Origin of the sequence: Gordonia insulae (genome assembly GCF_003855095.1) — a bacterium.
In the GTDB taxonomy this organism is placed as follows: Bacteria; Actinomycetota; Actinomycetes; order Mycobacteriales; family Mycobacteriaceae; genus Gordonia; species Gordonia insulae.
Window position 1 is genome coordinate 2645730 of record NZ_CP033972.1, and the last position, 455447, is coordinate 3101176.

A 455447-nucleotide genomic window follows, 5' to 3' on the forward strand; every position below is an offset into this window, starting at 1 on the left:
ATCTTGAACACTCCTGCCGAGTCATAGAACCTCGGACCTCCACCTCGGTTCCGTTGACGATAACTGTGATCGGATTTCGTGCGTCGTACACGGTGCCGGGCGAAAGGTCCGGAACCTCCTTGACTTTACGAACGAGCGACTCGACGAAGTCTGCCGGGGACTCGAACTGGTCAACCAGCGGGCCGAGCTTGTGCTCCGGTTTGTCGACCACATGTGACACGCTTCCGGGCTTCCGCGCATAGTCGATCGTGTCCTGCACCGACTTCGGAATAGGCTTGGGTAGATCGTCTGCCTTCCCACTCAGGGTCTTCGGGGATCGCCCTACGATCTCGTCGATCTTGGTATCGAGCTCAGACAGCCCGTGGCCCACCATCTTCCCTGTTTTCGATAGCTTGGCGGAGTTCTTGACGAGATCGATGAAGCCCTTGATCTTGCGTGCCGTGGACGCGATTCTCGATGCTGCAACCCCGACACCCGCCGCGGTCGCAATGCCGGCGGTCACGAAGCTGAGCGCGATCCCGACCGCGGTCGCCGCCACCTGTTCGGCGATCATCTGTTCGACGGCGTCCTTGATGTCGCTGCGGAGGTCGTCGAGCGTCTTCTTGAATTCACCGCTCGCCGCCCCGAGGTGCCGTACGCCGGCGTCTACCTCGTCGACCGCTGACTTGAGAGTGGTGAACTCCCCCTCTATCAGGTCGATTTCGGGGCTCCGATCATCCACGATGATGCGGCCCCCGCTCTCCATCGAGCGAATCGCAGAAGCGACACCGCCTCCGAGAAAGGCGTTCCACGCGTCGGCGGCACTGACGAGCTTTCCGGTGTCGCCGTTCGGTACCGGTACACCGATCTCACCGACCAGATCGATCACGCCTTGGAGCCCCGCGCCCGAGTCGCCGACAGCACTCGGCGGTGGAAGCGAATCCGCCACGATTGGCGTAACCCCACTGATGCGATGTTCACCCGGCACCGAGGTCAGACCATCCGACTCCGCCCAGTTGTAGGCTGTCTGCTTCACCCGGGACGAGAACGACACCAGTGCCGCCGACGTGCCGGTGATCCCGGAGATCATCGTCTTGGCGCCGGCGTCGTACTCGGCACCCCACTGGTTACCTGCGACATCCGAGCCCGCCATCGACCCCGTGCCGGCGAGTGACGAGATCAGAACGGCTGCACCATCGGCAAGATGCTGCGAGGCGTCATCGGCTGCACGTGCGATCTGGAAGTACCGCTCATAGACGATGTCCGTGGGCATCAGCCACCACCGAACATCGAACGGTTGATCTTGTGCGCCTTTTCGTAACCGTCACCGACGTCACCGAGCCAGTCCGACAGCGCACCCAGCGCCGCGTCGAGCTCCTTGGAGACACCGAGCCACTCCTCGGTCAGTTCACGGAATCTGTCACCCGACTCACCCCGAAAAGTGACCTCAGATCGCACCGCCTCCCCGCGCACCTGCTTCGTCGCCGATTCGAGTTCCGACCGGAATGAGTCGAATCGTCGCTTACCATCGCGGATCTGTTCGAGATCAAAGACCAACCGGCCGGCCATCACAGCACCAGTCGTTCGAGTTCGTAGGCGGAGCGGGAGTCCTACGCCTCGAAGGTCCGAGCCGCGTTGGTCAACTTCGGAGGAATCTCGTCGAGCCGCGTGGGCGCACTCTCCACACGCTTGCGCAGATCGGCCAACTCGGTCTCGAAGGTATCTCCGCGTCGACCGATCCACCCCTCGCGCAACAGGTCCGCGGTCCTGTGCAGGACCTTCCAACCATCCCGCGAGGTTTCCCCCATCGAGGCGATGACCCTGGCGATCGTCGCCACATCGTCGAGGTCGACCGAGACCTCTGAATCCGGTGAACCCATCTACTCAACGCCCCCACATCAGTTCGGCAGCATGGCTCGCAATCGCAAGTCACGAATCTGACGCAGCGCTTCACGTGCCGGTTCCACTCTCGGAGCGAGACATCGATCACACCGAGGGCACCCCGCTGCACCATCACGTCTTCGTCACAGATCACCTACATCGCTCGCGCAGCGGCCGGAGAGGCGCTGGCATGGCAGGTGACATGCACGACAGACGGTGCCGACGTCGGGGAGCTCCATGAGAAGCAGAAGTCTGATCTTCGTGATCGCGATGACCCTCGCGATGCTGTCGTGGTCGGTGGCGCCCGCCCAGGCCCGGCCGACCATCCCGGACGCCGGATACGGGTTCAGCGACGGCGGCGCGATGATCTTCACCAATTCGCGCGCCGATACGGCACGCGAACTCGACGCCATCCGGGCGGCCGGCGGGTCGTGGATGCGACTCGGCGTCGACTGGAGTCGGATCGAGCCACAGCGCGGCAAGCCGAACTGGTCCGCCCTCGACTACATCTACGACCAGGCGCAGGCCCGCGACATCAGAATCCTCGCCAACCTGACGTTCGCCCCCACATGGGCGAACGGCCGCAGCGGTGTCGTCGGCCGCACGGCGCCGCCGCGAGACCCCACTACATTCGCGACATTCGCCCGTCAGTACGCACAGCGCTACGGCTCCCGAACCGATGCCTACGAGATCTGGAACGAACCGAACCTGCCGATCTTCTTCGGCGGGCAGTGGTCGAACCGTGCGGCGAGCTACACGAAGATCCTCCGAGCGGCCTACCCTGCGCTGAAGTCGGTCGCGCCGGCGACTCCCGTCATCGCCGCCGGGCTGTCCCGCGGCGATGGCGCCGACGCCCCGCCCGCCTTCGTCACCGCGATGTACGCCGCGGGCGCGCACGGATTCTTCGACGCCCTGGCCATGCATCCCTACATCGCCGGCGGTGACGGCACCCTCGCCGGGGCGAAGTCACGAGGCTGGCTCGACGTCGCGTCGGTGCGGGCGCTCATGGTCGCGAAGGGCGACGCGTCGAAGAAGATCTGGTTCACCGAGTTCGGCGCACCGACCGGCCCGCGCTGGGGCCCGGCCTGGCTGGCCACGCTCGGCGGCGCGTTCAACGTGACCCAGGCTGAGCAGGCACGTCAGATCGAACTGGTGTTGGGCGCGATCGCCGGGCTCGACTACGCGGGGCCGGCTTTTGTGTACTCCATCCGCGACACCAATACGCGGAGCACGCAGGGTGAGGCGAACTTCGGGTCGCTGTACACCACCGACTGGAAACCCAAGACGTTCTTCGAGCACATGAGGCCCTGACCCGGCCGCGGCGGAGGCCTCACTACCAACCAAGCACTTGCTAGGTTAGGCTCGGGGTCATGAGTGAAGCCGTCATCCCGCTACCACTGGGCCCCGACGACCTCGGGCCGGAGACGTCGCCGGTCGCCTACGAGGTCGGCGGCCCCGAGAGCGCCGTCGCCTATGTGACGCTCAACCGACCCGAGTACCGCAACGCGCAGAACTCGGTGATGACCTATTCGCTCGATGCGGCCTTCCGAAAGGCCGTCGACGACCCCGCCGTCAAGGTCATCGTGCTCCGCGCGAACGGCAAGCATTTCTCGGCCGGCCATGACATCGGCACACCCGAACGCGACTTCGACTCGTACTACGACAACGTCGCCGCGCTGCACTGGGATCACACCGACAAGTCCGGCGCCGATCAGCGCCTGGCCCGCGAGACCGAGGTGTACATGGGTATGTGCCGCCGCTGGCGGGAGATCCCGAAGCCGGTCATCGCGCAGGTACACGGTGCCTGCATCGCCGGCGGGCTCATGCTCGCCTGGATCTGCGACTTCATCGTCGCGTCCGACGACGCGTTCTTCTCGGACCCCGTCGCGCGCATGGGCATCCCTGGTGTCGAGTACTTCGCGCATGCCTACGCGCTCGGCACCCGCCGCGCCAAGGAGATCCTGTTCACCGGCGAACGGTTCACCGCCGCACAGGCCGCCGAATGGGGCATGGTCAATCACGTCGTGCCCCGGGACGAGTTGGCCACCAAGGTCGACTCGATCGCGGAGAAGATGGTCGCCATGCCCTTGCAGGGTCTGTTCCTCAGCAAGAAGGCGGTCAACATCTGCGAAGACCAGATGGGGCTGCGCAATTCGATGGACTCGGTGTTCGGCTGGCATCACTTCGCGCACTCGGCCAACGCCGAATCGGGCGGCGACTCGCTCGGCGGCATGGATGCGAAGTCGATGAAGTCCTCGGCCACCGCGACGACCGGTTCGGGGAACTGACATGGATCTCTTGTTCGACGGTGACGCCGAGGAGTTCCGGGCGGAGATCCGGTCATGGCTCACCGATCATGTTCCGGCACAGCCGCTCCCGTCGATGGACACCGCGGAAGGGTTCGAAGCGCACCGCGAGTGGGAACGCACGATGGCGGCCGACCGCATGTCCGTGGTGAGCTGGCCCGAGGAATACGGTGGCCGCGACGTCCCGCTCCTGCACTGGGTGATCTTCGAGGAGGAGTACTACCGCTCCGGCGCACCCGGCCGGGTCAGCCAGAACGGCATCTTCCTGCTCGCCCCAACCCTTTTCGAACATGCACATCCGGACCAACTCGCTCGCATCATGCCGCGGATGGCACGCGCCGACGACATCTGGGGGCAGGCCTGGAGCGAACCCGAGGCCGGCAGTGACCTCGCGTCGCTCCGGTCCACGGCAACGCGCACCGAGGGCGGCTGGCTGCTCAACGGCCAGAAGACGTGGAGTTCGCGGTCGAGCTTCGCGGATTGGGCCTTCGGCTTGTTCCGCAGCGACCGGGATGCCCAGCGCCACAAGGGCTTGACCTATTTCATGTTCGACCTGCGCAGTCCCGGTGTCACCGTTCGCCCGATCGCCCAGCTCGACGGTGAGGCGGGATTCGCCGAACTCTTCCTCGAAGACGTGTTCGTGCCCGACGATCCCGCGAATCCGGGAGATTCCGGTGTGATCGGTGCCGTCGACAACGGCTGGAAGGTGGCCATGAGCACGGCCGCGAACGAGCGGGGGCTGTCCCTGCGCTCGCCCGGTCGATTCCTCGCGACCACCGACCGACTCGTGGATCTGTGGAAACGCAACCGTGACTCCGCACCCTCGACGTCGGGCGTCGACGCGCACGTCGCCGATGCCTGGATCGGCGCCCGCGCCTACGAGCTGTCGACCTACCAGACGGTCAGCCGCCTCGCGGCGGGCGGGCAACTCGGTCTGGAATCGTCGATCAACAAGGTCTTCTGGTCACAGTGGGACATCGCGGCGCATGAGACCGCGCTGGACCTGCAGGGTACGGACGCCGAGCTCGACGACGCCTGGATGGACGGATACCTCTTCTCGTTGTCCGGCCCGATCTACGCCGGTACCAACGAGATCCAGCGAAACGTGATCGCGGAGCGCCTCCTCGGCCTGCCGCGAGGAGACAGGTGAGACATGGAGTTTTTGCTCTCCGACGTACACGATGACCTCGCGTCGAGCGTCGACGCGCTGCTCACGAAAGCCGACGTACCCACGCGCGCACGCGCCTGGATCGACGGTGACCGCGGACCCGTGACGGAGGTGTTCGCCGCGCTGGCCGACACCGGTGTCAACGGGCTGCTGATCGACGAATCGTCGGGTGGCTCGTCGGCGGGTGCGACCGAGATGGTCGTCGCGATGGAACAGATCGGGCGTCACGCCCTGCCCGGACCCGTGGTCGAGAGCATCGCGGTGCTGCCCGTGCTGTTCCGGACGGCCGACATCACCGGGGAACGACTCGGCGCACTGGCCGAAGGGACCTTCGGGACCTGCGCGATTCCCCCGGTCTCCCCGCTGGCACCGGTCGCGGACGTCGCCTACCTCGTGCGTGACGGTGCGCTGAGCGTGGCCACAATCGGCGATGCACAAGCCACCGTCGACCCGACCCGGACTCTGGCCGAGCTCCTTCCCGGCGACGTCCTCGCCGACGGCGTCGCGATCGATGACGCGGTCGACATCGGCACTCTCGCGACCGCAGCCCAACTCATCGGCATGGGTGGTGCGATGCTGACCCTCGCCGCCGATTATGCGCAGGCACGCAAGCAGTTCGGTCGCGCGATCGGCTCCTTTCAGGCCGTCAAGCATCATCTCGCCGATGTCGCGATCGCGATCGAGATGGCCCGGCCGCTCGTGCACGCGGCAGCGCTCGGGATCGATGGTCTGGTTCCCGAGGACACCGACGTGCGGCGCGATGTCGCCGCCGCCAAGGTCGCCGCCGGCGATGCCGCCCACCTGGCCGCGCGACGCGCCCTACAGGTACTCGGCGCCATCGGATACACCACCGAGCACGACCTCTCGCTGTACCTGACCAAGACGCGCGCACTACTCACCTCCTGGGGTACGCCCGCGTCGCTTCGTCAACGAGTGCTGGAGTCGTTGTGACGGACACTGCCGAATCCCGGGTGGACGCCACCCCGATCTCCGCCGAAGAGCGCGAGGCCCTGGCGGAGGCCATCCGCGACCTCGTGGACCGCCGCGCGGATTCCGCGAGCGCTCGCGCCGCCATGACCGCCACGCCGCGTCTGGACCGTGGCCTGTGGACCACGCTCTGCACCGAGATCGGCGTCGCCTCGTTGCCGATTCCGGAGGAATTCGGCGGCGCCGGCGCAACATTCGCCGAGACCGCGGCCGTTCTCGAGGAACTCGGCCGCGCGTTGAGTCCGGTTCCCGTGTTCGCTTCGGCGTTGGCCACCGCGGCCGTCCTGCTCGCCGACGACGCCGACATCAGCCGGGCCCTGCTCCCCGACATCGCGTCCGGGCAGCGGATCGCCACGCTGTGCTGGGCCGGCCCCGACGGTTGGGCCCGACCCGGCGTCACCGCCGACGCCGGACTGCTCACCGGCACCGCCGACTACGTGCTCGACGGCGAGTCCGCAGACCTCTTGATCGTCCTCGCCGGAGGCGCGGACACCGCCACCCTGCACGCCGTCGACGCCACCGCAGCCGGCGTCACCGTGGTCCCGTTGCCGGTCGTCGATCCCAGCCGTCCACTCGCCCGCATCGAGTTCGATGAGGTTGCCGCGCAGACGATCTCGTCCGGCCCCGATCTCACCGGGCGTCTGCGCACGCTCGCGTGGGCACTCCTGTCCGCCGAGCAGGTCGGCGGGGCGGCCGCGGCGCTGGAACTCACCGTCGACTACACCAAGTCGCGCAAGCAGTTCGGCCGCATCATCGGGTCGTTCCAGGCGTTGAAGCACCGGATGGCGGACATGTACGCGCTGGTCGAGACCGCACGGTCGATCTCCCGTGCGGCGGTTGCGGCAGTCGCGTCGGGCGATCCGAACGCCGACGAGCTGGCGGCGGCCGCACACGTCTACTGTTCGGAGGCATTCACCACGGTCACCGGCGAGGGTATCCAGCTGCACGGCGGGATCGGCATCACCGCCGAGCACGACATCCAGCTGTATTTCAAACGCGCACATGGCAGTGCGCAATTGTTCGGTCAGCCACACGAAGTCGTGGCGGAGCTCAATCGGGTTGTTCTGCGGTGACCTCGTCCGCGTCGCCGCGGTAGGGCATCAGCTTGGAGAGCAGCCGCTCCACGGGTCCGGACAGCAGAAGGACGAACAGTGGCCAGTTGCCCGCCGCGGGGATGAGCACGGCGATCACCAGCGCCAGTATCAGCATGGCGACGGTGCCGTAGCCGTTTCGTCCCGACATCCACTGTCGGTACTCCGCTGCCGCGTCTTCCGCGAGGAGGTCGGGGTGGCCGAGGACCCATCGTTCCATGATCAGCAGTGTCGAGATCGACACCGCCAGCACTCCGATGTAGAAGACGTTGCCGTACTTCACGAGATCGTTGCTGTCGATCATCGCGGTCGCGAACGGCAGCACCACGATGGTCAGCAGCCAGACGAAGTGCAGGCGGAACAGCATCTCGTCGTAGCTGCGGAGATGCTCCATGACGCGATGATGGTGCTTCCATAGCACCCAGATCACGATGAAGCTGATCAGGAAGCTGACCACCGCCCCGGCATACTCCTCGAACACCGCCGACATCGAAGTCTTGTCCCGGATCTCGCCGGCGACGTCGGTGAGCGGAAGGATCAGGAGCGTCAGCGCGATCGCCACCACCGCATCCGAGAACGCGATCAGGCGTCGAAAGCCCTCGGTCGTGCGGCGGACTGATTCGGCCATAGGCCGACTATAGTGCGCCGAAGTGTCAGAACGCCGCCTCGACCTGCGCCTCGGTCAAGCCGTAGTCGCCCAGGCTGTACCGGTGTTGGGGCTTGCGATCCCCCGACTTGCTCTCGTCGTCGAGGGCGATCATCGCCGCACGGGCGTCCTCGGACAGGTCGGTGCCGAGTGCGGAATACACGCGCTCGACGGTCCCGAACGGATCGCTGCGGAGGTCGGTGAAGTCGACGTCGAGGAACTGCGCCGGATCATAATTGCGCCGCGACGACTCGAAGTCTCGCAGGCCGCGGGACCACAACTCGAGCTGCGCCTCGCCGATCTTGTCGCCGACGAACGTCGTCGACCAGCCCGGCGTCGCATGCTCGGCCAGACTGCACATCGACGCGATGATGGTCTCCGGCGGACGGTGTGTCTGGATCACCAGGGCGTCCGGATAGGCGGCCATGAGCGCATCGAGCGCGAACATGTGACTCGGATTCTTCAACACCCACCGCTTGCCCGGATCGTTCAGACCGATCATCTGCAGGTTGCGACGATGGCGTGCGTAGGCGGGTGTCCAGTCCTGCTGCGCCAGCCACCGTGAGTAGGTGGGCAGATACGCGAGCGACTCGTACGAGATCGACATCACGTTCTGCCGCAACAGCTGCCAGCACTCCTCGACCTCACCCGCCTCCAGGTAGTGCAAGCCCATGAACTCCGGATTCTCGACGTGATGCAGTTCGAGTCCGGCATTGATCTGCTGGTACACCGGGTTCGATGCCCAGGTCTCCCGCGGCGGCCGCGGCTGCGGGAACTCCGCGAGCCACATCTCGAGTCCCTGATGTGCCGGGTCCGCGGTGAGCAGGCGATGCAGAGCGGTGGTCCCCGTCCTCGGCAACCCGGTGACGAACACCGGCCGCGTGACCGGCACGTCGACGTATGACGGATTGGCCTTCCACGACGCTTCCGACAGCAGACGGGCGATCAGCGCGCCCTTGAGGAAGAACCGGAACATCTTGCTGCCGAGCTCGGTCAGTCCGGCGTCTCGGGAGTAGGAGTCGAGGAGGACCTCAAGGGCCTCGAGGTAGTCCTGGTCCCCGAAGTCGTCGAGACCCGTTGCCCGCGTGGCGGCCTCGTGCAGATCGGTGACGGTTCCGACGTTCGTGCGAGACCCGCCCGCTCCGCTCCCGGCACCTGGCGTACGAGCTTCCGCAGAGCTAGTCATGGTACTCCCCGCAGTTCACATCGAGGGTGTGTCCGGTGATCGCGCTCGCCATCGATGAGGCGAGGAACACCACGGCCTCGGCGATCTCGTCGGGTTCGGGCAGCCGCTTGAGGTCGGACTTGCTCGCGGTCTGCTCGTACACCTGATCCGGGGTGATGCCGTACTTCTTGGCGATCTCGCCGAAGTACCACTTGAGCTGGTCATCCCAGATGTAGCCGGGGGCGACCGTGTTGATCCGAATCCCCTTGTCGCCCAGTTCGGTCGCAAGGGTCTGCGACATGGCGAGCAGCGCCGACTTCGCGAGCTTGTAGCTCCCGTAGCGGGGTTCGGAGTGCCGGATCACCATGGAGTTGATGTTGACGAACGCCCCGCTGGTCTCCGCGAGCGGGTCGGTGAATGCCTTGATGACCCGCAACGTGCCCAGCACGGTGAGCTCGAGACTCGCCGAGATCTGGTCGAAGTCGGTGCGCGCCAACGGTTTCATCGACGGCAGAGCGAACGCGTTGTTCACCACGACATCGACGCGGCCGAACTCCTCGATGGTTGCGGCGACGAGCGCGTTCACGGCATCGTCATCGGTGATGTCGGTCGGTACCACGAACGACGTGCCCCCGGCGACCAACGCGTCGACCTCGGCGGCGACCTCTTTCAACCGCGATTCGGTTCGCGCCGCCAACACGACCCGTGCGCCGGCAGCGGCCGCACGCAGGCAGATCGACCGTCCCAGTCCCGGCCCGACCCCGGAAACCACCACCACTTTGTCCGCCAGCAATCCGCCACCGCTCATCCCAGCATCCTTTCGGCAAAGGCGCGCTGCCGCGCGGCGATTCGATCAGCCCAACCGGCCGCATCGATGGAGTTGTGTGACGCGTACGGCAGATGTGCGCCGACGTCATCGATGTCGATGACCTGGGCGGTGGGTCCGCCCTCGGGCGGGATCGGGTGGTCGGTCCGCTGCCAACGGAACTGCATGATTCCGGTGACCCGTCCGGTGGTCTCGATCCAGTTGGCCACGCCGGGGTCACGCCGCGACACCACCATCCGGATCATGCCGTCGGGGTCGACCTGCGCCTGCGCGGAGTTGAGGCTGGTCTGGTGATTGACGTAGTCCAGCGAGATGTACCACATGCTGCCCAGTTGGAAACCCTGGTACGGCGCATCCGACTTCGGCACCGTGATCACCATCGCCTCGTTGTCGGCGAGTCGGTAGTGCCCGACCGACGAGTACTGGGTGGCCAGGCCTCCGGGCGTCAGACGGGGCGGGGTGAAGGTGTTCACCGGTTCGTCGAGATAGAACCACTTGGGAAAGTTGAACCAGGTGTTGATACGCGAGGTGAGCATCTTGCCGGCGGTGGCATAGCGGCGGACCACCCGCGCGAGGTCGGGCTCGGGCGGGGCGGAGCCGACGGTGTCGACGCGTTCGATCGAGATCGTGCCCTTGCGTTGGGTCCAGTCGCCGTAGACCTCGCGGACCGCGAGCATCGATGCGCCCTCGGCCAGGACGAAGTAGTCATCGCGGGTGCCGTCGATCGGTGGACCGAAGGTGATCTCGAAGTCGCCGTCCGCGTCGATCGGGACGCGCCGGTCGTCGAAGGCGTCGTCGCCACCGGGGACCGCCGACGGCGTGTACTCGCCCGCGAGCACCTGGAAGCTCAGATCGACTGTGGTGCCACGATGCCCGCGGACGATGTAGGTTCCGTCCGGCTCGACGTCGGCGTGATAGTAGAGCGTGTCCGGGTTGTCGAGCCCCATCTTGGTGGCCGGTCCGGTCGAGGTGATGAAGTTCGGGTGACTCTTCTGCCGGGACCGGACCAGTTGCACGATCGCGGCGATGCTGCCGGCGAGGTAGTCGTACCCCTCGGCGAGATCCTGCTCGCTCTCCACGAAACCCGCCGAGGCCACCAGACTCTCGGCTTCGGCGATGGCGTCGGTGAGCGGTCGGGTGACGTCGACCGGACGGTCGAAGACTCCGTCGCCTCGCTCGCCCCGGCCACCGGCGGTGGTGGTGTCGGTTGCTTCGCTCGTCGATGAGCTCATAGCCAGGTGTCGCCTCCGGTCCAGGTGAGGAAGTTCTCCAATTCGGCCTGTGCGGGTGTGACCCGCGGATGCTCGGTTGACAGGTAGCCGCCGCGATAGAACAGCAACGGCTTGTCCTGCAACACTTCCCCGAGCGTTCGTGCGCGGCCGATGACGATGTGGTGGTCGCCACCGTCGGTGACCCGCTCCACGTCGCATTCCACCCAGGTGAGTGCGTGCCGGATCACCGGCAGGCCCGCGGGCGACGGATCCCAGGTGACGTTGCGGAACTTGTCGTCGCCCGGGGCCCCGAAGGCCGCACTCACATCCTGCTGACGATTCGACAGGATGTTGACACAGAAGTTGCCGGTCTGCTCGATGACCTTCCAGCTCCGCGAGGTCTTCATCGGACAGAAGATCACCAGCGGCGGGTCCAGCGACAGTGCGGCAAACGACTGGCACGCGAAGCCGACCGGCGCCCCGGCGCCGTCGAGGGTCGTGATGACGGTGACGCCGGTGCAGAACTGTCCCATCGCGGTGCGGAACTGCCGCGAATCGAAATCGTCGGAGCCGTACGGGGTTCGCGTCATCTCAGCTCGGGTCATCTCAGCTCGTGAACCCGACGGTGAAGTCATGGCCCCACAAGCTGACCGCGGTACTCTCCCGCGCGACCCACTCGTGATCGTCGACAGTTCGCCCCTCGCAACCGAACTCGACGTCGAACCCACCCGGTGTCTTCATGTAGAAGGAGAGCATCAGGTCGTTGACGTGTCGCCCCAGCGTCGCCGACATCTTCACCTTCTTGCGCAGTGCGCGGTCCAGACACAGACCGACGTCGTCGGAGTTCTCCACCTCGAGCATCAGGTGGACGATGCCGGTGCTGTTGGGGATCGGCAGAAACGCCAAGGAGTGATGCCGCGGATTGCAGCCGAGGAACCGGAGCCAGGGCGCCTCGTCACCTTCCTCACGCCCGACGGCCTGCGGCGGCAGTCGCATCGAGTCTCTCAGCTTGAACCCCAACACATCTCGATAGAAGGCCAGCGCCGCCTTGTCGTCGTCGCACGTCAGCACCACGTGTCCGAGCCCCTGCTCCTCGGTGACGAACCGGTGGCCGTACGGACTCACCAGTCGCCGATGCTCGAGTGCGACGCCGTGGAACGCCTCGATCGTGTTGCCCGCGGGATCCTTGAACACGATCATCTCGACGACGCGGCGATCCGCGAGCTCATCGTCCTTGCCCTCGCGGAAGATCACGCCGGCCGCCGAGAGGCGATCGCGGACATCTTGGAGGGCCTCGGCATTCGGGCATTCCCATCCGGAGCTCGCCAGCCGGTCGTGCTCACCCGGGACGATGACCAGACGCGCGGGGAACTCATCCATCCGGAGGTACAACGCCCCCTCGGTGGTCCCCTTGCCCTCGATCATCCCGAGCACCTTGAGGCCGTACTCGCGCCAGGCATCGACGTCGGTGGCCTCGATCCTCATGTAACCGAGGGACCGGATCGGACTGTCGCTCATCTGTTCTGACTCCTGTGTGTACGACGCTCCCGGGGGAGCGGGCTTGCGAGCGTCTCGACGGGCCGGTGCTCAGACCATGGTGTCGCCGATGGGAATCCCGAACTCCCCGTTCCCGAAGGCGACGTAGGCGCGTTCGGGGTCGTTGGCGGCGTGCACCCGACCCGCATGAGCGTCGCGCCAGAAGCGCTGGATCGGCGTGTCGTTGTCCAGTGCATGCGCGCCGGAGTTCTCGAAGAGCAGGTCGATCGCGGCGATCGCCCGCCCGGTGGCCCGTACCTGGTCACGACGTGCCGCCAGACGGAGCTCCATCGGCACCTCCTCGCCGGCGAGGATCAGGTCGTACTCGGCCTGCAGGTTGCCGGAGAGCTGACGCCACGCGGCGTCGATGTCGCTGGCGGCCTCGGCGATCCGGACCTTCGCGAACGGATCCTCCTTGGCCTTCTCACCGGCGTACGCGGCACGCACACGCTTGCCCTGGTGCTCGACGTGGGCGTGGTAGGCGCCGTACGCCATGCCGACGATGGGCGTCGCGATGGTGCTCGGATGGATGGTGCCCCACGGCATCTTGTAGACCGGGGCGGTGTTCTGCTCGAGTCCGGGGCTCTCGCCCATGCTCATCGTCCGCATGCTCAGCATGCGATGGCGCGGCACGAAGACGTCCTTCACCTCGATCGTGTTCGAGCCCGTTCCGCGCAGACCCACCACGTTCCACACGTCCTTGATCGTGTAGTCGCTGCGAGGGATGAGGAAGCTGACGAAGTCGACCGGCTTGCCGTTCTTGATGACCGGACCACCGACGAAGACCCAGTCGGCGGTCTCGCAGCCCGACGACCACGCCCACGACCCGTTGACCTTGTAGCCGCCGTCGACGACCTCACCCATGCCCATCGGCGCGTACGACGAGGAGATCCGAACCGACGTGTCCTTGCCCCACACGTCTTCCTGCGCCTGCTGGTCGAAGAGTGCGAGGTGCCAGTTGTGGATGCCGATGATGCCCGAGACCCACCCGGTCGACCCGCAGGCCGTCGCGATACGGCGGACCGCCTCGTAGAAGGTGACCGGATCCACCTGGTAGCCGCCCCACTGCTCGGGCTGCATCAACTTGAAGAAGCCCGCACCCTCCAGACTGGATACGGTCTCGTCGGGGATCCGGCGAAGATCCTCGGTCTGCTGTGCGCGTTGCTCGAGCTCGGGAAGGAGTGCATTGATCTTCTCCAGGACCTGCTCGGCCGCTTCGCTCCGCTTGTGGTGATTGGGTCCGCTCACTGCGTTCCCGGCGCCCGGTTGTGCTGGCATCTCGCCCGCTCCTACTCGTTGCTCGACGACCCTCCGGTCGCCCCTGGTTCTCGTTCGTCCTTGAGATTAGAACACGTTCTCATTTATGTCGAGCACTGGGCCTTTGTGCCCGTTTACTGGTCCGATCATCACCCAAGGGCGCGATCGGCTCCCCATTTTTGTAACATGTTCTAGTATTGGTACGAGGCGATTCGCACCGAATGAGCGAGTCCTGCGTCAGATGACAGGAGTAATGGATGTCAGCGACACCCGACACGAAGCCCGGCACCACAGCCCCCGCCGGTGACGATGTCGACGTCCGCGAGATCGACACGGGCGCGCCACCCACGCGTTTTGCCCGCGGCTGGCACTGCCTTGGCCTGGTCGAGGACTTCACCGACGGCGAACCCCATTCCGTGCAGATCTTCGGGACCAAGCTGGTGGTGTGGGCCGACGACGACGGCAACGTCAACGTCCTCGACGCGTTCTGCCGGCACATGGGGGGCGACCTCTCCCAGGGCAGCGTCAAGAACGGCAACGTCGCCTGCCCGTTCCACGGATGGCAGTGGAAGGGCAACGGACGCTGCGCCACAGTGCCCTACGCGAAGCGCAATCCGAAGCTCGCCAAGACACGAGCATGGCCGACCATGATCCGCAACGGTCAGGTCTTCGTCTACAACGATCCCGAGGGCAATCCCCCGCCCGAGGACTGCATCATCCCGGAACTCGAGGAGTTCGGCTCGGACGAGTGGACGCCGTGGACATGGAACCGGATCGTCATCGAGGGCTCCAACTGCCGCGAGATCATCGACAACGTCGTCGACATGGCGCACTTCTACTACGTGCATTTCGCGCTGCCGGACTATTTCAAGAACGTCTTCGAGGGAGAACTCGCGGCGCAGTACATGAACTCGCACGGTCGCCCCGACGTCACGCTCGGCACCAACTACGGCGACAGCCGACTGGAGTCCATCGCGGCGTATTACGGGCCGTCCTACATGCTGAACCCGATGGTCCAGTACTACGGCGGCTACGCGGTGGAGACAATCCTCACCAACTGCCATTACCCGATCGACGCCAATTCGTTCGTGCTGATGTACGGCGTGATGGCGAAGGTCCCCGAGGGCCTGACCTCCGAGCAGGCCGCCAAGATGGCGAAGAAGATCACCGCCGGCGTCGAGGTGGGGTTCCTCCAGGACGTCGAGATCTGGAAGAACAAGACACGTATCGACAATCCGCTCCTGGTGGAGGAGGACGGCCCGGTCTACCAGCTGCGCCGGTGGTACGACCAGTTCTACGTCGACAAGGCCGACGTCACCGACGAGATGACGCAGCGCTTCGAGTACGAGATCGACACGTCGAAGGCGCTCGAGAGTTGGGGCGAGGAAATCGAGGAGAACCTCAAGCGCCAGCAGGCGGCGACGGACGACGCGTCCTCCTCGGAGAAGTCCGAGTCGTCGGAGAAGGCGGAGGTCTGATCTCATGACGCGGGCGGTGGAGCGCGACGGGATCACCGGCGGGGAGTGGGCGAAAGCACCCGACTTCCACGGTGACCCCGATCGGCTCGCTGCGGTCAGCGCGGCGACCGAGCGCGACCGCGCCCACTACCTGCGTGGCGGGATGAGCGAGATCGAGTGCCGGTCGTGCCACGCCTGCGTACTGGTCAAGAAGACGAGTTCCTTTCACACCAGCGTCCAGTGGACCACCGCCGCGCGCGAGCGGTGCAACGAACTCGAACGCGCGCGTGACGCCGGCCGTGCGCTGCTCCCGGGGGCGATGATGCCGACCTGTCCACGCTTGTCGGCGAGTATCGACCACGGCGTCGCGGAGGGGATCATCCCGGCGCATTCACCCGACTCGGACCCCGACGGTTACTGGTGAGGTCACCGGCACCACTTCGGTAACATCTTCACCAATCTCAAGTGAAGGTTGAGACAAGCGGACGGTCGTACCGCACTCTGGTGCGATGGAAAGTCTTCGACGCCGGACGATCGGCGTGCTCTGTGCAGTGAGCGTGGCCGCAGGTGTGTCCGTCGCCTCGGTCGGAACCTCGATCGCCGACACCGGTTCGTCCGGGTCATCGGGGTCGGTCGAGATCTATCTGCCCGTACCCAGCCCGGCCGGGATGCAGGCCCTGACGGCGGCGATGACCCAGGTCGGCCGGCCCTACAAATGGGGTGGCACCGGGCCGTGGGCCTGGGATTGTTCGGGGCTCGTGCAGTGGGCCTTCTCCACGGCGGGGATCCGGCTACCGCGGACGAGTCAGCAGCAGGCCCGGGTGGGCCACGCGATCCCGCTGTCGGCGCTCGCGCCCGGCGACATCATCATCTTCTATCGCGACGCGAGCCATGTGGGCATCTACGCGGGCTTCGGCCAGGTCTTCAACGCCTACGGGCCCAACGGTGTGCCGATCGGCTTCACCCCGCTGAACCACTGGAGTCACATCAAGACGATCCGCCGATTCGGGTGATCGCAGCCGCGATCATCAACCCGACGATCCCGATGCTCACCACGACCACGCCGATCAGCCCGTAACCGGGCGAGATGAGGGGCGTATCCAGATCGAGTGCCCGATTGACCTGATCGTCCAGCAGATGCGCCGCCGGGTTCGCCACGGTGAGCACCGCGGCAACCATCGCGACGATCGACGCCAGCGCGATCACGATCAGGGCGGGCCATCGGACCCGCGGACGCCACCACGCGGCCGCGGCGGCGACAGCGATCACGATTCCGACCACCACGGTCACGAGACCGGGTCGCAGGGTGTGGTCTTCGAGGAACGCCACGTCCTCAGGGCCGGCCCCCGGCACCGACACCCGGCCGAGGCCGGTGATCGAGGGCCGCACGCCCTCATCGGAGACACCCCACGGCACGAGGCTGAACGCGACCAGCAGGAGTCCTCCACCAAGGGCGGCGGGCCAGGTGAATCGATGGACGACACCCGGCTTCGCCCGATCTGCTACCTCGGTCATTCCTCCAGACTGCCATGCGGCCAGAACGGATCCCGACCCGTCAGGCCGGCCAACCGATCGACGAGTCGTGCGTCGTCCGGAATGTCCACCACCGGACCGAACATCCCCTCCCGCTCGCTCTGCGGCTGCGGTGGGAAGTGGAAGTCGTACACGATCTGCAGGATGCCGTCGGGGAGTTCGTAGTCGACGCCGATGCTGCGCGCGACGTCCCAGCCATGCAGCACCAGTTCCGACAACGCGACGGTGCCGAGGACCTCGGCCGGCGCCTCCACTCCCCCGGCTTTCGTCATCCCCCGCCAGGCGTCCGGGTCCCGCCAACCGTCCACGAGATCGCCGAGGTTGCGGGTCAGCGCCGACCGCCACTCCGCGGGCAGTTCGGTGTGCGAGACATCAGGCGCCGTGGATGTCAACGGCCCGTTGTCCTTTCGAGCCGCCGCAGCGAAGGCCGCACTGAGTCCGACGACATGCCCGAGCATCGCCGCGAGGTCGGTGTCGGTACACGGCGTCGGCCGCCCGAGCATGTCGTCGGAGACCTTCGCCGCGAGTCCGGCCATCGCGTCGGCCGCGGCGGAGATCTGTGACGCAAAGGTGACATCGGTGTGCTGCATGGAATTCTCCTCGAGGTATGTCGGCCACGTACAGATGTCGACTCCACGGCGCGCGGGATCTCATCGCTGTCCGGCCGTTTGCGGCATGTCGGCGATGAGTTTCGACGACGCTGGAGGTCAGCAGTGGTGAATGACCCCCCAACTCGTGAGAGGACTCGACATGAGCGACTATTCGGCCCCGGTGGGTGCACCGACCTGGTTCGACCTGATGAGCAGCGATCCGGCGAAAGCGGCCGAGTTCTATGGCGCGATCTTCGGCTGGGACCTCGAGGGACCGCCCCGCGAGGAGTTCGGCGGATACCAGAACTTCACCAAGAACGGTAAGCGTGTCGCCGGCCTGAGTCCCTACATGGAGGAGGCGGGCGGACCGGCCAATGTGTGGTCGGTCTATCTGCGCACCGAGGATCCGGCCGCCACCGCGAAAGCCATCGAAGAGGCCGGGGGCACGGTGATGTTCCCACCGATGGACGTCGGCGACGAGGGCACCATGATGGTCGCCACCGACACCGCCGGCGCGGTCATCGGCTTCTGGAAGCCGAACCAGCACCACGGATTCAGTGAGTGGGGCGATCACGGCACGCCTTACTGGTTCGAGTCCCACTCGAAGGACTACGCGAAGTCGGTCGACTTCTACAAGGCGGTCCTCGGTGCCCGGATCGAGGAGGTCGGTACCGGCGGCGACCCGGACGCCATCGGGCCCGATCATTACGGCCAGATGTTCCTGGGCGAGAGTTCCTACTCCGGGGTCATGGACGCCGCCAAGATCCATCCGCCGGAGGTACCGTCCTTCTGGCAGGCCTACGTCACGGTCGACGACGTCGATGCCACCGTGGCCCAGGTGGAGCCGTTGGGCGGCAAGGTCCTGATGCCCGGTGAGGTGACGCCGTACGGCACGCTCGCCACGATCGCCGACCCCAACGGTGCCATCATCTGCCTCGGACACCCGCCGGCCGGGATGTAGGCGCACCGAGCGCACACGACAGACGCCCGGGCCGTCGTCAGGCTTCTGCAGTAGGCCGAGAAGCTGATGGCAGCCCGGGCGTTCGCGTGTGGGCCGCCCGGCGGCCGCGCTACGCTCCTGCACAGGAGGCGCCGATGACCACTTTTTCCCCGCCACCCGCCGATGCCGCTCGCGAGGTCGACGCCGTTCTCGAACAGATCAGCCGCCGCGTGCTCTGGACGTCGACGGCCATCATCCACCACGCCAACCGGGTGCGACCGAATCCGTCTGGGGTCAAGGTCGGCGGTCACCAGGCGTCCTGCGCGTCAATGGTCTCGATCATGACCGAGCTCTGGTTCTCACAACTCCGCCCCGGAGACCGGGTCTCGGTGAAACCGCATGCCGCACCGGTGCTGCACGCCATCAATTACCTACTCGGCGAACTCGACGACGACTACCTTCCGCGGCTCCGTGAGTTCGGCGGTCTGCAGAGCTACCCGAGTCGCACCAAGGACCCGGACCCGGTCGACTACTCCACGGGTTCGGTCGGGATCGGTGCGACGGCACCGATCTGGGGCGCGATCGCCCGCCGCTACGTCTCCACCGCATTCGGGGTCAGCGGCGCCGGCCGCCAGTATTCGCTGGTCGGCGATGCCGAACTCGACGAAGGCGCAGTGTGGGAGGCGATCCTGGACTCATCGGTGCCCGAGTTGGGTGAGATCGTGTGGATCGTCGACATGAACCGTCAGTCGCTGGATCGCGTGGTGCCCAACATCGCCGCCGGCCGCATCGAGTCGATGTTCGCCGCAGCTGGATGGCAGGTGATCACCGTCAAATGGGGCAGGCTGCTCGACGAACTCTTCGGCCGGCCCGGCGGCGCTGCATTACGCACCCGGATCACCGAGATGTCCAATCCCGAGTACCAGCGAATGCTGCGCTGCACGGCAGACGAAGTCCGCGAACGCCTCCCGGGCCAAGGCGCCGACGCCACGGCGATCGGCACGCTCATCGCCGACCTCGACGACGCCACCCTGATCGCCGCGATCCACAACCTCGGCGGGCACGATCTGAGTGCACTGCGTTCGGCGTTCACCCAGATCGACGACACCCGGCCGACCGTCATCATCGCCTACACCATCAAGGGCTTCGGGCTGCCCACGCAGGGCCATCCGCAGAACCATTCGTCACTCCTCACCGACGAGCAATTCGTCGATCTCGCTACAGAATTGGGCGAGGTCACCACCGATCCGTGGCGGCGGTTCGACGACGGGTCACCGGCCGGTGAACTCTGCGCGGCGACGGCGTCGCGGCTGGCCCGGGAGCCCGTACCCACCGCCGAACCGCCCTCGGTTCCCGCAGACATCGGCCGCACGCCGACATCGGTCTCGACGACACAGGCCGCACTCGGTCGCACGCTGCTCGACCTGACCCGTCAGGCGCCCGATGTCGCCCGCAGGGTGATCACGGTGAGCCCGGATGTCAGTTCCTCCACGAATCTGGCGGGCTGGCTCAACAAGATCGGCGTGTGGTCGCCGACCGAGCGTCGCGACTGGTTCGATGACGACCGTGAAACGCTCATGCACTGGCGCGAGCGCCCCACCGGTCAGCACATGGAACTCGGTATCGCCGAGACCAATCTCGTCGGGCTGATCGGCGAACTCGGCGCCACCTGGAGTCGTTGGGGCGAGCCACTTCTGCCGATCGGGGTCCTCTACGACCCGTTTGTGGAACGCGCGCTGGAGCCCTGGTCGTTCGGCATCTACGCGGGCGGCCAATCGATCCTCGTCGGCACCCCCGCGGGCGTCTCGCTCGCACCGGAAGGTGGTGCGCATCAGTCGATCACGACGCCTTCCATCGGGCTGGAACAGCCCGGCTGCGTGAGCTACGAGCCGGCGTTCGCCGTCGACGTGGAGTGGACGCTGCTCGACTGCCTCGCGCACATGGGTAAGGCGGGCGGTCGGTCGGCGTACCTGCGGCTGTCCACCCGGCCGGTCGAGCAGGCACTCGCCGCGGTGCCGACCGACCCGGCAGCACGGGAGCGTCGTCGGCGGCAGGTCGTCGCGGGCGCGTACCCACTGCGTCGCACAGCGGAACCGACGGTGACCGTCGTCGCGGTCGGCGCCATGGTCACCGATGCACTGGCGGCGTCGGACCGATTGGCGCAGATGGGTATCGACTGCGACGTCGTCGTGGTCACCAGCCCCGGAATGGTGTTCGACGCGCTCCGGGCCCGGCGTGGGCAAGGCGATGCGCCGACCTGGATTCTGGAGCAGGCCTTTCCGGCAGCCAGAGCGACGCCGATGGTCACCGTGCTCGACGGCCACCCCCACACGCTCGCGTTCCTGTCGACCATCAATCGCGTCGAGTCGATCGACCTCGGCGTCACATCGTTCGGACAGTCAGGATCGCCCGAGGACGTGTACCGACTGCACGGCATCGATGACGACGCCATCGTCCGCGCGGCGCTGGACCTGGTGGGGCTGACGTAGACCCGCGTCGAGACATGGACACCAGCGGTGGCAGATCCGCGCGCTGATCCCCATGGTCCATGCCTCGACAGGATTGCCTCCTGTACTCAGTCCCCGTCCTGGGGGAGCACGCTCACCGTGACCGGGTCGGCCAGCTGACCGTCCTTCATCGTCAGCATGATCATTTCATTGCTGCACACCGACGGTTGACCCGCGAGCGCTGTTCCATTGCAGGTGAACGTGATTCCGTCGCCAGCCGGCAGCACGACGTCCTTGGCGGATCGGATTGCGTTGGTGATCGTTTCCGAGGTGACCTCGCCGGTCAGCCCGGCAACCGCACGGTAGAGGCCCAGCGCACCCTGGTAGCCGGTGACCGCATACCCGGAGGTCGCCGTGTCCGGAGCGTACTTCGCCATGACCGCGCGATAGAGCGCGCTCTCCGGCGAGTCGGACGAGGTGTCGGCACTGCTGACCACCTTCATACCCTCAACCGCACTTTCACCGGCTCCTGAGACGACCTCGGGCGCTGCGCACGATTGCGGGGTCATGATCTCTGCCTTCGATCCGAGAGTGACCAGCGACTTGATCACGGCGGTGCAGACGGTCGACTCGCCGAACACGATGGCACCGTCGGGATTCGAGGACAGACCCGCGCTGACCTGCGGGGTCGCATCGGGGGTACCCATGGGGATCGGAACGAGCTCGAAGTCGATCCCGGCCGCCTTGAACGCGGGCTCACCGACCATCTTGAGGGCGTTGATCGAAGCCGGAACATCGATCGCGTATGCGACGACCGACTTCATTCCCCGTTCTTTGGCGTAGTTGGCGAGCGCTTGGGAGGTGTTCTGGCCTGCGGCCCAGACGAATGCCCCGTCTGTGGTGCCTTCGGTGGCCCCGCCCGTCACCGCGGTGACGTATGGGATCTTCGCGCCGGTGATGATGGGCGCCATGATGTTGCCGAAGCCCGACGAGGTCACGATCACCGCGCCAACTTTCTTCTCCACCATCTGGTTGGCACAGTCACGAGCAGAAACCGGCTCCTCAGCCGATTTGCACTCGACCAGTTCTATTGGCCGCCCGGCGATTCCCTTGAAGTTCTCGTTCACGTACTTCGTCGCCGCGGCCGCTGCTTCGCGGTTCTCGGGCTGCGAGATCGACGCGCCACCCTCGTTGTTGATCAGACCGATCTTCACGGATTCGCCAGACGCCGCCTGACCCGGAAACGCGTCCGACGGCACGGCGGCACTACTACCGGCGTCCGATGCACTGTCGTCGCTCGATCCACAACCGGTCACAATCCCCAGGACCAGACAGGACGCGCCGACCGCCGCCATCGCCGCGCGGCCGGGTCTGAATGTTGCCATGTGTTCACTCCTCATGTGATCGCCCCGGGAACCACGCAGGCCCCGGCGGGAGGACGGGATCGACGAGATCATCGTGGCCCGCTGCCGAAGCCACCCGGAGCCGCCGTTCCGAACCTGGACGTTATGTAGGTAACCTAGATAACTAGGTTTCCCGCGTCACGCTACTATAGCCAGGCAACGCATGTCAGCTTTTCGTATGCGCAAACCGACGCGCTCGCCCGTGGACACACGCCGGGGAGGGGTCAGCGCGATCTACCGCGCTCGGTCCCACATGGTGATACTTCTCAATGCGGCACCCAGCACCTGATCACGGCGCTACTGGCCGTAGGTGCGCATCCCGTCGCGGCCAAGGTGGCTCATGTAGAAATCCGATCGCAACGAGGGAGATCGACCATCAAGGATGGCCATACGGGACCTCACCCACCGAAAGAAAGAGTGGCACAAGAGATATGGTGCTCGGCTGATAAGTGACTCGCCGGCGCACCCACCCGTCGAGATGCGTCGACAAAGGCCGATCTCCGCCGAAAATGCAGCGACGCAATGGGACTCGACTAACGGCGGCGGACTGCGGCGTGCCTGTTACTCGCATTCCAGATCGCGGTCGCAGTGTGATCGACGGCTTCGGCGACCGCACCCAGACGCAGTCGCCCGAGCTGACCGCTGACCGAGACAGCCCCGATCACTTCGCCGGCACCGCGGATGGGAGCAGCCGCGCACGCCCACCCCTCGAACGATTCACCACGGTCGAACGCCACCCCGAGTCGACGGATCGTCTCGAGTTCGGCCCGCATCGCCGCCGCGCCCGAGCCGGACCGCGAAGCCTCGTGCCGTCCGTCGACCGCAAACCGGGCGACCTCGCCGTCAAATGCCGCGATCGCCTTTCCGAGTGCACTGCAGTGAACCGGGAACCGACCGCCGCGGCGAACAGGCGTGCGCACCGGCCCCGCCATGACCCGTTCGAGGTCGACGATCTCGCCGTTGTCGAAAACACCGAGGTGGACCGGCATGCCGGTGCGGGCCGACAGCGCCTGGAGATGGGGCAGCGCCAGCTCGCGCAAGCGACTGGCCTCGGTGGCCAAGCCGCCGAGCTCGAACATCCGGAGCCCGACCCGGTAGCCTCCCCGCTCGCGTTCGACCCATCCGATCTGGCACAGCTGATCCGCGAGCCTGTGCAGGGTCGACTTGGGCAGCCCGGTCCGCTCACTCAGATCGCCGAGGCCCAGGACCTGCTGACTGCAGTTGAACGCGTCCATGATTGCCGCGACGCGACCGAGGACGGTCCGGTCGGGACTCCGACGGTCCGAGCTCTCGCTCTCTTCGGTGGAGGCGAGGGCCTTGCGGACGGATACCGCCGGCTCCAGGGGTGGTGCGATCGGGGCGATCGACACGGGCTGCATCAGGCTGGATGACATGCTGCCACCTTTCATTCAGGACACTCTGTGTCTCCACATGCCCAATTGTGAGGCGTATCTGCTGGGCCAAGGAAGTGTTCCAGAGCTATTCAGTGCCCTCTTTTGAGCTGTTAGCAGCATCACACCCTGCCTTCGAGTTGTCAAGGCACACTCCGATCCGCTGGTTGCCATGGCGTCGTGGCCCAGGTCGCGATGGCCAGACCGACGCACGGACCCGTCCATTCCGCCTGGCGGAAAGTCCGATTGACTTCCGAAACGAGCTCCACGAAAGTTTGAGCCAGAGCCGAGAGAGTATCGACGGTGAGGCTCGATCCTCTCTTGAGCTGTGCGATCTCCAATTGACCAGGCCGCGGGTGCGATGCGCATCCTGCTCGTTCAGGCCATTTCCCACGTCGGCGGTAGTAACCGGATCTGTCGACCTACATACACCGATTGGGCCTGAACAATAGATAAGGAAATCCCATGAATGAAGATGTTCGAGTCTGGATCGAGCACAACCTCTGCACGGGTGACGGACTGTGTGTTCAGTTGGCACCAGACGTCTTCGAGTTCGACGATGCCGGCGTCGCACACGTCAAATCCAGTGCGGCAGGACCTCTCCTGACCGAAGAAGGCGCCTCCGCCGATGTGCCGGACAGTCTCCGCCTCGACGTGATCGACGCAGCCGACGGGTGCCCCGGAAACTGCATTCACGTCGCCCGCCGGTCCGACGGGGTGGAAATCGCCGGACCCAACGCCGACTGATTGACGACATCGGATTTTCGCGCAGGCGCGCACGATTCCACCAACACCAAGGAGTGATTCTGTGACCATCGTCGATGAGCCCACGACGAGCCGTCCGCCCATCTGGTTCGAGGGCGACGTGCCACCGGAGGAAGTCCCCGAGAAATACCGACTCGGCCGGGCATACATTCCCAAGGCTCGCTACCTCGACCCCGATTTCCTGGATCTCGAGCTCGGGAGAATGTTCCCGCGTACGTGGCAGATCGCGTGCCGCGTCGAGGAGCTGACCGACGTGGGCAGCTTCGTGGAGTACGCGGTAGGAGACTTCTCTGTTCTGGTCGTGCGCGAGTCGAGGACGTCCATCCGCGCCTACCACAATTCCTGCCGCCATCGCGGTACCCGCTTGGCCCGTGGCCGAGGACGCGTCGGATCGTTGATCTGTCCATTCCATGGGTGGCGCTGGAACCTCGACGGATCCATCAGGTTGGTGCTCGATCGCGAGGAGTTCGTCCCGCGATCGGATGACGATCTCGGCCTGTCCCAGGTCCGGGTCGATCAGTGGGCAGGGTTCGTGTTCATCAATCCGGATCCCAACGCGATCCCGCTCCTGGAGTACCTCGACCCCATTCCGCGGATCTTCGAGCCGTTCCAGCTCGAGAACTTCCGGCTTCGGTGGGGAAAGAGCGTCATCCTGGACGCCAACTGGAAGACAGGGTTGGACGCCTTTCTCGAGGCATACCACGTGGCCGGCACGCATCCTCAGCTGTTCCGACTCGACCGGACCAACGACAAGTTGGCATCGCTTCGCGAGCTGGACATCCGACCGTGGGCACCGACAACAGTCTACGAACGCCACTCCCACTATTCGGCCCTCGGCCCCAAGTCGAGCGCCGCGAAGGGCGACGGCAAGGATCCGTCGAAGCGCAGCGGTGACAACGTCTCGGACGAGCGTCTGAACGTCGCAAACGCGGTCCAGTACCTGCATGAGGACATGCGCGGCCTGGAGAACGAGCGCAGTTGGCGAGCGGCTGAAGCCCTCAAGACAGCCGAGGTTCCGGAAGGCATGACTGCGGGCAAGTACTTCCTCGAGCTGTACCGCGAGCTGTCGATCGAAGAGGGCTACGACTGGCCCGTGATCACGACGGATCAATGGACCGAGGCGGGCAGCTCGTGGGCGGTCTTCCCCAACAGCATCATCCTGCCGGGCCAGGGCTCCGCGTTCTGGTACCGGTCACGGCCCTACGAGAAGGATCCGAACAAGTCCGTATTCGAGGTCTTCAGCCTCGATCAGATCCCGATCGCCGACTACGACAAGAAGCGCTATTTCGAGCCGTCTCATTTCGACGATTACCGGGACGCCGACATGGGTCAGGTCTTCTCCCAGGACTTCATGAACATGACCGAGGTGACGACCGGCATGCACTCGCCGAGCTTCGACGGACATCGGCTCAGCGAAGAGCAGGAGATGACCATCTGGAATCACCACCGGGTATCCGACCGGTACATCTGGCGCGACTGACATCTCCGGGCGACGCCCGGACCAACCATCCACAACCACAGAAACATTCTGATTGGAGCTTGCCATGGGAGTATGTTCCCTCGGCTACATCCGGCTGAACTCGCCGAACATCGACGACTGGCGAGAGTTCGGCAATGATTTTGCCGGCCTCATGAAAGTCGACGGCCCGGACGCGGAGTCCGTCTACTTCCGCATGGACGATCACCCGCCCCGACTGGTCGTGAGCCCCGCTGACGAGGCATCCTGCACGGCAATCGGTTTCGAGGTGTTGGACCGTCGCGAGCTCGCCGACCTCGTCGACAGGATTCGCGCCGAGGGAATCGACACGGAAGCGGGTTCGAAAGACGAGTGTGCCCAACGGCGCGTCACCGGGTTCGCACGGTTCACAGATCCAGGCGGTAACCAGATCGAGCTGTACTACGGGCCGATCCTCGACCACGTGCCGGTCCACACACCGCTCGTCTCCGAGTTCGTCACCGGCGACATGGGCCTGGGACACGTCATCGTCACTGCCGAGGACGTCGAGAAGACGTTCGACTTCTACAACCGGATACTCGGCTTCGTCGAACGCAACACCGCCGGTCCGACCTACTTCATGGGCTGCAACGCTCGACACCACAGCTTCGGACTGGCGCCCCGGCCGGGGCCCGGCGGTCTGGTTCACATCATGGTCGAGGCCAAGACACTCGACGATGTCGGGCTCGCTCTCGACCGGGCGTACGAGATGAACCTGCCGATGATGCACACGTTGGGCAAACACACGAACGATCAGATGGTCTCGTTCTACGTCTACTCACCGGACACCTATGCTTTCGAGTTCGGTTTCGACGGCCTGCAGGTGCCGGATCGGGTCCCGACATACAACATCACCGAAGGCGCGCTGTGGGGCCATCGGTTCACCCCGCCGCCGAAGTAGGACTCGGAGTCATCCGGGCCCACCGAACGATCTGCTGATGTCGAGGGCGAGCGACGACATGCGGACGATCGGGTCACCGGCTGGTGCGATCACCTAGTGGTCATCGCATCAGCCGGTTTCGTCATTTCGCGATGCAATGCCGCGGGAGTATGGGGGTCGACCGGCCGTCCCTCGAGGGACACTCGTTTCCGCCGACCCACTACATCGAATACTTAGTCACACTAGTTGGCGAGACTCAACAATAAATCCGGCTCAGCAGATTGCCGCGCAGCGCAACACGGCACCCGTCCGTGGTCGCCTCGTCATCGCTACAGACCTCGACATCGGTCGATGCGACCAGCGCGACGGACGCCGGCCCGGTCCAGTCCACCGCCGCGAGCGTGGACCGCGCTCGCACTCGATCTCCCACATGCACCACGGACGGGTACACCACTCTGTCGACACCATAATTGACCCCGGATCGCATTCCCCGGATTCGGCGCATCTGCGCCACGAAACCCGGGATGAGCGAGAGCAGGAAATCGGGACTCACCAGGTCGTATTCGTGTCCGACCACACGAGTGAACCGTTGCGCGGGCGCCACCGCCGAGGCAAACCCGGCGATGGCCTGCGCATCGATGCGACGCCATGGCGTCGGCCCGAGAACCACGCCGACCGACGACACGAGATCGTCGAGATCCTCGAAGACACGTACTCCTGACACCGCCCACAACCCCTCTGCCGCACTGATCCGACCCGCGGCACGCGCGCGACCGGCAACGAGTAACGGCGGAACTAGTGACTTTTCCTGTCGAACTATGCCATAGTGGCGCACAACACATAGTTATCTAGGTGATATTAGCCAACGGCGATCACCTTGAGACCAGAGAAAGTGACCACTCTCCCAATGAAACCGTTGCGTCAGTGCTGGAGCCCGGCACGCTCGCCATTTCGGTCGTCCGTGTGGCAGAACCCTCCCTCGCGGCATTGTGCTCTGCGAGCACTACCGGCAGGAACTCATCGACCCGCAGTTGGAACAAGGCACGAATCTCGCCTTGCGCACGCCCGGAAGACAACGGTGACACCATGACCCAAGACATCCAGTTCCTGTTCCTCGGCCTGGGGAATGGTGCGGTGTATGCGGCTCTCGCGCTGGCCCTGGTGATGACGTACCGCTCGTCAGGCGTCGTCAACTTTGCCACCGGGGCGATCGCGCTCTACGTTGCCTACACGTACGCGTACCTGCGTACCGGGGAATTGCTGATCCCGATTCCCGGATTGCCGAAGACACTTCACCTGGCCGACTCTCTCGCGGTCGCGCCGGCGATGGCGCTCTCCCTGGTGATCGCCGCAGCACTCGGAGTGTTCCTGTACTTCGCGGTCTTTCGATTGCTTCGTACGGCTCCTGCCACGGCGAAAGCGGTGGCGTCGATCGCCTTGATGCTGGTCGTACAAGCCCTTCTCGCCGCTCGGGTGGGTACCACCCCGGTGTCCGTGGACGCCATCCTGCCGTCCGATGTGATGAACTTCGGCAGCATCAGGGTGCCCGCCGACCGACTCTGGTTCGCCGTCATCATCGTCGCGCTGACAATCCTGTTGATCCTGGCGTTCCGGCTGACCAGGTTCGGTCTCGCCACCCGGGCGGCCGCCGAGTCAGAGACCGGCGCGTTGGTCACCGGACTCTCCCCAGAACGGATCGCGTATGCCAACTGGGCGCTGAGCACGGCCATCGCAGGCCTGTCCGGCATCCTCATCGCGCCCATCGTGCCGTTGATCCCGATCTCGTACACCCTGTTCATCGTGCCGGCGCTGGCCGCAGCACTGGTCGGCAACTTCAGCTCGGTGGGGGTCGCGGTGGCCGCCGGCTTGGGCATCGGCGTCCTGCAGTCCGAGATGACCCATATCCAGTCGACCGTGAGTTGGATGCCCAAATCGGGTATGGCCGAACTCATCCCGCTTGTACTCCTGCTGTTGTTCCTCCTGGTGCGCGGCCGGCCACTGCCGACTCGCGGTGCGCTGATCCAGAACACCCTCGGCACCGCACCGCGGCCGAAGAACCTGCTACCGGTGACCGCGGTATGGACCGTGATCGGCGCAGCCGGGCTGATGTTCACCGCAGGCAGTTACCGGGGCGCGATCATCGCGACGTTCATCCTGGCGATAGTCGCCCTGTCGCAGGTGGTGGTCACTGGATTCGCCGGGCAGATCTCGCTCGCGCAGCTGACCCTCGGCGGCGTCGGCGCCTTCATGGTCAGCCGTCTCTCGCAGGATTGGGGAATCCCGTTCCCGATCGCGCCGATCCTCGCCGCGCTCGTCGCGACGGTCGTCGGCGTCGTCGTCGGACTGCCCGCGCTCCGCATCCGCGGACTCCCCGTCGCCGTCGTCACCTTGGGCCTGGCCGTTTTCCTCGAGGCGTTCTGGTTCCGCAACAACGCATTCAACGGCGGCGTCGATGGAGCTCACGTTGACCCACCGTCCCTCTTCGGGCTGGACCTGGGAATCGGCGCCGGTGACGACTACCCACGTATCCCGTTCGGGCTGATGTGCCTGCTCGTCCTCGTCGTGATCGCCATCGGGGTGGCCAAGCTGCGGACAAGTCGACTCGGCGCGTCCATGCTCGCGGTCCGCGCAAACGAACGATCGGCGGCCGCGGCCGGTATCAACGTGTCCCGCACCAAGCTCATCGCATTCGCGATCGGGGCGTTCATCGCGGGTATCGGCGGATCGCTGATGGCCTACCAACAGACGATGGCGGTTCCCGATTCGTTCACTGCGATGGGCGGCATCGCCATGTTCGCGATCTGCTACCTGGCGGGTGTCAGCTGCGTCTCCGGCGGCGTTCTCGCCGGTGTCATGGGCGCCGGCGGCCTGATGTTCGTCGTTCTCGACCGCGTGGCCAACATCGGCGACTACTACGCAGTCATCACCGGCATTCTGTTGGTGGTGACGGTGATCGCCAGCCCGGAGGGCATCATCTCCGACGTCTACAAGCGCCGTGATCAGCTGCGTGCACGCTTCCGCCCCACCGATGCCGACCAGCCCGATCTGGGGCTCGACATCACTCAGACGGAGGAGACGCTCCAACGCAGGACATCGAGCAGTATCGGCGACGTGATCCTGACCGCCGAGGGGATCGGAGTGACCTACGGCGGGATCACGGCGCTGGACGACGTGACCTTCGATGTCCGAGAAGGCGAGATTATCGGCCTGATCGGACCGAACGGTGCCGGCAAGACCACATTCATCGACGCGATCAGCGGTTTTGCCGAGGCACGCGGCGCAGTGGCACTCGACGGCAAGTCGCTCGACGGCCGGCGCGCATTCCGTCGCAGTCGAGCCGGATTGGGACGGACGTTCCAGGGCATCGAGCTCTACGATGATCTGTCGGTTCGCGAGAATGTCGAGGTCGGCACAACCGCAGCCCATCACCATGACTCAGGCCTCAAGCCGCTGGATGAGGACCAGATGAATCGGTTGTTCGAGGTACTTCACCTGGGCGCGGTGATCGATCGACCGGTCCGGGAGTTGTCGCAGGGGCAACGCCAGCTGGTATCGGTTGCCCGGGCACTGGCCGGCCGGCCGCGAGTCGTGCTGCTCGATGAGCCCGCTGCCGGCCTCGACAGCAGTGAAAGTCAATGGCTCGGTGAGCGATTGCGGGCCATCCGGGATGCCGGCACCACCATCGTCATGGTCGACCACGACATGGACCTCGTTCTCAACGTCTGCGACCGAATCGTCGTACTCGACCTGGGGCGCCGGATCGCGGTCGGTACACCCGACGAGATCCGGATCGACCCGGTGGTCACCCGCGCATATCTCGGCGCCACACATAGCGGACAGCACAGTTCCGCCGATGAGGTCGTCGTGACCGAAACAAGTCAGCAGGAAGTCAACGGACAGGAGGTCAACGCATGACCACGATGTTGGGCTGCCAGAAGGTCCATGCCGGATACGCGAAGGACCGACCGTGTGTGCGTGACTTCGATGTCGACCTCGCCGCCGGCGAAGTGCTGACCCTGCTGGGCCCGAACGGAGCGGGAAAAACCACCACACTACTGACGCTTTCGGGACTTCTGCCCAGTCTCGGCGGCACAGTCACCGTCGATGGAACAGTGATCAAGGCCGGGAACGCACGGGATGCCGCGCGCGCCGGACTCGTGCTCGTGCCGGACAACCGTGCCCTGTTCACCAGCCTGACCGTCGAAGAAAACCTCCGCCTCGCGGTGAAGAGCCGCCGCGCCTGGCCGGAGGAGCGAGACTCCGTCCTGGACTACTTCCCGCGCCTCGCCGAGCGCCTCAGGGTCGCGGCGGGAGCCCTGTCGGGCGGCGAGCAGCAGATGCTGGCCATCGGCCGTGCCTTGGCACAACACCCCAAGGTCCTGCTCATCGACGAGCTGAGCATGGGTCTCGCACCGGTCATCGTCGAGCGGCTGTTGCCGGTCATCCGGCGAGTCGCCGACGATACCGGCACCGCCGTGGTGCTCGTCGAGCAACACGTGCAACTGGCGCTCGAGATCGCTGACACCGCTGTGGTTCTGCGACATGGCAACATCGTTCTCGAGGGTGACGCGCGGAAACTCGCGGCACACCCCGAGATCATCGAGGATGCCTACCTGGGCACCGGGGAAGATCACCACCTGATCGCCGGTGAGTCGGAGACCGTCGACGCCGCGCCCTGAGGACCTCCCGGCACCGCACCGACGGTGCACACGAATCTCCTGTGGCCGTATCGCCTTGGCGACCAAGCCGCAGACCATTGATCGATGACGTGGCGAACAGACGTATTTCGCGAACGATGCCTATGAGACGGCGAACCAAAGTTCAGAATCAACCAAGCCTCGCCAGAGGCGAAAGGATTGTGCCATGAAGCTCTCCCGCGGGATCACCTCTCCATGGGTGATAGCAATTGCCGCCTCTGCGGCGGTGATGACCGCCGCCACTGCGTGCGGATCAGACTCCTCTGACAGCGCCAGCACGACCAGCAGCGCCGCACTCCCCTCCGACGCCTTCCCGGGCAAGGCCGCCACCGGGGCGCCTGTCCGCATAGGTCTCATCAACAACGAAGGTGGACAGGCGATCTCGCAACCCGAGAACAGGGAGGCCGCGGAGGCCGCGACGAAGTACGCCAATGAGAATCTCGGTGGGATCGCGGGACGCCCGATCGAGCTCGTGGTGTGCAAGGAGCAAGAAGACCCTGTATCCGCCCGCAACTGCGCGAATCAGATGGTCGAGCAGAAGGTTTCGGCCGTCGTCGTCACCAGCACCGGCCTCGGAAACATCATGGCTCCGATCATCACCGCTGCCGGAATTCCGTACGCAACAGCGCTCGCCGGCAGCCAGGCCGAGACCAGCAGCGACAACGCATACGTCTGGACTGCCGGAAGCAGCACCTCCCAGGTCATGGCCAATTATGCGAAGAAGGAGGGCATGAAGTCGGTTGTCGCGTACTCGATCGACAGTCCTGCGGCCACCGGATCGCTGGAAATGATCGGCGCACCCGCGTTCAAGGCCGCCGGAATCGACTTCAAGGTCATTCCGATCCCCTACGGCTCACCCGACGCCACACCGCAGGTCAGCTCGGGTCTGGATGCCAACCCGGATGGCGTCATCGTGTACGGCGAGTCGACTGTCTGCACCTCGGTCTTGAAGTCCCTCAAGACATTGGGCTCATCGGCGACGATCATGACACCTCAAGCATGCGCAGCCCAGGATGTCGTGGACGGAGTGGGTGCCGGAAACCTGGAGGGACTCAAAGTTTTCAGCAACGCCGACACCACCTCAGACGATCCGGAGAGCGCTTTGTTCCGCGCCGTCATGCAGAAGTACGCACCGAACACGTCGACCGCAGGCTATGCAGTGGCCGGTTATCAGGGCGTGCTCGGTCTGGTGCGTGCGACCAGCGGACTCACCGGCGAGGTGAACCCGGCATCGGTGGGTGGCGCGATCCAGCAAGCACAGCGTGTGGTGCTGCCGGCAGGCGACGGGATCACCTTCACCTGCGACGGAAACCAGGTCCCCGGCATGAAGTCGGTGTGCGGGAACGAATTGATCGTGCTGACGATGAAGGACGGCAAGCTGACCGATCCCAGCACGGTTGCGCTGTCCGCCTGACAGGAGGCGAACGACACAGTTCGACGATTTGCCCCGTGAAGCCCTCCGCCGACACTCTGTCGGCGGAGGGTTTCCCGTTGCGGCGCGGCCTGTTCCGAGTCGAGCACCGACGTCTCGGGTAGCATAAGGGGCGAACAATCGTCGTCGCCGGGAGTGAACCTTGACCGCCACTGCGCTCGATCCGCACACCGCACTCGTATTGATAGACCTGCAGAACGGGACCCTCGGCCGGGGGCTGGTGCATCAATCGGCCGACATCGTCGCCCGCTCCGTCGCTCTGGCGAATGCTTTCGCCGACAGGGACATGACAATCGTCATCGTGCGCGCCACTGGCACCCCAGCTGGCCGGACCGAGTATTCCGCGTCGATGCCCGACGGATTCCCGCCCGAGTTCGCGGAACTCCATCCCGACATCGACGCCATCGGTTCCGCGGTGCGGGTGGACAAGTCCAGCTGGGGCGCGTTCGTCGGCACCGATCTGCACGGCGAATTGTCAGCTCGCGGCATCACCCAGGTCGTCTTGGCCGGTGTGGCCACCAGTTTCGGCGTGGAATCCAGCGCGCGTGAAGCCTATGACCTCGGCTATAACGTGGCGATCGCGATCGATGCCATCAGTGACGCGCGGGCCGCATCGCACGACCACGTGGTGTCATCGGTGTTCCCTGCGCTCGCCGAATTGGCAACAACCGACGACATCCTCGCGCTTCTGAAGAAGTAGCGCGACCGCGCCGTCCGGCAAGCCAGCGGAATGCCGGCCGGTCGCCACAGCGACATGCCCTATCTCCCAGATTCCGTCCCACTCAACGGAATCGGGTCACGAGCATCGACGACGAGATTCCGTACGCTCGGAATCGAGCAAGACTCCGGAACCGAACTCGGGGCAGCTCTGCAGCGCACGCAGTTCGGGATCGCCGGAACGCCGGATCGAGTGGAGGCGACGGATGACGACAACGACCAGACACGAACTGCAGTTGACCGCGACTCGCCTGAGCGTGGACTACGCGTACGCGATCGATACCCGCGACTGGGACCTCTTCGCCGACCTCTTCACCGAAGACGTCGTTGTCGAGTACACCGGCATGCCCGAGATTCGGGGCATCACGCAGTGGTTGGATTACTTCATCCCGTTTCATGAGGACTGTCCGTGGACGCTGCACAAGATGACCAACCACCGCTCGGGGTACGGCCCAGATGGTGCGTGGGCCATGTGCTACGGAGACGTCACGTGGCTTCACCGACGCGACGAGAATCGGCTCAATCACGCAGTGAATGTATATCGCGATGATCTTCAGTACGACGGCACCACGTGGCGCATTGCCCGACGACGAATGAACATCGTCGGTTCGGACTCTGCCGACATCACAGCGGCAGGAATCCACCTGCCGGCATCGGTGCGCAGTATCGCAACCGACAACTGACGACTGGACACACGGGCGAACGTAGCGCCCACCTACGAAGGAGATAGACGCCATGACCGAAGCCAACGCCACTTCGATCCCGGGACCGGCCGTGATCGCAACGATCCCGGAGGCGCCGATTCCCGACGCTCCCAACGCACGTCGCTTTGTCGACAAGGTCGTGCTGGTCACCGGCGCGGCTCGGGGACAGGGCCGGGCCGAGGCAGTCCGGTTTGCCGCCGAAGGTGCGGACATCATCGCCATCGACATCTGCGCTGACCTGCCGACCACCGAGTATCCCGGTGCCACGCCCGCCGACCTCGACGAGACCGCTCAGTTGGTGAAAGGTCACGGCCGTCGAATCGTCACGTCCATCACCGACATCACCGACTTCGCCGCTCTGCAGAATGCGGTGGACAACGGCGTCGAGCAACTCGGTGGTCTCGACGTCGTCATCGCGAACGCAGGAATGACGACTGCGTCGCTGACGTGGGAGATCGACCTCGATCACTGGCATGCCACCATCGACAACAACCTCCATGGTGCGTTCTACACCGCCAAGGCGACGGTGCCGATCATGATCGAGCAGGGCCGCGGCGGCGCCATCGTGTTCACCAGCTCGGTCGCCGGACTCAAGGGACTGCCGCTGCTCGCCGACTACGCGGCCGCCAAACACGGTGTCACCGGATTGGCCAAGACACTCGCCAATGAGCTGGCCGCATATCGCATTCGGGTCAACACCGTGCACCCGCACGGGGTCGCCACCGACCTCACCGTCCCGGAATTGCACGGCAAGCTGGCCGCCCGACAGGATCTCGGTCTGCTGTACATGGGCAGCCTGCCGGACGAGACGAGCGAGTCCGAGGACATCGCCGCCGCCATTGCGTGGCTGGCCTCCAATGAAGCGCGCCACGTCACCGGCATCCAGCTTCCCGTGGACCTCGGTAGGACCAATCGGTGATGCCGGCGCCCGGAGCGCGCGCAATGCACGTCCGATGCGGCGCTGACGACGGTCGGCACACGTGAACCTGACAGCACTGGCTTGCACACTCGGCGACAAACCCGCATTGATCATGGCCGATAGTGGCGAGTCATTGTCCTACGGTGAGCTCGAGGGTCGGTCGAATCAGATCGCACACCTGTTCCGCCGGTGCGGGTTACGTCCTGGTAATCATGTCGCCGTTCTGATGGAGAACTGCCTGGACTATTTCCCCATCGTCTGGGCGGCACAACGTGCCGGCTTGTTCTACACACCGGTCAACTGGCACCTCGGCGACGACGAAGCTGCGTACATCGTGGACAACTGCACCGCGCAGTTCTTGGTGCATTCGGCATCCCTCGACGGTGCCGCGATAGCCGAGTCGGTTGGCGGAGTGAAATATCGGTACGTGGTCGGTGAGACCACCGGATCCTCAGAGCGCCTGGCCGACGCCCTGAGCGGGTTGCCGTCGACCCCCATCGATGGCGAGTCCGAGGGCTATTACATGTTCTACTCGTCCGGAACGACGGGCAGACCCAAGGGCATCCTCCCGACGCGCGATCCGCAGGCCTTCGGCACGGGCCTACCGATCGATCACCGTATGCACACGCATTTCGGATTCGGTTCTGAGACTGTGTTTCTCAGTACCGGCCCGCTGTATCACGCGGCTCCCCTGGCTTGGGCGATGGGCACGATCCGAAACGGGGGCACGGCGATCGTGACCCGCAGATTCGACGCGGAGTCGACACTGCGGGTGATCGAGACCCATCGGGTCACGCATGCGATGTTCGTGCCGACCATGTTTGTGCGAATGCTCAAACTCGATCCTGCCACCCGCCTCGGCGTGGACGTGAGCAGTCTCGAGCTGGTCATCCACTCGGCCGCCCCATGTCCCGACAGCGTCAAACGGGCGATGATCGACTGGTTCGGCCCCAAGATCACCGAGTTCTACGGCGCCAGCGAGGGCACCGGATTCTTCATGATCGACAGCCCGGAGTGGTTGGCCCACCCGGGTTCGGTTGGCCGTCCGCTGGTGGGCGCGGTGCATATCTGCGACGACGACGGGCGCGAACTGCCCACCGGTGAGACCGGCACGGTGTGGTTCGACGGTGTACGCCGTTTCGAGTACCACCGCGACGCCCAGCGCACCGCAGAAGCATTCGACCACCGTGGCTGGACCACATTGGGCGATCTCGGTCATGTCGATGATCAGGGGTATCTGTACCTGTCGTCTCGCCGGACAGACCTGATCATTTCCGGTGGCGTCAACATCTATCCGACAGAAGTCGAAGATGTGCTCCTCGAGCATCCGGCGATCGTGGACGTCGCCGTAATCGGACTGCCGGATCCCGACATGGGTCAGGTCGTCCATGCAGTCGTGACCCCGCTCGCCGCCAAGGCTGTGGACGTGGGACTCGAAACCGACATACTCGCCTTCTGCCAATCACGCCTGGCACGCTTCAAGTGCCCGCGCACACTGCGTTTCGGCGAGGTACCCCGGTTGCCGAGTGGCAAGATCGTGCGCCGCCAACTCATGGCCACGGCCACCGAGGCCTGACTCCACCGCATGTGCGGGGAGGACCGGGTCGGCGCTCAGCGCCGTCCGCTCACTGCTGTGCCCAGTTGTTGAATCCGCTGGCGGTCACGGCTGCCCTGAGTTTACTCGAGTCGTAGGTGAACACATCGACCGGTTCGAACTCGATGACGACCCGAGAGGGGGTGTCGAGGAGTTTCATCTGTTGACGGAACGATTCATCGTCGGCGGCCATCCCGACGCGCTTCAGGAAAAGCGGGAGCAGCCATCGAACACGGTCACGATCACCGTCGTGGACCACCGCCCGGGTTTTGGCCGTCACCATGGCCCCACCCGACTCGACACCGAGGCTCGTCACGACGACGCAGCTCTCGGGGCGATCTCGCAACGCCTGCACACGCTTTCGCTTCGTCGTCGTGTGCACCCAGAACCTTCCGCTGTCCCATACGAAGGAATGCGGCATGGCCACCGGCCACCCATCCCGATTCGTCCAGCAGACCGTGCACTCGTTCTGGAGCTCGAAAAGTCTCTCGCGCTCTTCGAGATTCAGCGTGAACGCGGACACATCGTCGAGATCGTTGATCTTGTCTCCCATGTAACTCGACGCTACAAGTGCCGCGCAACCCCACGCCCGCCCGAATTTCACTCAGAGAAACGGTAATCCACCTGATCACCGGTCCGGCCAAGAGTTGGCGTCATAGACGCCCCGGACGCTTGAGCGCATCCGGAACCCAATTGGGCGGTCGGCGCTCCGAGAACGCCTTCCAGCCCTCCACGAACTCAGGTCCTCTCAGGCTGTCCGCCATACCGATGCGATCGTGGAGGCCGACGTATGAGTCAATAACGCGCTTGACCTGGAGCCGCGCGTCAGGCGCGGTCGACGCCGCCGAGGTCAGTAGTTCGAGTGAGACGTCCATGACCTCCTCGTCTGGCACCACGCGATTGATGAGGCCCCACTCGACTGCTTCCGCAGCGGAGAGCACCCGACCCGTGAACATCAGGTCTTTGGCTCTGACCGGGCCAACCATTCGAGGAAGCATCTGTGCGTAGTAGAGATCGGCTATGCCCCGGAACAGTTCCGGGACTCGGAACGTGGCGCTGCGTGCTGCCACGGATATGTCGGAGCACATCGCGATCATGAGTCCGCCGCCCTGGCAGAGCCCGTTGATCGCCGACACGACCGGCTTCGCGCTCATTCGCAAGGTGTCGAAGGGAAGTACGTCGATCATCGAGAGGTCAGTCCAGCTGTCGGGCGTGTTCCTTCCCAGATCGCCTCCGGGGATGAACACATCTCCCACACCCGTGATGACAAGCCCACTCAGGTCCGGCTCGGAGTCAACACGTTTCACCGCGTACTTCACACCGAAGTACATTGCATTGGTGAGCGCATTGCGTGCTTCCGGCCGATCGACCACCAGATGAGCGAACGGCCCCTGTCGACTGAACTTCAAGTACGGGCTTCCCGGATAGTCACCCGATGGTGGAGGTGCATCATAGATGGGGTGTCGACTTTGCTCGGTCGTCATCTCCGGTGTCCTCGCTCTCGATCGACCGCAGACGCGGATGGTCTCTCATATTCGTAGTGTTGATAATTCACTCAGTCAACTATGTTTGACTCAGTCGTCATCGACATGCGTCGCCGGTGCATGGCGACCCCAGAGAATCTGCCCCGATCCACGCCGACAGAGGAGTTGTCGCATGCAAGATTCCGTCATCACCCAGAAGCGCGGTCGAAAGATCGCCATGACCACCGACGAGATCCAGACCTACCTGACCGAGGCACGCGTCTGCCGCGTCGCGTCAGTGGACAGCAACGGAACCCCCCACGTGTCGCCGTTGTGGTTCGTCTGGGACGGAACCCATCTGTGGCTGAACTCGCTCGTGCGCAGCCAGCGGTGGACCGACCTCGTCCGCGATCCGCGCATCGCGGTCGTCGTCGACGGAGGTGAGGCCTTCGCCGAACTCCACGGCGTCGAAATAGTCGGCACCACAGAGACAGTCGGCGAGATCCCTCGCGGCGCCATGCCCGTCGACGACCTGGTCGCGCCAGAACTGCTGTTCGCCAGGAAATACAGCAACTCCGAGACGTTTCGGACCGACGGCAGGCACGGTTGGCTGCGGGTCACGCCGTCCAAGATCGTCAGCTGGGACTTCCGCAAGGCCGCCGGCAGCTGAGTCCCGCTGCAATCGGACAGACCCGCATCGCACGCTTTACAGTGGCACACCTCACATTGTATAACTAGTTAACTATCTAAACTCAGAGGCTGCTCGCGAGACAGCCGTATCTCACGTTTCATCTGACGACTCTCGCCCAACCAGGAGAATGACAATGGATCCACGCGTTTCGCTGAGCGCCCTGTGCTACTACACAACACCGCTGCCGGACTTCATCGATGAGTTGAAGCGCCAGGGTGTCGGCACCACCACACTCATGGCCGGTCCGATCTCGGAGTTCGGTGTGGAACAAACCCGCGATCTCCTCGACTCCGCCGGGATCACTGTCGCCGCCCTGATCCCCGGACTACCAGTCGATCTCGCCGATCCGGCGACCTGGGACAGCAAGCGGGCGGAGCTGACCGACACGATCGACATCGCAGTCGCGCTCGGGGTTCCCGCGGTGTACACCGTGAGCGGCTCGCTCGTCGTCGACGAGGACACCTCCGTCGCGGCATTCAAGAGCTACATCGAGCCCGTCGTCGCATATGCAAACGCAGCGGGTATCAAGTTCCTCATCGAGCCCACGCTCCCCGTGTACGCGTTCGTCTCCTTCGTCTACACCCTGAAGACGTATCTCCGCTTGGCCCAGGAATGCAACGTGGGACTCTGCCTAGACGTCTACCATGTCTGGGAGGATCCCGACCTGGAGCGAGTACTGCGCGATCACATCGACCTGGTGGGCCTCGTCCAGATCGGCGACTCGCAGCGCGATTCGGATGGAAACCTGCAGAAGCAGATTCCCGGCGAGGGCAACGTGGGCATCGCCGAACTCACCGCTCGCATCGTCGATGCCGGCTACCGGGGAGCATTCGATCTGGAGATCGACGGCCCGTTCATCGAGAGTGTCGGCGTGACCGAGTCCACCGAACGCGCGGTGGCCTACATGCAGCGCGCGCTCACCGCGGCTCCGCTGGTCGCGAGCTGACCTGGTAGAACCGCACAAACGACTGCCGCCCACCGGATTCGGTGGGCGGCAGTTCCTTGTCCACTGGTCGAAGTCAGGCCGGAGCACCCGACGTCGTGTCGGCCAGCAACGCTCCGGCATCGACCTTGAGTTGCTGCCCGGTGATGTAGCGCGACGCGTCGGACGCCAGGAACAGCACGGCCTCGCTCACATCCCGCGGCGAGATGGTGTTCACCGGAAGCTTGTGTGAGAACCCGAACGCCGGCTCCGCGTCCTCACGGGTCGGATTCGTCAGATCCGGACGGAAGATCTTGTACATCGCCTCGTTCTGGAGCATCGGCGTGTCGATGTTGCCCGGATGGACGGCGTTGACACGGATCCCGAGAGGCCCGAACTGCAGTGCGGCGTCGTGGACGAATCGGGCCACGCCTCGCTTCGCATTCGCGTATCCCGCGGCCCCGGACCCGCGGCGGGATTGTCGGTGAGGCTCGACATCAACGCGGCCATCGAACCGGTGCAGATGATCGACGCTCCCGCACCGAGATGCGGGAAGACCGCGTCGACGGTGTTCACCACACCGACGAGGTCGACCGAGACGGTGTCCAGGAAGGCGGTCGGTGAAACATCCGGACCCAACGGGCAGATCCCGGCGTTCGCCACCACGATGTCGATACGACCGAACTCTGCGGAACCGGCCTGCGTCGCTTCGATGAGACTCGCACGGTCTCGAACGTCGACGACCCGGGTGAGCACCCGTCGACCGAGGTCGGTCACCAATCGCGCGGTCTCCGCCAGATCGTCGGGCCCGGCCATCGTGTGCGTCGCGGTCTTGATCTGTTCACAGATGTCGATCGCGATGATGTCCGCTCCGGCTTCCGCCAATCGGATCGCATGACTGCGACCCTGCCCTTGACCTGCGCCGGTGACGAAGGCAACTCGACCTTCCAGTGGTGTATCCATTGATTTCTCTTTCTGATCGGTACTTCTCATGTCCACAGCGCAGTGGTGCGCACTGGGTTCACATCGCTATCCGCGATGTCGGTCGGTCAGCGCCCCGCGACATCCATCGGCCCGCGCTCGGCCGCCGCGACCAGGTCGGCGATGTCGATGCCCAACTCCCCCGCAACGATCCGAACCGACGCGACATCCTTACGCAGGTATCGGAGCAAGCGATCGCTATAGATTCGGGCACCGACCCCCGAGCCACTGATATAGCCGGCAGCGGTGCTTCCACCACTACTGACGGCCAGCACGTCGAGCATTGTCTTCTGCTCGATCCCCAGCGACTCGGCCACGTCGAGCGCCGATAGCGTGGCCTGGGTGCACGCCGCGAACAACACGTTGTTCAACAGTTTCGCCGCCAGCGCGGTACCCGGCCCGCCCGTGCACTGCGGAGAATCGGCATACGCCTGCACCACTTCTGCCGCAGCTTCCACTGCCGCGTCATCGCCGGCGAGCAACACGGTCAGTCGGCCGGCACGTACCGCTTCCGGGGTGCCGCTGAACGGTGCTTCGACCACCGAGACGCCGTTCGCCGAACCGCTCTCACTCAATGTGCGGATTGCCGCCGGACCACCGGTGGTGTGCGAGATGAACACCGACCCGGGCTTCATCTGCCGCACGATCGGCGTGCACAGGTCCAGCACGTGCTCGTCACTGAACAAGCACGTGATCACAACGGGCAGCTCCGCGAGTTCGACGGGAGTCTCGACGATCGTGGCACCGCAAGCCGCCAGTCGATCGCGGACCTCTTGGCGCCTGGCGTACACGACGACGCGCCGACCGGCCGCGAGCAGTCGCTCCACCATCGGCTCCCCGATATGACCTGCGCCGATGAAACCGACCTCGTCCATTGCCACCGTTCCCTGCGACTGACACCTATCACATAGTTAACTGTTTATAACATGCAAGTGTGGAGCCCCGAAACGGTTTCATCGCACGACATTCAGCCAGGCCTGCCCGTTGCCCGACTGGACGAATTCCAGCCCACTGAGCGGAAAAACGCGGTGACGTGCGGAGCATCCACGACTAGCGTCCACCTAGATAGACAAGTGATCACCATCGCAGTCACTCCACTACACTCCAGGAGGGTCCATGCCACTGCAGAGCCATATGCACCTGATCTCCACCGACGATCACCTGATCGAACCTCCGAGCCTGTGGGTCGATCGCCTGCCGAAGAAGTTCCTCGATGCCGGCCCGCGCATCATCGAGAAGGAGATGCCTCGCTCCGTCCACGCCGGCGACGGTAACAACAACAAAACCGGCACCAAGCTCGCCGAGGTGTGGATCTATGAGGGCCGCGTCTACCCGTACATCGGCCTCAACGCCGTTGCGGGCAAGAAGCCGGAGGAGTACGGAGCCGAGCCGACTCGCTACGAGGACATGATCCCGGGGTGCTACGAGCCCAAGGCCCGCGTCCTCGACATGGACATCGACGGCGTCCAGGCCGGACTCTCGTTCCCGTCGTTCCCGCGGTTCGCGGGCACCGTCTTCCTCGACGGTGAGGACAAGGAACTGGCCCTGTGTGCTGTCCAGGCCTGGAACGACTTTCACATCGACGAGTGGTGCGCGACCGCACCCGACCGTCTCATCCCGCTGGTCATCATGCCGCTGTGGTCGGTCGATGAATGTGTCAAGGAGGTCTATCGCACGGCCGCCAAGGGCGCCAAGGCGATCTCGTTCCCGGAGAATCCGGTCCCGCTGGGGCTCCCGTCATTCCACACCGACCACTGGGATCCGTTCTTCTCGGCGGTGGAAGAAGTCGGCATCCCACTGACCGTGCACTTCGGGACCTCAGGCAAGCCGCCGATCACCGCGCCCGAGGCGCCCATGGCCGTGATGACCGCCCTGTTCGGGTGCAACTCGATGTACGCTACCGCCGACCTGCTGTTCTCGCCGGTGTTCCACCGCCACCCGAAGCTGAAGTTCATGCTCTCCGAGGGCGGCATCGGCTGGGTTCCCTACATGCTCGAGCGCATGGATCAGACCTGGTCGAAACACCGCTTCTACCAGAACATCAACCAGACCATCCGGCCCTCGGAACTGTTCGCCAAGCATCTCTACGGCTGCTTCATCGAGGACGATTTCGGCATCGCGAACCGCCACGCGGTCGGCATCGACAACATCACGTGGGAAGGCGACTACCCGCATTCGGATTCGAACTGGCCCAACAGCCGCAAGAAGGTCCACGACTCGATGATCGACGTCCCGGACGACGAGGTGGAGAAGATGGTCGAGACCAACGCGCGCGCTCTCCTCAACTTCCCCCGCAACTGAGCCGAGACAGACAGAAGGACAGCCATCTTCGTCATGGAAGAACACATCGAGCAACTACCCGAGGACGACTGGGTCGACCAGGATCTCCTGACGCGTGAACTCGCCAGCGAATTGCTGGACGAGGAGATCACGGCCGAGACCGAGCGGCTCGGTGACTCCGACGCGGACGGCGAACTGTTCAGCCGGGCCGACCGGGAGCGCCGAATCGCCGCGATGGTCGCCGTCCGAGATCGCCATCGCGACCCCGACATCGCGCGGGTCCGTGGCGTAAAGCATCCCATCTCGGATGCGGCACCGTCCGACTCGGATTCGGCCCGCTGACCACTGCCTCGAATGGAGTAAGAATTGACCACCACTCTGGCCACCGGACGCCCACTCCCGCAGCCGACGCTCGCGAGCCGTGAGTTCTGGGCATCCGGCGCCGACGACGTCCTGCGGATCGCGCAGTGCACGAACTGCGGAAAACGAAACCATCCGCAGTCCGTGCTGTGCCCGGTGTGTGGCGGGCGCGACCTCCCCCTGCAACCTGTCTCCGGCAAGGCATTCGTCGTCGGTCTGACGGTGAATGTGCAGCAGTGGCTGCCCGATTTCCCGCCGCCCTACGTGATCGCAGTGGTCGCGCTCGAAGAGGACCCGGACGTTCGACTGACAACCAACATCGTCGGTTGTGAGCCCGACGACGTCGCTGTCGGCACACGGGTCCGGGTGCTCTTCGAGCAGGTCGACGACTCGATCTGGCTCCCTCTGTTCGAGATCGATCCCGATGCGGTCGGCGAGCCCGCGCCGATGCCCGAGCCCGACGATTATCGGTCCCGCCTGCGAGCGCCGTTCAGCGCCAAGCGATTCGAGGATCGTGTCGCCATCACCGGCGTCGGACAATCAAAGGTCGGTCGCCGCCTCATGGTCGATCCGCTGTCGCTGACGGTAGACGCGTGCCTGTCCGCTGTCGCGGACGCCGGGCTCACTCTCGACGACATCGATGGTCTGTCCACCTATCCGGGCCGATACGGCGGCGGCATGTCCGAGGGCGGCATCATGCCCGTCGAGCAGGCGCTGCGAGTCCGTCCGACCTGGGTCAACGCCGGTAGCGAGCTGCACGGGCAGAACGGTGCGATCGTCGCCGCGATGCTCGCCGTCGCGTCCGGCCTGTGTCGGCACGTCCTGTGCTTTCGCACCGTGTGGGAGTCCTCCCACTCCGCGCTGGCCCGCTCGGGGCAGTGGGCGGCGAGTACGAATCGGGCGACGGACATGTTCGAGTACCTGTATCCGTTCGGTGCGATGTCCGCCTCCAACTGGATCGCCTGCCAGGCGTCGAACTACTTTCACCGCTACGGCGACGCGAAAGAGGCGCTCGGCGCGATTGCGGTGACCGCACGGGACAACGCGTCGGCCAATCCCGAAGCCGTCTACCGCGACCCGATCACCATGGACGACTACCTCAACGCGCGGCCGATCTCGACGCCGTTCGGGCTGTACGACTGCGACGTTCCGGTCGACGCGGGGATCGCGGTCATCGTCTCGGCCGTCGACACCGTCAAGGATCTCCCCGGTCAGCCCGTGTTGGTCGAAGCAGTGGGAACCCAGGTGATGGAGAACCTCTCCTGGGATCAGAGCACCCTGGCCCATCTGCCGCAGACCCTCGGTCCCGGTGCACACCTGTGGAGTCGAACCGAGCTGCGTCCGGACGACGTGGACGTCGGTTTGATCTACGACGGCTTCACCTTCGACGCTCTCAGCTGGATCGAGGCCCTCGGCTTCTGCGAGTTCGGCGGGGCCAAAGACTTCATCGACGGTGGCAAGACCATTTCGATCGACGGCAGTCTCCCGCTGAACCCGCACGGCGGCCAACTCTCGGCGGGACGCACGCATGGCTTCGGCTTCTTCCGCGAAGCCGTGCTGCAATTGCGCGGGCAGGCCCCCGGCCGTCAGGTCGACGACCCGAAGGTCGCCGTGGTCTCCTCCGGGGGCGGTGTCCCGTCCGGCGCCATTCTTCTGCGCACCAACTGATCTCGCACCCATCTCACTCACGCATTGGAGTCCCATCATGGATCGCCCTCTCGACGGTATCCACATCCTCGAGGTCGCCCAGTTCACGTTCGTCCCGTCGGCAGGAGCTGTCCTCGCCGACTGGGGCGCCGACATCGTGAAGGTCGAGCACGCCGAGAAGGGCGACGCCCAGCGCGGCATGGTCCGCGTGCTCGGTCACAGGACGGGCAAAGAGGGGTCGTCGTTCAGCCCGATCATGGACGGCCCCAACCGAAGCAAGCGCAGCATCGGTATCGACCTGGCCAATCCGGAGGCGCGACCCGTACTCGAGGAACTCATCCGTCGCAGCGACGTGTTCCTCACCAACTACCTTCCGGCACAACAGTCAAAGCTCGGCATCACCCTCGACAGGGTGCGCGCGATCAACCCGAGGATCATCTTCGTGACCGGTAGCGGGTTCGGCAATCAGGGCCGCGATATCAATTCCGGCGCATACGACTCGACCGGATTCTGGGCCCGCGGCGGGAGTGCAGACGGCGTGCTGGCACCGGACGCCGATCACATGGCGTTCATGCCGGCCGGCGCCTACGGCGACAACATCGGCGGAATGACCATCGCGGGCGGCATCGCGGCCGCCATCGCCGGGCGTGAGCGCACCGGCGAGCCGTCCGAGGTGGACGTGTCACTGCTCGGCGTGGGCGCCTGGGCCACCCAGTTCACGGTCAACATGGCCCTGGCCAACGGTGGACCGTTGGAAAAGGTCGTCAAGAAGACCCAGGCCACCGGCAATCCCCTCACCGGCTCGTACAAGACGGCCGACAATCGCTGGCTACAGTTCTCCATGCTGCAGCCCACGCGCTTCTGGAACGAGTTCGTCGGCATCCTCGGCCTCGCCCATCTCGTGGACGACCCCCGCTTCACGACGCACGAAGGCATAGCCGAGAACTGCGAGGAGATCAGCGCCTGGTTCGCAGAAGCCATCGCGGGCAAGTCCTTCGACGACTGGGTCGGCATCCTGGCCGATCTCAGCGGGCCCTGGGCCCCGGTCCAGAACAGTTGGGACGTCGGAAACGACGACGCGCTGATCGCAAACGGGCGCATCGTCGAGCTCACCGACGCCGAAGGGAATGCCCAGCGGCTGGTCGCCAATCCGGTGAAGTTCGACAAGGCGCCGGTGTCGATGACCCGAGCACCGCAGTTCGCCGAACACACCGACGAGATCCTCCGCGAGATCGGGGTCGACGACGAAACACTCATCGGCCTCAAGATCGCCGGCGCGGTCACCTAGAGTCGTCATCTGATCCCTCTGCTGCACAGGAGCACAAGAATGCACGTACGAGACGCTGTCATCGTCGAGGCCGTCCGCACACCGATCGGTAAGCGCAACGGCTCGCTGAGCGGTATCCACGCGGTCGACCTGTCCGCGCTGGTCCTGAACGAGCTCATGTCGCGTACGGGTGTCGATCCCGCGATCGTCGACGACGTCATGTGGGGATGCGTGACTCAGCTCGGCGATCAGTCGAGCAATGTCGCACGATTCGCCACGCTGGCCGCCGGATGGCCCGAGAGCGTACCTGCGGTCACGATCAACCGCGCGTGCGGCTCGGGGCAGCAGGCCATCGAATCCGCCGCCCACGCCGTCATGTCGGGAAGATACGACATCGCCGTGGCCGGCGGCGTCGAGACCATGTCGCGGGTTCCGCTGGGTGCCGGCCGCGCCACCGGCTTCCCCTACGGACAGACGGTGCTCGACAGATACGACACCGACAAACTCGATCAGGGGATGGGCGCCGAGCTCATCGCGCAGAAGTGGGGCCTGTCCCGTTATGCGCTCGACGAGTTCGCCTCGCGCTCACACCAACTCGCGGCCGATGCCATCGATCGTGGTGCGTTCGACGCTCAGCTGGTGGGTGTCCATGTGGGCGAGGCGGATCTCGACGTGGACGAAGGTCTGCGGCGGGGCACCTCGCCCGAGAAGCTGGCCAAGCTGAAGCCGTCGTTCCAGGACGACGGCGTGATCCACGCGGGCAACGCCTCACAGATCTCGGATGGCGCCTCGGCCGTGCTGATCACGACACCGGAGAAGGCCGCCGAACTCGGACTCACCCCGATCGTGCGCCTGCACTCGGGGTCTGTGGTGGGCGCCGATCCGGTCATGATGCTGACGGCGCCGATTCCGGCGACCGAAAAGGTCCTCGCGCGAGCCGGTCTGCGTATCGACGACATCGGTGCGATCGAGATCAACGAGGCGTTCGCACCGGTGCCGCTCGCCTGGCAGATCGAGATCGGCGCAGATCCGGATCGGGTGAATCCGCTCGGCGGCGCGATCGCCGTCGGCCATCCGCTCGGGGCCACGGGCGCCATCCTGACCACCAAGCTCGTCCATCACATGCGTGACCAGGGCATCAAGTACGGGCTGCAGACCATCTGTGAGGGTGGTGGCACCGCCAACGCGACGATCTACGAACTGGTCGAATGATCCGGCGGACCGTCGCCCTCGGGGGTGCCGGCGGTGGAAACGCTGACCCGACAACGACCTTCGTCCCGGCGACCGCGCACGGTCACCGGGACGGAGTCGTTCATCAGTTCTTCTGACGCTGATCGGCCTGCGCGTGCCTACGCGCCCAGCATCTGCAGGCCACCGTCGACGGCCAGGAGTTGCCCCGTGATGAACTTCGCGGCATCGCTCGACAGGAACAGCAGCACGGGCCCCAGATCTTCGACGGGATCGCCGAGTTTGCCGCCGAGCGGAATCACCGACTTCAATTGCTGTTCGAGCTGTTGCACCCCTTCGGGGTCAGGTTGTCCCGCAGTCTGTCCGCGCCTCGGGTCTGGACAGCCGGTGCGATGGCGTTGACGGTGACGCCGTCGGCACCCCAGAGCCGGGCGGCCGATCGAGTCCAGGCATGCACGGCAGCCTTCGCGGCAGAGTACGTGGCCGCGAACGGACTTCCGGTGACCCCTTCGGCCGAACCGAAGTTGACGATTTGCCCTCCCGACTCCTTCATCGACGCATAAGCGGCCTGATTCGTGAAGACCGTGGAGGTGAAATTGGCATCCAGTACCGATCGGATGTCTTTGGCATCGAACTGGCCCGGCATGCCTGGCTGCCAGTTGCCGGCCGCGTTGATCAGCACATCGAGTCCACCGAACTCTGTAACCGCTTCGGCGACAGCTTCGTCCACAGACTGCTGATCGGTGACGTCGCAGCGGACCCAGGAGGCGCCCACCCGGGACTCGGGTTCGGTGTTGTGGAAGGTGCCGACCACGCGCGCGCCGGCGGCACTGAGCACGTGCACCGCGGCGGCCCCGATGCCGGTCGCGGCACCGGTCACCAACACGCGGCGGTTCTCGACAGACGGGCTCATGCAAACCTCCTGAAGGAGTGACTCCGTGGCAGCGGTTGCCGGGAACGGTGAGGTATCTGTTACTCGGATTACCCTTGGAGCCGTGCTAAGTTTACTTGGTTATCTATGTGAGAGTAACAGAACTGGGCGCCTACCCGGCCGAGTCCTCGGATCCGACCCGGCCGGTACGGCCGAAGCCCCGGAGTCGGTACGGCCGAAGCCCCAGAGGAGTGACATGCACCCTCCGAACGGATCAGGAGTTGTGGCCACCTTGGCCATCGATCCACGAATAGAGCAGCTCGCGGGCCCCAACCGCGGCCGTGCGGTACCCGATCGGCACGCGCGGCGTCCAGCCTCCCCTGCCGTCTTCGATGAGGATTCCGCGCGCCCGGACCTGCGCGTTGTCCGGCGCCTCCGCGAGGCTCAGCACGGGGGTCAGGCAGGCGTCGGTGTGCGCGGCCACGGCCTCCCATTCGTCACGGGTGCGGCTCGACACCGCGGCGGCGATCCGCTCGCGAAGTGCGGGCCAGGACGGCGGGTCTGCACGCCCGTCCGCGAGCTCCGGTTCCAGGCCGAGAACCTCCAACAGCACATCGAAGAACGGATCCTCCAGCGCGCCGACGGCGACGAACTTGCCATCGGCGCAGGGATACACGTCGTAGTACGGCGCTCCGGTGTCGAGCCGATTCGTTCCGGCCTCATCCGACCAGCGGCCGGCCGAACGGTACTCCTGGAGCATCGAGGTCAGATACGTGGTGCCGTCGAGGATGCCCACATCGAGTACCGACCCCTCGCCCGTCCGATCGCGCTCGTACACGGCCGCCAGCACGGCGGTCACGAGATACATGGCACCGCCACCGAAGTCACCCAGAAGATTCGCCGGCGGTGTCGGCACACCCCCGCGACGGGACGCCGAATGCAAAGCGCCCGACAACGCGATGTAGTTGATGTCATGGCCGGCGGTACTCGCCAGCGGACCGGACTGACCCCATCCGGTCATGCGCGCGTACACCAGACGTTCGTTGCGGGCCATCACATCGGCCGGCCCGAGTCCGAGTCGCTCCATGACACCCGGGCGGAAGCCCTCGACCAGAACGTCGGCCGCGGCGATCGCGGTCCGGACCTCCTGCAGCGACTCCGCGTCCTTGAGGTCGACTTCCAGCGTGTTCCTGTTGCGCACCAGTGCGGGGAGTTGGGTCCCGGGCCGGCGCAGCGTCAGCACATCGGCACCGAGGTCGGCCAGCATCATGCAGCCGAACGGTGCCGGCCCCAACCCGAGGAACTCCACGACCCGAAGCCCGCTCAGCGGCGCTGGAGAATTCATACCCGTCATCCTTTGAATCGAATTGTCAGAAGGGTTTGATTCAAGCCAGAGACAATCGGAAAACACAAGCCGGAGTTCCACCCTCCGGCATTCATCGAATCAGGAGAAGCCAAGTGCCTCAACCATTCTACGAGGACGATCACGAACACTTCCGCGATGTGGTCCGAGAATTCGTGAAACGAGAAGTCGTTCCGAATCTCGACCGGTGGGAAGAGGATCGCGAAACCGGCCGCGATGTCTGGAAGGCCGCCGGAGCGCACGGCGTCCTCGGCATCAGGATTGCCGAGGAGCTCGGCGGCGGCGGTATGAAGGACTACCGGTTCCGTTGCGTCGTACAGGAAGAACTCGCCGCGGTGGGCGCCGCATCGCTCGCATCCGGATTCTCGATCAACGAGGACATCGTCGCGTCGTATCTGACCACATTCGGGACCGACGAACAGCAGCGCCAATGGCTGCCCGGCATGGCCGACGGAACCGTCGTCGCGTCGATCGCCATGTCCGAACCCGCCGCCGGTAGCGATCTGCGCGGCATGAAGACCACCGCTGTGCGCGACGGCGACGAGTGGGTCATCACCGGCGCCAAGACATTCATCACCAGTGGATTCTCCTCGGATGTGGTTCTCGCGGCCGCCCGCACCGGCGAACACGAGGGCCGCCCCCGCTTGTCCTTGATCCTCGTCCCGACCACCACACCGGGATTCAGCCGTGGACGCAAACTCCGCAAACTCGGACTGCATGCGCAGGACACCGCGGAGATCGCGTTCAACGACGTCCGTGTACCGGTCACGAATCTGGTCGGCGAGGAAGGTCGGGGCTTTCATCACCTGACCGCGCAGCTTCCGCTCGAACGGCTCTCCATCGCCTGGCGCGCACTGTGCGCCGCCGAGGCTGCCCTGGAATGGACGGTCAAGTACACCAGTGAGCGAAAAGCGTTCGGCGAGCGGATCATCGATTTCCAGAACACCCGGTTCCGCCTCGCCGAGATGACGACAGAGGTCGATATCACGCGGACGTTCCTCGAGCAGTCCATTCACGCCTACAACGACGGCACGTTCGATGTCACGCGCGGAGCGAAGGCGAAGTGGTGGACGACCGAACTGCAGAACCGAATCGTGAACGGCTGCCTTCAATTGCACGGCGGATACGGGTACATGGACGAGTACCCGATCTCCCGTGCCTATGCTGATGCGCGCGTGCAGACGATCGTCGGTGGGACGACCGAGATCATGAAGGAGATCATCGGCCGCGACATCGCCGGCCGATTCCCCGGATAGCAGCCACACCCGAGTTCCCTCCCACCTCGACAAACAGAAAGACCGACTCATGCAACTCAAAGACAACACATTCTTCGTGACCGGAGGCGCGTCCGGTCTCGGCGAGGCGACGGCTTCCGCGCTCGTCGGTGCGGGCGCGCGCGTCGTCATCGCCGACCTCGCTGCCTCCGATGGCGCGGCCACCGCCGAGCGCCTCGGCGACGCCGCCGTCTTCGCCCCGGTCGACATCACCGACGCGGACTCGCTGGGACCCGCCCTCGATGCGGCCGAGAAGTTCGGTCCGCTACGCGGGGTCGTCCATTGCGCGGGCCGCGGCGGCGATCGTCTTCGTATCCTCACCAAGGAAGGCGAACCGAACGATCTCGACAGCTTCCGCAATATCATCGAGATCAACCTCATCGGTACCTACAACGTGCTGCGCACCGCGGCGGCGCGGATGGCGCGCAACGAGGTGATCGACGGTGAACGCGGCTCCATCGTGCTGACGGCCTCGGTCGCGGCGTTCGACGGCCAGATCGGGCAAACCGCGTACACCGCGTCGAAGGCCGCCGTGCACGGCATCACCCTGGTCGCTGCGCGTGACCTCGCCAGTCAGGGGATCCGGGTCAACACGATCGCCCCCGGTACGTTCGACACCCCGATGCTTGCCCGGTTGCGCGACGACATCCGCGAAGGTCTGGCCGCCGGCGTCCCGTTCCCGAAGCGTCTCGGTCGCGCCGAGGACTACGCCGGGATGGCACTCGCGCTGCTGGAGAACGGTTACACCAACGGCGAGACCATTCGGGTGGACGGCGCGATCCGGATGCCTCCGCGATGAGCGCCTCGACCGAACCGGAGGTTCTTGTCGAGGCCGACGCCGGAATCCTCACGATCACCATCAACCGGCCGCAGCAGCGCAACGCCATGTCGCTCTCGGCAGCGACTGCCATCGCCGAGGCGCTGACCCGACTCGACGACGACCCCGAACTCTCGGTCGCGATCCTCACCGGAAGCGGCGGAACATTCTGCGCCGGTATGGATCTGAAGCGTTTCCGACTGGGCGAACGCCCCGTCGTTGCGGGTCGTGGATTCGGCGGCCTCGTCGAGGCCCCGCCCGCCAAGCCACTGATCGCCGCTGTCGAGGGCTGGGCGCTGGGTGGCGGATTCGAGATGGTTCTGGCCTGCGACCTCGTGGTGGCCGGCGCCGGCGCGAAGTTCGGACTGCCGGAGGTCAAGCGGGGTCTGGCGGCCCGTGCCGGCGGCATCTTCCGGGCGCCGCGGGTTCTTCCCCGCGCTGTCGCATTGGAGATGCTGCTCACCGGCGAACCGATCAGCGCCCGGGACGCACACACGCACGGTCTGATCAATCGCGTCGTCGACGACGGCAGTGCGATCGCGGTGGCTCGCACCTTGGCCGCATCGATCAGCTCGAACGCGCCGCTGGCGGTCCGCGCCAGCAAAGCGCTGGCCCTCGCCGCACGAACCTGGACCGACGAAGAGTCGTTCGAGCGCCAGCCTGCCTACACCGACCCCGTGTTCGCCTCGGCCGACGCTGCCGAAGGCGCAGCGGCCTTCGCGGAACGTCGCGCGCCGCGCTGGCAAGGAGCCTGACGCGACGATGGGGCGCAGACGGTGATCCGTCTGCGCCCCATCGCCTTTCGCACGCTCAGCGAGTGGTGTCGATGACCACCTTGCCCGTGGTCTGACGTTCCGCGACGCGCGCCAGCGCCTTTGGAGCCTCGTCGAGCGCATGGATTTCCGAGACGTGCGGCGTCATGCCCTGCGCGACGAGGCGTGCGATCTCCCGACGCCCTCGTTCCACCGCCTCCGGCAGGTGCTGCGCGAGCGTCCTGATCTCGAACCCTCGAAGGACCGCACCTTTGAGGAGGATCAGGTTCAGCGGGATGCGTGGAATGTCGCCCTGCGCGAATCCCAGCACCACGAACCGCCCTCCCCACCTGATCGCGCGCAGCGCCTGCTCCGAGTAGGCACCACCAACCGGATCGATCACCACATCGGCACCGCCACCGGTGATCTCCTTGATCCGTTCCTTGAGGTTCTCTTCTCCGTAGACGATGGCCTCGGCCGCGCCGAGGTCACGACACTCCTGTGCCCGATCCGGCGTGGACACCGCCGCGATCACGCGCGCGCCGAGGCGGGTGGCGACGTCGATACACGCGGTGCCCACGCCGCCGGCCGCACCCAGGACCACGACCCAGTCGCCCGCCCGTACGTCGCCGAAGGTCGTCAGCGAGTGGTAGGCGGTCCGGTAGGTGACGTTGAACGCCGCCGCATGGACCAGGTCCAGGCCCTCGGGCACCGGCGACAACGCGGTCGCCGGCACCGCGATCTTCTCGGCGAACGCACCGCCGAACGCGGTGCCCATCACCGCGTCGCCAACCACCAGACCATCGACATCGGCCCCTGCCCCCAGCACTCTGCCGGCGAATTCGCTGCCCGCCGTGAACGGTGTCGGGACGCTCACCTGATACTTGTCGGCTGCGATCAGGACGTCAGGGTAGTTCACCGAGGCCGCCTCGATCCCGACGAGGACCTCACCGGGACCGGCGACGGGATCGGGTATGTCGCGGACGACCAGCAGGTCGGGATCGCCGTGGGTCTCGCATCGTACTGCTCTCATCAGCTCAGTACAGTCCGCCGTCGACGCGGATCAGCGACGCCGTGGTGTAGCTCGACGCCGGGCTGGCCAGGTACAGCGCTGTCGAGACGATCTCCTCGGGCCGGCCCGGTCTCCCGATCGCGCTCTGCGTGGTCTCCCGCTTCTCCGGGGCCCACGCCTTGGAGATGTCGGTCAGGAACGGGCCCGCCGAGATGGTGTTCACGCGGACGGTGGGACCGTATTCACGGGAGAACGCGCCGGCCACCGCGTTGAGGGCCGCCTTGGCACCCGAGTACGGACCGAATCGGGGTTGCGGGAACAGTGCACCCGACGACGACACGTTGATGATCGAGCCGCCCTCACCGGCCGCCATGCGTTCACCGACCAACGACGTCAAGCGGAACGGCCCTTTGAAATTGACGCCGATGACCTTGTCGAACAGCTCTTCGCTGGTTTCGGCCGACGATGGCGCAACCGGCGACATACCCGCGTTGTTCACCAGGACGTCGACCTTGCCGAACACCTCGTATGCCTTCTCGACGAGCGCGTCGATCTCGTCCCACTTACCGATGTGACAGCTCACCGGGAGCGCTTTGCGGCCGAGTGCCTCGACCTCGCGAGCCACGTCCTCGCAGGCCTCGGCCTTGCGGCTGGTGATGACGACGTCGGCACCGGCCTCGGCAAACGCCAACACCATCTCGCGGCCGAGGCCACGGCTACCACCGGTGACGAGTGCAACTTTTCCGGACAGATCAAAATGATTGGTCATGCGATTCCGTACTCCTCGAGAATGGCGGCGTGCTTGGCCTTCGCCGCGATCAGTCGTGTGGGGATGTGTTCGGTCGGGAACAACGCGTCGGTCGGTTCGTAGTTCGCCAGCACGCCGCGGGCGACGGCGACCTTGTGGACCTCCGTCGGTCCGTCGGCGAGACCCATCGAGATGACGCCGTGCCAGTAGTCGTGCAGCGGTGTCTCGACAGTGGAGCCGAGCGAACCGTGCAGCTGGATCGCGCGGTGGATGATGTCGTGATAGATCTTCGCCATCGCGACCTTGCACATCGCGATGTACGTGCGGGCCGAGCCGTGCGGCTGGGTGTCGATGACCCACGCGGTCTTGAGGACCAGCAAGCGGTACTGCTCGAGTTCGATCGCCGAGTCGGCGATGAACTGCTGCACCAGTTGCTTTTTCGCGAGGACCTCGCCCTGGGTGCGACGCGACAACGCCCGCTCGCCCATCATGTCCAGTGCCCGTTGACATTTCCCGACGGTCCGCATCGCGTGGTGCACGCGGCCGCCGCCGAGGCGGGCCTGCGCGACCTCGAATCCCTGGCCGGGGCCACCCAGAATCGCATCCGACGGGACGCGGACGTCGTTGTAGCGGATGTAGGCGTGCGTACCCTCGTCGAGTTCGTCGCGGTCCCCCATCACGGAAACGTTCCGGATGATCTCCACGCCGGGGGTCTCCGCCGGCACCACGAACATCGACATGCGGCGGTACGGCGATGCGTCGGGGTCGGTGACCGCCATGACGATCAGGAACGACGCGTACCGCGCGTTGGACGAGAACCACTTCTCACCGCTGATGACCCATTCGTCGCCGTCCTTGCGCGCCGAGCAGATGAACTCCTTGGGATCGGCACCCGCCTGGGGTTCGGTCATCGAGAACGACGAGACGATGTCACCGTCGAGCAGCGGCTGGAGGTACTGCTCCTTCTGTGCGTCGGTGCCGAACATGGCGAGGATCTCGGCGTTGCCGGTGTCCGGGGCCGCGGTACCGAAGACGGTCGGCGCCCACATCGACCTGCCGAGCACCTCGTTCAACAGTGCGAGCTTGATCTGACCGTAGCCCTGTCCGCCGAGCTCCGGGCCCAGGTGGCAGGCCCACAGACCCTGTTCCTTCACTCGCTCCCGCAGTGGGGCGAGAATCGCACGGGCCGCCTTGTTCTCGGTGTTGTAGGGCTGGCCGAGGTGCGGGAACAGCAGGTCCAGCGGTTCACACTCCTCACGGACGAAAGTGGCTGCCCAGTCGAGCTTCGCCTGGAACTCGGGGTCTGTCTGGAAATCCCACATGGATGCGGTCCTTTACTCGGTCACTTGTCGGTTGACGGATCGGGGCACGCCGCTGCCGGCGCGGTCGGGGTCGGGGTCGAGCCGATGGCGCCCGACAGACAGAAAGCCAGGAGGTGTTCGTGTGCCTGGTCCGTCGGCGGTTCGCCCGATGTCATATAGGTCGTGGTGAGGCCCATCACCAGGGTGTGGATGAACAGTGCGGTCCGCTCGGGTTCGACCACGCCACCGTCGGCCAGGACCGAGCCGAGCAGACCTGCGATGCGCTCGTGTCCGACCGGCCGGATCTCGCTCTTCGTGCGGGCGATCTGCTCGACGTTCCAGATGACCGCCCGACTGAGCTCCGAGAGCTCCGGATCCCGGATCTGCGCGAGCACTCCGTCGATCCAGGCTACGAGTCGACTCTCGAGGTCGGGCGCCTTGCGCACCTGGTGCTCGAGGTATTCGTGGATCGCGAGCAACCCCTGCTCGTAGGTGGCGACGATGACATCGTCACGACTACGGAAATGTCGATAGAAGGCCTGATTCGACATACCTGCTTCCCTGACGATCTCGGCAAGCCTGGGCTGCTCGGTTCGCCCCTTACGAACCATCACCGCTTGCGCCGCACGAATCAGGAGCTTGACCTCGTCGTCGTAGGAGGCCTGCCGGCGGGGCTTCGGTATGCGGCGGAGCTGACGACCACCCGGGATCACCGGTGGGACGTCACCGGGCACGCATACCGCGTCGGTCATCGTCGTCGTCTCCTTCCGTTGGTGCTGTCCGCCTGACGGTGCGTGGATCAGTACCCGACGAGCGTCAGAGCCTCGGTCAGCAGGCCCGGCAGCGCGGGCTCCATCTTCTGGAAGGAAGCGCTCAACCCACCCCGCTTACGCGCGCGCTTGATCAGCAGCGCGGTTGCGGCGGCTTCCTTGTAGCGGGTGAGTGCGTGGAACCACTCGATGTCGTCCACCCGGCGGCCCAACGTCCCTTCGTAGGTCTCTGTGACCTCGGCGATGGTCGGTGTACCGCACGGCTCGTCGGATGCCGCTGCGGGATGGCCGGCTTCGTCGGTGAAGTAGGCGAGCCAGGTGAGGTCGATGCGCGGATCGCCGACGGACCAGATCTCCCAATCGATGATCGCCGTGACCCTATCGCCGTCGCAGAGCGTGTTCCCGAGGCGATAGTCGCCGTGGTTGACCACCGGGGGTGCGGGCGCCGGCATGGTTGCGCACAGAGCTTTCGCACAGCCTTCGTAGTCACCACGAAGGTCTTCCGGAACAGTCTCGAAAGCTCTTGTCCACCGGTCGATCTCCGCACCCAGGCCCACCACCGGCTCGTCGGCGAGGCCGATGTCGGCGGGCACGGCGGAATGGAGGTGAGCCAGCATGCGGGCCGCATCGAGGTACCGTGCGCGGGTCTGCGCCCGGGTCCCCTCGTCGGTCGAGCGTCCCTCGGCCAGAAGCGGTTCCACGCATTCCCCGGGCACCATCTGCATCGCCACGAACGGCGGGGCGCCCGCGTCGTCGAAGTAGACGGCCGGCGCTGCGACACCGGGTACACCCTGCAGCGCCTGCATGACCCTGCCCTGGCGGATCACGTCACGGTTGCGGACCGGCTCGAGGCCAGGAGGTGCGACCTTGAGGACGACCGACTCGGCGCCGGCGCCACCGGTGATGTCGGCGACGAACGTCAGGCTCGACGTCCCGCCGGTCAAGGGGCGGACGTTGTCGACCCGGAGGTCGGACTGCCAGCGCCGACCGGCTTGCGCAGCGCGAGTGCTGATGTCGGCCAGCAGTTCAGATTGCGCGGATTCCGTGGTCATGTGGATCCTTCGCTTGACGGAGAGTGGATCAGGAAACAAAAGTGAGATTGGGATTCTGGGAACATCATTTCGGGTTCGCTGCCGATGCCCAACCGCGTGTTCCACCCAACGGAACCGCTGTCAGTTCGATGAGCGTTGCGACACAGATGCACTCGGGTCGTGGGCGAAGTGTTCGGCACGCAGGTCCGACTTGCGTACCTTCCCGAGCGCGGTGCGCGGCAGCGCATCGACCACCGCGAGGCGTTCCGGGTTCTTCTGTCGGGCCATGCCCGACGAGTCGAAGTGAGCCCGGAGCTCGTCAAGCGTGAGACCCGCACCAGGTTCCAGGACGACCACGGCCCCGACCACCTCGCCGTAGCGTGGGTCCGGCGCCGCGACGACGGCGGCCTCGGCGACCGCCGGGTGGCCGGCGATGACGTCCTCGACCTGGCTCGACGAGATGGTCTCCCCCGCCCTGATCACCACGTCCTTGATCCGGTCGGTGATCGTGAGTCGACCGTCACCGTCCAGGTGGCCGAGATCGCCCGTGCGCATCCAGCCGTCGGCGGTGAACACGTCCGCATTCAGTCGCGCGTCTCGGTACCCGACGAACTGGTCGGGACCTTGGAGCACCACCTCACCGTCGACACCAACCGGCACTTCCATTCCGTCGGAATCGATGATGCGAATCCGGACGCCTGCCATCGGTGCGCCGTCGGTGCCCAGCCGTGCCGCGACCGACTCCCCGGCGTGACCGGAAGTCGCGGTGGGATGTTCGGTGGACCCGTAGCTACGGAACGTGGCTATCCCGGCTGCTTCGGCACGCCTGACCAAGGCCTCCGGGACTGCCGCCGCCCCGACGAGGAAGTTCGTGAGCGTGCGGAGGCTGGTCTCGACGCCGGCGATATCGAGCAGGCCGGCGAGGTGGAACGGTGTCCCCGACGTGGAGGTGACCCGATACCGCGAGATCATCTCCGCCGCCACCGCGGCGTCCCAGCTCTCCAGATAGACGGCGCTGCGGCCGTGCAGGAGCGGCCGCAGCACATTGCTGACGCCCGCGATGTGCCCCGGCGGGAACGAGACGAGCTGTACGGCATCCTTACGCCCGCCGGGCGCTCCGGGTTCGGATCGCACCTCCGCGAGCAGTGAATTATGGCTGTGCTGAACACCCTTCGGCGCCGACGTGGTCCCCGAGGTGTACACGAGAAGGGCGATGTCGTCGGCGTGCACGGTGGGCCGGATGTAGTCCGCCGAGGACGACAGATCACGCCACGGCACCGCCCCGGCGGGTACCTGATCGCCTACGGTCACCACATGCCGCAGGGAGGGGAGCTCCACGTAGGTCTCCACGCGGGCGGAGAAGTCTGTGGTGCGCCACCGATCCGGCTGGATCACCATGACGGCTTCGGACTGGTCGAGGATGAACCGAACCTCGTTCGGTCCGTAGATGTGCACGATGGGTACCAGTACAGCGCCGGCCATCAGGACGGCCGCGTACGCCACCGACGCCTCGATGCGGTTGGCCAGTTGCACTGCCACCGCGTCGCCCGGGCGCACCCCGTGGGCACGCAACCCCGCGGCCACTCGCTGTGCCGTGGTGCGGATCTCACCGACGGTCGTCACCGATCGGGAACCATCGGCTGCGCAGTACACGAGCGAACAGTGCGGTCCGGGAGCGAGGTCGTCGGTCAAGACGTCCACCCAGGTGTCGGTGCCGTAATGGCCCTGCCGGTACCAGTTTTCGACCAAACCCACTGTCCCATCGGCTGTTTGCGCAAGGTTCGGCGAGCGGGTCATCGCTCGTCCATCCCGCGCAGCCGGGTCTGCCAGCAACTGAGGTCACCCGGGTCCGCCCCGGTGTCCAGCAGCCACCGCGCCGCTCCGCCTCGGTGCGACATCAACCGGTCGATGACCGGTGTGATCGCGTCGACCGGCGCGTGCATGTACTTCTCCGGAAGCGGCGGTGAATCGGGTGTGCGCAGGCCCACGTCTAGCCACCGCGCGTACAGACTCGCCACGGCGGCCTCGCTGGCCACGAAGTCGGCGACCACCGCGGACGGTTCGACTCCCGCGGCGAGCAAGAGCGCTGCGACGGCCACGCCGGTTCGATCCTTCCCCGCCGTGCAGTGAACCAGCGTGGGCCCCGGAGACCGCCCGACGTACCGGATCAGGTCATGCGCCCAGAGGTCCGCAACCGCGAGCATGCGGAGGAAGACCGCAGCCAGGTCCGTGGGGGCCGCGTCGGGGGCAGCGGCGTCCAGCATCGGTACGTGGCAGACCACGGGTCCCACGGGCCACTCGTAGGCGAAGCGTGCACGTTCCCGAGCGCCACGCAGATCGACCACGCATGCCGGCGGCCACGATTCCAGTTCGGGCACACGGGTGTCACCCGGGTACGGGGCGTCTCCGCGATACAGAACCCCGCTCGCGGTGACGCCTCCGTCCTCGAACGCCAGCCCGCCGACATCGCGAAGATTGACCAGACCGGCAGCACCCGAATCCCTTTGGCGACCGTCCACCGCCGACGACATCGCCCGTTCCACCGGCATGCTCAGGCCTCTGATTCGGCGGGCACCCGAGCAGGTGTCGGCCGATAGGCGACCGCGAGCAGCACCGCCGCGGCGGCCAGGCCGCCCGCGAGCGCGATGAGACCGCCGACCCAGCCATCGAGGACGGTCTCCCCGAACAGCAGGTGATCGAGGCTTGCTGCACCGGGTCCGGTGATCGCAACTGCGACCGCGCCCGCCGCCAGGACCAGGTTGTACTCCCAGCCGTCCGACACGATGAAGAAGCCCTTTCCACGGTGCACGGTCCAGGCCGCGACGAACATCAGCGAGACGAACGCGGCCGCGGCGAACGGAGTCAAGAGCCCGAACGCCAACGAAAGGCCGGCTGCGAGTTCCGTGCCGGCCGCGAGCCAGGCGTTGGCTCCACCGGGCCGCATGCCGATGCTGTCGAACCACCTCGCCGTCCCCGGTATCCGCCCCCCGCGGAACACCTTTGCATAACCGTGCGCGGCCATCACCAGACCGAGACAGACCCGCAGAACCAGTAGGCCGGTGTCGACCTCATCCATGATCTCGATTCCTTCCACACCGCAGCCGGGACTCCCCCAGCACTTCTAGACAAATATTACCTATATAACTAGGTTATAACCTAGCGCGGGTCTCATCGTCCGCATAAGCAGCAGGGAAAGGGCACCATCCATGGATCTCACGCACGCCTCAGCCGCAGTCACCGGGGGCGCGTCCGGCCTCGGCAGAGCCACCGCGGAGGCATTCATCGCGCGCGGGGTTCCGACGGTCCTCATCGATCTGCCGTCGTCCAACGGTGCCGCAGTCGCCGCAGAGCTCGGTGAACTGGCCACCTTCGTCCCCGCCGACGTCCGCGACCCGGCCTCGGTGGATGCGGGGCTCGCTGCAGCAGAAGCGATCTCACCGTTGCGTGCGGTTGTCCACTGCGCCGGCCGCGGCGGCAAGGTACGTCTGGTGAACAAGGACGGCACGCCGGGTGACCTCGAGTTGTACAAGCAGGTCATCGACACCAACCTGGTCGGCACGTTCACGGTCGCCAGCCTGGCGGCGACGCGGATGGCCAAGAATGACGCCGTCGACGGCGAACGTGGCGTGATCATCATGACCGCCTCGGTCGCCGCGTTCGAGGGACAGATCGGCCAGGCCGCTTACTCGTCTGCGAAGGCGGGCGTCGCAGGGCTCACGATCGTGGCCGCGCGCGACCTCGCACGCAAATTGATCCGGGTCGTGACCATCGCGCCGGGCACTTTCGAGACACCGATCCTCGGGGGCCTGTCCGAGAAGGTCCGTGAGTCGCTGTCCTCCCAGGTCCCCCACCCGAGCCGACTCGGCGACCCATCCGAGTACGCAAAGCTGGCGCTGGCCATCGTGGACAACGCGATGATCAACGGCGAGACCATCCGCATCGACGGCGCCATCCGCATGGCGCCGGTGTAAAAGCCGCAGCTCGCGCACAGCACAACTGTCAATCACCCTGCCGGAGGCATCATGAGCGAGACCGCTCAACTCACACTCGCGGATCCTGTTGTCACCATTGGTGTCCGCCATACGATCGCCGCATACACGCGCGCACTCGACAGCGGTCGACTCGACGAACTGATCGGGCTGTTCGCACCCGAAGGACGCTCGGCGCTGCCGCAGATGGAGCCGGCGGTCGGACATACGGCGCTGCGGGCGCTCTACGCACCGCTGATGGCAGACCACCCGCAGCGCCACGTGGTGGTCGACACCGTCGTCACCCGCCGAGACGATGGGCGCGCACTGGCGACCAGCACGTTGTTGTGGGTCAATTCTCGCGACCATGCGTGGATCATCGAGCTCGTCGGCACGTACGAGGATGTGCTGGTGCAGACCGACAGTGAGCAATGGGTCTTCGAGGAGCGCGCGCTGTCGTTCGACACCCCTTGACGTCCGAGACACGCCCACAACACGAAGCGGCGGTCGCCAGAGCATCGCTCTGACGACCGCCGCTTGGTCGTGTTCGAAACTATGTGTCGATGCGCAGACGTTCCAACCGCAACGACCGGACGCGCCACCGGCCACCGTCGCGGACGTAGGTGTCGCGGTAGTGCCCGTACCCGTTGACGATCACGGGACCGTCGGGGGAAGTCCGTTCGAGACTGTCCGACATCGCCCACACGCCGGTCGCCGTGTCGACCCCGGTGAGCTCGATCTCCGGGGCGTGCAGATGGTGCACGCTGCGCACGCCGTTCATACCGGAACTGATTCCCTGCACGATCTGATCCCGGCCCTGCCAGCGGAGATTCACCTCCGGCGCCTCCAAGACGGCATCCTCGGTGAAGCAGTCGCCGAACTCCGACCACTGCTTCGTGTCGAGGCAGCGAGCGACCCGTGCGCGCAGGCGCTTGATGGACTCGACGTCACGCAGCTCGTCGAGTACGTCCACCGTGGTCACCGCACGGCCGACGGGGCGCCGACGCCCTGCCTCGAACCGCTCTGGGCTGCCCGCTCGATGGCGTCGAGCAATTCGTGGCGCCGGAGAGCGTGCACGAAGTCGGGCGCCTGATCTGCGCCGCCTTCGAGCTGTACGCGGATACGGTCGTACTCGTGCGCGACGGCGTGTGCCGGCGAACCCGCGAGATCCGGGTGATGGTCGTAGCCCTCCGGCAACGGGAGTTCGTGCAGTTCCTCGTCACCCTGAGCTCCGGTGATCGTCAACGGATTCGACAGCGTCCCGCCATTCCCTTCGATCCGAAGGAATCCGTCCGTGCCGACGATCTCCCACAGCAACTTGGTGGAGTGGCTGTTGGCACCGCGAAGGTGGATCGAGGCCACCGCGCCGTCGGCCAGGGTGCCCGACACCGCGATCTCGTCGGCGGCAGTCGCCGTGACGGATTCGCCGGTATCGGTGTTGAGGACCTCGGGGTGGCGGACCGCAGTGGTCGCACTGACCTCCACGAAATCGTCGAGGACGAAAGAGAATGAGTCCACGAGATGCCCGAAGACGATCGAGAGAAGCGTCGCGCCGTGCGACTTGTCCAGCAGGTACGCGGTACGATTGCCGACCGGCCCGCCCCAGGGACCCGACGTCGCGAGCAGGCTGGTCGAGACGACATCGCCCACGAAGCCATCGGCGATCAGATCGCGCAGATAGCGCACGGCGGGAGCCGCTGTCCCCTGAAAACCGACGAAGACGTCGGCGCCCTCGGCGGCACGCACCAACTCCTCCGCTTCGGCAACGCCATTGGCGAGCGGCCATTCGCACAAGACCGGCTTCCCCGATCCCAATGCCTTGAGCACGAGGTCGCGGTGCTCGGGCACCTTGACTGCGACCACCACGAGATCCACGTCGTCACATCGGGCGAGCTCTTCGATGCTCGCGAACGCCCTCGGCACCCCGTACGCTTCGGCCGCCGCTTGCGCCGTCTCGGCGGAACTGGTTGCCACGGCGGTGATCTCGAAACCCTCGGCGGCCCTCAATGCGGGCAGATGACCGTACGACGCCCAACTACCGGACGCGCTGAGACCCACCACTCCGACTCTTACTGTCACTGTCAGAACCTATTCACTCGATGATCTTGTGGGCGTCCGAGCGGTCTCGGACGTTGTCTTGCGATGACGATGCCTAGGTAAAGCACCCGATCTTGTCGGCCGACTCGCCGCCGACATGGAAACGCCCGCCGTCCACCCGCAGCATCGACCCGGTCACCCACCGAGCGGCGGGCCCCAGCAGGTAGAGAACCGCGCCGGCGATGTCGGAGGTCTCGCCGAGCCGCTGCATGGGCACCAGAGAAGTCTCGGCGACGCCACGCTCGCCTTCCCAGATCGACGCGGCGAGTTCGGTTTTGATGATGCCCGGTTCGATCGTGTTGACCGTGACCCCGCGCGGCCCCAGTTCGCGGGACAGTGTGAAGGTGAGACTCTCGAGCGTCGCCTTCCCCGCGGCGTAGACCCCCGCCGCCTCGTGGACGCGGCGCGCGCCGGCCGACGAGATGTTGACGACGGCCGATCCACTGGGGAGTCCGAACGCCGCGGCCTCCTGGATGATCGACAGCGCGGGCCAGGTGTTGGCAAGGAGGGTGGCCTGGAACGCTTCTTCCCCACATCCCAGCAACGACCCTGAATAGAAGCTGGCCGCAGCGTTGTTGACGATGAAGTCGATCCGCTCGAACTCGTCCATCGCGCTACGCACGAGTCGTGTCGCGAACGAGGGCTCGGTGAAGTCTCCCTGCACGCCGATGGCAGACGCGCCGCACTCCCTGACCTCCGCCACGGCACGGTCCAGGACATCGCCATCGCGCCCATTGACGACAACCGACGCACCTCGCTCCGCAAGTCCGGCGACGACCGCGCGGCCGATCCCCCGCGATCCGCCGGTCACGATCGCGACCTTCCCCTTGAACCATTCTTCGTCGGTCATGCTCCAACTCTCATGTCGCACTGCGTGTACCAATCCAGGACCGACAACCGGAGGGGGCACCCGGGTCTGGGTTCCCCCTCCGGACTCAGCTGTTACCGGCCCCGCCGAGCCGTGACCCGATCGGCCAGTTGTTCGTCGACGACGATCTTCTGCGCCCTTTCGATGGTCGTGGTCAGCCCCGGACCGCGCCGCTCCCCGGCGGTGAAGGTTGCCGGCAGGTTCACCAGACCGTTGATCTGACCGACCGACTCGTAGTGCACAACCGCGTTCGGATCGATCACGAAGTCCGGCATCCGATCGAGCACCGCGGTGATCATCCGTTTGAAGACGACGCGCGCGACGTTGGAACCGATACACCGGTGGATGCCGAGGCCGAACGCCGCATGCCGGTTACCCGTGCGGTCGAAGTCGACCTCATCCGGGTTCTCGAACACGTCGGGCGAACGATTGGCCATCGCCCACGAGACCCACACGCGTTCACCCTCTTTGAACTCGACGCCGTCGATCTCGACGTTGTCGCTGAAGGTACGTGCGTCGCCAACCGCCGGAGTGAAGTACCGAAGGAACTCTTCGGTGGCGGGGTCGAGCAGCGTGTCGATCTCCTCTGCGAGGCGCGCTCGCTCGTCCGGGTGCTGGGACAGCCACAGCAGCGACTGGCCGGTCAACGCGGTCGTGGTGTCGAAACCACCACCGACCAACAGCATCAACGTGCCCGTGATCTCCTGGTCGGTGAGTTCCCGACCCGCGATGGTCGCGTTGAGGAGTGCGTCGACGAAACCCGGCCGGGGGTTCGCTCGGACCTCGGGCACCGCATCTGTCAACGCGGCCCTACTGGCCATGACGATCTTCATCACCCGCTCATGATCCGGCGATCCCGGCGGGGTGTACATCAGCGCGTGCTGGGCTTCGCTGTGGACGTCCCAGTCGGCGAGCGGCAGTCCCAGCATGCCCATCGTGGTGATGGCCGGGACGACCGTGGCCAGATCGTCGATGAAATCGATGCTGCCGCTTTCGATGTGGTCATCCAGGCAGGCGTTGACGAGTTCGTCGATGATCGGGACCCATCGAGCCACCGCCGCAGGTGACATGTAGGGGTTGAGCACCTTTCGGAAATCGGTCTGTTCCGGCGGATCCAGCTCGAGGAAGGACGGGGTGTCGTACGGCCCGTAATCGTATGCCGGGATGGAGATTCCCTTGTATCCGTTCACGCTGCCGTCGGCATCGCGGAAGTTGGTCACCTCGGGCCGCCGAGCAACCGCGAAGACCTGATCCATCCCGCTCACGACCCAGTGATCTTCGTACGACCCGGTCCATGCGATGGGGCACTTCGCGTGCAACTCATGCGTCTGATCGACGAACCCCTCGCGGAAACCGGGACCGTGTCGCTCGAAGTCGATCGGGCACTTCTTGAGCTCTTCGGTCTTGGCGGCACCATCGGTTGTCACTGTGTTCACGTCATCCATGAGAATCAGTCCTCAATCATTCTGATCGCGCGCTCGGGACATGAACTGATCGCCGAGTTCGCCGCCTGTTCCAGGCCGCGGGGGACCTCGCCGCCGTTGTTCGCCTCGCTGTGACCGTCTTCGTCCCTGAGGGTGAACAGATCGGGCGCGACCATTGCGCACAACGTGTGCCCTTGGCACGCATGCTCGTCAACTTCGACCTTCATCTCGACCCCTTTCGTCGATGAACTCTTGATCGTGGACTCAGACATGGAACGGGTACCACTTCAGGTATCCGCCTGCATCGACGCGCATCTGAGTGCCCGTGACATAGCGGGACTCATCCGATGCCAGGTAGACCACAGCGTTGCTGATGTCGACGGGATCGACCCACGGAACCGGCATCGACTGCTGGACGGTGAACGCGTCGCGCGCGTCCTCCATCTTCGGGTCCTCCAGGTCCGGGCGGAAGATCTTGGCCATCGCATCGCTCTGGAGCATCGCGGTATTGACGTTGGTGGGGTGAACCACGTTGGCCCGGATCATCTGCGGTGCGACCACGCGAGCCAGCTCGTTCATGTAGTGGGTGAGCAACTGCTTGGCGACGGGGTAGCCTGCGCCGCCCGGGTCTGCACCGGGGTTCTCCACGCCGCCGGATGGCATGAGTGCTGCCGTCGATCCGGTCGCGATGATCGACGCGCCCTCCTTCAGATAGGGGAGCGCCACGTGGATGGCGTTCTGGGCGCCCATGAGATTGATGCCGATGACGTCGATCCAGCCCTGCATGCCGGCGTCGCTGAGCATCGGACAGATGCCCGCGTTGGCGACGACGATGTCAAGTCGACCGAACTCCTCGACCCCGCCGGCCACCGCATCCGCGAGCTCCTGTTCCACCCGGACGTCAGCCTCCACGGTGATGATGCGGCGCCCGTGGGCCTCCACCAGGCGGGCGGTCTCCTTGAGATCCTCAGGACGCGACATCGCGTAAGTGTTGGACGGAACGTCCTTGCAGATGTCGATCGCGATGATGTCAGCGCCCTCTTCGGCAAGACGTACCGCGTGGCTACGCCCCTGTCCGCGGGCTGCACCGGTGATGAACGCGACCTTACCTTCGACCCTACCCATGATGTTCTCCTTGCTGTACGTGTTATGTGTTGTTGTTCAACGTGTTTGACGTGTGGACCGAACCGCGGAACGGTCAGGCCGGACGTGCGATCGACTTGACCTGGAGCATGTCCTCGAGACCCTCGACGCCCCACTCACGACCGATACCGCTCTGCTTGTACCCGCCGAACGGTGCGGTCTGGTGGTTCCACATCTGATCGTTGATCTGGATGGCGCCGGCCCGCATGCCCTCTGCGACCTTTCGTGCGCGCTCCGGATCTGCGCTCCACACGCCGCCGGCCAGTCCGTAGACGGTGTCGTTGGAGATGGCGATCGCCTCGTCGTCGCTGTCGAACGGAATGATGCACAGCAGCGGCCCGAAGATCTCTTCCTGTGCCACCACGGACTTGGAGTCCGCGTCCGCGACGATCGTCGGCTCGACGTAGTAACCCTTCTCGAAGCGATCGCTGGCCTTACCGCCGGTGATCACCCGGCCGGCGTCCGCGGCTTGCGCGTAGTAGCGGAGCACGGAGTCGTACTGCTTCTTATTGGCCAATGGCCCCATGTAGTTGTTCGGCTCGGTCGGATCGCCCCAGGGAATCATCTTCATGGTCGCCTCGGCGATCGCGATGGCCTCCTCCTGGCGATCCCGCGGCACCAGCAGGCGCGAATAGATGCCGCAGCCCTGACCGGCATGACTCATGGTGGTGCCCACGATGAACGGGATGGCGGAGGCGAAGTCGGCGTCGTCGAGCACGATCGCGGCCGATTTGCCACCGAGTTCGAGTTGAAGTCGCTTGACCGTGGGCGCGGCGGCCGCCATGATCCGGCGGCCGGTGGCCGTCGAGCCGGTGAAGGTGATGGCGTCGACCTCGGGGTGGGTGGTCAGCAGCGACGCGACCTCGTTGTCGTCGGTGGTCACGATGTTGACGACGCCGGCCGGAATGTCTGTGTGCTCGTTCAGGAGTCGGCCGATCTCCAGCGTGCTCCACGGAGTGTCCGGAGCCGGTTTGAGGATCACGGTGCAGCCCGCGGCGAGCGTCGGTGCCAGCTTGCCCAGCGCGAGGAAGACCGGATAGTTCCAGGGCGTGATCGCGGCGACGACGCCGGCGGCCTCGCGGCGGATGATACGGTGCGCGCCTTCATCGCCCGCGTTGGGCGTGATGACCTCTTCGAACTCGTAGTGCTCGAGGAGGTCGATGTAGTGCCCGATCATCTCGATGCAGCCGTCCAGACCGACCTGCTTGGTCAGCTCGTAGGGCAGGCCGGCCTCGGCGATCAGAATCGGCCGCAGCTCTTCGGTGTTCTTACGCAGCACGTCCTGCAGTTGGATCAGGCACGTGCGGCGGAACTCGACGTCGGTTGACCACGTCGTGGTGTCGAATGCGCGACGGGCCGCGTGGATCGCGCGCTCCACATCGTCGACACCCGCGTTCGGGGCTGTTCCGAGGACCTCTTCGGTCGCCGGATTGATGTTGTCGTAGACGCTCCCGCCGGTCGCTTCGACCAGTTCGCCGTCGATCAACATTCGGTACTGAGAATCGCTCATCGTTTGAGTTCCTTGCTTATTTCTGGTGGGCGGCTGCGCCTTGTGCCTCGCCGTTGCCGACCAAGCGCCGGTGTGTGTTGTGTGATGGGGATGCGCACCTCGCGCGGCTGAGATCTACATCATAGCTGTCATAGTATACCTAGTCACCTACTTACTGCGATGATTCCCGGGAGTCGCCGGCACTATGCCCTGGCAGTCCCGCTCAGCCGTCGGTGGAGTGGCCGGGGAACAGCGTCAGCTCAGGGTCGAGGACGACGGCTGCGTTGTTGACCGCCGTCGCGACTTCGCCGAATCCGACCGACATCAGCCGCACCTTGCCGGTGTACGAGGTGATGTCGCCTGCCGCATACACCCGCGGAACGTTGGTCTGCATCCGGGTGTCCACGACGATCGTTCGGCGATCGAGTTCCATACCCCACTTGGTCAGTGGTCCGAGATTGCTGATGAATCCGAGTGCGGCGATCACCGAGTCGACCTCCAGAACCCGGTGATCGTCCTGACCGTCGACACGGACGTGTGCCTGGGAGATGGTGCCGTTTCCGTGCAGCGCAGCGACTTGCGCGTCGGTGATGATCTCCACGTCGCTCGTCTTCAGTTCCTGGACACTCGCCGCATGTGCACGGAAAGTGCTGCGCCGATGGACGACGGTGACCGATCGAGCGATCTTCCGCAACGCCAGAGCCCAGTCGACGGCGCTGTCACCGCCGCCGACGACCAGCACGTCTCGTCCGGTGTGCTCGTCGGGATTCGGCACGAAATAGCTCAGACCCCGGTCGAGGAACTCCTCGCCGGCCGGAAGTGTTCGCGGAGTGAATGTTCCGATGCCCGCGGTCACGATCACCGCGCCGGCGTCGACGATGGTGCCGTCCGACAGCGTGACAACCGGCCGACCTTCGGCGGAGTGCTCCATGGTCAGCGCTTCCCGTCCCAACAGATACGTCGGCTCGAAGGCATCGGCTTGGGTCTTGAGCGCCGCTACCACCTCACGGCCCCGTGCAGCGGGAACGCCGGCGATGTCGCGGATCTCCTTCTCCGGATACAGTGCGGCGATCTGACCGCCGCACTGCGGAAGCGAGTCGACGAGCACTGTGGACAGACCGCGGAAGCCCGCGGTGTACGCGCCGAACAGTCCTACGGGTCCTGCACCGACGATGAGAATGTCCGTGGTGACGGTATCGGCCATCAGCCGACCTCCAAGTCTGTAAAGGATTCGTGTGTCCACCGACGCATATGCGCCGGTGGACGCGTGACAAGTCGGCCCGGCGGCTCCGTCCGCTTCATTCCTGGCCCGGTGGAACCGAGCCTATTGCGCCTTGCCGACCGGCAGAAGCGTCGATTCCGCTCGGTGGAATCGGCCGTATCCGCAGGTGAGACAGACAGCGCGGGTGAGCACGCCCCGACCCTCCGGCCACGACGACCGGGCCGCGACCGACAGGGAACTAACCCCGGACATCGCGGAGAAGATACGGGATCACCGTCTTCTCGAACTCGTCCTTGCGCTCGATCATCGCCCAGTGCCCGCAGTTGTGGAACACGTGCAGTTCACAGTTCGGGATCAACCGCATGGGCATGAGCGAACTGTCCAGCGGCGTCACCCGGTCATCGCGTCCCCACGTGAGGAGAGTGGGTGCAGCGATCTTCGTCAGCGTCTCGATCTGATTGACCACCGCGGCGCCGTTGCGCACCCGCATGCCGGCGAGCGATCCGGCATTGAACAATCGCCGAACATCCGCCAGCGCTGCAGGATCCGAGGCGGTCTGCCACCGACTCTCCACGAACTCCCCGGTCAGGAGCGCCGGGTCGTAGACCATGGATTCCATCCATGCCATCAGGTTCTCGCGCGTCGGATCGTCGACGAATTGCACGAGGAGCTTGATGCCCTCGGGTGGCGACGCGCTGAAGACGGGAGTACCGATGCCGCCGATCGTGACCAGTCGCTTGACCCGGTCGGAATGGGTCGCGGCAAGACGCGATGCGACGTTGCCGCCCATCGAGTTTCCGACCACCGCAACCTCGCCGAGACCCATCCCGTCGAGGAAGTCCAGCACCGACGGCAGCGCGGTCAGCATCGGGTTCTCGTCGCACGAATAGCTCTTCCCGAACCCGGGGAAGTCCAGGATGAGGGTTCGGAAATGTTCGGCGAAGGCGGGGAGATTCCCCTGGTAATTGCTCCAGCCGCTGACGCCCGGCCCGGAGCCGTGCAGGAGCAGGAGAGGCGGACCGTCACCGGCCTCGTGATAGTGCAGGACGCCCTTGTCGGTATCGAGGGTGCGCCGCGTGGCGTCGTGGGTCAGCACCGCGCTCATCGCCGGACCGCCCAACCGAAGTCGTGCCAGTAGGTCTCCAACTCGGCCACCGGCCGCGGCCAGGTCTCGATATAGGTGACGCCCTCGTCACCGGCGGTCATCGTGTACGCGGTCCCGGCGCGGCTGACGAACACCTGCCCTGGACGCACCGTGACCGTCTCGGGCTCGTCGTTGTCGTAATGCTCGATGTGGTATTCGCCCTGGAGAACAAAGAGCATTTCGTCCACGTTGTGGTGATGGCGTGGAACAGTGAATCCCGGTGTCACGCGCAACGGATTGCGATTGAACCGACGCATTTCGATCGGCTTCGTGGTCACGAACATGTGATCCTCGAATGTCGCACGAAAATTGACGGGAGCGTCTTTGAGAAGTCCACCGTCATTCCAGAAGTAGCTGGGATTGTCCTGTTGATCCAATCCCATCTGAACCCAGTCCAGGCCGTCGGTGAGATTGCCGAATACCAGTGTCATCCCTGCACCGTAGGCCCCGTGACGACAGCGTGTCCCTCACTCATTCCGCACGATGGGACACGGTCAGCACGCGTGGTCCGGGGTTCCGGTGAACGGAATATTCCTGTGCGCGACAAGGCTTGCGGACGACATACTCGCCCGATGGCAACCGAATTGATCGAACTGCTGTCCACTGATGGTTGGCGAGACATGACCGTGGACCAGTCCTTCCCCGCGTACCTGTGGGCGGCGGGTGGGACCCTCCAGGACGCACCGGTCGACATGGAGAAGACGTTCGCCGGACAGATGTGGGTCGCGTCGAAGATCGACCCGGCATTCAATCTGAACGGCCTCCGGTGCGCGCCCGGGTTCGCGGTTCCGAGGCATCACCACAACGTCGACGAACTGATCATCGTGTTCGAAGGTGAGTTCCATGTCGCGTGGGGCGAGAACGGCGAGGAGGGCAGCCGAACCGTAGGCCCGGGTGAGTTCTGGATCAGCCGAGCCGGCACGCCGTACCTGATGACCGCGGGACCCGAAGGGGTCACCTACGTGGAAACCTGGCCGGAACCGATGTCGAAGCTCGAGACCTACTGGCACGACGCCGGGTGGGTTGCTCGCTGAGCGGTGTGCGATGACCGATACCGAGCGAGCCTCCGCGACCGTCGGCGCAGCGTCGCGGAGGTTCGCCTCACCGCCCTCAGCTCGAAGCGTTCGAGAGGTTTCCGCGGCCGAACACCGGCTGTCGCTTCTCCAAGAAGGCCGCCTTTGCCTCGGCCGCATCCGGACCGCCGATGTTGTTGACCTGAGCGCTGGACTCGGCGCGCAGCGCTTGCTCGAGGCTTCCTCCTTCGACAGATGCGTCCAGAAGCCGTTTCGTCAGCGAGAGGGCACGCGCGGGTCCCGCGGCCAATCGTGTGGCCATCGTCGCGACATTCTCGTCGATCTCCTCAGGAGCCACTACCTTGGTCACCAACCCGAGATCGGCGGCCTCCCGCGCCGAGTAGATGTCGCCGAAGAACGCGATCTCCTTCGCCTTCTGCAGACCTACCAACTTGGGCAGCAGCCAGGATCCGCCCGCGTCCAGCGACAATGCGCGACGCACGAAGATCTCCGAGAACCGTGCTCGATCGGTCGCCACCACGAGGTCACAGCCCAGGGCCAGGTTCCACCCCGCTCCCACCGCGACGCCGTCGACCTTGGCGATGGTCGGGATCGTCAAGGCGTGCAACGCGCGTGCCGCTTCACTGACATCGGCCATGAACGCGAGTTTGTCGTCGCCCTTCATACCGGCGAGATCAGACCCCGAGCAGAAGTCCCCGCCGTCGCCGGTGAGCACCATGACCCGGTCGGTACCCGCCCGCTCGATCGCGAGAAAGGTATCCGCCAATTCGTGCCACATCGGCACGTCGATGGCATTCTTCTTCTCCGGGCGCGACATGACCACCGTCACGACACCATCGTTTCGCTCGACTCGCAGCGAGTCCATCGGCGTTGTTCCCCAATCATTTCGAAGCTCACGATGAGCGGCACCTTCACGACCGCGCCGCGGACACCTAGACCGCAAGATAGTTGACGTGGTTAACTACGTCAATCGTTTCGATCCGCAAGGAGTGTCATGGATTTCGCCCTGAGCGAGGAGCAGACAGCTCTCGCCGACGCCGAACAAGGCTGGTTGGTCAAGAACGATCCACTGCTCTATCGCCGCCCGACGATCGATGACGGCCAGGCACGGATCTCACCGAAGGCGCTCGCTCACGTCGCCGAATCCGGACTCCTCGGTCTGCTGACCGCCGAGATGGGAGGCTGTCACGTCGACCTGCTCGTGCTCTGCGAGGAGCACGGGCGCGCGGGCAGCGCGGTACCGGTCGCCGAACTCGCCACCACCTGCGAGATCCTCGAACGCATTGACCACCACGAACTCTCCGAGGCCGCTTCTGGTGAGACGCTGACCCTACCGGTGCTCGATTCGCTCACCTCCCCGTCGCTGTCCGCGCAGATCGACGGGACCCGGCTCCGGCTGCGCGGGACGACTGCGCCCGCCACCGGATTACCGGATGCAGCTCAACTCCTCGTGGTGGCGACAACCCAGGACGACGTGGACGTCGCCGTTGTGGTCCCGGTCGAATCCACCTCGATTCGAGCTCTCGACACGCTCGACCTGACCAGGGCATGGTCGGTCGTCGACATCGACCTGGACCTCGACGCGACGGCCTGGTCACCCGCGCCGGCCGGGACCGTGGCGCGCCTGCGTGATCAACTCGCCACCTACCGTGCCGTCGATGCGCTGGGAGCAGCCGCACGGCTCCTCGACCAGACCGTCGACTACGCCGGTCAGCGAACGCAATTCGATCGCGTGATCGGGAGTTTCCAAGCGATCAAACATCATTGCGCCGACATGGCGCTCGCGGTCGAGGCGTCGCGCGCCGCCCTGTGGGCTGCCGCAGTGTCTCTCGACGGCTCTGACACGCAGGCACGCACCCGTGCCGTCGCCGCAGGCGCGGCCTTCGCCGGAGAAGCCACCCGGACGATCGCCCAAACCGCGCTTCAGGTCCACGGCGGGATCGGCTTCACCTGGGAACACGATGTCCATCTGTTCCTCCGCCGGATCAAGGTGGACGAACTCCTCGACGGGTCCGTCAGCCACCACCGCCGCCGTTTGGTCTCCGCATGAGGATCGGGTTCATCGGCGCAGGCAGAATGGGCGCACCCACTGTCGAACGGTTGATCGCGGCGGGCCATGGGGTCACGGTTCTCACTCGGCGCCCGGAAGCCTTGGCTGCCGCGCAGTCCAAGGGGTGGGTCACCGCCGACACGATCGGCGAGACCGTTCAGGATGCCGACGTCGTCATCAGCATGGTGCTGAACGACGAGCAGGTTCAGGATGCGATGCTCGGCGCCGACGGTGCGCTCGCCGCAATGAAGACCGGAGCGGCACTCGTCGCGCACACCACCTGCGACCCCGACACTGTTGTTCTGCTGGCCGACTCCGGTGCGGCGCGCGGGGTGCATGTCGTGGACGCCGCGGTCTCCGGTGGCCCCCGGGATATCGAAGAGGGGCAACTCACTCTCTGGGTCGGTGGCGACGCCGCTGTACTCGATACCGTGCGGCCGGCATTGGCGGCCTACGCGTCGCCGGTGCTCCACGTCGGGTCGGTGGGTGACGGCCAACGGGTCAAGCTGGTCAACAATGCACTCTTCGTGGCACAGGTCGGTCTGGCCGTCGACGCGGTTCGACTCGCCGATGCCGTCGGTATCAGCGAGTCCGACATCCTGTCGGCCGTCCAGCACGGCAGCGGGGACAGCCGCGCCCTCAACAGCGTCGCCTGGATCGGCGTGGAGCACATCGGTAGCCGACTGGCCGAGCTGATGAGCAAAGACGTCGCGGTGGTCCGTCAGATCGCCGAGCGCTCCGGCACAGATCTCGGCCTCCTCGGAGAGGTGCTCTCCTCAGATCTTGTCGAGGATCAGATCCTCTGTGCCGGTGGCATTCCCGACCGAGCACTTGCCGGCTCCAGCGCACGGACACCGGATTCGATGAAACGACCAGCCGCAACGGAGAGACGATGAGCGAACTCGGGATCGAATACCAGACCGTGCTGGGCCTGCCGCCCGTGGAATTCGTCCACCTCGCCGCCGACCTCGACTGCCACCACATCTCCATGAAGGTCACCGGCGGCGGCATCTACCACCACCCCGCCTTCTCCATGCTCGACGACACCGCCCTGCGGCAACAGTTCATTGCGGCGCTGCGAGACCGGGATGTCACGATCTCCCTGGGCGAGGGTTTCGTCGTCCGCCCCGCATACGAATTGCGTGACGAAGCAGCGGCACTCGACGTCATGGCGGAGTTGGGTGTGACCCGCGTGAACACCGTGACGATGGATCCGGATCTGCCACGCAGTTTTGATCAGTTCGCCATCTTTACCGAGATGGCGTCCGACCGCGGGATGACCACGACGATGGAGTTCGCGAAGTCATTGACCGTGACGGACCTGCCAACCGCTTTGCAGGCCGTCGCTCATGTCGGTCGCCCGGATTTCGCATTGCTCGTCGACACCATGCACGCTGCGCGCTCCGGCAACGGTCCCGATGATCTGTTGATGCTCGAACCCGAGTGGGTCGGGTACATCCAACTCAGCGACGACACACTTGCACAACGCAATCCGGTCTATCGGGACGACTCGAGCGACCGCCGGGTTCCCGGCGCGGGCGAAATGCCCCTGGTGGAGATGATCGCTGCGCTGCCCCCGGTCCCGGTCATCGGCGTCGAGGCACCGATGCGCTCGCTGCTCGCAGCGGATACGCCGGTGTCCGAGTGTGCCCGCCAAGCGGTCGCCGGCGCGCGGGAGGTCTTACAGGCCGCCGACGAACTCCGGGAGACCCGCGCACGCGGTTGCCACCGCTGACCATCGAACGCAGGCGAACAACACCACCAGTTCAGGAGGCCGGACATGAACAACGAAGCGCCAGTGACCCGTACCGCGGTGGACCGGCCGCATCCGCGCGTATCGGTGAGCGGACTGTGCTTCCCGACGGCGACCGCAATCGAGTCGATCGAGGCGGTCGCCCGGCTGGGTGCATCGACCACATCCCTCACGTCCGGGAAGATCCTCGACAGCGGTGCGGGCCTGGTGGCCGAGGCCGGCCGTCGACACGGTGTCCGTATCGGCACCACCACGGCCCTACTGCGATTCGACCTCACGCCGGGCGCCGACATCGACGATCAACTCGCCCGCGCACGCACCGACATCGACCAGGCCGTGACCGTCGGCGCAAGCACGGTGTACACCCTGACCGGACGACGCGTGTTGCCCGACTGGGATGCGAACGTCTCCGCATATGCCGACGCGGCCGTCGGCGTGATCGACTACGCCACCAGCAAGGGCATCCGGGTTGCCGTCGAGCCCACGAACTGGCTCTACGCCGACCTCAATTTCGTCCACAGCTTCCACGACGCGCTTCTGCTGGGCGCCCGGACCGGAATCGGGGTGTGTCTGGACCTCTTCCACGTCTGGACCGAGGCCGAGCTGCTCGAGGACATCCGCAAGAACATCGAACACATCTCGCATGTCCAAATCAGCGACATGACGCCGGGCATTCGCGCCCTGCCGTGCCGAGATGTCCCGGGTGGCGGCGATATTCCACTTCGGCACATCGTGGCCGAGATCCTCGACGCCGGATACGAGGGCGTCTTCGATCTGGAACTCAGCGGTCCGAACATCGACGTTGCCGGACATACCGAGGCGGCGACGACCGCTGTCGCCTGGCTCAGCGAGGTTCTGTCCGAACTCGGTGCCTGACCGAAATGATGCGGTCCGGGTAGCGGGATGAAACACCGCGACCCGGACCGAGATCGTCAGCCTGAGCGTCCGGCTCAGCGCGCCTGCCAGACCGGCTGACGCTTCTCCGCGAACGCGCGCGGCCCCTCCTTGGCGTCTTCGCTCGTTGCCAGCAGGTCCCATTCCGCCCGGGACAGATCCCACCGATCGGCCTCGGCGACATGCACGCCGTCCACCACGCCATAGGCGACACGCTTGCTCGCCTGTACCGACAGCGGCGCATTGACCGCCACCCGCGCAGCGAGGTCGATCGCGGCTTCGAGGACCTTGCCTTCCGGGACAACCTGGTTGATCAGACCGACATCGAGTGCCCGAGCCGCGGAGATGGGGTCGCCGGTGAAGATCATTTCCATCGCGAGACGCTGTGGCATCTGAGCCGGGAGGCGGAACACACCACCCGCCCCTGCGATCAGTCCTCGTTTGACCTCGGGCAGGCCGAACGTGGCATTCTCCGCCGCAACGATCAGATCGGCAGCCATCGCGAGCTCGGTGCCGCCGCCGAGTGCAGTACCGTTCACTGCGGCAATCGTGGGCTTGTCGGTGTACTTGTTCACGAAGCCGGCGAAACCCCAGTCCTTGTGCTCCGGAGCGTAAACCGATTCGCCGCGCGAGATCGCCTTGAGATCCGCCCCGGCGCAGAACGACTTGTCGCCGGCGCCGGTCAGGACGATCGCCCGCACTTCCGGGTCGGCGGCGGCCTCGTCGAGTGCTCCGCCGATGCCCGCACTCACCGCCGAGTTCACCGCGTTGCGCGCGGCCGGACGATTGATCGTGATCAGCATGATGTTGCCCGTGCGCTCGACGAGCACTGCCGATTCGTTCGTTGTCGTCATCGTTTGTCCCACTTCCTCTTCGATTCGCACGTCATCGGATCGATCAGCCGGCATCGACGAGTTCGAGAATGGTCGCGTTGGCCTGTCCGCCGCCCTCGCACATCGTCTGCAGTCCGTAGCGCAGGCCGTTGGCACGCATGTGATGGATCATGTCGGTGAGGATTCGCCCACCGGACCCGCCGAGCGGATGCCCCAGCGCGATCGCACCGCCGTTGGGGTTGACCTTTGCCGGGTCGGCACCGATGTCCTTGAGCCACGCGAGGGGGACGCTGGCGAACGCCTCGTTCACCTCGAACACACCGATGTCCTCGAGAGACAGGCCCGACTTGTCGAGCACCTTCTTGGTGGCCGGGATCGGCGCGGTCAGCATCGTGACCGGATCATCGCCCACCACCGTGAGCGAGTGGATCCTGGCAATGGGACGCACGCCGTGTCGGGCGGCGGCCTGTTCGCTCATGATGAGCAGTGCGGACGCACCGTCGGAGATCTGGGAGGCGTTGCCCGCGTGAATGACACCGTCCTCCTTGAACACGGTCTTGAGCTTCGCGAGCGACTCCTGCGAGCTGCCCCGACGGATACCCTCGTCGCGGGTGATCACCTCACCGTCCGGTGTCTTGACCGGAACGATCTGCAGGTCGAAGAACCCGGCGTCCTGTGCGGCGGCCGCACGCTCGTGTGACTGCACCGCAAAGGCGTCCAGTTCTGAGCGGGAGAGCCCCCAGCGCTCGGCGATCATCTCCGCGCCGATGCCCTGATTGGGCTTGACCCCGTCGTAACGCTCCATGTAGGCCGGGCTGTACGGCGAGCCGGGGAACGTGGCGCCCGACCCCATCGGCACCCGCGACATGGACTCCACGCCTCCCGCGATGACGACGTCGTAGTGTCCGGCCTCCACGCTGGCGACGGCGAAGTTCAGGGCCTGTTGCGACGACCCGCACTGGCGGTCCACGGTGACACCGGGAACCGTCTCGGGCCATCCGGCCGCGATCACGGCGTTGCGTGCGATGTCGTTGGCCTGATCGCCGACCTGCTGAACACATCCCCAGATCACGTCCTCCACAACCGACGGGTCGATCCCGGCGCGCTCGACGACGGCGTTGAGGACGACAGCGGACAGGTCGGCGGGGTGAACCGTCGACAGGCCGCCGTTACGCTTGCCGACGGGTGTGCGGACTGCTTCCACGATGACCGCGGTCATGATGTGCTCCTTGATGTTTCGGGGTGAATGTGCGCGCGGATCGGCTCAGACCCGCGCGGCGTCGAGATCTGCGACGACCTCGAGCAGTCGACGCCTGTCGACCTTGAGTGACACGCCGCGCGGAAGTTGATCGACAGTGTGGACGACAACCGGGACCTCGTAGGCGGTCAGTTGGCCACGCACGAATGTCTTGAGGTCGTCCTCGGTGGGCGGCGCAGCCCCGTCGACGAGTTCGACGACAGCCACCGGCACCTGACCGAGCCGCTCGTCGGCCCGACCGAACACGCAGGCGTCGAGCACGGCGGGGTGCGCGCGCAGCGCGTCGGACACGATCTCCGGGTGGACCTTGAATCCACCACGCACGATCGCGTCGTCGGCGCGGCCGTCGATATAGAGAAAGCCGTCGGCGTCGAGATGCGCGAGGTCACTGGTGCGCAACCAGCCATCGGCACCCGAGCCGGTCTGGCCGGCGCGCACCTCGAGGCGACCCGTTTCACCCGTCGCGAGCACCGTGCCGTCGTCGCCGACGGTGCGCAGGTCGACGCCGGGAAAGGGGCGGCCCACGCTGCGGCGCTTGGTCGACCACCACTGCGCGTGCAGCGGTTTGGTCCATCCGGCGACCGCACCGGAGAACTCGGTGGCTCCGTAGACGATCAACACGGGGATCTGATACTTGCCGATGAACTCGTCGGCGAGATCCGGGCTGACGAACGCGGTACCCGCGGTGACGGCCCGCAGGCTCGCCAGTTTCTCGGCCGGCACGTCGGCACTGAGCACCGAACGCATCGCTGCGGGCGGCAGGCTCGCGATGCGCGGCTTGTGCTCGGACACCGCCCCCACCCAACCGTCCACGGTGAATCGCGGCAGCAGGACGAAGGGGCGCGCCTCGGTGAGTGCCTGCAGGACGGCCCACATGCCGCCGATGTGCACCAGCGCCAGAACAACCAGTGATACACGGCCGGTGAGAGGTTCACGCTCGCGACCTGCCGCGCCGGTGTGGCTGTGGACCGCGGACATCGCCGCGTCGAGTTGGCGCCAGGTGAGCGGAACGCGCTTGGGCGGACCGGTGGTACCCGAGGTGAACATCTCGACCGCGACCGGATCCCGTTGGTCGACGACGTCGACGAAGCTGACACGCGGGCCGCCGCACCGCTGTTCGACGCGGTCACCGTCCACGGCGAAGCCGAGAACTCCGGACTCATACGCAGCATCCGCGAATTCGTCCTCCTCCCAGAGTGACGACGGGGCGAGGACGACCTGCGGGTCGGAGTTGCGCAGGTCGCTCGCGATCCGGGCGGCGGGCTGCATCGGGTTGAGGGTGACGATCGTGCGCCCCTTGCCCAGGATCGCCACCAGCGCCGCGATCGACTCGACCCGATTCGCGAGCACCACGCCGATCCGGGAACCCTCTCTGCAGCCGACCCGGACGAGGGCCTCGTCGATGCGTTCGACGAGGTCGCGGACATCCCCCCACGTGGACCACTGTCCCTCGTGCTGAACCATGTCCGCACTGTCGGGGGCCGACCACAGCGCGCCGATCCCGTCTCTGATTCCGGCCACTGACCGCCTCCGGTTCCGCCTAGGGCGAGAGTCTGATCGCGTCGTTTGACGCATTGGAATGAACGTAGATCACATAGTTAACTATGTCCACTCCTCGTTCCGCAGAATGAGAAGTCGTCGCCACGCAGGTCAGCGCGGCAGACCGAGTCCCCGTTCCGCGATGATGTTGCGCATGATCTCCGAGCTTCCGCCGGCGATCGTGTACGCGCGGGCATACAGGAACTCGTCCTGCCACCTGCCGTGGTCGACCGCCTGCGGATCACCCTCGACGAGAATCCCGGCCTCTCCGCACAGTTCCACACCCAGCCGGGCGATCTCGACCCCGAGCTCACTGAACATGAGCTTGGCCATCGGGCCGTCCGACACCCGTTCGGCCTTCCCGGACCAGCGACTGATGTTGGCGTACACCAGCGCCGAGAGCGCTTCGACCGATGCGGACAGTCCGCCGAGACGTTCCAGCACGGCCCCGTCCTCGATCGCGGGTCTGCCGTCGATCGTGACCCGCCCGGCGAGTTCGACGAGGGCGGCGACGTTGCGCCGCAGGCGAACCGCGTTGGCTCCGACGCCACTGCGCTCGTGTCCGAGACTGGAGTTCGCGATGACCCAGCCGTGATTCTCCTCGCCGATGAGGGCATCGGGGGCGAGCTCGACGTCGTCGAGGAACACTTCGTTGAAGTCCGACGTCCCGGTCATCTCGCGCAGCGGTCGCACATCAACGCCCGGCAGCCGCATGTCCACGATGAACGCGCTGATCCCCCGATGCTTCGGTGCTTCGGGATCCGTTCGCGCCAGCAGGTAGCCGTAGTCGGCCCAGTGGCCGTTGGTGGTCCAGACTTTCTGGCCTGACACGCGATAACCGGCGGCGTCGGTCCGGGTCGCCTTGGTGCGCAACGAGGCCAGGTCACTGCCCGAGTTCGGCTCACTGAACAACTGGCAGAAGATCAGTTCACCGGATCGGATGCCGGGCAGATACTTCTCGCGCTGCTGTTCGGTCCCGAAGTCGATCAGGGCGTTCGAGACGAGGTTGGCCGCGCCCTGGACCGCCGCCGGTGTGCGTGCCCGCGCGAGTTCCTCGCCGATCACCACGTCGCGCTCGGACTCGTGCGCCGGACCGCGCCCGCCGAACCGCTCCGGCCACGCCCCTCCCACATACCCGGCCGCGAAGAGCTTGCGTGTCCAGTCTTTCAACACGGCGAGTTCGTGGGGGTTCTCGGCACTGCGTACGCCCGCTTTGGGGGCGATGTCGGGTGCGTTCTCGGCGACGAACGCCCGCACCTGTAGACGGAACTCTTCGAGGTCCGGGGTCATCCCGTAATCCATGTCAGCGGACCTCGTACGCACGCGTCGGGACTTCCGAACGCACGACCTGTGCTTTACCGATCGGATTGCCCAACGACGTGTACGACATACCCGTGGCGAGGGCCTGCGATCGCGTCGCATCCTTCGACTCCCAGATCGCCCGCACACTGCCCTGAATCGCGGCCGGCGGCTTGGCCGCGATGCGAGCGGCGAGATCGGAGGCACGAGCCCATAGCGTGTCGCGCGACACGATCTCGGTGACCAGCCCGATCTGATGCGCGCGCTCGGCGGACATCCGCTCGTCCAGCCCCAGGAGAACCATGCGCAGCACCTCCCCGATCGGGATGCGGTGCGCGAGACCGATCGGCTCGAGCGCCGCCACCAGGCCGTAGGAAACATGCGGGTCGAAGAACTGGGCGTCGTCGCTCGCGATGATGATGTCGGCTTCGTTGATCCAATACAGCGCGCCGCCGGCCACCAGGCCGTGGACAGCGCAGATCAGCGGTTTCCAGCAACCGTTCTGCTTTGGCGACAGATCGGCCCCCGGGTCACGCCGGCTGAACACGTTGTCGGACACATAGGTGCCCTCCTTGACGTCCATGCCGGTGCTGAAGGCCCGGTCACCCGCGGCGCGCAGGACGATCACGTGGACGTCGTCGGTCTCGGCCGCGAAGGCCCACAGCGAGCGGAACTCGGCGCGCATCTCGTTGGTGAACGAGTTCATCCGGTCCGGGCGGTTCAGTGTGATCGTCAGGACGTGCTCATCGAGCTCGGCGATGACCGTGGTCAGTGTCTCCAGATCCACAGTTCCTCCTGCAGGCGTTCGAGTGCTCGGCACCCGCTCATTGATGAATGTGGCGACCATTGCGTCAGGCCTGACCGGAACGACGCTTCTGGGCGCGCAGTTCGCCGTGCCGCTTGAGCATCTGGGCGGCGATCAACTCCCAGTCGGCGGGCGGTGTCGGCAGCACCGCGAGCCCGGACTCGCGGCTCGGCAGCGAAATGGTCGCCGTCGCAGGACACGTCACCTCGCCACGCTGACTCGTGCCCCGGAACTCCACGTCCACCAGGTGACGGCCGCCGTCGACACGCTTGCCGGTGACCTCACCGGTGAAGTAGTGCGTGTCACCGAGGTAGTTGAACTTGCGCATCTGGCTCGACATCGACTCGATCCAGCCCTCGTCGCCCATCCAGTCGGTGAGGTAATGCGTCAGCCAGCAGTCACGCATCATGCCGTAGTCGTAGGCGGCCGGCAGACCGATCGACCGGGCGTACTCACTGTCCCAGTGGATGCGCTGCGCGACGTCGGGCACACCTTGCTCGTTCGGGATGTAGAAGGCCGCGATGCGCTGCCGGTTCTTGTATCCCAGGCGTCCCGCGGACGGTGTGTAGGGCGCGAAACCGTAACCGCCGGAGTGGAACACCATCATGTCGGTGGCCGTCAACGGCCCCTTGACCAGGTCGCCGAGCGAGTCGCCGACCTGCACATCGTCCCAGTACCTCGTCTGCGACCCGCGCGGAGCCTCCGCGGCATAGAGTTCGTCGATCGCGGCTATCTCGTCGGGCGTGTAGGTGGCCGCCTCGATGGCGTCGTACTTCTTGCGCTTCTTCGACTCGTGCCGCTCGGTGTGGATCGTCAGGACGCGCTGCGCCTGCACCACCTCGGCGCGCTGATTGAACTGCACGTGGATGCGCGTGACGAACAGCGAACGACCCGCGAACTCCGACTCCTTGAGCTCCACCTTCTCGAACCCGTGGAAGGCGTAAACCGTGTCACCGTCGTAAACCGGCCGGTACCAGTCGGTCTGACTGCCCGACACGAACACGTGGATGCCCCGGAACGCCGGCCGACGGTGCTCGCGCGGCATCTTGTCGGCGAGCAGGTCTTTGCGCAGCGCGATGTTGATCATCGGTGGCGCGATCTGCGCTCCCCACCGGGTGTCCGGCCCGTAATCTTCGTCGACGAACAGCGGGTTGTCGTCGCCGTAGGACCGCGCGAAGTTGCGGATGACGTCGGGGGTGGCGCGGCTGAACTGTTCGCGCTGGGTGACGGCGTGATAGATGCCGCAGATGTCCTTGGCCCGCTGGATGTCCGAGTCGAGGAACGTGTAGATCTCAGTGTCTTCCTGCGACTTCTCCGCAGTGGTCATGGATGCCTCCGTAGTCGGTGGGCGCGGAACAAGTCGACGCCGGTGACGCGCCCGCGTGCGGGCCGTCGGTTGTGGGTGGGGGAAACGCGGATCGTGGTCACACCGGAGAGGTCTTCGCGCCGAGCCGGTCGACGACATGCCGACGCACGAGCTTGCCGGTCTCAGTCCGGGGCAGATCGTCCCAGTACACGATGTTGTCGGGAGTTTTGCTGCTGCGCAACGAACTTCGAACGAACGATCGAAGCTCGTCGGCCTCGACGGTCACGCCTGGACGAAGCACCACGACCGCCTCGATCCGCTGTCCCCATTCCTCGTCAGGCAGGCCGACCACTGCGACGTCGGACACCGCGGGATGTCGGAGGATGACGTCCTCGATCTCGGCAGGCGCGATGTTCTCCGCGCCGCGGATGATGGTGTCGTCGACGCGACCGCCGACGAAGAGGTACCCGTCGGCGTCCAGATAGCCCTCGTCGCGAGTGTCGAAGTAGCCACGATCGTCGACCATCCGGCCCACGCCGGCATACTCGGCGGAGACCTGATCACCCGCCACGCAGATCCGGCCGACCTGGCCCGGGCCGAGAACGTCGTCGTCGCCACGGATCTCGATCTCGACGCCCGGCACCGGAATCCCGACGGATGCGAGACGAGCCCGAACCGCCGGGTCCGACGATTCGACCGCGGCGCGATGCTCGTCGGGGCCGAGAACGGCGATGGTGGAACTGGTCTCGGTGAGGCCGTAGGCGTTGACGAAGTCGACCTCCGGCCACATCTGCAGCGCACGCTCGATGACCCGCGTGGGCATGGGCGCGCCGCCGTAGGCGAGTCCGCGCAGCGTCGGGATCAAAGGATCGACGCCGGAATCGACAATGCGCGCGAGCATGGTGGGCACCACGAGAGCGTTCGTGATGCACTCGGTGCGAACAGTGTCGAGCCACTGCTGCGGCGTGAACTGTTCGAGGACCATCGTCCGGCGCCCGGCGTAGAGATTCGTGATCACGTTCGCCACCGCGGCGATGTGATACGGAGGCACGCTGACCAGTGCGGCATCGGTCTCGTCGGCGTTCGCGAACTCGACAGAGCCGAATACGTACGACGTGAGGTTCTCGTGGCGCAGCAGGACACCCTTGGGCGCCGACGTGGTGCCCGAGGTGTAGATGATCACGGCCGCGGCGTCCGAGTCGGATTCGAGGTCCGCCGCGTCATCGCCGGCCGACGCCGCGGAGAGTTCGTCCAGCCACTCGGTCGGCGTGCGGACGTCGAGCCCGGCACGCTCGAGCACCGCGACCTGCTCCGGATCGGCGATGCCCATCGCCTGCGGGTGGTTGGCCAGCAGAGCGTCGAGCTGTTCACCGCCCAATCGGTAGTTCACCGGGACGAGCGGAACGCCTGCACGCGCCGCGGCGAACATCGCAACCGGGAACGCCGGACCGTTGACCGCCAGATACACGATCGAATCAGCGCCAGACCGACGCACCGCCTGGGCACCGATCCTCGCGAGTTCGTCGAGACGAGAAGCGGTCAGCCCAGCAGCCCTGCGGCCGATGACAACCCGGTCTCCGAAACCGTCCACCGCCATGTCCAGCAGCATGGAAATATTCACGCGTCACTCCGCTCGTCGTTCGGTGTCGAAGCACTCAGTCCGAGGACGGGAGCGGCTTGGCGGCCTTGATCTCCAACACCGCACCGTCGAGCGCGAGGCGCCCCTGACCGGCCTTGGTACACAACACCTCCAGCCCGGACGCCTCGTCGACGTAGCGCTTACCGAGAAGCGCTCCGCCGATATGCTCGGCGTCTATCCCCGATCCGTCCCGGTGGGACTCTTGCCATCGGACATCGCGACGCCTCCGCACGTCAACGTCACATTCCCCTCTGTGGAACGGACTACGACGACGGTCGTGGTATCGACTGCACTGGCCAGGGACTGACCGACCTTGAGAATCACAATTCCTCCATCTCACGAGCGAATTCCAGAGAGTGGCGCCCGCGGTCGCGCCGACTTCCGGCGACCCGCATCGACCACATAGTTTAGATAGTACTATAAGTGAACTAGGAGCTACTCCGATCTTCCAGACATTAAGGACAGCAACATGAACATCAGAGGCAAGAAGGCCGTCGTCGTCGGTGGGGCGTCGGGTATGGGCCGGGCGACCGCAGATGCCCTCGCCGCGGCCGGGGCAGATGTAGCGATTCTCGATCGTGAGAGCAGTTCGGGCAAGGAGGTCGCGGGCGCACTCGGCGGCATCTTCCATCCCATCGACATCACCGACTTCGACGGGGCAGAGCAGTCGCTGCAGAACGCCGTGAACGAACTCGGCGCCCTGCACGTGGCGGTCAACACCGCCGGAGGCGGAACAGTGAAGCGGACCCTCGGCCGCAGCGGTCCGCACGATCTCGAGAGCTTCCAGAACGTGATCAATCTGAATCTCGTCTCGACCTTCAACCTCAACCGGCTCCAGGCGTTTCACATGTCGCACAACGAGCCGGAGGACGAGGAGCGCGGCGTCATCATCAACACGTCGTCGATCGCCGCCTACGAAGGCCAGATCGGGCAGGTCGCCTACAGTGCCGCCAAGGCCGGCATCGCGGCCATGTCGCTGGTCATGGCACGCGACCTCGGTCCACAGGGCATCCGGGCGATGGCCATCGCACCGAGCCTGTTCGCCACCGGCGCGACCGCCAAGTTCACCGACGAGCAGGTGGCTCCGCTCGTGGCCGACGCCGCGTTCCCCAAGCGCATGGGTCGCCCCGAGGAATACGCGAAGCTCGCGCTGGCGATCGTCGACAATCCCATGCTGAACGGCCAGGCGCTGCGCCTCGACGCCGGACAGCGATTCGCGCCTCGCTGACCGTGCCGCTGAGCCCCGGGACCGGTGCCTCGTCCTCGATCGATCGCCCGTCCGTCGGCGGCATCCTCGACGTCTGTGCGTGCGGCCCGGACTCCTTTCGCGGCGACTCGTACACCCGAGCCCGCCGTGTGTATGGCGGCCAGACTCTCGGGCAGGCGATGACCGCGGCCGGGCGCACCGTCCACAACGACCACCGTCCGCACTCGTTGCACGGCCACTTCATCCACCCGGGGCGTTCCGACGTGCCGGTCGACTACACCGTCGAACGGATCCGGGACGGCGAAACGTTCTCCACGCGTCAGGTCCGGGGCAGCCAGGGTGATCGGATCGTCTTGATCGCCACGGTGTCGTTCCAGCAGGCCGAGCACGGACTCGCGCACCAGGACACCACCGCGACCCCGGCGCCGACACCGGAGGCACTCCCCCGATTCGAAGACAGTGTGAGCGCGTCCGATCTCGGCGATGCCCGCTGGCTGCGCCGTCTGCTTTCCACCGTCGGCGTGGAATTCCGCTTCCCCGAAGAGTATCCGCGCCTGGCGAACAGGCGCGGCGAACCGCGCCCGCCGGTGCAACGCGCGTGGATCAGGACATGTGAATCGCTCGACGACAACCCGCTGACCCACGCCGCCGGGTTCGCGTATTGCTCGGATCTGTTCCTGCTCTCGGCAGCATTACCGCCACACGCCCGACACATCGACACTCCGGGCATGCAACTGGCGAGCCTCGACCACGCGGTTTGGCTGCACGCCCCCTTCCGCGCCGACGAATGGCACCTCTACGAGCAACACGGCTACTGGATGGGCAACGGTCGCGGCATCAGCAGCGGTCGACTCTTCGATCGCGACGGCATTCTGCTCGCCAGCACCATGCAGGAGGGGCTGCTTCGCTTCAGGTAGGTAGGTCCAGTCCCCACCCAGGCAGGCGGGTGCCGGTCATCGGAGTCGGCGCACGAGTTCCTCGACGGCCCGGTCGCGCATCACCTCGGGCCGCACCAGCCACGCCTCGTTCGCCGTCGCTCTGCGCAACAACAGGTGGGCGGGATGCTCCCAGGTGAAGCCGATGCCGCCGTGGATCTGGATGCATTCCTCGCCCGATCGCACGGCCACACTCAACGCCTCCGCACACGCGAGGTCTGCTGCGACAGCCGCATCGGACTCCGACGCCGCCAGGTCCGCTGCGGCCAACACCTGACCGCGTGCACCCTCCGCACCCACCAGTAGATCCGCGCACTTGTGCGAGATCGCCTGAAACGAGCCGATCGCCTGACCGAACTGCTGTCGTTGACCCGCCCACTCGACGGCGAGCGACAACGCCCGGTTCGCGACACCCACGGAATCCGCCGCGATCAACAGCTGGGCATGTCGACGGGCGAAGACGAGCGCGTCCACCGCGGCCGTTCCCGATGCGACCACAGTGGCCGGCACGTCGACAAACGATACGGCGCCGACAGTGGCGGTGAGATCGATCGACTGCTGCACCGTGACCGACGCGACGGACGGATCCACCGTGACGAGTCGGAGCTCACCGGTGTCGGCGTCGCGCGCCGCGACCACCAACACCTCGGCCGCGGGTGCACCCGCCACCCGGTCGACGGCGCCGTCGAGTCGACCGCCCCTCAGCGTGGGCAACCAGGCGTCGAATGACCAGCCCCGGTCGTCGATCGGCACCACGAAGGCGGCAGGTACACCGGCGATCACGGCTTCGACGGTCTCACCCGGGTCGCACGACAGCAGGAGCTGTAGCGCGATCGCGGTCGGCACCAGGGGGACCGGCGCGAGGTGGTAGGCCACCTCCTCGACGGCCGCACACAGCAGCCGGTCGGGCGCTCCACCTCCGCCGAGTCCCTCCGGAGCGGACAGGCCGGGCAGCCCGAACGCCACCAGGTCACGCCACAAGGCGACGTCGTATCCGCCGGGATCACCTTCCCGCCCAAGGACTTCGCTCGTGTCGACACGCGCTGCGATCGCCCCGCGCAGCGCCTCCCGGATCGCGGACTCGTCGTCGCCGGGCGTCGTGAGCGGGCGACCAGGCACCACGGTGCGCGGACGCGTTCCCTCGCCGCGATGCGACGGCAGCCCCAGGACACTCTCCGCGATGGTGTTCCGTTGGATCTCCGAGGTCCCCGCGCCGATCGTCGCAGCACGCGACATCAGGTAACCGTAGGTCCACCGGCCGTTCTCCACGACCCCGGCCGAGCGCGCACCCAGCACCGCGCCGTTGCCGGTCAGCCGCAGCGCAAGTCGATGCAGGTGTTGCTCGAACTCGGATTTCACCAGCCTGTTCACCGATGCGACACCGCCCGGATCGCCACCGCGCAGGACCGCATCGAGCGCCCGTGCACTGTTGGCGGTGATGCTTCGGACCGATGTCTCGACCCGCGCCAGCTCCTGCCGCACCAGCGGGTCGTCGGCGTAACCGCGATCGACGGCGAGGCGCAGCACCTTGTCCACGGTCGAGCGGTAGCGGAACTCGTCGGCCAGGAACGCGGTCGCCCGCTCATGGCCCAGGGACGTCCGCATGATGGACCATCCCTCACCCTCCTCGCCGAGTCGGTTGACCACCGGAACCACGACGTCATCGAAGAAGATCTCCGCGAAGTGGTGTCCGCCCGCTGCGTCGCGGAGTGGGCGGACCTCGATGCCGGGAGCATCCATCGGTATCAACAGGTACGTGATCCCCGAGGTACTCCGACCGGCCGGCCCGGTCCGGACGAGAGCGAACATCCAGTCGGCCCGGTCCGCCTTTGTCGTCCAGACCTTTTGACCGGTCACCCGATACGAGTCGCCGTCACGGACCGCCCGGGTCGACAACGAGGCGAGATCACTGCCCGCGCCGGGCTCGGAGAAGCCCTGGCACCAGAATTCGTCAGCACGCAGCAAGGGTTCCAGGAATCGATCTCGCTGCTCCTGCGTGCCGTGCACGATGATCGTGGGCGCGACGATGAACGACATCGCGCAGGGATGCTTGGGCGCGCCCGCGCCCGAGGTCATCCGGTAGTAGTCGAGCTGATCCTCCAGGGAGAGCTCCATGCCTCCGACCGCCGCCGGCCAGCCCGGCGCGGCGAGCCCGGCATCCACCAGCTCGGACTGCCAGGCGATCGATCGTTCCAACCTGTCGCGCGACGTGGTGGGTCGCGGTCGCCCACGGTAGTCGTCGAGCAGAGCGGTCAGCCGAACCCGCCAGTCGCCGATTCCGTCGTCCACCGCAACCGCGGTTTCCTGCCGCTTCACGTCGCCACCTCTCCTCGGTCAGTTCTTCTGCGTACTTCGGCTGCTGAACCGCGCGCCGACGTCCCGACTGTCGCTGCGGAACGTGACCGCCGCCTCGGCTTCGAGGTTCAACGCATGCGACAACGACGCTCCAGCACCCTCTTTGAGCAGTCGCAGCATTCGCTGGACGGCTCCCGGGTGTCCCTGTGCGATCTTGTGAGCGATCTCGAGCGTTCGACCCATCAGGGCGTCGTGGTCGACGACCTCGTTCGCGAGACCGATCGCAGCGGCGGTGGTGCCGTCGATCGGCTCTCCGCTCAGCACGAACTGAATCGCGGCAGGCAGTCCCACCATGCGTGGCAGCATCGCGCTTCCGCCCCACCCGTTGAGCAATCCGATCTGAGCGTGCGTGTCCGCGAACTCGGCGTGGTCCGAGGCGATGATGAACGAGCAGTTCACCGCGAGTTCGTAACCCCCGGTGTAACAGGGGCCGTTCACCGCCGCGATCACCGGCTTGGAGATCGCGCGCAGCACCTGCGCCGGCGTCGGCCCCTCCGTCCGCGGCGACGGCCCGGAGAGCGCCTCGGGGAGATCGACGCCCGAGCTGAAACTGGTCCCCGCACCGGTGATCACGACCGCTCGGACATCGTCGTCGCCGTCAGCCCGCCACAGTTCCTTCTTCAGCGCCTTGCGCATTGCGCGGTTGATGGCGTTTCGCCGATCAGGCCGGTTGAGCGTGAGGACGGTGACGAAGCCGTCTCTCTCGACGAGCAAGGGTGGCGCTTCGGTCGACGGATCATTCTGCACTGCAACATCACTCATCGAAAGTCAGACCGCCTCGGCCCGGTCGACGAAGGTCTCGCGAGTCAGCCCGAGTAGTCGGGTCTCCGCCTCGTGCACAGTCCGGCGAACCACCTCGCCGGCCGGCGGAATGTCGTTGATCAGGCCTTGGACCATGCCGACCGTCCACGTACCGAGTTCCGCATCGCCATCTTCGTAGACCTTGCGTCCACGCGTTCCCGCGACGAGTTCCTTGACATCCTTGAACCGTCCGCCCTTGTTCAGGATCTCGACCACTTCTTCACTGACCGTGTTGCGCGACACCCGCATCGTGTTGCGCAGTTGACGGAAGATCAGCTGGGTGTCGAGTTCGGAGGCCGCCACGATCCGTTCCTTGATGTTCTGGTGGATCGGGCTCTCCTGCGTGCACATGAACCTGGTTCCCATGTTGATGCCGTCCGCCCCCAGCGCGAGCGCAGCGGCAAGCCCTCGGCCGTCCGCGAAACCGCCGGAGGCGATGAACGGAATCGACAACGCGTCGGCCGCGGCAGGTATGAGAACGAGTCCCGGAATGTCATCCTCCCCGGGGTGTCCGGCACACTCGAATCCATCGATGCTCACCGCATCCGCTCCGAGCGCCTGGGCTTTCAGCGCGTGGCGCACACTGGTGCACTTGTGAATCACCTTGATACCGTTGGCCTTGAGGTGCTCAACGTGAACCGTCGGATCGGATCCCGCAGTCTCGACGATCGGCACTCCCGAGTCGATGATCACCTGCCGCAACTCTTCGTACGGCGGCGGGTTGATCGACAGCGTCAGCGTCAGATTGACGCCGAAGGGCTTGTCCGTCATCGTCCGACATCTGGCGATCTCGCGCCCCAGCGCTTCGGGGGACGGCTGCGTCAACGCGGTGATGATGCCGAGGCCGCCGGCGTCGGAGACCGCTGCGGCGAGTTCGGCGCGGCCCACATGCATCATGCCGCCCTGCACGATCGGATGGTCCACACCGAATTCCTCGGTGAACCGGGTTTTCAACATTGCTGCTCCTGGGGACAGGCCGACACGCGGGACAGGCGGCGATGAACAGTCGCTACGCCGCAGTTGCACTACGCTAACATAGTTATCTATGTTAGCCAAAGATTCGCGCTAGCATGTCGAGACGCGATAGCAGGTACTCTGGGCTTGTTTACCGGGTACTCATAGTCATCCTTGAAAGCGGTGGTGAAACGCATGGCCGAACAATCCACAGTCGCCCCGGTCTTCGATCAGCGGCCGCTGTCGGGACGCGCGATCCGCACACCGAAGACCGCCGAGCTGGTCGCGGGCAAGCTCCGCCGCATGATCGTCGACGGCGAATTGAAGGATGGAGATCACCTCCCCCACGAAGCAGAGCTGATGGAGCACTTCTCGGTGAGCCGTCCCACGCTGCGCGAGGCGGTTCGAGTGCTCGAGGCGGAGCGGCTGGTGGAGGTCCGTCGAGGGTCCCGCTCGGGCGCGCGTGTATGCGTCCCGGGACCGGAGGTGGTGGCCCGTCCGGCGTCGCTTCTCCTGGAACTCTCCGGAGCCACGATCGAGGATGTCTTCGTCGCACGTGAGGCGATCGAACCCGCTGCTGCACGCATCTTGGCCGAGTCCGGCTCCGAGGAAGCCTTCGCCGAACTCGAGACGATGATCGACGAGGAGATCCCGGTGGCATTCGCCGCAGGAGATTTCGGAGCCGCGGCCGCCCGTTTCCACCTCCGGATGGTGCAGCTGTCCGGCAACGCGGCACTCGCGTTGATCGCGGGTATGTTGCACGAGATCTTCGAGCGACACACGACCAACGTCTCGCGTGACCGGTCGTTCGCCAACGCCGACGCCGGTCAGGAGCGCTACCGGTTGTTCGTCCGGTCGCTGCGGCGGTTGATCAAGCTGATTCGGGAGCGCGACGGCGATGCCGCGTTCGCCCACTGGAACAAGCACATGACGACGGCCCGTGAGATGTCACTCGCCGGCCACGAGTCCATCGAGGTCCGCGACATCCTCGACTGAGTCCACGTCATCGGGGTCACTCCCGGCCGAGCTGCCCATGCCATGCGATCGCCCGCCGCTCGAAGTCCTGAAAGGCGCTCACCGCCCGCACGACGACCGCCTCCGCCTGCCCGGGGTCGGAGTCCAGGCACAGCTGCAGTACCACGTGGTGCGGGCCCTCGACGGGCCGAAGTTCTTCGGCGAGAACATGATCGATCAGACCCACCGCGATCGCCGCCTCGCACGACTCGGTGAAACCAGCCGACGGCCGGGCGCCGAACCCTTGACCCACAGCAGTGTTCACATCGACGATGAGGTCGAGCAGGTTCGCGAGAATACGCTCGATCACCAGCCCTGCGGTCGGATTGACCTCCAGCAGTTCCTCATCGACCGGGCCGAGCTTCTCCAGCTGCGCAAGCGTACGTCGAATCGAGATCAGGACATGCTCGATGCGTTCGGCGTCTGTTCGGGAAAACGCCGACACCGATGCCCGCGCGGCGATCTCCGTCAACTCGATCCCCGCAGGAAAGCCGCTGATGCGGCGCTGCGCGGCGGGCGGAAAATCGTCGGTGCCAGTCATCATTCGGCCATCGTCGGGTGATGGTGCGACAACGTCAAGACAATCATCCCGGTGGACGGATCGGGGTCGGTACATCGGGCCGCACCATGGCCATTCCACCAGACGGTACGCACGGTGGACGCCAACCACCCGGCGAGACGACAGTGAATCCTGGTGTGGAATCGGCGTGTGCCTCGCTGTCGCCGAGAAAGCATCACCGTCGACGACAGTCTTGGAACGAGGATGCCCGATGAAATCACTGAGCGATCTACTCCGAAACACCTTGCAGCTGGGCTACGTCGCAGACGACCTCGATGCCGCCGCGGAGTTTCTCGAATCGAAGCTCGGGACAGTGCAATGCGTCAAGAGCTATCGGTCGTCACTTGGGCGCCCGCTCGGCGACGCCACGGATGGTCCCCACATCGTCGTCGACGGCACACTCGCCGACGAATGGGTCATCGACGTCGCGCTGGTCAACGCGGGACCCACCAATCTCGAGATCATCCGTCCGGTGAGCGGGCGAGTGGACTTGTATCGCAACGGCATTCGTCTCGGAGCACCTGCCACCTTCCACCACGCGGGTTTCCGGGTGGACGACTTCGACGAGGCGTCGGCGATCGTGGAGAAGAGCGGTCGGTCCTGGGCCCAGTACGGCGTCACCGGCGGCGTTCGTTTCGGATATCTCGACCTCACTGCCGAACTCGGCCATTTTGTCGAAGTCATGGAGCTCGACGAGAACGGCGCGTCGGTCTTCACCAAGCTGGAGCAGGCGTCGAACGCAGTCGCCTGACGTAACGATCAGTCCGGAGTTTTCGCTTCACCAGAAGGGTAGATACATTGCAGAACAATGAGTCCGATGACATCTACGACGTCATCGTCGTCGGTTCCGGAGCGGGGTTGGTGGGCGCCCTCGCCGCCGCGTCCCGTGGCCTGAAGACCCTCGTCATCGAGAAGACCGAATTCGTCGGCGGTACCACCGCCTACTCGGGCTCGGGTCTCTGGCTTCCGGGCAATGCCGCCGAACGTCGCGGTGGTGTCGACTCGGGTCCCGACAAGGCCCGGGCCTATCTCGATGACATCGTCGGCGACGATGCGCCGAGCGCGCTGCGAGAGGCATTCCTGCGGATCGGCGCCCCGATGATCGACGAACTCGAGAGCTTCCCGCAGCTCGGACAGTTCTTCTGGCAAGGTGTCCCCGATTACTTCGAGAAGGCCACCAACGCCCTTCCCGCAGGACGCACGATCTTTCCGCAACCGCTCGAGCGTGCCGCCCTCGGTGACCTGGAACCACTGGTACGCCGACCGCAGTGGGCCGAGCGGTCCGGCGAGTATCCGGGCGACGAGATGACCGGCGGGCAGGCGTTGATCGGCCGCCTGCTGCTCGCGTTCACCGCAACCGGGAACGGCACTGTCCGCACGAACACCGGATTGGACCGGCTCGTCGTCGAGGACGGGCGTGTCGTCGGCGTCGAGGCGACGTCGAACGGAGAGCCCGTCACGTTGTCGGCGAGGCGCGGCGTACTTCTCGCCGCCGGCGGATTCGAGCGAAACGCAGAGCTCCGCAAGAAGTACCAGCCCGAGGCCCGCGCCGATTGGTCACAGGGAGCTCCGGGCAACACCGGCGACGCCCTCGTCGCCGGTATGGACATCGGGGCGGCGACCGACCTGCTCGAGGAGGCATGGTTCTCGCCCGGGTTGATGGTCCCGAACGACCGTCCGGTGTTCTATCCGTCGGTGTGGAGCGGCATCTGGGTGAATGACGGCGGCGAGCGGTTCATGAACGAGCGGCTGCCCTACGACCGGTCCGGACACGAGATCCTCCGGCACCACAAGGCATCCGACGTGTCACACATCCCGGTCCACTGGGTCTTCGATCAACGACAGTTCGACAACGAGCGCGCGTTTGCCTCGCCTCCGGTTGCACCGCAGTCACCGGGCTGGTTCCACGCCGACGAGTTCCTCGAAGCCGGCCTTCTGCACCGGGCGGACACACTCGAGGAACTCGCCGAACTGATCGGCGTACCGGCCGACGCGTTGGTCGCCAGTGTCGATCAGTTCAACGACTACGTCCGCAGCGGTAAGGATGAGGCGTTCGGTCGTGGTGACGCGCCGTGGGATCGCATCATCACACACATGTGCGGCTCCCACGAGGACGGGCCCAATCCGTGCATCGGGTTGATCGACCGCGCACCGTTCTACGCGGCGAAGATCGCGCTCTCCGATCTGGGGACCAAGGGCGGCCTCAAGACCGACGATCACTCGCGTGTCCTGCACGAGGACGGCTCGGTCATCGCCGGTCTCTACGCCTCCGGCAACACGATGGCCCCGATGACGGGCCGGATCTACCCGGGCGCCGGAGGTCCCGTCGGGTCGTCGATGGTGTTCTCGTACCTGGCCGCGCTCGATATGGCGGGTGCGGACGCCTGACGTAGGTCAACCCATGAAACGAAGACTCCCGAGTCGAATGATTCGATTCGGGAGTCCTCGTTTCATGGGTCCACACACAGCCGAAACGGCTGCCGGCGCGACGTCAGCCGTTCACAATTCCTGGTGCGCGTGCAGGTGCGCGCGCAGACGGAACGACGCCAGCTCGGCATCCCCGGACACCACGGCGTCGACCAGTGCATCCAGTTCGTCCCGGTCGCCAGACGGCCCGTCACCAGGACCGCACACGTCCGAGGAGTCCGGGCCACCGCAGTCTTTCCACACCAGTGCGAGAACGGACCGGAACAGACCCAGCACGGGATCACCACTGAGGTCGGCGATGCGATCGCGCAGGTGCAGACTGCTGCGGCGATCGTCTGCACGGAGGGCGTCGGCAGCAACAGGGCCCGACCGCATGACGCAGGTCAATACACCTAGCTCGAGTTCGTCGCGGACGGCGCGGATGTTCTCGATCGTGACGCCTCGATAGTCGAGATAGAGCGCTATCGTCTCCACAGTCGCCAACGGGTCAGGGGCGAGGACGACGAGTCCGCCGCCGGGTCCGCGACGCATCTGCGCGACGCGGTAATACTCGAGTATCCGGATGGCCTCGCGGAAAACGGAGCGGCTGACGCCGTACTTCTCGACGAAGTAGGCTTCGGACCCCACCACCTCCCCGATCTGGCGTCCCTCTTCGACGATGTCGTCGTGGATCCAGCCCGCCACATGTTCGGCGAGCTTCTTCTCGCGCGGCCGTTCGCCGGGGTCGGGGTCCATCGGCCGGGTCGCGGTTCGCTCCCCCGGCAGCGGGGCGACGTACATCCTCAGCCAGGTTGTCGTGTCCTCCAGATGCTTGAGCATCTTCTGGTGGGCGAGGTATTTGTCGCCGGCGATGATCGCGTCCGCAAGCTCGGAATGCAGCCGAGCCGCATGTTCGAGCTCGCCGCTCCGGTCGTCGGTGATGGCGTAGGCGCGCTGGGTGTATGCGGCGGTCAGCCGTGACAACACATCGATAAACAGTTCGAGCAGCGGATTGCCGGACAGTTCGCCCACCGTTACGTGGAAGTCGATCGACGGGCCGCCGTCGCCGGCCGCACTCCTTCTGAGCTCCTGCACACCGCGTTCGGTCAAGGTATCGATGATCCGGTCGATCGCCATCCGCTCGAACAGCGACCGCGCGTAGACCAGTTGATCCACCGTGGCACCGAGATACTCCAGCGAGATGACCAGTCCACGGATCGAGGACCGCGGGTCGGGTACCGACACGACCAATCCACCGCCGGGCCCCTGGCGCATCTGGGCCGCTTGCGAGTTCTCGAGCAGGCGCACTGCTTCGCGCAGGATGGACCGAGATATCCCGAGCCGTTCACGCAGCGCCGTCTCCGACCCGAGAACCTCACCGATCGGCCAGCCCCGGTCCTTGATCTCTTGTTCGAGTCGTCGAGCCACGCCCACCGCGAGTCGCTGCGATCCTCCGCCAGAGGACTTTCGGTCCACCTGCGGCCGCATACCCGAACTCCTTAACCCGTGCACGCCAGTCCAACACGAATCGCACGCACATCACTGAGGCGATCATCTTTCGCAACCCACCGAGCCGCAGCCGGAGCACTCCGGTGCCAGTGTGCCGCTCTTTTCAGCGATCGTAGCCGTTGCGTCCGGTCGCGCCGCGACTGGATTGTGCACACGTTCGCCGTGATCGAGGACGTGAACCGGGTCTGCCGGCCCGGTATCGCGGTGACTGTACGCGCCGCATACGCCGAGCGCACGGCGAAGTCTTCCTGCGGCGCGAGCAACTTCGGGTCCATGGATAGCGACGTTATCGGTGGGGCAGGTCGATTTCCCCATCCGATTCCGTTGGCCAGAATCACATTACAAATGGCGCGTCGACATCATCGAACAAAAGGACGCGACCCTGCCGACGGTGGGTGTCGGCAGGGGTCGCGCAGAGAAGCTCAACCGTTCTGGCGTTCCTTGTTCATCGTGAGGGCGATATCGATGATCATGTCTTCCTGCCCGCCGACGAGTCGGCGGCGACCGGCCTCCATCAGCAGGGTGCGTACGTCGATCCCGTAACGTTCGCTGGCGGCCTCGGCGTGGCGTAGGAAGCTCGAATAGACGCCGGCGTACCCGAGAGTCAGAGTTTCGCGATCCACGCGTACCGGGCGGTCCTGCAGCGGGCGGACCAGATCGTCAGCCGCGTCCTGTAGCGCGAAGACGTCACACCCGTGCTTCCACTCGAGCAGATCGGCGACGGCGATGAAGGCCTCGATGGGGCAGTTACCGGCGCCGGCACCGTGCCCGGCCAGTGAGGCGTCGACGCGGGTGACGCCGTTCTCCACCGCGACGACGGAGTTCGCCACCGACAGTGACAGGTTCTCGTGCGCGTGGATTCCGATCTCGGTGCGCTCATCGAGGATGTCGCGGTAGGCGAGAACGCGATCCCGAACTCCATCCATCGTCAGGCGCCCACCGGAATCGGTCACGTACACGCAATGGGCCCCGTAGTCCTGCATGAGCTTGGCCTGACCGGCGAGATCGGCGGGCGCGGACATGTGGCTCATCATCAAGAAGCCGGAGACGTCCATTCCCATCTCGCGGGCCGTGCCGATGTGTTGGGCGGCGACATCTGCCTCGGTGCAATGGGTCGCGACCCGCACCGACCGCACACCGAGATCGTAGGCGCGCTTGAGATCCTCGACGGTACCGACGCCGGGCAGCAGCAGGGTGGTCAACCGTGCGTGGGTGAGGTTCGCTGCGGCTTCCTCGATCCACTCCCAGTCGCTGTTGGAGCCCGGGCCGTAGTTGAGTGAACCACCGGCGAGGCCGTCACCGTGGGCGACCTCAATCGCGTCCACACCGGCGGCATCGAGGGCGGCCACGATCTTTCCGACATCCTGCGGGGTGATGCGGTGGCGGACGGCATGCATACCGTCGCGCAACGTGACGTCCTGAATGAAGATCGATGTCGGAGTCAGCGTGGTGGTCATCAGACGGCTTCTTTCTGCGCGTGCGACTGCGCGGCGATCCGCTCGGCCATCTGCAGCGCGGCCGAGGTCATGATGTCGAGGTTTCCGGCGTAGGCGGGCAGGTAGTGGGCTGCGCCCTCGACCTCGAGGAATACCGACACGGTGTGTGTGGGTGCCGCCGAGCCCGGGCCGACGAGGGTGTGGACCGGCTGATCGGCCGGTATGGGGTCGATCTGAATCTCCTGCTTGAGCCGGTAACCAGGAACATAGGCGGCAACATCGCCGACCATCTTGGTGACCGACGCACGGATCTGATCCTGGGTGTCCTGATCGGTCGCGGTGACCAAGCAGAACACGGTGTCGCGCATGATCAGTGGCGGTTCGGCAGGGTTGAGGATGATGACTGCTTTGCCACGTTGAGCGCCGCCAACGGATTCGATGGCGTGCGAGGTGGTCTCGGTGAACTCGTCGATGTTGGCGCGGGTCCCCGGGCCCGCCGACTTCGAGGAGATCGACGCGACGATCTCGGCGTAGGCGACCGGCGTCACCCGCGACACCGCTGCCACGATCGGGATGGTGGCCTGGCCGCCGCAGGTGACCATGTTGACGTTGGGGGCGTCGAGGTGATCGTCGATGTTGACTGCGGGCACCACGAACGGGCCGATGGCCGCAGGGGTCAGATCAATCATCCGTTTGCCCAGCGGCGCCAACAGTGAACTGTTGTGTTGGTGAGCTTTTGCCGACGTGGCGTCGAAGACGATGTCGATGTCGTCGAAGCCGGGCAGGCTGATCAGGCCGTCGACGCCTTCGTGTGTGGTGGGCACGCCGAGTCGGGCGGCGCGCGCCAGTCCGTCGGAATCAGGATCGATTCCCACCATCGCCGCCATCTCCAGGTGCTGCGAGGTGCGCAAGACCTTGATCATCAGATCGGTGCCGATGTTGCCGGAGCCGATGATGGCCACCTTGATTCGCGCAGTGTCGTTACTCATGCTCTGTGACCTCCAGGTCAGGGGTGAAGGACGCGGACACGTCGCCGAGTCCGCCGATGGTGACGGTGATCTGGGCGCCGGGATGGAGAGGACGCATGGGTCCGAGGGCACCGGAGAGAATGATCTGGCCCGCTTCGAGCGGGTTGCCGAACTCACGTGCTCGACGCGCGAGCCACGACAGGGCGTTGAGCGGGTCTCCCAGGCAGTCGGCGCCGCTGCCGGAGGAGACCACGGTCCCGTCGATGCTCATCGACATCGTCACATCGACCGGTTCGAACTCCGACAGCAACCGCCACCGGTCACCGAGGACGAACACCCCACTCGAGGCGTTGTCGGCGACTGTGTCGGCAAACGAGATGTCCCACTCACGGATTCGGCTGTCGACGATCTCGATGGCAGCAACCGCCTCGCCAACGGCCGCGCGGCACTGTGCCACGTCGAGGCTGCCGGTCGCCAGGTCCTCGACAAGGCGGAACGCGACCTCGGCCTCCGCCTTGGGTTGGAGCAGCCGCCCCATCGGGATAGTTGCACCGTCGGTGAATGCCATGTCGGAGAACAAGACTCCGAAGTCGGGTTGATCGACGCCGAGCTGTTGTTGGACCGCCGCAGACGTCGCACCGATCTTGCGGCCGATAACGGTGCGCCGACCGTCGTCAAGCAAGGCATTGAGCTGTTCCTGGACCCGATAGGCGGCGGCCACGTTGTCGGGTCCGATCAGGTCGCGCACCGCAGCACACGGCCGACCGGTGCGCATCGCACCGGCAAGACGCGCGGCGGCTTCAGCGACCAACTGGTCATCAATGTTCGTGCTTGTGGCAGAACTGTTGTCACCGTGGGCGGTGGTTGCGGACACTGGGCCTCCTCCTTGCTGAGCGATTCACAGTCTGCGGGACGCGCCCCCCGCCGACCAGTAAAGTGTTCCGGTGAGTGGACCGGCAATTGCTGAAGGAGGATCATGGCCGACGGGGTGCTCGACGAGCGGTCGATGCTCGGTCGTGTGATGCGGCTTCTCGATGCGTTCGGAAGCGACGGGCGGCCGCTGGGGCTTTCGGAGTTGTCGCGGCGAACCGGTATTCCCAAGCCCACCGTCCATCGCATTGCCGGTGACCTCGTCCTCGCCCGCCTGCTGACCGCCTCGCCGGAGGGATTTCGCCTGGGTCGTGGGCTCTTCGAACTGGGTATGCGCGCCGCCGCGGAACGCTCCGTCCTCGAGGTTGCGGTGCCGTTCATGCAGGATCTGCTTGCGCGGACGCAGGAAACGGTGCACCTGGGCGTGCTCGACGGAGATGAGGTGGTCTACATCAGCAAACTCGGCGGACACCGCCAGGCATCGGTTCCGTCACGTCTTGGTGGCCGGATGCCGTTGCACTGCACAGCTATCGGAAAGTCACTGCTTGCCCATTCCGGCCCGGAGGCGATCGACCGTGTCCTATCTCAGCCGTTGGAGCGCCGTACCCGACACACCATCGTGGCTCCCGGCCTGCTCCGCACCCAGCTCGAGCAGGTGATCGAGCAGGGGGTGGCGTACGAGAACGAAGAATCGACGCTCGGCGTGGTCTGTGTCGCCGCCCCCATATTGGGCGTCGACGGCACCCCCTTGGGCGCGATCTCCGCCACCGGGCCGGCGACGCGCTTTCGGCCGAGCGCACACGCCACATCGGTGCGAGCGGCCGCGGATGGCGCGGCATCGATCCTGGCTCGGCGGGCGCAAGTGCAGACGGCCGATTCGTGACGCCCGCGCGGGTCGTCCGCAGACCCGTTCACAACAACGAATAGCCCCCGTCGACGGTGATCGTGGTACCGGTGACGAACGCGGCCGCGTCAGAAGCCAAGAACAGGAACGCCCCTGGGAGGTCGGCCGCGGTCCCCAGCCGCTTCAGCGCGCTGTGATCGATCACCTCGTCGCCTCGGCTGCGGTCGTCGCTCCACAACGCCCCGAGCCCCGCGTCGAACCATCCGAGCGCAACCGCATTCACGGTGATCGACCGGTCACCGACCTCCTGGGCAAGTGTCTCGACGAGCGCGTGGATCGCGCGCTTGGACACCGAGTACGCAGACAGCCCCGACCGAGGTCGATCGCCGAGTACCGAACTCGTGACGATGATGCGCCCACCATCGCTGAGCACCCGCGCCGCCACCTGCACCCCCCGGAAAACCCCGGTGAGGTTGACATCGATGATGTCCCGCCATTTCTCGGACCTCATCGACTGCACGTCGGCCACGATCGGCGAGATACCGGCGTTCGCGATCCATGTGTCGATCCCCCCGTGAGCGCTCTGTGCCGCGTCCGCGATATCCTCCGCGAACGTCGCGTCCCGCACATCGCCGACAACGGTCACCGGTCGGCGAGTCAGCACACGGGTCACCTCGTCGAGAGAAGATTCGTCTCGAGCTGTCAGGACCAAATGGGCTCCAGCAGCGTCAAAAGCACGAGCGAGAACCGCGCCGAGTCCACGGCCGGCGCCGATGATCACGACCCGCTTACCCGACACGTCCAGCTCGGAGAACACCCGACGACCTCCCTGACGTCGATGGGTACCGGTGGGCACCGCTGTCGCAGAACCAGTTTCCTATTGAATCACATAATTCGACCGGTCGGTACATTTAATGGGCTATGCTCAGACTGCCATCACAGCGATCCCGCAGTCCGCGTCAGCACGACGCGTCGTGCACGATCCAGAGCGAGAGGAAACACGATGACTGATCTGAGGTTCGACGGCAGGGTCGCCGTCGTCACCGGTGCCGGACGTGGCCTCGGTAGGGCCTATGCACGCCTTCTGGCCGAACTCGGAGCCAGCGTAGTGGTCAACGATCTCGGATCCTCGATGGAGGGAGACGGTTCGGATGCCGGCCCCGCGTCCCTGGTGGTCGACGAGATCGTCAACGCCGGGGGCATCGCGGTGTCCGACATCAACGACATCTCCACCACCGCCGGCGCAGAGGCCCTCGTCGGTCGTGCGATCGCCGAGTTCGGCACGATCGACATCCTTGTCAACAATGCCGGGATCGTGCGCTACGGCACGCTGCCCGAGCTCGACGTCGACCACGTGGCAAGCCATCTCGATGTCCACCTGCTCGGCTCGTTCAACACCATGCGGGCCGCGTGGCCATACTTCGTCGAAAAGCGTTATGGCCGCGTGGTGCACACCACCTCCAGCGGCATCTTCGGCCTCGAGAACAACCTCCCGTACGCGGCAGCCAAGGCAGGTACGATCGGTATGGCGCGCAGCGCGCGACTGGCCGGCGAACCACACAACATCAAGATCAATCTGATCGCACCGGCAGCGCAGACCCGTATGGCCGGTGGCGACCCGCTCGGTGAACAACCCGAGCAGGCACACGAGGAATCGTTCATGCCACCATCGGCGGTGGCTCCGATGGTCGCCGTGCTGAGCCACGAGAGTTGCCCGGTCAGCGGCGAGATATACGCAGCCGGCGCGGGTCGCTTCGCGCGGGTCTTCATCGGACACACCCAGGGCTATCTCGCCGCGGAGACCGCAACGGCGGACGACGTGCTGGCGCATTGGGACGAGATCAATGACGAGAGCGGCTATTACGTGCCGGCCGACCTGATGTCATGGTCGGGAGACTTCCTCACCCATCTGTTCGCGCAGGACGCCGCGGCCACGCAATCCTGATCGCGATCCGGCCGCTCGTGGGCGGAGTCCCGTTTCACGACTCCGCCCACGGGACCGCAACGGCAATCGACTCAGTGATCGAGCCCGCGCTCCCGTAATACGGCGAGCACCGATCGTCCGAAGTCGACTTCCTCGTCGATGTCGACGGCACGGTCTTCGCCGGTGGCGACGCCGTGCAGGAACAGCCGACAATAGAACTCGGCGAGGTCTGTCACGATCAGTTCCCGCCGCCCTACCCACTGATATGTGTAGTTGTGCAGGTTGAGGAAGGCCAGGGTGGCCAACTCGAGATCCTCCACGTCGATCTGCCCCAGGATCGCCCCGTCCTGCAGAATCCTGCGGATCTGCCCCTCGAATCGCGCACGCTTCTCGCGAAAGTGCTCGCGGCGTTCTCCTTCCAGATGCCGATGGTCATGCAGGAAGACGCGCACGTGATCGGGGCGGTGAATGATCTGCCGCAGCAACGACTCCGAGATGAGCTGGAGACGTGCGGGGAAACTGAGATCCAGCGCGACCACGGCCGACCCCTCCACCAGCAACGGGTCCAGGACCTTGTCGTGAATCGCCCCGAGCAGTTCTTCCTTCGACCCGATGTAGTAGTACAACGCACCCCGGGCCAGCCCGGCCGCCTCGCCGATGTCCGCGACCCCGGTGGCCGCGTACCCATTGCGGGAGAACAACTCCACCGCAACCTCGACGATGTGCTCGCGCTTCTCGTGGTAACGATCGGTCTTGTGTCGATCTCGCCGAGTCGCCGACGACATGCGGTTTCCCTTCACTGGATGCGCGCTCCGATGGAAACAGGGCGGGTGCACTGGATCGTGTCCATCTGCACCCGCCCTGCGGTCTTGGTGATCAGCCGATCACACTGTGGCGATCGGAGTGAGGGGGCATCCCATGACGCCCGGAAGGTTCAACGGCGGCGCGGTGAGAAGGAATCGGCTGCGCCCGTTCTCGTGCAGCCACTTCGCCAGGTCGTTGAGGTACCACAGTTCGCCGAGTGGAACGCCGAGCCGGAACAGACACAGATTGTGGATCGGGAGAAGCGTATGCGGCTCGGCGCTCTGCGGCGCCCAGCCCTCGACCGCATAGTTGTCGGCGACCAGCGCGGAGATCTGCGAGTCGATGATCCACTGCAGGAGGTCGTCGTCACTCGCGTCGAGGTAGGCGTGCATCGCCTGGATCTTCTCGGGATCGGGATTGCGCTCCCATTCCAGGATCTGAGTGGCAAAGCCAGTATGGATCAGCAGCATGTCCCCCGGCTCGACGACCACGTTGTCGGCGGCCATGATGTCCTTCAGCGTCGCCAGGTTGACCGGCTGCCAATCATCACCCAGGTGGCGACGCACGTCGATCAGCACGCCCCGACCCTGGACACCGTGCTCGGCCATGTGCTCCAGGCCGAGATGCTTGTTGAAGCTGACACTTCCGCTACCGTCGCCCTTGGCGTCCTCCTGTGGACCGATGATGTGATCGCCCGGACGAAACCCGTTGTAGTAGACCGGCTCCGCTTCGCCGTCACCGTCTGCGTCGAACAGCGCGCCCTGGTGCGCAAGCGCATCCCACTGCGTCGAGTACTGGAGCCACAGGGTGACCTGATCGTCGCCCCACACGTCGATCAACGACGGATCGATCGCGTCTCGCGCGACCACGTTGAAGAACGTGTCCTGGTTGTACTGCAGATCCTCGGTCGGCTTGAGGATCGGCGGGTACCGCCGTTGGTTCAGCGAGGTGCCACCCGGGTAGTCCAGCGGGAGACTCAGACTGAAGGTCTGGCCGGTCTGCACTTCGCGGATGCCCTGCAGCACCTTCTCGGGCGTGAGCAGGTTGATTCGGCCGAGCTCGTCGTCTTCGCCCCAGTCGCCCCAGGTCGAGTTCTCCGGGCGCTGCTTCCACCGTTTGGCCACAGTTCTCCTCCTCATCTCCGCAGTCTCCGGTGACTGGTGTCACACACCCTACGTTAGAATGTACCGACCGGTCAATTATTCTCGCCCGGACTTCTGGTCAGACCTCCGTGAAATACCTTGCCGAATCTCGCAAATTCGCTTTCGCCCGATCCGACAGCGCCGTAGACTGATCGGTCGGAACAACTATCTTCTACATCTCTCGAAAGGGGCGTCGTGATCACACAGACTCACGCCGAGGTTGCCGCTGCCGTGCGGTCGGTCATCGGAGCACACACCCAGGCGCAGGACGCCGGCCAGACCGATGCGGTAGCCGCACTGTATGCGGACGAAGCAGTCCTCGAGGTACCGGGCGGGGATGCCATCGTCGGCCGGGCGGCGGTCCGTGAGGCCTTCGCGGGCTGGGCACCCACCACCCCGCAGAAACACCTGGTCGGCAACACGGCGGTCAGCGTTGCCGGAGACACCGTTCGAGCGATCAGCGATGTCGTGTTCTTTCAGCGCACAGACGCGGGGTGGACGCCCCTCATCGTCGGTCGGTACGACGACACCTTCGTACTCGTCGACGACGCATGGCAGATCTCGCGCCGTTCCACCACCTACCAGATGTGACATCGCAACCACGACCCAGAAGGACCTGACATGAGCGAGTCTTCCAACGCGGACACCATCTACGGTGTCCACAACACGATCGCCGAGTATGCGCACGCGCTCGACGACGGGCGGGCCGACGACGTCGCCGCCCTCTTCTGTATCGACGGAATATCCGACATCAGTGCGGTCGGTCGATACGAGGGCCGCGAGGAGATCCGCGCCGGCTACGCGCGTCTGGCGCCGACCTCTCCACAGCGCCACCTGGTCTCCAACGTGGTCGTGACCCCACTCGGCACCGGCGAGGCACGCGCCTCGAGCGATTTCCTGTTCCTGGCACGCGGTGACGCCGGCTGGGCGGCTGTGGTCGCCGGCCATTACGACGATGACCTGCACCTCGACGAGGCCGACGGCCGATGGCGATTCCATCGCCGTGCCACCTCATATGTGATGTGAACAAACGCTTTCCAAGCCAGACGCCAAGGGCCTCGCCGACTCGGCGAGGCCCTTGGTCGTCCGGCACGTAGATGATGTGAACCGACTCAGGCGTCGGTCACCGCCTCGGACACATCCGACACGATGAACGTCGCGTAACCACCGTCGATCGCTTCCCGGATAAGGGTTTGCAGGTTCGGCCGGCCGGTGGGATTCAGTAACTGCTTGACCGGCTTGCCGGGGATGTTGGATCCATAGAAGTAGCTGCTCTCCAGGAACGACGACAGATCGCCGCTCCCGTCGATGGTGGCGGTCCACTCCTCTTCCGCCGCAGGATCAACCTCGACGACTGCGCTCGCCCCGCCACGGACATGTTCGAGCACGTCCATCACGAAATCGACCTGATCGCCTGCGTAGCGCGGGTTGTTTCCCAGTGCGCCGTGCGGGCCTCCGGGGAAGAAGAAGTTGGGAAACCCCGCAGCTGCGACACCAAGATAGGTCCGCGGACCGTCCTTCCAGTAGTCGTGCAACTGCAGGCCGTTGCGCCCCTGCACGCCGAGCCGATTGAGCGCACCGGTACCGAAGTCGTATCCGGTCGCCCAGATGATGATGTCGAACTCGCGCTCCCCGTCGGCCGTCTCGATGCCGCCTCGGGTGAGCCGGGTGATCGGTGTCTCGCGCAGCGATACCAGGTGAACATTGGGCTTGTTGTACGCCTCGTAGTACCGGGTGCCGAACGGAGGCCGACGTCCGGCGTAGAGATGATCGGACGGAATGAGCTTGTCTGCCAACGACTGATCGTCGATCAGCGCCCGAATCTTGCCCTCGAGGAACTCGCAGAACTCCTTGTTGACCTCCGGATTGAAAGTAATGTCGATGTAGTTCTGCGTGAGCTTCGAGAATCCCGGGCGGTCCCAGAGTTGCTCGTAGAACGCCAGACGCTGTTCCTTCGTGTCCTCGCCGGACTGGCGGTAGTCCATCTCGTGCAGGAAGCCACTCGGCGATGTGTTGAGGATCTCCCGAATGGACTCGAAGTTCGCTTTCAACTCCGCCTGTTCCTCGGCGGTGATCGGAGCGTTGTTCAGCGGGGTGCACCAGTCCGGCGTGCGCTGGAAGACAGTGAGCGACTCGACGGTATCGGCGATGGCCGGGACGATCTGCACACCGCTCGATCCGGTGCCGATCAGCGCGACCCGTTTGCCGGCGAATTCCACCGGGTCGTGCGGCCACAGACCCGTGTGGTGTTGTTCGCCCACGAAGTCGTCGCGTCCCGGGATGTCCGGGATGAACGGCACCGAGAGGATGCCGGTCGCCGCCACCACGAATTGAGCTGTGCGCGAGCCTCCTTGACCGTCGGTGATCTCCCATGTCCCGCGGTTCTCGTCGAACTCCGCAGCGGTCACCGTGGTCGCGAACTCGATGTGCTTGCGCAGATCGAAGCGGTCAACCACGTAGTTGAAGTATCGCTCGATCTCGGGCTGGCCGGCGAAACGCTCCGACCACTCCCATTCCTCCCACAACTCCTTCGAGAACAGGTAGCCGTATGTGTAGCTCTCGGAGTCGAATCGAGCTTCGGGGTAGCGGTTCCAGAACCACGTACCCCCCACACCGTCACCCGCTTCCAGTAGTCGCGCACTGAATCCAGCATCCAGGGCCCGATACAGCTGGTAGATGCCGGTCACGCCGGCACCAATGATCACGACGTCGTACTCGGGACCGGAATTCTCGGTCATCTGTGCTCCCATCTCTGGATTCTCGCGGCACGCCCGCCGTCGAAATTTGTTCGACCACTCAGTCGAACTAACTGTGACAGCGTAAGGTCTGCTGTGACATAGATCAACGTCTTTCGGCAAATCAGGGCCATCAGAGCACCGATTTCCGAGAGCGAGCATCAGAACTCCTTGCTTGTACCGACCGATTGGTCTAATGTTCGAATCCGGTCAGCGCAACCCGATTGGAGACGACATTGACAACCGAGGATCTACGGGCGCGCGGTCTCGACGCCATGCGACGAGCACTTCCCGGGGTTTTCCCGGACGGCGATATCGACCTGCGGGACGGCGGGATCGCCGATGACCTTCTCGAAATCGGACTCACCAGCGTGTGGGGATCGTTGTGGGACCGCGAAGGCCTGAGTCCTCGGGACCGCAGCCTGGTGACGCTCAGCATCCTCATCGCGCTGGGCGCCGAATCCGAGATGCGTACGCATTTCGCGATCGGGCGGACCAACGGGCTCACCGACGATGAGATCTCCGAACTCATCTACCACGCAGCCGGTTACACCGGATTCCCAGCCGCCACGGCGGCACGCAATGCGGCACGAGCGGCCCTCGACTCGTAGTCGCACACCTCGCGCATCACCACCAATCGATCGAAGGAGATCAACGATGTCGCTGGAAGGCAAGGTGGCCGTCGTGACCGGCGGAGGCCGCGGGATCGGTCAGGCCATCGCCACCGTCCTCGCCGCCAAAGGCGCAACCGTGGCGATCTGGGACCTCAACAAAGAGGGTGCCGATGCCACCGCTGCCGAGATCCGTGAGAATGGCGGGACCGCAATCGCTCTCGAGGCCGATATCGCGGACCGCGACTCGATTGCGGAGGCCGCGACGCGAACCCGCGCAGCAGTCGGGTCGGTGAACATAGTGGTGAACAATGCCGGCATCACCGCCTACGAGCCGTTCGCCACCATGACCGAGGACGCGTGGGATCGGATGATCCAGGTGAACCTCAAAGGCACGTTCCTGGTCACCCAGGAGTTCATCGCCGAGATGCTCGACGACGGCAAGGGCCGGATCGTCAACATCTCGTCCTCGTCCGCCCAGACAGGTGCACCGGCGATGGCACATTATGCCGCCTCCAAGGGTGGGGTCATCGGCTTCACCAAGGCCCTTGCAATGGAGTTCGCCGACAAGGGCATCACGGTGAACCATGTCCCACCGGGCTTCGTCGACACCCCGCTCGTGCGAGAAGGACCGGTCGACGTGGAACAGGTCGCCACCATGATGCCCATGAAACGTGCCGGACAACCTGCCGATGTCGCGCACGCCGTGGCTTATCTGGCATCGGACGAGGCGGCCTATGTCACCGGCCAGACACTGAGCGTCAACGGTGGGCGTTACCTCTTCTGACAAGGATCTACTTCCACCACACCACCTATCGCGATGGAGGGTGTCTTCCCAGCGGAAGACACCCTCCATCTGTCACCCACGGACGTTGCGGCGCAAAACCGTCCGAGCGATCACGTTGCGCTGGATCTCGTTGGTGCCCTCACCGATCTCGAGCACCTTCGCATCGGCATAGAATCGCGAGATCGTCGACTCCCGAATGTATCCGTAGCCCCCGTGCACCTGCACGCTCGCGCTGGCCACCCGATTCGCCACTTCCGACGCATAGAGTTTCGCCATCGCCGCGGCCTCGCTGAAGTCCTCTCCGTTGTCGGCGAGCCACGCGGCCCGGTACACCAACATTCGCGCGGCATCGACCTCGGTGGCCATCGTTGCGACGCTGTGCTGGACCGCCTGGAACTCACTCAGAGTCTTGCCGAACTGCTCACGTTCGCGGACATAGCCGATCCCGAGTTCCAAGGCCCGGCTCGCAAGCGACAGTGACAGTGCCGCAACGCTTATCCGTCCGCCATCGAGAACTGCCAGGAACTGCCGCAGGCCCTCGCCCTCCTCTCCGATCAGGTTCTCGTCGGGAATGAAGCAGTCTTCGAAGATGAGCTCCCGGGTGTCCATCGCATGCCATCCGAGTTTGCGCAGCTTGCGACCGACAGTGAATCCGGACGTGCCCGAGGGTACGAAGAACGTGCCGAATCGCTTGCGCCCCTCCGACCCCCGCGATGTGGAGGCCAACACCGTGACACCCAGGGTGATATCGGTACCGGCGTTGGTGATGAACATCTTGGTGCCGTTGAGCACCCAGCCCCCACTTACCGGTCTCGCATGTGTGCGCACCGCGGATGCATCCGAACCCGCCGCCGGCTCGGTCAGCCCGAATGCTCCGATCGCCTCACCCCGCGCGAGGGGGCGCAGCCAGCGCTGCTTCTGCTCTTCGGTGCCGTAGGCGAGCAATGGCAGTGAGGCGATCGTCGAATGAGCGTTCCAGGCAGCCGCAAACGATTGGTCCGCCGCGCCGAGTGCCTCCATCGCGGCGACGTAGGCGACGTATCCGACGTCGGCGCCGCCGTACTCCTCGGGGATCAGCAGCCCGGCCAGATCGAGCTGACCCAGTTTCAGAAACGTGTCGGTCGGGAAGCGCTCCTCCTCCGACCACTCCTGTGCGTACGGCTCGATCTCCTTCTCACCGAAATCAAGACAGAGCTTCTGCAGTTGTCGCGCGTCTTCGGGCAGGGAAAAGTCCATCGTCGTCCCTCTCTCGGCGGTATGACCAGTGGCGCGGCAGCCACTCACTCATCCTTTAGTTTTTTCGACCAGTCGGTATAATATTGCTCCAGACGTCGACAACAGTCAACGCCGACGCCAGATCGGAGAGTTGGAACACATCCATGACCACCGAAACATCGCCGGCCGCCACCGCACGCCGCACACTCACCGAGGATCAGCAGATCGAGCTCTACCGACGGATGCAGACCATCCGCCAGTTCGAGCAGCGCGCGTCAACCCTCTACCGTGACAGCAAGATTCCTGGGTTTCTGCATCTCTCCATCGGTCAGGAGGCAACCGCGGTCGGTGCGTGCTGGCCACTGTCGGACTCCGACGTGATCACGTCGACGCATCGCGGCCACGGGCATTGCATCGCCAAGGGCCTCGAGGTCGGACCGATGTTCGCCGAGCTCATGGGCAAGGAGACCGGCACCTGCAAAGGCCGCGGTGGCTCGATGCACATCGCGGACCCGCGCCGTGGCATCTTCGGGGCCAACGGGATCGTCGGCGCAGGATTGCCGATCGCCGTCGGGGCCGGGACCGCGGCGACTCTTCGCCGGGACGGATCGGTGGTGGTGGCCTTCTTCGGAGACGGCGCAGTCGCGCAGGGTGTCTTCCACGAGTCGGTCAACCTCGCCGCGGTCTGGGATCTGCCGATCATCTTCTTCTGCGAGAACAACGGGTACGCCGAGTTCTCGCCGGCGTCCGATCAACACCGCGCCGACCTGCGTGCGCGTGCTGCCGGCTATGGCGTCGGATATGCCGAGGTCGACGGCAACAACGTCCTCGCCGTGGTCGATCTCCAGACCCGACTGGTCGACGACATCCGCAACGGCGCCTGCGGTCCGGTTATCGTCGATGCGTCGACCTACCGGTGGCATGGTCACTACGAAGGGGACCCGCAGAAGTATCGCGACGCCGACGAGATTGCCGAGTGGCAGAGGCGTGACCCGATCACGTTGCTGGGCGATCAACTCCGACATCGAGAACTCGGGATCCGTGTCGACACGATTGATGCCGAGATCGCCGAGAGCCTGGACAAAGCGGTCGTCGAGGCAACGAATGCACCGTATCCCGACCCGGCCACTGTGCTGGCGGACGTCTACGCACCACGCCCTACGATCGCCGAACCGCTGCGGCCCGCCGTCGGCCAGCTGAAGATGATGCACGCGATCACCAACGCGCTGACGCGAGAACTCGAAGACGACGACCGCGTGTTCGTCGCCGGCATCGACGTCGGGGCGGGCGGCAACGTCTTCGGTCTCACCCGCGGATTGGCCGAGCGATTCCCGGGACGTGTCCGTGACACGCCCATCTCCGAGAGCGCCATCATCGGCACCGCCGTGGGTGCCGCGATGGCAGGCATGAAACCCGTCGTCGAGATCATGTACCTGGATTTCATCGGCGTGTGCCTGGACCAGATCATGAACCAGGCAGCCAAGATGCGCTTCATGACCGGCGGCAACGCGTCGCTGCCGTTGGTGATCCGGACCCAGTTCGCCGCCGGGAAATCGTCCGGGAGTCAGCACTCCCAGAGTCTCGAGGCACTGCTCGCGCACATCCCCGGGCTGACGGTGGTGATGCCGTCCACGCCCGCTGATGCCTACGGACTCCTGCGTAGCGCCATCGCCGACCCCAATCCGGTCATCGTGATCGAGAATCGGCTGCTCTACGGAATGAAGGGCCCCGAACCCGCCACGGATCACCGGGTCCCGCTCGGTCGCGCCATCGTCCGTCGACCGGGCAGCGACGTCACTCTCGTCTCGTATTCGTCCTACGTCCATGATTGCCTCGCGGTTGCCGACCGTCTCGCCGATCGCGGCGTAGACGCAGAGGTCATCGACCTCCGGACGGTCTCGCCGCTCGATTTCGAGACGGTGCTGACTTCGTTGCAGAAGACCAACCGCCTGGTTGTGGTCCATCAGGCGACCCGCGACTTCGGCGTCGGCGCGGAGATCGCGGCTCGCGCAGTCAGCGAGGGCTTCTGGCACCTCGATGCACCGGTGGAGCGAGTGGCCGCGATGCAGTCCCCGGCACCGTATGCGCCCAACCTCGAACAGCTCTGGTTGCCCTCGCATGACGAGATCGAGGCAGCCGTAGAACGGGCGATGAACCCCGATCCGCTCAACCCTGCACCGGTTGCCGCGCGATGACCGGATCCGATACGACGACCGATTGTGTGCACGTCGAGATCGTCGGAAGCGTCGCCCGTCTCACTTTGTCACGGCCACCGGTGAACGCTTTCAACGCGCAGCTGGTGGGCCAACTCGACGATGCCGTTGCCGAGGTCGAGACGCGGGCAGATGTTCGGGTCGCGATCCTGACCGGGGCAGGGCGGTGCTTCGCGGCGGGCGCAGATCTCCATGAGATCGCCGATCTTTCCGTCGACGCGATGAGCTGGTGGAACCGGCGTCTCGAGCGCGCTGTCGACCGGGTCGCACGCCTTGGCATCCCCGTCATCGCGGCGGTGAACGGCCACGCGCTCGGCGGAGGATTCGAACTGGCGCTGGCCGCCGACTTCCGCTTCTTCTCGGCAGCCGCGACGGTCGGTTTGCCCGAGGTGACGCTCGGCATCGTGCCCGGGGCGGGTGGGATGAGTCGGTTGACCCGCATCGTCGGCGCCATGCGTGCCAAGGAGTTGATCATGAGCGGCCGCCGGGTGCGGCCCGAGGAGGCCGACGCCCTCGGCCTGGGCTGGCAGGCCGGCTCGCGCGGCGCACTCGCCGCTGCCGAGGGACTGGCCGAGACGTTGTCAGCCGCGCCGCATCCGGCAATCCGTGCCGTGAAGGAGTCGGTCGATCGTGCCACCGACAGCTCGCTACAGGCCTCGCTGGCCGCGGATGTTGCGGCGTTGACCGCGGTCTTCGCCACCGACGAGGCGCGCCGTGGCATCGTCGCGTTCCGCACGCCCTGACGGCGCCGCATCAGTCTCGGCGGACACGCACAGGTTAGTCTTGGACGACCGAACAGTCTGGAGTAGATCATGGGCAGACCACCAGGCCACAGCAAGGGCTACGAGGCCAAGAAGCAGGAGATCATCGACACCGCGGCCGCCCTGTTCGCCAAGAATGGCTATGCATCCACCGGAACCACCGAGCTCGGCGACGTCACCGGCCTGGCCAAGGGTGCGTTGTACTACTACATCAAGTCCAAAGAGAATCTTCTTGTCGAGATCCAGGATCGCGTCCTCGAACCACTCCTGGAAGAGACCCGCGCCGCCCAGTCGGTCGACATCTCCGCAGCCGCGCGACTTCGGCTCGTCTCCGAGATCCTGCTCAACATGATCTATGCCCGGCTCGATCACATCTGGGTCTACGAGCACGACTACCGCCATCTCAGCGGAAAGAACCTGAAGAAGTTCCTCGCCCGGCGCCACGAGTTCGAGATGATCATCGAGAGCATCATCGTCGAAGCGATGCGCGACGAGCAGTTCCTGCACTCGGATCCGCATCTGGCGATGTTGCAGTTCTTCAATCTGCACAACCACACCTACCAGTGGCTCAAACCGGGAACCACCCGCTGGACGGCAGAGGAGCTGTCCACCACTTACTGCCGCACCCTGTTCGGCGGCTTCGGGACACCAGGTCTCGACATCGATGCCGTCGAACGTGAAGTAGCGGCACACCACGAGGGAGCACAGGCCGCCGTCGGCGCCTGACCCGACCGGACGGCCACCTGCGCAGAACATTCCGCGGAATTCGACGACGAGAATTTCCGAACCTCTCGACTGACCGAAGCGCAGCGGTTAGACTTTTTTGTACCGACTGGTCGAACTATTGCGGTACGGCCGACATCTGACAGACTTTGGGGTGAAGGCAATCATGGGCGAGCAACTCGAGGGCAAGACAGCGTTGATCACCGGCGCCGGAGGGGCGCTGGGCGCGGCGATCGCATCACGATTCGCCGATGAGTCGATCGCGAACCTCGTTCTTGTGGACATGACTCGTCACGCGGCCGAGCACACTCGTGCAGCGCTGCCGAGTTCGGTGAAGGCCGAATGCATCGCTGTCGACGTCACCGACGGGCCGGCCGTGGAGGACGCTGTTCGGCAGACGGTCGAGACGTTCGGCGCACTTGATGTGTACGTGAACACCGCAGGTGTCGTCTCACCCAACGCACGCATTCACAATCTCGAGTTCGACGATTGGAATCGCACCCTTGCGGTGAACCTGAACGGAACCTTCAACGGTATTCGTGGCGTTGCACGTGTGCTCCGCAAGAAGGCCCCTGTCTCGATCGTCAACATCGCATCCGTCAGTGGCCTGACCGCATGGCCTTATGCGTCCGCCTACTGTGTGTCCAAAGCCGGCGTGCTGCACCTGACCCGCGTTGCCGCACTTGAGTATGCGAAAGAAGGCCTGCGGATCAACTCGGTGTCCCCGGGGACCTTCCCCACCGCAATTCACGCCGACCTGCCGGAGCAGGTTCTGGCCGATCTGGACGCCAAGCACCCCATGGGGTTGGGCACCCCTGGCGACATCGTCGGGGCGGTCACGTTCTTGGCCGGCGACGACTCCCGTTGGATGACCGGGCAGACGATCGTCGTCGACGGCGGATACTCGCTGCCCTGAGCCGGGCCGGACCCACAGGAGGTCGCACCGATGACCAGTTCAACCGCTCCCCGCGTGGTCTTGTCCACCCGGGAGGCCGCATACCTGCTGAAGTTCGCTCATCGATGGGCGAAGTTCGGAGGTCCACCTGACGACGAGATCTTCGTCGAGTTCGGCATGTCACGAGCGCGATACCAGCAGATCCTGCGTGCGCTGGCCGATCACGCACGTTCGGACCTCGCGTAACCTCGAATCCACGCACGACAAGGTAGGCCATGTACAACTTCGCATCCATCGTCGACCACAACGCCGAGGTCAGACCCGACACACTCGCTGTCACCGAAGGCAATCGGCGCGTCACCCACGCCGAGCTCCGTGACCGGGTGAATGCGCTGGCGACTGCTCTGTCGGACAACGGTATCCGACGCGGGCAGATCATCGGCGTGTTGATGTACAACCACATCGAGTACCTCGACATCATGATGGCGGCCAACCGCCTCGGGGCCTCGATCGTTCCGTTGAATTATCGTCTGTCCCCGCAGGAATGGCGTTTCATCCTCGAGCACTCCGGTGCCGTCGCCATCCTCACCGAGGACGAGTTCGTCACCGCTGTCGATGAACTGCGCGCCAACCTGCCGGAGATGTCGCTGCATGTCACGGTCGACGAACCCGCCGGTCCCGAATGGGTGGCCTATCGCGACCTGGTGGCCCCGTACCACGGAGCGCGGTGTTCGCTCGTCGACGTCAATCCCGATGAACTGCAACGACTCATGTACACATCCGGCACCACGTCGCGGCCCAAGGGCGTTCAGATCTCGCACGAGAATCTCCTGTGGAAGAACTTCGCCCACATCCTCGAGTTCGGTCTGACCGAGAAGGATTCGACGCTCATCTGTGGTCCGATGTATCACGTGGGCGGAATGGACCTGCCGGGACTGGCAACTCTGCACGCCGGCGGCACCCTGCACATCGTGGTCAAGTTCGAGCCCACCACGGTGCTCACCGCGATCGAGTCACTGCGGCCCAGCGTCGTGTGGCTCGCGCCCGCCATGATGAACGCGCTGCTCCACGTACCCGATGTCCACACCCGCGACATGGCGTCGCTGCGCATCATCACCGGTGGCGGCGAGAAGATGCCGGAGCCGCTGTACGAGCACATCAGCAAGGTGTTCCCCACCACCTGGTTCGCCGACGCCTACGGTTTGACCGAGACCGTGTCCGGGGACTGCGTCAACGACGCCCAACACTCGCGGACGAAGCTCGGTTCTGTCGGTAGACCGATGCCACACACACAGATTCGTGTTGTAGCCGATGACGGGTCCGTCGCCGGCACCGACGAACTCGGCGAGATCGTCATCAAGGGCCCGAAGGTCACCCGCGGCTACTGGAAGGATCCCGAGGCGACCGCGAAAGCCATTCGCGACGGCTGGTTCCACACCGGCGACATCGGGCGCATCGACGCGGACGGCTACCTGTTCATCGAAGACCGCAAGAAGGACATGATCGTCTCCGGCGGTGAGAACATCGCTACACCGGAGGTGGAACGCGTCCTCTACGAGAACGACGATGTGATCGAGGCGGCAGTTCTCGGCGTGTCACACCCGAAGTGGGGAGAGGTCCCCAAGGCGTATGTGGTGCGGAAGGCGAACTCTTCCCTGACTGCCGCGGCGCTGCAGGACTTTGTTCGGGCGCGCCTTGCCAAGTACAAAGTGCCGGCCGAGATCGTCTTTGTCGACGCTCTCCCCCGGACTCCTTCGGGAAAGGTATTGAAACGAGTACTACGCGAACAGAAGTGACAGACGCCTGCATCGCGACGGTCGAGCAGTCCGGGCACATACGCGCGGGGGACGAGATCAGATCTCGTCCCCCGCGCGTTGTGTGCCCTCCTGTACGCCGTGGGCGCTACCAGGCCACCGGTAGTTCGTAGATGCCGTAGGCGAGTGAATCCCCCTTGAATCGCAATGTTTCGAAGGGTGCGGCCAATCTCAGGTTCGGTACGCGACGGAACAAGGTGCCGAAGACAACCTCCAGCTCGATCCTCGCCAACTGCTGACCGATGCACTGGTGGGGACCCCAGCCGAACGCATGGTGGTGCCGCGCATCACGCGTGACGTCGAGCTTCTCCGGCTCCGGGAAAGCCGCGGGATCGAAGTTGGCGGCCGGCAACGGCGCAATGATGCCGTCCCCAGCACGGATCACCTCTCCCTCGAACTCGATGTCCTCCAGCGCAACCCGACGCTCGAGGAGGTGCGGAATCGTCAGGTATCGGAGCAGTTCCTCCACCGTCGCGGCCAACGGCTTACGCTCGGTCATGTCGCGCACCAGCGCGAGCTGATCAGGGTTCTGCAGGAGTACGGCAGCGCCCAGGGTGATCATGTTGGCACTGGTCTCGTGTCCCGCGATCAACAGGATCATCCCCAGCATCGAGGCCTCGGCAAGGTCGAGGTCGCCATTGGAGACGCGCTGGGCGAGATCGGAGATGACGTCCTCTTCGGGCTTGGCCATCTTGGCCTCGATGAGTTCTGTGACATAGCCACCCAACGTGCGCATCGCGATCCCGTTCTCCTCCGGTGTCACCTCCCTCGCGTTGGCAACCTTCGCGTGCTCCTGAAAGAAGTCGTGATCTTCGTACGGCACACCCAGGAGCTCGCAAATCATCAACGACGGCAACGGCAAGGACAATGCCTCAACCAGGTCGACGGGGTTCGGGCCGCCCAGCATCGCGTCGACCAGATCGTCGGTCTGCTGCTGAATGACAGGGCGGATCTTCTCCATCCGTCCGCGGGTGAACGAGTTCGTCAACATACGCCGCAGGCGTGCATGTTCCGGGCCGTCCGAGTCGAAGATCGTCTTGGGACGCTCGTGAATGGTCTCCGCTTGCGCCTGGGTCGGATGCGGGAAACCCGGGAGGTGATCGTTGGCACTGACTCGGGGGTCGGACATGATCGTGCGTTGCCCCGCATGCGATGTCACCAGCCACGGAGTGCGGCCATCCCAGGTACGCACCCGCGAGAGCACCACACCGTCGGCGAGCAGCTCCCGGATTTCCGGAGCCGGCAGGAATGGGCACTTGGCGTCACGGGGGGTGGGATAGACGGGTACATCGTCGGACTCCACCGGCAACGTGGCTCCGCTTGTTCCTTCGGTCATGGTCATCTCCTTCGGTCGGGATCGGTGGTCATCACGTGCGCTGGGGCCGTGGTCGTTCGTCGATCGTCATTCTTCGACCACGATGGCCATGGCGGGGCATACCGCGGCTGCCTGCCGGACGTTCTCGGCCTCGTCGTCGGGCGGATCCTGCGCCAGCAGGAACACGATGCCGTCCTCGTCACGCTGGTCGAACACGTCCGGTGCCGCCGCCACACATTGCCCTGCCGCGACACATTTCACTTCGTCGATGGTGACTTTCATGTGCTTCCTCCTGAACTGATTGGCTGTTACGCGAACTGCGGCTCGAGGTCATCGACGATGTCCTGCCGATGTAGTCGGGTCTGCTTGGGCATGTTCCAACCCAGGACGCCGGTCACCCGGCCGTCTGTGCGGTAGGTCGCCACGAATCGTCTTGCCGAGATGTCCCCTTCCACGATCTGCGGCGTGGCGTCGGCGCTGATTGCACCGTGCACCTGGATCTTGACGTCGAACTGATCGGTCCAGAAGTACGGAATCGGCTCGTAGTGATGCTCGACGCCCAGGATGTCATCGGCGACCACTGCGGACTGATCTGTGGCGTTCGTGCGGTTCTCCAGCCTGAAGTGGCGCCCAAGCGAATTGTGGTACCAACGGGAGACATCGCCGACTGCGTAGATCGATTGCGCTGCTGCACAGTTCGAATTGCAGACCACACCGTTGTCGAGCGTGAGCCCGCTGTCGGCCAACCACGCGGTGGCCGGGACAGACCCGATGGAGACCACCACAGCTTCGGCCTCGAGGACCTCGCCGGTCGCCAACCGGACACCGCGCACCACGTTTGCCTCGTGCACGAGTTCGGCGACACCGACACCGAGTCGCAGCCGGACGCCGTTCTCGGTGTGCACATCGGCCAGCACCTGCGACGCCATGGTTCCGATCTGCAGTGACATCGGGCGTGGCTGCGGACCGGTCATCGTCACCTCGGCCCCCATCTTTCGCGCCGTCGCAGATACCTCTGCCCCCAACACGCCCTCACCCACCACGACGACCTTCGGCTGATCGAGCAGCCGCCGGCGCAGGTTCATCGAGTCCTCGAGGCTTCGCATGACGAAGACCCCATCCACCCCGGCCTGTCCGGACAGCTCGCGGGGCCGAACCCCCGTTGCGATCACCACGGCATCGGCAACGAATTCGCGGCCCGACCGAGAGGTCACCCGACGCTCGGCCACATCCAGCGCAACCGCCTCCTCGCCGAGTACGAACTCGGCGTCGAGCTTGGCGATCATGTCGTCGCTGCGGAGTTGGGCACGGTCTGGGGTCCACACGCCCTCGAGGATCTGCTTGGACAGCGGCGGACGATCGTAGGGCATGTGCGGCTCATCGCCGATGACGGTGATGCTGCCCGTGAACCCCTTGCGGCGCAACGCATCGACTGTCGACAGGCCGGAAGCGGATGCGCCCACGACGAGGACGCTCGTGACGGTCTTCATCGCACGCTCCGGCGATGCGTCGAGGCCGCGCGGCGGCAGAGTGTTTCCTTCACACTGAACTCCCGTCTCGAAAAGAAGGTGAGGTCTACATCACAAAGTATATTAGACCAACTGGTCGGTACAAACAATATTCAAAGTGGCCCGAAAGGCGGCGCGATCTCGCACGCTTCCCGGCACACACACGTCAAGAGACCCCCGGCCTGGACCAGGGGTCTCTTCGCGTGTTGCGCGGCACCGATCAGCTGGGGCCACGTTCAGGCATTGGCAACTCCCGCAACCCGTGACGTGTCCACGTGCGTGTCGTGGGTGTCAACCAGATCGGCGGGCGGGCCGTCGATCCGTCGAACGGTACGCGGGATCAGGATCGCCGCCAGGGCCCCGAAGAGGCACACACCCGCGCCGATCCAGAACGCGACCGAGAATCCGTCATCGGTGTAGAACGTGGCGCCATGCACCATCTCCTTCGGGATCGGCGCCATGTAGGAGTTGTTGAGCACGGCAAAGACGGCAACCGGGAGAATTGCGGCGACAACATTCTGCGCGACGTTCACAACACTGGCAGAGGTGGCCTGCATCTGCGGCGGGACCGCCTCTATCAGCAGGTTCGGAACCGATGAATAGGCAAAGCCCATACCGAGTCCCGCGACTCCAGCGAAGAACATGAGCATCGGCTTCGAGCTGTGCGACGCACCGACGAGCAGGAAGCCCAGTGCCATGAGACTGAGACCGGAGATCATCAGCAGTCGAGGCCGGAGCCCCCTCGCAACCAGGTTGCCCGCGACGATGCCGCCGATGACCACGCAGGCCGCATTCGGAACCATGAACAATGCGTAGGCTTCGGCATCGATCCCGAAGCCGTACCCCAGACCCAGGAGGGCCGGCGTCATGACCAACATCGGCAACAGCACCGAGAACAAGGCGCTACAACCGTATGCGACACCGGAACCGAATGCGGTGAGACCGATCGCCCGATTGCGCAGAATCGCCAGTTCGATCAGCGGTTCGCGAATCACCGTCGCCGAGAAGAGCCAGGCGGCCAGCAACGCGATACCGGCAACCAGATAGCCGAGGGTTGCTCCGTCGGTCCAGCCCCAGGTTGGCCCAAAGCTGACTGCCACGAGCACACCGGCGATTCCACCGCCCAGGAGGGCTGCACCGACCAGGTCGAGGCGAGACCGTAGCCGCACAGCGGACTCGGTGGTCGACACCATGATCAAGACTCCGCAGGTGATCAAGCCGATGACGAAGAACCAGAAGATGCTGCGGAAGCCGAAATTGTCGATGAGCCAGCCCGACAGGAACGGAGACGGCACCGCGACAAGACCGAGTCCGCTGGTGATGATGCTGACCGACACCGCAGTGATCTTCTCCGGGAAGACATCTCGAACAAGCGAGTACCCGAGGAAGACACACGGGGCGAGCACGCCGCTGAGTGCACGGCCCACGATCATCGTCGAGTAGTTGGGTGCGATCGCGCAGATCAGTGATCCGACTGCGGCAAGCGACATCGCGATCAACAACAGCTTTCGCTTGCCATACATGTCGGCGAGCTTGCCGAGAATCGGCCCCGAGATCGCACCGACGAGCAGGAAGGCCGTCAACATCCATGCGCCCTGGGCGGTTTGGTAATGCGCAGCGATTTGCGGAAGTGCCACCGAGACCATCGCGTAACTGACCGCAAGGATCTCGAGGGTCATCACGATGGAGAACAGCGAGAGAACGAGCCTGGGTGTCCACCCACTGCCGGCGCTACTTCTGGCATGAATGGGTTCCGACGCAAGAGACATGGGCATCCTTACGGGTGGTACCTGACGCGGGATCGCCTGGTCAGGCGTGTGGAGGTGTGAGTGAAGGTCGCCACGTCCTCGTGGCGCTGTCCTGCAGGAACCTCAGTAATCTAGCTCACTTGGTATACCTTGTGTACCTTGGATCACAAGTAACCAGTGATCTGCATCACACTGTGGAGTGGGCAGTCCATGCCGATCGGTCGACAGTCTGCTCACACCTACATTGCACCGTAAGCAAACGCAGAACGTCCGTGTACCCGGATGACCAATCAACCGTGTTCACGGACGTTCGCTGAGAGTTTGGCCGGTCAGATCCCGGCGTTCGCGTCCTGCTTCTTCTTCAGCTCCAATGCGATATCAATGAGCTGATCTTCCTGCCCGCCGACGAGTTTGCGGTTGCCGGCCTCCAACAGGATCTCCGCCGCCGACACGTTGTAGCGCTCGGCATGCCCTTCGGCGTGCTTGAGGAACGAGCTGTAGCAGCCGGCGTAACCCATCATCATCGCCGAACGATCGACCAGACATTCCGACGGCATCGCCGGACGCACCACATCCTGTGCGGCGTCGGCGATCTTCATGAAGTCCACACCGGTCGTGATGCCCAGCTTGTCGCACACCCCCACGAACGCCTCCGTCGGCGTGTTGCCCGCACCGGCACCGAAACGACGGATCGAGCCGTCGATCTGCTGCGCCCCTGCACGAATCGCGTTGATGGAGTTGGCCACCGCGATGTCGAGGTTCTCGTGGCCGTGGAAACCGATCTGCGCGTCGTCACCGAGTTCGGCACGCAACGCCTGCACCCGGACCGTCACATCTTCGAGCACCAGCGCGCCCGCCGAGTCCACCACGTACACGCACTGACAACCGGCGTCGGCCATGATCCGGGCCTGCTCGGCCAACTTCTCCGGCGGCTGCGAATGGCTCATCATCAGGAACCCGACCGTCTCCAGCCCGAGATCACGCGCCAGCCCGAAATGCTGGATCGACACGTCGGCCTCGGTGCAGTGCGTGGCGATCCGGCAGATCTGACCGCCGTTGTCCTGCGCGGCCCGGATGTCGTCCTTGGTCCCCAGACCGGGCAGCATCAGGAACGCGATCTTGGCCTGCTTCGCCGTCTCGGCGGCCGCCTTGATCAACTGTTGCTCCGGCGTTTTGGAGAATCCATAGTTGAACGACGACCCACCCAGCCCGTCACCGTGGGTCACCTCGATCACCGGCACACCCGAGGCATCCAGCGCCGCGACGATGTCGCGTACCTCCTGCTCGGTGAACTGATGCCGCTTGTGGTGGCTGCCATCACGCAACGACGAATCGGTGATGCGGATGTCCAGGGTGTCGGAGTACTTGCGTGCGTTCGCCATCAGGTCAACTGCTGCGGTCATGCCGAAACTCCCAACTTGGTCTTCGCGATCTCTTCGCCGACCTTGGTGGCGGCGGCGGTCATGATGTCCAGGTTTCCGGCGTACGGCGGCAGGAAGTCCCCCGCACCCTCGACCTCGACAAAGATCGAGACCCGCGCGTGGCCGCCGTTGAGCACCGACGGCGGATCGAACTGCGGGTCCTGCAGCAATCGGTAACCGGGCACGTAGGCCTGGATCTCCTTCTCCCGCTTGTGGATCGACTCCGCGATCGCATCGGTGTCCGCGTCCTCCGGGATCGCGCAGAAGATGGTGTCACGCATGATCATCGGCGGATCTGCCGGATTGAGGATGATGATCGCCTTGCCACGCGTGGCACCGCCGATGGTCTCGACACCCTTCGACGTGGTCGCGGTGAACTCGTCGATGTTGGCGCGCGTACCCGGGCCCGCCGACACCGACGCAACAGACGCGACGATCTCGGCATAGGGCACCGGCACCACGGACGACACCGCATGCACCATCGGGATGGTGGCCTGCCCACCACAGGTGATCATGTTGGTGTTCGGCGCATCCAGATGCTCGCGGAGGTTCGCCGGCGGGACCACTGCCGGCCCGACCGCAGCCGGGGTGAGGTCCACCGCGGTGATCCCTGCCGCCTGATACTTCGGCGCGTACTCACGGTGAACGTACGCCGAGGTCGCCTCGAAGATGAGGTCGGGACGCTCCGAGGAACCCATCAGTTCGTCTGCCCCGCCACTCATCGTGATCAGACCATGATCGGCGGCCCGCTTCATCCCCTCGGAATCGGCATCGATACCCACCATCCAGCGAGGCTCGATGACCTCGGATCGTTCCAGCTTGTACATCAGGTCGGTGCCGATGTTGCCCGACCCGATGATCGCTGCGGTCAGCTTGGCTGCCACGTGCGCCTCCTAGATTGATGACGAAGTTGTTGTAGGTCAGTGGAAGTCCAGGGTCACACTGCCCAGGCCCTCGAATTCGGCGACGAAGTGGTCGCCCGAACTGATGTCGATCGCCCGCGTCGCGGTTCCGGGCAGGATCACGTCACCCTTGCGCAGTCGCACGCCGAAACCCTCGACCTTGCGCGCGAGCCACGACACCGCGTTCAACGGGTGACCCAACACCGCCGACGAGTTGCCCTTGGCGATCACCTCACCGTTACGGTGCAACACCGCGTCGATGTTCCCCGTGTCGATCTCGCTGATCGGGACACGCTGCTCACCGAGAATCCAGCCACACGACGACGCGTTGTCCGCGATGGTGTCGCAGAGGGTGATCTTCCAGTCCTTGATGCGCGAATCGATCAGCTCGATCGACGGCACCACCCACTCCACCGCGTCGATGACGTCGTTGTTGGTGCAGCCCGCGCCGGGCAGGTCCTTACCCAGGATGAACCCCACCTCGACCTCGACCCGCGGGAAGCACAGCTTCTTGGCATCGATCGGTGTCGACTCGAAGTACTGCATCTCGTCGAGCAGATGACCGTAGTCGGGCTCGTCGACGTTCATCATCTTCTGCATCGCCTCGGACGCCAGGCCGACCTTGTGTCCGGCCACCCTCGCACCGGCGTCGAGCCGCTTGCGGATGTTGATCAGCTGGATCTCGTAGGCGTCGACGACATCGAGGTCGGGATGAGTGTCGGTCGGCCGGTCGATCGCCACCGCGGTCTGCTCCGCGTTCCACAGATCAGCCGCGATCTGCTCACGAATTGCCTGGTCGACCGCCACTTCGTCTCCTTCTACGTTGCCTTCGGCCCGCGCGCTACGCTCCCGGCACCGTCGGGTGAACGTGTTCTAGTTTAGAACATGTTGCAGATTTGCGACACGCCGCCGGGTCAGGCGTGCGAGCCGCCGTCGATACGCACCTCGGTACCGGTCACGAACGCCGCATCTTCGCTGGCGAGCATGGCGACCACTCCGGCCACCGCTTCCGGTGGCGCAAATCCACCCCCGGCCAACAGCGGCATGGGGAACAGCGAGAAGTCCGCGTCGTCCGGCAGACCCGGCCCGCTGCTCTGTCCGCTGACGCCGCTGCCGTCGGTCATGCCCGAGGAGATCGATCCCGGCTGCACGGCGTTGAATCGGATCCCCGATTTCCCGTACTCGGAGGCCAACGCGTGCGTCATCGCCTGGATGCCGCCTTTGCTGGCGGCGTACGCGGCCATGTACGGGTGTGCGAACGCCGCGGACGTGGAACTGAAGTTGACCACCGCCGGTGACGACCCCTGCCGCAACGCCGGGATGGCCTCCCGGATCATCAGGAACGTGCCGGTCAGGTTTATCCGGATCACGGTCTCGAACTGCTCCAGGGACAACTCGTGGGTGTGCGCGGACCGCAGGATTCCTGCCGCGTTGACCAGGACGTCGAGGCCGCCGAGACCATCGACCGCAGCAGCCACTCCGGTACGAACCGATTCTTCGTCGGCGACGTTGACCACCAACGTCGTCAGCGTCGCTGACGATCCCGCCTTGCTCTTGGTGTCGGCCAGGCCGGCCTCGCTGATGTCGGCCGCGACGACCTCGGCACCTTCGTCGAGCATTCGGAGAACCGTCGCCTGACCGATCCCGGATCCGCCACCGGTGATCAGCACCCGTCGTCCTGTGTATCGCTGCATCACGGTTCTCCTCACTGCATCGCCGTGCTCGTGTCGCCGGCGTCTGTGGTCACTACCTCAGCGATACCACCAGATGTCCCCCTCGCGGCGGCAATTCGCACCCACTGAGCGGGAAGCCGGAAAAGGCCGACCGCTGAACGGGAGACCGCACCGCCCGAACGCCCCGGCGCGACGACCATCGACACCGTCACACCAGTCCGTCCGGAGAGTTGGAGGTCTCGATGCCGGGTCACACGACGAATGGTCAATTCCCCTCGGATGCCGAGGAGTTCAGAACAATCGAAGCGGCGGCCGCGCCGACCCGCTTCGCCCGGGGTTGGCACTGCCTCGGGTTGCTCGACACCTTTCGCGACGGCCAACCGCACGAGGTGAAGGCATTCGGCACCACGCTCGTGGTGTTCCAGGCGCAGGAGACGGGAAAGGTCCACATCCTCGATGCGTTCTGCCGCCACATGGGCGGCAACCTCGCGCTGGGCACCGTCAAGGGAAACTCGATCGCCTGCCCATTCCACGACTGGCGATGGGGCGGCAATGGCCGCTGCACCGATATCCCCTACGCCAAGCGGGTGCCGCCGGTGGCCAAGACACGCTCCTGGCCGACCCTGGAACGCAACGGCCAACTCTTCGTCTGGCACGACCCACAGGGCAGCAAACCCACCGATGACGTGACGATTCCGGTGATCGAGGGCTTCGGCACGTCGGAGTGGACCGGCTGGACTTGGAACTCGATCGTGGTGGAGGGGTCCCACTGCCGTGAGATCGTCGACAACGTGGTGGACATGGCGCACTTCTTCTACGTGCATTACGCGTTCCCGCGGTATTTCAAGAACGTCTTCGAGGGTCACGTAGCGACCCAGTACATGCGGTCCACCCCACGCCACGACATCGAGGTCGGTACGAACTACGACGACCCCAACTCGACGCTGCGGTCCGACGCCTCGTACTTCGGCCCGTCGTACATGGTCGATTGGCTGTGGAGCGAGGCACAGGGCATGACCATCGAGACGGTTCTGATCAACTGCCACTACCCGGTGACATCGAATTCCTTTGTGCTGCAGTACGGCGCGATGGTCAAGAAGCCGCAGGGCATGTCCGACGAGATGGCGTCGGGCATGGCCGCACAGTTCGCCCAGGGTGTCGAGATGGGATTCGAGCAAGACATCGAGATCTGGAAGAACAAGGCGCCCATCGACAATCCCCTGCTGTCGGAGGAGGACGGTCCGGTGTATCAGTTGCGCCGCTGGTACGAACAGTTCTACGTCGACGTCGAAGACGTCGCCGACGACATGACCAACCGGTTCGAGTTCGAGATCGACACCGAACGCGCAGTGCAGAGCTGGGAAGCCGAGGTCGCCCAGAACATCGCCGACGGCAAGACGCTGCAAGCGCATGCCTGACCGCGCCCGACCATCGGCGCCGGTCCACTGCACACCACACGAGCACGAGGACACGAACATGAACGAAGCACTCGAGAACATCAACGCGCTGGCCGAGGAGATCCGCGGCCAGGCCGACGAGGCCGAACGACTCGGCCAACTGCCTGACGCCACCGCCAAGAAACTCAAGGCCGCGGGCCCGATCCGCCTCCTGCAACCGAAGAAGTACGGCGGCTACGAAGCCCACCCCCGCGAGTTCGCCGAAACCGTGATGGCCGCCGCTGCCCTCGACGGTGCGACCGGCTGGGTGTGCGGCATCGTCGGCGTCCACCCGTGGCAGTTGGCATTCGCCGATCCCCGTGTGCAAGAAGAGGTCTGGGGTGCCGACAACGACACCTGGATGGCCTCCCCGTATGCCCCGACCGGCATCGCCGTGCCGGTTGATGGCGGCTACATCTTCAACGGACGGTGGCAGTTCAGTTCGGGCACCGATCATTGCGACTGGATCTTCCTCGGCGCCATGCTCGGCACCGCGCAGGGCGAGATGGCCCTGCCACCGACCATGCTGCACATGATCCTGCCGCGCAGCGACTATCAGATCGTCGACGACTCCTGGAATGTCGTCGGACTCAAGGGCACCGGCTCGAAGGACATCATCGTCAAGGACGCCTTTGTCCCCGACTACCGGGTGATGAACGGTGATCATGTCATCGACGGCACCGCGCAGCGCGAGTACGGCGTCACCGAGACGCTCTACAAGATGCCGTGGTCCAACATGTTTCCGCTCGGGATCAGCTCCGCGGTCATCGGCATCGCCGAGGGGGCGCTGGCGGCCCACCTCGATTATCAACGCGATCGGGTCGGCGCCCAGGGCACTGCGATCAAGGACGACCCCTATGTCCTGTTCGCGGTCGGCGAGGCAGCAGCCGACATCAATGCGGCCCGCCAGGAACTGCTGGCCACTGTGGACACCATGTGGGACATCGTCGACGCCGGCAACGAGGTGACGTTCGAGCAGCGGGCCGCGGGCCGCCGCACCCAGGTCCGGGCCGCGTGGCGCGCGGTGATGGCGGTCGATCAGATCTTCGCGCGTTCCGGTGGCAACGCGCTACGCATGGACAAGCCGCTGCAGCGGTTCTGGCGCGATGCCCACGCCGGGCTCAACCATGCGATCCACGTGCCCAGCACCGTGTACCACGCGTCGGCGCTCAGTTCGCTCGGAGTCGAACCGCCGGAAGCGCTGCAGAAGATGATCTGAACCGCCGCAATCGCATCCGTCACGACCATCATCATCGACAAAGGAATCGACATGACAGAGATCAAGGGTCTCGGCTATCTCAAGATCCAGACCAACGACATCGCCCGCTGGCGCACCTTCGCCTTCGACGTACTCGGTTTCGCGGAGGGCAGTGGACCCGACGAGAACGCACTGTATCTGCGGATGGACGAACGCGCCGCACGCATCGTCGTGGTCCCCGGCGAGACCGACGAGGTGATCGACATCGGCTGGGAGGTGCGTGACGGCGCGGCGCTCACCCGCGTGCAGGCCACCCTGGAGGGGGCAGGCGTCGCGGTCAAGCCGCTGTCGGTCGAGGAGGCCGAGGCGCGTCGGGTGGAGGAGGCGATCTCGTTCACCGACCCGACGGGCGCCAACGTGGAGATCTTCCACGGACCCGTCCTCGATCACAGCCCGATCGTCACACCCTTCGGTGCCGGATTCGTCACCGGCGCCCAGGGCCTGGGCCACGTCGTACTCCCGACCACCGACCCCGTCGGTGCGCTCGACTTCTACACCGACGTGCTCGGCTTCCTGCCCCGTGGAGCGATGCGGCTGCCCGCGCCACCCGAGTTCGGCCCGATGCGCATCCGCTTCCTGGGCGTCAACGAGCGGCACCACAGTCTCGCGCTCTGCCCTGCTCCACACGGCGGCGCGCCAGGACTCATCCACGTCATGGTCGAGGTGGACTCCCTCGATGCCGTCGGCCAAGCGCTGGACCGGGTCATCAAGGATGGCTTCTCGGTGTCGTCGACGCTGGGTCGCCACACCAACGACAAGATGGTCTCCTTCTACGTCCGGGCCCCCGGCGGCTGGGACATCGAGTTCGGCACCGAGGGTATGAAGGTCGACGAAACCCACTACACGGCCGAGGAGATCACCGCTGACAGCTATTGGGGTCACGACTGGTCGGGCAGCGAACCGCTCGCCGCGATGTAGAGCGGCGGATCACGTCTCGGGAGCGTCTCACCCATCGGGTGAGACGCTCCCGTCGTCTCTCGAAGCCGGGACTTGATGTGATGGCGAACACAACGTATATTCCTAATCGGCATATACCTAGTAGGCATATGATCCCCTTCGTCAGCCCCATGGAGGTGCTCATGACCATCAACATCGACTCCACCCCGGCCGCCGCGCTGGATCGCGCGTCTCTCGTGCTCGACGCATTCGACGGACCAGGCCGGCTCACGCTCGCCCAGATCGTGCGCCGCACCGGTCTGCCCAGATCGTCGGCACACCGCATCCTGGAGCGGCTCGTGCACCTGCGCTGGTTGCGACGACAGGGTCGCGACTACGAACTCGGTATCCGGCTGATGGAACTCGGCTCCATCGCCGTCCACCAGGACCGACTACACAAGGCTGCGATGCCCTACCTGCACGAGCTGCATCGTGCGACCGGCTTCGTGGTGCACCTGGCCATCCTGGACGGTGCCGACGTGGTCTATCTGGAAAAGATCGGCGGCGCTCTGGCGGCCTCTATACCGACCCGGGTCGGCGCACGTCAGCCGGCGCACTGCACCGCGATCGGCAAGGCGATCCTGGCGTTCGCCGACCCGGCCGACCCCGCCGAACCACTCATGCAGAAGACGCGATACTCCATCGCCAGCCGGGCCCGGCTGGACACCGAACTCGCCAAGGTTCGAATGCACGGCGTCGCCTATGAGCGCGAGGAGTCGCTGGCCGGGATCGGCTGCGTCGCAGCGCCGATCGGAGAAATCGATGACGCCGTTGCCGCGGTGTCGGTGTGCGGACCAACCGACCGGATGGCTTTCGATCACCGATTGGCCGCACCCGTGCGAATGACGGCGCTGTCCATCTGGCGCAATCTCGACGGCGGAGCAGGCCGGGTCATGCCCACCCTGCAACGGCGGCATCCGCTCCGGATGGGCCCGGCAGGTATGGCCCCGATGCCGGTGGCCCGATGATCGACCCCGAGGTCGCCGCCATCCTCCCCCTCCTCAACGACGGATTTCCGCGCGTCGAGGAGATGGGTGGCGCGCAGGCACGTGCTGCCATACGCGCACGGCTGCAACCCAATTCCGACCCCATTCCGGTCGCATCGGTGCGGGATCAGATGATCGCCGGACCGGGCGGCGACATCGCGCTACGCATCTACCACCCACCTGATCCGTTCCCCGCACAGGGCGCAGCTCTCGTCGTCTTCGCCCACGGCGGTGGTTTCGTGTTCTGCGACCTGGACACCCACGACGACCTGTGCCGATCGATGGCGCGCACCACCGGTGCCGTCGTCGTGTCGGTGGATTATCGACGCGCCCCCGAACATCCCTGGCCCGCAGCCGCCATTGACGTCCACTCCGTCGCGGTCTGGGCCGCCGATCACGCCGAGGAACTCGGGGCCGACCCGGATCGGCTGGTGGTGGCCGGCGACAGTGCCGGCGGAAACCTTGCGGCCGTCGCCACGATCCTGGCCCGCGATTCCGGGGGCCCTCGCATTCGCGGGCAGGTGCTGCTCTACCCGGTGATCGCGGCTGATTTCACCACGGAGTCCTATGTGCGTTTCGGCGAGGGCCACTACAACACCGCGAGCGCGATGAAGTGGTACTGGGACCAATACGTTCCGGCGTTCGAGGACCGGTCACACCCGCATGCATCGGTGGCGGCTGCAGACCTTGCGGGATTGCCGCCGACCATCGTCGTCACCGCGGGATACGACCCGCTCTGGTCCGAAGGTGTCGCCTTCGCCACGGCTCTGATGAGCGCTGGTGTGCCGACGGTCCACCGTGACCACCCCGGCGCCATCCACGGGTTCATGACGATGCCTTCGCTTCAGTTGTGTGCACACGCGCGAACCCAGACATGGTGTGACATCCGCGCTCTCGTGCAGTGAGTGGGCGTTTGCGCTTCCTGATCTCCCGATAGGGGCGGGACCAGTTGTCGCTCCGCCATTTTGGACCTGCTCCCTCGATCGACGGAGCGAATACGTAACGAGGGAGCGACAACTCCCGAGCTCGCCACTCAGGGCGGGTCGGGAACTCAGTCGTCGTGCTCGCCGGCCTGGACCTGCTGCTCCACCTCACGCCAGTGACCCGGTCGGGGTTTCGGGAAACTCTCACCCACCGACGCGCCCGACCGGAAAACCTGCTCCGCCGTGTCGATCTCGTCCATCAGCTCCAAGGCCAACTCGCGTTCGCTGGCGTAGTAGCGCTCGGCCCAACGCATCGCGATCCGCGCGTAGGCCCACGCGGGCTCGGCTTCGGCGGCTGCCGCGTCGACCGCCACCCGATGCTGCAACTCATCCATGCGCGCCACGTGCTCGGTCAGCATCGCCTTGAGTTGCTCGGGTGTGCTGAGGTGACCGAACGCCGTCCGCAAGATCACACCGTGTTTGAGCATCGGCGGGTCGACCGGGGAGTCCAGCGCCCAGATCCGCACCGCCCGACGACCCGCATCGGTGATCTTGTAGACCCTCCGGTTTCGGCCACCCTCACCGTCGGCCATCCAGGAGGTGGCGTATCCGTGTTGCTCGACCCGTTTGAGCTCGGAGTAGACCTGGCTGAACGACGGACTCCAGTAGTAGTGCCGAAGACTCCAGTCCGCCCACTTCTTGATGTCGTACCCGGAGACCTCTTCCTCGTAGGCGAGCATGCACAGAATCGCCCATGAGGTCGGAGGGAGATTGGGCAGCTCCTCGAATCGGGACGGTACCGAGGTCACCCGCACATGCTATCAACTGGACACCCCTGGCTCGGGAACACGATCCCGCCAGACTCCCCGCTGACCGGGACAACCCGTTGCGCCGGCCCCCAGTTGCGCCCGATCATGATGGTGGATAACAACATTCGGAGGAGACATGACACCACGAGCCACACCAGGGGCTGCCATGACAGGTCCGCGGATCCCACACGACCAGACCGGTCCCGACGACGCGGGTCCGAGCACCGAGAACCTCCGGCGGGTCTGGGGCAACTTCGCCACGGGGGTGGCCGTGGTGACCGCCCACGACGGTCGGCGCCCGATCGGATTCACCTGCCAGTCGGTGGTCTCGGTGTCACTCGATCCACCGCTGATGTCGTTCTGCCCGTCGCGCACCTCGACCACCTGGCCGCTCGCCCGCGAGGTCGGAGCACTCTGCATCAACATCCTTGCGGCCCGTCAGCACGACCTGTGCCGCCAGTTCGCGGTGAGCGGGACCGACAAGTTCCGCGGCGTCGATTGGTCACCCACCCACAACGGCGCACCCGCGATCATGGGTGCGCTCGCGCATATCGACGGCCATATGGTCTCCGAGCACGATGCGGGCGACCACACCATCGTCGTCGCGTCGATCAGCGCGCTGTCCGCCGCGGACGACGGCACCCCTCTGTTGTTCTTCCGTGGCGGCTTGAGTGGGCTCGCCGACTGATCCGATCCAGCAGATCCAGCGAGCTCCCCAGCACCTGCCGGGGAGCTCGCTGTTCATCGGTGTCGATCAGTCGTCGGCGCGATCCGCGTCGAGGAACTGGAAACCTCGGTAGTCATCGGCGGCCACGTCGGCGATGATCCGGCGATAGACGCCGAAGCCGCCGACGAAGGGCATGAACACTCGCGGCTTTCCCGGAATGTTCGCGCCGAGGTACCAGGAGTTGGCGTCGGGCATCAATGTCGCAGCGGCACGCTCGGTGCACTCCTGCACCCAGGCCTGCACCGCATCCGACCGCGCCTCGATGGCGGTGGAGCCGTTCGCGTCGAGGGCGGAGATCGCGTCGGCCACCCAATCCACATGCAGCTCCGAGTGCAGCACCATGTTTGCGAGCACCGAGGGGCTGCCCGGCCCGGTGAGGTTGAACAGGTTCGGGAAGCCGTGGACGCCCAGACCCAGGTAAGTGCGGGGGCCTTCGCTCCACGCCTGTTTGAGGGTCTCACCACCGCGACCGACGATGTTGATCCGTTCCACCGATCCGGTCATCGCGTCGAATCCGGTGGCCAGCACGAGCGAATCCAGCTCGACGATGCGGCCGTCGACATGGATGCCATCCGGCGTGATCCGCTCGATCGGCGTCGCCCGCACATCGACGATCTGGACGTTCGACCGATTGAACGCCTGGAAGTAGTTGTCGTCGGTGCAGATTCGCTTGGCACCGATCGGATGGTCTTGCGGTATCAAGATGTCGGCGATCGCCGGGTCGTCGACCACCGCACGGATCTTCGACTCCCAGAATTGCTGGGCGGTCCGATTTGCTGCCACGTCGGTCAACTGATCGGGGAAGGTCTTGCTGAACAGGACACCCCGAGCAGCCACCGTTGCTCGTACGCTCTCCGGCGTTCGCCGTCGGTGACGGCCAGCGCCGAGGACGGGTGCGGCTGATGCGGGGAACCACCGCCACTGTCCATCGAGAGGCGACGACGTTCGGCGTAGTCGGCTTTGTACCGCGCGCGGGTGGCGTCGTCGAGGGCCGCATTCCCTGCCGGGATGCTGTAGTTGGCGGTCCGCTGGAACACGGTCAGCTCGTGGGCCTGCTCGGCGATGCGCGGAATCGTCTGTATCCCCGACGATCCCGTACCGATCACGCCCACGCGCCGGCCGGTGAAATCGACGCCCTCGTGCGGCCAGGATGAGGTGTGGTGCACGTCGCCGGCAAAGGAGGCCAGTCCCGGAATCTGCGGGATGTTGGCGCTCGACAGCGGGCCGAGCGCGAGCACGCAGAACCGGGTGGACACCTCCTCACCGGTATCGGTCCGGACATGCCAGCGCAAGGTCTCCTCGTCCAGGGTCACGTCGATGACCCGGGTGTTGAGTGAGATGTCACCCATCAGGTCGAATCGGTCCGCCACATGTTCGAGATAGGCGAGGATCTCCGGCTGAGTCGCGTACTTCTCACTCCAGTCCCACTCCTGCTGCAACCGGTCATCGAAGGAGTACGAGTAGTCGACGCTCTCGACGTCGCAGCGCGCACCGGGATACCGGTTCCAGTACCACACCCCGCCCACTCCGCCACCGGCCTCGTAGACCTGGACATCCAGCCCGTCCTGCCGAAACCTGTGCAACGCATAGAGACCGGCGATGCCGGCTCCGACCACGACGACGTCGACAGTGCGCATGGGCGCATCGGGTGGGATCGGACTGTTCACGGGATATCGCCTTCCGGTCGGTCTGCTCGTCGAGTCTCGACGCTAGGTCCGCGGGCACGCGGCGACCAGTACGTCTCCCGCTGATCGGCCCATTCGCGGCCGACCGGAACCACCTTCCCGATCATCGGGAGAGCACACCGCTGTCCCGTTGTGGCTCACCTAGCGTCGGCGAGGAGTTCACGAAAGGGGAACAGATGCAGTGGGATGAGGAAGTAGATGTCGTCGTGGCGGGTTCGGGCGGCGGACTGGCCGGCGCGTACACCGCAGCGCGAGAGGGCCTGCGGGTGGCCGTGGTCGAGGCCACCGACAAGTTCGGCGGTACCACCGCCTACTCCGGGGGCGGGGGCATGTGGTTTCCGTGCAACCCGGTGCTGCGGCGCGCGGGCACCGACGACACCGTCGAGGCGGCGCTCGAGTACTTCCGGGCCGTGGTCGGCGACCGGACGCCGTCCCAACTGCAGGAAACGTATGTACGGCGTGGCCCGGACGTGATCGCCTATCTGGAGAGCGATCCTCATTTCGCATTCGAGATGTTCCCGTGGCCGGACTATTTCGGCACGGCACCCGGCGCCCGACTCGACGGGCAGCGGCACATCACTCCGGTTCCCCTACCGGCCGCCGACCTGGGCGATCTCCGCGAATCACTGCGCGGCCCGCTGGACACCGATCGTCTCGGCGCCCCGCTGCCCGATCTGCTGATCGGCGGTCAGGCACTGATCGGACGATTCCTCAAGGCGATCAACGAGTTTCCCAATGCAGCGCTTCATCTCGACTCGCCACTGGTCGACCTCGTCGTCCAGGACGGCGCCGTGCTCGGCGCGATCGTCGAACGCGACGGTCGCCGGCACGCGATCCGCGCACTGCGCGGGGTGCTGTTGGCGGCCGGCGGATTCGAGCAGAACGGCGAGATGCGCGCCGAGTACGGGGTGCCCGGTAGTGCCCGCGACACCATGGGCCCCCCGGGAAACCTCGGTCGCGCGCACCAAGCGGCAGTATCGGCGGGCGCGGATCTGGACCTGATGGATCAAGCATGGTGGTCGCCCGGCCTGACGCACCCGGATGGGCGTTCGGCCTTCGCGCTGTGGTTCACCGGCGGGATCTTCGTGAACCAGGACGGACAACGATTCGTCAACGAATCCGCGCCGTATGACCGACTCGGCCGCGACGTGATCCGCACCGTCGACGACGGCTCGGCGACCCTTCCGTTCTGGATGATCTATGACGACGCGGACGGCCCCGTACCGCCCGTCAAGGCGCCGAATGTCTCCATGGTGGACACCGGTGACTACGTCGCCGCCGGCTTGTGGCACACCGCAGACACCCTCGAGGACCTCGCGACGAAGATCGGTGTCGACGCCGACGGGCTCGCGTCCACCGTGGAGAAGTTCAACAAGTTCGTCGCGGACGGTGTCGATCCCGAGTTCGGCCGAGGAGACGAGGCCTACGACCGAGCCTTTTCCGGCGGCGCATCACCCATGGTCGCCATCGACCAACCGCCCTATCATGCCGCAGCTTTCGGGATATCCGATCTCGGCACCAAGGGCGGCCTGCGTACCGACACCGCCGCCGCGGTGCTCGACGTGTCCGGATCGCGCATCACCGGACTCTACGCCGCCGGCAACACGATGGCCGCGGTCAGCGGCACCGTCTATCCGGGCGGCGGCAATCCGATCGGCGCGTCGGTGTTGTTCAGCCATCTCGCGGTGCTGGACATGCTCTCCCACACGAACACAGCCGAGGCCGCCCCGACATCTGGCGAGGAGTCACGATGAATCCCCATGACCTGATCCGTTCACGAGTCACCCAGTACCTCAGGACCATCGGCAACGGTGGCTCCGCCGACATCGCGACCCTCTACGCCGACGACGCCACCGTCGAAGATCCGGTCGGCTCCGAGGTGCACGTGGGTCGAGCCGCCATCGAGAAGTTCTACGGTGCACTCGACGGCGCAGACTGCGAGGCCGAGTTGCTGAGCCTGCGCGTCGCCGGCGACACCGCCGCATTTCACTTCCGGGTCACCACCCGCACCGTCGATCAGACCATCGTGGTGGAACCGATCGACGTCATGACATTCGACGACGACGCGAAGATCACCAGCATGCGTGCGATCTGGTCGCCCGACGACCTGAGCATCCGCACACGATGAGTAGGGAGACGAACATGACTGCACCAGAGTCGAACTGGGATCGCGAGGTCGACTTCCTCGTCGTCGGCAGCGGCGCGGGCGGGCTCACCGGCGCGCTGGCCGCACGTGCCGAAGGACTGGACACCCTGATCATCGAAAAGGCTGCGGTGTTCGGCGGCAGTACCGCCCTGTCCGGGGGTGGGATCTGGATACCGAACAATCCCACGCTGAAACGCGCCGGGATCGTCGACGCACGCGAGCGGGTGCGCGCCTACCTCGACGCCGTGGTCGGCGAGCGGGTGCCCACCGCCAACATCGACACCTTCATCGACGAGGGACCGCGGATGGTCGAGTTTCTCGAGACCACCAGTGCGCACCTGCGATTCCAGTGGTGTCCGGGCTATTCGGACTACCATCCGGAACGTCCCGGTGGGCGTCCGGAAGGTCGCTCGATCGAGCCGCTGCCGGTCGATCTGCGCAAGCTCGGCGACGACGAGAATCAGCTGCGGCCGGCCGCCTTGGCGACACCGCCCGGCCTGTTCATCACGTCCAAGGACTTCGTCGCCCTCAACATGGTGATGCGCACCTGGAAGGGCAGGCGTACCGCGTTGCTGACGGGACTGCGTGCCATCAAGGCGGTCCTGTTGCGTCGCCACATGGACACGCTGGGTCGCGCACTGATCGCCCGGCTCCGGTTGGCGCTGAGCGATGCCGGTGTTCCGCTCCTACTCGAGACCCCCATGCAGTCTCTCGTCACCGACCAGTCCGGTGCGGTACTCGGGGTGATCGCCGAGCATCACGGCCGGCAGCTGCGAATCCGGGCACGGGCCGGGGTGCTGTTGGCGACCGGTGGTTTCGAACACAACCACGAGATGCGCAAACGCCATCTGCCCCGAGGCGGGCAGGACGATTACAGTGCGGCCTCGGTTGACAACACCGGTGACGGCATCACGGCCGGCGTCGACGTCGGCGCGGCCGTCGATCTCATGGACGACGCGTGGTGGATGCCGTCGTTCCAACGGCCCGACGGCATCAATCAGGTGCTGGTGTCCGAGCGGTCGATTCCGCGATCGATCATCGTCGACCAGCACGGCCAACGGTTCACCAACGAGGCGGCACCCTATGTGACGTTCGTACATGCCCAACTTGCCGGCGGGCACGAACCTGCATGGTTCATCTTCGATCGCACCGCCAAGAACCGGTACCCGATCGGCGGCATCATGCCGGGCCAGTCCTTCCCGGATGAGTGGTCGCACAGCGGGCTGCTGCACACCGCAGACACGATGGCGGAGTTGGCCGATCAGATCGGGGTGGACGCCGCCGCGCTCACCGCGACCTTGCAGCGCTTCAACGGGTTCGCCCGTGCCGGAGCCGATCTCGATCACGGCCGCGGCGACAGTGCGTACGACAACTACTACGGCGACCCCAGCCTCCCCCACCCCACTCTCGACGTCCTCGATCGCGCGCCCTTCTACGCGTTGCGGATGCGGGCGGGTGACCTCGGCACCAAGGGTGGGCTGGTGTACGACGCCGACGCACGTGTCCTGCGCGACGACGGCTCGGTGATCGACGGACTGTTCGCCACCGGCAACACGTCGGCGGCGGTGATGGGCAATGACTACGCGGGTGCCGGTGCCACCATCGGGCCCGCCATGGTCTTCGGCTACGTCGCCGCCCGCAAAGCCGCCGCCGGACGATCGGGCACATGATGCAGGAACTGACCTGCGGCACCTGCGGAACCACGGTTCTCGCCGAGAAGTTCAGCCCCAGCCACACCAGCATCCAATGGCTCGATGATGCCCGGCACTCCTGCCCCGAGTTCGCCCGACTCATCGCGGCCGGCGATCACATCAGCGCCATCCCGACCTGTCCCGCGTTGCGCAACACGATCGAGGAGGCGGCGCGGCGGGGTCTGATCGCCACCGACAGCCGCCGCGTCGAACCGGCACGCGGCCACCACTGCAGAAAGGTCACCTCATGAACGACACGACCCCACCACTACTGGCCGGCAAAGTCGCCGTCATCAGCGGCGGCGCCCGCGGCCTCGGCGCCGCATTCGCCCACCGCATCGTCGCCCGCGGCGGTCGGGTGGTGATCGGCGACATCCTCGACGACATCGGCAAACAGACGGCCGAAGACCTCGGCGACTCCGCTCGCTATGTCCGGCTCGACGTCACCGATCCGGAACACTGGGCCGCGGCACTCGACCACGCTCGGCGTGAATTCGGTTCCGTCACCGGGATAGTGAACAATGCGGGGATCTCGGCCGGGGCCTTCGTCGAGAACGACACCCTCGAGAACTTTCGGCGGGTGCTGGACATCAATCTGGTGGGCGTTTTCAACGGCATCCGCGCGGCCATCGCGCCGATGCGCGCCGCCGGGGGTGGATCCATCGTCAACATCTCGTCGGCGGCCGGGCTCACCGGGTTACCGCTGACCAGCGGATACGGCGCCTCGAAGTGGGGTGTTCGGGGACTCACCAAGATCACGGCGGTGGAACTGGCCGCGGACCGTATCCGGGTCAACTCCGTCCATCCCGGCATGACGTACACGCCGATGACGTCATCGATCGGTATCGAGACCGGTGACGGCAAGTATCCCAACACCCCGATGGGGCGAGTCGGGCTGCCCGACGAGATCGCCGGGGCCGTAGCGTTTCTGCTGTCCGACGATGCCTCGTACATGACCGGCGCAGAGCTGGCGGTGGACGGCGGGTGGACTGCAGGTCCCACCGTCGACTACACGATGGGTCGGTGATGTCGATGACCACCACCCTGCCCGCGCTCACCACGCACGAACTGCCGACGTCTCGTGGCAGCTTGCGCTACCACGAAATCGGTGCGGGACCCGATCTGCTGTTGTTGCACGGCTCCGGCCCCGGGGTCACCGGCCTGCGCAACTTCCAGGGAAATCTCCCGTTCCTCGCACGGCACTTCCGTTGCCTGGTCCTGGAATTCCCCGGTTTCGGGGTCAGCGACGACTTCGGTGCGCACCCCATGGTCACCGCCCTCGACGCGGTACACGAGCTGGTGGACGGATTGTCCCTCACCGATCTGTCGATCGTCGGCAACTCAATGGGCGGCGGCGTCGCGTTGAGCTACGCTGCCGCCCAGCCGGATCGCGTCGGACGCCTGGTCACCATCGGCGGGATCGGCAAGAACATCTTCAGTTCCGGACCGAGTGAAGGAATCCGCCTGCTGCAGGAGTTCACCGAGGATCCCAGTCGGGAGCGGCTGGTTCGCTGGCTGCACTCGATGGTCTATGACCGGGCGTTGATCACCGACGAGCTCATCGACGAACGGTGGGAACAGGCCACCGATCCGTCGACCATGGACAGCGCGCGCCGGATGTACGGTTCCGACGCGTTCGCCGCGATGATCACGGCGATGGAGAACTCCGATTCGCCACCGCCATGGTCGATGCTGCACAAGATCACGGCCCCGACTCTGATGACCTGGGGTCGCGACGATCGCGTGAGCCCTCTGGACATGGCGTTGATCCCGATGCGCACGATCCCGAACGCCGAACTGCACGTCTTCCCGCACTGCGGGCACTGGGCCATGATCGAGCAGAAGGCCGCCTTCGAGAACGTGGTCACTGCCTTCCTGCACCGGTCCGACCAGTAGCCGGACCTCCTTCCACGTCTGAACGCCACCTCATCTGGCCGATGGGGTGGCGTTCGTGTCTGCATCGCAAGCAAGTCAAACCGTCACCACCACAAGGAGATCAGATGAACCCACCCACTTCCGTCCGGCCTGTCGATGCCGCCACCATCGACGGGTACACCCACGAGACCGATGTGGTGGTGATCGGATTCGGCTGTGCCGGTGCGGCCGCCGCATTGGAGGCCGATGCCGGCGGCGCGGACACGATACTGCTGGAGCGTCAAAGCGGAGGCGGTGGTTCGGCCGCCCTGTCCGGTGGTGAGATCTATCTCGGTGGGGGCACCGAAACCCAGCAGGCCTGTGGAATCACCGATACCCCTGAAGCGATGGAGAGCTTCCTACTGGCGGCGCTCGGTCCGGGCGCCGACGCCGAGAAGGTCTCACTCTACTGCCGAGACAGTGTCGCCCACTATCGGTGGCTCGTCGGTCACGGCGTGCCGTTCAAGCCGTCGCTGTGGGAATCGCCGACATGGGTACCACCAACCGACGACGGTCTGATGTGGATGGGTGAGAACGCTTTTCCGTTCCGCGACATCACGACACCTGCACCCCGAGGACATCGGGTGACCTCGGACGGCTTCGGTGGCAAGGTGTTGATGAGTGTCCTCGCCGAATCGATCACGACATCGGGTGTCACCGTGCACACCGATACCGGGGCCGCACAACTCATCGTCGACGGCCGGCGGATCGTCGGCGTGCTGGCCCGCCACTTCGGCGAGGTGGTCACCTATCGGGCGCGTTCCGGTGTCGTAATCACCACCGGCGGATTCGCCGACAATGCGGACATGGTCGCGCAGCACGCCCCACAACTGGTCGGGCTGGGGGTCAACAGCGATGGCGGCGACGACGGACGTGGCATCCGCATGGCGCAAGCAGCCGGAGCCGCGGTCAAACACATGTCGGCCGGGCAGGTCGGCATCTCCCTGATCCCGGGCATGATGGTGCGCGGGATGATCGTCAACGATCTCGGCCAGCGCTTCATCAACGAGGACGTCTACCCCGGACTGGTGGGCCAGGCTGCGCTGTTCAAACACGGCCTGCGGGTGTGGGTGATCCTCGACGAACAGGCCTACGAGGAGGTCCCGGAGATCGAGAGGTGGGGTGTGGTTCCACACTTCGTGGCCGAGACGGTCGCCGAACTCGAGCGTGAGATCGGCATGCCCGACGGCGCCCTGCAGAACACTGTTGCCGAGTACAACCGCCATGCCGCCGCCGGCACTGATCCCTACTTTCACAAGTCCGCCCGCTGGCTGCGGCCACTTCAAGCGCCGTTCGCCGCCATCGACGTCCGTAAGGGCATCGCCCCACCGGAATACGGTGCCGCCGGTGGTGGCGGAGCGGAGGTCTTCACACTCGGCGGCGTGTGCACCACGGTCGACGGTGCAGTTCTGGATCTCGACGGAGAAGCCATCCCAGGCCTCTTCGCGGCCGGGCGCGCCACGTCGGGCCTGCACTCGTGGGGCTATATCAGTGGCACTTCACTCGGTGACGGCACGTTCTTCGGTCGTCGAGCGGGCGCGGCGGCCGCTGATTCTTGCTTCCACGCTCCCTGAGAAATCAGCGATGCGTCACGAAGGGCCGCCCTTCGTGACGCATCGCTCGTACCTCGCGAGGCTCCTCACGGACCGCATGGAACCGGGTGGAACGTCAGGCGGCGCCCAACACCCCTGGGGTCTCAGTGATTTCGTCGGTCGCGCGGCGTGGCATGGCCAGAGCGGTCAACGCGCCCACCACCGACACGATCGCACCGATCACGAATGCCACCGTGAAGCCGTGGGTGTCGTAGAACGTGGCGCCCTCGGCGACCATCGCGATGTGCGAGTTGTTCAGCACGGTGAACGCGACCACCGACAGCACCGCCGGGAAGATGCTCTGACTCACCGCGACGATGCTCGCCGTACTGGCCTGCAGCTCGGGCGACACGGCCTCGATCACCAGGTTGGGGACGGCAGCATACGACATCCCCTGTCCGAGACCGAGGATCACCGCCCCCAGGATGATCGTCGACTTCTCCGAGTGGTTGAACGCCACCACGAGCAGGCCGAGCGCCATCAATGTCAGACCGGCAAGCATCAGCAGACGAGGCGCGAACCCGCGACTCACCAACACGCCGACCAGCAGGCCGCCGGCCACGATTGCGATCACCATCGGGAGCTGGAACAACGCGAAGTCCTCGGCCGACAGACCCCAGCCGTACCCGAGTCCCATCATGCCGGGCACCATCACCATCATCGGCAGCAGCACCGCGAACAGGCCGGAGATCCCGTATGCCACACCGGCACTCACCGTCGTGAGATACACGGGCCGGCGCCTCAGCACCTCGAGGTCCACCAGCGGGTTCGCGACCGTCCGGGCCGACACCAGCCACGCCGCCAGTAGTGCCGCGCCGCCGAGTAGATAGGTCAGGGTCGACGTCGCGGACCAACCCCAGGACGGCCCGAAGCTGACTCCGATGAGCACCCCGGCGAGGCCCGCGCCCAGCAGGACGGCACCAACCAGATCGACGGTGGTCCGTACCCGCAGCGGCGACTCGTCGACGGTGACCAGGATGGCGAATCCGATCGCGACGACGACCGCGAACAGGAACCAGAAGATGCTTCGGAACCCGAAGTCGTCGATCAACCAGCCGGTGAGGAACGGCGCCGGCACCGCCACCAGACCCATCCCGGTCGTGGCAATACTGACAGCCAGCGCAACCGCTCTCGGCGGGAACACATCTCGGATGAGTGAGTACCCGAGGAACAGGCAGGGCACCAGGAAGCCTGCCAGGGCGCGACCGGCGATCATCACGCCGTAGGACGGTGCAACCGCCGACAACAGGCAACCGGCCGCGGCAAGTGCGACACAGACAAGCAGGAGGCGACGCTTACCGAACATGTCGGACAGGCGTCCGATGACGGGCGCGGTGACAGCACCGGTCAAGAGGAACGCAGTCAGGAGCCAGGCTCCCTGCGTGGTCTGATAGTGGGTGACGATGAACGGCAAGGCTGTGGAGATCATCAGATAGCTGATCGCCAGGACCTCCAGCAGTAACACGATGGAGGCCAGCCCGAGGACGAGCCGTGGCGTCCAGACCCGGGTGTCATCGGATGGCACCGGTCTGGAGTCAGCGAGCGAATCCTCGCTCGGAGTGGGTTGTACAGGCATCGCGTACCTTCCATGGACATCGACCCGTAGACGCCGGGCCGGAACTCAGTGATCGACACCCACAGGATGTGGTGCCAGTCACATCACAGCGGCGCCACATCGCAGGCACCAGCGGGGCGTCCCACTGTCCGGGAGGTCCTGCGACGAACGGCCACCAGCCGATCTCTCTCAGCGACAAGTGAATTCAGCCTGTTAAAGCCACCCGAACGAAAACGACGACGTGACCCTGCACGGGCCACGTCGTCGGTCAGATCCGCGGTCGCTCGCTCAGCGCTGGGTCGACCCCGCATCCACCGGCAAGGTCACCGCCGTGATGTAGCGTGCCTCATCAGAGCCCAGGAACAGCGCGGCGTTCGCTATGTCCTCGGGCTCCACCCACGGAATCGGCAGCATGTTCATCGTCATCGCGGCCTCGGCGAACTCGGCACGCGTCGGGTTCGCAAGGTCGGGACGGAATGCGCTGCGCACCGCCGCGTTCTGGATCATCGGTGTATCGACGTTGGTGGGATGGACCGAGTTCACCCGGATTCCGTACGGCGCCAACTCGTTCGCCAACGACCGCATCAGCCCCACCACGCCGTGCTTGGCCGCGGTGTAGTGGGCGACGCCGGACAGCCCCCGAAGGCCCGCGATCGAACTCGTCAGGATCATGGCCCCGCCGCGCCGTTCGATCAGATGCGGCGCCGCGGCCTTGCAGGTCTGCCACACACCGGTGAGGTTGATGTCGATCATCGTGTTCCATGCCTGCTCGTCGAGTTCCACCGCCGGCCCCTTCGAGGTGATACCGGCGGTGGCACAGACGATGTCAAGACCGCCGAGTTCGGCTACGCCGGCATCGACGGCAGCACGCAGCCGATCACCCTGACGCACATCGACGATGGCGGAAACGACTCGGGCGCCGCGCTCCTGCGCCAGTCGGGCCACCTCGGCCAGGTCGTCGGGAGCTGATGGCGCCGTCACGGTGGTCTCGACCTGCCGACAGATGTCCAGTGCGATGACGCTCGCGCCTTCTTCGGCGAACCGCAACACCTGTGCCCGTCCGATACCGCGTGCCGCCCCGGTGACCAGCGCGACTTTTCCTTCGACGCGTCCCATCACGACGCCTTCGCCACGAGGCCGGCGTCCACCACGACGTTGGTGCCGGTGACGAAACGGGCTTCGTCGGACAGCAGGAACAGCACCGCGTTGCTGACATCGACCGCGTCCACCCAGCCGACCCCGAGCAGGTTGCGGGCAGCGAGCGCCGTCTCGGCATCGTGTTCGCCCGGCTCCTCGAGGTCGGGCCGGAGCTTGGCGAACACCCGGTCGTTGAGGATCATCGAGGTCCCCACCGAACCGGGGTGCACGGCGTTGACGCGAATACCACTCGCGCCCAGTTCGTTCGCCAAGGTCTGCGCCAGGCCCACGAGGCCGTGCTTGCTGGCACAGTAGTGTGACGTCCCAGCCGATCCCTTGATGGCGTTGGTGGACCCGATCAGCACCACCGAGCCGCCGGAGACCAGATGCGGCACCGCTGCTTTGACGGTGTGCCAGGCGCCGGTCAGGTTGATGTCCAGCACGTGTCGCCACTCGTCATCGTCGATCTCCCATGATCGAGCCGCGGCGGGATAGACACCCGCGTTGGCGACCACTGCGTCGAGGCGACCGAAGTGTTCGATGCCGCGATACACCGCCGAGGCCAGCTGATCGTAATCGCGGATGTCGGCGAATCCGGAGAAGCACTCGCCACCGACCCAGTCGATCTCCTTCCCTGTCACGGCGAGATCGTCGGCAGCGGACTCCAGATCGATCGCGATGATCCGAGCGCCCTCGTCGGCGAGCCGCACGCAGTGGCTTCTCCCCATTCCATTTGCAGCCCCGGTGACCAGGACGACCCGATCACAGAGGCGGTTCACCGCGTTGTCCCACTGCAGATGTCCATGGCGGCGACCCTAGGTGCCGCCCTGCGGCGCGGGCGCTGAGTCCTCCCGCTCAGTGGGCGACGGGACGAATCTCTCCCGGACAGCAGAACGCGGGTACACATCCGAACTCGCGCGAGGCCCACGATGGCGACAACGCAACTCCAGGAGGTTGGTATGACGATGGTTGCCGCCGACGCTGCCCCGCCGCGCTCCGCATCGGCCCGGGTCGCCCGGGTCATCGAGGAGACCCGGGACGCCACGTCGTTCGTGTTCACGGTGCCCGACGACCGTTCACACGATTTCGCCTATCGCCCTGGCCAGTTCCTGACCCTGCGCATCCCCAGCGATCGGGGCGGCTCGGTGGCGCGGTGCTATTCACTGTCGAGTTGCCCGGTCACCGACGCCGACCTGACGGTGACCGTCAAACGCACCGCCGGCGGCTACGGCTCCAACTGGCTGTGCGACAACATCTCCGAAGGGGATGTCATCGAGATCCTCCCCCGGCCGGGGTGTTCACACCCGAGTCTCCCGACCACGATCTGCTCCTGTGGGGCGCGGGCAGCGGAATCACGCCGTTGTTGTCGATCCTCACGACGTCGTTGGCGTCGGGCACCGGTCACGTGGCGCTGGTCTATGCGAATCGGGATGCGGACTCGATCATCTTCGCCGACGAACTGCGCGATCTCACAGCGCGTCATCCGGACCGGCTGACGGTGATCCACTGGCTGGAGACGGCTCGGCAGCGACCTACGCCTGATCAGCTTGCGCAGCTGGGCGCGCCATTCTCCGAGCGACACTCATTCATCTGCGGCCCGGCCGGTTTCATGACGACTGTCCGGGAAGCATTGACCCGACTGAACGTTCCGCGATCACACGTACACGCCGAGGTCTTCACGTCACTGAGCGGCGATCCGTTCGTGGCGCCCGCACCCGCACCCGCACCCGAGACCCTCGACCCAGATGCGGCAACTGTGGAGATCGACACCGACGGCGCCAGCCACACGATCAGCTGGCCACGCTCACAGAGCCTGCTGGAGGCGATGCTCGCACGTGGCCTCGACGTCCCGTTCTCCTGCCGCGAGGGCCGGTGTGGGACCTGCGCCGCTGTCGTGGTCGAGGGCGAGGTGGGGATGACCGACACCGGAGTCCTCGACGCCGACGACCTCGCCGACGGCTATGTACTCGCCTGCCAGTCGCGGCCGAACGGCCCCTTTGCCCGAATCCGGTTCTGACAACCCGAACTCCCACCGTCTGTGAAAGGACCATCTCTGTGCTGACCAGCTTTCGTCGTCGCACCGTCGTTCGAACCGCCGCTGCAACACTGGCCATCGGCCTGGCCTCGACGGCCATCGGCGCGATCCCCACGGCGACTCCGGTCGCGTCCGCGGCACCTTCGGGTGCCGCGAGTTTGGGGATCTCGGCGGCCAACGCGCGTGACGTCGGCGGATATGCGACCCGAACCGGAGCCATCGTCGCGACCGGTGTGGTGTACCGCAGCAACGCCCTGAACACCGTCACCGACCTCGACAAGCAGAAGCTCACCCGGCTGGGCATCACCCACATCATCGACGTCCGTTCGCCCAACGAGGCCGCCGCCAACCCCGACAACCTGCCACCCGCGCGCTACACCCCGCGGCCGATCTGGAACCCCGACGACGACTTCTACGTGAAGGTGAACCGCATCATCGGAGCCGGCCCCGTCGGGCAGCGCGAGGCACTCGGATCCGGCAGGGCGGCACAGATGATGCGCGACTATTACCGCTGGATGGTCACCGACCCGGGTGCCCGGCACCAGATCGGGACAACGCTGCGCGACATCGCCACCGCGACCACCCCCCTGCTCTATCACTGCACATCGGGCAAGGACCGTACCGGCCTTATCTCGGCCGTACTGCTCACCGCGCTCGGGGTACCCGAGCCGCTCGTGTATCGGGACTACCTCGCCTCCAACGAGCGCCTGGCCGCCGGGAACACAGCCCAGATGGCGGCGCTGGTCGACCACGGGCTTGTCACCGACCCATCGCTGTTCGCCCCGATCCTCGGTGTGCAGCGCGATTTCCTCGCGGCGTCGTTCGACCAGATCCGACGCTCCTACGGCTCCTTCGGTCGCTATCTGACACGTGGGCTCGGGCTCGATGCGTCCACCATGAAGGCGCTGTCGGCCACGATGCTCAGGCGCGGTGCCGCGCCCACGCCGAGCTTCCCGCTGGGCACCGGCAGCGCGAACTGACACTCCTCTGGCGCTCCATTTCTGTAACGTGTTCTAATTCAGGTAGAACACGTTGCACCCGCGGCGCACGAAGGGACTTCCATGGCCGGCGCGACCGAACCAGCAGATCAGCACACCAGCACCACCCCCGAGACCTACGACGTGGTGGTCGTCGGCGCCGGCGCGGCCGGGCTCAGCGCCGCCATCACCGCGGCCGCGAGCGGCCTGAAGACCGTCATCATCGAGAAGTCCCCGTACTGGGGCGGCTCGACGTCACGCTCGGGCGGTGGTGTCTGGATTCCGAACAACTCCGTGCTCAAGCGCGACGGCGTGGACGACACCGTCGACAAGGCGCGCGAGTACGTGCACGCCATCATCGGTGAGCACGCGCCGGCCGAGCGCATCGACGCCTACATCGACCGTGGTCCCGAGGCGCTGGACTTCCTGATGAAGAACGCCCCGCTCGACCTCGAGTGGGTGAAGAACTACTCCGACTACTACCCGGAGGCTCCCGGCGGACGCCTCGGTGGCCGGTCCGTCGAGCCCCGCCCCTTCGACGCCCGTCGACTCGGCGACGATCTCAAGACCCTGCATCCGCAATACACCAAGGCGCCGCTGAACATGGTGGTGCTGCAGTCGGACTACCGCTGGCTCAACACCGGCCTCCGCCATTGGCGGGGTCCGCTGCGCATGGCCAAGGTCGGCAGCCGCTTCTTCTGGGCACGGTCGCGGGGCAAGAAGCTCATCGCCATGGGTGCGGCTCTGGCCGCCGAACTCCTGCTCGGTGTCCGTCAGCTCGGCGTACCGCTGAAGCTGAACACCGGCCTGACCGACCTGATCACCGAGGACGGCCGGGTCGTCGGCGTGATCGCCGAATCCGACGGCACCACGTTCCCCATCCATGCGCGCCGCGGCGTCATCCTGGCGTGCGGCGGGTTCGAGAACAACCCCGAGATGCGACGCAAATACCAGCGCGACCCCATCGGCTCGGACTGGACGACGGGCGCTCCGTCGAACACGGGCGACGGCATCAACGCCGGCCTGAAGATCGGTGCGTCGGTGTCGTTGATGGACGACTCGTGGTGGGGCCCGACCATCCCACTTCCGCGTGGGCCGTGGTTCGCGCTGTCCGAACGCGCGGTGCCCGGCACCTTCATGGTGAACGAGCGCGGCGAGCGTTTCATGAACGAATCGCTTCCCTATGTCGAGGCCGTCCACCAGATGTACGGCGGCGAGTTCGGCCACGGCGACGGGCCCGGCGAGAACGTGCCGGCCTGGCTGATCATGGATCAGACCTGCCGCAACCGCTACCTCTTCGCCGGCATCAATGCGCGCCAACCGCTTCCGAAGAAGTGGTTCGAGTCGGGTGTGGTCGTCAAGGCCGACACGATCGCCGAACTCGCGGAGAAGACCGGCCTTCCGGGCGATGCCCTGTCGGCGACGACCGCACGTTTCAACGGATTCGCCCGCTCCGGCGTCGACGCCGATTTCGGCCGCGGCACAAGCGGTTACGACCACTACTACGGCGACATCACGAACAAGCCCAACCCCAGCCTCGGTGCACTCACCAAGGCCCCGTACTACGCCGTCAAGATGGTGCCCGGAGACCTCGGGACCAAGGGCGGTCTCGAGACCGACGCCGCCGGTAGGGCATTGCGTGCCGACGGATCGGTCATCGAGGGCCTGTATGCGGCCGGCAACACCAGCGCGCCGGTCATGGGCCACACCTACGCCGGCCCCGGCGCCACCATCGGTCCCGCGCTCGTCTTCGGATATCTCGCCGCCCTCGACGCCGCGGCGAAGACCGAGACCGCTACACCGTCCACCAGCAGCACAGGAGCCTGATCACCGTGCCCATCGATCCATCCATCGCCGTCGGCGCCGATCTCGGCGAGGTCTCGTTCGAATGGTCGGCCTCCGACGTCGCGCTCTATCACCTCGCCATCGGCGCTGCGGCGGACCCGATGGATGCTGCGGGACTCGCCTATGTCGACGACGTCGCGCCGAAGGTGCTGCCGTCCTTCGCCACCGTCGCGGCGTCGTTCCATGCCACCGAGCCGCCGAAGGTCTCGTTCCCGGGCATCGACATCGACCTGGCCAAGGTGGTGCACGGCAGCCAGCAGGTGACCGCGCACCGACCGCTGTCGGCCGGCGGCAAGGCCACCACGCGCACCACGATCGTCGAGGTGCAGGACAAGGGATCGGCCGCGGTGATCATCCAGGAATCGGTGACTTCCGACGACGCCGGAGAACCCCTGTGGACGGCACGTTCGTCGATCTTCGCGAAGGGTGAGGGCGGCTTCGGTGGCGAACGCGGATCATCGAGCAAGGTGCACTACCCCGATCGTGCACCGGACCACCGACTCGCGGTGCCGACCCTGCCGCAGCAAGCGCTGCTGTACCGCCTGTGCGGGGACCGCAATCCGCTGCACAGCGACCCCGAGTTCGCTGCGGGAGCCGGTTTTCCTCGCCCCATCCTGCACGGACTCTGCACCTACGGCACGGTGTGCCGGGCGGTCACCGACGCCGTACTCGATGGTGACGTGACCGCGGTCCGCGACTATTCGGCATCGTTCGCAGGAGTGGTGTTCCCCGGCGAGACGTTGAACGTGACCGTCTGGGATCAGGGCGAGCAGCTCCTCGTCACCGCCACCGTCGCCGACCGCGACGACGCGCCCGCCCTGGGCAACGTCGTCCTCGGCGTCGCACGCTGACCCCGACTCACGTCGTCGGCAGTTGAGCAACCAACGCCGATAGCTCGTCGTCGGTGGGCACGCTTCGGGCGAAGATGATGCGGTAGAGCAGGAAGCCTGCCCAGCTGTCGAGGACGACGTCGATCGGCAGTGCGGCAGGCAATTCCGATCGCAGGACCCCACGCCGCAGGATCTCCGCTCCCGGCTCGAATCGTGCCCGGACGATCTCGCGGATCTCGACCTGACCGGCTTCGCCGCGTTCCGCGAGAGCTCCCGCCACCACGGACGGGCCGCCGAGCAGGGTCAGCGTATGCCTCAGGTCACGCAGATACGTCATCGCATCCTCACGGACGGATCCCGTGTCGGGCGTCGGCGGCGCGGCGAGATCCGCGGCAAAGGCGTCGGTGATGACGGCGGCCTTCGTCGACCAACGCCGGTACAGCGATGCCTTGCCCACTCCCGCTCGGGCGGCGATCGCTTCCATCGTCACCTGGTGATAGCCCAGCTCGTCGATGAGCTGGCGCGTCGCACCCAGGATCTTGTCGCCGACCGCTTCGTCGCGCGGCCGGCCTCGCCCGCGCGGACGTCCCGTCTCGTTGTCGGTCATACCCGCCCTCCCGATCACCGCCCTCCGGAATATCGGAACGTGGCGTCTCGTTAATATGACTGTACGACCCGCCGACGGGACGGGCCGACCTTTCACGAAAGAAGGTTCGCACCATGACTGCTCGATTCACCGACAAGGTAGTGCTCATCACGGGCGCGGGTTCGGGGCTCGGCCGGGCCACCGCGACACAGGTCGCCGGCGAAGGCGCCGCCCTGGCACTGGTGGACGTCGACGAGAAGGGGCTCGCCGACACCGCCGCGGCGATCAGTGAGGTCGCATCCGGCGCGAAGGTGATCCAGATCGTCGCCGACGTCTCCGACGAGGACGCCGTGCGGCGCTATGTCGACCAGACCGTCGAGACCTTCGGCCGCATCGACGGCTTCTTCAACAACGCCGGCATCGAGGGGAAACAGAACCTCACCGAGGACTTCGGCAGTGACGAGTTCGACAAGGTGGTCTCCATCAACCTGCGCGGGGTGTTCCTCGGCCTGAAGCACGTACTCGCGGTGATGAAGGAGCAGGGCGCGGGCAACGTCGTGAACACCGCGTCCGTCGGCGGGATCCGCGGCGTCGGCAACCAGTCCGGTTACGCGGCCGCCAAACACGGCGTGGTGGGACTGACCCGCAACTCGGGTATCGAGTACGGACAGTTCGGCGTGACGGTCAAGGCCATCGCCCCCGGAGCGATCATGACCCCGATGGTCGAGGGCTCCCTCAAGCAGATCGACCCCGACAACTGGGAGGACGTCGGCCGCGAATTCGTCAGCGTGAACCCGATGAAGCGCTTCGGACGTCCCGACGAGGTCGGCCACCTGGTCGCGTTCCTGCTCTCCGACCAGGCGTCGTTCATCAATGCCACCGTCATCCCGATCGACGGCGGACAGTCCGAGAAGTACTGACCACTCAGAGGCGGGTGCGCACCGGACGTGGCGTGCACCACACCCCGGTGCGCGTTCACCCGGCACCGATCGCCGGGCAGTAGTCTCGACGCGGACAAATCCGCCATCAGCTGCCGCCCGCCGATCGGGCCTCCCGCTAGGAGATCTCATGAGTGACTCGCTGCTGTCCCTGCTCGACACCGACCGCGCCGGAGTGGTCGGCGACCTCGCCGTCGTGATCGACGCCGAGGTGTCTGATCAAAAGGGATTGAGCGGTGCCGCGGTGAAGACCGCGTATGCGGCGGCTCAGAAGGTCAAGCCCGGCGTCGTGAAGTCGGCGACGGACAAGATGCTCCCGGACTTCCTGAGCGCCCTGCAGCCACTGTGGGATTCGAAGCCGGCCGGCGTGGCGTTCGGCGATCACCTCGTGGCCAACAGCGATACGGCGGCCGAGGCCTTGCTGACGGTGACCGACGACCAGGCGTCGACGGCCAAGCCGGCGCTGGCGAAGGCCTACAACTCGTTGCGCGGTAAGGCGAAAGGCTATGTCGTCGCGGCACTGCCCAGGGTCGGCGCCGCGATCGAGAAGCACGCCGCCCGCTAGGGCGACCTGCTCGCCTCTGCGGCCTACGCCGCAGAGGTCACGATGAGCAGCAGGCCGACGACGACCGCGACGAGAGCCGCGAGCATCGACAGCACACGCCATACGTGCACACGCGTCGGTGAGTAGTCGGTACCTTGTGAAGAGGCGACCTGGGGTGAGGCCATGATCTCTCACTTTCGGTTGTCCGGATCCCGTCGACCCGGTGGGTGGCGATCCCCCGCTTCTGTTACTGCAGTGATAAATGTGTCACATGTTGCGCTCAGGTTGGGGTCGCCGACACCGCGTGTCTCGGTCACGAAAAGGCAACACCCGCGCCGCGGATCTGATGAGGTGAGGCGATGCGCCCGAGGATGAGTCGAGATGACCTGCGTGCGGCGTGGCTGATTCTGATCGCGTGCGCAGCGGTGAGCATGGTCGTCGCCGCGATGGCCGCGCTGAACACCGCGTTGCCCGACATCGCGATCGACATCGGAGCCGACACCGGACAGATGACGTGGATCGTCGACGGCTACACCCTCGCACTGGCCGCGCTACTGCTCCCCGCGGGGGCTATCGGAGATCGCTTCGGCCGTCGAGGTGTCCTGATCGTCGGCCTGATCATCTTCGGAATCGCGTCGCTGCTGGCCATCTGGGTCAACGGTCCCACCCAGCTGATCGCCACCCGCTGCCTCGCCGGTGCCGCAGCGGCCCTCATCATGCCGACCACGCTGTCGCTGATCACCTCGGGCGTCCCCGAGTCCAGACGCGCTCTGGGCGTCAGCATCTGGGCGGCGATCGCGGGTGGTGGAGCCATCGCCGGTTTCCTCGTCACCGGCATCCTGCTCGAGTTCTTCTCGTGGCATTCGATCTTCATCACGTTCGCCGTGTCGTCGGCGCTGTCGGCAGCTCTGTGCCTGACCATCGGTACGTCGCGAGATCGAGATCCGGGCGCGTTCGATTTCCCCGGCACCATCACCTCGATCCTGTCGGTCACCGGAATCGTGTTCGGCCTGCTCGAGGCGCCCCATCGCGGCTGGAACGACCCGCTCGTCCTGATCTGCCTCGTCGGTGGCATCCTGCTCATCGGCGTGTTCTGTGTCATCGAGATGCGCCGCACCTCACCATTGCTCGACATCCGACTGTTCACCAACCGCGCGTTCGGCTCGGGCGCATTGTCGGTGGCGATGCAGTTCCTCGGCTCGTTCGGCATGTTCTACCTTCTGCTCCAGCAACTCCAGTTGGTCTTCGGATACTCCCCTCTCCAATCGGCACTCGCGCTCATGCCGTTCGTCGCGGGTGTCGGTGTGTTCTCGCTGATCGGCAACTACGTCGCCGTTCGATTCCACTCGCTCCGCTACTTCATCAGCGGAGGCATCCTGCTCGCCGGCATCGGCATCGTCCTCTTGGGCGCGCTCGACTACGACGACTACTGGACGATGGCGTGGATCCTCGGAGTCTTCGCGACCGGCATCGGGTTGGCGACCGCTCCGTCGACCACCGCGATCATGTCCAACACCCCGTTTGACAACCAGGGCATCGGATCGGCGGTCAACGACACCGCGCGCGAGGTCGGCGCCGCCATCGGCATCGCACTGTCCGGCAGCATCATGGCCGCGGGGTACACCGCACGGATCGGACCCGTCGCCGACGAGGCGAGCGCCCAGATGGTCGCCGCCGGACAGCAGCAGACCGCGGCCGGCGACCCGGCCGGCGGGCAATCGCTGATCGCCCAGGCCGACGTCGTGTCCGATCACATCCGACAATCCCTGGCCGAGGCGACCGCAGTCGCCGACCGCCTCGCGGGGCAGGCGAAACCGCTCGCCGACCAGATCCTCGACGGCGCCCGCGAGGCGTTCGTGGGCCCGATGAATCAGGCATACATGGTGCTCGGTGCGGTGCTCGTCGCCAGCTCGGTGCTGCTGTTCTGGTTGACGCCGCGGCGCATGGTCGAGGAGTCAGCGAATCCCCTGCCGCCTGACGCGCAGGGCGAGGAGAGCGTGGTCGAGCCCCGGATGGGCGGCTGAATGTCGCGAGACCGCCGGTGATCTCGGCCGACGGAGTCGTCGGAGCCGGACTCTCCATCGCCCTGCTCGTCGCCGTCATCGCGTTCACGATGACGGCTCGGCGACTTCCCCCGGCCGTCGTCGCCGTGCCGGCGGCGATGCTGGTGGTCGCCACCGGCCTCGCATCTTGGTCAAGTGCCGCAGATGAACTCGAGTTCATGGCGCCGACCATCGGCTTCCTCGCGGCGATGCTGGTGGTCGCCGATGTCTGTGGCCGGACCGGCGTCTTCGCCTGGCTGGGTGCGCTGATGTCGCACTGGAGCCGCGGATCACCGAACCGGTTGTTGCGCATCGTGTTCGCCGTTGCCGCCGCGGTGACCGCCATCCTCAGCCTGGATGCGACCATCGTGCTGCTGACGCCGCTCGCCGTCGCCGCTGCACGCCGAATCGGCGCGCGGGTGTCACCGGTCAGCATGGCCACAGCACATCTGGCCAACAGTGCCTCGACGCTGATGCCTGTCTCGAACCTGACCAATCTCATCGCCTTCTCGGCGACCGGTCTCACGTTCCTGGGCTTCACCGCGACGATGGCCGCCCCCTGGATCGTCGCGATCCTGGTGGAGTACCTGATCTTCCGGTTCTTCTTCGCCAGAGACCTACGGGCACGAGCGATTCCGCAGGCCGCCGTCCCCGATGATCGACCGGATGAGAGTCGCGACGACCCGCCGGCGCCCCGGTGGACCCTGACCTGCCTCGCACTGCTGCTGATCGGGTTCCTCATCGCCGAACCACTCGACGTCCCGTTGGTGGCGGTCGCCGCGGGTGGCGCGGCATTGATGGCGTTGCCCGTGCTGTTCGCCGAGCGCGGCGCCGGCGCGCTGCAGATGGTGCGGGCCGCGGACATCCCGTTCCTCGCGTTCGTCGCGGCCCTGGGTGTCGTGATCCTCCCGGTGCAGCAAGGACCGCTCGGCGACGCGGTGGCCCACCTCATCCCCGACGGCACCGGCCTGATCGCCTTGCTGATCGTCGCCGTACTGGCTGCGGCCCTCGCGAATGTCCTCAACAACCTGCCGGCCACGCTGCTGTTGGTGCCGCTGGTCGCACACCAACCCGAGTTGGTCCTCGCGGTGCTGCTCGGGGTGAACATCGGCCCGAATCTGGCCTACTTCGGCTCGCTCGCCACCCTGCTGTGGCGGGATGTGATGCGGCGCCAGACCACATCACCCCCGCCGTCGCGCCGCTATCTGCTGCTCGGTGCCCTTGCCGTGCCGCCGACCCTGATCGCGGCCGTGCTGGCCCTCTGGATCTCGTTGCAGGTCACCTGAGTCCGATCAGGTGGCGGCGCCGGCAACCTCGGCGGCGCCGGCCGCAGCACCCTTGGCCCAGCGATAGTCGGCCTTGCCTGCCGGGGTCCGCTTCACCTCGTCGACGAAAACGACTGTGCGCGGCGCCTTGTAGCGTGCCAGCGTCTCGCGGCAGTGATCCTGGATCTCCTCGAGCGTGGGTTCGACGGCACCGTCGGCGACCTGGATGACCGCGGCCACCCGCTGCCCGTACCGTTCATCGGGCACGGGCACGACGAGGGCGTCCGCGACCGCCGGATGGGCGTGCAGAGTCGCCTCGACCTCTTCGGCGTACACCTTCTCCCCACCGGTGTTGATGCACTGGGATCCGCGACCGAGGAACACGATCGTGCCGTCCGCTTCCACCGTGCCCATGTCACCGAGAATCGAGATGCGCGTGCCGTCCGGCAGGGTCGGGAACGTCTTTGCGGTCTTCTCCTCGTCCTTGTAGTAGCCGAGGGGGACATTGCCGATCCGGGCGATGTACCCGACCTCGCCGGAACCGGGCTCGATCTTGTGGTGTCGCTCGTCGACGACCATCATCTTGTCCGACGGCGGTACCCGTAGATTGCCGTTGTCGTCCATCATGATCTCGCCGTCGTTACCCGACTCCGACGCACCGAAGTTGTCGCGCAGCACCAGATCCGGCTTCACGGCCAGGAACCGGTCGCGAACATGCTGCGACCAGATCGCGCCGCCCGAAGTCACCGAGAACAGCGACGACAGGTCGACCTCACCGGCCCGCCGCTCGAACTCCTCGACCAGCGGCATGCCCATCGCGTCGCCGACGATGAGGATGATCTGGACCCCTTCCTTCTCCACCTCCGCCACGATCGCGGTCGGGTTGAAGTCGCGCTGGATGACCAGGCGGCCACCCAGGGTGAAGAAGGTGAACAGTGAGTACGACGCGGCGCCGTGCATCAACGGCGCGGCGAGCAGGAAGGCGATCGACGGGAAATCCTTCACCGCCGTTGCGATCTCGGCAAGATCCTTGCGCGCGTCGCCGTACGGGTTACCACCCGAGAGCGGTTTGCGGAAGAAGTCGTCGTGCTGCCACATGACGCCCTTGGGGTAGCCGGTGGTGCCGCCGGTGTAGAGCAGGTACAGCTCTTCGCCGTTGCGCTCCTCGAAGTCCCGTACGGTCGGCGTCTGCTCGGCGTCGGCGAAGGACACGATGTCGACCGACCGGTCGCCGGGCAGATCCACGGCCGCGTCGGAGAGCTCGTTCTCGAGTTCACCGATCACGAAAACAGTCCGCACACTGGGAAGTTCGGGTAGCAACTGCGCGACACTGCGCTGGTGCTCGGGCAGCTCGACGATGATCGCACGCGAATCGGAATTGTCGAAGATGTAGTGCAGTTCGGAGTTCGTGTAGCGGTAGTTGATGTTGACCGGGACTGCGCGGACCTTCAGCAGACCCAACAGGCTGGTGACATGCTCGACGCTGTTCTTCAGGAACAGCGAGACGTTGTCATGCGCGCCGATTCCCGCGGCGGACAGCATGTGTGCGACCTGGTTGGACAGGCGGTCGAGTTCGGCATAGCTGATCTGCCGACCCTCGTAGCTCAGCGCGATGCGCTCCGGCACCGAATCCGCGACCGTCTCGAACACATCGGCCAGATTGAACTTCATGTCTACTCCTTGCTGAGCTCGCCGTTAATGGCTGGACTGTGTGAGAACCAAGCCGCTGGTGGGGACCCCCGTACCCGCGGTGACGACAACCTTCTCGGCATTCTCGACCTGGTTGACCGAGTCGCCGCGGATCTGTCGGACGGCCTCGGCGATCCCGTTCATGCCGTGGATGTAGGCCTCGCCGAGCTGACCACCGTGCGTGTTGAGCGGGAGGCGGCCACCCACCTCGAGTGCACCGGGCTCGCGAACGAAGTCCTTGGCCTCACCCCGACCACAGAAGCCGAGTTCCTCCAACTGCATCAGCGTGTACGGCGTGAAATGGTCGTAGAGGATCGCCAGATCCATGTCGGCGGGACCGAGTCCGGACTGCTGCCAGAGCTGACGACCCACGAGTCCCATCTCCGGCAGCCCGGCGAGGTCGTCGCGGTAGTAGCTGGACATGATGAACTGGTCGTCGGCGCTGCCCGCGGCCGCTCCCGCGATGACCGCGGGGCGGTGTGGCAGATCGCGGGCCCGTTCGGCGGACACCACGACGATCGCGACGCCGCCGTCGGATTCCTGACAACAGTCGAGCAGATGCAGCGGCTCGGCGATGTAGCGGGACGACTGGTGATCGTCCAGGGTGATCGGCTTGCCGTGGAAGAACGCGTTGGGGTTGACCGCGGCATGCTTGCGGTCGACGACGGCGATGCGTCCGAAATCCTCACTGCTGACGCCATACTCGTGCATGTATCGTTGTGCGACCATGGCCACGAAGGCCGCCGGGGTGGACAGACCGTGTGGATAGGAGAAGGCGTTGTCGGTGCCCGACGAGTTCTCCTGATTGGCGACGGCGCTGTTGACCTGACCGAAGCGCAGCCCGGACCGCTCGTTGAAGGCGCGATAGGCGACGACGACGTCGGCGACACCGGTGGCGACCGCCATCGCGGCCTGCTGCACGGTGGCGCACGCGGCGCCGCCACCGTAATGGATACGGGAGAAGTAGGTCATCTCCTTGATGCCGACCGCACGGGCCACCGCGATCTCGGCGTTGGTGTCCATCGTGAACGAGACCAGGCCGTCGACGTCGGCGGGGGTCAGCCCGGCGTCCGCCACCGCCGCGGACACGGCCTCGGCGGCCAGCCGCAACTCGCTGCGCCCAGAATCCTTGGAGAACTCCGTGGCGCCGATCCCGGCGATCGCCGCCTTCCCCGACAGCGCCGCCATCACTGCCCTCCGCCGATGGTCAGGGTGACCGTGGAGATCACGTGCTTGCCCAGGGAATTGGTACCGGTCACCGCAACGGTGACGACACCGTCGGTGACGTCGGTGACCTCGCCGGTGAAGGTCACCGAATCGTACGCGTACCAGGGGACGCCGAGCTTCAGGTTGATCGACCGGATGCGTGCGGTCGCGCCGGCCCAGTCGGTGACGAACCGTTCGACAAGGCCGGTGTCGGTGAGGATGTTGACGAAGATGTCCTTGGACCCCTTGGCCTGCGCGAGATCCCGGTCGTGGTGCACGTCCTGGAAGTCCCGGGTGGCCAGCGCCGTCGACACGACGAACGTCGGCGTCGCATCGATCGTCAGCGGCGGCAGCGTATCCGACACACGAACCGGTTGTGGCGCAAGTGCTGTCACTTCTCCCCCTCCTCGTGGGCGGGCTTCCACGCGTACAGTGTCCAGGCATCGGTGCCGGCGTCGTCGTCGGCCGGAAAGTCCAGGAACGTCACCTCGACCGGTAGCCCGATCCGCACCTGATCGGGTGCGATGTCACGTAGTTCACCGAGCATGCGAACACCTTCGTCGAGCTCGACGAGGGCGACGACGAACGGCAGCTGCCGGCCCGGCACCTTCGGCGCATGATGGACGACGAAGCTGAACACGGTGCCGCGACCCGACGCGACGATGTAATCGGTCTGCGGCACAACACCATCGGAGTCGCGTGGCTTCCAGATCGCCGGAATCGGAGGGTGCCGCAGTGTGCCGTCCTCCACCTGCTGGACGCGCAGTTCATGCCCGGCGACGCCATCCCAGAAGAACGCCGTGTCGCGCGAGACGCTGGGCTTGAGCATGCGGGTGGGGTCGAGATCGTCGGGGAGGCCCGACGCCTCGCCGGTCGTCGCGACCTCTTTCGCCGGTGGCCGGAACTTGAGGATGCGGAAGGACATCTCCGCGACCACCTCGTCCTCGACCGACCAGATGTTGCGGGTGGTGAAGAACCAGCCCTCGCCGAGTGCGGTGTTCTTGGGCCCCACCACGTCGATGAGTTCGGCGGACAGATTCACCGTCTCACCGGGCTCGGTGTAGCGGTGGTAGACGGTGTCGCAGTTGGTCGCGACCACCGAGGTGTAGCCGGCGTCGTCGAGGAGTTCGGTGGCGCGGCCCAGCGGGTCGTCGTCGGTCCGCTGACCGTGCAACCCGCGCATCGTCCAGACCTGCGCCATGGCCGGTGGTGCGACGACACCCGCGTGACCCGCTGCGCGCGCGGCAGATTCGTCGACGTAGATGGGGTTCTCGTCGCCCATCGCCTCGACCCAGTTGTTGATCATCGGCTGATTGATCGGATCGCGACCGGTGACGGGCGCACTACGGCCGGCTGCCTTGATGGCCTCGGCGCCGGCGCGGATGTCGGTTGCGTTGGTCATCTGATCCCCTCGTCGGCGGGAGTGGTCTCGATACGCCCCTCGCCTAGCGGCTCGTGGCTACTCGACCAACGGGACAAGGGTGCCTTCACCGCTGGTCGAGTAGCCGACGAGCGGCAGCGAGGAGGCGTATCGAGACCACTCTCCCCGACCCTCATCGTTTCGCCCTCGGCAATCCGAGACCGGCGGTCGCGATCATGTCGCGCATCACCTCGTTGACCCCGCCGCCGAAGGTGATCACCACGTTGCGCTTCTGCTGGACGTCGAGCCATTCCACCAGGGCCGCGGTCTCCGGATCGGTGAAATCGCCGTAGCGCCCGACGATCTCGTTGATGAGCCGGCACACACGCTGCAACCGCTCGGTGGCGAACACCTTGGTCGCCGCCGCATCGGCCATCGAGATGGCCTCACCGGTCGACGCCACCTGCCAGTTCAGCAACTCGTTGATCCGCGCATAGGCCTCGATCTCGGCGAGTGCGCGGCGGACGTCGGGATGCTTGGCGATCACCGTGCCGTCGGAGCCGGGTTGCCCGGCCCACGCCCGGACTCGCGCGGCGAGGCCGTCGATCCTTCCGGCCGGGCCCAGCATGACCCTCTCGTGGTTGAGCTGAGTCGTGATCAGCTTCCAACCGTCACCCTCGTTGCCCACACGCATCGACACCGGCACGCGGACATCGTTGTAGTAGGTCGCATTGACGTGATGGGCACCGTCGGCGGTGATGATCGGGGTCCAGCTGAAGCCGGGATCAGTGGTGTCGACGATCAGGATCGAGATGCCCTTGTGCTTAGGCACGTCCTTGTCGGTACGCACGGCCAGCCAGATGTAGTCGGCGTCGTGAGCACCGGTGGTGAAGATCTTCTGGCCGTTCACCACGTAATGGTCACCGTCGAGAACGGCACTCGTGGTCAGCGACGCCAGATCGGTGCCCGCCTCGGGTTCGGTGTAGCCGATCGCGAAGTGGACCTCTCCGGCCAGGATGTCCGGCAGGAATTTCCGCTTGAGTTCGTCGGTGCCGTGCTGTTGCAGTGTGGGGCCGACGGTCTGCAACGTCACCGCGGGCAGCGGGATGTCGGCGCGGACGGCCTCGTTGGTGAAGATCTGCTGTTCGATCTCACCGAAACCCTTGCCGCCGTATTCCTTCGGCCAGCCGACCCCGAGCCGTCCGTCCTTGCCCATCTGCCGGATCACCTTGCGATAGGTCTCGCCGTGACGCTCGGTCAGCATGACCTCGACGTCTTCCGGGCTGACCAGGTTCGCGAAGTAGTCACGGAACTCGGCGCGCAGCGCCTTCTGCTCAGGGGTGAGATCAATGAACATCTGTTGCCTGCGCTTTCGGGTCGATACTCGTTTCCCGTCGCTGCGCCCGCCCCTGCCGCGCGTCGGAATCGTCGGCGATCTCGTCGAGACGGGCGTCGGTCCCCCCGATGAGCCGCGCGAGATCCTTGGCGATGGAGAAGTAGCGGTGTAGCGGGTAGGTGACGTCGACGCCGATCCCGCCGTGCAGGTGGGTCATCGTCCGGAGTGTCGCCGGGATCTCCGCGGCCAGCCAGTACCCGGCGATGCCGAGATCCTGTGTGGCATCGAGGCCTTCGGTCATCCGCCAGGCGGCCGCGGTGGTCGCCAGGTTCATCGAACGCCCGATGACATAGATGTCGGCGAGTTGCTGCCCGACGGCTTGGAAGAGTGCGATCGGCTTGCCGAACTGTTCGCGCCCGGTGACATGGTCGGCGGTGAGCCGGGTCGCGCCGGCGACCAGGCCGTCCGCGTACGCCGACAACACGAGACGGTAGCGGTCACGCAGGGTCGCGGCGTCGGTGGACAGGAAGTCGGATTCGTCGACGGCGACCCCGTCGAACCGCACCGTGTACTCACCCCATCCACTCGACGACGGCGTGCGGACGATGCTGATGCCCGGGGTGTCGGTCGCCACGATCACGACGCCCCCGTCGGTCGTCACTACCAGCGCCGCGGATCCCTCGGCGTGCAGCACCCCGGTCTTGGTGCCGGTCAGCGTGCCGCCGCGAACGGTCGTATGGGGTGTGAGGGTCAGCGTGTCGCCCTGCTCACCGAGGGCGACCGCGTGCCATGCGCCCGCGCCGAGACCGCGACCCAATTTCGCACGGGCGTCGGCGGGCGCGTCACGCAGGGTCAGGGCCGACGCCAGTGTGCCGAGGGCAGGTGTCACCGCCGCCGACTCCCCCATGCGTCGCAGCAACGGCAGCAGATCGACGACCGCGACGTCGTCGCCGTCGAGATCGGCCGGCAACGGCAGGGCCATCAGCCCCGAATCGGTGATCGAACGCCAGAGGACGTCGTCGAACGCGCCGGGAGATCCCGTCCCGAGTCCCCGCTGCCCGAACTTGGTCTCCCAGTCCGGTTGATGTCGTGCGAACACCTCTGCGGCGGCGTCCCGAACCGCGACCGCCGTGTCGTCGAGGGCAAAGTCCACCCCACTGCCTCCTTGCGACAATTAGAACCTGTTCTAGTTGTATCAGACCGGCCCGCAGCTGTGGACCGTATGGGTCCTCAACTGCCGATTCGTCATCCGATCACCACGTCCGGCGCCGTCAGCCACGGGGCAAACCGAGAATGCGTTCCGCTGCCGCGGTGCGCAGGATCTGGGTGGTGCCGCCGGCGATGGACAGGCACCGGTTCTGCAGGAACCCGTCGGACGAGTCACCGGCCGCCACCCCGTCGACCCCGAGCAGATCGAGCGCGAATTCGGGAACGGCCTGACGATGTCGGACCCCGATGAGTTTGCGGACACTGGACAGGGCCCCCGGATCGTGACCGGCCAACCGTCGGGTCACCGACCGGGCATCAACGACACGACCGACGTGCGCGTCGGCGACGAGCGTCCCGAGGTCCGCCAGCTCACCGGACTCCAACGCCCTCGGCATCTGCTCGATCTGTCGCAGCAGCGCCTCCATCTCCTTGCCGAGGCCGGAACCGCCCATCGCGACACGCTCGTTGGCAAGGGTGGTGCGGGCGAGGCGCCAGCCACCGTTGATCTCGCCGACCACACAGTCGTCGGGGACCACCACGCCGTCGAGGAAGACCTCGTTGAAGTTGGCCCGTCCGGTGAGTTCGCGCAGCGGCCGGATATCGATGCCCGGCGAACTCATGTCGATGAGGAAGTACGTGATGCCCTTGTGCTTCGGTGCGTCCGTGTCGGTGCGCGCGAGACAGACCCCCCAGGTCGCGTTGTGCGCCTGCGAGGTCCAGATCTTCTGTCCCTGCAGCTGCCAACCGCCGTCGACACGCGTCGCCTTGGTTCGCAGTGCCGCGAGATCGGATCCCGCCTCAGGCTCGCTGAACAGCTGGCACCACACGGTCTCACCGAGCAGCGTCGGCGTCACGAAGCGTTCGCGCTGGGCGTCCGTGCCGTGTTCCAGGATGGTGGGAATGGCCCAGGCACCGATCACCAGGTCGGGCCGGACGACCCCGGCGCGGTCGAGTTCTCCGTCGATGAGCAGTTGCAGCGCCGGTTCGGCCGCGAGGCCGTAGGGCCGCGGCCAATGCGGCATCAGAAGGCCCGACTCGGCGAGTACGCCGCGCTGCGCGACCTCGTCGGTTGCCGCGACCGCCGCGACCGCATCGCGGATCTCGGTCCGCCGGTCCTCGACGGCGGACAGGTCGATCTCGAATTCTCGGCGCGCACCGCTGCGTCCGAGGTGGGCGAGTTCGCGCCGGGAGTGGTCGGCGCGGTCGAGCACCGATCGCGCCGTGGTCGCGGCGCGCAGGTACAGATGGGCGTCGTGCTCGAAGGTGAACCCGATGCCACCGAGTACCTGGATGCAGTCCTTGGCGTTGGCGACCGCGGCATCGGCCACGAGGATCTCGGCGGCCAGACGACTGATGGCGAGCTGATCGCGCGCATGGCCGGAGTCGGCCGCGGCGAGCACCTCGTCGACGGCGTGCGCCACATCCCACGCGACCGCGGTGAGTTCCTCACTGCGGCAGAGCATGTCCGCACAGATGTGTTTGATCGCCTGGAACGAGCCGATCGGCGCACCGAACTGCGTGCGCACCTTCGCGTAGTCGACCGCGGTGTTCAGCGCCCAGCGGGCCACGCCGCTCTGGTAGGCGGCGAGCGTCGCCGAGAGCACCCCAGTCACCAGCGGACCGTCGTCGAGCGCGACGAGCTGCGACGGATCGATCCCGGTCACCCGTACGTGCGACACCGATTCGGTGCCGCTGATCGATCCCTGCGGCGCGACGTCGAATGCCCCGACCCCCGGCGGCACGATCCACCAATCGCCGGCACGACCGTCGACCCGCAACGGCACCAGTAGGGCACATCCCTCGACGAACCCCGGTACGAGACCCAGGTCGATCCCGTCGTCCACCAGCTCGAAGGGTCCGGTGCGCGCGTACGCGGCGGCGGGGACCGTGGCCGCGAGTTCGCCGGCGGCGAGGCGTCCGAGGATCTCGCCGGCCCGATCGTCCGCGCACCGTGTGAGCCCGATGGCGGCGGCCACGATGGGACCGATGGGACCGGGCACCAGGTTGTACCCGCATTGCTCGACCATCGCCGCGACATCGGTGAAGGTGGCGCCGAAGCCGCCGTGCTCCTCCGGCAGTGCGCCCGCGAAGACGCCGAACTCGGCCAACTGGGGCAGGAGTCCGGTCCACTGGTCCCGCGGCTTGTCGATGTCCGCGCGTACCAGATCGGTGGTCTGGACGGTCTGCGCCCAGGTTTCGATCGCGTTGCAAACAGCGATCTGTTCAGTAGACGTGGCGATTGTCACGTGATTCCTCTGTATGTCAGGTTGTGACGGGCAATTAGAACCTGTTCTAATATGCCATGGGTGGTTGCCGTCCGGTAGGCACCCCGTGGACCACCGATCAGTGAGGATGTCTTCGAGCACATGGCACGACCTGCACCGGCAAACGCCTCCGTCGAGTCGACGGCGGACTCCGCCCCGACGGCCGGCACGGCGTCGGTGGGGACCGAATCCGGCTCGGCCGCTCAGCGTGAGCGGCGGCGCCGAATCCTCGACGCCACCCTCGCCCTGGCCTCCAAGGGCGGTTACGACGCCGTGCAGATGCGCACAGTCGCCGACAAGGCCGACGTCGCCGTCGGAACCCTCTACCGCTACTTCCCGTCCAAGGTGCACCTGCTGGTCACCTCGCTGGCCCGCGAACTCGGACGAGTCGAATCACGGGTCGATCGCTCACAGCTACGTGGCGACAACGCCGTCGAGCGGCTGCGCCACGTCCTCGACATGATCACCTACGCCATGCAGCGCGATCCCCTCCTCACCGAGGCGATGACGCGAGCGTTCATGTTCGCCGACGCCTCGGCGACTGCCGAGGTGGATCAGGTGGCCGGGATCATCGACCGACTGCTGGCCGGTGCCATGGTCGACGACGGTGAGCCCACCGAGGAAGACCTCGCGGTAGCGCGGGTACTGGCCGATGTCTGGATGTCGAATCTGGTGCAGTGGCTGACCCGACGGGCGTCGGCCACCGACGTCACCAATCGCCTCGAACTGACCGTGCGTCTCCTGCTCAAGGATCGCACCAACTAGCTGTTCCCGATCGAAGGATCAGCGGCCCGCGGGCTTGGCGGCCTTCACCGCCGGGTTCAGATCTGCCGAGATCATCGGCCACGTGCGGCGGAGGTCGGACTCCCAGTACTCCCACGAGTGGGTTCCGTTGGGGCGGGTCATGACCCGCATCGGGACGCGCAGGCCACGCAGTCGGGACACCATCTGCTGGGTGCACGAGTTCACCGCGGCCTCGATGATGCCGCCGAGGACCACCTGGTTCGCCAGGGTCAGCGGATTGCCTTGGATCAAACGGGCTTCGGGCCGATCATAGGGTCCGGGCAGCCCGGTCCCGGACGTCATGTACACCTTGGTGCTACGCAGCTTCGCCGCGTTGACGAAGGGGTCGTTCGCCCGCCAGCCCGCACCACCGACCGGGCCCCACATGTTGGTGAGATCGCCCTGCCCGCGGTCGGCGACCACCATGCGAATGTAGGCCTGTCCCACCGGATCACTGGTGCGCGCGCATCCGCTGTAGGCGGCAACCGACCGGTAGAGGCGTGGTGCGGCGATCGCGAGATTGAGCACCGAGGTGCCGGCCATCGAGATACCGGCGATCGCATTGACCTTCGTCGTGCCGAACTCCTTGTCGATCAGGGGCGGCAGCTCCTTGGTCAGAAAGGTCTGCCACTTGTTGCGGCCCAGCACCGGGTCGTCGTGCTGCCAATCCGTGTAATACGAGAACGCGCCACCGATGGGCGTGACGACGTTGACGTTCTTGTCGGCGAAGAACTTCACGTAATCGGTCTTGGCCGCCCAGGTCGCGGAGTCCTCGCCACCACCGGCGCCGTTGAGGAGATAGAAGGTGGGCCGGGGTTTGCTGGTGTCACGCGGACGAAGAACGGTGATGGGGATCATCTTCCGCATCGCCGCCGAGTAGACGATGGCGGTGACCTGCTGCTTGTTGTCGTGAATGACCGTGTCGATCCGGGACACCGCCGGATCCGGTGTGGGCGCGGCCGAAGCGGCCGCCGAACCCAGCGTGAGCGCCACGGCGACCACCATCCCGGCACTGACCCACGCACCCCGACGACGACCTCTACGTGTGGTCACCACATCCCCTTCAGCCACATTTGTCACTTTTGTCACAAATGCTATCGGGCCGTCGCGACCACACCCAAGCCGAGAAGCGCCTTGTTAGGTGTTCGTGACGTTGGGTTCACGCGGAACCATGAGCGCGAACATCGGCCGCAGACAGTCGGCGAGGTCGGCGTCGGAATCGGCGAGCCACCGCTCGTGACCTGCCGAGGACGCCGAGAGAACCGCGTAGCCGACGGCCAGCGGGTACTCGTCGCCGGGTTCGCCGCCGGTGCGTCGGGCCACGAATTCCGCGACGACGCCGCGCCACTGTCGATAGACCGCGTTGGCGTGCGCCTGGACGGCAGGCGCATACAGGATCAGTTCCGCACGCTGGCGTGCCCACTCCACTTCGTCGCCGCCGTGGCTGATCGCCGAGATGAACGCCTCCGCGACCACGTCCACCGGATTCGTCGACGGCGACGACGTCTCGATCATCTCGCGGAACTGTTCGAGTTCGGCATCCGATTCGACCCACACGACGTCGGCCTTGGTCGCGAAGTACCGGAAGAACGTCCGCCTGCTGACGCCGACTGCCGCGGCGATGTCCTCGACGCTCGTCTCGTCGAACCCGTCACGCAGAAACAGTCGCTGAGCAGCGACCGCGAGTTCGTGCGGGCTCGTACTGGCCGGCCGGCCACCGCGATCGACCGCGACCTCGGGACCGTCCCCGGATTCGGCGGCGGCACTGTCAGGACTCATGTGGACATCGTCTCATCGTGGTGTCGATACGCGCCCATAAGACACCCTGGCGTTGTGACACTGCGTGACATATCCTCGTTCTGAGACGTGGATCACAGGGTCGGGTCGAAGGGAATCAGCATCATGGGCAAGCTCGAGGGCAAGGTCGCCTTCATCACCGGCGCGGCGCGGGGTCAGGGCCGCAGTCATGCGATCCGACTGGCGCAGGAGGGCGCCGACATCATCGCCGTCGACGTCAGCGAACAGATCGCCACGGTCCCGTACGCCACCGCCCGCCCGGGCGATCTCGAGCAGACCGTCAAGGAGGTCGAGGCTCTCGATCGACGGATCATCGCGTCCGAGGTCGACGTCCGTGACCTCGCCGGCCTGAAGAAGGCCGCGGCCGACGGCGTGGCCGCGCTCGGCCGCATCGACATCGTCCTCGCCAACGCCGGCATCAGCACCATGTCGCCGACGCTCGAGATGGAGGAGGAGATGTGGGACGCGATGATCGACATCAACCTCACCGGAGCGTGGAAGACGGTGCGCGCGGCCGTCCCGTACATCGTCGAAGGCGGTCGCGGCGGCTCGGTGGTGCTCACCAGTTCATTGGCCGCGGTCATCTCCTACGAGAACATCGCGCACTACACCGCGGCCAAGCACGGACTGGTCGGCCTCATGCGAGTCCTGGCGAAAGAGCTCGGCCCGCAGAGTATTCGGGTGAACACCGTGCATCCGACGACCGTCGCCACCGACATGGTCCTCAACGATGCCACCTACCAGCTGTTCCGCCCGGACCTCACCGAGCCGACCCGCGCCGACTACGAGGAAGCCGCACGCGAGATGAATCGACTTCCCGTCGCGATGGTCGAGCCGGTCGACATCTCCAACGCCATCCTCTATCTCGTCTCCGACGACGGTCGGTACGTCACCGGCACGACCCACGTGGTCGACGCCGGTGGTCGGCTGTAAGCCCGTGACCCTCGACGAGACGACCATCAACGGCTCCATCGACCTCGCCGCGATCCGCACCCGGATCGCGGCGCAGGTGGTGGGTCGCGACCGCGAACTCGATCTGGTACTCGCCGCGGTTGCCGCCGGACGCGACCTCATCCTCGAGGGCCCGCCGGGTACCTCCAAGAGCACGCTGCTGCGGGCGATCACGGCGGAGTGGGGCATCCCGCTGGTCCTGGTCGAGGGCAATGCCGATCTGACACCGAGTCGTCTGGTCGGACACCACAATCCGTCACGCGTGCTGCGTGAGGACTACAGCGCCGACAACTTCGTCGACGGCCCACTGCTGGAGGCCATGCGCGTCGGCGGATTCCTCTACGTCGAGGAGTTCAACCGCGCCCCGGAGGACACCGTCGACGCATTGCTGACCGCCATGGCGGAACGGGTCATCACCGTGCCGCGGGTCGGCACGGTCGCCGCGCGGCCCACCTTCCGGGTCGTCGCCTCGATGAATCCTTATGACAACGTCGGCACCACCCGGCTGTCGACCTCGGTGCACGACCGCATGTGCCGTCTCGTGGTCGACTACCAGGACGCCACGGCAGAGCGTGAGATCGTCACGCGCCGAGCACAACCCACGCCGCCGCGAATCGTCGCCGACGCCGTGGCCGTCACCCGCGCGACCCGTGATCGGGAGGACATCCGGCAAGGGAGCAGCGTCCGCGGGGCGATCGACCTCGCGTTGGTGGTCGCCCAACTCTGCACCATGCGTGGTGTCACCGTGCCAGGCGGCGAGACGGTGGCACCACCCCGCGACCTGCCCACCGATTACACCACCGCGTTTCTCGACGCGATGATGGTCGCGCTGTCGGGTCGAATCCACCTCGACGACACCGCCTTCACCACCGCCGAGGGCATCCTCACCGAGATCTGGCAGGATCACTTCCTGCTCGGTCCGGCCGCCGCCGAGCCCGGTTGAAGAGTCATCGAGGCGGATTCGCCGGTGGCCCGGCACTCGCCGGGCAAGCGGCACGCCCGGACCATGCAACCCCTACGACGACGACCCAAGACTCTCGAGGAGCAACCGGACCTGCTCGTCGCCTCGTCGTCGAGCGGGGGGTTCGTCATCGCCGGCAGCCAACGCCGCACGACCGGCGCGGCCGTACCGCCCGGCGGATCGGGACCGCCGTCGGTCACCGACGAGACAGGCGAACTGGACTCGGAGGCAGATGCACGGGTCGTCGACGAGGTCGCCAGACAGCGCGCACGCCGGATCGCACGCAAACTTGCTCTCGCGCAGATACTCCGGACTCGCGAGGCGCCGCGCGCCGCCACCGGCGCCCTGGTGACGCGACGGTGGCGCGGCGATTCCGATGAGATCGACCTCGACGCAACGCTCGAGGCCGTCGCCGCGAACCCGTTGCCGACCGACGACGACATCCTTGTGCGGCAACGTGTTCGACGACGGCGGTCGATCGTCCTCGTGGCGGACATCTCCGGGTCTGCGCGTGGCGAGCAGGTCCGAACGGCGGCCGCCACCGTCGGCGCCCTGGTGGGTGAGCTGAGCCGGGACGCCGTGGCCGTCATCGCCTTCTGGTCGGATGCGGCGCTGCTCTCGCCCCTGGGTCGGCCCGTCGAGCCGGACCAGGTCGTCGATCAGCTCCTCACGTTGCCGTCCCAGGGACTGACCAACGTGGGGTTCGCGCTGTCCGTCGCGGCCGACCAATTGCGCGGGACCCCCGCGGCCGACTCCCGCGTGCTGTTACTCAGCGACTGCGTGCACAACGCGGGACCCGATCCGCGGACCGTCGCCGCGACGGTCCCCCGTCTCGACGTCCTGCTCGACGTCTCGGGTGAGCACGACACCGACCTCGGGCGCGACCTGGCCCAGGTCGGCCACGGTCGCTGCATCCCGATCCGGACCGATCACGATGTCGCGCCCGCGTTGCGGCGGATCTTCGCGCCCTGAGGAGCGGTGCGCGCCGGACACTGTGTGGAGAGCATGCGCCGCGCTCACTCCCCACAGACCGGAACTCAGCTGTGCGTGAACGTCGGGTCCCGCTTCTCGACGAACGCGGCCATGCCCTCGGTCTGGTCGTCGGTGGCAAAGGTCGAGTAGAACAGCGCGCGCTCGGCGCGAATCCCTTCGGCCAGAGCGGACTCGAAGGCTCGGTTGACCGCGTCCTTGGCCAGCGACGCCGCGATGAAGGATTTCGACGCGATCGTCGCGGCGACCTCCTTGGCCGTCGTGAGGCAGTCCTCGGCCGGCACCACGCGCGACACCAGACCGAGCTTGTCGGCCTCATCGACCTTCATGTTCCGGCCGGTGAGGATCATGTCCATGGCCTTGGCCTTGCCGACAGCACGCGTGAGTCGTTGTGAGCCACCGATTCCCGGGATCACGCCGAGATTGATCTCGGGCTGCCCGAAGACGGCGTTGTCGCCGGCGATGAGGATGTCACAGATCATCGCCAGCTCGCAGCCACCGCCGAGCGCATATCCGGTGACAGCGGCGACGACGGGCGTGCGCAGTCGAGAAAGGTCGTCCCACGCACCGAAGAACTGTTCGGAGATGACGTCGCTGTAGGTCTTGGACGACATCTCCTTGATGTCGGCGCCGGCGGCGAACGCACGCTCCGATCCGGTGATGACGATCGCGCCGATCCCCGGGTCCTTGTCGAACTCGGTTGCGGCGCCGACGACCTCGGTCATCACAGTGGTGTTCAACGCGTTGAGCGCCTTGGGCCGGTTCAGTGTGATGACACCGACCCGCCCGTCGCGCTCGACGATGATCGTCTCGTGATCAGACACTCGAATCCTCCTGTGGTGCAGCGTTGATGGTCAGCTCCAGATCATCCGGGAGCGGTGCGAAGTAGGCATCGACCTCGGCCGTCGGGACGTCGCGGTGCTCGGCGTGGCGCCACGACGGGGTGCGGTCCTTGTCGATGACCTGGGCACGAATCCCCTCGGCCATGTCCGGATGCAGCAGGCTGCGCAACGACACGCGGTACTCACGCTGGAGCGTCTCGGCCAGGGTGGGCTTCTCGTCACGCAGCGAGCGGAGTGTGACTGCCAGGGCCGTCGGGCTCTTCGCCGCGATCGAGGCGGCGGTCTTGTCGGCCTCCTCGGTGCCGACCGCACGGCAACGCTCGATGATCTCGGCCACCGTGTCGGCCGCGAACGCATCACGAATCCAGTCGCGTCGGCCTTCGACCGCGGACTCCGGCGGCTCCTGCGCATACTTCGCCAGGGCGTCTGCCGGTCCCGTCTCGCCGACGGTCCGCAGGAATGCGTCCAGGTCGTCGGCGGCGACGAAGTGATCGGCCAGGCCGAGCGCGAGTGCATCGGCGCCCGACAGGTGTGTCGCGGTGAGTCCGGCGTACACACCCAGATTGTCCGGGACCCGGGCGAGCAGATGGGTGCCACCGACGTCGGGCACGAAGCCGATTCCGACCTCGGGCATCGCGAGGCGCGTGCGGTCGGTGACGACGCGGGTGTTGGCGTGGGCGGAGATCCCGACGCCACCACCCATGACGATGCCGTCCATGATGGCGATGTACGGCTTCGGGTACCGCGCGATGTCGGCGTTGAGGCGGTACTCGTCGGCCCAGAAGAGGGCGGAGGCGCACGCGGCCGCCTCGTCATCACCGGCGTTCGAACCGCTCAGAGCGGAGGCATCGCGGTGGATGGCGACGATGTCGCCACCGGCACAGAGCCCGCGCTCACCGGCACCGACGAGCACGACGGCGTTCACGTCACGCTCGGCGGCCCAGCCGCGTAGCAGTTCGTCCATCGCGGTGACCATCGGGTGGTCGAGCGCGTTGATCGACTTGGGACGGTTCAATGTCAGGGTCGCGACCCCGGCGTCGACCGCAGACAGCACAGATGGTTCGACCGTCATGACCTGGTCTCCTCGCACGATTGTCCGGTTACGTCACCGATAGTTGCATATCCTAGTAAAGGAGTACAGAGGGCGCCCCGTCGCCCCATCGCGACCGATCAGGGACGGGTCCGGACGAGCACCTCGATGACGGTGGTCAGCACCGTGCGCTCATCCTGATGCTCCAGCGCACCGGTCGCCGTCACCAGCGCGCGGCCCCGGTGGTCGACGACGATGTCGTCGATGGTCATCGAGCCGGTGAGGGTGTCCCCCGGGCGCACGGGCCGACGGAACTCGACGTCGACGAGCCGTCGGCCCGCGATCACCTGCCAGTCACCGAATGCACCCTGTACCGCGAGCCGCTGGAAGATCGCCAGGGTGTGGATGCCGCTGGCGATCAAACCGCCGAACGCACCGCTCGCCGCCGCCGCGGCGTCGACGTGGAAGCTCTGCGGATCCCACTGCCGCGCGAAGTCGACGAGTTCGTCCTCGCTGACGAAGTACGAGCCGAGCGGGTACACGTGTCCGATCCGGAGGTCATCGGCGTAGGCGGGGCGCGGGGTCTCGTTCACAGTTCGAAGGCTATCCGCAGGCGATGACACCAGGGGTCGGGGTGGCCGACGCCCCGGCCCGACCCGTGCGCGATCCGACAAGGATTCATGCGCATCCGTGCAAGTATCCGCGGTCCCTGGTGCCCAGACTTGCGGCAGCGGTCACAACCGAGCGTCGTGACCGATCTGTACCTCTGAGGCAAGGAGAACCATGACTGCGGTAGATGACACGAGGGTGGCTGCGGCACTGCCGGATTCGACGGCGACAGAACTCTTCGTCGACGGACGGTGGCGTGCCGCCGCCGGGGGCGCGAGCTTCAATGACCTCAACCCGGCGACCGAGGAGTTGCTCGCGACGGTCGCCGCCGCCACCGCATCCGACGTCGACGACGCGGTGCGATCCGCCCGGAGGGCACTGTCGGGTGAGTGGGCGGCGATGCCCGGGGCCGTGCGGGGCAAGATCCTCAACGCGGTCGCCGATCTCATCGAACGCGACGGGGATCTGCTCGCCCGTCTCGAGGCCCTCGACATCGGCAAGCCGGTCGGCCAGCCCTCGATGCTCGACATCCCCAACGCAGCAGCCACTTTCCGGCATTTCGCGGGCTGGGCGGACAAGATCACCGGTCAGACAATCCCCACGGCCGGCTACTTTGGTCAGCCCACCCACTCCTACACGGTGCGTGAGCCGGTGGGCGTCATCGGCGCGATCATCCCGTGGAACACCCCGCTGATGATCACCGCGTGGAAGCTGGCCCCCGCCTTGGCCGCCGGCAACACCGTCGTGGTCAAGCCACCGGAGGACGCCCCGCTGTCCATCCTGCATCTGGGCCGGCTCCTGCAGGAGGCCGGCGTACCCGATGGTGTGGTCAACATCGTGCCCGGGCTCGGCGATGTGGCCGGGGAAGCCCTGGTGACCCACCCGGACGTGGACAAGATCAGCTTCACCGGATCCCCACGCGTCGGCCGGCACATCGCCAAGGCCGCGGCCGACACCTTCAAACGCACGACCCTGGAGCTGGGTGGCAAGTCACCCCAGATCATCCTCGCCGACGCCGACGTCGAGGCGGCCGTCAACGGAACCGCCATGGGGCTGTTCTTCAACCAGGGCGAGGTGTGCGCCGCCGGCACCCGAGTGCTCGTGCACCGGTCGCTCTACGACCAGGTGGTCGAGGGTCTGGCCGCGGCAGCGAGCGCGCAGGTCCTCGGCGATCCGCTGGATCCGGGCACCACGATGGGCGCCCTGGTCAATGCCAAGCAGCGCGACACCGTGCTGGAGTACATCGCGGCGGGCACCCGCGAGGGTGCACGCATCGTCGCCGGTGGCGAGAAGGGTTCCGGCACCGGCTTCTTCGTGCAGCCGACGATCTTCGCCGATGCGACCAACGAGATGACCATCGCCCGCGAGGAGATCTTCGGCCCCGTCGGCACGGTCATCCCGTTCGACGACGTCGACGACGCCATCCGGATCGCCAACGACACCGATTACGGTCTCGCCGCGAGCATCTGGACCCGCGACGTCTCCTTCGCCCATTCGCTGGCGTCGAAGGTCCGCGCGGGTGCTGTGTGGATCAACGGATGGGCCGCGATCGATCCCGCCCTGCCGTGGGGCGGCATGAAGACCAGCGGTGTCGGCCGCGAACTCGGCTGGGCCGGGATCGTCGCCAACACCGAGGAGAAGGTCGTCACCGTCGTCCTCTGACGGTGACCACGAGAAGGAGACACGAATCATGAAGACCCAAGCAGCAGTTCTGTGGGAGCCCGGTCAGTCCTGGCAGATCGAGGAACTAGTCCTCGACGCCCCGAAGTACGGTGAGGTGAAGGTCGAGCTGGCCGCGTCCGGCATGTGCCATTCGGACGAGCACGTCCGCGACGGCAGCGTCCCGGTCGGGATGTACCCCTACATCGGCGGGCACGAGGGCGCCGGTGTGGTCACCGAGATCGGCCGGGGTGTGACGACCGTCGAGGTCGGCGACCATGTGGCACTCGGGTTCATCCCGGCGTGCGGTCGGTGCCCGTCGTGCGCGACCGGCAGGTCCAGCATCTGTGACCTCGGTGCGAATCTCCTTGCCGGCGTGCAGCTCTCCGACGGCACCGCTCGGCATCACGTGAACGGACAGGATGCCGGACTGATGTGCCTGCTCGGCACCTTCGCCCCGGTCACCGTGGTGAACGAGGCGTCGTGCGTCAAGCTCACGAAGGACATCCCGCTGGACAAGGCGGCACTGGTCGGCTGCGGCGTCACGACCGGATGGGGTTCGTCGGTCTATGCGGCGGAGGTGTCAGCCGGCGAGACGGTCGTCGTCCTCGGTATGGGTGGTGTCGGGTGTGGCGCCGTCCAGGGAGCCGCGCTGGCCGGCGCCCGGCACGTCGTGCTCGTCGATCCGTCTCCGTTCAAACGCGATCAGGCCAAGGTGTTCGGGGCGACCCATGCCGTGGCCTCGATCGACGAGGCGCTCGCACTGCTGCAGGACATCACCTGGGGACAGCTCGCCGATAAAGTGCTCATCACCGTCGACGTCGCCGACGGTGCACTCATCGCGCCGGCGATGAGCCTGGTCGCGAAAGGTGGTATCTGCGTGCAGGTCTCGGTCGGTGATCTGACCCAGACCGACGTGAGCCTGAGCCTGTTCGACCTCACCGCCATGCGCAAGACACTCAAGGGGGCTTGGTTCGGCAACGCCAACATCCGTTTCGACATCCCCCACCTGCTGCGTCTGTACATGGAGGGCCATCTCAAGCTCGACGAGATGATCACCCGCACCTACACGCTCGATCAGGTGAACGAGGGGTACGAGGCGATGCGCAAGGCGGAGAACGTCCGCGGCGTGATCATGTACTGATATCGCTCAGGGACGTCCACGACCACGTGACGGTTCGTCCCCCGGGTATTCCATCGTCCCCGTCTACGCGGAGGAGGAATCGATACCCGGGGGACGAACCGTGCGGCTTTCCCGGAACTGCCGCGGCGACATCCCGTACGTGCTCTTGAACAGCCGCGAGAAGTGTGCTGCGTCGACCAATCCGTTGGCGGCGCAGATCGATCCGACACTGCGATGTAGCTGGGCCGGGTCGGCGAGGTCGCGGCGGCAGCGTTCGAGCCGACGCTGCCGGATGAAGCCCGCGACGGTGTGCCCGTCGTGGGCGAAGAGTTTCTGAAGGTACCGCACCGACACGTGGTGGTGCGCGGCCACCATCGCGGGCGACAACCCGCTGTCGCTGAGGTTGCCCTCGATGTACGACCGCGCCGACAACAACACGGTCTCCCCTGCCCCCAACGTGTCGTCGGGAGCGGAGGCCCGCAACGCCGCACTGACCAGGTCCGCGACGGCATCGCCCACCAGGGGCGACGAGCACGCACCCGACCCCGACAAGGCCTGCGACCGTAGCGACACGAGCATCGGCGTGATCAACGCCCCGATACCGGTGCTCGACGTGATCGTGCGGGCGGTCCCCTCGTGGAGCTCGCCATCTGTCACCCGCAGCGACGCGCGCGGGATGACCGCGACGAGCATGTCGAACGAGTCGCCGAGCGCGAGGTCATATCGTTCACTGGTGTCATAGATCGCCAGATCGCCCGCACTGAGCCGGGCCTCCCGATCATGCTGTGACACCGTTGAAGTCCCGCGCATCTGCACGCCCACCTTGATGACGCCGGGATCGGATCGTCGGATCGTCGATGCGGACCGCCGCACGTGCACACGCTCGCCGACCACGTCCGACAACTGCAACTCACCGAGTCCGACGCTCGACAACCCGCCCCGGAACCCGATCGTCTGACCTGCCATCGGCGCAGCATCGAGCGGCACGAAGGCCTCGGATATCGCCGCTCGCCATCGGTCGAAACCGATGTCCCGCAGCGGTTCGTCGGCATGTGTGCGCGTCGCGATCATCGCATCAGTCCTTCGGCCGGTTGTCCACCAATCGCCGGGCCTTCCCGGTGGAACGCTGCAACGTGCCCGGAGCGGCGATGGCCACGTCCACGGTAACGCCGATCCGATTCTTGATGAGCTTCTTCAGCGAGGCAGCCGCCGCGACGTGCTGCTCGCTCGCGACCTCGGGGCGATACTCGACGTGCACGGTGAGGGTGTCCATCCGGCCCGGACGGTCGAGAACGCACTGGAACTGCGGCGCCAGTGCCGGCTCGGTCAGGATCAGCTCCTCGATCTGCGTCGGGAACAGATTTACCCCGCGCAGAATGATCATGTCGTCGCTGCGGCCGGTGATCTTCTGGATCCGACGCATCGTCCGCGCCGTCCCCGGCAACAACCGGGTCAGATCACGGGTGCGATAACGCACGATCGGCATGGCCTCCTTGGTGAGCGAGGTGAACACGAGTTCGCCCTCCTCCCCGTCGGGCAGGACCTCACCCGTCATGGGATCGATGATCTCCGGGTAGAAATGGTCTTCCCAGATGTGCAGGCCGTCCTTGGTCTCCACACATTCCTGTGCCACACCGGGTCCCATCACCTCGGACAGACCGTAGATGTCGACGGCGTCCATACCGAGTTGCTGCTCGAGTTCCCGACGCATCTGTTCGGTCCAGGGTTCGGCACCGAACACGCCCGTGCGCAACGAGGTGGCCGCGGGATCGATGCCCTTGGCGATCATGGCGTCGAGGATGGTCAGCATGTACGACGGCGTCACCATGATGGCGTCCGGCGCGAAGTCCTCGATGAGCTGGATCTGCCGGTCGGTCATCCCGCCCGACATCGGGATCACCGTGCAGCCCAATCGTTCCGCACCGTAGTGCGCACCCAGCCCACCGGTGAAGAGCCCGTACCCGTAGGCGACGTGCACCTTGTCGGTGGGTCGTACGCCCGCCGCCCGCAGACTACGCGCCACGAGGTCGGCCCAGTTGTCCAGATCGTTGGTCGTGTAGCCGACGACGGTGGGCCGTCCGGTGGTCCCCGACGACGCGTGGATGCGCGACACCCGGTCCTGCGGGACGGCGAGCATCCCGAACGGGTAGTTCTCGCGAAGATCGGCCTTGCCCGTGAACGGGAACAGCGACAGATCCGACAGTTCCTTCAGATCCGACGGATGAACCCCCTTCTCGTCGAACGCATTCCGGTAGTGCGCCACGTTGTCGTAGGCATGCTGCAGCGACCAGCGCAACCGGTCGAGCTGCAGCGCGGCGATCCGATCGCGCGACGCGAACTCGATGTCGGCGGTGTCATGGGCCTCAGGGGCTGGCAGGGTGCTGGTCATGGGGATCTCCAGGGATCTTCTCGGGTGGGGGTTCAGGCGTCGAAGTCGACGGTGACCTGGTCACCGACGGGGAAGGTCTGGCAGGTGAGGACGAATCCGTCGGCGACCTCGGAGTCCTCGAGCGCGTAGTTGCGACGCATGTCGACGTCGCCGCAGACGACCTTGGCGCGACACGTGCCGCACACGCCGCCCTTGCAGGCGAACGGCAGGTCCGAGCGCAGTTCCTCACCGGCGTCGAGGATCGACTCGTCGCGCGACAGGGTGCCGCTCACCGACCGGCCGTCGAGGACGATGGTGACCTCACTGGTCGGACCGGTCGTGCCGGGCTCACGGTGCTTCTCCTGCGGTGGCGGCGTCGCCTCGACGTAGAACAGTTCGAAGTGGATGCGGTCCTTCGGGATTCCGCGATCGGCGATGGCCTCCTGCGCGGTCTCGACCATACCGAGGGGTCCGCACAGCCAGAAGTGGTCGATGTCGGCGGTCGGCACCACGGAGTCGAGGATCTCGTCGAGCCGCTCGCGGTCGAGGCGGCCGCTGAACAGCTCCACCTCACGCGGTTCGCGCGACAGCACGTGGATGACGTCGAGCCGGGGCCCATGGCGGTCTTTCAGGTCGGCGATGTCCTCGGCGAACATGACCGAGCGAGTGCGGCGGTTGGCGTAGATCAGTGTCACCTCCGCGCCCGGGTGTTCGAGCATGGACGCGGCGATGGACAGCATCGGTGTGATGCCCGAGCCGGCGGCGATCAGCAGGTGCCGCCCGCCGGCCGACGGGTCGGCGTGGAAGGTGCCCGACGGGGCCTGCACGTCGATGTGGTCGCCGGCACGGACATCGTGGACCAGCCAGCTGGAGAAGAGCCCACCGTTGACCTCGCGGACCCCCACCCGCGGTGACCGTCCGGCGGGAGCGCAGATCGAGTAGCTCCGGCGATGTTCGACCCCGTCGACGGTGCGTCGTAGCGTCAACGACTGGCCCGGCCGGAAATCGAACTCCGACGACAGATCATTCGGGATGTCGAACCGGACCGCGACGGCGTCGTCGCAGAGCGGTTCGACGTCGGCGACGGTGAGCGTGTGGAATGCACGATCGTGCGGCATCGGGGCCGCGGGCACCGCGGTGGTCTCGAGGACCGGACTGCTCGACATGTCCTCAGATCTCCTTCATGTGATCGAACGGTTCTGCACAGTCCTCGCACCGGTAGTGCGCCTTGCACAGGGTCGCACCGAACTCCGAGATCAGTTGTGTCTGTGCGGAACCGCATAGCGGGCAGGCGACCACGCGGGGACGCGCGATCAGGGTCAGCGGGATCGGTCCGGCGTCCGGCAGGGGGGCGCTCCCCGGTGGCGAGTAGCCGGCCGCGACGAGTTTGCGCCGGCCCTCGTCGGTGATCCAGTCGGTACTCCAGGCGGGCTGCAGACTGGTCCGGACCTCGACCGGCGAGCGGCCATGCCGATGCAGGGCCGAGACGATGTCGTCGCGGATCGTGCCCATCGCCGGGCATCCCGAATAGGTGGGGGTGATGGTGACGGTCACCGCCCCGGTGGTCGAGTCCTCTGTGACGTCACGGATGATGCCCAGGTCCTCGAGCGTGACCATCGGCATCTCCGGGTCGAGAACCTCCCCGACGATCTCTCGCGGTGACAGTGCTGTCGCGCAGTACATCTCACCACACCCCTTCGGGGTGAACCCGTGCCACGCTCTGCATCTCGGCCACGATGTACCCCATCTTCTCCGTGTGCAGACCCGCCCGACCGGCGCGTCCACCGACACGGCCCACGTGCGGACCGTCCGGCGTGTCCATCTCGGCCGCATGCAGGACCTGCCCGACCACCCGGTCGAACTCGTCGCGAACGTCACTCGGGTCGACCGCGACCCCGACCGCGGCGAGGGTGAGTTCCTCGCTGGTCGGTACGAACAGCTCGTCCACGTACGGCCACACCCGGGCCAGCCCGTCGCGCAGTCGCTTCCGGGATTCATCGGTCCCACAGCCCAGGGTGACCACCCAGCGGGCCGAGTAGTCGCGGTGGTAGGTCAGCTCCTTGACGCCCTTCGCGGCAACCGCTGCCAGCACCGGATCCCGCGAGGTCTGCAGCCGATCGAACAGAGCCAGGCGCCACGTCGAGAAGACGAACAGCCGGACCATCGTCTTGGCGAAATCCCCGTTGTCGAGCTCTGGCAGTTGGACGTTCCGGAAGTCCTGCTCGTCGCGGAAGAACGCGAGCGCATCCTCGGCGGGAACGGGCGAGGTGTCCGAGATGAACGGGACGAGTGTCGCATCGGCGGCCGCGGCACGGGCGAGAAGCAACCGAGCCTGCCCGAGGAGGTCGAGCCCGACGTTGGCCAGCGCGACTTCCTCTTCGAGTTCGGGTGCGTGCGTGTTCCATTCGGCCAGCCGCTGGGCACTGATGAGCGCATCGTCGCCGAGCATCAGACAGTAGGCGCCGAGCACGCGCAGGTCGACGTCGCCGGGCACCGTGGTGTCGACGCCGGCGAGCGGGTCGTCGAAGCTCGTGCCGAAGGCCCACTGCCCGTGGCTGTTCTCGTCGACGAGGCCGTCATAGGCATTCTCGTGGTCGGTCATGGTCTCACTCACATGTGGGGAACGTTGTCGGGGATCTCGTAGAACGTCGGATGTCGGTAGACCTTGTCGCCGCTCGGCGCGAAGTACGGGTCCTTCTCGGACGGGCTCGTCGCGACGATGGATTCGGATCTCACGACCCAGATGCTGACGCCCTCGTTTCGTCGGGTGTAGACGTCACGCGCGTGGCGCAGGGCCATCTCGTCGTCGGCGGCACGCAGCGATCCGACGTGCACATGATTGAGTCCACGCTTGCCGCGGACGAACACTTCGTAGAGCGGCCACTCGGCCTTGATCTGGTTCATCGCTGATCCTCCTGCCCACGGGCGGCGAAGGCGACTGCTGCTTCGCGGACCCAGGTTCCGTTCTCATGTGCTTCCCGACGCACCTGGGTGCGCTCGAAGTTGAGGGCACCGTTGCCCTTGACGACCGCGGTGAACTCGCTCCAGTCGGGCTCGCCGAAGTCGTAGGAGCCACGCTCCTCGTTCCAGACCAGGTCCGGATCGGGGAAGGACACGCCCAGGGCCTGCGCCTGCGGCACGCTCATGTCCACGAATCGTTGCCGCAGTTCGTCATTGGTGTGTCGCTTGATGCCCCACGCCATCGATTGCTCGGTGTTGGGCGACTGATCGTCGGGCGGGCCGAACATCATCAGCGCCGGCCACCACCACCGGTTCACCGACTCCTGCACCATCGCCCGCTGCTCGTCGGTGCCGCGCATCATCGTCGTGAGGAGTTCATACCCCTGGCGTTGATGGAACGACTCCTCCTTGCACACCCGGATCATGGCGCGCGCGTACGGCCCGAACGAGCTGCGGCACAGCGGAACCTGATTGCAGATCGCCGCGCCGTCGACCAGCCAGCCGATGGTCCCGACGTCGGCATAGGTCGGCGTCGGATAGTTGAAGATCGAGGAGTACTTCTGGCGACCCTCGATGAGCTTCTCGGTGAGATCTGTCCGGTCTGCGCCCAGGGTCTCGGCAGCCGAGTAGAGATACAGACCGTGTCCGGCCTCGTCCTGGACCTTGGCCATCAGGATCGCCTTGCGCCGCAGCGAGGGCGCGCGGGTGATCCAATTCCCCTCGGGCTGCATCCCGATGATCTCCGAATGCGCATGCTGAGCGATCTGCCGGATCAGGGTCTTGCGGTAGCCGTCGGGCATCCAGTCGCGCGGTTCGACCCGTTGGTCATGCGCGATCGTCTCATCGAACTGGACCAGTAGGTCGTCGTGCAAGGCACTTGACGTGGTCATCTCTCCTACTTTCAATACCGAATGATCGGTTGGTAATAGTATGCCGAAAAGTGAGCCGCGACACAAGGCGCGGCTCGCCTTCGGACCTCAGCGTCCGACGAACACCGGCTTCTCCTTGGCGAGGAAGGCACTCACCGCCGCCTTGTGGTCGACCGAGCGACCCAGCTCGGACTGAGCCGTCGCCTCCCGGTCCAGCGCGGCGTCGAGCCCCTCCGCCGCTGCCCCGATCAGCCCCTTGACCTGGCGGTACGCCTCGGTCGGCCCACTCGCGAGGCGCGTCGCCAACCGGTGCGCGGTGGTCCCGATCTCGTCGTCGGCGACCACCCGGTGGACCAGGCCCCAGTCCAGCGCCTGCTCGGCCGACACCTTGTCGCCCAGCATCATCAGCCCGACCGCGCGACTCGGTCCGAGCGCGGTGACCAGTGCATGGCTGAGTCCGGAGTCGCTCGCGAGACCGATGCCCGTGAACGCCGTGGCGAACGACGTCCCGTTGCCGGCGACCCGGATGTCACCCGCCAGCGCGATGCCGAGGCCGGCCCCGACGCAGGCGCCCTGGATCGCGACGACGACCGGAACGGCCACGGCCGCCAGCGCCCGGATGAGTGGGTTGTAATGCTGCGCCACGGTGTCCATGGCGGTCGCCGGGTCGGCCTCGAGCGCGGTGACATGCTCACCGAGATCCTGGCCCACGCAGAAGTTGCGGCCCTCCGCGGCGATGAGTACCGCACGGACGGCGGGGTCGTCACCGACGGCCGTCACGGCATCGAGGAAGGCCGCCTTGGTGGTGAGGTCGAGCGCGTTGTGCGCCTTGGGACGAGCGATGGTGATCGTGGCCAGCCCGTCGGCTGTGGTGGCGGTGACGGTCATGACGCACCTTCCTTCCATTCGTAGAATCCTTGCCCGGCCTTGCGTCCAAGCTCGCCGCGGGCAACTTTGTCGCGCAGCAGCTTCGGCGGCTCGAAACGCTCACCGAGGGTCGCGGCCAGGTGCTCGGCGATCGCCAGCCGGACATCGAGACCGACGAGGTCCGTGGAGCGCAACGGCCCCATCGGATGCCGGTAGCCGAGTTCCATCGCCCGGTCGATGTCGGCAGCGTCGGCGACGCCGTCCTCGACCATCCGGATGGCCTCGAGTCCCAGGCAGACACCGAGGCGGCTGGTGGCAAAGCCCGGCGCGTCGTTGACCACCACCTCCGACTTGCCGATCTGGCGGACCCATGACCGCACCGCGGAGACGGTTCCATCGGCCGTCGCGGGCGCCCGGACGATCTCGACCAGCGACGACGCCGGGACCGGATTGAAGAAGTGCATCCCGACGAAACGACTGGGATCATTCAGAGCCGCACCGAGTTCGGTGATCGACAACGAACTCGTGTTCGACGCCAGGATGGCACCGTCGGCCAGCGCCTTCTCGGCGGCGACCAGGACGTCGATCTTGAGCGCGGGCTGTTCGGGGACGGCCTCGACGACGAGATCCAGCCCCACGGGCAGGTCCGCTACCGCACCGACCGTCGAGACCCGTCGCGTCACTTCGACCGGATCCCGCCCATTGAGTTTTCCCCGCTCGTGAGCGCGGGCGACCCCGGTCACGACCCGTTCCCGAGCAGCACCCTGGTCGTGACTCTCGGCAATCGTGACGTCGGCGCCCAGGGTGGCGAAGACCTGTGCGATACCCGCGCCCATCCTTCCGCCGCCGATCACACCGATCGCGGTGGGTGTTGTGGTCATCGTTTCCTCTCCAGGAAGGCTGTCATCCGTCGGTGCTTGTCGTCGGTCTCGAACAGGACCGCCTGCGCGATGTCGGCGGCCCACGGTTGGCTACCCGGGGCGTCGATGATGGTCTTGGTGAACCGGAGCGCCAGCGACGACTGTCGCGTGATGCGGTCGACGACCTTGTGCGCCGCGGCCAGGTGATCGTCGACCACGTCCATCACCAGACCCGTGCGCAATGCGGTGTCGGCGTCGAGGTTTCGCCCGGCCATCAAGACCTGCTTGGCCACCGATTCCCCCACGAGCGCGGGGAGTCGGTAGCCCGCTCCGGCCGCGGCGAGGATGCCGAGGTCGGGTTCCGGGTTGCCGAACACCGCGGTCGGCGTGGCGATCCGGATGTCGCAGGCGTAGGACAGCTCGGCCCCGCCGCCCAGCGCATACCCCGAGACCGCGGCCACGGTGGGCAGCGGGAGCCGCGCGATGCGGTCGAAGAGCGTGCGATTGATGCCGTCGAGTGCCTCGGCGCGCCCACGGTCACGGAGCTCGCCGATGTCCGCGCCGCCGGCGAAGTGATCGCCGCGTCCGGTGATCACCACCGGCTTCGGGGCGCGCTCGATCACCTCGCACGCCCGGTGGAGCTCGTCGATCATCTGCGCGTTGATCGCGTTGCGTTGAGCCGGTCGGTCCAAGGTGAGGACATACCGGTCGTCGGTCTCATGCAGCTCGATGGTGACCATCATGTGCTCGACTGCTCCTTCCAGACCTACTATTAATAACCGAATCTTTGGTCGGTAACAAGTGGTCGACAGCAGAAGCACAGAAGCCGGCGACCACGAATGACAGGATGGGGCCATGAGTACGACACCCGCGATCCGCCGCACCGGGCGCCCCGGGCGGCCCGGCTACGACCTCGACTCGCTCCTCGCCGTGGCCGTCAAGGTCTTCAACGAGAAGGGTTACGACGGCACCAGCATGGACGTGTTGGCCGAGCGGCTCGGCCTGAGCAAGTCGTCGATCTACCACCACGTATCGGGGAAACAGGAGTTGCTCGAACTCGCCCTCAATCGCGCGCTCAACGCGCTCTTCGCTGCGACGACCGAGGCACAAGCGACCGAGGGGCGCTACGTCGACCGACTGGAATACCTGGTCAGGCGCAGTGTGCAGATCCTCGTCGCGGAACTCCCGTACGTGACCTTGCTGCTCCGCGTGCGGGGCAACACCGCGGTCGAACGCCGCGCGCTGGCCCGCCGGCGGGAGTTCGACGCCTTCGTCGGCGACCTGGTCACCGCCGCCGCCGACGAGGGAGATCTTCATCCCCACATCGATCCGGCATTGGTCGCCCGACTGCTCTTCGGCACGGTGAACTCGCTGATCGAGTGGTACCGACCGAGGGCCGGGACGTCGGCGGACGACCTCGCCGATGCGGTCGTCGCGTTGACGTTCGACGGCCTCCGCAGCACCTAGCCGGCCCACCCGTCCTTGACATCCCCGCCATTCGCAGCGATGGTAATTACCGACCGAATGGACGGTGGACGGAGTGATCGTGAGCAATCTTCTGCAGAGTTACGCCCAGGGGCGCTGGTTCACGGCGGCCGATGACGGCACGCCGTTGGCCAGCGCCGTCGACGGCCACGAGGTGGCCCGGATCTCGTCGAAGGGGCTGGACCTCGCGGGCATGGTCGAGTACGGGCGCACGGTCGGTGGGCCCGCCCTTGCCGCGTTGACCTTTCACGAACGGGCCGCCCTACTCAAACAACTCGGCATGACCCTCATGGCCGGAAAAGACGAGTTCTACGAGCTGTCGCGTCACACCGGAGCCACCGCACGGGATTCCGGCGTGGACATCGACGGCGGCTTCGGCACCGTCCTCAGCTACGCGAGCAAGGCGCGACGCGAACTGCCGAACGACACCGTCTACCTCGACGGCCCGGTCGAGCAGCTGGGCAAGAAGGGCACCTTCCTCGGACAGCACATCTACACCTCGCGCCAGGGCGTGGCGGTGCAGATCAACGCGTTCAACTTCCCGGTCTGGGGATTCCTCGAGAAGCTCGCCCCCGCGTTCATCGCCGGCGTGCCGTCGATCGTCAAGCCCGCGAGCCAGACCGCGTATCTGACCGAACTGGTGTTCCGCCGCATCATCGAGAGCGGCATCCTGCCCGAGGGGTCGGTCCAACTGTTGTGCGGCAGCGCCCGCGACCTCCTCGATCACCTCGACGGCCAGGACTCGGTCGCGTTCACCGGATCGGCCGACACCGCGGCGACGCTGCGCGCCCATCCACAGGTGGTGTCGTCGGGACTGCACTTCACGGCCGAGGCGGACTCGCTGAACGCCTCGATCCTCGGCACCGACGTCACCGTCGACGATCCCGAATTCGATCTCTACGTCAAACAACTCGTCACCGAGATGACCGTCAAGGCCGGCCAGAAGTGCACCGCGATCCGCCGCGCCTTCGTGCCGGAGCCCCTGATGGACGACGTGATCGCGGCCGCATCGGCCCGGCTGGCGACGATCACCGTCGGCAACCCCGCCTCCGACACCGTGCGCATGGGTGCACTGGCGAGTATCGAGCAGCGCGATGAGGTTCTGAAATCCCTTCGGGGACTCACCAAGTCGGCTGACATCGTCTTCGGCGACCCCGAGCATGTCGACGTCGTGGACGCCGATGCGACGAAAGGCGCGTTTCTCTCGCCCATTCTGTTGCGCGCCGACGACAAGACCGCACCGGAACCGCACGACATCGAGGCCTTCGGCCCCGTGTCGACGGTGATCGGTTACACGGACGCCGCCGACGCCGTCGAGCTCGCCGCCCGAGGCAAGGGCAGCCTGGTTGCGTCGCTCGTCACCAAGGACGCATCCCTGGCGGCCGAGGTGGTCCGCGGCCTGGCGCCGTACCACGGCCGCGCACTCGTGCTGAACGCGGAGAACGCACGAGAGTCCACCGGTCACGGTTCCCCATTACCGGTGCTGGTCCACGGCGGCCCCGGGCGCGCGGGCGGCGGCGAAGAGCTCGGCGGTATCCGCGGCGTGCTGCACCACATGCAGCGCACAGCGATCCAGGGCACGCCGAACGTGCTCACCGCCGTCGGCAAGAAATGGGTGACCGGCGCCGACCGCGTGCACGGCGATGTCCATCCGTTCCGGAAGGATCTGGCCGAGCTGGTCGTCGGCGACACGATCGTCGGCGGTCCGCGAAAGGTGACCCGCGCGGACATCGATCATTTCGCCGAGTTCACCGGCGACACCTTCTACGCGCACACCGATCCCGAAGCGGCCGCGGCCAATCCGCTGTTCGGTGGCATCGTCGCGCACGGCTACCTCGTGGTGTCACTGGCAGCGGGACTCTTCGTCGATCCGGCACCGGGTCCGGTGCTGGCCAACTTCGGCGTCGACGACCTGCGTTTCCTCACCCCGGTGAAGGCCGAGGACGACCTCACCGTCACGCTCACCGCCAAACTCATCACCCCGCGTCAGAGCGCCGACTACGGTGAGGTGCGCTGGGACGCAGTCGTGACCAATCAGAACGACGACCCGGTGGCCACCTACGATGTGCTCACCCTCGTCGCCAAGCCCGAGGAGAACCGATGACCATCCGCGTTGCCGTCTGCTATGGACAACCCGACGATCCCGCCGCCTTCGACGAGCACTACGAACGTGTGCACATCCCGTTGGCGAGCAAGGTCCCCGGCCTGACCGGATACACCTATTCGAAGGCGAGTTCGCTGGACGGGTCCGCTCCGCCGTACTACTCCGTCGCGAGCCTGTTCTTCCCGGACGCCGAAACCCTGCGCGCCGGACTGACGTCGCCGGAGATGGCCGCGGCCGCCGGCGATGTACCCAACTTCGCGACCGGCGGCGCCACCTTGTTCACCCACGAGGAGGTGTCGGTCCTCGATGTCGGCTGAGACCGCGCCCGCACCAGACCGTCTCGACGACCACCGGATCGCGCGCACGATGTTCGCAGAGGACGTCGCGTCGCGCGAGCTCGGCATCACGCTCGACGACCTCGGCCCCGGATATGCCCGCACCTCGATGACGGTGACGCCGTCGATGGTCAACGGCCACGGCATCACCCATGGCGGGTACGTGTTCATGGTCGCCGACACCACCTTCGCGCTGGCCTGCAACAGTCACGACGACGCCGCCGTCGCCGCCCGCGCCGACATCCGGTTCCTCCGTGCCACTCACGAGGGTGATGTGCTGGTCGCCGAAGCGGTCGAACGACAACGCTTCGGGCGCAACGGGATCTATGACGTCACAGTGAAGCGGGGTGACGACGTCATCGCCGAGTTCCGAGGAGATAGTCGGACGATTCCGGCCGCACGACACTGAGTGGCGGGGACACGGACATGTGACCTTCGACGCTGCCATTAGTTGATCTACGCAACCATCTGATATCGTTGCGTGAGTCAACCAACTGCAGCGGATCGAGGTGCGCACATGTCTGGCGAACCCGATGTCATCGGCAGCCTGGCCGATGAGTTCTGTCTGATGGGTCACGCCATCCGTGCCGCATTGGCCCCGGCCGTCGATTCGCACGGCCTCCTACCAGGGGCGATCGTCGTCATGATGGTGCTCAACACTCGCCAGCCGTGTCGGCAGGTCGAGCTGGCCGGCGAACTGTCGATCACGCCGTCCGGCCTGAGTCGGCACATCTCCGAGCTCGTCACGGCGGGTTATGTCGTCCGGCGACCCGATCAGACGGACGGTCGCGCATCGCTGATCGAGCTGACCGCCAAGGGCCTCGACCTGCTCGACCGGGCCCATCACAGTCGGGCGACGGCCCTCGCGAACGCACTCGGCGACTGGGACCACGACGACGTGACGGATGCGGTGGACGTCACCAGACGACTTCGAACCGCGCTGCACGCCTACGCGCAGACACATGCAAGAGAAAGTGAACCGACCCATGCCTGAGACCACCACGGCACCGACGGCGCCCGAGGGCGGTGTGATGACCCACCGTCAGATCCTCGAGGCGATGACCGGCCTGCTGGCGGCGCTGTTCACCGCGCTGCTGAGCACGACGATCGTCGCGACCGCCCTGCCCACCATCATCGGCGACCTGCAGGGCTCGCAGACGGCCTACGCGTGGGTGATCACCTCGGCGTTGCTCGCCAATGCCGCATCGACCCCGATCTGGGGCAAGCTGGCCGACCTGTTCAACAAGAAGGTCCTCGTCCAGTCCGCGATCATCATCTTCGTCATCGGATCGGTGATCGCGGGATTCGCCCACAGCGTCCCATTGTTGCTGGCGGCCAGGGTCATTCAGGGCCTCGGTATGGGCGGCTTGACCGCGCTGGTCGTGGCAATCATCGGCAGCATCGTGTCGCCGCGCGAACGGGGACGCTACTCCGGATACATGGGTGCGGTGATGGCCGTCGCGATGTCGGGTGGCCCGATCGTGGGCGGCCTGATCGCCGACAGCCCGCTCGGTTGGCGCTGGTGTTTCTTCGTGTGTGTACCGCTCGCGGTCATCGCACTCATCCTGCTGCAGAAGACGCTGAAGCTTCCGACTCAGCGTCAGGACAATGTGTCGATCGACTGGTTCGGCGCCATCACCCTGACCGCGGGTGTGTCCATCCTGCTCATCTGGGTCTCCTTCGCCGGCAAGGTCGGCTACTACGACTGGTGGTCGGCGGAGTCTGCGCTGTACGTCGGCATCGGGGTACTGCTGCTCGCAGCGACCATCTGGATCGAGACCAGGGCCAGCGCGCCGATCATCCCCCTGCGAATCGTCACCCAGCGCACGACCGGTCTGGCCATCATCGCGTCGATCGCGGTGGGCGTCGGCATGTTCGGCGCAACCACGTTCCTGGCCCAGTACTTCCAGACCGCGCGCGACTACTCGCCCACCATGGCGGGCATCCTGACCATCCCGATGGTCGTCGGACTGTTGACGGCCTCGGTCGGATCCGGCCAGCTGATCGCCCGCACCGGAAAGTGGAAGCGATTCGTGGTGACCGGTGGCGTGCTGATCGTGGTCGGGTTCGGGCTGCTGGCCACCATCGATCATGCGACCAACCTGTGGCTGATCTCGGCATACACCGTGATCCTGGGCCTCGGACTGGGCATGCTGATGCAGAATGTGGTTCTGGCGGTGCAGAACACGGTCAGCGTCAAGGACATCGGCGCCGCGTCGAGCAGTGTCGCCTTCTTCCGTACGTTCGGCGGTGCGATCGGCGTGTCGGTCCTCGGCTCCGTCCTCGCCACCCGGGTGAGCGAGCTGACCACGGAAGGACTGTCCGCCCTGGGAGTTCCCGCCGGATCGGGCGGTGGCGGCAATCTGGACCTCGACGCCCTGCCAGCGCCGGTGCGCGAGATCGTCCAGCACGCCTACGGCGACGCGACCGGACGCATCTTCCTCATCGCCGCCTTCGTGGCGATCGTGACGCTCATCGCGGTCGCATTCCTGCCGAACCGGCCACTGCGTCGGACCATCGACATCGAGCCGGCGCAGGCTGACCCCGCAGCCGAGGGGTCGGGCGTCGCCGATACCGCTGGGCTCATCGGCGACGAAGAAGTGGTCGCCGGAGGCCAACGGCGATGATTCCTCACCGCAGCAGGTTCAATCGGGACGACGCGGCTGCCGCTCGCCGTCGCGTGCACGTTCGAACAGAGTCGGATCGTGCGCGTTGATCAGCGTCAGAGCCGGATCATCCGCCGCCCACAGTTCACTCAATCGTTCATGGTTGGACTGCACGCGCCGCCAGTCGCGAGCGATCACGCGTTCCATCGCCGTCATGGCGAGCGGGGCATGCCCGGTCCCGTCGACCTGTCCGTGGTGGTAAAAGCTGTCGCCGACATGCAGGATCCGTCGACCGTCTGTTTCGACCGCCACCGCGGCGTGTCCGCGCGAATGACCCGGTAGGGCAACGAGAAAGATGCCCGGACCCACCGACGCCAGTTCGGTGGCAGCGTCGAATCCGTGCCAGGCCTCGGTCCGGCTCGGCGAATGGCCGACGACGTCCAATTCGTCGATGTAGCCCGCCCGGTAGCGCCGCTTCTCCACCAGCGTCGTGCGCGCCTTGGCGGCACCGATCTCATCAGCGGTGAGATGGACTCGTGCCCAGGGGAAGTCGGAGAGCCCTCCGATGTGGTCGGCATCGAAGTGGGTCAGGATGATGTCGCGAACGTCGCGCGGATCGTAGCCGAGTGAGGGCAGTTGTCGGATGGCCGCCTCATCGGGATCGAAGATGGGCCGGACATAGTGCCGGGCGGAGCCCATGCGGGTCCGTCGCTGCGGCCCGTCCATCACTCCGAACCCGGAATCCACCAGAGCCAGTCCATGATCTGTCTCGATGACCAGCACGTGGCAGACCAGTCCGTCGGGAGTCGCCCACGGCTTCATCGTTCCGCAATTGAGATGGTGAACCCTCATGGTCTGGGCCCTTCATGTCGAGTCGTGGTCGTGGGGGATGTCATCCGCGGCGACCGTCGATGCGGGCCCGTGCGGCCGCGACGAGTAGGTCGACGGTGTATTCGAACTCGGCGTCCCGGTCGAAATGCGCGAGGTCACTTGCGGCCGACGCGACGTCGGGCAGTCCGGACTCCTCGAGCGTCGCCTGACGGCGGCGAATGCCATCGACATCGGTGAGGCCGAACGTAGGCCCCGCGGAGACCTCCCGCAACAGCGTTCCCACCTGCGCGGCCACGAGCGTACGCAGCAAGTGGACCGCTTCGCCGGGGGACACCCACCTACCCGCAACGCCGCGAGGAGTGCTTGAACCGGAGCCAGCGCATCGAGCGAGGACAGCTGTCGGGTCAACACCAACTGGGCTGCATTCGGATGCGCGCGTGCGACATCCCGGAATGCGTGGGCAATCGCACGGATGTCCCGGTCCAGAGAACCCACTGGTTCCGGTATGACCATCGATCCCAGAATCCGTTCGGCGACGGCGTCGAGCAGCGCCTCCTTGTCATCGACATGGTTGTAGAGGCTCTTCGCGTCGACGCCGAGTCGGGTTGCCACGGCGCGCATGCTCACGCCCGGCAGACCCTCGTCGTCGATGACGGCGATAGCGGCATCCGCGACTGCGGCTCGGGAGAGCTGTTGAGCCCCGCGCGGTGGCCGTCCGCGACGTGGCACCGAAGATGTGCTCTCACCAGTGATCGCCATGGCAACCATCATGCCGACCGTTGCAGAAATCCACAACGTGGGTTAATGTGATCGAGATTAAACCCACATTGTGGATTATCGGAGGCTCATCATGTCCCAGTTCGACATTCCCGACGTCGAGACCCTGCGCGCTCGCCAGAAGCTCGTCCTCGACCACTTCCACGACGAAGTGGTACAGGAGTGGGACGACGTACTCGCCACCTTCCCGCATCCGCACTACGAGCTGATCCCCACTTTGACGGTGCACGACGGAGATTCGGAGGTGCGCGGCTACTACCACGACACCCGTGTCGCCTTTCCCGATCAGGATCACGAGATCATCGCGCTGCGGCACAGTGCGGATGCCGTCATCGTCGAGTTCTGGCTCCTGGGAACACATTTGGGTCCGCTCGGCGGACTTCCGGCGACCGGGCAGCACCATCGGACACGCATGACCGCGTACTTCATCTTCGACGAGAACGAGAACCTCGTGTGCGAGCGGATCTACTTCGACACCCTCACCCTGCTCAAGCAGCTGCTCGGCGGCATCAATCTGAAGGACCCGAGACAGTGGCCCACGCTCGTGAAAGCGCTACGCGCACTCTCCACGATGTCGGGGCAACCCGATCCGCGCCTCCTCAACACATCTGTTCCCGAACTCGCCCACTGAATAGCCCTGCACAGGAGACGACCATGACCATGCGTGCACTGATCGGCGGCCTCGGCTCCGACTGGAAGATGACCGACACCGATCTCCCCGCCCTGCGCCTGGGCGCCGTTCGCGTCCGTGTGGTCGCGGCCGCGATGAACCGCGCCGACCTCTACATGCTCGAGGGCACCTACTCCCCGAACGCAAAGACCTCGGACGTCTACACCGCGGGAATGGAATTCGCCGGCATCGTCGAGACATCAAGCCCCATGGCGCCACACCTTCCCGTCGGCACGCGCGTCATGGGCGTCACTCTCGGCGCCTTCGCGGACTACGCGCTGTGCCACCCCGGCACACTGCTGCCGATACCCGACGACCTCTCGTTCAGCGACGCCGCCACCCTGCCCGTCGGACTGGCGACCGAGCACGATGCGCTTGTCACCCAGGCCGGGTTCTCCGCGGGCGGCACGGTCATGATCGTCGGCGGCACCACCGCGATCGGCCTGGTGGGCATTCAACTCGCCAAGGCACTCGGCGCGGCCACGGTCATCGCCACCACCACGAGTGAGAGCAAACGCGTAGCACTGGTCGAGGCCGGCGCAGACGTCACGGTCAACACGTCGACCGAAGACCTCGCCGAGGTGACACTCGCAGCCACCGCGGGCAGCGGCGTGGACATCACCCTCGATCACGTCGGCGGCGATCTGTTCGCGCAGCTTCCCGCGGCCACTGCGGTCGGCGGCACCATCGTGAGCATCGGCCGCCTGGCCGGGCCGGTCGCCGCGCTCGACCTCGACCAGGTGGCGTTTCGGCGGCAGCGCGTCATCGGCACCACCTTCAGTGTCCGCACGCCAGACGAACTCGCCGAGGTCTGTGCCGCGCTGCAGCCCGAGGTGATCGATGCCGTCGCCGATGGGCGGATCACCCCACGCCGTGACCGATCGTTCCCGCCCGAGGACCACCTCACAGCCGCCAATCGACTGCGCGGCAACGAGGCTCTCGGCAAGATCGTGTTCGGCTTCGCCCCAGACGATCATCAGCCGCAACCGGTCGAACGGGCCGCGGCGTCATTCTTCGGCACCATCAGTCAACTCGGCTACGTGGTCACCGATCTCGACGCCGCCATCGCGCACTGGATCAGCCTGGGTGTCGGACCATGGTTCCGCACCAGAAACGTGCGGCCCGAGAACTTCACCTACCATGGCCAGCCATCGGACATGGTGATGGACGTCGCACTGGCCAACAGCGGAGAGCTCCAGATCGAACTGATCCAACAGACCAACGACGCCCCGTCGATGTACCGCGACTTCCTCGCCACCGGTTCCGAAGGCCTCCAACACGTCGCTTACTGGTCCAGCGAATACCAGGATCTCCATGAGCGCGCGATCGCGGCCGGATTCGTTGTCGGACAACAGGGAGAGCTCGGGGGTCCCGAGGGACGCTTCTGCTACTTCGACACCGAGGACCAGCGTGGCACCGTCGTCGAGATCTCCGACGTCGGCGGGCCGAAAGCGTTGCTGTTCGGCTACGTCAAACTCGCGGCGCAGCAGTGGGACGGCACAAACCCGATCATCGACGTCGATCTCGAAGCACTGAGAAGTCAGGTGTGACGATCGATCTCGAGCGAATTCACTCGATTCTCTGACCAACTGTCACCGCTCGAATGCGGTCGTGCAGTTGTTCGCGAAGTGATTCCGGTTCGACGATGTCGAACATCGACTCGAGGTAACCCGCCCACAACACGCGCGTCGCGTGATTCCGGTCGGCGAACCTCAGGTCCACGCGAACGCCAGTCCCGGTACCGACGCTTCGGAGAACCTCGGCGAACGCCGAGACCTTCTCCACGTCTGTTGCAGCACAGTCGATCACCACGTCGACCGGCTCGAAGGACGACCGGAACGCGTCACGGTGGCGCTGCCACACCTCCTCGAGGTCCACGACGGACTCACGCTGCGCCGGGTCGTCGAGCACCACCACCTCCGACATCCGCGACACGCGATACATCCGCTCCACTCCCTCCGAGTACGCCACCAGATACCAGGTGTCACCGGCCACGATCAGACCAATCGGGTCCAGCACGCGCGCATTCGGGGGGCCGCCGCCCCGCCGCTCGTACCGCAGACGCACACGACTGCCTTCGACCACCGCCTGCTGGACCGGCGCCAACGCCTCGAGCTGCTGCGGCGGACGCACGAAACCCTCCGGCCGCACCAGGATCCGCTGACTCGCCTCGGCCACGCCACCGCGATGCATCTCCGGCAACGACGCCGCCAGTTTGCGCTTCGCGCTCGCCGCGGCCGCCGAGTCGATGCGGCCGCCTCCCGACAACAGTGCTATCGCCTCCGGGAGTGTCAAGCCCGACAGGTCTGTCCGATAGCCGCTGACCAGCGCGAATCCGCCGTTGCGGCCGCGTTCGGAGTAGACCGGCACTCCCGACAGCGACAGGGCCTCGATGTCGCGGAGGATCGTCCGCTCGGAGACCTCCAGTTCGACCGCGAGTTCGGTGGCGGTCATCTGCCCCTTCGAGCGCAGCAGCATCAACACCGACAACAGACGTTCCGCGCGCATGCCCCGATCTTCTCAGGAAAACATGACAGAAGATGTCATGTTTTCGCGATTGACTGGTGAACACCAGCCCGACAAGCAAAGGAATCGCGATGACCACCAACCAGCCCGCCGATCCCCGTCCCGCCTACGCCGTCGCCACCGAGTGGGTCACCGGCCTGCTCGCCGGGGTCACCGACGATCAGCTCAGCTCCCCGACCCCGTGCGAGGAGTTCGACGTCCGGACCCTCGCCGCGCATCTCACCGCCACCGCCCAGCGCGCCGTCGTCCTGGGTGAAGGCGGCGACGCGCTGGCGGTGCCGGTGGTCGCCGAGACCCACGACGCCGATTCCTATGCCACTCTCGTCGGCCGTGCCGTCGAGGTCTGGTCCGACGATGCCAAGCTCGGCGCGATGGTGCGAGTGCCGTGGGGTGAGGTGCCGGGCGCGGGCGCGCTCTGGGGTTATGTGAGCGAGACGTTCGTGCACGGCTGGGACCTCGCGGTGGCCACCGGACAATCCGCCGAGGCCGATCCCGATGTCGTCGGGCCCGTGCTGGCCGTCGCTCAGCAGTTCATCCCGGCGGAGATTCGCGGAGATGAGCAGGTTCCGTTCGGTCCGGTCGTCGAGCCGCGGCCGCAGGCCGGGGCCACCGAGCGGCTCGCCAACTGGACCGGGCGCGATGCCGCGGCGTGGGTGGGCTCGGGGGTGTGAGGGGTTCGTGTGTGTGGGGGGGTCTCGATACACCTCCTCGGCTGGCGCCTCGTCGGCACTCGACCAGCGGTAGGGACGTCTCGTCGGCACTCGACCAGCAGTAAGCGGCCCTCGTCGGCACTCGACCAGCAGTGGGGACGTCTCGTCGGCACTACTCGATGACACATCGGGTCACAAGGGTTGCGCCCAGCTCGGTGACCGGATCCGCGGGGTGATCCGCGCGCGGCATACGATGAATCACGATGACCGAAGACCGAATGCCCGACGCCTACGAGCCGGGTACTCGGCAATCGGAGACCCCACCGCCACCTCGCACCGGCGCATTCGCATCGCTCGCGAACCCGAACTACCGGCTGTACTTCTTCGGTCAGGCCTTGTCACTCGTCGGCACCTGGATGCAGGCCACCGCGCAGGCGTGGCTCGTCCTGACCCTGAGCGGATCGGCCTCGATCCTCGGTCTCATCGTCGCACTCCAAGCCCTGCCGGTTCTGCTGCTCGGTCCGTACGCGGGTGTGATCGCCGACCGGGTCGACCGCCGACGGCTGATGATCGCACTGCAGACCGTGATGGGTGTGCTGGCCGCGGTGCTCGCGGTGCTGACCATCGGCGGGTGGGTGCAGATCTGGCATGTCGCCGTCCTGGCACTGCTGCTCGGACTCAACAACGCATTCGAGAATCCCGCACGGCAGGCATTCATCCATCAGATCGTCGGCGAGTCACTGATCCGCAATGCCGTCACGCTGAACTCGGTGATGGTCAACGCGGCGCGCGCGGTCGGCCCCGGCGTGGCCGGCGTGCTGCTGGCCGCGGTGGGCGCCGGATGGTGTTTCGCCATCAACGCCGGCAGCTTCGTGGCGGTGGTCGTCTCGCTCATCGCGATGAACCTCGCCACGATCGAGCACGAGGAACCCGTGCAGAGGGCCAAAGGCCAACTGCGTGAGGGCCTTCGCTATGTGGCCGGCCTGCCGACCCTGTGGATTCCGCTGGTCATGATGGCTCTCGTCGGCACCCTGGCCTACGAGTTCCAGGTGTCGCTGCCGGCTGCGGCGAAGGAGACTTTCGACGGTGGGCCACAGGCGCTGGGTTTCATGACCTCGGCGATGGGCGTCGGCGCGGTGGTCGGCGGCCTGCTGGTCGCCGCGCGCGGGACCACGGGACTGCGTCCGCTCACCATCGCGGCCGCGGGGTTCGGTGTGACGATCGCGATCACCGCCGTCGCGCCGACGTTGCCGGTGGCGATCGGCGCGCTGTTCTTGGTCGGGTGGCTGAGTGTGTCGTTCATGTCCACCGGCAACGCGACCCTGCAGCTGAATGCCGAGCCGCGCATGCGCGGGCGGGTGATGGCGTTGTGGTCCGTGTCGTTCATGGGGTCGACGCCGATCGGCGGGCCGATCATCGGCGCGATCAGTGAATCGGCAGGTGCTCGGGTCGGATTGGCCGTGGGTGCGGCCGCCTGTTTCGTGGCGGCCGGTCTCGGTGTGGGGATGTGGCGGCACCGACGCAACGCGGCGCCGCGAATGACCATGCAATAGCGTCGCGCGGGCCGCGTCGTTCCTCCGACCGAACGGAGATTGGTCAAACGACCGAGATGGGCCGTCACGAGCGTCTAGGGTGATCGCCACACACGTGGTCGGTCGATTCATGGGGGCTGAGATGTCGGACCGCTCTTTGTTCATTCGTACGTTCACGGGCAGGTCACGCCGAAGGCACACTCTGCCCGTCGCCCTTCTGGTCGTCGCCACTGTAACGATCTCGGTACTCGGAACCGGAGCGGCGACGGCAGCAACCCACTACTTCCCCGACATCTCGGAGAAGTCGGTGGCGAAAGCGCGGTGCGGACCCGGGTCGCTGCCCGAGCGCGGACTACAGGGCGAAGTCAGCGCCGAAGATCGCAACTCCGGTCGTAGCACGCGCGGCTACCGATGCAACATGACCGCGCTCGGCGGCGTTCGAGGCGCCGGTGGCGGCATCGTGTCGGCCAACTACGACCACTGCAGCTACACCGGCAGCCTCTTCCCCGGCAACAACTTCGTGAAGCAGCCCGGGGTACAGGTCGTCGACGTCTCGAATCCGCATCGGCCCACCGTGGTCGGCTCCCTCACCGATCCGGCCATGCGAGGCGGCACCTGGGAGACGCTCAAGGTCAACCGGGAACGCAAACTGTTGGCGGCGACCGCGGTTCCGTTGCTCTGGGGCGGAGGGTTCTTCGCCGTGTACGACATCTCCGATTGTGAGCATCCGAAGCTGCTCAACGCGCGAGGCCCCGGGATCGCCACACCACTGCCCTTCACCTCACACGAGGGCGGCTTCTCACCCGACGGGCGCACGTACTGGGCGTCGGGACTCTCGCCAGGTCATCTCTCGGCGATCGACATCTCGAACCCCGCACAGCCCCGGGTGATCTGGCAGGGCCTGCACAGCTTCCTCGGTCACGGTTTCGGCATCTCCCCGGACGGCAACCGGATGTACCTGTCGAACATGGCCGGTGTCACGGTTCTCGACATCAGCGCGGTGCAACGCCGTGCCCCCTATCCCCAGGTTCCACATCTGGCGGCGTACCTGTGGCCGGACGGACAGCTCAACCAGCATTCGATCCCGATCACCTACCGCAACCGGCCGCACATCCTGACCGCCGATGAGGGCGGCTCCGGCGGAGTGAAGATCTTCGACGTCACGAGGGTCAACCGACCAAAGTACGTCGCGCAGATCAAACTCGAGATCAACCTGCCCGACAACCTCGACCGCAACCTGCGCTCGTCGATGGGCGGCTCGGTGTTCAGCAGCAATCCTCACTACTGCGCCGTTGATCGGCCGGAGAATCCGACCGCCCTGGCCTGCTCCTGGGAGTCGTCCGGCATCCGCGTGTTCGACATCCGCGACTTCTCCGACATCCGCGAGATCGCCTACTTCAATCCGCCCGCCCGCACACGCGCCACGGTGGTCGAGGCCCCCAACTCGCCGCATGTGCTCGCATCGATCATGGGCGTCCCGGCGGTCGAATTCCTCAGTCTCGGAATGTCGATCGCGAACGGCAAGGTTCAGCTGAACGACATGATCGGCCCGCGTACCGGGATGGTCGTCGGCGGTGACACCTCCACCGACTGGTGCCTCTCCCCGCCCGAGTTCCGAGGCAACGAGATCTGGGCGACCTGCGCGGACGGCGGCTTCTACGCGCTGCAGCTCAGCCCGGGCACGTACACGCCGCCGGCCGACCAGGAGACGACGATCGGATGAGTGGACGACTCCGATTGGCCGGCGCGCTCGGCGTGGCCCTGCTGATGCTCTCGATCGGGGTGGTCGTCGGTGTGGTGTGGCAGACCTCTCGCGCCGATGACCCGCATCGACCGAGCGTCACCGACATCGGCTTCGCCCAGGACATGTCCGCCCACCATGACCAGGCGATCCTGATGGCCAACAGTCTGTCTCGGACCGTCGCGCCCGAGATCACCGGGCTGGCCGACCGGATCGTCGTGGCGCAGACCGCGGAGACCGCGACGATGCGGGGGTGGCTGACCTGGTTCGGGTCACCGGTGACCTCGGACCATCCGATGTCGTGGATGAGCACGGCCGGCGGGCACGACCACCCCGGCGGATCGCCGCAGCGATCGACGCCCGACACTGCTCCGATGCCCGGGATGGCCAGCATCGACGAGTTGGGCAGATTGTCGGTTGCGCAGGGCCGCGCCGCGGAGATCCTGTTCCTGCAGTTGATGATCCGACACCACCAAGGTGGGCTGGAGATGGCGACGGCGGCCTACAACGATCCGCGGACGAGCACGACCACCAAGCAGTTCGCGATGACGATGATCGGCGACCAGGGCGACGAGATCGGGCAGATGACGCTGCTGCTCCACGCCCGGAACTCCCGGCCCCTGCCGGCCTGAGCCGATCGTCAGGGCGTCGACGTCACCTTCGCGTCGATCCACTCGATGAGGTCGCGTCGCACCTCGTCACGATTGGTCTCGTTGAGGATCTCGTGCCGCGCGCCGGGATAGACCTTCAGCGTCACATCGGTCAGGCCGCCGGACCGATAGTGATCGACGAGGAGATCGCTCAAGGCCAGTCCACCGTTGACCGGGTCGAGATCACCGACCGCGATCAGCACCGGCAACGACGATGCCATCGCGCCGACCCGATCCGGGTCGGCCACCGGACGTGCCCGAACGAACATGTCCTTGCCCGACGCGGCATCGAGACCGAAGCCGCACAGCGGATCGGCGACGTACGCATCGACGATGGCGTCGTCGCGGGTGAGCCAGTCGTACTCGGTCCGGGCGGGTTCGAACGGGGCATTGAATCCGGAGAGGTCGATCTCGGCGTCGAGATCGAGCGCGGGTTCGAGGCCGTCGAGCGCGGCGGTGCCACTGAGTACCACGGCGTCGACCGCCGTACTGTTGTCGAGCAGAAACTGCTGCGCGGCAAACGATCCCATGCTATGGGCGATCACCGCAACTGGTCGTTCGGGCTGCTCGGAGCGGGCGTGGTCGAGGACGGCGCCGATGTCGGCGACGAGGCTCTGCCACCCACCCGGGCCCAGGTCTCCGGGTTCGCGGTCGGGCAGGGTGGACTCGCCGTGGCCGCGGTGGTCATAGGCATAGACCGCGAACCCCGCATCAGCGAGCGCCTCCGCCGTCTCCACATAGCGTCGCGAGTGTTCACCCATCCCGTGGACGAGGAGGACCGTTGCCCGCGCCGGGCCGTCGGGCAGCCATCGGCGTCCGGCGAGTCGGGTCCCGTCCGCTGCGGTCACGGTGAAGGTATCGGCCATGTGATCACTCCCTGTACACCGGCGCCGACCCCGTTGTCGACACCTCAGGATCGACGGTAGCGGAACTCGGATTCGGACATGGGCGGTTGCGTGGGTGCGCCCCGGCGTCGACCGCGACGACAGACGAACGGGACACAGCGCATCCTCATGCTGCATTCACAGCTTCGGGGAGTAGCCTCACCGCGAGCGCGGCGGACCGTTCGACGGGACACGCGCACCGAGGATCGGGAGGGGCCGAAATCGTTACGCAGCAAGGGACATCGACCTCCGCTCCGCCGCAACCTCCGAAACCCGGCGAAACAGACGGCGTCTCACCGCAACCTGTGGCCGACATCACGGCCAGTCCGGCCTCGCGGCGCGACAAGCATTTGTATCAGGTCGATTTCGTCCGATTGGTGACCTTTGCGTCGGTCATCCTCGATCACGTGATCCTGGGCGTGGCGTCGGGCACCGACGTCGCCGCCGGTGGACTCGGCCTCCTGCTGCGCTACACGCGCTACTCGTTCTTCGCGCTCACCGGATTCGTCCTCACCTACCAATATCGAGATCGTGAGCTGCGGCCCCTGACCTTCTGGCGGCGGCGCTACAAACTCATCGGACTGCCGTTCGTGGTGTGGAGTCTCTTCTACTGGATCTACGGTCGTTACCGCGTCGGCGGTGTGTCCGGGTTGCGCGATCTGGTGGATTCGCCGCAATCGATCATGTTGTCACTCAGGAGCATCGGCTACGACCTGATCACCGGTAACGCCTGGTACCACCTCTACTTCCTGTCTGTGAGCATGCAGATATACGCCGTGTTCCCACTGATCTTGTGGGTACTCCGCAGAACATGGGGCTACCACCGGTATCTGCTGCTGGTGAGCTACGCCGCACAGACGACGTTGCTGTACTTCATGGTTCGGCCCACGCCGTCGTTCTTCACCCACGGCCCGCAGCACGCGCTCTGGTCACATCTCGTCGCGACGATCTTCCCGTATCAGTTCTTCATCCTGTCGGGCTGTGTTGCGGCCATGCACTATCCGGCATTCCAGCGATTCATGCTCCGGTGGCGGTGGCCCGTCGTCGGGGCGGCCGTGGTGGCGATCGCGCTGACGCTGGCGTATTACCTGCACGAGACCCAGATGGGTGAATCCGTATTCCGCGCCACCAACGTCTTCATGGTGCACAACTCGTTCGCCTACATCGCGATCATCGCGATGCTGTACTGCCTGGGTACGGTGTGGCAGAACCGGCGTACACCGGGTTCGGTTGCGGACAATGTGATGCGGACGGCCGCGGATCGTTCGTTCGGCATCTACCTCGCGCATGCGCTGGCGTTGAGCGAACTGATGCCCGTCGTCGCCGAGCATCGGGATGCGCCGACATGGCCGCTGATCGGTGTCGCCTATGTGGGCACGGTCGCGCTGACCATCTTCATCGTCGAGGTGTTGCGCCGCAGCCCCATCAGCCTCATCACCACCGGTCGTAGCACCATCGACTGGCGCGCACAGAACGCCGGGCGCTCGCTGGCGGTCGGTGTGGCCGCGATCGCCGTGGGCGTTGCCCTGCGAGTGGCGTTCGGGACCTTGGTCGGCGATCTCATCGTCGCGACCGGCGCACTGCTCCTCGTCTCCGCCGGCCTGGTGACGGCCAAGCAGCGACGAGCAGCTAGCGCAGCGCTCTGAGCACCAGCTGCGCGACCGCGGTCTTCCCGGCCGGCGTCGGATGGTAGACCGCGCCGCCCTCGAATCCGTAGACCCACGGCTGCGACGAACACACCCCGTGTGCAGCACCGGATTTCGATGCTGTGACCAGCTGCGCACCGGTGGCCTGGGCGGCCCGCGAGGTGGCATCGGTGAGGCCGTCGAAGACTCGCCTGGTCTGGGCGATCTCCGACGGGGAGAGGGGCAACGCGGCACATGTCGTCGAGGACGTGCCGACGATCGGTAGGTAGTCGACCAGCACGATCCGTGCGTGTGGTGCTCGAGCCCGCACGGCTTCGACCGCCCGGATGATCCTCCGCTCCACCCTCTGATATGCGGCGGGGGTCGGCTCGGGTGCGACCGTGCGTCCACCGGAACACACCCGGTCCGTGATCGCGTCACCCGCGGACCGAAGCTTGTGCCGGCAGCTCAACGCGGTCACGCGACCGACGTAATCGAGGTCGTTGCCGCCGGTGGTGATGGTGACGAGGTCGGCGCCGGGGGGAATCGCGGCGACCTGCGGACGGCGCGCCATCGGCCGTTGCGCCCTGTCCACGATGTCCGGGGTGGTGGCACCCGAGCAGGAGGCGTCGATCAGGCGCATGCCCCGGGCGGTGGCCACTTGATGCGGATAGTTGTCGTCGGTCCGAAAGCACGGCGGGCGGACTCCCGACGACAGGTCGGGTCCAGCTGCATACGAACTACCCAGTGCCACATAGGTCGTCGGTGCGCGTTCGGGTCCGGCTGCGGCGGCCTTGCCGGGCGGGCTGACCGTCTCGGTGATCGCGGTGCCAGGGATCACGACAGCGGCCACGGCGGCAGCGGACGCCGCTATGGTGACCACGCGGGTGAAGAGCTCACGCCTCATGACGCCCAGTGTCACATAGCGTCGCCGACCGCCCCGATACGGCTCGGTCGGCGAGACCTGCGTCAGAAGATGTCCGGAAGATCCGTCGAGACGCGGTCGGTGAACGTCGCGGGACGCTTCTCCAGGAACGACGTCACACCCTCGGCGACGTCGGCCATCGTCCCGCGATAGAAGATGGCCTTGGAATCGGCCTCGTGCGCCACCCACGGACTCGGCGCCCCGGCCATGCGCCACAGCAGCTGTCGGGTCAGGGCCACCGACACGGGCGCCGTCGTCGACGTCAGATCCCGAGCGACCTCGATCGCCGTCGACAGCACCTCGTCCTTCGGCACGACCTGCTGGATCAGCCCACGCTCGTGCGCCTCGGCGACGGGCACCATCTTCGCCCCCATCGCCCACTGCAAGGCCGTCGGCAGCCCGACCAGCTTCGGCAGGAACCACGACGACGCGGCCTCCGGCACGAGCCCCCGCTGCGCGAAGACGAAACCGAACTTCGCATCCTCCGACGCGATCCGGACATCGGCGGGCAGCGTCATGGTGACACCCACACCGGCGGCCGCACCGTTGATCGCCATCACCACCGGCTTGAGTGACGCGAAGATCCGCAGCGTGACCTGTCCGCCCATGTCCCGCGGAACCTCGCCGGGTTCCTGCTGGTCGAGCTCGAAGGTGGTCGCACCCCCGCCGAGGTCGGCTCCGGCGCAGAAGGCCCGGCCGGTCCCGGTGATCACGATGGCACGGATCGAGTCGTCGGCGTCGGTCTCGTCGAACACGGCCTGGATCTCCTCGCCCATCTGGTGGGTGAAGGCGTTCAGCCTGTCGGGGCGATTCAATCGGATGATCGCGATCTCGCCGTCACGCTCGACGATCACGGAGGCAGATTCGGCTGCGTCCAGGCCGGTTTCTGTCGATTCTGATGTCATCGGGAGATCGTAGCGTCCGGTATTCGCGCCGTTGAAAAATTAGTCTGGAATCCGTGTCGATCTGTCGTGCTCCCGTTCGACGCAGGGGTAGAGGACGCCGAACCCGGCGTTCCGAGAGAAGGAGAAGACGATGAAATACATGCTGATCATGCGCGCCACCGAGGAAGCCGTCGCCGCATCTGCCGACATCGATTTCACCGAGATCATCAACGCGATGGGGCGGTTCAACGAGGAGATGATCAACGCGGGCGTCCTGCTCGCGGGCGAAGGCCTCAGTGACCCGTCGGAGGGCTTTGTGGTGACCTTCACCGCCGACGAGGATCCCCTGGTCACCGACGGCCCGTACGGCGAGATCCACGAACTGTTCAACGGATTCTGGATTCTGCAGGTCGCCGGCCGTGCGGAGGCCGTCGAGTGGGCCAAGAAGGCACCGCTCGGTCCCGGCGCCAAGCTCGAGGTCCGACGGGTCACCGACGAGTCCGACTTCGAGGACTTCGCCGACAACGAGTACATCCAGAAGGAGAAGGTCTGGCGCCAGGAGGCCGAGACCAAGTGAGCGACACCGACATCCGGCGGTCCGTCGATGCGGTGTGGCGCATCGAGGGCAGCCGGATCGTCGCGTCGCTCGCCCGCGTCGTCGGGGACGTCGGCCTGGCCGAGGACCTGGCGCAAGAAGCCGTCGCCGAGGCGCTGGAGACCTGGCCGCGCTCGGGTGTCCCCCGCAACGCGGGCGCCTGGCTGACGGCGGTCGCCAAACGTCGTGCCATCGACGGCTGGCGACGGCAGGAACGCCTCGACGATCGATACCAGGCCATCGCCCGCGACCTGGGCACGGTCACCGAGGAGGAATGGGAACCGGTCCGCGACGACGTGCTCAAACTGGTGTTCGCCGCATGCCATCCCGTCCTGAACCGGGAATCTCAGGTCGCGTTGACCCTGCGCGTGGTCGGCGGGCTGAGCACCGAGGAACTCGCCCGGCTGTTCTTGACCACGGTGCCGACTGTCCAACAGCGGATCGTCCGGGCGAAGAAGACATTGTCGGCGGCTCGGGTGCCCTACGAGGTGCCCGAGCCGGCGGAATGGCCGGCCCGCCTCAATGGCGTACTCGGTGTCATCTATCTGATCTTCACGGAGGGCTATTCCGCGACGGCCGGCGAAACCTGGATGCGCCGTGAACTGGCCGATGAGGCACTACGCCTGGGCCGCATACTCGCCACGCTCACACCGCGCGAGCCCGAGGTCCACGGGTTGGTCGCGCTGATGGAACTCCAGGCGTCCCGCTTTGGTGCGCGCCTCGGCGCGAACGGCCGTCCGGTGCTGTTGGCCGACCAGGACCGGCGCCGCTGGGATCGGGGCCAGATCGCTCGTGGCACAGCGGCACTCGAGCGAAGCGACGGCCTCGGCAAGGGGCGCGGACCGTACGCGTTGCAGGCGGCCATCGCCGCCTGCCACACGGATGCGAGCGACGTGGACTCGACCGACTGGCCACAGATCGTCGTGCTCTACGAAGCACTGGAACAGTTGACGCGCAACCCGGTGGTCACCCTCAACAAAGTGGTGGCCATCTCCATGGCGTCGGGGCCCGAACAGGCGCTGACTCTGCTCGACGTCGAGGTGGACGAGAAGAAGCTCGCAGGCTCGCACCTGCTGCCGAGCGTGCGCGGTGAACTGCTCAGCCGACTCGGTCGCGTCGACGAGGCGCGCGGTGAACTCGAGCGCGCCCGCGACCTCAGTACCAACGGTGACCAGAGGCGCGTGCTGGAGGAGAAGATCGCGGGTCTGTGACCTGATCAGGCGGGCCGGAAGCGCGCCCCGGACACAAACGACAAACGGGCCGCCGCGACACTGTGTCGCGACGGCCCGCCCGTATTCGGTTGTCTGCTCGGCTAGCTCGCCTCGCCCTTGCTGTCGCCGGCCTTGGTCAGCTCGGCAGGAGCGTCGGGCACCTCACGCGGCTTGTCGGAACCGGTGAACACGAACTTGGCATCTTCGCCGTCGTCTTCGCCGTCCCAGCCCTCGACGTCGACCAGAATGATCTGGCCTGCGCCGATCTCGTTGAACAGGATCTTCTCCGAGAGCTGGTCCTCGATCTCGCGCTGGATGGTCCGGCGCAGCGGTCGGGCGCCGAGCACGGGATCGAACCCACGCTTGGCCAACAGCGCCTTGGCCTGGTCGGTCAGCTCGATCGCCATGTCCTTGTTCTTCAACTGCGTCTCCACACGATTGATCATCAGATCGACCATCTGGATGATCTCGTCGCGCGTCAGCTGATGGAACACGATGACGTCGTCGATGCGGTTGAGGAACTCGGGGCGGAAGTGCTTCTTCAGCTCGTCGTTGACCTTCTGCTTCATCCGCTCGTACTGCGAACCGTCGCTGCCGCCCTGGGTGAAGCCCAGTCCGACAGCCTTCGAGATGTCACCGGTACCGAGGTTCGAGGTGAAGATCAGCACGGTGTTCTTGAAGTCGACCGTACGGCCCTGACCGTCGGTGAGACGGCCGTCCTCGAGCACCTGCAACAGGGTGTTGTAGATCTCCGAGTGAGCCTTCTCGATCTCGTCGAACAGCACCACCGAGAACGGCTTGCGGCGCACCTTCTCGGTGAGCTGGCCGCCCTCTTCGTACCCGACGTAGCCGGGAGGGGCACCGAACAGACGCGACGCGGTGAAGCGGTCGTGGAACTCGCCCATGTCGATCTGGATGAGCGCGTCGTCCTCGCCGAACAGGAAGTTCGCGAGCGCCTTGGAGAGCTCGGTCTTACCGACGCCGGACGGGCCGGCGAAGATGAACGAGCCCGACGGACGCTTCGGATCCTTCAGACCTGCGCGGGTACGACGGATCGCCTTGGAGACGGCCTTGACGGCATCCTCCTGGCCGATGATCCGCTTGTGCAGCTCGTCCTCCATGCGGAGCAGACGGGTGGTCTCCTCCTCGGTGAGCTTGAACACCGGGATACCGGTCCAGTTACCGAGGACCTCGGCGATCTGCTCGTCGTCGACCTCGGCCACGACGTCCATATCACCACTGCGCCATTGCTTCTCACGCTCGGCCCGCTCGGCGACGAGCTGCTTCTCCTTGTCGCGGAGGTTGGCCGCCTTCTCGAAGTCCTGCGCGTCGATCGCGGACTCCTTCTCCTTGCGGGCATCGGCGATGCGATCGTCGAACTCGCGGAGATCTGGCGGAGCGGTCATCCGGCGGATGCGCATACGCGCCCCCGCCTCGTCGATGAGGTCGATCGCCTTGTCCGGCAGGAACCGGTCGTTGATGTAGCGGTCGGCCAGCGTCGCCGCCGCCACCAGCGCACCATCGGTGATGGACACCCGGTGGTGGCTCTCGTAGCGGTCGCGCAGCCCCTTGAGGATCTCGATGGTGTGCTCGACGGACGGCTCACCGACCTGGACCGGCTGGAACCGGCGCTCGAGTGCGGCATCCTTCTCGATGTACTTGCGGTACTCGTCGAGGGTGGTGGCGCCGATGGTCTGCAACTCGCCGCGGGCCAGCTTCGGCTTGAGGATCGACGCGGCGTCGATCGCGCCCTCGGCGGCTCCCGCGCCGACCAGCGTGTGCAGCTCGTCGATGAACAGGATGATGTCGCCGCGGGTGTTGATCTCCTTGAGGACCTTCTTCAGGCGTTCCTCGAAGTCACCGCGGTAGCGGCTACCGGCGACCAGCGAACCGAGGTCGAGGGTGTAGAGCTGCTTGTCCTTGAGCGTCTCGGGCACCTGGCCGTTGACGATGGCCTGCGCGAGGCCCTCCACCACGGCGGTCTTGCCGACGCCCGGCTCGCCGATGAGCACCGGGTTGTTCTTGGTGCGGCGGGACAGCACCTGCATGACCCGCTCGATCTCCTTCTCGCGACCGATGACCGGGTCGAGTTTGCCCTCGCCCGCGGCAGCGGTCAGGTTGCGACCGAACTGGTCGAGCACGAGCGAGGTCGACGGGGTGCCGGCCTCGGTGCTGCGACCGCCGGTGCCCGCCTCCTGCGGCTCCTTGCCCTGGTAGCCGGACAGCAGCTGGATGACCTGCTGACGGACCCGGTTCAGGTCGGCGCCCAGCTTGACCAGCACCTGGGCGGCCACGCCCTCACCCTCACGGATGAGGCCGAGGAGGATGTGCTCGGTGCCGATGTAGTTGTGGCCGAGCTGCAGGGCCTCACGCAGCGAGAGCTCGAGGACCTTCTTGGCACGCGGGGTGAAGGGGATGTGCCCCGACGGCGCCTGCTGGCCCTGGCCGATGATCTCCTCGACCTGGCTGCGGACACCCTCGAGCGAGATCCCGAGGGACTCGAGCGCCTTGGCCGCAACGCCCTCACCCTCATGGATGAGGCCGAGGAGGATGTGCTCGGTGCCGATGTAGTTGTGGTTGAGCATCCGCGCTTCTTCTTGCGCCAGGACGACGACGCGACGTGCGCGGTCGGTGAACCGTTCGAACATTGTTCTCCCTCGTTAGCTAGCGCCCCGGCCGTCCATGACGACAACCACAGCGACAACAACTGCAGCGGTGTCCGTAGAGATGACGACCAGCCTGCCTCCACTCTAGTGGTCGCTTGGAGTGCAGCTACAGTTAACGTCGGTCGGAAACTGAATTCCGTGGTTGCCACGGCGGGGATCTGTGCAGTACAACCGCGCACGTGGGCGGCATGTTCCACCCAGGCTACGCCGATAGCGAACGCGTCATTTCGAGTGCACGGAGATGACATTTCCGGACGGATCGGTGAACCAGGCGATATCCGGGCCGTTCCCGTCGCCGCTCCCATCGCCACGCGCGATTGCCCGATCGTCCTGATCGAAGCCGTCGTACCGCAGGAACTCCACGCCCCTGGCAGCCAGGTCGTCGATCGTCTTTTCGAGATCGTCGACCGGGATGTTGAGCATCGTGTAGCCGGCGGGCCGATGGTCGGGCTTCGGGTACGCCAGCACGGTGGTCTGACGGTTGATCCGGATCCCGAGCACTCCCATGGCAAAGCGCAGCACCCGCATGCCGAGGACATCGCGGTAGAACTCCGTGGTGACGTCGAGATCGCGGACCGCGAAACCGCTGTAGGCGGAGGTCGGATTGCTCATCTCGGCCTCGAACTCGTCGGAGATGCGCAGGATCTGCAGGAAGTTTCCGTCGGGGTCCTTGACGCAACCGAAGAAGCTGCCGTCGCGGTCGGCGAGCGGACTCACCCATTCGGCACCGAGTTCATCCAGCCGCGCCGCCGTCGCGACCGGGTCGTCGACCTCGACGTTGAGGATCGCACGGGCACCGCCCGGATTGGGCCCGGAGACGTCGTCGCGCTTGTCGAACATGATGTAGAAGCCGTCGAGATTCAGGACCGGATAGCCGGAACCGTCATCGGTCGGCACGGGCGCCTCGAACACGGACGCGTACCAGCGGCCGAGCCGACCCGGGTCGTCGCTGGACAGGAGCATTGAGCCGATCGTTGCAGTTGCCATACAGAGGACGACCCGATGACCCGCCGGAAGTCATCGCCGTCCTCGGCATCCGACGAAATTTCGGACATCCCCCGGTAATCTGCGTCACATGAGTGATGACGCTCGGCCTCACCAGAACAGCACCGACGACATCACCGGCACCTCCGGTGCCCCCCATCCCGAAGCGGGCCGCAGCTCGGTCAATGTCGCGGTCTTCGTGACGTCCGCAACGATCGTTCTCGCCTTCGCGATCTGGGCCCTGGTCTCTCCGGACACGGCCGACAGTGTCATCAACGACGTCCGCGAGTTCATCTCCCGGTGGTTCGGCTGGTGGTATTTCATTCTCGCGACCGGAATCGTGGGCGTCGTCATCTTCCTGGGGGCCAGCAAGTACGGCCGATACCGGCTCGGCCCCGAGGAATCCCGGCCCGAGTACAGCCTGTTCACCTGGACCGCCATGCTCTTCGCGGCCGGAATCGGCATCGACCTCATGTTCTTCTCGGTCGCCGAACCCGTCACCCACTTCCTCAATCCGCCCGTCGGGCCGGCCGAGACCAACGCCGCCGCCCGCGAGGCGGTCACCTGGACGGTGTTCCACTACGGCGTCACCGGGTGGGCGATGTACGCCCTCATGGGCGGCGCCCTGGCCTACTTCGCGTTCCGCCACAACCTGCCGCTGACCATCCGGGCTGCGCTGTACCCGATCTTCGGGAAGAGGGTCGAGGGGCGCTGGGGTGATGCCATCGACGTCGCCGCGGTCCTCGGGACCATCTTCGGGATCGCGACGTCTCTGGGCATCGGTGTGGTCCAGCTGAACTACGGACTGAACGAGATCTTCGGGATCTCCCAGGGCAAAGCCGCCCAGATCGGTTTGATCGTGCTGTCGGTGATCATCGCCACCGCGTCGGCGACGTCGGGCGTCGACAAGGGCATCCGGCGCCTGTCCGAGTTGAACGTGATCCTCGCGATCATCCTGCTCGTCTACATCCTCGTGGCGGGTAAGACCGACTTCCTGCTCAACGGCCTCACCCAGAACGCGGGAGACTACGTGTCCACGTTCGCGGACCGCACGCTCGACACCTTCGCGTGGGATCAGGTCAATCCGACTCCGGGCAACGACGCCCGCGGATTCGTCGACGGCTGGACGCTGTTCTTCTGGGCGTGGTGGGTGGCGTGGGCGCCGTTCGTCGGCCTGTTCCTCGCAAGGATCTCCCGCGGACGCACGATGCGCCAGTTCATCTTCGGCGTCCTGGTCGTTCCGTTCAGCTTCATCCTGCTGTGGATCTCGATCTTCGGGAACAGCGCACTCGAGGTGGCGCGCGGCGACCAGGACTTCGCCGAGACCACCGCGTCGACCCCGGAAGCCGGCTTCTACTCGCTGCTCGAGCAGTATCCCGGCTCCACGCTGCTCATCGGGATCGCGACCATCACCGGCCTGCTGTTCTACGTGACCAGTGCCGACTCCGGTTCCCTCGTGATGGGCAATTTCACCTCGCGACTACCGGATCCGATGGCCGACTGCGCGAAGTCGGTGCGCATCTTCTGGTCCGTGGCGATCGGACTTCTCACGCTGTCGATGCTGTTCGCCGGCGGCGGCGACGGGTCGATCCTCACGTTGCAGGCCGCGACGGTGATCATGGGACTGCCGTTCTCGTTCGTGCTCGGCCTCATCTGCATCTCGCTGCTGAGAGCGGTCCGCAACGAGGCGTACAAGACGGACAGTTATCGGACCACGCTGCCCAAGGCGATCGCCGCGGGACGGGGCTCCTCAGAACACGGCAGTTGGCGACAGCGCCTCGTCGGGACGTTGCGCTACCCCGGCCCGTCGGCGACGCGGAAGTTCGTCACGGGTTCGATCCTGCCCGCGATGCGGGAGGTCGCCGATCAGTTCGAGCGGGAGGGCATCTCGGCAACGGTCGACGACTCGGCGGTCAGCGAAGGACTGCCGTCGCCGCGGCTCATCGTCGAACTGGCGCACGAACCGCGCTTCGAGTACTGCGTGTGGCCGGTATCGGCGCCGACGCCCACGTATGCGGTGCTCTCGCAGCGCTCCGACGACCGCTATTTCCGCTGCGAGGTGTACCTCACCGAGGGCTCACAGGGCTATTCGCTCAACGGCTACAACCGTGAACAGGTGATCGGCGACATCCTCGACCAATACGAACGCCACCTCGGATACCTGCATCTGCGGCGGGCGGCGACCGACCACGGACCCGATACCGTGGTGGATGCCCCCGACCCCGAACCCGAAGGGACCCCCGCATGAGCGACACGCTCTTCATCGACGGCGTTTGGCGCGCGGCGGCTTCCGGGGCAACGCGTGAGATCCGTTGCCCTGCAGATGGATCTCTGGTCGGTGTGGTCGCCGAGGCGGGGCCTGCGGATACCGAGGCGGCCATCGCCGCAGCGCGAGCAGCCTTCGACGACGGCCCGTGGCGGCAGACCGGCGCGGCCGAACGGGGCGATCTGCTGTTGCGCGTCGCCACCGAGATCGACACGCGCCGCGAAGAATTCGTGCGTGCGGAGACCCTCGACACGGGCAAGCGGCCGTACGAGTCCGACCTCGACATGACCGACATCGCCAACTGCTTCCGCTATTTCGGCAAGCTGGCCGCCGACGACGCGGGCCGTGTCGTCGATGCCGGATCACCGGATGTCGACTCCCGGATCGTCTACGAGCCGGTCGGGGTGTGCGGCCTGATCACACCGTGGAACTATCCGCTCCTGCAAGCGGCGTGGAAGATCGCGCCCGCCCTCGCCGCCGGCAACACGTTCGTCCTCAAACCCGCCGAACTCACCCCGCACACGTCGATCCTGATCATGCGGGTCCTCGACGATCTCGGGCTGCCGTCCGGAGTGGCGAACCTGGTACTCGGCGCGGGCGCCGATGCGGGCGCGCCCCTCTCGGCCCACCCCGACGTCGACCTCGTGTCGTTCACCGGCGGATTGGCCACCGGCAGGATCATCGCGGGCGAGGCCGCCGCGACGGTGAAGAAGGTCGCACTCGAACTCGGTGGCAAGAACCCGAACGTGATCTTCGCCGACGCCTGCGACACCGACGATCGGCTCGCTGCCTCCGTCGACAACGCACTGAACGCCGCGTTCCTGCACTCCGGTCAGGTGTGTTCGGCCGGAGCACGTCTCGTCATCGAGGAATCAGCGCATGATCGCTTCGTCGATGAGCTCGTCCGCAGGGCGGAACAGATTCGGCTCGGCCGTCCGTTCGACGAGGGCACCGAGACCGGGCCGTTGATCTCGTCGGCACACCGCGACAAGGTGCACGCATATGTCGAGCAGGCCCGCGCCGAGGGGGCCGTGATCCGAACCGGCGGAGCGTTCGGCACCGGCGATCACGGTTCCGGGAGCCTCGACGACGGCTGGTTCTACCTGCCGACGGTCATCGACGGCGCACGCCGGACGATGGCGTGCGTGCACGACGAGGCCTTCGGGCCAACGGTCACCGTCGAGACGTTCGCCGACGAGGCCGAGGCCGTCGCCATCGCGAACGACACCGAGTACGGGCTCGCGGGTGCGGTCTGGTCCTCCGACGCGGCACGTGCCCGTCGCATCGCCGCACGACTGCGGCACGGCACCGTGTGGGTCAACGACTTCGGACCCTATCTGCCACAGGCGGAATGGGGAGGGTTCGGCCGGTCCGGAGTCGGTCGGGAACTGGGACCGTCGGGCCTTGCCGAATATCGGGAGCCCAAGCATGTCTACGAGAACCTCCGGCCGGGAGTCACCGACTGGTTCACGGACCGAGGAGGAAACCGATGACCGACACCTACGACTACGTCGTCGTCGGCGGCGGCTCGGCCGGCGCAGCGGTCGCGTCACGACTCTCCGAGAATCCCGCTGTCACGGTCTGTCTCATCGAAGCCGGGCCGTCCGACGTCGGCGACGACGCCATCCTGCAGCTCGATCGGTGGATGGAACTCCTCGAGTCCGGGTACGACTGGGATTATCCGATCGAGCCGCAGGAGAACGGCAACGACTTCATGCGGCATGCCCGGGCGAAGGTGCTCGGCGGGTGCAGCTCGCACAACAGCTGCATCGCGTTCTGGGCGCCGCGTGAAGACCTCGACTCGTGGGAGCGGGACTTCGGTTGCACCGGTTGGGGGTCCGACTCGGTGTACCGGCTGTACCCGCAGATAGAGACCAACGACGCCCCCGGCGATCACCACGGGCGCAGTGGCCCGGTGCACATCATGACCGTTCCGCCCGACGACCCGTGCGGCGTGGCCCTGCTCGACGCGTGTGAGGCCGTCGGTATCCCGCGCGTCGACTTCAACAGCGGGACGACGGTGACCAACGGCGCCAACTTCTTCCAGATCAACCGTCGACCCGACGGCGTGCGCGCGTCATCGTCGGTCAGCTACCTGCATCCGAATCTCGACCGCGCGAACCTCACGGTCCGCACCGGGGCATGGGCCAAGCGAATCGTCGTCGAACAAGCCGATGGCGCTCTGCGCGCCGTCGGTGTCGACATCACCGACAACGCCTTCGGCCGCACCACCACCGTGCGCGCCTCCCGCGAGGTGATCGTGTCCGCGGGTGCCATCGACAGCCCGAAGCTGCTGATGCTGTCCGGAATCGGGCCGACCGTCCATCTACGCGAGCACGGGATCGACGTCCTGGTCGACTCACCGGGCGTCGGCGCGAACCTGCAGGATCACCCGGAGGGCGTGATCGGCTTCGAGACGACACGACCGATGATCGCCGAATCCACCCAGTGGTGGGAGGCCGGGATCTTCACCACCACGGTCGACGGACTGGATCGTCCCGACCTGATGATGCATTACGGCAGTGTGCCGTTCGACATGCACACGCTGCGGCAGGGCTATCCGACCAGTGAGAGCACCTTCTGCCTCACCCCGAATGTGACGCACGCCCGCTCACGCGGGACGGTCCGGCTGCGCTCCCGTGACTTCCGCGACAAACCGCGGGTCGATCCCCGGTACTTCACCGACCCCGACGGCCACGACATGCGCGTGATGATCACCGGCATCCGTAAGGCCCGTGAGATAGCCGCGGCCGCACCGCTGGCCGATTGGGTTGCCCGCGAGCTGTATCCGGGGCCGGACGCGACGTCGGACGACGAGCTGGCCGACTACATCCGCCGCACCCACAACACCGTCTACCACCCGGTCGGCACCGTCCGGATGGGACCGACCGATGACGCGATGTCGCCGCTCGATCCGGAACTCCGGGTGAAGGGCATCGACCGGCTGCGCGTCGCCGACGCATCGGTTTTCCCGGCACACACGACAGTGAACCCGAACATCACCGTCATGCTCGTCGGCGAGCGATGCGCCGAACTCGTTGCCGCAGAGGGACCGTGATGTCGCGTCCGATGCCTCCGCCCGACTCCGCGTGGCCGCGAATCCCCGTCGCCGACTGGTCGGCGACCCGCGACACCCTGCAGCTGATGACACAGGTCGTCGGCAAGATCCGGATGGCCCACACACCGGTCATGAGCCACTGGTGGAACGTCGTCCTGCATGTGTCGAGTCGTGGCCTCACCACCGGACTCATCCCGTACGGTAGTCGGGGCTTCACGATGGAGTTCGACTTCATCGAGCCCCGCCTGGTGGTCACCACGACCACGGGCGAGAGCCGCTCGATCCCGTTGCGGGAACGTCCGATCGCCGACTTCTATCGCGACGTCATGGCCACGCTCGACGACCTGGATCTCCGGACGGACATCTGGACGATGCCGGTCGAGATACCCGACGCCATCCCGTTCGACGTCGATCACGAGCACAGCGCCTACGACGCCGACGCCGCACATCGGTTCTGGCTTGCCCTGGTACAGATGAACCGCGTCTTCGACGAGTTCCGATCGCGCTATGTCGGCAAGGTGAGTCCGTCTCATTTCTTCTGGGGCGCCTGCGATCTCGCTGTCACGCGATTCTCCGGACGACCGGCTCCGAAGCATCCCGGCGGTGCGCCGAACTGCGGTCCCCACGTGATGTGGGAGGCGTACTCGCACGAGGTCAGCAGTGCCGGCTACTGGCCCGGCCCGGACGGAGAGGGCAGCTTCTACTCGTACGCCTATCCCGAACCCGACGGGTTCCGATCGGCCCGGGTGGGTCCCGACGCCGCGTCGTTCGACGAGTCGCTCGGTGAGTTCCTGTTGCCGTACACGGCCGTTCGCGAGGCCGCCGACCCTGATGCCGCGCTTCTCGAGTTCCTGGAGAGCACCTACGTGGCCGCCGCCGACGCCGGGGGCTGGGATCGGTCCGCACTCGAACGGTGAGTCGGGACCGGCGACTCACCCGACGAACGAGTCGATGATCCGGTCGAGGACGACGAGCACTTCGGCGGTGGCGGCATCCTTGTCGTCGGCGGCCGACACGTAGAGCGCAGACTCGTCGAGCGCCCCGATCGCCACGTGCGCGATCGGGCGCACCGGCTGATCCGCCATCTGCCCGACCGCGATCGCCGCAGCGAGGATGCCCTCGATGAGGGCGAAGCCGAACTCCTCGCCGCGGGCCCGCCACTCACTCCAACCGAGCACCGACGGTGCGTCGACCAGCGAGATCTGGTGGACGGCCGGGTCGGTGACCCGTTCGAGGAAGACACGGACGCCGGCCTTGAGGGCGGCGATCGGATCGGCGAGTGCGAGCTCTCCGACCCGTTCGGCGACCTCGGCGGTGATGTCCTGCTCGACCTGGTCGTAGACAGCGGTGAAAAGACCCTTCTTGTCGTCGAATTGGTGATAGAGCGCGCCGCGCGTCACCCCGGCGGCATCGACGATGGTCTGCGTCCCGACGGCGGCGTAGCCGTGCTCACCGAACAGGGCCCGGCCCGCACCGATGAGCGCGGAACGGGTCGCGGCGGTCCGTTCCGCCTGGGTGCGACGATTGACTTTCATACAGGTTGCACGTAACTTTCATACCAAGTGTTCGTAAGTTCACGATCAGCCTAGTCGAAAGGCACCGAAGCCATGACCGCGACGATCACGACCATCGACCTCCCCTCCGGCACCATCGAGTACGCGACCTATGGGCCGGAGGACTCCGCCCATCCGCCGGTCGTCTTCGTCCACGGCGTCGCGGTCGACCATCGTCTGTGGCAACCGGTCGCCGAACTGCTGGCCGACGCCGGATACCGGTGTTATGCACCGACACTTCCCTTGGGATCGCATCGCATCCCGTGGGGATCGCAGGCCGACCGCAGCCCGCGGGGCGCGGCGACACTCGTGCGCGAGTTCGTCGCGGAGCGCAATCTCTCCGACGCGACCCTGGTGGCCAACGACACCGGCGGCGCCGTCACCCAGTTCGCCCTCGACGCCGATCCCGACTTCGTCCGGGCGCTCGTCTTCACCAACTGCGACGCCTTCGACCTGTTCCCGCCGCAGCCGTTCCGGTTCGTGTTCGCGCTGTTGCGTCAGCGAGCCCTGCTCAAGCCGCTGATCGAATCCATGCGCTTGCGCGTCCTGCGCCATTCGCCGCTCGGCGTCGGTCTGCTGCTCGCCCATCCCGACCCCGACCTCACCTGGTCGGTGTTCCAGCCGCTGCGCACCGACGCGCGGATCCGTGACGACCTCATCGCCTTCCTGCAGAAGATCGATCGCGCCGACCTCGCCGCGGTCACGCCCCGGATGTCGCGGGTGACACTCCCGGTGACGATGGTCTGGGGTTCGGACGACCGTTGCTTCACCCCCGAGCACGGGCGTCGGTTCGCCGCGGTCTTCGGCGACTCGCGCTTCATCGACGTGCCCGGCGCGCGCACCTTCGTCTCGCTGGACGAGCCGGCCGCGGTCGCCGACGCGATCGTGGCCACGTCGGCGCGGGTCTGACCCTTCGTGGCCACAGGTGCCGCTCCCGTAACCGGGCCGTCCGGGAATCCGATCGAGAAATTCTGCGATAGGGCGTCGGATTGTGGGCTCGGCGACCGACGATGAAGGTGTGAGCGGCGAACAGCAGGGCCCGCCCGGCGGCGGAGCACCGGCATTGCTGGCGGTGTACGACGATGCACTACCCGCGGTGTACGGCTACCTGCTGCGCCGATGTTCGGATCGGCGGGTCGCCGAGGATCTCACCTCGGAGACCTTCCTGGCCGCGATGGACACCGTGCGCCGCGACGATGACGCCCGACCGACGACGCCCTGGCTGATCGGGGTCGCCCGGCACAAACTGGCCGATCACTGGCGGACCATGCAGCGGACGCCCGAACCGGTGGCGGAACTCCCCGAGTCGGTCGACGACGACTGGGAGGTCCACCTCGATCGCATGGTCGCGCACTACACGCTCGGCAGGCTGTCGCCGACACACCGCGCGGTGTTGACCCTGCGGTATGTCGACGACCTGCCGGTCGGTGACTGCGCCGCCGTCCTCGACCGCACCATCGGCGCGACCGAGGCGCTGCTCACCCGGGCCAAGCGGGCCTTTCGTGCCGCCTATCCGGATTCCGAATCCCGGCCCGGCCAACCCCATCACACCCGGGGAGGAGGTCACGCATGAGCGAGCACAACAGCACCGAGAATCGCGGGCGCGCAACGCCATCCGATCCGCTGGTCGTCCTGCGGGCCACCGATACCCCGGGCTGGACCGAACCCGTCGCACCCGACGCCGAATTCGCCCGCACCCTGCGGGACCGACTCGAGCGCGGGGCGACCCTCCCTCAAGGAGTTGTCATGAGCACTGCGAGCACCCTCGACACCACCGCCGCCACCGCCGTCGGAACCGAACCGACCGTCGAACGTCCCGGCGCACTCCCCTATCTCACCGTCGCCGACGGGCGCGCCGCCATCGACTGGTACGTCGCCAACCTCGGCGCTCGCCTGCGCGGTGAACCGATCGTCATGGACGACGGCCGCATCGGGCACGCCGAACTCGAGATCGGTGGCGGTGTCATCTATCTCGCCGCGGAGTTCGAGGACATGGGGCTGCGTGCACCACGGCCCGGGCAGGTCTCGGTCAGTCTGATGCTGCCCGTCGACGACACCGACGTGGCGGTCGCGGCCGCCGAGCGCGGCGGCGCGTCGGTGACCCGAGAACCGTACGAGGGCTATGGGAACCGGACCGGCACGATCGTCGATCCGTTCGGGCACCGATGGATGCTGACCGGGCCGTCGAAGAGCGGCGCAGCGATCGACGATCGCATCCACGCGGGCGACATCGTCTACATGTCGCTACAGACCCCCGATGCCGGACGTGCCGCCCGCTTCTACGGCGCCGTGCTCGGCTGGGACTACGATCCGGAAATCCGGCAGGTCACCAATCTCGGTCACCGCCTGGGTATCTCAGATGCGGGTGGGTACGGGTCCGGCACGCTCTACTGCGTCTTTGCGGTCGACGACTTCGAGACCGCGCGGGACTCGATCGTCGCCGCGGGCGGGCGGGCCACCGAGGTGACCGAGGTGTCCAGCGATGGGACTCAGGTGCTCGACGCCGTCGACGACCAGGGCATCGCCTTCTCGGTGCATGTCGCCACCCGCGGTGAGACGCGTCCCGATCAGCATCCGCGCGGGGTGGGCGAGATGTCCTACCTGACGGTGCACACCGCCGACAGCTCTCGTTACCGTGCCTTCTACGGGGCGGTGCTGGGCTGGACGTTCCACGGCGGCCGCATCGACGACGGATGGGAGGTCGACGATGTCCGGCCGCAGGTCGGTATCGCCGGCGGGGCCGACGCGCCGACGGCCGTCCCGATGTGGAATGTCGCCGACATGGATGCGGCCGTCGAGCGGGTCGTCGCGTCCGGCGGCCGGATCCTCACCGAACCCGACAGCCAGGCGTATGGCGTGATGGCCCTGTGTGCCGACGATCAGGGCACCGAGTTCTATCTGGGCCAGCTCTTCTGAATCTGCGCTACTGGGCCGGACCGTCGTGCGCCGCCCGGGACTGCGAGACTTCCGTGACGTGCGCCTCGACGAACTCGATCAGACCGGTCAGCCGAGCGGCGACCTCTGCCCCGAGGTCGGTGAGCGAGTACTCGACTCGGGGCGGGATCGCCTGGAGGACGGACCGGTTCACGAATCCGTCACGCTCGAGGGCCTGAAGGGTCACCGACAGCATCCGTTCGCTCACGCCGTCGACGCGGCGACGTAACGCGTTGAACCGCATATCGCTCTCCCCGAGCGCCACGAGCGCGAGCAATCCCCAGCGGCTCGTCACGTTCTGGAGGATGTCCCGCGACGCACAGTCGCGGGCGAAGACGTCCGCGACGAAGGCCTGATCGACCTCGTCGGGGACCGGCTCGTCGGCGGATCGCGCTGTGGACATGACGCCATCATACGCAAACTCTTCCGCATGTGATTACCGATGCGTTTGCACTATACAAGTAGTAAGTGCACTATGGTCGGGAAGCACCGCGAGGTTCGGTGACCGACACGCAGAGGAGAGACGCATGACCACATATGCAGTGACCGGAGCAACCGGCGGACTCGGCGGCGGGGCCGTCCACGCCCTCCTGGAACGCGGGGTGGCGGCGGGTGATGTCGTCGCGGTGGTCCGCGACCTCGAGAAGGCCCGCGACCTCACCGACGCCGGTGTGGTGGTTCGTGTGGCCGATTACGCCGATCAGGGTGCCCTCGAAGCCGCGTTCGCCGGTGTCGACCGTCTCCTGCTCGTCTCCGGATCCGAGGTCGGCCAACGCCTGCCGCAGCACACGAATGCCATCGACGCGGCCACCCGGGCAGGCGTCGACCTGATCGCCTACACCAGCATCCTGCGGGCGGACACGTCGCCGCTCCAACTGGCAGCCGAACATCTCGCCACCGAGAAACTCCTGGCCGACAGCGGCTTGTCGACCGTCCTGCTGCGCAACGGCTGGTACTCGGAGAACTATCTCCCGTCTGCGGCTGCGGCGATCGAGGGTGGCGTGTTCTACGGGAGCGCGCAGCACGGCGAGATCGCGCCGGCGTCACGGGCGGACTACGCCGAGGCGGCCGCCGCCGCCCTGATCTCTGCCCAGGCCGGACAGATCTTCGAACTCGCCGGCACACAACATCTCTCGTACGACGACATCGCAGCAACCTTCGCCGAGGTGAGCGGCAGGCCCGTGCGCTACCAGGACCTGCCGGAGTCCGACTACGCGGCCGCCCTCGTCGAGACCGGTATCCCGGCACCGTTCGCCGGCATCCTGGCGAACTCCGACGCCGGGGTGGCGGTCGGCGCCCTGGACTCCGACTCCACCGACCTGGTGGATCTCCTCGGACGCCCGGCGATCGGCTTCCCGGATGTGGTGCGGCGCGGGCTCGTCGCCACCTCCTGAGCCGGGGCGCCGCGTTCCGCGGGATCAATCGCGCGTCTGTAGCAATCCGACGATCAGGACGACGAATCCCGCGGTCGACACGCCCGCCCGCACGATGTTCCACTGCACCCACGGTCGGACGAAATCCGCCCAGACCGTGGGTGCGTCGGTGGCGGAGACCGTGCCCGCGGCGTCGAGACGATTGTTCAACGGCACGTTCACGCCCATCGTGATCAGCACCGGGACGATGACGAGGACGGCAGCGGCGACGAGCCACCAGCGCAACGGGTCTCCCCACCAGAGCACTGCTCCGAGGACACCGAAGACGATGGCGCCCACAAAGATCAACGCGAACAGCGGATTGACGATCGCCACGTTGATGCGCTGCATCGAGACGATGGCTGATTGCGCCCCGGCACGCTGCAGGCCGGGCATCACCGAGTAGGCGAACGCCGCGTACAAACCGGCGGTCAGCCCCATCGTGGTCATCGCGAGGACGAGGACGGTGTCGCGAAGCTGGCTCATCGCGACACCTCGGTCTGCCGAGCAGACCTCGCCCAGTGCAGTGCGACGTCGACGATGTCGCGCGGCGCCCGGCCGAGCACGCGCTCGACGCCGTCGGAGACATGCGCATTGCGACCGTCGAACAGTGTGCCGAACAGGGAGAGCAGGAGATCGACCTCAGGTGCGGGAACATCGAACTGCTGCAACATGTCTCGATAAGCAGCCGGCGACACCTCGGCAAACTCGACAGTCGTTCCACGAGCACGGCCGAACACGTCGGCGGCCTCGGCGAACGTGAGCAGCCGGGGACCGGTGAGATCGTGGGTACGGCCGGCATGCGGGTTCGCACCGTCGGCCGTGACGTCGAGCAGTGCCGCGACCGCGACCTCGGCGATGTCGTCGGCATCGATGAAGGGTTCACCGACCGCCCCGACCGGCAACGTCAGCGAGCCCGCGGCGATCTCCGGCGCGAAGCCGCCCTCGGTGAAGTTCTGGTCGAACCACGCGCAGGACAGCACGGTCGATTCCGTACCGGCCGCGTGGACCAGTCGGGCCGCCGCATCGGCTTCGGTTTCACCGCGCCCGGCCAGCAGGACCAGCCGGGCGACCCCGGCGTCGTCGGCGAGGCGGACGAACTCGGCGATGTCGTCGGTCGCGCCGGGCACGATGAGATCGGGCTGGTAGGTGAGGTAGACGGACCACGCGCCATGCAGCGCGCGCGCCCACGTGGAGCGGTCGGTCCAGTCGAAGACGGTGTCGCTCGATCGACTGGCGCGGCGGACGCCGTGGCCGCGCGATTCGAGAAGGTCGGCGACCCGCGATCCGGTCTTTCCGGTCGCGCCGACGACGAGCACGGGGCCCGGTGCTGCGGGCGTCGCAGAGTGGGTGGCGGAGTGAATGGTGGCGGGAGGTGGCTGTGTCATGGTCTCAGTCCACCGCGGATCGTTGAGACGATCCATAGCCGATCGGCTCAATTACATACGCAAACGTCTCGGTCGACGTAGGGTCGAGAGGTGGACGCTCTCGGTAGCCTGCTGAACGGCCCCCGCGCCCAATCGCCGATGTTGTTACGGATGGTGATGCGGTCGCCGTGGTCGGTGCGCATCGAGGACACGGCACCCCTGACCGTCGTCGCGGTGACCCGGGGATCGGCCGTGCTCACCTACGACGACGGCCACCGATATCGTGTGGCCCCCGGCGACGTCGCGCTGATCCGCGGCACACACCCGTACACGATCGCCGACGACCCGACACATGAGTGGGTCGCCCGGATCGACGCGAACGGCGACTGTTTCGACCCGACCGGCGTGCACAGCGTCGCCGACGACATGTGTTTCGGTGTCCGGTCGTGGGGGAACTGCGCCGACGACGACGCCGACTCGATCATGCTCATCGGCACCTACCCCACCGGCGAGGTCAGCCAGCGTCTGCTCGATGCGCTCGACCGGATCACCCTGGTACCCATGCACGATCACCCCTTGGTGTCGCTGATGGAGGACGAGATCGTGCGCGATTCGCCGGCCCAGGAGGCCGTACTGAACCGGCTTCTCGACCTGTTGCTGATCACCGGCCTGCGTCAGTCGATGGATGCGGGTGACGCCCGCGCCGCGCAGTGGTATCGGGCGCATTCCGATCCGCTGGTGGGACAAGTACTTCGGCTGATGCACAACGGGATAGAGCGGCCGTGGACCGTAGCATCCCTGGCCGCCGCGGCAGGTGTCTCCCGCGCGGTGATGGCGCGTCGGTTCACCGACCTCGTCGGCGAACCACCGATGACGTACCTGACGAACTGGCGGTTGTCGGTGGCGGCCGACCTCCTGGCCGACCGGAGTCGCTCGCTGCGTTCCATCGCGCACCAGGTCGGCTACGGCAGCCCGTTCGCGTTCAGTACCGCGTTCAAACGCCATCGCGGGATGAGCCCGGCCGCGTTCCGCACGCAGTCGGCCACCGGCGACGGTGCGCGCGCGGCGGCCCCGGCCAGCATGATTCACTGATGGCCATGTCCGCCCGTTCCTCGCTTGCCGGCTTCGTGCGGCGTCTCCCCTTCGGCATCGGCACGGTGACCATGCTGCTCATCGCCGCGATGGTCGCGACGGTCGGCGTGGTCCTGGCGATCGGGTCCCCGACGGACTCTGCGCCCGAGTACACCGACGGCCGGTTGCGTGGCTACGTGCATGAGCCCGAAGTCGCGTGGAGCCAATCCAGCGACACACTGCCCGGCTACGGCGAGGCCGGCGGGATCGAGATCGCCGACACGTGGCGGGATCGGTGGCTGCTCAGCTATCCATCGGGCCTGGGCCGTGCATACCTGCTCGTGGCCGAGTCGTCGGGTAAACCGCTGTGGGACAAGCCGGTCGTCGCGGGTCTCGGGGGTTGCGCGATCAACGACACCGGACAGGTCGGCTGCGCCGTCAAGCTCGGTGGCGCACCCGACGGGTTCTATCTGGTGGACGCCGACGGGGTGACGGCGTCGCGCACCGACCTCGACGACACCAAACAAGTGGTCGGGGTGGGTTCGGACTATCTGCGCATCGACCAGGCGGGCTATCGGGTCACGCTCCGCACACCCACCGGCGTCGAGCTCTGGTCACGGACCTTCGCCACCGCCGCGCAGGCCCGGATCCGCAACAACGGCATCCTGACGGTGAGCACCGCCGACGGCACCCGGTTCGTGCTCGACCCGGAGACCGGCAAGGACCGGCTGTCGTGCACGCAGTGCACGATCACCGCATTCGACAGCGGCATCACCGTGCAGTACGACGAGTTCGAGGCCGAGAGGGTCGTCAGCTATGCCGTCGACGACGGGGCGCTGCGCACCCCGCCGGTCACCGTCTCGGCCGGACTGCGAGTGCTCGCCGGGCCCGCGGTGCTACCGGTCCTGACCGGCACCGGGGACAGTCAGGTGCAGGTCACCCAGGGCCGCTACGAGATCCGCGATCCGGCGCGCGCGGAAGCGCTCTGGCAGATCACCGATCCGGAGCTGTCGAAGGCCAACACCAGACCGTGCGGCACCCAGGTCGCCTTCGCCCTGAAGGATCGCTCCCGCCTCTTCTACGACCTCGCGGACGGCACGCGCGTGGGCCGCATGGAGCCACCCGCCTACGACGATCCGGGCAGCAACATCGATCAACTGTCGTGCGTGGGATCGTCGGGTACGACACTGGTGTTCGCCGACGCCAATCAGGTGACCGCCGTGGACGCCGTCCGGGGAGACGTGGCCTGGACCCGTCAGATCATCGGCAACGCCTCGGCACTCGACGGCTACATCATCCTGCGCGAGGGCGCGTCGATCACGGTGCTGCGCCCCAACTGACCGGCCGCCGACGTCACCGCGGTTCGCGGTTGCCGTCTGCGGATCAGGCAGCGCTCAGGAATGCCTGCAACGCGGCCGAGTACATGCCGACGTCGGCGGCGCCCATCAGCTCGCGCGCGCTGTGCATCGCGAGCTGCGGAGCGCCGACGTCGATGGTGGTCAGTCCGGTGCGGGCCGCGGTGATCGGGCCGATCGTCGATCCGCAGGGCAGATCTGCCCGGTGGACATAGCGCTGCATCGGTACACCGGCGGTGTCGCAGGCGAGGGCGAACACGGCTTCCCCCACGGCATCCGACGCGTAGCGCAGATTCTGGTTGACCTTCAGCACGGGTCCGCCGTTGATCGCGATCCGGTGCGACGGCTCGTGCCGCTCGGGGTAGTTCGGATGCGTCGCGTGCGCCATGTCACCGGACACGCACACACTGGCCGCCATCGCCTGGAGATAGTCGGCGCGGGAACCGCCGCGCGCCAGCACGATCCGTTCCAGGATCGTCGAGAGGAAATCCGAGGCGGCACCACGCTCAGAGCCGCTGCCGACCTCCTCGTGATCGAACAGCGCGAGCACTCGCGTGTGGACAGACGGCTCGCCGTCGAGCAGCGCGCGCAGCCCCGCATAGCAGGTTCCCTGGTTGTCGAGTCTTGGCGCACTGAGCAATTCGCTGTCGGCGCCGATGAGTCGACACGGCGCCACGTCGTGGGTCATCAGTTCCCATCCGAGCAGCGACGTCGGCTCGATCCCGGCGTAGGACGACACCCAGTCGAGTACGTCGGGCCCGTCAGGGTCGAGCGACCAGATTGCGTCGACCTGCCGCTGCGGGTCGAGGCTGACCCCCTTGCGATCCTCGGAGAGGTGAATGGCCAACTGCGGCACTCGAACCACCGGTTCCGTCACGTGCACCAGGACGTGGTCGACGGTCGTGTTGCCCGCCCGGGCGGAACCGGAACGGAATGCCAGTCGCCCGGAGAGACCGAGGTCGCGATCGAGCCACGAGTTCAGCCAGGCACCACCATACGGCTCGAGGGCAACCATACCGATGCCCGCGGACGTGCGGCCGGGATGCTGTTTGAGCCGCAGATTGGGGCTGTCGGTGTGACCACCCACGATCCGGAACGCGTCGCCGTCGCCGGTGTCCCACGCGATGATCGAACCACCACGGACCACGTAGTTGCGTCCCGGCGGCGTCGACCATTCCCGCCCCTCGTGCAGGCGGACGTAACCGGCCCCCTCCAATTCGGCCGCGACGGTCGCGCAGACGTGGAACGGCGACGGTGAGGCATCGATGAACACGCCGAGATCCTCGGCCGTGGCACTCGTCGTCAGGCTCACAGTGGTACCTCCGGTCAACTCGAATGTCTCACCGACGGGGCCAACGGCACCCGCACCCCGCCGATGGCCGCCATGGTGACGACGACCGACGACATCAACACCAGTTCACCGAGGTTGCCCACCCAGAGCACGGCGTTGCCGGCCGCCGCGGCGATGAGCATCACCATCGAACCGATGAACAACCACGGGAATCCCGCGTAACGCCAAGCCATCACACCGAGAACGAGCAATGCGAGCACCGTGATGATCGCCGGCAACGGCGCACCGGTGGCTTCGGCGTTGACGTAACGCAGTGCGTCACCGGCATTCTCCGGGACGAGTCGCGCCTTGACGATCTCCTCGACCACGCCGATGAGGATGAGCATCGCGACGAGCGCCCAGCCGCCGATCGCGACGTTGCGGGTCTGTGCCTGCGTCACGCCGAGCCGGCCGACGAGTATGCCCGCGACGACGATCAGCAGTGGGGTGACGATCGCGTGAATCCAGAAGCGCGGCATGTTGATCGCCAGCAGGGTGTCGCCATAGCCCACGAAACGGCCGATGGCCACTGCGAAATTGTCGTAGGCCAGACCGACCAGGATCACCGCGACGCCCACCGCGACCGCACCGACCTTCGGCACGAGCCGCACCGAGATGACGCACAACGCGAGCATGGCGACGCCGATCGCCGCCATGATCAGCGAGGTCATCAGGCAGCGGCCAGAACGGAATCTATGACGGAGTAGAAGAGCCCGAGCCCGTCGTCGCTGGGCCCCGTCAGCGCTTCGGTGGCGTGCTCGGGGTGTGGCATCAGTCCCACGATGCGGCCGTCCGGGCTGGAGATCCCGGCGATGTCGAGGGTCGACCCGTTCGGATTGCCACCGGCGTAGGTGAAGACGATCTGCCCCTCACCAGCGAGTTCCTCGAGCTTGCGCTGTGGCGCGACGTAGCGTCCCTCGCCCGACTTGAGCGGGATGAGGATCTCGGCGCCGAGTTCGAACCGACTCGTCCACGCCGTCGTGTTCGACTCGACCTTGAGCCATTCGTCGCGGCAGATGAAATGCAGGCCCTCGTTGCGGGTCAGCGCGCCCGGTAGCAGACCCGCCTCGCACAACACCTGGAAACCGTTGCAGATCCCCAGGACCGGCATGCCCTTGCCTGCTGCTTCGACGACGGCACCCATCGCCGGCGCGAACCGTGCGATGGCACCGGCACGCAGGTAGTCGCCGTAGGAGAAGCCGCCGGGCACGATCACCGCGTCGACACCCTTGAGGTCGGCGTCACCGTGCCACAGTTCCACCGGCTCGGCGCCGGCCAGTCGTGCCGCGCGCGCTGCGTCGACGTCGTCGAGGGTGCCGGGGAAGGTGATGACCCCGATGCGAGCAGTCATTTCGGCCGGCCCCCTCAGTCCGCGACGCGGGAGACGTTGAAGTTCTCGATCACCGTGTTGGTGAGCAGTTCCTCCGCGATCCGCTCGAGCGTGACGTCGTCGATCTCGTCGTCGACCTCGAGTTCGAAGCGCTTGCCCTGCCGGACGTCGGCGACCCCGGCGAATCCGAGACGGCCCAGGGCCCCCACGATTGCCTGGCCCTGGGGGTCGAGTATCTCGGCCTTCGGCATCACATCGACCACCACTCGCGCCATGGGCTATTGCTCCGTTCTCGCTGGTGCGCTCTATCAGCGATCACCTTACCGGGTGGGCATCGACCCCACCCGCGCTCGGTCGGCGCGTGGGGTCGAGAGCGAGTGTCAGAGCGCGGCTTCGATGGCCTCGATGACCTCGGGAGCGGTCGGCTCGGTCCGCGGACGGAATCGCTTGACGACGGTGCCGTCGGCGCCCACGAGGAACTTCTCGAAGTTCCACTGGACGTCACCGGCCTCGCCGCTGTCGTCGGCCGTCTTGGTGAGCTCGGAGTAGAGCGGATGCTGGTCGTCGCCGTTGACGTCGGCCTTCTCCAGCAGCGGGAAGGTCACGCCGTAGCTCGTCGAGCAGAAGGTCGCGATCTCCTCCGCCGTGCCGGGTTCCTGACCCATGAACTGATTGCAGGGCATGCCGACGACGGTCAAACCCCGGTCACGGTAGTTCTTCGCGATCTCCTCGAGACCGGTGTACTGCGGGGTCAGACCACATTTGCTGGCCACGTTGACCACCAGCAGCGGACCGGAGAACGCGGCGAGATCGAGTGCGCTGCCATCGAGCGCCTTGACGGGGATGTCCTTGACATTGCTCATCCCATCGACGCTAGCGCAGCCGAGCGGACCGATGGTCGGTTTGCCGGACGGTATGACACCCGTCACTGCGTTCGCGCGGGTATGCCCGATCTCACAATTGATTGCATTAGCGAAATAGTTGCATCGACGTTAGTTTTGTTGGGTGTCCGCATCCCTGTCATCGAGCGTCGGCTCGTCGCGCTGTGCCGCGAGGTCCGTCGACGACGCCTTCGATGCGCTGATCGGTTTCCTCGACCGACTCGCCTGTGTCGGCAAGGCACACACGATGGACACCCTGGCCGCGACCGAGCTGACCTTCTCCCAGCTGAGAGTCATGTTCGCGCTCGGTGCACACGGCGACGGCGCCGAGTGCATGTCGGTCAACGAGATCGCCGACCACGTGAACCTGTCGTTGGCGTCCGCCGGGCGCACCGTCGACAAACTCGTCGGTGCCGGACTCGTCGACCGTCGCGAGGATGCGGCCGATCGCCGGGTCAAGCGTGTCTCGCTGACGGCCGCCGGCCACGAGATCGTCGACTCACAGCTGAGCGTCAAGCAGGACCTCATCCGCACCTTCGTCGCCCGTCTCCCCGCACCGTTACGGGCCGGACTGTGCGACGCCCTGAACCCCATCGTCGACAACGAGGTCGACTACTTCGCCGGGATAGGCGATCCGCCCCCGGACCCCGAACGCCCCGACTCGCCGGACAATTCATCACAGAAAGTCACTTCATGACCTCCTCATCACCGCCCGCGCACGCACACGCGGGACCGCCGGACACCAAGCTCGATCGGCATGTGCTGATGGTGGCGGGCGTGGTCGTGCTCGGCGCGATCATGTCGATCCTCGACGTCACCGTCGTCGCGGTCGCCCAGAACACCTTCCAGCAGGAGTTCGGCACCGACGCCGCCGGCGCGGCGTGGACCGCCACCGGCTACACCCTTGCCCTCGCCGCGGTCATCCCGCTGTCCAGCTGGGCCGCTTCACGATTCGGCACCAAGAAGGTCTATCTGACCTCGCTGGTGCTGTTCACCATCGGCTCGATCCTGTGCGCCCTCGCCTGGAACATCGGCTCGTTGGTCGCCTTCCGTGTCATCCAGGGTCTCGGCGGCGGTCTGCTCATGCCGATCGGCATGATGATCCTCACCAAGGCCGCGGGCCCGGAGCGCGTCGGCTCCGTGATGGCCGTGCTGGGTATCCCGATGCTGCTCGGTCCGATCGGCGGCCCGATCCTCGGCGGTCTGCTCATCGAGAAGCTGAGCTGGCACTGGGTCTTCCTGATCAACGTCCCGATCGGCATCGTCGCGTTCATCTACTCGTGGATCGTCCTGCGCAAGGACGAGGAGACGTCGCGACCGAGAATCGACCTCGTCGGTCTGCTGTTGCTGTCACCGGGTCTCGCGCTGTTCCTGTTCGGCATCTCGTCGAGCGCCGAACACCGCACCTTCCTGACGGGCAGCGTGCTGATCCCCGCCATCATCGGTGCGATCCTCATTGCGACGTTCATCTGGCACGCCTTCCACGCGGACAAGCCGTTGCTGGACCTGCGCCTGTTCAAGAACCGGACGCTGACGATCGCCGTCATCACCATGACGCTCTTCATGATCGCCTTCTTCGGCGCGTCGCTGCTCTACCCGCAGTACTTCATCGGTGTGCGCGGCGAAACGACTCTCACCGCCGGTCTGCTGCTGGCCCCGCAGGGGCTCGGCGCCATGCTGACGATGCCCATCGCGGGACGCATGACCGACAAGATCGGTCCCGGCAAGTTCGTCCTCGGCGGCATCGTGCTGATCCTGCTGGGCATGGGAGTCTTCCTCTTCCTCGGCGCCGAGACGTCCTACTGGCTGCTGGGCGGGGCGCTCTTCGTCCAGGGTCTGGGCATGGGCATGACCATGATGCCGATCATGTCGTCCGCTCTCGCGACCTTGAACAACGCTCAGGTGCCGGACGGGTCGACCATGGTGAACGTGGTGCAGCAGGCCGCATCGTCCATCGGCACCGCCGTGATCTCCGTGGTTCTCGCCAGCGGACTGGCCGGCAGCATGCAGGCCGGCGTGGCGATCACCTCGAACACCAACCCGGATGCTCTGCCACTTGAGTTGCGGGAGGCGCCGATCCCGGCATCGTTCTTCGACTCCGCGGCCGACATCTTCGGGTCCACCTTCATGGTCTCGGTGATCCTGATCGCACTCACCTTGATCCCGGCGTTCTTCCTGCCCCGCAAGAAGATCGCGTCGCCACTGGTGGAAGAGGACATGGAGCGGTCCGCGCCGGTCATCATGCACTGAGCGGAATCACCCGCTGATCGAGTAGACCGGAGCGCCAGCGGAGGTCGTATCGAGATCACCTGTCCCGCGGGTGGTCTCGATACGCTGGCTCGCAAGCTCGCAAGCTACTCGACCAGCGGTATGACACGCTCGCAAGCTACTCGACCAGCGGCACCCGCTGATCGAGTAGACCGGAGCGCCAGCGGAGGTCGTATCGAGATCACCTGTCCCACACGTGGCCTCGATACGCCGGCTCGCAAGCTCGCAAGCTACTCGACCAGCGGTATGACACGCTCGCAAGCTACTCGACCAGCGGCACGGCAAGCTCGGCCGGCAGTCAGGCCGTCGGGGGTACGTACGCGCCGGTCTGCTGCAGAATCCACGCCAGCTCGAAAGCGACTTCCTCCCACTGCTTGTAGCGACCGCTGACACCTCCGTGTCCCGCGGACATCTCCGTCTTGAGCAGCACCAGGTTGTCCGAGGTGTTCACCTCCTGCAGCCGCGCAACCCATTTCGCGGCCTCGGTGAACAGCACCCGGGTGTCGTTGAGTGAGGTCAGCGCCAGAATCGGCGGGTAGGCCCTGGCCTCGACGTTCTCGTACGGCGAGTACGACTTCATGTAGGTGTACACGTCGGGATCATGGAGCGGGTCCCCCCACTCGTCCCACTCGATCACCGTCAGCGGCAACGACGGATCGAGGATCGACGTCAGCGCATCGACGAACGGCACCGAGGCGAGAATGCCGTTGAAGAGTTCGGGCGCGAGATTCGCCACGGCACCCATCAGCAGCCCACCGGCCGAGCCACCTTCGGCCACCATCTGTTTCGGTGTCGTCCAGCCCGTGTCGACGAGGTGGCGTGCCGCGTCGACGAAGTCGGTGAAGGTGTTCTTCTTGGTGAGCGTCTTGCCGTTGTCGTACCAGTGGCGACCCATCTCGCCGCCGCCACGGATGTGGGCGAGCACGAAGACCACGCCGCGATCCAACATCGACAGTCGCGAGACCGAGAACGACGGATCGATGCTCGCCTCGTAGGACCCGTAGCCGTACAGCAGCAGCGGGGCAGGCCGCGCGTCGTCGACGCCCTTGCGCCGCACGATGGACAGCGGGATCCTGGTTCCGTCAGCGGCGGTCGCCCACTCCCGCGACTGCACATAGTCGGCCGGGTCGTAACCGCCGAGCACTGGCTGCCGTTTGAGGAGGGTGCGCTCTCCGGTCGCGACGTCGAGGTCGAGGACCTCGGTCGGCTCGATGAAGCTCGTGTAGCCGATGCGCAGACGTGGCGTCGCCCACTCCGGGTTGCCACCGAGGCCCGCCGAGCTGAGTTCCTGATCGAAGGTGACCTCGTGAAAATCTGCGGGAGTGGGTATTCCGTCGATCTGCCGGAGATCGGCGATCGCGAGTTTCGGTAGCGCGGCTCGACGATAGGACAGCACCAGATAGTCCTCGAATGCGTCGAGGTCCTCGATGCGACGATCCGCGTCGTGCGCGAAGAGCTCGCGACGATCGGCCGGGTCGCCCACCGGTGCGAGGTCGATGGCGAAGTTGTCCGCCTTCGAACCGTCACGAACATCGTTGTGCACGATGACGAAGTAGTCGTCACCGTCGATCACCGCATGCTCGGCGCTGTACTCCACGCCCTCGACACGTGGTGCGATGCTCACGAATTCACCAGTGGGGTCGTCGGCCGCCAGGACGTAGACCTCGGAGGTGATCTTGGAACCGACGCCGATCATCAGGTACTTGTCGCTGCGGGTGGAACCCATTCCCACCCAGTACTTCTCGTCCGGCTCGTGGAACACCCGCACGTCGTCGGCCTCGGCGCCGATGTCGTGGCGCCACACCGTGTCCGGTCGCCATGCGTCGTCGACCGTCTGGTAGAAGACATGCTTGGCGTCTGCGGACCAGACCGCCCCGCCTGCGGTGCCGGTGATCTCGTCGGCGAGCAGGTCGCCGGTCCGCAGGTTCTTGAACCGCAGCGTGTAACGCTCGTCCCCGACGACGTCGGTGCTGTAGGCCAGCCAGTCCCCGTCGTCGCTGACGGTCAGCGCACCCAGGCTGAAAAAGTCGTGGCCGTCGGCCTCCACGTTGGCGTCGAGCAGCACCTCCTCACCGGGGAGACCGGTGTCGGCGGCGATCTCGGGTGGCGTCCAGTCGTCGGCGTCGGCGATCGGGCAGCGGCAACGGATGGCGTACTGCTTGCCCTCTTCGGTCCGCGCGTAATACCAGTACCGTCCGCGACGACTCGGCACCGACATGTCGGTCTCCTGCGTACGGCTCTTGATCTCACCGAAGATCTGTTTGCGCAGATCGCCGAGCTGCGCGGTGTGCGCCTCGGTGAACTCGTTCTGCTGCTCGAGGTAGGTGATCACCTCGGGATCGTCCTTGTCGCGCAGCCATTCGTACTCATCGACAAAGGTGTCGCCATGATGGATGCGCTCGCTGCGCACCTTCTTGGCCACCGGGGCGGTGACGTCGGAACTCACTTGCATCTCCTACTCGTGGTCCGGCCAGTCGGCAAAGGACTTCTGCGAAATCCATTCGTAGGCCTCGATATAACGTGCCCTGGTGCGATCCACCACGGATTCGGGCAACGACGGGGGCGGCGTGTCTGCCACCCGATCCCAGCCGGAATCCGGTCCGGTGAGCCAGTTCCGGACGATCTGCTTGTCGAAGCTCGGCTGCACCTCGCCCGGACGGTAGGTGGCCGCCTCCCAGTAGCGAGACGAGTCCGGCGTCAACACCTCGTCGGCCAGTACCAGCTCGCCGTCACGCCCCAGGCCGAACTCGAACTTGGTGTCGGCCAGGATGATCCCACGGTCGGCGGCGAGCTCGGCACCGCGTCGGTAGATGTCGAGGGTCGCGGTGCGCAAGTGTTCGGCACGGTCCGCCCCTTCCTGCTCGACGACACGTTCGAAGCTGATGTTCTCGTCGTGATCGCCTTGCGCGGCCTTGGTGGCCGGCGTGAAGATCGGCTCCGGCAACCTGCTCGCCTCGTCGAGACCGGCGGGCAATCCGACCCCGCAGACCTCACCGCTGGCCCGATAATCGAGCAGACCCGAGCCGGTCAGGTAGCCACGGGCGACACACTCGACCTGCACCATCGGCAACTTGCGGACGACCATCGAGCGCCCCACGGCCTCGGCGGGGATCCGCTCGTCGGTGGGTCCGCCGGCCAGGTGATTCGGCACGCCCAGGACGTCGAACCAGAAGAAGCTCATCGCGGTGAGGATGCGGCCCTTGTCGGGAATCGCGGGACTCAGGATGTGGTCGTAGGCCGAGATCCGGTCCGATGCCACCAGGAGCAGGGTGTCCGCGTCGATCTCGTAGATCTCACGGACCTTCCCCGAGGCCAGGTGGCTGTACGACTGCAGTGCGGGACGCATGGCTTCGACCTTAGATGTATGAGAATGTGCATCGCATGACCGGTCCGCAGATCAGCATCACCTACTGCACCCAATGCAACTGGTTGCTCCGTGCGTCGTGGATGGCGGGCGAACTCCTCAACACCTTCGGCACGGAACTCGGGTCGGTCACCCTGGTCCCCGGCACCGGCGGTGTGTTCCACATCGACGTCGACGGCGTACAGGTCTGGGAACGCGCGCGCGACGGCGGCTTTCCCGACGTGGTGACGCTCAAGCGTCTCGTCCGTGACACCGCGCTGCCCGACTGGAACCTCGGGCACGCGGATCGGAGTGCCGACCCGTCATGACGGTCGCAGACCTCCTCCTCAGGGAGGGGTGCGACGGTGCATCTCAGAGGATCGGTGCCGGCGCGTACCCGGCGGCGTCCGGATAGTCGGCGATGACCTTCTCCGCCGCGGCGACGACGTCGGCGACCTGCTGTTCGGCTGCGCCCACGAACGCCGACTTGTCGTCGAGCAATTCGTCGAGCTGATCACGGTCGAGCGGAATCCGGTCATCGGCCGCCAGCCGATCGAGCAGATCGGGCTCACGACCCTCCTCGCGCATCGCCAGCGCGACCGCGACGGCGTTCTCCTTGATCGCCTCGTGCGCCGTCTCCCGCCCGACTCCCGCGCGCACCGACGCCATCAACACCTTCGTGGTGGCGAGGAACGGCAGGTAGCGGTCGAGTTCGTTGGCGATGACCGCGGGGTACGCGCCGAACTCGGCGAGCACGGTCAGGAATGTCTCCATCAGGCCGTCGATCGCGAAGAACGCGTCGGGAAGGGCGACCCGGCGCACCACCGAACAGAACACGTCACCCTCGTTCCACTGCGCCCCGGCGAGTTCGGCCGCCATCGAGCCGTAGCCACGCAGGATCACCTGCAGGCCGTTCACGCGTTCGCAGCTGCGGGTGTTCATCTTGTGCGGCATCGCCGAGCTGCCCACCTGCCCGGGCTGGAATCCCTCGGTGACGAGTTCGTGGCCGGCCATCAGCCTGATGGTGTGGGCCAGCGACGACGGTCCGGCGGCGACCTGGACGAGCGCGGAGACGACGTCGTGGTCCAGCGACCGGGGGTAGATCTGGCCGACCGACGTCAACGACCGGGCGAAACCCAGGTGATCGGCGACTCTGCCCTCGAGATCCGCGAGCTTGACTGCGTCACCGCCGAGCAGATCGAGCATGTCCTGCGAGGTGCCCATGGGTCCCTTGACGCCCCGCAGCGGGTAGCGGTCGATGAGTTCGCGCAACCGGGTCAGGGCGATCATCAGCTCGTCGGCCGCGCTGGCGAAGCGCTTGCCGAGGGTGGTGGCCTGTGCCGCGACGTTGTGGCTGCGACCGGCCATTACGACCGTCGAATACTGCGCAGCCCGCTCGACGATGCGCGCGAGCACAGCGACGCCGTGGGCATGCACGTGTTCCAGCGAGCGCAGGATCTGCAGTTGTTCGACGTTCTCGGTGAGGTCGCGGCTGGTCATGCCCTTGTGGATCTGTTCGTGACCGGCCAGCGCGTTGAACTCCTCGATCCGCGCCTTGACGTCGTGCCGGGTGACCCGCTCACGGTCGGCGATCGACGCGAGGTCGATCTGGTCGACGACGTTCTCGTAGTCGGCGATCGCGCCGTCCGGGACGTCGATCCCGAGATCGCGCTGCGCCTTGAGGACCGCGATCCAGAGCTGGCGCTCCAGGGCGATCTTGTGGCGCGGCGACCAGAGTTCCGCGAGGTCTGCGGAGGCATAACGACTGGCCAGGACGTTGGAGATGGCAGGCTTCGACACGAGCACAGTGTAGTCGCGCACGCCGCACTCCCCCGAATCCGGACGAGGGCGTTGAGGGCGCGAGGTGAGGGCGATCAGCTCACAATGCGAAGCACGCCCAGCCCGAGCCGTAGCCCTGGTGCACGCGCATGAGGACCTTCGGCCCGGTGACGCCGCCCTGTTTGGCGTAGAGCTGCCGATCGCCCGGGTCCCGCGGGACCCACCGGATCGTCGCGATCGCCCCGTCGGCGGGTGCCGCACCGATGAAACGCTCCGGCCCGCCCTGTTCCCGCTCCCAGAACGTCACCCGGCCCGTCGCGTCGACCGGCACCGTCAGGTCATACCGACATCCCGACCCGTAGACCACCGATGAGAACGGCACCCCGGCGTCGACCTTGCCGACCGGCGCGGCCGCCGCCTCGCCCGGGCCGGCAATCACAGTGATCACCAGCCCCGCCACCGCCCCACCGATGGCCACTGCCGTGCGCGCACCTCGCACCATCACCCTCCCCTTTCGTGTGTGCTCACTCGCGTGGCGCGAGGACATCGATGACCTCGTGCAACGCGTCCCGCGCCGCGACGTACGGACTCACCTGCCGGAGCCCGAGCGCGCCGACGACCGCGCCGTCCTCCACGGCGATCAACTGTCCGACATGAACCGGGTCCGCCACGCGAAACGACTTCTGCAAGACGTCGGAGTGCATCTCCGACAACAACACCCGACGATCCACCACCACATCGTGCAGCCGGGGGTACCGTGCGGCGAGCGCGATGGTCTCGTAACGCGCGGCCAATGTCTGGATGGTCGTGTCCGGTCCGACGAAGACCTCGGCGAGGGCGTCCGCGGTCGCCTGTCCGCCCCGGCGGCGTCGGGGCAGGGCATCGCGTCGCGCGGCGATGCAGTCCTCGTCGTTGCGACAGACGTACGCGGCGGCTTCGGCCATCAGGTCTTCCAGCGAGCCGAAGTAGTACGTCGTCGAGGCGAGCGGCAGCTGCGCACGCTCCGCGACGGCACGGTGTCGTACCGCGTCGAAGCCACCTTCGAGCAGCAGCGCACCGGCGGCCTCGATGAGTCGGGACCGACGTCGCAGCCCCTTCGGGGTCGCCGCCGAAGTCATGGAATCATGCTGCCAAAGGCGCTGCCTGCCAGGTGTTGCTTTGGCAAAAGCCGTAACGCGGTCAACGAATTCCGCGTTCGCGCTCCACCGGTGACCGTCGGAGCGAGGCGCAACCGAGACCGGCGCGGTATGGACGCCGCGGGTTCCGGATGTGTGGATCGTCGACGTCAGACGAAATAGTGACCGGCGTCGATGTCGTCGATGAGACCGGGGAACTCCGGCTTCCAGTCCATCACCTCACGGGTGATGTCGGCCGATGTCGGATTGTCAAGACCGGCGAACCCGGCAAGGAACCCGAACCGCCGGTCCGCGTCCACGGATTCGACTGCGGCAGTCGACATCCCGATACCGCGTCCGATCGCCTCGGCGATATCGCGAAACGGCACACCCTCGTCACCGACGGCGTGCAGTCGGGTGCCGGCAGGCGCCGACTCGAGCGCGAGCCGATAGAGGCGCGCGGCGTCGCGGGTGTGGACCGCCGGCCAGCGGTTGGAGCCATCGCCCAGATAGCCGGCGAAGCCGTTGTCCCGCGCGAACCCGATCAGTGCGCGGACAAACCCTTGCCGGTCGAGATCGCTGTGCACGGAGGGCGGCAGGCGCAGCACCGACGACCGCACTCCCCGGTCGGCGAACCCCACCACCGCGTTCTCCGAATCGATCCGGTATCCGCCGTCGAGGACGTCGGCCTCGGTGCCGGGTCGCCCGGTGATGCCGAGTCCGGCGAGCAGCAGGGTGCCTGACGTGCCCACGAAGGGTTTGCCGGTACCCGCCAGCGCGTCGCCGATCGCGTCGACGGCGGCCAGATCTGCAGCTCCGGCGGCCGCCATGTCCCCGACCGCCATCGAGTCGTGTTTGAACGCCAGATGGATCACTCCGTCGGCGTCGGCCGCCGCGTCGGCCAGTCCCGCGAGATCGTCGAGGTCACCTCGCCTGACCTCGGCCCCGCGTTCCGCGATGACTGCGGCCGACCCGTCCGAGCGAGCCAATCCGACGACGGTGTGGCCCGCGGAGAGCAGTTCAGGGATGACGGCGGCACCGATGTGCCCGGATGCGCCGGTGACGAAAACTCGCATGGAATGACCTCGCTTGGTGATGACATGTTCTGACATCACCCAGCGTACGCCTGATGTCACAGTCTGTCATCACCTATCATCGAAGGCATGGGTCGATGGCCGACGGGTTCACGCGAGCGCCTGCAGCGAGCGGCGATGACGCTGTTCGTCGAGCGCGGGTACGAGAAGACGTCGGTCGCCGACATCGCCGAGAGGGCCGAGGTGACCGAGCGCACCTTCTACCGCCACTTCGGCGACAAGCGCGAGGTCCTGTTCGACGGCGAGCACACCCTCGAGAACTCGATAGTCCATCACCTGTCCGAGGGACCCGCCGATGTCGATCCCCTGGACGCGATCGGCGAGGCGCTACACCACGCCGCGGACGAGTTCTTCGCCGACCGTCTGCCGTTCTCCCGGACTCGCCAATCGGTGATCGACGCCAACCCCGAATTGCAGGAGCGCGAGGCTCTCAAGATGGTCTCGCTGACCGAGGCGATGTCGAAAACCCTGCTGCACAGAGGCTTTGATGCCACGACGGCCCGTCTGGCCGCCGAGATGGGGGTCACCGTCTTCAAGATCGCGTTCACCGACTGGACGGCGGCCGAGAACACCGACCCGCTCGCCGAGTTGCTGCGGTCATCCATGACCCGACTGCGCACGGTGGCCGGCGCCGGACGACGCCCGGCATAACCGACCGAACCCCGCGTCCGGCGGGCGACCGAACCTTGCCCGATCGATACCCCTGGGGGTATGGTTGTCGACGGAGCATATACCCCCCTGGGTATATGCTCGGAAGATCCGCCGAGACGAAAGAGGGACGTGATGGTGGGCGACGACGAGTCCGTGACCGTGGTGTTGAACCGATTGCGACGCGCCCACGGACAGTTGGCCGGCGTGATCTCGATGATCGAACAGGGCCGCGACTGCAAAGACGTCGTCACCCAGCTGGCCGCGGTGTCGCGAGCCCTCGACCGGGCCGGCTTCAAGATCGTCGCGACCGGCCTACGCCAGTGCCTCACCGGCGAGGTCCCGGGGAACTCCGAGCCGATGACCGAAGAGCAGCTCGAGAAGCTGTTCCTGGCGTTGGCGTGACAGACCACATCGACCGCCAGAGAGAGCACAAGGGAGAGCAATGCAGCTCGGCTACACCGCAACACTGCAAACCACCTTCGACGACGCCGTGGGGCGGACACGAGACGCGTTGTCCGAACAGGGTTTCGGCGTCCTCACCGAGATCGACGTGACGGCGACGCTGAAGCAGAAGCTCGACGAGGACATGGAGAACTACCTGATCCTCGGCGCCTGTAACCCGTCACTGGCCCACCGCGCCCTCGGTGTCGACCGACAGATCGGCCTGTTGTTGCCGTGCAACGTCGTCGTCCGCGACGACGTCGAGCACCAGGGCACCGTGATCGTCGAGGCCATGAACCCCGACATCATGGTGCAGGTCACCGACGCGCCCGGCCTGCGGGACGTCGCGGCGGAAGCCACGGAGAAGCTCCGGACAGCGATCGGCACCCTGTCCGCCCGGTGACGGGCGCCGTCCTGCGGCGACCATGCCGATCCGGTGACACAGGTCACTGCGAGCCGTCGGATCGTGCTGCGCGCGAGTCTCATTGCGCCCCATCGGCCACACCTCCGGCGTGGCGTCGTCGAGGCGCATCGAACAAGTCGGCCCGCACAAGTAATCTGTGGAGTCGATGACTTCCGAACGCGACGACACGACGAACCGAGCCGACCTGACCGTGCACCGCCACGGCCGGGTGAGTCGTCGTTCCGTGCTCGTCGGCGGCCTCGGAGCCGCGGTGATCGGCGGCCTCGCCGCGTGCTCCGACCAGGAGCCCACCAAGGTGGAACCACGCAAACTCGAGACGCGGGCCGCCGACGACGAACTGCCGTCGGAGACCAGCCCGCCGCAGATCGCCGGCGGCCCCCCACTGGTCACGGGCAGCTTCGTCTCCGCCAAGATGGGCGGCCGCGAGACCCGATGGGCGGTCGCCCGCCCGGCCGGGGTGACGGGTCGGCTGCCCGTCGTCGTGGTACTGCACGCGCTGAACACCAACGAGAAGTCGATCTTCTCGTCGAAGTTGGAGATGCAGAACGTCCTGCAGCGCTACGTCGACGCAGGTAACGCACCATTTGCGCTCGCTGCCGCCGATGCCGCCCGCAATTATTTCCATCCGCGCGCCGACGGCACCGACGGTGGCGCGATGATTCTCGACGAGTTCCTGCCGATGCTCGCGTCCAATTCGGAACTGAATCTGTCCACCGAGCGGATCGGCCTGTTCGGCTGGTCGATGGGCGGTTACGGTGCTCTCCGGCTCGGCGCCCTCCTCGGCGCACCGCGGGTGGCCGCGATCGCGGTCAGCTCGCCGGCGCTGTGGGCGGACCCGCGAAATTTCCCACCGCGGGCTTTCGATTCCTACGATGACTACCAGGCGAACTCACTGTTCGGCCAGCAGGCGGCGTTCGCGAAGATCCCGCTCCTGATCTCGATCGGGTCGTCGGACCAGTTCTTCACCTACACCCGGCAGTGGGCCGCGGGTCTGCATCCGCCGGCCGCGTTCGGGACGTCGGCGGGTGGCCACACCAACCGCTACTGGCGCAGTGTGCTGCCCGAGCAGGTCGAGTTCCTCGGACGGAATCTCGCCCGCTGACCGGGTCGTCGGCTCCGGCTCGCCGGCGGCGTCGTCGCGCTGTCTGTTCTGGCCGCAGCTGCGGCTTCCGGCCAGGGGACGGACGCGCGGCCAGGAGACGGAACTGCGGCGGTGCTCAGAGGGTGATGCGCCCGTCGAGCGCGGCCTTGCCGATGTCGGTGCGGAAGTGGGAGCCGGTCAGTTTGATGTTCGCGATGCGCTCGTACGCCTGCGCCCGTGCCTCGGCGAGGTCGGCACCGGTGCCCACGACGGCGAGCACACGCCCGCCAGCGGACACCACCGCGCCGTCGTTGTTGTTCGCCGTTCCGGCGTGCAGTACCCCTTCGGCGTCGGCCCCCGTGATCACGTCACCGGTGCGCGGCTTGCCCGGGTAGTTCTCCGCGGCGACGACGACGGTGACGGCCGCACCGTCGGCCCACTCGAGGGGCGGCAACTGATCGAGCGTGCCGGTCGCAGTCGCGTTGAGAGCTTGTCCCAGAGGCGATTTCAGCAGCGCGAGGACCGCCTGGGTCTCCGGGTCACCGAAACGGCAGTTGAACTCGACGACGGCCGGTCCGTCTTTCCCGATCGCGAGTCCCGCGTAGAGCAGACCCGAGAACGGGGTGCCGCGTCCGGCCAGCTCCGCGGCGACCGGCTGCACGACGTCGTCGACGATCTGCCGGGTCACCTCGGCCGGCAACCACGGCAGCGGGGTGTAGGCACCCATGCCACCGGTGTTGGGCCCGGAGTCGTTGTCGCCCACCCGCTTGTGATCCTGCGCCGGCAACAGCGGCACGACGGTCTCGCCGTCGACGAGGCAGAACAGCGAGACCTCGGGGCCATCGAGGAAGCTCTCCAGCAGTACGGGGTGGCCGTTCTCGAGCAGTTCGGCCGCGTGGTCGCGGGCGGCCAGCCGGTCGGCGGTGACGACCACTCCCTTACCGGCGGCGAGCCCGTCGTCCTTGACCACCCAGGTGGGACCGAACCGGTCGAGCGCGGCGTCGAGTTTGGCGGGGTTGTCGACGATCTCGCTGTGCGCGGTGCGCACACCGGCAGCGGTCATCACGTCTTTGGCGAACGCCTTGGAACCCTCGATCCGGGCCGCCTCAGCGCCGGGGCCGAACGTGGCGAAACCGGCCTCGCGCAACGCATCCGCGACCCCGAGCACCAGCGGGACCTCGGGTCCGATGACCACGAGATCGGCGGCCACCCCCTGCGCCAGGGCGACCACGGCGTCCCCCGACGCGACGTCGACCGCGTGGTTGGTGGCGATCGCCGTGGTGCCCGCGTTGCCGGGAGCGACGTGCAGGTCGGTCACCGAGGGGTCGGCCGACAGTCCGATGAGCAGGGCATGTTCGCGGCCGCCCGAGCCGATCACGAGTACGCGCACGCTGACGACTCTAGTGGGTGACCTCCGGTCGATGTCGTGCGATGTCGGCCGCCGGGATCACGCGACGGTGGGCCCACCGACCACGCACGATCACCCGTCACGGGACGTCGGCGCTCAACTCCGCGAGGACACGCGCACGCCGGGGCACCCCCGCCACCTCGTCGACCACCACCATCATCACCGGCGCCAGGGTCGTCACCACCACCGCGACCACCACCGACACACCTGCGGCGGCCAGCCAGACCCCGGCGACCAGGAACACCGTCGCGCCGAGTCCGAGGAGCAGGCTCATCGGATCGAACGGGAGCAGATAGTCGTACATGACGAGGATGCCGAGGCAATAGACGCCGAGCGGTACGGCGAGTGTCGCGACCACCGGACCGGCGCCGATGTGTGTCTCGTGCTCGATGTAGAGCGCCGCGACGTGTAGCCCGGCCCCCACCGCGGCGGCGGCCATGAAGATCACGATGTGCCCGTAGCCCCAGACGAAGCTCTTCCGCCGGTGAGCGTGCAGGGCGTCGCCGACGGGCACGATGAAGTACAGCCACCACATCGCGAATGTGACGCCCATCGCGGCGAGCCCGAGCACGGCGGTCTCGGGCGACCATCCCTCGACCTCGATCAGCGCCCCGAGCACGGCCACGGTGCCGACGACGCCTTCACCGAGGGTGATGATCGTCAGCAGGGAATAGCGCTCGGCGATGTGGTGCGGATGCCACGGGGTGCCGGTGCCGCTGCGCTCGCCGAGATAGGGTCCGACGAGTTCGACGAGGACGCAGGCGATCATCGCGAACAAGGTGAGCAGCGGCGTCATATCGGCGATCAGGACCCCGACCCAGCCGATCTGCGCGACCAGCGTCATCCCGGCGTAGATCAGGGCGCAGCGCCGGTACTGCTCGCTCTGCGCGGCGACCCGCAACCACTGCGCGACCATGCCCACCCGCATCACGATGTAACCGAGGACCAGTACGCGGTTGTCGACGTGCTCGTGGTGACCGAGTGATTCGAATACCGGCGGGATGCCGAGCGCGATGATCGCGACGCCGATCATCTGGACGAGCGTGACGAGACGGAAGAACCAGTCGTCGGTGTCGAATGCCGACGCGAACCAGGCGAAGTTGATCCACGCCCAGATCGCCGCGAAGGTGCACAGCAGGTAGCCGAAGACGGCGACCTGGTAGTGGCCCTCGGCGAGTTGGTGGGCGACCTGGGTGCCCGCCACCGAGAAGGCGACGACGAAGATCAGGTCGTAGAACAGTTCGAGACTGGTCGCGGCGCGTCCGTCCTCATGCGGGTCTCGGCCCGTCATCCGACGCAGCGGGTGTCCGATCGTGAAGCTCACGAGGAAACTCTAGGGCCTGTCGCCCCGGTGCTGCGACGGATGACGGCGCCGTGACCCCGACCGGGTGTCAGTCGGCGGGCCGCGTCAGGTCGTAGACGGTTGCGCCGCCGACGGTCGTCGCGGTGAAGTTCTCCTGTACCCAGGCGGCGATCTGTGCGGACGGGCGGGAGGTGTCCGAACCGCCGAAACCGCGACCACCCCCGATGAAGTAGTGGATCTTCTTCTCGGCCACCAATTTCTGGAACTGCTCGAGCGTCGGTGACGGATCGGTTCCGTTGAATCCGCCGATCGGCATCACCGAGTGACCCGACTCGAGCTGGTAGCCCGACGCCTCGTTCGATCCGACGGCCGCGGCCACCCACGTGAACCGGTCGGCATCTGCACGCAGCATCGAGACGAGCTCGGCGCTGGGCTTGGAACCGTTCAGGAGTCCACCCGGTCCTGCGGCGCCCTCGGCACCGCCGACGCCACCGGGCCCCGTCATCGGGCCGCCGGGCCCCGTCATCGGGCCGCCGGGTCCGGTCATGCCGCCACCGGGTCCGGTCATGCCGCCACCGGGACCGGTCATCGCACCGTTGCCGGGGCCGCCGGGCATCGCACCCGGCATGCCACCTCGGATCCCACCACGCATGCCACCGAAGCGGTGACCGCCGGGACCGCCTCCGCCCGGGCCGAATTCGCCGTTCACCCGCGGGCCGGCGCTGATGATCGAGCCCTGCTTGGCCGTCGCCACGGTGTCGATCGTGTATGCGAGCGGGCCGACCAGCGCCGCCGCGAGCGCGGTCACCAGCGCCAGCGTCGACAGGTACGTCCGATGGGCCGCCAGCATGGCGACGCCTCCCACGGCGCCGACGATCAGCACCATCCAGCGCAGCCACGGCACGAAGTCGGGTGAGCGGTTGAGCAGCGCGAAGCCCCAGATCGCCGCGATCCACACGGCGACGGCCAGCACGATCCGCACCCAGAGTCGATCGCGTGCCGACCAGCAGACCGCCGCCCCGCCGGCCACCACCGCCGCGACCGCGGGGGCGAGTGCCGCCGTGTAGTAGCTGTGGAAGATACCTGCCATGAAGCTGAACACCGCCATGGTGACCAGCAACCACAGACCCCAGACCGCGAGATACGCGCGACGGAGATCGGTGCGGCGGGCCCTGCCGATGACGACGAGAGCGGCGACCGCGAGCACCAGTGCGCTGGGGATCAGCCAGGCGATCTGACCGCCCTGGGCCGGTTCGAACATCCGCAGCCAACCGGTTTGGCCCCACATGCCGCCGCCACCGCCGGGACCGCCACCTCCGGGTGGTCCGCCCATCGCTCCGGCGTAGGTGTTCATCCCACCCATGCCGTACCCACCGCGACCTCCGCCGGGCATCACACTGCCGGTCTCGTTGCCGTTGAGGCGGCCGAAACCGTTGTAGCCGAGCGTGAGTTCGAGAATCGAGTTGTTCTGTGAGCCACCGATCCACGGGCGGGACGACGCGGGCCACAGCTCGACCGCGAGGATCCACCACCCGGCGCTCACGATCAGTGCCGCGAGCGATGCGAAGAGGTGGCCGATCCGCTTGACCCAGGTGTGCTGTCCGAAGGCCAGATACGTGACCGCCAGTGGCGGCACTATCAGCATGACCTGCAATTGCTTGGTCAGAAAGCCGAGACCGACGAACACGCCGGTCAGGATCATCCACCGCAGCCTGCCGTCCTCGACGGCCTTGAGGGTCGCCCACACGGCGGCCACCATGAGCAGGATCAGCAGCGCCTCGGGATTGTTGAACCGGAACATCATCGCCGCGACCGGCGTGAGCGCCAGGACGACGCCCGCCAGGATTCCGGCCCAATGCCCGAAGTACTTCTTGGTGATCAGGTAGAGGAGCGCAACCGCCGCGACACCCATCAGCGCCTGCGGCACCAGGATCGACCAGGAGTTGAGGCCGAATATCCTCACCGAGATCCCCGGAATCCACAGCGCGGCAGGCGGTTTGTCCACCGTGATGGAGTTCGCCATGTCCGACGACCCGAAGAACCAGGCCTTCCAGGATTCCGAGCCCGCCTGGATGGCCGCGGAGTAGAAGGAGTTCGCCCAGCCGTTGGCCGACAGGTTGATCAGGTTGACGAGGCCCGTGCCGACCAGCAGGGCGACCAGCGAGAGTCTCTGCCGGACACGGGCGTTCCGCCCGGACGCCGGAGCGTCGGGCGGAACGGGAGCGGTGGATGGCGAATCGGCGACCGTGGTCGTCACTGTGCGTTCCCTTCGATGACGGGGTGGTCGGCGGTACCGAGGTGGCCACGGAAGACCCACCGCAGGCCGACGAAGCGGGTCATCGTGGCGACGAGGTTGGCGACCACCAGGACCAGCAATTCGACGTGTTTGGTGGCGTCCGGGGCGAAGGCGTGCAATGCCACCAGCGATCCCGAGGTGACCAACCACCCGAAGACGAAGACGCCGAGTCCGAACAACTGGTGTCGGACCGCGCCCTCGCGGCCCTGGATCCCGAAGCTGAAGCGCCGGTTGGCGGCGGTGTTCAGCACGGCCGTCACGGCGAGCGCGACGAAGTTCGAGACCTGCGCGCCGAGGAACGCGTGCAGCAACAGGTAGAGAACCGCGTAGGCGACGGTCGAGGCGACACCGATCACGCAGAACCGGGCGAGCTGACCGACCAGTCCGAACGGCACGCCGTCGATCTGCGGTCCCGGTGCCCGGTCACGGCCGATCGTGGTGCGCAGGTCGGCGATCGGCAGCCGGCCGGTGGCGAGCGCATAGCCGACGCGGGCGCAGCCCTTGAGGTCGGCGACAGCGGTCGAGACGATGTCGACCGTGCTGTTCGGGTCGTCGACCCAGTCGACCGGGACCTCGGCGATGCGTAGACCGATCCGCTCGGCGAGCACCAGCAGTTCGGTGTCGAAGAACCACCCGGTGTCCTCGACGTAGGGCAGGACCGTGCGCGCGATGTCGGCGCGCATGGCCTTGAAACCGCACTGCGCGTCGGAGAACTTCGCGCGCATCGTGGTGCGCAGGATCAGGTTGTAGGAGCGGGAGATGAACTCGCGTTTGGGGCCCCGGACCACGCGCGACGACCGCGCGAGCCGTGTGCCGATCGCGATGTCGGAATGTCCGGAGATCAGTGGGGCGATGAGCGGCATGAGTGCGTTGAGGTCGGTGGAGAGGTCGACGTCGCAGTAGGCGACGATCTCTGCGTCACTCGCCCGCCAGACCGCGTTGAGGGCGCGGCCGCGGCCCTTCGCGTCCAGGTGGACGACGCGGAGTCCGTCGATCTCGCCGGCGAGTTCCGCGGCGATCGCCACTGTGGAGTCGGTGCTGGCGTTGTCGGCGACCGTGATGCGCGACGGATAGGGGACGTGTGTCCGCAGGTGCGCGTGCAGTCGGCGGACCGATCCGGCGATGTCGTCTTGTTCGTTGTAGACAGGCACGACGATGTCGAGGACGGGCGCCGGCGTGGAACTGTCGGCGACGACGATCGACGGCGAGGCGGCCATCGGGAGGGCGTCTGTGGTCATGGTCCAAGAATCGGATGACAAACTTCGTCCACTCTGCGTCGACGCTGTCAGGTTCCTGTGAGCGGTTTCGAGGCCTGTGGACGGCCACGTGCCGGTGTCACCGCAGCCCGATAGGTTGGCGTCATGTCCTCTTCTTCCGCATCGGTCGCCCTGTCCGCCCAGCAACGCGAGGCCGCCGACCGGGTGATCGAGAGCCTGGCCGGTCCCGGTGCCCGTCTGCGCGACGATCAGCTCACGGCGGTGTCTGCGCTGGTCACTCCGGCCGGCGCCGGGAGCGGAGCGAGCGGGCCGATCGCTGCCGCACGGGTCCTGGTGGTGCAGGCGACCGGGTGGGGGAAGTCGGCCGTGTACTGGTCGGCCACCGCGATCAGTCGCGCCGCCGGCGGCGGCCCGACCCTCATCGTCTCGCCCCTGCTGTCACTGATGCGCGATCAGGTGAGCGCCGCCGAGCGGGCCGGGCTGCGGGCGGCGACGTTGAACTCGTCGAACTTCGACGAGTGGTCGGCGATCGAGGGCGAACTGCGTTCGGGTGAGCTCGACGTTCTGCTCGTGTCGCCGGAGCGACTGGCCAATCCCGGGTTCGGGCGTCGGGTGCTGGACGCCCTCGCCGGTCAGCTGGGGTTGCTGGTGATCGACGAGGCGCATGCGATCTCGGACTGGGGCCACGATTTCCGGCCCGACTATCGCCGGGTCTCGGATGTGTTGCAGACGCTGAATCCGCAGACGCCCGTGCTGGCGACAACGGCGACCGCCAATGCGCGGGTGACCGAGGACGTCGCCGCCCAGCTGGGCGGAGGAGGCGAGCCCGGTCCCGGCGGCGGGCACACCCTGGTTCTGCGTGGGTCGCTGGCCCGGAAGTCCCTACATCTCAACGTCATCGATGACCTGTCGCCCATCGAGCGCTACGGCTGGGTGGCACAGTACCTGCCCAGCCTGCCCGGGTCGGGCATCGTCTACGTGCTGACGGTCGCGGATGCGGACCGCCTGGTGGATGCGATCCGCGCGGTGCACGGCGCCGACTATCCGGTGGCCGCCTATACCGGGCAGCTCGACGGCGACAGCCGACATCGTCTCGAGGACGCACTGCTGCGCAATCAGGTCAAGGCGCTGGTGGCGACGTCGGCACTCGGGATGGGTTACGACAAACCGGATCTGGGGTTCGTGGTGCATGTCGGTTCGCCGCCGTCGCCGGTCTCGTATTACCAGCAGGTCGGTCGTGCGGGCCGTGCCCTCGACGACGCGGTGGTGATGCTGCTGGCATCCCGCGCCGACGACGCGATCTGGGAGCACTTCGCCACCGCGACCATCCCGGACCCCGATCGGATGCGTGTCCTGCTCGACACCCTGGGTGCCGCCGACGGCCCGATGTCGGTGCCGCAACTGGAGTCATCGACCGGATTCCGCAGGGGGCGAGTGGAATTGATGCTGAAGCAGTTGGCCGTCGACGGCGCCACCGAACGCGGTCCGGACGGCTGGGAGTCGACCGGCAGGCCCTGGACCTACGACCAGGAGCACTACGACGGGGTCCTGGCCGTCCGGCGCCGGGAGGCCGACATCATGCGTGCCTACGTGTCGGGACGCGAATGCCTCATGCAGCTGCTGACATCGTCGCTCGACGACCCGGCGGCAGAGCCGTGCGGTCGCTGCTCGGTCTGCCGCGGGCAACTCACCGAGCCGCTGTCCGCGGAGGTGGCGGACGACACCGTCCGGGCGATCACCGGTGCGCTGCGGCGCTCGGCGCTGCTGTTGGAGCCGCGAAAGATGTGGCCCGGCGGCGCATTCGGCACCCGGGGGCGGATCGCGGCCGGGCTGGCGGCCGAACCCGGGCGGGTGCTCGCGCACGCCGATGCACCCGAATGGGCCGAACTGTTGGCCGCCGCACGACGTGGCGACGAGCAGGCCATGACGGACCTCGGAGATGCCGCGGTCGCGACACTGTCGGCGTGGGTGCGCGACGGCGGGCGCCGGCCGGACGTCATCGCGTCGCTACGGCTGACCGGGACCGTGCTGGCCGACAAGGTCGCCGACCATCTGTGCGAGGTCGGGCGCCGACCGCGGCTGTCGGTTCCCGTGCGCTCCGGCGATGGACCCGGGCGCGATGCGACCGGGGCGACCGAGGCGGTGTATTGGCGCGAGCATCTCGGCGAGATGCCCGACGTCGCGGGGCAGACCGTACTGCTCGTGGTCGACGAGACCTCGTCGGGCTGGCCGATCACGCTGGCCGCGGCGGCGCTGCGCGAGGCGGGCGCGGACGCGGTCCTCCCCTTGCTGATCCATCGGACGGTCTAGCCGGAACTCGTCGCAGGGGTCAGGCGTCGGCGACGTACTCCCCGTAGCCGGTGTCGCGCAGCGCGGTGCGGATCTTCTCGGCGACGGCATCGAGCTCGGCCGGATCGGGATCCTTCTGGGCGTTACCGAGGTCGAAGGCGTCCATGCTCTCGAGGGGGAACACGTGGATGTGCACATGCGGCACCTCCAGTCCGGCGATCATCGTGCCGACGCGCGACACCCCGAAGGCCTCCTTGACCGCTCGGCCGACCTTCTGCGAGACGTCGGCGAGGTGTACGTAGGAGGCCGTGTCCATCTGCTCCCAGTGATCGACCTCCTTGCGCGGCACCACCAGCACGTGGCCGGGCGTCACCGGGTTGATGGTGAGGAATGCGACGGCCTGACCGTCCTTCCACACGAATCGGCCGGGCAGTTCTCCATTGATGATCATCGAGAAGACGGAAGCCATGGCCGCCAGTCTAGGAGTGTTGTCGGCGAGGTTGTCGGAGGACCGTGACATCCTTTTCCTGTGAGTCGACCAGAGTTCAACGCAGCGGGCGCAGCGAGCGGGCCGATTCGTCACGGCGCCGGGAGCGCAGCGAGCGGGCCGATTCGTCACGGCGCCGGGAGCGCAGCGAGCGGGCCGATTCGTCACATAGCCGGGTCGGCGGATGTCGTGGCGAAGGCCCAGGGCTTTCCGCGGCTGCGGTACATGGGCTCCAAGTATCGGCTGCTGCCTCACCTCGAACGCACCTTCGCCGAGATCGGCGGGGCCACCGCGGTCGACGCCTTCTCCGGCTCGGGGGTGGTGTCCTACCTGTTGAAGGCCCAGGGTTTCCAGGTGGTCAGCAACGACTTCCTGACGTTTCCGCACATCATCACCCGGGCAACGGTCGCGAACTCCAGCATCCGGCTCGAACCCGACCTCGTCGAGGAGATCTGCGGGCCGCCCGCCGACGACCGCGACTTCATCCGGTCCACCTTCGACGGTTTGTACTTCACCGCCGAGGACCGTGAGTTCCTCGATTCCGCGTGGTCCCACATCGACCGGCTGCGCGGCTATCGGCGGGATCTGGCGATCTCGGCGCTGGTTCTGTCGGCGGCCCGCAAGCAGCCGCGCGGGGTCTTCACGTTCACCGATTCGTCGCGCTACGCCGACGGCAGGCGCGACCTGCGGATGTCGTTGCGCGATCATTTCCGGTTGCGCTCGGCCGCCGAGTACAACGCGACGGTGTTCAGCAACGGGAAGTCGAATCGCAGTGTCAGTGGCGACATCTTCGATCTGGACCTGTCCTCGCTCGACGGCCCGCCCGACCTGGTCTATCTCGACCCGCCCTACGCGCCGCCCACCGACGACAACGACTACATCAAGCGCTATCACTTCCTCGAGGGACTGTCCGCCTACTGGCGCGGCATGACGATCATGGAGCACACGAAGACCAAGAAGCTGACCAAGCGGTACACGCCGTTCGCGTACAAGCACACGATCGAGGACGCGCTGGTGCGGACCTTCGAGCACTTCGAGGACGCTGGTGCGATCGTGCTCTCGTATTCGTCGAACGCGCTGCCCGGCGCGGATCGTATCGTCGACCTGTTGGGCAAGGTGAAGCCCTCGGTGGAGGTGATCGCCATCGACCACAAGTACAGCTTCGGCACCCATGTCGCGGCCACCCGCCGCGATGTGAGCGAGTACCTGTTCATCGGCCGCGATTGAGTTGACCGCCGTGATGATGCGTCGCCGTCGCCATGAGTGATGCCGGGGAGTTCGACACATATCTGAAGGCGTTGGGGCGCTTGACCTCCCACGTTGATCCGACGGCGTCGACGCCGGAGGCGGAGCGGATCATCCAAGCCACCGCCAGCCTGGGTGACATCCTCGACACCGACACCGCGGGCCTGGCCGCCTGGGTTCGTGACCATCCCGCCGACGTCCCGGTCCTCGGGCTGGCCGTCGGGCTGTCCCAGGAGAAGTTGAAGAACGTGCTGCGGGACCGCTTCGGCACCACGGGCTGGCATGGCCTGGCCCGGTCCCGGCCGGTCGACCTCATCACGTGGCTCGATGCCGAGTTCGACCTGGTCCGGATGCTCCGCACGCAACTCGACCGGACGTACACGTTCGCCGACATCCTGGTGGCACGCGCGGGCAGTCGGGTCACCGCAACCCGGGCCGGCGCCTCGGGCCGCCGCATCGAGGACGAGATCGAGGCCATCGCACACGATCTCGGCCTCGACTACACCACCCGATCGCGGTTCACCGGTCGCAACGGTCGCACCGCGCCTGCCGACCTCATCATCGGCGATCCGGACAGGGCCGACATCGTCGTCGCGGCCAAGGGGTTCGACTCGACGGGCAGCAAGCTCACCGACGCCGTCCGAGAGATCGAGGAGATGGCCGAGGTGCGACTCGCGAAGCAGCTCGTTCTGGCGGTGATCGACGGGATCGGCTGGAAGTCACGACAGTCCGATCTCCGCAGAATCCATCAGTTATGGGCGGACCGGCAGATCGACGGCATGTACACGCTGGTGAGTCTCGACCGGTTTCGTGAGGATGTTCGTGAGTTCGCCGTGCTACGGCGGCTCATCTGAGCCTCACTCGCCGTAGAGTCGCGCCACGTCGGGTGAGTCCAGCCAGCCCGCGTACGTCGGTCCCTGCGGCCACCCGTCGGGTGAATCCTGCCACTCCTCCTGACGGCCGTAGGGCAGCACGTCGATGAGCGGAAAGGTGTAGGCCAACTGCTCGGTGCCACGACCGGCCGTGTGCCAGGTGCGGTAGACGGTGTCCCCGTCGCGCAGGAAGACGTTGAGTCCGAAACCCTCACCCGGTGCGGCATCGACGTCGGCGCCGAAGGAGCTCTCCGACGACGAGTACCAGTCCATCTTGTTGCCGACCCGTGCCTTGTAGGCGAGTGCCTCGTCGATCGGCCCGTTGGTGACGATGACGAACCGGGCGTCGTAGTTGGCGAGGAAGTCCAGGCGTACGTACTGCGTGGTCAGGCTCGTGCAACCGCCGCACTGGAATTCGGCGCCGTCGGACCACATGTGGTTGTAGACGATGAGTTGCGATCGTCCGTCGAAGATGTCGGCGAGCCGGATGGGCCCGTCCGGGCCGATCAGCGTGTAATCGGGCATCTCGACGGCAGGTAGCCGTCGTCGTTGCGCGGCGATCGCGTCGAGTTCGCGCGTGGCGGCCTTCTCCCGGACACGCAGTTCGGCGAGCGCATCGCGCCAGGTCTGCTCGTCGACCACCTCGGGCAGTGCATCAGACATGGAGAACTCCTTTTCGTCGTCTCTGCATGCTGACCATCCCGGCGCCCGGAACTCATCGGTTCACGTCATTCGGCGAGTCGCGGCAACCGTACCCAGAACGTCGACCCCTCACCTGGCGTCGAGTCCACGCCGACGGTCCCGTGGTGCGCGTCCACCAACGCCGCGACGATGGAGAGACCGAGTCCGCTGCCGCCACCGCTGTCGCCCCGGTGCCGGGATGCGTCGCCGCGGTAGAACCGCTCGAAGACATGGGAGGCCTCATCGGGTGTGAGGCCCTGTCCGGTGTCGGCGACGGTGAGGAGCACGTCGTCGCGGCCGTTGCCCTGATCGACGCCGACGCCGACGGTGATCGACGCCTCGGCCGGGGTGTGCGCGATGGCGTTGTTGATGAGATTGCGCAGCACCTGCAGCAGACGGGGCGCGTCACCGGACACCATCGGCGGCTCGTCGGACGCACCTACCTCGATGCGGATCTCACGTTGTGGCGCCGCGGCTTTCGCGCTGTGCACCGCGTCCGCCGCGAGGGCCAGCACGTCGACGGGTCCGCTGGCGACCGGCCGCTGCGCGTCGAGTCGCGCGAGCATCAGCAGGTCCTCGACGAGCAGCCCCATCCGGCCGGCTTCCGCGTCGATCCGGCTCATCGCATCTGTCGCGTTCGGCACGCCGCCCTGCTTGTACAGTTCGGCGAAGCCCTTGATGGAGGTCAGCGGGGTGCGCAACTCGTGGCTGGCGTCGGCGATGAAGCGACGCATCTTCGCCTCGGATGCCCTGGCCTGCTGTTCGGAGGCCGCGGTCCGCGCGAACGCCCGCTGGATCTGGCCCAGCATGGTGTTCAGTGATCCGGACAGACTGCCGACCTCGGTGTTCGGCGGGGCCGTCGGGACCCGCATGTTGAGGTTGCCTGCGGCGATCGCGTGGGCGGTCTCCTCCACCCGGCGCAGCGGCCGCAGACTGGACCGGACCAGCAGGTAGCTGAGCACGCCGATGGCGACGACGACGACGGACCCGATGGCGAGCTGCAACCACATCAGTCGGGACAGCGTCGCGTGCACGTCCGACAGCGGTGTCGCGACGACGGATTCGCCGAAGGGGGTGGACGCCTTGACCACCCGCCACTCGGGTCCGGTGCCATCCGCGGATTTCACGGTGACCGGACGCATGGTGCCCGACGGCAGACCGTCGAGGTCGGGTTCGTCGTCGAAGTCGTTGTTGACGATGGTGTCGCCGGTTCCGATGGTGATCATCGAGTAGTACTGCGACGGTGGACGTCTCGGCCCGGGCGGCATGCCCTGGATGGGGGCGCTCGCAGGATCACGGGGGCGCGCCCAGGTCTGCAGGGCGTTGGTGAGCCCTTCGTCGGTGCGCGACAACAGGTCCTGCTTCATCGCCGAGGTGACCGCGAGACCGGACGCGAGCAGACCCAACACGACCAGCACCAGCGTCAGTCCGACGAGCGACACGCGGAGCGGAATGCCCCGGGTGCGTCGTTGCCCGACGTCGGACCGGGTCGTCGGGGACACCGGCCGGTCGTCGTGGCGGGCGGGTGCTGGTGCGTTCGTCACCGGCGAGGCTCACGCATCACATAGCCGACACCGCGCAGGGTGTGGATCAGCCGGGTGTCGCCGGTGTCGAGTTTTCGGCGCAGGTACGACACATACGACTCGACCACATTGACCTCTCCGCCGAAGTCGTAGTTCCACACGTGGTCGAGGATGCGGGGTTTGGACAGCACGGTGCCGGCGTTGACCATGAAGTAGCGCAGGAGAGTGAACTCGGTCGGCGACAGTTGCACGAGCTCACCCGCCTTCCACACCTCGTGGGTCTCGTCGTCGAGCTCGATGTCGGCAAAGGTGATCCGCGACGATTCCTTGGCCTGCTCGTCGAACCCGCTGCGCCGCAGCAACACCTGGAGACGTGCGACGACCTCTTCGAGGGAGAACGGCTTGGTGACGTAGTCGTCGCCGCCGATGGTGAGACCGTTGATCTTGTCCTCGACGGAGTCGCGTGCGGACAGGAACAACGCCGGGGCTGCGACGCCGTCGGCCCGTAGGCGACGCAGCAGACCGAAACCGTCCATGCCGGGCATCATCACGTCGAGGACCAGGACGTCGGGTTTGAAGGTGCGGCAGCGGTCGATCGCGGCCGGGCCGTTCTCCGCGGTCGACACCTCGTAGCCCTGGAATTTGAGCGAAACCGACAGGAGTTCGCGGATGTTCTCCTCGTCGTCGACGACGAGTACCTTTGCGCCCTGACCGGCGCCCTGCCCCTTCACGGATTCGCTCATGCCATCACTCTCTCCCACCAGGCTGCCACGAAACTGGGGCATTGCTGGGAGGTTTCTGTGAATGCCGACCTGCGGCGATGGTCGCTGCCGGAGAGAACGGCGTCGCCGTCGGCGGTCAGCGGCGCATGAAGGGGGCCGGATACCCCGGAGATGGCCGGACGTCGCCGAGCCACTGAGCGAGCCGCTCGGCCTCCTCGGCAAGCGCGCGGGTCGCGGCCCGCGGCAGCTTCTCCAACGGATGCACCTCGATGCGGCCGTCCTCCTTGGATTGCCGCCAGCCGCCGACGATGCGGCCGTCCCACCATGCGGTCTGGCCGCCGTTGCCGTTGCTGTCGAAGACGTGCTCGCGATGCGGTCCCAGATAGAAGTCGCGCTGCTTCCAGCCCATCGTCGTCGGGTCGAGTTCGGGCAGCAGGAAGGCCCGCGGCTCGACGTCGTCGGTCGGATTCGCGTCGGGCCGATCGTCGGGGACGTCGTCGGCCAGCACATAGCCGATGTTTCCGTCGTCGAGGTCGACCTCGACGACGTCGAGCCCGGCCAGTGCGGCCCGAACGGCACGCTTGGTCGAGCCGAGCCACCACACGATGTCGGTCTCGGTGCCCGGCCCGAACGAGCGCAGCCACCGCCGGACCATCGCCCGGTGCCCGTCCTCGATCGTCTCGGCAGGCAACTCCTCACCGAGCCACCGCGACATCGACGACCACGCAGGCCTCGACACATGCCACTGTGACGACCACTCGACCCGCTCGCTGCGCTCCCGGCGCCGGGCAGTGTTCGGTCCGCGCACGATCTCGCCGGCAGCGCTCATCATGTTCAGTACCCGCGGCCCCATCGGCGCCCGCGCCTCCCATTTCGTACCGACGCCGTTCACGACGTAACCGTCGAGGTCCGGGAGACGCTCGCGCAGCTGTGTCGAGGTGCGCAGCCCGCCGTCGGCGAGATCGTCACGGACCGCCGCGCGGGCCGTGTCGATCCAGACGTCCGGGTCGTCGAAGCCGGGACTGCGCCGCAGGTCCCGCACCATGTTGGTGCGCTCTGAAGCGGCGACCCGGGGGCCGACCGCGCCGATCGCATCACCCAGGGTCGGGCGGGTGAACACGAACAGGGTGCGACGCATGGCGAGTTGCTTCACCAGAGTGCGCTCGCGATAGAGCGCGTCGTCCATCGCCTCGGGGGTGAACCCGGCGATGCGCGCCCACGCGGAGAGGTAGACGGTCGACGGGGTGGTCGCGTGGAAGCCGACGAGCGAGTCGGCGAGTTCCGTCACCGACGTCGCGTGGGCGCCGACGCCGAGTCGATGCCGCCGGACCAGGCGGGCGCGGCGCTGGTCGTCGGCGATAGCGGGGCGCGCGGTCATGCGGACAGGCACATTCCGGTCGCTACCCTCGCCCCGGTGCGGCGATCGCCTCGATCTCGACGACCTGCTCGTCGTAGGGCAGCACGGTGACTCCGAGCATCATCGCCGGCGGGATCTCGCTGCCGAACTCGGCGACGACGGCATCCCAGGCGACCGACAGGTCGACCTGAAGTCGTTCCGCGACGTAGATGGTCAGCTTGGCGATGTCAGCCATCGACGCGCCTTGCTCCGCGAGTACGACGGACAGGTTCTGCAGGCATTTGCGGGTCTGCGCGACGACATCTCCCGGCGCCTCCACCACGCCGTCGGCATCGAGGGGACTGATCCCGGCGGTGAAGAGCAGCGGCCCGGGCGCGACGGTCGCGCTGTACGCGAATCCCCCGTCGTGCAGAGCGGCCGATCCGTTCAGACGAACACGCGACATGCGCCTGATCCTACGTCGGCGGGCCGACAGGACAGATCGTCGGCGGGCCGACAGGACAGGTCCTCGGCCGCGAAGGCTGATCGCTGCAGCCGTTGGACGACACGCACCCCCGACCGAGTGGCGTCCGTAGCGCCAAGCGCGTCGTCCACCGGCTGCAGCAGCGCGTTCGATGGCGGTCGGACGCGCTGGGACCAGTTCACTCCGTGCCGACGCAATCATCCAGTCGACGACGCCTCGCCGACCCGAATGCGCTGATCAGGGCCGGATCGAACATTCCGGACCGGACACCCGACAGCATCCGGAGTGCCGGTGACCACCGCTCTGGGCCGCAACAGCCCGCTCGCCGACGTGTTTGTGCTCACGCGCGATGGCGGTGGCGAGGCGGGTGAGCCATCATTGGGCGACATTTGTCGGTCGGGGAATTTCGGTGATGGTGAGTGGACTTCGGTGATGCATTGGCCCGGCTGTTCGTGCAGGCCGGGCGCCCGACGCTGCGTGCGGCAGCATCGCGGTCGACGGTGTCGGCCCAGCGGATCAGCGACTGGCGCAACGGCCGTCATCTGCCCCGCGATTTCACGGTGGTCGAACCGCTGCTGGTGTGGCTCACGGCCCGCGCCGTCGCGGCCGCGGAACCCGACGTGCTGTCCATCCCTGCGTGGCGGGAGCTCTGGGATCAGCGTCTGACGGACGCCGGCGACACGGAGTCCGAGCGGCCGGCGTCGCCGGCGGTCGCTCGCCCGTACGCCGGTCTGGCCACCCTGACCGCGGCCGACAGCGCCCTGTTCTTCGGCCGTGACGATCTGGTCGCGACACTCGTCGACACGATCCTCGGCGCTGCCTGCGCGGCGCGTGGCCCGCGGCTGGTCATCGTGGCGGGCGTGTCCGGGTCCGGGAAGTCGTCGCTGCTCGGCGCAGGCCTCGCCCGCGACCTTCGCCTCGCGACCCCGGTGCGGGCCACGATCACACCGAGTGGGGTGCGCGTCGATGACGACACGCACGTGGACTCCCCGCGATCCGACGAGGCACCGGCCGTCGTCGTGCTCGACCAGTTCGAGGACGTGTTCGCGCTCTCCGACGACCTGGTCGTCGAGAGCATCCGCGCCATCGAGGAGTTGGCCGCCGACACCGTCGTCGTGCTGGGGGTCCGCGCCGACTTCTTCGGCCAGTGTGTCGAGTTCCCGATCCTGGCCCAGGCCTGGCAGTCGCGATGCGTGATCGTGTCGGAGATGTCCGGCGCGCAGCTGCGCGATGTCATCAACGGCCCGGTACGGCTGGCCGGTGGCCGGATCGAATCGGGCCTGCCCGACGTGATGATCGGCGACCTGCACGCCGCGTCCACCGTCGGCGACCGGGCCGGCCGTCTGCCGTTGCTGGCCCACGTCCTCGCCGCGACCTGGTCCCGACGTTCGGGGAACCGGATGACCATCTCCGGCTATCGCGCCGCCGGCGGCATCGCCCGCGCGGTCGCCGACACCGCGGAGACCGCGTGGTCGACGGTAGATCCGTCCGACCGCAACCTCGCGAGAGCCTTGCTGCTCGCACTCGTCCACGTGGGACCGGGCGGGTACGCGCTGCGGGTCCCGCTGCACATGGACACGATCGCGGACCGGTTCCCGTCCCGGATCTCGGCCGTGATCGACATCTTCGCGCAGGCACGGCTGCTCATCGTGGCGTCGGATTCGGTGATGCTCGTCCACGACGTCGTGCTCACCTCGTGGCCGCGGCTCGCGGAATGGATTGCGGCCGACTCCGGAATCCACCTGTGGCGTCAGCAGCTCGACGTCGACACCACGGCCTGGGTCGACACCGCACGCAGCCGGTCATTCCTCTACACCGGTTCGCGGTTGGACACCGCACGCCAGCACCGGGCCGCGTTGCGCCGCAACTATCAGCACCTGCTGTCCGCGGACAGCGAGGCGTTCCTCGATGCCGCCGTCGTCCAGCAGCGACGTCGGCGGGTCGTGCGGATCTGCTCGATCTCTCTCGTCGTGGTGCTGGCGGTGGTCTCCACGATCACCGCCGCCATCGGTTTCCGGCAGGCCCACGACCTCACCCTGCAGCGCAACAGCGCGGAACGATCGGCCCTGCTGTCACACATCGACAGCCTGCAACAGACCAACCCGTCGCTGGCCGCCCGCCTCCTCCTGGTGGCACACAGCCTGTACCCGGACGACCCGACGGTGACCCAGAGGATCCTCGGTGCGGCGACGAGTCCGCTGTCGCAGCCACTGGTCGGGCACACCGGGCCGGTCTACGACGTGACCTTCGACGCCACCGGTGACCGGTTCGCGTCGGCGAGCGGCGACCGCACGGCACGACTCTGGCAGCGCACCGACGGCGGCTCCTACCGATCGGTGGCGACACTCACCGGATATCGGAACTATCTGACGTCCACCGCGTTTCACCCGACGCGACCGTTCCTGGCGACCGGTAGCGGCGACGGCACGGTGAAGGTCTGGGACATCACCACGCCGGACCGCCCGGTTCTCCGGACATCGGTCAGCCCCGGACACGGGACCGTCTACATGGTCCGGTTCGCGCCGGACGGACGCCATCTCGCCGCGTCGTCCGACGACGGGTCGATCACCGTGTTCGCCGTCTCCGACGACGGTGCGCTACGGGAGACCGCGGTGCTCGCCGCGCACGACGGGGCGGCGCGCACCGTGGCCTACAGCCCCGACGGGCGTCTCCTGGCCAGCGGCGGGGACGACCGGGTGGTGCACCTGTTCGACACCCGCGTCGGCGACGTCCCGGTACCGGCCGGCCCGCCGCTGCGAGGTTTTCCCAGCATCACCCACGCCGTCGCGTTCAGCCCGGACAGTCGGACCCTCGCGGTGACCGGTGACAGTCCGAACGCCCAACTCTGGGACGTCGCCGACCCGGCGCGTGCCTTCCCAGTGGCCACCGCACTGCCCAACACCACCGCCGGCTCATGGTCGATCACCTTCGACCCGCGCGGCGACCAGGTGGCGTCCGCACGCGCCGACGGCGCGGTGACGGTGTGGAACACGGTCGACCCGTCGGCCCCGGTCACCCAGTGGAGTCTCCCGTCGTCGTCGGCCCAAGGGGCACCCGAACAAGGATCGGTCCGCACGTTCTCGACGGCGTTCAGTCCCGACGGCTCCACGCTCCTGGTGGGGCGGTCGGATGGCGGCTTCGACCTCTGGCACCTACCGTCCGGCGTCATCCCCGATCGCGGCGGCACCGTCACCGGACTCGCCGACAACACCGACGGCACGATCCTCGCCACCGTCGGGACCGACACGACGCTCAACATCTGGGCCGACGGCCCTGTCGGCTGGACGCGGCACGCGCGGACTCCGATCGAGCGCCGGGTGAACGACCACCCGTCGGTGAGTGTGAATGCGAACGGCACGCAGGCGGCCACCGCGAACAACAACGGCGGTCGAATCCAGCTGTGGGACATCACGAACCACGACGGTCCGACGCCGACCGCGGAGCTGGGGGTGTCGACGCGCTACACGAACGCCATCGCCTACGCCCCGCACGCCGACCTGCTGGCCACCGGTGCCACCGACACGTCGGTGCAGCTGTGGAACACCGCGGACCCACGCCATCCGACGCCCGTCGGTGCGCCGCTGACCGGGCCCGGTGACCTCATCCGCAGTGTCGTCTTCAGCCCGGACGGTCGCCGTCTCGCGGTGTCCTCCGACGACAAACGCACCTACCTCTACGACATCGACGGCGCCGCGAGCGCGGCATCGCCGTCGCCGCCGCCGAGCATGATCATCTCGGACACCACCCCGGCCGCCCGCGCACTGTTCAGCCGCGACGGTCACACCCTGGTCCTGGCCGCCCGGGATCTGACCACCTGGGACGTCCGCGACCATCGCGCCGAACTCCTCTATCGGGAGCCGGACCTACACGCCTCGACCCTGTCGCTCACGCCGTCGCGACTCGTCGTCGGCACGTCCACGCATCACCTGACCACCTACACGCTCACCGACGACGGGCGACTCGCCGACGGGCAGTCCATCGTCCCGCTGATCGCCACCACCGACAGCACCACGACGTGGCAGCTGCCGGATCACATGTCGACCGACGACACCATCATCACCGCCGGCGACGTGACCGGGAGCCTTCATCTCCAGACCACCGACATCCGCACCGCACAACGGTGGGTCTGCGGGTCCACCGCGCCACTGACCGATCCCCAGCGCACGATGTTCCTGCCGCACACCGACATCCCGGACGAGTGTGTCTGAGCGCGGTTCCCGTCGGAGAGACGAGGAACCCGCCGGACCTGAGGCCCGGCGGGTTCCCGATGTGGAGCTCTGCTGACGGTCAGTACTTGGGCAGCAGGGAGAGCGCGATCTCGCCGGCCGGAGCGAGCTCCGGATGGCTGACGGTCGCCCGGTCGATCGCGAGCTTGATGTTGTCGAGCGTCGGCGCGGCGTTCTCGACCGTCGGCTCGACCTTGGGCAGCGGCTCCGCATTCGCCGGCGCGGCCGCCAGGGCGAGTCCGCCCGCCATCGCTGCTCCGGCGATGCCTGCACCGATCACCCGGCGAGTCACAGTGCGTCCCGATTTGCGCATGCTTGTCTCCTTGATTCCCCGGTCCATCCTCGACCGGCTTTCCCCCGGCACCACGGCGCGAGAGTCGTGATGAATGACTGCAGTGTCCCAATGTAGGCGGTCGGCTCCCGGTGGACCCCTGGACATGGGTCAGCTCACAATTTGTTATCCAGAAGCGACAATTGCCAACGGACACTACGCGTTCGACAGTGGCGATCGTCTCCGGTCACCGGACACGGCCTAACGAAAGCTGAGCACCTCGTCACCCCAGGCGCGGCGGATGTCACCGTCGAGGTCGTCGACGACTCGATCGTCGGCGTCGATGACCAGCGTCGCCCGGCCCCGTTCGTCGAAGGCCGGCCAGGCGAGTCCCGGATCTCCGGCCGGATCCCCGACATGGGCGAACGAGGTCCAACGGCTCTGCATGCGTGCGGAGATCTCCTCACCGGTCTTGCGCCCACCGAGCTTGAAGGTGATGTCGCGCGGCCCGGCCACCAGGTTTCCCCATACGTAGGGGAGTTCGGTGGCGTGGGTGGCACCCACCCGCAGCGCCCGCAGCATCCGCGTCGCCCAGTCGAACCGGTAGAGGTAGACCGGCGCGTGGCGGCTGTGCGATTCGGCCAACCACAGCGTCGGCATCCGGAACGCGATGTCGCGGGCCACACCCAGCCCCGCGACCTTGGGCCGCATGCCGGAGTACGCGGAGGTGATCTGCGCGCGGGCCGGCAACGTGACGTCGGGATACTCGGCCATCATCGCGGCGAACATGCGCTCGATGTCGGTCGGCGCGATCGGCATCAGCGGCGACTTCATCCACTTGAACAGTGCCGCCTCGTCCTTGTTGGTCCCGATGAGCAGCGGCACCGACAGCGATTCGCCCGCCCGGAAGACGTCCATCGGATGGCGCGGTACCAGATCGCCGTCGATCACCGGCGCGAACGCGATGGTCCCCGGGTTGTCGGCCGGGACATCGGCGAACGTCGTCATCGTCGCCGCGGTGATGCGGTCGACGTCGAGGCCGTCGGGGCCCGCCCGATCACCCGGCTCGACACCGGCCGCCACCAGGAACTTCTCGGCGACCCGGGCCGAGCGTTCGTGGTCGTACATCGACGTTGCGGGTGAACTCTCCGCGATCGCCCGGTGGAACAGTCCGTCGGCGACGGGCATCGTGAGCAGCGTGGTGACCAGGCCCGCACCCGCCGACTCGCCGAACACGGTCACGTTGTCGGCATCGCCGCCGAACCCGGCGATGTTGTCGCGCACCCAGTTCAGCGCCAGCAGGATGTCGCTGAGCGCGGCATTCGACTCGAAACGCGGCTCGTCCGGGTCGTTGAGAGAGGTCAGGTCGGCGAAGCCGAGCGCACCGATCCGGTAGTTGAGCGTGACCACCACGACGCCACCGTCGACGGCGAGATCGGTCCCGTCGTAGAGCGGCTGACTCCCGCACCCGAAGACATAGGCGCCGCCGTGCAGCCACACCATCACCGGCAGCGGCCGGTGTCCGGTACCGGCGGACGGCCGCCAGATGTTGAGGAACAAGCAGTCCTCGTCCATCACGACATCGTCGCCCAGCGCGATCGCCGGGTTGCGCTCCTGCGGGCACACCGGGCCGAACTCGACGGCGTCGACGACGTCGGTGTGTGCCTCGGGTGGCCGGGCCCGCCGCCACCGGAGATCGCCGACCGGCGGGGCGGCGAATCGGATGCCCTTCCAGACATCGACGCCCGATCCGGTTCTCCCGCGAACGGGCCCGTGACCGGTGGAGACGACAAGCTCATCAGTCGGCATGCGTCCATGGTGGCGGTTCGCGTCGCGTCGCGCGGCCACTACGGCTGTGCCACTACGGTCGAGGGGTGATGCTGACCGACCTGATCTCGCTGCCCGGGGGATCGTTCACGATGGGTTCGGATCGCCACTATCCGGAGGAGCGACCCGCCCACCGGCGTGCCGTCGAACCGTTCGCCGTCGAGCGGCATCCGGTCACCACCGCGCAGTTCGCGGCGTTCGTCGAGGACACCGGGTACGTGACCGTCGCCGAGGAGTCCATCGACCCCGCCGACTTCCCCCGCGCCGACCCTGCCGAGTTGGTGCCCGGCTCACTGGTGTTCACCCCGACAGATGGCCCGGTCGACCTACGTGACTGGCAGCAGTGGTGGCGCTGGCAGCCCGGTGCGTCGTGGCGCGATCCCGGCGGGGGCGTGCCCGTCGACGAGCGCGCCGACCATCCCGTCGTGCACATCGCATATCGGGATGCCGCGGCCTACGCGGACTGGGCGCGACGGCGCCTGCCGACGGAAGCGGAATGGGAGTACGCGGCGCGCGGCGGGGCCGCGGGCCTCGACTTCGCGTGGGGTGACGAACTCCGGCCCGACGGTCTGGACATGGCGAACACCTGGAAGGGCCGGTTCCCCTACGACAACCAGGGCTGGGGTTCCACCTCGCCTGTCGGCACCTACCCGCCCAACGGTTTCGGCCTGGTCGACATGATCGGCAACGTCTGGGAGCGTTGTGTCGATGTCTACGTGCCGCGACATGTCGTGCCCGGCACCCCCGCCGTCGAGGCGGACGGTCGGCCGGATCTGCTGGCCCCGACGACGTCCCCACGGGTCATGCGCGTCACCAAGGGTGGCTCGCACATCTGCGCGCCGGAGTATTGCCGACGGTATCGGCCGGCCGCACGGTCGGCGCAGTCCGACGACTCCGCGACGTCGCATCTCGGCTTCCGATGTGTGATCTGAGCGTGGGTCCGGTCCGAAGTGATCTGCGTCGGCAGACTGCCGCGAATGAGACTGCTCACAACCCGGAACACGGGTGCGCCCCGGGACCGTTCCTTTCACGGCTCAGCGTCGAGGACCGTTCGTGGAGCCCCCTGTCAGGATTGAACTGACGACCGCTCGCTTACAAGGCGAGTGCTCTACCACTGAGCTAAGGAGGCCTGCGTGCGCGAGTATATCGGCCGTGCATTGGGGTTCTTGAACCCCGTCCGGCTGATCGGTGACAGTCACGCGACGATCGACACCATCGAGCCCGGCAGCATCATGGTGTCGCCGCGCAAGCCGATCGACCGGTTCGATGTCGCGGCGATGACCGAGGTCCTCGATCTCGCGACCAAGATCGGTGCGGTGCTCCTCGACTCGGGGACCGCGGCCATCGACACGCAGCAACAGATCATCTTCGTCTGTGGCGTCTACGGTCTCGAGGACGTCGACGTCGACGTCACCTACAACACGATCCAGGTCAGTGCCCGCCGCGGTGCGACGCTCCCGCCGATCACCACGATGGAGCAGGTCTACTACCGGTCGATGGACTTCACCCGGCTGGCCCAGATCGACCGCCTGGTGCGGCGCATCCGCGACATGGCGCTCACCCCGTCGACGGCCCACCGGATGGTCGACGAGATCATCACCGCACCGCACCCCTACCCGCACTGGGTGGCGACCTGCGCATGGGGGCTGATGGCCTCGGGTATCTCGGTGCTGCTCGGTGGTCGGATCCTGGTGGCGGTGCTCGCGTTCCTCACCACCGTGGCGATCGTGACCATCAACCGCCGCCTCAACCGCATCGGCACACCGGTCTTCTTCCAGCAGACCATCGGCGGCTTCATCGCGGTGGTCCCCGCCGCGGTGACCTACGGGCTGTCCGAAGAACTCGGCATCTCCATCCAGCCGTCCCAGGTCATCGCCGCCGGCATCGTCGTGCTGCTGTCCGGACTGTCGTTGGTGGGCTCGGTGCAGGACGCCATCACCGGCGCCCCGATCACCGGGGTCGCGCGATTCTTCGAGGTGTTGCTGATGACCGGCGGGATCATCGCCGGTGTCGGTGTCGCCATCCGACTGCTGGAGGGAACCGTCGGCATCTACCTGCCGACCATCGACACGACGACGAGTTTCGGTGCCGTCGACATCGCCCCCCGCATCTTCGCCGGCGCCGTCGCGGCGCTTGCCTATGCGCTGGCCAGCTACGCCGAGCGCCGGGCGCTGCCGGTGGCATTCCTGGGCGGCCTGATCGGCGCGACCATCGTCGCGGCGGCGAGCTTCACCACGGTCGGCGACGTCATCGCCAACGGTGTGGCGGCTGCCTCGGTCGGCCTGGTCGGTGGTCTCCTCGCCCGCCGCGCGCTGACCCCGCCGCTGGTCGTCGCGGTCGCCGGCATCACTCCCCTGTTGCCCGGTCTCGCGATCTACCGCGGGCTCTACGGCATCCTCGGCGACCAGACCCTCGACGGCTTCACGTGGGTCGCCAGTGCCCTGGCGATCAGCTGTTCGCTGGCCGCCGGCGTCACGCTCGGTGAGTTCATCGCCCGCTCGTTGCGCCGGCCTCAGCTCCCCGTCCGACCCGCCTGGATGTCGATGCTGCGCCGCAACCGTCTCCAGGGATACCGCCGGCGTTAGGACGTGCCCCGCAATTCCGCCCGCGGGCTCACCGGGCCGAGCAGGTAGAATGGGGTGTCGCGTGCGCCACAAGCGTGCACGCGCGCTGTCGTCGGCCACCGCCGATGGCAGACCGATGTGAAGCAGAAGGACTCGAATGCCTGCGAAGACCACCGACATCCCCGACGACGAGTTGGAGCCGGTAGCCGACGAGACCGCCATCTCGGCGCGCCGCGTCGTCGCCGCGTACGCGACCGACGCCGACGAATGCCGGATGCTCCTTTCCATGCTGGGGATCGCACCGGGCGAGAACGCCTGACACGCATGGCGGAGTCCGGGCACGTTTCCAACGGCGGGACTGCCGCCGAACAGCATGTCGGTGACGCGCAGTTCGTCGTCGTCGCGAACAGACTTCCGGTCGACAAGGAGGTGCTGCCCGACGGCACCGTCCGATGGAAACGCAGTCCTGGTGGCCTGGTCACCGCCCTCGAACCCATCCTCCGGTCACAGACCGGCGCCTGGGTCGGCTGGTCGGGCATCGCCGACTCGGTCGACAACCCGGACATCGAGGGTGTCGACATCCATGCGGTGCCGCTCTCGACCCGGGAGATCGCCGAGTACTACGAGGGCTTCTCCAACGCCACTCTGTGGCCGCTCTATCACGACGTCATCGTCAAGCCCGAATACCACCGCGAGTGGTGGAACACCTATGTCGAGGTGAACCGCCGATTCGCCGAGGCGACCGCCAAGGCGGCGGCGCACGGCGCGATCGTCTGGGTGCAGGACTACCAGTTGCAGCTCGTCCCGAAGATGCTCCGGATGCTGCGGCCCGACCTCAAGATCGGGTTCTTCCTGCACATCCCGTTCCCGCCCGTCGAGCTGTTCATGCAGAACCCGTGGCGGACCGAGATCGTCGAGGGCCTCCTCGGCGCCGACCTCATCGGATTCCATCTACCCGGTGGGGCACAGAACTTCCTCTTCCTCGCCCGTCGGCTGGCCGGTCAGGCCACCAGTAAGGGAACCGTCGGCGTGCGGTCCAGGTTCGGCGTGGTGCAGGTCGGCTTCCGCACCGTCCGCGTCGGCGCCTTCCCCATCTCGATCGACTCCGGTGAGCTCGACCAGAAATCCCGCTCCAAGGAGATCCGCAGGCGCGCCGCCGAGATCCGCGAGGAACTCGGCAACCCGAAGACCATCCTGCTCGGCGTCGACCGCCTCGACTACACCAAGGGCATCGACGTGCGGCTCAAGGCGTTGTCGGAGCTCTTGGCGGAGAAGCGCATCGATCCCGAAGAGACGGTGATGATCCAGCTGGCGACACCGAGCCGTGAACGTGTGGACAGTTACGTCAAGATGCGCTCGGGGATCGAGCAGCTCGTCGGCAACATCAACGGCGCGTACAGCAGTGTCGGACAACCGATCGTGCAGTACGTGCATCGTGCGGTCCCCCGCGAAGATCTGATCGCCTTCTTCGTGGCCGCCGACGTCATGCTCGTGACCCCGCTCCGGGACGGCATGAACCTGGTCGCCAAGGAGTACGTGGCCTGCCGCAGCGACCTCGGCGGATCGCTGGTGCTCAGTGAATTCACCGGCGCCGCAGCCGAATTGCGCACCGCCTACCAGGCGAACCCCTACGACCTCGACGGCGTGAAAGATGCCATCGTCGCCGCGATCGAGCAGACCCCGCACGAGGGACGACGGCGCATGCGCGCACTGCGCAGGCAGGTTCTCACGCACGATGTGGCCAAGTGGGCGGAGAGCTTCCTGGGGACCCTCGCATCGGTGTCGGAGACCGCATCCGACGCCAACCGCGGTGTCCACCTCGTCGACGGCGGTGACGTGTCCGCCGATCGGGACGCATGAGCGCCACCGGAATTCCGACCGAGCTGCGCGAGGCGCTGCTGGCCGCCGCACGAGTGCCCCGGCTGTTGCTGTCGTCGGACTATGACGGGTGCATCTCGCCGCTGGTGTCCCGGCCGGAGGACGCTGTTCCCAACCCGGCATCGGTCGCCGCCATCGAAGCGGCGGGTGCGCTGGCCGACACCGCTGTCGCGGTCGTGTCGGGACGTGAGCTGGCCGTACTCGCCGAGTTGTCCGGACTGCGGGTGCCGGTGACGCTGGTGGGCAGCCACGGCAGTGAGTTCGACACCGGATTCGCCGTCGAGATCACGAACGAGCACCGCGAGCTGCTCGGTCGGATCACCGACGAACTGCGCACCATCGCAGCCGAACACCCGGGCACGCGAGTGGAGACCAAACCGGCGAGCGCCGTCCTGCATGTACGCAACGCCGCGCCCGACGATGCGGAGACCGCGTTGCAGCGTGCACGCTCGGGCCCGGCGACCTGGCCCGGCGTGGAGGTGACCGAGGGCAAGGCGGTCGTCGAACTCGCCGTCATCGAGACCAGCAAGGGACTCGCCCTCGACGTCCTGCGCGATCGGTTCGGCGCCGACGCGGTGATCTACCTCGGCGACGACGTCACCGACGAGAAGGCGTTCGCCCACCTGCACACGGAGACCGGCGACGTGAGCATCAAGGTCGGCACGGGTGACACCACCGCCGCCTATCGCATCGAGGACACCGACGACGTCGCCACCGTGCTCGAGTTCGTCACCGCCCGCCGTCGGGAGTGGTTGGCGGACAACGCCTGAGTCGATCCGCGATCGAGATCGTCCGGGCTACCGGAAGCGGTCTCGATACGCGGTCAGTCCGTTCGCGCCACTCGACCCGCGGACACGGTGCGGGTGTCGACCAGCGGATCGGGCGCGTCCACCCGCTTGGCGGACTCGCGGACGACACGGTGCACGAAACCGAGTTTGCGAACCACCGGCTGCGGGATGTCGAACGGGTAGAGCGGCCGGCGCCCCATCGCCGCGTTGACCCGGTTGAACATGGTGGACAACCACTTCCAGTCGTAGAGCAGCCGCTCGATGGGCTCGTCGGCGTAGGAGTCCAACGGCACGATGTCGCGGTCCATGGTGAACCGGACCTGATCGCTCTCGAGCATCAGACCGGATTCACGCGCGGTGTCGATGGTTCCGGTGATGTGTAGATAGTGGGCGAAACACTCGGCGAAGTCCTCCCACGGGTGCATGGTGGCGTACTCGGAGATGTAGGAGTCCCGCCAGTTCCGAGGCGGACCGAACTTGTAGTGGCGGTCGATCGCATCGGCGTAGCTGGTCCGCTCATCGCCGAAGATCTCTCGGGCCTTGTCGAGATATTTCGTTGCGCCATAACCGGTTTCGACCAGGACATGCTCGTAGTAGTGGCCGACCTCGTGACGGAAGTGCCCCAGCATCGTCCGGTAGGCCTCCCCCAGATCGACTCGGAGTCGCTCGCGGTAGGCATCCAGTGATTCGGCGAGGTCGATGGTGATCACACCGTTGGCATGTCCGATCATCACCTGCCGACCGGTGGTCTGGCTCGACAGGAGGTCGAAGGCCAGTCCGCCCTCGGATCGCCAGAACGGCTCGACGGGCAGCCCGAGGTCGGCGACCTGATAGATCAGCATCCGCAGGTCGCGCGTCGTCGAGTTCAGCTTCTCGATCGCGATCGTGTCGTCGGTGTCCGGGTGCCGGCGAACCAGTGAGCCCGGAAAACACCTGCCCCGGAGACCGATCGAATCGTCGTCGACCTCCGCGAGGGTCATCCAGTTGCACCCGGTGTCGTCCCAGTTCGCGCACCGGACCCAGCGGCTGCCCTCGACGTCGATGCCCTCCTCGGGGGCCACGACGAGCGAGCGCGACGGTAGGTGCACCCCGACTGTCGTGCCGCATTCCGGGCACTGCTGATTGACGAAGCCCGACAATGCGTTGCAGATCGGGCACGTGAGTGCGTGCATGGCCTCAGCCTATGCTGATGCGGTCCCTGCCGGTGTCGGTCGGGAGATCACCGTCGACGGTGGCCATGACCTTGTAGTAGTTCAGGTTGATGGTGCCGCGATGGTTGTCGAGGAACGCGGTGTCGGCCGCGTCGCGCCCGGTGGAGATCCGCACCAGGCTCTGCCGCGGGGCGAGTCGGGTGGCGTCCACGGCGACCCACTCGTCGTCGATGATCGCCTCGGCCACGGCATGGAAGTCCATCGGGTCACAGCCGGGCGCGTAGACGGCGACCAGTCGGGCCGGGATGTTGAGCGCGCGCAGCAGTGCGACGACGAGGTGTGCGTAGTCGCGGCACACCCCCGCGCCGGCGAGCAGGGTGTCGGCGGCGCCGTCGATCGGATCGCTGGCACCCGGGATGTAGCTCAGCCGGTCCTCGACGTAGTCGGTGACCTGGTTGAGCAGCTCACCCGGTGGGAGGCTGGTGTCGAACTGGCCCGCGGCGAAGCCGAAGAACTTGTCGCACTCCGCATATCGACTGGGGCGCAGGTAGGTCGAGCGGTCGGTGGTGCTCACCGGGATCGGGTCGGCGGGGGTGGTGACGATCGCCGAGTAGTCGATCACGACGAGACCGGACTCCACGTTCAGACGATGGATGCGGCTGCCGTGCTCACCGACGATCTCCTCGAGTTCGGCCGGTTTGTCGTCCACGGTGACCTTCAGTTCCTCGGTCATGGAGAGGCCGGGGAGCTTCGCGACGGTGACCTGCATCTCCAGTTCGGTGGCGGCGGAGACATACACCTCGAGGGCGGCAGAGACGTGACGCGGGGCTGTGGTCATGCCACCACGGTAGGTCATCCGGCCACGGTGTTCGCGTCGGGCAGCACCTGCGGCGTCAGTCCGCCGCCGTGGCCCCGACCGGATCGGTGTAGATCACGCTGAGTGCGACGACCACCGCCGCACTCTCCTGGACCCGAATACCGAAGCGGGACGGCGCGATCTCGAGCGGGCGCCGATTGTTGGTCGCGGCGTCGAAGGCGGCCTGCACCGGTGCGAGTCCGTCGGGATGTGCGGCGAACGCGTCGCCGGCCACCACGACCGCGTCCGGGTTGATCACATCGCGCAGCAGGGCGACCGTCGCACCGAGGACCTCGGCACGCTCGTCGGCGATCACCGAGGCGTTCTCCGCGACCCCCAGCCGTTGCGCGGCGCGGCGCGCCGCCGAACTCCCGATCACCTCCTGTAGCCGGGCACGGCCGCCGGGCGCGAGTTCCGGCGCGACAACGGGGAGGTGCGCGATGGAACCGGCTCCCCGTAACGGCATGTGCACCTTGCCGTCGATCGACATCGCCATACCGACGGTCTCGCGTGCATAGAAGAACAGGCCGGTGCCGTCGAACTCCCGCGGATAGGTCAGCAGCAGTTCGGCCGCCGCCATCGCCTGCACGTGCTCGCACACCGAGACGGGCACGCCGAGTTCTGCGGCCACCATCTTCCCCACCGGGACCCGCTGCCACCCGAGGACCGGGTGATCGATGATGCCGGTGGCCGCGTCGACGATCCCGCCGGACGCGACACCCGCCCACAACAGCCTCCGTCCACTGAAACGTGCTGCCAGTTCCCGCAATTGGATGCAGAGGTCGCCGACCTCCGCCGAATCACGGGGCGTCCGGACGGCGTGGCTGTAGAGCGTCCGGCCGCCGAGGTCGGCGATGGCGAGCAACGTCCTTCGCGCGCCGATGTGCATGCCGGCGACGCACAGCTTGTCGCGGTCGAGGGTCAAGGGGTTCTTCGGCCGGCCGATACCACCGGGATCGACGAGGTCGGGACGTTCGACGACGAGTCCGAGCCGGGAGAGCGCGGTGACCTGACGGTTGATGGTCGCGGGTGACAACGTGGTCGCGGTCGAGAGATGGTCGCGGGTCACCGGGCCGTTGACCCGGATGGCCTGGAGCACCGAGGCCGCGGGAAGAGATCCCACCTGCAGTGCCGCGGGGACGACTCCGGTGGGCGACATGGAACGAATTTAGCAACCGATCTGCCTCGCTAAGCTGATCTCATGAGCAGCAGCACGGCACAACCAGGTTCGTCGGGGACGGAGAAGAAGGTCGCGGTGGTCACCGGGGCGAGCTCGGGCATCGGGGCCGCGACCGCGCGCCGATTGGCCGCGCAGGGCTATCACGTGGTCCTCGGCGCACGCCGCACCGAGCTCGTCGAGGAGCTGGCCGCCGAGCTCGGCGGCACCGGCCGTCAGCTCGACGTCACCGACGAGACCTCGGTGAATGCGTTCGTCGAGGGCCTCGACAGTGTGCACGTCCTGATCAACAACGCCGGTGGCGCCAAGGGCCTCGATCCGGTCGCGACCGCCGACCTCGACGACTGGCGATGGATGTGGGAGACCAACGTCCTCGGGACGCTGCGGGTGACCAAGGCACTGATTCCCGCATTGATCGATTCCGGAGATGGACTCATCGTGACGATAACCTCCATCGCGGCGCTCGAGGCGTACGACAACGGCTCCGGCTACACCTCCGCGAAGCACGCGCAGGCGGTCATGCATCGCACGCTGCGCTATGAATTGCTCGGAAAGCCCGTACGCCTCACCGAGATAGCACCCGGCATGGTGGAGACGGACTTCTCGCTGGTCCGCTTCGACGGCGACCAAGAGCGCGCGGATGCGGTATACCAGGGCCTGACACCGCTGACCGCCGACGACGTCGCCGAGGTGATCGGATTCGTCGCGTCCCGGCCACCGCACGTCGACCTCGATCAGATCGTCCTCAAGCCCCGCGACCAGGCATCCGCGCGGCGCAACGTCAAGACGGGTTGATCCGCAGACACGTTCGAGCAGATGGCGTGGGGCGTATCGGAAACCGATACGCCCCACGCCATCTGAAAGGTCAGCCGGCCGGTACGGGCGCCGGCGCGTTCGACGTCGGGGCACCGGACGGGGTCGCCGGTGCGGTCACCTGATCCGGGTCACCCTTGATCGCCGACATGCCCTGCCACTGCGACCAGTCGAAGATCCAGTCGAAGATGTCGCCGTCGGCCTCCGACAACGGGATCCGGGTACCGGTGACCTCGACTGGGTCGCCGTAGATCGCCGATTCGAAGTAGCGCTGCGCGTTCTCCAGCGAGAGGTTGATGCAGCCGTTGGTGACATTCGACGACCCTTGCACACCAACGGTTTCCGGGTTCGCGTGAATGAACTCGCCGTTGTTGGAGATGCGCACGGCAAAGCGTTCGCGGATGTTGAAGTAGCCGGCGGCGGGGTTGCTCATGAAGAAGTCCTCATACTTCTCACTGACCACGTGGATGCCGGAGCGTGTCACGTTACGGTCGAGGTCGCCGCCACCGTAGCTGCACGGCAGTGTCATCAGGACGCCGCCGTCGCGGATCACCACGATCTGGTGCGACGACGCCTCGGCCTTCACCACCTGCGAGCGGCCGATGGCGAAGTCGCTGGTCACATCCGCGGCTCCGTAGGCTCCGCCGCCGTGGTCGACGCCGTACAGGTTGGCGGTCATGTGCACCTTGGTCCCCGGTGCGTAGTACTCCTTGGTGCGCCAGTGCACCCGGGAGCCGTTGTCCTCGCCCAGCCAGGCCCAGCCACCCTCGGTGGGCGGCTCGGTGGTCACCTTCAGTGCCTTCTCGACCGCGGCCTTGTCCTCGACGGTGCCGTCGAACTTGAGGATGATCGGCGCGGCGATCCCGACCTCCTGGCCGTCACCGATGTTGACCACCACGTTGAGCTGCTGCTCGGGTGACAGCGTGGTGAACGAGCCGGCGACCGGTGTCGTGACCCGGTCCGTCCCGATCGCGCTGCCCTGCCACGTGTACTTCGTCCCGTAGCCGAGCGGCTCGGTGATGGTGAACGTCTTCTGATCGTCCGACATCGTGCCGGCGACGACCTTGCCGTTCGGGTTCAGCAGCTTGATGTCGGGGTTGAGCAGGCCGTTCTCCGCCCGCACCGACACCGTGGCGGTCGGGTTGGGGGCGTCGTCGGAGTCGAGCGCGGGTGTGTAGACCACGTTGACCGTCGGCGACTTCGGCTTTCCGTCGTCGGTCCCGGAATCGGTTGTCGAGCAGGCCGCGGCGGCCAGTCCGACGGCGCCGAGGCCGGCTGCCGTCAGGACTGTTCGGCGGGAGAGGGGAGGATGCGCACTCATAACGGATCCCAGGATACCGAGAAAAGCCGTGCAAACCCGTTCTGCCTGCTGTGATATGGCTGTGACGGTGCGCTCAGCACAAACACCCGGCCTGCTCAGCCGGGGATGTGCGCCCGCTCACCGTCGTGATCGAAGATCGAGACGATCTCGGCCGGGCCGTCCACGGCGGTCATGCCGTGCGGCACCATCGTCGAGAACTCGGCCGCCTGACCGGGCGGGACCAGGATGACGCGATCGCCCAGGTAGAGCCTGATCGTCCCCGAGATGACGGTGAACCATTCGCGGCCCGGATGCACGCCGAGGTTGTCGGGGTCGACCCGGTGTTCCGGGGTGTACCGCATCTTGGCCACGGTCACCCCGCCCGGCGCGCCGTCGCGCGAGAGCTTCCACATGGTCATCCCCGCCCAGGAGTGTGGGTCGGGCCGAATGACGACGTCGTCGTCGCCGACCGGCTCGACGAGCTGATCGAGTGAGGTCCCCAGCGCCCGAGCGATCGGCACGAGCTGATCGAGGGCGACACGTCGATGGCCCGTCTCGATGCGGCTCAACGTCGAGGGGCTGAGAAAACACCGTGCCGCCAGCGAATCGAGCGTCCATCCCTTCGCCAGGCGGAGCCCACGGATGCGCTGACGCACGACGGCATCGATTTCTTGCTCCATGCGCAAGAGTGTATGCGCTGAGAGCATGGCCGCGCTACCGTCGAGGACATGGCACACTCTCCACGCCCTCAGCACGACCACGGCGCCCATTCTCACGGCGCACACTCGCACAGCGCCCACTCGCACAGCGCGCACGCCCACGGCGCCCATGCCCACGGCGCCGAACATCCCGACGCCGACACGATGGCCACCGTCCTCGACCTCGACGCCGTCGTCGCCGCGGAGTACCTCACCGAGGTACCCGACCGGATCGCCGCGTTCGTCGCCGAGCCCGGCACGATCATCGACCTGGGTTCCGGTACCGGGACCGGCACCCTCACCCTGGCCCGACGATTCCCCGCCGCGGACGTCGTCGCGCTCGACAACTCGCCGAAGATGCTCGCGAGGGTCGCCGACGCCGCCGCGACGGCCGGACTCGCCGACCGCGTGCACACCATGACGGCCGAGCTCGACACGGCCCTCCCCGACCAGCTCACCGGGGTCGACGTGGCGTGGGCGTCGTCGACCCTGCACCATTTCGCCGACGCCGAAGCCCTGCTGCGGTCGACGTTGCGGGCGCTTCGGCCGGGCGGCATCCTGGCCGTCGTCGAGATCGCCGAACCACCCACCTTCCTGCCGGCCGACTCCGCCGACGGCGCGGTGGAACTACGCCTGCGTGAGGCGATCATCGGCCACGGCTGGAACGGCGGCTCGAACGGACAGGATCACTCCCCGTCGCTTCGCTCGCCCCTGCACCATTCCCCGTCGCTTCGCTCGCCCCTGCATCACTCCCCGTCGCTTCGCTCGCCCCTGCCCGAGTGGGCGCCGGTCATCACCGCTGCCGGTTTCGAGATCGTCGAGACCCGCGACATCGTCACCGCCCTCGACGACCCGCCCGCCGAGGCCGCCGAGTATGCGGTCGCCTGGCTGTCGCGGGTCCGGGTCGGCATCGCCGACGACCTGTCCCCGGCAGATCTGGCCGTCCTCGACCGCCTCCTGCTCGACGGCGATCCGACGTCGCTGAGACGGCGCGACGACCTCACCGTTCGCAGCCGGCGCGTCGCCTGGATCGCACGTCGCCCGCACGACTCCTAGTCCGCCCGACCACCCTGGACCAACGGTCCACCGGTCACCTCACCTCACCTCACCTCACCTCACCTCACCTCACCGAAAGCGAGAAACCATGAGTACCAAGACCTTCGACGTGGCCATCGTCGGCGGCGGTCCCGCCGGCCTCAGCGCCGCGACCACCCTGGCCCGATCACTGCGCTCCGTCGTCGTCCTCGACGCCGGCCAACCACGCAACGCCCCCGCCGGATCGACCGAGCCCGCTCGCTACGCTCCCGGCGCCCACGGTGCCCACAACGTCCTCGGCCACGAGGGCATCTCTCCCCTCGATCTGCTCGAGAAGGGCCGCGCCGAGGCCCGCGGCTATGGCGCCGAGATCCGCTCGACGGAGGTCGTGGATGCCGCGCGAAATGACAACGGCTCCTTTGCTGTGAGTCTCGGCGACGGCACCACGATCACCGCGCGACGCCTCGTGCTCGCGTCGGGCCTTGTCGACGAGCTGCCGGAAGTGCCTGGTGTCCAGGAACTCTGGGGATCGTCGGTGCTGCACTGTCCGTACTGTCACGGCTACGAGGTGCGGGGCCGGCGCATCGGCGTACTCGGCACCAGCCCGATGTCGGTGCATCAGACACTGATGTTCCGCCAGCTCAGTGACGACGTCACCCTCTTCACCCACACCATGCCCGAGATCGGGGCCGACGAGGCCGAACAGCTCTCGGCCCTCGGCGTGACCGTGGTCGACGGGCCCGTCGACCATCTGGCGATCACCGACGGGGCCCTCCGGGCAGTCGTGCTCGGCGATGGCTCGGAGGTGGAGCGCGACGCCGTGGTGGTGGCACCACGCTTCGTCGTCCGGTCCGCTCTCTTCACCCGACTGGGCGGCGTCCTCGCCGACCATCCGATGGGTGGGCAGTACGTCGGCACCGGCATGATGGGCCGCACCGACGTCCCGGGCGTCTGGGCGGCGGGCAACGTCGCCGACCTCGCGGCCACGGTCGCCGTGTCGATGGGTGCCGGGGTCAGCGCCGGCGCCGCGGTCAACGCCGATCTGATCGCCGAGGACGCCCGGTCGGCGGTGGAGGCCCGGCGGGTCAGGGCCTAGGGTCCGAGGGCGCTACCCGGGGAAGCCGTCGAGCACCGCGCGCGACGCCGACAGTCCGAGCCGGGTGGCGCCGGCGCCGATGAGTTCGGCCGCGAACTCGGCAGTCCGGATCCCACCGCTCGCCTTGATCCCGACGCGATCCCCGACGGCCGCCCGCATCAACCGGACGGCCTCCACACTCGCACCGCCCGCCGGGTGAAAACCGGTGGAGGTCTTGACGATCGATGCCCCCGCCATCGCGGCGCGGCGGGACACCTCGGTGACCGTGTCGGGACCGGCGAGGTCGAGCAGCGCCGCGGATTCGATGATGACCTTGAGCACGATGCCCTCGCCGATCGCCTCCCGCACGGTCAGCACGTCGGCGAACACCTCGTCGAAACGGCCGTCGACCGCGGCACCGACGTCGATCACCATGTCGATCTCGTCGGCGCCCGTGTCGACGGCCAGCCGTGCTTCGGCGGCCTTGACCAGCGAGTGGTGTTTGCCCGACGGGAATCCGGCCACCACGCACGTCTTCTGCGCGCCGGTGTCGATCGGCAGCATCGACGGCGACAGGCACACCGCGTACACCCCGAGGTCGGCGGCTTCGGCAGCGGTCGCCTCGGCGGCGGCACGGGTGGCCTCCGGCTTGAGCAGTGTGTGGTCGATGAGGGCCGCGACGTCGCGGCGGGTCAGGTCGCTGGTGGTCACACAGACGAGCTTGGCACACTGACATGTGTGGCAGTACCTGAGATGACCTCCGCAACGACCACCGCCGACCGAGCCGAACCCGAGCACCGGTATGTCCTGACTCTGGGCTGTCCCGACCGCACCGGCATCGTGGCCCGCATCTCCGGCTTCCTCGCCGAGATCGGCGGATGGATCACCGAGGCCGCCTATCACTCCGACGCCGAAACCGGCTGGTTCTTCACGCGGCAGACCGTGCGTGCCGAATCGGTGAAGATGGGCGTCGACGAGATGCGGTCGCGTTTCGCCGCCGAGGTGGCCGCCGAGATCGGTCCGGAGACCGAATGGCGGCTGACCGACAGCGGTGCGCCGAAGTCGGCGGTGCTGCTGGTCAGCAGGGAAAGTCACTGCCTGGTCGACCTGCTCGGACGCGCACACCGCGGCGAGCTGCCGGCCACCGTGTCTGCGGTCATCGGCAATCACCGTGACCTCGAGGAGCTGACCACGCGCTTCGACGTCCCGTTCCACCACGTGCCGTTCCCCGCGCAGGGCAAGGCGGCCGCATTCGACGCCGTCGCCGAGATCGTGGACGGGTACACGCCGGACGCCGTCGTCCTGGCCCGATTCATGCAGATCCTGCCGCCGCAGCTGTGCGAGGCGTGGGCCGGTCGCGCGCTCAACATCCATCACAGCTTCTTGCCGAGCTTCGTCGGCGCACGGCCGTACCACCAGGCGTTCGCGCGGGGCGTCAAATTGATCGGCGCCACCTGCCATTACGTCACCGCCGACCTCGACGCCGGCCCGATCATCGAACAGGATGTCATCCGGGTCGATCACAGCGACACCGTGGCGGACATGGTCCGTCAGGGCCGGGATATCGAGACGATGGTGCTCTCACGCGGACTGCGCTGGCACCTCGAGGACCGCGTGCTGGTGCACGGGCGCAAGACCGTAGTGTTCAGCTGATCCCAGCCGACCCGGCAGGAGCGAGCTCACCGGCCGTTACCGGTCGGCCCCTCGGGGATCGAGCGGGCGGTCAGAAGTCGAAGCCGCCGAAGTCGCCGCCACCGTCGAAGAAACCGCCGCCGCCGTCACCGCCACCGTCGAAGAAACCGCCGCCGCCGTCACCGCCGTCGCCACCACCCATGTCGCCGCCACCATCGCCGCCGTCGCCACCGCCGTCGCCGCCATCGAGGGCGCCGGCATCAGAACCGTCACCGGCACCGCTCTCGAATGCGTTGGCGTCGTAGTTGACACCGGCCATGCCGGAGAACATGGCGGAGAACAGGAACATCGAGCCGATGCCCCACGCGCCGGCCACCAGCGCGGGCTTCCACCACGGTTCGGAGTACCAGCCCGCGGGGACCGGCCGGCCGGCGACCCGACCACCCGGGTAGTAGTTCGGTGTCCGCTCCGAGGGCCCCGGGGACGCCTCGACCTGTCGGCCCTCGAACTCGACCGTGCGGTCCTCGGTGACCGCACCGGCACTCTTCTGGCCCTCGAGTTCGGGGATGACCGGGCCGGGGTCGAGGTTCATCGCGGTGCGCGCGGCCCGGATGTAGTAGAGCCCCTCGATGGCGGTCTGCTTCGCCAGCCGCGCCTGTGCGGGACTGTTGGCCTGCTCGATCTGCGAGCCCGCGGCGGTGTAGCGCTCGCCGGCGTCGGCGAGCGCCTGCTTGGACGCCGGGCCGTCGCCGACCAGCATGTAGACCTGGCCACCGAGCCGCTCGATCGCCTGTCGGGCATCGGCCTTCGCATCGTCGAGCGACCGGGCCGCGTTGGCGCCGGACCGCTGCTGCGACACCACGACGATGCCGACGATCACCACGACCACGAGAGCGATCAGGATCAGTGCGCTCATGTTCTCCTCCGTTGGGGGTACAGCTCACCCGTCATCTCGGGGAGCCTGCCTCCCGAGGAGCAACAGGGCGACCCGCCAGACCGGCAAAATCGGACATCTCCCAGCGTACCGACGTCGACGGGCAGTGTCGGATCGGCGCAGGTCCGGGGTCTCGTGTCCGGTCCGGAGCGTGCGGTCAGGCGGCCGAGCAGTCGCCGGAGCCGCCCGCGACCTGGCCGTCGAGCGCGACGTCCTGACCATCGACGGCGAAGTCGACGCCCTGGTCGGTGACCTTCAGACTCTTCACCGTCACCTCGTCGAACAGCTTGCCGAACATCGAACCGGTCACGCTGTCGACGACCTGCTGGGCGAAGTCGGCCGGGATGCCGAAGATGAACGCGTTGGCCTCGACGACCTCGAAGCGGACCCGGCCGTCCTGCAGGATCGGCTTGATGGTGGTGGACACCGGGATCGGCAGGAAGGCGAGTTGCACCGACGAGTCGACCTTGATGGTGCCATCGGCGGCGTTGCCGGAGACCGCCTCGATGCTGGCGCCCTGCATGAGTCCGCTCGCACCCGATTGGCCGTTCTGGGTGCCCGACGACGTCCCGCCGCCGGAGGCGGTTGCCGACTTGCTCATCGCGACGACACGGTCGAAGGGGATGAAGCCCGTCCCGACCAGGGATTGGATGGTCGACTTGTCGCCGTCACCCTTGATGTTCTCGGCGCGCGCGTGCAGGCGCATCTGTCCCGGCTGGTCGACGGTGTCGACCTGGACGAACGGGATGTCGTTGCCAAAACCCTGCAGCAGCATCGGTTTCCGGCTCAACGAGACGTTCGTCTCGGTTCCGGTCAGCTCGGTGAAGGCACTCTGCATGCAGTCGGTGGCCTTGTTGCGCAGATACAACTCGCTGCCGACCGCCGCGATCACGAGGACGAGGACGACCGCCGCGGAGACCGCGGCGATGATCTTGCCGGTGTTCCGCCGGGCCGGCGACGTCGCGACCACGCCACCCTGGGCGGTCGGCGGCACCGGCGTGAATCCGTCGTTCGGGCCGAACGACGACGTCTGCCCGGGATCCTCGAACTTCGCGGTGTCGGCGCGCGACATCTGGGAGTAGGCGCGGGGAGATTGATCGGTCGGCGCGGCGGAACCCAGCTTGGCGGTCGGGTCACCGGTGTCCGACGGGTAGGCGGGGGTCGGCTCATCGTCGGTCCGACCGCCCGGCTCGGACGGTGGCGGCGTTGCGTCCTCGGGACCGCTCGTGGCCTCGCCGCTCGTGCCGTCGGCGTTCTTGTTCTCGCTGTTCTCGCTGTCGGTCATGTCGTGAGGTCCTCAGTTGGTGATCGGTCGCGAGACCTGTGGGATGGGCCGCTGGTTGTCGAGCACGGCCAGGGCGGTACGAGCCTTTTCCACGGCGCTGACATCGACGTCGTGGACCCCGACCTGCACGCCTTCGTCGTATGCGGCGACCACGCTACCGAAGGGATCTGTGAGTTGGCTGTGTCCTGTTCCGGTCGGCGCCGACGACTCGCGCACCGACGATTCGGTGGGCACGGCCTGCCCTACGGCCGCGACGAACGCCGTCGAATCCAGCGCCCGGGCCGTCGCCAGCACCTCCCATTGGTGAACCTTGCCGGGGCCGGCTCCCCAGGAGGCCGGCACCACGATGAGCTCGGCGCCGCGACGTGCCAGTTCCGTGAAGAGTGCCGGGAAACGTATGTCGTAGCAGGTGGCCACGCCGACGGTGACGCCGCCGACGTCGAAGGTCAGCGGCTCGGTCCCCGGGGCGACGGTCCGGGACTCGGCGAACCCGAATGCGTCGTAGAGGTGGATCTTGTCGTACGACAGCCGCGTGCCGTCGGGCGCGGCGACGACCAGGGTGTTGCGCACCCGCTCGCCGTCGGGGGTGAACATGCCGGCGACCACCGTGAGGCCGTGCCGGGCCGCGATCTCCGATACCCCGGACGCCCACGGGCCGTCCAGGGGTTCGGCCACGGGCCCGAGCGGGACCCCGAAACGACACATCGTCGCCTCGGGGAACACGACCAGGTCGGCATTCCCCGCCGCGGCGTCGGCGGCGGCCGATTCGACCACCGCGAGGTTGGCGGTCGGGTCGGTGCCCGACGTGATCTGCGCCATCGCGATTCGCATGGCACCAGGGTAGTGATCACGGACTTCGTGACAACTGGACTTCGTGACAAACGGACTTCGTGACAAGGGGGTCACTCTGTCGGCGCGACCGCCGCCCACGGCACCGACAACACGTTGTCGACGGTGCGACCGCGCGGGATCGTGACGTCGACGCCCTGCGCACGCAGCAACGTCAGCGCCTGCCGCCACCGCGACCGCGGCCCGAAGGCCGCGTGCGTCGCCGCGACGTCCCAGCTCCGATCCGCGAGCTGCAGCAATCGGTGGATCGGTTCGCCGGGCACATTGCGATGGATGAGGCTCTTCGGCAGCCGTTCCGCGAGTTCGGAGGGCCGCGCGGTGTGCTCGGGCGCCCAGCACAGCGTCAGACTGCGCGGTCCGCCGGCGTCCAACAGCACCCAGCTGCATCGACGCCCGATCTCGTCGCAGGTGCCCTCGACGATGAGGCCACCGGGAGCGAGTGCGCGTTGCATCCGCGCCCACGCGTCGGCCACCTCGGCCTCGTCGTACTGCCGAAGGACATTGAATGCGCGCACGAGTTGTGGTGCCAGTCCGGCCAACTCGAATCCACCGAGCCCGAAGCGGACGCCGTCACGTTCCGCGACGACCCGTTCCGGGTCGATCTCCAGACCCACGACGTCGACGCCGGGAGCGACGACGCGCAGGCGGGTCGCCATCTCCACCGTGGTGTCCGGGCGGGCGCCGTAACCGAGGTCGACGACCAGTGGTCGGGGCACCGCGGTCAGGACGTCGAGGACCACGGGGCTGTGCGCCATCCAGCGATCCACCCGGCGAAGCCGGTTGATGTTCGTGGTGCCACGTGTGATCCGACCGGAGATCCTCCTGTCGCCGGGCACGCTCTCGCCGTGACGGGCCGTCAGAGGTTCTTCTTGACCCAGTCCGCCGCGTACTCGGCCTCCGCACGGAAGAGGTCCACGAGGTTGACCAGCATCAGCTGTTCGAGTTTCCCGTTGACGAACGGGATGAAGACCTTGACCTCGGTGGTCTTGCGGATGGTGCAGCCGGTCTCGGTGGGGAACAGTTCCTGCCAGCCGTTGAGGCTGCCCGGACCGGCCGGGATGGAGGCGTTGTAGTTGCCCTTGGTGTTGTCCGGGTCGAACGGGCCGAACGATTCCTCGCGGGTGATGACCATGTCCTTCATCAGCACCGTCTGGGCGAGGGCGGGAAGTTGGTCCCGGCCGATCGTCTGTTTGAGGACGACGCGGAGTCCGGTCTCGTCGGACGTGAAGTCGTCGACCTCGCAGTGCGGCGAGATCATCTGGAAGCCCGCCATCATGTCGTCCCAGTACTGCCGGGTGCTCTGCGCCTGATAGAGCGTCTCGGCGGGATGGGTGAAGCGTGCCGAATAGCTGAGCCGTCGTGCCATTCGACCAGGCTAACCGAGCGCCGGTCGGCGACCCAAGTCGCTGCCCTTCCGGAGGCTGCGCATCCCCCGCGCCCGAGGACGAGGCCTGCCGCGTCGTCCCGCCGCGTGCGGAGGGAACTTGCGGCCGTATCGGAGGGCGGGTCAGCGGTTGGCGGCCTCCCAGGCCACGGTCTGCTCGCGCTCGGAGTCGAGGAGCTCGACGAGCTGGTCGATGATGGCCTTCTCGATCTTGCCGCCGACGAACGGCACACTCACCTCGACGTCGGCGGTGTAGGTCGTCGACGCGGGGTCACCGGCGACCACCAGGGTGCCGTTCACCTTCGCCGGTGCGCCGGCCACGGTGGCGACGATCTCACCGGTGATCTGGTCGCCGGCCAGTCGGAAGGTGCTCCGGCGCGGGATCTCGAGGTCGCCGGGGCGGACCTTGGTGACGATCGACGGCAACTTCTCCTCGGGCACGCCCTGCTGCATCGTGACGGTGACCGTGTCGTCGCCGGCCGCGAAGGTCTCGAGTTTGCCGTGGCTGGAGTTGATGGCCTCGAGCAGGTCGCGCCAGTACTGCTCGCTCGAGAGGACCTCCCAGAGCCGCTGAACCGAGAACGGGTAGGACACCGCGTGTTCCATCTTGCTGGCCATGAGGGGGAGAGTACCGGACCGCCGAAGTGCGACTACGGTTACACAGGTGACCGACTCAGGGGTGAACCGAACCGCGCCGGCGGCCCCCACCAGCCATCTCGCCGCCAGCCGTCTCGCCGCACTGACCACGCTGCGCCTCGGCGGGCCCGCGCGCAACGTCGTGCACTGTCCCGACACGCGTGCCCTGGTCGACGAGATCACCGCCCTCGACCAGGCCGGAGAACGTCTGCTGCTGATCGGCGGTGGATCGAACCTGGTCATCGCCGACGAGGGGTTCGACGGCACCGCCGTCCTCATCGAGAGTTCACGGGTCGAGTTCGGCACCGGACGAGAGTCGGGCCGCGCGCATGTCACGGCCGATGCCGGAGTGGGCTGGGATGACCTCGTCGCCGCCACCCTGGAGGCGGGATTCGGTGGGCTGGAATGCCTTTCCGGGATTCCGGGGGCGGCGGGAGCAACACCGGTACAGAACGTCGGCGCCTACGGCGTCGAGGTGGCCGATCTGCTCCGCAGCGTGCAGGTACTCGATCGCCGCACCGGCAAACTGCGATGGGTGGCGCCGACCGAACTCGGCCTCGGCTACCGCACCAGCAACCTCAAGCATCGTCACGACCACGTGGTGGTGGCGGTCTCGTTCTGGCTCAACGACGACGGGGTGAGCGCGCCGGTGCGCTACCGCGAGTTGTCCTCGGCACTCGGCATCGAGCCGGGTGACCACGCCGACGCGGCCTCCGTACGCGAGCAGGTGCTGGCCCTGCGCCGCGGCAAGGGCATGGTGCTCGATCCCGACGATCACGACACCTGGAGTGCGGGTTCGTTCTTCACGAATCCGATCGTCGCCCCCGACGACGCGACGGCGATCCTGGGGCGCATCCACGAACGTATCGGCCGCGACATCACCGTGCCGACCTATCCCGCCGAGGAAGGCGTCAAACTCTCGGCGGGCTGGCTGATCGAGCGCGCCGGATACGCGCGCGGCTATCCCGGCCCGGACAGCCCGGTCCGCCTGTCCACGAAACACACCCTGGCCCTGACCAATCGGGGCGAGGCGACCACCGACGAACTCCTCGATCTGGCGCGCGACGTCCGCGACGGCGTCCGCCAGGCCTTCGGCGTGACGCTGCACCCGGAGCCGGTGCTGGTGGACTGCTCGTTCTGACCCGGCCGTCAGCCGACGGAGGACGACGTGCGCGCCGTGTCCGCCAGGATCTCGTCGAGGATCTCGTTGAACCGCACGCCGGCCTCGATGCTCGACATGTGGCCGACACCGTCGAGGACCAGCAACTCGCGCAGATTTCCGTTGCGCTGCAACACTTCTGCCATCTGTTCAGCATGCACCGGCGGGGTGAGACGGTCATCGGTGCCGACGATCACCGTGGTCGGGACGGTCAGGGCGTCGAGGCCCGCGGTGACGTCGAGCTTGCCCATGGCCGATCCCCATCCGGCACGCGATCGGGGCGGGCAGGTCGCGATCATCTCGTCGACGAACTCAACATGCGAACGCCGTGCGTTCGGTCCGAGCGCGATGTAGTGCGAGAGCCGGGCGCCGTACGGCGTGTGCGGGATCGGCATCGGGGTCGACGTGAAGAGCTTTCCCACGGTGGCCTCGAAGGGCTTGGTGTAGCGCGGCAGGTCGACGGGGATCAGCAGATGGTTCTGCAGGACCGCCTTCGCCGCGGTCGAGGTGAGTGCCACCCCGGAGACCAGCGTCCCCACCTTCTCGGGGTTCTGCGCCGCCCAGGACATGATCGTCATGCCGCCCATGCTGTGGCCGACGAGGACCGCGCGGCGTCCCTCCGGGACGACCTCGGCGAGCACGGCGTCGAGGTCCTGCCCGAGCATCGCGATGGTCGGCCGGGCCCGGCCCAGATCGCTGCGCCCGTGGCCGCGCTGGTCGTAGGCCACCACCGGGCGTGTCTCGGCCAGGTGATTGATCTGCGGGTACCAGTACGCGACGTTGCACGTCCAGCCGTGGACCATGACGACGATGTCGGCGTCGGGGTCGGCGTCGGGGCCGTAACGCTCGACGTTGAGGCGGGCCCCGTCGACTGTGGTCACCGCGATCCGCTGCGGCTCGGCCGACGGCGCGCTGAGCAGTTCGTCGGGGCCGTCGTCCACGGCCTGCTCGGCGCGGAAGGCGTCGCGCAGCAGGCCCGCGAAGATCGTTCCGACGCCCACGGCGACGGCCCCTACTCCGGCTGCCACGACTGCGCCCGTCGCGATCGCCACTGATCGTCTGTTCATCTCTCCCCCTTGCACCGACGCCGATGTGTCAGTCGGTTCGGTCGACCACGCTACGTGCCCCGTCGGCGGCGTCGAAGCCCACCCGGTCGACGCCCGCGTCGTCCTCGGTCCCGGATTCGGCCGCGTCGTCGAGCATCCCGTCCTGCGCCAGGAGTTCCGGCGACGATGCGTCGAAATACGTGCTGGCCTCACCGATCGCGACGGAGATCTGCTTGTCGAGCGCCTGCCGGAACGTCGACTCGACGATCTCGTGGGCCATCGGCCGGACCGTCTGGATCAGCTCGGCCATCTTGCTGACCTGTTCCTCACCCAGGTCGGGCAGGTTCTCGTCGAAGTACTTGTCGGTGATGATCGACACGAAACTCTTGGCGACGTCCTCGAGGTCGTCCTGCACCCGGACCCATCGGTCCAGTAGTACATCGATGTCGACACCCGCCTTGACCAGCGTCTCGGCCCCTTCCAGCAGCTCCGGGTTGCGAATCGCGTAGTGCGCGCCGTCCTTGGCGAGCAGTCCCAGCTTCTGGCTGAGCGCGATCGACCGGTCGCTGGCGTTGAGGGTCTTGCGCAGCTCGGTGATGGTGATCGTGGCGGCACGTTTGAAGTTGCGGAAACGGCCGCTCTTCGGAGCGCCCCGGAAGATCTGTTCCACCCGCATGCCGTGGTGGGCGGCGTGCAGCAACTCGCTGATCGTCGCGAACGTGTACCCACGCTCGAGCATGCGGGAGATCAGGTTCAGACGGACCAGGTGCTCGTCGGAGTACCACCCGGTGCGTCCTCTGATCGTCGGCGGCGGCAGCAATCCGCGGTCTTGATAGACGCGGATGTTGCGCACGCTGACCCCGGACGCCTGTGCCAGGTCGTTGATCCGATACTCGGCCACTTCGCCAGTCTATTCAGTCGCGTGCGTCGCCGACGGCGACCCGCCCGGTGCGGGCCCCGGAGTCGTCGGCCCGCGTCATGTGCGAGCAGCAGTTCGTCACTGTCCCGGACGCTTCGCTCGCCCTGTCATGCCTTCTTGCTGAACCAGGACTTGCCCTGGATGGAATCGACGCGCGGACGCACATCCACCAGGTAGACGAGCATCGCGACGACACCGATCAGGCCGAGGAAGTTCACCGCTCCGAACAGCCAGATGAACAGGGTCGCCGCCGCCAGGATCGACACCCAGATGACTTTGCTCTGCCGGTCGACGGCCGGAAAAGCATCGGAACGCTGCACGGCAGCATGAACCAGCGCCACCGCCGATGCGACACCCGCGATGACCGTCAGGGCCAGCAGGATCAGGTTTTGCCCGTAGGCCATCACACTCAGTAGATCCACGACACCAGCTTAGACATGTCGACGGACTCCGCGATCCGGACGAACCCGTCAGTGTTGGTCACGCCCGGTCAGGACCGCTTACGCGCGGTCCGCCCCGATGCGGCTTTCTTCGCCGGCGCCTTCTTGGCTGCGGTCTTCTTGGCTGCGGTCTTCTTCGCTGCGATCTTCTTCGCTGCGGTCTTCTTCGCCGCGGTCTTCTTCGCTCCCGCCTTCGTGGCCGGAGTCTTCTTTGCCGCCGCCTTCGTGGCCGGAGTCTTCTTCGCTGCCGCCTTCTTCGCGGGGACCTTCGTCGCGGGGGCCTTCGTCGCCGCTACCTTCTTCGCGGGGGCCTTCTTGGCCGGGGCCGTCTTGGCCGGGGCCTTCGTGCCGGGAAGTGTCTTCGCGACAACCTTCTTCGCCGGTTCGAGCACCACCTCGTCGGCCTTGCTCGTGGTCAGACCGGCCAACGCCGCGGCCCGCTCCCCTACTGCGCGCGTTTGTCCCGAGATGCTGCCGAGTGCCTCCTCGGTGATGCCGACCGCGTCGTTGTAGACCTTCTCCAGCTTCGGCAGGTTCTCCTCGACGAGCGGCTGCGACTTGAGCCGACCGACGACTTCTTCGCCGCGCTCGGACAATGCGGTCAGCAGACCCGCGGCGACCGCGAGATACGCCTCGGCCACCTTCCGGAGTTCATCGGGGCCGAACCGGGCGACGAGATCGTCGATGTCGGCGGGCAGCTCCACCGGCAGCGCCGAGAGCCTGGTCCTCGCGTCCTCGAAGATGGCCAGCGCGGAGTCCCTGGTCTCGTCGACCCTGCTCTGGGCCTTGGTCTGCGCCTTGCCGAGCCGCTTCTGGGCTTCTTCACCGGCGGCTTCGCTGCGTTCGCGCAGATCTGTGAGCAGTGCCGTCACCTGTTCGATGACGGGGGTCAATGGGTTCTCCGGCATGGATTCACTCCTTGGCGTCGATGTTCTCTCTTCGGAACGACTCATAGATCTCCAGCAGCATCTGCTTCTGGCGTTCGCTGATCGAATCGTCCGCGAGCAGTGCGTCGCGGACGGGGCTCGCCGGCCGTTCCTCGAGGATCCCGGCGCGAACGTACAGCACCTCTGCAGACAGCCGCAGGCCCTTCGCGATCTGCGCGAGGACATCGGCCGAAGGCTTGCGCAGACCACGCTCGATCTGGCTGAGATACGGGTTGCTCACACCCGCTCGCTCAGCCAGCTGCCGCAGCGACACCTCGGCCGCCACCCGCTGTGAGCGGATGAATCCGCCGATGTCCTGGGCTGCGGTGGCGACCGCGTCGCCGGCGGCCGACGCCACGGCCTCGACCGCTTCGACCGGACCGGCCGAACTGTCGTCGTCGGCCGACGGCTCGTCACCGTCGACCGGCTCGGGCAGTTCGTTCTCCTGCGGTTCCATCACGCTCCTGTCACATTCCCCGTCGCTCCGCTCGCCCCGGCGCATTCCCCGTCGCTCCGCTCGCCCCGGCGCATTCCCCGTCGCTCCGCTCGCCCCGGCGCGTTCCCCGTCGCTCCGCTCGCCCCGGCGCATTCCCCGTCGCTCCGCTCGCCCCGGTTCCTGGTGACCAGTATCTGCGGCGGTGCTAGCTGGTGCAAGCAGGGTGTTAGCCGTCGTCGTCGAAAGTCCGAGAACGCGGACCCTGCCCTACCCGAAGATCAGCACCGACACCGTGTAGATCGCCAGGCCGGCCAACGCTCCGACGACGGTGCCGTTGATCCGGATGAACTGCAGGTCACGCCCGACCTGGAGTTCGATCTTGCGGCTGGTGTCGTCGGCGTCCCAGCCGCGAACGGTCTCGGTGATGACCGAGATGATCTCCTGCGAGTAGTTGACCGCGACGTGCCGGGCGGCCCGGGCCACCCAGCCATTCATCTTCTCCTGCAGCGGACGGTCGTCGCGGATCCGGATCGCAAGCTGGATCACCGCATCCGACAACGAGTTCCGCAGCGTGCTGTTCGGATCCGTGAGCATCTGCTCGATGACGGCCTTGCCCGTCTTCCAGGCCGTCGACGCCGCGTCGGAGACCTCGTCACGCCCGATGAGTTCCTGCTTGATGCCCTCGAACCGAGCGATCATCTCGGGGTCGTGCTGCAGGTCATCGGCGAACTGCTCGACGAACTTGTGCATGGACCGGCGCAACTGATGGTCCGGGTCGGTGCGCACCTTGTAGGTGAAGTCGACGAGCTCACGGTAGATCTTGTCGCCGAGCATCACGTTGACGAACTTGGGCTTCCACGACGGTCCCACGTCCTGATCGACCACCCGGTCGATGACGTCCTGGCTGCCGAGTGCCCAGTCGTGCGCGCGGTCGCAGGCCAGCTGGAAGACCGGCTCCAGGCGATCCTCGGCGATGAGTTGCTCGAGGATCCGACCGAGCGGCTGCGCCCATTCCGGTTCGCCCGCCCACTTGATCGCGTACATGATCAGCTTCTCGACGTCTTCGTCACGCAACATCTCCGACGCCAGGGAGATCAGCCTCGCGGCCTCGTCGGACACCCGCGGCGCATTGACCGGATCGGCCAACCACGTGGACAGTCGGCGCGGCAATTCGAGGCTCGTCGCCCGATACTCGATCACCTCCGGCGTCATGAAGTTCTCTTCGATGAAGCCACCGAGCTGGTCGCCGATGTCGTCCTTCTTCTTGCGGATCAGCGCGGTGTGCGGGATCGGCAGACCCAGCGGATGTTTGAACAACGCGGTGACCGCGAACCAGTCGGCCAGAGCGCCGACCATGCCGGCCTCCGAGGCCGCCCGCACATAGCCGACCCAACCGGCGACGTCGGTGCCGTCGCGGTGCTCGAGATACCGGGTGAACAGGTAGACGATGGCCGCGAAGACCAGGAAACCGGTTGCGACGACCTTCATCCGCCGCAGGTCTCGACGTCGCGATGCGTCGCCTGCGGTGTCGGCACCAAAGCCGGGTGAGGTCCGCGGCGGGTCGTCCGCGGATGGCCGCTCCGGTCCACCGGAAACGTCCGAAATGACTGTTGATGCCATTGGACCAGTTTTACCCGCCACCCACTAGGCTGGCCAGGTGATGGCCAATCGCCCGAGTCCCGCCGCCGCGGCGCGAGCCGCGGTGGCCGCCGCCGCGAATGTCACGCGGGGCCTCGAGCACGCGTTGCTGACGACGGTGACCGAGGTCGTGGACAAGCCGGACGGGCGGCGTCAGCGCTGGGAGAAGCACAAGGCCGCCCGACGAACCGAACTCACCGACGGCACGATGGATGCGGTGCGCGCGCTCGGTGCCGATGCCGGGATGGACGAGATCGCCGCCCACATCGGTGTGTCGAAAACCGTTCTGTACCGCTACTTCACCGACAAGAACGACCTCGGCGTGGCGACCGCGGTGCGATTCTTCGAGACCATCCTGCTACCGCGACTGACCGAGGCGATCACCGACGACGTCGACGAGTACACGCTGACCCGCACGGCCATCAGCGTGTACGTGCACGCGGTCGCCGACGAACCGAATCTGTACAAGTTCGCGTTGACCAGTGCGCCGTCGTCGACGGCCACGGCCGACTCGGAACGCCTGGTAGCCCAGTTGATGACCAGCGTCATCGTGCTGCGGATGACCGAACGCGACGCCGACACCTCCGGTGCCGAGGTCTGGTCCAACGCCCTGGTCGGCGGCATCCAGCGGGCGGTGGACTGGTGGATGACCACGCGCGCGATCCCGGTGAACGACCTGATCGACTACCTCACGATGCTGTCGTGGACGTCCATCGTGGGCATCGCGTCGTACAAGGGCTCCCGCGAGGCGTTCATGGCGGCACCGCCACAGATGCCGGAACCGCCCGACCAGGTCGGGGACGACGACATCGTCGTCGACGACGAGATCATCGATGACATCCGGTAGGGGATCTCACATCAGTGGACGCCCGGGGAAGGGACGACGAATGAGCCGTACCGCGCTGGTCACCGGCGGTAGTCGCGGGGTCGGGCAGGGTGTGGCGGCAGCGCTCGTCGCCGACGGCTGGACCGTCTATGTCACCTCTCGACACGGGTCCGGTCCGGACGGCACGATCCCGCTGACCTGTGACCACACCGACGACGACGCCGTCGCCGAGGTGTTCGCACAGATCGGACGGGACGCCGACGGGCTCGATCTGCTCGTCAACAACGCGTGGGCGGCACCGCGTGGTTTCGGGGGCTTCTCCGACCGATTCTGGGAACGCCCGGTCGATGACTGGGACACGCTGATCGGGGTCGGCCTCCGAGCGCACTACGTCGCCTCGACGCATGCCGCGCGGATGATGGTGAGTCGCGGCAGCGGCCTGATCGCCTCGATCTCTTCCTTCGGTTCCCGCGGGCACCTGCATTCGGTGCTCTACGGCATGAGCAAGGCGGCCCTCGACAAGATGGCCTTCGACATGGGACACGAACTCGCCGGCACCGGGGTGACCGCGGTGTCCTTGTGGCTCGGCCTCATCCGCACCGAACTCCTACTCTCCCTGGGGATCGACGAGTTCGCCGGTTTCTCGTTGCAGCGTGCCGAGGACCCCGAGTTCGTCGGCCGGGTGATCGCGGCGCTCGCCGACGATCCCCGGCTCTCCGACCACAATGGCCACACCCTGGTCACGTCGGAACTCGGTGCGGGATACGGGATCACGAACAACGACGGCACGCCTCCGGACTCACATCGGGGCGCGTTCGGCGGGGGTCCCCTGTTCCCGCCGTCGACCGCCTCCGCCGACCAGGTCGTCTGACCGCAGCGAGCACGCCACAACGAGGAGGCAGTTCGATGGGCAAACACACCAAGACCGCAGGATGGGGCACACCGCCCGAGGAGGCTCTGCGCGTGACGGTGACCGGGCCGATCGCCGCGTTCGACCCGTCGAGCACGCCGGGTTTCACCGGGGACAAGGACTCCGGTACCGCACTGCTCAGTGAGCGCGGCGCAGTGTTGGCCGATCTGCAGGAGTTGTTGTACGCCAACGGCCGTAGCGGCGATCATCGGTCGGTACTCCTGGTGCTGCAGGGCATGGACACCGCGGGCAAGGGCGGTATCGTCCGCCACGTGGGCGGACTCGTCGATCCGCAGGGCCTCACCATCCGGGGCTTCGGCAAGCCCACTCCGGAGGAGCTGTCCCACGACTTCCTCTGGCGGATCCATCGTGCGTTGCCGCCCGGCGGACGAATCGGTATCTTCGACCGCTCGCACTACGAAGACGTCCTGCCCGTGCGCGTGCACAATCTCATCCCGAAGTCCGAGTGGGAGAAGCGATACGAGATGATCAACCAGTTCGAGCGCGACCTCGTCGCCTCGGGCACGACGATCATCAAGTGCGCCATGGTGGTGTCGAAGGCCGAACAGAAGGCCCGACTCGCCGAGCGCCTCGAGCGTCCCGACAAGCACTGGAAGTACAACCCAGGCGACATCGACGAGCGCGGCTTCTGGGACGACTACCTCGAGGCCTATCAGGCGATCTTCGACCGTTGCGACAGCGACGCCGCACCATGGTTCCTCATCCCGTCGGACCGCAAATGGTTTGCCCGACTGTCGATCTGCGAACTCCTCATTCACGCCCTGAAAGGCCTGGACCTCGACTGGCCGAAAGCCGACTTCGACGTCGAGGCGGAGAAGAAGCGGGTTGCGGCGCTGACGGAGTGAGGCGTACGCCAGCAACGGGTTCCAACCCGGGCGACGTTCCACTGCGCCTCTGATCCGATCGGCTCCGCTCGCAGACTTCGACCCTCCGAACAGCAATCCGGGAATCTACCCGTCGGTCTCCGCCGATTTCCCCACTCGAAGCACCGCGTGTGCGACCAACCCGATCACCAGACCCCAGAACGCACCGCCGATGCCGAAGAAGGTCACTCCGGACGCCGCGGCGACAAAGGTCAGCGCGGCGGGCACACGGGTCTCGACGGCGGTGAACGCGCCGACGATCGCCGCTGCGAAGGTTCCCAGAAGTGCCAGTCCGGCAACGGCTTCCACCAAACCTCCCGGCGCGATTGCCGCGATGGTGACCAGGACCCCGGACAATGCGGCCAACACCAGATAGGTGATCCCCGCGGAGACGCCGGCGATCCAGCGTCGAGATCGATCCGGGCCGGCCTCGTCGCCGGCGGCGAGTGCCGCCGACAGGGCGGCGAGGTTGATCGCGTGACCGCCGAACGGCGCCGCGACGATGGTGCCGACGCCCGTGACCGTCATCGCGGCACGCCACGGGGTGGCGTAGCCGAACGACGAGAGCACCGCCACGCCCGGGATGTTCTGGGACGCCATCGTCACGATGAACAGGGGCACCGCGAGCCCGACGATCGCGGCGAGGTCCAGCTCCGGCACGGTGAAGGTCAGCGACGGAAGCCAATTCGTCGGTGCTGCATCGTCGGCGCCATTGACCGCCACGTGGACACCGATGACCACCAGCGCCGTGACCATGGCCAGTGGCAGCGCCCAGCGGGGCAGCCATCGGGTGGCCGCCAGCCAGACCACCAGCACCGGGATCGTCAGCACAGGTGCGTCGACCAGCGATCGCATCGGCGCCAGGCAGAGCGTGATCAGCACGCCGGCCAGCATCGCCTGCGCGATGGGAGTCGGAATCCGCGAGATCAGGTCCCCCAGGGCCGGCACGAGTCCCGTCACCACGATCAGCACACCGACCACCACGAAGGCACCCACCGCCGCCGCCCAGCCCGCGTGATACGACGCCGCCATGCTGGCCAGCAGCGCTGCGCCGGGCGTCGACCAGGCCAGCGTGATCGGCGCCCGGGTACGGACACTGAGCACGACGATGCCCAGCCCGAAGATCACCGTCAGCGCCAGGAGGCCGGACGCGGCCTGCTCGGCGCTGGCTCCTACGGCCCGGAGACCCGCGATGACCACCGCGAACGACGAGGTGAATCCGACGAGCGCGGTGACGATTCCCGCGACGATCGGCTGCTGCAGCCGGGAGGGTGCTGTGGTGGTCACCCGAGCGACCATACCCGAGACGTTCCGTAAACAGAACGCTATGATCGGGGACGACAGTGAGGACGGACAGTGACCGTGGAGCAGCGCCGGCATGCCGTCGGCAACCGGATCGCCGCGATCCGGGCCGATCGCGGCTTCTCGCTGTCGGAACTCGCTCGGCGAGCCCGCATCGGCAAGGGGTCACTCTCGGAAATCGAATCCGGGCAACGTAACCCGACGCTGGATACCCTCTACGCCGTCGCCGGACCCCTCGGTGTGCCGTTGACCGCCCTGCTCGACGAGGACGCGGGCACCGAAGGCAGTGGGGAGTTCCTGCACGCGCAGATCCTGCACGTCGAGCACCACCCCGACGGTGCAACCACCGAGGTCTTCTGGTTACGGGTGCGCCCAGGCGGTGTCCGCACCTCCCCCGCACACGGCGCCGGGGTGACCGAGAACGTTCACGTGGTGGCCGGCGAACTCGACGCCGGCCGACTGGGCGCCGAACGGCACGCGGGGCCGGGCGAGACGCTGCAATGGATCAGCGATGTCGAACACACCTACCACAGCGCGGCGGGCGCGACCGCGGTGCTCACCATCCACTCACCGCGTCCCTGACACCCGGACAGCACTCGGCCCCGCCCACCCATCGGGTGTGCGGGGCCGAGATGTTTTGGTCGAGAATCTATCTCAGATCAGCTGGTCGCCTTCTTGGCGGGAGCCTTCTTCGCCGGCGCCTTCTTGGCCGGAGCCTTCTTGGCAGCAGCGACCTTCTTGGCCGGCGAGGAGTTGGCGGTGCGCGCCTTGCCCTCGACAGTGCCTGCGGCGCCACTGATCTCATCGGCGGCATCCGCGGTCTGGGCCTTGAACGACTGACCGGCATCCTCGATCGCCGAGGCTGCATCGCTGGCGGCGTCCTCGATCGCGTCGGTGGCGTCGATCGCCACGTCCTCGACCTTGCCGCTCACGCGGCCGGCCAGCTTGGCGGCACGCTCGCCGACGGTACGGGTCTGCGAGGAGACCACACCGAGGGTGTCCTCGGTCAGATCGACGGCGTCGTTGTAGACCTTCTCCGCACGATCCAGATTCTCCTGGACCAGCGGCTGCTGACGCAGACGCTCGACGGTCTCCTCACCGCGCTCGGCGAGCGAGTTGTAGAACTCGGTCGCGCTGTCGAGGTAGCTTTCGGCAGCCTTGCGCAGCTCATCGCTGGTCAGCTTGCCGCGCAGCTCCTCGATGCCGGCGGGCACGTCCTCGGGAAGCGTGTTGAAGCGGGTCTTGGTGTCCTCGAAGGTGCTCTTGGCATCTTCGACGGCCTTCTCGAGGCGCGCCTCGGCAGCCGAGCGGGTCTCCTCGATGCGGGTCTGAGCGGTCTCGCTCACGGTTTCGGTGCGCTCGCGCAGCTGCGCGACGATGTCGTTGAACTGGGCGACGACGTAGTCACCGGCACCAACGGCGGCGTAGATCGGATTGGCAAGTGTGCGTGTTGATTCACTCATAGTGAACTCCTCATTGGATTGTGGTCGATTGGTGATGTCACCGATTACGTTGCGACACAAGGACTATCAAGTGATCACCCCTCAGATCACCGACACTGCCATGGATGTCGACCGGCGCATCGGTCTTTCCCTCGTTCCACAATCCAGTATCCACGATCTGCTAGCAAATGCAAGCATTCTGCTAACAGGCGTGGTAGATGTCACTTTCTCTTGATCTGTTGTCTACACAATCGACAAATCCGCCGGTCGTCGCGGGGCTATCCACTCGAACCGATCTCGGCGTACCGGTAGAACCCGTGGCCGGACTTCTTGCCGAGCCGGCCCGCCTCGACCATGCGCAACAGCAGCGGCGGCGGCGAGTAGAGCTGCTCCTTGAACTCGTCGTACATCTTGTCGGCGATGGCCTTCACCATGTCGAGGCCGACGAGGTCGGTGAGCTTGAGTGGCCCCATCGGATGTGCACACCCCAGCACCATGGCCTTGTCGATGTCCTCGACGGTGGCAAAACCACTCTCCACCATGCGAATCGCCGAGAGGAGGTAGGGGACGAGCAACGCGTTGACGACGAATCCGGAGCGGTCCGAGGACCGGACGACCTGCTTGCCGAGGATGTCGTGCGCAAAGGCCTCGGCCCGCTCGGTGACCTCCGGCGTGGTCGTCAGCGTGGTGACCAGCTCGACCAGCGGGAGCACGGGCACGGGATTGAAGAAGTGCATGCCGATCACGCGGTGCGCGTTCTGAGTCGCCATGCCCAGCTTCATGATCGGAATGGACGAGGTGTTGGAGGCGAGCACCGCGTCCGGGTCGGTGACGACCTTGTCGAGTGCCGTGAAGATCTCCGTCTTGACCGCCTCGTCTTCAACGACCGCCTCACAGACGAGCTGCCGGTCGGCGAAGTCACCGAGGTCCGAGGTGAAGCGGAGTCGCCACGATGCCTGCTCGCGTTCCCGCTCGGTCAGTTTGCCGCTCGACACACCACGGTCGAGCGAGCGCAGGATGCGTGCGCGACCGGCCGCGGCGAGTTCACGGGTGGACTCGTAGACCAGGACGTCGGCGTGTGCGCGGGCACAGACCTCGGCGATGCCGGCACCCATCTGGCCCGCGCCGATGACGCCGACCCGGGATACTTTCTGGCTGGCCATGACAAGCTCCTTGAATTGCATTACCTGACATCAGATTTGGCGAGATGCGGGCACCCTGTTCGGGTATGGGCTGAACCGGCCGAGACACCAATCAGGCGGCCCGCAATGTAGCCGCGGGCCGCCTGATTGGTTCGCCAAGTATTCCGGAGAGGCGGACGAGTGCCGTTCCTAGTGGAACTGCCCCTCTTCGGTCGAGCCCTTCAGCGCGGTGGTGGAGCTGGTCGGATCGACAGTGGTCGCGATGTTGTCGAAGTAGCCGGCGCCGACCTCACGCTGGTGCTTCACGGCGGTGAAGCCGCGCTCGTCGGCTGCCTTGAACTCACGGTTCTGCAGGTCGACGAAGGCGGTCATCTGCTCGCGGGCGTAACCGTAGGCAAGGTCGAACATGCCGTAGTTGAGCGAGTGGAAGCCGGCCAGGGTGATGAACTGGAAGGTGAAGCCCATGGCGCCGAGCTCGTTCTGGAACTTGGCGATGGTGCTGTCGTCGAGGTGCTTGCTCCAGTTGAAGGACGGGCTGCAGTTGTAGGACAGCAGCTGATCCGGGAACTCCGCCTTGACCGACTCGGCGAACTTGCGAGCCAGCTCGAGATCGGGGGTACCGGTCTCCATCCAGATCATGTCGGCGTACGGGGCGTACGACTTCGCGCGAGCGATGCAGGGCTCGATGCCGTTCTTCACGTGGTAGTAGCCCTCGGCGGTGCGCTCACCGGTCACGAACGGCTTGTCACGATCGTCCACATCGGAGGTGATGAGGGTCGCGGCCTCGGCGTCGGTACGGGCGATGACGACGGTCGGGACACCCGCGACGTCGGCGGCCAGGCGAGCCGAGCTCAGGGTGCGGATGTGCTGCTGGGTCGGGATCAGCACCTTGCCACCGAGGTGGCCGCACTTCTTCTCCGACGCGAGCTGATCCTCCCAGTGGGTACCGGCGGCACCCGCGGCGATCATGGCCTTCTGCAGCTCGTAGACGTTGAGCGCGCCACCGAAGCCGGCCTCACCGTCGGCGACGATCGGCACGACCCAGTTGTCGACCGAGGTGTCACCCTCGACGCGGGAGATCTCGTCGGCGCGCAGCAGCGCGTTGTTGATGCGACGCACGACCGACGGCACCGAGTTCGCGGGGTACAGCGACTGGTCGGGGTAGGTGTGACCCGACAGGTTCGCATCGCCGGCGACCTGCCAGCCCGACAGGTAGACGGCCTTCAGGCCGGCGCGCACCTGCTGGACGGCCTGGTTACCGGTCAGCGCGCCGAGCGCGTTGATGTAGCTGCCGTCACCGGCGTTGACGCCCTCCCAGAGGATCTCCGCGCCGCGGCGGGCGAGGGTCTGCTCCTCGACGACCGAACCCTGGAGTTCGGCGACCGACTCGGCGCTGTAATCGCGCGTGATGCCCTTCCAACGCGGGTTGGTATCCCAGTCCTGCTGGATTTCCGCGGCGGTACGTGGCTTTCCGACGTTGCTCATTGACTACTTCGCTTTCGTTGTCCTGCTTCGACCCGGTGGCGCCCGGGCCGGTGTGCTGACAGACGGTGCCGAGTGGTTCGTGAATCTGATCGTGAATTGTGCGAACAAATCCGCGCTCTCCGGCGGCGTCTGCGACAAGGATGCCACAGAACAAACCTGCAGGTCCAATCCCTTTCTGGTGCAAAACCGGGCCATACTTCGGCGAAGTTTTGCAAAGTTTGCGAAGCTGTCGTTGTGAAGCCCAGGCGCCCGAGAGCCAAAAAGTACGCGCGTACTGCGTTTTTCTCCGATCGGACGGGTGGGCCGTCCGGCCGCATCGACGCACCGGTCGGGACACGAACAGGCCTGCGGCCGGGCTCCGGTGTGACCGCTCTCACGTCGAGCAGGCGGTCGATTCAGCTCGCGGCGGCACTCACCGCGTCGTCGAAGAGGTCACCGAACGCCGCATCGCTCATCGGCGCAGGCGGTACCGCGGGGGGCATGGCAGCGGGAGGCGTATCGCCGGCAACGGTGAGCTGGACGGTGAGCGAGCCGCCGCCGGGACGGCCGACGATCGCGTATCCGGCAAAACCCTCCTGCGTCATCGCGGCGCCGTCGGGCAACGTGGTGGTGACCGACGACCGCAGCACCAGCGATTGCTCGAGAGCCGACGATCGGTCACCCAGGTCCGGATCGGGTAACTCGGTGTATCGGGTGACGATGCGGGTCCCGCGAAGGTTGCCCGTGCCGATCAGTGTGGTGGTGGTCGCGCACCGACCGGTGGTGACGCGTATGTCGGACTCGATGTCGCGGCGCACGGTCGTGACGAGTTCGACCAGTGATGCCGACTCGCTGCGGGCCGCGAGGACGGCCGAATCCGACTTGTCGAGCTCCGGGTTGAGGGCGGCGTCCGCGGTCGGCCGGCACTCCGGCGGGGTCACCTCGGCGGACGTGGCCGATTCGATCGGGCCGCGGTTGCCCGCGACGAGATCGGTGACCGACAGTTGGGTGGGCGCGAACCCGCCGGGCAGGTCATCGGGGGTCAGCAGGAGATCTGCCGGGGCGGCGGCGGCGAGCGGGACGTCGGGGGCCGATGATGATCCGCAGCCCGCGACAGCCGCACAGGTCACCACGGCGACGGTCATCCCGATGACGGGGTACCCCCACCCGCGCAACGCCTGGACACGCACGCGGTCACCGTACCCTGGACGCGCGGGCGCATCGTGCGGCAGGTGGTTCCCATGACCAAGACCTACGTCGGTTCCCGGCTGCGTCAGCTGCGGTCGGAACGAGGCCTGTCGCAGGTCGCCCTGGCCCAGTCGCTGTCCATCTCGCCCTCCTATCTGAACCAGATCGAGCACGACGCGCGACCGCTGACCGTACCCGTGCTGTCGAAGATCACCGAGGTCTTCGGCATCGACGAGGAGTTCTTCGACTCGCAGGACAGTGTCCGACTGGTCGCCGAGTTGCGTGAGGTCCTCCTCGACGACGACGTGGAGGCGGCGCCCGCGGCGGTCGACGCGCACGAGATCAGCTCGGTCGTCGCCGCCCACCCGGAGATCGCCCAGGCGATGGTCAACCTGCACCAGCGCTACCGGATCGTCACCGACCAACTCGCGGCGGCCACCGACGAACGCGGGGACCGCAGCATGCGGGGTTCCATCACCGCACCGCACGAGGAGGTGCGCGACTACTTCTATCAGCGCCGCAACTACATCCACGAACTCGACATGGCGGCCGAGGGGATGACGGTCCGGATGCGCATGCACTCCGCCGACATCCGGCGCGAGATCGGCAACCGGTTGGAGAACAAGCACGGTGTGAGCATCGTGCGCCGGGTCGACCTCGGCGACTACACGCTGCACCGGTTCGATCCGGTCACCCGCCGGCTGGAGTTCTCCGCTGCACTGTCCGCGGGGCAGCGCACCATGAAGCTCGCCGCCGAGCTCGGCTACCTCGAGTACGGCGATCTGCTCGAGAAACTGGTCGAGGACGGCAACTTCACCAGTGACGAGGCACGCTCACTCGCACAGCTCGGCCTGGCCAACTACTTCGCCGCCGCGGTCGTGTTGCCCTACAGCCAATTCCATGGCGCAGCTGAGGATTTCCGATACGACATCGAACGGCTGTCGGCGTTCTACGCCGTCTCCTACGAGACGATCTGCCACCGCCTCTCCACGCTGCAGCGCCCGAACCTCCGCGGCATCCCGTGGTCGTTCGTGCGTGTCGATCGGGCGGGAAACATGTCGAAACGGCAGTCCGCCACCGGCTTCCACTTCTCGTCGAGCGGCGGCACGTGCCCGCTGTGGAACGTCTACGAGACATTCGCCTCGCCCGGCAAGATCCTCACCCAGATCGCCGAGATGCCGGATGGCCGCGACTACTTCTGGGTGGCGCGCACGGTCGAACGTCGTGCCGCCCGCTACGGGCAGCCGGGCAAGACCTTCGCGATCGGCCTCGGCTGCGAACTGCGACATGCGGGCCGGGTCATCTACTCCGACGGACTCGAGATCGGCCCACAGGCACAGATCACGCCGATCGGCGCGGGTTGTCGCGTCTGCGAGCGGCAGAACTGCGCGCAACGGGCGTTCCCCGCGCTCGGCGCCACCTTGCAGATCGACGAACACCGCAGCACGGTGTCCCCGTATATGACCAGCTGACGGAGTATGACCAGCTGACCGCCGGCGACGGTCGGGCGAGGCCACCCATCATCAGGTGACCGCCGGGTGTGATCGGCGTCACAATCACATAACGCTTCCCGAGTCGGTCGTGTGTCCAAGACGAACGTCCCTTCGGCCGTCGTACGCTGCGGCCAGTGAGGAGGTCGACGGGGATTCCCCTCACACCCGAGAGGGAGTACGCGATGATGCGGACACGCTCTTACACTGTCGCCCTGCGTTTCCGGGGTGGTGCACTCGCCTTGGGCGTGGCCGCACTCCTGGTCGCCGCGCCGCCGGGGCCTGCCACCGGCGAACCACCCAACATGATGCCGGTCCCACCTCAGGTGCCGCACGCGATCAACGGCGCCGTTCCACCGCCTCCGTTCCCACGCCTCTCCCGAATCCCGTTGCGCGCACAGGCAAAAGGGTTCGGGCACCGAGTACTGGAGTTGCGGGAGGCCATACTGCCGTCTGCGACCGGCGATCCGATGTTCGACCGTTGGCCGGCCGATCTGTCATCGATGCAACCAGGTCAGGTGATCGCCACACGAGATGTGACCGGGACGGCTGCTCCGGTGGTGACCGCACCCATCGCACGCGCCCGACTCGTGAAGTTCCGCAGCACGGACGCGACGGGCGCACCGTCATTCGGCACGGCGACCGTCCTGGTCCCACGTACGCCGCATCGCGGCGGACCGCGGCCGATACTGGTCAACAATCTCCCCATCGATTCACTCGGCACCGCGTGCAACCCTGGATACACACTCGCCCATGGCTTCTCGATTGCGACCAATGTGACCGATCTGCTGCCTCCGACCACCCAACTCGCATTGGCCCGCGGCTATGGCGTGATCATCCCCGATCACCAGGGCCCGCGGATGGCCTACGCCGAGCCGGTGGTCGCCGGTCACGTGGTCCTCGACGCGATTCGCGCAACCCTCGCCCTGGACCCGAAGGCGTTCGGGCGGTCCAGGATCGCGATGACGGGGTACTCCGGTGGCGCGATCGCCACCAACGGTGCGACCAAGCTCCTCGGGAGCTACGCACCGGAGCTCGCCCAGCGCGTGGTCGGCGCCGCCCTCGGCGGGGTACCGGCCGATTTCCGGCTGCTCGTCGGCAGCATGAACGCCAACCTCGCGACCGGCATCTTCCATGCGGCGACGTTCGGCATCGCCCGGGAGCGGACCGAGATCCTGCCGTTGGCGAACGATTTCGCCCAATGGTTGGCCACCTCACCACTCAAGAACGTGTGCACCATCCCGGCCGCGATCGCCGGCCAGACGTTCTGGCCGATGCAGCTGCTGTCCAGCGATCCGGACCCGTTCCATTCCCCGGTCGCCGAACGCATCTATCGCGTCACCCGCATGTCGGACCGCAAATCGGTTGTCCCCCTGTATATCTACCAGGGCACGCACGAGTGGTGGATTCCCGCGGCGGGCGCCCGGGCCCTGTACCGCGAGCAGTGTCGTCTGGGCGCGCGGGCCGCCTACCGCGAGGTGTTCGGCGAGCATGTGTCGGCCGCGGTCATCGGCTACCCGGCGGCCATCGACTGGCTCGACCGACGTCTGCGCGGCGTACCGGCGCCCGACGAGTGCCGTTAGGGGCCGGCGCCGACGATTCATCCGGTCGGACCAATCGGTGCGATCTGCCCAGCCGACCCCACGATCGACAGTCACCCCGACTTAGAATCCTTTAAGGTCTGTCAGAGATAGCGAAACACGGTGTTGTCCGATGCACACCGGCTCGGTGAGGTTCCACCGTTCGCGTTGTGAAGGGTGGGCGATGTCCGCGCGGTGGTCGAGTTCTGTGAGAATCCTGTTCCGATCGGTGCTGGTCACCACGACTGCGGTCGCGGCCCTGGTCGCGGGCGGCGGCAGCGCACTCGCCGACCCGGTCAATCTGATGCCCTTTCCGGACCAATTCCCGAACCGCATCGACTCGATGGTCCCCGCGCCGGATGTGCCCCGGCTGGCTTCGATCCCGGAACGCTCCGTGACCCCCGGCGCCTCCCACGATCTCCAGGAACTGCGCGAGGCCATCATGCCGTCGCCCACCGGCGACGCATTTTTCGACACCTGGCCGAACGACCTCGACCGGCACGCCCCCGGCGCGATCCTGCAATCCCGGGACGTCGCCCCTGTTGCGGCGCCGCTGCTCGAGGTGCACGTCGGCTATGCGCGTCAGATCAAGTTCGCCACCCGCGACGCGCAGAATCGCCCGCTGTTCGCCACGGCGACCCTGTTCGTGCCGCCGACACCGTGGACGGGCCGTGGTTCGCGACCGGTGATGGTGAACAATCCCCCGATCGTCGCGCTCGGCACCCGGTGCACCACCGGCTACACGTTGTCGCACGGCAAGAGCGGCGACACCAACGACACCGACCTCGATCCGCCGACGACGCAGAAGTCACTCGCCAAGGGCTACGCGGTGATCGTCCCCGACCACACGGGTGCACGGATGGCGTACGCCGAACCGTATGTCGCGGCGCACGTCATCCTCGACGCCATCAGGGCCGCCGAGACGTACGACCCCGATAACTTCGCACGTGGGCCGCTCGCGATGCTCGGCTACTCCGGGGGCGCCATCGCCACCAACGCCACCGCGAAACTGGCGAACTCCTATGCGCCCGAGGTCGCGAAACGCTTCGTCGGAGCGGCCATCGGCGGTGTCCCGGCCGACTACCGTGAGCTGGCCGCGGCGATGAACGCCAACCTCGCGACCGGCGTCTTCCACGCGGCGATTCTCGGGATCACCCGCGAACGACCCGAACTGCTGCCCATGGCCAACAATGTGGCGCGGTGGCTGGCGACCAACGACTTCTTCAAGAACCTCTGCACCGGAACGATGGGTTATATGGGGTTCTCGTTCGTGCCCACCCAGGCGCTCGCGACCGTGCCCGACCCGTTCCGGTCGCCCGTTGCCCAGGAGATCTTCGACGTCACCGCGATGAAGGACATGAAGGCGGCCATGCCGGTCTTCATCTACCACGGATCGCAGGAGTGGTGGATTCCGGCGGGTCAGGCCCGCTCACTCTTCGCCGAGCAGTGCCGGCTCGGCGCCAATGCCACCTACCGCGAGTACCCCGGTGAACATATGACGACCGTGTTCACCGCCTTCGACGACGCGATGGGCTGGCTGGATGCCCGTCTCGCCGGGCGGGCGCCGATCAGCCGGTGTCCTCGACGCTGAGCGCTCAGTAGACCAGCACGCGCACGTTCTCCGCGACGCACGCGGGCTTCTCGACGCCCTCGATCTCCACAGTGTTCTTCACGATCATGTTGACGCCCGATGACGTCTCCTCGACCGACGTGATGACGGCGTTCGCGCGGATGCGCGAGCCGACCTTCACCGGATTCGGGAACCGCACCTTGTTCATCCCGTAGTTGATGACGAGTTTGGGCCCCTCGACGCCGAAGATGCTGCCCGCCAAGACCGGAAGCAGCGACAGGGTGAGGAAGCCGTGCGCGATCGGAGCGCCGAACGGTCCGTCCTTGGCGCGCTCGGGGTCGACGTGGATCCACTGGTGATCGCCGGTGGCATCGGCAAAGGCGTTGACCCGCTCCTGGGTGATCTCCAACCACTCCCCGGAGCCCAGGTCGTCGCCGATCGCGGCCTTGAGTTCGTCGACACTGGTGAAGGTTCGTTGTGTGGTGCTCGTCATAGTCTCGGTAGTCTACCGTTGCAGCATGGGCACTCAACCGTCGCGCCGGGCCTCATGAGCACTCCTCGCGTCGCGCCCGGCGGCTTCCTCGAACTCGGTCCGATCAACTGGCTGTTCGCGCGCGGCGCCGCCCGCGCGATCGGCGTGCAGGATGCGCACATCTTCTCCACCCTCGGCCGGGCCAAGGGCCTGTTCCGCGCGTGGCTGCACTTCGGCGCACGGCTGATGCCCTTCGGGGCGCTGTCGCGCAAGGAATCCGAGATGATCATCATCCGCACGGCGCACCTGCGTGACTGCCAGTACGAACTCGACCATCACCGACGACTCGGCAGACGGGCCGGCATCACCGATGCGATCGCCGATCGGATCCTCGAGGGACCCGATGCGGGCTTCGGCGACCGCGAACGTTCACTGCTGCTCGCCACCGACGAATTGGTGACCACCAAGGACATCTCCGACGAGACCTGGGCGGCACTTCGACGCCACCTCGACGACGCCAAACTGATCGCGTTCGTCCTCCTCGTCGGACAGTACGACATGCTCGCCACGACCATCGGGACACTTCGGGTGCAGCGGGACACCCGGATCTGATGCGGTTCATCTGATCATCGCGGGGGAGGCGGACGGTTGTGGACTCGATAGCCCAGCAGTTGATGCGCAATCGGGTGTTCTCGCAAGTGTACGAACATCTCTGGCGCCCGGTCTTCACCCGGTTGTTCAGTCTGGGCGGCACCGACACCGCGGACTTCGACCGCGCGCTGACCGCCTACCTGTCGCGCCCCGGTGACCGGCTGGTGCTCGACGTCGCGTGCGGACCGGGCAATTACACGCGCCGGATCGCGACAGGCCTGACCGGCGACGGCCGCTGCATCGGCATCGACCACTCACCCGCCATGCTCGCCCGCGCGGCCGATGCCGCCGGCGACCGCGTCGCATATCTCCGGGCGGATGCGCATGCACTCCCCTTCCGTGACAATACTTTTGACACGGTCACCTGCCTGGCCGCGTTGTATCTGATCCCGAATCCGCTGCCCGTCGTCGACGAACTGCTCCGGGTGACCAGACCCGGCGGCGAGGTGGTGATCTTCACGTCGGTGCAGACCGACCTGACGTCGGTCCCCGGCATCCGTGAACTCGCCGGCGCCTCGGGCTACCGGATCTTCGATCGGCACGAGATCGTCGAGCGACTCAACGCGGCGGGTGCGGCGCACGTCGAGCAGACCATCACCGGGCAGGGGCAGTACGTCATCGGCGTCAAACCCGGCTGACCCCTTCGCACCCACCATCGTCCCGGCCGAGTCGGCCGTTCACCAGGACCGGTAGTCGCGGACGGTCATCCGCGGACCGTGCCGTTCCGGGCGCACACCGTGCCGTTCGACCATTCGGATGATCCGTTGACGTTGTCCCGCATACGGTTCGAGAAGTCGGAGCATGCCTGCATCGTCGACCGGCTCGCCGATCAGCGTCAGTCCCACCAGTTTCGGGATGTGATAGTCCCCCACGTTGACGACGTCGGGATCGCCCACCGACCGCGATCGGGTCTCGGCCTCGGTCCAGCGCCCGACGCCGCGGAGCATCCGCAGTCGGTCCGGGTGTCGCTCCACATCCATCGCCGTCGCGCCCCGGATGGTGCGCATCCGGACCGGCTCGATGCCGCTGCGATGCCATTCCCAGCTCGGGATCCGCGGCCACTCGTCGCGGGGTGGTGGGACGCGCATCGTGTCCGGCACCGGTCCGGGCGCCGGATGACCGAATCTGCGCACCAGGTATCGCCAGGCCCGAAAAGCCTCCGCCCCCACGACCTTCTGCTCGAGGATCGCCGGGACCAACGCCTCCCAGACCCGGTCGGTTCGACCGATGCGCAGGCCCTCGGAACGCCGCACCAGTTCACGGACGACGGGATCGCGCGGAGTGAGGGCGCCCGGATCGTCGCGGGCGCCCAGCAGGTCGGGCATCTGGTCGAGCAGCCAGGGGGCGCCGGGACCCCACGCACGGCCGCTGATCGTGGTCCCGTCGGATCGAATGGTCAGGGTGCCCGGCCCGTCCGGGGTGTACACCGCTCGCCAGACCGACCCGTCACGCCCGTAGGTGAATGCCGGGTCCCCGGCGCCCCGCCGTAGCATCCCGACCGTCGCGCGGATGTCGAGTGGCCACGGCGGCACCCAGTCGCGGGTGAGTTCGCCGGGGGCCATCCCTCGACGGTACCCAGAACCCGTATCGGGTGGTCAGCCCGCTTCTTCGTCGTCGGCCGATCGGACCGTGGCGCGGAACGCGCCGGGGGTCATGCCGAACTCCGCGCGAAACCGGTTGCGCAGGGTCGCCGCGGACGCGAAACCCGAGGCGTGCGCCACCGTGTCCAGACCGAGCGGCTCCTCGAGTTCCAGCAGTGTGCGGGCCTGCGCGAGGCGTCGCGAGGTGATCATGGTCGCCGGCGACTCCCCGGTGTCGGCGAAGTGGCGGTAGAGATGTCGGCGACTGATCTGCAGTGCCTCCGCGATGGCGTCGGCGGTGAAGTCGGGGTCGGCATAACGCTCGTCGATCAGATCGCGCGCGGCCTCGAGGACGAACAGGGCGTTGTTCTCCATCTGGTACGCGTCCTGCGTGTGATGCCCGATCGCCGCACGGATGAGACCCACGACCGCGAGTTCGTCGGCCGGGGTGATCGGGAGTCCACGGACCGCGGCATCGCACACGAAGCGCCGGATGAACGTGGCGGTGGCCCGCGCCAACAGCGAGTCCGCGGCGGTCGGCAGGAATGCCGCATCGGCCTCGGCGAGTTCGTGGCGGAGCACCTCGGCCGGCACGAGTAGCAGCGCCGTGTCGCAGACGCTGGGACACTCGTCGACGAAAGCACTCTCGATGCTCATCACGACCAGTTGCCCCTCGCCGTACTCGCGCTCGACGTCGCCCTGTCTGACCCGTAGACGTCCCTCGAGACGGTGCGTGCCGACCATGATGATCGGCGCGGGCTGGGCCCGGATGATCGCGTCGGTGCGCTCGGTCGTCCGCGGCGTGGACAGCTCGCAGTGGGCCGAGAGCACAGACAGCGGACGGTGATAGATGATGGCGTGGAACGCATCCGGATCGTCGACAGTCACCCGGGAGAACGCGGCCCCGTAGGCGGCGAGGCCGGTTCGGCCGCGGAGTTCCATGGGCGTCGCCGCCGACGGGCCGGGGTCGTCGTCGGCGCCGATCGAACTGCGCCACCGCGCGAGGGTGTCGTGGTCGATACCGTCGCGGGTATAGGACGCCCGCTTCACCGCCGCGATCCCGCGACGGCTTGTCGGGTGTCGGCCTGTAAGGACTCGGGGTGTCGAGCCTGCGCCATCGCCGCCTCGTCACGCCGGAATCGGTCCGGGGACACGCCGAATCTGGCGTGGAAGTGACGCCGGAGGGTGGCCGGGGAACTGAATCCTGCGGACTTCGCGATGTGCTCGATCATCGGTGGACGGTCGCTGCAGAGGAGTTGGCGCGCCCGCTGCGTGCGGTATTCGGCGATCATCGCGGCCGGCGACGTGCCCACCTCGGCCAGGCGACGGTAGAGATTGCGGCGACTCATGTGCAGGGCCTCGGCGATGTCGTCGGCCGAGAAGGACGGGTCGCGGAAGTGGCGTTCGATCAACGTGAGAGCGGCCTCGCGAACGATCACGCCGTTGTCGGCGGGGCGGTGCGTCGCCCTGGTGGGTCGGCCGGCGAGGCCGCGGACCAGATCGACGACAGCGAGTTCGGTCTCGACGTCGACGTCGGCCCCGCGAACCGCCGCATGCACCGCCAACGTGACGATGAACGCGCCCGCGGCCCGTGCTAGGGGCGAGGACTGCACCGGGTCGATGACGGGGCGGCCCTGTCCGTACTCGCTGCCGAGCAACTCCGCCGGAACCCAGATGCCGACGGGATCGGCGACGGTGTGCGTGATCTGCCGGTACGGGACTGTGCTGTCGAGAACGAGCAGATCCGCCGGGTGCCGATAGCTGTGGTCGTGGCCGTCGAGGCCGATGATCCCGTCGCCCGGTGTGATCTGGGTGCAGATCAGGGCGAACGGCGCGGAGTCCGTGCGCGCGTGAGCGGCCGTGCGCTCGGTGGTGCAGGGCGTGCGCAGCGCCGCGAACACGCCGATCACGGAGAGTTGACGCCAATAGGACAACTCGGCGAACTCACCGGAGAACCCGTCCGGATCTCGGGCGCCCGAACCCGGGGGCTCGGAGATGTGCATGGTCGGCGCGTGTTCGGCGATGCCTGCCGTACCCACCCGATCGATACGACGCGCGAGATGATCACCGTGGGGGTCGGCGACGCCCATTCGGTCGTACCAGCGCCGGACCACCTCGTCGGGTAGTCCGGCATGAGCGCTCGCCCGTTCGGTCGCCCCCGCGATCGCTGCGGATGCACCGGCCGTCTTCATGATCTGAAACTAACCGAGCACACCGTCGGATGCGATGGATCTGGACACGGTGTCACGGAAACATGCTCTGACGCAACCGGTCCCGCCGGCGGTGCGTGGCCTCCTTGGGATACGAATATCGTTGTCGGACAGGTATTCTCACGGTCACGACCGGGTGTTCACAGTATCGGCGAGTGGTCCACGCGCGGTCCGCCCCGGATTCTCGATGGCACTTATTCGTCCCGATGTGGCACGAAAACGCACCGCGGCGCCTGCACCAGGATCACCGCTGGGGTACCGATGACTGGATTATCCACTCATCGGTACCCCAGCGGTGACGGTCATGCCGGGCTCTACAGGTTGATCATGTGCCCGATCGCGCCGTGGAACGTCTCCTGGAGTGCTTCCGACAGCGTCGGGTGGGTGTGCACGTTGCGGGCCAGTTCCTTGGCGGTGAGGTCCCACTTGTGGGCCAAGGTCATCTCCGGGAGCATCTCGGAGACGTTGTCGCCGACGAGGTGTCCGCCGAGCAGTTCGTCGGTGTCCGCGTTGGTCAGGAGCTTGGCGAACCCGGCGGTCTCGCCGAGGCCCTGGGCCTTGCCGTTGGCGCTGAAGGGGAACGTCGTCGCCTTCACGTTGTAGCCCTCGTCCTTGGCCTGCGCCTCGGTCAGCCCGAACGACGCGACCTGCGGCTGGCAGAAGGTGGCGCGCGGCATGAACCGGTAGTCACCCAGCGTCATCGTCTCGGCGCCGGCCATGACCTCGGCCGCCACCACACCCTGCGCCTCCGCGACGTGCGCGAGCATCAGCTTCGCGGTGACGTCGCCGATGGCGTAGATGTTGTCGACGTTGGTCCGCATGAAGTCGTCGATGGCGATCGCGCCGCGGTCGGTCAGCTCGACGCCGGTGTTCTCGAGGCCGAAGCCCTCCACGCGCGGGGCGAAGCCGACAGACATGAGCACCTTGTCGACGGTGATCTCGCCGTCGTTGTCCTTGGCGTCTTTGTAGCTGACGGTGACGCTGTCCCCGTTGTCCTTGACGGTCTGCACCTTGGTGGAGGTGAGGACCTTGACTCCGAGTTTCTTGTATTCCTTCGCGATGGCCTTGGACGCGTCGGCGTCCTCGTTGGGCAGCACGCGGTCGAGGAACTCGACGATGGTGACGTCGACGCCGTAGTTGGCGAGGACGTAACCGAACTCCATGCCGATGGCGCCGGCACCGACGATCACGATCGACTTCGGCAGCTCACGGGTGAGGATCTGGGTCTCGTAGGTGACGACGTTCTCCGACAGCTCGACGCCGGGCAGCAGCTTGACGGTGGAGCCGGTGTTGATGATGACGTTGTCGAAGGTGATCTCGCGATCCCCCACGACGATGGTCTTCGCGTCCTTGAACTTCCCGTACCCGTCGATCTCGGTGATCTTGTTCTTCTTCATCAGGAAGTGGACGCCCTTGACGATCCCGTCCGAGACCTTGCGGCTGCGGTCGAACGCCGCACCGAAGTCGAACGAGACATCTCCGGACATACCGAAGGTCTTCGCCTGGTGGTTGAAGATGTGCGCCAGCTCGGCGTTCCGCAGAAGCGCCTTGGATGGGATACATCCGACGTTGAGACAGACACCGCCCCAATACTTCTCTTCGATGACGGCGGTTTTCATGCCCAGCTGGGCGGACCGGATCGCGGCCACGTACCCACCAGGACCGGCACCCAATACAACTGTTTGAAAGTGTTCAGCCACGCCTGCCAGCCTACGTCGACCCAAGTCGTGGCCGCAGGGTGTCCCCGTACCGAGGAGTAACTTTTTTCGCCGGGCCCCCGACTTTCAATCAATGATTGAAACGATGTTTGAAGTGTGTTCTGATCAACCACATGCCCTCGTCACCGTCGACCCGCGCGACATCGACCCGCGCGGCGCTGCTGGCCGCGGCCGAGTCGTTGTTCCTCGCCGACGGCTTCGACCAGGTGTCGGTACGCGCGATCTGCGCCGCGGCGAACGCCAATCCGGCGGCGGTGCACTATCACTTCGGATCCAAGGACCGACTCGCCGTCGAGCTCATCGAGGACCGCCTCGGCCCGCTCTGGGCGGATCCGCTCGACCGGTTCGATCCCGACGCCTTCGACATCCGTGCCCGACCCGATGCCCGCGAACCCCGCCTCGACGGTGTCGCCGAACTCGTCGGACTGGTGCTCGCACCCTTCGTCGACATCCAGGAGGACCCGGTCGGGCGCCTTCACCTGCGACTGCTGTCGAGGTTCGTCCTGTCGCATCCACAGGCGACCTGGACCCGACCGTGGTTTCAGCTCGACAGGTGGTCACGGGTGTTGAGCCGCCTCGTGGACGACCTGCCCGAAGCCGACGCCCGCCGCCGCTGGGGACTGGCATTCCAACTGATCCTGACGCAGTTCGGCAACGAGCCGCCACTGTCGGGGGCCGCGGTCACCGCGCTCGCCGACTTCGTCGTCGCCGGCCTCTGCGCTCCAATCCGACCGGCTGCACCCCAGGAGAACCGATGACCGCCCCCGACCCGTTCACCCCGGCCCGGCTGGGGCCGCTCACCCTGCGCAACCGGCTGATCAAGTGCGCGACCTTCGAGGGTGCGACGCCGGACGCCCTGGTCACCGACGACCTGATCGAGTTCCACCGCGAGGTCGCGGCGGGCGGTGTCGCGATGAGTACGGTCGCCTACTGCGCGGTGGCCCCCGAGGGTCGCACCGACCGGCATCAGATCTGGCTACGCGACGAGGCGATGCCCGGCCTGCGGCGACTCACCGATGCCATCCACTCCGAAGGCGCCCTGGCCGCCGCGCAGCTCGGACACGCAGGTCCGGTGGCGAACTCGGTGTCCAACCGAAAGAAGGCGCTCGGGCCGTCGCACATCCCGGCACCGATGGGCATGTCGGTCACCCGAAAGCTCGACGCCGACGGGATCACGGCGATGCTGGCGACCTTTCGTCGAGCTGCTCGGATCGCGGTCGATTCGGGGTTCGACGGCCTGGAGATCCACTGCGGCCACAACTATCTGATCAGTTGCTTCCTCTCGCCGATGCTCAACCGCCGGCACGACGGCTACGGCGGGTCGCTGGTCAACCGGGCCCGGTTCGCGCGCGAGGTCGTCGAGGCGGTGCGCGACGAGGTGGGCGACAAGGTCGCCGTCTGGGCGAAGCTGAACATGTTCGACGGCGTGGGAACGCCAGGCCCGGGGCACGGCGGGCAACTCACCGGGTTCAACATCGACGAGGCCTGCGCGGTCGCGCAGCTTCTCGAATCCGACGGGCACCTCGACGCGATCGAACCGACGGCCGGCAGCTCGCTCCTCAATCCGATGTACCTGTTCCACGGCGAGGCACCCCGCGACGAGTTCGCCGACGCATTCCACGGGGCGATGCGGATGGGCCTCAAGGCCATCGGACCGATGTTCCTGAAGCACTACCCCTACCACGACGCCTACCTGCTGCCGTTGGCCCGGCAACTGCGCGCGGCGGTACGGATGCCGCTGATCCTGTTGGGCGGCATCACCGATCGCACCTCGATGGAACTTGCGCTGTCGGAGGGTTTCGATTTCGTGGCGATGGGCCGGGCCCTGTTGCGCGAACCCGATCTCCCGCTGCGTATCCAGGCCGACCCGTCCGCGACATCACGGTGCGTCCACTGCAACCTCTGCATGCCGACCATCTACAGCCACACCCGCTGTCCGATCCGGGCCGGAGAAGTGCCGGACCCGCTGGCCGCCGCCCATACCTGAGCCCGATCCGGTTCCTCACGGTCCTTGGCGGACGAACTCCCCGTTGGACGTCTCGTCGTCGTAGTACTCGATCGTCATCCGGGAGCTCGCCGGACCCGATCCGCTCGCCGCACTGCCCACACCGGTGTTGTCGAAGGTGACCTTGGAGATCGACCCGAGTTCGGCGTTCTCGTTGCGCAGCGTGAACGTGTACGTGTTGCCGTCCCAATGGGTGAGTTCGCGGGTGGTCTTGCCGCCCGGGCCCATCGCGAGGACGAGCTTGCCGTTGTCGTCGCGCACCACGGCCGGTCCGTACAGATCGTTCTGGTAGGTTCCGGTGTACGCCGAAAGCGGCTGTGCCGGGGTCGAATTCGCTGGCGGCTGCTGCCCGACGAGACTGCCGGACGGCTTCGCCATCGCGGCGTAGGCGTCGCCGTACAGGGTGCGCCACTCATGGCGGACGTCGCCGAACTGGACGATGTCCGCGAACTCGCCGGTCAGGGCGTCGACGGCCCCGATGGGGGCGGCGTTGGACAGTGCGACGATCGCGACGTCGGCCGACGGCATGACCAGGAAGTTGGTCCCCGCGCCCATCGAGAACGCACCCGCGTGGCTGTACTGCGTACGGGCGCCCTCGGTGACCGACACGTTGAACCCGTATCCGTAGAAGCCGGCCCGCGCATCCGGCGAACCGGACGGCGACGAGATCATCTCCGGGGTCACCGCGGGCAACAGCGCATCCGCACCGACGATCTGCTTGCCGTTGTAGGTGCCGTCCGCGAGCAGCATCGCCAGCCAGTGGGTGAGGTCGTTCACCGACGACGACACGCCACCTGCAGGCGCCTGCGGGTCGGGGTCACGCTGCGCCGGCGTCTTCACCCAGTTGCCGTCGACCTTGACGTGGCCCACCACCCGATCGGGTTCGGCGGTGAAGTCGCTGAACCGGGAGCTCGTGTGCGTCATGCCGAGCGGCCCGTAGAGAGTGTTCTCCGACAACGTCTCCCAGTCCGAGCCCGCTTTGCGGGCAGCGGATTCCGCCGCCGCGGTGACACCGTAGTTGGTGTAGTTGTAGGTGATCCGGAACGGGTCGAGGGGCAGGTAGCGGAGTCGGTTCAGGATCTGCTGACGGTCGTAGCCCAGATCCTCGAGCTTGTCCCCCGCGTGATCGGGCAACCCGGACCGATGCGCGTACATGTCCCCGATGGTGACGTTCTCGGTGACATAGAGATCGGAGAGCGCGAACCCCGGGAGGTTCGCGGCGACCGGGGTGTCCCACTCGACCACCTTGTCGGTGACCAGCTTGGCCAGCACCGTGGAGCCGATCGGCTTGGACATCGACGCCAGCGGGAACACCGTGTCCGGGTCCACCTTTCGGTCGGTGCCGATCTCGGCGACACCGAAGCCTTTGGCATACACCGTCTTACCGCCGTGTACGACCGCCACCGCCATCCCCGGGATCTTGGTGGAGTCCATCAGCGATTCGACGAGGCCGTCGAGTTTGCCGACCGCGGCGTTCACCGCGTCGGGCGGAAGGTCCTGGGCCACGGCAGCGTCCGGGTTCTGGGGTTCGGCCTGCGCCGTCGGAGATGCTGACGAGGACGCCGGCCCGGAGTCGGACGACGAGGAGGTACACCCGACCGCCAGCAGTCCGACAGCGGCGACGGAGACGACGGTCATGGCGGAGCGCGACGACACGCGCGACGATCGGAGCAGCATTGTGCCCACCCTGCTTCCCTGGGCGTGCCGACCTGCGGCACGACGTCATCCGACCTCAGACGAGATTATCGTCACGCCGGGCCCGAGGCGCGGCAATCGGACGTCTCAGATGTTCTGACCCGCACGCAACAACGACGCACCCGGACCGTCGACGGCCGTTGCGGAGACCGGGCGGCCGGACACCGCCAGGAGCAGGTCGATCGCCCGCCCGCTGACCGCCACACCGGATCCGAGGGTGACGTCGGTGTCGGAGGCGACCAGTCGTAGCCCGTCGACCCGTTCCCGTCCGCCACCCATACGCACCGAGGTCGACGCCTGATAGGCCAGCGCCCGTGCCACCGCGGCCGGCGGATGGTCCGCCCGGATTCGCAGCGGCCGTCGGATGTCCTCCCCGTGGACGAACGCCTCCACCAGGCGAGTCGCCGGAGCCGCCGGCGGTGTGCTGGTGAGATCGATGACCGCCCGCAGTGCCGCCAGCGTGTCCGTCGGGTCGGCCCGCCGGCATCGCCGGATACCGGACTCGTTGTCCTTGTCGAAATCGAATCGCGCAGCGATCATCCGCCGCACGAACCCGAGGCGCGACGTCGTCGCCGAGTCGATGAGATGTGCCACGACGTCGTGCACATCCCACCCCGGGCACAGCGATGGCGTCGTCCATGCATCGACCGGCACCCGCTCCAGATCGTCGACCAGCCGGGCTCGCTCGGCATGCACGACGGGCCACACATTCGCTTTCTCGCTGCGCATCCCTGCTCTTTCTGCTCGATGACGGCTGGACGAACCCGGCCTCGGAGTCAGACCCCGATCGAGCCGGAATCTCATCGCGGCCGGAGAGGCATCGGCTCCGACGTCGCGCTACGTTGGCGGGATGGAAGCTTCATCGGCCACCGATCAGACGCCCACCGACGATCCCTTCATCTGGCTGGAGGACGTCACCGGCGAGACGGCACTCGACTGGGTCCGTGCACACAATCAGCCCACCGTCGATGAACTGACCTCCGGCGATCGCTTCGCCACCCTGGAGGCCGAGGCTCTCGAGGTCCTCGACACCGACGACCGCATCCCGTACGTCGTCCGCCGAGGCGACTATCTGTACAACTTCTGGCGCGACGCCGCACATCCGAAAGGACTGTGGCGGCGGACCACGCTCGAGTCATACCGGACGGCCACACCCGATTGGGACGTGCTGATCGACGTGGACGCCCTCGCGTCCGCCGAGGACGAGAACTGGGTCTGGGCGGGGGCGACCGTGTTGCGCCCGGAGTACCGACACGCGCTCGTCTCGTTGTCCCGCGGCGGAGCGGACGCCAGCGTGGTGCGGGAGTTCGATCTCGCAACCCGCGACTGGGTCACCGACGGATTCGTCCTGCCCGAGAACAAGTCCAGCGTCGGGTGGATCGATCGCGACACCGTCTACGTGGGTACCGATTTCGGTGAGCAACCGGATGGGCTGGGCTCCCTCACCTCCTCCGGGTATCCCCGGATCGTCAAGCGCTGGACGCGCGGGACCCCGCTCGACACCGCGCCGACCGTGTTCGCCGGCGAGGTCGAGGACGTCTCGGTCAGCGTGGTGTACGACAAGACGCCCGGATACGAACGCCACTTCGTCAGCCGCGCAACCGATTTCTTCAACAGTCTGCGGTACGAGATCCGCGGCGACGAGCACATCCTGGTCGATGTGCCGACCGATGCCCATTCCGGCGTCCGGCACGACTGGCTGTTCGTGATGCCGAGGTCGGAATGGACCGTCGGTGACACCACGCATGCCCCCGGTGCCCTCCTCGTCTTCGACTACGCGGACTACCTCGCCGGCGGTCGCGATGCGACCGTGCTGTTCGCGCCTGACGCCCACACGAGCCTGAGCGACTACGCGTTCACGCGCTCGCATCTGATCCTCGTCACCCTGCACGATGTGCAGACCGAGGTGTCGGTGCGCGACCTCGGCACCTGGGCGCCCACCGTTTTCCCCGTCGCTTCGCTCGCCCCGGACACATCCCCCGTCGCTTCGCTCGCCCCGGACACATCCCCCGGCCAGATGCCCGGACTCCCCGCACTGGCCACCATCTCGGTGTTGGACACCGACGCCGACGAGAGCGACGAGGTCTTCTGGTCGGCGAGTTCGTTCACCACCCCGCCGAGCCTGCTCCATGGTGACTCCGGGGTGGGCGCGGAGGTGATCAAGCAGTCGCCGGAGTTCTTCGACGGCGACGACGTGGTCGCCGAGCAGTTCTTCGCCACCTCCGACGACGGCACGCAGGTCCCCTATTTCGTGATCCGTCGCCGGGACGTCGAGCAGGGGCCGACGCTGCTCTACGGGTACGGCGGATTCGAGAACTCCCTCGCCCCGGGGTACATCGCGATCAGCGGCCGGGCGTGGATCGCCCGCGGCGGCATCTACGTGATCGCCAACATCCGCGGCGGTGGCGAGTACGGCCCGTCGTGGCACACGCAGGCGCAGAAGGCGGGACGTCACAAGGTCTACGAGGACTTCGCCGGTGTCGCAAAGGCATTGATCGACGGCGGGTTGACCACAGCGCCCCAGCTGGGTGCGCAGGGCGGCTCCAACGGCGGCCTGCTGATGGGCGTGATGCTGACCCGCTATCCGGAGTTGTTCGGCGCGCTGGTCTGCCAGGTGCCGCTGATCGACATGCGGCGCTACCACCTGCTGCTGGCCGGTGCGTCGTGGATGGCCGAATACGGCGACCCCGACGACCCGGAGCAGTGGGCGTTCATGGAGCCGTACTCGCCCTATCAGAACGTGCGCGCCGACGCGGACTACCCGGCGCTGCTGGTGACCACCTCGACCCGTGACGACCGCGTGCACCCCGGGCACGCACGCAAGCTCGTCGCCCGGCTCGAGGAACTCGGCCACGACGTCTCGTACTACGAGAACATCGAGGGCGGCCACGGCGGTGCGGCCGACAACAAGCAGGCGGCGTTCAAGTCTGCGCTGGCCTACGAGTTCCTGTGGCGGACGTTGGCCGGCGGGTGAGCCGGCGGACGGTGTCCCACGGGTTCCACGGCCTGCCGGGCCGGCCGCGGGTGATCGGATACCAGGCGAGCCCGATCAACAGCGACGAGAAATGGCCGATCCCGGTGAACGTGAGGTCGCTGACCAGCGGCAGCCCGTAGACGACGAGGATGCCGGCGAGATAGATCCACCGCCACGGGAAGGCGATCCGATAGGTCAGCACCCCGACGATCGCGGCGAGGAAGTAACTCACCCCGACATCGGTGACGTTGACCATCGACGAGCTCGCCATGCCGTCCCGGATGGCGAGTCCCAGGGCACCCTCGCTCAGGTACGACGCGATCACGTGGGCGCTGAGGCCGACGATCAGCCAGCGCAGCGACCCGAGCCAGCGTTCGGCCGGCACGTGGAACACACAGAACAGCACCAGGTACGGCAACCAATAGCTGCCGTCGATCCAGAACAGGCTGGTCACCAACACGTCGAGCGGGTCGTTGCTCAGATGGTGCAGATTCGTCGACCGCTCACCGAGCATGACGTCGAGCTCGTGCGGAGTCGCCGATCGCTGGATGATCGTGGTGATCAGCAGCACGATCAGCCAGACGAACGTGATCGGCGCACTGCGCAGGAACCGCCAGGTCGCGGCGGCCGCGCGACGGGGCATGAGTCGACCCGGGATCATCGTCGGACTCCTCTCCCGCGAGCGATCACCTCATCGTAGAGATCGTCACAGGTGCCGGAGGTAGGAGCGAGGGTCGTCGAGGAACCGACGCCAGTGGCGCACCAGCGACAGGTCGTCCCAGGCGGTGTCGGTCGGTCCGTCGTCGGTCATCTCGATGATCTGCGCTCCCGGCGCCGCGGTGAGGACCGGCGAATGGGTCGCACAGATGATCTGCGAGCCACCGTCGGCGAGCTCGGTGAGGATGAGCAGCAGACGCAACGTCGAGGTGAACGAGAACGCGGACTCCGGCTCGTCGAGGATGTAGACGCCGGGCCGACCGACCATGCTCTCCAAGATGTGCATGAATCCTTCGCCGTGGCTCTGCTCCTCGACGTCGGTGTCCCAGTAGCCGCGCACTCCGGCGAACCGGGCGTTCATCTCCACGACTGTCTCGGCGCGGAAGAAGAACCCCTGGCGATCCTCCCGCGGCGCCCGCAGCATGCTCTCGCCGTCCCAGGTCAGATCGAGCGAGAGGTTCTCCCCGAGCGAGCTCTTCGGCAGCAGGCGGTTCGAGCCGGTGATCGACGCCCGACCGCCGCGCGGATCCAGACCGAACCGTTCGCCGATCGCCTCGACAAGGGTCGACTTGCCCGAACCGTTCTCACCGACCACGAACGTGATGGGGGCGCGGAACTCGATGGGTGCGCCGGCGAGCACGGCCGAGAGCGCAGGCACGTCGGCCAGCCAGGACTCCGGCTCGGGCGCCGATCCCGGTCGGACGCGTGCACGTTCGATGAACATCGTTGCCCGATCCGAGGTGCTAACGACGGGCGAGCACGCGGGCGCCGAACCCGACGATCACCACGCCGACGCCCACCGCGCCGACGATGAGCGCGAGATGGTGCAGGTCACCGACGGCACCGTCGATGATCAGCTCGGCGACCTCGCGTCCCGCGTTCTCGGCCCCTTCGACCTCCTGTTTGGCGCGCTCCGCGAAGAAGAGACCGACCGCCCACGCGAACACTGCAGACGCGACGACACCGATGCCCAGCCAGGCCAGCACGGTGCCGCGACGTCGGGCGATGAGCAGCGCGAGGATTCCTGCGGCCACCGCGATCACCAGTGATCCATAAGCGAGCGCGGTGATCTGTTGCCCGACTTCGTGATAGCGGCCGGCCTCCAGCCCGGAGCCCCCTCGATTCAGTGGGACCACGATCGGTCCGGACACCCGCGCCGAGATGCCTGTCGTCGCGATCACCCGGTTCACCATGTCGGTGATGTCGAGTTCCATCACCGTGTTGTCGCCTCCCGGCGGCGGCGGATCGAACAGCCACGCATGCTGCTGGGACACGACGTCGACGAAGTCCGCCTCGAACTGATCGGTCCCCGTGTAGGCGCGGACTGCCGGTTCGATGACCGCCGAGGCACCCGGGATGGTCACCTGCTGCTCGGCGGCCGAGGAGATCTCGCCGGCCAGGTAGTCCTTGACCCGCTGGTCCTGTGCCATCGGGGTGACCGTCGCGACGAACCCCTCGGGGTCCACCAGCCGCTCCTTCACCCAGAGCGACGGAAAGGCCACCACGATCGCGGCCATGGCCACCAGGGTCAGGATCGCGCTCAGAAATGTCCGCACAGCAACGAGGCTACCGAGCCGAACCGAGGGGGTGCCGGGCGACTACTCCCCGACCAGATCCCGTGCGCGTCCGACGATCAACGGGTCAGGGGTACCGACGAATTCGGGATTCTTGCCCTCGTAGTCGAAGAGGCTCAGCACGTGCCGCATCGCGTTGACGCGGGCCCGCTTCTTGTCGTTGCTCTTCACCACGGTCCACGGTGCGTGGTCGGTGTCGGTCGCATCGAACATGGTCTCCTTGGCCTCGGTGTACGAGTCCCACTTGTCCAACGAGGCCAGGTCCATTGGCGACAGTTTCCACTGTCGCACCGGATCGATCTGACGGATCGCGAAACGGGTCCGCTGCTCGAGCGGGGTCACCGAGAACCAGAACTTCACCAGGTTGATGCCGTCGTCGACGAGCATCTTCTCGAACGCCGGCACCTGCGACATGAACTGCGCGTACTGGTCCGGCGTGCAGAATCCCATGACCCGCTCGACGCCGGCCCGGTTGTACCAGGAGCGGTCGAAGAAGACCATCTCGCCGCCCGCGGGCAGATGCTGCACGTATCGCTGAAAGTACCACTCGGTGGACTCGCGCTCGCTTGGCTTCTCCAGCGCGACGACGCGGGAGCCGCGCGGATTCAGGTGCTCGTTGAAGCGTTTGATCGTGCCGCCCTTGCCTGCTGCATCACGTCCTTCGAACACCAGCAGGTGCCGCTGGCCGGTCTGCTTCGACCATTTCTGCAACTTCAGCAACTCGATCTGCAGTCGCCGCTTGGTCACCTCGTACTCACGGCGACTCATCCGCTCCTCGTACGGATAGTCCTGGCGCCACGTGTCGACCACATTGCGTTCGGGCAGCGTCAGCAGCACCGGATCATCGTCATCGTCGTCGTTGACCGCGAACTGTGTCGTGTTGTGCAGGTCGACGAGTTGTTGCAGCGCCTCGCGGCCGTTGAGAACACTGAAGTCCGGTCCGATCTCGGCCGATCCGTACAGCTCGGCGTCATGTAGCTCAGTCACCGCTCAACGATATGCGCAGCGGTGGAACAACGCGTTGCGAAAAGGTGAACCGACACCAGGGTCGGGACCTTCGACCCTCGGTGGCGATTCCGTGGCGTCAGCCGTCCTGTATCAGTTGTGCAGGTCGATCGATCCCGAGCGCAGGCACGCCTTGCCGGTCGTGCTGTCGTAGGCGGTCGCGAAGCCGCCCTGGCAGACGGCGCCGGCCGGCCCCGACACGGCCTGCCCGCCCCAGCCGCCGACCGAGATCGTGGTGCCGCCGTTGCGCGCCTGCGCCACGGCGAGCGCACCCGGCCCGGTGGTCACCGAGTACGAGGTACCACGCGTGGTGGCCCCGGCGAGCGCGGTGGAGCCCGGTTGCATGTTGCGCGCGTTGGCATTTCCGCCCTTGTCGGCGACGGCGATCGCGGTGCCCGCACCGCTGGACTCGTCGGCATGCGCCTGACTGCCCGCTCCGGCCTTGGCCCCACAACCGCCGCTCCCGACGATGCGCTCGATCTGATGTCCGTTGGCGGCGTTGCAGGACGTCGCGGCGCCCGCTGTGCCGCCGCCGAGCCCGATCAGCCAGGCCAACGAGGTCCCACCGATCACCAACGCAGCGGTTCGAGTCCCAAAGTTGTTGATACGCATAGGGTTTGACCTCCTCGGTCGCCACGGGGGAACAGGCCGGGATGCAGAGCGCACCGGCACTGTGGGTCAGCGTACCCACCGGGCGCCGACACCCGGACCCCGGGTTGGGCGAACCATGTCCCATCCGGCGCCGCGGCGTTCGGGGTGCGGCCGGTCAGTCGGCGGCGCGGCGCTCGACCTCTGCGGTGAGCCCCTTGCGCGCCGTGTCGACGGCCATCTTCTGTGCGCGCTTGACGATCAGACCCGGCAGCTTGATCTTCAGCTCGACGTCGAGGGTGAACTCGATGTGCGTGCCGTCGCCCTTGGGCGTGATCGTGTACACCCCATGCTGTTCGCTGAGTTGATTCGCCTCCACGAGATCCCACGTGCAGGAGTTGTCGGTCCAGGTGTAGGACAACGTCTGCTCGTCGGAGATACCCGCCGCGGTGACGACCACACGCACCTGGTCTGGTGTGCCGTCGTCGTTCGTGGAGAGGATCTGCGCCTCTTTGTGCGGACCGGACCAATCGGGGAGGGATTCGATGTCCAGCAGCACCTCCATCACGACCGAGGGTGGCGCGGCGACATCGAAATCAATTTTCGCGGAGACAGCCATGGCTGAGAACCTACCGTGCCGCGCATATGGCGATGCACGGAACCACGGCGTTCAATCCTCGCGGTCGACCAGAGTGAGCGGCCACGCCTCGTCGGGGATGTCGCGCAGCGTGCACGCCTGATCGACGGCGGTGAACCAGCCGCGAAAGTGCAGCAGTTCGCCGATCACCGGATTGCGAACGGTGGCGTCGCACCGGAACCGCTGTCGCGCCTCGTCCCAGCCCTCGATGTACTTGAGCTGAGCGGAGAACATGCCCTTCATGCCGACCTTCGGACCGCGCCCCAGCCAGCGCATCGGCCCGCTCTCCAACAGGAGTTCGCCGGCCTTGGTCACCGATGGCTCGATCGGGTACAGGAGTTCGGGACCGTCGCCGAAGTAGTCGACGAGACCACCGCGGCCGGAGACGAGCAGCGAGTTCAGATTGCGGGGACCGGTGGTGTACTCGAAGGCGCGCAGCACGGCCAGACATTCGCGGCCGAGTTCATCGACATAGCAGTAGTGACCCTGCGTGAAAGGGACCATCCGGCTCGACTTGGCCGGTAGGGCGTTGCGTTTGGCGTAGTGCCACCAGAACGGCGGCGGGAGGGCCGACGTGATGTAGACCGACTCGTAGATCCCGGTGGCCACCTGGGCCACCCCGGACGTGGAGTCGATGCTGTACCGCCACGCCACGTTGGGATGGAGGCGATCGAAATCCGAGCCCAGGATCTGCCGGTACACCGGCGTCATGACTTCCCCTCCGCCCCTCACCCGGGCGCCGGCACACCCGATGGCCGACGCACATGTGTGCTTGGGAGAAGAACCTAGCCCATGGTGACGCGCGCTACATCAAGAGGTCCCGGGATCAGTCCGCGGCCGCCTCACACATCCTGGACAATTCCGCGATCACCCGGTCGAGCGGCTCGACGCTGCGCTGGGTCTGACACAGGCCGACCGCCCCCTCGATCGACGCGATGGCGAGGTGCGCGAGGGTGTCGGCCCGCTCGGCGTCGACGCCCTCGTGGACGAGTCGCGCAGAGATCAGGCGGGTCCAACGGATGAAGATCTGCTGTGCCTCGTCGGCGACCTCGGGTTCGGACCGTCGGGCCAGTCCACCGGCGAGCACCGGGCAACCGAACTCGTAGTCGGTGTTCACCAGCATCCGCCGCCAGACGTCGCCGATCTCGGCGACCGCCTCCGCGGGCGTCGCGGAGCTCTCCCGGCTGATACGACCGGAGATGAAGTCACCCGCGTAGCGCACGGCCTCGGTCATGAGCTGGGTCTTGCCGCCGGGGAAATGATGGTAGATGGACCCGCGCGGCGCTGAACTCGCCGCGATCACATCGCCGATGGAGGTGGCGGCGACACCGTCGCGCCCGATCAGGTCCGCCGCATGGACGACCATCCGTTCCCGCGGACCACGCTCGGCGGCGCGGTGGCTCGACTCGTCCAGGGACCTCGCCTCGGGTGGGCCGTCGACCGAGCTCATCACACTCCCTATGCAAACCTTCATAATCGGCTGGTTCTATGCCATCCTACATAGTCATGAGCACCGAAACAGAGATTCACGATCCCGCCTCGATGAGCGGGCTCGAGTTGCTGCGGGCGGCCATGAGCGATCCCGACCCCGATCGTCCCGGCATCTGGCGCCTCCTCGGGATGGGCGCCAAGGAGATCGAGGAGGGCCGGGTGTCGTTCACCGTCACACCCCAGGCCGACTTCGCCAATCCACTCGGCAGCGTGCACGGCGGGATCTGCGCGACCCTGCTCGACTCGGTGATGGGGTGCGCCGTGCACACCACGCTGCCGGCGGGGGTCGGCTACACCACCCTCGAACTGAAGATCAACTACATCCGCGCGGTCGCCGTCGACGCCGGTGAGCTGACCGCCACGGGCACCGTCATCCACGTCGGCGGACGCACCGCGACCGCGGAGGGAAAGGTGTTCTCCGACGACGGCAAGCTGGTCGCCCACGGCACCACGACGTGCATCGTGTTCCGCTGAGGCGGAACCCGGTTCAGGACTGAGCAGGGTCGCCTGCGGCGGCCGCGGACTCGCCACGGTCGTCGTGCGTCGGATCCGGGAACACCATCCGCATCACCCGCATGCCGACGGCGCCGACCACGATGAGAACCCAGCCGACCACCGTGGACGTCGAATCGGTGACCAGTCCGGCGATCCCGACGATGAGGACGAACACCGGCACCCAGTCGAACAGCCGCGCGATCGACACCGGTGGCTCGGTGTCGATCCCCGCCTTCTGCATGGCCTTGTTCGGTCCGTAGTCGGGATAGAACTCGGTGAAGGCGATCGCGAAGACGGTCGCCCCGATCTGGATGATCCAGCCGGTCCAGAAGTTTCCCGCGTCGTCGAAGACCGCGTCGCCGATGGCACCCGCGATCGCCGACACCCCGAATGCGGCGGTCCACGCCCAGGTGATCACGTAGTTGGTCCTGATGAAGATCGGGGAATCCCAGAACTCTTCGGGCGTCTGCTCTTTCGCGTACTCCAGCGTGAAGGGGCGGCGGAGGAGGATCGAGCCGAGGGCGAAGCACACCAGGGCCAGGTTCACGATCTCGCCTGCCCACAGTTCGAGCCACTCGATCATGGCCCGTGTCGCCAGCGCACCGATGACACACAGGACCACGAAGAACGCGACGTCGAACCATTCCATCAACTTGATGGAGTTGCCGATCTTCCAGCTCGCGAAGACCACCAGGAGTGCGATCCCCAGCGCCGCCGCCACCGACTCCTCGAATCGGCCCGGACCGCTGAACAGCGACATGACGATCCAGGGCGCGAGCCCGGACAATGGTGAGTTCACGAACGCCCGGACCACCGATTCGGTGGTCCGGCGCGGTTTCCGGGTCTCGTCCGCGGCAGATGTCACATCGCGGATGTTATTGCGGATCGTCGGGCGACGCAGCCGTTCCGCAAGGCTGACCGGTACCCATCACCCCGGCCCCCGTCCACGGGCCGCTATCCCTGGTCGAGGAACCTGTTCCGGAGTTCCGCCTGCACGTCGGAGTCGATCCCGAGGCCCTCGGCGAAATAGTTCTCGATGGACCCGAACCGCTGGTCGAGTTCGGCGAATGCGGAGTCGAGGTAGGCCTCCTGGACACCGAGCAGGGGGCGCAGCAGATCCGGGTTCCCGCCGGCGGCGGCGAATCCGTCGAACACCGGGGCGATCGCGGGCAGGAACAGGTCGTTGGTCAACAGGTACTCACCGTAGACACCGTCCCGTCCGACGCCCATGAGGCTGAGGAAAGCCGCTGCGGCCCAACCGGTGCGATCCTTTCCGGCGGTGCAGTGGAAGAGTGCGGGGGTGTCGTCGAGCAGTCCGAGGAAGAGTGCGCGGTAGGAAGTCAGCGCGCTCGGCAGATTCACGATCTCCCGGTAGGCCTCCACCATGCGCGCGATCCCGCTGCCGTCGGCGAGCTTCTCGTTGGCCGCCGCCACCGCGACCGGATCGGCGAGCACCTTGTCGAGGTTGGCCGGCGCACTGACCGTCGTCGCGTCGGCCAGGACGTCGAGGTGGACGCCGCGCACGCCGTCGATGCGGGGGTCGGGCTCGGCCTCGGTCTCCGCGCTCGATCGCAGATCGTAGATGGTGCGAATCCCAAGTCCGGCCAGATAGGCCTGGTCGGTGTCCGACGCCTTGTCGAGCGCGGCGGCACGGAAGAGACGGCCCGTCGCCACCCGGCGCCCGTCTTCGGTCCGCCGGCCCCCGACGTCCCGGAAGTTGGCGACGGACGTGAGAGCGATGTGCTCGACGGCAGGTTCGGTCATGGGTTCATGGTCCCAGATGGGTCGTGCTGCGACGACCGAGGTGGTCTCCGGGTCCGCGCGCCGGGCCGGCACCCGACCACGCCGAAGGCCGGCCACCCCATGGGGTGACCGGCCTTCGGTCTGAGTTGCGTTGAGCCTGAGATTAACTCAGAAGCCCATGCCGCCCATCTCGTCGCCACCCGGCATTGCCGGGGCCGGGTTCTTCTCCGGCTTGTCGGCGACGACGGCCTCGGTGGTGAGGAACAGAGCCGCGATCGACGCAGCGTTCTGCAGCGCCGAGCGGGTGACCTTGACCGGGTCGTTGATGCCGGCGGCCAGCAGGTCCTCGTACTCGTTGGTCGCGGCGTTGAGGCCGGTGCCCAGCGGGGAGTTGAGGATCTTGTCGGCGACCACGCCGGGCTCGAGGCCGGCGTTGATGGCGATCTGCTTGGCCGGGGCCGACAGCGCGACACGCACGATGTTGGCGCCGGTGGCCTCGTCACCGTTCAGGGTGAGGCCGTCGATGGCCGGCTCGGACTGCAGCAGGGCCACGCCACCGCCGGCGACGATGCCCTCTTCGACCGCAGCCTTGGCGTTGCGGACGGCATCCTCGATGCGGTGCTTGCGCTCCTTGAGCTCGACCTCAGTGGCCGCGCCCGCCTTGATGACCGCAACACCGCCGGCCAGCTTGGCCAGGCGCTCCTGCAGCTTCTCACGGTCGTAGTCGGAGTCGCTGTTCTCGATCTCGCCGCGGATCTGGGCCACACGGCCGGCGATCGCGTCGGCATCGCCGGCGCCATCGACGATGGTGGTCTCGTCCTTGGTCACGACGACCTTGCGGGCGGTGCCGAGCAGCTCGACGCCTGCACCCTCGAGCGAGAGGCCGACCTCTTCGCTGATGACCTCGCCACCGGTGAGGATGGCGATGTCGGCCAGCATGGCCTTGCGACGGTCACCGAAGCCCGGGGCCTTGACGGCGACGGACTTGAAGGTGCCACGGATCTTGTTCACGACCAGGGTCGACAGGGCTTCGCCCTCGACGTCCTCGGCGATGATCAGCAGCGGCTTGCCGGCCTGGATGACCTTCTCCAGCAGCGGCAGCAGATCCTTGACGGTGGCGACCTTGCCCGACACGAGCAGGATGTACGGATCCTCGAGGACCGCTTCCTGACGATCGGCGTCGGTCACGAAGTAGCCCGAGATGTAGCCCTTGTCGAAGCGCATGCCCTCGGTGAGCTCCAACTGCAACCCGAAGGTGTTGGACTCCTCGACGGTGATGACGCCTTCCTTGCCCACCTTGTCCATCGCCTCGGCGATGAGCTCGCCGATGGACGGGTCGCCGGCCGAGATGCCCGCGGTGGCAGCGATCTGCTCCTTGGTCTCGACCTCCTTGGCGCTCTTCAGGAGGGCCTCGGTGACGGCCTCGACGGCCTTCTCGATGCCGCGCTTCAGACCCAGCGGGTTGGCGCCGGCAGCGACGTTGCGCAGACCCTCACGGACGAGAGCCTGGGCCAGGACGGTGGCGGTGGTGGTGCCGTCGCCAGCGACGTCGTCGGTCTTCTTGGCGACCTCCTTGACGAGCTCGGCACCGATCTTCTCGTACGGGTCCTCCAGCTCGATCTCCTTGGCGATGGAAACACCATCGTTGGTGATCGTGGGGGCGCCCCACTTCTTCTCCAGAACGACGTTGCGACCCTTGGGTCCCAACGTCACCTTGACTGCGTCGGCGAGGCTGTTCAGGCCCCGCTCGAGGCCACGGCGGGCCTCTTCGTCGAACGCGATTTGCTTGGCCATGGGTAAGTGATCCTCCGATAGGGGGTGACACTAGGTTCGTATGGCCGGAACTCGGTGCCCGCGACGGACGACCGGTGTGTCATTCGGTACCGGTCTCACCGTCCCGACCTGGCACTCACAGCTCGCGAGTGCCAAACTCGTTTTTAGCACTCGACACGGTCGAGTGCAAGATGATCGTCACTTCCGGAGCAGGCGCACCAGCACGCCGGCGGCGTGCGCCTTCGCCGCGCGTTCTGCTTCTTCGGCGTCACCGGCCTCGAGCGCCGCGACGATCCGCCGGTGCTCGGCGACGGCCAGCCGACGATTGACCTCGTGTGACCACATGTCCGACCGGTAGAGGTGCGACTGCGTGTCCAGGCGCAGGAGGGCGTCGCAGAGCGGCTTGTTGCCGGAAAGCCCACGCACCGCCGTGTGGAAGTCGAGGTCGAGATCGGCGTCGCGACGATGGTCCGCCGCGGTCTGCAACAGCCGCTCCTGTTCACGGACCCGCTCCCACAGTTCCTCGAGGTCGGCGAGGGTGACCTGCCCGGTGGCCTGCCGGGCGGCCAGACCGTCGAGGACCTCACGCACGCCGAACACCTGGCGCAGCATGTCGTCGTCGAGGGCGGCGACCTTGGCCCCGGCGCGCGGGGTGTAGACGGCGAGACCGTCGACGACGAGCTGTTGCACCGCCTCGCGGACCGGGCTCCGGGACACCTCGAGGCGGGCGGCGAGGCCGGGCACCGACAACGAGGTGCCCGGCCCCAGCTTGCCCTCGAAGATCTCGTCGCGCAGCTGCCGCAGGACCGCCTGGGTCAGCAGGGCGCCGTCTTCACCGGGCGAGCGCAGCGACGGGGTGTCACCGGAACTGGTCATCGTGGTCCAACTGTAGTGAGCGTCGTGGAGGCGGACGGGCTCACCGCGCCGCCAGGACGCGCCGTGCCTCCCGGTCGGCACCGTCCGGCGCGATCCCCGATTTCATGCCGGCGAGTTTTGCCTGCAGGTGATCGGCGACCGTGATCGGCGGGTAGCCGGCCCGATCGGCGGGGGCGTGGCCGGGCAGGGTCTGGATCACGGCGTCGTGGTTGCCGTCGAAGAAGAAGGCGGCCGACCGGCGACGGATGATCCGGCCGTCGATGACGGGCGGGTCGACACGATGGACGGTCGAGCGCCAGCGGTCGTCGGTCCAGCGAGCCATCGCATCGCCCAGATTGACCAGCAGTGCGCCGTCGGCGGGCTGCACGTCGTGCCACCGCCCCTCGTGGTCGAGCACCTGCAGCCCCGGGACCTGATCGGCCCACAGCACGGTGAGGATGCCGAAGTCGGTGTGCGCGCCCATCCCGGTCAGTTCACCGGTGAGTTCGATCTCTCCCTCGGGCAGCGTGTAGTTGTTCATCTTCAGTACGTCGATCGAGTGGTCGACCATGGCGTCGAAGTAGCCGGGTTCGAGGCCGAGGGCGTCGGTGAAGGCGGCCAGCAGGATCCGTGACACGGACCGAGCCGCGCCGAACCAGGTCTCGACCGCCGGGCGGAAACCCGGCGCGGCGTCGGGCCAGGTGTTGGCCGGATAACTCGCCGCGGGTAGGTCGAGACCGGGGAATCCGGTCCATTCCGAGCCCACGGTGAAGGCCTCGTAGAAGTCGTTCATCTGATTTGCCGCGGCGACACCGAGACTCATGCTCAGCGACTCGCTCTTGGGCGGACTGTATCCGCGGTTCTCGCCGGGCCTCGTGTAGCGCTTCTTGGTGTCGAGCGGCAGGGCGTAGAACTCGTCGAGCGCCGACGTCAGGCCGTCGATCGCCGATCGGTCGATACCGTGTCCGACGATCTGGACGAATCCGACGCCGCTGCAGGCGTCGTCGAGCGAGCGCGCGACGAGCGCCCGCTCGTCGGCGGCACCGCCGGGGGCGACGTAGCTGGAGATGTCGACGATGGGAACAGTGAACATTGTTGCCTCTCAGGGAGCCGGGATCAGGGAAGGATCAGCGTCGACGGTTCACCATCGCGTTGAGCACGCCGAAGATGCCGAACACGAGGATGCCGAACAGTGACGCGAGAACGATGGCGGCGATCAGGTCGTCGGATTGCAGTCGGGCGCGGTAGATGTCGAGAAGGGTGCCGATTCCGGGTTGCCCTTTGGCGAAGAACATGTCGCCGATGATCGCGCCGACCACCACGAGTCCTGACGCGGTACGGAATCCGGTCATCATCGACGGCAGCGCCGACGGGAACTCGAGTTTGGTGAGCCGCTGGAACATCGATGCCTTGCCCAGGGTGAACAGTTCGTGAGCCCCCTTGTCGACGGAGACCAGCCCGAAGTGGGTGTTGGCGATGATCGGGAAGATGGCGATGATGACGCACACGATGGTCCGCGCGACCATGCCGTATCCGAACCACAGGCCGATCAGCGGCACGATCGCCAGGACCGGGATCACCTGCAGCACAACGGCCCATGGGTAGATCGCACGTTCCAGGAACGAACCCCGGCTCATGACCACCCCTATGGTCACACCGATCAGGGCGGCGAACAGGAAGCCGACCAGGCTGACCTTCGCGGTCACCACGAGCGCGTCGAGCATCGGGCCGACGTGGGTCGGGTCGAGCAGGGAATCGATCAGCACCTCGTGCGGGGGCGGCAGCAGGAACCGGCGCGCGGGACTCAGGATCAGGTAGCTGACCGCATACCAGACACCGATCGCGATGACGAAGGAGATCAGCGGCGGCAGGCCATATCTGAGGATCGCGGCCGGGACCGATCTTCGCTGTGCGGCAACACTGTTCGTCGAAGCGGGTGGGGACGCGACGCCGTCGGTGGTCAGGGGCGGGATCATCGTGGTGGTCATCGTGCACCTCGCAGGGTCTCGGAGATCTCCGCGACATGCGCGGTGAATCGGGGGTCGTAGCGGAGGTCGGGGTCACGCGGGTAAGGGAATTCGACGCGGATGTCGGCGGTGATGCGCCCGGGTCGCGGCGACATCACGATCACGCGGTTCGCGAGGAACACCGCCTCGGACACCGAGTGGGTGATGAACATCGCGGTGAATCGGCGTTCGGCGTAGAGCCGTTGCAGTTCGGTCTGCATGTCGAGGCGGGTCATCTCGTCGAGGGCGCCGAAGGGTTCGTCGAGCAGCATCACCTCCGGCTCGGACGTGAGGGTCCGGGCGAGCGAGGTCCGCATCTTCATGCCACCGGACAACATCCGCGGCAGTTGCGACTCGAAGCCCCCCAGGCCCACCGCATCGATGGCGCGCTGCGCGCGGGAACGTCGCTGCGCCTTGGGGAGTCGGGCGAGTTCCGCACTCAACTCGACATTGGCGCGCACCGACCGCCATGGCAGCAGCGTGGGCTCCTGGAAGATGAATCCGACGGAGTCGGTGCCGAGCGCGACGCTGCCCTCGGTGGGTCGCTCGAGCCCGGCGGCCATCCGCAGCAGAGTCGACTTGCCGCAACCCGACGGACCGACGAGCGCGACGAAATCGCCCTGTGCGACGTCGAGGTCCACGCCGGCGATGGCCTGGGTGCCCGAGTCGAAGTGTTTGGTCACGCCGGACACCGAGATGACGACACCTTTGGTCAGGTGACGCGCATCGACGTCGTTCATCGTGTCGATCAGACTCATGGGCACATCCCGTTACGGATCGTAGGTACATGTAGACGACAATTCATCTCCTGCATCACATGCTTCGTTACATGTATTTCGTCCACGTATCCGAACGTAAACTCTGGATGACGGGAAGGCGGGGTCGATCGGGAGCTTCCTGCACATAGTGGCTGATCACCGGTATCAGGCGGACGCTTCGCAACCGCGACGTGCCCGCTCGCCGAACATGCAACCCGGTGGCGCAGTGCGGGAACACCACTTAGCTTTACATGTAGATCGTGGTTGCCACGTTCGTCGGCTTCAGCTCCAGGAGTTCCCATGCGCCCCTACCTTCGTCGCGTCATTCCCCTGTTCACCCACCGCCGTGCACGCGTGGCCGTCGCCGCCGCGACCGTCGCGCTCTGCGGCGCCGCCTTCGCCGGATGCTCCGAATCGGGCACCGAGAACGCGGGGTCCGCCGGCCTCGAGCCCGCCCCGGCGGAATACCAGCTCGCCGACGTGTGCCCGGAAAACGTTGTGGTGCAACTCCAGTGGCAGCCGCAGTCGGACATGGCCGGCGTGATCGGGCTGCTCGGCCCCGGCTATTCGGTGGACACCGGGAACAAGTCCGTCACCGGTCCGCTCGCCTTCGACGGCAAGGACACCGGGGTCGACGTCACCCTGCGCGCCGGCGGTCCGGCCATCGGCTTCCAGTCGGTACCGTCCGCGATGTACGCCGACGATTCGATCGACCTGGGCCTCGTGCACGGGGATCAGCTGATCTCCGCGGCCAAGGACCAGCGCGTCGTCGGCGTCACGCCACTGCTGCAGTACAACCCGTCGATCATCATGTGGGACCCGTCGTCGCATCCCGATCAGAAGACGATCGCCGACATCGGCAAAACCGATGCCAGTGTCGTCGTCTCCAAGGACCAGATCTTCCCGCAGTGGCTGGTCGCCAAAGGGCTGCTGAAGCAGGATCAGCTCGACACCAGCTACGACGGCGCACCGGCCCGCTTCGTCGGCGATCCGACGATCGCCCAGCAGGGCTTCGCCAACTCGGAGCCGTACACCTACGAGCACGAGACGCCGTCGTGGAACAAGCCGGTGGCCTACGCGATGGTCAAGGACGCCGGATACGACGTCTACGCCTCGAACGTGTCGGTGCGGGCGGACAAGCTGGAGGAACTGTCGCCCTGCCTGCAGAAGCTGGTCCCGATGATCCAGCAGACCGGCAAGAACTATGTGAACTCGCCCGACGCGATCAACGCCACCATCGTCGACTGGGTGTCGCAGGACGTCGCCTTCACCCCGTACAGCGCGGGTGAGGCCGCGTACTCGGCCGGGCTGCTGAAGGACAAGGGCGTCATCGCTCCCGGCCCCGACGGCGTGTACGGCAGCTACGACATGGCCAAGGCGCAGTCGGTGGTCGCAGACCTGGTCCCGATCCTGAACGCCGACGGCGCGGGACTGCCCGCGCAGCTCCCCGCCGATCAGCTGTTCACCACGGAGTTCATCAGCGGTCAGGTGCGCTGACGCCCGACGCTGGGCGACAGCGATGACCGGCCGGGGCGGGACACTGCGTCTCGCCCCGGCCGGTCATCTCCTGTCAGGCGGGCGCAGGTGACGTCCGGGCGGCCGACTCGAAATGTCCGTCGCGCATGTGCAGCACGCGGTCCACCCCTCGTCCCGGTGCCACCGACATCGAGTCCAGATCGTGGCTGACGAGCACTGCGGCGACATCCCGCTGCCGGACGAGCGTGCCGATCAACTCGATGACGGCCCGGCCACGCTCGGTGTCCAGGGCCGAGGTCGGCTCGTCGATCAGGAGCAGCGCCGGCGACCCCGTCAGTGCCCGAGCGATGTTCACCCGCTGCCGCATACCGCCGGACAGTTCGTGCGGCCGACGTGATGCCGCGCCCGCCACGCCGACCTCGTCGAGCAGTGCCAGCGCCTCGTCCCGATGCCGGACGGGCTTCTGGCCGCCCAGATCGACCGTCAGCAGCAGTTGGTCCAGAGCGGTCAGCGACGGCAACAGATTGTCCTGCTGGAACACGAACCCGATGCGGTCCCGGCGAATCCGCGCCCGCTGTTCGTCGGACAGGGCGGTGGTCGGGGTGCCGTCGATCTCGACGGTCCCTGAGTCCGGCGTCAGGAGCGTGCCGGCGACGGACAGCAGACTCGACTTACCGGAACCGGATGGCCCGGTCACGGCGACGAAGCTGCCGTTGCCGACGTCGAGATCGACATGATCGAGGGCCGTCAGCCGACCGCGGCCGTCGGGAAAGGTCAGCGTGACGTTCGACAGCGACAAACTCATGGCAGAACTCCGATCGGATCGTGAGTGGGCGGGACATCGAGGAAACCGGTCATCGCGACATCGCCACCACAGGGTCGACGACGGTCACCCGGCGCACTGCGAGGAGCGCGCCCGCGCTGCCGAGCAGCGTCATCGCGAGCAACGGCAGTGCGATACCGCCGGCGGTCAGGGCGACCGGGACGGCCGCCGACACGGCGGCCGACAGACCGATCCCGAGGAGTGCGCCCACCGTTTCGCCGGCGAGCAGGACGAGGGCTGCCTGCCCGAATCCGTCCCGCAGCAGATACCACCGGTTGGCGCCCAGCGCGCGCACCACGGCGAGATCCCGCAGGCGCTGCACCGTCCACACCGCGAAGAAGGTGCCGATGACGAGTGCGGAGATCGCCAGCAGCATCGCTTGGATCGCGAGCAGCGACCCGTGCTCGGACCGGTAGCCGGGCACGGTGTCGACGGCCTTCGACATCGGCACGCTCGTCGTCTCGGGCGCGTCGGTCGAGCCGGCGGCGAGCACCACCGCGCTCGCGTACTGGCCGTGGGAGAGCGCACGCCAGGTGTCCATGGTCGTGTAGGCGACCGGCGTGTGGGCGTAGTCACCGGCCGCGCCGATGCCGTCGACCCGAAGGTGGGACGGCCCGACGGTGACCGGATCACCGATCCCGACACCCAGGTCGTCCGCCTGTTCCCGGGTGAGCAGGATGCCGCCGGATTGCGGATACCCGCCGACGTCGGGCTCGGGCATCACCGCGACGCCGGCGCCGAAGACGGCCACCGTCGAGGAGATCACGCCATGGGCGACCCTGGTGGTGGTCACACCGAGTTCCGTTGCGTCACCGTCATTCTCGTCGACGATGCGACGCACGGTCGACTCGTCGAGCTCACTCTGCGACAGCGACGGCCCTTCGGCACCGGCAGTGTCCCGCAGTACGAGGGTCTGCCCGGGCAGCCTGCTGACCGCGGAGATCGACTGGTTCTGCAGGCCATTGGTCAGCGCGGAGAGCGCCACCACCAAGAACGTCATCATCGCGATGACGGCACAGATCAAGACGAAACGCCCCTTGGCGAATCTGATGTCGCGGATACCGATGAACACCACCAGGCCCCTTCCGTTCGTTGCCGATGTCTCCAGCCTCGGCAACGTGGGCTCTCGCCGCATCGGCACACCGATGGGTTCCCGAGGACCGTTCGGTGCACGCAGAAGTCCATCGAAAGTTGGAGGCGACGCCCGTGACCGCTCGGGATACTGGTGGGTGTGAACGAAGCCCCTGGTCCGAAAGATCTCCCCGGCCCCGCACCGGGTGACGATGCCGCGCCAGAGGCCGACCGCCACGTGTTGCTGGCGGGTCACGTGCTCTTCGCCGTGTTGCTCTCGCTCGGCGCCGTCCGCGCCGCACTCGCGTCGTCGACGCCGGTCGTGCCGATTCTTGCCGCCCTCGCGGCCGCCGGGTGGTACTGCGTCGGGGCGGTATGGGTCTCGCGACGACGCGGTCGGGTCGCCCGTCTGTGGTTGGCCGGACTGATCTTGATCTGGCTGGGGCTCATCGTGCTGTCGGGTGAGTTCGTGTGGCTGGCGTTCCTGCTCGCGCTGCTGGTCTGGCATCTCTTTCCGGTCCGGGCGGCGATACCCGTCGAGATCCTGGTCGCGCTCGCCGCCGCAATCGCGTTCGCCGCGCACCAGGGCCGGTGGGTGGCGGGAGCGATCTTCGGTCCGGTCATCGGGGTGGCCTGTGCCGCGGTGATGACCGAGATCTACCAGCGACTGCGGGCCCAGTCGGAAGAACGTCAGCGCCTCGTCGACGAACTCGTGAGTGCGCGCCGGGAACTCGCGATACGCGAACGAGAGGCCGGACGGCTCGGTGAACGCGAGCGCCTCGCACGGGAGATCCACGACACCGTGGGGCAGAGCCTGGCGAGCGTGATCATGTTGCTGCGAGCGGCGCTCGGATCGTCCACCCCGACGGATCGCTCGGCGCAACTCCACACGGCACTCGACACCGCGTCCGATGCGCTCGCCGAGACCAGGCGCTTCGTCCTCGGATTGAACCCCGCGACACTCGAGCGGGATGGCCTTGCCACAGCTCTGCGCTCACTCGCGGACGAGAGTTCGGCTCTCGGGCTGCGAACGGTCTTCGAACAGCATGGGAGCCCGTGTCCCCTGCCCACCGGCAGTCAGGTCGCGCTGCTCCGCGCCGCTCAGGAGGCACTGTCCAACGCACGCCGGCACGCCAGAGCGGACGCGGCGACGATGACGCTGACCTATCAGGACGACGAGGTCAGCATCGACGTCGTCGACGACGGGACCGGCTTCGACCCGACTGCCGTCGACGGTCTGCGCGCCAACGGCACGGGGTACGGTCTGACCGCGATGCGCAGCCGGCTGTCCGAGTGGGGCGGCGAGGTGACGGTCGAATCCGAGGCGGGTGCGGGAACCGCTGTCCGGGCGACGATCCCGGTCGGCACGAGGACGGGCGAGGAGGCGGACGGCACGTGATCCGACTTCTCCTCGTGGACGACCATCCGGTGGTGCGGGCCGGTCTTCGCGCGGTGCTCGCGCCCGTCGACGGCATCGAGGTCACCGCGGAAGCCGCCACCGCAGCGGACGCTCTCGCAGCGGTGCAACGCGACGACATCGACGTGGTTCTCATGGACCTCCGACTCGGCTCCGGCGGCGATGGCGTCGAGGCCACCGAATCGATTCGGGCGCTTCCGAATCCGCCGCGGGTGCTGATCCTCACGACGTACGAGACGGACGGCGACATCCTGCGCGCTGTCCGCGCGGGGGCCACCGGATATCTGTTGAAGGACGCCGATCCCGATGTCCTGGTCCGCGCGATCAGCTCGGCGGCCGCCGGGGAGACGGTGCTCGCTCCGCCGGTGGCGGCCCGCCTCCTCGGCAGGATGCAGTCGCCGGACACGGCCCTCACGCGACGCGAGCTCGAGATCGTGGGCCGGCTCGCGGACGGCGATTCCAACCGCGACATCGCTCGTGCGCTCACCATCTCCGAGGCCACCGTGAAGTCGCACCTGGTGCACATCTTCGACAAGCTCGGCGCCGACAGCCGTACGCGGGTGGTCGCCGAGGCAAGCCGACGTGGGCTGCTCTGACGGAATCGGCACCACCGCTGTCATTCATCCGAGAGGCCGGGATGTCCGATTCGGTGCGTAACCGATAGGGTCGGGCCGTGGAGATCCTGCTGATCGTGATCGTCGCGCTGCTGTTGATCATCGCCGTCGTGGTGGTCTTCAATTTTCTCGGTAACCGCAAGTTGCGACAGGCCGAGACCGACGCCCTGCGGCACCGCGCCTACCGGCCGGGCGACCCGTTCTCGACCGCCGACGACGATTCGGTGCGCGGCAATCCGCGCGATCTCAAGCCCGGCGACCTCGTCGAACTCCGTGGCGAGACGTTCGCGGTGCGCGGCACGCTGCGGTTGTCCCAGGGTGGATTCGTGTGGACCGAGAATTTCCTCGACACCGGAACGGGCCGCAAGGCCTGGATCTCGGTCGAGGACGATCCGGATCTCGAGGTCGTGCTGTGGCATGAGCTGACCGGCGTGACCCTGAGCCCGGGTCCGGACAGCCTCGAACTCGACGGCCACCGCTACCGTGCCGACGAATCGGGGTCGGCGGAGTTCACCTCGGCCGGTACCACCGGGCTGACGGCCCGCGGTTCGATGCGCTACCACGACTACGAAGCAGGCGACGAACGACTGTCCTTCGAGGACTTCGGCTCGGGGTGGGAATGCGCCCGCGGCGAGGTGATCGAGCGCAGCGAGTACCGGATCTACCCGTCCGACCCCACACCCGAGTCGTGAGTTCACCACTCGCGAGCGCCCCGCCCGTGCACGGCCCGGTGCGGCTGCAGGTCCCCTACGCCGACACGAGTGCGCGCCAGTTGGCGTTCTCACTGACCGCCGATCTCCAGGAACCGTTGGCGCACTGCGATCATCGCGTCGACGCTGCGACGACGATCTCGTTGCGCCTCCTCGGCGCGAGCCATCAGGTCGTGATCGAGAACGGCCTGCGACGACTGTGCGAGACCGTCGCCTGTCTGCCGGGCACCGACACGCCGCTGCCCGCGTCGGTCCGCGACGACGACTACTCGTTCGTCTCGCGCATCGAGGAGTGCGATCGTGAGCGGTTGGCCGATGTCGTCGACGATCTGGCCCGACGCAGCGATGCACACCGCGCGGCGGGACTGCCCGCCGTGATCGGCCACTTCCCCGGAGAACCGCTTGCGGTCACGGCCGTGCTGGCCGTCATCCGTGCGGACGCCATCGCCTGGGAGACCTGGCACACCTATCCGCAGTGCGCGGAGGTCGTCGTCACCGCTAGTGAGCTCCGTCGGCCGGATCCGGTGGCGCCCCGATGAGCTACCCGCCACCGCCACCACCGCCGCCGGGCGGGTTCGGCCCGCCGGGCGGGTTCGGCCCGCCGGGCGGGTTCGGCCCCGATGGACCGCGCGAACCCGACCCGCGGCGCGGTCTGCACCGAACCCGCAACATCATCATCGCGGTGATCGCGGTGATCGCTCTGCTCGCGATCGTCGGGTCGTGCTCGGTGAAGGCGATCCGCGGGATGGGTGGCGACGGCACCAGCGCCCGCAACTACATCACCACGCACTATCAGCGCGACACCGGTCTCGACGAGGGCGACGTCGACGCGTATGTGGCACAGGGCTCACCCGACACGGTCGCGGCGGAGTTGAGCGATGCCGAACGGCCGACCGATCAGCGCAGCGGTGACACCAGCAACGCGGCCAACGTCGCCGGCACCCAGTTCCTCCAGTACCCGGAGTATCTGGTCGGGCTGTTCCCGCTGGCCGCAGGGACGACGCGCGTGATGCTCAGTCGCGACTACCGATCCGGCTACAACCACTACCACCCGTACGTCGGCGGCTTCTGGGTCCCGACGCCGGCGTACGGCGGCTCCGGCAGCAGTTACCGGGGCGGCGGCAGCGGTGGCGGCGGCAAGTAACCGGACATCTTCAACCACCACTCACCCGGGAGAGACACTGTGATCCGAGACATCTTCGAGAACGCCTATGCGGCAGCCGCATACAGTGCGGTCGGCGTGGCCCTGATGGCGATCTCCTTCGTCGTCCTGGACCTCCTCACACCCGGCAAGCTGCGCCAGCACCTGTGGGCCGAACGCAACAGCAACGCGGGCATCCTGGTGTCGTCGAACCTCGCCGGGATCGCGATCATCGTCACCGCGGCCATCGTCGCCAGCGAGGGGCGGCTGGTCGAGGGACTGACCTACACGGTCGTCTACACGGTGATCGGGATCGTCGTGATGGCCGTGACCTTCGCACTCATCGACCTCGCGACGCCCGGACGGCTGGGGGAACTGCTGCTGCATCCCGAACGTCACCCGGCGGTGTGGGTCCAGTGCGTCGCGCACGTCGGCGTCTCGCTGATCGTCGCAGCGGCGATCCTGTGACCCACGGGTCTTCGCTGTTTCCGCATCCATGACCGTGACCGTGACCGAGCCAGAGACCGAGCCCGTCCACGAGGGTTCGTGGTCCCGGCTGTCACGCGCATCGCTGCTGGCGGTGGTGTTCGTCTGCGCTGCTTGTGGTCTCGTCTACGAACTCGCACTGGTCTCGCTGGGGTCGTTCCTCATCGGCAACACCGCCACCCAGGCCTCCATCGTCCTGGCGGTCATGGTGTTCGCGATGGGCATCGGCTCGCTCGCGGCGAAACCGCTGCAATCCCGCGCCATCACCTCGTTCGCCCTGATCGAACTGGCTCTCGCCCTGCTCGGCGGACTGTCGGTGATGGCGCTGTACGCGGCCTTCGCGTATCTCGAGCTCTACACCCAGGCGCTGGTCGTCGTCGCGTTCGTCCTCGGTCTGCTGATCGGCGCCGAGATCCCGCTCCTGATGGTTCTGCTGCAGCGAATCCGCAAGCAGGAAGCCGGTTCCGCGGTGGCCGACATGTTCGCGGCCGACTACATCGGCGCGCTGATCGGTGGTCTGTGTTTCCCTTTCCTGCTGCTGCCGGTCTTCGGTCAGCTCCGCGGTGCACTGGTCGTGGGTCTGGTCAACGCCGCGGCCGGATGCTTCCTGGTGTTCGTGGTGTTCCGACGTTCGTTGCGCCCGGCCCGGTTGCTGGTACTCGGCGGCGTCGCTGTCGGGGTCGTCGCCGTGCTCATCCTCGGCCTCGTCTACTCGAGCCGTTTCGAGGTCACGGCCCGGCAGGCCCTTTTCCGCGATCCGATCGTCGCCGCCGAACGCACCCCGTATCAGGACATCGTGATCACCGAGCGCCGCACGGCGCTGGGCCCGGACACAAGGCTGTATCTCAATGGGGACCTGCAGTTCTCGTCGATCGACGAGTACCGGTATCACGAGTCGCTGGTGCATCCGGCCATGGCCGGCGCCGGGAGCGGAGCGAGCGGGCCGAATGCTGCCGGCGCCGGGAGCGGAGCGAGCGGGCCGAATGTTGCCGGCGCCGGGAGCGGAGCGAGCGGGCCGAATGCTGCCGGCGATCACAGCGTGCTGATCCTCGGGGGCGGTGACGGGCTCGCACTCCGCGAGGTGCTCACCTATCCCGACGCCTCGCCGACCCTGGTCGAACTCGACCCGGAGATGGTCCGACTGGCCCGCACCGACGACCGGTTGCGGAGGTTGAACCGCGGATCGATGACCGACCCCCGCGCCACGGTCGTCACGGCGGACGCGTTCTCGTGGTTGCGCGACAATCGGCAGCGGTACGACGTGATCATCGTCGACATGCCCGATCCCGACGAATCCGCCACGGCCAAGCTGTATTCGACCGAGTTCTATGCCCTGATCGGCGCTCACCTGGCGCCGGGTGGGCGGATCGTGGTGCAGTCCGGATCGCCGTATTTCGCCCCGCGCTCTTTCTGGTGCATCGGCGCGACGATCGCGTCGGCCGGTCTGCAGACGGTCCCGTATCACGTGGATGTGCCGTCGTTCGGTGATTGGGGCTACTTCCTGGCCGGGACGTCGAAACCCGAGCTGCGACTGGATGCTCCGGGACCGCTGCGTTTCCTCAACGACGCCGAGCTGGCCGCCGCGGCCGTGTTCCCCGCCGACCGCCCGCCGCTCGACATGCCACCCTCCACCCTGATGGATCCGCGGATACTGCGGTATGCACAGTCGGAGTGGGCGGCCTACTGACCGTGAGGTGCGAGGACGCCTTCGAGGAAGTCCCACAGTTCGCGTTCGCGGTCCGGGTCGTAGGACTCGTCCGATGACGGCACCACCTGCGTGCGGTCGAGGTAGGCGCCCGACGGCGCCGATGTCACGCCGAGGATCGCGTCGGCGAGTTTTCGGCCGGCGACGGGAACCCGATCGGCGAACGGGGTCGCCGCGAGTGCCGGGAGAATCCGCCGGGCGATGAAGCGATCGCGGCGACCTGCCGCTCTGGCCAGCCCGGTGCCGGGGACGAAACCCGGGTTGTAGGAGACGATGTCGATTCGGTCCGGTAGTCGGCGGGCCCATTCGTGGACCAGGTAGATGGCGGCGAGTTTGCTGGTGGAGTAGGCCGTTCGTCCGGCCGTGACCGACTCCGGGTTCGCGAATGCACCGGTCCGGGCCAGGATCGCCGGCGACTCCCATCGTGGCGCGGGCACCATCCCCCCGGTGTGCCGGAAGTCGCCGAAGTGGGTGTCGCTGACCGTGATCACGATTCGCGCCGGGGAGCGGAACCGTTCGTGAAGACCTTTCAGCAGAACGTGGTTCGCGAGCACATTCACCGCGAAGGTCGCCTCGAAGCCGTCCGTTGTGGCGTGCAGGACGTCGACGAACTGCAGGCCGGCGTTGCCGGCGAAGCCGTGCAGGGGCGGAAGCGACCCGTCGTCGAGAAGCCGGTTGATCGAGTCGGCCGCCGCACGGGTGCTCTCGAGGCTCGCCAGATCTGCGTCGACGACGGTCACCCGATCTCCGAACTCTGCCATCGCCTCGGCGAAGTCGGCGGGTCCGCCGTCGCGGGCCGGTACGACGAGATGGATGTCGGTGCCGCGCCGGAGGATCTCCCCTGCCGCAACCTGCCCGATGCCGCGGGTGGCACCTGTCATCACCAGTGTGCGCATCGTTCCTCCGAAAGTTGAGTTGACGCCGTCAACTCATTCAACTGCTTTCAGTGGACACTGTCAACTGATAGGTTGGCGCCCGTGAGTACGACCCGCGCGGAGACCGCCGCGCTGACCCGGCAGGCCTTGCTCGATGCGGCCGCCGAACTCCTCGATCGCGGCGGACCGGACGCGGTGACGTTGCGTGAGGTCGGTGGTGGTGCAGGCGTTTCGCGGTCGGCCGCATATCGGCATTTCGACGACAAGGACGCACTCCTGATGGCGCTCGCCACCGATGCCTGGGCGACGGTTGCGGCCGGCGTCGAGGCGATCGTCGGCGACGACTCGCTCTCCCCCACCGCTGCGCTGCGCACCGCACTCGAGGCGGTGTCCGACCTGGGTCGGGCGCGTCCCCACCTGTATCGGCTGATGTTCGCGCAGCCCACGACGTCGTCGGCGCCGACGGTCGAGGCGGCGGGGCGCGCCCAGGACGGATTCCTCGTCCTCGTCGGCCGCGTGGTCGGCGTCGAACGCGCGCGGCCCTTCGCCGGGGTCCTGATGGCTGCCGCACACGGTGTGACCGATCTCGACCTGAGCGGCCACCTCCCGCCGGAGAAATGGCACGCGGATCGACATCAGCTCATGGATCTGCTGGTCGAGATGATCGCCCGGGGGTGAAGGTGGGATCGTGGAGTCCATGTCCGGTCAGCTGGCGATCGCCCTCACGGTGCTGGCCGTGCTGTTCGTCGTCGCGGTCACCATCCTCGTCCGCACCCGGCGCGTGGTGGCCACGCCGACCGAACGCGCCGTTCACTTCACCCTGCAGACGGCGGCCCGCGCGGCGCGGTCCCTCCGGTTCGGACTCTCCGCGGAATCGGCCCGCGACGCCCTGCCGCACCTGCACGCCCTGACGTCGGCGCAGGCGCTCGCACTCTACGACGAGGACGGCCTGCTGTTGGCGCACGAACCCGCCGACGATCCGCTCTGGGACGGGGCCCTCACCGAGGCATCCGCCGCGGCGGCGGCCAGCGCCGAGACCGATCGGCGCCGAGTCCTGATCAACGATCCGTGCGGGGACGAATCGCTGGTACGTGCGCTCATCGCCCAGCCGCTGGTGGCCGGCGACCTCGGTGTCGGCGTGCTGGTGGTGGCGACCACCCATCGGCCCGGTCCCGGCATGCTGGGTGCGGTCGGCGAGGTCGCCCGGTACGTGTCGAGTCAGATCGAACTTGCCGACCTGGAGGCGTCGCGCGCACGCCTCGACCGGGCCGAGGTGCTCGCGCTGCGCGCGCAGATCAGCCCGCACTTCATCTACAACGCGCTCAACACCATCGCGTCGTTCGTGCGGACCGACCCCGACCGGGCGCGGGAGCTGATCCTCGACTTCGCCGACTTCACCCGCTATTCGTTCCGCGCCGCCGGCGAGTACACGGTGCTCGCCGACGAACTGCGCAACATCGACCGGTATCTGACACTGGAGCGGGCGCGCTTCGGGCCGGCCCTGAATGTGAAACTGCAGGTGGCGCCGGAGGTCCTGAATGTCGTCGTGCCGTTTCTCGCGTTGCAGCCGCTCGTCGAGAACGCGGTGCGGCACGGTCTCGCCGGCAAGGGTGGTGGCACCATCACGATCGTTGCCCGCGACGAGGGTGCGGACTGCGTGATCACGGTCGAGGACGACGGGGTGGGGATGGACCCGGAGCTGCTGCGCTCCGGCGACATCGACGCGCTGAACCCTGGCCCGGGCGCCGGGGCGAGCGAAGCGACGGGGAATCGCGACGGGGCGAGCGAAGCGACGGGGAGCGACCGTGGTCCCCGCAGCGAATCCGACGGCGCCCACGTGGGACTCACCAATGTGGATCATCGGCTGCGCGCCGCGTTCGGCAACGATTACGGTCTAGTGGTCGACACCGGTGTCGGCGCGGGAACCCGTGTCGGCATGCGGGTCCCGAAGTTCCGGGCCGGCATCCGCGCCTGACGCGCGCCGGGACAGAATGTGCCGTCAGCGAAGGGAGGTGTTCGGATGTCCTTGGTTGTCCTTGCCGTCGACGACGAGCCCCCGGCCCTCGACGAACTGACCTATCTCCTCGGCCGGCAACCCGGGATCGGCGAGGTGCACAGCGCGGGCGACGCAACCCACGCCCTGCGCCATCTCACCGACCGGCGCATCGACGCGATCTTCCTCGACATCAACATGCCCGGACTCTCCGGACTCGAACTCGCCAGTGTGCTCACCCACTACGCCGAACCACCCTCGGTGGTGTTCGTGACCGCACACGAGGACAAGGCGGTCGACGCGTTCGAGGTCGGCGCCGTCGACTATCTGCTCAAGCCCGTCCGCGAACAGCGGCTCGCCCAGGCGATCTCCCGCGTCATCACCGCCCGGGAATCCGCCCCGCGCACTGCCGATCCCGATCCCGGCTCCGGCTCCGGCTCCGGCTCCGGCTCCGGCTCCGGCTCCGGCTCCGACGAGGTGATCCCGGTCGAGCTGTCCGGGGTGACGTCACTGGTCCGGCGGGACAGCATCTCGTGGGTGGAAGCGGTGGGCGACTACGCCCGGCTGCACTCCGACACCGGTTCCCATCTCGTGCGGATTCCATTGTCTACCTTGGCCTCCCGCTGGCGAGATCATGGGTTCCAGCGCGTTCATCGGTCGTACCTCGTCGCGTTGCCGATGGTCACCGGTCTGCGTACGAGCGGATCGTCGACGGTGGTCTGCGTGCGCGCGAACAAGGCCTCCGACGCCGTCGAACTCCCGGTGAGCCGACGTCAGCTGCGCGAGCTCAAGGACCGGCTGATCCGTGACCCGATGCGACAGTTCCGCTCCGATGCCGATGCCTGACCGGATCGTGCGATGACCGACAACTCGCCACATCGGGAACGCGTCGTCCTCGCCCGCCGTCGGGGCGCCCGGATGGTCCGCACCCGGGTGGAGGTGCAGGAGCAGACGGAGGTCGGCGACGCGCTGGTTCGCGGTCTGATGCGCGCTCAACTCGGTCTCGCGCTACGGCTGGCATTGAGCGTGGTCGCCATCATCGTCGCGATCCCGGTGGTGGGCACCATCTTCCCGTGGCTCACCACGGTGAGCGTGCTCGGCATCCGGCTCAACTGGCTGATCCTGGCGGTGCTGCTGTACCCCCTGCTCTACCTGACCGGCCGCATCTATGTGCGATTCGCCGAGCAGGCCGAGCGCGACTTCATGGGTGTCGTCGACGACGAGGCGGAGTCGTCATGAGGGCGGAGTCGTCATGAGGGCGGCACCGCCGTGAACGACGGCGTCGACGCACTCACCGCGGCCGCGCTGGCCCTCGCGGCGATCGCGACCGTCGCGGTCGGCGCCTACGGGGGACGGTTGTCGCGCACGACGTCGGACTTCCTCGTCGCGTCGCGCAGTGTCGGCTCCCGCTGGAATGCCGCGGCAATCTCCGGCGAATACCTCTCGGCTGCTTCCTTTCTCGGTGTTGCCGGGCTGGTGGCCAAGTACGGCGCCGACGCGCTCTGGTATCCGGTGGGGTTCACCGCGGGTTATCTGGGGTTGCTGCTGTTCGTGGCGGCACCGTTGCGACGGTCCGGCGCCTACACGGTGCCCGACTTCGCCGAGTTCCGGCTCGGCTCGCCCACCGTGCGACTCGCCGCGATGATGGTCGTCGTCGTGGTGTGCGTGCTCTATCTGATCCCCCAGTTCCAGGGCGCCGGTCTGACACTCAACATCCTGCTGGGCGTCCCCGTGTGGATCGGCGCGGTGGCGGTCGGGGCGATCGTCATCGTCAACGTCGTCGGCGGCGGCATGCGCTCCATCACGTTCGTCCAGGCCTTCCAGTACTGGCTCAAGCTCACGGCCATCGCGGTTCCGGCGCTCGCTCTGCTGGCGGTGTTCTTCGGCGACCGCTCCGCACTCGGCGATCCGGCGCCGCCGCGGGTGGAGCAGGCGACGACCGTCGACGTGACCACCGACGTCACCGTCACCGTGGTGGAGCCCCACGGCCTGACGGTGACCGGCCGGCTCGACGGCCGCCGCGTCGAGTCGGCGCCGATCACCACCGTCGGCACCCACGTCCTGGCCGCCGGTACCGTGATCCATCTCGACGCAGGCGCCGCCACCCCCGTCGTCGAGGGCGCACCGACGACGGGTTCGGACTGGATCGCGTCCGGCGGTGGACTGGGCGGACGACATCCGCTGTTCGAGGTGCTCTCGCTCATCGTCGCGACCTTCCTCGGCACCATGGGCCTACCGCATGTGCTGGTGCGCTTCTACACCAATCCCGACGGCCGCTCGGCCCGGCGCACGGCCCTCGCCGTGATCGCGTTGCTGTCGCTGTTCTACCTGTTCCCGACGGTCCTCGGCGTCTTCGCCCGGCTGTACGTCCCGCAGCTGCTGATCACCGGCACGGCTGATGCCGCGGTGCTGCTCCTACCCAGTGCCGCGGTCGGCGGCGTCGCCGGCCAGTTCCTCGCCGCGCTGGTCGCCGCGGGGGCCATCGCAGCATTCCTCGCGACGTCGTCGGGATTGCTGGTCAGTGTCGCCGGCGCACTCTCCACGGATGTGTTGCGCGGCCGGGTCCGAGACTTCCGGGTCGCCGCGGTCATCGGCGGGGTGATCCCGATCGGACTGTCGCTGGCGGCGACGTCACTGGAGTTGTCGCGCACCGTGGGTCTGGTGTTCGCGGTCGCCGCCTCGACCCTGTGCCCGCTGCTCGTGCTGGGCATCTGGTGGCGCGGCCTGACCGCGCCGGGTGCCATCGCCGGGCTCGCCGTCGGCGGCGTGTCGTCGGGGGCCGCCACGAGTATGGCGATCGCCGGGGTCGTCGACGCCCAGACGCTCGGTGGTTGGCCTGCGGTGATCATCGGCTACCCGGCCGCGGTGACCGTGCCACTGGCCTTCGCCACCATGATCGTGGTCAGCCTCGCGACCCGACGGCACCGACCGGGCGATCTGTCCCGCATCTTCGCCCGTATGCATGTACCCGAACGGCTCGGGATGGGCATCGAACGATTGCCCAGCGACCAGACATCCGCCCCGGAGGCCTGACCGTTCGTCGGGCCTCACCGACCGCCCGGCGCACAGTCGACCGGCTTCGACGTGTGACCCATACCACCCCGTTCTCCTGTGACCTGGACCTCAATACGCTCACCAGTCGAGAGTCCTCACAGTCATCAGACCGTCATCAGGAGGTAGGCAGTGTCCACCACCCAACATCCGCCGGGCGAGCAGTCGCCCGGCCCGGCCACCGACGGGCCGACCGGTGCGGAATTCCTGGAGATGCAGCAATCGCCGCAGTTCCAGGAGTTGAAGCGCACCCTGCGCAAGTTCGTGTTCCCGATGACCGCGTTCTTCCTGCTCTGGTACGCGCTCTACGTCCTGCTGGGCGCGTTCGCCCACGACTTCATGGCCACCAAGGTCTGGGGGAACATCAACCTGGGCCTGATCCTCGGCCTTCTCCAGTTCGTGTCCACGTTCGTCATCACCGGGCTCTACGTACGCTTCGCGAACCGTGATCTCGATCCCCGCGCGTCCGCCATCCGCGCCGAAATGGAAGGTGAGGTCACCGCATGAGTCCCACGCAGATCGATCCCCAGAGCTATGTGGTGGCGGCCGCCGTCGGCAACCCCGCCGCCAACATCGCGATCTTCGTCGCGTTCGTCGCGGTCACCATGTACGTGGTGATCCGGGCGAGCAAGAACAACAAGTCGGCCGCCGACTTCTTCACCGGCGGTCGCGGCTTCTCCGGCCCGCAGAACGGCATCGCCATCGCCGGTGACTACCTGTCCGCCGCGAGCTTCCTCGGCATCGCGGGCGCGATCGCGGTGTACGGCTACGACGGCTTCCTCTATTCGATCGGCTTCCTGGTCGCGTGGCTCGTCGCGCTGCTGCTCGTCGCCGAACTCCTGCGCAACACCGGCAAATTCACCATGGCCGACGTGCTGAGCTTCCGCCTGCGGCAGCGCCCGGTCCGGCTGGCCGCGGCGATCTCGACGCTGTTCGTCTCGCTGTTCTACCTGCTGGCGCAGATGGCCGGCGCGGGCGGTCTGGTGGCTCTACTCCTCGACATCGAGGGCCGCCTGGGCCAGTCGATCGTGATCGCCGTCGTCGGCGCGCTGATGATCGTGTACGTCCTCATCGGCGGCATGAAGGGCACCACCTGGGTGCAGATCATCAAGGCGGTCCTGCTGATCGCGGGTGCCGCGATCATGACCTTCATCGTGCTCGCCAAGTTCGGCATGAACATCTCGAGCATGCTCGGATCGGCACAAGACGCGATCACCGGTTCGGCCGACGAGAAGATCGCGGCGCGTGACGTTCTCGCGCCCGGCGCGCAGTACGGCGGTTCGATGGAGTCGAAGATCAACTTCCTGTCGTTGGCCATCGCGCTGGTGCTCGGCACCGCGGGTCTGCCGCACGTGCTGATGCGCTTCTACACGGTGCCGACCGCGAAAGAGGCTCGTAAGTCGGTGGTCTGGGCGATCGCCCTGATCGGTGCCTTCTACCTGTTCACCCTGGTGCTCGGCTACGGCGCCGCCGCACTCGTCGGCCCGGACAAGATCATGGCGGCGGCCGGCAAGCAGAACTCGGCGGCTCCGCTGCTGGCGTTCGAACTCGGGGGTGTCGTGCTCCTCGGCATCATCTCCGCGGTCGCGTTCGCAACCATCCTCGCCGTGGTCGCGGGGCTCGCCATCACGGCGTCGGCCTCCTTCGCCCACGACATCTACGCGAGCGTGATCAAGCGCGGCCAGGCCAGCGAGGACGACCAGGTACGCGTGTCCCGGTACACGGTGGTGGTGCTCGGCATCATGGGCATCATCCTGGGCATCCTCGCCAACGGCCAGAACATCGCGTTCCTGGTGGCACTCGCGTTCGCGATCGCCGCGGCCGCCAACCTGCCGACCATCGTGTACTCGCTGTACTGGAAGCGGTTCAACACGCGGGGCGCGCTGTGGAGCATCTACGGCGGCCTGATCTCCACGATCGTGCTGATCATCTTCTCGCCCGCGGTGTCGGGGTCGGAGACGGCGATGGTGCCGGGTGCCGATTTCGCGTGGTTCCCGCTGGCCAACCCCGGCATCGTGTCGATCCCGCTGGGCTTCATCCTCGGTATCGTCGGCACGCTGACGTCGCCGTCGGACCAGGGCACTCCCGAGCGCAACGCCGAGATGGAGGTTCGCTCCCTCACCGGCGTCGGTGCGGAAAAGGCTGTCGTGCACTAGCGTTCGTCACAAATGACGCAGTTCGTATCGGTTTCCGATACGAACTGCGTCATTTCTGCGTCAATCCTGAATCCGCGCGAACGGCTTCGCTGCCTCGATCTCGAACGCCAACTCCAGCAGGGGCCGTTCACGGCCGACGTCGGCACAGAAGTGGATGCCGAGTGGCAGACCGGCCGAGGTCTGCGCCATCGGGACGCTGATCGCCGGCGTGCCGGTCGTGTTGTTGGCGGGGGTGAACGCGACGTAGTGCACGAGGCGTTCGAAGATCTCGTCGAAGTCGCCGCCCGGATCGAGGTATCCGATCTTCGGGGTGGTGTGCGCCAGCGTCGGCGTCATGACGAGGTCGTAGCGGTCGAAGACGGTTCGGAATCGGGCGGTGGCGCGCTTGAGTCCGATGATCGTCGACGGTGTGCGATAGAAGGACCGCAGGTAACGTCGGGACAGACCGATGGTGAAAGGATCGAGTGCGTCACGATCGAAGTCCTTGCCCACCAACAGATGTCCGAGCCGATGCATCGAGCATGCGAGCATCGACCAGTAGTCGGTGAACTGGCGCACGAAGGTGGCGTCGAGGGGAACCGGGATGACCTCGACCTCGTGGCCGAGACCGGTGAGCAGTTCCGCGGACGAGGCGAGTGCGGCCAGCGTGTCGGTGTCGAGCGGTCGTCCGGTCACCGTGGAGTCGATCATCGCGATACGCAGTCGTCGCTGCCCCGGTCCTTCGACGAGGCCGACCGGCGGAAGTCCGGCCGGGGAGCGGAACGCTTCGGCGTCGGCGATGAAATGCGCTGTGTCGCGGACGGTTCGACTGAGTATGCCGTTCGAGATGATGTCGACGGGCAAGATCTGACCGGTCGGGGACGGCGCGACGCGGCCGCGGGACGGCTTGAGACCGACCAGGCCGCAGGCCGCGGCGGGGATACGGATCGAGCCGCCGCCGTCGTTGCCGTGCGCGATCGGCAACGCGCCTGCCGCCACCAATGCCGCCGATCCGCCCGACGACGCACCGGAGGAGTAGGCGGTGTCCCACGGATTGCGCGTGGGCTCGCGATCGACGAACTCGGTTGTCGCGGTGAGGCCGAACGCGGGCAGCGTCGAGGCGCCGACGATATTGACACCGGTCGACAGGAACTGCTCGGTGAACGGCTCGTTGCCCTTGGCCGGCAGATCCGGCATCGCAGCCGAACCGTTGCCCACCGGCAGCCCCTCGAACAGGGTGTTGTTCTTGATGATCGACGGCACCCCCGCGAACGAGCCGACGCCGAAATCATCATCGGCGGCACGCTTGCGCGCGCGGTCACGGTCATCGACCGCGATCGCGTTGACTTGTGGATTGACCGCGTCGACCCGAGCGAGGGCGGCCTCGAGCGCCTCCGACGCCGTGATCTCCCCGGCCTTGATGGCCGCCGCCACCCCGACCCCGTCGTGCTCGCCGAGAGCGTCATCCCCGAACGCATGGACCTTCTGCATGCGGCGAGCCTAGCGGCTGGTTCGGTTGATGGGCCATGATCACCGGTCGCGACCTGTGGTCTCGATACGTCACTCGCCTAGCGGCTCGTGACTACTCGACCACCGGTTGGGAGGGCGGTCATGGCTACTCGACCACCGGATGAGGACAGCCGTGACTACTCGACCACCGGATGGGGACGGCCGTGACCACTCGATCACCGGATAGGGCGGTGGAGGCGGTCGCGACCACCTGACCGGCGATCAGCGCGACGTGGTCATCGACATGACATCGGCGACAAGGCGTTCGGCGTACGAATCATCGAGGGCGAGACCGAACACCGCGTGGTGGTAGAGCGGCGCGATCACGTGGTCGAGGACCTGGCGGACCGATGGGGCGGAGTCGCCGCGCCCGACCGCCCGTCGGATCATCTCCTCGGCCTGCTCCCGGCGGATCTCCCAGCACGGGCATTCCTCGACGACGTCGTTGCGCGCGAACACCATTGCGCGGAGATAGGCGCGGCGTTTGGGCCGCCCGATGTCGGCGGCGATGATCCGCGACCATTCGTCGAGGTCCCGGTCGAGGACACCGGTGTCGGGCAGGGCCTCACCTTGGGTGAGCGCGGCCACGGCCACCTCCCCCAGCAACGTCTCGATGGAACCCCAACGGCGGTAGATGCTGCTCGGATTGACACCGGCGAGGTCGGCGACCTCCGGGATCGTCATCGTGTCCCGCTGCCCCGATCCGACGAGCTGCCCGACCGCGGCGTACACAGCCGACTGCACGCGCGCGCTCCGCCCTCCCGGGCGCTTCGTCGCACTGTGATGGGCGCTCGCTGCCGCATTGGAACCACTCATGTCCACCATTATTGCAAATCGGTTTGCTTTAGTGCCAGCACCTGGCTACCTTGAATCTAACGCAAACAGCTTTGCTTTAGGAGATGAGATGACTCGGTTGCACCCGCATCGCGCATTCTGGGTGGTCACGGCGACCTTCGTCATGGTCCTCTTCGCCTCCGCCGCACCGTCTCCGTTGTACCCCGTGTATCAGCAACTCTGGGGCTTCTCGGCGTTCACCCTGACCGGAGTCTTCGCGATCTACGTCGTGTTCATGCTGGTCAGCCTCCTGACCGTGGGATCGCTCTCCGACCACATCGGCCGACGACCCGTTCTCGCCGCGGCGCTGGTGCTGCTGATCGTCAGCATGATCCTGTTCGTGGCGGCCGACAACGTCGGCGTCCTGATGGCGGCACGTGCCCTCCAGGGCCTGGCCACCGGCGCGGCGATGGGCACGCTCACCGCGACGGTCGTCGACCTCCAGCCCACGCCCCGACTCGGCTCGGCCATCACCGGTGCCGCGCCCGCGATCGGTCTCGCCGGCGGTGTCGCCATGGCGGGGCTGTTCGTCCAGTACGCCCCGGCTCCGCGGTTCCTCATCTACGAGGTGATCCTGGCGCTGTTCGCAGTGTTGCTCATCGCATTGCTGCTGGTCCCGGAGACCTCCGAGCGGGTCGGTTTCACGTCGCGACGTCACCTCGTCACGACGCTCGCACCACAGGTCAGGTTGCCGGCCGGGGTGCGCCGGGCATTCCTCGCGGCGGTGCCCGCACTGGTGGCCACCTGGTCGCTCGGCGGACTCTATCTGTCGCTCGGCTCCTCGGTGGTCGCCCGCGTCTTCGGCGTCGAGAACCACGCCGAGGCCGGGGTCCTGCTGTTCGTCTTCTTCGCCTCGGCGGCAGTCACATCCCTGCTCATCACCTCGCGCTCGGCCGCGACCAAGCTCGCTTTCGGCTATCCCGCCCTCGCCGGGGGCGCCGTCATCTCGCTGGCCGGCGTACTCGGCAGCACGCTGCCGCTCTACGTCATCGGATCCGTGATCGCCGGGTCCGGGTTCGCCGCGACGTTCCTCGGCGCGCTCGACACCATCAGCGCGGTGACGCCCGCACAGCAGCGAGGGCAGGTCTTCTCGTCGGTGTTCGTCGCGAGCTACCTCGCGTTCAGCCTGCCCGCCGTCGTGGCCGGGATCGTCGTGTCGCACATCGGTTTGCGGGAGACGGTCATCGGTTATGTGGCCTACGTCCTGATCCTGGCAGTGGTCGGTGCGCTCACGACCGCCGGTATGCGCCGGCGGGCGACACGTGACAGCCGATCGCCGTCGACCGTCCCGTCGGCGTCCGACCCCGCGATCTCAGTGCGGCGCTGACCGCGGAGGTTCCGGGAAAGCGCCCCGGAAAAACGCCCCCTGCAGAGGTGGTGCGCACACAGTGTCGATGGCTCCGGTCCAGAGGGCGCATTTCCGGGGCGCATTTCCGGGGTGCACGCAGGAGGCCGACTTGGTCCTCGATGTCGTCAGCCCGCGCCGACGATCCGCGCAGCCATGTCCGCCTGGAACTCCCCGATCTGCTCCGGCGTCATCAGACCGGACTCCCGGTACCAGCGCGCGACGTCGACACCCATCGAGAGCAGCAGCGTTGTGGTCGCCTGCGGGTCGTCGACGTCGAAGACGCCACTCGTGATGCCCGCGTCGACGATCGTGCCGACACGTCGGGCGACCTCCTTGCGCATCACCCCGATGGCCTCGCGATGTTCCACCGAGAGGGAGTCCAACTCGTAGTTGACCACCCTCGACCACACGTGATCGCGGGCGTGGTGGGCCGCCAATGCGCCGATCACCGCCCGCAACCGTGCGGCGGGCGGCTTCGCTGAGTCGTCCGCGTCGTCGATCAACGTCAGGAACGACCGGTGTCCGGCGTCGGAGAGCTCATAGAGCACCTCCTCCTTGGACCGGAAGTGCACGTACACCGCGGCCGGACTCATCTGCGCACCGGTCGCGATGTCACGGGTGGTCGTCGCGTCGAATCCCTTGGTCGCGAACGCCTCCACCGCGGCTCGGAGCAACCGTGAGCGTGCCGCGACGGCCCGGGGCGGCGGTTCCACGACTGACATGTCGCCGGCCTCCGTTTCCGCTGAATCCCGTTGACATTGACATGCGCCGCCGGCAGCGGCATAGTGCACGGTATCACTAAGCAAGCGCTTAGTCAGCGCGCGCGCGACGACCGGCCCCGCGGAGTTTCGCGTCCGCACCCCACATCCCCCGACCAGGAGTAAGACAGAACTCATGCAGCTGAATTTCAGTCCAGAAGAAGAGGCGTTCCGCGATGAGTTGCGAGCGATCTTCACGAAGGTTCCCGAGGACATCCGTCGTCGCGCCGAGACCGGCAAGATGAACTTCCCCGACGACCTGGTCGCCACCACCCGAGTCCTGAACGAGCACGGCGTCGCGACCCCGGGTTGGCCGACGGAGTGGGGTGGCCGCGACTGGACCCCTATTCAGAGCCACATCTACCGCGAGGAGATGAGCCTGATGCACGTCCCGGAACCGCTGGCATTCAATGCCAGCATGATCGGGCCGGTCATCGCGCAGTTCGCGTCGCAGGAGATGAAGGAACGCTTCCTGGCCAAGACCGCCAATCTCGACATCTGGTGGTGCCAGGGCTTCTCCGAGCCCGAGGCGGGTTCGGATCTCGCGTCACTCAAGACCCGCGCGGTCCGCGACGGCGACCACTACATCGTCAACGGCCAGAAGACGTGGACCACGCTCGGCCAGTTCGCCGACTGGATCTTCTGCCTCGTGCGCACCGATCCGGAGGTCAAGAAGCAGGCCGGCATCAGCATGCTGCTGTTCCCGATGGACACCCCCGGCGTGGAGCTGCGGCCGATCCAGCTGATCGACGGCGGCTTCGAGGTCAACGAGGTCTTCTTCAACGACGTCCGCGTACCGGTCGAGAACCTCGTCGGCAAGGAGAACGAGGGTTGGACCCAGGCCAAGTTCCTGCTCGGCAACGAGCGCAGCGGCATCGCCCGCATCGGTTACACCAAGACCAAACTCGCCAAGGCGAAGGAACTCGCGCGCGAGACGACGACCGCATCCGGCGGCCCGCTCCTCGAGGATCCGCTGTTCGCAACCCGCCTGGCCGAGTTGGAGAACGACCTGCTCGCGCTGGAGATGACCCAGCTACGGGTCGCCGCGTCATCGGCCGACGGCAAGCCGAACCCGGCGTCGTCGCTGCTCAAGCTGCGCGGCAGTCAGTTGCAGCAGGACGCGATGGAGCTCCTCGCCGACATCGCCGGCGCCGACTCGCTGCCGGTCGCCGGCCTCGATGCGTCCGCCGACAACGGCACCGCCGACGTCGCGTCGCCGGAGTGGGCGCAGCTGTCCGTGCCGACCTACCTGAACTACCGCAAGGTCAGCATCTACGGCGGATCGTCGGAGGTCCAGCGCCAGATCATCGACAAGGCCGTGCTGGGCCTCTGAGCCCGCCGTCTTCTGCCGACACCGCCCACTCCGACACACCCTCACACGAGAACACAGGAATCAGAATGGATTTCGACCTTTCCGACGAACAGCAGATGTTGGCGGACACCGTCCGCGACGTGCTGACCAAGAAGTACGACGTCGAGACCCTGCGCAAGGTGACCGACACCGAACTGGGCTGGGACAAGGGGGTGTGGAAGTCGTTGGCCGACATCGGCATCCTCGGCCTCACCTTCCCCGAGGACGACGGCGGCATGGGCGCCGGACCGATCGAGTTCACCAGCGTCATGACCCAGATCGGCCGCGCACTGGCGCCGGAACCCTACCTCGACTCGGTACTCGTCCCCGGTTCCCTGGTCGGCGCAACCGCCGACCAGGAGACCCGCGCCGAACTGCTCGGCGGACTCGCCTCCGGCGAACTGCTGATGGCCTTCGCCCACCTCGAACCGGGCGATCGCTGGCCCGGAGCCAAGGTCGGCACGACGTCCACGGGCGACAAGCTGAACGGCGTCAAGACGCTTGTCGGACACGGTGACTGCGCCGACAAGCTCGTCGTGTCGGCGCGCACCGACGACGGCATCGGCCTGTTCCTGATCGACGCCGACGCCGAGGGCGTGACCCGCACCTCCTACCGCACCCACGACCGTCGCCGGGGCGCCCAGTTCGAGTTCGCCGACGCACCGGCGACCCGGCTCGGCAGCGGCGACGCGTCGGAGACCATCGCCAATGCGGAGGTCGGTATCCAGACCGCGCTCTGTGCCGAGGCGCTCGGTGCGATGGAACGCGCTCTCGACCTCACCGTCGACTATCTCAAGACGCGCAAGCAGTTCGGCGTCACGCTGTCACACTTCCAGACGCTCACCCAGCGCGCCGCGGACATGTACACCCAGCTGGAACTGGCACGCAGCATGAGTCTGTACGCGACGGCCGCCCTCGCCGACGGCGTCTGCGATCCGATCATCGCCTCGCGGGCGAAACTGCAGATCTGCCGGTCCGGACGTCTCATCGGCCAGGAGGCCATCCAGATGCACGGCGGCATCGGCATGACCCTCGAATACCCGGTCGGCCATTACGTCAGCCGGCTCACCGCGATCAGCCACACCCTCGGCGACGCCAACGACCACCTGGCGAACCTGTCGAAGTCCGTGGGCGAGTGGGAGATGCTCACCGTCGGCTGAGGCCCCACGCCTCGGCGAGCAGCTGATGTGACCGCTTGCGGTCCCCGAAATCGTGGGTGACGCTGGTGATCACGAGTTCGTCGGCGCCGGTCACGCGGGCCAGGGTCTGCAGACCCTCGGTCACCGTGGCCGGCGAACCGACGAACTGGGTACGCAGCCGATCGTCGACGATCCGGCGCTGCTCATCGGTCAACGGCGGCGCGGTCGCCGGATCGCGGTACTTCCTCGCCCCATGCCCGCTGCGGATGTCGTACACCCAATGCCCATAGGTGGACGCCAGATGCGCAGCGGTCGCATCGTCGTCGGCGACCACCACGTCTGCGGACACGACGACGTACGGCTGCCGCAGCGTCGATGCCGGTGATGGCCGGAACGCCGATCGATAGGCCTCCACCGCCTCCAGCACGGTCGACGGGCTCACGTGATAGTTGGCCACGAACGGCAGTCCGTTGGTGCCCGCGACCGTCGCGCTCTGCCCCTTGCTGCTGCCGAAGATCCAGACCTCGACGTCGGCGCCCTCGCCGGGTACCGCGTGCACGTCGACATCGTCGATGGCGAACCCGCCCGACAACAGTTCGAGGATGTCGTCGACGGCGTCGGCGAAGTCCGGCTGTTGCGCCCCCTCGAACTCCAGTGCCCGGCTCATCGTCGCGAGTCGCGGTCGCGCCAGCAGTTGCTCGATCGGGAACGGCTCGGGGATCAACAGTCCGTCGACCCACTGCTCGGGGCGGGGTTCGGTGACGCGCCGCCCCGACGCGACCGCGGAGAGCGCCTCGGCCCGCCGCTGCCCGGACCGACCGAGGCCGAGGTCGATGCGGCCGGGGTACAGGGCGTCGATGGTGCCGAACGACTCCACCACCGACGCCGCGGTGTGATGACCGAGTTGCACGGCGGCACTGCCGATCCGGATGTGTTCGGTCGCGGCGGCGACCAGCGCGATGAGCGTCGGGGTCGCCGAGCTGGCCACGGCGACGAAGTGATGCTCGGCCAGCCAGTACCGGCGATAGCCCAATTCCTCGGCGTGCCGGGCGAGTTCGACCGCTCGTCGGATCGCGGTCGTCGGCGAGATGCCCTCGGTGACGGGTGCGAGATCGAGCACCGACAGCGGGACCCGCGGCGATTCCCGGGTCATCGGTGCGCACCACACGTGCAGCGCGGACCGGCGCACAACGCGGTGGCCTGCGCCGCCTCCGGCGCGAGACCCGCGACGGCGCGGAGCAGATAGTTGTGCTGGGTGTCGAGCACCCGGATCAGCCACGACATGCCGGCCTCCTGAGATCGACGACGATCTCCCAGTAAGCCGGACGACGAACCACTTGGCGAGAGTTGAATTCACCCTGATCGAGAGTGCCCGGCCCGGCCTCATGCGCCTCGCCCGCGACGTTGTGCCGGACATGACCACCCCCAGACCTCCGTATCTGGCCGTCGCCGTCACTGGTGCCGGCTGGCACCCACTGGCCTGGCGCGAGCCCGATGCCCGCCCGGCCGAGTTGTTGTCGGCGAAGTACTGGACCGAGGTCGTCGGCGTCGCCGACCGCGCCCGCATCGACCTGGTGACCATCGCCGACACGTTCCGGCGTCGTCCCCCGACCACCGACGACATCGACCGTCCGATCTCCGAACTCGCCGCCGGACGCCTCGATTCGGTCCTCGTCGCGTCCCGGGTCGCGCCCACCACCGCACACGTCGGATTGCTGCCCACGGTGATCGCCACCCACACCGAACCGTTCCATTCGGCAAAGGCCATCGCCACCCTCGACTATGTGGGCCGCGCACGAGCCGGGGTCACCGTCGACGTCGCGGCGGGTGCCGTCGAGGCACGACTGTTCGGCCGCCGCACGCTGCCGACCGACGTCCATCGGCGCGACGATGAATTGTTCGCCGAGGCAACCGAATACGCCGAGGTGCTACGACGACTGTGGGACTCCTGGGAGGACGACGCCGAGATCCGCGACGTCGAGACCGGACGGTTCGTCGACCGGGACAAGCTGCACTACATCGACTTCGAGGGTCGCTTTTTCTCGGTCCGTGGCCCGTCGATCACACCCCGCCCACCGCAGGGCCGGCCGGTCGTGGCGGCGGCGACGACATCGGCCGCCGCATCGGTGGCCTTCGCCGGCGCGTCCGCCGACATCGCCTTCGTCGGTGCGCATGATCGGGTGGCGGCCGCTCGCGCCGTCGACGCGGTGCGGGCCGCGCAGTCCACCGCCGGCCGCGACGGCGACACCGTGCACGTGTTCGCCGATCTCCTCGTCCATCTCGATGATCGGGAGTCGGCGGCGGCCGACCGGCGTGCCCGCCTCGACCTCGGGCTCGGCACGCCCTACACCGGTGGCACCCCGGTCTTCGCCGGAACCGTCGCCGGCCTCGCCGACCTGATCGCCGAGCTGACCGACCCCGCCGTGGGCGTGACCGGAATCCGACTGCGAACGGCCACAATTCCCCACGACCTGCTGCAGATCACCACCCGCCTCGTCCCGGAACTGGAGCGCCGCAAGCTCTTCCGGGTGTCCGACACGACGTCGACGTTGCGCGACCGACTGGGTCTGGGTACCGCCGCCAACCGCTACACGCGCACATCCGCCACCACCGGAGGAGCCCGACAGTGACAGAACCAAGGACAGCGACAGAACCACGCGGGACGAAACAGGTCCACCTCGCCGCCCACTTCCCCGGCGTCAACAACACCACGGTGTGGAGCGATCCGCGCAGCGGCAGCCACATCGAGTTCGACTCGTTCACCCATTTCGCACAGACCGCCGAACGCGGATTGTTCGACTTCCTGTTCCTCGCCGAGGGTTTGCGTCTGCGCGAACAGCACGGTGAGATCTACGACCTCGACGTCGTCGGGCGGCCGGACACCTTCACCGTGCTCGCCGCGCTCGCCGCGGTGACCGAACATCTCGGACTGGCCGGCACCATCAACTCGACGTTCAACGAGCCACTCGAGGTCGCCCGGCAGTTCGCGAGCCTGGATCACCTCTCCGACGGTCGGGCGGCGTGGAATGTCGTCACGTCGTGGGACGCGTTCACCGGTCAGAACTTCCGTCGCGGCGGATATCTGCCCGCCGACCAGCGCTACCGGCGCGCCCGACAGTTCCTCGAGACGGCGATCGAACTGTGGGATTCGTGGAGCGACGACGACATCGTCGCGGACCGTGAGTCCGGGCGCTTCCTACGACGCGACGATGCGGGCGCGTTCGCCCACCGCGACGACCAATTCGACATCTCCGGACACTTCCCGGTACCGCGCAGTCCGCAGGGCCGGCCGGTGATCTTCCAGGCGGGTGACTCCGAGGAGGGTCGCGAGTTCGCCGCGGCCCGTGCCGACGCGATCTTCTCCCGTCACGCCCGGCGCGACGAGGGCCGCGCCTTCTATGCCGACGTCAAGGGCCGGCTGGCCGCCCATGGCCGGACGCCGTCCGACCTGCTGATCCTGCCCGCCGCGACGTTCGTCCTGGGCGACACCGACGCCGAGGCCGCTGACCTCGCCCACGACGTGCGCCTCGCCCAGGTCAGCGGACAGACGGCCATCAAGTTCCTCGAGCAGCTGTGGAACCGCGATCTCTCGGACCACGACCCGGATGGACCGCTGCCGACGATCGATCCGATCCCCGGTGAGAACACCGTTGCGCAGGGGCGGGCCAGTGTCCGTATCCATCGCGACCCACGCGATGTGGCCGCGGAATGGCGACAACTGGCCGATGCGAGGAACCTGACGACCCGTGAGCTCATCATCGAGGTCACCGGCCGGCAGTCGTTCGTCGGATCGGCGCAGACCGTCGCCCGGGAGATCAACGACCTGGTGCAGGCCGATGCGAGCGACGGATTCATCCTCGTCCCGCACATCACCCCGGGCGGGCTCGACCGGTTCGTCGACGAGGTCGTCCCGGTTCTCCAGGAACTCGGCGTCTACCGGACCGGCTATCCGGGGCACACCCTGCGCGAGAACCTCGGACTCGGCGCGCCGCGTACGGCAAACTCGCCGGTCGGCATCGGCTGATCGCTACTGTTTCTCCTAGATCCGACTGGTCACCGACGGGAGAGACTCGATGGAACTGCTGCGCGACAACCTCGGTGACGCCGCTGCCTACAGCCTCGTCGGCGTTGCGCTGTTCGTGCTCGGCTTCCTCGCCCTCGACCTGGTGACCCCGGGCAGGTTGCGCAACCTGATCTGGCTCGAGCACAACCGCAATGCGGTGATGCTGGCGACCGCGCAGGTGATCGGATTGTCGATCGTCCTCGTCGCCGGCATCCGCGACTCGCTCATGCTCGAACTGTGGCGCGGCCTGCTCTACACCGTGGCCTACGTGGTCCTCGCGATCGCCGTGATGATGTGGTCGTTCGTGCTGATCGACTGGCTGACGCCGGGCAAGCTCGGCACCCTGCTCCTCGACGACGACGAGCACCCGGCCGGTTGGATCTGCGGGGCCGTCTTCATCGGGGTGGGCGCGGTCATCGGCGCCGCACTCCTCTTCTGACCGGCACACTCGCTATTGACGGTCAGACAATAAGCTCCTAGGGTCGTCAGCTATCGCACGACAGTGCTGTTGTCGACCAACCGAGGGGAACCACCATGGCCGCACCACTCATCGAAGAGTCCGTCCAGATCGACGCCACCGCCGACGACGTCTGGGCGGTGATCTCCGACCTCAAGCGCATGGGCGAGTGGAGCCCGCAGTGCAAGAAGATGATCATCCGGGGCGGGGCCATCGGGCTGGGCACGCGAACCGTCAACATCAACCGCCGCGGACCGCTGGTCTGGCCGACGACTGCGAAGATCGTGCGCTGGGCCCCGGGCAAGGAGCTCGCGTTCCGGGTCGCGGAGAACCGCACGGTGTGGAGCTACACCATCGAACCGACGGGCACCGGTGTCACCGGGGCGAGCGAAGCGACGGGGAATGTGACCGGGGCGAGCGAAGCGACGGGGAGTGTCACCGTGACCGAGAAGCGTGAGGTCGGCAACGGGACCACCAAGGTGTCGGCGTTCCTGGTGGACAAGGTGATGGGTGGCACCACCAACTTCGAGGCGGAACTGAAGCTGGGCATGGCCGAGACGCTGGACAAGATCAAGCGAGCCGCCGAGTCGGCGTCGACGCGGGCCGCTTGAGGCGTCGTCGCGCTACTTGTCGGCCAGCTTCTGCATCAGATCGGGCAGATCCGCGAGGGAGTCGATGATGTGGTCGGGAACCGGCCCGAACTCGTCGCGCTGCAGGTCCCGTAGTGCGTCCTCGCGGAACTTCCCGGTGCGGACCAGCACCCCGGTCAGGGCGGCGGCCTGCGCGCCGAGGACGTCGTTGTGCATGTCGTCGCCCACCATCACCACCTGGGTGGGCTCGACCTGCATCAGGTCGACGGCGTGCCGGAAACCGAGCGGCGACGGCTTGCCGATCGCGCGGATCTTGCGGCCGGCCGCCTTCTCGAGACCTTCGAGGTAGACGCCGGTGTCGATGCTCAATCCCTGCGCGGTGGACCACGTCATCGACCGGTGCATCGCGATCACCGGGACACCGGCGACCATGAGCTCGAGCACCTGCGACAGCGCGCGGTGATCGAAGACGGGACCGGCGCCGCCGAGCACCACTACCTGCGCGCGAGACGGGTCGTCGGTGAGTTCCACACCCGTCATGTCCTCGGCGATCGGCCCCTCGTTGAGGACCCACACCCGCTTGCCGGGATGGTTCGCACTCAGATACTCGGCGGTCAGCTTGGCCGCGGTGAGGATCTCGTCGGGGGCGACGTCGAAGCCGCAGTCGTTGAGCGCAGCGGCGATCTCGCCGCGTGACCGCGACGTCGTGTTCGTCAGGAACATCCGCGGATAGCCCTGCTCCTCGAGCGCGGCGACCGCATCCACTGCTCCCGGCAGCGCCTTCCACGAGGTGACCATCACCCCGTCGATGTCGAGCAGCAACCCCAAAGCCATGCAGCAAAATCTAGTCCCGTCGGTGCCACCCTGCACGGTCGGCAGGGCCGGATGGCATGCTGAGCGCATGCGATCGGTGTCGGATCACCAAGCTGTTGTCGCCGCGCTGTTCGACGGTCCCACCGCGGAACGCGTGCGCGTGGTCGATGCCCTCGGGCGCGTGACGACCGACGAGATCACCGCGGCCATCGGACTACCCGGCTTCGACAACTCGGCAATGGACGGTTACGCCGTACGCGCGGCCGAAATCGCTTCGGCCACCGAGGAATCCCCCGTCCGGCTGCCCGTGGCCGAGGACATCCCGGCCGGCCGGACCGAACGCCTGACCCTGGCGCCGGGCACCGCGCACCGGATCATGACCGGCGCGCCGATGCCCGACGGCGCGGACGCGGTGATCCCGGTGGAGGCCACCGACGGTGCCGGAACGGGTCCTATCGGGCCCGGGGCCCAGGTCGTCGCAATCCGGTCGTCGGTGCCGGTGGGCCGCCACATCCGGGCCGCAGGCTCCGACATCGAGGCCGGCGAGCCCGCGATGCCGGCCCACACCCGGCTGGGTGCGCCGCAGCTGGGACTCCTCGCGGCTCTCGGCATCACCGAGGTCTCCGTCACGCGCCGCCTGCGCGTCGTGGTGCTGTCGACCGGCTCGGAACTGGTCAGTCCCGGAGAACCGTTGCAGCACGGGCAGATCTACGAATCCAATGGACCGATGCTCACCGCCGCGGCCACCGAGGCCGGCGCCGACGCGACACATCTGCATTTCGTCGCCGACGATGTCGCCACCTTCCGTGCGCGACTCGACGAGATCAGTGGCGACGCCGACCTCATCATCACGTCCGGGGGCGTCAGCGCCGGGGCCTTCGAGGTGGTCAAGGAGGCGCTGACGAGTACCGGCGACATCGAGTTCGTGAAGGTGGCGATGCAACCGGGCATGCCACAGGGCGGTGGCCACTATCCCGGACCCGCCGGCCGACGCGTGCCGATCATCACCCTGCCGGGCAACCCGGTCAGCTCGCTGGTGTCGTTCGAGGTGTTCATCCGGCCCCCACTGCGCGCCGCGATGGGGCTGCCCGCCGACCGCGATCGGGTGACCGCACGGCTCAGCTCCGACATCCGCTCACCACGCGGTAAACGTCAGTTCCTGCGCGGTGTGCTGCGGCGCGAGGACGGTCTCGTCGTCGACCCGATCGGCCCGCCCGCATCGCATCATCTGCGGTTCCTCGCCCGCGCCGACGCCCTGATCGACGTACCCGCGATCGCCGACGAGATGGCCGCGGGGTCGTCGGTCGACGTCATCGTCCTGTGACGCAAGCTGTGACGCGGGTCGCCCGATCACGATGAGCCCGAGGACGTCGTCGAGCACGCTCTAAGCTGGAACGGACATCCGGGTCGGCCGGACATTCTTCGCAACAGGAGGTTGATGGTGGCCAGGCGCCCGCGTCCCGACGGATCGCGCAGCGGAGCGGGTCATCTCGTCGACCTGGCCCGCGAGACCATCCCCCCGGTGCACAAGGCCGGCCTCCCGTTCGTCGCCGCTCCGGCCGCCGTCGCCATCCTGGGTCGGCACCACCCGTGGATAGCGCGCCCCGCAGCGTTGACGGCCGGCGCCTGCGCGGCCTTCTTCCGACATCCCAAGCGCGTGCCCCCGACCGCAGCCGGTGCGGTCGTGGCCCCGGCCGACGGGACCATCTCCCTCGTCGACGAGGCGGTCCCACCCGTCGAGGCCGAACTCGGTGACGCACCGCTGCCCCGGGTATCGACCTTCCTGTCCATCTTCGACGTGCACGTCCAGCGCGTACCCATCGCCGGTCGGGTGACCGCGGTGACCCACACGGCCGGGTCGTTCGTGTCGGCCGACCTGCCCGAGGCGAGTTCGGTCAACGAGCGCACGACGATGGTGCTGAACTGCCCGGTCGGCGCGGACACCCACGATGTCGCCGTCGTGCAGATCGCCGGTCTGTTGGCACGGCGGATCGTCTGCGAACCCACCGTCGGGGACGACCTCACCACCGGCGACACGTACGGACTGATCCGATTCGGGTCCCGCGTCGACGTCTATCTGCCTGCCGGGACGGTCCCGCAGGTGCGGGTCGGCCAGCGTGCGGTCGGCGCCGAAACCGTCTTCGCGACCCTCACCTGAACCGATGCCCACCGCCCGTAAACCCGAGCGCTCGACCTCGTACCGGACGCCCACCACCCGCGCGTCGCGGCGCGGCCGGAGCTCTGCCGGCTCGTCGAATGCCGCCGCCAAGAACGCCACCCGCGAAGGGGCGCGCTTTCCGAAGCAGGCCGCGGCGGGCCGGCTGTTCGTCCCGTCGGCGCTGACCATCCTGGCCATCTGCGCGGGCCTCACCGCCATCCGCGTCTCCTCGACCGGTGACATCAACGCGGCGATGGGCCTGGTGGTGGCCGCTGCGCTGCTCGACGGCATCGACGGCCGCGTGGCCCGCATGATGGGGGCGACGACCCGCATCGGCGCCGAGATCGACTCACTTGCCGACGCCATCAATTTCGGCGTCGTCCCCGCCCTCATCGTCTACCTGCACCTGATGTCGGGCCAGGACATCGGCTGGGTCCTCACGCTGGTCTACTGCTGCGCGATCGTGCTGCGGCTGGCGCGGTTCAACACCCTCCTCGACGATGACGAGGCGCCCGGTTACACCCGGGACTTCTTCGTCGGTGTGCCCGCGCCCGCGGCCGCGATCATCGCGCTGCTGCCGATCGGTCTGTCACAGCAGTTCGGGTCGGGCTGGTGGACGTCGCTGCCGGTCGTCGGCGGGTGGCTGGTCTTCGTCGCACTGCTCGCGGTCAGTCGCGTACCGACCGCGTCGCTCAAGACGGCATCGGTACCGCCGCGCGCTCTGGCCGGCCTGCTCATCGTGGTCGCCATCGGCGCCGCACTGCTGCTCACCTTCCCGTATGTGCTGATGATGATCGCGATCGGCGGATATCTGCTGCACATCCCGTTCGCGTGGCGCAACAAGCGCTGGGTGGCATCCCGGCCGGAGCACTGGGAGGACCATCCGTCCGAGCGTCGCGCCCTGCGCCGGGCGATCGCCCGCGACCAGCCGCGGGGCCGTCGACGGATCATCCCCGGCAAATCGCAGGCGCGGCTCGGACTCCGACGTCCCACCGGCGTCCCCGCCCCGGCCATCCCGGAGACCGCAGCCGCCGAACCGTCCCCCGAGCCGCCGATCGAACCGACCGAGGAGACCCGCGGATGACCGGTCCCGTCCAGCTGACCCTGACCGCTCGGGTGAACCCGTCCGCGTCGGACGCGCGCCGCGGGATCATCCGGGTGCACGCCGAGGTCCTCGCCGCTCTCGGCCTACGGGAATGGGACGCCGTATCCATCACCGGCGCACGGCAGACCGCGGCCGTGGTCGCCGAGGCGGGCGGCGAGACACCCACCGGAACCGCCCTGCTCGACGACATCACGTTCTCCAACGCGGGCGTCCGCGAGAACGCCTCGGTCGTGCTGGCCCCGGCCACGGTGCACGGTGCAGGCCGCATCACGGTCTCCGGATCGGCCCTGGCCACGAGTTCGGTCGACGAGACAACGCTGCGCCGGGCACTGCTCGGCAAGGTCGTCTCCGTCGGGGACGCGGTCTCGCTGCTGCCGCGCGACCTCGGACCGGAGTTGACCGCGGGCGCCGCGACCCGCGCGCTGGCGCTGTCGGTCGGGATCACGTGGACCAACGAGCTGTTGACGGTCACCGCCGTCGAGCCGGCCGGACCGGTCAGCGTGCAGACCAACACCGCGGTGCTGTGGGCCGGCCAGGACGGTCGCGGCGTCGCGCCGCGCTCGTCGACGTCGCTTCCCTCGACGAATCTGCCGCCCACCATCGCCATGGGTTTTGCCGCGTCGGCGCCACCCACCCGGACGTCGGCGAACGGTCCCGCGGTCTCTGACACCCCGGGAGTGACGACCGGCGAATCGACCTCCGCCGGCGCCGTCCGCCCGGTCTCGACCCTGGTGGGCGTCGATTCCCAGGTGGCGAAGCTGACGGAATGGCTCTCGATCACGCTCGACGAGCCGGAGGTGCTGCGCACGCTGGGCGCTGCGCCTCGACTGGGTGTCCTGATCACCGGGCCGGCCGGGGTGGGCAAGGCGACGGTGGCGCGTTCGGTGTGCGCCGAGCGCCCGCTGACCACGATCGACGGGCCGACCGTCGGCGCGCTCGAGGCGGGCGCGCGCCTCGCCGCGGTGACGTCGGCGATATCCGGGCTCCGCGGCAGCGGGGGTGTCCTGTTGATCACCGACGTCGACGCCCTGCTGCCGGCACCCCGCGAATCCGCTCCGGCGGAACCGGTTTCCACGCTGATCCTCGATGAGCTGCGCACCGCGATCGCCGACGCCGGGAGCGGAGCGAGCGGGGCGGCCGCGCACGGCACCATCGCGCTGATCGCGACGACGGCCGAACCGGTCCGCCTCGACAGCCGGCTGCGCGATCCCTCGCTCTGCGATCGGGAACTCATCATCGGCCTGCCGGACTCGGCCACCCGCGCCCGACTCCTCGGGGTCATCCTCACCGACGTCCCCACGCACGGCCACCTCGATCTGGATGTGATCGCCTCGCGCACACCGGGTTTCGTCGCCGGCGACCTGGCCGCGCTGACCCGTGAGGCGGCGTTGCGGGCCGCGGCGCGGGTGAGCTCGGACAAGTCCGAACCCGCGCTGCGGACCGAGGACCTGATCGGCGCACTCGATGTGATCCGTCCGGTGTCACGGATGGACTCGCCGGAGGTGGCACTGGGTTCGATCACTCTCGACGAGGTCGGGGACATGGTGGAGACCAAGCAGGCGCTGACCGAGGCGGTGTTGTGGCCACTGCAACATCCGGATACGTTCACCCGCCTCGGTGTGGAACCGCCGCGCGGTGTGTTGCTGTTCGGTCCCCCCGGCTGCGGCAAGACGTTCGTGGTGCGAGCCCTCGCTGCGTCCGGCCGACTCTCGGTGCATACGGTCAAGGGCGCCGAGCTGATGGACAAGTGGGTGGGATCGTCGGAGAAGGCGGTCCGCGACCTGTTCGCCCGCGCCCGCGAGTCCGCGCCGTCGCTGATCTTCCTCGACGAGATCGACGCGCTCGCGCCGCGCCGGGGTCAGTCCAGCGACTCGGGTGTCGGCGACCGGGTGGTCGCCGCACTGCTCACCGAGCTGGACGGCGTCGAGCCGCTGCAGGACGTCGTGGTGCTGGGGGCGACCAATCGACCCGATCTGATCGACCCCGCTCTCCTGCGTCCGGGCCGTCTCGAACGACTGGTCTTCGTGCCGCCACCGGATGCGGACGCGCGCGCCGACATCCTGCGCGCCTCTGGCCGCAAGGTCCCGCTCGCCGACGGCGTGGATCTACAGGCGCTCGCCGACGATCTCGACGGCTACTCGGCCGCGGATTGTTCGGCGCTCCTGCGTGAGGCGGCGCTGTCGGCGATGCGGCGCGACATCGATGCGGCCACCGTGGGCCCGGACGACGTCGCCGAGGCCCGCGACCGTGTCCGACCGTCACTGGATCCGGCACAGGTGGAGAACCTGCGCGCATTCGCGGAACGTCGGGTGCTGTAGCGCCTACCGGGCCAGACCGCGAACCACCGCCTCGGCCACCGGCGAGAGCTCGGCGCCCTCGAGGTCGAGTTCGCCAACCGGTTCCAGCGGCGGTTGCGCCATGAACCGCGGCACCCGACCGCGATGCCCCTGCGCGGAGTGGACGAGGAAGGGATGACAGAGGTAGACGTCGCCGATGTTCCCGGTCGCAGCGACGACCGGCAGGTGTTCGGTTGCCGGCACGACGTCCATGCAGACATCCATCCATGCCCGGCCGTCCGGCCCCGCGTCCGACAGGTACGGCGGCACCGACAGATGCGAGCCGACCCGAATCAATGTCGGAGCATCATCGACGCCGACGTCGGAATACAGAAACAGCATGAGCAGCGACCGACCGCGTGACCGCAGGCTCAGGCGGAGGCCGCCGTCGCTGCCGGCGAACGACGCCTCCACATGCCAGCCCGCCGCTTCGGCGGGCTGATCGCTCGGGAACCGCAACGGGAAAGTCCCCATCCCCAGCCGGGGACGCCATCGACCTCGGCCGACGAGCCGGTCGAAAGCGGCATGAAGGTCGTCTGTGGTGGCCGACGCGGTGAAGGGCGGCGTGCTCATCGCGCTCACCCAGATCAGCGACTGCGTCCACGACGATGGATCGTCGGCGCTCAGCCCGATTTCCTTCCACAGTTCTGCCTGACAGTGTTCACCGACTTCGCGGTCGAAGGCGTCCTCGATCTTGAGGAACCCGTCGGTGATGAAGCGTTCCACCGCTGCATCTGGGAGCGCAGGCGTCATCGTCCGATCGTCCCGTCGGCCCCGCGCAGCGGCAAGCGATTTTCCCGCGCACCGTACTCCCATCTCGCCGGGAAGACCGTTCGTCCCGGACGCCGTCAGTGCGTTGCGCCCATCTCGATGAGCAGGACGCCGCCGACGATGAGGACGATCCCGAAACCCATGAGCCAGGTGAGTGGTTCGGCGAAGAGGAGCCTGCTGAGGATCGCCGTCAGTGCGACGCCGGCGGCCGCCCAGATCCCGTAGGCGACGCCGAGGGGCATGCCGTGGTCGAGGCTGAGGATCAACATGGTGAAAGCCACGACATAGCCGATGGCCACGGCGGCGTACCAGGCTTTCCGTCCGCCCGAGGCCACCCGCAGCGACAGTGTGCCGGCGACTTCGAAGGCGATCGCGCCGACCAGGTACAACCAGGCCATCAGGCCGCCGACTCCTTCTGGCGGGCAGGCATCGCGTCAGCGTGTGCCTTCTGCGCGCCGAGTTCGACGCACAGCACCCCTCCGATGACCAGCACGATCCCGACACCCATGAGGGCCGTCAGCGGCTCGTCGAAGAGAATCATCGACATGATCGCGGTGAGCGCCACGCCCGACGCACCCCAGATCCCGTAGGCGACACCGAGCGGCATCTGCGCCTTGAGGACGAGCGTGAGGCAGACGAACGAACCGAGGTAGCCGACCACGATCAACGCGTACAGCGCCGGGTGATGCAATGCGCCCTTCATCGACAAGGTCGCGGTCACCTCGAGCACGATCGCGCCGACGAGGAACAGCCAGGCTCGGCCGGCCTGTGTCCTCACTCGTGGACCTGCGCGAGTCGAATCGCCATGTGCTCACGCTACCGATGCGCGCGGCCCGAATGCACAGATGGAGTGGGACGTATCGGCATCCGACACGTCCCACTCCATCTCGCGCGGTCAGGACGTCGTCGAACCCTGGGTCGGCGCGGTCTGGGTCGGCGCGGTCTGGGTCGGCGCGGTCTGGCCCTGCTGGCCACCCGGCATCTGACCCATACCGCCCTGCGCACCACCCGGCACCTGACCCATACCGCCGCCCTGCCCCGGCTGGCCGGACCCGCCGGGCATCTGGCCCATACCGCCACCCATGCCACCGCCGGACATGCCACCGCCGGGCATGTTCATCCCCGGGCCCTGATTCGACGACGACGAGCCGCCGGCGACGTAGCCGGCACCGAAGCCGAGCAGCCCGAAGACCACGGCGATACCGATGCCGCCGGCGATGACGGCGTTGCGCACCTTGTCGCTGACGGGCTTGTCACCGACGTCAGGCGCGCCGGACCGAGGATGAACCGGGCCGTCCGGGGTCTGCTCGTTCGGGGCGATGGTCGCCCCCTGAGGTGTGGACATCGATGTCACTCGCTTTCTGTTGACGCTCTCCAGGAAGGAAAAGTGACATCCACAGTGCTGGCGAGGACTGCCCGCGAACTGCCGCGGGGCTGTCAGTTCTCTGTGAGATCGGACGAGCCCGACATCGGGAACCGCGAGATCAGGCGATCAACCGACGCTGACCTGATAGAACACCGACGACCCGCCCCCGGCCGCGCCTGCCGTGGTACCGACCTGCACCCAGTACGTGGTGCCGCCCTTGTCGGCCGACAGCACCACGACACGCTGCCCGCCGTCGGAGCTGCGCTGCGACTCGGTGAACCCGGCATCGGTGAGCGTCGTCACGGCAGCGTCCAGGACGTTGCCGACATCCGGGGACCCCTGCACGGTCACCGACCATCCGTCGGCGCGGCTGCCGTCGGCGGTCAGGACGGTTCCCTCGACCAACGGGACCTGCTGAGTGGGAAAGTCTTCCGGCAACTGTGTGCCGGTCGTGGCGTCGTCCTCACCACCTCCGCACGCCGCGAGCAACGCGACGCCGGCGACCATGACGACGAACAGCGACACCAGCCTGGCGAACCGGATCATGAACGCAACGGTAAAGTAGACAACGCGGGCCCGGCCTCGTGACACTCCGCCCAGGAGACTTCCGGCCCGTGACACCCCGCCCGAAACGAAAGACGGTGTGCCCACTTGATCTCCGTGCTGGCTGCGCTCGCGCTCTGCGCGCTGCTCGCGCCACCGGTGATCCGCTGGCTCGGTACGCGCGGCTTCTACGTCCTGGCGCTCGCGCCCGCGGGCGCTCTGGTGTGGGTCATCGTCAACTGGCCCCAGGACGGACAGCCCCCGCTGGTCGAGACCGTCGAGTGGGTACCGGTCCTGCAGATGGACATCGTCACCAGGTTCGACACGCTGAGCGCCATCATGTCCGTGCTCATCCTCGGCGTCGGATCACTCGTGCTCTGCTATTGCGCTCACTACTTCGACGACGCCCGGCCGCGGGTCGCGGTGTTCGGCGGCGAGATGATCGCCTTCGCGGCCGCCATGTTCGGCCTCGTGGTCAGCGACAACATGCTGGTCCTGTACGTGTTCTGGGAACTGACCACCGTGCTGTCGTTCATGCTCGTCGGCTTCTACGGTGTCCGCGCCACCGCGCGACGCGCGGCCACCCAGGCCCTGCTGGTCACCACCGCCGGCGGTCTGGCGATGCTGGTCGGCATCATCATGCTCGGCGAGCGGGCGGGCAGTTATCTGCTCTCCGACATCCTGGCCGCCCCGCCCGCGGGAGTGTACGTCGACGTCGCGATCGTGCTGCTGCTGATCGGTGCGCTGAGCAAGTCGGCCATCGTGCCGTTCCACTTCTGGCTGCCCGGCGCGATGGCCGCGCCCACCCCGGTCAGCGCCTATCTGCACGCGGCGGCGATGGTCAAGGCGGGCATCTACCTGATCGCGCGACTCGCTCCCGGCTTCTCGACGACACCGAGTTGGCATGTCGTCGTCGTGGTCCTCGGCACGGTCACCATGGTGCTGGGTGGCTGGCGCTCGCTGCGCGAGCTCGACCTCAAGCTGGTGCTGGCGTTCGGCACCGTCTCCCAGCTCGGCTTCATGGCGGTGCTGGTGGGGATCGGCGACGCCAACGTCGCGATGGCCGGCATCACGATGCTGGTCGCGCACGCGCTGTTCAAGGCATCGCTGTTCATGGTGGTCGGCATCATCGACCACTCGACCGGTACCCGTGACATCCGCAAACTCGCCCGGCTCGGGCACCGCCTGCCGGTATTGGCGCTGACCGCGGCAGTCGCCGGCGCCAGCATGGCGGGCCTGCCACTCACCATCGGCTTCGTCGGCAAGGAAACGGCCTTCGGGTCGGTCTGGGACACGGGCGCCTTCCCGACCTGGCAGGCCGAGACCATCGACATCGTGCTACTCGTCGGCTCGGTCATCACCTTCGCCTACACCTGCCGGTTCCTGTGGGGCGCGTTCGGGCGCAAGGTGCGCTCGACGCCGAGCCCCGCAGTCGCCAAGATCCATCCGCCGACGCCGATGTTCCTCGCGGCGCCGATCCTGCTCGCCGTCGCCGGTGTGGCCGCCGGCATCCTCAGCCCCCAGGTCGGCGACCTGTTCGAGCCGTACGCCGAGACGCTCCCGTCCTACGGTCACGAGCTCGAGCACCTGGCCATGTGGCATGGCTTCGGTCTGCCGGTGGTCTTCTCGATCATCGTCGTCGTCGCGGGCGCCGCCCTGTTCCTGCTCATCCGCCGACTGCGTGGCGCGTTGTTCCGGTACCGCCCGATCCTCAACGCCGACCGGATCTACGACGCCACCCTGCGCGGCGCGGACACCATCTCGCTGATGCTGACCCGCAACACCCAGCGCGGTTCACTGCCGATCACGCAGGGCGTCATCCTCTCCACCGCCATCGTCCTGCCGATCGCCGCCCTCGCCTGGGGCTCGCGTGATCGGCTCGAGGTCGGCGGCTTCGACTCCGCGGTGCAGGTGGTGATCGGCGGCATCATCGCGGTCGCCGCCCTGGCCGCCGTCACACTCCGCAACCGCCTCGCGGCCACGCTGGTCGTAGGGCTGACCGGCTACGGCTCGGGCATGCTGTTCGCGCTCTACGGCGCCCCCGACCTCGCCCTCACGCAGTTCCTGGTGGAGACGCTGACGCTGGTCATCTTCGTGCTGGTGCTGCGCAAACTGCCGGCCGAACCCGAACCGCGCCATGCCACCGGTTTCAAACCGCTGCGCGCTCTCATCGGCCTCGCGTTCGGCGCATCGCTCGTGCTGATCGGGCTCTTCGCCGCGGCCGCCCGCTCCGAACAGCCGCTGCACGTCGACATCCCCGAGGCCGCGTACAAGTTCGGGCACGGCGCGAACGCCGTCAACGTCCTGCTAGTCGACATCCGCGCCTGGGACACGCTCGGCGAGATCTCGGTGCTCATCGTCGCGGCGACCGGTGTCGCATCGATGGTGTTCCGCAACCGCCGGTTCGGGGCCGCGCCGCGGGTCGCGGACGCCGCGCGACTGCAGGCCGGGCTCAACGGCGACACCACCGACGATGACGACGATCCGATCCCGCCCGACCGCACCCGCTGGCTGCTGGGCAGCGACTTCCGCGACCCGCGCCACCGCTCGATGGTGCTGGAGGCGACAACCCGACTGATCTTCCCGACGATGGTGGTCCTCTCGGTCTACTTCTTCTACGCCGGCCACAACGCCCCCGGCGGTGGCTTCGCCGGCGGCCTCACCATGGGCCTCGCCCTGGTCCTGCGCTACCTCGCGGGCGGACGGTACGAACTCGGCGAGGCGCTGCCCATCGAACCCGGACGCATCCTCGGCGCCGGCCTGGCGATCTCGGCCGGGACCGCGGTGACGTCGCTGCTCCTCGGCGCCCCGGCGCTGTCGTCGGCGGTGTTCGAGGTCACCCTGCCGGTGCTCGGCGACGTCAAGATGGTGACCGCACTGTTCTTCGACCTCGGCATCTACCTGATCGTCGTCGGCCTCGTCCTCGACGTCCTGCGCAGCCTCGGCGCGCGCCTCGACGTCGAGTCCAGCGCCATCGACAACACGCCCGCACCGGTGCCCATTAATGCCGGGGCGAGCGAAGCGACGGGGAATAGACGCGGGGAGGTGCCACAGTGAGCATCAACCTCGGATTGCTGATCGTGATCGGCGTACTGGCCGCGTGCGGTGCGTACCTGCTGATGGAACGCAGCCTCATCCGGATGCTGTTCGGTCTCCTGCTGTGCGGCAACGCGATCAATCTGCTGATCATCGTGGTGTCCGGCGGCATGGGGAACCCGCCGATCCTCGGGCGGTCGTCGGAGAACCGCGCGGCCGACGCCGATCCGCTCGCGCAGGCGATGATCCTGACCGCCATCGTGATCACCATGGGCGTCGCGGCGTTCGTGTTGTCACTGGTCTATCGGCTGTTCGTGATCAACCGCGACGACGACGACCTCGAGGACGACACCGAGGACGTGAAGATCCTGTCCGGCTCGCTGGACACCGCACCGGACCGCGACCGCACCGACGACCCGGTCACCCTCGCGGACACCGCGGCGGGCGACCTCTACGACGACGAGGGCAACCCGATCACCCCTGAAGAGTTCGCCGCGCGTCACCTCGAGATCATCGAGACCGACCTCATGCCCGAAGATGCCGATGTCGTCGACGAGAACGTCGACGACGACACGGGGGCGAACCGATGATCCCGCAACCGTCGTGGGTCCCGGTGCTCATCACCCTGCCCACCCTGGTGCCCATCGTCGCGGCCGCCCTCACGTTGCTGCGTGGTCGCAGCCCGAGATTCCAGCGGGCGATCGCGGTGGGCGCGATCTCCATCGCGTTCGCCGCGTCGTGCATGCTGCTCTACCTCACCAACGAGTACGGCACCTTCGCGGTGAACATCGGCGGGTGGGGGGACAAGGGATACCCCAACGGACCGTTGGGCATCACCCTCGTCGTCGACCAGCTGGCCGCGCTGATGCTGGTGGTCTCCACCATCGTGTTGCTCTGCGTCGTCATGTACGCGGTCGGCCAGGGTATCCGCGACGGTACCGAGCAGCAGCCGGTGTCGATCTTCCTGCCGACCTATCTGATCCTGACCGCCGGCGTGTGCAACGCCTTCCTCGCGGGTGACCTGTTCAACCTGTACGTGTCGTTCGAGGTGCTGCTGGCCGCGAGCTTCGTGCTGCTCACCCTCGGCGCGAGTCCCGAGCGGGTGCGCGCAGGCGCCTCGTACGTGATGGTGTCGATGGTCTCGTCGCTGATCTTCCTGTCCGGCATCGCGTTCGCCTACGCGACCACCGGCACGCTGAATCTGGCGGAGATGGCCGCGCGCCTCGACCACGTCCCCGACGGCACCCGCAACGCGCTGTACGCGGTGCTGCTGGTGGCCTTCGGCATCAAGGCGGCGGTCTTCCCGCTGTCCACCTGGCTGCCCGACTCCTATCCGACCGCGCCCGCCCCGGTCACCGCGGTGTTCGCCGGTTTGCTGACCAAGGTCGGTGTGTACGCGATCATCCGCGCACACACCCTGCTGTTCCCGGGCGGCACGATGGACAACGTGCTGCTGATCGCCGGACTGCTCACCATGCTGATCGGCATCTTCGGTGCCATCGCCCAGTCCGACATCAAACGTCTGCTGTCGTTCACCCTGGTCAGCCACATCGGCTACATGGTCTTCGGGATCGCCCTGTCCTCGAAGTTCGGCTTGTCGGCTGCGATCTACTATGTCGCCCACCACATCCTGGTGCAGACCACACTGTTCCTCGTCGTCGGTCTGATCGAGCGGCAGGCCGGGTCGGCATCGTTGCGCCGGCTCGGTGGGCTGATCGCGAGTCCCGTGCTGGCCGCCCTGTTCCTGATCCCCGCATTGAATCTCGGTGGCATCCCACCGTTCTCCGGGTTCATCGGCAAGGTCGCGCTCCTCGAGGCCGGCACGCAGGACGGTTCGGTGCTGGCCTGGGTGCTGGTCGGCGGTTCGGTGGTGACCAGTCTCCTGACGCTCTACGTCATGGCACGCGTCTGGACCAAGGGATTCTGGCGTCCGCGCGCCGACGCCCCGGAGGGCGACCTCGCCGACAAGGGACCCTCGGCACTCATCGACGAGCGTGACGACATCGCCTTCGACGACCGCGAAGATGTCGGCCGGATGCCGTTCGGCATGGTGCTGCCCACCGCGATCATGGTGGCCGCCGGCCTCGTCCTGACGTTGTGGGCGGGACCGATCATCGGGTTCACCGACCGCGCGGCGACCGACATCACCGATCGCGGCATCTACATCGAAGCGGTCCTCGGAGGTGGTGACCGATGACCGATCGTTCCTCGACTCCGATGCGCGGACGCATCATCACCGCGTGGCGGGTCTCTCTGCTGTTCATCTTCTGGCACCTGGTCGGTGGTCTGGCGTGGCTGCGTCAACGGGTGCGCATCCCGCGGTGGCTGGGCAGCGACTCGCGTGAGGTCGCGGTCCGGCTGTGGAACCTGGCCTGGCTCACCTTCGTGTGGGTGTTGTTGTGGGGCACCATCTCCTGGGCCAACGTCCTCGGCGGGCTGGTCGTCGCGATCGCGATCGTGACTCTGCTGCCGTTGCCGCGGGTGCCGGTCGAGGGTCGCATCCACCCCGTCGTGCTGCTCGCGCTGGTCGGGCGGCTCATCGGCGACTTCTTCATCTCCAGCGCCCAGGTGGCGTGGGCCGCGATCCGTCCGGGCAAACCGCCGCTCGGCGCGGTCGTGCGCGTCCGGCTGGCGATCAAGTCCGACCTGGTCCTCACCCTCGCCGTGGACTACCTCAACCTGGTGCCCGGCACCATGGTGCTCGAAATCGACCACCGGCGGCGGATGCTCTACATCCACGTCTTCGACGTCCGCAGCGAGAAGCGGGTGAAGGCCTTCTACAAGCAGGTCGCATTCGTCGAGCGGAACTTCATCCGGGCGTTCGAGCGTGACAGCGAATGGCATCCGAGCCCGTATCACGGCATCGACGAGAACTACCAACGGGTCCGCCACACCGACTCTCCCGAGGCGGGTCGCCGATGACCTACGTCTGGCTGATCGTGAGCACCATGCTGCTGGTCGCGGCGGTGCTCACCACGGTCCGCGTGCTGCGCGGGCCCACCACCCTGGATCGTCTGGTCGCACTCGACACGGTCATCGCGCTGTGCATGTGCGGGCTGGCCGCATGGGCTGCCTTCAGCCGCGACTCCACGGTCGTCCCGGCGATCGTCGCGCTGTCGCTGGTGAGCTTCGTCGGGTCGATCGCGATCGCCCGATTCCGAGTGAGGGATGACGAAACATGATCGGCGACATCATCTCCTCGGTCTTCCTGATCCTCGGCGCGACGATGGCCCTGACCACCTCGATCGGCATGTTGCGCTTCCCGGACACGCTGAGCCGCATGCACGCGTCCACCAAACCGCAGACGTTCGGCCTCCTGCTGATGCTGGTGGGCGCGATCATCCGGCTCGGCGACAACGTCGACAACGGCATGCTGGTCCTCGCCGGGCTGTTCGCGCTGATGACCGCCCCGGTGATCGCCCATCGCATCGGTCGTCTCGTCTATCAGGAACAGCGCGCCCGCGACGGACTCATCGACCGCCAGGACATGGAGTCGGGCACCAGCGACTGATCGGGCTCGGGGGCCGGCTCACCGGCCGTCGAGTTCACCGACGACCGACGCCACCACCGCACGCATGTCGCCGGTCGTGCGGTACACGGCGCGCTGGCGCTGGTAGCTCGCCCCGGCGGAGACGATGTCGGCGACGCGACCGAGTTCGTCGACACAGTTCAGATCGCGAGCGATCGGTTCGAGGCGCACGAGGAGGTCGGCGAGGTCGTCGGTGACCAGCCGCTCACTGCAGTCCGCGTCGAGGATGACGATGGCGTCGAGACCGTATCGTGCTGCGCGCCATTTGTTCTCCTGCACCAGCCACGGTGCCATCTGCGGCAGGTCCTCGCCCGCCTCGAGCCGGCGATCGAGGTCGACGACGAGGCAATGGATCAGCGCGACCACCGCGGACAGTTCGGTGAGGTTCGTCATCCCGTCACAGACCCGCACCTCGATGGTGCCCAGGTGCGGTGACGGCCGGATGTCCCAACGGATCTCGTTGAGGTGATCGATGATCCCGGTGGTCTTCTGGTCCGTCACGAACGCCTCGAACTCGGGCCACGTGGCGAACTGGAACGGCAGGCCGGCGGTGGGCAACTGCTGGAACATCATCGCCCGGTTGCTCGCGTAGTTGGTGTCCTGCCCCGCCCACATCGGCGACGACGAGGACAGCGCCAGCAGATGCGGATAATAGTTCAGCAGCGACCCGAGGATCGGTAACACCTTGTCGCGGTGGCTGATCCCGACGTGGACATGTACGCCCCAGATCAGCATCTGCCGCCCCCACCACTGGGTGCGCTCGATCAGCTCGGCATACCGGTGCCCCTCGGTGAGCAACTGCGTCGACCATTCGGCGAACGGATGGGTACCCGCGCCGTAGAGGTCGATGCCGAGTTCATCGGTGAGACCGCGCACGGCGTCGAGGGTCGCCGACAGGTCCGCCATCGCCTCCGCGGTGTCCTGGCAGATCCCGGTGACGATCTCGACGGTGTTGCGCAGCAACTCCTTGTGCACCTTGCCGCGGCGGGCCGGGACGCGCTCGGACGCGAGCGCGAACAACGCGGCCGCCGAGTTCGACAGATCGCCGGACTGCTTGTCGGTGAGAGCGAACTCCCACTCGACCCCGAGCGTCGGGGTCGGCGAGCCGTTGAACTCGATCGGGGTGATCACGGCTGTCGATCAGTGCGGGCAGCCGCCCGCGGGCGGCCGCCCGATGATCCCGGCCAGGTCACTCGTGGGCCTCGATCACCCCGCACGCGATCCGGTTGCCCGCATCCCCGGTCTTCATCGTCTGCTCGTCGGGGGCGGGCGCGTAGCGCGTCGGGATGTTGGCGAAGTTGTCGGCCTTCTCGTGGATGACGATGGCCTTGCCGACGATCTGCTCGAGGTTCACCGCGTCGGTGGTGGTGACGGTCTCGCCGGTGCCGTCCTTCAGGATGTTGATCGACACCAGGTCGCCGCTGGACGGATGGCTCGTGCGGCCGTCGACCTGCAGGTGGCTGCCGGCGCTGCTGAAGGCCTCGCTGCCGCCGGTCTGGCAGACGCCGTTCTGGTGGATGTGCATGCCGTGGAAGCCGGCAGGCAATCCGCTGGTCACGCGCACGGAGACCTTGACCGATGATCCGCTGGGCGCGAAGGTGGCCTCGCCCACCGTCTTTCCGCTGTCGTCGATGAGACTCGCGGTGGCGTTCTCCTTCGGCGCCTGGCCGATGCCGTCGGCGTCGTCGACCTCCCCGGGGGGAGCCTGGTTGCCGGTGACCACCGACGGCGTGGTGCCGGGGACGTTGGTCGGCGGCTCGTCGGGAGTGCATGCGGCCAGCGCCCCACCGACGATGCCCGCGGAGGCGAGCACGGCGAGCGTGCGGCGAACTCGAATCGAACCCGGGCGAGCGAAGCGACGGGGATTGTGGTTGACGGTCATGTCACTCCTTGTGATCTTCAACGGGCCGTATTCGGTCGGACTGCGGGGTGGGCACCACGGTCACTGCGTGACCACGATGACCGGGATGCCGTCGGAACACTGGGTGAACGACGACGGGCGAGGGTCGACGCTGGCATCGCCACCGAGCGCCTCGGCCACCTTGTCGGCCGCCGACTTCTGGCCGTCGTCGTAGAAGACGGTGTTCTCGGTGACCGACGACGTGGTGAGGTTGCCCGGTTCGGCGGTCTGGAAACCTTTGGCCTTCAGCGCGTCGGTGACGTCGCCGGCGAGGCCGCTGACCGAGCCGGCGTTGAAGACGCAGAGCTCAGGGGTGTCCGCGGACACCGACGGTGACGACGAGGCGGCACTGGTGGCGGTGCTCGTGGTGCTCACCTGGCTCTGCGCGGCCTTGAGGTCCTGCTCGGGATCGTCACCACTGGTCGCCGCGGAATGCCAGCCCAATCCGATGAAGACGATGGCCACCGCCAGCAGGAGCATGGCCCCGGCCCGCAACGGCAGACGACTCGGTTCGCGATCAGGATTCATCACCGAGAACCTTACTTCACAGCCGGCGCGGTGCCCGGCGAGGCCGACGGTGTCGTGAGCCCATCTACGGTCAGGTGATGTCGAAGCCGAGACGACGGGCGGCGCGGGCCTTCTGGCGGGACGCGCGGAGGCGCCGCAGTCGCTTGACCAGCATCGGATCGGCCGCCAGCGCCTCGGGACGATCGACGAGAGCGTTCAGCACCTGGTAGTAGCGGGTGGCCGACAGTCCGAAGAGCTCCTTGATGGCCTCTTCCTTGGCGCCGGCGTACTTCCACCACTGACGCTCGAAGGCGAGGATGTCGTGCTCACGGCGGGACAGACCGTCGGGTCCGACCTCATGCGGGTCGGCGACATTCGTCGAATCGGCGGCAGCATCTGCGGTGGTGGGGTCTGTGGGTCGGGGTTGATCGCCCTGCTTCTGGCTTCGCGCAGCTGCGCCGTCCATCTCGCTCCCTCAAGATCGCCTCGTGCACATCACATCGCGGGAAAGGGTCCCCCGACCAACCAGCCCGAACAACTCCATCGAACCGGATATTCAGGTCGCCGAACAAATCACAGCAATGTGGTTCGGAGATCATCTAACCACGATCCGGCAGCCGGTTCGTGGTGTGACTCGCCACGGGAGGACAAGTGGTGTGACACCGCTCGGTAATCTGTCCCGCATGGCAATTCTCCCGATCTGCATCGTCGGTGAACCCGTCCTGCACCATGCGACGGAACTGGTCGAGCTCGACGCGCAGCGCCGGCCCACGCCGGAACTCGTCACGCTCCTCGACGACATGTACGAGACCATGGATGCCGCCAACGGCGTTGGGCTGGCGGCCAACCAGGTCGGGATCAGCAAACGGATGTTCGTCTTCGACTGTCCGGAGGGGGAACGGTTCGAGGCGCGTCGGCGCCGCGGCGAGGTCATCAACCCGGTGCTGGAGACCTCCGAGATCCCGGAGACGATGCCGGACCCCGACGACAACGACGAAGGGTGTCTGTCGGTGCCGGGTGAGCAGTTCCCCACCGGCCGCGCCGACTGGGCACGCGTCACCGGACTCGACCGCAACGGCGAGGACGTCGTCATCGAGGGCACCGGATTCTTCGCCCGCATGCTGCAGCACGAGGTCGGCCACCTCGACGGTTTCCTGTACGTCGATGTGCTGATGGGTCGCAACGCACGGGCGGCGAAGAAGGCGATCAAGCGGCAGGGCTGGGGCGTACCCGGGCTGACCTGGCTGCCGGGCGAGGTCGAGGACCCGTTCGGCCACGACGACGAGGACTGACGCGGACACCGTGGACGACCCACCCGCGTCCGGCCGGATCCCCTTCGTGGGTGATCGGATCGTGGTGCGCTATCGACTCGGCTCGGCGACCCCTGCGGACTGGCGGGGCGACCCGGCGGCCGCGCTCTCCGACGTCACGGGAGTGCTGCGCGACGACGGCGACCCGCTTGTCGTGGAGCGTGACGGCGCACGCGAATCCATTCCGCGCTCCGCGGTGACCTCGATCCGGCTGTTGTCCCGGGTGACCGTGCGCAACTCGGAGATCCGGGCCGTCGAGGCGGCGGCCGCGGCCGCCTGGCCCGGTGTCGAATCGGCGATGGTGTCGGGCTGGCTGCTACGCGCCGGCGGCGGTTTCACCCGGCGTGCCAACTCGGCCGTCCCGCTGGAGTTCGGCGCGGACACCGACGGCACCGCGATCGCCGCGATGCGCGGGTGGTACGCGGCCCGTGGTCTGCCGACGATGATCGCGCTGCCCGAACGACTCATCCCGGCCGGCCACATCTCCGGCCGTCCGGCGAGTGGCGAGGTCCAGATGCTGGTCCGCGACGTCGACGGCTTCCTCGTCGACGCGGCACAGGTGTCGGTCCAGCTCACCGACACACCGACCACCGCGTGGCTCCACGCCTACCGCGGCCCCGACGTCGACGTCGAGGTGGCCGCCGCGGTGGTCGCCGGATCGCAGGGCCCGGTCACCCTGGCGTCGATCGACGAGTCCGGGGACCCCGTCTCCATCGGTCGCGCGACGGTTACCGAATCCCCCGACGGCACCCGATGGCTCGGACTCACCGCCCTGTGGACCTCCCCCACCCGCAGACGCGAACGGCTCGCCGGCGCGATCATGGGCAGGCTCGTCGACTGGGGTGCCGAGCACGGCGCACAGCGCATCTACGTGCAGGTCGAGGCGGACAACCGACTCGCCGGGAACTGGTATCGCGGGCTCGGTTTCGGCCTGCATCACACGTACCGGTACGTCGAGATCTGAGGTTCTCGTAGGGTAGGCGCGTGGCGGCGAGCACAGCGGGCGACAAGCGACGGCAGGCGATCCTGTCGGTCGCCGCGCTGGTGGTCATCGCCGTCGTCGTGGCCCTCACGTGGGTCATCAACAACAGCGGCGGCGACGGGGCCACCCCATCATCGGCGGCGACGGCGACCTCCTCCGCGCAGGCCGGCCGGGCGACGTCGTCCACTGCTCCCGTGCCCGACCACGTGCTGCGGACCCTGGCGCTGATCGATGCCGGCGACTGGCCGGAGGCCGCGAACGCTCCGGGGACCCGGGGCGGCACCGTGTTTCGCAACAACGAGGGCAACCTGCCGGCCACCGGCGCCGACGGGCGGCGCGCGACCTACCGGGAGTGGGACGTCAACCCCAAGGAGCCGGGCCGCGGTCGGGATGCCGAGCGGATCGTCACCGGTGGCGACGGCAGCGCGTGGTACACCGACGACCACTATCGGAGCTTCGTCCTGATCCGGGGGCCGACCTGATGAGCCGATCCGAACACAACCCGATCCCCTTGGGCGAGTTCATCTCCGCCGCGGGCCGGTTCGGACCGGTGGCGGGTGTGCTGGCCGGCACCCGGCTGCCCTGGGTGCCACAGCACCTCGCCGTGCGGTCCGTCGACGCCGATCGGATGGACACCGTCCCGGCGCTGCTCGACGAGTTCGCCCGCGCCTGGCACTTCCCCGGGCATTTCGGCCACAACAAGGATGCCTTCGACGACTGCATGCGCGACCTCGACGGCGACAGACCGGACCACGTCGCGGCGCCCACGGCTTATCTCACGATCATCGAGGACGCTCCCCGCCTGCTGCGCGGTGAGCCCGACGAACTGCGCTGGTTCGCCGATTCACTCGCCTTCTACCGCGATCACTACCGCGACGTCGCCGACCCCACGGCGGCCTTCGCGGTGGTGCTGCTGGCCCCACCCACGCTGCGCCGGCGCATCGAGTCCCGTTGGCACGATGCGGGTTCGCCGGTCGCCCTGATCGAGAGCTGACATGCGCATCGCCACCTGGAACGTGAACTCGATCCGAGCCCGATCGGAGACCATCGTCGGCTGGATGGAACGCGCCGACATCGACGTCCTCGCGATGCAGGAGACCAAGTGCCGCGACGACGAGTTCCCGGTGATGAGCTTCCTCGCCGCGGGCTACGACGTCATGCATGTCGGGACCGGCGGGTTCAACGGCGTGGCGATCGCGTCGCGGATCGGACTCGAGGAGGTCGAGATCGGTTTCGAGGGGCAGCCGACCTTCGGCAGCGAACACGTGACGCCCGCCCGCGAGGCACGCGCGATGTCGGCGCTGTGCGGGGGCGTCCGCGTGTGGAGTCTGTACGTGCCGAACGGCCGCGCGCTCGACGACCCGCACTACCGGTACAAGCTGGAGTGGCTGCAGAAACTCCGGGACATCGGCGCACTGTGGCTGGCCCATGACCCGGCGGCCCAGATCGTGCTCGCCGGCGACTGGAATGTCATCCCCACCGACGACGACGTGTGGGATCCGGCGCAGTTCGACGGCACGGTCCACGCCTCCGAGCCCGAACGTGCTGCGCTGCAGTCGATCCGCGACGCCGGGTTCCGGGACTCGGTCCTGCCCTACGCCGACGGCTACACCTTCTGGGACTACACCCAGCTGCGCTTCCCGCGCAACGAGGGGATGCGCATCGACACCCTGCTCTGCTCGCCGGCCTTCGACGACCGGGTGCGCGGCGCGTTCGTCGATCGGGACGCCCGAAAGGGCAAGGGCGCCAGCGATCACGCACCAGTCGTGGTGGAGGCCTGAGGAGCTCGCCCTCGAGATCAGGACCATGAGATCCTTCGCCATGCGCCCTCGTACACGGCGCCGCGTCGTCCGTCGGGAGTAGTTGCACCTCAGATGACGCCGTATCCGAGTCGTCGTGCGGCGCCGGCGATGCGGCCGGCGAGGTCAGGGTGTGTCAGGGGCAGGGACAGTTGCGGTCGGCCGGGCATGGCGGTACCGGCCGGAGTGAACAGCGCCAGGCAGGGCGTGCCGGCGAATCGGCTGTTATATCGGAGGCCGTCGATGTCGGGGTGGGCCTCGACGATGTGACGAGCCCAGCGTTGAGTGATGTGGTGCTGCCCGGTCGACAGGGCATAGGTGCCGCCCGCGCGGCTGGCCCAGGCGCCGGTGCTGTCTGTGGCGATGTCGATCACGGTGACCGGGCGAGTGCACGACAGTCCGGTGAGGTAGGGCCCGTCGCGGCCCCGGTCAATCGTGCGGTCGGTGTGGAAGGCCTCCGCGAGTGCGCCATCCGGTGTGGATGCGCCGTACCAAACACCACGGCCGATGGGGTCCTCACCGGTCGGTAATCGGTGGGGGTCGAACCGCAGGACCGGCCCGTAGGTGCGCAGCGCATTCCAGGCCAGTACGTGGGCGCCGAGCGTGCGATGGACCCGCCACCACACCTCGTCGATATCGATGACACGGACCTCGTCGTCGTGAATACCCAACGCCTGCAATACTTCCGGCTCCGGCGGACCGGGCAGCATCGGCTCTGGGGTCATCAGGCCGTCCAATCACCGACCTCGAGCAGGCGAAGTACCGGCGCCATCGGTTGCCTGCACCGCAACCATTCCCGCACCGACTGCGGCTGTCCGTCGATCTGCAGGTCCGGCTGCGGCGAGTCGAGGAATCCCGCGACCGCGAGGGGGTGTAGCCCACGGGCGAGAAGGTGTGGAAACACCTTGTCGAGTCCACGAATCTGTTTGAACTCGTGCACATCACGGCCCGTTGCATTTTTCCGGTGGATCAGTTCGAACTGTGGAGCCGGGAACACCCAGGAGCCGCCATCATCAATCGCCCACAAAGTACGTGCGAGACGAAGTTGACGGACCCGCGAATCAGATATGCCGAGCCCGGCCGCCACCTCGGTTGCAGGATAGGCCGTGCTGTAGATCCGAGCCATATGTGCGGTCGCGTCGGCAGCAACTACTGAGTAATCATCCAGATCCTCGGTGAATCCCGCGTCGTCGAGCAGTCGGGCCTCCCCGTCGGTCAGCCGTGCCGCCCGGGGCCGATGCGCCGGCAGGGTCTGCAGCGCATGCACCAGCTCATCGCGCCCGAACCCAAAGCGGTCTCGAATCAAGCGATCAAGGTCGTCGTCGACAGCCGACATCGCTCACCACCTTTCGTTAACGGCAATAGATGCAATGCTACTACCGTTAGCGAGCCGGGTCCACCTATCGCGCTCCCGAGCTGGCGTTTCGGGCCTTAGGTTAGGCTGCACGCATGACTCGTGCGCTCCGCGTTCTGTTCCTCTCGCTCGCCACGCTCGTGATCGCGACCCTGGCCATCAGCGGATGCAGCGCCCCCGACGAAGCCGACAGCGGGGGTGCACCGATCCAGGTCAACACCTCCAAGGGCTCGGTGACCATCAACGGGGTGCCCAAGCGGATCGTCGCCCTCGGCGCACAGTGGATCGACGTCGCCCTGTCCTTCGACGTCACGCCGGTCGCCTACCTCGACAACATCCAGATCCTGACCGGTGAACCCGCGCCCTGGTCCCGCGACAAGCTCGAGGGGTCCACACCCATCAGTACCGAAGACGTCGTCGCGCAGGTGGCCAAGGCGAAGCCGGACCTCATCCTCGCGACCTCCTATATGGCGGACGGGCAGCCGGAGATGTACGACCAGATCTCCAAACTCGCCCCGACGATTCCCGGCATCACCGGAAAGCAGATCGATCCCTGGCAGGACATGGTCACGTTCCTGGGCACCGTGCTGCGTGAGCCCGACAAGGCCAAGGAGATCACCGCCGGTGTCGACGCCAAGATCGACTCGGTCAAGAAGGCCATGCCGGGACTCAATGGCAAGACGTACACGATGGCGTACATGTACTCGGCCGATCAGATCCAGGTGCTGGGCGATCCCGACGACGGCGCCACCTATCTGTTCAGCTCGTTGGGGATGAGCATCGCACCCGCTCTCGTCGCGCAGTTCCGCCGCAACGGTCAGCCCCGCTACCCGATCTCGACCGAGAACGTGCCCCTGCTGAACTCCGACCTGCTGGTCCTCACCGCGAACACCGATCAGCTGATGTCCACGTTGGAGAAATTACCCGGCTACCAGAATCTGCGATCGGTGAAAACGGGTGCGGTGAGCCGATTGACGGTCGCCGAGATCGGCGGCCTGAACGAGCCGACACCGCTCTCGCTGCCGTACCTGCTGGACAAGATGAACCCCGCACTCGAGCGGGCGTCACGCTGACCGTACGTCGATGACCGCGTGCCGATGAACACAACAGTGCAGTTCACCTACGCCCTCACCGAGGGGGCGCGGTTCCTTCTCGGCGGCGGTGGGGTCGCGGTCGTGCTCCCGGCCAAGCAACGGCTCGACGGACTCGACCGTGCGCAGGTCGCGTTCCTGCGCCGGCTCAACAGCGGCCCCGTCGAGATCGACGACGCGGACACGGTCATCGCCACGTTGCGAGATCGGCTGGTGGAGGCCGGAGCGATCGCCATGACCGCATCCCTCGATGACCGAGAGCTCTACTCCATCAGACCTTTTCGTCGACCACCTGCGCGGTCCGACGACGTCCCGACCGACGTCCGCATCTCCCGGTTCACCGTCATCCGCCGCACCGGCGACGACGTCGTGGCCGAGAACCCCAGGGCGTGGTGCGACATCGCGGTGCGCGACCCGGGCGTGCTCGCCGTCCTCACGGGTCTCGACGACGGTCCGGACACCCTGGCGCCGACCGCCCAGGAACGGCTGCTCGCGGATCTCGTGTGGTCGGGTCACGCCGTCGTCGGCGATGACGAGGACGAACACTTCGCGACCCGGAGTTGGAGTCCGCACGAGCTCTGGTTCCACCGCCGCAGCACCGTCGGGGATCGCGGCACGAGCTGGGCTGCGTTCGGTCCGACCCGATGGGCCGACGGGTCATTCGAACCCGTTCCCGCCCGACGGGATTCGTACCCGGGTGAGCCCACGTCCCTGCCCACCCCCGATCTGGCCGCGCTGCGCACCGACGATCGGCCGCTGACCGCCGTCGTCGAGGACCGCACGTCGGTACGCGACTTCGACGACGACCATCCGGTCACCGCCGAGCAGCTCGGCGAACTGCTCTACCGGTGCGCCCGCACCCGGGGTGTCCGGACCATCAACGCCGACCGGCCGGTGCCCGAAGAACTCCCGTCGCGCCCGTTCCCGTCCGGCGGGTCACTCTACGAACTCGAGATCTATCCGGTCATCCGCATCGCCGACGGCGTGACACCCGGTATGTATCACTATGATTCGTACGATCACGTGCTGCGGCCGGTCGCACCCCACGACGATCCCGCGGTCACCCGCCTGATCGCGCCGGCCGCACTCACCCTGACCGATGGCCGACTCCCCCAGGTGCTCTTCGTCCTCGCCGCACGCGCCGGCCGGATCATGTGGACCTACGAACAGATGCCGTATGCCGTCATCCTCAAGCACGTCGGCGTGCTGACCCAGACGCTGTATCTGACCGCCACCGCCATGGGCCTGGGCGGTGTGGCCCAGGGCTACGGCGACACCGCCGCCTTCGCCGCGGCGACCGGCACCGACGAACTCGTCGAATGCAACGTCGGCAGCTTCGTCGTCGGGACGCCGAGACGGTGAGTACCGCAATTTGATCCGGGTACCCGACCGACCGTCGGCTTGTTGTCCGCCGGTCGACGACAGATCCTGCTCACAAGGGCACAATCAACCACATGCCACGAGTGCCGACGGGCGAATCGGTCACCTCGCGGGCGATCCGTGTCGTGGAGGCGTTCGGAGTCGACGACACCGTGCTCACCGTCGGTGAGATCGCCCGGCGATCGGGTTTGCATGTGGCGACGGCCTCGCGATTGATCGAGGAGCTCGTGGTCGCGCACTGGCTCGAGCGCACCGAGACCGGCGTCCGCATCGGCGTTCGCTTGTGGGAGGTCGCCTCCCGTGCATCACCCGCCGTCGGACTGCGGGAGGCGGCGATGCCGTTCATGCACGATCTCCATCACGTGATCGGCAATGACGTCCAACTCGCGGTGCGGGAGGGCGTCGAGGTGCTGTTCCTCGAACGCCTCAGTGCGCCGACACCCGTGGTCAACTACTCGAGAATCGCAGGACGGCTGCCTCTGCACGCGTCCTCCTCGGGTCTGGTATTGCTCGCCTACGCCGACTCATCCGTGCTCGACGAGGTGGCATCGAGACCGATGCGGTCGTTCACCGACAAGACCATCACCGACCCGGGACAACTCCGGGCCACGCTCGCGCACGTGCGCCGCGAGGGCTACGCACTGTGCGCCGGACACATCTTTCCGTCCACCACCGGAATCGCGGTACCCATCCGGGGTGGGCGCGGAGAGGTCGTCGCAGCCCTCGGTCTGATCGTCCCCAACGACGACGCGGCGTTCGGGCGCATACCCGCTCTGAAATCCACCGCGCGAGGGATCAGCCGTGTGATGTCAGGAGGAGCTGCCGGCCTCAGTGATCCATCCCACGATTCCCCTCTCAATGATTGAGACGGGCGTAGCCCTTCGGTTCCCCGGATCGCGAGTCTTGACTGACCGCACGAAGGGGAGAACTCATGGGATGTCAGACCAACCTGGACAACACGCTCCACGTCGTCGACAAGGCGACCGTCGCCACCGACGTGGTGACGGTGACCCTTGCTCGACCGGACGGGCGACGACTGCCGGACTGGGCTCCGGGAGCCCACGTCGATCTGGTTCTGCCCAACGGGCTCACCCGCCAGTACTCGCTGTGCGGAAACCGATGGGATGCACACACCTACCGGGTCGCGGTGCGGCGAGAGGCCGCGGGGCGCGGCGGTTCCGCGTACGTCCACGACACACTCCGCGTCGGTGATGCCGTAGGTGTCGGCGGTCCGCGCAACAACTTCCCGATGTCGCCCTCGGAGCGCTACGTGTTCATCGCCGGCGGCATCGGGATCACCCCGATCATCCCGATGATCGCCCAGGCCGAGATCGTGGGTGCCGACTGGCGGCTGCTGTACCTTGGCCGCACCTGCGAAAAAATGCCGTTCCTCGACATGCTCGAGGCACACGGCGATCGGGTCACCGCCGTGGCCAGCGGAACTCACGGCCGGATCGACCTCGCCGAACATCTGGGCGCAGTGGACGACTCGACCAAGGTCTACGCATGCGGCCCATTGACCCTGCTCGACGAGCTGACCGCCACGACTGCCGACTGGCCGGTGGGCAAGCTCCGCATCGAGCGGTTCTCGTCGATCGATCCGGCTCCCGCGCGGACCACACCGTTCGAGCTCGAACTCGCCCGCTCGCAGAAGATCCTGACGATCCCGTGCGATGTGACCATCGTCGATGCCCTCTCGTCCGCGGGCGTGGGGGTGCTCACGTCGTGCCGCGAAGGCGTGTGCGGCACCTGCGAGACGTCGGTCTTGGCCGGCGAGCCGGATCACCGTGACGCAGTCCTCGAACCCCATGAGCGTGAAGCAGGTGACTGCATGTTGGTGTGCGTGTCCCGGTCGCGTTCTGACCGCCTGACGCTCGACCTCTGACCTCCGACGTCTGACCTCCGGACATCACCCTCCAACCCCAGGAAACGACCATGACCACCACAGCCCCGTGCCCACTGCCCACATCTCCGGCCGATCCGTTCGACCTGGATCTTCTCGAGGATCCTCTTGCGTTCCAGGCCGACCTCCGCGACGCCGGCCCCGTCGTATACCTGGAGAAGTACGGCGTCTACGCGATGGGCCGTTACGAGCAGGTGCGCGCGGCGCTCACCGATTGGCAATCGTTCCAGTCCGCGGCCGGTGTCGGACTGAGCAACTTCCGCTTCGAGAAGCCGTGGCGGCCACCGAGTGTGCTGCTCGAAGCCGATCCACCGTTCCACGACGCACCGCGAGCGGTCCTGACGAAGGTCCTCGGTCCGCGGGCCCTACTGCGACTTCGTGATGAGTGGATCGCCGACGCCGATCGCCTCGTCGCGCAGGTCCTCGACACCGGCGTCGAGATCGACGCCGTGCCCGCCCTGGCCCAGGCCTTTCCGCTCCGCGTCTTTCCCGATGCCGTGGGCCTCCGCGAGGCCGGGCGGGAGAACCTCCTTCCGTACGGCAATCTCACGTTCAATGCCTTCGGGCCGCACAACAGTCTCGTCCAGGCCGGCGAGCCGCTCGTTGCAGGTCTCTCCGCATGGGTGAACGAGCAGTGTCGTCGAGAGAATCTGTCCGACAACGGCTTCGGCGCACAGATCTGGGCCGCGAGCGACCGCGGCGACATCACCCCGACTCAGGCGCCGCTCATCGTCCGGTCGCTGTTGACTGCCGGCGTCGACACCACCGTCAACGGGTTGGCCGCCGTGCTCTACGCGTTTGCCACCCACCCTGAGCAGTGGCAGCGCGTTCGCGAGGACCCGTCCCTCGCTCGCACCGCATTCGACGAGGCGGTCCGGTGGGAGTCCCCGGTCCAGACCTTCTTCCGAACCGCGACCAGCGACATCCGTGTCGGCGACGTCACCATCCCCGACGGCGAGAAGATCCTGATGTTCCTCGGTGCCGCGAACCGCGATCCCCGTCGCTGGACCCGACCCGACGATTTCGATCTGCACCGTGATCCGTCCGGGCACGTCGGCTTCGGCATGGGCATCCATCAGTGCGTCGGGCAGCATGTCGCGCGACTCGAATCCGAGGCCCTGCTGTCCGCACTCGCCAGACGCGTCACTGCCATCGAGCCCGCCGGCACCCCGCAGCGGCACCTGAACAACACCCTTCGATCCTGGGAATCCATTCCGCTGCGGCTGATCACGTGACGTAGCCGCCCAGCACCACCCACACACCGCGTCCGCGACGCAGGACGGCGGTGGCCGAGCCATTCCCACAACCGGCATCCATGACACCGCGCCACCTCACCATCACCACAGGCTTCACCATCACAGAACAGGAGACCACCGTGACCACAGACCTTCGCAGGAGGATCGATGAGGGACCGATGTCCCGATACCAGTGGACGGCCATCGCGATCTGCATCGCGCTCAACGTTCTCGACGGCTATGACGTCCTCGCCATGGCCTTCACCTCCACGTCGGTCTCCGACGATTGGGACCTGTCCACCAGCACGCTCGGCCTGCTGTTGAGCGCTGGATTGTTCGGCATGGCGTTGGGATCACTCGGGCTGGCACCGTTGGCCGACATCATCGGTCGCCGCAAGCTCATCCTGGCGTGCCTGGTGCTCTCCTCCACAGGCATGCTGCTGTCCTCGCTGAGCCAGAACGCCACCCAACTCGGCCTCCTGCGCGTCCTCACCGGAGTCGGCATCGGCGGAATTCTCGCATGCAGCAACGTGATCGGCGGAGAGCTCGCCTCCACCAGGTGGCGCGGCCTGGCCGTCAGTCTCAACTCCACCGGCTACGCGATCGGCGCAACCCTTGGCGGAATCGCGGCACTTCTTCTCGTCGAGAGCTTCGGGTGGCGTTCGGTCTTCGTCGCCGGCGGCATCGGCACGGCCGCTCTGATCCCCCTCGTCCTGGTACGCCTGCCCGAGTCGATCGACTTCCTCCTCGTGCGTCAACCTGCGGGTGCCCTCGATACCGTCAACGCGTTCGCACGACGGATCGGCCAGGAGCCGATTCACGAACTCCCGGTCGAGACCACCTCCGGCAGCGGTGGATCCGGGATCATCTCCACCACCAGAAGGCTGTTCGACACGCAGAACCGGCGTACGACGCTGCTCGTCTGGACCGCGTTCTTCTTCACCATGTTCGGCTTCTACTTCGTGACCAGTTGGACACCCAAGCTGCTCGTCGAGGCCGGCATGTCGGCCAAGGAGGGGATCACCGGCGGCATGGTCCTCAACCTCGGCGGAATCCTCGGCACGTTCCTGCTCGGTGCACTCGCCGCGCGCTACCGGCTCGCAAGAGTCCTCATCGCCTATCTCCTCGTGACCGCCGGACTGATGACCATCTTCGTACCGTCGGCGGCGGTGTTCGCACTCGCGCTCACGGTCGGTTTCGGCCTGGGAATCGTCGTCAACGGCTGCATCGCAGGACTTTACGCCTTGACGACGACGGCCTACGCGGCCCCGATCAGGGCGACAGGCATGGGTTGGGCGATCGGGATCGGCCGCATCGGAGCCATCGTGTCGCCACTGATCGCCGGTGCGCTGCTCGACGCGGACTGGTCGCCGGCCTCGCTCTACGTGCTGATGGCAGTACTGTTCATCGCCGCGGCCGGGGCGATCATGGCACTGTCTTCCAGTGGTCGGCGCCGTGTCTCGACCGAGGTCACGTCGTCGACGGCGCCCGCGGCGGTGTAGCGCTGCGACGCGCCCACCCGGCCCAGACGACCAGTACCCGCCGAGTCCATGGACTCGGCGGGTACTGACGGGTTGTGGTGACAAATGGACAGTTTCGACGCACCGACCGCGTCACGGCGATCTTCCCGACGACGCCATCGAGGTGCACGCCGTCGGCCATCGTCAGGAACTCGCCGAGATCGTCCTACCCCCCACACCCACATGGCGCGCTCCCCTCCGCGTTCCCATCCGATTGATCAAGCGATCATCGACCAAATCACACTGCGCCACCGGTCATTTACTACCCGGCGATCCTGCACGTGAATTCGGATCATTGTATCGACGCCTGGCAGGCACAAGAATCGCGCGATCAACGAGGCATCGCGAACGCCTGCAGGGGAGGCGTTCGCGCGTTCCCGAACCGACCCATCGCCGTGTCGTTTGCCGCTCGGGCGATAGCCACCCGACGCGATCTCGCGCTTCCACCAGCATTTCCCGGCTATCGATGAGCCCGATACCAACTATCGCCGCGACGCGCTTCCGATCACCCCCGCCCTCACGCACAGTAAGTGACACAGCACACATGAGCTCGCGATGGCCTGACACCGTCACGAGACGCCGCCCAGCTTCGAGAGAGGACATCTGATGGCTCCGGTGGAGAGAATCGGGATCGTAGGAGCCGGCGCTGCCGGGCTGACTTTGGGGGTGCTACTGAGCGACGCCGGATTCGATGTCGAGGTTCTTGAAAAGGAAGTCGATGATACCAACACCCTCGGGTCCGGGATCACTCTGCAGGGCAACGCCCTACGGGTACTGCGTGACATCGGCGTGTGGCCGGAACTGTTGGCGCGCGGCTTTCCCTGCGACTCCCTGGCATTGCGCGCCCCCGACCTTGACGCGACGGTGCTCGCCGTCCTACCCGACGTCCGCACCGGAGGGGACGACCTCCCTGCCACCCTCGGCATGTACCGACCCGATCTGGCCGCGATTGTGCGTGCTCGCGCTGAGCAGGCAGGTGCTCGGTTGACCTATGACGCACGGGTCAGCGACGTGTCTCAGGACGACCGTTCGGTGACAGTCACGTTGCACACAGGTGAGCAACGACAGTTCGACGTCCTCGTGGGCGCGGACGGGATCAACTCCGTGACGCGACGGCTGATCGGCATCGACGTGACTCCGGCCGCGACCGGTGCAGGCGCATGGCGGGCCATCGTTCCGCGGCCGGCCGACATCACTCGTAGCGAACTCATCTACGGCGGGCCGCTGTACATCGCGGGGTACTGCCCCATCAGCGACAACCACATGTACGCGTACATCGTCGAACCCGCTCACGAACGGGATGTGATCGCCGACCGGCCCGAACTGCGACGGCTGGCCGGGCTGTACGGCGGTCCATGGCAGGACATTTCTCGCGCCATCGACGACAACACGGCCGTCCACTACACGAAGTTCACCACCCACCTGCTCGACGGAGCCTGGCACCGAGGCCGGGTCGTCCTCATCGGCGACGCGGCACACAATTGTCCCCCGACCATCGCCCAAGGGGCCGCGATGGCGATCGAGGACGCAGCGGTCCTCGCCGAGGAGTTGATCAAGGCACGCGATCTCGATGATGCGGTCATGGAGCGATTCCACGAACGGCGTGTCCCCCGCGCGCGGGAGGTGGTCGAGTCGTCGGTGCAACTCGTGCGCTGGTTGGTCGACAAGGAACCCAATCCCGACATCCCCGGCGTCATGCATCGCGTCGCCGCCATGGTCAAGGAACCGGCATGACGGAGGCGAATCCCGTTGTCGACGTCCACGCCCACGCGCTGTTCCCGCCGATCGAACAACGAGTGGCCGAGCTCGACGCCGCCGGCCTGCAGGCTGCCCGTGAACTGGAAATCCGACGCAATGGTGAATCATCCATGGCAGCTTCGGGTCAGATGATCACATCGCGATGGAGTCTGTTGACCGACCTCGACACCCGGATCGAGGCGATGGATGCCAGCGGCGTCGATGTCCAGCTGATCTCCCCGTCCCCCTCGCATTACTACCCTTTCCTCGGTTTCTCGGAGGCCGAACAGGTCGCCCGCGAGCTCAACAGATCCGTCATGGATCTCGTCGCCCAAGCCCCAGGGCGTCTGCGCGGGCTCGGGGTGGCGCCTCTACAACACCCCGATCTCATGGCTCCGATGCTGGTCGACGCAGTCACCGACTGCGGCCTTGACGGTGTCGAGATCGGCTCCTTCGGGGCGGCGGTAGACGGCGGTCAGGCGAACACGGTCGAGCTCTCCGATCCGCGGCTCGAATCATTCTGGGCGACCGCCGAAGACCTCAACGCAGTCATCTTTCTCCATCCATTCGGGTGCTCACTGGACGAACGACTTGACCGCTTCTACCTGGCCAACACCGTGGCGCAGCCAGCTGAGAACGCTGTCGCCCTGTCACACTTGATTTTCAGCGGCGTGCTCGACCGTCACCCTGGACTCCAGGTGATCGCAGCCCATGGCGGGGGATACCTTCCCACCGCGATCGGCCGTTCCGACCGCGCCTGGGAGATGCGCCCCGAAGCCCGCGTCTGCCTGCAACCGCCGTCGCACTACCTCCGCAAACTCTGGTTCGACTCGTTGACCCATGACGCCAGGCAACTGCGCGCCCTGATCGAGACGGTCGGTGTCGACCGGGTGGTGCTCGGATCCGATTACCCGTTCGACATGGGTTCCGATGACCCGGTTCATGCCGTCACGTCGGCGTTGGCCGATCCCGCCGAATGCGCTGACGTGTTGCGTCACAACGCCTACCGGATTCTGGGGGAACGCGAGCGCACACCGGTGCAGCGATCGATGTGATCGATAGCTCGTATATCGACATCCCGCTTCCGCAGCGGGCTACCTGATCAGACACTCAGGGGAACAAACGTTTTCCCGTCCCCCATTTCACGAAAGGTCTTGTCATGAACAAGTATCTAGCCGGCCTCGTCCACATCGAGATCACGACTCCCGATGTCGATGGCTCAGCTGATTTCTACACTCGCAAGTTCGGTATGCGGGAGTTCGCACGTCGCGACGGCAGAGTGTATCTGCGTTGCTGGGGCGACTATCAGCCCTACAGCGTGGTACTCGTACCAGGCGCTCAACCGGGTCTGCATCAGATGGCCTGGCGAACAACGAGTTCCGAAGCGCTCGAGGAGGCCGCCGCACGGGTCGAGCAGGCCGGTATCCAAGGGACCTGGACGGATGGCGGACTGGGGTACGGCCGGGCGTTCGAGTTCACCGGCCCCTACGGCCACCCCATGCGATTGGTCTTCGATGTGGACGACTACGAGGCAGATGCCGAGCATCGGTCGATCTATCCCGATCGGCCGGAGATGCGGTCGGCACATGCCGGCGCACCGCGATTCCTCGACCATGTCACCATTGCGGCAACCGATGTCCGCGGATTCTGTGAGTGGTACGCGGAAGTTCTCGACTACCGCATCATGGGATACACCGAGCTCGACGACGCGCCTATCACGGTGTTCGGAGTTCTCACCACCAACGAGAAGTCCCACGATCTCGGTGTCGTGCTGGACACCTCGAGCACCCCAGGCCGGGTCAACCACCTCGCCTTCTGGGTCGACACGTACGAAGAGTTGGTGATCTGCGCGCAGGTTCTGCTCGAGCGCGGGACCGACATGGAGTACGGCCCCTCAGTGCACGGGATCGGCGAACAGAACTTCCTCTACTTCCGCGAACCGAGCACCATGCGGGTGGAACTGAATTCCGGTGGTTACCGCAATTACGTGCCCGGCTGGGAGCCGAAGGTGTGGAAGCCATCCGACGGTTCCAACAACATCTTCCGCAACAGCGCGATGCCCATGTCGATGACCGAGTCCTTCCCTGCCGCCGATGGTTTCACCGCAACAGAGGAAGGCGTCTCTGATGAGATGAAGGCCGAGCTGCTCAACCCGTACGCCCAGCACGGCCGGGGCTGAGGAGACTTTCGCAACGGTGTTCACCCGGTAGGAGTTCCGACCGGGTGAACACTGTCCCGCCCACGATGGAGAACTATGAAGATCGCACGCAGACAAACCGACCACGGTCCACGCTGCGCCGTCGTCGACGACGATCTACTGATCGACCTGTTGATCGATGATTCGCTCCTCGACCTGTTGCGCACCGAGGACCCGAGCCGTGTCGACGACGTGGCATCTGCCGCCCTCCGCAACCGGCGAACCGTCACCCCCATCGACGAGGCCACTCTTCTCGCACCTCTTCAACCACCGACGTTCCGCGACTTCTCGACGTTCCCCGAGCACATCGCCGGCATCGGCAAGAACCTCGATCCACAGGCCGAGGTGCCCGAGATATTCTGGGAGATACCGACTTTCTACTTCTCCAACCCCTACGCGATCGTCGGCCCCTACGATTCGGTCCCCATCTCGCCGGGTTGCCGCGATTTCGACTTCGAGCTCGAGGTGGGGGCAGTGGTCGGACGCTCCGGTCGCGACCTCGGACCTGACGACGCCGATGATCACATCGCCGGATACGTTGTGATCAACGACTTCTCGGCGCGTGACACCCAGTTCCGGGAGATGCAGCTGCATCTTGGACCGGCCAAGGGCAAGGATTCGTCGACGGTTCTGGGCGCCTTCTTCGTGACGGCCGACGAGCTCGACGGTCGTCGCAGCCGCGCCTCGTTCGACCTCGAGATGCGGGTGGAGGTCAACGGCGTGACCATCGGCACCGACACGCTGTCGAACATGGCCTGGACCTTTCCGGCTCTGGCGGCGTATGCCTCTCGCGGTACGTGGATCCGGCCGGGAGATCTCTTGGGCTCGGGTACCTGCCAGTCCGGGTGTCTCGCGGAACTGTGGGGACGCCACGGGCGCGACGCCTATCCTGCATTGCAGCCGGGTGATGTGGTCACCACGCACGTCGACGTACTGGGTGGTACCGCCAACGAGATCGCCCCCGCGGCACCGATCACCCCGATCCCACCATGGAGAGGCTGATGAGCATAAAGGTCCTGATCACCGACCACCCGGCATCGACCCCGGATGTGGAACGCGAGGTGTTGTCGACCCTGGGCGCAGAAGTCGTTGTGGCACCCAGCACCGACGAAGCGACCCTCGCGGAACTCGCGGGCGACGTCGACGCGATCATCACCTGCTTCGCCAAGGTGACCGATCGGGTACTCGACGCTGCCGTGCGATGTCGAACCGTGGCGCGAACGGGTGTCGGCGTCGACAACATCGATGTCGCTCGGGCAACGCAGTTGGGCATGATCGTGACCAACGTTCCCGAATACTGCACCGACGAAGTCGCCGATCACACGCTGATGCTCATCCTGGCCTTGTCGCGTCGACTGGGACCGCTGGTCGCCGACACCGCCGCTGGTGGCTGGGACCGCAACCTCACCCCTGTCCCGATGCGGCTACGCGGAAAGACGCTGGCCCTCTTGGGTACCGGAACCATCGGCCGGGCGCTGATCCCACGGGCCCAAGCGATCGGCATGGACGTCGTCGCATGCAACCGCGGCCGCGCCACTCCCCCGGGGGTGCGGTCGGTCCCCGGTCTCGCAGCCCTGTTCGCCGAGGCCGACGTCCTCTCGCTGCACCTGCCGTTGACCCCGGAGACCGAGGGCATCATCGACCGCTCGGCGTTGGCAGCCATGAAACCGTCTGCACTGCTGGTGAACACGGCGCGCGGCGGCCTGGTGGACACGCCCTCGCTCACCGAGGCACTCGCGGCAGGAGAGATCGCCGGCGCCGCACTGGACGTCACCGAACCCGAGCCGCTGCCGGCTGCACACCGCCTACGTGGACTGCCCAACGTACTACTCACGCCACACATCGCCTTCAGTTCCGACGGCTCGCTTGCCGACCTGAGTCGGTTCGCCGCCGGCAACGTCGTCGGCGTCCTGCGCGGATCGCTGCCCTCCTCGGTCGTCAATCCGGACGTCCTCGAGTCCCCCGGACTCCGCGGGAAAGGGGTCACGCACTCATGACAACTCTGTCGCTACGCGCAGAGTTGACTGCGCACCTTGCCGAGCGCGGACTGCTCGCCGGCGACGCATCCCCAGTCTCCATCCGACCGCTCACCGGTGGCGTGTCCAACGACGTCCTCGCGGTGACCGGTGGTGATTTCGATGCGGTCGTCAAACGTGCTCTCGGGCAACTCCGAACCGCGAAGCTGTGGAACGCCGACACCACGCGGCTGCTCACCGAGGGGCGCGCCTTGCTGGCGGCCGCTGCCGTCGACCCGACGAGGGTCCCACGAGTTCTCGATCTGACGCCTGAGTTCCTGGTCATCGAACGGGCGCCGAGCACCTGGACGACGTGGAAGGAGCGCCTCCTCGACCATGACGTCGATCCGATGATCGCCGGCAAACTGGGGGAATTCCTCGGTGCACTACAGCGGGACACCGCCGCGGGTGCCGTCGACACCGCGCAGTTCGAGGGAGTTCGCGCGTTCGAGCAGCTCCGGGTGGACCCGTTCCATCGCGAAGTCGCCGCGACGCACCCCGAGCTGCGCGCCGTCGTCGAACAGACGATAGACACCATGTTCGCCAACCGCGTGTGCCTGGTACACGGCGATTACACACCCAAGAACGTGATGGTGGGCGACAGTGTCGATGATGTCTGGGTGATCGACTGGGAGGTGGCACATGTCGGTGATCCGACCTTCGACCCCGCCTGGGTGATCGGCCATCTTCTTCTCAAGAGCATCCATCGACCCCCCAGTGCAGCGGCATACCTCGCCGCCGCGCACGCGTTCCTCGACAGCCGAACGGGCATTATCGGTGCACCCGTCCTCGACCACGTCCAGCTGACCCGCCAGATCGGATGTCTACTCGTCGCCCGCATCGACGGGCGCAGTCCCATCGACTACCTGGACCCGCGCGACCGTGACCAGGCCCGGAAGCTGGGCCGTCATGTGCTGTTGAACACCCCAGACCGCATCGATTCCATTTGGGAGAATCTTCATGACTGACACGACCGTCGACTCCGTATTCGCCTGGGAGGCACTCGACTCACGCGGTAAGCCGACCGTCGCCTGTGAGGTCGTCCTCGCGGACGGGACGCGCGGCCACACATCGGTACCGTCGGGCGCCTCGACCGGGACACACGAGGCCAGCGAGCTGCGCGACGGCGGACACCGCTATGGCGGACAGGGTGTGCTGACTGCGGTGCGCAATGCGAACACCGTGCTCGCTCAGGCAGTTCGCGGCGTGGACGCCACCGATCAGGTGGCGATTGATCAGGCGCTACGTGCGGCCGACGGTACCGAGAACCTCTCCGCGCTGGGCGCCAATGCAGTGCTGGCGATATCCATCGGCAGCGCGATCGCGGCCGCGTCCGCCCAAGGTCGATCGCTGTACAGGTCGGTGGACGATTCCGGGCAACGGCCACTGCTTCCGTTGCCCATGGTCAACGTCTTGTCCGGCGGCGCGCACGCGGGCCGCGCGATCGACGTCCAGGACTTCCTCGTCGTGCCGATGGCCGCCGGGAGCTTCGCCGAAGCGATCGAGATCTGCGCGCGAGTACGGGCCGGCGCCACCCAGGTCCTTGACGAGCGCGGATTGCCGACGGCACTGGTGGCCGACGAGGGTGGCCTGGGCCCGGTGTTGCCGTCGAACCGCGCGGCACTCGACATCATGGTGGAGGGCATCGAGCGCGCCGGCCTGCAGCCCGGAGCCGACGCGGCCATCGCCATCGATGTCGCCGCCACCCAGTTCCACACGGCCGAGAACACCTACGTACTCAGCGCAGAACAGGGACGCACGCTACGCTCTGCCGAACTCGTCGACGAATTGGTCTCCTGGACAGAGCATTATCCGATCGTCTCGCTCGAGGATGCACTGGCCGAGGATGATTGGTCGGGTTGGGCCGAAGCGACCACACGGCTGGGCCATTGCCAGTTGCTCGGCGACGACCTCTTCGTCACCAACCCCGCGCGTCTACAGCGAGGCATCGACGGGTGGGTTGCGAACGCGGTCCTCGTCAAGCCGAACCAGATCGGTACCCTGACCGACGCGCGCACCGTCGTGACCACGGCGCAAGCCGCGGGCTACCGCACCGTGCTGTCGGCGCGGTCGGGAGAGACCGAGGACTCGTGGCTGGCAGACCTGGCGGTCGGCTGGCGAACCGGCCAGATCAAGGTCGGGTCGACAATGCGCTCGGAACGCACCGCGAAATGGAATCGGTTGCTGCGCATCGAGGCTGAGCTGGGCGACCAGGCGGACTTCGCCGGCGCTGCCGCCATCGCGGCTTCCGGGGTGCGGGCATGAAGCGATCGATTCCCTCCTACGGGCTGGGTACATTCAGCGATGATCGGCACACCTTCGCCGGAGTCGTCGCGGGGGAACGGGTACTCGAGATCGCTGACGACACCCTGGTCAACGGTGCCGCGACCGTGCTCGCGCTCCTCGACGAGTGGGATGCGACACGCCGGCATCTGCCGCGACTGGCCGAAACCGCCCGGGACAGTGGGACTCTGCTGACGGATTTGCGGATACACGAGCCGCTTCGCCCGAGGCACATCATCCAGGCTGGCGCGAACTACCGCAGCCATGTCATGGAGATCATCGTCTCCGGCCGTGAACCCGACGACATGCGCTCCGAGGACGAGCTCTACGCCGCTGCCGGCAAGATGCTCGACGATCGCGCGGCCACAGGTAGCGCATTCCTCTTCGCCGGCCTCGATTCGGCCATGTGCGGCGCCGACGACGATATCCACCTGATCGGCGAGTCCCGCCAAACCGATTGGGAGGCTGAGCTGGCCGTCGTCATCGGAAGGCGCACCGACAACGTGACGCGAGCCGACGCCCTCGAGCACGTCGCCGGCTTCACGATCGCCAATGACATCAGCGCACGCGATCTACAGTTCCCGGCCGAGCATCGCCCCCTCGGCGGCGATTGGCTGCGAGCCAAGAACAGACCAACGTTCCTTCCGGTCGGACCGTTCCTCGTTCCCGCCGACAACATCGATGACTACCGAGACCTCGAGATCACTCTCGATCTCAACGGGCAGCGGATGCAGCAAGATCGGGCCGCCAACTTGATCTTCGACGTGGAGTCGCTCGTCGCACAGGCGTCGCAGATAGCCCCGTTGCTACCCGGCGACCTCATCCTGACCGGGAGCCCGGCCGGCAACGGCGGCAAGTGGCAGCGCTGGCTACAACCCGGGGACACCCTCACGACGGCCATCACCGGGCTCTCGCATCTGCACAACACCTGCATAGCTCCGACTGCGCAGCCCGCAGCTTCGAAGGGGAACAATCAGTGAGTACGGACGATCAGACCACCCGTCACATGCCGGAAGTGACGCTGGATCCGGCCGACCCCGAGGCGGCGATTGCCGCTGCGGCACAGCGTTGTACCAACTGGGGCCGATGGGGGCCACAGGACGTGCACGGTACCCTCAATCACATCACCGACGAGGACCGTCGCCACGCAGCCACTCTCGTCCGCAGTGGCCAAACCTTCAGCCTGTCACTGCCGTTCGATATGGACGGTCCACAGAAGGGCTGGCGCCGCCGTACCAACCCCATTCACACCATGCTCGACACCGGTTCCGACGCAGAAGCAGGACGTCAAGGATTCCCCCACGGCCTCGGCGGCGCCGATGATGTGGTGACCATGCCGCTGCAGTGCTCGACCCAATGGGACGGGCTCGGTCACATCTTCGACCACGGTAGAGCCTGGAACGACCGGCGTGCCGGTGATGTGGTCACCTCGGAGGGGGACAAGGTCACCGGCATCGAAACCGCTGCCGATCTGATCGTGGGACGTGGCGTCCTACTCGACGTCGGACGGGTCTGTGGAACCGATGGCGAGCTCCCTGACGGCTTCGCCATCACCGCGGAGCACCTTCAACACACCATCACTGCTCAGGGTGTGACAGCCCAGGTGGGCCGAGGCGACCTCGTATGTGTCCGTACGGGCCAACTCGCGCGTGCCCGTCGCGCCGGTTGGGGCGACTACGCGGGCGGTCCTGCGCCTGGCCTGTCGTTCACCACCGCCGACTGGATCCGCGCCACCGATGTCTCCGGCATCGCCACGGACACCTGGGGATTCGAGGTCCGTCCGAACGAGTTCCACAATGCGTTTCAGCCGCTGCACCAGGTGGCCATCCCCCACATCGGTCTCTACATCGGTGAGATGTGGAACCTCGACGAGCTCGCAGAGACCTGCGCCGCCGACAGTCGATACGAGTTCCTGCTCACCGCGGCACCGCTGCCGGTGACCGGCGCCGTCGGAGCTCCGGTCAATCCCATCGCCATGCGGTAGGTCGGTCTGGCACCGATCTGGGCGGTATCACTCGACTGCGGTGATCCGTATGTCGTGAACGGGCAGTTCATCCGACGATCGACATCGCGGCACACGCGCTGGATCATCGACCGCAACCACATGTTTGCCGGGTCTGTCGCTTGCAGTGGATGCCAGTACATCGATTCCACCACCGGAATCTCGAGCTCCGAATCGAATTCGACCACCGTTGTGGCCAAGTGCTGGCGAATCGAGCGAACCATCATGCGTGGCACGAGGGCCACGAGATCAGTGCCCTCTACCAGCATTGGAGGTGCCTGCCATCCGGCGACCCGTGCCGCCACCCTGAGGGTGAGGCCGAGCTCGGCAAAGAACCGCATCGGCGGTGTCTGCACGCCTGCACCGAATTCACCGACCACGTGGGGCGCGCGAGCCAGATCGTCCACAGTGATTCTGCTGCGCTGGAGTAGCGGATTCGCTGAGTCCATCACCACAACGAACTCGTCGCGAAACAAGTAGCGTGATACACCGCCGAAGTTCTGCCCGACCGGACCGATCAACACGTCGATCTGGTTGAAAGCCTCCAAGTCCGGACGCACCCTCGCGGAGGGCATGATGTCCACCGCGATATGGCCTCCGAGCTCGGCTATGAGGTTTCGAAGTGGTCGCATCACCACCGCTGTCGCATAGTCGGAGGCCGCCACCACGAACGTTCGATCGCTGTCGGCCGGATCGAACCGGGCGTTGAGCCGCATTGCACCCTGGGCGCGCTCAACAGCATCGTCGACCATCGGCGCCAGCGTCTCCGCAAACGTCGTCAGCTCATATCGGCGACCCGCCCGAACCAACAGTTCATCGTTGAAGTGTCGCCTCAACCTAGCGAGATTGTTGCTCATAGCGGACTGACTCAGGTGCATCCGCTCCGCCGCCCGCGACACGTTCTTCAACTCAAGCAGAACCTGCAGGTGCGGCAGGAGGTTGAGATCCACCTCGTTCATGCCCGCGCTCCCGTTCCGGCCCTCTCGGTGGGGTGAGCACACATGAGATCAAGTATGCCGCGCCGAGCTTGCGAATTTGATGGCAAGCGCATCAGCCCGAGGAATCACGTGACCGCTGACACTCGGGTGAATCGCGTGCGCCGCGAATGCGCGGGAACGGCAGAACGAGTGCGGCTGGCGCGTCAGCAGGTACCACCGGATGTCGAGGCGGTTCAGGTCGGAGCCGCTTGTACGGATGTCCCTGGCGAGGACGGCTGTCGGCCTCCCCACGGTTGGGCCACAGTGCGAGCGCGCGCTCGGCCTGAGCGCAGATCGTCAGTGACGGGTTCACCCCGAGATTGGCCGAGATCGCTGCGCCGTCAGTGATGTGCAAGGTCGGGTAGTTCCACACCCGGTGATAAGGATCGATGACCCCTGACCCTGCGCGGTCGGAGATCACACAGCCGCCTAGGTAGTGGGCGGTCATGGGCACGTTGAAGACGTCACCCCACGTCCCTACGGCCTGGGCATTGTCACCGAGCGCGCGGGCTCCGCGCTCGGCGGCTTCGTTGCCTGCGGGAATCCAGGTCGGGTTAAGTTCCCCGTGGCCCTGACGGCTGGTGACGAAACGGAGCGGACCCAGCTTCCGCATGGAGGTGGTCAACGAGTTGTCTCTGTTCTGCATCACGAGCAGTACCACTGAGCGCTGGGACCATCGGCGCACGGTGACCAACGACAGCAGGGAGCTGGGATCGCGGAAGATCTGACGTACTACCGACAGCAAACGTCGATGGCCGGCGTCACCCCTGGTGAGATAGGTCTGCAGCACGGCGAGGGCGTTGGACCCCTTCCCGTAACGCACCGGTTCGATGTGGGTGTCGGAGTCAGGGTGGAAGGATGATGTGGTCGCCACGCCGGCCGAGTAGACGGCAGCATCGAGGTCGTCGACGACGTACCCGTTTTGGCGTGCCCCGCCGAAGAACAAGCTCATCTCACCACGCCAATCGTCAGTTCGCCACGGCGGTGGGCAGTTCCGGGAGTGCCTGCTGCAGCGGCAGCAGCTTTCTGCGCGCTTCGCTGAGTGTGATGAAGTCTTCTTCGCCGACCTCGTACAGGTTGGCGATCGCGGCGTGTTCGAAGACGTGCTCGCCGATCATCCGGCCCTGTTCGTCGTACGGCCAATGCGTGCACAGGTCCCAGAAGCGTGGGATTGACGCGTTTCTCGAGACGATTGAGTATCCGCTGCATCGCAAGATCATCGCCAACTACCGTAGGCACGCGATTTTCGAGATTTGTGGGTACAAGGACCGAATCTTCACCCCTGATATGACCGTGGAGCATCCGCGGTACTACCTCAACGTCAACGGGATGAGTGTCACTCTCGACGTCGAGATGAGGTACTGAGCTTCTACAGTTCGTTGGAGGAGCGGGAGGCCACCGTGATGGTTGTCGAAGACGAGCAACTGGCGGTCTCAGACTGGGGTTTCGCATCCGAGGCGTGGTTCAACTGGAACCACCGCCTCACCGACGCACTGACCGAACAACTGCGTAATGACGTTCGTGACGGGCTTGCACACCCGGCGACAGCCGATATCGAACGCCTTATCATCGACTTGAACTACATGATGCAGCACGCGTTCTACCTCAACTCCGCCAGCAAGGCGGACACCACTGAAACGCAACGAATGTTCACAAGCGTCACAGCAATCTGGCTCGCCGCGGCCTGGGGTCACCCCACGTCCAGCACCTCACGGCCCGCCACAGACCGCTAGCGGCCCCGGCATCGACGGACGCACACCGACAGCCGTCAGGGCTTCAGCCGAATCGCGTTCCCGTCTAGTGCGCTCGAATTCATCTCTCTCACAACGTGACGGGCGACAACCCTGCTCTCCATCCTTCACAGGCGTGAGAGCCTCCGGCGAACCCGGCGGTTCAGGTGATAGCGACCGGGGGAATACCCCGAGGGGTGTTGAACATACCAGCGTCCACTGGTAGCGCCACACCCGTGACGAATCGGGCCTCATCTGACGCGAGCCACAACACCGCATTCGAAACGTCGACGGTCTCGACCCACGGCACCGGCAGCAGGTTCATTGCTCGCATCGGAAATTCCATGTCCTTGATTGTGAAGTCAGGATTTCCTCCTGAAAATGCACCCACCACATGGTCATTCAAGATCATGTCCGTAGCAACATTTCCCGGGCAGATGGCGTTGACCCGAATCCAGTGCTCGCCCAGGGACGCTGACAGACCTCTCATGAGACCGACGACGCCATGCTTGGCTGCCGTATAAGGCAGAAGGCCTGCTTGTCCGAGTAGACCCGACACCGACGAGGTCAGTACGATGGACCCGCTCTGCGCTGCAACCATATGAGGAATTACCGGCCGAACAGATGTCCACACCGATTTGAGGTCGGAATCGATTACGTCGTCCCAGTCAGAACCGGTCCATCCATCCCAGTTCTTGGCCATGGCTATTCCATGATTAACGATGAGGACGTCGATCTTGCCGAAGTTCTCCATGGCAGCGTCAGCAACGGCATGCATGGCCGACTCGTCGCGGGCATCCGCCTTGATCGCCAAGCACTTCGACCCAGCAGCTTCAACCAGAGACGCGGTCTGTGCAAGGTCTTCTTCGCTTGCGAGTGAGTAGCCGAGGGAGTTCATCTGCTCGCACAGGTCGGAGGCAACGATAGTGGCGCCCTCTTCGGCAAGACGGACTGCGTGTGATCTTCCCTGTCCTCTTCCCGCTCCGGTGATGACTGCGACCTTGCCCTCTAGTCGAGACATCTAGACCTCCCGAGATGCAAGGTCTGCGGGGCGACGACGCGCAACCCTTCGAGTCAGTCGACTCCGCGAGACCGTGGCCTGGCTGCCAGCCGTTATCTTCGTCATCAAGAACGCTCCTAGCTCAAGTTGCACACCACCGAATGTGATGGCGATCACCATCGTTGCCCGCGGCCCAGTCGCATTGCTTGTCTCAGCGCGACTACTAATTGACATTTGATGACTATCCACGTCCGTCCTTCGCTGCATTTGCTTGCTCGCGATGGTTGTTCACGTCGCAGGGACTGAACGATTCCTCGACATGATCGGAGGATGAACTGGCGCCTCACTTCAGCAGCGCGGGCGCGGCCATCGACTCGCGCGGCGCCGGACGACGGTACTGCGCCAGAGTTCGTCGCGAACGTAGTGGCCAGCGCCTGTGCACTTGGCCATCAGTTGTTTGACGGCTCGGCGCCTTGCACGTAGTCCGAACGGCTGTGCATCCCTCGTTCGCTTGCATGCAGCTGCGCCCGCTGACGCAGTTGCCGGGGTGATTCACCGTGCCACCGCCGGCAGGCGCGGGCATAGCTGCTTTGCTCGGAATATCCCAGAGCAGCCGCAATACGTGAGATGGGCAGGTCTGAGGCCGACAGTTCCCAAGCAATTTCGCGCCGAATGTCGTCCAGAATTCGCTCGAAAGTGGTCCCTTCCTCCGCGAGCCGTCGTTGAACAACCCGCGGATGCAACGACAGCGCTTCCGCGACCATCCTGAGGCTGGCGTGGCCGACGACGAGCATGCGCCGGATCAGTCTCCGGACGTGGTCGACGAGCGCGACGTCGGGCGTTACTCCAGAAAAGTAACCCTCGGCCAGCGCCAGCGCCGCCGCGTCTCGACCTCGAATAGGGTGGGAAAGCGCCGCTGCGGGTAGGTGAAGTGCGTTGAGTTCGGAATCGAACTTGACCGGACATCCGAACATCCTGCGGTAGCTGTCTTCTGGCCCGATCTGCCGGTGTTGGAACGTGATACGGATTGGGACGAAGTCATCGCCCAGCATGATCTTGAACGCTGCGAGTGTGGTTCCCAGTGCACGTTCGACCATCTGCTTGCGATCAGCGGCGCGCCGCAAGTCAGTGTCAAAAGAGACAACAGCCAGGTCGCCGAGACGGCTCACCTCAATGGTGTCGGCGGGGGCGACGGTATGCACGTAGCGGCAAATGCTGCTCAGTGCAGCGGAAACAGTTTCGGCATTTCGCACGATAACCGCGCCCGGACCGAGAATTTGTGTGTTTTGCAGCCTCGCCAGACGCAAACCAAAGTCAGGACAGTCGAGTACGAGCGCGGCGTCACCGATGACCGCGGCCGCGCTGCTGTACCGAACGAAGCGGTCATAGTTTCCCGCTGAAGCTGGATCTATCCCGTGCTCAGTCAGATGAACCAGAGGATCGCCGCCGAGGCTGCTGATCAATCTCGGCACCCCCAGCAGGACTGTGCCGCGAACCAAGTCGGACATAGTCACCAATTGTCAACTAAACGTCGCTTCAAGACAAGAAACTGGGTCTGCGTTCAGATGATGCTGGTGACTGCGATCACACCCAAGGTCGCTCAACCAAGACTTAGGAGCGTTCCCGATGACCCAGACTGCGCCTGGAATCATGGATGCCGTCGTCATGACTCGCGGCAACTTGACGGTCACCACGGCCCCGGTGCCCACTCCGGGTCCGGGTGAGGTTCTCGTCAAGGTGCTCGCAGCCGGGATCTGTGGAAGCGACCTTCATTGCGTGACCCATGGCGAACAGCTCCTGGCCAGTGCCAGGGAAGCCGTGGGCGTCGACTTGTTCAGTATGGACGACCCCGTCGTCATGGGCCACGAGTTCTGTGGCGAGATCGTTCAGTACGGCCCGCAGAACCAGCAGACGCTGCCGATCGGAACGAGGGTGGCCTGCTTCCCGTTCCTCCTGCGAGAGCAGGTCGTGACCATCGGCTTCGGCGGTCCCGACACCCCGGGCGCCTACGCCGAATACATGCTGCTGACCGAGGCTCTGCTGATACCCGTACCCGACCACATGCCCGACGAGATCGTGGCGCTCGCCGAGCCACTCGCTGTAGCGCTGCATGCAGTCAACCGTGGAGAGCTGGGCTCCCATGATGTGCCACTAGTTATCGGATGCGGCCCCATTGGCCTGGCAGTCATTGCGATCCTGAAGATGCGAGGCCTGGGCCCCATCGTCGCCTCCGATTTCTCCCCCTCCCGCAGGGCTCTGGCGAAAGAACTCGGCGCGGACATCGTCGTCGACCCCCGCGAAACCTCACCGTACGAATCCTGGCACGACGCCGCCGCGCCGAACGATCCTGCCCACGTCGGCAGGCAGACCCTGATGTTCCCCGAACCGCTACGCCCCTCGGTGATCTTCGAGTGCGTAGGTGTTCCGGGGGTGATCCAGCAAGTTCTCGCCAACGCCGCGGCCTGCTCGACAATCGTGGTCGCCGGCCTGTGCATGCAACCCGACACCTTCACGCCGTCAACGGCGGTCATGAAGGAAATGGATCTGAAGTTCAGCATCGCCTACACCCCAGACGAATTCGCACAAGCGTTCAACCATCTCGCATCGGGTGAACTCAAGGTGGAACCGCTGATCACCAGCCGTATCACCCTCGATGACCTGCCCGGCGCCTTCGACCGGCTGGCCAACCCCGACCACGACGCGAAAATCATCGTCCTGCCGTCCATGCGCTGATCTATCAGCTCCGCCCCTACGGCGCCTGGATTCGATTGACAAACACAACAAAGAAGAGGTTCGCGCAATGACAACAACACACAACGCTCCTGCCCCCCACACCACTGCGGACAAAGTTCCCGTCTTCTCACTCCCGCAGACCGAATTGCTGACCGTCAACGTCGCCGACATCCCGATGCTCAAGGACGCTCTCGGGCCGGGCTCCAACTTCAAACCACTCTTCCTCGACCCCGAGGTCGGCGTGTGGGTTCTCCTCGCGACGTTCGCGCCCGGCGTCGAGTTGCCCATCCACCTTCACACGGGCCCCGTTCACGCCTACACACTCAGCGGTAGCTGGATCTACAAGGAGTACCCCGATCAAGCCCAGACAGCGGGGTCATACCTCTACGAGCCCGCATCGTCAGTCCACACCCTCAAAGTCCCAGACGACAACACCGAGGCTACGACGGTGTTGTTCATCATCTACGGCGCGAATGTCTCCTTCACGGACGACGGCCAGTTCCACTCTCTGCTCGACGCGGTAACCCTGATGAACCTCACCAAGCATCTGGCGGAAGCACAGGGAATTCCGCCCGTTCAGTACCTCACTGGAGGTTCTGCTGGATTCACAAGTAGCGCAAACACGTAGACGTCTTGGACGAGCCGGAGCCTGCTCCCGGTGTGGTTGACACCGGGGGCAGGCCCACTCTTCGGCATACCCCGTAGGCCGCGAAGCTCCTGATCACCCAGTACGGCGACGTCAACCATGTCCTGGGTCCTATGCGTGAGCACCGACCTTCTCTCCGGGCTTGTCCGCAGCCGTCGCGGTCATGTCCGCGAAGGTGTCGGCGACCCAATCCGCGACGAAACTGCTGACGTGCCCGAGGTCATCGAGTCCGATGTGCTCGGCGCCGCCTTCCTCGGGAGTGAACACCCGCAACTCACGTTTGGGGCTGTTGACGGCCTGATCATAGGAGCGCTGAGCGTATTCGAGCGGGATCTGACGATCGTTGGCACCGTGGGCGATCAGGAAGGGCACGGTGATCTTCTCGACGACACCGTCGAGGTGCACGCCGTCGGCCATCGTCAGGAACTCGTCGAGATCGTCCTGTCCCCACACCCACATGACGTGATCCCAGTAGTGCGGCACCGGGCGCTCACCTTCGCGTTCCACGCGCCGGCGCTGCACCTTGCCCCAGTTGTGGTTGGCACCCCACGCCACGACCAGCGCGAGCCGCTTCTCGAAAGCGGCCGCGCGGGGGGCGAAGTAGCCGCCGAGGGACCATCCGACGATCCCGATCCGCGACGCATCGACATCCGCGTCCGCCTCGAGGAAGTCCACACACGCCGCAGCCCATTCCTCGGTATCGATCTGGGCTGTCAATCCCTGCTTGCGCAGGGCCTCTCCCGATCCGGGGCAGTCGACCATGAGGGTCGCGATCCCGCGCTCGGCGAGCTCGAGGTTGTGGTCCGAGAGATACTGGTGCTCCTTGGTGCTGTCGAGTCCGTTCCACATGATCATGGCCGGAACCGGTCCGGCCACAGCGGGCTTGGTGTAGTACGCCGGAAGGGTGGTGTCCCGGAACGGGATCTCCACACGCCGGGTCAGCGGATCGTTGAGTTCGAACGACTTCTCCATCAGGTCCAGACAACGCTGGTAGGTCGCCTCGCGCTCGGTCGTGCCGGCCTGCTGCATGCGTTCCGCGGTGATCAGGTAACTCGCTGCCCGGGCATACGCCTGGCCCGCGGTGCGTCGGTGCCCCTTGGCGGCGTCCTCGTCGGCCGCAGCGACGAGGCGATCGACCATCGTCGTCCAGGACCGAAGGAAGTCGACGGTGCCGACATCCTCGTTACCGGCGGCGATGTCACGCAGCGGCCGACAGGCACGATCGACCTCGTCGATGCGGCCACGACTGTTCAACGTTCCGGCAACGGCAAAGTTCCAGACGTAATTGTTCTTCGGGAAATATTCGAACATCGGTGTTTCCTTTTCTATCGGTGAATGCGGATCATCCGGGGAGGACGGCCGACCAGCCGCCGTCCACCATGAGGTTGGTGCCGGTCACGTATCCGGCCTCGTCGGAGGCGAGGAACACGGCGCAGTTGACCACGTCGGTCGGGGTGCCCAGTCGGCCGAGCGGGATCGAGGACGCGATGGTCGACATCGGATGTCCGTCGTCGAGCAGCGTTGCCTCCGATTGTGGGGTGCTGATCATGCCCGGGCTGATGCAGTTGGCCCGGATGTGGTGCGGCGCCCCCTCGGCCGCCAACTGTCTGGTCATCGCGACCACAGCACCTTTCGAGGCGGTGTGGGCCAGGCGGGCATTCGTCACCGATCCCGTCACACCTGCGGTCGATCCGATCAGAATGATCGAGGCGTTTCCCGACTGGCACAGGTACTTCCACGCCGATCGCACCGGCAGGAACACCAGGTCGATCTCATGGGTCATCACGAAACGCCAGTCTTCGAGCGTGATCTCCGGAACAGGAGCAAAGGTCGTCAACCCGGCATTGGCATAGAGGATGTCGATCCGGCCGTGCCGGGTCCCGACATCCTCTATCCACCCCACCACGGAATCCTCGTCGGTCAGATCGATCGGATGCGAGCTGTGCATCTCACCTCCCGTCGCCTCGACCATCGCCACCGTGTGCGCTGCGCCCTCGCCATCGATGTCGCAGCCGTGGACGATCGCACCCTCCGCGGCGAATCGGATCGCCGCCTCGCGACCCTGCCCGCTCGCGGTGCCGGTGATGACGGCGACCTTGCCCTCGAGTCGGCGATCGAGGGCGAAGTCCCGCTGTGTCATTTGACGGCGATCGGATTCACCGGCGCGCCGACGGCGCCGGTCACCGGGATGGGTGCCGCGGTCAGGAAGAACTCGTACACCCCGTCGTCGGCACAGTCGGCAGCGAGTCCGTCGAGGTCCCACATCTCGCCGAGGAAGAGTCCCATGTTGGGGATCGCCACCTGATGCAATGGCTGGAATGCCTCGTCGAACTCATTGGGACGTACCTCGAATCCCCATGTGTCGGTGGCGATCGCCGCGATCTCGGTGTCGTGCAGCCAGTCTGCGGTGGTGAACGACAATCCCGGCGCGGCGCCGCCCGCGTAGTCGTTCCAGCCGTCCCGTTTGGCGCGCTGTAGCTGGCCGGTTCGCACAAGCACGAAATCCCCTGTCCCCACGCGATCCACGAGACCCTGGTGGGCGATGGTGCGCTCGAGATGGTCGACGGTGATGGCGAATCCGTCCGGGAGTTCGCCGTCGGTGCCGCACACGCGCCCGACGTCGAGCAGGACTCCCCGACCGACGAACTGATCGGCGACGGTCTCGATGCCCGTCACCTGATCGCCGGCAGAGGTCACCACGTCACCGGCACGTCTCCCGTTCCACGCTTTCCCGTGATCGAATATGTGACCCAACCCGTCCCACTGGGTGGAACACTGCAGCGGCATCGCTATCACATCGTCTGCGCCGCCGAGACCATGCGGGAATCCTTGGATGCCTGCTTCGGCGTCGGTGCCGGTATCGAGCATGGTGTGCACGGGGTTGGTGCGTCGCCGCCATCCCTTCTGCGGCCCATCCATGTTGAACTGCAGCGACAGACCGAAAGGTACGCCACGACGCACGAGCGTCGCAGCGGCGGAGCGCTTCTCGTCGTCGATGAAGTTGAGGGTGCCGCGGACGTCGTCGTCACCCCAGCGACCCCAGTTGGAGCACCGCTGCACGGTGGCTGCGATCGTGGCCTCCGGGTCGGCGGCATCGAAGAACGAGGTAGTGGACACGACAGCGTCAGTGGTCATCGAAAGATCCCTTCTCACAGTGAAACAGAGGTCGCGGGTGAATGGGCGGCGAGTGCATCCGAGATGGACTTGACGCCGCCATGCGAGGTGGCCCCACCATCGACGGTGATCTCGCTACCGGTCACGTAGCCGGCCGCGGGGCTGAGCAGGAATTCGATCACCGCTGCCACCTCGACGGCGGATCCCGCTCGTCCCAGCGACGTCTCGTCGATGGAGGTGTCCCGGAACGCCGGTGGAGCCGAGGCGGTCATCGGTGTGTCGATGAAGCCCGGATGGACGATGTTCACGCGGATGCCGTCGGGCCCGAGTTCGAGTGCAGCCGTGTGCGTCAGGCCGCGCAACGCCCATTTGCTGGAGGTGTAGGCCACGGGGTAGTGGGCGGTCAGCGCGGCGATCGAACCGACGTTGACGACCGATGCACCCCTCAGAAAGACCGGCCGCAGCGCTTGCATACCGATCGTCGGACCGACGACGTTGACGCTGTACGCGTCGAGCATGTCGCGCTCGGTCACCTCGCCGAGCCGTGCCCGGCGGGTGATACCGGCGCAGTTGACCAGTCCCGACACTCCTCCCTCGGACCCGGCCACCCGTGCCACGTGCTCCCACTGTGCGCGCTCCGTGACGTCGAATCGGGTGACGTCGGTCGTCGGGTCGGCGGTGGCGTCCAGCGCGATGACGGTGTGTCCGGCCCCGCGGAGCCGCTCGACGACGGCGGCACCGATACCGCCCGCAGCCCCGGTCACGACGATGGCTCCGACGCGCGTCTCGGTCACGGCACCGCTCCTACACCCGACCGCGCCTGCCGTGCATCACGTGGATCGCGATCCCGGCGGGCGCCGGGCACCTGCGGCACACGACTCTCGCTCGCCGCCACGGTGTTCGACAACGTTCCGATGCCCTCGACGGCCAGCGACACGACATCTCCGGGCTGTAGGGCAGGCGGATCCAGCCGACCGCGTCGACCCCAGAGTTCGGCCAGACAACCCCCGTTGCCCATGGTCCCGGACCCGAGCACGTCGCCGGGTTCGACCCTCGAGTTGCGGGAGGCGTAGGCGATCATGGCCGGAAACGTCCATCCCATGTTGGACAGGACGTCACGACCGACCTCGACTCCGTTGACCGCGGCCACGCACTCCAGCGAGAGGAAGCCGTCGTCGTCGGTGCTCGCACCGAATTCGTCCGCCGTGACCAGGACCGGTCCGAGTGTGTTGGCGAAGTCCTTGCCCTTGGCCGGCCCGAGTCCCACCTGCATCTCCCGACGCTGGATGTCGCGCGCCGACCAGTCGTTCAGGATCGTGTAGCCGAAGATGTGATCGGCGGCCTCGTCGACGGTCAGATCAGTGCCTGCCCGACCGACGACGACCGCCACCTCGAGCTCGAAGTCGAGTTGCTCGCAGCCGTCGGGAATCGTGATCGGGACGTTCGGCCCGGTCACCGTATGGGGGTTGGTGAAGTAGAAGTGCGGGGCGTCGTACCAGGCCTCCGGGATTCCCGAGGCTCCCTGCATGCTGGTCCGCACACCCTCGACATGCTCGGCGAATGTGACGAAGTCGCGGATGGTCGTCGGTCGAAGCGGCACGTCGAGCACCGAGCCCGCGTCGTCGAGCGGGGCCTCACTAACGATCGCCGCCGCGCCGATCTCGAGCGCCGCGGGAAGGCTGCGACGGACCAGTTCGGCGACACTCATACCCGGGATCGGATGGCGTCCCACGTCCGACTCGACGGTGGCGACCCGATCGCCGTTCGGCAGGACGACTGTGGCAAAACGCATGAGCCTGATTCCTTTTCAGTGTTCTGTCTCGTGAAGTCCGGCCGGCTTCAGATCGGTGGGGCGACGAACAGTCCCTTGTCGACGTCGTTGAACGACTTCGCGGCGACGAACTCGTCCATCGCGTTGGCGGTCCCCCACTGATCGCTCACCGCCGGATCCGAGAAGTCGTAGAGGTGCGGATGCCACGAGTCCTCCTCGAGCACCTCGAGTTCGGTCGTGTACTCCATGGTGTTGCCGTTGGGATCGAGGAAATAGGAGAAGGTGTTGTTGCCCGCCTGGTGTCGGCCGGGGCCCCAGATCTTCTCGACTCCCGCACGCATCATGCGACCGGTTCCGCGCATGTATTCGTCGATGCCGCGCATCTCGAAGGACGCATGATGCAGGGCAGGATGCGGCCCGCGCGCGATCGCCATCGAGTGATGCCAACTGTTGGTTCGCAGGAACCACATCATCTTGCCCATCCGTGGGTGCATCAGGATGTCGGAGACCTGGAACCCGAAATGCTTCTCGTAGAACGCCACCGTGGCCTCGGGGTCGGTCGAGTTGACGACGACATGGGAGAGCTTCACCGGTATCGGTTCGCCCTCCTCGACTTTGCGGTGCGCGCGTGGCGCGACATCCGCGGAGATCTCGATGGTGCGACCCTCGTTGTCGAAGAAGCGGAATCCGTAGCCACCGCCCGGCGTCTGCAGGTCCGCGGGATCGCCGACGAGTTGCACACCGGAGCGTCCCAGCCGTTCGGCCATCGCGTCGACGGATGCGGCATCGGTTGCCCCGTAGGCGATCAGGTCGAGACGCTTGTCGACGTCCTTGCGGATGCGCACGATGTAGGACTCGGGCGATCCCTCGGCCGCGAGGTACGTGACATCGGCGTCTGAGCCCGCCACCGACAATCCCCACTGCTGGGTGTAGAAGTCGAGCTGCTTCTCGTAATCGGGGACGGCGAGGGCGACGTGTCGCAGATGTGTGAACGCGTAGTCGGTCATAGCGAAGGGCTTTCTCTCGGGGCGATGGGTTTCAGGACTCAGGCCGGGGCGCTGACGAGGGCCGAGATGCGCCCCATGAGTCCGGGGACGTCGGCAGCGGGATCGTGGTCGAGCATCCACTGGCCGAGCTGCAGCGAGCCGTTGACGACTTCGCTTGCACGCGTGAGTCTGCGGTCATGGAACGCCTTCCACATGGCGTCGTCCACGGCCTGCGTGGTCAGCAACTCGGCCAGGACCGCGGCGTCCTCGAGCGCCTGGGCACCGCCCTGCGCCAGAGTGGGCGGGCACACGTGAGCGGCGTCGCCGATCAGCACGACCCTCCCGCGGTTCCAGGGTTCGTCGAGCAGGTGGGATTCGAACCACGTGTAGTTGATTCGCGCGGCGTCGGTGATGAGAGTGCGGATCTCGTCCCACGGCCCGTGGTAGTGCTCGGCGAGCGATCGCATGACCTCGAGCCGCTCCTGGTCGGTGAGGCCGGAGCGGTCCTGCGCGTCTTCGACGATGTAGGCGTACATCGAGTCGTCGCCCGTCGGGCAGTAGCCGGCGATGTACCCGACGCCGCCGTAGTAGAGGTCGGTGCGCGTGATCGATGCCGGGCGCGTGCACAAGACGCGCCAGATCCCCATGCCGGTCGGAGTCGGCGTCAGGTCGATGCCGAGGGCGCGACGAGTCGGGGACTTCACCCCGTCCGCGCCGATCATCACGTCGTAGCGTCCGTGCGAACCGTCGGTGAAATCGACGTCGACCCCCGTCTCGTCCTGGACGAAACGGGTCACCGTTGTGCCATAGCGGGTCTTGACCCCGGACAGGTCCGCGGTTTCCCGCAGGATCGCCGCGAGCACCGGTCGCTCCATGCCCAGGGTGGCGGGAAGGTCGGGTCCACCGGTCTTGGCGTCGGGCATCTCGACGAGAAGAGTGCCGTCCGCGTCGCATGCCCGGATGCCGAGCGTGTCGAAGCTGTAGCCGTGCTCGGCGACCTGATCCCAGACGCCGAGCTGCTCGAGGACGCGGAGTGCGTTGCCCTGGAGCGTGATCCCCGATCCGGTCGCGTGATCCCGGGTCTGCGATTCGATGAGGTCGACCGCAACTCCCGCCTTCGCGAGAAGAATCGCGGTGGCGGAACCCGCGATCCCGGAGCCGACGACGAGAACGTTGGTCGCAGTGGCATGTGTCATGGATTGTGTCTCCTGAGACTGGTGGCCCGTGAGGCGAAACAGTGATGCCATCACTGTGCGGCCCACGTCACAATAAGTGAAGACGCATTTGGTGATGCCTGAGATAAACTGCGTTTATGCCCCACCCGGATACCGCGGACACCCCTGGTCAATCAGTGGCCGATCACTCCGATCGGTCTCTGGCCAACCTGGATCTCAACATGCTCGTGACTCTCGATGCCGTCCTCCAGCACCAGAGCGTGACGCGGGCAGCAGAACAGCTCGGCGTCACCCAACCGGCGGTGTCGGCCACATTGCGCCGGCTCCGACGGCACTTCTCCGACGAACTGCTCTACCGCGCAGGCGCCCGCTACCGCCTCACGATGCTGGCGGCCGAGCTGCGTCCCCGCACTCGGATCGCACTCGAAGGGGTGGAGCGCGTCTTCAACAGCCGATCCGGGTTGGACGTCGGGGACACGATTCGCGAATTCACCATCCTGACAAGTGATTACGCAACGCAGCTCCTGGGAGAGGCCATCGTCAGGCGGTTACTCGACCGGGCGCCGCATGCGCGTATCCGCATGATGCCCACCAGCCCCGATCAAGTGGTCCGTGCCGAACAGGTCCTCATCGAACGTGACCTTCTCCTGATGCCCCACGGGTTCGTGTTCGATCTGCCCAATGCCGAGTTGTTTCGCGACGAGTGGGTGATCGTGATGGACGCCGACAACCCGGCCGTCGCAGGACCCACCGTCGAGGACCTGCGATCTCTCCCGTGGGTACTCGTCTATCACGATTCCGCGGCATCCACTCCCGCCGCACGGCAACTCCGCATGCTCGGCATCGAACCGCGAGCCCAGGTGATCACCGAGTCGTTCCTGACAGTGCCGGCTCTCCTCACCCACAGCAACCGGATCTCACTCCTACCGACACTCATGCTCGACGCGATTCCCGAATCCGCGCGTCTCGTCGCCTGCGAACCACCGGTTCCTCTCGAACCACTCGTCCAGGCAATGTGGTGGCACCCGATCCACGACCGCGAACCCGAACATCGACTGCTCCGGGAGATCGTCGTCGATGCGGTTCAGGATGTTCTCAGACCATCTGCTGAATCGGGAGGCACTCGTCTACCGCAGTGAGGCCCAGGATCGATACAGCACCATAACCCGGATACCCACGCGTCGGCTGACCTCGACGATCAGACCCTCTCGTCCGTGTGCGTCACCGTGGGAACGGCATCGGTGGCGGAGTTCGTCAAGAAGATCCACGCCATGGCCGTCCGCTGGCCCCTGCTCGGCGTCGGTTGCGGGACCTACGCAGCGTGTTTCCGTCCGAGTTCACACCGCTCGAGCGCTGCGATCCGGCCGAACTAGTAGTGCCGCCGCGCTGTGTCCACATGGATCGCGCACGCAATCGATGTGGGCAGTTCTGCTGTGGAGCGCGAGGTTGCGAGTAACACCGACCTCCGTTTGGGTGTGACGGTGACCTCCATACCGGGTTCGATCCCTTCCGCCAGAAGCCCAGCCAGGGCGTCGCGGTCGTTCTGCATGTGCTCGGTGAACCGACGGATCACCCCCGACGTCGGAATCCCGAGGGGCAGTTCCGGCACGGGGGTGCTGAAATTCTTTGGTGCAGTGTTGAATCCGATCTGTTCCAGCCCCGGAATAGGGTTGCCCCAGGGATCTGTTGCCGGATATCCGAGAAGCGGGACCAGGTGGCGTTCGACGTCGTCGTCCATCACATGCTCCCAGCGGGTCGCGATCTGATGCACGTCGGCGCGGCGCATTCCGATGATGTCCACCAGCATCCGCTCGGCCAGCCGGTGCTTACGCGTCAGCGCGACTGCGGTTCGGTGTCCGGCGTCGGTGAGGACGATGCGCTGGTCGTCAGTCATCTGCACGAGTCCCCCCAACCGCATGCGTTCGATCTTCTGTGAGACAGCGGATTTGCTGTGACCGAGTCGGGCGCTGATTCGTGCACGTCGAGGTGTCACATGGTCTTCGTCGAGATCGAAGATCGTTCGCAGATACCGTTCGGTCGCCGAACTCATCTCGATCATGCGGCCACTCGACCCGGTCGCGGGGTGCGGCCTCGGCCCGCACGACACAATGCCCGTGCATCACCGGTGGATGGTGGCCACGCAGGCCTTACTGTCCGCAGATAGTGACCGATTGGTTTCATGTCGCCACAATCCTGTCGGAGAGTAGCTTAGGAGACCCTGAGTAGGACTAGCGCGGCCCGTTACGGTCGGGCGATAGTTCTGAGGTGCGCGGAACCGAACGGACGAACCGCATGAGCATCAAGGCCGCGGTGACACCAAGACCGCAGGTGAGGCCCCACCACACTCCGGCGGCGTCGAGTCCCACAGGAAATGCCAGAACGAGCGCAGTGGGTAGACCGACCAGCCAGTACCCCACCACGGACAACCGGAATGCCGACACGGTGTCCCCGAGCCCACGCAGCAGACCAACGCCGACGTTCTGGGCGGCGTCCACGAACTGCATGACGATCCCGATGAGCAACAACGAACGGCATAGCGCGATGGTGTCGCTGCTCGCATCGACGGTGAACGGTGCCAGGACTACGTCGGGGATGAACAGGTAGCACAACCCAGAGGCGGCCGCCAGGACCGACGTGGCAGCGAGGGCAAGCCTCATGACCGTCAGCGCCTGGTGGGTACGCATGCGGGCCACCTGTCGACTGACCAGGATCGACGCACCCTGCGACAATCCGATCGCGACCTGGAAGACGATGAAGGTTATCTGATACACGATGTTGTGGGCGGCAAGCGCTTCGGCCGAGATCGCTCCCATCACGAGGGCGAGAACCGAGAACATGCCTGCTTCGCTGGCATAGGTCGCCGACACGGGCACACCGAGCCCGAGCAGAGAGATCACGTCACGCCGCTCCGCGCGCCAGAACCGTACCGACATGAGTGGCGACAGTGTCTGATTGCGGCGGACGAGGATCCAGAACACGATGAACGTCAAGGCATGCACGAGAGATGTGCTCAGACCGATGCCGGCGAGCCCCAGCGACGGAAACGGCCCCCATCCGTGGATGAATCCCAGATTGAGTGCCGCGTTGACAGCGACCGAAGCGACGGTGATCCACAGTAATGCCAACGGTTTTCGCATTCCGACCGTGAACTGTCGGATGACCTGGAACCACAGACAGGGGATGAGCCCGGGTGCGAGCGCGACCAGCATCGATCTGGCGGCGGTGACGACATCGTCGGATTGGCCGAGGAAGGGAAGAAGCCAGCCGATACCGATGATGGCCAGGGCACCGATGATCCCCGCGATCGTCGCGAGGAGAAACCCGGCGCGTACATGGCCGCGGATCGCCCGGGCCGCGTCTCCTGGATCGGCGGCGGTATCTGCTGCAGCGATCTGGTTTCCCATCGGCACAAGCAGTCCCACACCCATCGTGCGGAGTTGGTTGAAGATGACGACTGCCAGGCCGCCTCCGGCCAACGCCTCAACGCCGAGAAGGCCCATCATCGCGGTGTCGGTGGCCGACAACGCTATCTGGGCCAGCTGGGTGCCGGCGACAGGTACGGCGAGCGCGGTCAGTTGCCGGGCCAGATGCGCTCCTGGAAGGTCACGCTTCTGCACTGTCCTGATGCTCATTTCTGGGTGGGGATGGGGTCGCCCTGCCGCCACACCGTACTGGTTGGGGTCTCGTCATGGGTGGCGGTGCCGTTGATGACGTCGTCGAGGAGTTCGTCGACGCGGTTCTCCGTGGCGGGGCTGAGCAGGCCTCGGGCACTCATCCACTCGTCTGAGAAGACCGTGTCCAGGTACTTCTCTCCCCCGTCGCACACGATCGTGACCGCGGTGGTTCCCGAGGGGAGGTCGGGAAGGCGCTCGAGCGCAGCGTAGATGGCGCCGCCGGCAGAGCCTCCCAACAACAGGCCCCATCGGCGGGCGATCACCCGGACGGTGGCGAACGCTTCGATGTCACCGATCTTGACACCCTCGTCGAGCAGACTGTAGTCGACTGCCGTTCCGACGACCGCCCCCTCGGGAGTGCCGGTGCCGGACTGCCAGTAGTCGTATCCCGGACCGCCGAAGGCGATGGACCCGTGCGGTTCCACGCCGATGACGATGGCCGGATTTCCCAGAGCTCTGAGCTGGGCCGCGGTGCCGAAAAGACTGCCTCCGGTGCCGACAGCGCTGATGAGGTAGTCCACGCCGTTCGGCAGATCCTCGAGGAGTTCTTCTGCGACGCGGTGGTAACCGACGGCATTGGCGTCATTGTTGTGTTGCTCGGTGAAGTGGGCGTCGGGCAGTTTGGCGGCAAGCGCTTCGGCGTAGTCTTCGCGAGCCGACGTGGCCAGGGCATCGTCTCCATCAGAGGAGACGTAGGTGAGTTCGGCACCCATGGCCTTCATGGCGCGCAGCTTGTCGATGCACGCATGGTTGTCGACGACCGCGGAGAAGTGGTAGCCGCGTTCGGCGGCCACGACCGACAGTCCGAGTCCTGTGTTGCCTGAGGTGGATTCGACGATACGGCCGCCGGGGTGCAGATTGCCCCGCCGTTCGGCGTCGTCGATCATGGAGATGGCCATTCGGATCTTGGCTGCGCCGGTGGGATTGAATTGTTCGAGCTTGAGGAGCAGTCGTCCCCCTCCGGGGGCGCGGCAGAGTTCGAACAGCGGTGTGTTGCCGACGAGATCGGTCACTGCCTGCACGACGCGTTCTCGACCAACGCGTGGGCGACCGGCGGCGTCGGTGTGTGTGAGGGTGCTGGTGGTCATCGATCGATGCTCCATGTGGTCGGTGATGCTTGTCGGTGCAGAACCAGTTTCGGCGGTACCGGCACCTGATGGAACTCGGATTCGTTGGAATCCATCTGATAGCCCGCCGTGTTGGGATAGACGATGAGGTCGCCTACCCTTGCCCTGCGGGAGAACGGTATTCGTCGCCGACTCAACAGATCTGTGTCCAGGCAGGTCGCACCGGCGACGATCGCGGGATGACGCACGATCGGGGTGTCGGAGCGCGGTTGCGAACCGAGCGGGTCGACGAGCTCGGGATCGGGGAGGAATTCGCTGTCGAACCACTGCTCGGACAGGCTCATCGAGGTCCCGGACACCGTGATGATGTCGGTGCCGTCGGTGTGGGTGTGTACCCCTCGCACGGTGAAGACGCTGATGCCGGCGCCGTCACACAGCGCCCGGCCGGGTTCGATCATGATCGACAGCCCGCTGGAGCGGGCCCGGACGCCGACCGACTCCGGATGAGTCGTGTCGGAGTCGCACAGGATACGTTCGAGCATGGCCGCCCCGGCGACCTCGGTGGAGTAGGGGTACAGCGAGCCGGCAGTCTTTCCGTCGAAGTACCACTCGCCGGATTCTCTGGCGCGGTATGTGTCCCAGTCACGATGCTCGACATAGTCGACGGCGATGCCTCCGCCGATCGAGACGATGTCAGCGGGATGGCCGACCTCACGAGCCCGCTGGCATGCGTCGATCGCACGATGAGCCATCGCCACTCTCGGCCACACGTCATAACCGGAGAGATGAAAACTGAATCCTCTCAGGACGATCCGATCTGACTCTTGCAAGTCAGCGACGGCCTGCTGGAGGCCCCACCCACTCATGCCGAACCGCGTCGTGGGGTCGTCGGGGCGCATCCGGAGCAGAATGTTGAGGTGCTCGGTCGGAGTGTGCTCGAGTACCCGGGAGACTTGTTCGACCGTGTCCAGAGCCACCAGGGCTCGGTGTCGCGCAGCGAGCCGTAGCACGTCGTCGGAGTGGGCGGGGCCGGTGACCATCACCTCCTCGCCGCGTACCCCGGCGGCGAGTGCGGCACCGAACTCCTCGGCGGAGGCGACGTCGACGCCGTAGCGCGACGGCGGCGCAATGGCGGCGGCGTCTGCGCACGCACGAACGAACGCTCGCGCCTTGTTCGCCTTGTAGCCGTATCGAATCCGCCCAGTGACCCCGCATTCGTCGAACACGGCGGCGAAGTCGGCCAGATTGGCGGCGAACGTGTTCGGATCGATGATGTGATAGCTCTCCCCCACTGCCGAGGCCATCTGGCTGAGCAGGTCTGGCCGGGTGAGAATGGCTTTCTCCCAGGCACGGCGCTTGGCCGGCATGGGCGGGGCGCTCATGACCACAGTGCCACCACCTTTCCCAGGCCGAGTTCGCGGGCTCGGTCGACCACGGCTTGACCGATGGCGATGTCGGTGACGACCAAGCCTGAGTTGTAAGCGAAGATGCGTTGGTTGCCTTCGGTGCGCGCAGGGTCGTCCCCCGCGAGAATGGCGGGGAGTTGCGCGTCGACCGGCGGCAACGACGTGCGCCCGTCCAGCAGATCCGTTCCGGTCACGGCCATCTGCTCGGCGTTGGTGGCGACCACCCGGTCGGCGGCCCAGAGACACGACGCGTCCACGCCGTATCCCACGAGGATCGTCACCGCCCAGGGTGCAACGCGATCACCGGTGACGTTGTGGGGCGTGCCCGGTCCGGCTGCTCCGACGATGACGTCGGCTCTGTGGGCCACCTCGTTGGCGTCGGTCACGGACTCTACGTCGACGTCGTGGACGTCCAAGCGCTGCTTGGTCGCGCGCAGACCCTCGGGATGGCTGCCGGCCAGCAGGACCGTGGTGACTGTCGGAAGGGCAGTCAGGATGGGACCGATGGTCTCTTGCCCTTGTCGTCCGCTGCCGATCACCAGGAGGGTGCGCGGGTTCGGTGGCGCGGTGGCCTTGGCGAGCAGAGCTGTGACTGCGGCAGTTCGGACTGCACCGATACGGGCACCGTCGAGCAGTGCGGTGGGCACTCCCGTCTGATCGTCGTACAGTTGCAGAGTCGTGTAGTAGCGCTTGGTGCCACGTCCCGGGTCCGGATCATGGGTGTACGAGGTCTTGAAGCCGACGGTCGTCGGGGATCGGCCCACCATCGCAAAGGAGATCGACTCGGAGGCTGACATTTTGACCTTGCGAGGGTTCTGTGATTGCTGACGCGCAATACCGCAGTACGCCTCCTCGACGGCCGTGAGAACCAGCTGGGGGTCGAGCTCGATCCGGTCGATGTCGCTGCGGCTCAATGTCAACAGCTCGCTCATACGAGGACCTCACTGTAGGGGCGGACGACCACCTGCCCGAATCCCGGCTCGAAGGATTCTGCGGCGGGTCGGTCGCGATCTGCCAGTCGGATGTTCAGTCGCAACAGCCACCGGTCGGTTCCGTCGAAACGCGCGGTGAACGGAACCCGGCCGTGCACAGCGACATCGTTGTCCAGTATCAGCACTTGACCAGGTTCCAACGCGACGAGCTGTGATACCGAGGCCAGGCCCGCCTCGAGTTTGGCGTAGGCCCTCGCCCACGTCGGACGTCCGGTCGAATCGGGCGTGTAAGCAGGGTCGTATCGCAGGCAGGCACCGTCGTCGCGCTGCCACAATGTACCCACGGGTGCCGGCGCCTGAGACTCGTCGCCACCCACATACGAGTCGTCGGGCAGGATCGGGCATTCGGGTTGCCGGAGATGGGCGATCTCGTCGGGTGAGAGGTAGCCGCCGGCGAGGACGTCTCTGACCGATGCCAGTGTGGTGCCGATTGATTCATGATTCCGCATGCAGCCCAACATGATCAAGTGCGCCCTGTCCGGGTGGAATGCGTCTTCGGTGTGTGGACTCAGCAGCACCGATGAGCTGGCGCCGGTCTGCTCGTTCTCGTGACCCGGGGTGGGGACGATCGAGTTGACCAGACGTCCGTCCTGTTGCCCCGCCCACCCGAACGGCTCGCCCAGCGCGAGCCCGATCAAGGTCATCGCGAATCCCAAAGCGGGACAGGTGTCAGCCGTCTGCCAGCTCGACGGCGTGGAGTCGATCAGCATATCGTCGATCGGTAGCCGATCCAGCACAACAGCGGCTCCTCGGGGAGCCACACATTGGTTCAGGATCGCTGCAGGAATCTCGGCAAGAAGGTCACGTGCGGTTGTCGCGAACTCGGGTGCGTCAGGATTGCGGTATTCCTCGGCCAGTTCGGACGCAAGTCGCATCAGACTGGTGGCGTCGGAAGGATCGATGCTGTGCATTTCTATGGTTTGTGCCGAAGTCATTTCAGCTCCATCGCTGGTGTCGGAAATCGATCATGACGATCTAGCTCAATGGCGCGTCAGCCTTTCCAAGCTCTATCAAAAGGAACTTTGGTTAGGCTATCTAAAGTGCATCTCGTCACGAATTGGCCCGTTCCCTTGACCAGATCGACAGTTGGCGGCGCACGGCGAGCATCTCGCTGCTCGAAAGTGAAGCGCACTTAACTGTTTCGCCGTCCAGATCCACGTGCTCGCAGAGCGATTCACGAGGCGTGGCGCCGCAAGCGACATGTCGAGCCTTACGCAGTGATGACCGGCGCACCTCGCAGGTAGACGGCGTACCGGCGATCGTCTGCCTGCAACGCATCACGCCCGTGTCGGCCGATCGACTCACGCCGATCGCTTGGTGGCCAGAGCCGCCCGGCCCGAGGCGCCCTTGCCCGGGTCCGCATCGGCGTGATTAGGTGCCGCACGACGGGGGTTAGGGTATCCATACCCGGAGCCCACAGGTGTTGCCTTATCGAGAAAGCACATATTCGTGAGCATCAGTCGCCGACATTTCCTGGCGGGCAGCGCGGGCGTTTCCGCTCTGGCCGTACTTGCCGCATGCGGCTCGAACAACGACTCCTCTTCGGGTGCCCCTCAATCGGGTGGAACCCTCCGGGTTGGCGCACTGGGGAAGACCTCGGCAATCGAGCAGGATCCGCATCAAACGCTGAACAACAACAGCGACTTCCTCATTTCCTCATTGGTCTTCGACGCGTTGACCGTTCCCGGCGAGAATCCGAACACCGCGCCTCGGCTGGCCTCCCGGTGGGAGCAGCTCGGCGATCCTCGACAGTGGCGATTCGTCATCGCCGAAGGCGCCGCGTTCCACGACGGCACTCCGGTCTCCTCTGCCGACGTGGTGTGGTCACTCCGACGGCTCCATGAGATTGCCGGTGAGACAAAGGTTCCCGTAACCTCGCCGGGCGACATCGTGACTGACGGCCCATCGGCTGTCCGGATCACCACGCCGGCACCCAACCGCGACCTGCCCATGCTGTTGCGTCTGATGACGTTCACCGTCAAACAGGGCACCACCGATTTCGCCAGGCCGGTCGGCACAGGACCGTTCACGCTGGAGTCCTTCGACAACGGAAATGCTCGCCTGGTGCGAAACCCGAACTGGTACGCCACGCCGCCGACCCTGGACGCCATCGAGGTCACCCGCTTCGAGAGCACCACCGCGATGGCCAACGCGGTACTGAGCAACCAGATCGACCTCGCCTCCAACGTCGGCGCCGTCGCCGGACGCACTGCCGAGGGCCGAGACGGATACACGGTCATGCGCCGCTCCAACGATGTGGTGATCCCCGTCGTCATGCGCACCTCCGACGGCCCTTTTGCCGACGTTCGGGTACGTGAGGCGATGCGGCTCATCGTCGATCGCGATGCCATGGTGAAACAGGCGATCTCCGGTTATGGAGTCGTCGCCAACGACGTACTGGGAACCGGTGATCCGACATACGACAGGTCACTGCCCCAACGCGGGCGGGATCTCGACAAGGCCAAAGCACTTCTGGCCGAGGCGCGTTTCGATCTCACCAAGACCTATCAACTGTTCACCAAGGATGAAGCGGTCGGCGAGGTCGATTCGGCCAAGCTGTTCGCCGGCCAGGCACGGGATGCGGGCATCAAGATCGACGTCGTCACGCAGGACTCCAACGTGTTCTACGACGAGACGTGGCTGTCCGCGCCGCTGTACACCGCGAACTGGGGAACCAACGACTCCGTGGTCTTCTTCGCCAGCAAGACGATGTATTCCGGGACCAAGTGGAACGAGACCGGTTTCCACGACGCTGCCTTCGATTCCGCCTATCGCCGAGCACTGGCGGCGCGCGACGACGCGACATATCAGAATGCCAGTCACGACCTGCAGCGCATCGAGTACGAGCGGGGCGGCTACCTCGTCTGGGGTATGGCCGACGGGGTCGATATCGCTTCGTCTCGGGTTCACGGACTGCCCACCCTGGGTGGGTTCGGTCGAGTACAGCTCGAACGAGCATGGTTGACCAATTGACCTCCGAGTCGCTGCGGTTCGCGGGTTCCCGGTGGACGCCGTCGGTCGCGGCTGCCTCCTCGCGCCGCGTTGCCACCGCGCTGACTCAGCGGATCGCGGTGTTGATCGTCGTGCTGATCGTGGTGTTCGCGACTGTCGATCTGCTACCGGGCAACGGTGTAAGGGCCGTACTGGGGCGCGACGCCACCGACGCCCAGATCGCCGCGCGCGAGGCGGCCCTCGGGCTCGACCGACCCCTGCCCGTCAGGTTCGCAGACTGGCTCGGGGGACTGATCCGGGGCGATCTGGGCACCAGCGTCCGGGGAACATCCGTCAACGACATGCTCACCGACAAGTTCCCCAACACCCTGATCCTCGGCGGCGCCGCGATACTGGTCACGGCCATCGCGGCGGTCTGTTTCGGAGCGCTGTGGTCGTTCTTCCCACGCAGCGTTGCTGCCCGTGCACTGTCGTCGACGACCATTGCGGTCATCGCGATCCCCGAATTCGTGATCGCCGTCGGCCTGGTCTTCGTGTTCGCCCTGCTGCTCGGCTGGTTGCCCGCCGTGACCACGACCGGCCCGTCAGGCGCGCCGGCCAACGCCGCGGTGCTGGTGCTTCCGGTACTTGCACTGGCGATCCCCCAGTCCGGCTGGAACATTCGGGTCACCCGGGCCGCGCTGGACGAGGCCGCCGGCATGCCACACGTCGCCGCGGCCGAACTGGATGGACTCACGCGACGTGAGATCCTGGCGCGTCATATCCTGCCCATCGCCGCACCCACTCTGGCCGCCTCGCTGGCGACGACGGTGGGCATGGTCCTCGGAGGCGCGCTTGTGGTCGAGACGATCTTCAATTACCCGGGGCTGGGAACGGTGCTTGCCGGCGCGGTCACAGATCGCGATGCGCCCGTTGTCGCAGCTGTCGTGGCCTTGACCGGTGTCGTCATCACCATGATGCTGGTCCTCGCAGATCTTCTGCGCGCGTGGGCGATACGAACTCGCGCATGAAACACACGCGGGTCTGGTGGCTGGTGCCGGCGGCGGTGATCATCGCCGCTGCCGCCATCGCCCCGTTGTTCGTCGACACGTCGTCCGGTCAGGGAGACATCCCCTACTCGGAGCCATCGGCGCAGGCCTGGCTCGGCACGGACCACCTCGGGCGTTCGATACTGCCTCAGCTGCTGACCGGCGGATGGAGGATCATCCTGATCGCGTCGACGATCGCCGTATTGGTCACTGCTCTGGCCGCGATGGCGGGTACCGTCGCTGCGCTCCAACCGCGCCTGGGTGCAGTCATCGAGCGCGCCACCGACGCCGCGATGCTTGTTCCGCCCATTCTGGCGATCATGCTGGTGTTGCTGTCCTGGCCGTCTGCCGGAACCGCCGGGCTGATCGTCGTCGCCGTACTGGTCGGCACGCCCTACTCAGCACGGGTATTCGCTGCCGCCGCGAACGGGGTCGCCGCATCCGGCTTCATCGACGTCGCCGTCGCCAGTGGTGAGCGACTGCCGTACCTCGCGGTCAGAGAGGTCCTGCCGAACCTGCGTGACACCACGCTCACTCAGCTCGGACTGCGGTTCGTCGAGGCCATGTACCTGGTCAGCACCGCAGCATTTCTCGCCCTCCCGGCATCCCTGGGCGAATCCAACTGGGCGCTGATGGTCCGCGAGAACAGCGGTGGTGTGTTACTCAACCCGTGGGCAGTGGCAGCGCCGGCTCTCGCGTTGGCGCTGGTGGCGATCAGTCTCTCGGTGGCCGTCGAGATCATCGCTTCCCGAAGGACGACACCGTGACCGCGGCCGTCTCGGTGACGTCATTCAGTGTCAGCGTTGCCCCCCAGCCGGACGATCCGATCCTCGCCCCGGTGTCGTTCACGGCTGAGCACGGCACCGTCATCGCGTTGTCGGGCCCGTCCGGGTGCGGCAAGACCACACTGATGAAAGCGATTCTCGGGGCGGTGCCCGCCGGTGGACATCACAGGGGCGACATCACCGTCCACGGTGAACAGGTACTGGCTCTGCCAGAGAAGCGGCTGCGCTCCTTCCGCCGTAGGCATCTGGCCTATGTCGGCCAAGACCCCGGTTCAGCACTCAACCCGGTCGTCACCGTGCGGACGCTGATCTCCGAACTGGCCACTCCCACCGCGGCGTTGAGCCCGGCAGCGGCGCTCGAAGCCGTGGGCCTGCCGGCCGAGATCTCGTCGCGGCGTCCCGGACAACTCTCCGGCGGGCAGCAACGCCGAGTGGCGTTGGCGCGTGCGCTCACACGCGGCGTACAGCTGCTGCTCATCGACGAACCCTTCGCCGGACTACATCAACAAGCCCGGGCAGACATCTCCCGACTACTGACCGCGTTGGCCACCGAGCACAACATCACCGTGATCGTTTCCGGACATGACATGGCCACGCTCGAATCGATGACAGACCAGCACATACACCTCCACCCTGCGGCAGCGCGTCGCGTCACCGCGCCCCCCATGCCGATCCCGATCCCGATGCCGATGCCGGCACGATCGGCCACCTCGCCAGTGCTGGCCGCCCGGACACTGTGCCTCCGCCGTGGGCAGATCAACGTTCTCGACGGCGTCGACCTGACTGTGTCCGAAGGCGCGCTGACCGCGGTGCTCGGTCAATCCGGGGCGGGCAAGACCACCCTGGCTCGCGTACTGGTCGGACTCGAGCCCACGGCGACCGGCACGCTGACTCTCGACATGGAACCGCTCTCGTGCGATGTACGCGGGCGGACTCCCGCCCAGCGCGGCCGCATTCAACTCATCCCGCAGAACCCGTTGTCGTCACTCAATCCGCAACGCACCGTGGGCCAGACACTCGCCAGGGCTCTGCATCGCCTCAACGGTCGCCGGCACCGTTCGCGCGATCACCCCACCGACGTCACCACACTGCTGGAGGCCGTCGAACTACCGCCGGATTTCGGTCACCGCTACCCACACGAGTTGTCCGGCGGACAACGCCAACGCGTTGCCATCGCTCGCGCACTGGCGGCCGGTCCGCGGGTGCTCGTCTGTGACGAGATCACCTCGGCGCTCGACATTGCCACAGCGCACGCCATCATGCGCTTGGTCTCCGACGTCGCCACCGCACGCGATATGGCGGTGATCGTGATCAGCCACGACATGGACCTGCTGAAGCGATACACCGCGCACGGGGTCGTTCTCGATGCCGGCCAGATCGTTGCCCGAGGAAACATCCGCGAACTCGTCGACACCGTCGGCACCCCGGCAGGACCGTCGGAGTCGATCGGCCACAGCCACACATGATCATGGTGCGGCTGACTGCTGACGGGCGTTCGACTTTGCCTGCCGTCGCACAGCAGGCCGTCACCAGCGGTGCTGACCGGCCGCATCCCTCATGCGAGCGGTGCCGCTACAGCGGTGTCACCAGTCAAAGTAGCTGCCTCGCAACCAGTTCAGTGGTCATCACGGCGGCGATCGCACTGACGGCCAGCAGCGAGATCAGCACGAACAGCTGCATCACCGCAGCCGCGGTCGTCGACGCGCCGCCCAGGACCATCCCGACGAATGCACCCGGAATGGTGACCAGACCCACCGACCGCGTCTGATCGATGCCGGGGACCAGAGCGGTGGCTGCCGCGGAGCGACAGATCTCGAGACGGGCATCACGAGACACCAGTCCCAGCGCCAATGCGGCATCGACTTCGCCGCTGCGGGTGTGTAGTTCGTCGTGGGCCCGGCGACCTGCCAACGAGGCGGTGTTCATCGCACCCCCGAACATGATGCCTGCAGTGGGAATCACCGCCAGCCCGGTTGCCGGCAATACGCCGATGATCACCAATGCCGCCACGATGATCACCGTCGAAAGCGCAACCGGCAGCAGACATCGCACCGCGCGCCGCCACGTACCGCGCCGTCCCGCGATCCGGTCAGCCGAGGTCCACGCGGCCGCACATGCCATGATGGCGATGAACAGTGCCGACGCCCAGAAGCGTTGGATCACCACTCCCAGCACCGCCGCCAGAGCGGCCAGCTGGACGGCGGCTCGCAGCGTGGCAACCATGCTCTCCCGCCAATAGCCGGTGTGGCCGAGGTAGTTGACAGCCACGGCCACAGCCGCCAGGACCACCACGACAACACCGAGCGCGGGACCGATCCGAACCACAGCGTCGCCTACCGAGTTCATCACGTCACCAATCACATGAGCGGGTTGATCCACCAGTACTCGTTCTGTACCAGAGTGATGCGCAGTGCGCCAGCGCCCGGCGCGGATCGCACTCAGATATCCCTAAGCTCCACGTCGGCACACTCGGAACGTGCGTCGCGACCGGCGGCACATCTGCTGCGAAGGATCCGTCCCATGTCCGACCTCCCCGTCCAGAACACAGACTCGCCGCCACCACGACGGCGTGCATCCACCCGCGACCGCGAGGCGTCCGCTGCGATTCTGAGTGCCGCGATGGCCGAGGGCATGCTCAACCCGGTCGAATTCGACGATCGGTCGGCGAGCGTATACGCGGCCACCTACCGCGACGAACTGGTGGTACTCACTGCAGATGTCGACCACGCGGAACTCCGGACGCCCGCGGGTCGACGATCCGGTGCACACGCCATCCGCCGGGGCGGCGCCGCACTGAACGCGATGCTCACGTCCTCACTCGCAACGGCCATGCACCATCGCCGCGCCGCGGTAGCGATCGGGCTCGTCCTCGTGCTGATGGTCATCGGATTGACCGCGGTCTCCGTCGGCATCATCGCCGAAACCGGCACGGAGATCACTCCATTCGACCACGAACAGTTCTCAGAATGAGCCGGGTGGAACACGTGGTGCGCTCATGCCGACGAATACTCTCGAAACATCTGACCCCAGGTTCCCTCGCCGTCGTGGTCACACTGAGCGTGTTCCTCCCCTCGGTCACGAGTTGCACTGTGCCACCACAATCATCGGCGGCACGAACCTTCGTTTCGCCCGCACCGGACTCGGCGGCACAAACCGGATCGCGCCCCCTTCGATTGGTCTATCCCACGCCGGATGGCAAGAATGATCCCACCCAGAACTTCGGCGATCTGTACCTGCCGTCCGCACCTGTCACCGGGGTGCCCCTCGCCGTCCTGTTCCATGGCGGGAGTTGGCTGTCCTCCGCGGGCGATCTACGCGGGTTGGCGCCCATGGCACGCGCTCTCGCCGACCATGGGATCGCCGTGTTCAACGTCGAATACCGACGCATCGGCTCCGGAGGAGGATGGCCGACGACCCTCACCGACGCCCAGGCAGCCGTCGATTTCGCCGCCGGCCTGAGTCACGACCACCGCTCCCTCGCAGACGGTGTCGCCGTCGTCGCCGGGCACAGCGCAGGTGGACAACTGGCCCTTTGGGCGGGTACCCACGGGAGGACACCACCGCGAGCGGTGGTGTCGATCTCCGGCCCGGCTGATCTGGCATATGCGGCCGTGCACGGCGACCGCAACGTGCGGGCTTTCCTCGGCGGGTTGCCCCACCAGGTTCCCGAGCGATACTCACTGGCGGACCCGAGTGCCGACCCACCCCCGACCGTGCCTGTGCTGTTGCTTCACGGCACCCGCGACCACGTCGTCCCGATCGAGGTGGCCCGACACTACCTCGAAGACCACCCCCTGCCGGCACTGCCGCATCCCGACCTGGTCGAGATCGCGGGCGGTACGCACACTTCCCTGGTGACACCCGGCCGCCGGGGCTACAGCGAGGTCCTGACTGACGTGGAAAAGCTGATCCGACAGGTGATGTCTCACTCCCCCGCGCTCCCCACCCACGTGACTCAGGGAGCTCTGAGCTCGCGAGCCCTGGGTTCGACAGCGTGACCATTCCCCTCGCGGCTGCTCATGCCGTCGCGCTACCCGGCTTCCTGGATCCCGTGACCCTGTTGGGCTACTTCGGTTCGTGGGCGCTGGTCGGCCTGCTCCTCGTCATCGCCGTGGAATCGGGAATACTGTTTCCTCTACTACCGGGAGACTCTCTGCTGTTTGTCGCCGGGATGGTGATCGCCGCCGACGGCGCGCAGGGACTCGAGTCCTTTGCGTCACTGTGGCAGGTGCTGCTGTTGGCGCCCATGGCCGCCATCCTTGGCGCAGAGGTCGGCTATTGGGTGGGACGCACAGTCGGCACCCGCTGGTTCACCCCGGCGAGCCGTGTTCTCAAGCAACGCTATGTCGACGAGGCTCACACATTCTTCGACCGTCACGGCCCGATCACCGTCTTTCTCGCCCGCTTCGTGCCGGTTGTACGAACCATCACTCCCATCGTGGCCGGGGCCGCAGGCATGCGGCATCGACATTTCCTGATCGTCAACATCATCGGAGCGGTGACCTGGGCGAGCGGTATCACGCTGCTCGGATACTGGTTGGGCCAGTTCGCAATCGTGCAGAAACTCATCGAGCCGATCTTCGTGTTGATCGTGGTCGTCTCCGTTGCACCGATGGTGTGGACCGCGCTGCGTCGTCGCCGACGATCTGCACGCGTTGGCAATCCAGCGCCCGGCCGAGACCGGGGATGACAGCGACCGTCAGGCACCATCGGTCGTCGGCACGGTGTACGTATTGTGCTCGCGCGCCACAAGTGTCACCCGCTGACCTTCAGCTGTCGTCGGGGTGATGGCGCGCGGTGACCCACGACTCCAGGAGCGATACCACTGGGTCCACGTGTTGACGATGGGCCCACGCGGCTGTCCTGTCCTCGGCGTCGCCGGGCCCCGGAGCGCCGAGCGCGTGGCCGTAGGACCCGGCCGTGACAAACGATGCGATCAGGGCTGCAAGGAGGAGCGAGGCCCTCACCGCGCGCGACAGACGCGGATGCTCGTCGTGCGGGCCCGCGGTGTACGTTTCGCCGCTCCTGCCGTTTGAGACCGTCACCGTCACCGCCGCCTGCTAGTCGGCGGAGTGGCGAGTGCGACGCAGAGTTGTACGAACATTCGCGCTATCAATGCACCAGCAGTCAACGACATGATGGCGCTGTTGCATGAGACTGATTGTGGCATCGCGCCGTTCGTCGTGACGCCAGAAACCGTCACGAGCAGCAGTATGATCAGAGTGGTCGTGATTGTGGCGAGTACAGTCAGCGTCCGGGCACTCGAGACACTCATCGTCACGAATTCTTTTGAGCACAAACCGTTCCGAGCTCTCACCGGCGGACTTCGCCCGGAGCGCGCTGCTCGACACGGTCGATCGTGGTGACACTCAAGAACGCCACCAGAGCCACCATCACGACGAGGAACACCACGTTGGTGACAGTGGTGCCGAACGCGAGGCCGCCCGAATCCCGCGGCTGGGTCAGAAGGTCGCCGAGCGACGCTCCGAGAGGTCTGGTGACTATGTATGCAGCCCAGAACGCGACGACCGCGTTCAGACGAAGTACGTAGTGCGCGATGGCGATCAGCGCGATGATCGCCGCGAAGATGCCCAGCGACGCCGCATATCCCACAGCGAGCTTCTCGGCGATGAGATCGCCGGCAGCGGTACCCAATGCAAAGGTGATCAGGATCGCGAGCCAGTAGAAGGCTTCCCGCCGCCGGGTGCGGATGGAGTGGATCGAGAGGGTTCGTTCTGTGGCGTACCACGCGGTGAACACAGCGATCAGGGCGATGCTGAACACCGCAGTGGACATCGCCAGCGGGACACCGAACACGTCGGTGAGGTTGTCGGTGATCAACGTGCCCGTCACACTGATCAGCAACACGGTCCACCAGTACAGTGCCGGAATGTAGCGGCTGACCATGAACTGGGCGGCGAGCGTGACGGCCAGCAAGATCACGGCCACCAACGTCGTCGACTGCAGGCCGAGGCCCAAGGTGATGTTGATGTAGTCGGCCGCTGTCTCACCCACGGTCGTCGCCAGGATCTTGATCACCCAGAAATAGATGGTGACCTCGGGGACCTTGCTCCAGGCATTGGTCACCGAACTCGGTGTGACGTCAGTGATGGGCATGTACCTGATCTCCGTTCGGTGAAGCGGAACGCGGCCTGAGCCACCCTGATAGGCGACCGGTACTTCCACTGGCAGTTCGACGATGCAGATCAGTCAGCCCCCCGACGGCCAGCGGTGGGATGATCAGTGCCACTGCGATTCCCACCGCCATGGCCGCCACAACATCGGACACCCAGTGGACGCCCAGATACAGGCGGGTACCAGCGACGACGAGCGTGATCGCGACTGCGGCAGACACGACTCCGCGACGCACCCGTGGTGCGGTGGATGCGGTGCAGACCAGAGCAACAGTCACCGCCAGAGCGCAGGTCCCTGTCACGTGACCCGATGGATAGGAGAAGCTGGTCTCGGCAATCGTCCGGTGGAACTGCAACGGCGGACGTGGTCGGGCCACAACCAGTTTCACGATCTCCGCGACGATTCCGGCGGTCACCACGCTCGCCACGACCGCCGTCGCGCGGACGATACTGCGGTCATAGATCGTCAGCCCCACTGCTATGGCGATGGTCCAGATCGCGATCATCATCGGGCCGAAGCAATCGGATACCACGGAGACCGTGGGCATCACGGCGGCGTTTCGGTGCGCGATCACCCAGGCCATGACCGGGTCGTCGAGGCCGAACGGGCCTCCTGAATAGGCCAGAGCGACGCCGCCCAGCAATACCCCGGCGACCAGCAGCGCCGCAAGGACTTGTCGTACGGTGGAGGTCTGCATGCGAACATGCTCGACCGCAGATGCTTAGCGGACGCTGAGTTGTGCTGTGATCACGCTGATATTGGTACTACCGTCCGATGCGTGCATCCAAGGCAGACAGTGTGGCCACGCAAGCTCCGCGTCCACCCCATGCCGCTTCGCGTTCACCTGACCGTGGCGGCCACCACGGTGGTCGCGGTGACGCTGCTTCTGGCCGCGATGATACTGGTGCTGTCCATCAATTCGGTGCTGGTCCACACCGCCGACAGCGCGGCGGAGGCGCGGGCGTCCCAGTTGGCAACCGCGGTGCGCCAGGAAGGGCCCGGCGGGATCGATCACGAACTGCTCGGTCAGGCGCAGAACGTCGACATCATCCAGATAGTCGATTCCAGCAATCGGGTCGTGATCGCCAGCCCGCCGACTCACACCGGCGCGCTCACAGAGTCGGTGCCGCCCGAGGCTCAGCACACGATCTATCTGGAAGAGCGTGCTGGTGACGCCGAGTATCGTGCCGCGGTTCGCGGAAGTGCCGGTCCTGGAGGTGAGCCGTTCACGATCGTCGTCGGGGCTGCTGAAGGTCCGATCCAGCGCACTGTCGCCCTTATCGCATTGATGTGCGCAGTGGGATTTCCGGTCATCATGATCGGGATGGCGGTGTTGACCTACGTCCTGACCGGGAGGACTCTGCGATCAGTAGACGGTATCCGCCGGCACCTGGCTGCAGCCGCTGACGGTGGCCTCCCCCACCCCAGGATTCCGGTGCCCGCCTCCGGCGACGAGACATCCGCGCTCGCGACCACCATGAACGCGATGCTTGATCGAATCAACGGCGCGCATCGGCAGCAGTCCGACTTCGTCGAGACCGCCGCACGCGAGTTGCTCACCCCGGTTCACGGCATCGTCGATGGTCTCGCATCCGCGGTTGATCACGAAGAGGCCATCGAACCGGACAAAGCCGGCACTCTGCTGGCGAACGAGGTGACATCGGTGAAAACCATTGTTGCTGAGTTGCTTCTGAGTTCCCGGCCACGTGGTGACCTTGCGGGGCCACCCGGTGGGAACGGCACGGTGACGTGGGCGAACGCGCCATCGACGGACCGGTCGCCCTCGACCTCGACCTCGCACGACACACTCGGCTGAATTCTCGGAATGCGAGCGTGCACAGCGGCCGTCGCAGCGGGGCCGAGCAGCCGGGCTCTCAGCAACACTCAGCGTGTACACAGCGCCGTCCCGCGACTCTGGGTTCCAGATCGTCACCGTGACGATCGACCTCGAGAAAGGAATTTCGCATGGGACACAACACTCTTGGCCCAGGACGACGGCTGCGAAGAGCGCTGATCGCCGCAGCCCTGGCCGCAGCGGCTGCCAGTGGTGTCGGGATCGGCGTTGCTCACGCAATCACCACACACGCGCCTTCCGGACAATCATCCACATCCGTCCGGACCCAGCCAGTCCGGCCCACCGATCAACCCGATCGGCCCGGCCAACCAGATCTGCCCGAACCCGGCGACACCGCGGACGATGCACCCGATATTCCGGGGCAACCGGACGTGCCCGAACCCGGCGACACACCCGACGCACCCTGAGTTCCTCGCTCCGGGCTCGCGTGCTCCCGTCGGCATCGAGTGGTGGTCTCGGCCGTGCCTCTCGCTCGGTCGGCCGAGACCACGTCCTCAGCCGAGAACGATTCCGGGAACTTGGGCCAAGGTCGCCGACAATGCGTCGATCTTGTTCGACAGATCCTTGCGTTGCTCGGCGTTGACCGTCGTGTATGCCACGTAGCCGTCACCCTGGCGGTACTGGTTGATCGCCGTCCGCACATCGGTGAACTGCCCGGTGATCTTGTCCATCAACGCAGGATCCTTGGCGGAGATGATCGGCTGCATCTCCGCGATCAGCGTCTCTGCGCCGTCGACATTGGCTGCGAAGTCCCACAGGTCGGTGTGTGAATAGCGATCCTCCTCTCCTCCGACCTTGGTCGCCGCGATCTCGTCGATCAACGCCTGTGGGCCTTGCACGAACTGGCGGGTCTCAAAAGTGAAATCTTGCTTGTTCACTTCATCTTTGAGCGTGTTGACGTTGTTCAGTAGCTCGTCGGCCGCCTGGGTGATGTTGGCGTCGCTGTCGGCGGAGGTGGCGTTCGCGGCGTCGGCGGGCGCGATCTGGCCCGGACCGTCCCCGACCTCTTGAGGCTGGGGCGGCCACAGGTAGCGTTCGAGTCGATGGAACCCGGTGAAGGGTTGGGCGCCGTCTTCGGTGTCGTCCCAACGCATGTCGATCGCGGGATCGAGGTCCGGGAAGGACTCGGCCACGGGCTCGATGCGTTCGTAGAACGTGCGCACCTGCCCGAACATGGCTTGTGCCTGGTCACGCTGCCCCGCCTTGATGTGATCCACGAACACCGTGGTCTGTGCGGCCAACCCGTTCACCTGCCCACGTACATAGTCGAGATAGCGTTGCTTGGCAGCGTTGACATCAGCGGGAACGGCCTGCTTGTCCTTCGTGTCACCGGAGACGGTGATCTGCTGCCTGATTCCCGTCCCGACCATGCCGGGTTTGCATGCGACGGTGTAGGTGCCGGGGTCCGTGACCTCGACGGTGAGGTTGCCGGAGAGGCCGGGACCGATGTTCTCCACCTCGCCGAGGACCCGATTATTGTTGCCGTACAGGTAGAATTCGGTGACTTTCGGACCATTGTTGGTGACCGTGAAGTTCACGTCGCCTGTTTGTGCGTCGGTGCTGGCCAGATCGCAGGCATCATTGGTGGAGGTGACGTCGATGGTGCCGTTGGCGCCGTCTTTGGAGGTACAGCCCGCAAGCAGTGCAGGTGCGGCTACCGTCATCGTCAGTAGCGCGACCGGCGTGGTGATTCTTCTGTTCACCTGGTTTTCCTTTCAGATACCGGCATCGGGAGCGGCCGGGGTTTGCGGGTGCGCATCGGCCGAGCGGGCTGGGCGGCGGCGATTGGCACGGAGGAACAGCGCCAGCACGATGACGATGTAGAGCGACCACGCGGCGACCTGCAGAAGAGTCGGATCTGGGCGGAAGTTGAATATTCCTGCCAGAAGTGTTCCATACCAAGATGATTGGTCATAGTATGCCGAGGTGTCGAATGCCAGGGTCGGTCCACCGGGTAACCACCCGACGGTCTGCAGGGCACGCACTCCGTAGGCGAGAATGCCAGCGGCGACGAAGATCAGGAAGATGCCCGTATACAGAAAGAACTTATGAAAGTTCAGGCGCACGGCACCTCGATACAGCAGGACCGTCAACAAGACGGCCACCAGGATACCGAGCAACAGCCCGAGCAGCGGCCATAGACTGCCGGACACACTCTCGGCGTACCCGACCATCAGCAGTGCGGTCTCGAATCCTTCACGCCCGACGGCGAGAAACGCCAGCCCCATCACCGCAGCGCCACCGCTGATCAACGCCGTCGACATCTCGTCTTTGAGATCAGCGGAAATGTGTGCGGAGGCCTTGCTCATCCACAGCACCATGAACGTCACGATCGCCACCGCCACCAGGGAGGCGAGGCCGGCGATCAGTTCTGCGGTCAACGTCGACACCGTCGAGGTACCGAAATGGATGATCACGAAGATCGCGATGACCATGGCGACTGCTGCGCCAACGCCCGCCCACAGCCACTTGAGCGCGTCTCGACGGTCCGACTTCACGAGGAAGGCAACGAGAATCATGACCACGATCCCGGTTTCGAGCCCTTCGCGTATGCCGATGAGGCCGCTGCCGAACACTTGAGCAGCGACAGAGGGTCCGGCCGTATCCATGTATCGGCGCTCCTTAATGGGTGACGTGAGTTCGGACGCCCGCCACGTTGTCGGGATAGGTGAGCCGGATGCGAGCCGTCCGCGCGATCAGTGGCGCCGAACATGTTTCGCGGAGTCTGCTGCGCCGTTGTGGTGCTCGAGGTTCGACCGAAACCGAGCTGTGACCACCTGACACTGACGTTTCGCCATGAAACTCGATGATTTCGGTCGCACCGCCACCAGCAGCACCCAACAGTGTTCGTCGCGAGTAGCGTCGGCCACCGTCGGGTCGCCCACGGTCACCCACTTCCGTCACCACGATGGCGGGCCGACCGGCTCGGGTGTCGCACCAGCGGAGATGGGTCCTGCGTCATCCGCTCCGATGAGCGCTTCACTGGCATGAGGCCATGCTTTCCTAACAAAGCTTAGTGGACGCTGAGTACCGCTGTACGGTGCGGCAGAGCCGGGTTACTGTCATCGCGTGCAGACGCGAAGGGCAGGCCCCTACCAGCGGATATGCCGCTGGCTTCGTCCTGTTCGGACACGGTTGACCGTCACCGCGAGTGTCCTGGTGATCCTGGCTCTCACTCTTGCGGCACTCATCATGATTGTCGCCCTGCACCACGTTCTTGCGCGATCCGCGGAGTCCGCGACATCCGCCCGCGCACACCAGATCGCCGGAATCGTCGCCAGTGAAGGATTGGCCGGCGTTGAACCGTCACTGCTGAATGCCGCTCAGAATGTCGCCGTCATCCAGATCGTCGACCCCACCGGAACCATCCGACTCAGCAACAACGCAAACTACAACCGCCCGCTCGCACCTCCACTGCCGCCCGGCCAGCAGACAACGCTGCCCTCGACGTACGCGAAAGACGACTCCGGCGAGGCGTACCAGGCCAGCGCAATCGGTGTGAAGACACCGGACGGCGTCCTCACTGTGATGGTCGGGGCGGCCATCACCCCGATCAACGCGACCGTTCTGATCGTCGCAATCCTGTGCAGCATCGTGTTCCCGCTCATCGTCGCCGGGATGGCCTTGTTGACCTACTATTTCGTCGGTCGCGCGCTCCGTCCGGTCGAGGCCATCCGACGCCGGGTCGCCGACATCACGGGCGGCGACCTCACCCAACGTGTACCTGTTCCGGCGACCGGCGACGAGATCGCCACCCTGGCAACCACCATGAACGAGATGCTCGGCCGCATCGAAGAGGCCCGGGGACAACAGCTCCGCTTTGTCAATGATGCATCGCACGAGCTCAACAGCCCGCTGACCACACTCGTCGGCCTGCTCGATCTGGCACGCGTCAAAGGCCAACCCATTGATCCCGACACCGTTGATGTCGTGATGATGCCCGAAGCCATGCGCCTGCAGAACATGGTTGCCGATCTGCTGCTGCTCGCTCGAGCCGACGAGAGCGGTGTTCCGTTGCGCTGGACGGACGTCAATCTCGATGAGATCGTCAGCTCCGAGGTCGCGCGTCTGGAAGCCACCACCGACCACACCATTACAGTCTCGATCGTGCCCGTCCGCATTCGCGGCGACGCAGAGAAGCTCACCCGAGCCCTTCGCAACATCGCCGACAATGCTGCACGCCACACCGACGACACGCTCGCCTTCGCCATGACGCACGACTCGACGACCCGCTCGGCGACAATCACAGTGTCCGACAACGGACGAGGCATACCAGATGTCGACAAGGGCCGCATCACACAGCGTTTCGTTCGTCTCGACACCTCGCGCGAACGCACCAGCGGCGGGTCTGGGCTCGGATTGTCGATCACCAACGAAATCATCCGCGCACATCACGGATCGATGATCATCACCGACTCCGACCACGCAGGCGCAACCATCGGGTTCACACTGCCCGCCGACGAGTGAGGCATCAGCCGAACGGTCCATCCCCCACCACAGTCGCACAAAGGTCACGAAAGGCATTGCGAGTCAGTGAATCGTCTCATCGATACCGCCTCCTGCTACGTCCGCACGATCTACAACATCAGCGAAGACGGACAAGTCCCACGCCGAGCTCGCATCATGGAACGCCTGGGCCAGGCAGGACCCACTGTCTCCCAGACGGTCGCCCGACTCGAACGGGACGGACTGCTCACCGATGGCACGACAGAACAACATCTCGTGCTGACACCCGAAGGCCAACGCATCGCGATCGCCGCCACTCGCAAACACCGACTTGCCGAACGGATGCTCACCGACATCCTGGGACTTCCTGCCCAAAGAGTGCATGAGGAAGCGTCTCGATGGGAACACGTCATGAGCGATGACGCGGAACGCGGAATCATCGAGCTCCTGGAGAATCCCACCGAGTCACCATGGGGAAACCCGATACCGGGCCTCGATCAACTCGGTGTCGAGTGGCGACCACGGCCTCCGGGCATCCGACTACTCGACATCGGGCGACCCAAGGACCCGATCCAGGCGACCGTGCGATCGATCTCGGAAGACGCGCAAGACGATGAAGCCCTGATGAGCCAACTGATCTCGGCCGGTGTCATCCCAGGTGCGCGGGTGCGTGTCGAGTACCGACCGGGCATCTACGTTGTGCGCGGCTTGAACAGCATCGAAGTCGCTGCAAAGCGCGCACACATCATCCAACTCGACCGCGGGTAACCGACTGTGCCGTCGCGAGGTCAGCCACCCCCATCAGCAGCCAGTCGATACCCGACTCCGCGAACAGTCTCGATCGCCTTGCATTCGAAGGGCGTGTCAATTCGGCGGCGAAGGTAACTGACATACACCTCGACCACATTCTCGTCACCGCGATAGTTGATGTCCCACACCGAGTCCAAGATCTCCGCCTTCGTCACCACCTCGCCTTTGCGACGCATCAAGTACTCGAGCATGCCGAACTCCCGCGGCGTCAGGCTCAGCTCGACATCACCTCGTTTCGCAACATGCGCGGCCGGATCCAACGACAGACTGCCCGCTACGAGAACCGCCGGCCGCGCCGGTGCACCCCGACGCGCGAGCGCCCGCAACCTCGCCACAAAGACAACGAATGAGAACGGCTTCGTCAGGTAGTCATCGGCACCGAAATCGAATGCGTCGGCCTGGTCATACTCTCCGTCTTTCGCCGTCAGCATCAGCACGGGAGTCCAGTTGTCCACGCTTCTGAGACGGCGAACCACCTCATAGCCATTCAAACCCGGCATCATGATGTCCAGAACGACAACGTCGAACCGCTCGGTCATGGCTCGCTCGAGACCAGTCACACCATCGTTGACGACGTCAACGACCCAGCCTTCGGCAACCAGCATCCGCCGAACCGTCTCCGCGACGCTGCGATCGTCCTCGACCACCAAGATGCGCATCAGCCCACAACCCTCTGTCCAGCGTTCGCTCCGACTCCGATGGGCCGAGTAGACGCTCCGACACTATTCGACCGTCTGCTCTCCCTTCTCTGTATAGTTCCTTCGGCGCGCTTAGAACATGCTGAGTCGGGATCTTCGTCGCTCCGAGCGCGGCTCGTCAGCCGTCCGGATGGGGCATCGGCTCCCGGCGGTGGTGACGGCGCGGAAGACATTGTTTCATCGGTGACCTTGTGCGGCATAGAGCATTTCAGATCGAGTAGACCCGCTAAGTTCCTTCCGAGTAGACGTATATCTGGTGTGGATCATCGCCTTCGGGTACGACTATGGCCTGACTACCAGCTGCAAGAAGGTCGCCCGCGCCCAATCCATCGTTGCGAATAACCGTCAGCGGCATCGACTCCTCGCAGTGCAGACCCATGTCTGACACCAGCGAATATCTCGACAGTTCACTGGCGCATTTCGCCTGCAAGACGGGACCGAACTCGGCACTGGAGTTCATCTCGGCCAGCGCGCGCAGATCTACTTTCTCCGCGTCATCGTAGCGGAGGAAGTAGGCCGACTTGCCCGAAAACGGAGGTGGCACGAAGTACCCCGCGATAAAACGATACTGCTCGGGGAGAGCGATCCGGATCGCCGACAACGCATCGTCAGCCTGACTCACTTCGAGGGTGCGCGCCGACAGGTCTGACTCAACTGGGACGTCACAGCTGGTCAGGATGCCGATCACCGCGAAAGCGCCGACGCCCAATGCGTGGGAAAGCTGGGGTCCGGCCGGATGGCGATGTCGACCGACGCCAACCCCGACAGAGTGCTCCAAACGGAGAGCAGCACGAGACACGCGATCGCGCTGTCGAACCAACTCTTGAACTCCGCGTTTGCACGCGGCATCTCGGGCGCGTTCTGACAGGCCAGCCTCGGCGAGAGGATCCCATACATCGCCTCGGTCGAGACCGACATCCGCCATTCCCATCCGGTCATCCACCAAGATGCGTACCAAGAAAAGCCAGAGTCCGATTCCACGCATCCCGTTGCGCCACCGCGCTGCCACGAGGTGTGCCTCCCGCTACGAGGCCGTCGGACCTGTCGACGGTCGTCGGGGTCGCCGGCGGACGTATGAAATGACCGGCACCGGTGTACACGTGGAGTTCGTCGGCGGCGCCCACTCCTGCGGACGAACGCCGATCCATGATCGCACGGACCATCTCATCTGCCGGATAGGACTGGTCGTCGTCACCGGCGATCCCCAGGATCGGCGCATCGACCTCCTCGACCGGGATCACCGCGGCCTCCACCGCGTCACCGTCGGCGAGGCCGGCCGCGTACGCCGTTCGGGTTGCTATCGCCATCGACGTCGGACGGCGAGAGAACAATCGACGTACCTGGTTCTTGATGAGCTGCGAGAAGAGCTTCTCCGCCTTCACCGGCACATACGGCAGATCAACAGCTCCGCGCGTCAGGGCACTGGCCTTCGGAGGGGGTCCGTCGTTGCGAAGAGCCTGGAAAACAACATGACTCGGCGCGACCAGTACCACGGCCTTCGCTCGGAAATCCCGAGCCCCGCTCAGCGTCGCAAGCGCCGTCTGACATCCGACCGACCCCGCGTGGACCGCGACTCGCTCGGAGTCCACATAGAGCAGTGCCGCGAACGATCGCATGCCGGCCTCGATCGATTCCACGGCTATGCGTGCAACGGAGTCCGGCAGGCCGGGCTGTTGGGTGTAGTAGAGAACGCCCGCGGCGTAGCCGTGCGAGGCGAACAACGCGGCGGTGGCCTGCGTGGCGCCGCTGACCAAGGTTCCGGGCACGACGATCACCCCGGGCAGAGGACCCTCCGTCACCGCCGGCCGGTAGCACGCCAGTACCCACCCGTCACCCTCGATTCGGTCTGTCACGAGCCCGACGCCCCATGATCGCCGGACCGTCAGGCTCGCGGCCTCGCGCTCAGCGGTCGCGGTGATGACGAAATCGAGGCCGGTCTCGCAACCCGTGAAGACGACCGGCGCAGTCGCCTCGGACACGAATTCCATGGAGGTCCAGGGCTCATCGGGATCCGGGATCTCCACGACACCATCGTCACCGACCTGATAGTCATGAATCGACTGCCACGGATGCCCCTCGGCGTCGGTCACTCTGACGACCAGTACGACCGACGACGCCTCGGTGTCGCTGACGCGAAACGACACGGGACTGTCGATGAGCTCGGAAGGCGAGGAGATGTGTAGCTTCACGCCACCAGTGTCGCGCTTCTCCGGCCCCCGCGCGTGATCGTCGCGAACTTGCTGTGATCGATCTTGTCGGTGCCATCTCGTAGTGTTGTCACCAGCAGGAAAGAAGAAGACGAAGCGCGCCCCGTGTCCACATGCCGGCCCGTCGCACAGAACACGTAAGCCCTGCTGTCCTGTTCTGTCATTCGGGAGGCCGCAATGTCATCGACCGCATCACTCATCGCCATCGGCGACGCCCTGCGCGCCGTTCACCACGACCACGAGTCCATGACCGGGCAGAGCGCCTTCGAGGAGATGCGCGCCCTGTACACGATCCGGAATCTGATCGATCACCACGCAGCACAGCTGACCGGCACACTCGAACGACTGCGGGTGGCCAGAGACCACGGACGAACTACTCGAGAGTTGTTGATCGTCATGGGCTTCGCTCCGTCTGTGGCGCAGCGCTACGTTCGCATCGCCGGTGCGCTTGCGCTGCTCCCCACCCTGTCGGCGCATGCCGTCGACGGCGTGGTGCCAAGTGAACATGTCGACGCCATCGTCCGCGGCGTCGAGCACATCGGCAAAAGATCACCGGAACCGATCGACGACGCGATGCGTCTATACTATGTGACTGATCTTCTCGGACAACACTTCTCCGGCGCCACCCCAGCCGAGATCGCCGACCGCGCCCGCACCCTGGGCAACGTCCTCGCCGACGACACGCCCGACGGGTTGCCCGCCGCCGAAGACCGCTCCATCAACACGCTCACCAAGAGTAAGACCACCGACGGGCGCCTACATGTCGACGCCGACCTCGATCTCGAAGTCGGCGAGAAATTCCAGGCCGCGATGGAACGCTACGGTGCACCCCGCCCCGAACCCGACGGCTCCCCCGACGCACGTTCCACCGAACGACGCCTGGCCGACGCACTGGACACCATCCTCGACATCGCCGCCGGAGGCGGAAACGACATGAGCATTGTTCCGAGAACTCATGTGCTAGTGACCATTCCCGCCGACAACCCACAGCTGTCCGCACTCGAACACATGGGATCGATCACCCGCGCCACGATGAACCGACTCGCCTGCGACCCAACCATCACACCACTGCTCGTCGACGGCGAAACCGTGCCCCTCGACGTCGGCAGAGAGAAACGTCTGTTCACCCCCGCACAACGCAAAGCACTGCACGTCCGGGACAAGTGCTGCATCAAATGCGGCGCCCCCGCCACCCGCACCCAGGCCCACCACATCGCGCACTGGGCCGACGGTGGCGAAACTTGTCTGGAGAACGGCTGCCTGCTGTGCCCGTCCTGTCACGCCGACGTCCACCACAACGGATGGGACGTGTACATCGGCGCCGACCGGCACGCCTGGCTGATACCGCCGACCACCGTCGACCCCGAGCAACGAGCCTTACCAAGCTACAACCGACGCACCCTGACCCTCGACAACCTGCCCGCCGCCGCCTGACCGATTCCTGACATCACCATCCAACGACCACCACATCCTGCACCCGGCCACGCCGGGACCGCATCCGTACCTTGACAACTCAACAGTGTGAAAGCGGCAGACCGACCCGTCGCAACCGTCGTGGGCACGAATAGATCCGCCCTAGCCCGCGATGGCGCCCGCCAACGCGACCACCGACCGCTCCCACATCGCCGTCAGCTCGCCGACCTCGTCCGCGGTCAGCACGGTGTCGCCGTAGCGCCAATTGGCCACCAATTGCGGACCGTCGTCGGTCGCCCGGATCACGGCAACCACGTCAAGCGCGTACCGCAGCGGCAGATCTGGTTCCGGGTCCGTCGGCAGATGCTCGTTGATGTCGAGATCAGTGATGGGCGACCACGGTTGCCACTGGGTGTCCGGCGTGTGCAGATCGAACCGACCAAGATAGTTGAACTCGATCTGCGGCATCGGCACCTGCAACCCCGGAGTTCGGGAAAGATACTTGAGGACACCGAAATCCACTCCACCGGCTGGAATCTCCGCGACCTGCCGGGCAACCTCGTCCACGAGCTTCCGCCCGACGCCCGGTTCGGCGAGAACGTCGTCGGCGCCGACCGACCCTCCCACACCCAGGCGCACCGGGAAGACACTCGTGAACCAGCCCAACGTCCGCGACGTGTCGACGCCGGGACCGGCCAGATGGTCCTCACGGCCGTGGCCCTCGAGCGCGATGTAGGCGCCGCCCGTCGCGTCCTGGCCTCGGCGCGCCCGCCAGCCGGTGACCGTGAGGGTGAGCGCGGCGAGCAGGAACTCGCGCACACCGACAGTACGGTCGGCGGCCTTCAGGATCGTCGCGGTGACGTCGGTGTCGGTGGTGGTGACCGCTGATCGCAGTGAGGCCCACGTGTCCGTGGTGGGATCGACCTGCCGGGCCCCGACGGCCGGATCGGGCCCGGCAACCTGAGCGGTCCAATAGTCCTGCTGTGCCAGCACATCCGGACTGTCGGTGCGTCCCTCGACGAATCGGCACCACGCACGGTAGTCGGTGTGCTCCTCTGGGAGGGCGGGGACCGTCGGCGAGCCATCGACCACCTCGAGGGTCGAGCCTGCCCGCGCGAGGTCTGCGAAGAGCACCTGCCAGCTGACCGCGTCGACCGCGAGGTGGTGGATGGCCAGCAGCAGGACATCGGCCGAGTCGCCCGCGGAGTGGTTGTGGCGCAGTCGCACTGCCGACACCATGCGGCCCGCGTCGGGGTCAATGCGGTCGTTCGCCTCCCGCGCGGCAGCGGTGACGCTGTCTGCGAGGTCCTCGGCGTCGCGGACGACCAGCAACGAGGCGGCGTCGACCGTGCCGCGGTCCCGTGTGATCAACCCGTCCTCGGTGACGATCGAGCGGAGCATGTCGTGGGCATCGATCGTGGCCTGCAGAACCGCGATCAGCCCGTCGTCGGACACATCGGCCGGTAGCGCGAACAGCACGGTCTGGGTGAACCGCCGGTGGTTGCCGTACTCGTACAGCCACTCGACGACCGGCAGTGCGGGTACGAGACCTGTCCCGGCCGAGAAGGATTCGTCCTCCTCGGCGTTGTCGATCGCGTCCGCGAGGTCGAGCACCGTCGGGTACGACAGCACCATCCGAGGTGTGACGGTGAGGTCGTGGCCGCGCAGCGCGTTCACGGCTGCCATCGCGACGATGCTGTCGAGGCCGAGGTCGAAGAAGTCCTCGTCCGGGCCCGGTGCGGTTCCGAGCACGTCGGCGATCACACCGGCGACGATCGTCGCCGTCGGTGTGAGGTCGACGTCGTCGGCAGTGGCGCGGGCCTGCAGTGCAGCGGCGGCCGATTCCGCGAGGACGATCGCGTCCACCTTGCCGTTGCTGTTCATCGGGAGCACCGGCACGCCGACAACTCGCGACGGCACCATGTGTGCGGGAAGCGCCTTCGCGACGTGGGCGCGAACAGCGCGGGCGTCGACACCATCTCCGGCGGCGAACCCGACCAGTGCCGGTCCGGCGGCCCGGTCGACGACCACGACGGCGGCCGCCGTCACACCGTCGGCACGTCGGATCGCGGCCTCCACCTCACCGGTCTCGATGCGGTATCCGCGGATCTTCACCTGATCGTCGCTGCGGCCGACGAACAGGATGTTCCCGGCCGCGTTGCGACGCACCAGGTCTCCGGTGCGGTACATCCGCGCGCGTGGGCGGAACGGGTCGGCGACGAATCGTGTGCTCGTCATCGCCGGTTTGCGTTGGTAGCCACGGGTCACCTGGGCACCCGACAGGTACAGCTCGCCGGCGACACCGGTCGGTGTCGGGCGGAGTCGGGAATCGAGGACGTAGGCGCTCATCCGGTCGGTGGGCGTGCCGATGGTGGGCGACGCGGAATCCGCCACCCGCGCGACGACTGCTTCGACCGTGGTCTCGGTGGGTCCGTAGCAGTTGTGGACCACGGTGTCCGGCAACGCCGACAGCTGCCCCCACAGGGCAGGACCGATCGCCTCCCCGCCCAGGGCCAGCACCGACAGGTGCCCTCCGGCCCGGGCCGCGCCGTCCGCGGCATCGCCGCCGACGAGACCGGCCGCGGCCAACTGTCCGAACATCGACGGCGTGGTGTCGATCATGTCGATCGCGTGTCGAGCCAGACCTGCCACGAGCCGGCCGGCGTCGCGCATCTCGTCCTCGCCGAACAGGTGGATCGCGTGGCCGTCGAGCAGACCGGCCAGCGGTTGCCACGAGGCGTCGAAGCTGAACGTCCACGCGTGCGCGATCCGCAACGGACGGCCCAGCCGGGCACGGGCGGGGGCGAGCATGTGGTCGCGGTGGTCGCGGCAATAGCTCATCAGCGCGGCATGTGTTCCGATGACGCCCTTGGGTTCTCCGGTCGATCCCGACGTGAAGATCAGGTAGGCGGCGCTCGCCGGTCCGATAGCCGGTTCGGCGGTCAGCGCAGGCGGCTCCGCTCGCGCGGCGATCCGGTTGGCCGTCTCCGGGTCGTCCGGGACGACGACCACGTCGTCGGCAAACCGATCCGCGTGTGCCCGGTCGGTGATTACGACGATGGCACCGGACTGGTCGAGGAGATTCGTGATCCGGGCATCGGGGAAGGCCAGGTCGATGGGCACATACGCCCCGCCCGCGAGCATCGTCGCGAGGATGGCGACCACCGACCCGGTCGACCTCGGCAGCGCCACGGCGACAACGGTTTCGGGTCCGATCCCGTGGTCGCGCAACTCGGCGGCGAGTTGGCCTGCGCGGCCCCAGAGCTCGCCGTAGGTGATCGATTCGTCGTCGGTCACCAGCGCGGGTGCCGACGGAGTGCGCTCGCACTGCCGGACGAAGGCCTCGACGACGGTCGCGGGCAGGTCGGCGGGTGCGTCATGGTCGGTCTGCTCGAGCGCGGCGCGCTCGGCGGGCAGGAGCACGTCGAGGTGATCGACCTCGTGGTCGGCGGCATCGGGCAACGCACGCACAACGGCCAGGATGCGTTCCGCGACGTCGGCGGCGTCGATCTCGCCCAGCGCCTCGTCGATCGACTCGGTGATCACGATCAGCTCACCGTCGAGCAGGTAGGCGACCACCGTCAGCGGATAGTGCGCAAGGCTCTCCATGGCGAGCGGCAGGAACCGGGTGCCGTCGGCCGCGCTCACGGGTTCGGTCGCCGCGCCGATGGGCGCGTTCTCGAAGATGAACAGCGTGTCGAACAGCGTGCCGTGCCCCGCCGATCGCTGGATCTCCGACAGACCCACATGCCCCTGGTCGCGCATAGCCGCCGAGTCTCGTTGCAGCGCAGCACATACCGTGGCGACGGTCGCCGGCCGGCCGTCGCCGGCACCGGACAGCCGGACCCGTGAGGGCACCGTGTTGATGAAGAGGCCGATCATCTCGTCCGCCCCCGCGAGTCCCTGAGGGCGCCCCGAGATGGTGGTGCCGAAGACGACGTCGGTCCGGTCGGTGAGCCGCGACAGCACCACGGCCCACGCGAACTGGGTCACCGTGTTGACGGTGAGTCCCGTCGAACGCGCCCACGACACCAATCGTTCGGTGTCCGCGACGGAAAGACGGTGCCGGGTCCGGACGGGCTCGGTGACCGGCACCGTGGGTGCCGCGAGCATCAACGGTTCGACGCCGTCGAGGTGCTCGCGCCAGGCCGCGCGGGCCGCCTCGGTGTCCTGGGCGGCGAGCCAGGCGATGTAGTTGCGGTACGGGCGAACCGGCGGCAGCGACGCCGCCGAACCGTCGGCCGAGTAGATCGCGAGAAGTTCGCCGAAGAACAGTGCGATCGCCCAGCCGTCCATCAGGATGTGGTGGGCGGTGACCAGCAGCCGGCGGCGGTCGCCGGGCAGGTCGACCAGTTTCACCCGCAGCAGCGGGCCATTCCGCAGGTCGAATCGGAGGGCGCGTCCGGCGACGGCGAGGGAGTCGAACTCCGCTGCACTCGCGGTGATCTCCTCCCAGGGAACGACGACGTGGCTCGGCACGATCTGCACGGGTGCCGGTAGATCCTTGTCCCACAGCGACACCCGCAGGTTGGGGTGTCGGTCGACGATCGCGTCGACGCTGCGATGCAGACGGTCGACGTCGAGGGGGCCGGTGATCTCGACGACGAACTGCATGGAGTAGACGTCAAGCCCTTCGCCGGACATCTCCGAGAGCGTGAACAGGCCCTGCTGCAGTGGGCTGAGGGCGAGAACGTCCTCGATCTCGGGGACGTCGCTCACCGCTGCGACTTCCAGGCGCTGCCCAGCGATTCCAGCATGTCGTCACTCAGCCCGGAGGCGCTCATCGGGGCTGCGTCCACCGGCGGTTCGGCGGCAGGCGTCTCGTCGGTCGCGGTGTCGGAGCCGCCCTCGTCGACCGCGGCCGCCAGTTCGGCGATCGAATAGTGGTCGAAGATCTGTTGCGGCGCCAGCGGTAATCCCTCGGCCGCGGCGCGCGCCGACCACTGGATGGAGATCACGCTGTCGCCGCCGACGGCGAAGAAGTTGTCGTCGCGGCCGAGGCCGTCGACGCCCAACAGGTCGGTGAGGATCGCGATCAGCCGTTCCTCGGTGGGGGTCTGTGCGCCACCGCCGGCGGTCGCGGCCATCGCCAGGACCGCCGGCGCCGGTTCCTGCTCGGTGAACGGATCGGTCAGTCGCGATCCGGGTGCCAGAGCCGACAGCGTCTCCCCCAGTGCGGTGCCGGCGCCCGGTCCGGTGACCACCCAGTCCCGGACCGACGCGAGATCTGTTGTCCCGGTGTGGGGCAACGCGGCCAGCGTCCGCGGACCTGCGTGCACCCGGCGCGGGTGCTCGACGGCGATCAGCGCGGCGAGGGTGGTCGGGTCGTCGTCGTGGCGGTCGGCGGTGAGCACACCCGGGATCGCGGGCAGGTCGACGGTGTCGACGACGGTGTCGGCGCCGTCGGCGAATCCGGTGAGCATGGCGACGAACGCCGCGGCGATGCCGTCGACGGATTCCTGGTCGTAGAGGTCGGCGCTGCCGACCACGCGGCCGTCGAAGCCGCCGTCGGCGGTCACGGTGAGGATGACGTTCAGATCGAGGAACGACGTGTCCTGCTCGACCGGGAGCATGGTGACCGAGGTGTGCCCGTCGGCGTCCAGCGGTCGTCCGATCGCGTTGGCGTCCCGATCGCGGAAGTGGATCATGCTCTGGAACAGCGGGTTCCGCGAGCGGGTGCGTCGGGGGTTGACGGCCTCGACGAGCCGTTCGATCGGCACGTCCTGATGGGCGAACGCGTCGAGGACGACATCACGCGTCCGCCGGATCAACGTGCGTACGGTCGGCGACCCGTCGGTCCGGGTTCGCAGGGCGACCATGTTCGCCAACAGTCCGACGAGTGTGTCCGTGCCCGGATCGAGGCGGCCCGCCGCAGGTGTACCGATCGCGATGTCGTCGCCTCCGCCCAGCCTGCTGAACACGCCGGAGAGAGCGGCCGTGACCGTCATGAACTCGGTGGCGCCGCACTCGTCGGACACCGCCCGCAGGCGCCTGCGCACCGACGCGGGCACGGTCACGTCGGCGAGGACGCCGTCCTTGGTGAGCGCCTGGGGGCGTGGGCGATCCGCGGCGACGGTGATCTCGTCCGGCTGACCCGCCAACGTTTCGCACCAGTGCTCGACCTGTGCTCGCCCGAAGTCCGCGTCGGAGGAACCGTCGGATTCCGGCCCGCTCGATCCCGCGCCGACCGGGAACACGCGATGCTGCCACAGCGCGTAATCGGTGTACGTCAGTTCCGGCGCCGCCAGATCCGGAACCACACCGTCGACGCGGGACCGGTAGGCGGCGATCAGATCGTCGAGAAGCACGTCGGTGGACCAGTGGTCGATCACCATGTGGTGCACGACCAGTGAGAGGACGTGATGGGTGTCGGCCACGCGGAACAGCCGGGCGCGGACGAGCGGTGCCACGGACAGGTCGAACAGGTGCTCGCGGGCCTCCGCCAGCGCGGCGTCCGTCTCCTCGGCGGCCACCGCGGTCACCGGCAGGTCGACGTCGACGTCGTCGTGGACCACCGCGACCGGAAGACCGTCCCGTTCGACGAAGGTGGTGCGCAACGATTCGTGGCGTCGGATCACATCACCGATCCCCGCACGCAGCGCATCGATCTCGAGCGGACCGTCGAGGCGGAAGGCAAGCGGGATGTTGCCGGCGGCCCCGGGGCCCTCGAACCGATGCTGGAACCACATCGCCAACTGGGAGAAGGACAGTGGGATCGGATCGGGCCGATCGACATGGGTCAGCGGTGGCCGCCCGGTCGACGACGAATCGGCCGCGGGTGCCGGCTCGATGACGGTGAGGCCGGCGAACCCACCGTCGTCGCCCTCGAGATCACCTATGTCGTCCAGGTCGCCGAGTTCGTCCAGGTCGATGCCGAACTCGTCGATGACGGCGGCGTTGACCGCCGCGGCGAGTTGCTCGACCGTCGGGTTGTCCAGGGGCAGTCGGACATCCACGTCGATGCCGAACTCGGTGGTGAGGGTCGTGACCAGTCGTGCGGCAAGCAGGGAGTGTCCTCCGAGATCGAAGAACGAGGACCCGGCGGTGATGTCGTCGCGTCCGAACAGTCCGGCGAAGACGCCCGCTATCCGCTTCTCGGTGGGTGTCCGCGGGGCACGGTCATCGGCCGCCGACGTCGACAGGATGGGCAGTGCCTCACGATCGAGCTTGCCGTGGGTGGTCAGCGGCACCTCGTCGATCTTCGCGATCGCCGACGGCACCATGTGTCCGGGCAGGGTGGTGCGTGCGAACCGCAGGACCTCGTCGAGGTCGATCGCTGCGCCGGCGTGATCCTCGGGGATGACGTAGGCGACGAGCCGCGCGCCGGCGTCGTCGGCCTCGACCAGCACGAGCGCGTGTGCGACGTCGGGGTGTTCGACGAGTCCGGCCTCCACCTCGCCGAGTTCGATCCGGTAGCCGCGGACCTTGACCTGTTCGTCGGCCCGGCCGACGAACTCGAGTTGACCGTCGTCGTTGCGGCGCGCGAGGTCACCGGTGCGGTAGAGACGTCCACCCGGCGCGTACGGGTCGGCGACGAACCGGGTGGCGGTGAGCGGCGGTCGGCCGAGGTAGCCGCGCGCCAGCTGTGGCCCGCCCAGGTAGATCTCGCCGACCACGCCGTCGGGCACGAGGTGCAGTCCGGGGTCGAGGAGGTAGCTGGTCACGTTGGTGTTCGGGGTGCCGATCGGGACTATCGAATTGCCCTGCGGCGCATCGATCGGGTGATGGGTGGCGGCGACGACCGCCTCGGTCGGGCCGTAGTTGTTCGACAGTGCGGCGTCGAAGGTCGCGGTGAACGAGTCGGCGACCTCCCCTGAGAAGGCCTCGCCACCGACCGGGACGGTCCGCAGCATGGTCCACTGCTTCACCTCGGGGACCATGAGCAGCGTCGCGAGCAGGGTCGGCACCATGTGCATCACGGTGACCCGCTGCCGCACCAGCAGGTCCGCCATGTAGGCGATGTCCTGCACCGCTGCGGGTTTCGGCACGACGAGGGTCGCGCCGACGGACAGTGTGCAGAAGATCTCGAACATGGAGGCGTCGAAGCTCACCGACGACGTCTGTACGAGGCGATCGTCGGGGCCGAGAACCTCGCCGGCCCCGAACCCGATGAGGTGATCGGCGATCGCATTGTGCGCCACCGCGACACCCTTGGGCGTCCCGGTCGACCCGGACGTGTAGATGATGTACGCGAGGTTGTCGGGCCGCAGCGGCGTCCGCCTGTCGGCGTCGGTCGGCGCGTCGGATTCCAGCTCGGCCGCCTCGTCCTCCGCGACGGACAGCGCGTCCGCGTCGAGCACGAGGAGCGGATCGGCGTCGGCGATGAGGAAGTCGGTGCGGTCGGCCGGGTAGTCCGGGTCGATCGGCAGGTAGGCGGCACCGGCCTTGAGGACGGCCAACGCGGCGACGACGAATCCGACCGAGGCGGTCATCCGCAGACCGACGAGTGTCTCGGGGCCGATGCCGGATCGGATCATCCAGTGCGCGAGCCTGTTCGATCGTTCGTCGAGGTCCCGGTAGGTGAGGGTCGCGTCGTCGGACACGACTGCCTCGTGGTCGGGGCGTGAGCCGACGGCGGCGGCGAACAGGTCGACGACGGTCGCGTCGGTGACCTCCGCGCGCCGGCCGGTGGACGCGGCGAGGACACGCTCATGTGCCACCGAGGTGAGCAGGCCGAGGTCCCGCACCGGGCGGCCCGGTTCCGCGATCGCGGCCCGGAGCAGGTGGAGGTAGGCGTCGACGATCCCGTCGGCGACGTCGCCACCGAAGAGCGCCGTGTCGTATTCGAGTTCGATGTGCGGTCCGATGTCCGACGTACCGGCGGCGACGGTGAACTCCAGTGGCAGTTGGCCATTGGGCGTACCGAGCTCGTCGAGGTGGCCCGCGCTGATCCCGTCCAGGGCGAACCCGTCGGCGCTGCTGCGTGCACTGAGGCTGACCGAGACGAGCCGGCCGAGGCCGTCGGTACCGGCGCCCCGCTCCGGGTTGAGTGCTCCCACCACGACGTCGACCGGTGCGCTCTGGTGGGAGATGGCCGCCACGATCCGCTCCCCTGCGGCCGCGATGAGCTGATCGAAGGTGTCGGTGGCGGACAGGCGTGTGCGTGGGAGCACCGTGTTGCCGAAGTAGCCGATGAGGTCCGCGGCGTCGGCCGGGCGATGGGTGACCGGAACCGCCACGGTGAAATCGGCAGCGCCGGTGAGTCGGTGGACGAGCAGGTCGACGACCGCAGCGTGGATGGTGAAGGGGGTCACCGAGGATTCCCGGGCGGCGGCGTCGACGGCCGTCACGAGATCGGCCGGGACCTCGCGACGCAGCCGTGCGCTGATCCGCGGTCCGGTGGCCGGGCGCCGCGACGTCGGCAACCCGAGTGGTTCCGGGATGGGCGTGAGCTCGTCACGCCAGAACGCCAGGTCGTCGGCGACGGTGTCGTCCGCCGCTGCCGGGACGTCGACGTACTGCCTTGGCAGAGAGGAGAGTTCGGCCCCTGGCTCGGCGTTGTAGCTGCGGTTGACCTCGCCGAACAGCACGGCCCAGGACTCGTCGTCCCAGGCGATGTGATGGACGGTGAGCATCAGGACGTGCGCGTCGTCGGCGACCCGGACGAGCAGCAGCCGTAACGGCAGCTGGGTGGTCAGGTCGAACGGCGTCCCGAATTCGCGGCGCGCGAGCACCTGGAGACGGCGATCCCGGCTGCGCGGCGCCAGGTCGCTGATGTCGAGGTCCCGCCAGTCGATCTGGCCGGTCGCGTGGTGGCGTGCCCGCGGTTCACCGGTGGGGGCGAGTTCGTAAGTGGTGCGCAGGATCTCGTGACGGGCGACGACGGCGTCGAACGCCGACCGCAGACGCTCCGGTTCCAGCGGCCCGTCGAGGCGGTAGGCGACGCCGACGTTGAGTGTGGTGTCGTGCGGGTCGCGGTGTGAGACGAACCAGAGCCGCCGCTGTGCCGGTGAGAGATCGCTCGTCGCACCGTCCGGTCTGGCGATCGGGCGCGGCGCCGCGGCGGTGGCCGAGCGGGCGAGCCCCCCGGCCTCGAGGCGCTGCCGGAGCAGCTCTTTCTTCCGCTGCGTCAGCTCGTCAGACATGCGTGCCAGTCTACAGAGGTAAACCTAACCAACCTACGTCGGTCAGAGGCTGCAGGGTATCTGCGCGTAGGCCCCGATATCGCAGATGGAGCGGTTGGACAGCTTCCACTGGCCGTCCTTCCAGACCCAGTACACGGGCATCCTGGCCGGCTGATATCCGGGCGACCGGAGTTCGAGGGTGGCCTTGGCCGTGTTGCCGTTGACGCTGACCGGACCGACCACGCGATAGGTGAAGCCGAGCGGCTTGAAGCGCTGGAGCAGCAGCACGATCGGCTGCGCCTGGGTGGCGGCGCGCTGGCCGCCTTCGAGCCGCTGACCCTTCTGCGCGGCCGAACCGCCGCCGACGAGCGCGTTCAGATCGCCCTGCAGCTGCCCGACGCTGGGTGTCGGACGCGACGTCGGGGTCTGCGCCTGTTGGCGAGGTTGGGTCTGCTGGGGTGCAGCGGGCACCTCGGGTGCGGGCTGGGGTGCGGCACCCGGTGCGAGTCCGCCTCCGGATGCTCCGCCGGCCGGGAGGTCTGCGCTGCTGCCCTCACCGCCGGGTGCAGGTGCGGGTGCGGCGGCGGCCGGAGCGCCGGGCGCGGTGGCCCGCGGTGCCGCCTGGGGCGCGCCTGCCTGCGGGACCTCGCTCTGGGCCGATCCGAGGTTCACCACGGTCGGCTGGGTGTTGGACGACGCGTTGTTGTCGCGCCCGATGTCGGAGAGCAGCAGTCCGACCACTCCGATGGTCACGACGAGTGCGGAGATGATGGCCGAGATGCCACCGGCCATCAGCACGGTCGGCCAGTTGACCCCGTCCCCGCCGCCGCGTGTGGCGCGCTCGTCGCCGCGGGTGGGTTCGGCGTCGTCGGCCTCGGGCGCGGAGTAGGCGCGCGATCCGATCGGCCCGGTGTCGGTGTCGTCGTAGTCAGGCGACATGGTGGGTAACTCCCCTTGCTCGGCGACAGTGCGTGTTCGTCGGGCTCCCCGAGAGCCGGTTGCCCCGGGAGCCCGTTGCCCCGAGAGCACATTTGCCCCGGGAGCAGGGTTGCACTGTCATTTAGCGTGACCTTACTTGATCGGGCGGTGTGGTCGTCACCCCATCAGCTCGACGACCTCGCGCAACGTCGCGCCCCCGAGGATCGCCTCGATCGGAAGGTCCTGGTCGAGGACGGTCTTGACGCGTTTACGCAAGTCCAGCGCCTGCAGTGAGTCGAGCCCGAGTGCGACAAGCGGAAGGTCCGGATCGAGATCGACCTGCGCCGGATCGAGGCCCATCGTCAGTGCGAGCTCGGACCGCAGCAGATCTGCGACGGACGCCGTCGCTCCCGGTCCGGTGGGGTCGACCGGTTCGGCGGGTTCGGTGCGCGCGATCTCGTCGTGGACGACGGTCGGTTCGGCTGCGCGCGCAGGAGCGGCCGGCGCAGCGGTCGGTGGCGCGGCGACGTCGTCCGGGATGTCGGCGAGCAGACGGTGGGAGCCGAGCAGGGCGAGCACGTCGCGCAGCTCGGCGAAGTCCGCCGACAACACGATGCTGTCCGCCGACAGATCGCTCAATCCGACCGTCAGTGCCGACGATGGCGTCATCGGCACCACCCCGGCGCCCTGCACCCGGGCGACACCGGCGTCGTCGAGCGGTCCCTGCACCCGCCAGAGACCCCACTGGATCGAGGCCGCCCGGGTGCCGTCGGAGCGCAGTTCGGCGGCGACGACATCCAGCATCCGGTTGCCGAGCGCGTAGAGCGCCTGGTCGCGCCCGCCCAGCGTCGCCGACAGCGACGAGCAGAGGAGCACGCGGACGTCGTCGGTGGTCGGGATCGCCGCGAGCACCGACCGCAGACCGGTCACCTTGGCCCGCAGCGCCTCGTCGAGGTCGGTGCGGGTGATGTCATCGGCGGGTGTCGCGACGTAGTTGACCGCCGCATGCAGCATCAGGCTCACCGGCTCGGGCAGCGTGGCGGCGAAGTCGGCGAGTGCGGCCTCGTCGCCGATGTCGCAGCGCACCACATCGACGACGGTGTCGTGCCGTCGGCGCAGTGCCTCGATGCGGCGGGCGACGTCGGGGGGCCCGCCGGAGCGGCTGACCAGAGTGATCCGTCCGGCGCCCGACGCGGCGAGGTGGTCAGCGAACTCGAGTCCGAGTTTGCCGGTGCCGCCGGTGATGAGGACATGGGTGAGATCCGGTGCGGACTCCGGACCGACGTCACCACCGGACTCGGC

General features: G+C 66.6%; 430 protein-coding genes, 1 tRNA gene and 7 pseudogenes (2 of these 438 cut by a window edge). 207 read left to right on the forward strand and 231 right to left on the reverse strand.

Annotation, left to right across the window (positions count from 1 at the left end):
- The 3 genes in view from D7316_RS12020 to D7316_RS12030 are tightly spaced (at most 41 nt apart) and all read right to left on the reverse strand, a layout consistent with a single transcriptional unit that may run on beyond the window.
- On the reverse strand, nucleotides 1-1252 hold the 5' portion of the coding sequence (locus D7316_RS12020; RefSeq protein ID WP_124708451.1) for a colicin D family protein. It extends 59 nt beyond the left edge of the window; the window shows 1252 of its 1311 coding nt (coding positions 1-1252); its start codon is at nucleotides 1250-1252; the stop codon falls past the left edge of the window.
- Complete coding sequence (locus D7316_RS12025) at nucleotides 1252-1548, reverse strand: WXG100 family type VII secretion target (RefSeq protein ID WP_124708452.1); 297 nt, start codon at nucleotides 1546-1548, stop codon at nucleotides 1252-1254. Before D7316_RS12025 ends, D7316_RS12020 begins: the two co-directional genes overlap by 1 nt.
- 41 nt (nucleotides 1549-1589) lie before the next feature.
- Complete coding sequence (locus D7316_RS12030) at nucleotides 1590-1859, reverse strand: WXG100 family type VII secretion target (protein ID WP_124708453.1); 270 nt, start codon at nucleotides 1857-1859, stop codon at nucleotides 1590-1592.
- 238 nt (nucleotides 1860-2097) lie between these two features.
- Here D7316_RS12030 and D7316_RS12035 point away from each other — a divergent pair, with 238 nt between their 5' ends.
- The 5 genes from D7316_RS12035 to D7316_RS12055 are packed head-to-tail and all read left to right on the forward strand — an operon-like array spanning nucleotide 2098 to nucleotide 7394.
- Nucleotides 2098-3171 (forward strand): beta-galactosidase, encoded by a 1074-nt coding sequence (locus tag D7316_RS12035; protein WP_124708454.1) that lies wholly within the window; start codon nucleotides 2098-2100, stop codon nucleotides 3169-3171.
- A 59-nt stretch (nucleotides 3172-3230) separates the two neighbouring features.
- Complete coding sequence (locus D7316_RS12040) at nucleotides 3231-4148, forward strand: enoyl-CoA hydratase (protein WP_124708455.1); 918 nt, start codon at nucleotides 3231-3233, stop codon at nucleotides 4146-4148.
- Between the two features lies 1 nt (nucleotide 4149).
- Entirely contained in the window at nucleotides 4150-5316 is a 1167-nt protein-coding gene (locus D7316_RS12045; protein WP_124708456.1) for an acyl-CoA dehydrogenase family protein, read from the forward strand.
- Between the two features lie 3 nt (nucleotides 5317-5319).
- A complete protein-coding gene (locus tag D7316_RS12050; protein WP_124708457.1) occupies nucleotides 5320-6285 on the forward strand; it encodes an acyl-CoA dehydrogenase family protein in 966 nt (321 codons plus the stop codon).
- Nucleotides 6282-7394 (forward strand): acyl-CoA dehydrogenase family protein, encoded by a 1113-nt coding sequence (locus tag D7316_RS12055; RefSeq protein ID WP_197718226.1) that lies wholly within the window; start codon nucleotides 6282-6284, stop codon nucleotides 7392-7394. Before D7316_RS12050 ends, D7316_RS12055 begins: the two co-directional genes overlap by 4 nt.
- Here D7316_RS12055 and D7316_RS12060 read toward each other — a convergent pair.
- The 7 genes from D7316_RS12060 to hsaA all read right to left on the reverse strand — a co-directional run bounded on the left by D7316_RS12060 (nucleotide 7372) and on the right by hsaA (nucleotide 14074).
- Nucleotides 7372-8040, reverse strand: a complete 669-nt coding sequence (locus D7316_RS12060; RefSeq protein ID WP_124708458.1) for a TMEM175 family protein — start codon at nucleotides 8038-8040, stop codon at nucleotides 7372-7374. The two genes, D7316_RS12055 and D7316_RS12060, sit on opposite strands and share 23 nt — an antisense overlap.
- Before the next feature lie 25 nt (nucleotides 8041-8065).
- Nucleotides 8066-9244, reverse strand: coding sequence for a sulfotransferase family protein (locus D7316_RS12065; RefSeq protein ID WP_124708459.1), 1179 nt, complete (start codon nucleotides 9242-9244; stop codon nucleotides 8066-8068).
- On the reverse strand, nucleotides 9237-10031 hold the full coding sequence (locus D7316_RS12070; protein WP_124708460.1) for an SDR family oxidoreductase: 795 nt from the start codon (nucleotides 10029-10031) through the stop codon (nucleotides 9237-9239). Before D7316_RS12070 ends, D7316_RS12065 begins: the two co-directional genes overlap by 8 nt.
- Entirely contained in the window at nucleotides 10028-11281 is a 1254-nt protein-coding gene (locus D7316_RS12075; protein WP_232016880.1) for a hypothetical protein, read from the reverse strand. Before D7316_RS12075 ends, D7316_RS12070 begins: the two co-directional genes overlap by 4 nt.
- Complete coding sequence (gene hsaB, locus D7316_RS12080) at nucleotides 11278-11850, reverse strand: 3-hydroxy-9,10-secoandrosta-1,3,5(10)-triene-9,17-dione monooxygenase reductase subunit (protein ID WP_124711289.1); 573 nt, start codon at nucleotides 11848-11850, stop codon at nucleotides 11278-11280. The genes D7316_RS12075 and hsaB overlap by 4 nt, the downstream gene beginning before the upstream one ends.
- 16 nt (nucleotides 11851-11866) lie before the next feature.
- The gene (gene hsaC / locus D7316_RS12085) at nucleotides 11867-12778 is read right to left on the reverse strand and encodes an iron-dependent extradiol dioxygenase HsaC (RefSeq protein WP_124708461.1); all 912 of its coding nucleotides are present in this window, start codon (nucleotides 12776-12778) and stop codon (nucleotides 11867-11869) included.
- Nucleotides 12779-12847: 69 nt separating this feature from the next.
- On the reverse strand, nucleotides 12848-14074 hold the full coding sequence (gene hsaA, locus D7316_RS12090) for a 3-hydroxy-9,10-secoandrosta-1,3,5(10)-triene-9,17-dione monooxygenase oxygenase subunit (RefSeq protein ID WP_124708462.1): 1227 nt from the start codon (nucleotides 14072-14074) through the stop codon (nucleotides 12848-12850).
- A 236-nt stretch (nucleotides 14075-14310) separates the two neighbouring features.
- Between hsaA and D7316_RS12095 the strand changes: the two genes are divergently transcribed.
- The 3 genes from D7316_RS12095 (at nucleotide 14311) to D7316_RS12105 (ending at nucleotide 16523) form a co-directional block, all read left to right on the forward strand.
- A complete protein-coding gene (locus tag D7316_RS12095; RefSeq protein WP_124708463.1) occupies nucleotides 14311-15531 on the forward strand; it encodes a Rieske 2Fe-2S domain-containing protein in 1221 nt (406 codons plus the stop codon).
- A gap of 4 nt (nucleotides 15532-15535) precedes the next feature.
- A complete protein-coding gene (locus D7316_RS12100; protein ID WP_124708464.1) occupies nucleotides 15536-15934 on the forward strand; it encodes a hypothetical protein in 399 nt (132 codons plus the stop codon).
- Nucleotides 15935-16019: 85 nt separating this feature from the next.
- Nucleotides 16020-16523 (forward strand): NlpC/P60 family protein, encoded by a 504-nt coding sequence (locus D7316_RS12105; protein WP_124708465.1) that lies wholly within the window; start codon nucleotides 16020-16022, stop codon nucleotides 16521-16523.
- Here D7316_RS12105 and D7316_RS12110 read toward each other — a convergent pair.
- On the reverse strand, nucleotides 16498-17025 hold the full coding sequence (locus D7316_RS12110; RefSeq protein WP_124708466.1) for a hypothetical protein: 528 nt from the start codon (nucleotides 17023-17025) through the stop codon (nucleotides 16498-16500). The two genes, D7316_RS12105 and D7316_RS12110, sit on opposite strands and share 26 nt — an antisense overlap.
- Nucleotides 17022-17633, reverse strand: coding sequence for a TIGR03086 family metal-binding protein (locus D7316_RS12115; RefSeq protein ID WP_124708467.1), 612 nt, complete (start codon nucleotides 17631-17633; stop codon nucleotides 17022-17024). Before D7316_RS12115 ends, D7316_RS12110 begins: the two co-directional genes overlap by 4 nt.
- Nucleotides 17634-17793: 160 nt before the next feature.
- Between D7316_RS12115 and D7316_RS12120 the strand changes: the two genes are divergently transcribed.
- Together D7316_RS12120 and D7316_RS12125 are read left to right on the forward strand one after the other, a co-directional pair.
- Nucleotides 17794-18594: a VOC family protein gene (locus tag D7316_RS12120; protein ID WP_124708468.1), complete on the forward strand. Its 801-nt coding sequence runs from the start codon at nucleotides 17794-17796 to the stop codon at nucleotides 18592-18594.
- A 134-nt stretch (nucleotides 18595-18728) separates the two neighbouring features.
- On the forward strand, nucleotides 18729-21062 hold the full coding sequence (locus D7316_RS12125; protein WP_124708469.1) for a transketolase-like TK C-terminal-containing protein: 2334 nt from the start codon (nucleotides 18729-18731) through the stop codon (nucleotides 21060-21062).
- Nucleotides 21063-21148: 86 nt separating this feature from the next.
- Here D7316_RS12125 and D7316_RS12130 read toward each other — a convergent pair whose 3' ends face one another.
- Nucleotides 21149-22405 (reverse strand): ABC transporter substrate-binding protein, encoded by a 1257-nt coding sequence (locus tag D7316_RS12130; RefSeq protein ID WP_124708470.1) that lies wholly within the window; start codon nucleotides 22403-22405, stop codon nucleotides 21149-21151.
- 551 nt (nucleotides 22406-22956) lie between these two features.
- Nucleotides 22957-23817 carry an IclR family transcriptional regulator gene (locus D7316_RS12135; RefSeq protein WP_164473777.1) on the reverse strand — a complete coding sequence of 287 codons (861 nt, stop codon included), beginning with the start codon at nucleotides 23815-23817 and terminating at the stop codon, nucleotides 22957-22959.
- Nucleotides 23818-24279: 462 nt separating this feature from the next.
- Here D7316_RS12135 and D7316_RS12140 point away from each other — a divergent pair, with 462 nt between their 5' ends.
- From D7316_RS12140 to D7316_RS12150, 3 genes are all read left to right on the forward strand, one after another.
- Nucleotides 24280-24561: a ferredoxin gene (locus tag D7316_RS12140; protein WP_124708472.1), complete on the forward strand. Its 282-nt coding sequence runs from the start codon at nucleotides 24280-24282 to the stop codon at nucleotides 24559-24561.
- A 61-nt stretch (nucleotides 24562-24622) separates the two neighbouring features.
- Nucleotides 24623-26059, forward strand: coding sequence for an aromatic ring-hydroxylating oxygenase subunit alpha (locus tag D7316_RS12145; RefSeq protein ID WP_232016881.1), 1437 nt, complete (start codon nucleotides 24623-24625; stop codon nucleotides 26057-26059).
- Between the two features lie 64 nt (nucleotides 26060-26123).
- Nucleotides 26124-26975, forward strand: coding sequence for a VOC family protein (locus tag D7316_RS12150; protein ID WP_124708473.1), 852 nt, complete (start codon nucleotides 26124-26126; stop codon nucleotides 26973-26975).
- A 235-nt stretch (nucleotides 26976-27210) separates the two neighbouring features.
- On the opposite strand, the gene D7316_RS12155 is transcribed toward D7316_RS12150, so the two are convergent.
- Nucleotides 27211-27678 carry a hotdog family protein gene (locus D7316_RS12155; RefSeq protein ID WP_124708474.1) on the reverse strand — a complete coding sequence of 156 codons (468 nt, stop codon included), beginning with the start codon at nucleotides 27676-27678 and terminating at the stop codon, nucleotides 27211-27213.
- Nucleotides 27679-28040: 362 nt separating this feature from the next.
- Here D7316_RS12155 and D7316_RS12160 point away from each other — a divergent pair, with 362 nt between their 5' ends.
- From D7316_RS12160 to D7316_RS12190, 7 genes are all read left to right on the forward strand, one after another.
- The gene (locus tag D7316_RS12160) at nucleotides 28041-30869 is read left to right on the forward strand and encodes a branched-chain amino acid ABC transporter permease/ATP-binding protein (protein ID WP_124708475.1); all 2829 of its coding nucleotides are present in this window, start codon (nucleotides 28041-28043) and stop codon (nucleotides 30867-30869) included.
- Complete coding sequence (locus D7316_RS12165) at nucleotides 30866-31633, forward strand: ABC transporter ATP-binding protein (RefSeq protein WP_124708476.1); 768 nt, start codon at nucleotides 30866-30868, stop codon at nucleotides 31631-31633. Before D7316_RS12160 ends, D7316_RS12165 begins: the two co-directional genes overlap by 4 nt.
- A gap of 184 nt (nucleotides 31634-31817) precedes the next feature.
- Nucleotides 31818-33065 (forward strand): ABC transporter substrate-binding protein, encoded by a 1248-nt coding sequence (locus tag D7316_RS12170; RefSeq protein WP_124708477.1) that lies wholly within the window; start codon nucleotides 31818-31820, stop codon nucleotides 33063-33065.
- A gap of 160 nt (nucleotides 33066-33225) precedes the next feature.
- A complete protein-coding gene (locus D7316_RS12175; RefSeq protein WP_124708478.1) occupies nucleotides 33226-33783 on the forward strand; it encodes an isochorismatase family protein in 558 nt (185 codons plus the stop codon).
- 223 nt (nucleotides 33784-34006) lie between these two features.
- Complete coding sequence (locus D7316_RS12180; RefSeq protein ID WP_124708479.1) at nucleotides 34007-34483, forward strand: nuclear transport factor 2 family protein; 477 nt, start codon at nucleotides 34007-34009, stop codon at nucleotides 34481-34483.
- A 52-nt stretch (nucleotides 34484-34535) separates the two neighbouring features.
- Complete coding sequence (locus tag D7316_RS12185) at nucleotides 34536-35423, forward strand: mycofactocin-coupled SDR family oxidoreductase (protein ID WP_124708480.1); 888 nt, start codon at nucleotides 34536-34538, stop codon at nucleotides 35421-35423.
- 61 nt (nucleotides 35424-35484) lie between these two features.
- Nucleotides 35485-36999 (forward strand): AMP-binding protein, encoded by a 1515-nt coding sequence (locus D7316_RS12190; RefSeq protein WP_124708481.1) that lies wholly within the window; start codon nucleotides 35485-35487, stop codon nucleotides 36997-36999.
- 49 nt (nucleotides 37000-37048) lie between these two features.
- On the opposite strand, the gene D7316_RS12195 is transcribed toward D7316_RS12190, so the two are convergent.
- Together D7316_RS12195 and D7316_RS12200 are read right to left on the reverse strand one after the other, a co-directional pair.
- Nucleotides 37049-37570, reverse strand: a complete 522-nt coding sequence (locus D7316_RS12195; protein ID WP_124708482.1) for a pyridoxamine 5'-phosphate oxidase family protein — start codon at nucleotides 37568-37570, stop codon at nucleotides 37049-37051.
- Between the two features lie 100 nt (nucleotides 37571-37670).
- Nucleotides 37671-38501, reverse strand: a complete 831-nt coding sequence (locus D7316_RS12200) for an enoyl-CoA hydratase/isomerase family protein (RefSeq protein WP_124708483.1) — start codon at nucleotides 38499-38501, stop codon at nucleotides 37671-37673.
- Between the two features lie 172 nt (nucleotides 38502-38673).
- Between D7316_RS12200 and D7316_RS12205 the strand changes: the two genes are divergently transcribed.
- Nucleotides 38674-39150, forward strand: a complete 477-nt coding sequence (locus D7316_RS12205; protein WP_124708484.1) for a pyridoxamine 5'-phosphate oxidase family protein — start codon at nucleotides 38674-38676, stop codon at nucleotides 39148-39150.
- Nucleotides 39151-39304: 154 nt separating this feature from the next.
- A complete protein-coding gene (locus D7316_RS12210; RefSeq protein WP_164473778.1) occupies nucleotides 39305-40117 on the forward strand; it encodes a sugar phosphate isomerase/epimerase family protein in 813 nt (270 codons plus the stop codon).
- 73 nt (nucleotides 40118-40190) lie between these two features.
- Here D7316_RS12210 and D7316_RS12215 read toward each other — a convergent pair.
- Both D7316_RS12215 and D7316_RS12220 read right to left on the reverse strand, forming a co-directional pair.
- A pseudogene (locus D7316_RS12215) lies at nucleotides 40191-41056 on the reverse strand (mycofactocin-coupled SDR family oxidoreductase).
- Between the two features lie 86 nt (nucleotides 41057-41142).
- Nucleotides 41143-41949 carry an NAD(P)-dependent oxidoreductase gene (locus D7316_RS12220; protein ID WP_124708486.1) on the reverse strand — a complete coding sequence of 269 codons (807 nt, stop codon included), beginning with the start codon at nucleotides 41947-41949 and terminating at the stop codon, nucleotides 41143-41145.
- 241 nt (nucleotides 41950-42190) lie between these two features.
- Between D7316_RS12220 and D7316_RS12225 the strand changes: the two genes are divergently transcribed.
- The 5 genes from D7316_RS12225 to D7316_RS12245 are packed head-to-tail and all read left to right on the forward strand — an operon-like array spanning nucleotide 42191 to nucleotide 47840.
- Nucleotides 42191-43375 carry an amidohydrolase family protein gene (locus tag D7316_RS12225; RefSeq protein ID WP_124708487.1) on the forward strand — a complete coding sequence of 395 codons (1185 nt, stop codon included), beginning with the start codon at nucleotides 42191-42193 and terminating at the stop codon, nucleotides 43373-43375.
- Between the two features lie 33 nt (nucleotides 43376-43408).
- Nucleotides 43409-43696, forward strand: coding sequence for a hypothetical protein (locus D7316_RS12230; RefSeq protein ID WP_124708488.1), 288 nt, complete (start codon nucleotides 43409-43411; stop codon nucleotides 43694-43696).
- A 24-nt stretch (nucleotides 43697-43720) separates the two neighbouring features.
- The gene (locus tag D7316_RS12235; RefSeq protein ID WP_232016882.1) at nucleotides 43721-45382 is read left to right on the forward strand and encodes a thiolase C-terminal domain-containing protein; all 1662 of its coding nucleotides are present in this window, start codon (nucleotides 43721-43723) and stop codon (nucleotides 45380-45382) included.
- Between the two features lie 37 nt (nucleotides 45383-45419).
- Nucleotides 45420-46649 carry a CaiB/BaiF CoA transferase family protein gene (locus D7316_RS12240; protein ID WP_124708489.1) on the forward strand — a complete coding sequence of 410 codons (1230 nt, stop codon included), beginning with the start codon at nucleotides 45420-45422 and terminating at the stop codon, nucleotides 46647-46649.
- A 39-nt stretch (nucleotides 46650-46688) separates the two neighbouring features.
- Nucleotides 46689-47840, forward strand: a complete 1152-nt coding sequence (locus tag D7316_RS12245; protein ID WP_124708490.1) for a thiolase family protein — start codon at nucleotides 46689-46691, stop codon at nucleotides 47838-47840.
- A gap of 137 nt (nucleotides 47841-47977) precedes the next feature.
- Here D7316_RS12245 and D7316_RS12250 read toward each other — a convergent pair.
- Together D7316_RS12250 and D7316_RS12255 are read right to left on the reverse strand one after the other, a co-directional pair.
- A pseudogene (locus D7316_RS12250) lies at nucleotides 47978-48729 on the reverse strand (SDR family NAD(P)-dependent oxidoreductase).
- Nucleotides 48730-48961: 232 nt separating this feature from the next.
- The gene (locus D7316_RS12255) at nucleotides 48962-50032 is read right to left on the reverse strand and encodes a CaiB/BaiF CoA transferase family protein (RefSeq protein WP_232016883.1); all 1071 of its coding nucleotides are present in this window, start codon (nucleotides 50030-50032) and stop codon (nucleotides 48962-48964) included.
- Between the two features lie 113 nt (nucleotides 50033-50145).
- Between D7316_RS12255 and D7316_RS12260 the strand changes: the two genes are divergently transcribed.
- From D7316_RS12260 to D7316_RS12270, 3 genes are read left to right on the forward strand one after another with little or no spacing between them, the layout of a single operon-like run.
- The gene (locus tag D7316_RS12260; protein ID WP_124708492.1) at nucleotides 50146-51306 is read left to right on the forward strand and encodes an acyl-CoA dehydrogenase family protein; all 1161 of its coding nucleotides are present in this window, start codon (nucleotides 50146-50148) and stop codon (nucleotides 51304-51306) included.
- Between the two features lie 49 nt (nucleotides 51307-51355).
- Entirely contained in the window at nucleotides 51356-52123 is a 768-nt protein-coding gene (locus D7316_RS12265; protein ID WP_124708493.1) for an SDR family NAD(P)-dependent oxidoreductase, read from the forward strand.
- A complete protein-coding gene (locus D7316_RS12270) occupies nucleotides 52120-52896 on the forward strand; it encodes a crotonase/enoyl-CoA hydratase family protein (protein WP_124708494.1) in 777 nt (258 codons plus the stop codon). The genes D7316_RS12265 and D7316_RS12270 overlap by 4 nt, the downstream gene beginning before the upstream one ends.
- A 55-nt stretch (nucleotides 52897-52951) precedes the next feature.
- Here D7316_RS12270 and D7316_RS12275 read toward each other — a convergent pair whose 3' ends face one another.
- The 8 genes from D7316_RS12275 to D7316_RS12310 all read right to left on the reverse strand — a co-directional run bounded on the left by D7316_RS12275 (nucleotide 52952) and on the right by D7316_RS12310 (nucleotide 60831).
- On the reverse strand, nucleotides 52952-53926 hold the full coding sequence (locus D7316_RS12275; RefSeq protein WP_124708495.1) for an NADPH:quinone oxidoreductase family protein: 975 nt from the start codon (nucleotides 53924-53926) through the stop codon (nucleotides 52952-52954).
- 4 nt (nucleotides 53927-53930) lie between these two features.
- Entirely contained in the window at nucleotides 53931-54674 is a 744-nt protein-coding gene (locus tag D7316_RS12280; RefSeq protein WP_124708496.1) for an SDR family NAD(P)-dependent oxidoreductase, read from the reverse strand.
- A complete protein-coding gene (locus D7316_RS12285; RefSeq protein WP_124708497.1) occupies nucleotides 54671-55975 on the reverse strand; it encodes an acyl-CoA dehydrogenase family protein in 1305 nt (434 codons plus the stop codon). The genes D7316_RS12280 and D7316_RS12285 overlap by 4 nt, the downstream gene beginning before the upstream one ends.
- 20 nt (nucleotides 55976-55995) lie before the next feature.
- A complete protein-coding gene (locus D7316_RS12290; RefSeq protein ID WP_124708498.1) occupies nucleotides 55996-56706 on the reverse strand; it encodes a TetR/AcrR family transcriptional regulator in 711 nt (236 codons plus the stop codon).
- Nucleotides 56707-56753: 47 nt separating this feature from the next.
- Nucleotides 56754-57776: a phosphotransferase family protein gene (locus D7316_RS12295; protein WP_124708499.1), complete on the reverse strand. Its 1023-nt coding sequence runs from the start codon at nucleotides 57774-57776 to the stop codon at nucleotides 56754-56756.
- A 120-nt stretch (nucleotides 57777-57896) separates the two neighbouring features.
- Nucleotides 57897-59510 carry an AMP-binding protein gene (locus D7316_RS12300; protein WP_232016884.1) on the reverse strand — a complete coding sequence of 538 codons (1614 nt, stop codon included), beginning with the start codon at nucleotides 59508-59510 and terminating at the stop codon, nucleotides 57897-57899.
- 38 nt (nucleotides 59511-59548) lie between these two features.
- Complete coding sequence (locus D7316_RS12305) at nucleotides 59549-60304, reverse strand: tyrosine-protein phosphatase (RefSeq protein WP_232016885.1); 756 nt, start codon at nucleotides 60302-60304, stop codon at nucleotides 59549-59551.
- A 2-nt stretch (nucleotides 60305-60306) separates the two neighbouring features.
- Nucleotides 60307-60831, reverse strand: coding sequence for a DoxX family protein (locus D7316_RS12310; protein WP_124708501.1), 525 nt, complete (start codon nucleotides 60829-60831; stop codon nucleotides 60307-60309).
- A gap of 130 nt (nucleotides 60832-60961) precedes the next feature.
- On the opposite strand from D7316_RS12310, the gene D7316_RS12315 reads away from it, so the two are divergent.
- Both D7316_RS12315 and D7316_RS12320 read left to right on the forward strand, forming a co-directional pair.
- Complete coding sequence (locus D7316_RS12315; RefSeq protein WP_124708502.1) at nucleotides 60962-61726, forward strand: SDR family NAD(P)-dependent oxidoreductase; 765 nt, start codon at nucleotides 60962-60964, stop codon at nucleotides 61724-61726.
- A 51-nt stretch (nucleotides 61727-61777) separates the two neighbouring features.
- The gene (locus D7316_RS12320; RefSeq protein ID WP_124708503.1) at nucleotides 61778-62197 is read left to right on the forward strand and encodes a nuclear transport factor 2 family protein; all 420 of its coding nucleotides are present in this window, start codon (nucleotides 61778-61780) and stop codon (nucleotides 62195-62197) included.
- Between the two features lie 79 nt (nucleotides 62198-62276).
- Here the strand turns inward: D7316_RS12320 and D7316_RS12325 are convergent, their stop codons facing one another.
- The 10 genes from D7316_RS12325 to D7316_RS12370 form a co-directional block, all read right to left on the reverse strand.
- Nucleotides 62277-62696 carry a nuclear transport factor 2 family protein gene (locus D7316_RS12325; protein ID WP_164473779.1) on the reverse strand — a complete coding sequence of 140 codons (420 nt, stop codon included), beginning with the start codon at nucleotides 62694-62696 and terminating at the stop codon, nucleotides 62277-62279.
- 5 nt (nucleotides 62697-62701) lie between these two features.
- Nucleotides 62702-63802 carry a Gfo/Idh/MocA family protein gene (locus D7316_RS12330; RefSeq protein ID WP_197718227.1) on the reverse strand — a complete coding sequence of 367 codons (1101 nt, stop codon included), beginning with the start codon at nucleotides 63800-63802 and terminating at the stop codon, nucleotides 62702-62704.
- A gap of 73 nt (nucleotides 63803-63875) precedes the next feature.
- Entirely contained in the window at nucleotides 63876-64670 is a 795-nt protein-coding gene (locus D7316_RS12335) for an SDR family NAD(P)-dependent oxidoreductase (protein ID WP_124708506.1), read from the reverse strand.
- Between the two features lie 92 nt (nucleotides 64671-64762).
- Nucleotides 64763-66133 carry a cytochrome P450 gene (locus tag D7316_RS12340; RefSeq protein ID WP_164473780.1) on the reverse strand — a complete coding sequence of 457 codons (1371 nt, stop codon included), beginning with the start codon at nucleotides 66131-66133 and terminating at the stop codon, nucleotides 64763-64765.
- Between the two features lie 5 nt (nucleotides 66134-66138).
- On the reverse strand, nucleotides 66139-66339 hold the full coding sequence (locus D7316_RS12345; protein WP_124708507.1) for a ferredoxin: 201 nt from the start codon (nucleotides 66337-66339) through the stop codon (nucleotides 66139-66141).
- Nucleotides 66340-66376: 37 nt separating this feature from the next.
- Nucleotides 66377-67237 (reverse strand): mycofactocin-coupled SDR family oxidoreductase, encoded by an 861-nt coding sequence (locus D7316_RS12350; RefSeq protein WP_124708508.1) that lies wholly within the window; start codon nucleotides 67235-67237, stop codon nucleotides 66377-66379.
- Between the two features lie 73 nt (nucleotides 67238-67310).
- Nucleotides 67311-68765: an aldehyde dehydrogenase family protein gene (locus D7316_RS12355; protein WP_124708509.1), complete on the reverse strand. Its 1455-nt coding sequence runs from the start codon at nucleotides 68763-68765 to the stop codon at nucleotides 67311-67313.
- A gap of 202 nt (nucleotides 68766-68967) precedes the next feature.
- Entirely contained in the window at nucleotides 68968-69948 is a 981-nt protein-coding gene (locus tag D7316_RS12360) for an NAD(P)/FAD-dependent oxidoreductase (protein ID WP_124708510.1), read from the reverse strand.
- A gap of 256 nt (nucleotides 69949-70204) precedes the next feature.
- Nucleotides 70205-71071 carry an alpha/beta fold hydrolase gene (locus D7316_RS12365; RefSeq protein WP_124708511.1) on the reverse strand — a complete coding sequence of 289 codons (867 nt, stop codon included), beginning with the start codon at nucleotides 71069-71071 and terminating at the stop codon, nucleotides 70205-70207.
- Nucleotides 71068-71541 carry a cupin domain-containing protein gene (locus D7316_RS12370; protein WP_197718228.1) on the reverse strand — a complete coding sequence of 158 codons (474 nt, stop codon included), beginning with the start codon at nucleotides 71539-71541 and terminating at the stop codon, nucleotides 71068-71070. The genes D7316_RS12365 and D7316_RS12370 overlap by 4 nt, the downstream gene beginning before the upstream one ends.
- A gap of 141 nt (nucleotides 71542-71682) precedes the next feature.
- Here D7316_RS12370 and D7316_RS12375 point away from each other — a divergent pair, with 141 nt between their 5' ends.
- Nucleotides 71683-72144 carry a cupin domain-containing protein gene (locus D7316_RS12375; RefSeq protein WP_124708512.1) on the forward strand — a complete coding sequence of 154 codons (462 nt, stop codon included), beginning with the start codon at nucleotides 71683-71685 and terminating at the stop codon, nucleotides 72142-72144.
- A 76-nt stretch (nucleotides 72145-72220) separates the two neighbouring features.
- Here the strand turns inward: D7316_RS12375 and D7316_RS12380 are convergent, their stop codons facing one another.
- Nucleotides 72221-73009: an enoyl-CoA hydratase/isomerase family protein gene (locus D7316_RS12380; RefSeq protein ID WP_124708513.1), complete on the reverse strand. Its 789-nt coding sequence runs from the start codon at nucleotides 73007-73009 to the stop codon at nucleotides 72221-72223.
- Nucleotides 73010-73138: 129 nt separating this feature from the next.
- Between D7316_RS12380 and D7316_RS12385 the strand changes: the two genes are divergently transcribed.
- The 4 genes from D7316_RS12385 to D7316_RS12400 are packed head-to-tail and all read left to right on the forward strand — an operon-like array spanning nucleotide 73139 to nucleotide 76823.
- Nucleotides 73139-74194 carry an acyl-CoA dehydrogenase family protein gene (locus D7316_RS12385; protein WP_124708514.1) on the forward strand — a complete coding sequence of 352 codons (1056 nt, stop codon included), beginning with the start codon at nucleotides 73139-73141 and terminating at the stop codon, nucleotides 74192-74194.
- Nucleotides 74191-75090 (forward strand): NAD(P)-dependent oxidoreductase, encoded by a 900-nt coding sequence (locus tag D7316_RS12390; protein ID WP_124708515.1) that lies wholly within the window; start codon nucleotides 74191-74193, stop codon nucleotides 75088-75090. Before D7316_RS12385 ends, D7316_RS12390 begins: the two co-directional genes overlap by 4 nt.
- On the forward strand, nucleotides 75087-75929 hold the full coding sequence (locus tag D7316_RS12395) for a sugar phosphate isomerase/epimerase family protein (protein ID WP_124708516.1): 843 nt from the start codon (nucleotides 75087-75089) through the stop codon (nucleotides 75927-75929). The genes D7316_RS12390 and D7316_RS12395 overlap by 4 nt, the downstream gene beginning before the upstream one ends.
- A 45-nt stretch (nucleotides 75930-75974) precedes the next feature.
- Nucleotides 75975-76823, forward strand: a complete 849-nt coding sequence (locus D7316_RS12400; RefSeq protein WP_124708517.1) for a sugar phosphate isomerase/epimerase family protein — start codon at nucleotides 75975-75977, stop codon at nucleotides 76821-76823.
- Between the two features lie 74 nt (nucleotides 76824-76897).
- Here D7316_RS12400 and D7316_RS12405 read toward each other — a convergent pair whose 3' ends face one another.
- From D7316_RS12405 to D7316_RS12440, 8 genes are all read right to left on the reverse strand, one after another.
- Nucleotides 76898-77695 carry a crotonase/enoyl-CoA hydratase family protein gene (locus D7316_RS12405; protein WP_124708518.1) on the reverse strand — a complete coding sequence of 266 codons (798 nt, stop codon included), beginning with the start codon at nucleotides 77693-77695 and terminating at the stop codon, nucleotides 76898-76900.
- Nucleotides 77696-77738: 43 nt separating this feature from the next.
- Nucleotides 77739-78896 carry a thiolase family protein gene (locus D7316_RS12410; protein ID WP_197718355.1) on the reverse strand — a complete coding sequence of 386 codons (1158 nt, stop codon included), beginning with the start codon at nucleotides 78894-78896 and terminating at the stop codon, nucleotides 77739-77741.
- 42 nt (nucleotides 78897-78938) lie between these two features.
- On the reverse strand, nucleotides 78939-80453 hold the full coding sequence (locus D7316_RS12415) for a class I adenylate-forming enzyme family protein (protein ID WP_197718229.1): 1515 nt from the start codon (nucleotides 80451-80453) through the stop codon (nucleotides 78939-78941).
- A gap of 129 nt (nucleotides 80454-80582) precedes the next feature.
- The gene (locus tag D7316_RS12420; protein WP_124708521.1) at nucleotides 80583-81773 is read right to left on the reverse strand and encodes an acyl-CoA dehydrogenase family protein; all 1191 of its coding nucleotides are present in this window, start codon (nucleotides 81771-81773) and stop codon (nucleotides 80583-80585) included.
- Between the two features lies 1 nt (nucleotide 81774).
- Nucleotides 81775-82557, reverse strand: coding sequence for an enoyl-CoA hydratase/isomerase family protein (locus D7316_RS12425; RefSeq protein ID WP_232016886.1), 783 nt, complete (start codon nucleotides 82555-82557; stop codon nucleotides 81775-81777).
- A 64-nt stretch (nucleotides 82558-82621) separates the two neighbouring features.
- Nucleotides 82622-83902 (reverse strand): FAS1-like dehydratase domain-containing protein, encoded by a 1281-nt coding sequence (locus tag D7316_RS12430; RefSeq protein WP_124708523.1) that lies wholly within the window; start codon nucleotides 83900-83902, stop codon nucleotides 82622-82624.
- Nucleotides 83903-83999: 97 nt separating this feature from the next.
- Nucleotides 84000-85502, reverse strand: coding sequence for a class I adenylate-forming enzyme family protein (locus D7316_RS12435; RefSeq protein ID WP_124708524.1), 1503 nt, complete (start codon nucleotides 85500-85502; stop codon nucleotides 84000-84002).
- Nucleotides 85503-85536: 34 nt separating this feature from the next.
- Nucleotides 85537-85752: a hypothetical protein gene (locus D7316_RS12440; RefSeq protein WP_232016887.1), complete on the reverse strand. Its 216-nt coding sequence runs from the start codon at nucleotides 85750-85752 to the stop codon at nucleotides 85537-85539.
- A 237-nt stretch (nucleotides 85753-85989) separates the two neighbouring features.
- Here D7316_RS12440 and D7316_RS12445 point away from each other — a divergent pair, with 237 nt between their 5' ends.
- A complete protein-coding gene (locus D7316_RS12445) occupies nucleotides 85990-86748 on the forward strand; it encodes an SDR family NAD(P)-dependent oxidoreductase (protein WP_124708525.1) in 759 nt (252 codons plus the stop codon).
- A 2-nt stretch (nucleotides 86749-86750) separates the two neighbouring features.
- Nucleotides 86751-87644: an acyl-CoA thioesterase gene (locus tag D7316_RS12450; RefSeq protein ID WP_124708526.1), complete on the forward strand. Its 894-nt coding sequence runs from the start codon at nucleotides 86751-86753 to the stop codon at nucleotides 87642-87644.
- A gap of 36 nt (nucleotides 87645-87680) precedes the next feature.
- Here the strand turns inward: D7316_RS12450 and D7316_RS12455 are convergent, their stop codons facing one another.
- From D7316_RS12455 to D7316_RS12465, 3 genes are read right to left on the reverse strand one after another with little or no spacing between them, the layout of a single operon-like run.
- Nucleotides 87681-89978: an acyl-CoA dehydrogenase family protein gene (locus D7316_RS12455; protein WP_232016888.1), complete on the reverse strand. Its 2298-nt coding sequence runs from the start codon at nucleotides 89976-89978 to the stop codon at nucleotides 87681-87683.
- 18 nt (nucleotides 89979-89996) lie between these two features.
- Nucleotides 89997-90779 carry an enoyl-CoA hydratase/isomerase family protein gene (locus D7316_RS12460; RefSeq protein ID WP_124708527.1) on the reverse strand — a complete coding sequence of 261 codons (783 nt, stop codon included), beginning with the start codon at nucleotides 90777-90779 and terminating at the stop codon, nucleotides 89997-89999.
- 6 nt (nucleotides 90780-90785) lie between these two features.
- The gene (locus D7316_RS12465) at nucleotides 90786-91775 is read right to left on the reverse strand and encodes an NAD(P)H-dependent flavin oxidoreductase (RefSeq protein ID WP_124708528.1); all 990 of its coding nucleotides are present in this window, start codon (nucleotides 91773-91775) and stop codon (nucleotides 90786-90788) included.
- Nucleotides 91776-91967: 192 nt separating this feature from the next.
- Here D7316_RS12465 and D7316_RS12470 point away from each other — a divergent pair, with 192 nt between their 5' ends.
- Complete coding sequence (locus D7316_RS12470; protein WP_124708529.1) at nucleotides 91968-92768, forward strand: FadR/GntR family transcriptional regulator; 801 nt, start codon at nucleotides 91968-91970, stop codon at nucleotides 92766-92768.
- 16 nt (nucleotides 92769-92784) lie between these two features.
- Here the strand turns inward: D7316_RS12470 and D7316_RS12475 are convergent, their stop codons facing one another.
- Nucleotides 92785-93327, reverse strand: a complete 543-nt coding sequence (locus tag D7316_RS12475; protein ID WP_124708530.1) for a hypothetical protein — start codon at nucleotides 93325-93327, stop codon at nucleotides 92785-92787.
- Between the two features lie 229 nt (nucleotides 93328-93556).
- On the opposite strand from D7316_RS12475, the gene D7316_RS12480 reads away from it, so the two are divergent.
- Nucleotides 93557-94096: a VOC family protein gene (locus D7316_RS12480; protein WP_197718230.1), complete on the forward strand. Its 540-nt coding sequence runs from the start codon at nucleotides 93557-93559 to the stop codon at nucleotides 94094-94096.
- A gap of 47 nt (nucleotides 94097-94143) precedes the next feature.
- Entirely contained in the window at nucleotides 94144-95733 is a 1590-nt protein-coding gene (locus tag D7316_RS12485; RefSeq protein WP_124708531.1) for an FAD-dependent oxidoreductase, read from the forward strand.
- A gap of 111 nt (nucleotides 95734-95844) precedes the next feature.
- Here D7316_RS12485 and D7316_RS12490 read toward each other — a convergent pair whose 3' ends face one another.
- The 4 genes from D7316_RS12490 to D7316_RS12505 form a co-directional block, all read right to left on the reverse strand.
- A complete protein-coding gene (locus D7316_RS12490; protein WP_164473781.1) occupies nucleotides 95845-97179 on the reverse strand; it encodes a FadR/GntR family transcriptional regulator in 1335 nt (444 codons plus the stop codon).
- Between the two features lie 503 nt (nucleotides 97180-97682).
- Nucleotides 97683-98717 (reverse strand): 4-hydroxy-2-oxovalerate aldolase, encoded by a 1035-nt coding sequence (gene dmpG / locus D7316_RS12495; RefSeq protein ID WP_124708533.1) that lies wholly within the window; start codon nucleotides 98715-98717, stop codon nucleotides 97683-97685.
- On the reverse strand, nucleotides 98717-99685 hold the full coding sequence (locus tag D7316_RS12500; protein WP_124708534.1) for an acetaldehyde dehydrogenase (acetylating): 969 nt from the start codon (nucleotides 99683-99685) through the stop codon (nucleotides 98717-98719). The genes dmpG (D7316_RS12495) and D7316_RS12500 overlap by 1 nt, the downstream gene beginning before the upstream one ends.
- Nucleotides 99678-100538, reverse strand: coding sequence for a 2-keto-4-pentenoate hydratase (locus D7316_RS12505; protein ID WP_408610002.1), 861 nt, complete (start codon nucleotides 100536-100538; stop codon nucleotides 99678-99680). Before D7316_RS12505 ends, D7316_RS12500 begins: the two co-directional genes overlap by 8 nt.
- 102 nt (nucleotides 100539-100640) lie before the next feature.
- Here D7316_RS12505 and D7316_RS12510 point away from each other — a divergent pair, with 102 nt between their 5' ends.
- Nucleotides 100641-101417 (forward strand): IclR family transcriptional regulator, encoded by a 777-nt coding sequence (locus D7316_RS12510; protein ID WP_124708535.1) that lies wholly within the window; start codon nucleotides 100641-100643, stop codon nucleotides 101415-101417.
- Nucleotides 101418-101445: 28 nt separating this feature from the next.
- On the opposite strand, the gene D7316_RS12515 is transcribed toward D7316_RS12510, so the two are convergent.
- Nucleotides 101446-102234, reverse strand: a complete 789-nt coding sequence (locus tag D7316_RS12515; protein WP_331852568.1) for an SDR family NAD(P)-dependent oxidoreductase — start codon at nucleotides 102232-102234, stop codon at nucleotides 101446-101448.
- A gap of 147 nt (nucleotides 102235-102381) precedes the next feature.
- Between D7316_RS12515 and D7316_RS12520 the strand changes: the two genes are divergently transcribed.
- Nucleotides 102382-103323, forward strand: a complete 942-nt coding sequence (locus tag D7316_RS12520; RefSeq protein WP_124708537.1) for an SDR family NAD(P)-dependent oxidoreductase — start codon at nucleotides 102382-102384, stop codon at nucleotides 103321-103323.
- A gap of 71 nt (nucleotides 103324-103394) precedes the next feature.
- On the opposite strand, the gene D7316_RS12525 is transcribed toward D7316_RS12520, so the two are convergent.
- Complete coding sequence (locus D7316_RS12525; RefSeq protein ID WP_124708538.1) at nucleotides 103395-104087, reverse strand: TetR/AcrR family transcriptional regulator; 693 nt, start codon at nucleotides 104085-104087, stop codon at nucleotides 103395-103397.
- A gap of 99 nt (nucleotides 104088-104186) precedes the next feature.
- Complete coding sequence (locus tag D7316_RS12530; RefSeq protein WP_197718231.1) at nucleotides 104187-105245, reverse strand: cyclase family protein; 1059 nt, start codon at nucleotides 105243-105245, stop codon at nucleotides 104187-104189.
- Nucleotides 105246-105443: 198 nt separating this feature from the next.
- Here D7316_RS12530 and D7316_RS12535 point away from each other — a divergent pair, with 198 nt between their 5' ends.
- Complete coding sequence (locus tag D7316_RS12535; RefSeq protein WP_124708539.1) at nucleotides 105444-105839, forward strand: nuclear transport factor 2 family protein; 396 nt, start codon at nucleotides 105444-105446, stop codon at nucleotides 105837-105839.
- A gap of 30 nt (nucleotides 105840-105869) precedes the next feature.
- Nucleotides 105870-106274: a nuclear transport factor 2 family protein gene (locus D7316_RS12540; RefSeq protein ID WP_124708540.1), complete on the forward strand. Its 405-nt coding sequence runs from the start codon at nucleotides 105870-105872 to the stop codon at nucleotides 106272-106274.
- Between the two features lie 86 nt (nucleotides 106275-106360).
- On the opposite strand, the gene D7316_RS12545 is transcribed toward D7316_RS12540, so the two are convergent.
- Entirely contained in the window at nucleotides 106361-107986 is a 1626-nt protein-coding gene (locus D7316_RS12545; RefSeq protein WP_124708541.1) for a flavin-containing monooxygenase, read from the reverse strand.
- Between the two features lie 233 nt (nucleotides 107987-108219).
- Between D7316_RS12545 and D7316_RS12550 the strand changes: the two genes are divergently transcribed.
- Nucleotides 108220-108594 (forward strand): carboxymuconolactone decarboxylase family protein, encoded by a 375-nt coding sequence (locus D7316_RS12550; RefSeq protein ID WP_408610003.1) that lies wholly within the window; start codon nucleotides 108220-108222, stop codon nucleotides 108592-108594.
- A gap of 46 nt (nucleotides 108595-108640) precedes the next feature.
- Nucleotides 108641-109381: an SDR family oxidoreductase gene (locus D7316_RS12555; RefSeq protein ID WP_124708542.1), complete on the forward strand. Its 741-nt coding sequence runs from the start codon at nucleotides 108641-108643 to the stop codon at nucleotides 109379-109381.
- A gap of 72 nt (nucleotides 109382-109453) precedes the next feature.
- Here D7316_RS12555 and D7316_RS12560 read toward each other — a convergent pair whose 3' ends face one another.
- Entirely contained in the window at nucleotides 109454-110617 is a 1164-nt protein-coding gene (locus D7316_RS12560) for an acyl-CoA dehydrogenase family protein (protein WP_124708543.1), read from the reverse strand.
- Nucleotides 110618-110760: 143 nt separating this feature from the next.
- On the opposite strand from D7316_RS12560, the gene D7316_RS12565 reads away from it, so the two are divergent.
- The 6 genes from D7316_RS12565 (at nucleotide 110761) to D7316_RS12590 (ending at nucleotide 116984) form a co-directional block, all read left to right on the forward strand.
- Complete coding sequence (locus tag D7316_RS12565; protein WP_124708544.1) at nucleotides 110761-112791, forward strand: alpha-ketoacid dehydrogenase subunit alpha/beta; 2031 nt, start codon at nucleotides 110761-110763, stop codon at nucleotides 112789-112791.
- On the forward strand, nucleotides 112788-113552 hold the full coding sequence (locus D7316_RS12570; RefSeq protein ID WP_124708545.1) for an enoyl-CoA hydratase/isomerase family protein: 765 nt from the start codon (nucleotides 112788-112790) through the stop codon (nucleotides 113550-113552). The genes D7316_RS12565 and D7316_RS12570 overlap by 4 nt, the downstream gene beginning before the upstream one ends.
- Nucleotides 113553-113621: 69 nt before the next feature.
- The gene (locus D7316_RS12575) at nucleotides 113622-114296 is read left to right on the forward strand and encodes a TetR/AcrR family transcriptional regulator (protein ID WP_124708546.1); all 675 of its coding nucleotides are present in this window, start codon (nucleotides 113622-113624) and stop codon (nucleotides 114294-114296) included.
- 151 nt (nucleotides 114297-114447) lie between these two features.
- Complete coding sequence (locus D7316_RS12580) at nucleotides 114448-115209, forward strand: SDR family NAD(P)-dependent oxidoreductase (protein ID WP_197718232.1); 762 nt, start codon at nucleotides 114448-114450, stop codon at nucleotides 115207-115209.
- 30 nt (nucleotides 115210-115239) lie between these two features.
- Nucleotides 115240-115434, forward strand: a complete 195-nt coding sequence (locus tag D7316_RS12585; RefSeq protein WP_124708547.1) for a DUF3263 domain-containing protein — start codon at nucleotides 115240-115242, stop codon at nucleotides 115432-115434.
- 29 nt (nucleotides 115435-115463) lie between these two features.
- The gene (locus D7316_RS12590; RefSeq protein WP_124708548.1) at nucleotides 115464-116984 is read left to right on the forward strand and encodes an acyl-CoA synthetase; all 1521 of its coding nucleotides are present in this window, start codon (nucleotides 115464-115466) and stop codon (nucleotides 116982-116984) included.
- A gap of 106 nt (nucleotides 116985-117090) precedes the next feature.
- Here the strand turns inward: D7316_RS12590 and D7316_RS12595 are convergent, their stop codons facing one another.
- The 8 genes from D7316_RS12595 to D7316_RS12630 all read right to left on the reverse strand — a co-directional run bounded on the left by D7316_RS12595 (nucleotide 117091) and on the right by D7316_RS12630 (nucleotide 125590).
- Nucleotides 117091-118338 carry a cytochrome P450 gene (locus tag D7316_RS12595; protein ID WP_124708549.1) on the reverse strand — a complete coding sequence of 416 codons (1248 nt, stop codon included), beginning with the start codon at nucleotides 118336-118338 and terminating at the stop codon, nucleotides 117091-117093.
- A 66-nt stretch (nucleotides 118339-118404) separates the two neighbouring features.
- Nucleotides 118405-118599 carry a ferredoxin gene (locus D7316_RS12600; RefSeq protein ID WP_124708550.1) on the reverse strand — a complete coding sequence of 65 codons (195 nt, stop codon included), beginning with the start codon at nucleotides 118597-118599 and terminating at the stop codon, nucleotides 118405-118407.
- Between the two features lie 26 nt (nucleotides 118600-118625).
- On the reverse strand, nucleotides 118626-119807 hold the full coding sequence (locus D7316_RS12605) for an NAD(P)/FAD-dependent oxidoreductase (protein ID WP_124708551.1): 1182 nt from the start codon (nucleotides 119805-119807) through the stop codon (nucleotides 118626-118628).
- A gap of 254 nt (nucleotides 119808-120061) precedes the next feature.
- Nucleotides 120062-121594 carry an MFS transporter gene (locus D7316_RS12610; RefSeq protein WP_197718233.1) on the reverse strand — a complete coding sequence of 511 codons (1533 nt, stop codon included), beginning with the start codon at nucleotides 121592-121594 and terminating at the stop codon, nucleotides 120062-120064.
- Nucleotides 121595-121902: 308 nt separating this feature from the next.
- Entirely contained in the window at nucleotides 121903-122976 is a 1074-nt protein-coding gene (gene dmpG, locus D7316_RS12615) for a 4-hydroxy-2-oxovalerate aldolase (protein ID WP_124708553.1), read from the reverse strand.
- Nucleotides 122973-123878, reverse strand: coding sequence for an acetaldehyde dehydrogenase (acetylating) (locus tag D7316_RS12620; RefSeq protein WP_124708554.1), 906 nt, complete (start codon nucleotides 123876-123878; stop codon nucleotides 122973-122975). The genes dmpG (D7316_RS12615) and D7316_RS12620 overlap by 4 nt, the downstream gene beginning before the upstream one ends.
- Nucleotides 123879-123914: 36 nt before the next feature.
- A complete protein-coding gene (locus tag D7316_RS12625) occupies nucleotides 123915-124703 on the reverse strand; it encodes a 2-keto-4-pentenoate hydratase (protein ID WP_124708555.1) in 789 nt (262 codons plus the stop codon).
- A 107-nt stretch (nucleotides 124704-124810) separates the two neighbouring features.
- Nucleotides 124811-125590 (reverse strand): SDR family NAD(P)-dependent oxidoreductase, encoded by a 780-nt coding sequence (locus D7316_RS12630; RefSeq protein WP_124708556.1) that lies wholly within the window; start codon nucleotides 125588-125590, stop codon nucleotides 124811-124813.
- Between the two features lie 221 nt (nucleotides 125591-125811).
- On the opposite strand from D7316_RS12630, the gene D7316_RS12635 reads away from it, so the two are divergent.
- The 5 genes from D7316_RS12635 (at nucleotide 125812) to D7316_RS12655 (ending at nucleotide 131090) form a co-directional block, all read left to right on the forward strand.
- Nucleotides 125812-126987 (forward strand): Rieske 2Fe-2S domain-containing protein, encoded by a 1176-nt coding sequence (locus D7316_RS12635; protein WP_124708557.1) that lies wholly within the window; start codon nucleotides 125812-125814, stop codon nucleotides 126985-126987.
- Between the two features lie 58 nt (nucleotides 126988-127045).
- Nucleotides 127046-128224 (forward strand): acyl-CoA dehydrogenase family protein, encoded by a 1179-nt coding sequence (locus D7316_RS12640; RefSeq protein ID WP_124708558.1) that lies wholly within the window; start codon nucleotides 127046-127048, stop codon nucleotides 128222-128224.
- 51 nt (nucleotides 128225-128275) lie between these two features.
- Complete coding sequence (bphC, locus tag D7316_RS12645; protein WP_124708559.1) at nucleotides 128276-129181, forward strand: biphenyl-2,3-diol 1,2-dioxygenase; 906 nt, start codon at nucleotides 128276-128278, stop codon at nucleotides 129179-129181.
- Between the two features lie 161 nt (nucleotides 129182-129342).
- On the forward strand, nucleotides 129343-130167 hold the full coding sequence (locus D7316_RS12650) for an IclR family transcriptional regulator (protein WP_164473782.1): 825 nt from the start codon (nucleotides 129343-129345) through the stop codon (nucleotides 130165-130167).
- Nucleotides 130164-131090 carry an alpha/beta hydrolase gene (locus D7316_RS12655; protein ID WP_124708560.1) on the forward strand — a complete coding sequence of 309 codons (927 nt, stop codon included), beginning with the start codon at nucleotides 130164-130166 and terminating at the stop codon, nucleotides 131088-131090. The genes D7316_RS12650 and D7316_RS12655 overlap by 4 nt, the downstream gene beginning before the upstream one ends.
- A 146-nt stretch (nucleotides 131091-131236) precedes the next feature.
- Here the strand turns inward: D7316_RS12655 and D7316_RS12660 are convergent, their stop codons facing one another.
- Entirely contained in the window at nucleotides 131237-131848 is a 612-nt protein-coding gene (locus D7316_RS12660) for a PadR family transcriptional regulator (protein WP_124711303.1), read from the reverse strand.
- A 235-nt stretch (nucleotides 131849-132083) separates the two neighbouring features.
- Between D7316_RS12660 and D7316_RS12665 the strand changes: the two genes are divergently transcribed.
- Nucleotides 132084-132605, forward strand: a complete 522-nt coding sequence (locus tag D7316_RS12665) for a flavin reductase family protein (RefSeq protein WP_124708561.1) — start codon at nucleotides 132084-132086, stop codon at nucleotides 132603-132605.
- A gap of 66 nt (nucleotides 132606-132671) precedes the next feature.
- Here D7316_RS12665 and D7316_RS12670 read toward each other — a convergent pair.
- Nucleotides 132672-134281: pseudogene (locus tag D7316_RS12670) on the reverse strand (flavin-containing monooxygenase).
- A 224-nt stretch (nucleotides 134282-134505) separates the two neighbouring features.
- Here D7316_RS12670 and D7316_RS12675 point away from each other — a divergent pair.
- From D7316_RS12675 to D7316_RS12705, 7 genes are all read left to right on the forward strand, one after another.
- A complete protein-coding gene (locus tag D7316_RS12675) occupies nucleotides 134506-136083 on the forward strand; it encodes an FAD-binding protein (RefSeq protein WP_124708562.1) in 1578 nt (525 codons plus the stop codon).
- The gene (locus D7316_RS12680) at nucleotides 136080-136457 is read left to right on the forward strand and encodes a nuclear transport factor 2 family protein (protein WP_124708563.1); all 378 of its coding nucleotides are present in this window, start codon (nucleotides 136080-136082) and stop codon (nucleotides 136455-136457) included. Before D7316_RS12675 ends, D7316_RS12680 begins: the two co-directional genes overlap by 4 nt.
- Nucleotides 136458-136471: 14 nt before the next feature.
- Entirely contained in the window at nucleotides 136472-138145 is a 1674-nt protein-coding gene (locus D7316_RS12685) for an FAD-binding protein (protein ID WP_124708564.1), read from the forward strand.
- The gene (locus D7316_RS12690) at nucleotides 138142-138417 is read left to right on the forward strand and encodes a hypothetical protein (protein ID WP_331852569.1); all 276 of its coding nucleotides are present in this window, start codon (nucleotides 138142-138144) and stop codon (nucleotides 138415-138417) included. Before D7316_RS12685 ends, D7316_RS12690 begins: the two co-directional genes overlap by 4 nt.
- The gene (locus D7316_RS12695) at nucleotides 138414-139193 is read left to right on the forward strand and encodes a glucose 1-dehydrogenase (RefSeq protein ID WP_124708565.1); all 780 of its coding nucleotides are present in this window, start codon (nucleotides 138414-138416) and stop codon (nucleotides 139191-139193) included. Before D7316_RS12690 ends, D7316_RS12695 begins: the two co-directional genes overlap by 4 nt.
- Nucleotides 139194-139198: 5 nt before the next feature.
- The gene (locus tag D7316_RS12700; protein WP_408610004.1) at nucleotides 139199-140062 is read left to right on the forward strand and encodes an alpha/beta fold hydrolase; all 864 of its coding nucleotides are present in this window, start codon (nucleotides 139199-139201) and stop codon (nucleotides 140060-140062) included.
- A gap of 104 nt (nucleotides 140063-140166) precedes the next feature.
- Nucleotides 140167-141654 carry an FAD-dependent oxidoreductase gene (locus D7316_RS12705; protein WP_124708566.1) on the forward strand — a complete coding sequence of 496 codons (1488 nt, stop codon included), beginning with the start codon at nucleotides 140167-140169 and terminating at the stop codon, nucleotides 141652-141654.
- Nucleotides 141655-141748: 94 nt separating this feature from the next.
- Here D7316_RS12705 and D7316_RS12710 read toward each other — a convergent pair whose 3' ends face one another.
- The 3 genes from D7316_RS12710 to D7316_RS12720 all read right to left on the reverse strand — a co-directional run bounded on the left by D7316_RS12710 (nucleotide 141749) and on the right by D7316_RS12720 (nucleotide 145143).
- Nucleotides 141749-143248: an MFS transporter gene (locus D7316_RS12710; protein WP_124708567.1), complete on the reverse strand. Its 1500-nt coding sequence runs from the start codon at nucleotides 143246-143248 to the stop codon at nucleotides 141749-141751.
- 267 nt (nucleotides 143249-143515) lie between these two features.
- Entirely contained in the window at nucleotides 143516-144343 is an 828-nt protein-coding gene (locus D7316_RS12715) for a mycofactocin-coupled SDR family oxidoreductase (RefSeq protein ID WP_124708568.1), read from the reverse strand.
- Nucleotides 144343-145143: a mycofactocin-coupled SDR family oxidoreductase gene (locus D7316_RS12720; protein ID WP_124708569.1), complete on the reverse strand. Its 801-nt coding sequence runs from the start codon at nucleotides 145141-145143 to the stop codon at nucleotides 144343-144345. Before D7316_RS12720 ends, D7316_RS12715 begins: the two co-directional genes overlap by 1 nt.
- 186 nt (nucleotides 145144-145329) lie before the next feature.
- On the opposite strand from D7316_RS12720, the pseudogene D7316_RS12725 reads away from it, so the two are divergent.
- The 4 genes and pseudogenes from D7316_RS12725 (at nucleotide 145330) to D7316_RS12740 (ending at nucleotide 150072) form a co-directional block, all read left to right on the forward strand.
- A pseudogene (locus D7316_RS12725) lies at nucleotides 145330-146381 on the forward strand (2Fe-2S iron-sulfur cluster-binding protein).
- 38 nt (nucleotides 146382-146419) lie between these two features.
- Complete coding sequence (locus D7316_RS12730) at nucleotides 146420-147379, forward strand: tyrosine-protein phosphatase (RefSeq protein WP_164473783.1); 960 nt, start codon at nucleotides 146420-146422, stop codon at nucleotides 147377-147379.
- Nucleotides 147380-147460: 81 nt separating this feature from the next.
- Nucleotides 147461-149203 carry a 3-oxosteroid 1-dehydrogenase gene (kstD, locus tag D7316_RS12735; RefSeq protein ID WP_124708571.1) on the forward strand — a complete coding sequence of 581 codons (1743 nt, stop codon included), beginning with the start codon at nucleotides 147461-147463 and terminating at the stop codon, nucleotides 149201-149203.
- 5 nt (nucleotides 149204-149208) lie between these two features.
- Nucleotides 149209-150072 carry a MaoC/PaaZ C-terminal domain-containing protein gene (locus tag D7316_RS12740; protein ID WP_124708572.1) on the forward strand — a complete coding sequence of 288 codons (864 nt, stop codon included), beginning with the start codon at nucleotides 149209-149211 and terminating at the stop codon, nucleotides 150070-150072.
- 7 nt (nucleotides 150073-150079) lie between these two features.
- On the opposite strand, the gene D7316_RS12745 is transcribed toward D7316_RS12740, so the two are convergent.
- Nucleotides 150080-150658: a TetR/AcrR family transcriptional regulator gene (locus D7316_RS12745; protein WP_124708573.1), complete on the reverse strand. Its 579-nt coding sequence runs from the start codon at nucleotides 150656-150658 to the stop codon at nucleotides 150080-150082.
- 113 nt (nucleotides 150659-150771) lie between these two features.
- On the opposite strand from D7316_RS12745, the gene D7316_RS12750 reads away from it, so the two are divergent.
- Nucleotides 150772-151557, forward strand: a complete 786-nt coding sequence (locus tag D7316_RS12750) for an SDR family oxidoreductase (protein WP_124708574.1) — start codon at nucleotides 150772-150774, stop codon at nucleotides 151555-151557.
- 148 nt (nucleotides 151558-151705) lie between these two features.
- Complete coding sequence (locus tag D7316_RS12755) at nucleotides 151706-152140, forward strand: DUF6918 family protein (RefSeq protein WP_124708575.1); 435 nt, start codon at nucleotides 151706-151708, stop codon at nucleotides 152138-152140.
- 23 nt (nucleotides 152141-152163) lie between these two features.
- Here the strand turns inward: D7316_RS12755 and D7316_RS27130 are convergent, their stop codons facing one another.
- Nucleotides 152164-152304 (reverse strand): hypothetical protein, encoded by a 141-nt coding sequence (locus tag D7316_RS27130; protein WP_164473784.1) that lies wholly within the window; start codon nucleotides 152302-152304, stop codon nucleotides 152164-152166.
- A 186-nt stretch (nucleotides 152305-152490) separates the two neighbouring features.
- Here D7316_RS27130 and D7316_RS12760 point away from each other — a divergent pair, with 186 nt between their 5' ends.
- Nucleotides 152491-154143, forward strand: a complete 1653-nt coding sequence (locus tag D7316_RS12760) for an MFS transporter (RefSeq protein ID WP_232016890.1) — start codon at nucleotides 152491-152493, stop codon at nucleotides 154141-154143.
- Between the two features lie 17 nt (nucleotides 154144-154160).
- Nucleotides 154161-155447, forward strand: a complete 1287-nt coding sequence (locus D7316_RS12765; RefSeq protein ID WP_232016891.1) for an SLC13 family permease — start codon at nucleotides 154161-154163, stop codon at nucleotides 155445-155447.
- Nucleotides 155448-155453: 6 nt separating this feature from the next.
- Here D7316_RS12765 and D7316_RS12770 read toward each other — a convergent pair whose 3' ends face one another.
- From D7316_RS12770 to D7316_RS12800, 7 genes are all read right to left on the reverse strand, one after another.
- Nucleotides 155454-157097: an acyl-CoA synthetase gene (locus D7316_RS12770; RefSeq protein WP_124708577.1), complete on the reverse strand. Its 1644-nt coding sequence runs from the start codon at nucleotides 157095-157097 to the stop codon at nucleotides 155454-155456.
- 24 nt (nucleotides 157098-157121) lie between these two features.
- On the reverse strand, nucleotides 157122-158303 hold the full coding sequence (locus D7316_RS12775; protein WP_124708578.1) for a lipid-transfer protein: 1182 nt from the start codon (nucleotides 158301-158303) through the stop codon (nucleotides 157122-157124).
- A complete protein-coding gene (locus D7316_RS12780; protein ID WP_124708579.1) occupies nucleotides 158303-158716 on the reverse strand; it encodes a MaoC family dehydratase in 414 nt (137 codons plus the stop codon). The genes D7316_RS12775 and D7316_RS12780 overlap by 1 nt, the downstream gene beginning before the upstream one ends.
- Nucleotides 158713-159723, reverse strand: a complete 1011-nt coding sequence (locus D7316_RS12785) for a bifunctional MaoC family dehydratase N-terminal/OB-fold nucleic acid binding domain-containing protein (RefSeq protein ID WP_124708580.1) — start codon at nucleotides 159721-159723, stop codon at nucleotides 158713-158715. Before D7316_RS12785 ends, D7316_RS12780 begins: the two co-directional genes overlap by 4 nt.
- Before the next feature lie 151 nt (nucleotides 159724-159874).
- On the reverse strand, nucleotides 159875-161038 hold the full coding sequence (locus tag D7316_RS12790; protein WP_124708581.1) for an acyl-CoA dehydrogenase family protein: 1164 nt from the start codon (nucleotides 161036-161038) through the stop codon (nucleotides 159875-159877).
- Nucleotides 161028-162170, reverse strand: a complete 1143-nt coding sequence (locus D7316_RS12795) for an acyl-CoA dehydrogenase family protein (RefSeq protein ID WP_124708582.1) — start codon at nucleotides 162168-162170, stop codon at nucleotides 161028-161030. The genes D7316_RS12790 and D7316_RS12795 overlap by 11 nt, the downstream gene beginning before the upstream one ends.
- Nucleotides 162171-162288: 118 nt before the next feature.
- A complete protein-coding gene (locus D7316_RS12800) occupies nucleotides 162289-164472 on the reverse strand; it encodes an acyl-CoA dehydrogenase (protein ID WP_124708583.1) in 2184 nt (727 codons plus the stop codon).
- A gap of 120 nt (nucleotides 164473-164592) precedes the next feature.
- Between D7316_RS12800 and kstR the strand changes: the two genes are divergently transcribed.
- Entirely contained in the window at nucleotides 164593-165255 is a 663-nt protein-coding gene (gene kstR / locus D7316_RS12805) for a cholesterol catabolism transcriptional regulator KstR (RefSeq protein ID WP_124708584.1), read from the forward strand.
- An 18-nt stretch (nucleotides 165256-165273) separates the two neighbouring features.
- On the opposite strand, the gene D7316_RS12810 is transcribed toward kstR, so the two are convergent.
- Both D7316_RS12810 and D7316_RS12815 read right to left on the reverse strand, forming a co-directional pair.
- Nucleotides 165274-166278, reverse strand: a complete 1005-nt coding sequence (locus D7316_RS12810) for an alpha/beta hydrolase (protein WP_124711307.1) — start codon at nucleotides 166276-166278, stop codon at nucleotides 165274-165276.
- A gap of 132 nt (nucleotides 166279-166410) precedes the next feature.
- Nucleotides 166411-167052 (reverse strand): acyl-CoA-like ligand-binding transcription factor, encoded by a 642-nt coding sequence (locus D7316_RS12815; RefSeq protein ID WP_124708585.1) that lies wholly within the window; start codon nucleotides 167050-167052, stop codon nucleotides 166411-166413.
- 123 nt (nucleotides 167053-167175) lie between these two features.
- Between D7316_RS12815 and D7316_RS12820 the strand changes: the two genes are divergently transcribed.
- From D7316_RS12820 to D7316_RS12830, 3 genes are all read left to right on the forward strand, one after another.
- Nucleotides 167176-168003 (forward strand): mycofactocin-coupled SDR family oxidoreductase, encoded by an 828-nt coding sequence (locus D7316_RS12820; RefSeq protein WP_124711308.1) that lies wholly within the window; start codon nucleotides 167176-167178, stop codon nucleotides 168001-168003.
- A gap of 25 nt (nucleotides 168004-168028) precedes the next feature.
- Nucleotides 168029-168964 (forward strand): AAA family ATPase, encoded by a 936-nt coding sequence (locus D7316_RS12825; protein ID WP_124711309.1) that lies wholly within the window; start codon nucleotides 168029-168031, stop codon nucleotides 168962-168964.
- Nucleotides 168965-169027: 63 nt separating this feature from the next.
- On the forward strand, nucleotides 169028-169954 hold the full coding sequence (locus D7316_RS12830; protein WP_124711310.1) for a vWA domain-containing protein: 927 nt from the start codon (nucleotides 169028-169030) through the stop codon (nucleotides 169952-169954).
- 65 nt (nucleotides 169955-170019) lie between these two features.
- Here D7316_RS12830 and D7316_RS12835 read toward each other — a convergent pair whose 3' ends face one another.
- The 3 genes from D7316_RS12835 to D7316_RS12845 form a co-directional block, all read right to left on the reverse strand.
- Nucleotides 170020-170796 carry an enoyl-CoA hydratase gene (locus D7316_RS12835; protein ID WP_124708586.1) on the reverse strand — a complete coding sequence of 259 codons (777 nt, stop codon included), beginning with the start codon at nucleotides 170794-170796 and terminating at the stop codon, nucleotides 170020-170022.
- Complete coding sequence (locus D7316_RS12840) at nucleotides 170789-171886, reverse strand: enoyl-CoA hydratase/isomerase family protein (RefSeq protein WP_124708587.1); 1098 nt, start codon at nucleotides 171884-171886, stop codon at nucleotides 170789-170791. The genes D7316_RS12835 and D7316_RS12840 overlap by 8 nt, the downstream gene beginning before the upstream one ends.
- A 98-nt stretch (nucleotides 171887-171984) precedes the next feature.
- Nucleotides 171985-172437 carry a MaoC/PaaZ C-terminal domain-containing protein gene (locus D7316_RS12845; protein WP_124708588.1) on the reverse strand — a complete coding sequence of 151 codons (453 nt, stop codon included), beginning with the start codon at nucleotides 172435-172437 and terminating at the stop codon, nucleotides 171985-171987.
- A gap of 190 nt (nucleotides 172438-172627) precedes the next feature.
- On the opposite strand from D7316_RS12845, the gene styD reads away from it, so the two are divergent.
- Nucleotides 172628-174115, forward strand: coding sequence for a phenylacetaldehyde dehydrogenase StyD (gene styD, locus D7316_RS12850; RefSeq protein ID WP_124708589.1), 1488 nt, complete (start codon nucleotides 172628-172630; stop codon nucleotides 174113-174115).
- A 28-nt stretch (nucleotides 174116-174143) separates the two neighbouring features.
- On the forward strand, nucleotides 174144-175256 hold the full coding sequence (locus tag D7316_RS12855; protein ID WP_124708590.1) for an NDMA-dependent alcohol dehydrogenase: 1113 nt from the start codon (nucleotides 174144-174146) through the stop codon (nucleotides 175254-175256).
- Between the two features lie 63 nt (nucleotides 175257-175319).
- Here the strand turns inward: D7316_RS12855 and D7316_RS12860 are convergent, their stop codons facing one another.
- The 10 genes from D7316_RS12860 to D7316_RS12905 all read right to left on the reverse strand — a co-directional run bounded on the left by D7316_RS12860 (nucleotide 175320) and on the right by D7316_RS12905 (nucleotide 183900).
- On the reverse strand, nucleotides 175320-176306 hold the full coding sequence (locus D7316_RS12860; protein ID WP_124708591.1) for an AraC-like ligand-binding domain-containing protein: 987 nt from the start codon (nucleotides 176304-176306) through the stop codon (nucleotides 175320-175322).
- A 4-nt stretch (nucleotides 176307-176310) separates the two neighbouring features.
- Nucleotides 176311-177624: a phenylacetate--CoA ligase PaaK gene (gene paaK / locus D7316_RS12865; protein WP_124708592.1), complete on the reverse strand. Its 1314-nt coding sequence runs from the start codon at nucleotides 177622-177624 to the stop codon at nucleotides 176311-176313.
- A 32-nt stretch (nucleotides 177625-177656) separates the two neighbouring features.
- Nucleotides 177657-178769, reverse strand: a complete 1113-nt coding sequence (gene paaE, locus D7316_RS12870) for a 1,2-phenylacetyl-CoA epoxidase subunit PaaE (RefSeq protein WP_124708593.1) — start codon at nucleotides 178767-178769, stop codon at nucleotides 177657-177659.
- 4 nt (nucleotides 178770-178773) lie between these two features.
- Entirely contained in the window at nucleotides 178774-179286 is a 513-nt protein-coding gene (gene paaD, locus D7316_RS12875) for a 1,2-phenylacetyl-CoA epoxidase subunit PaaD (RefSeq protein ID WP_124708594.1), read from the reverse strand.
- A 1-nt stretch (nucleotide 179287) separates the two neighbouring features.
- Nucleotides 179288-180205 (reverse strand): 1,2-phenylacetyl-CoA epoxidase subunit PaaC, encoded by a 918-nt coding sequence (gene paaC / locus D7316_RS12880; RefSeq protein ID WP_124708595.1) that lies wholly within the window; start codon nucleotides 180203-180205, stop codon nucleotides 179288-179290.
- An 8-nt stretch (nucleotides 180206-180213) separates the two neighbouring features.
- Entirely contained in the window at nucleotides 180214-180507 is a 294-nt protein-coding gene (gene paaB / locus D7316_RS12885; protein ID WP_124708596.1) for a 1,2-phenylacetyl-CoA epoxidase subunit PaaB, read from the reverse strand.
- The gene (gene paaA / locus D7316_RS12890; RefSeq protein ID WP_124708597.1) at nucleotides 180504-181454 is read right to left on the reverse strand and encodes a 1,2-phenylacetyl-CoA epoxidase subunit PaaA; all 951 of its coding nucleotides are present in this window, start codon (nucleotides 181452-181454) and stop codon (nucleotides 180504-180506) included. The genes paaB and paaA overlap by 4 nt, the downstream gene beginning before the upstream one ends.
- Before the next feature lie 87 nt (nucleotides 181455-181541).
- Nucleotides 181542-182321, reverse strand: coding sequence for an enoyl-CoA hydratase/isomerase family protein (locus D7316_RS12895; protein ID WP_124708598.1), 780 nt, complete (start codon nucleotides 182319-182321; stop codon nucleotides 181542-181544).
- Complete coding sequence (locus D7316_RS12900) at nucleotides 182318-183181, reverse strand: 3-hydroxyacyl-CoA dehydrogenase family protein (RefSeq protein WP_124708599.1); 864 nt, start codon at nucleotides 183179-183181, stop codon at nucleotides 182318-182320. Before D7316_RS12900 ends, D7316_RS12895 begins: the two co-directional genes overlap by 4 nt.
- Nucleotides 183178-183900, reverse strand: a complete 723-nt coding sequence (locus D7316_RS12905) for an enoyl-CoA hydratase/isomerase family protein (protein WP_124711311.1) — start codon at nucleotides 183898-183900, stop codon at nucleotides 183178-183180. Before D7316_RS12905 ends, D7316_RS12900 begins: the two co-directional genes overlap by 4 nt.
- 115 nt (nucleotides 183901-184015) lie before the next feature.
- Here D7316_RS12905 and D7316_RS12910 point away from each other — a divergent pair, with 115 nt between their 5' ends.
- The 6 genes from D7316_RS12910 to D7316_RS12935 all read left to right on the forward strand — a co-directional run bounded on the left by D7316_RS12910 (nucleotide 184016) and on the right by D7316_RS12935 (nucleotide 189711).
- Nucleotides 184016-184627 (forward strand): TetR/AcrR family transcriptional regulator, encoded by a 612-nt coding sequence (locus D7316_RS12910; RefSeq protein ID WP_124708600.1) that lies wholly within the window; start codon nucleotides 184016-184018, stop codon nucleotides 184625-184627.
- A gap of 79 nt (nucleotides 184628-184706) precedes the next feature.
- Nucleotides 184707-186749: a phenylacetic acid degradation bifunctional protein PaaZ gene (gene paaZ / locus D7316_RS12915; protein ID WP_124708601.1), complete on the forward strand. Its 2043-nt coding sequence runs from the start codon at nucleotides 184707-184709 to the stop codon at nucleotides 186747-186749.
- Entirely contained in the window at nucleotides 186746-187066 is a 321-nt protein-coding gene (locus D7316_RS12920; protein ID WP_124708602.1) for an EthD family reductase, read from the forward strand. The genes paaZ and D7316_RS12920 overlap by 4 nt, the downstream gene beginning before the upstream one ends.
- Nucleotides 187056-187493 carry a hydroxyphenylacetyl-CoA thioesterase PaaI gene (gene paaI, locus D7316_RS12925; protein WP_124708603.1) on the forward strand — a complete coding sequence of 146 codons (438 nt, stop codon included), beginning with the start codon at nucleotides 187056-187058 and terminating at the stop codon, nucleotides 187491-187493. Before D7316_RS12920 ends, paaI begins: the two co-directional genes overlap by 11 nt.
- Nucleotides 187494-187601: 108 nt before the next feature.
- Nucleotides 187602-188078, forward strand: a complete 477-nt coding sequence (locus tag D7316_RS12930; protein WP_124708604.1) for a MarR family winged helix-turn-helix transcriptional regulator — start codon at nucleotides 187602-187604, stop codon at nucleotides 188076-188078.
- Entirely contained in the window at nucleotides 188071-189711 is a 1641-nt protein-coding gene (locus D7316_RS12935; protein ID WP_269462497.1) for an MDR family MFS transporter, read from the forward strand. The genes D7316_RS12930 and D7316_RS12935 overlap by 8 nt, the downstream gene beginning before the upstream one ends.
- A gap of 18 nt (nucleotides 189712-189729) precedes the next feature.
- Here D7316_RS12935 and D7316_RS12940 read toward each other — a convergent pair whose 3' ends face one another.
- The 3 genes and pseudogenes from D7316_RS12940 to D7316_RS27670 form a co-directional block, all read right to left on the reverse strand.
- Nucleotides 189730-190542: an MBL fold metallo-hydrolase gene (locus D7316_RS12940; protein WP_124708606.1), complete on the reverse strand. Its 813-nt coding sequence runs from the start codon at nucleotides 190540-190542 to the stop codon at nucleotides 189730-189732.
- Nucleotides 190543-190582: 40 nt separating this feature from the next.
- The gene (locus tag D7316_RS27445; RefSeq protein WP_232017238.1) at nucleotides 190583-190855 is read right to left on the reverse strand and encodes a hypothetical protein; all 273 of its coding nucleotides are present in this window, start codon (nucleotides 190853-190855) and stop codon (nucleotides 190583-190585) included.
- Between the two features lie 260 nt (nucleotides 190856-191115).
- Nucleotides 191116-191292 (reverse strand): annotated as a pseudogene (locus D7316_RS27670) (TetR/AcrR family transcriptional regulator); the annotation flags it as partial.
- Between the two features lie 79 nt (nucleotides 191293-191371).
- Here D7316_RS27670 and D7316_RS12950 point away from each other — a divergent pair.
- Together D7316_RS12950 and D7316_RS27250 are read left to right on the forward strand one after the other, a co-directional pair.
- Nucleotides 191372-191929, forward strand: coding sequence for an ester cyclase (locus tag D7316_RS12950; protein ID WP_124708607.1), 558 nt, complete (start codon nucleotides 191372-191374; stop codon nucleotides 191927-191929).
- A gap of 23 nt (nucleotides 191930-191952) precedes the next feature.
- Entirely contained in the window at nucleotides 191953-193518 is a 1566-nt protein-coding gene (locus tag D7316_RS27250; RefSeq protein ID WP_197718234.1) for a zinc-binding dehydrogenase, read from the forward strand.
- A 19-nt stretch (nucleotides 193519-193537) separates the two neighbouring features.
- Here D7316_RS27250 and D7316_RS12960 read toward each other — a convergent pair whose 3' ends face one another.
- Nucleotides 193538-194476 carry a helix-turn-helix transcriptional regulator gene (locus D7316_RS12960; protein WP_124708608.1) on the reverse strand — a complete coding sequence of 313 codons (939 nt, stop codon included), beginning with the start codon at nucleotides 194474-194476 and terminating at the stop codon, nucleotides 193538-193540.
- Between the two features lie 89 nt (nucleotides 194477-194565).
- Here D7316_RS12960 and D7316_RS12965 point away from each other — a divergent pair, with 89 nt between their 5' ends.
- From D7316_RS12965 to D7316_RS12980, 4 genes are all read left to right on the forward strand, one after another.
- Nucleotides 194566-195165 (forward strand): TIGR03086 family metal-binding protein, encoded by a 600-nt coding sequence (locus D7316_RS12965; protein WP_124708609.1) that lies wholly within the window; start codon nucleotides 194566-194568, stop codon nucleotides 195163-195165.
- Between the two features lie 242 nt (nucleotides 195166-195407).
- Entirely contained in the window at nucleotides 195408-196697 is a 1290-nt protein-coding gene (locus D7316_RS12970; RefSeq protein WP_124708610.1) for an MFS transporter, read from the forward strand.
- Nucleotides 196698-196818: 121 nt separating this feature from the next.
- Nucleotides 196819-198399 carry an LVIVD repeat-containing protein gene (locus D7316_RS12975; protein ID WP_124708611.1) on the forward strand — a complete coding sequence of 527 codons (1581 nt, stop codon included), beginning with the start codon at nucleotides 196819-196821 and terminating at the stop codon, nucleotides 198397-198399.
- On the forward strand, nucleotides 198396-199049 hold the full coding sequence (locus D7316_RS12980; protein ID WP_124708612.1) for a DUF305 domain-containing protein: 654 nt from the start codon (nucleotides 198396-198398) through the stop codon (nucleotides 199047-199049). The genes D7316_RS12975 and D7316_RS12980 overlap by 4 nt, the downstream gene beginning before the upstream one ends.
- An 8-nt stretch (nucleotides 199050-199057) precedes the next feature.
- On the opposite strand, the gene D7316_RS12985 is transcribed toward D7316_RS12980, so the two are convergent.
- The gene (locus tag D7316_RS12985; RefSeq protein ID WP_124708613.1) at nucleotides 199058-199933 is read right to left on the reverse strand and encodes an alpha/beta hydrolase; all 876 of its coding nucleotides are present in this window, start codon (nucleotides 199931-199933) and stop codon (nucleotides 199058-199060) included.
- A gap of 323 nt (nucleotides 199934-200256) precedes the next feature.
- Between D7316_RS12985 and D7316_RS12990 the strand changes: the two genes are divergently transcribed.
- Complete coding sequence (locus tag D7316_RS12990) at nucleotides 200257-201597, forward strand: acyltransferase (RefSeq protein ID WP_232016893.1); 1341 nt, start codon at nucleotides 200257-200259, stop codon at nucleotides 201595-201597.
- Here the strand turns inward: D7316_RS12990 and D7316_RS12995 are convergent.
- Together D7316_RS12995 and D7316_RS13000 are read right to left on the reverse strand one after the other, a co-directional pair.
- Nucleotides 201581-202483, reverse strand: coding sequence for an SGNH/GDSL hydrolase family protein (locus D7316_RS12995; protein WP_124708614.1), 903 nt, complete (start codon nucleotides 202481-202483; stop codon nucleotides 201581-201583). The genes D7316_RS12990 and D7316_RS12995 overlap by 17 nt on opposite strands.
- A 62-nt stretch (nucleotides 202484-202545) precedes the next feature.
- Nucleotides 202546-203406, reverse strand: a complete 861-nt coding sequence (locus tag D7316_RS13000; RefSeq protein ID WP_124708615.1) for an enoyl-CoA hydratase-related protein — start codon at nucleotides 203404-203406, stop codon at nucleotides 202546-202548.
- 130 nt (nucleotides 203407-203536) lie between these two features.
- Between D7316_RS13000 and D7316_RS13005 the strand changes: the two genes are divergently transcribed.
- Together D7316_RS13005 and D7316_RS13010 are read left to right on the forward strand one after the other, a co-directional pair.
- Entirely contained in the window at nucleotides 203537-203962 is a 426-nt protein-coding gene (locus D7316_RS13005) for a YciI family protein (RefSeq protein WP_124708616.1), read from the forward strand.
- On the forward strand, nucleotides 203959-205191 hold the full coding sequence (locus D7316_RS13010; RefSeq protein ID WP_197718235.1) for an RNA polymerase sigma factor: 1233 nt from the start codon (nucleotides 203959-203961) through the stop codon (nucleotides 205189-205191). The genes D7316_RS13005 and D7316_RS13010 overlap by 4 nt, the downstream gene beginning before the upstream one ends.
- Before the next feature lie 101 nt (nucleotides 205192-205292).
- Here D7316_RS13010 and D7316_RS13015 read toward each other — a convergent pair whose 3' ends face one another.
- Both D7316_RS13015 and D7316_RS13020 read right to left on the reverse strand, forming a co-directional pair.
- Entirely contained in the window at nucleotides 205293-207839 is a 2547-nt protein-coding gene (locus D7316_RS13015; RefSeq protein ID WP_124708617.1) for an ATP-dependent Clp protease ATP-binding subunit, read from the reverse strand.
- Between the two features lie 240 nt (nucleotides 207840-208079).
- Nucleotides 208080-208844: a VOC family protein gene (locus D7316_RS13020; RefSeq protein WP_124708618.1), complete on the reverse strand. Its 765-nt coding sequence runs from the start codon at nucleotides 208842-208844 to the stop codon at nucleotides 208080-208082.
- 88 nt (nucleotides 208845-208932) lie between these two features.
- Here D7316_RS13020 and betT point away from each other — a divergent pair, with 88 nt between their 5' ends.
- Genes betT through D7316_RS13040 form a run of 4 tightly spaced genes read left to right on the forward strand, consistent with a single transcriptional unit; the run spans nucleotide 208933 to nucleotide 215082 of the window.
- Nucleotides 208933-211089, forward strand: coding sequence for a choline BCCT transporter BetT (betT, locus tag D7316_RS13025; protein WP_124708619.1), 2157 nt, complete (start codon nucleotides 208933-208935; stop codon nucleotides 211087-211089).
- Nucleotides 211086-212600, forward strand: coding sequence for an aldehyde dehydrogenase family protein (locus tag D7316_RS13030; RefSeq protein WP_124708620.1), 1515 nt, complete (start codon nucleotides 211086-211088; stop codon nucleotides 212598-212600). Before betT ends, D7316_RS13030 begins: the two co-directional genes overlap by 4 nt.
- Nucleotides 212597-214165 (forward strand): GMC family oxidoreductase, encoded by a 1569-nt coding sequence (locus D7316_RS13035; RefSeq protein ID WP_124708621.1) that lies wholly within the window; start codon nucleotides 212597-212599, stop codon nucleotides 214163-214165. Before D7316_RS13030 ends, D7316_RS13035 begins: the two co-directional genes overlap by 4 nt.
- An 11-nt stretch (nucleotides 214166-214176) precedes the next feature.
- Nucleotides 214177-215082, forward strand: coding sequence for a DUF5996 family protein (locus D7316_RS13040; RefSeq protein WP_124708622.1), 906 nt, complete (start codon nucleotides 214177-214179; stop codon nucleotides 215080-215082).
- A 15-nt stretch (nucleotides 215083-215097) separates the two neighbouring features.
- On the opposite strand, the gene D7316_RS13045 is transcribed toward D7316_RS13040, so the two are convergent.
- The gene (locus tag D7316_RS13045) at nucleotides 215098-215700 is read right to left on the reverse strand and encodes a TetR/AcrR family transcriptional regulator (RefSeq protein ID WP_124708623.1); all 603 of its coding nucleotides are present in this window, start codon (nucleotides 215698-215700) and stop codon (nucleotides 215098-215100) included.
- A gap of 72 nt (nucleotides 215701-215772) precedes the next feature.
- Between D7316_RS13045 and D7316_RS13050 the strand changes: the two genes are divergently transcribed.
- The 3 genes from D7316_RS13050 (at nucleotide 215773) to D7316_RS13060 (ending at nucleotide 218634) form a co-directional block, all read left to right on the forward strand.
- The gene (locus D7316_RS13050; RefSeq protein ID WP_124708624.1) at nucleotides 215773-216627 is read left to right on the forward strand and encodes an alpha/beta fold hydrolase; all 855 of its coding nucleotides are present in this window, start codon (nucleotides 215773-215775) and stop codon (nucleotides 216625-216627) included.
- 109 nt (nucleotides 216628-216736) lie between these two features.
- Nucleotides 216737-217291, forward strand: a complete 555-nt coding sequence (locus D7316_RS13055; protein WP_232016894.1) for an RNA polymerase sigma factor — start codon at nucleotides 216737-216739, stop codon at nucleotides 217289-217291.
- On the forward strand, nucleotides 217288-218634 hold the full coding sequence (locus D7316_RS13060; RefSeq protein ID WP_124708625.1) for a VOC family protein: 1347 nt from the start codon (nucleotides 217288-217290) through the stop codon (nucleotides 218632-218634). The genes D7316_RS13055 and D7316_RS13060 overlap by 4 nt, the downstream gene beginning before the upstream one ends.
- A gap of 7 nt (nucleotides 218635-218641) precedes the next feature.
- On the opposite strand, the gene D7316_RS13065 is transcribed toward D7316_RS13060, so the two are convergent.
- Nucleotides 218642-219055, reverse strand: coding sequence for a winged helix-turn-helix transcriptional regulator (locus D7316_RS13065; RefSeq protein WP_124708626.1), 414 nt, complete (start codon nucleotides 219053-219055; stop codon nucleotides 218642-218644).
- 124 nt (nucleotides 219056-219179) lie between these two features.
- On the opposite strand from D7316_RS13065, the gene D7316_RS13070 reads away from it, so the two are divergent.
- Nucleotides 219180-220046, forward strand: coding sequence for an NmrA family NAD(P)-binding protein (locus D7316_RS13070; RefSeq protein ID WP_124708627.1), 867 nt, complete (start codon nucleotides 219180-219182; stop codon nucleotides 220044-220046).
- Nucleotides 220047-220070: 24 nt separating this feature from the next.
- On the opposite strand, the gene D7316_RS13075 is transcribed toward D7316_RS13070, so the two are convergent.
- On the reverse strand, nucleotides 220071-220550 hold the full coding sequence (locus D7316_RS13075) for an anthrone oxygenase family protein (protein WP_124708628.1): 480 nt from the start codon (nucleotides 220548-220550) through the stop codon (nucleotides 220071-220073).
- On the reverse strand, nucleotides 220547-221452 hold the full coding sequence (locus D7316_RS13080) for a Rossmann-fold NAD(P)-binding domain-containing protein (protein ID WP_232016895.1): 906 nt from the start codon (nucleotides 221450-221452) through the stop codon (nucleotides 220547-220549). The genes D7316_RS13075 and D7316_RS13080 overlap by 4 nt, the downstream gene beginning before the upstream one ends.
- A gap of 90 nt (nucleotides 221453-221542) precedes the next feature.
- Between D7316_RS13080 and D7316_RS13085 the strand changes: the two genes are divergently transcribed.
- Nucleotides 221543-222523, forward strand: a complete 981-nt coding sequence (locus D7316_RS13085; RefSeq protein WP_124708629.1) for an AraC family transcriptional regulator — start codon at nucleotides 221543-221545, stop codon at nucleotides 222521-222523.
- A 5-nt stretch (nucleotides 222524-222528) separates the two neighbouring features.
- Complete coding sequence (locus D7316_RS13090; RefSeq protein WP_124708630.1) at nucleotides 222529-223842, forward strand: hypothetical protein; 1314 nt, start codon at nucleotides 222529-222531, stop codon at nucleotides 223840-223842.
- A 43-nt stretch (nucleotides 223843-223885) separates the two neighbouring features.
- Here D7316_RS13090 and D7316_RS13095 read toward each other — a convergent pair whose 3' ends face one another.
- The 5 genes from D7316_RS13095 to D7316_RS13115 all read right to left on the reverse strand — a co-directional run bounded on the left by D7316_RS13095 (nucleotide 223886) and on the right by D7316_RS13115 (nucleotide 227380).
- Nucleotides 223886-225169 carry a M18 family aminopeptidase gene (locus tag D7316_RS13095; protein WP_124708631.1) on the reverse strand — a complete coding sequence of 428 codons (1284 nt, stop codon included), beginning with the start codon at nucleotides 225167-225169 and terminating at the stop codon, nucleotides 223886-223888.
- A 14-nt stretch (nucleotides 225170-225183) separates the two neighbouring features.
- Nucleotides 225184-225858 carry a hypothetical protein gene (locus D7316_RS13100; protein ID WP_124708632.1) on the reverse strand — a complete coding sequence of 225 codons (675 nt, stop codon included), beginning with the start codon at nucleotides 225856-225858 and terminating at the stop codon, nucleotides 225184-225186.
- On the reverse strand, nucleotides 225858-226538 hold the full coding sequence (gene purQ, locus D7316_RS13105; RefSeq protein ID WP_124708633.1) for a phosphoribosylformylglycinamidine synthase subunit PurQ: 681 nt from the start codon (nucleotides 226536-226538) through the stop codon (nucleotides 225858-225860). The genes D7316_RS13100 and purQ overlap by 1 nt, the downstream gene beginning before the upstream one ends.
- A gap of 14 nt (nucleotides 226539-226552) precedes the next feature.
- The gene (purS, locus tag D7316_RS13110; protein WP_124708634.1) at nucleotides 226553-226792 is read right to left on the reverse strand and encodes a phosphoribosylformylglycinamidine synthase subunit PurS; all 240 of its coding nucleotides are present in this window, start codon (nucleotides 226790-226792) and stop codon (nucleotides 226553-226555) included.
- Nucleotides 226793-226897: 105 nt separating this feature from the next.
- Entirely contained in the window at nucleotides 226898-227380 is a 483-nt protein-coding gene (locus D7316_RS13115) for a glutathione peroxidase (protein ID WP_124708635.1), read from the reverse strand.
- A gap of 142 nt (nucleotides 227381-227522) precedes the next feature.
- Between D7316_RS13115 and D7316_RS13120 the strand changes: the two genes are divergently transcribed.
- Both D7316_RS13120 and D7316_RS13125 read left to right on the forward strand, forming a co-directional pair.
- Nucleotides 227523-228095, forward strand: a complete 573-nt coding sequence (locus D7316_RS13120) for a MarR family winged helix-turn-helix transcriptional regulator (RefSeq protein WP_232016896.1) — start codon at nucleotides 227523-227525, stop codon at nucleotides 228093-228095.
- Nucleotides 228092-229648: a DHA2 family efflux MFS transporter permease subunit gene (locus tag D7316_RS13125; RefSeq protein WP_124708636.1), complete on the forward strand. Its 1557-nt coding sequence runs from the start codon at nucleotides 228092-228094 to the stop codon at nucleotides 229646-229648. Before D7316_RS13120 ends, D7316_RS13125 begins: the two co-directional genes overlap by 4 nt.
- A 316-nt stretch (nucleotides 229649-229964) precedes the next feature.
- Here the strand turns inward: D7316_RS13125 and D7316_RS13130 are convergent, their stop codons facing one another.
- Nucleotides 229965-232118: a S9 family peptidase gene (locus D7316_RS13130; RefSeq protein ID WP_124708637.1), complete on the reverse strand. Its 2154-nt coding sequence runs from the start codon at nucleotides 232116-232118 to the stop codon at nucleotides 229965-229967.
- A 3-nt stretch (nucleotides 232119-232121) separates the two neighbouring features.
- Nucleotides 232122-233012, reverse strand: coding sequence for a phosphoribosylaminoimidazolesuccinocarboxamide synthase (locus D7316_RS13135; protein WP_124708638.1), 891 nt, complete (start codon nucleotides 233010-233012; stop codon nucleotides 232122-232124).
- Nucleotides 233013-233047: 35 nt separating this feature from the next.
- Here D7316_RS13135 and D7316_RS13140 point away from each other — a divergent pair, with 35 nt between their 5' ends.
- Nucleotides 233048-233338, forward strand: coding sequence for a SelT/SelW/SelH family protein (locus D7316_RS13140; RefSeq protein WP_124708639.1), 291 nt, complete (start codon nucleotides 233048-233050; stop codon nucleotides 233336-233338).
- 43 nt (nucleotides 233339-233381) lie between these two features.
- Here the strand turns inward: D7316_RS13140 and purB are convergent, their stop codons facing one another.
- The 4 genes from purB to D7316_RS13160 form a co-directional block, all read right to left on the reverse strand.
- Complete coding sequence (gene purB, locus D7316_RS13145; RefSeq protein WP_124708640.1) at nucleotides 233382-234809, reverse strand: adenylosuccinate lyase; 1428 nt, start codon at nucleotides 234807-234809, stop codon at nucleotides 233382-233384.
- Between the two features lie 79 nt (nucleotides 234810-234888).
- Nucleotides 234889-235290 (reverse strand): hypothetical protein, encoded by a 402-nt coding sequence (locus D7316_RS13150; protein WP_197718237.1) that lies wholly within the window; start codon nucleotides 235288-235290, stop codon nucleotides 234889-234891.
- 22 nt (nucleotides 235291-235312) lie between these two features.
- Nucleotides 235313-235906, reverse strand: coding sequence for a TetR/AcrR family transcriptional regulator (locus tag D7316_RS13155; RefSeq protein ID WP_124708641.1), 594 nt, complete (start codon nucleotides 235904-235906; stop codon nucleotides 235313-235315).
- 167 nt (nucleotides 235907-236073) lie between these two features.
- Complete coding sequence (locus tag D7316_RS13160) at nucleotides 236074-236979, reverse strand: SDR family oxidoreductase (RefSeq protein ID WP_124708642.1); 906 nt, start codon at nucleotides 236977-236979, stop codon at nucleotides 236074-236076.
- An 87-nt stretch (nucleotides 236980-237066) separates the two neighbouring features.
- Here D7316_RS13160 and D7316_RS13165 point away from each other — a divergent pair, with 87 nt between their 5' ends.
- From D7316_RS13165 to D7316_RS13180, 4 genes are all read left to right on the forward strand, one after another.
- Complete coding sequence (locus D7316_RS13165) at nucleotides 237067-237648, forward strand: TetR/AcrR family transcriptional regulator (protein ID WP_124708643.1); 582 nt, start codon at nucleotides 237067-237069, stop codon at nucleotides 237646-237648.
- A 132-nt stretch (nucleotides 237649-237780) separates the two neighbouring features.
- Nucleotides 237781-238050 carry a metal-sensitive transcriptional regulator gene (locus D7316_RS13170; protein ID WP_124708644.1) on the forward strand — a complete coding sequence of 90 codons (270 nt, stop codon included), beginning with the start codon at nucleotides 237781-237783 and terminating at the stop codon, nucleotides 238048-238050.
- A gap of 40 nt (nucleotides 238051-238090) precedes the next feature.
- Nucleotides 238091-238492 (forward strand): DUF302 domain-containing protein, encoded by a 402-nt coding sequence (locus D7316_RS13175; protein WP_124708645.1) that lies wholly within the window; start codon nucleotides 238091-238093, stop codon nucleotides 238490-238492.
- A gap of 166 nt (nucleotides 238493-238658) precedes the next feature.
- Nucleotides 238659-239615, forward strand: a complete 957-nt coding sequence (locus D7316_RS13180) for an alpha/beta hydrolase (RefSeq protein ID WP_124708646.1) — start codon at nucleotides 238659-238661, stop codon at nucleotides 239613-239615.
- Nucleotides 239616-239730: 115 nt separating this feature from the next.
- Here D7316_RS13180 and purD read toward each other — a convergent pair whose 3' ends face one another.
- The 4 genes from purD to D7316_RS13200 form a co-directional block, all read right to left on the reverse strand.
- Nucleotides 239731-240984, reverse strand: a complete 1254-nt coding sequence (purD, locus tag D7316_RS13185) for a phosphoribosylamine--glycine ligase (RefSeq protein WP_197718238.1) — start codon at nucleotides 240982-240984, stop codon at nucleotides 239731-239733.
- Between the two features lie 97 nt (nucleotides 240985-241081).
- Nucleotides 241082-242293: a low temperature requirement protein A gene (locus tag D7316_RS13190; protein WP_197718358.1), complete on the reverse strand. Its 1212-nt coding sequence runs from the start codon at nucleotides 242291-242293 to the stop codon at nucleotides 241082-241084.
- 100 nt (nucleotides 242294-242393) lie between these two features.
- The gene (locus tag D7316_RS13195) at nucleotides 242394-244562 is read right to left on the reverse strand and encodes an ArnT family glycosyltransferase (protein ID WP_124708649.1); all 2169 of its coding nucleotides are present in this window, start codon (nucleotides 244560-244562) and stop codon (nucleotides 242394-242396) included.
- A complete protein-coding gene (locus D7316_RS13200; RefSeq protein WP_124708650.1) occupies nucleotides 244559-245839 on the reverse strand; it encodes a bifunctional glycosyltransferase family 2/GtrA family protein in 1281 nt (426 codons plus the stop codon). Before D7316_RS13200 ends, D7316_RS13195 begins: the two co-directional genes overlap by 4 nt.
- 123 nt (nucleotides 245840-245962) lie before the next feature.
- On the opposite strand from D7316_RS13200, the gene D7316_RS13205 reads away from it, so the two are divergent.
- Entirely contained in the window at nucleotides 245963-248128 is a 2166-nt protein-coding gene (locus D7316_RS13205) for a RecQ family ATP-dependent DNA helicase (protein ID WP_124708651.1), read from the forward strand.
- A gap of 19 nt (nucleotides 248129-248147) precedes the next feature.
- Here D7316_RS13205 and D7316_RS13210 read toward each other — a convergent pair whose 3' ends face one another.
- A complete protein-coding gene (locus D7316_RS13210; protein ID WP_124708652.1) occupies nucleotides 248148-248576 on the reverse strand; it encodes an HIT family protein in 429 nt (142 codons plus the stop codon).
- 243 nt (nucleotides 248577-248819) lie between these two features.
- Between D7316_RS13210 and D7316_RS13215 the strand changes: the two genes are divergently transcribed.
- The gene (locus tag D7316_RS13215; RefSeq protein ID WP_124711318.1) at nucleotides 248820-249821 is read left to right on the forward strand and encodes a DNA adenine methylase; all 1002 of its coding nucleotides are present in this window, start codon (nucleotides 248820-248822) and stop codon (nucleotides 249819-249821) included.
- A gap of 32 nt (nucleotides 249822-249853) precedes the next feature.
- Nucleotides 249854-250693, forward strand: a complete 840-nt coding sequence (locus D7316_RS13220) for a hypothetical protein (RefSeq protein ID WP_124708653.1) — start codon at nucleotides 249854-249856, stop codon at nucleotides 250691-250693.
- A gap of 3 nt (nucleotides 250694-250696) precedes the next feature.
- Here D7316_RS13220 and D7316_RS13225 read toward each other — a convergent pair whose 3' ends face one another.
- The 5 genes from D7316_RS13225 to D7316_RS13245 form a co-directional block, all read right to left on the reverse strand.
- Nucleotides 250697-251374 carry a DUF899 domain-containing protein gene (locus D7316_RS13225; protein ID WP_124708654.1) on the reverse strand — a complete coding sequence of 226 codons (678 nt, stop codon included), beginning with the start codon at nucleotides 251372-251374 and terminating at the stop codon, nucleotides 250697-250699.
- Nucleotides 251375-251439: 65 nt separating this feature from the next.
- Nucleotides 251440-252894, reverse strand: coding sequence for a sensor histidine kinase (locus D7316_RS13230; RefSeq protein WP_197718359.1), 1455 nt, complete (start codon nucleotides 252892-252894; stop codon nucleotides 251440-251442).
- A gap of 38 nt (nucleotides 252895-252932) precedes the next feature.
- Nucleotides 252933-253658, reverse strand: coding sequence for a response regulator transcription factor (locus D7316_RS13235; protein WP_124708656.1), 726 nt, complete (start codon nucleotides 253656-253658; stop codon nucleotides 252933-252935).
- 115 nt (nucleotides 253659-253773) lie between these two features.
- Nucleotides 253774-255015: a winged helix DNA-binding domain-containing protein gene (locus D7316_RS13240; protein ID WP_124708657.1), complete on the reverse strand. Its 1242-nt coding sequence runs from the start codon at nucleotides 255013-255015 to the stop codon at nucleotides 253774-253776.
- 22 nt (nucleotides 255016-255037) lie between these two features.
- Nucleotides 255038-255439: a RidA family protein gene (locus D7316_RS13245; protein ID WP_124708658.1), complete on the reverse strand. Its 402-nt coding sequence runs from the start codon at nucleotides 255437-255439 to the stop codon at nucleotides 255038-255040.
- Between the two features lie 437 nt (nucleotides 255440-255876).
- Here D7316_RS13245 and D7316_RS13250 point away from each other — a divergent pair, with 437 nt between their 5' ends.
- Nucleotides 255877-259665: an NACHT and WD repeat domain-containing protein gene (locus D7316_RS13250; RefSeq protein ID WP_124708659.1), complete on the forward strand. Its 3789-nt coding sequence runs from the start codon at nucleotides 255877-255879 to the stop codon at nucleotides 259663-259665.
- A gap of 79 nt (nucleotides 259666-259744) precedes the next feature.
- Here D7316_RS13250 and D7316_RS13255 read toward each other — a convergent pair whose 3' ends face one another.
- The gene (locus D7316_RS13255) at nucleotides 259745-259996 is read right to left on the reverse strand and encodes a hypothetical protein (protein ID WP_124708660.1); all 252 of its coding nucleotides are present in this window, start codon (nucleotides 259994-259996) and stop codon (nucleotides 259745-259747) included.
- Between the two features lie 219 nt (nucleotides 259997-260215).
- Nucleotides 260216-261763: a carboxylesterase/lipase family protein gene (locus tag D7316_RS13260; protein WP_124708661.1), complete on the reverse strand. Its 1548-nt coding sequence runs from the start codon at nucleotides 261761-261763 to the stop codon at nucleotides 260216-260218.
- 68 nt (nucleotides 261764-261831) lie between these two features.
- Here D7316_RS13260 and D7316_RS13265 point away from each other — a divergent pair, with 68 nt between their 5' ends.
- A complete protein-coding gene (locus D7316_RS13265) occupies nucleotides 261832-262713 on the forward strand; it encodes a formylglycine-generating enzyme family protein (protein ID WP_124711319.1) in 882 nt (293 codons plus the stop codon).
- 122 nt (nucleotides 262714-262835) lie between these two features.
- On the opposite strand, the gene D7316_RS13270 is transcribed toward D7316_RS13265, so the two are convergent.
- Nucleotides 262836-262910 (reverse strand) — tRNA-Thr (locus tag D7316_RS13270).
- Between the two features lie 4 nt (nucleotides 262911-262914).
- Between D7316_RS13270 and D7316_RS13275 the strand changes: the two genes are divergently transcribed.
- From D7316_RS13275 to otsB, 4 genes are all read left to right on the forward strand, one after another.
- Nucleotides 262915-264366: a threonine/serine exporter family protein gene (locus D7316_RS13275; protein WP_124708662.1), complete on the forward strand. Its 1452-nt coding sequence runs from the start codon at nucleotides 262915-262917 to the stop codon at nucleotides 264364-264366.
- A gap of 136 nt (nucleotides 264367-264502) precedes the next feature.
- The gene (locus tag D7316_RS27135) at nucleotides 264503-264664 is read left to right on the forward strand and encodes a hypothetical protein (RefSeq protein ID WP_164473785.1); all 162 of its coding nucleotides are present in this window, start codon (nucleotides 264503-264505) and stop codon (nucleotides 264662-264664) included.
- A gap of 5 nt (nucleotides 264665-264669) precedes the next feature.
- Nucleotides 264670-266205 carry an alpha,alpha-trehalose-phosphate synthase (UDP-forming) gene (locus D7316_RS13280; protein WP_124708663.1) on the forward strand — a complete coding sequence of 512 codons (1536 nt, stop codon included), beginning with the start codon at nucleotides 264670-264672 and terminating at the stop codon, nucleotides 266203-266205.
- Nucleotides 266202-266993 (forward strand): trehalose-phosphatase, encoded by a 792-nt coding sequence (otsB, locus tag D7316_RS13285; protein WP_124708664.1) that lies wholly within the window; start codon nucleotides 266202-266204, stop codon nucleotides 266991-266993. The genes D7316_RS13280 and otsB overlap by 4 nt, the downstream gene beginning before the upstream one ends.
- A gap of 53 nt (nucleotides 266994-267046) precedes the next feature.
- On the opposite strand, the gene D7316_RS13290 is transcribed toward otsB, so the two are convergent.
- Genes D7316_RS13290 through D7316_RS13300 form a run of 3 tightly spaced genes read right to left on the reverse strand, consistent with a single transcriptional unit; the run spans nucleotide 267047 to nucleotide 270177 of the window.
- Complete coding sequence (locus D7316_RS13290) at nucleotides 267047-268183, reverse strand: zinc-binding metallopeptidase family protein (protein WP_124708665.1); 1137 nt, start codon at nucleotides 268181-268183, stop codon at nucleotides 267047-267049.
- Between the two features lie 4 nt (nucleotides 268184-268187).
- Entirely contained in the window at nucleotides 268188-269000 is an 813-nt protein-coding gene (locus D7316_RS13295; RefSeq protein WP_124708666.1) for a transglutaminase-like domain-containing protein, read from the reverse strand.
- A 55-nt stretch (nucleotides 269001-269055) separates the two neighbouring features.
- Nucleotides 269056-270177, reverse strand: a complete 1122-nt coding sequence (locus D7316_RS13300) for an ROK family transcriptional regulator (RefSeq protein WP_124708667.1) — start codon at nucleotides 270175-270177, stop codon at nucleotides 269056-269058.
- 42 nt (nucleotides 270178-270219) lie between these two features.
- On the opposite strand from D7316_RS13300, the gene D7316_RS13305 reads away from it, so the two are divergent.
- Entirely contained in the window at nucleotides 270220-270990 is a 771-nt protein-coding gene (locus tag D7316_RS13305; RefSeq protein ID WP_124708668.1) for an SDR family NAD(P)-dependent oxidoreductase, read from the forward strand.
- A 70-nt stretch (nucleotides 270991-271060) separates the two neighbouring features.
- Here the strand turns inward: D7316_RS13305 and D7316_RS13310 are convergent, their stop codons facing one another.
- Together D7316_RS13310 and D7316_RS13315 are read right to left on the reverse strand one after the other, a co-directional pair.
- Nucleotides 271061-272329 carry a L,D-transpeptidase gene (locus D7316_RS13310; protein ID WP_124708669.1) on the reverse strand — a complete coding sequence of 423 codons (1269 nt, stop codon included), beginning with the start codon at nucleotides 272327-272329 and terminating at the stop codon, nucleotides 271061-271063.
- A gap of 95 nt (nucleotides 272330-272424) precedes the next feature.
- Nucleotides 272425-272988 (reverse strand): helix-turn-helix domain-containing protein, encoded by a 564-nt coding sequence (locus D7316_RS13315; RefSeq protein ID WP_124708670.1) that lies wholly within the window; start codon nucleotides 272986-272988, stop codon nucleotides 272425-272427.
- Nucleotides 272989-273036: 48 nt separating this feature from the next.
- Between D7316_RS13315 and D7316_RS13320 the strand changes: the two genes are divergently transcribed.
- Together D7316_RS13320 and D7316_RS13325 are read left to right on the forward strand one after the other, a co-directional pair.
- On the forward strand, nucleotides 273037-274062 hold the full coding sequence (locus D7316_RS13320; protein WP_124708671.1) for a class I SAM-dependent methyltransferase: 1026 nt from the start codon (nucleotides 273037-273039) through the stop codon (nucleotides 274060-274062).
- 88 nt (nucleotides 274063-274150) lie between these two features.
- On the forward strand, nucleotides 274151-275137 hold the full coding sequence (locus D7316_RS13325; protein WP_124708672.1) for an NAD(P)/FAD-dependent oxidoreductase: 987 nt from the start codon (nucleotides 274151-274153) through the stop codon (nucleotides 275135-275137).
- 12 nt (nucleotides 275138-275149) lie between these two features.
- Here D7316_RS13325 and deoC read toward each other — a convergent pair whose 3' ends face one another.
- Entirely contained in the window at nucleotides 275150-275827 is a 678-nt protein-coding gene (gene deoC, locus D7316_RS13330; RefSeq protein WP_124708673.1) for a deoxyribose-phosphate aldolase, read from the reverse strand.
- A gap of 42 nt (nucleotides 275828-275869) precedes the next feature.
- Here deoC and purU point away from each other — a divergent pair, with 42 nt between their 5' ends.
- Complete coding sequence (purU, locus tag D7316_RS13335; RefSeq protein ID WP_124711320.1) at nucleotides 275870-276769, forward strand: formyltetrahydrofolate deformylase; 900 nt, start codon at nucleotides 275870-275872, stop codon at nucleotides 276767-276769.
- A gap of 70 nt (nucleotides 276770-276839) precedes the next feature.
- On the opposite strand, the gene D7316_RS13340 is transcribed toward purU, so the two are convergent.
- From D7316_RS13340 to D7316_RS13365, 6 genes are all read right to left on the reverse strand, one after another.
- Entirely contained in the window at nucleotides 276840-277664 is an 825-nt protein-coding gene (locus D7316_RS13340; RefSeq protein ID WP_124708674.1) for a DUF1542 domain-containing protein, read from the reverse strand.
- A gap of 175 nt (nucleotides 277665-277839) precedes the next feature.
- Entirely contained in the window at nucleotides 277840-278967 is a 1128-nt protein-coding gene (locus D7316_RS13345) for an LmeA family phospholipid-binding protein (RefSeq protein WP_124708675.1), read from the reverse strand.
- Between the two features lie 12 nt (nucleotides 278968-278979).
- The gene (locus tag D7316_RS13350; RefSeq protein WP_124708676.1) at nucleotides 278980-279798 is read right to left on the reverse strand and encodes a carbon-nitrogen hydrolase family protein; all 819 of its coding nucleotides are present in this window, start codon (nucleotides 279796-279798) and stop codon (nucleotides 278980-278982) included.
- A 71-nt stretch (nucleotides 279799-279869) separates the two neighbouring features.
- The gene (locus D7316_RS13355; RefSeq protein ID WP_331852570.1) at nucleotides 279870-280571 is read right to left on the reverse strand and encodes a methyltransferase domain-containing protein; all 702 of its coding nucleotides are present in this window, start codon (nucleotides 280569-280571) and stop codon (nucleotides 279870-279872) included.
- Nucleotides 280572-280672: 101 nt separating this feature from the next.
- Nucleotides 280673-281182, reverse strand: coding sequence for a DUF2505 domain-containing protein (locus D7316_RS13360; protein ID WP_124708677.1), 510 nt, complete (start codon nucleotides 281180-281182; stop codon nucleotides 280673-280675).
- Nucleotides 281183-281323: 141 nt separating this feature from the next.
- On the reverse strand, nucleotides 281324-281818 hold the full coding sequence (locus tag D7316_RS13365; RefSeq protein WP_124708678.1) for a DUF2505 domain-containing protein: 495 nt from the start codon (nucleotides 281816-281818) through the stop codon (nucleotides 281324-281326).
- On the opposite strand from D7316_RS13365, the gene D7316_RS13370 reads away from it, so the two are divergent.
- Entirely contained in the window at nucleotides 281817-282977 is a 1161-nt protein-coding gene (locus D7316_RS13370) for a UDP-N-acetylmuramate dehydrogenase (RefSeq protein ID WP_124708679.1), read from the forward strand. The genes D7316_RS13365 and D7316_RS13370 overlap by 2 nt on opposite strands.
- A gap of 8 nt (nucleotides 282978-282985) precedes the next feature.
- On the opposite strand, the gene D7316_RS13375 is transcribed toward D7316_RS13370, so the two are convergent.
- From D7316_RS13375 to D7316_RS13400, 6 genes are all read right to left on the reverse strand, one after another.
- Entirely contained in the window at nucleotides 282986-284062 is a 1077-nt protein-coding gene (locus tag D7316_RS13375; RefSeq protein ID WP_124708680.1) for an alpha/beta fold hydrolase, read from the reverse strand.
- Nucleotides 284063-284090: 28 nt separating this feature from the next.
- Nucleotides 284091-284942: a MerR family transcriptional regulator gene (locus tag D7316_RS13380; protein WP_232016897.1), complete on the reverse strand. Its 852-nt coding sequence runs from the start codon at nucleotides 284940-284942 to the stop codon at nucleotides 284091-284093.
- Between the two features lie 125 nt (nucleotides 284943-285067).
- Nucleotides 285068-285364: a DUF2516 family protein gene (locus tag D7316_RS13385; protein WP_124711322.1), complete on the reverse strand. Its 297-nt coding sequence runs from the start codon at nucleotides 285362-285364 to the stop codon at nucleotides 285068-285070.
- An 86-nt stretch (nucleotides 285365-285450) separates the two neighbouring features.
- Complete coding sequence (locus D7316_RS13390) at nucleotides 285451-286308, reverse strand: histone H1-like repetitive region-containing protein (protein ID WP_124708681.1); 858 nt, start codon at nucleotides 286306-286308, stop codon at nucleotides 285451-285453.
- 4 nt (nucleotides 286309-286312) lie between these two features.
- On the reverse strand, nucleotides 286313-286783 hold the full coding sequence (locus D7316_RS13395; RefSeq protein WP_124708682.1) for a helix-turn-helix domain-containing protein: 471 nt from the start codon (nucleotides 286781-286783) through the stop codon (nucleotides 286313-286315).
- A 246-nt stretch (nucleotides 286784-287029) separates the two neighbouring features.
- The gene (locus D7316_RS13400) at nucleotides 287030-288382 is read right to left on the reverse strand and encodes a DUF445 domain-containing protein (RefSeq protein WP_124708683.1); all 1353 of its coding nucleotides are present in this window, start codon (nucleotides 288380-288382) and stop codon (nucleotides 287030-287032) included.
- A gap of 40 nt (nucleotides 288383-288422) precedes the next feature.
- Here D7316_RS13400 and D7316_RS13405 point away from each other — a divergent pair, with 40 nt between their 5' ends.
- The 3 genes from D7316_RS13405 to D7316_RS13415 are packed head-to-tail and all read left to right on the forward strand — an operon-like array spanning nucleotide 288423 to nucleotide 291002.
- Nucleotides 288423-289247, forward strand: coding sequence for a TetR/AcrR family transcriptional regulator (locus D7316_RS13405; protein ID WP_124711323.1), 825 nt, complete (start codon nucleotides 288423-288425; stop codon nucleotides 289245-289247).
- 40 nt (nucleotides 289248-289287) lie between these two features.
- Entirely contained in the window at nucleotides 289288-290097 is an 810-nt protein-coding gene (locus tag D7316_RS13410) for an SDR family NAD(P)-dependent oxidoreductase (RefSeq protein ID WP_124708684.1), read from the forward strand.
- Between the two features lie 35 nt (nucleotides 290098-290132).
- Nucleotides 290133-291002 carry a polyphosphate kinase 2 family protein gene (locus D7316_RS13415; RefSeq protein ID WP_124708685.1) on the forward strand — a complete coding sequence of 290 codons (870 nt, stop codon included), beginning with the start codon at nucleotides 290133-290135 and terminating at the stop codon, nucleotides 291000-291002.
- A 105-nt stretch (nucleotides 291003-291107) separates the two neighbouring features.
- Here D7316_RS13415 and D7316_RS13420 read toward each other — a convergent pair whose 3' ends face one another.
- On the reverse strand, nucleotides 291108-292319 hold the full coding sequence (locus D7316_RS13420; protein ID WP_408610005.1) for a benzoate/H(+) symporter BenE family transporter: 1212 nt from the start codon (nucleotides 292317-292319) through the stop codon (nucleotides 291108-291110).
- A gap of 57 nt (nucleotides 292320-292376) precedes the next feature.
- On the opposite strand from D7316_RS13420, the gene D7316_RS13425 reads away from it, so the two are divergent.
- Nucleotides 292377-292904, forward strand: a complete 528-nt coding sequence (locus D7316_RS13425; RefSeq protein ID WP_124708687.1) for a helix-turn-helix domain-containing protein — start codon at nucleotides 292377-292379, stop codon at nucleotides 292902-292904.
- Nucleotides 292905-292981: 77 nt separating this feature from the next.
- Here the strand turns inward: D7316_RS13425 and D7316_RS13430 are convergent, their stop codons facing one another.
- The 4 genes from D7316_RS13430 to D7316_RS13445 all read right to left on the reverse strand — a co-directional run bounded on the left by D7316_RS13430 (nucleotide 292982) and on the right by D7316_RS13445 (nucleotide 297560).
- Entirely contained in the window at nucleotides 292982-293785 is an 804-nt protein-coding gene (locus D7316_RS13430) for a heparin-binding hemagglutinin (protein WP_124708688.1), read from the reverse strand.
- Nucleotides 293786-294042: 257 nt separating this feature from the next.
- Nucleotides 294043-294927: a 3-hydroxybutyryl-CoA dehydrogenase gene (locus tag D7316_RS13435; RefSeq protein WP_124708689.1), complete on the reverse strand. Its 885-nt coding sequence runs from the start codon at nucleotides 294925-294927 to the stop codon at nucleotides 294043-294045.
- A gap of 168 nt (nucleotides 294928-295095) precedes the next feature.
- Entirely contained in the window at nucleotides 295096-296391 is a 1296-nt protein-coding gene (gene aceA, locus D7316_RS13440; protein ID WP_124708690.1) for an isocitrate lyase, read from the reverse strand.
- A 395-nt stretch (nucleotides 296392-296786) separates the two neighbouring features.
- Nucleotides 296787-297560 carry a hypothetical protein gene (locus tag D7316_RS13445; protein WP_232016898.1) on the reverse strand — a complete coding sequence of 258 codons (774 nt, stop codon included), beginning with the start codon at nucleotides 297558-297560 and terminating at the stop codon, nucleotides 296787-296789.
- Nucleotides 297561-297611: 51 nt separating this feature from the next.
- Here D7316_RS13445 and ramB point away from each other — a divergent pair, with 51 nt between their 5' ends.
- The 3 genes from ramB (at nucleotide 297612) to D7316_RS13460 (ending at nucleotide 302219) form a co-directional block, all read left to right on the forward strand.
- Nucleotides 297612-299030: an acetate metabolism transcriptional regulator RamB gene (ramB, locus tag D7316_RS13450; protein WP_124708691.1), complete on the forward strand. Its 1419-nt coding sequence runs from the start codon at nucleotides 297612-297614 to the stop codon at nucleotides 299028-299030.
- A 203-nt stretch (nucleotides 299031-299233) separates the two neighbouring features.
- Nucleotides 299234-300631 (forward strand): lipase family protein, encoded by a 1398-nt coding sequence (locus tag D7316_RS13455; RefSeq protein ID WP_232016899.1) that lies wholly within the window; start codon nucleotides 299234-299236, stop codon nucleotides 300629-300631.
- A gap of 181 nt (nucleotides 300632-300812) precedes the next feature.
- Nucleotides 300813-302219, forward strand: a complete 1407-nt coding sequence (locus D7316_RS13460) for a lipase family protein (protein ID WP_124708692.1) — start codon at nucleotides 300813-300815, stop codon at nucleotides 302217-302219.
- 4 nt (nucleotides 302220-302223) lie between these two features.
- Here D7316_RS13460 and D7316_RS13465 read toward each other — a convergent pair whose 3' ends face one another.
- The gene (locus tag D7316_RS13465; protein ID WP_124708693.1) at nucleotides 302224-302691 is read right to left on the reverse strand and encodes a MaoC family dehydratase; all 468 of its coding nucleotides are present in this window, start codon (nucleotides 302689-302691) and stop codon (nucleotides 302224-302226) included.
- Nucleotides 302692-302745: 54 nt separating this feature from the next.
- On the opposite strand from D7316_RS13465, the gene D7316_RS13470 reads away from it, so the two are divergent.
- Together D7316_RS13470 and D7316_RS13475 are read left to right on the forward strand one after the other, a co-directional pair.
- Nucleotides 302746-303282, forward strand: coding sequence for a carboxymuconolactone decarboxylase family protein (locus D7316_RS13470; protein ID WP_124708694.1), 537 nt, complete (start codon nucleotides 302746-302748; stop codon nucleotides 303280-303282).
- 38 nt (nucleotides 303283-303320) lie between these two features.
- Nucleotides 303321-303959 carry a class I SAM-dependent methyltransferase gene (locus tag D7316_RS13475; RefSeq protein ID WP_124708695.1) on the forward strand — a complete coding sequence of 213 codons (639 nt, stop codon included), beginning with the start codon at nucleotides 303321-303323 and terminating at the stop codon, nucleotides 303957-303959.
- Nucleotides 303960-303998: 39 nt separating this feature from the next.
- Here the strand turns inward: D7316_RS13475 and D7316_RS13480 are convergent, their stop codons facing one another.
- The 4 genes from D7316_RS13480 to lpdA form a co-directional block, all read right to left on the reverse strand.
- Entirely contained in the window at nucleotides 303999-304883 is an 885-nt protein-coding gene (locus D7316_RS13480) for a DNA-3-methyladenine glycosylase family protein (protein ID WP_124708696.1), read from the reverse strand.
- Nucleotides 304884-304916: 33 nt separating this feature from the next.
- Nucleotides 304917-305951 (reverse strand): AraC family transcriptional regulator, encoded by a 1035-nt coding sequence (locus D7316_RS13485; protein ID WP_124708697.1) that lies wholly within the window; start codon nucleotides 305949-305951, stop codon nucleotides 304917-304919.
- Entirely contained in the window at nucleotides 305948-307093 is a 1146-nt protein-coding gene (locus D7316_RS13490; protein ID WP_124708698.1) for a helix-turn-helix domain-containing protein, read from the reverse strand. The genes D7316_RS13485 and D7316_RS13490 overlap by 4 nt, the downstream gene beginning before the upstream one ends.
- A gap of 332 nt (nucleotides 307094-307425) precedes the next feature.
- Nucleotides 307426-308811 (reverse strand): dihydrolipoyl dehydrogenase, encoded by a 1386-nt coding sequence (gene lpdA / locus D7316_RS13495; RefSeq protein WP_124708699.1) that lies wholly within the window; start codon nucleotides 308809-308811, stop codon nucleotides 307426-307428.
- Nucleotides 308812-308942: 131 nt separating this feature from the next.
- Here lpdA and D7316_RS13500 point away from each other — a divergent pair, with 131 nt between their 5' ends.
- Both D7316_RS13500 and D7316_RS13505 read left to right on the forward strand, forming a co-directional pair.
- On the forward strand, nucleotides 308943-309587 hold the full coding sequence (locus D7316_RS13500; protein ID WP_124708700.1) for a TetR family transcriptional regulator: 645 nt from the start codon (nucleotides 308943-308945) through the stop codon (nucleotides 309585-309587).
- Complete coding sequence (locus D7316_RS13505) at nucleotides 309584-310816, forward strand: oxidoreductase (protein WP_124708701.1); 1233 nt, start codon at nucleotides 309584-309586, stop codon at nucleotides 310814-310816. Before D7316_RS13500 ends, D7316_RS13505 begins: the two co-directional genes overlap by 4 nt.
- Before the next feature lie 15 nt (nucleotides 310817-310831).
- Here the strand turns inward: D7316_RS13505 and D7316_RS13510 are convergent, their stop codons facing one another.
- A complete protein-coding gene (locus tag D7316_RS13510; protein WP_124711326.1) occupies nucleotides 310832-312472 on the reverse strand; it encodes a serine hydrolase in 1641 nt (546 codons plus the stop codon).
- A 144-nt stretch (nucleotides 312473-312616) separates the two neighbouring features.
- Nucleotides 312617-313258: a maleylpyruvate isomerase family mycothiol-dependent enzyme gene (locus D7316_RS13515; protein ID WP_124708702.1), complete on the reverse strand. Its 642-nt coding sequence runs from the start codon at nucleotides 313256-313258 to the stop codon at nucleotides 312617-312619.
- A gap of 121 nt (nucleotides 313259-313379) precedes the next feature.
- On the opposite strand from D7316_RS13515, the gene D7316_RS13520 reads away from it, so the two are divergent.
- Nucleotides 313380-315503 carry a prolyl oligopeptidase family serine peptidase gene (locus D7316_RS13520; protein ID WP_124708703.1) on the forward strand — a complete coding sequence of 708 codons (2124 nt, stop codon included), beginning with the start codon at nucleotides 313380-313382 and terminating at the stop codon, nucleotides 315501-315503.
- On the opposite strand, the gene D7316_RS13525 is transcribed toward D7316_RS13520, so the two are convergent.
- The 8 genes from D7316_RS13525 to D7316_RS13560 all read right to left on the reverse strand — a co-directional run bounded on the left by D7316_RS13525 (nucleotide 315451) and on the right by D7316_RS13560 (nucleotide 321390).
- On the reverse strand, nucleotides 315451-316164 hold the full coding sequence (locus D7316_RS13525) for a rhomboid-like protein (RefSeq protein ID WP_232016900.1): 714 nt from the start codon (nucleotides 316162-316164) through the stop codon (nucleotides 315451-315453). The two genes, D7316_RS13520 and D7316_RS13525, sit on opposite strands and share 53 nt — an antisense overlap.
- Before the next feature lie 45 nt (nucleotides 316165-316209).
- Nucleotides 316210-316944, reverse strand: coding sequence for an AAA family ATPase (locus D7316_RS13530; RefSeq protein ID WP_124708704.1), 735 nt, complete (start codon nucleotides 316942-316944; stop codon nucleotides 316210-316212).
- Between the two features lie 19 nt (nucleotides 316945-316963).
- A complete protein-coding gene (locus D7316_RS13535; protein ID WP_124708705.1) occupies nucleotides 316964-317776 on the reverse strand; it encodes a hypothetical protein in 813 nt (270 codons plus the stop codon).
- A gap of 42 nt (nucleotides 317777-317818) precedes the next feature.
- Nucleotides 317819-318781 (reverse strand): polyphosphate kinase 2, encoded by a 963-nt coding sequence (gene ppk2 / locus D7316_RS13540; protein WP_124708706.1) that lies wholly within the window; start codon nucleotides 318779-318781, stop codon nucleotides 317819-317821.
- Nucleotides 318782-318892: 111 nt separating this feature from the next.
- Entirely contained in the window at nucleotides 318893-319411 is a 519-nt protein-coding gene (locus D7316_RS13545) for a DUF6764 family protein (RefSeq protein WP_124708707.1), read from the reverse strand.
- A gap of 154 nt (nucleotides 319412-319565) precedes the next feature.
- Nucleotides 319566-320006 (reverse strand): SRPBCC family protein, encoded by a 441-nt coding sequence (locus D7316_RS13550; protein WP_124708708.1) that lies wholly within the window; start codon nucleotides 320004-320006, stop codon nucleotides 319566-319568.
- A gap of 51 nt (nucleotides 320007-320057) precedes the next feature.
- Nucleotides 320058-320735, reverse strand: coding sequence for a DUF4166 domain-containing protein (locus D7316_RS13555; protein WP_124708709.1), 678 nt, complete (start codon nucleotides 320733-320735; stop codon nucleotides 320058-320060).
- Between the two features lie 115 nt (nucleotides 320736-320850).
- Nucleotides 320851-321390: a TetR/AcrR family transcriptional regulator gene (locus D7316_RS13560; protein WP_232017183.1), complete on the reverse strand. Its 540-nt coding sequence runs from the start codon at nucleotides 321388-321390 to the stop codon at nucleotides 320851-320853.
- A 122-nt stretch (nucleotides 321391-321512) separates the two neighbouring features.
- On the opposite strand from D7316_RS13560, the gene D7316_RS13565 reads away from it, so the two are divergent.
- Complete coding sequence (locus D7316_RS13565) at nucleotides 321513-321989, forward strand: PaaI family thioesterase (RefSeq protein ID WP_124708711.1); 477 nt, start codon at nucleotides 321513-321515, stop codon at nucleotides 321987-321989.
- Nucleotides 321990-322002: 13 nt separating this feature from the next.
- Here D7316_RS13565 and D7316_RS13570 read toward each other — a convergent pair whose 3' ends face one another.
- The 7 genes from D7316_RS13570 to D7316_RS13600 form a co-directional block, all read right to left on the reverse strand.
- The gene (locus D7316_RS13570; RefSeq protein WP_197718239.1) at nucleotides 322003-322875 is read right to left on the reverse strand and encodes a DUF3159 domain-containing protein; all 873 of its coding nucleotides are present in this window, start codon (nucleotides 322873-322875) and stop codon (nucleotides 322003-322005) included.
- 89 nt (nucleotides 322876-322964) lie between these two features.
- Nucleotides 322965-323774 (reverse strand): tyrosine-protein phosphatase, encoded by an 810-nt coding sequence (locus D7316_RS13575; RefSeq protein WP_124708712.1) that lies wholly within the window; start codon nucleotides 323772-323774, stop codon nucleotides 322965-322967.
- Between the two features lie 147 nt (nucleotides 323775-323921).
- On the reverse strand, nucleotides 323922-325547 hold the full coding sequence (gene groL / locus D7316_RS13580; protein ID WP_124708713.1) for a chaperonin GroEL: 1626 nt from the start codon (nucleotides 325545-325547) through the stop codon (nucleotides 323922-323924).
- Nucleotides 325548-325724: 177 nt separating this feature from the next.
- Nucleotides 325725-326402: a GntR family transcriptional regulator gene (locus D7316_RS13585; protein ID WP_124708714.1), complete on the reverse strand. Its 678-nt coding sequence runs from the start codon at nucleotides 326400-326402 to the stop codon at nucleotides 325725-325727.
- A 40-nt stretch (nucleotides 326403-326442) separates the two neighbouring features.
- Complete coding sequence (locus D7316_RS13590; protein ID WP_124708715.1) at nucleotides 326443-327474, reverse strand: isopenicillin N synthase family dioxygenase; 1032 nt, start codon at nucleotides 327472-327474, stop codon at nucleotides 326443-326445.
- 34 nt (nucleotides 327475-327508) lie between these two features.
- Nucleotides 327509-328369 (reverse strand): ABC transporter permease, encoded by an 861-nt coding sequence (locus tag D7316_RS13595; RefSeq protein WP_232016901.1) that lies wholly within the window; start codon nucleotides 328367-328369, stop codon nucleotides 327509-327511.
- The gene (locus tag D7316_RS13600; RefSeq protein ID WP_124708716.1) at nucleotides 328366-329145 is read right to left on the reverse strand and encodes an ABC transporter ATP-binding protein; all 780 of its coding nucleotides are present in this window, start codon (nucleotides 329143-329145) and stop codon (nucleotides 328366-328368) included. The genes D7316_RS13595 and D7316_RS13600 overlap by 4 nt, the downstream gene beginning before the upstream one ends.
- Nucleotides 329146-329445: 300 nt before the next feature.
- On the opposite strand from D7316_RS13600, the gene D7316_RS13605 reads away from it, so the two are divergent.
- Complete coding sequence (locus D7316_RS13605) at nucleotides 329446-330642, forward strand: ABC transporter substrate-binding protein (RefSeq protein ID WP_124708717.1); 1197 nt, start codon at nucleotides 329446-329448, stop codon at nucleotides 330640-330642.
- A gap of 73 nt (nucleotides 330643-330715) precedes the next feature.
- Here the strand turns inward: D7316_RS13605 and D7316_RS13610 are convergent, their stop codons facing one another.
- Together D7316_RS13610 and D7316_RS13615 are read right to left on the reverse strand one after the other, a co-directional pair.
- Entirely contained in the window at nucleotides 330716-331426 is a 711-nt protein-coding gene (locus D7316_RS13610) for an ABC transporter ATP-binding protein (RefSeq protein ID WP_124708718.1), read from the reverse strand.
- Between the two features lie 49 nt (nucleotides 331427-331475).
- Nucleotides 331476-332579: an ABC transporter permease gene (locus tag D7316_RS13615; protein ID WP_164473787.1), complete on the reverse strand. Its 1104-nt coding sequence runs from the start codon at nucleotides 332577-332579 to the stop codon at nucleotides 331476-331478.
- A gap of 96 nt (nucleotides 332580-332675) precedes the next feature.
- On the opposite strand from D7316_RS13615, the gene D7316_RS13620 reads away from it, so the two are divergent.
- From D7316_RS13620 to D7316_RS13650, 7 genes are all read left to right on the forward strand, one after another.
- On the forward strand, nucleotides 332676-333914 hold the full coding sequence (locus D7316_RS13620) for a sensor histidine kinase (protein WP_164473788.1): 1239 nt from the start codon (nucleotides 332676-332678) through the stop codon (nucleotides 333912-333914).
- Entirely contained in the window at nucleotides 333911-334528 is a 618-nt protein-coding gene (locus D7316_RS13625) for a response regulator (protein WP_124708721.1), read from the forward strand. The genes D7316_RS13620 and D7316_RS13625 overlap by 4 nt, the downstream gene beginning before the upstream one ends.
- 77 nt (nucleotides 334529-334605) lie before the next feature.
- Nucleotides 334606-335238, forward strand: coding sequence for a DUF4178 domain-containing protein (locus D7316_RS13630; protein ID WP_124708722.1), 633 nt, complete (start codon nucleotides 334606-334608; stop codon nucleotides 335236-335238).
- Complete coding sequence (locus tag D7316_RS13635; RefSeq protein ID WP_232016902.1) at nucleotides 335235-335795, forward strand: DUF2617 family protein; 561 nt, start codon at nucleotides 335235-335237, stop codon at nucleotides 335793-335795. Before D7316_RS13630 ends, D7316_RS13635 begins: the two co-directional genes overlap by 4 nt.
- Nucleotides 335792-336400 (forward strand): DUF4247 domain-containing protein, encoded by a 609-nt coding sequence (locus D7316_RS13640; RefSeq protein WP_124708723.1) that lies wholly within the window; start codon nucleotides 335792-335794, stop codon nucleotides 336398-336400. Before D7316_RS13635 ends, D7316_RS13640 begins: the two co-directional genes overlap by 4 nt.
- 39 nt (nucleotides 336401-336439) lie before the next feature.
- Nucleotides 336440-336865 (forward strand): DUF350 domain-containing protein, encoded by a 426-nt coding sequence (locus D7316_RS13645; RefSeq protein WP_124708724.1) that lies wholly within the window; start codon nucleotides 336440-336442, stop codon nucleotides 336863-336865.
- Nucleotides 336866-336893: 28 nt separating this feature from the next.
- Nucleotides 336894-338570, forward strand: a complete 1677-nt coding sequence (locus D7316_RS13650; protein ID WP_408610006.1) for a spermidine synthase — start codon at nucleotides 336894-336896, stop codon at nucleotides 338568-338570.
- On the opposite strand, the gene D7316_RS13655 is transcribed toward D7316_RS13650, so the two are convergent.
- Complete coding sequence (locus D7316_RS13655) at nucleotides 338564-339484, reverse strand: SDR family NAD(P)-dependent oxidoreductase (protein WP_124708725.1); 921 nt, start codon at nucleotides 339482-339484, stop codon at nucleotides 338564-338566. The genes D7316_RS13650 and D7316_RS13655 overlap by 7 nt on opposite strands.
- A gap of 81 nt (nucleotides 339485-339565) precedes the next feature.
- On the opposite strand from D7316_RS13655, the gene D7316_RS13660 reads away from it, so the two are divergent.
- The 7 genes from D7316_RS13660 to D7316_RS13690 all read left to right on the forward strand — a co-directional run bounded on the left by D7316_RS13660 (nucleotide 339566) and on the right by D7316_RS13690 (nucleotide 346663).
- Nucleotides 339566-340141 carry a TetR/AcrR family transcriptional regulator gene (locus tag D7316_RS13660; protein WP_124708726.1) on the forward strand — a complete coding sequence of 192 codons (576 nt, stop codon included), beginning with the start codon at nucleotides 339566-339568 and terminating at the stop codon, nucleotides 340139-340141.
- Between the two features lie 19 nt (nucleotides 340142-340160).
- A complete protein-coding gene (locus tag D7316_RS13665) occupies nucleotides 340161-341438 on the forward strand; it encodes a sensor histidine kinase (protein WP_124711331.1) in 1278 nt (425 codons plus the stop codon).
- Nucleotides 341439-341483: 45 nt separating this feature from the next.
- Nucleotides 341484-342302, forward strand: coding sequence for a LytR/AlgR family response regulator transcription factor (locus tag D7316_RS13670; RefSeq protein ID WP_124708727.1), 819 nt, complete (start codon nucleotides 341484-341486; stop codon nucleotides 342300-342302).
- 12 nt (nucleotides 342303-342314) lie between these two features.
- A complete protein-coding gene (locus D7316_RS13675) occupies nucleotides 342315-342695 on the forward strand; it encodes a hypothetical protein (RefSeq protein ID WP_124708728.1) in 381 nt (126 codons plus the stop codon).
- A 30-nt stretch (nucleotides 342696-342725) separates the two neighbouring features.
- Nucleotides 342726-344489: a sodium/solute symporter gene (locus D7316_RS13680; protein ID WP_124708729.1), complete on the forward strand. Its 1764-nt coding sequence runs from the start codon at nucleotides 342726-342728 to the stop codon at nucleotides 344487-344489.
- Nucleotides 344490-344639: 150 nt separating this feature from the next.
- Nucleotides 344640-345014 carry a DUF485 domain-containing protein gene (locus D7316_RS13685; RefSeq protein ID WP_232016903.1) on the forward strand — a complete coding sequence of 125 codons (375 nt, stop codon included), beginning with the start codon at nucleotides 344640-344642 and terminating at the stop codon, nucleotides 345012-345014.
- Nucleotides 345011-346663: a solute symporter family protein gene (locus tag D7316_RS13690; protein ID WP_124708730.1), complete on the forward strand. Its 1653-nt coding sequence runs from the start codon at nucleotides 345011-345013 to the stop codon at nucleotides 346661-346663. Before D7316_RS13685 ends, D7316_RS13690 begins: the two co-directional genes overlap by 4 nt.
- Before the next feature lie 60 nt (nucleotides 346664-346723).
- Here the strand turns inward: D7316_RS13690 and D7316_RS13695 are convergent, their stop codons facing one another.
- Complete coding sequence (locus tag D7316_RS13695) at nucleotides 346724-348133, reverse strand: amidase (RefSeq protein WP_124708731.1); 1410 nt, start codon at nucleotides 348131-348133, stop codon at nucleotides 346724-346726.
- A 240-nt stretch (nucleotides 348134-348373) separates the two neighbouring features.
- Nucleotides 348374-348976, reverse strand: a complete 603-nt coding sequence (locus D7316_RS13700; protein ID WP_408610007.1) for a TetR/AcrR family transcriptional regulator — start codon at nucleotides 348974-348976, stop codon at nucleotides 348374-348376.
- Nucleotides 348977-349055: 79 nt separating this feature from the next.
- Between D7316_RS13700 and D7316_RS13705 the strand changes: the two genes are divergently transcribed.
- A complete protein-coding gene (locus tag D7316_RS13705) occupies nucleotides 349056-350312 on the forward strand; it encodes an MFS transporter (RefSeq protein ID WP_124708733.1) in 1257 nt (418 codons plus the stop codon).
- 146 nt (nucleotides 350313-350458) lie between these two features.
- Here D7316_RS13705 and D7316_RS13710 read toward each other — a convergent pair whose 3' ends face one another.
- Nucleotides 350459-351055 (reverse strand): TetR/AcrR family transcriptional regulator, encoded by a 597-nt coding sequence (locus tag D7316_RS13710; RefSeq protein ID WP_124708734.1) that lies wholly within the window; start codon nucleotides 351053-351055, stop codon nucleotides 350459-350461.
- 172 nt (nucleotides 351056-351227) lie between these two features.
- Here D7316_RS13710 and D7316_RS13715 point away from each other — a divergent pair, with 172 nt between their 5' ends.
- Both D7316_RS13715 and D7316_RS13720 read left to right on the forward strand, forming a co-directional pair.
- Complete coding sequence (locus D7316_RS13715) at nucleotides 351228-352424, forward strand: acyl-CoA dehydrogenase family protein (RefSeq protein ID WP_124708735.1); 1197 nt, start codon at nucleotides 351228-351230, stop codon at nucleotides 352422-352424.
- Nucleotides 352425-352489: 65 nt separating this feature from the next.
- Nucleotides 352490-353602 carry an acyl-CoA dehydrogenase family protein gene (locus tag D7316_RS13720; protein WP_124708736.1) on the forward strand — a complete coding sequence of 371 codons (1113 nt, stop codon included), beginning with the start codon at nucleotides 352490-352492 and terminating at the stop codon, nucleotides 353600-353602.
- Here the strand turns inward: D7316_RS13720 and D7316_RS13725 are convergent.
- Complete coding sequence (locus D7316_RS13725) at nucleotides 353589-354734, reverse strand: LLM class flavin-dependent oxidoreductase (protein ID WP_124708737.1); 1146 nt, start codon at nucleotides 354732-354734, stop codon at nucleotides 353589-353591. The two genes, D7316_RS13720 and D7316_RS13725, sit on opposite strands and share 14 nt — an antisense overlap.
- The gene (locus D7316_RS27640; protein WP_269462498.1) at nucleotides 354731-354865 is read right to left on the reverse strand and encodes a hypothetical protein; all 135 of its coding nucleotides are present in this window, start codon (nucleotides 354863-354865) and stop codon (nucleotides 354731-354733) included. Before D7316_RS27640 ends, D7316_RS13725 begins: the two co-directional genes overlap by 4 nt.
- Nucleotides 354866-354996: 131 nt before the next feature.
- Here D7316_RS27640 and D7316_RS13730 point away from each other — a divergent pair, with 131 nt between their 5' ends.
- The 4 genes from D7316_RS13730 to D7316_RS13745 all read left to right on the forward strand — a co-directional run bounded on the left by D7316_RS13730 (nucleotide 354997) and on the right by D7316_RS13745 (nucleotide 358712).
- Nucleotides 354997-356211 carry an LLM class flavin-dependent oxidoreductase gene (locus tag D7316_RS13730; RefSeq protein ID WP_124708738.1) on the forward strand — a complete coding sequence of 405 codons (1215 nt, stop codon included), beginning with the start codon at nucleotides 354997-354999 and terminating at the stop codon, nucleotides 356209-356211.
- Nucleotides 356208-357605, forward strand: coding sequence for an NtaA/DmoA family FMN-dependent monooxygenase (locus D7316_RS13735; protein WP_124708739.1), 1398 nt, complete (start codon nucleotides 356208-356210; stop codon nucleotides 357603-357605). The genes D7316_RS13730 and D7316_RS13735 overlap by 4 nt, the downstream gene beginning before the upstream one ends.
- Before the next feature lie 49 nt (nucleotides 357606-357654).
- On the forward strand, nucleotides 357655-358083 hold the full coding sequence (locus D7316_RS13740; RefSeq protein ID WP_124708740.1) for a DUF350 domain-containing protein: 429 nt from the start codon (nucleotides 357655-357657) through the stop codon (nucleotides 358081-358083).
- A 95-nt stretch (nucleotides 358084-358178) separates the two neighbouring features.
- Complete coding sequence (locus D7316_RS13745) at nucleotides 358179-358712, forward strand: SRPBCC family protein (protein WP_124708741.1); 534 nt, start codon at nucleotides 358179-358181, stop codon at nucleotides 358710-358712.
- Between the two features lie 12 nt (nucleotides 358713-358724).
- On the opposite strand, the gene D7316_RS13750 is transcribed toward D7316_RS13745, so the two are convergent.
- Entirely contained in the window at nucleotides 358725-359525 is an 801-nt protein-coding gene (locus D7316_RS13750; RefSeq protein ID WP_124708742.1) for an HAD-IIA family hydrolase, read from the reverse strand.
- A gap of 67 nt (nucleotides 359526-359592) precedes the next feature.
- Between D7316_RS13750 and moeA the strand changes: the two genes are divergently transcribed.
- The 4 genes from moeA to D7316_RS13770 all read left to right on the forward strand — a co-directional run bounded on the left by moeA (nucleotide 359593) and on the right by D7316_RS13770 (nucleotide 365085).
- Nucleotides 359593-360828: a molybdopterin molybdotransferase MoeA gene (gene moeA, locus D7316_RS13755; protein ID WP_124708743.1), complete on the forward strand. Its 1236-nt coding sequence runs from the start codon at nucleotides 359593-359595 to the stop codon at nucleotides 360826-360828.
- Nucleotides 360829-360945: 117 nt separating this feature from the next.
- The gene (locus D7316_RS13760; protein WP_124711333.1) at nucleotides 360946-361662 is read left to right on the forward strand and encodes a phosphatidylserine decarboxylase; all 717 of its coding nucleotides are present in this window, start codon (nucleotides 360946-360948) and stop codon (nucleotides 361660-361662) included.
- Between the two features lie 4 nt (nucleotides 361663-361666).
- Nucleotides 361667-362746 (forward strand): CDP-alcohol phosphatidyltransferase family protein, encoded by a 1080-nt coding sequence (locus D7316_RS13765; protein WP_124708744.1) that lies wholly within the window; start codon nucleotides 361667-361669, stop codon nucleotides 362744-362746.
- Nucleotides 362743-365085, forward strand: a complete 2343-nt coding sequence (locus D7316_RS13770; protein ID WP_124708745.1) for an AAA family ATPase — start codon at nucleotides 362743-362745, stop codon at nucleotides 365083-365085. The genes D7316_RS13765 and D7316_RS13770 overlap by 4 nt, the downstream gene beginning before the upstream one ends.
- 3 nt (nucleotides 365086-365088) lie before the next feature.
- On the opposite strand, the gene D7316_RS13775 is transcribed toward D7316_RS13770, so the two are convergent.
- From D7316_RS13775 to D7316_RS13795, 5 genes are all read right to left on the reverse strand, one after another.
- On the reverse strand, nucleotides 365089-365856 hold the full coding sequence (locus tag D7316_RS13775) for a phytanoyl-CoA dioxygenase family protein (protein ID WP_124708746.1): 768 nt from the start codon (nucleotides 365854-365856) through the stop codon (nucleotides 365089-365091).
- 95 nt (nucleotides 365857-365951) lie between these two features.
- On the reverse strand, nucleotides 365952-366272 hold the full coding sequence (locus tag D7316_RS13780; RefSeq protein WP_124708747.1) for a DMT family transporter: 321 nt from the start codon (nucleotides 366270-366272) through the stop codon (nucleotides 365952-365954).
- The gene (locus D7316_RS13785) at nucleotides 366272-366652 is read right to left on the reverse strand and encodes a DMT family transporter (RefSeq protein ID WP_124708748.1); all 381 of its coding nucleotides are present in this window, start codon (nucleotides 366650-366652) and stop codon (nucleotides 366272-366274) included. Before D7316_RS13785 ends, D7316_RS13780 begins: the two co-directional genes overlap by 1 nt.
- A gap of 117 nt (nucleotides 366653-366769) precedes the next feature.
- Nucleotides 366770-367219 carry a hypothetical protein gene (locus D7316_RS13790; protein WP_124708749.1) on the reverse strand — a complete coding sequence of 150 codons (450 nt, stop codon included), beginning with the start codon at nucleotides 367217-367219 and terminating at the stop codon, nucleotides 366770-366772.
- A 147-nt stretch (nucleotides 367220-367366) separates the two neighbouring features.
- A complete protein-coding gene (locus D7316_RS13795; RefSeq protein ID WP_124708750.1) occupies nucleotides 367367-367786 on the reverse strand; it encodes a hypothetical protein in 420 nt (139 codons plus the stop codon).
- A gap of 105 nt (nucleotides 367787-367891) precedes the next feature.
- Between D7316_RS13795 and D7316_RS13800 the strand changes: the two genes are divergently transcribed.
- From D7316_RS13800 to mnhG, 6 genes are read left to right on the forward strand one after another with little or no spacing between them, the layout of a single operon-like run.
- Nucleotides 367892-370840, forward strand: coding sequence for a Na+/H+ antiporter subunit A (locus D7316_RS13800; RefSeq protein ID WP_124708751.1), 2949 nt, complete (start codon nucleotides 367892-367894; stop codon nucleotides 370838-370840).
- On the forward strand, nucleotides 370837-371409 hold the full coding sequence (locus D7316_RS13805) for a Na(+)/H(+) antiporter subunit C (RefSeq protein WP_124708752.1): 573 nt from the start codon (nucleotides 370837-370839) through the stop codon (nucleotides 371407-371409). The genes D7316_RS13800 and D7316_RS13805 overlap by 4 nt, the downstream gene beginning before the upstream one ends.
- Nucleotides 371406-373016: a Na+/H+ antiporter subunit D gene (locus tag D7316_RS13810; RefSeq protein WP_124708753.1), complete on the forward strand. Its 1611-nt coding sequence runs from the start codon at nucleotides 371406-371408 to the stop codon at nucleotides 373014-373016. The genes D7316_RS13805 and D7316_RS13810 overlap by 4 nt, the downstream gene beginning before the upstream one ends.
- Entirely contained in the window at nucleotides 373013-373741 is a 729-nt protein-coding gene (locus D7316_RS13815; protein WP_232016904.1) for a Na+/H+ antiporter subunit E, read from the forward strand. Before D7316_RS13810 ends, D7316_RS13815 begins: the two co-directional genes overlap by 4 nt.
- The gene (locus D7316_RS13820) at nucleotides 373738-374001 is read left to right on the forward strand and encodes a monovalent cation/H+ antiporter complex subunit F (protein WP_124708754.1); all 264 of its coding nucleotides are present in this window, start codon (nucleotides 373738-373740) and stop codon (nucleotides 373999-374001) included. The genes D7316_RS13815 and D7316_RS13820 overlap by 4 nt, the downstream gene beginning before the upstream one ends.
- Nucleotides 373998-374330, forward strand: a complete 333-nt coding sequence (gene mnhG / locus D7316_RS13825; protein WP_124708755.1) for a monovalent cation/H(+) antiporter subunit G — start codon at nucleotides 373998-374000, stop codon at nucleotides 374328-374330. The genes D7316_RS13820 and mnhG overlap by 4 nt, the downstream gene beginning before the upstream one ends.
- A gap of 18 nt (nucleotides 374331-374348) precedes the next feature.
- Here mnhG and D7316_RS13830 read toward each other — a convergent pair whose 3' ends face one another.
- From D7316_RS13830 to D7316_RS13845, 4 genes are all read right to left on the reverse strand, one after another.
- Nucleotides 374349-375476, reverse strand: coding sequence for a glutamate--cysteine ligase (locus tag D7316_RS13830; RefSeq protein WP_124711335.1), 1128 nt, complete (start codon nucleotides 375474-375476; stop codon nucleotides 374349-374351).
- 61 nt (nucleotides 375477-375537) lie between these two features.
- Nucleotides 375538-376230 carry a superoxide dismutase[Cu-Zn] gene (gene sodC / locus D7316_RS13835; RefSeq protein ID WP_124708756.1) on the reverse strand — a complete coding sequence of 231 codons (693 nt, stop codon included), beginning with the start codon at nucleotides 376228-376230 and terminating at the stop codon, nucleotides 375538-375540.
- Between the two features lie 60 nt (nucleotides 376231-376290).
- Nucleotides 376291-376776, reverse strand: coding sequence for a LytR C-terminal domain-containing protein (locus D7316_RS13840; protein WP_124708757.1), 486 nt, complete (start codon nucleotides 376774-376776; stop codon nucleotides 376291-376293).
- Nucleotides 376777-376846: 70 nt separating this feature from the next.
- Entirely contained in the window at nucleotides 376847-377221 is a 375-nt protein-coding gene (locus tag D7316_RS13845; RefSeq protein WP_124708758.1) for a DUF3263 domain-containing protein, read from the reverse strand.
- Between the two features lie 217 nt (nucleotides 377222-377438).
- Between D7316_RS13845 and D7316_RS13850 the strand changes: the two genes are divergently transcribed.
- The 5 genes from D7316_RS13850 to D7316_RS13870 are packed head-to-tail and all read left to right on the forward strand — an operon-like array spanning nucleotide 377439 to nucleotide 380828.
- Nucleotides 377439-378047: a peptide deformylase gene (locus D7316_RS13850; protein WP_124708759.1), complete on the forward strand. Its 609-nt coding sequence runs from the start codon at nucleotides 377439-377441 to the stop codon at nucleotides 378045-378047.
- Between the two features lie 10 nt (nucleotides 378048-378057).
- A complete protein-coding gene (locus D7316_RS13855) occupies nucleotides 378058-379029 on the forward strand; it encodes an N-acetylglutamate synthase, CG3035 family (RefSeq protein WP_124708760.1) in 972 nt (323 codons plus the stop codon).
- A 20-nt stretch (nucleotides 379030-379049) separates the two neighbouring features.
- Complete coding sequence (locus tag D7316_RS13860) at nucleotides 379050-379529, forward strand: ribonuclease domain-containing protein (RefSeq protein WP_232016905.1); 480 nt, start codon at nucleotides 379050-379052, stop codon at nucleotides 379527-379529.
- Nucleotides 379529-380041, forward strand: coding sequence for a barstar family protein (locus D7316_RS13865; RefSeq protein ID WP_124708761.1), 513 nt, complete (start codon nucleotides 379529-379531; stop codon nucleotides 380039-380041). The genes D7316_RS13860 and D7316_RS13865 overlap by 1 nt, the downstream gene beginning before the upstream one ends.
- Nucleotide 380042: 1 nt before the next feature.
- Nucleotides 380043-380828, forward strand: a complete 786-nt coding sequence (locus D7316_RS13870) for an exodeoxyribonuclease III (RefSeq protein ID WP_124708762.1) — start codon at nucleotides 380043-380045, stop codon at nucleotides 380826-380828.
- Nucleotides 380829-380917: 89 nt separating this feature from the next.
- Here the strand turns inward: D7316_RS13870 and D7316_RS13875 are convergent, their stop codons facing one another.
- Together D7316_RS13875 and D7316_RS13880 are read right to left on the reverse strand one after the other, a co-directional pair.
- The gene (locus D7316_RS13875; RefSeq protein ID WP_408610008.1) at nucleotides 380918-381571 is read right to left on the reverse strand and encodes an RES family NAD+ phosphorylase; all 654 of its coding nucleotides are present in this window, start codon (nucleotides 381569-381571) and stop codon (nucleotides 380918-380920) included.
- A complete protein-coding gene (locus D7316_RS13880) occupies nucleotides 381571-382182 on the reverse strand; it encodes a DNA-binding protein (protein ID WP_124708764.1) in 612 nt (203 codons plus the stop codon). Before D7316_RS13880 ends, D7316_RS13875 begins: the two co-directional genes overlap by 1 nt.
- Before the next feature lie 113 nt (nucleotides 382183-382295).
- On the opposite strand from D7316_RS13880, the gene D7316_RS13885 reads away from it, so the two are divergent.
- From D7316_RS13885 to D7316_RS13955, 15 genes are all read left to right on the forward strand, one after another.
- Nucleotides 382296-383273 carry an ABC transporter substrate-binding protein gene (locus tag D7316_RS13885; protein WP_124708765.1) on the forward strand — a complete coding sequence of 326 codons (978 nt, stop codon included), beginning with the start codon at nucleotides 382296-382298 and terminating at the stop codon, nucleotides 383271-383273.
- A 24-nt stretch (nucleotides 383274-383297) separates the two neighbouring features.
- The gene (locus D7316_RS13890; protein WP_124708766.1) at nucleotides 383298-384653 is read left to right on the forward strand and encodes a SagB family peptide dehydrogenase; all 1356 of its coding nucleotides are present in this window, start codon (nucleotides 383298-383300) and stop codon (nucleotides 384651-384653) included.
- Nucleotides 384654-384745: 92 nt separating this feature from the next.
- On the forward strand, nucleotides 384746-385537 hold the full coding sequence (locus D7316_RS13895) for an IclR family transcriptional regulator (RefSeq protein WP_124708767.1): 792 nt from the start codon (nucleotides 384746-384748) through the stop codon (nucleotides 385535-385537).
- A gap of 65 nt (nucleotides 385538-385602) precedes the next feature.
- The gene (locus tag D7316_RS13900) at nucleotides 385603-386556 is read left to right on the forward strand and encodes a PDR/VanB family oxidoreductase (protein ID WP_124708768.1); all 954 of its coding nucleotides are present in this window, start codon (nucleotides 385603-385605) and stop codon (nucleotides 386554-386556) included.
- 50 nt (nucleotides 386557-386606) lie between these two features.
- A complete protein-coding gene (locus D7316_RS13905) occupies nucleotides 386607-387809 on the forward strand; it encodes a cytochrome P450 (RefSeq protein ID WP_124708769.1) in 1203 nt (400 codons plus the stop codon).
- Nucleotides 387810-387949: 140 nt separating this feature from the next.
- On the forward strand, nucleotides 387950-389311 hold the full coding sequence (locus D7316_RS13910; RefSeq protein ID WP_124708770.1) for an MFS transporter: 1362 nt from the start codon (nucleotides 387950-387952) through the stop codon (nucleotides 389309-389311).
- A 624-nt stretch (nucleotides 389312-389935) separates the two neighbouring features.
- Nucleotides 389936-391063: an FAD-dependent monooxygenase gene (locus D7316_RS13915; protein WP_124708771.1), complete on the forward strand. Its 1128-nt coding sequence runs from the start codon at nucleotides 389936-389938 to the stop codon at nucleotides 391061-391063.
- Entirely contained in the window at nucleotides 391060-392121 is a 1062-nt protein-coding gene (locus D7316_RS13920; RefSeq protein WP_124708772.1) for an amidohydrolase family protein, read from the forward strand. The genes D7316_RS13915 and D7316_RS13920 overlap by 4 nt, the downstream gene beginning before the upstream one ends.
- 104 nt (nucleotides 392122-392225) lie before the next feature.
- Nucleotides 392226-393245, forward strand: coding sequence for a VOC family protein (locus D7316_RS13925; RefSeq protein ID WP_124708773.1), 1020 nt, complete (start codon nucleotides 392226-392228; stop codon nucleotides 393243-393245).
- Between the two features lie 75 nt (nucleotides 393246-393320).
- Nucleotides 393321-394265, forward strand: a complete 945-nt coding sequence (locus D7316_RS13930) for a fumarylacetoacetate hydrolase family protein (RefSeq protein ID WP_124708774.1) — start codon at nucleotides 393321-393323, stop codon at nucleotides 394263-394265.
- Nucleotides 394265-395260 (forward strand): C-terminal binding protein, encoded by a 996-nt coding sequence (locus tag D7316_RS13935; RefSeq protein WP_164473789.1) that lies wholly within the window; start codon nucleotides 394265-394267, stop codon nucleotides 395258-395260. Before D7316_RS13930 ends, D7316_RS13935 begins: the two co-directional genes overlap by 1 nt.
- Nucleotides 395257-396246 (forward strand): phosphotransferase family protein, encoded by a 990-nt coding sequence (locus D7316_RS13940; protein WP_124708776.1) that lies wholly within the window; start codon nucleotides 395257-395259, stop codon nucleotides 396244-396246. The genes D7316_RS13935 and D7316_RS13940 overlap by 4 nt, the downstream gene beginning before the upstream one ends.
- A complete protein-coding gene (gene eno / locus D7316_RS13945) occupies nucleotides 396239-397543 on the forward strand; it encodes a phosphopyruvate hydratase (protein WP_124708777.1) in 1305 nt (434 codons plus the stop codon). Before D7316_RS13940 ends, eno begins: the two co-directional genes overlap by 8 nt.
- Complete coding sequence (locus tag D7316_RS13950) at nucleotides 397540-398541, forward strand: fumarylacetoacetate hydrolase family protein (RefSeq protein ID WP_124708778.1); 1002 nt, start codon at nucleotides 397540-397542, stop codon at nucleotides 398539-398541. Before eno ends, D7316_RS13950 begins: the two co-directional genes overlap by 4 nt.
- Nucleotides 398538-399545: a cyclase family protein gene (locus D7316_RS13955; RefSeq protein WP_232016907.1), complete on the forward strand. Its 1008-nt coding sequence runs from the start codon at nucleotides 398538-398540 to the stop codon at nucleotides 399543-399545. The genes D7316_RS13950 and D7316_RS13955 overlap by 4 nt, the downstream gene beginning before the upstream one ends.
- 149 nt (nucleotides 399546-399694) lie before the next feature.
- Here D7316_RS13955 and D7316_RS13960 read toward each other — a convergent pair.
- The 3 genes and pseudogenes from D7316_RS13960 to D7316_RS27140 form a co-directional block, all read right to left on the reverse strand.
- Nucleotides 399695-400522, reverse strand: a pseudogene (locus D7316_RS13960) (LysR family transcriptional regulator); the annotation flags it as partial.
- Nucleotides 400523-400613: 91 nt separating this feature from the next.
- A pseudogene (locus D7316_RS13965) lies at nucleotides 400614-401426 on the reverse strand (GMC oxidoreductase); the annotation flags it as partial.
- Nucleotides 401427-401508: 82 nt separating this feature from the next.
- A complete protein-coding gene (locus tag D7316_RS27140; protein ID WP_164473790.1) occupies nucleotides 401509-401658 on the reverse strand; it encodes a hypothetical protein in 150 nt (49 codons plus the stop codon).
- A gap of 282 nt (nucleotides 401659-401940) precedes the next feature.
- Here D7316_RS27140 and D7316_RS27255 point away from each other — a divergent pair, with 282 nt between their 5' ends.
- Nucleotides 401941-402273: a hypothetical protein gene (locus D7316_RS27255; RefSeq protein ID WP_197718240.1), complete on the forward strand. Its 333-nt coding sequence runs from the start codon at nucleotides 401941-401943 to the stop codon at nucleotides 402271-402273.
- A 160-nt stretch (nucleotides 402274-402433) separates the two neighbouring features.
- Here the strand turns inward: D7316_RS27255 and D7316_RS13975 are convergent, their stop codons facing one another.
- A complete protein-coding gene (locus D7316_RS13975) occupies nucleotides 402434-403291 on the reverse strand; it encodes a mycofactocin-coupled SDR family oxidoreductase (RefSeq protein ID WP_124708780.1) in 858 nt (285 codons plus the stop codon).
- Between the two features lie 428 nt (nucleotides 403292-403719).
- Nucleotides 403720-404778, reverse strand: a complete 1059-nt coding sequence (locus D7316_RS13980) for an AraC family transcriptional regulator (protein WP_124708781.1) — start codon at nucleotides 404776-404778, stop codon at nucleotides 403720-403722.
- Between the two features lie 118 nt (nucleotides 404779-404896).
- Here D7316_RS13980 and D7316_RS13985 point away from each other — a divergent pair, with 118 nt between their 5' ends.
- Nucleotides 404897-406003, forward strand: coding sequence for a zinc-binding dehydrogenase (locus D7316_RS13985; RefSeq protein ID WP_232016908.1), 1107 nt, complete (start codon nucleotides 404897-404899; stop codon nucleotides 406001-406003).
- 67 nt (nucleotides 406004-406070) lie between these two features.
- On the forward strand, nucleotides 406071-406631 hold the full coding sequence (locus tag D7316_RS13990; RefSeq protein WP_124708782.1) for a 2,4'-dihydroxyacetophenone dioxygenase family protein: 561 nt from the start codon (nucleotides 406071-406073) through the stop codon (nucleotides 406629-406631).
- Nucleotides 406632-406760: 129 nt separating this feature from the next.
- On the opposite strand, the gene D7316_RS13995 is transcribed toward D7316_RS13990, so the two are convergent.
- The 7 genes from D7316_RS13995 to D7316_RS14025 are packed head-to-tail and all read right to left on the reverse strand — an operon-like array spanning nucleotide 406761 to nucleotide 413716.
- A complete protein-coding gene (locus D7316_RS13995; RefSeq protein ID WP_124708783.1) occupies nucleotides 406761-407960 on the reverse strand; it encodes an alpha/beta hydrolase family protein in 1200 nt (399 codons plus the stop codon).
- Between the two features lie 31 nt (nucleotides 407961-407991).
- Nucleotides 407992-408789, reverse strand: a complete 798-nt coding sequence (locus tag D7316_RS14000; RefSeq protein WP_124708784.1) for an SDR family NAD(P)-dependent oxidoreductase — start codon at nucleotides 408787-408789, stop codon at nucleotides 407992-407994.
- Complete coding sequence (locus tag D7316_RS14005; RefSeq protein WP_124708785.1) at nucleotides 408786-409784, reverse strand: cyclase family protein; 999 nt, start codon at nucleotides 409782-409784, stop codon at nucleotides 408786-408788. The genes D7316_RS14000 and D7316_RS14005 overlap by 4 nt, the downstream gene beginning before the upstream one ends.
- 14 nt (nucleotides 409785-409798) lie before the next feature.
- The gene (locus D7316_RS14010; RefSeq protein ID WP_124708786.1) at nucleotides 409799-410557 is read right to left on the reverse strand and encodes an SDR family NAD(P)-dependent oxidoreductase; all 759 of its coding nucleotides are present in this window, start codon (nucleotides 410555-410557) and stop codon (nucleotides 409799-409801) included.
- On the reverse strand, nucleotides 410554-411555 hold the full coding sequence (locus D7316_RS14015; RefSeq protein WP_124708787.1) for a fumarylacetoacetate hydrolase family protein: 1002 nt from the start codon (nucleotides 411553-411555) through the stop codon (nucleotides 410554-410556). Before D7316_RS14015 ends, D7316_RS14010 begins: the two co-directional genes overlap by 4 nt.
- Nucleotides 411556-411602: 47 nt before the next feature.
- A complete protein-coding gene (locus D7316_RS14020; protein ID WP_124708788.1) occupies nucleotides 411603-412541 on the reverse strand; it encodes a VOC family protein in 939 nt (312 codons plus the stop codon).
- Between the two features lie 38 nt (nucleotides 412542-412579).
- Nucleotides 412580-413716 (reverse strand): FAD-dependent oxidoreductase, encoded by a 1137-nt coding sequence (locus D7316_RS14025; protein WP_124708789.1) that lies wholly within the window; start codon nucleotides 413714-413716, stop codon nucleotides 412580-412582.
- 116 nt (nucleotides 413717-413832) lie between these two features.
- Between D7316_RS14025 and D7316_RS14030 the strand changes: the two genes are divergently transcribed.
- Nucleotides 413833-414834, forward strand: coding sequence for a LysR family transcriptional regulator (locus D7316_RS14030; RefSeq protein WP_124708790.1), 1002 nt, complete (start codon nucleotides 413833-413835; stop codon nucleotides 414832-414834).
- Between the two features lie 230 nt (nucleotides 414835-415064).
- Here D7316_RS14030 and D7316_RS14035 read toward each other — a convergent pair whose 3' ends face one another.
- The 6 genes from D7316_RS14035 to D7316_RS14060 all read right to left on the reverse strand — a co-directional run bounded on the left by D7316_RS14035 (nucleotide 415065) and on the right by D7316_RS14060 (nucleotide 421769).
- The gene (locus D7316_RS14035) at nucleotides 415065-415754 is read right to left on the reverse strand and encodes a metal-dependent transcriptional regulator (RefSeq protein ID WP_124708791.1); all 690 of its coding nucleotides are present in this window, start codon (nucleotides 415752-415754) and stop codon (nucleotides 415065-415067) included.
- Nucleotides 415755-415923: 169 nt separating this feature from the next.
- Nucleotides 415924-417327 carry an MATE family efflux transporter gene (locus tag D7316_RS14040; protein ID WP_124708792.1) on the reverse strand — a complete coding sequence of 468 codons (1404 nt, stop codon included), beginning with the start codon at nucleotides 417325-417327 and terminating at the stop codon, nucleotides 415924-415926.
- Nucleotides 417324-418457, reverse strand: a complete 1134-nt coding sequence (locus D7316_RS14045; protein ID WP_124708793.1) for a PLP-dependent cysteine synthase family protein — start codon at nucleotides 418455-418457, stop codon at nucleotides 417324-417326. Before D7316_RS14045 ends, D7316_RS14040 begins: the two co-directional genes overlap by 4 nt.
- Nucleotides 418454-419818: an alanine racemase gene (locus D7316_RS14050; protein WP_124708794.1), complete on the reverse strand. Its 1365-nt coding sequence runs from the start codon at nucleotides 419816-419818 to the stop codon at nucleotides 418454-418456. The genes D7316_RS14045 and D7316_RS14050 overlap by 4 nt, the downstream gene beginning before the upstream one ends.
- On the reverse strand, nucleotides 419815-420774 hold the full coding sequence (locus D7316_RS14055; RefSeq protein WP_124708795.1) for an ornithine cyclodeaminase family protein: 960 nt from the start codon (nucleotides 420772-420774) through the stop codon (nucleotides 419815-419817). Before D7316_RS14055 ends, D7316_RS14050 begins: the two co-directional genes overlap by 4 nt.
- Nucleotides 420771-421769, reverse strand: a complete 999-nt coding sequence (locus tag D7316_RS14060) for a TauD/TfdA family dioxygenase (protein ID WP_124708796.1) — start codon at nucleotides 421767-421769, stop codon at nucleotides 420771-420773. The genes D7316_RS14055 and D7316_RS14060 overlap by 4 nt, the downstream gene beginning before the upstream one ends.
- Nucleotides 421770-422283: 514 nt before the next feature.
- On the opposite strand from D7316_RS14060, the gene D7316_RS14065 reads away from it, so the two are divergent.
- From D7316_RS14065 to D7316_RS14080, 4 genes are read left to right on the forward strand one after another with little or no spacing between them, the layout of a single operon-like run.
- On the forward strand, nucleotides 422284-423807 hold the full coding sequence (locus D7316_RS14065; protein ID WP_124708797.1) for an ABC transporter substrate-binding protein: 1524 nt from the start codon (nucleotides 422284-422286) through the stop codon (nucleotides 423805-423807).
- Nucleotides 423804-424796 (forward strand): ABC transporter permease, encoded by a 993-nt coding sequence (locus D7316_RS14070; protein ID WP_232016910.1) that lies wholly within the window; start codon nucleotides 423804-423806, stop codon nucleotides 424794-424796. The genes D7316_RS14065 and D7316_RS14070 overlap by 4 nt, the downstream gene beginning before the upstream one ends.
- Nucleotides 424793-425581: an ABC transporter permease subunit gene (locus tag D7316_RS14075; RefSeq protein ID WP_124708799.1), complete on the forward strand. Its 789-nt coding sequence runs from the start codon at nucleotides 424793-424795 to the stop codon at nucleotides 425579-425581. Before D7316_RS14070 ends, D7316_RS14075 begins: the two co-directional genes overlap by 4 nt.
- Nucleotides 425578-427065, forward strand: coding sequence for an ABC transporter ATP-binding protein (locus D7316_RS14080; protein ID WP_164473791.1), 1488 nt, complete (start codon nucleotides 425578-425580; stop codon nucleotides 427063-427065). Before D7316_RS14075 ends, D7316_RS14080 begins: the two co-directional genes overlap by 4 nt.
- A gap of 124 nt (nucleotides 427066-427189) precedes the next feature.
- Here D7316_RS14080 and D7316_RS14085 read toward each other — a convergent pair whose 3' ends face one another.
- Entirely contained in the window at nucleotides 427190-427945 is a 756-nt protein-coding gene (locus D7316_RS14085) for an ABC transporter permease (protein WP_124708801.1), read from the reverse strand.
- Nucleotides 427946-428119: 174 nt separating this feature from the next.
- Here D7316_RS14085 and D7316_RS14090 point away from each other — a divergent pair, with 174 nt between their 5' ends.
- From D7316_RS14090 to D7316_RS14100, 3 genes are all read left to right on the forward strand, one after another.
- Nucleotides 428120-428569, forward strand: coding sequence for a DUF1707 SHOCT-like domain-containing protein (locus D7316_RS14090; protein WP_164473792.1), 450 nt, complete (start codon nucleotides 428120-428122; stop codon nucleotides 428567-428569).
- Between the two features lie 203 nt (nucleotides 428570-428772).
- On the forward strand, nucleotides 428773-429597 hold the full coding sequence (locus D7316_RS14095; RefSeq protein WP_164473793.1) for an alpha/beta hydrolase family protein: 825 nt from the start codon (nucleotides 428773-428775) through the stop codon (nucleotides 429595-429597).
- The gene (locus D7316_RS14100; protein WP_232016911.1) at nucleotides 429594-430289 is read left to right on the forward strand and encodes a DedA family protein; all 696 of its coding nucleotides are present in this window, start codon (nucleotides 429594-429596) and stop codon (nucleotides 430287-430289) included. The genes D7316_RS14095 and D7316_RS14100 overlap by 4 nt, the downstream gene beginning before the upstream one ends.
- A 623-nt stretch (nucleotides 430290-430912) precedes the next feature.
- On the opposite strand, the gene D7316_RS14105 is transcribed toward D7316_RS14100, so the two are convergent.
- Both D7316_RS14105 and D7316_RS14110 read right to left on the reverse strand, forming a co-directional pair.
- Nucleotides 430913-431716 (reverse strand): COG4705 family protein, encoded by an 804-nt coding sequence (locus D7316_RS14105; protein ID WP_124708804.1) that lies wholly within the window; start codon nucleotides 431714-431716, stop codon nucleotides 430913-430915.
- On the reverse strand, nucleotides 431703-432431 hold the full coding sequence (locus D7316_RS14110) for a phosphatase PAP2 family protein (RefSeq protein ID WP_124708805.1): 729 nt from the start codon (nucleotides 432429-432431) through the stop codon (nucleotides 431703-431705). The genes D7316_RS14105 and D7316_RS14110 overlap by 14 nt, the downstream gene beginning before the upstream one ends.
- A 6-nt stretch (nucleotides 432432-432437) precedes the next feature.
- Between D7316_RS14110 and D7316_RS14115 the strand changes: the two genes are divergently transcribed.
- Nucleotides 432438-433550, forward strand: a complete 1113-nt coding sequence (locus D7316_RS14115; protein ID WP_124708806.1) for a HAMP domain-containing protein — start codon at nucleotides 432438-432440, stop codon at nucleotides 433548-433550.
- Between the two features lie 533 nt (nucleotides 433551-434083).
- Here the strand turns inward: D7316_RS14115 and efeO are convergent.
- Together efeO and efeU are read right to left on the reverse strand one after the other, a co-directional pair.
- Complete coding sequence (gene efeO, locus D7316_RS14120; protein WP_408610009.1) at nucleotides 434084-435292, reverse strand: iron uptake system protein EfeO; 1209 nt, start codon at nucleotides 435290-435292, stop codon at nucleotides 434084-434086.
- A gap of 12 nt (nucleotides 435293-435304) precedes the next feature.
- Nucleotides 435305-436198, reverse strand: a complete 894-nt coding sequence (gene efeU / locus D7316_RS14125; RefSeq protein ID WP_124708807.1) for an iron uptake transporter permease EfeU — start codon at nucleotides 436196-436198, stop codon at nucleotides 435305-435307.
- A 526-nt stretch (nucleotides 436199-436724) separates the two neighbouring features.
- Here efeU and D7316_RS14130 point away from each other — a divergent pair.
- Nucleotides 436725-438056, forward strand: coding sequence for a sensor histidine kinase (locus D7316_RS14130; protein WP_232016912.1), 1332 nt, complete (start codon nucleotides 436725-436727; stop codon nucleotides 438054-438056).
- A gap of 66 nt (nucleotides 438057-438122) precedes the next feature.
- Entirely contained in the window at nucleotides 438123-438803 is a 681-nt protein-coding gene (locus D7316_RS14135) for a metal-dependent transcriptional regulator (protein WP_124708808.1), read from the forward strand.
- Nucleotides 438804-438823: 20 nt separating this feature from the next.
- On the opposite strand, the gene D7316_RS14140 is transcribed toward D7316_RS14135, so the two are convergent.
- The 4 genes from D7316_RS14140 to D7316_RS14155 all read right to left on the reverse strand — a co-directional run bounded on the left by D7316_RS14140 (nucleotide 438824) and on the right by D7316_RS14155 (nucleotide 441732).
- On the reverse strand, nucleotides 438824-439504 hold the full coding sequence (locus tag D7316_RS14140; RefSeq protein ID WP_124708809.1) for a response regulator transcription factor: 681 nt from the start codon (nucleotides 439502-439504) through the stop codon (nucleotides 438824-438826).
- A 265-nt stretch (nucleotides 439505-439769) separates the two neighbouring features.
- Complete coding sequence (locus D7316_RS14145) at nucleotides 439770-440231, reverse strand: hypothetical protein (RefSeq protein ID WP_124708810.1); 462 nt, start codon at nucleotides 440229-440231, stop codon at nucleotides 439770-439772.
- Nucleotides 440228-440461 carry a hypothetical protein gene (locus D7316_RS14150; RefSeq protein ID WP_124708811.1) on the reverse strand — a complete coding sequence of 78 codons (234 nt, stop codon included), beginning with the start codon at nucleotides 440459-440461 and terminating at the stop codon, nucleotides 440228-440230. The genes D7316_RS14145 and D7316_RS14150 overlap by 4 nt, the downstream gene beginning before the upstream one ends.
- Nucleotides 440462-440478: 17 nt before the next feature.
- Nucleotides 440479-441732 (reverse strand): acyl-CoA thioester hydrolase/BAAT C-terminal domain-containing protein, encoded by a 1254-nt coding sequence (locus D7316_RS14155; protein ID WP_124708812.1) that lies wholly within the window; start codon nucleotides 441730-441732, stop codon nucleotides 440479-440481.
- A gap of 195 nt (nucleotides 441733-441927) precedes the next feature.
- Between D7316_RS14155 and D7316_RS14160 the strand changes: the two genes are divergently transcribed.
- Nucleotides 441928-443184: an HNH endonuclease gene (locus D7316_RS14160; protein WP_232016913.1), complete on the forward strand. Its 1257-nt coding sequence runs from the start codon at nucleotides 441928-441930 to the stop codon at nucleotides 443182-443184.
- Between the two features lie 141 nt (nucleotides 443185-443325).
- On the opposite strand, the gene D7316_RS14165 is transcribed toward D7316_RS14160, so the two are convergent.
- The 4 genes from D7316_RS14165 to D7316_RS27455 form a co-directional block, all read right to left on the reverse strand.
- Nucleotides 443326-447882, reverse strand: a complete 4557-nt coding sequence (locus tag D7316_RS14165; protein WP_124708813.1) for a non-ribosomal peptide synthetase — start codon at nucleotides 447880-447882, stop codon at nucleotides 443326-443328.
- Nucleotides 447879-453248 carry a non-ribosomal peptide synthetase gene (locus D7316_RS14170; protein WP_124708814.1) on the reverse strand — a complete coding sequence of 1790 codons (5370 nt, stop codon included), beginning with the start codon at nucleotides 453246-453248 and terminating at the stop codon, nucleotides 447879-447881. The genes D7316_RS14165 and D7316_RS14170 overlap by 4 nt, the downstream gene beginning before the upstream one ends.
- Before the next feature lie 42 nt (nucleotides 453249-453290).
- Complete coding sequence (locus tag D7316_RS14175; protein WP_124708815.1) at nucleotides 453291-454166, reverse strand: hypothetical protein; 876 nt, start codon at nucleotides 454164-454166, stop codon at nucleotides 453291-453293.
- A 156-nt stretch (nucleotides 454167-454322) separates the two neighbouring features.
- Nucleotides 454323-455447 carry the 3' portion of a beta-ketoacyl reductase gene (locus tag D7316_RS27455; RefSeq protein WP_232017185.1) on the reverse strand. 354 nt of this gene lie beyond the right edge of the window, so 1125 of the gene's 1479 nt are visible here — the last part of the coding sequence; its start codon lies beyond the right edge, outside the window — the gene reads right to left on this strand; its stop codon occupies nucleotides 454323-454325.

Excerpts from the sequence above, each read along its gene's own strand:
- D7316_RS13415 (WP_124708685.1), top strand. The coding sequence starts at position 290,133 with ATGGGCAAACACACCAAGACCGCAGGATGGGGCACACCGCCCGAGGAG.
- D7316_RS13480 (WP_124708696.1), bottom strand. The coding sequence starts at position 304,883 with ATGGCCCCCGGCGAACTCACCCGCGACTGGGTGCCGCCGTGGCCACTC.
- D7316_RS13745 (WP_124708741.1), top strand. The coding sequence starts at position 358,179 with ATGGCCGCACCACTCATCGAAGAGTCCGTCCAGATCGACGCCACCGCC.
- D7316_RS12660 (WP_124711303.1), bottom strand. The coding sequence starts at position 131,848 with ATGCTCGCCTACGAGGAAGAGGTCTCCGGGTACGACATCAAGAAGTGG.
- D7316_RS13820 (WP_124708754.1), top strand. The coding sequence starts at position 373,738 with ATGACCTACGTCTGGCTGATCGTGAGCACCATGCTGCTGGTCGCGGCG.
- D7316_RS13430 (WP_124708688.1), bottom strand. The coding sequence starts at position 293,785 with ATGAGTGAATCAACACGCACACTTGCCAATCCGATCTACGCCGCCGTT.
- D7316_RS13515 (WP_124708702.1), bottom strand. The coding sequence starts at position 313,258 with ATGCGCAGCGAGAAAGCGAATGTGTGGCCCGTCGTGCATGCCGAGCGA.
- D7316_RS12030 (WP_124708453.1), bottom strand. The coding sequence starts at position 1,859 with ATGGGTTCACCGGATTCAGAGGTCTCGGTCGACCTCGACGATGTGGCG.
- D7316_RS13455 (WP_232016899.1), top strand. The coding sequence starts at position 299,234 with ATGATGCGGACACGCTCTTACACTGTCGCCCTGCGTTTCCGGGGTGGT.
- hsaB (WP_124711289.1), bottom strand. The coding sequence starts at position 11,850 with ATGACGCGAACCCCGTACGGCTCCGACGATTTCGATTCGCGGCAGTTC.
- D7316_RS13565 (WP_124708711.1), top strand. The coding sequence starts at position 321,513 with ATGCCATCCTACATAGTCATGAGCACCGAAACAGAGATTCACGATCCC.
- D7316_RS12340 (WP_164473780.1), bottom strand. The coding sequence starts at position 66,133 with ATGGATGACGTGAACACAGTGACAACCGATGGTGCCGCCAAGACCGAA.
- D7316_RS12855 (WP_124708590.1), top strand. The coding sequence starts at position 174,144 with ATGAAGACCCAAGCAGCAGTTCTGTGGGAGCCCGGTCAGTCCTGGCAG.
- purS (WP_124708634.1), bottom strand. The coding sequence starts at position 226,792 with ATGGCGCGAGTGGTGGTCGATGTGATGCCGAAGGCCGAGATACTCGAC.
- D7316_RS12710 (WP_124708567.1), bottom strand. The coding sequence starts at position 143,248 with ATGCCTGTACAACCCACTCCGAGCGAGGATTCGCTCGCTGACTCCAGA.
- D7316_RS13690 (WP_124708730.1), top strand. The coding sequence starts at position 345,011 with ATGAGTCCCACGCAGATCGATCCCCAGAGCTATGTGGTGGCGGCCGCC.
- D7316_RS13665 (WP_124711331.1), top strand. The coding sequence starts at position 340,161 with ATGTCCGGTCAGCTGGCGATCGCCCTCACGGTGCTGGCCGTGCTGTTC.
- D7316_RS12310 (WP_124708501.1), bottom strand. The coding sequence starts at position 60,831 with ATGGATGAGGTCGACACCGGCCTACTGGTTCTGCGGGTCTGTCTCGGT.
- D7316_RS13725 (WP_124708737.1), bottom strand. The coding sequence starts at position 354,734 with ATGACCCGGGAATCGCCGCGGGTCCCGCTGTCGGTGCTCGATCTCGCA.
- D7316_RS13545 (WP_124708707.1), bottom strand. The coding sequence starts at position 319,411 with ATGCGTATCAACAACTTTGGGACTCGAACCGCTGCGTTGGTGATCGGT.
- D7316_RS12110 (WP_124708466.1), bottom strand. The coding sequence starts at position 17,025 with ATGACCGAGGTAGCAGATCGGGCGAAGCCGGGTGTCGTCCATCGATTC.
- D7316_RS14015 (WP_124708787.1), bottom strand. The coding sequence starts at position 411,555 with ATGCGTTTTGCCACAGTCGTCCTGCCGAACGGCGATCGGGTCGCCACC.
- D7316_RS13235 (WP_124708656.1), bottom strand. The coding sequence starts at position 253,658 with ATGAGCGAATCCGTGAAGGGGCAGGGCGCCGGTCAGGGCGCAAAGGTA.
- D7316_RS13340 (WP_124708674.1), bottom strand. The coding sequence starts at position 277,664 with ATGAGCGCACTGATCCTGATCGCTCTCGTGGTCGTGGTGATCGTCGGC.
- D7316_RS12910 (WP_124708600.1), top strand. The coding sequence starts at position 184,016 with ATGAGTACGACACCCGCGATCCGCCGCACCGGGCGCCCCGGGCGGCCC.
- D7316_RS12570 (WP_124708545.1), top strand. The coding sequence starts at position 112,788 with ATGACCGGATCCGATACGACGACCGATTGTGTGCACGTCGAGATCGTC.
- D7316_RS12555 (WP_124708542.1), top strand. The coding sequence starts at position 108,641 with ATGTCGCTGGAAGGCAAGGTGGCCGTCGTGACCGGCGGAGGCCGCGGG.
- D7316_RS12290 (WP_124708498.1), bottom strand. The coding sequence starts at position 56,706 with ATGACCGACGCGGTATGCGTGCCCGGTGACGTCCCACCGGTGATCCCG.
- D7316_RS13730 (WP_124708738.1), top strand. The coding sequence starts at position 354,997 with ATGACCACCCCCAGACCTCCGTATCTGGCCGTCGCCGTCACTGGTGCC.
- D7316_RS13995 (WP_124708783.1), bottom strand. The coding sequence starts at position 407,960 with ATGTTCGAATATTTCCCGAAGAACAATTACGTCTGGAACTTTGCCGTT.
- D7316_RS12630 (WP_124708556.1), bottom strand. The coding sequence starts at position 125,590 with ATGCAGCGATACACAGGACGACGGGTGCTGATCACCGGTGGCGGATCC.
- D7316_RS13525 (WP_232016900.1), bottom strand. The coding sequence starts at position 316,164 with ATGATCCCGGGTCGACTCATGCCCCGTCGCGCGGCCGCCGCGACCTGG.
- betT (WP_124708619.1), top strand. The coding sequence starts at position 208,933 with ATGAGTGATGACGCTCGGCCTCACCAGAACAGCACCGACGACATCACC.
- D7316_RS13205 (WP_124708651.1), top strand. The coding sequence starts at position 245,963 with ATGTCCTCTTCTTCCGCATCGGTCGCCCTGTCCGCCCAGCAACGCGAG.
- D7316_RS12200 (WP_124708483.1), bottom strand. The coding sequence starts at position 38,501 with ATGACGACCGAGCAAAGTCGACACCCCATCTATGATGCACCTCCACCA.
- D7316_RS12225 (WP_124708487.1), top strand. The coding sequence starts at position 42,191 with ATGCCACTGCAGAGCCATATGCACCTGATCTCCACCGACGATCACCTG.
- D7316_RS13295 (WP_124708666.1), bottom strand. The coding sequence starts at position 269,000 with ATGACCACAGCCCCGCGTCACGTCTCTGCCGCCCTCGAGGTGTATGTC.
- D7316_RS13530 (WP_124708704.1), bottom strand. The coding sequence starts at position 316,944 with ATGTTCATCGAACGTGCACGCGTCCGACCGGGATCGGCGCCCGAGCCG.
- paaI (WP_124708603.1), top strand. The coding sequence starts at position 187,056 with ATGTCGGCTGAGACCGCGCCCGCACCAGACCGTCTCGACGACCACCGG.
- D7316_RS12405 (WP_124708518.1), bottom strand. The coding sequence starts at position 77,695 with ATGACGACAACGAACGAATCGGCAGTGCTCGTCGAGCGCACGGGCAAC.
- D7316_RS12320 (WP_124708503.1), top strand. The coding sequence starts at position 61,778 with ATGAGCGAGACCGCTCAACTCACACTCGCGGATCCTGTTGTCACCATT.
- D7316_RS12100 (WP_124708464.1), top strand. The coding sequence starts at position 15,536 with ATGACGCGGGCGGTGGAGCGCGACGGGATCACCGGCGGGGAGTGGGCG.
- D7316_RS13710 (WP_124708734.1), bottom strand. The coding sequence starts at position 351,055 with ATGTCAGTCGTGGAACCGCCGCCCCGGGCCGTCGCGGCACGCTCACGG.
- D7316_RS13170 (WP_124708644.1), top strand. The coding sequence starts at position 237,781 with ATGGTGGGCGACGACGAGTCCGTGACCGTGGTGTTGAACCGATTGCGA.
- D7316_RS13355 (WP_331852570.1), bottom strand. The coding sequence starts at position 280,571 with ATGGCGCACAGCCCCGTGGTCCTCGACGTCCTGACCGCGGTGCCCCGA.
- D7316_RS12985 (WP_124708613.1), bottom strand. The coding sequence starts at position 199,933 with ATGGCCGATACCTTCACCGTGACCGCAGCGGACGGGACCCGACTCGCC.
- D7316_RS13135 (WP_124708638.1), bottom strand. The coding sequence starts at position 233,012 with ATGCGTCCCGCACTGCAGTCGTACAGCCACCTGGCCTCGGGGAAGGTC.
- D7316_RS12395 (WP_124708516.1), top strand. The coding sequence starts at position 75,087 with ATGAGCGAACTCGGGATCGAATACCAGACCGTGCTGGGCCTGCCGCCC.
- D7316_RS13560 (WP_232017183.1), bottom strand. The coding sequence starts at position 321,390 with ATGGTCGTCCATGCGGCGGACCTGATCGGGCGCGACGGTGTCGCCGCC.
- D7316_RS12035 (WP_124708454.1), top strand. The coding sequence starts at position 2,098 with ATGAGAAGCAGAAGTCTGATCTTCGTGATCGCGATGACCCTCGCGATG.
- D7316_RS13815 (WP_232016904.1), top strand. The coding sequence starts at position 373,013 with ATGACCGATCGTTCCTCGACTCCGATGCGCGGACGCATCATCACCGCG.
- D7316_RS12475 (WP_124708530.1), bottom strand. The coding sequence starts at position 93,327 with ATGACTGGCACCGACGATTTTCCGCCCGCCGCGCAGCGCCGCATCAGC.
- D7316_RS13345 (WP_124708675.1), bottom strand. The coding sequence starts at position 278,967 with ATGACCGACAGCGAGAACAGCGAGAACAAGAACGCCGACGGCACGAGC.
- D7316_RS12390 (WP_124708515.1), top strand. The coding sequence starts at position 74,191 with ATGAGGATCGGGTTCATCGGCGCAGGCAGAATGGGCGCACCCACTGTC.
- D7316_RS12240 (WP_124708489.1), top strand. The coding sequence starts at position 45,420 with ATGGATCGCCCTCTCGACGGTATCCACATCCTCGAGGTCGCCCAGTTC.
- D7316_RS14105 (WP_124708804.1), bottom strand. The coding sequence starts at position 431,716 with ATGCCCATCACTGACGTCACACCGAGTTCGGTGACCAATGCCTGGAGC.
- D7316_RS13165 (WP_124708643.1), top strand. The coding sequence starts at position 237,067 with ATGGGTCGATGGCCGACGGGTTCACGCGAGCGCCTGCAGCGAGCGGCG.
- D7316_RS14050 (WP_124708794.1), bottom strand. The coding sequence starts at position 419,818 with ATGAGCGCCCCGCCCATGCCGGCCAAGCGCCGTGCCTGGGAGAAAGCC.
- D7316_RS12520 (WP_124708537.1), top strand. The coding sequence starts at position 102,382 with ATGACTGATCTGAGGTTCGACGGCAGGGTCGCCGTCGTCACCGGTGCC.
- D7316_RS12700 (WP_408610004.1), top strand. The coding sequence starts at position 139,199 with ATGACCACCACCCTGCCCGCGCTCACCACGCACGAACTGCCGACGTCT.
- D7316_RS12905 (WP_124711311.1), bottom strand. The coding sequence starts at position 183,900 with ATGGTCACCATCGAGCTGCATGAGACCGACGACCGGTATGTCCTCACC.
- D7316_RS13705 (WP_124708733.1), top strand. The coding sequence starts at position 349,056 with ATGACTCGGTTGCACCCGCATCGCGCATTCTGGGTGGTCACGGCGACC.
- D7316_RS12305 (WP_232016885.1), bottom strand. The coding sequence starts at position 60,304 with ATGCCGGTGGAACGGGCGATGTCGTCGGCGGTGGACGGTCGCCAAAGG.
- D7316_RS13065 (WP_124708626.1), bottom strand. The coding sequence starts at position 219,055 with ATGTCCACAGCGCGATCCGCCGACGAGCCGGTCCCCGACGAGGTCGAT.
- D7316_RS12860 (WP_124708591.1), bottom strand. The coding sequence starts at position 176,306 with ATGATCGCGACGCGCACACATGCCGACGAACCGCTGCGGGACATCGGT.
- D7316_RS13020 (WP_124708618.1), bottom strand. The coding sequence starts at position 208,844 with ATGGCAACTGCAACGATCGGCTCAATGCTCCTGTCCAGCGACGACCCG.
- D7316_RS12430 (WP_124708523.1), bottom strand. The coding sequence starts at position 83,902 with ATGACCACTGCGGAGAAGTCGCAGGAAGACACTGAGATCTACACGTTC.
- D7316_RS12585 (WP_124708547.1), top strand. The coding sequence starts at position 115,240 with ATGACCAGTTCAACCGCTCCCCGCGTGGTCTTGTCCACCCGGGAGGCC.
- D7316_RS14175 (WP_124708815.1), bottom strand. The coding sequence starts at position 454,166 with ATGTCGCCTGACTACGACGACACCGACACCGGGCCGATCGGATCGCGC.
- D7316_RS13435 (WP_124708689.1), bottom strand. The coding sequence starts at position 294,927 with ATGGCCAGCCAGAAAGTATCCCGGGTCGGCGTCATCGGCGCGGGCCAG.
- D7316_RS14005 (WP_124708785.1), bottom strand. The coding sequence starts at position 409,784 with ATGACCACTGACGCTGTCGTGTCCACTACCTCGTTCTTCGATGCCGCC.
- D7316_RS12745 (WP_124708573.1), bottom strand. The coding sequence starts at position 150,658 with ATGACCGACAACGAGACGGGACGTCCGCGCGGGCGAGGCCGGCCGCGC.
- D7316_RS12685 (WP_124708564.1), top strand. The coding sequence starts at position 136,472 with ATGACTGCACCAGAGTCGAACTGGGATCGCGAGGTCGACTTCCTCGTC.
- D7316_RS12095 (WP_124708463.1), top strand. The coding sequence starts at position 14,311 with ATGTCAGCGACACCCGACACGAAGCCCGGCACCACAGCCCCCGCCGGT.
- D7316_RS12105 (WP_124708465.1), top strand. The coding sequence starts at position 16,020 with ATGGAAAGTCTTCGACGCCGGACGATCGGCGTGCTCTGTGCAGTGAGC.
- efeU (WP_124708807.1), bottom strand. The coding sequence starts at position 436,198 with ATGGATACGGCCGGACCCTCTGTCGCTGCTCAAGTGTTCGGCAGCGGC.
- dmpG (WP_124708533.1), bottom strand. The coding sequence starts at position 98,717 with ATGACCACCACGCTGACTCCGACATCGATCTTCATTCAGGACGTCACG.
- D7316_RS13190 (WP_197718358.1), bottom strand. The coding sequence starts at position 242,293 with ATGACGGGCCGAGACCCGCATGAGGACGGACGCGCCGCGACCAGTCTC.
- D7316_RS13125 (WP_124708636.1), top strand. The coding sequence starts at position 228,092 with ATGACCTCCTCATCACCGCCCGCGCACGCACACGCGGGACCGCCGGAC.
- D7316_RS12665 (WP_124708561.1), top strand. The coding sequence starts at position 132,084 with ATGACAGGTCCGCGGATCCCACACGACCAGACCGGTCCCGACGACGCG.
- D7316_RS14025 (WP_124708789.1), bottom strand. The coding sequence starts at position 413,716 with ATGACACATGCCACTGCGACCAACGTTCTCGTCGTCGGCTCCGGGATC.
- D7316_RS27640 (WP_269462498.1), bottom strand. The coding sequence starts at position 354,865 with ATGTCGTGGCTGATCCGGGTGCTCGACACCCAGCACAACTATCTGCTC.
- D7316_RS13605 (WP_124708717.1), top strand. The coding sequence starts at position 329,446 with ATGCGCCCCTACCTTCGTCGCGTCATTCCCCTGTTCACCCACCGCCGT.
- D7316_RS13225 (WP_124708654.1), bottom strand. The coding sequence starts at position 251,374 with ATGTCTGATGCACTGCCCGAGGTGGTCGACGAGCAGACCTGGCGCGAT.
- D7316_RS13015 (WP_124708617.1), bottom strand. The coding sequence starts at position 207,839 with ATGTTCGAACGGTTCACCGACCGCGCACGTCGCGTCGTCGTCCTGGCG.
- D7316_RS13715 (WP_124708735.1), top strand. The coding sequence starts at position 351,228 with ATGCAGCTGAATTTCAGTCCAGAAGAAGAGGCGTTCCGCGATGAGTTG.
- D7316_RS12900 (WP_124708599.1), bottom strand. The coding sequence starts at position 183,181 with ATGACCACAACACCCACCGCGATCGGTGTGATCGGCGGCGGAAGGATG.
- D7316_RS12545 (WP_124708541.1), bottom strand. The coding sequence starts at position 107,986 with ATGACCGAGAATTCCGGTCCCGAGTACGACGTCGTGATCATTGGTGCC.
- D7316_RS13615 (WP_164473787.1), bottom strand. The coding sequence starts at position 332,579 with ATGCGGCGAGAGCCCACGTTGCCGAGGCTGGAGACATCGGCAACGAAC.
- D7316_RS13050 (WP_124708624.1), top strand. The coding sequence starts at position 215,773 with ATGACCGCGACGATCACGACCATCGACCTCCCCTCCGGCACCATCGAG.
- D7316_RS13675 (WP_124708728.1), top strand. The coding sequence starts at position 342,315 with ATGACCGACAACTCGCCACATCGGGAACGCGTCGTCCTCGCCCGCCGT.
- D7316_RS12380 (WP_124708513.1), bottom strand. The coding sequence starts at position 73,009 with ATGGACTCGCTGCGAGTCGAGCGAAACGATGGTGTCGTGACGGTGGTC.
- D7316_RS12940 (WP_124708606.1), bottom strand. The coding sequence starts at position 190,542 with ATGAGGGTTCACCATCTCAATTGCGGAACGATGAAGCCGTGGGCGACT.
- D7316_RS12500 (WP_124708534.1), bottom strand. The coding sequence starts at position 99,685 with ATGAGTAACGACACTGCGCGAATCAAGGTGGCCATCATCGGCTCCGGC.
- D7316_RS13385 (WP_124711322.1), bottom strand. The coding sequence starts at position 285,364 with ATGGCCTACGGGCAAAACCTGATCCTGCTGGCCCTGACGGTCATCGCG.
- D7316_RS12895 (WP_124708598.1), bottom strand. The coding sequence starts at position 182,321 with ATGACCGTCACCGCCACCACAGCCGACGGGCTGGCCACGATCACCATC.
- D7316_RS12445 (WP_124708525.1), top strand. The coding sequence starts at position 85,990 with ATGAACATCAGAGGCAAGAAGGCCGTCGTCGTCGGTGGGGCGTCGGGT.
- D7316_RS12400 (WP_124708517.1), top strand. The coding sequence starts at position 75,975 with ATGAACAACGAAGCGCCAGTGACCCGTACCGCGGTGGACCGGCCGCAT.
- D7316_RS12655 (WP_124708560.1), top strand. The coding sequence starts at position 130,164 with ATGATCGACCCCGAGGTCGCCGCCATCCTCCCCCTCCTCAACGACGGA.
- D7316_RS13940 (WP_124708776.1), top strand. The coding sequence starts at position 395,257 with ATGACAACTCTGTCGCTACGCGCAGAGTTGACTGCGCACCTTGCCGAG.
- aceA (WP_124708690.1), bottom strand. The coding sequence starts at position 296,391 with ATGAGCAACGTCGGAAAGCCACGTACCGCCGCGGAAATCCAGCAGGAC.
- purU (WP_124711320.1), top strand. The coding sequence starts at position 275,870 with ATGACCTCCGCAACGACCACCGCCGACCGAGCCGAACCCGAGCACCGG.
- D7316_RS12265 (WP_124708493.1), top strand. The coding sequence starts at position 51,356 with ATGCAACTCAAAGACAACACATTCTTCGTGACCGGAGGCGCGTCCGGT.
- D7316_RS13360 (WP_124708677.1), bottom strand. The coding sequence starts at position 281,182 with ATGGCACGACGGCTCAGCTATTCGGCACGCTTCACCCATCCCGCCGAG.
- D7316_RS12565 (WP_124708544.1), top strand. The coding sequence starts at position 110,761 with ATGACCACCGAAACATCGCCGGCCGCCACCGCACGCCGCACACTCACC.
- D7316_RS13770 (WP_124708745.1), top strand. The coding sequence starts at position 362,743 with ATGACCGGTCCCGTCCAGCTGACCCTGACCGCTCGGGTGAACCCGTCC.
- D7316_RS12480 (WP_197718230.1), top strand. The coding sequence starts at position 93,557 with ATGAAATCACTGAGCGATCTACTCCGAAACACCTTGCAGCTGGGCTAC.
- D7316_RS12840 (WP_124708587.1), bottom strand. The coding sequence starts at position 171,886 with ATGACGGTCGAACCATCTGTGCTGTCTGCGGTCGACGCCGGGGTCGCG.
- D7316_RS13875 (WP_408610008.1), bottom strand. The coding sequence starts at position 381,571 with ATGACCCCAGAGCCGATGCTGCCCGGTCCGCCGGAGCCGGAAGTATTG.
- D7316_RS12950 (WP_124708607.1), top strand. The coding sequence starts at position 191,372 with ATGTCCCAGTTCGACATTCCCGACGTCGAGACCCTGCGCGCTCGCCAG.
- paaB (WP_124708596.1), bottom strand. The coding sequence starts at position 180,507 with ATGAACCAGATCAAGGCCGAGTGGCCGCTCTACGAAGTGTTCGTCCGC.
- D7316_RS12960 (WP_124708608.1), bottom strand. The coding sequence starts at position 194,476 with ATGCGCGCGGAACGTCTGTTGTCGGTGTTGATGCTGCTGCGCTCGAAG.
- D7316_RS13880 (WP_124708764.1), bottom strand. The coding sequence starts at position 382,182 with ATGTCGGCTGTCGACGACGACCTTGATCGCTTGATTCGAGACCGCTTT.
- D7316_RS12560 (WP_124708543.1), bottom strand. The coding sequence starts at position 110,617 with ATGGACTTTTCCCTGCCCGAAGACGCGCGACAACTGCAGAAGCTCTGT.
- D7316_RS13610 (WP_124708718.1), bottom strand. The coding sequence starts at position 331,426 with ATGAGTTTGTCGCTGTCGAACGTCACGCTGACCTTTCCCGACGGCCGC.
- D7316_RS12355 (WP_124708509.1), bottom strand. The coding sequence starts at position 68,765 with ATGAGCGATTCTCAGTACCGAATGTTGATCGACGGCGAACTGGTCGAA.
- D7316_RS12920 (WP_124708602.1), top strand. The coding sequence starts at position 186,746 with ATGACCATCCGCGTTGCCGTCTGCTATGGACAACCCGACGATCCCGCC.
- D7316_RS13640 (WP_124708723.1), top strand. The coding sequence starts at position 335,792 with ATGAGCTACCCGCCACCGCCACCACCGCCGCCGGGCGGGTTCGGCCCG.
- kstR (WP_124708584.1), top strand. The coding sequence starts at position 164,593 with ATGGCACGACCTGCACCGGCAAACGCCTCCGTCGAGTCGACGGCGGAC.
- D7316_RS14060 (WP_124708796.1), bottom strand. The coding sequence starts at position 421,769 with ATGACTTCGGCACAAACCATAGAAATGCACAGCATCGATCCTTCCGAC.
- D7316_RS13695 (WP_124708731.1), bottom strand. The coding sequence starts at position 348,133 with ATGCAGAAGGTCCATGCGTTCGGGGATGACGCTCTCGGCGAGCACGAC.
- D7316_RS12470 (WP_124708529.1), top strand. The coding sequence starts at position 91,968 with ATGGCCGAACAATCCACAGTCGCCCCGGTCTTCGATCAGCGGCCGCTG.
- D7316_RS13600 (WP_124708716.1), bottom strand. The coding sequence starts at position 329,145 with ATGAGTCTGATCGACACGATGAACGACGTCGATGCGCGTCACCTGACC.
- D7316_RS14115 (WP_124708806.1), top strand. The coding sequence starts at position 432,438 with ATGCTCGACCGCAGATGCTTAGCGGACGCTGAGTTGTGCTGTGATCAC.
- D7316_RS13500 (WP_124708700.1), top strand. The coding sequence starts at position 308,943 with ATGCCCTCGTCACCGTCGACCCGCGCGACATCGACCCGCGCGGCGCTG.
- D7316_RS12600 (WP_124708550.1), bottom strand. The coding sequence starts at position 118,599 with ATGAAAGTCACCATCGACGAAGTGAAATGTGTCGCGGCAGGGCAATGT.
- D7316_RS12690 (WP_331852569.1), top strand. The coding sequence starts at position 138,142 with ATGATGCAGGAACTGACCTGCGGCACCTGCGGAACCACGGTTCTCGCC.
- D7316_RS13915 (WP_124708771.1), top strand. The coding sequence starts at position 389,936 with ATGGCTCCGGTGGAGAGAATCGGGATCGTAGGAGCCGGCGCTGCCGGG.
- mnhG (WP_124708755.1), top strand. The coding sequence starts at position 373,998 with ATGATCGGCGACATCATCTCCTCGGTCTTCCTGATCCTCGGCGCGACG.
- D7316_RS12270 (WP_124708494.1), top strand. The coding sequence starts at position 52,120 with ATGAGCGCCTCGACCGAACCGGAGGTTCTTGTCGAGGCCGACGCCGGA.
- D7316_RS12050 (WP_124708457.1), top strand. The coding sequence starts at position 5,320 with ATGGAGTTTTTGCTCTCCGACGTACACGATGACCTCGCGTCGAGCGTC.
- D7316_RS13720 (WP_124708736.1), top strand. The coding sequence starts at position 352,490 with ATGGATTTCGACCTTTCCGACGAACAGCAGATGTTGGCGGACACCGTC.
- D7316_RS13045 (WP_124708623.1), bottom strand. The coding sequence starts at position 215,700 with ATGAAAGTCAATCGTCGCACCCAGGCGGAACGGACCGCCGCGACCCGT.
- D7316_RS12140 (WP_124708472.1), top strand. The coding sequence starts at position 24,280 with ATGAATGAAGATGTTCGAGTCTGGATCGAGCACAACCTCTGCACGGGT.
- D7316_RS12130 (WP_124708470.1), bottom strand. The coding sequence starts at position 22,405 with ATGGCAACATTCAGACCCGGCCGCGCGGCGATGGCGGCGGTCGGCGCG.
- D7316_RS12820 (WP_124711308.1), top strand. The coding sequence starts at position 167,176 with ATGGGCAAGCTCGAGGGCAAGGTCGCCTTCATCACCGGCGCGGCGCGG.
- D7316_RS13180 (WP_124708646.1), top strand. The coding sequence starts at position 238,659 with ATGACTTCCGAACGCGACGACACGACGAACCGAGCCGACCTGACCGTG.
- D7316_RS13280 (WP_124708663.1), top strand. The coding sequence starts at position 264,670 with ATGGCGGAGTCCGGGCACGTTTCCAACGGCGGGACTGCCGCCGAACAG.
- D7316_RS13750 (WP_124708742.1), bottom strand. The coding sequence starts at position 359,525 with ATGGCTTTGGGGTTGCTGCTCGACATCGACGGGGTGATGGTCACCTCG.
- D7316_RS13030 (WP_124708620.1), top strand. The coding sequence starts at position 211,086 with ATGAGCGACACGCTCTTCATCGACGGCGTTTGGCGCGCGGCGGCTTCC.
- D7316_RS12230 (WP_124708488.1), top strand. The coding sequence starts at position 43,409 with ATGGAAGAACACATCGAGCAACTACCCGAGGACGACTGGGTCGACCAG.
- D7316_RS13175 (WP_124708645.1), top strand. The coding sequence starts at position 238,091 with ATGCAGCTCGGCTACACCGCAACACTGCAAACCACCTTCGACGACGCC.
- D7316_RS12590 (WP_124708548.1), top strand. The coding sequence starts at position 115,464 with ATGTACAACTTCGCATCCATCGTCGACCACAACGCCGAGGTCAGACCC.
- D7316_RS14000 (WP_124708784.1), bottom strand. The coding sequence starts at position 408,789 with ATGACACAGCGGGACTTCGCCCTCGATCGCCGACTCGAGGGCAAGGTC.
- D7316_RS12280 (WP_124708496.1), bottom strand. The coding sequence starts at position 54,674 with ATGACCAATCATTTTGATCTGTCCGGAAAAGTTGCACTCGTCACCGGT.
- D7316_RS14075 (WP_124708799.1), top strand. The coding sequence starts at position 424,793 with ATGAAACACACGCGGGTCTGGTGGCTGGTGCCGGCGGCGGTGATCATC.
- D7316_RS12205 (WP_124708484.1), top strand. The coding sequence starts at position 38,674 with ATGCAAGATTCCGTCATCACCCAGAAGCGCGGTCGAAAGATCGCCATG.
- D7316_RS13895 (WP_124708767.1), top strand. The coding sequence starts at position 384,746 with ATGCCACGAGTGCCGACGGGCGAATCGGTCACCTCGCGGGCGATCCGT.
- D7316_RS12375 (WP_124708512.1), top strand. The coding sequence starts at position 71,683 with ATGGCAACCGAATTGATCGAACTGCTGTCCACTGATGGTTGGCGAGAC.
- D7316_RS12350 (WP_124708508.1), bottom strand. The coding sequence starts at position 67,237 with ATGGGTAGGGTCGAAGGTAAGGTCGCGTTCATCACCGGTGCAGCCCGC.
- D7316_RS13845 (WP_124708758.1), bottom strand. The coding sequence starts at position 377,221 with ATGGACGGCGCAGCTGCGCGAAGCCAGAAGCAGGGCGATCAACCCCGA.
- D7316_RS12210 (WP_164473778.1), top strand. The coding sequence starts at position 39,305 with ATGGATCCACGCGTTTCGCTGAGCGCCCTGTGCTACTACACAACACCG.
- D7316_RS12935 (WP_269462497.1), top strand. The coding sequence starts at position 188,071 with ATGCCTGAGACCACCACGGCACCGACGGCGCCCGAGGGCGGTGTGATG.
- D7316_RS14160 (WP_232016913.1), top strand. The coding sequence starts at position 441,928 with ATGTCATCGACCGCATCACTCATCGCCATCGGCGACGCCCTGCGCGCC.
- D7316_RS13200 (WP_124708650.1), bottom strand. The coding sequence starts at position 245,839 with ATGACCACAGACGCCCTCCCGATGGCCGCCTCGCCGTCGATCGTCGTC.
- D7316_RS13550 (WP_124708708.1), bottom strand. The coding sequence starts at position 320,006 with ATGGCTGTCTCCGCGAAAATTGATTTCGATGTCGCCGCGCCACCCTCG.
- D7316_RS12335 (WP_124708506.1), bottom strand. The coding sequence starts at position 64,670 with ATGACCGACGAAGAATGGTTCAAGGGGAAGGTCGCGATCGTGACCGGC.
- D7316_RS13035 (WP_124708621.1), top strand. The coding sequence starts at position 212,597 with ATGACCGACACCTACGACTACGTCGTCGTCGGCGGCGGCTCGGCCGGC.
- D7316_RS13840 (WP_124708757.1), bottom strand. The coding sequence starts at position 376,776 with ATGAATCCTGATCGCGAACCGAGTCGTCTGCCGTTGCGGGCCGGGGCC.
- paaK (WP_124708592.1), bottom strand. The coding sequence starts at position 177,624 with ATGACCAGCACCCTGCCAGCCCCTGAGGCCCATGACACCGCCGACATC.
- D7316_RS13370 (WP_124708679.1), top strand. The coding sequence starts at position 281,817 with ATGAGGGGGAGAGTACCGGACCGCCGAAGTGCGACTACGGTTACACAG.
- D7316_RS12385 (WP_124708514.1), top strand. The coding sequence starts at position 73,139 with ATGGATTTCGCCCTGAGCGAGGAGCAGACAGCTCTCGCCGACGCCGAA.
- D7316_RS12650 (WP_164473782.1), top strand. The coding sequence starts at position 129,343 with ATGACCATCAACATCGACTCCACCCCGGCCGCCGCGCTGGATCGCGCG.
- D7316_RS12420 (WP_124708521.1), bottom strand. The coding sequence starts at position 81,773 with ATGGATTACGGGATGACCCCGGACCTCGAAGAGTTCCGTCTACAGGTG.
- D7316_RS14020 (WP_124708788.1), bottom strand. The coding sequence starts at position 412,541 with ATGACCGACTACGCGTTCACACATCTGCGACACGTCGCCCTCGCCGTC.
- D7316_RS12365 (WP_124708511.1), bottom strand. The coding sequence starts at position 71,071 with ATGAGCGCGGTGCTGACCCACGACGCCACGCGGCGCACCCTCGATACC.
- D7316_RS13405 (WP_124711323.1), top strand. The coding sequence starts at position 288,423 with ATGGCCAATCGCCCGAGTCCCGCCGCCGCGGCGCGAGCCGCGGTGGCC.
- D7316_RS13300 (WP_124708667.1), bottom strand. The coding sequence starts at position 270,177 with ATGTCGCCCACCGGAGTCGTCCCCGCGGCACTGCAGGTGGGATCTCTT.
- D7316_RS13420 (WP_408610005.1), bottom strand. The coding sequence starts at position 292,319 with ATGGTCGCTCGGGTGACCACCACAGCACCCTCCCGGCTGCAGCAGCCG.
- paaC (WP_124708595.1), bottom strand. The coding sequence starts at position 180,205 with ATGACCGACCACGAGAATGCCTATGACGGCCTCGTCGACGAGAACAGC.
- D7316_RS13925 (WP_124708773.1), top strand. The coding sequence starts at position 392,226 with ATGAACAAGTATCTAGCCGGCCTCGTCCACATCGAGATCACGACTCCC.
- D7316_RS12180 (WP_124708479.1), top strand. The coding sequence starts at position 34,007 with ATGACGACAACGACCAGACACGAACTGCAGTTGACCGCGACTCGCCTG.
- D7316_RS12715 (WP_124708568.1), bottom strand. The coding sequence starts at position 144,343 with ATGGGACGCGTCGAAGGAAAAGTCGCGCTGGTCACCGGGGCGGCACGC.
- D7316_RS13795 (WP_124708750.1), bottom strand. The coding sequence starts at position 367,786 with ATGATCCGGTTCGCCAGGCTGGTGTCGCTGTTCGTCGTCATGGTCGCC.
- styD (WP_124708589.1), top strand. The coding sequence starts at position 172,628 with ATGACTGCGGTAGATGACACGAGGGTGGCTGCGGCACTGCCGGATTCG.
- D7316_RS13040 (WP_124708622.1), top strand. The coding sequence starts at position 214,177 with ATGCCTCCGCCCGACTCCGCGTGGCCGCGAATCCCCGTCGCCGACTGG.
- D7316_RS12755 (WP_124708575.1), top strand. The coding sequence starts at position 151,706 with ATGAGTGACTCGCTGCTGTCCCTGCTCGACACCGACCGCGCCGGAGTG.
- D7316_RS14040 (WP_124708792.1), bottom strand. The coding sequence starts at position 417,327 with ATGAGCATCAGGACAGTGCAGAAGCGTGACCTTCCAGGAGCGCATCTG.
- groL (WP_124708713.1), bottom strand. The coding sequence starts at position 325,547 with ATGGCCAAGCAAATCGCGTTCGACGAAGAGGCCCGCCGTGGCCTCGAG.
- paaE (WP_124708593.1), bottom strand. The coding sequence starts at position 178,769 with ATGTCGAGCAGTCCGGTCCTCGAGACCACCGCGGTGCCCGCGGCCCCG.
- D7316_RS13595 (WP_232016901.1), bottom strand. The coding sequence starts at position 328,369 with ATGACCACCACGATGATCCCGCCCCTGACCACCGACGGCGTCGCGTCC.
- D7316_RS27140 (WP_164473790.1), bottom strand. The coding sequence starts at position 401,658 with ATGATCGGCGAGCACGTCTTCGAACACGCCGCGATCGCCAACCTGTAC.
- D7316_RS13245 (WP_124708658.1), bottom strand. The coding sequence starts at position 255,439 with ATGTCGCGTGTTCGTCTGAACGGATCGGCCGCTCTGCACGACGGGGGA.
- D7316_RS12070 (WP_124708460.1), bottom strand. The coding sequence starts at position 10,031 with ATGAGCGGTGGCGGATTGCTGGCGGACAAAGTGGTGGTGGTTTCCGGG.
- D7316_RS12970 (WP_124708610.1), top strand. The coding sequence starts at position 195,408 with ATGACCGAAGACCGAATGCCCGACGCCTACGAGCCGGGTACTCGGCAA.
- D7316_RS13505 (WP_124708701.1), top strand. The coding sequence starts at position 309,584 with ATGACCGCCCCCGACCCGTTCACCCCGGCCCGGCTGGGGCCGCTCACC.
- D7316_RS14085 (WP_124708801.1), bottom strand. The coding sequence starts at position 427,945 with ATGAACTCGGTAGGCGACGCTGTGGTTCGGATCGGTCCCGCGCTCGGT.
- D7316_RS12770 (WP_124708577.1), bottom strand. The coding sequence starts at position 157,097 with ATGAAGTTCAATCTGGCCGATGTGTTCGAGACGGTCGCGGATTCGGTG.
- D7316_RS12195 (WP_124708482.1), bottom strand. The coding sequence starts at position 37,570 with ATGGGAGACAAGATCAACGATCTCGACGATGTGTCCGCGTTCACGCTG.
- D7316_RS14055 (WP_124708795.1), bottom strand. The coding sequence starts at position 420,774 with ATGAGCGAGCTGTTGACATTGAGCCGCAGCGACATCGACCGGATCGAG.
- paaA (WP_124708597.1), bottom strand. The coding sequence starts at position 181,454 with ATGACCACGTCAAGTGCCTTGCACGACGACCTACTGGTCCAGTTCGAT.
- D7316_RS13585 (WP_124708714.1), bottom strand. The coding sequence starts at position 326,402 with ATGACCAGTTCCGGTGACACCCCGTCGCTGCGCTCGCCCGGTGAAGAC.
- D7316_RS13315 (WP_124708670.1), bottom strand. The coding sequence starts at position 272,988 with ATGGAGCAAGAAATCGATGCCGTCGTGCGTCAGCGCATCCGTGGGCTC.
- D7316_RS13980 (WP_124708781.1), bottom strand. The coding sequence starts at position 404,778 with ATGTCCGACTTGGTTCGCGGCACAGTCCTGCTGGGGGTGCCGAGATTG.
- bphC (WP_124708559.1), top strand. The coding sequence starts at position 128,276 with ATGACAGAGATCAAGGGTCTCGGCTATCTCAAGATCCAGACCAACGAC.
- D7316_RS12465 (WP_124708528.1), bottom strand. The coding sequence starts at position 91,775 with ATGTTGAAAACCCGGTTCACCGAGGAATTCGGTGTGGACCATCCGATC.
- D7316_RS27130 (WP_164473784.1), bottom strand. The coding sequence starts at position 152,304 with ATGGCCTCACCCCAGGTCGCCTCTTCACAAGGTACCGACTACTCACCG.
- D7316_RS12695 (WP_124708565.1), top strand. The coding sequence starts at position 138,414 with ATGAACGACACGACCCCACCACTACTGGCCGGCAAAGTCGCCGTCATC.
- D7316_RS12150 (WP_124708473.1), top strand. The coding sequence starts at position 26,124 with ATGGGAGTATGTTCCCTCGGCTACATCCGGCTGAACTCGCCGAACATC.
- D7316_RS12460 (WP_124708527.1), bottom strand. The coding sequence starts at position 90,779 with ATGAGTGATGTTGCAGTGCAGAATGATCCGTCGACCGAAGCGCCACCC.
- D7316_RS13650 (WP_408610006.1), top strand. The coding sequence starts at position 336,894 with ATGACCGTGACCGTGACCGAGCCAGAGACCGAGCCCGTCCACGAGGGT.
- D7316_RS13350 (WP_124708676.1), bottom strand. The coding sequence starts at position 279,798 with ATGCGAATCGCGATGGCGCAGATCACGTCGGGCACCGACCCGACCGCC.
- D7316_RS14140 (WP_124708809.1), bottom strand. The coding sequence starts at position 439,504 with ATGCGCATCTTGGTGGTCGAGGACGATCGCAGCGTCGCGGAGACGGTT.
- ramB (WP_124708691.1), top strand. The coding sequence starts at position 297,612 with ATGACCAAGACCTACGTCGGTTCCCGGCTGCGTCAGCTGCGGTCGGAA.
- D7316_RS14045 (WP_124708793.1), bottom strand. The coding sequence starts at position 418,457 with ATGACCACCAGCACCCTCACACACACCGACGCCGCCGGTCGCCCACGC.
- D7316_RS12245 (WP_124708490.1), top strand. The coding sequence starts at position 46,689 with ATGCACGTACGAGACGCTGTCATCGTCGAGGCCGTCCGCACACCGATC.
- D7316_RS13590 (WP_124708715.1), bottom strand. The coding sequence starts at position 327,474 with ATGTTCACTGTTCCCATCGTCGACATCTCCAGCTACGTCGCCCCCGGC.
- D7316_RS12170 (WP_124708477.1), top strand. The coding sequence starts at position 31,818 with ATGAAGCTCTCCCGCGGGATCACCTCTCCATGGGTGATAGCAATTGCC.
- D7316_RS13850 (WP_124708759.1), top strand. The coding sequence starts at position 377,439 with ATGGCAATTCTCCCGATCTGCATCGTCGGTGAACCCGTCCTGCACCAT.
- D7316_RS13325 (WP_124708672.1), top strand. The coding sequence starts at position 274,151 with ATGAGTACCAAGACCTTCGACGTGGCCATCGTCGGCGGCGGTCCCGCC.
- D7316_RS13365 (WP_124708678.1), bottom strand. The coding sequence starts at position 281,818 with ATGGCCAGCAAGATGGAACACGCGGTGTCCTACCCGTTCTCGGTTCAG.
- D7316_RS12115 (WP_124708467.1), bottom strand. The coding sequence starts at position 17,633 with ATGCAGCACACCGATGTCACCTTTGCGTCACAGATCTCCGCCGCGGCC.
- D7316_RS12510 (WP_124708535.1), top strand. The coding sequence starts at position 100,641 with ATGGCCGACGGGGTGCTCGACGAGCGGTCGATGCTCGGTCGTGTGATG.
- D7316_RS13510 (WP_124711326.1), bottom strand. The coding sequence starts at position 312,472 with ATGACCGTCGTCTCCGTCGCCGCTGTCGGACTGCTGGCGGTCGGGTGT.
- D7316_RS12160 (WP_124708475.1), top strand. The coding sequence starts at position 28,041 with ATGACCCAAGACATCCAGTTCCTGTTCCTCGGCCTGGGGAATGGTGCG.
- D7316_RS13060 (WP_124708625.1), top strand. The coding sequence starts at position 217,288 with ATGAGCGAGCACAACAGCACCGAGAATCGCGGGCGCGCAACGCCATCC.
- D7316_RS13375 (WP_124708680.1), bottom strand. The coding sequence starts at position 284,062 with ATGAACAGACGATCAGTGGCGATCGCGACGGGCGCAGTCGTGGCAGCC.
- D7316_RS13790 (WP_124708749.1), bottom strand. The coding sequence starts at position 367,219 with ATGTCCACACCTCAGGGGGCGACCATCGCCCCGAACGAGCAGACCCCG.
- D7316_RS13240 (WP_124708657.1), bottom strand. The coding sequence starts at position 255,015 with ATGACCGCGCGCCCCGCTATCGCCGACGACCAGCGCCGCGCCCGCCTG.
- D7316_RS12775 (WP_124708578.1), bottom strand. The coding sequence starts at position 158,303 with ATGGCGGCGCTGTCGGGGAAGGCGGCGATCGCCGGGATCGGCGCCACG.
- D7316_RS13090 (WP_124708630.1), top strand. The coding sequence starts at position 222,529 with ATGTCCGCCCGTTCCTCGCTTGCCGGCTTCGTGCGGCGTCTCCCCTTC.
- D7316_RS13900 (WP_124708768.1), top strand. The coding sequence starts at position 385,603 with ATGGGATGTCAGACCAACCTGGACAACACGCTCCACGTCGTCGACAAG.
- D7316_RS12255 (WP_232016883.1), bottom strand. The coding sequence starts at position 50,032 with ATGAATTCTCCAGCGCCGCTGAGCGGGCTTCGGGTCGTGGAGTTCCTC.
- D7316_RS13000 (WP_124708615.1), bottom strand. The coding sequence starts at position 203,406 with ATGACATCAGAATCGACAGAAACCGGCCTGGACGCAGCCGAATCTGCC.
- D7316_RS13075 (WP_124708628.1), bottom strand. The coding sequence starts at position 220,550 with ATGAGCCAGCTTCGCGACACCGTCCTCGTCCTCGCGATGACCACGATG.
- D7316_RS13905 (WP_124708769.1), top strand. The coding sequence starts at position 386,607 with ATGACCACCACAGCCCCGTGCCCACTGCCCACATCTCCGGCCGATCCG.
- D7316_RS13160 (WP_124708642.1), bottom strand. The coding sequence starts at position 236,979 with ATGCGAGTTTTCGTCACCGGCGCATCCGGGCACATCGGTGCCGCCGTC.
- D7316_RS12135 (WP_164473777.1), bottom strand. The coding sequence starts at position 23,817 with ATGTCATCCAGCCTGATGCAGCCCGTGTCGATCGCCCCGATCGCACCA.
- D7316_RS12675 (WP_124708562.1), top strand. The coding sequence starts at position 134,506 with ATGCAGTGGGATGAGGAAGTAGATGTCGTCGTGGCGGGTTCGGGCGGC.
- D7316_RS12610 (WP_197718233.1), bottom strand. The coding sequence starts at position 121,594 with ATGTCTCTTGCGTCGGAACCCATTCATGCCAGAAGTAGCGCCGGCAGT.
- D7316_RS13140 (WP_124708639.1), top strand. The coding sequence starts at position 233,048 with ATGACCGGTCCGCAGATCAGCATCACCTACTGCACCCAATGCAACTGG.
- D7316_RS13885 (WP_124708765.1), top strand. The coding sequence starts at position 382,296 with ATGACTCGTGCGCTCCGCGTTCTGTTCCTCTCGCTCGCCACGCTCGTG.
- D7316_RS12605 (WP_124708551.1), bottom strand. The coding sequence starts at position 119,807 with ATGAAGACCGTCACGAGCGTCCTCGTCGTGGGCGCATCCGCTTCCGGC.
- D7316_RS13005 (WP_124708616.1), top strand. The coding sequence starts at position 203,537 with ATGAAATACATGCTGATCATGCGCGCCACCGAGGAAGCCGTCGCCGCA.
- D7316_RS13305 (WP_124708668.1), top strand. The coding sequence starts at position 270,220 with ATGAGCAGCAGCACGGCACAACCAGGTTCGTCGGGGACGGAGAAGAAG.
- D7316_RS13395 (WP_124708682.1), bottom strand. The coding sequence starts at position 286,783 with ATGGAACCGCAGGAGAACGAACTGCCCGAGCCGGTCGACGGTGACGAG.
- D7316_RS12370 (WP_197718228.1), bottom strand. The coding sequence starts at position 71,541 with ATGACACTGGTATTCGGCAATCTCACCGACGGCCTGGACTGGGTTCAG.
- D7316_RS13320 (WP_124708671.1), top strand. The coding sequence starts at position 273,037 with ATGGCACACTCTCCACGCCCTCAGCACGACCACGGCGCCCATTCTCAC.
- D7316_RS13930 (WP_124708774.1), top strand. The coding sequence starts at position 393,321 with ATGAAGATCGCACGCAGACAAACCGACCACGGTCCACGCTGCGCCGTC.
- D7316_RS12635 (WP_124708557.1), top strand. The coding sequence starts at position 125,812 with ATGCCGGGTCACACGACGAATGGTCAATTCCCCTCGGATGCCGAGGAG.
- D7316_RS14035 (WP_124708791.1), bottom strand. The coding sequence starts at position 415,754 with ATGATCGAGATGAGTTCGGCGACCGAACGGTATCTGCGAACGATCTTC.
- D7316_RS13255 (WP_124708660.1), bottom strand. The coding sequence starts at position 259,996 with ATGCGCAAATCGGGACGCACTGTGACTCGCCGGGTGATCGGTGCAGGC.
- D7316_RS13870 (WP_124708762.1), top strand. The coding sequence starts at position 380,043 with ATGCGCATCGCCACCTGGAACGTGAACTCGATCCGAGCCCGATCGGAG.
- D7316_RS12530 (WP_197718231.1), bottom strand. The coding sequence starts at position 105,245 with ATGAGGAGGAGAACTGTGGCCAAACGGTGGAAGCAGCGCCCGGAGAAC.
- D7316_RS12060 (WP_124708458.1), bottom strand. The coding sequence starts at position 8,040 with ATGGCCGAATCAGTCCGCCGCACGACCGAGGGCTTTCGACGCCTGATC.
- D7316_RS12295 (WP_124708499.1), bottom strand. The coding sequence starts at position 57,776 with ATGACCACGGAATCCGCGCAATCTGAACTGCTGGCCGACATCAGCACT.
- D7316_RS13410 (WP_124708684.1), top strand. The coding sequence starts at position 289,288 with ATGAGCCGTACCGCGCTGGTCACCGGCGGTAGTCGCGGGGTCGGGCAG.
- D7316_RS12995 (WP_124708614.1), bottom strand. The coding sequence starts at position 202,483 with ATGAGGCGTGAGCTCTTCACCCGCGTGGTCACCATAGCGGCGTCCGCT.
- D7316_RS12025 (WP_124708452.1), bottom strand. The coding sequence starts at position 1,548 with ATGGCCGGCCGGTTGGTCTTTGATCTCGAACAGATCCGCGATGGTAAG.
- D7316_RS13865 (WP_124708761.1), top strand. The coding sequence starts at position 379,529 with ATGAGCCGATCCGAACACAACCCGATCCCCTTGGGCGAGTTCATCTCC.
- sodC (WP_124708756.1), bottom strand. The coding sequence starts at position 376,230 with ATGACCGTCAACCACAATCCCCGTCGCTTCGCTCGCCCGGGTTCGATT.
- D7316_RS12705 (WP_124708566.1), top strand. The coding sequence starts at position 140,167 with ATGAACCCACCCACTTCCGTCCGGCCTGTCGATGCCGCCACCATCGAC.
- D7316_RS12185 (WP_124708480.1), top strand. The coding sequence starts at position 34,536 with ATGACCGAAGCCAACGCCACTTCGATCCCGGGACCGGCCGTGATCGCA.
- D7316_RS12165 (WP_124708476.1), top strand. The coding sequence starts at position 30,866 with ATGACCACGATGTTGGGCTGCCAGAAGGTCCATGCCGGATACGCGAAG.
- D7316_RS13210 (WP_124708652.1), bottom strand. The coding sequence starts at position 248,576 with ATGGCTTCCGTCTTCTCGATGATCATCAATGGAGAACTGCCCGGCCGA.
- D7316_RS13985 (WP_232016908.1), top strand. The coding sequence starts at position 404,897 with ATGACCCAGACTGCGCCTGGAATCATGGATGCCGTCGTCATGACTCGC.
- D7316_RS13115 (WP_124708635.1), bottom strand. The coding sequence starts at position 227,380 with ATGAGCAATGTCAAGGACATCCCCGTCAAGGCGCTCGATGGCAGCGCA.
- D7316_RS13150 (WP_197718237.1), bottom strand. The coding sequence starts at position 235,290 with ATGGTGCGAGGTGCGCGCACGGCAGTGGCCATCGGTGGGGCGGTGGCG.
- D7316_RS13575 (WP_124708712.1), bottom strand. The coding sequence starts at position 323,774 with ATGACCGAACCTGCCGTCGAGCACATCGCTCTCACGTCCGTCGCCAAC.
- D7316_RS12750 (WP_124708574.1), top strand. The coding sequence starts at position 150,772 with ATGACTGCTCGATTCACCGACAAGGTAGTGCTCATCACGGGCGCGGGT.
- D7316_RS13155 (WP_124708641.1), bottom strand. The coding sequence starts at position 235,906 with ATGACTTCGGCGGCGACCCCGAAGGGGCTGCGACGTCGGTCCCGACTC.
- D7316_RS14090 (WP_164473792.1), top strand. The coding sequence starts at position 428,120 with ATGTCCGACCTCCCCGTCCAGAACACAGACTCGCCGCCACCACGACGG.
- D7316_RS12075 (WP_232016880.1), bottom strand. The coding sequence starts at position 11,281 with ATGAGCTCATCGACGAGCGAAGCAACCGACACCACCACCGCCGGTGGC.
- D7316_RS13555 (WP_124708709.1), bottom strand. The coding sequence starts at position 320,735 with ATGACGCCGGTGTACCGGCAGATCCTGGGCTCGGATTTCGATCGCCTC.
- D7316_RS13400 (WP_124708683.1), bottom strand. The coding sequence starts at position 288,382 with ATGGCATCAACAGTCATTTCGGACGTTTCCGGTGGACCGGAGCGGCCA.
- D7316_RS12930 (WP_124708604.1), top strand. The coding sequence starts at position 187,602 with ATGTCTGGCGAACCCGATGTCATCGGCAGCCTGGCCGATGAGTTCTGT.
- D7316_RS12040 (WP_124708455.1), top strand. The coding sequence starts at position 3,231 with ATGAGTGAAGCCGTCATCCCGCTACCACTGGGCCCCGACGACCTCGGG.
- D7316_RS12830 (WP_124711310.1), top strand. The coding sequence starts at position 169,028 with ATGCAACCCCTACGACGACGACCCAAGACTCTCGAGGAGCAACCGGAC.
- D7316_RS13070 (WP_124708627.1), top strand. The coding sequence starts at position 219,180 with ATGACCACATATGCAGTGACCGGAGCAACCGGCGGACTCGGCGGCGGG.
- D7316_RS12065 (WP_124708459.1), bottom strand. The coding sequence starts at position 9,244 with ATGACTAGCTCTGCGGAAGCTCGTACGCCAGGTGCCGGGAGCGGAGCG.
- D7316_RS13810 (WP_124708753.1), top strand. The coding sequence starts at position 371,406 with ATGATCCCGCAACCGTCGTGGGTCCCGGTGCTCATCACCCTGCCCACC.
- D7316_RS12810 (WP_124711307.1), bottom strand. The coding sequence starts at position 166,278 with ATGGTGGTCGCCGTGGCGCTCACGCTGGGTTCGGCGGCCGCTTCGGCC.
- D7316_RS13080 (WP_232016895.1), bottom strand. The coding sequence starts at position 221,452 with ATGACACAGCCACCTCCCGCCACCATTCACTCCGCCACCCACTCTGCG.
- D7316_RS13100 (WP_124708632.1), bottom strand. The coding sequence starts at position 225,858 with ATGACCTCGCTGATCATGGCGGCGATCGGCGTCGCCATGCTCGCGTTG.
- D7316_RS27250 (WP_197718234.1), top strand. The coding sequence starts at position 191,953 with ATGACCATGCGTGCACTGATCGGCGGCCTCGGCTCCGACTGGAAGATG.
- D7316_RS14030 (WP_124708790.1), top strand. The coding sequence starts at position 413,833 with ATGCCCCACCCGGATACCGCGGACACCCCTGGTCAATCAGTGGCCGAT.
- D7316_RS12595 (WP_124708549.1), bottom strand. The coding sequence starts at position 118,338 with ATGACCGAAGGAACAAGCGGAGCCACGTTGCCGGTGGAGTCCGACGAT.
- purQ (WP_124708633.1), bottom strand. The coding sequence starts at position 226,538 with ATGACTGCTCGCATCGGGGTCATCACCTTCCCCGGCACCCTCGACGAC.
- D7316_RS13215 (WP_124711318.1), top strand. The coding sequence starts at position 248,820 with ATGGGCTCCAAGTATCGGCTGCTGCCTCACCTCGAACGCACCTTCGCC.
- D7316_RS13775 (WP_124708746.1), bottom strand. The coding sequence starts at position 365,856 with ATGACGCCTGCGCTCCCAGATGCAGCGGTGGAACGCTTCATCACCGAC.
- D7316_RS13490 (WP_124708698.1), bottom strand. The coding sequence starts at position 307,093 with ATGAAGACGGCCGGTGCATCCGCAGCGATCGCGGGGGCGACCGAACGG.
- D7316_RS13520 (WP_124708703.1), top strand. The coding sequence starts at position 313,380 with ATGGAAGCTTCATCGGCCACCGATCAGACGCCCACCGACGATCCCTTC.
- D7316_RS14170 (WP_124708814.1), bottom strand. The coding sequence starts at position 453,248 with ATGTCTGACGAGCTGACGCAGCGGAAGAAAGAGCTGCTCCGGCAGCGC.
- D7316_RS12975 (WP_124708611.1), top strand. The coding sequence starts at position 196,819 with ATGTCGGACCGCTCTTTGTTCATTCGTACGTTCACGGGCAGGTCACGC.
- D7316_RS13920 (WP_124708772.1), top strand. The coding sequence starts at position 391,060 with ATGACGGAGGCGAATCCCGTTGTCGACGTCCACGCCCACGCGCTGTTC.
- D7316_RS12045 (WP_124708456.1), top strand. The coding sequence starts at position 4,150 with ATGGATCTCTTGTTCGACGGTGACGCCGAGGAGTTCCGGGCGGAGATC.
- D7316_RS12360 (WP_124708510.1), bottom strand. The coding sequence starts at position 69,948 with ATGGCCGATACCGTCACCACGGACATTCTCATCGTCGGTGCAGGACCC.
- D7316_RS27135 (WP_164473785.1), top strand. The coding sequence starts at position 264,503 with ATGCCTGCGAAGACCACCGACATCCCCGACGACGAGTTGGAGCCGGTA.
- D7316_RS12760 (WP_232016890.1), top strand. The coding sequence starts at position 152,491 with ATGAGTCGAGATGACCTGCGTGCGGCGTGGCTGATTCTGATCGCGTGC.
- D7316_RS13990 (WP_124708782.1), top strand. The coding sequence starts at position 406,071 with ATGACAACAACACACAACGCTCCTGCCCCCCACACCACTGCGGACAAA.
- D7316_RS12120 (WP_124708468.1), top strand. The coding sequence starts at position 17,794 with ATGAGCGACTATTCGGCCCCGGTGGGTGCACCGACCTGGTTCGACCTG.
- D7316_RS13220 (WP_124708653.1), top strand. The coding sequence starts at position 249,854 with ATGAGTGATGCCGGGGAGTTCGACACATATCTGAAGGCGTTGGGGCGC.
- D7316_RS13465 (WP_124708693.1), bottom strand. The coding sequence starts at position 302,691 with ATGACGAGCACCACACAACGAACCTTCACCAGTGTCGACGAACTCAAG.
- D7316_RS12815 (WP_124708585.1), bottom strand. The coding sequence starts at position 167,052 with ATGAGTCCTGACAGTGCCGCCGCCGAATCCGGGGACGGTCCCGAGGTC.
- hsaC (WP_124708461.1), bottom strand. The coding sequence starts at position 12,778 with ATGAGCGACAGTCCGATCCGGTCCCTCGGTTACATGAGGATCGAGGCC.
- D7316_RS12315 (WP_124708502.1), top strand. The coding sequence starts at position 60,962 with ATGGATCTCACGCACGCCTCAGCCGCAGTCACCGGGGGCGCGTCCGGC.
- D7316_RS13975 (WP_124708780.1), bottom strand. The coding sequence starts at position 403,291 with ATGTCTCGACTAGAGGGCAAGGTCGCAGTCATCACCGGAGCGGGAAGA.
- D7316_RS12540 (WP_124708540.1), top strand. The coding sequence starts at position 105,870 with ATGAGCGAGTCTTCCAACGCGGACACCATCTACGGTGTCCACAACACG.
- kstD (WP_124708571.1), top strand. The coding sequence starts at position 147,461 with ATGGCCGGCGCGACCGAACCAGCAGATCAGCACACCAGCACCACCCCC.
- D7316_RS13290 (WP_124708665.1), bottom strand. The coding sequence starts at position 268,183 with ATGCACGCACTCACGTGCCCGATCTGCAACGCATTGTCGGGCTTCGTC.
- D7316_RS13935 (WP_164473789.1), top strand. The coding sequence starts at position 394,265 with ATGAGCATAAAGGTCCTGATCACCGACCACCCGGCATCGACCCCGGAT.
- D7316_RS12575 (WP_124708546.1), top strand. The coding sequence starts at position 113,622 with ATGGGCAGACCACCAGGCCACAGCAAGGGCTACGAGGCCAAGAAGCAG.
- D7316_RS13740 (WP_124708740.1), top strand. The coding sequence starts at position 357,655 with ATGGAACTGCTGCGCGACAACCTCGGTGACGCCGCTGCCTACAGCCTC.
- D7316_RS12965 (WP_124708609.1), top strand. The coding sequence starts at position 194,566 with ATGACCACCAACCAGCCCGCCGATCCCCGTCCCGCCTACGCCGTCGCC.
- D7316_RS13265 (WP_124711319.1), top strand. The coding sequence starts at position 261,832 with ATGCTGACCGACCTGATCTCGCTGCCCGGGGGATCGTTCACGATGGGT.
- D7316_RS14150 (WP_124708811.1), bottom strand. The coding sequence starts at position 440,461 with ATGTCGGTCTCGACCGAGGCGATGTATGGGATCCTCTCGCCGAGGCTG.
- D7316_RS13130 (WP_124708637.1), bottom strand. The coding sequence starts at position 232,118 with ATGCAAGTGAGTTCCGACGTCACCGCCCCGGTGGCCAAGAAGGTGCGC.
- D7316_RS13460 (WP_124708692.1), top strand. The coding sequence starts at position 300,813 with ATGTCCGCGCGGTGGTCGAGTTCTGTGAGAATCCTGTTCCGATCGGTG.
- D7316_RS13310 (WP_124708669.1), bottom strand. The coding sequence starts at position 272,329 with ATGAGTGCGCATCCTCCCCTCTCCCGCCGAACAGTCCTGACGGCAGCC.
- D7316_RS13670 (WP_124708727.1), top strand. The coding sequence starts at position 341,484 with ATGTCCTTGGTTGTCCTTGCCGTCGACGACGAGCCCCCGGCCCTCGAC.
- D7316_RS13950 (WP_124708778.1), top strand. The coding sequence starts at position 397,540 with ATGAAGCGATCGATTCCCTCCTACGGGCTGGGTACATTCAGCGATGAT.
- D7316_RS12525 (WP_124708538.1), bottom strand. The coding sequence starts at position 104,087 with ATGTCGTCGGCGACTCGGCGAGATCGACACAAGACCGATCGTTACCAC.
- otsB (WP_124708664.1), top strand. The coding sequence starts at position 266,202 with ATGAGCGCCACCGGAATTCCGACCGAGCTGCGCGAGGCGCTGCTGGCC.
- D7316_RS12790 (WP_124708581.1), bottom strand. The coding sequence starts at position 161,038 with ATGTTCATTGATCTCACCCCTGAGCAGAAGGCGCTGCGCGCCGAGTTC.
- hsaA (WP_124708462.1), bottom strand. The coding sequence starts at position 14,074 with ATGCCAGCACAACCGGGCGCCGGGAACGCAGTGAGCGGACCCAATCAC.
- D7316_RS13655 (WP_124708725.1), bottom strand. The coding sequence starts at position 339,484 with ATGCGCACACTGGTGATGACAGGTGCCACCCGCGGCATCGGGCAGGTT.
- D7316_RS12640 (WP_124708558.1), top strand. The coding sequence starts at position 127,046 with ATGAACGAAGCACTCGAGAACATCAACGCGCTGGCCGAGGAGATCCGC.
- D7316_RS13470 (WP_124708694.1), top strand. The coding sequence starts at position 302,746 with ATGAGCACTCCTCGCGTCGCGCCCGGCGGCTTCCTCGAACTCGGTCCG.
- D7316_RS12275 (WP_124708495.1), bottom strand. The coding sequence starts at position 53,926 with ATGAGAGCAGTACGATGCGAGACCCACGGCGATCCCGACCTGCTGGTC.
- D7316_RS13780 (WP_124708747.1), bottom strand. The coding sequence starts at position 366,272 with ATGGCCTGGTTGTACCTGGTCGGCGCGATCGCCTTCGAAGTCGCCGGC.
- D7316_RS14110 (WP_124708805.1), bottom strand. The coding sequence starts at position 432,431 with ATGCAGACCTCCACCGTACGACAAGTCCTTGCGGCGCTGCTGGTCGCC.
- D7316_RS12125 (WP_124708469.1), top strand. The coding sequence starts at position 18,729 with ATGACCACTTTTTCCCCGCCACCCGCCGATGCCGCTCGCGAGGTCGAC.
- D7316_RS12980 (WP_124708612.1), top strand. The coding sequence starts at position 198,396 with ATGAGTGGACGACTCCGATTGGCCGGCGCGCTCGGCGTGGCCCTGCTG.
- eno (WP_124708777.1), top strand. The coding sequence starts at position 396,239 with ATGACTGACACGACCGTCGACTCCGTATTCGCCTGGGAGGCACTCGAC.
- D7316_RS12680 (WP_124708563.1), top strand. The coding sequence starts at position 136,080 with ATGAATCCCCATGACCTGATCCGTTCACGAGTCACCCAGTACCTCAGG.
- moeA (WP_124708743.1), top strand. The coding sequence starts at position 359,593 with ATGCGATCGGTGTCGGATCACCAAGCTGTTGTCGCCGCGCTGTTCGAC.
- D7316_RS13890 (WP_124708766.1), top strand. The coding sequence starts at position 383,298 with ATGAACACAACAGTGCAGTTCACCTACGCCCTCACCGAGGGGGCGCGG.
- D7316_RS13260 (WP_124708661.1), bottom strand. The coding sequence starts at position 261,763 with ATGCCGACTGATGAGCTTGTCGTCTCCACCGGTCACGGGCCCGTTCGC.
- D7316_RS12285 (WP_124708497.1), bottom strand. The coding sequence starts at position 55,975 with ATGTGGGATTTCCAGACAGACCCCGAGTTCCAGGCGAAGCTCGACTGG.
- D7316_RS12345 (WP_124708507.1), bottom strand. The coding sequence starts at position 66,339 with ATGAAGGTCGAAGTTGACGAGCATGCGTGCCAAGGGCACACGTTGTGC.
- paaD (WP_124708594.1), bottom strand. The coding sequence starts at position 179,286 with ATGTACTGCGCGACAGCACTGTCACCGCGAGAGATCGTCGGGGAGGTT.
- D7316_RS13765 (WP_124708744.1), top strand. The coding sequence starts at position 361,667 with ATGCCCACCGCCCGTAAACCCGAGCGCTCGACCTCGTACCGGACGCCC.
- D7316_RS12785 (WP_124708580.1), bottom strand. The coding sequence starts at position 159,723 with ATGACCAACGCAACCGACATCCGCGCCGGCGCCGAGGCCATCAAGGCA.
- dmpG (WP_124708553.1), bottom strand. The coding sequence starts at position 122,976 with ATGACCGCAGCAGTTGACCTGATGGCGAACGCACGCAAGTACTCCGAC.
- D7316_RS13700 (WP_408610007.1), bottom strand. The coding sequence starts at position 348,976 with ATGGTGGACATGAGTGGTTCCAATGCGGCAGCGAGCGCCCATCACAGT.
- D7316_RS12220 (WP_124708486.1), bottom strand. The coding sequence starts at position 41,949 with ATGGACGAGGTCGGTTTCATCGGCGCAGGTCATATCGGGGAGCCGATG.
- D7316_RS13390 (WP_124708681.1), bottom strand. The coding sequence starts at position 286,308 with ATGCCGGAGAACCCATTGACCCCCGTCATCGAACAGGTGACGGCACTG.